Consider the following 461,373-nt stretch of genomic DNA (forward strand, 5'->3'; position numbering starts at 1 on the left):
TGTGTCTCGTTTTGGTGATGATAAGCAGTACAGGGTCGAATCGGCCAAGATGCTGGCTACATTCCTGCATATGCAGCAAGGAACCCCGTACGTTTACCAAGGCGAGGAAATTGGCATGACCAATGTCGCATTCCCGAGTCTGAGTGACTACCGTGATGTGGAGATTCACAACGCCTGGCGCGACAGGGTGGAGAACGGCGACACGCATCCTGACGTTTTAATGCAGGCCATACATGTTAAAGGCCGTGACAATGCCCGCACACCCATGCACTGGGACGACAGTGAAAATGCGGGATTTACCAAGGGTCAACCTTGGATAAAAATGAATCCCAACTACACATCCATTAATGTTGTTAAAGACCAGCAGGACGAGAATTCGATTCTAAACTACTACAAGCGTCTGATTCGCCTGCGTAAAGATAATCCAATCATGGTGTATGGTAAATACGACTTAATTTTGGCGGACCACAAAGAAATCTACGCGTACACGCGTACATTGGGCAGTAAAATCTGGGTAGTTGTGTGCAATTTTTACGGAAATCGACCAGTTTTTACTTTACCGAAGCAACTAGAAGTAAGTGGACGAAGTCTAATCATATCGAATTATGATGCAGATACTTCAGCGTCCGTACAGCAATTCACGTTACGTCCTTACGAATGCAGGGTGTATCAGATTTCCGAATAACAATCAGCGGATTATCGTCCGTACCGTTGCAGAGACTGCTGTTTGCAGCATAATGGCTGGAACGAAACCATCGAAGAGCGGGTCCCTTGTGATGCAATGCTGCCGGGATCAGCTCTTCTTTTTTTTTCGTGTCCAGCGTTCGACTGCATTCGGCATGGCCACTTTGGCATACTTTCTTGTGAACAGAATATACGCAAGGAGTTGTCAATTATGACCGTCAATTCACTATTTCATGTCCTATGGCCCTATCTCATGATGGCGGCGTTTGTCGCGGCAGGAATCTATACCTTCTTTCGGCAAGTTGACGACTGGGAATAAGCTTCCACAATCTATTGCCCTTTCGCTACACTGGCACTTCTCGTGGGGTATACTGTAATTATACGGGGAGCATGATTTTGCGCCGGTGGAGATGCGGGAGGGACTTACTTGAAGCTTGTACGCGTTATCTTGAGGTACTTGGAAATGCCTTTGAAAGAACCGTTTCATACGTCATATGGGACTGAGTATAACAAGGATGTCATTATCATTGAGGCTGTATCGGACGGGGGAAGTCGTGGTTTCGCGGAATGTGTCGCTGGAACCGCACCCCTGTACACGGCTGAAACATACATGACGGCTTGGTCGATGTTGGAAAACTTCTTTATTCCCGCCCTCCTGCAGCAACACTTCAATCTTCGCTCTGACCTCATGAACATTAGGAATACCCTGAAGCCCTTTCGTGGTCATAACATGGCCAAAGCCGCGATTGAAATGGCTATTTGGGATTTGTTTGCAGCGGAAACACACACTTCGCTGAGTGAACTGTTAGGAGGACAGCGAAGGGAGATTCCCGCAGGCATCAGCATCGGTATTCAGCCGGACATACCAACTTTACTGGACAAAGTTCGCGGTTATGTTGCTGAAGGGTTTCAGCGTGTAAAACTGAAGGTGAAGCCAGGGTGGGACATTATTCCTGTTGCTGCAATCCGCGAGTCCTTTCCCGACTTGCCTCTGATGGTGGACGCCAACAGCGCCTATACCCTAGGCGATGCTCGTCACTTAAGTGAATTGGACGAATACCATCTCATGATGATAGAGCAACCGCTGGCATATGATGATATTATCCATCACGCTCACCTTCAAAAACTGATTTCAACTCCTGTCTGTTTGGATGAGAGTATTCAATCTCTCGAAGATGTCCGCAAAGCAGCCAGTATCGGCGCTTGTGGTGTGGTAAATCTAAAACCAGGCCGAGTCGGTGGATTTGCTGAATCGCTGGATATTCATGAGTTTTGCCTTGCAAATAAAATGGATCTGTGGTGTGGAGGCATGTTGGAGACTGGTATTGGCAGGCTCCACAACGTTGCTTTGACTTCACTGTCTGGTTTCACGCTTCCTGGTGACACGGCGCCAAGTTCCCGTTATTTTGAGAGAGACATCATTAATCCGCCGGTATCCTTTTCGACTCCGGGTACACTGCCTGTTCCTGAACTTTTCGGAACAGCAAACCGCCTGGACATGCGCTATATTGAGCAATTGTGTAAGTCTACAAAGGAATTTCCACTGGCGAATATTTGAAAAGTGTGAGAGATTTGTAATGTAAACGCAGCTTGTGAATGGGGGAATGCCAATGCCTTGGTGGGTGTGGCTGATTGTAGCAGTTGTTATTGGCATCATTGAAGTTTCTACTTTTACATTTGTATTACTGTGGATTGCAGTAGCTGCATTTATTACTACGTTGCTAACAGGCGTTATAACAAACATTTGGGGTCAGCTGCTTTTGTTTGCCATCTTTAGCGTGGTGCTGTACGTTGTGACTCGCCCGATCGCACGACGAATGAAATCACAGAAACTTTATAAAAATCCGGTTGAAGAAATGGCAAATCAGACTGGTGTGGTCGTTACCGGAGCAAAGGTCGGGGACTTGGCAACGGTCAAGGTGAACGGTGAAGTCTGGAGCGCACATTGTGACACAGATTTGGAAACCGGGCAAAGAATTCAAGTTGTGAGAGCGACATCAACGGTGTTGCAGGTTAGAGTCATGGAGAGGAAGATGAACTGATGATTGGTACAATTGTAGTTATTGTTCTGATTGTTTTGGTGATTCTGGTCATTTTACGAGGTGTTAGAATTATCCCTCAGCAGCGGGTGGCAATTGTTGAGCGCCTTGGTAAGTACCATGCCACATTAAATCCCGGCGTAAACATCATTATTCCGTTCGTCGATAGAATTGTCCGAGTGGTCGACTTGCGCACGCAGCAGGTTGTTGTGCCGCCGCAGATGGTCATTACCAAAGACAACGTGCAGATCCAAATCGACACGGTCTTTTTCTACACAATTGTCGATGCGAAGACGTCTACCTATAACATTGCAGATGTAGTGCAAGCAATTCAAAACATCACTTCCGCCAACATTCGTCAGGTCAGTGGTCATATGGAGTTGGATGAGACTCTGGCTGGACGAGACAAAATCAGCATGGCCTTGCGTACTTCACTGGACGAGGTCACTGAGAACTGGGGCGTGAGGATTGACCGAGTTGAGGTTGTCGACATCAAGCCGCCAACGGACGTCCAAAATGCCATGGAACGGCAGATGAAGGCCGAACGCGACAAGCGCGCGAGCATTCTGCAGGCAGAAGGACTGCGTCAATCAGCGATTCTGGAAGCCGAAGGTCAAAAGCAGAGCGCTATCTTGAAGGCAGAGGGTCAAAAGGAAGCACGCATTCGTGAAGCAGAAGGATTGCAGGAGGCGCAAAAACTGGAGGCTCAAGGGCGCGCTCAGGCGATTCGCTCCATCGCGGAGGCCGAACAGAATCGGATTGAAATGCTGAGAGCAGGAAAGCTTGATGCGCAAGTCCTAACGTATCAATCCTTTGAGGCATTGCAGGAAATTGCCAAAGGAGAGGCGACAACTTTGTTTGTGCCGACTGAAGCAGTTGGTGTTTTGGGGGCGCTCGGCGCACTGAAGACTGGACTGCAGGCAGGAGGGACAGGTCAGGGTGTGTCAGGGCCGAGAACAGAGAACATTGATATCGAGTTTGAGAACAAATCGCAAAACAAATCGCAAGACGATTCAAAACGAGGGTCTGATAAGTAATGACAGACCGGTTTAAATAATGGCATTTAAAAGCAACGTGTCGGTTGTTGTAGCTGATAGTGCAGGCAGGGTCTTGCTTGACAGTGTGCAGGTCGCGAATTCGCATTGGTTAAAATTTCGCGGGCTAATGTTGAAGTCTGAACTTGGTGCGGGCGAGGGAATGCTCTTCCCGGGGACCAATGCGATTCACTGCTTTTTTATGAGAATCCCCATCGATTTGGTGTTCATGGATAGCGAAGGCGTCGTGGTAAGAGTGATTGAATCTATCAAACCATGGCGGATCGCTCCCATAGTCAAAAATGCCGTGCAGGTTTTAGAATGTAAAAGCGGCACTGTGCGTTCTTTCAATATTAAGAAAGGAAACCAGTTAGTTGTTTCAACTGCTGACCAGCCTTTTTAACGAACCGCTTGAACGAACCGCTTTAATGAACCTTTCCTTGCAAACCGAAGTCTGTTTTGGAAAGGATGCTCGAATACAGACGGCAGGCCATGTTGCAATGACTCCAATTGTCACTGCAACATGGCCTCTTATCGTGAAGGACAGGCACAAATTTTGTCTTATCTCTATAGGGATACGACTATACGAACTGTCACGAACGGCAACGTCACAAACTTAATGGGAATCAAGGACTTGAATATAAGGCTAAATCTTAGGGGTCTGTTCCTGGTTCCGGGATAGTAGACGACACAGAGGTAATTGCGGTCGAACTGGCGTGTGTATAACTAGAGAAGTGAGATGCCATCGAGGCACCAGCGGCAAACACAAACGCGGCAAGAAAGCCTATCAACAAAATACGTTTCATCAGTTATCACCTCAGTGTGAAATAAGATATTGCAGTCTGTTTCCGCAAACAGCAAACACATTGATTTCAACAAAATTCTGATAACTGGCAACCTGGCAGTCCTGACCGACAAGCGGCTTTAGACCCATGGTTTTGCGCCCTCCGATTTCCCGAAGTTTGCCCGTCACGACGTTTTTGCAATTCTATTATGTGGTGCTGTTTCTATTATATACATGACCGGAAATAGATGTCAAATAGAGTTGGTATTGCAGGGATCATGCCGTAGTTTGTTGAATTTTGTTGCGAAGACGTTCAGGAGATGTCGAAAAAGGCATTGTAAAGTCAGAGGCAGAAACAAGAATCTATTCTAGAGATAGAAACAGGAATCTATGTGGAATATTATTGACCGGTGAGTTGTAAACAACATAGATAGACCATTGCGCTTGAGAGTTGAGGGAGATTAAGGGATGCACCAAAAACCAGACACAGCACGAATTGTTGATTTATTGGAAGAGGAACGAAAGCGCCTCGCAAGGGATATTCATGATGGACCGGCCCAAAGTCTGACAAATGTCACAATGAGGCTCAAGGTTGTGAAGCGCCTGCTTGAGAGTGAGCGACAGACCGATGCAAAAGCAGAGCTTGACAGGTTGCAGAGCTTTCTGAGGGCGGCTATTAATGACGTTCGGCGTTTGATATTTGACCTGCGGCCGACGTTCTTGGAGAACGGCATTACAGAGGCGGTGCAGCGATATTCTCAGCGTTTTTCGCAAAGTACTGGACTAAAAATCGACGTTGCTGTGGCCTGGGAATCCCCTCAGTTGGCACATTCGACTGAAGTTGCTCTGTTCCGCGTGTGTCAGGAAGCGTTAAACAACACATTCAAGCATGCTGAAGCCAGCAGCGTGACGATTGTGCTGGATACTTCTGATGAGGGTTACCTCATGAGTATACGAGACGACGGCAAGGGCTTTCAGCAGACGAGCAATTCCTTAATCTCATTTGGGTTGCAAGGTATGGAGGAACGTATGGCTCTTGTCGGAGGGATTGTAAGGGTTCATTCTACAGTGGGGCATGGGACAACTGTTGTTTGTGAGGTTCCGAGATACAATGACTGATTTGTTGAAAATGGGTTTAGAACACTACTATGGCCAAAATTACTATGCTGCTCGCGACGTGTGGGAGCGAGGATTGCAGCAGATTCAGGACAGCAGTGAAGAGGCAGCCTATAGGAATGCTCTAGGGGCCGTGTATGATGTGATACGAGGAGAAGACGTCTCGCGGGAGTACTTTGAACGCGCGGTCCAACTGGAAAGTGACGTTCCGCTCTCTTCTCTTGCAATGAAGGCACGTACAAATTTGCTTTATGTCCTTATTCGCTCGGGACATGTGGATACTGCATTAAGCATGGCGCGCGATACGGAGAAACTCCCATATGAGGGAGAGCCTTTGCGTCAAGCCACCTTTCACGTGGCTCTGCTCCACGTTCTGTCCCATGCCGAGCTGTACGATGAAATTTTGGGGCGAATAGACACATCTGCTCAACTCTTCAGTGCAGTTGATTCCATCGATGACTATCATCGCCATTTTGCAATGATGTATCACTATGCTGGGTACGCCGCACAAATGCTCGGTCGACATGCGCAAGCGATTGACTATTACAACTTGGCTCTGGAAATACGCCCGAGTCCAGAAACGTGGCGGGACTTGGCCAAGATATACCTGTTGCAAGACAGAATTGAAGATGCTCTGGCCTGTATAGATGAACTCTACCCGGTCATTTGGCACCTGACAGCCGTCACTCAAAAGGTAGAGTTGGCTCATACGTTGGAACTGTTGGCCATGTTCGCTTGGGTCTCAGGTGCCACCACGCTGTACCGTAAGTGTACGGAACGAGCAGAACTGTATTTTGGCCAAGAGTCACGTTGGGTTGAATGGCTTCAAGTGCAGGATTTAGGCAGCCGCTTGAATAATATGAATGTACGGATAAATGCTGATAGGGTTGATTTGAATCAATGGAAGGGCTTTTTGGATGAACTGAACTTGCTGGACGGGTTTAATGCTGTGTTTCCTGGCTTATGGAGACCCCTTCAACAGGCGGCATCTCTCAGTACCAGGATATACAGCCGGTGCAGAGGTGTTGGGGAAGCAGTTGAACTGCGTCTGCTGGAAGGAGCGGCACGCTTAAGCTATTTGGGCCTGACGGCATTGACTGCCGTAGAATCTGAAGCGGTGCAAATTCTAGTCGATTCGAGCAGACATAAAGAACTGGCAACGCTGACATTGCGCTCACTGGAGACCTATCCAGAGATGAGCCGATACATAGAGGTTATCAAAGGCTGCAGGACGATGAATATCAGATTGGACAGTAAAGAGGCGTACATGGCTGCGTCACTAAACATATCGCTGCAATATGTAGAATCTGTTGAGTTCCGAAAAATGACTCATGAACAAGCACGTAATGACATCCTAGACAAGTACAAACGCAATGTACCGAGTGATATCATAAGGGTCTTTACCAATCTTTTCAGTGCGTAGGCTGCGTCGAATCCAGTGCATGTCACAAATGTCGTTTGGGACGCGGTAAAGGGAAGAGAGTCCAGGAGAGATGTATTGTGCAACCTGTCAATGTCTATACGTACATATCGCGGGAGTTAATCAGTATTGCTATAGAAGCAGTGTTTTCGTCGCAAAAAGGATATGAGTTTGCGGGGGTCTATGAAGGCCGCAGCAAGCGTCTTGGAAATATCAATAATGTAGTGGACCATGTGGTGACGGATATTGTGGTCACAGACATCGGTTTGGAAGAAAGTAACGTTGAATCCCCTTTGCTCGTGATGAAAAGGCAGTGGTTGGGGCTGCGGTGTCTCTATCTGTTGCCTTCACAGTCAGATGATTCTCTCATTTTGCGCGCATTGCGTTCGGGTGCGGACGGGTTTATTTACGAATCGGCCAGTAAAAGTGTCTTGCTGCAGGCGATGAAGACGATAGCCAGCGGACACTCATTTTTACAGCCTGACATTACACCCATTGTTCTGACGGAACTCAGAAAATCTCGCTATCCTATTCAAGAGTCCGATGTCAGTGTAGACCTGACCGAGAGAGAGCGGATGCTCTTGCAACTGTCAGCCGACGGCCTAAGCAATCAACAAATAAGTGACGTGCTTCACGTACACGAAAAGACAGTGAGAAATATGTGGTCTATGTTGTTCCAGAAATTGGGTGTTGGTGACAGGACTCAAGCAGTACTCTGGGCGATTCGCACTGGAAATGCTGAGTTGCGGTGAACCATGGGCCTTGCAACGGGAAACAGTTCTCCAGAAGTCTTTGTCCATTCTGCGAAATCTGACGTAAATTCGCGGATTCGGGACAAAAGTCTGATATGTACGATGACAAAATGCCGTAGAATCTATCAATTTTCTTGACGTATTATAGGCTTAGGCCAAAAGACAACAAGATCAATAAAGGCAAACTTCAAGAAATTGGAGGGCGCAAAGCCATGGGTCTACGGTCGTCTGATGTGACGACTACGATTGCCAGGTTGCTGATCTGGGTGGTAAAACGCACTCGGTTCTGCGACCCGGTGGAGAAGTCATCCACGGGGAGGTGTGAGCGATGCGGTTTATTCGGAATCTTTCAAATCGTTTTCGCGGAAAAGAAGAAGGACAGAGTTTAGTAGAGTACGGCTTGATTATTGCACTGATTGCATTAGTAGTTATTGTTGCGTTGACGGCTATCGGAGGGAACATCGGCAATCTTTTCAATAATATTTCTAACCATCTTTAATGTTTACCGTCCGTTGCAGCAGAGGTTTCTGTTGCAATGGACGGTTTTTATTCTGCTCAGGAGGGTTCCGGCATGAGGCGATACTCCCGCGAAGAAGGTCAATCTCTGATTGAGTTTGCCCTGGTGCTGCCGGTTCTCTTGCTGCTGTTAATGGGAATTGTTGATTTCGGACGAGTGCTGTCGGCCTATTTGGTCGTGTCTCAGACAGCGCGGGATGCAGTTCGGTACGCCAGTATCGGCGGTTCGAATGCTGCGGTCGGACAGGCCGTGCAAAGAGATGCCGGTATGCTGGGTGCCGTCTCCTGGACGATGGACCCGACTGCGCCGACGTCCGGACAGCCGGTTTCCGTTACCGTTTCACATACGGTCAATATCTTCGATCCGATTATGAGTATGGTTCTGGGCAGTCACTACGCGGTCACGGCAACCGCGACAATGCGAGATGAGTGATTGGTGGTGAACTGATGAAACGCAGCCAAATGCATCACAGTTGTGGCTGGCTGTCAGCTCTCTTCAAACGGCTGGTGCTGTGTGCGCTGTATCGCTGGCATCGTGAAGAGAGCGGGAATGTACTGGTTCTGACCGCCTTATCCTTTGTTGCACTATGCGGCTTCGGCGCGCTCGTGGTCGATGCCGGCATGTTAGATGTGCAGTACCGGAAAGCCCAGTCCGGAGCGGATGCAGCAGCTCTGGCAGGTGCGCAGCAGCTGTTGCAAGGGGCTAAGACTGCTGCTCAAACGGCCGTTCACTACGGGCTTCTCAATGACCAGAAGGTTACGTATCAGGCTACAGCTGATATCCAGACAAATACGGTCTCTGTAGCAGGCAAGGCAACGAGTCCCCTGTGGTTCGCGCGGGTTCTGGGAAAGAACACTGCCAGTTATCAGGTGAACTCGAAGGCGGCGGTTGGAACGCTGGTATCTGGTGTTGGCATGGTGCCGATTGCTGTGACGAAGCAAACACTCGTCTATGGACAAACCGTCATTCTGACATCCGGTGCCGGCGGCGGGTCGGCAGGGAACTATGGTTTTCTCGATTTCTCGGGAAATGGTGCGAAAGGTGTCGAGTGCGACTTGGAACACGGATACGACTTTCCTATGCATGTGGGTGAAACTGTGTCGACCGAGACGGGTGTGATGAAGGGTCCTGTTGAACAAGCAATTGAGTACAGGCTGCATGAATCCTGTGATGACAGTGCCTGCAACTCTTTTGCGACGGCAACGTCAGATTGCTCGCGTGTAATGTACCTTCCTGTCATCAATGCGCTGCCGCAGAACGGGAAAAAACAGGTGACTATTCTGGGATTTGCCGCCTTCTTCCTGGAGGGACTGCAGGGTAAAGGCGGACACCAGGAGATCGTAGGGCGATTTATTCAAATGGTCCGTCCCGGTACCTTGGGGCAGGGAACAAACTACGGCACCTATGCGGTGAAGTTAGAGCCGTCAGCCGGATAACGCAGTGAATGGCTTATCAAGTGTAAAAAGCAAAGCGGACTGAGGACTTTCCGTTGGATTGAAAGCATGTGCGTGGATTGAAAGCATGTGCGTGGATTGAAAGCATGTGCGTGGATTGAGAGCATTCGCGTGGATTGAGAGCATTTGTGTGGATTGAGAGCATTTGTGTGGATTGAGAGCATTTGTGTGGATTGAGAGCATGTGCATGGATTGAAAGCATGTGCGTGGATTGAGAGCATTTGCTTGGATTTAGGGCTTTCGGTGTGGAGGTGACAGGGTGGCTCGACGGTCTTATCTTTTTTTGTTTCTGATTTCGCTGGTGCTGGCCATCCTCACAGCTCTGGTGATTGCTAAGGAAATGAAGGCATGGAAGCATGCCAATACAGGAGAAAAACAGATACAAGTGGTAACAGTGGTTCAAACAGTACCTGCACATCAGGTGATAAACGCAAATGACGTGACGCTCAAGGGTGTCGCAGCATCGGCAGTCGGTCCCGGTGCGTTGCGGCAATTGTCGAACGTTGTGGGGATGTATGCGGCAACAACGTGGGTACCGGGTCAGCAGGTCCTGGCGGGAATGGTGACATCCAAAACCAGCAGCCAGTCTTTTCCGCTGCAAATTCCCCAGGGTAAGCGGGCCTTCACGGTACCAGATACAGCGGTAGTTGGCGTAGACCATTTGGTCTCCCCCGGCGATCACGTTGATGTGCTGGTCAGCTATAAAAACAAGACCGGGCAGTCGCAGGTGAAAACTCTGCTGCAGGACATCGTTGTGCTGTACGCGGATACAGGTCCAGTCACGGGCGGGAGTGTGGCGACGGCGTCATCGGGATCGGCCAAAAAAGCAGGGCAAAATGCGAGTCAATCGCAAGCAAATCAAGTGGACACCTTGACACTGGCTGTTACACCCCAGCAGGCAAACGAACTGGACTATGCCATTGCCAATGGACAGATTCACTTAAGTCTGCGAAATCCAAAGGATACCGGCAAAAGTGCGGTTACAGCGGTAAACCCTTCGAATTTTCATTAGAGACACAGGCAATTGAACGGTGAGGGACACAGAGGGTCGCCAGCACATGTGGACCCTGTGAAACAACCTGCTTGGGGAAAGGGGCGTTAATCATGGGAAAACCCATTCAGGTCATGATTGTGGATGAAGAGTCGTCGCGCCAGTCTTTGGGACTATTGCTGCAGCGTGCCTCAGACATATCGGTGATTGCAGAGGCAAACGACGCAAACGAAGCGGTTCAGAGGCTGGCTGTGATGACACCAGATATTATTTTGATGGATGCGACGCTTCCTGTTATGGACGGGTTGGAATCTATAGAAAAAATAGGAAGAGAATGCCCTGGGTGTTCTGTGATTGTGGTGTCTGTTCAGGATGATGTGGAATATGTGCGCCGCTGTATGCGTGCAGGCGCTAAAGATTACTTGTTCAAACCGGTGGATGTTGATGTGTTGCTGTCTTCCATTCGCGACGTGTACGACCAGAACGCTGCGCGCAAGACAAGGGACACTGTTGCCACCTTGAGTGAACAGACGACAGGACAATCTCGAATTCTGGCCTTTATGAGCGCAAAAGGCGGCGTGGGGAAAACAACGCTGGCGGTCAACACTGCGGTAGCTTTTGCTGAACAGGGAAGAAATGTGGCTTTGGTCGACCTTAACCTTCAGTTTGGTGACTGCAGTTTATGCTTAAATGCAAAACCGGCAAGAACCATTGCTGACCTGGCAAGAGAAACCGGTGACATCGACATGCATGTGCTGGACAGGTATCTGTCTCTGTGTAGTCCCAACCTGTATTTGCTGGCCGCTCCGAAAAGACCGGAAGAGGCTGAGTATGTGCAGGTCCAGGACATCCGGGTGATTCTGCAGGCGCTGCGTAAAAGATTTGACTATGTCATTGTCGACACCGCGCCTGTTGCGGACGAACTGTTTTTTGCCAGTCTTGAGACAGCCGACGAATGCTTCATGGTCAGCACATTGAACCTGGCTGTTTTGAAAAACAATCGGGTTCTCTTGGACTTGTTGTCTGAACTCGGCTATGACTTGCAGAGTGTCCGGCATGTGTTAAACAGATCGAATGCGAAAAACGGGCTGAAAGTGAAGGACGTCAGCAAGGTGCTTCAGGGTTCGTTGTACTGGGAACTGGACAATGATTTTCACTTTGTCGAAACAGCCATGAACGAGGGGAAAGCCTTCGTCGACAAGGACAAGCATCATCGTCTGTCCAGGCAAATTTATGCATTGACGGCAAAGGTTGACGAAGACCGTGGTGTTCGGATGTCACGACGCAATCCGCTCAAGCGACTGTTGGGACGTTAAGTTGCGGCTGACGCTCGTTGCACTTTGAGGTCGATTTCGGAAGGAGGCTGGCACTGTGTCTTTGTTAAGGCGACTGGAGCAAAGAAAATCGGCTGCAGAGGAGAATCCGGAGGCTCAGAAGCGAACCATCGCAGTTTTCACGCCGTCGGATAAGAAGAACGCAGATGAGAAGTACACAGCCCGTGACAGCGAAGACATTTTCACCAGGTGGAAAATTCTGCTTCATCAGAAACTGGTTCAGGAACTGTTCGATGAGGAAGCCGACGATGAGTTGGAAACGGTCATTCAGCGTCTCATTGAGACAGAAGACCCGCCTTTGCCTAAACACGAACGTGACAGAATGATACGGGAACTGGCGGCGGAAGCAAACGGGTACGGTCCGATTGATGCTTTACTCAAGGACGAATCTGTGTCTGAGGTGATGGTGAACGGACCGAAGCAAGTGTATGTGGAGCGCCACGGTAAGTTGGTGCATACGCCTGTCACATTTTTGAACGACGATCACGTCATGCGCGTGATTGAACGGATTGTGTCCCCCCTCGGTCGCAGAATTGACGAGTCTTCACCCATGGTAGACGCGAGACTTCCGGACGGTTCCCGCGTCAATGCCATCATTCCTCCGCTGGCGGTCAGCGGACCGACTGTCACGATTCGTAAGTTTGCAAAGGACCCCTACCAGGTGGCGGACTTAATCGGATTCGATACACTCACTGACCAGATGGCCGAGTTTCTTGAAGCTTGCGTATCTGCACGCCTCAACATTGTGGTTTCGGGCGGCACTGGCAGCGGAAAATCGACGACTTTGAACGTTGTTTCCTCCTTCATACCGAGTACAGAACGGGTTGTCACCATCGAGGATGCTGCTGAGTTGCAATTGCATCAGAGTCATGTTGTTACACTGGAAACTCGTCCACCCAATGTAGAGGGCAAGGGTGCAATTTTGATTCGCGATCTCGTTAAAAACAGTCTGCGCATGCGCCCTGACCGGATTGTTGTTGGAGAGGTTCGCGGGGGCGAGGCATTGGACATGCTGCAAGCCATGAATACTGGGCACGACGGTTCTTTGACGACCGTGCACGCCAATTCGCCCCGAGACTGTCTGCGCCGGTTGGAGGTCATGGTCTTGATGGCGGGGATGGACCTGCCTCTGCGAGCTATTCGCGAGCAGGTTGCGTCGGCAGTAGATGTAGTTGTGCAGCAGGCCCGGCTTCGCGACGGGTCACGCAAAATTGTTCAGATTTCAGAAGTCATGGGAATGGAAGGCGACAACATTGTCTTGCAGGATTTGTTCACGTTTAAGGAGCACGGCAAAATGGAAGACGGAAGAGTTCAAGGAAAACACATTCCCACCGGGGTTGTTCCCAGCTTTCTCGAGCGGCTCCAGGACCAGGGGTTTGCAGTAAACTACAGTTGGTTTCAACCGGGTGAAGCAGGGTGGTAACCATAGTCGTCCTGGGAGCCGCAAGCGTCTTTCTGTTTGTCTGGTCGCTCTTGAGACTGGCAGTTGAGACCAGACTAAATGTCGGTGTGCGGGTTGTTGAAGTTCAGTTGGCGACGGAGGCCAAGGACCCGAAAAAGTCGAACAGATTGAGACCCCGGCGCATGTTTCGGCAGTGGCAGGTCCTGAGTCACCTTGAAAAATTATTGGACAGCGCCGAAATTGAATTGTCTGTGGCAGAGTTTGCACTGCGTTTCAGTGTTATCACCGCAGTCATCAGCCTGCTCGTCACGCTGCTTGTGAACATCGTTCCCGGAATTCTCGTTTGGCCGGCTGGTTTTCTTACAGTTGCGTTCTATCTCCGTACGCGCAGGCAACGTCGGGTCAATCGCTTTAACGACGGCTTGGGCGACTTGCTGACGATTGTTGCGAACGCACTGCGAGCGGGTCATTCCTTTGCACAATCCATTCATATGGTGACACAGGATATGAAGGGGCCGGTGCAGGAAGAGTTTGTTCGCGTCGAGGGTGAGGTGCAGATTGGGATTGGCCTTGAAGAAGCGCTTCATCGTGCTGCCACGAGAGTGGACAGCGAGGATTTCAATTTGATTGTCACAGCCATTCAAATCCAACGTCAGGTTGGCGGAAATCTGGCCGAGGTACTGGACAAAATCGCTGATACGATTCGAGACAGAGTAAAACTTCAACGAGAAGTAAAGGCACTGACGTCACAAGGTCGACTCTCGGCATCTATTTTCATGGTGCTGCCGGCGGGGGTGGGAGCAATACTGTTCGCGGTGAACCCAAGTTATATGAAAAGTATGTTTCACTCGCCCGTAGGCGTGGCCCTTTTGATTTTGGCTGCGCTTGGTCAAGTGGTAGGCTTGCTTATTATCAGAAAAATCGTACGGGTTGAATTATAATGAATTTAATGACAACAGTTTTACTCACAGCTACCGTCACTGTTTGGGTTTACCTGCTGCTTCTGCGCCTAACAGGTCGCCATCGCAAAATGAATCAACGCATTCGTTATGTCACCGAGTTGCCCAAAGCAGAATCGAGTAAAAAGAAAAGTAGTGAAGCCGAAGACAAAAAGACTAGAGTCATGGCTGTTTCAACACGGCTTTCTGCTGTTCTCTTGAAGGGAAGGTCCCAAGAAAAGCTGTCCGGCGTGCAGACCAAACTGACCCAAGCCGGAAATCCATTTGATATGACCGTTGCGGAATGGATTGGAATCAGGGCGCTCATTGCATTGGCAGGGTTCGGAACAGGTATTCTTGTGATTTCGTTTATGCACCACCGGATGATGAGCTTGTTACTGCTAATTGCATTGCCCCTTCTCTGCTGGCTTGTCCCCGACTTGTGGCTGTCACGCAAGGTGGATACCAGAAAGCGCGAGATTTTACGTCTGTTTCCAAGCAGTCTTGATTTGTTGACAGTCAGTGTGGAGGCAGGTCTTGGGTTTGACCAGGCAATCGGCAGAGTCGCCGCCAAGACGTCTGGTCCTTTGGCACTGGAACTGGACAGGGTTATTCGTGAAATGCAGCTTGGCAGCCAGCGTTCGGCAGCACTGCAGCGTCTGGCGGAAAGAACAGGGGTGGATGCAGTCGGGTCATTCGTGTCTGCAGTCATTCAAGCAGAGCGTCTGGGAATCGGCATTGCACAGGTCCTGCGCGTGCAATCCGCTGAAGTTCGAAGAAAACGCAAACTGGATGCAGAGGAACGTGCAATGAAGGCCCCAATTAAAATGCTGTTCCCCTTGGTTCTGTTCGTATTTCCCGCATTGTTTATCGTGATTTTGGGTCCAGCATTTCTCAATATCCTCACTTTTTTCACACACGGCTAAAACTTGGCTCTAAAACAGCCCTCCAAGGCCCGTTTTTTCCTTTCCTTTCACTCCAATACAACATTTTTCAACAGGAGTTTAGCCCCCTTATGTCGAATGTGAGGGGGCGAACGAAACTTTGGGCAAAACAAGCCGACTTCACAAGAGGAGCGAAATCATGATAGAGATGCAGGACGTATGGAAGGACTACCCAAATGGCACAACCGCCATAAAGGGAATATCCATCCAAATTGGAAAAGGCGAGTTTGTCTACGTTGTAGGTCCGAGTGGTGCGGGAAAATCTACTTTTATTAAACTCATGTATCGTGAAGAGCGGCCCACGAAGGGACACATCTTTGTCAATGGCTTTAACATTGAGCGCTTGCCCAACCGTAAAGTTCCCTATTTGCGTCGCAATATAGGTGTCGTGTTTCAAGACTTTAAACTGCTGCCGAAGCTCACGGTGTATGAGAATGTCGCCTTTGCCCTTGAGGTCATTGGAAGCACGGGAAAGGCAGTTCGCAGAAAAGTACACGAGGCCCTTGAGTGGGTTGGATTAGGCGATAAAACAGATAAACTTCCTAGTCAATTGTCCGGGGGCGAGCAGCAGCGAGTAGCTGTGGCTCGTGCACTGGTGAATATGCCGCAAGTGATTATTGCTGACGAACCCACAGGAAATCTCGACCCAGACACGTCCTGGGGAATTATGAAACTACTCCAGCGCATCAACGATAGAGGGACGACCATTGTCATGGCGACTCATAACAAAGACATCGTGAACACAATGCGCAAGCGTGTCATTGCGATTGAATCAGGAACCGTTGCCAGAGATGAAGAAAAAGGGTTGTATGTGTATGAAGATTAGTATCTTGGGTCGACACGTCAAAGAAGGATTAAAAGGCCTGCTTCGCAACGGTTGGATGTCATTTTCATCCATCAGTGCAGTCGGGATTACGTTACTTATCCTCGGGGCGGCCTTGGTCATGAGTTTTAACGCGCAGCAAATGTCTAACTACGTTACGAACCAGGTAGAAGTTGCCGTTTTTTTGAAAACCAATGTGACAGATAAACAGGGTCAGGACGTTGCCAAACAGGTCCAGCAATTGCCTGGAGTGAAGTCGGTACAGTACATCAGCAAAGAGGAAGGCCTCAAATCTCTTTCAACCCGCATGGGGCAGTACAAAGACATTTTGAATGGCTTGAAGTCCAATCCGCTGCCAGTCCAATTAGTGGTAAAAGCGGCAAATCCCAAGGAAACTGCCGGGGTCGCCAATGAGATATCAAGTCTTCCCAATGTTGATAAGGTTCGAGATGCAAAAGGCATTTTAGGAAGGATGTTTCGCTTCCTCGATACCGTTCGGAATATTGGACTGGTGTTTGTCGCAGCCCTGGTCGTGACAGCCATGTTTCTCATTTCCAACACAATTAAGATTACAATTATGAACCGGCGCAGAGAAATCGAGATTATGAAATTAGTCGGTGCGACCAACTGGTTTGTGAGATGGCCGTTTGTGGTGGAAGCGCTCTTCATTGGTGCAATCGGGAGTGCGATTCCATATGCTGTCATCGTGTACGCCTACCACAGTATGTTCATCCGAAGCGGCGGCACCTTTATTGGGCTCGGCTTTTCACTGTTGCCTGTATCACTGGTGGCGGGGCGCTTGGCCTGGATCATGTTTGGATTGGGCATTGTGATTGGACTCTACGGAGGCATTATGTCAATTCGGAAATTCCTGAAAGTCTAGTCAAGTCAGCATGTTTTGTCGAAACCAGCAGGAACTGCTCGAGAGATCTTATGACTCCAACCAGGCAGGTTGTCCAAGCAACAGCAGGTTGTAAGAGTAGTAGATAGAGAAGGGATGAGATGCTATGGCTGCAGGCTACCACTGGTGGCAATTGGGACAGGCCGTGTGGGATGCGGCGCGTTTGTTTTTACTCAACCCGCTTCTGTATCTTGCAACCTTGCTGCTGATTTGGGATTCCTATAAACGCGGCCGGGACCAGCGAAAGTTTTTCGGGTTTCGTGTCACAGACTTTTGGCGGCCGCTTCTAAGTATGGCGCTGCAGGCGATTGTCCTTGGTATCGTTGTCGGGGTTGTAAATGTGCTCGTGGGCATTACACTGCACCCCGATGAACTGTGGCTTGTGACGGCCATTGTTATTATTCTCGGAGGAATCAGACTGCGGTATGCTTCAGCCCTGTATGCGATTTCTGTGTTTGTACTGTTGGCCTTGCTAGCCAGAATTGGCTCAGGAGTGACAGGTATACAGGCATTTAATTGGGTGCTAAGTACACTGCGCGGTGCCTCAATTGTCAGTTACATCGCGTTGGCTGCCGTTTTGGCATTTGCCGAATGGGCGTTTATGTGGTTGCGCCGCAACGCCCAGGGTGCACCGGCTTTGCGCAGCAGCAGACGCGGCCGTGTGATTGGAGCAGTGATTGTGCAGAATTCGGCGATTCTCCCTGTCTTTGCCTTTCAACCGGGAGTTGTTCCTGTTCCAGCACACGCTCCGTTTCTGTGGCCGCTGGCTGCCGCTCAATCGGGTCTGTCACTGGTGGCCCTGCCAATGCTGTTTGGTTTCAATGGTTTGTTTTCCGGAGTTCACCCAAAGCATGTGAATCGACTGTCTCAGCGCTATTTTCTGTTAATGGCTGTCCTCTTGAGTGCTGATGCCTATTTGGTCTACCGCTTTGCATCACTGTTCGCAGTGATTGGTATTTTCATCATATTGGTTCTGAAAGAAATCACATGGTGGCATTTAAATCAGATAGAGAATGAATCAGATGCGCTTTATCCTTTGAGTTCTGAAGGGGTGCGCGTCATGGGTGCTGCCCGCGGTTCTGTCGCAGATGCGATGGGGTTGCGTCGGGGTGAAGTGATTCAGAAGGTCAATCAGGTGCCAGTCCATTCTGTTTACGATTTTCACTTTGCACTCGATCAAAATCCTGCCTACGCCAAATTGGACGTGTTAGACGTCCAGGGTGAACCGCGAATTGTGGGAAAACCGGTCTTTTCGGGGGAAAGGAACAAACTGGGACTCGTTCTGCTTCCGGATCAACCAGGTGGTACGGCATATGAGCCGCTTCGGACAGGTTGGCTTCACACTCTGTACTTGACGCGGACGCATCTGCCAAACCACTCAGCCGATCGGTTTACCGAACTCGATTCGGTTTCTCTCACCGACTGAGACTGAACTCTGGTGGAAGCAAGGGCAGGTTTGCTGGGAGGGTGTATTTGTGGATATTGCAACGATAGGCGGAATTCTGCTGGCCTTGGTCAGCTTAATTGTGGCTTTTTCAGGTGAAGGCGGGGCTTTAGGGTCGCTCGTGCAACCAACAGCGGCTCTCATTGTCTTTGGCGGAACCATTGGCGCCACTGTTGCGTCTGCGACGATGCGACAGATTTTGAATGTCGGAAAGTATTTGAAAGTAGCCTTTTTTTATAAAACAGAAGACCCTTTGACAATCATCGAAGGGCTCGTCTCCTTGGCAACAACGGCTCGAAGAGAAGGGATACTCGCGCTGGAAGAACAGATTGAGTCGTTTGACGACGAGTTTCTCCAGAAAGGAATTCAGTCGATTGTTGACGGCGTTGACCCAGAACTTGTAAAGACGATGATGACGACCGAGTTGGATTACATAGAAGAGCGGCACAAGGCGGGTGCGAAAGTCTTTGAACTGGCCGGCGGGTACGCACCGACGCTGGGTATTATCGGTACGGTAATGGGATTGGTCCACGTACTGGGGAACCTCAAGAATGTGTCTGCATTAGGACCGCAGATTGCTACGGCCTTTACGGCCACACTGTACGGTGTGTCCAGTGCGAACATCATCTGGCTGCCCATAGCTTATAAGTTGAAGCGGCGCAATGCGGAAGAGGTGCTGACGAGGGAAATTATGATTGAAGGCGTGCTGTCGATTCAGGCTGGGGAAAATCCGCAAATTCTGCGGCAAAAGCTTGTCGCATTCCTGCCTCCGAAAGCACGCATTGCCAAAGCGAAAGCCTCAGATACGGAAGCGGGTGAGGTCGATGCCGAGACAATCTAGGCGCAAGCACGAAGACGAGGATGAGAGCCAGGACCGCTGGTTGATTACTTACTCCGATTTAATTACGCTCTTAATGATCTTTTTTGTCATTATGTATGCCATGTCCAATGTGAATGTGCAGAAAATGACGCTTTTGGCCGAATCACTCTCGAACGCTTTGCATCATAAGAGCGACAAAGTGGAGAAAAATGTCGGACCGGCTCTTCTTTCGAGTGCATCGCAAACTAACAAAGGCCATAAACTCACTCCCGGAGCCGCCAATGTTACATCCAAGCAGGACCAGACTTTCAGCAAACTGGCCAAGGAAATTCAACAGTACATTAACAAGCATCATCTGCAAGCGAATGTACAACTGCAAAACCAGGCCCGCGGCATTCAAATCACATTCAAGGATGTGGTTCTGTTTGCTACCGGTAAGGCCGTGGTAAAACCTCGTGCGAAGACCATTTTGAAAGGCTTGGAACCGTTTCTGCAAAAGGTACAGAACCCCATCGTTGTAGAAGGCTATACAGACAACCGCCCGATTGACACAGCTAAGTACCCGTCCAACTGGGAATTGTCGTCAGCACGCGCTATAAACGTAGTTCGTTTTTTCGCCGGTCAAGGCATAAATCCAACTCGCTTGTCCGGTGATGCGTATGGACAGTACCATCCGCTTGTTCCCAACACAAGTAACGCAAATCGGCAGAAAAACCGCCGCATCAACATTGTCATTCTTCGCAAATCTACAACTTCAAGTACAGCGCCGGCAGTCCAGGGAGGCAGCAGCAACTCCGTGTCTTAAACAGCCTTCTCTTCTGCAATTCAGACCCCGAAGCAATCTGTCGTCACAAATTCAGCAAACAACTAGGGAACGTTTGTTCCCTTTTTTGTATTTTGTGTTACTATAGGTGTTGACTGCGACTTACATGACCATCTGGACCTCTTTAAAACACCTCCTTGCAATGTGTTAGTTTTGGTCTTACATTAAAAACCCTTGCCGGAGGTCTGTCACAGAGGCCCATTCGTGATTTCATAGAACTTGATACGACGAATCAAACTTGAAAAGCAGTAAAGGAGCGATTGGTTTGAGCAACGACTCTCCTTTTCAGCTCGTGTCCAGCTACAGTGCAATGGGTGACCAGCCGCAGGCTATTGACAAACTGGTCCATGGGCTTCGTCAAAACCTTCGCCATCAGACATTGCTCGGCGTTACGGGTTCCGGTAAGACCTTCAGCATGGCGAACATCATTGCCCGCTACGGCCGACCGACTTTGGTGATTGCCCACAACAAAACACTGGCTGCACAGCTTACAGCTGAATTCAAAGAGTTTTTTCCTCACAATGCTGTTGAATACTTTGTCAGCTACTATGACTACTATCAGCCGGAAGCGTACATCCCGTCTACAGACACGTATATCGAAAAAGATGCAAAAATCAATGACGAAATCGACAAACTGCGCCACTCGGCGACGGCTTCACTGTTGGAGCGAGACGACGTCATTGTTGTCGCCAGCGTTTCCGCCATCTACGGTTTGGGGAATCCTGAAGAATACAGGAATCACGTCTTGTCCTTGCGCAGAGGCATGGAACGAAGTCGTGAATCGATTTTGCGGCGGCTCGTGGATATGCAGTATGAGCGCAATGACATCAACTTTACCCGGGGCACCTTTCGCGTACGAGGCGACACAGTAGAAATCTTTCCGGCATCCCGGGGTGAGCAGGCGCTGCGTGTAGAGCTGTTTGGGGATGAAATCGACCGGATTACCGAGATCGACGTCTTGACAGGAGAGGTCCTGGGCACCCGTGAACACGCAGGCATCTACCCAGCATCTCACTTTGTCACTTCACAACCTCGGCTGGAAAAGGCCGTGGAGCGAATCAAAGTGGAGTTAGCCGAGCGCCTCAAAGAACTCCACAGTCAAAACAAACTGTTGGAGGCGCAACGACTCGAGCAACGCACAAACTACGACCTTGAGATGATGATGGAAATCGGGTTCTGCTCAGGCATTGAGAACTATTCCAGACACTTGGAAGGCAGGTCCGCCGGTGAACCTCCGCATACACTTATGGACTACTTTCCCGATGGATTTCTGACCTTGGTGGATGAGTCTCATGTCACACTGCCTCAAATCAGGGGAATGTACGGCGGGGATAGAACCCGCAAGTTGACCCTGGTCGATCACGGTTTCCGGCTCCCTTCGGCAGCCGACAACAGGCCCTTGACTTTCGCTGAGTTTGCCGAGCGGGTGGGGCAGACGGTCTATGTTTCGGCAACGCCCGGTCCATATGAGATGGAACATGAGCAGCAACGGGTGGAACAGATTATTCGGCCCACAGGCCTCCTAGACCCGGAAATCGAAGTGCGGCCCATCAAAGGACAGATCGATGACCTTGTTGGCGAGATAAATCAACGCATTCATCGTGATGAACGCGTGCTTGTCACCACGCTGACCAAGAAGATGGCAGAGGACCTTACAGATTATCTGAAAGAACTGGGTATTAAGGTTCGCTATCTCCATTCAGACGTGAAAACTATTGAAAGAATGGTCATTCTCCGGGACCTGAGGCTCGGCGCCTTTGACGTGCTGATTGGGATTAATCTGCTGAGAGAGGGACTGGACTTGCCTGAAGTCTCTCTTGTAGCCATTCTGGACGCAGATAAGGAGGGTTTCCTGCGCGCAGAGCGGTCGCTCATTCAGACGATTGGCCGCGCGGCCAGAAACGCACGCGGGAAGGTCGTCATGTACGGTGACAAGATTACGGATTCAATGCGGGTTGCTCTCGACGAAACCAACAGGCGACGCGAAATTCAGCAACAATATAATGAAAAACACAACATCACGCCCCAGACCATCATCAAAGCGGTGCGCGACGTGATTGAAGCGACGAAAGCAGCGGAAGAGAAATCGGACTACGTGACTGCCGCAAAGAAGGCAGAGAAGATGTCGGCCAAGGAGCGGCGCGAGCTGATTGCCAAACTTCAGGGAGAAATGAAGCAAGCGGCCAAAGACTTGCAGTTCGAGCGTGCAGCCGAACTGCGGGATATGATTGTGGAACTATCAGAGCGCGGTGCATAGACGGCACAAATGAACCTTCACAGGTTCCATATACATGCGTTCTGGAAAAAGGAGTGGAACTGAAGTTGGCACATGACAAAATTGCAATTAAAGGCGCGCGGGCTCACAACCTGAAAAGCGTCGATGTAGATATTCCCAGAGACAAGTTTGTGGTTCTGACGGGTTTGAGCGGTTCAGGTAAATCGTCTCTGGCATTCGATACGATTTATGCGGAAGGACAAAGACGCTATGTGGAGTCTTTGTCCGCTTACGCGAGACAGTTCTTGGGACAAATGGACAAGCCGGACGTAGACTCTATTGACGGACTGTCGCCTGCGATTTCTATCGATCAAAAAACCACCAGTCGCAACCCCAGGTCCACGGTTGGAACTGTGACTGAAATCTATGATTACTTGCGTCTGCTCTATGCCCGTGCCGGCAGGCCCTTTTGTCCAAACTGTCATATCCCTATTACTTCGCAGACGGTGCAGCAAATGGTAGACCGATTGCTGCAGTTTCCCGAAGGCACTCGGATGCAAGTCATGGCACCCCTTGTCCGAGGCAGAAAAGGGGAACACCAAAAGGTTTTTGAGGACATGAAGAAATCTGGCTTTATCCGTCTCCGGGTTGATGGAGAAATGGTCGAAGTGACGGATGACATTAAGTTGGAGAAGAACAAAAAGCACACCATTGAAGTGGTAGTCGACCGTCTGGTTGTGAGGGACGGCGTTGCCAGCCGCATGGCGGACTCAATGGAGACAGCACTGAATCTGACCGGAGGCATTGTCTTGGCAGATGTCATGGAGCATGAGGAAATTCTGTTCAGCCAGAACTACGCCTGTCCCCAATGCGGCTTCAGCGTTGGAGAATTGGCGCCGCGGATGTTTTCCTTCAACAGTCCCTTTGGTGCCTGTGAGAAGTGTGCGGGTCTGGGTGTGGATATGAAAGTGGACGAAGACTTAATTATTCCCGACAGGACGAAATCTATTGCTGACGGTGCCATTGTTCCCTGGGCAGGCTCCACATCGAACTACTACCCGAAGCTGCTGGAAGCTGCGTGCACCTCCATGAGCGTTGACATTAATGTGCCCGTTTCGGACATTCCAGCAGACAAACTGCAGAGGTTGCTGCGGGGAACCAAAGAGAAAATTCGCTTCGCATACGAGAATGACTTCGGGCAGAAAAAGACGGCGGAGATCCCCTATGAGGGTGTGATTCCGAATCTGGAGCGGCGGTACAGGGACACATCTTCAGATTACATTCGCGAGTTTATTGAAGACTATATGAGTGCCAGTCCCTGTCCTGCCTGCAAGGGCAAGCGGCTGCGTCCGGAGAGCCTGGCCGTACTGGTAGGCGGCAAGGACGTGTCAGATTTGACGCGCTTGTCAGTCCATGATGCCGTTTCATTCTTTGATACGCTCGAGTTGACCGAGAAAGAATACAGCATTGCTCGGTTGATCCTTCGCGAGATTGCATCGAGGCTCAGCTTCCTGCGCGATGTGGGCCTGGACTACCTGACATTGGCGCGTTCTGCAGGGACACTTTCCGGCGGAGAGGCACAGCGCATTCGTCTTGCTACCCAACTGGGGTCCAGTCTGATGGGTGTGCTGTACATCCTCGATGAGCCAAGCATCGGACTGCACCAGCGAGACAACGCTCGACTCATCCGTACGCTTGAGAACATGCGGAATTTGGGCAACACCCTGATTGTTGTGGAACATGACGAAGACACAATGCTTGCGGCCGATCACATTATTGACATGGGACCCGGTGCAGGGGTCCACGGCGGAAACGTCGTCAGTGCCGGTTCACCGGAGGACATCATGTCCGACAGTGCCTCACTGACAGGTCAGTATCTGTCCGGTCGAAAGCTGATTCCCGTACCAGAAAAGCGTCGTAAGCCCGACGGTCGGATGCTGACAGTAAAAAAAGCCAGGGAAAACAACCTGAAAAAGATTAACGTGAAGGTGCCCATCGGTGTCTTCACCTGTGTCACTGGTGTGTCTGGCTCCGGGAAGTCAACTCTTGTGAACGAGATTATCTACAAGACCCTGGCCCGAGACCTAAACCGGGCTCGTGTACGCCCTGGCAGTTGTCAGGGACTAGAGGGTCTCGACCATTTGGATAAGGTGATTGATATTGACCAGTCCCCAATTGGCAGAACACCGAGATCGAACCCTGCAACATATACCGGTGTCTTTGATGACATTCGCGATTTGTTCGCGAACACCAATGAAGCGAAAATGCGGGGCTATAAGAAGGGACGCTTCAGCTTCAATGTCCGGGGAGGACGCTGCGAAGCCTGTAAAGGGGACGGGATTTTAAAAATTGAAATGCATTTCTTGCCGGATGTCTACGTGCCTTGCGAGGTGTGTAAAGGCAAACGCTACAACCGCGAGACACTAGAGGTTCACTACAAGGGAAAAAACATTGCCGACGTGTTGGACATGACAGTCGAGGATGCGGCTCACTTTTTTGAGAACATACCGCGAATTTCAAGGAAGATGCAGACCCTTGTGGATGTGGGTTTGGGATATATCCATCTGGGTCAGCCGGCAACGACGGTGTCCGGTGGTGAAGCACAACGGATTAAGCTGGCGTCCGAACTCCACCGGAGGAGCAATGGTCGGACGCTGTACATTCTTGACGAGCCAACTACTGGTCTCCACGTGGCGGATATTGAGCGCTTGTTGACGGTTCTTCACAGACTGGTGGACAACGGTGAGACGGTATTGGTCATCGAGCACAACCTCGATGTCATTAAAACGGCAGATTACCTGATTGACCTAGGGCCTGAAGGCGGAGACAAAGGCGGACAGGTTGTGGCGTCGGGTACGCCAGAGCAAATCTGCAAAGTGGAAAAGTCGTATACGGGCAGGTACTTGGGCCCGGTGATGGAGCGAGACAGACAGCGGATGCAGGGACATCTGGAGGAATCGAGACAAGAGGCGAGTTCATGAAGTCAGACGGATGGTGGCGTCACCCCCTGCTGGAATGGGCCGAAACGACTGGAATTGACATGACGATTGAAAGGTACACAATGCCCGAGGTAAAGCGGCATTTCGGAGAATGGTGGCTGGATGCCGGACGCTGGTCTTTACATCTTGATGCGGCCACATTTGCGCGGTTCCAACCGAATCCGGATGTTACAATCAGGCGAACCATAACCTGGCTGCTTTCGACACTGGGACGGACAGAAGAGCCGAGCCGGCAGGCACTCCTTATCAGTTGGTTCGAGAAACTCCTGGAGCAAACGCACAGTGAGCCGGCTCAGTTGGTTTTGACCAGCCCAGCGTTTGACCTTCCCGACCGCAATTGGGCTGACCATTATGCATCGGGTCGGTTTGTGCTCATCACCCCACAGTACCCAAAAACGGTTTCGTTGGCTGAACGGCAAGAACTGCGGCAAAATATTGTCGCCGTTGTAGAGAGTTATGTTGAGAATGGCATTGTCGGTTGGCTGAACACATATGTGTCCGGTGAACACCTGCTGTTCTATGTGGCAGAAAATGCGCTGCAAAATCATGTAGACTGGTTGGAACCTGTGGAAGGAAGTCCTTCAGAGTCCCTTAGACCCATTCACATATTCGCGGAAGAAGTGCTGGATGCAGTGACACAGGATGTCCTTCTCTCCTGTGACCTGCTGGTGGGCAAGTATTTTTCAGGCATACAGGACATGGGAGAATCTCTCTTGTCTTTGGCATTACTCCGGGCCACAGACACCGAGGTGCGGACGACGAAACTGACCATCTGGGAAGAGAGGCCGCTGGAGATTCTGTTGCACACAGTACCAAAACGGGCACTTGTTTGGTTTCTTGATGCAGTCCAGTCCCGCGTGGGCCAACCCGCACCAGTGGCTGGGTCGGCGCCTTACCTAGGTGTTCACCAATTGCCCGAAGAGCTTCTTGTTTCGCTGCGAGGGATTGTAGAAGCGAACCTTAACGTCAGTGAGGCAGCCAGGGATTTATTTATTCACCGCAACACATTGATTCATCGCCTGGACAAACTGAAAGAACTCACGGGATATGATGCACGCGTCTTTCAAGACGCACAAATTCTGTGGTTGGCATATTTGTCGATTCAATCAGGGGAAACTACAACGGATTAGGCGAACTGCCTATGGACTCTCAAAATTCGTATGCACTCTGCACCTGAAGCAAATCCTGCAGGGTCTGTATACTGAGTAATAGAGAACGGACACGCTTGAATCGAATCACGCATTCCTAAAATACCTGGAGCGCTGTCCGTGAAACGAGAATAGGAGGCAGTTACATTGGCGCACGTTGTTTTGAAAGACATTATGAAGAAGTATTCCGGCGATGTACTTGCAGTTCAAAACTTTAATCTGGATATTCAGGACAAGGAGTTCGTCGTTTTTGTTGGTCCATCTGGATGTGGTAAAACAACAACCCTGCGTATGGTAGCGGGCTTGGAAGATATCACTTCGGGGGACCTTTACATTGGGGAACGCCGGGTTAATGACGTGGCACCCAAAGACCGTGACATTGCAATGGTGTTCCAGAACTACGCTTTGTATCCACACATGAGCGTGTATCAAAACATGGCGTTTGGTCTAAAACTGCGCAAGTTTCCAAAAGCAGATATTGACGAGCGTGTCCGCTCAGCCGCTAAAATTCTGGACATCGAGCACTTGTTGGACAGGAAGCCGAAGGCGCTTTCGGGTGGTCAACGGCAGCGTGTTGCGCTGGGTCGTGCCATTGTTCGCGAGCCTCAGGTGTTCCTCATGGACGAACCTCTGTCGAACCTTGACGCAAAGCTGAGAGTTCAGATGCGCGCTGAGATTGTTAAGCTCCATCAGCGGATTCAGACCACTGTTATCTACGTCACGCACGACCAGACGGAAGCTATGACCATGGGCGATCGCATTGTTGTTATGAAGGACGGCGTCATCCAACAGGTCGACACCCCCCAGCGTGTGTACAGTCAGCCAAACAACATCTTTGTTGCTGGCTTTATCGGTTCACCAGCGATGAACTTCTTTAACGGTGAATTGGTTGAGGAAGGCGGAAAAGTCTACTTCCGTGCACCGGAAGTATCGATTTTGCTGCCTGAGGGTCGTTATCAATCCCTCAAGAGTGCAGGAGTCATGAACAAGAAAGTGGTTCTCGGCGTGCGCCCGGAGGACATGCACGACGACGAAACAACCCGGGATGCATACCCTGAGGCAACGATGGATGTGAAAATTGATGTTGTTGAGCATATGGGTTCTGAAGTGTATTTGCACATCAACCAAGGTGGACAGTCTGCAATAGCCCGTGTCAGCTCACGTTTTGATTTCACACCAGGGAGCTCATTGAATTTGGCGCTGGATGTCAATAAGGTCCATATCTTTGATGCAGAAACGGAAGAGGCAGTTCCCTTCGGCCAGTAAAGCGAAATTTAAGGCAAGACTTCGCTTCAGTCCCCCTTATTATTTGCAGGGGTATGCAGTAGAATGGATGTATCCAGGGAGCGGCGGGTGAATTTCGCCGCTCTCCTAGGTGTCTACGGGACAGCACGCGCCCGATTGAAAAGGATGGGATGTATGAGTAAGGACCAGGTCATTACAGTCCAGGATTTAGTTGACGGGTTAAATCTCACCGTTTTCACAGAACACGCGGACTTCACCCGTGCGGTCTCCACTATTGACATTAACCGCCCTGGTCTGGCCTTGGCTGGGTACCTGAAATACCACCCTGCTGAACGAATTCAGTTGATGGGTCGGACAGAACTGTCTTTTCTTCATGGCATGGACGAGCGAGAACAGGCTGTAAGGGTGTTTGCTTTTTGCTCCTACGACCAAACTCCCTGTGTCGTTGTAACTCGAGGAGAGACGCCCCCTGAAGCGTTTTTACGAGAGGCAGAAGCCCGCGGTTTGCCTGTACTCGGTATCGATCTTGTGACGACACGTGCCATGAATACAATCTCGAGTTGGCTTGAAGAGCGTTTAGCTCCAGAAACCCTAATCCACGGGGTGCTTGTAGATGTATACGGAATTGGCATCCTTATTACCGGTTCCAGCGGTATAGGTAAGAGTGAAACCGGGCTTGAATTAATTAAGCGAGGGCACCGTCTTATCGCAGACGACGCCGTGGTCATCCGTCAAGTTTCGGACAACAACCTAGTGGGCAGTCCGCCGCCTCTGTTGCGACACCTGCTGGAAATTCGCGGATTGGGCGTTTTGAATGCGATGACCCTGTTTGGAGCAGGTTCCGTACGTACGCATAAAAAGCTGGCACTTGTCATCCATTTAGAAGCGTGGAGAGACGATGTTGCCTACGATCGACTTGGTCTCGACGAACAGCGTGTTCAAATTTTGGATACCGAAGTTCCAGCCGTAACAGTGCCAGTCCGTCCTGGACGCAATTTGGCTGTAATTATTGAAGTCGCAGCAATGAATCATCGGTTAAAAGCATTCGGTTATAACGCGGCACTGGAATTCTCAGAGCAGTTAAACCGCACCGTCAGTTCGGAAGATGAGGACTTCGACTGATTTGAAAACCGGCCTCTCTCCCAAAGATGTCAGTTTCTTTGTGATACCGCTCCTCTCACTCCTCTCATTGACTTCAAGAACATTACAAATACTCCGGATGCAACCTGCGTTCCTTAACTATGGATAGTAACTTAATCAAAATAACCTGTTGAGATAGCAGGAATTTGGCCCCTTTTTGTCGAAAAGTGTCCTGGTATGTCTACGGGAAGGGGCTGCAGTATGCGTTGGTTTAGGCGCGGGAATCGCCAGTGGCAAGGAGCACTCGGTGATCCTTCACTTCATCAGAAATTACTTCGCTTGATAAACAAGATAAACTGGCAGTCAATGAAAAAGTCAGTTCAGGAAATAGATTGGACTCCTTATAAGCAACCGAGGTTTATTGTGGCAGGATCGACAGCGGCAACGTTTCTCGTATTGTCTGGAGGTTTTGTCAGCTCCCATATCAATCACACAAAGGCATGGAATGAAGTGTTTACGAACGGAACTTACGTCGGACTTGTTCCAAGCAATAATGCAACGATATCAGGGATGAAACGGACAGCAGCGGGTTACAACATTAACCTGCAATTTGTCCCGGTACACAAGCAGGTTGCGGGGTCATACGACTGGCAGCGTGTAACCACACTGCCTGAAAAAGCATATGCCGTAGCATTAAACGGGTCGCCGCTGGTGTATACCAATAGTCCGTCAGCTGCACAGAAGGTAATTCGTCAGGTTAAGCAGGCTCTCGTACCGAAGCATCTCAGTGCAACGGCACAGGTCCAGTTTAGCGGGGCAGTTTCGGTACAACAGTCGATTGTCGGCGTTGCGCAGATTCTGTCAACCCAGGCAGCCGCACTGTATCTGTTGAATCCTGGGCAGAACTTCTCTACCTCTTCTCGCTCCGTCAATATCCTTTCTGCCGCAAGGGCTCATGGAGGCCCAAACATCCAGGTCTCGAATTTCTCCCCGTCCGCATCCGTACATGAGTTCCCTGCTTCCGCGAAAGTGTCAGTAACAACGGACACTTTTGCCCAGTCTCGTTCAAAGGCTGCAAAGCAGTCGACAAGCCAACCATTGTTAACGGTCGACGCCAGTGAAGTCGTCCAAAAACAGGTCAATGTCAAATATCCTGTGAAACGCATTAAAGATGCTCGTGCGGCAGCGGGAACGGTAAAAGTGGTAGCGAAAGGCCAGTCAGGCGTTGTGTCTGAGAAGGTCCGTCAGGTGTACAAAAACGGGAAACTGGTGTCCAGCAAGGTACTTTCCAAAGACGTCCTTAAGAAACCAGTCACACAGGTTGAGGACGTAGGTACAAATCGCGGTATTGCCGCGGGTAACTGGATTTGGCCCGTACCGTCCTCGCACATCATCACATCTGGATATGGACCCCGCTATTTATTTGGACGCTGGGGCTTCCATCCCGGCATTGATATTGGTTGCCCAGTTGGAACACCTATTGTTGCAACCAACGACGGTGTTGTGGAGGACGCAGGATGGAACAGCGGAGGCTATGGCATCTGGATCAAGCTGAACAATGGCCATGGCATTGAGACAGTCTACGGACACTTGTCGAAAGTGAAGGTTCATCCCGGAGAAACAGTGGCAAAGGGACAAGTGATTGGCTATTCAGGTGCTACCGGCTTTGTAACTGGGCCGCATCTGCACTACGAAATTCGCAAAAATGGACAGCACATTAATCCCCAGCCATACATGTAAGACCTGCTTTTAGAGATTCTTTTGAAGTAGGGAACTTACAGTAGAAATTGACCATACACATCTCAAGAATCGCCGCCCACAGCCGTGGGCGGCGATTCTTATTGGCATCATTCAGCGACCCGCTGTTACATTTGTCTTGGTGACTTCAGCCCCAGTAAGTAGAGCGCGTATTCAATGACTCGCTGAGAAGTTTCAGTGAGAGCTATACGTACCGCACGAATCTCCGGTTGTGCTGTAAGAATCGGTGCATCGTGGTAGAAACGGTTAAAGCGATGACATAAATCCAGGACAAACCTTGCCATGATAGATGGATCCATCCCATCTACCGCCCGTTCAAAAAACTCGTTAGCTTGGCTCAAGTGGTGGACCAATGCCCATTCGCTGTCTATGAGGGGGGCAGCGCCTTCCGCGGCCGCAGCCGTTGCACTTGTGTAACCAGCGGCTTCCGCCTTCCGCAGAACACTACACGCGCGCGCGTGCGTGTACTGTACATAAGGACCTGTTTCACCATCAAAATTCAGCACGTCCTCATAGCGGAAATCCGCATCGTGAATCCTATAGGTCTTTAAGTCGTTAAAAATGACTGCACCTACACCAACGTCTTCAGCCACCTGCTCCTTGTTTTCCAAGGAAGGATTCTTTTCTTCAATGATCTTCAGGGCTTCTGAAATTGAACGCTGCAGCACGTCTTCGAGATAAATGATTTTTCCTCGGCGTGTCGACATCTTTTCACCGTTATACTTCATCATTCCAAAGGACACATGTTGCGAGTTCGAAGCCCATTCCCGTCCCATTAATTCCAAGACCTTAAAAATCTGCGCAAAGTGAAGCTTTTGCTCGGAGCCCACAACATAGATGAGGTGGTCGGCGCCAAGGACATCGTGACGGTAAAGGGCTGCAGCCAAGTCTCGAGTTGCATAGATTGTTGCACCGTCAGACTTGCGGATAATGCAAGGGGGCATATTGTACTGAGACAGGTCAACCACCTCTGCACCGTCACTCTCAACCAACAAATGTTGTTCCCGAAGCTCTTCTACAACTGCATCCATTTTGTCATTGTAAAAGCTCTCGCCGAGGAAGTGGTCGAAGTCAACGCCCAAGAGGCGGTATGTTTGCCGAAAAGATTTGAGGCTTTCCTCAATAAACCAGTTCCACAACCCGGTTGCCTCTTCGTCGCCTTCCTCCAGTTTCTTGAACCAGAGACGGGCTTCTTCATCCAGTTCCGGATGTTGCTTCGCCTCTTCATGGAAACGTACATACAGCTGATACAGTTCCTTGACCGGAGTCTTTCGGACTGCGTTTTCGTCACCCCAGCGACGAAATGCGACGATATTCTTCCCGAACTGAGTACCCCAGTCACCCAAGTGGTTAATGCCTTCTACCGTAAACCCATCCGCCCGGAGCATGCGTACAATAGCCTGTCCAATCATAGTTGACCGGAGGTGCCCGACTCCAAAAGGTTTGGCGATGTTAGGAGAAGAATAATCAACTGCTGCCGTATGGCCAGAGTGCCTCTGCTTGGAAAACAGATGTTCGGGCACGGCTGCGTCCGACAGCAGGCTGCTTGTTACCTTATTTCTCCTTACGTGTACATTGACAAAACCTCCAGCCACTTCGACAGCTTCGAATTGGCCCGACTGTTGCAATCTATCGGCTGCCTCTGCAGCAATACTCTGCGGAGATGTTCTCAGCGTTTTTGCAAACCGAAAGCATGGCAACGCCAAATCGCCCAACTCAGGTTGCGGCGGATACTCTAAGGTTGCTGTCACTTCGTCCTGACTGACACCGAGATATTCATAAAGGGCGTCAGCAATGATTTCCTTTTGTGATTTCATATTCGTTCTCTCCTTGACCAAAATCTTCAAAAGGCTGTCCGGGGTTGGTTGTCCGGCACCTTGCGAAGGTTCTTTTCTGCAGACATGCGAAATCCTTATGTATGGCACAAAAGGATACCCATAATCCACATATTATAGCACTGGTCCAAACGGCTCGCGACACCATCCGTTCTAGAGTGTTTTTCGTGAATGTGTTTGAGATTATGCTCATTCTATTGTGCCAGGGTAATCTGTGCCTTTTAAGGTTTTTCCAGAGTGTGTTATACTGCACCTAACCGAAGTAGTTCACATAATAACGGGTGCCACCGAGTGACACTCTCCGCTATACAGTGTAGTCCGAACAGTGGAGTTTAAGCTGTCTTATATCATACTCAACTTTGGGGGAGGTTCCCTTTGGCCACCGACAAGTCAGAGAACTATACACTAAACTATAAAATGCTGAGGACGGGTAACAACGTCATCGACATGCGCTTGGATGCAGCCTATTTTTTTGAAAGAGGCGTTCACTTCCTAGAACGAAATCATCTTTCCAAGGCCTTGCGGGCCTTTCAGAGGACAATCGAGTACGAGCCGGAGAATCCGGTCAACCACTTTAATCTCGCCGGTGTGCTGTCAGAAATGGGCGACTTTGAGGCATCGAACAAAGTCCTCCTGCACGTTTTAAACGACTTGGACCCAACTATGGCAGAATGCCAATTTTACTTGGCGAACAACTATGCCAACATGGGGGAATACGAGGCTGCAGAGGAGCATGTGCTGCGCTATCTGGATTCCGATCCAGACGGTGAATACGCTCCAGACGCTGAGGAAATGCTGGCTCTGCTGGTAGATGAGTTCGGCGGCGGCAGGGCATATGAACGCTGGCGGGAATCCCAGGCTGAGAAGGAAAGAAGTGCTGCTCATCGAGATGGACGTCACCTCTTGGAAGCAGGTCACTTTGAAGCAGCGGTAGAATATCTGGAAGACATTATTCAAGACCAACCGGACAATCTGGCTGCGATGAATAACCTTTCCCTAGCTTATTACTATACTGCGATGCACGACGAAGCCATTGCAACCACCGAACGGGTTCTGGAGATACAGCCTGACAATATTCACGCACTTTGTAATCTGACCGTATACAGTATTCATCAAGGGCCGAAGGCACGGCTGTATGAGTGTGTAGATAAGCTTCGCAGGGTATTCCCGCTGCACTACGACCAGGCCATGAAAGTCGGAACAACACTGGGTCTGGTTGGTGACCACGAAACCGCTCTTCAAATGTTCACTGTCCTGGCCAAATTGGTTGAGATTCCTGATGCGGCACTGATGCATTCCATTGCTGCAGCGGCAGCCAATACAGGTCGTTTTGCAACCGCTCGCAAATGGTGGAAGCAGTTGCGGCAGTTGCCTGACTTGGAGGCGGTGGCAGATTACCATCTGGACCGTCTGGACACCGCAGTCAACACAAACGCGCACAGTCTGCGAGTGAGTTACCAGTATGACTTGCCCATAGAAAATCAGTTTGCCGAGATGAAGCGCAGGCTGAACAGCGCGCAGCCTTCGGAATGGCAGGACGATCCGGTCCTTCGCGCTTCGATGTACTGGGGGCTGCGCCATGGCAACGGCGAGACAAGAAGGGCGGTTATCCGCACTTTAGCCATTATTGGCGACGAAGATGCACAGAAAGCCTTACGACTGTTTGTACGTCGTACTGATGTCTCACAATCAATTCGCCAGGTGGCATTGTCTGCTCTAAAAATCTGTGATCCCAACGGGATGGTTGAATACTACGACGGAACGCAAATAGTCAAGCAGCCCTTGGACAACTTGCCGTGGGAGATGCTGCTTCAGGTTGATTCACAGTGGAGTGCCATTTGGCAGCAAACACAGGCAATGTTGCACAAGAAAAACTGTACGGATTGCCATTTGCCGGCCAAGACGGCTTGGCTCGGCTTTTTGAAACGTCTGTTTATCCGCAATGACGTACGCGTTATCAAGCCTGAGGTTTGGGTTGCGGGGCTTGTCTACCTTGCCATCAAGGGAGCCGGCCAAAAAACGTCTCAAAAGGAAGTTGCAGAGTCGCTGGGTGTATCCGTTTCATCGCTGCGAAAGGCCAGCAGACGGCTGCAGACTTACTTTCCTTTGAACAAGTGAGGGCATGCGGGTGACAGAACGACACGTTGTAATTGGGACAGCTGGGCATATCGATCACGGTAAAACGATGCTTGTTCAGGCATTGACGGGGAAAAACACTGACAGGCTGCAGGAAGAACAGAACCGCGGTATTTCTATAGATATTGATTTTGCACCATTGCGGTTCTCTGATGCAACGGTAGCCGGGATTGTTGATGTACCGGGGCATGAGCGTTTTGTCAGAAACATGGTTGCGGGAGCCGCCGGCATTGACGGTGCCCTTGTGGTTGTGGACGTAAACGAGGGACTGATGCCGCAGACTTATGAACACTTGGCAATTTTGCAGTTGCTTGGTGTGACACAGGGTGTAGTAGCCTTGACTAAAGTAGACTTGGCAGATTCAGATTTGACTCAAATTGCAGTCGATGTCATTCAGGAAAGCCTCGCCGATACCCCTTTTTTTGAGTCTCCAATTGTCCCTGTCAGTGCAAAGACCGGCCAGGGTTTGGAAGCGTTGAAAGAAGCCCTGTATCAACTCGTACAGAGCTGTGAGACACGAGATGCTTCAGGTGCCTTTCGTCTTCCCATTGACAAAGTCTTTTCTGTTCCGGGATTCGGAACGGTCGTCAGCGGGACAATTTGGCGCGGTCAAATTAATACAGGTGATTCAGTGGAACTGTTGCCAGGGGGAAAAGAAGCCAGGGTGCGGGGGATTCAGGTTCATGGTGAGAAGGTACAGGCGGCCAAAGCCGGACAGCGGGCCGCATTGAACCTGACGGGTGTCGACAAACATGAATTGCGCCGAGGTTTCACAGCATCAGCTTTTGGAACGCTGCACGAGACGCAGCTTATAGATGCAAAAGTTCACGTTTTGGACGGACGAGAGAAAGCCGTCGAGCACCGTGAAAGAGTCCATTTTCACCTGGGGACAAGTGAAGCCATTGGGACATTGCTCCTGCTCGAAGACGACGTACTCACTGCAGGTTCGGAAGCCTATGTCCAAATACAACTGGACAGGCCAGTTGTATGTGACACATTGGACTTTTTTGTCTTGCGCAGCTACTCACCCGTCACGACAATAGGCGGCGGTCGAGTCATCGATGTGGCTCCGACGCGTTTGCACCGGCGAAAACGATCAAATGTATTGGAAATGCTGTCTGAGAGAGACAGTGATAGTCCACAGCAGCGACTGTTGGCCATACTCGGGCGCAAGGCGTGCATACCGGTAGCTGAAATTGCGGCCGCGCTGAGCCTAACCGTTGCTGAGGCTGCGGACTTGCTGCAAAGGGCACAAGCTGAACAGACGGTGGTCGAACTCCCTAGCGGCTGGATGAAGACGGCGCATGTGGAGGAAACACTGAGGGACATGGAACAGGCTCTGTGGGAATTGCACCAGAAGCAACGTTTTTTGAACTGGGTGCAGCGGACGCGATTGCTTGCTGCTGCGGGCAACGGATTGCCACGGGGGAACCGGACCAGCGCTCACAGCGGTGCTGAAAGCGAGTTTTCACAGCGCGACTTACTGTGGTTACTGCAAGAAGGCAGCCGTGAGCAGCGCTGGATTGTAAAGGAAACACGGGTGAAGGCAACAGACTGGAAGGTGACTCTTGGTGATGAGGAGTCGTTCATTCTTTCCAAGCTCCAGCATATGTTAAGCAGTGCCGGACTACAGCCGGTTTCGGTCGCGGAACTGAAGGCGGTAGTCCCGAAGCGCGACAGAATTGCAGAGGCGCTGCTGCGGCATCTAGAAGAAGCAGGGACAGCTCTCGAGTTAACCGAGGGGCTGTGGCTTCACAAGGCTGCGCTGGACGCTGCAGTCGACAGCTTACGTGAGTTGTACGCGGCACAGGGACCGTTTACGGTCGCCATGGCCAGGGACGCATTAGCGTCAAATCGAAAGATTACAGTCATGTTGCTGGAGTACTTGGATGAGCGGAAGGTGACTCATCGAAAAGAAGATGTGCGAACCATTACACTCTGAGTTAAAAACGGGGCTTGACCGACTCAATTTGAAACTTTTTTTCTTGTGTAACAAATTCTTAAAGCCAATGTAATATGAATGCAACATGGGCACTGTACTATAAGGGTGCATCACATTTGACCCCCTTATTGAATATATTTACGTTGCAGTTGGCGCCCCGGTATGGCGCCTTTTTTTTATTTCGTGTAGGATCATAAAAGTGGTACCCAATGAGCGAGTCTGATGTGAAAACGGAAAGACCGCGAGCTCGACATCGTGGAGTGATGAACTTATGCAAATCATCGTGAATACCTGTTTGCGTTTTAACGAGGGTATTGTGATGATTCAAAAGCCTCGCCGAGGCTGGTGGTATCTCCCAGGCGGAAAAGTAGATGCGGGCGAGACGTGGCTCGAAGCCGCGGTTCGCGAAGTTAGGGAAGAAACAGGACTGATTGTCGGAAATGTGACTTTGGCCGGTATTTATTTGGTCCGTACGCAAACGTCGCCCGGTGTGTTTGAAGACGTTCGAACAATTGTACAATTCGCAACTGAAGACATCTCTGGGGAAATGAACGTGCATTCGCGTGAAGGCAAGCTTGAAGTAGTGTCGTTGCAACAACTAGAAAAGCTGCCGATGAATGAAGGTGACAGGTGGATGGTGAAAAATACACTTGCAACCGGTTTTGAATCACAGGTAGTTCATTTCGGCAAGTTTTCGTACACAGCTGCAGAGGAACTTCTTGACTGGGCAATCCACCCAGGCATTTAGGAAGCATGAGTTTGGATATTTTATGTGAAGGGCTTCTTATCCATACAACAGGTCAATACAACAGGTTTTATGCCACATCGTGCTGGTGCGATGTAAATACTGCGTGTAATTGCGTGAAGGGGTACAAGTGGAGTGAGATATTTTTTTGGAGTGGACATAGGCGGAACCTCGGTCAAAACTGCTTTAGTGACCGACACGGGAGAAATCAAGTACAAGCAAAAGGTTGACACGCATGCCAATAGGGGCTTCGAGGATATGGCAGCTCGACTGTACGACACGTTATTACACTCCTGTTCCCAGGTCAGTATTGATGTAAGTCAGGTGGAGGGCGTAGGTGTTGGTGTTCCGGCGTTCTTGGATGATAATCAGTCGGTGATTATAGAAGCAGTCAATCTCGGGTGGACAAATGTTCCTTTAAAACAGCACTTCAGTTCTGTGTTCGGACTTCCTGTGGTTGTTGAAAATGATGCGAACGTGGCATCGCTGGGAGAAAGTTGGTTGGGAGCAGGCCGGGATTCTGCAAACGTATTGTGTGCAACCATTGGCACCGGAGTAGGCGGCGGCGTTGTCATTAACGGCAAATTGATTCGCGGTGTCACAGGGATGGCGGGTGAAGTTGGTCACTTGGTTGTGAAAAGAGATGGACCGCTGTGCAATTGTGGGAATAGAGGCTGTCTCGAAACCCTCGCTTCTGCCACTGCAATTGTTCGTCGCGCGAAGGAATTTCGCGAGTTAGGGCGAATTCCACAGGAGACAGAGTTGGCAGGTGCTGAATCCGTATTTCGACTTGCTTCTGATGGAAATGCTGCGGCACAGGAAGTAGTGGATGAAGCCGCTGATTGGTTGGGATATGGCTTGGCATTGGCTGCGACTGTCACCAATCCAGGCAAAATCGTTGTTGGCGGCGGTGTCTCATATGCCGGTAATGTATTGCTCAATCCTGTTCGAAAGGCATTTGCACAGTTCAGTTTGTCGCGCGTAAACGAAGGCACAGACATTGTTTTGGCAGAATTGGGAAATGATGCAGGTGTAATCGGAGCTGCACGTCTTGCGATTCAGTCACGACAGTAAGAAGGAGTCGTAAACATGTCAAAATTGGTCGAAATCCTAATTATTACTGGACTTTCTGGGGCGGGAAAAACAGCCGCGATGCAGTCTTTGGAGGATATTGGCTATTTTTGCGTGGATAACTTGCCGCCTGCTTTGATTCCCAAATTTGTTGAAATGGCAAAACAGTCAACCGATTCATTGAGAAAGGTGGCACTGGCCTGTGACTTGCGCGGGGGCTCATTATTTCAGCCTCTGGTCAATACAGTACGTGAACTTCGAAAGGACTCCGGTGTCACGACAACAGTCATTTATCTGGAGGCCAGCGATGAAACGCTGGTCCGTCGTTTCAAGGAGACGAGAAGGCGACATCCGTTCCTTGAAAGCCAAGGTCTGTTGGAGGCCATTACAGAAGAGCGCCGGGCCCTGGAGCAAGTACGCGATGAGGCTGACATCCTTCTCGATACAACGTCGTGGAAGCAGACTCGGTTGAAACGGGAACTGGTCCACCGATTTACTTCCAGTGCTGATGCTTTGCCGATTCATGTTATTTCCTTCGGATTTAAGTACGGGGTTCCAATTGATGCAGACATGATTTTCGATGTCAGATTCTTGCCAAATCCTCATTACGTTGCTGAATTACAGCCTTATACTGGGGAAGATGAGCCTGTTTACAAATACGTAATGGAGTGCGAGGCAACCCAAGTGTTCTTGAAGCACTTGGAGGACATGGTTGATTTTCTTATCCCTGAATTTACGAAAGAAGGAAAGAGTCATTTGGTTGTCGGCGTTGGCTGTACAGGAGGAAAGCACCGCTCTGTGGCGATTGCCAAGCATTTGAAGGAGCATATTGATTCTGAAGCGGATGTATATTTGACACATCGTGACTATAAGCGGGAGGGCTAGATATGCGCAGGTGGTGGCTGCTAGCCTGGACAATCGGAATCTTTGGCTGCGGCATACTGGCCGGGGCTTTGAACATTACTCGATTGCGAAGCAATACCTTTGCCTTGGGTTCTGCGGTCCTGATTGTTGCCATGGTAATGTTGGCCGGTGGATGGTGGAAGACGCTCCGCCAGACGAGAAAAAAGATGAAACAAATCGAGCGCCGGCAGCGCATTGTTACGATTGGCGGCGGCACTGGATTGTCAGTGCTTCTCAGAGGGTTAAAGGAGTATGACGTCGACTTAACAGCAGTAGTGACTGTTGCTGACGATGGAGGCAGTTCAGGACGTTTGCGCTCTGATTTTGCCATGCCGCCGCCGGGAGATATAAGAAACTGTTTGGTAGCCCTGGCGGATACAGAACCATTGCTCGAGCGGCTTCTGCAATACCGGTTTGCATCCGGCAGCGGATTGCGCGGGCATAGCTTTGGGAACTTATTTCTGGCAGCAATGACACATATTCTGGGAGATTTTGAAACGGCCATACGGGAAACAAGCCGGGTTCTTGCGGTTCACGGGCGTGTGCTTCCTGCTGCACGAGAAGATGTAAAGCTGCGGGCTGTCCTCCGGGACGGATCCATTGTCGAAGGTGAATCTAATATCCCCGAAGCGGGACAAAGCATTGAGCGCATTGAGTTGGTGCCGGCAGACGTCATGCCGTTGCCTGAAGCTGTAGAAGCGATTGAAAACGCCGATGCGATTGTCATTGGTCCCGGCAGCTTATATACGAGTATTCTTCCCAATCTGCTTATACCAGGGATTACGGAGGCAATCATGAAGAGCCGGGCTAAGAAAATCTTTGTCTGCAACGTCATGACACAGCCAGGCGAAACAGACGCATTTTCGGCGTCCAGGCATGTAGAAGAGATATATCGGCATGTGCAGCATCGATTGTTTGATTATATCCTTGTGAATGGAGCGTCGTTGCCGACAGAGGCACTGGAAAAGTACCAAGCTCAAAACTCCTACCCTGTTCTTGTCGACATGGAGCAGTTGCATAACCTGGGACTTAAAGTTATTGCCAGAGATTTCGTGCACTACGCCACGTATGCTCGTCACGACAGTCGTTTGATTGCAGATCAAATCGTAAACCTCATCGGTTACGACAGGCGCTCAGCAACTTCATACGGTAAGTAAAGTGATGCCTGGAAAGAGGATGTGGTGGTTGTGTCATTTGCATCTCGAACAAAAAAAGAGTTGACTCTCATTGAAGAGTCTGACTGCTGTCAACGGACAGAACTGGAAGCGTTGATAACGGCAAACGGCAGATTGAAAACCATTGGGGGCCGCCCTGTCCTGGACATTGAGACAGAGAATGTTGCTATTGCACGTCGCATCTATACCCTCATAAAAGCAGCCCTTACGGTTCATCCTGAAGTCGTTGTACGAAAAAAGATGCGTCTGAAAAAGAACAATGTATACGCAATCCGTCTTTCTACCCACCCGTTGGAATTGCTGCAACAACTCGGGTGGAACCGTCTTCCAAGTCCAGGCGCGGTAGAGCAATCGGTTCCAGTTCTCGACAAACGCCGCAAGCGTTGCTGTCAAAGGGCGTACCTGCGCGGTGTGTTCTTGGCCGGCGGCTCGGTAAACGACCCGGGGAGTAATTCCTATCACTTGGAAATCAGCGCATCCACGAAGGCGTTGGGTGAGATACTTATAAAGATGACAGATGCCTACGAACTGCATGCGAAACTAATTCAGCGTAAACGCGGATACGTCCTTTATCTGAAGGAGGGCGAGAAGATTGTTGACTTTATGAGCATTATTGGTGCTCATCAGGCATTGCTGAAGTTTGAAGATGTTCGTATTCTTAAAGGAATGCGCAACCAAGTCAACAGACTTGTGAATTGTGAGACAGCAAATCTCAACAAGACCATTGGCGCTGCAGTTCGCCAATTAGAAGTAATTCGATTTATAGATGAACACATGGGGATCCAAAATCTGCCGAATCACTTGCGAGAAGTGGCTGAACTCAGACAAAAGTATCCGGAGGTCAACCTCCAGGAATTGACCGCAAGATTGGGAAACAAGGTCAGTAAGTCAGGATTAAACCACAGGTTTAGGAAATTAGAGCAGATTGCTGAACAACTCGGCAAATAAAAAGCAGTAATCCTGTGCGAAATGCACATTGGTATAATGTCATACTTTTGCTATACTTTGCGCAATAGAATATGGAAGGAGATTGTTTATGGTCGAACAAACTATAACAGTTCGCTTACGTTCAGGTCTGCTGGCGCGTCCCGCTGCACTATTTGTTCAGGAGGCGAACAAATTTTCCAGTGATACCTTTGTTGAGAAAGACGGAAAATCTGTGAACGCTAAGAGCATCATGGGAATTATGTCATTAGCGATTGCAAACGGACAGCAGATTACGGTGAAAGCAGATGGCTCTGATGCCAAGGACGCTGTCAATCGACTTGTAGAGATGGTCAGTAACGAGGAGTAATTCTGATTTAAATGCATAAGGACATCTCTTAGGGTCGTATACTGGATTAACGTCAAAGACGGTAAGACCCTTAGGGCATCACAATTCTCTAGATGTTCCGCAGTTCTGTCCTAATGGACAGATTCATAAGTTCTAGTAAGAAGGTTCGAATGAAGACGTCGGGCGTTTTCTCTAGGACAGACTGTGGGACAGGGGGAACACCGTGATGAATAGGTTCCGCAAGGGTACAGGGGCCAAGTTACCTCGCTTTGCCCTCGTCTTTGCATTATTGGCCATGATAATCACTGCCTATGAATTGTATGGAATGATAGTCCCGTTCAAATCTCAGAATCCACTCTGGACACAAGTAACCATAGGCCAGCCCATCATCGATAATTGGAGCTATCAAGGCCAGGATGAAGAGGGTTATCTTAAGTTCTACAATCAGAGTCAATCCATTGTTCTTCCGCCAACGGCGAAAATCTTTAGTGCAGATGGTCGTTTTGTCGTTATTGAGGGATTCTCGCCAAACTCTTTTACCTATGCCTTACCCTTCGAGGCGATTCCAATGAGTTGGTTGCTTGCAGGTACAGTCGTAATTACTGGAGGCGGGTGGCTGCTTTTACGCCGCAGTCGCCGCAGAACTGCTCTTAGTCACAGCAAAATGAACTTTAATTCGAAAATGAGGTTTCGTGGGAAAAATCGCACTCCTCACATGGATAATTCTATGATGTCCAAAATTAATCTGCCAAAGCGCAATGCTCGGTTTAGACCGCGTCCAAGCCGATCGGGCAGATTTAAGCGCTGACTGAGCGTCGAATTCTCTCGATTTTGCAACCATCAGTGAGGTGCGTCCGCTTAAATCCAGCCGCTTTCCTCTGCTTTGCGGACAGCCTCCTGCCTGTTTTGAACTTCAAGCTTCGCAATGATTTCAGACACATAGTTGCGGACCGTACCTTCTGACAAATGGAGCTTGCCCGCTAATTCACGCGTTGTGCCGCCTGCTCTAGCCGCAGCCAGCAACTCAGTCTCCCGCGAGGTGAGAGGGTTTTCTGCAGAGAACGCGGTCATTAACAATTCGTTGTCTACCACTGTTCCGCCGTTGGCGACGGTTCGAATTGCACTTACAAGCTCTTCTACATCTTTTTCCTTCAAGAGGTATCCTTTCGCTCCTGCTTTCATGGCTTTCTGCAGATATCCAGGCCTCGCAAATGTAGTTACCATCAATACGGCACAGGACGGCAGCTTCTCACGGAGTCTCTCAGCAACCTCGAGTCCGCTCTTTCCGGGCATTTCAATGTCCAGCACCGCCACGTCAGGCCGTACTTGTAAGCATAGCTCCAACGCCTCCAACCCGTTTGCAGCCTCTCCCTTGATTTCGATATCCTCTTCCATTCCAAGAAGTGCTGACAGTGCAGTGCGAATCATGGACTGGTCGTCAGCAATCACGACGTTTATCATATTCCAACCTCCATTTTCGAACGCGCGGCTTTGGGCACGCGGACGACAAACACGGTAGTAAAGGGTGAAAACGCTGCAAGTTGAGTCGTTTCTTCAGGGTGCCAAAACGTGATCCACTGACCTCTCGACCAAATACCCAGTTCTCCGTTGACAGCGTTTAACCTGGCCATGATTCCAGAGAGTCCATGGCCTCCGTGCTGTGTGTCTGACTGTGAAAGTCCTTGTCCGTTGTCTGCTATCCATAGCCACAGACTGTGTTCAGTCTCCTCACTGTACAGCTTCGCACGGGAAGCAGAGCTGTGTCTAACAAGGTTCGTCGTCAATTCTCTCAGCGACATCGCGAGAGCCTGCGCACAAGCGGACGCAAGCTCAACAGAGGCTATTTCGCCCCCAGTCTCGCAACTGATGTCAGCGGCTCGCAACAGGTGCTTAGCGGCAATCCACTCTTCGTCGAGCACTGGTGTCCTTGCAGTGGCAATATAGTCGCGCACTTTTGTCAGCGTACGTTTGGCTGAGTCTCTTATTTCTCTTAGTTCTCGTTGAGCTCGACTGGCGTCGCGATAAACCAGCCGTTCTGCCAACTGGCTTTTTAGTGTAATCAGTGCTAATTCGTGACCCAGCACATCGTGCAAATCTTGGGAGATTCGATCTCGTTCTGCTAATTTCGTCAACCGTTCAATTTCTGTATTGGCAACCTCAAGCTCATGTCTGGAACGCGTAATTTGCGCCTGCCACCGGACCGCATAGACTGTTAGAACGGCAGCAGCGACACCGGCGAAAATCATCGGCCACCAGGGTTCAAGACTGGCGTGACGGACGTGAGCTAATACGAAGACTTCTGTCAGCCCGGAAGCAATCAGCACAACTAAGGCCCACATTCTATGCCGTGCACTGTGCAACTGGCCAATGGCTGCGGCCGGCCAAAAGACAACACTGAGAAAACCGGGATTGAGCACTGCACCCATGATGAGCATCAGCAGTATTTCTCCAATTACAATCAGAGTGTACCGCCGTCCGGTCGTCCACCATGTAAGAATATAGGACAGTGCCAGCAACCCCAGCAGCACGATGCCAAGGACGACTTGTTCCCAGGACTTCATGAAATACAGGTAAAAGGCCGGGATGAGTAATTGCAGCAAATACATGTAGCCGACTTTCTTATATTGATTTGGAAAAAGAAGCATTGTGGGGGGCTCCTCGCTGTTTGGTTCTGGCAGCATGTGATGAATTACAACAACAGTGTTATAGCTTGATTTATAATTTACGCGGACAGGCTCAGATTCCTTCTTGCCATCCACACTATGAGCAAAAGGAGCACAAGAAAAGACAAAGTCAGCACAGAGATGTCATGAAGGCCTATAGATTTTCCCGCAACAATTTTCCAAGCGCCGTCTCCCAAACTGAATGTTGGCGTCCACTTTGCCAGAGCCTGAATCCAAGCCGGCATCATTTTTAGCGGCCACCACAGCCCGCCAAGAATGGAGAGGATGAAATACACACCGTTACCAATCATGGCTGAGCCTTCTACACCCCCGACCAATCCAATTAGAATGCCGAGCGCCATGAAGGGAAACGAACCAATCGCGATCCACAGGATTGACTCTACCCATTGCAGCACAGGCAACTGAACACCCTCCCCAACAGCAGCGGCAATAAAAATGACGAGGATGGATAGAATTCCTATAACGGTTTGCCCTAGGATTTTGCTGCCTGCGTAACTGGAGGGAGGCAGCGGCGTAGTGCGCATTAACTTCATCCAGCCCTATGTTCGTTCGAAGGCCAGGCGTGCTGCCAGATTGTTAAGAGCCGATCCGATTACGCTAAACGCAGCCATGGACATCATGAAGTACTTACTCCACTGTGTTCCTCCAATTTTCATGGATGCTCCGTTAAGGTGAACAAACAAAAAGTAATAAAACAGAGGAATGAAAAGTGTGAAGACAATGAACCGCTTGTTGCGGAACTGTCGTTTAATTTCCCATAAGGACTGTGCGGTCAATGCTGTCATCGGATGTCTGCCTCCTGTGCTTGCTGTGTCTGTTGTGCTTGCTGATTTTGCATCGTCAGTGCTACGAAAGCATCTTCCAGACCGCCGCCGCGTACTTCGATATCCCGTACACTAAAGTCTCCTTGAATCAATGACCGCAGTGTTTCATCTGAGTTCGTACTCCTCATTGTAAATCTGTCCCCCTGCCATTCGAGACTTGCGAGATGAGGTAAGGCAAGCAGGTCGGTTCGGTTTGTTTTCGGGTCTAGAGAGCCAGTAATCAACCGGAGCCCGGTGGCTGTCTTCAACTCCGCGGGACTTCCATCTGCAATCAAGCGCCCGTTTTGGAGCAATAGAACCCGGTCTGCGGCAGCATCTGCTTCATCAAGATGATGGGTTGAAAAAACAATTGTTTTTCCTTCGGTCTCGGAAAACCGACGCAGTGTTTTCCAGAACCCTTGCCGAGAAGTAATGTCCATTCCTGCAGTAGGCTCATCGAGAAACAAGATGCGAGGGTCTCCTGCCATGGCCAGTGCAAACTGCAGTCTTCGTTGCTGACCTCCGCTCAATTTGCGAACAGGCCGGCCTTCCAAATTCGTCAGTTGAGCCAGCTCCAGCAGGGTATTTGTATTGACGCTGTGCTCATAATAAGATCGAAACAGGTTGACAAGCTCTGTAACGCTCGTTTTGTCAGGCATCGTTACTTCTTGAAGCATCGCCCCGATACGCTGCCTGGTTCGCGGCTGGTTCGGGTTTTGACCGAGCAACGTTACAGTTCCCGAAGTAGGTTGTGTTAACCCCAGCGTCATGGAAAGAGCAGTGGTCTTTCCGGCACCGTTTGGTCCAAGTAATGCGACTACAGTTTCTTGCTTGATGTTCAGAGACAGATTGGCAACAGCTGTAGTAGTTCGATAAGATTTTGATACGTGTTGAAAGGTGACTGCATCCATGTTTTCTCCTCCAATCGCACGATTTTGCAATACAGGTCTTTACGAACAGACGTCTTTATCCGCACGGTTCTGTACAAGCGTAAATCGGCGCAAATGCGGTTCTTCGCGGTGTGGCAAATATTGACGACTTTTAATAAGCTAAGCATATAGAAAGGTGTACGGCTGTGTTACTGAGTGTGGTCAGCTATCGGAGATGACATTTGTCATGAGTTCCGGATGCAGATGCGGGTATAACTTAGGGTTACAGTTTGTTGTTTGGCTGGCTGCTTAGTGGTACGCTTAATGGAAAATCCTAAAGGGGGGTGGTGCGGAGGATGACGTTGAGACCAGGGCGTGTAACGCGAATACATAAACATGACGGAACGGGAATCGACCGCAGTGATAACCCGTTTCCAGTATATAAATTCTGGCGAAAGCCAGGGCTGATAGTGGCCCACAGGCCAGCACTTGAAAGCGGCTATACATATCAAATTCGTGAAATATATCCACAATGGGGCATTGGAGTGAGTACCTGCGTAAAAGACGATAAACCAATAAAGCATCCGCGTCTTAAATTTGATTATTATGTAGACCTGGTTAAGGTGTGGGAAGACCAGGAATATATTTATATAGAGGACATGTATGTCGATGTTTTGATTTACGAAAGGAACTATTACCATGTGATTGACCTGGAGGAATTCGGCGAAGCCGTATATCAGCACAACATTAGCTTAGCCGAAGCAACAAGGGTTATGGACAATACCCAGAAATTCGTGGATGCCATTAAACGCAGTAAGTTATCATACCAGTTTTGGAAACAAAAATACGGCAGAAACTACCGTCACAACAGAAACTAAAGCGCATACTCCCGATCCATTTGAATTTGCCAGCATCTTGTACAGTGCTGCAATCTAAGTGTACGTGAAAGACAGAGCCGGTTGTTGTGCCGACTCTGCCTTGCTGACTCAAATGACGGAATTTTTTGTTATTCTTCGTCATCCAACTGGTTCATGACTTTCTCAGCGATTTGTTCGGCATTGTCCTGTGCCATACTTTGCGCACGGTTATTAATCCGAGACGTCACATTTCCGCGCCGCATGGCTTCCCAAGCAGCAATACCCACACTGGCGCCTACCAACATGGCTGTCATTGTCCCCATGTTGTTACGCCTTCTGGGCATAAACCGATTTCGTACGCCGTTGGTCATTCCATTCATCATTTCCCACATGGCCAGCACCTCCCGTGCTGTATTGTATCCATTGTGGACGGATGTACGCACAGCAAAGGCTGGTAATAAATATCTCAGACGGAGGTCGGGGACAAAGATGGATTTACAGCACATTACAGACACCGTGTTTGTCGTTGCGGGTCCCGTCAATCTGGGCCTTGTAAAGACACCCGGGGGACTCGTTGCCATCGACTCTGGATTAGACAAGCAGTCTGCCAAAAATCTGCTAAAAGCAGCCAATGAACTTCAGGACAACCTGATTGCGGTCATTAATACTCACGCTCACGCCGATCACTTTGGCGGCAACGAAACCCTGCAAAAACGCGCTGACCCGCGCTTTTATGCACCTGTGGGTGAAGCAGACGTCATTCGCCGCCCTGCATGGGAGCCTCAGTATCTCTGGCAAGGCGCCGCACCGCTTCCAGATATGAGAGGAAAGTTTTTACTGGCCGCCCCCAGCCGGGTAGACGAAGTGTTCGAGAGCGGCGCATCGTTCACAATTGCAGAGCGTACATTTCAGTCGGTTGCCTTGTCTGGGCATTCCCATTACCAGTCCGGAATCCTTGTGGACGGGGTGCTCTTCTGTGCTGATGCTTATTTGGATGAAAATATCACAGACAAACACGGCCTTCCGTTTTTCGTGAATTACCTTGAGACGCTGCAGAGCGCAAAGCAAACAAAGACTGTGAATGCGCAGTGGTGGGTGCCTGCCCACGGTATTGTGACGGACAAACCTGGCCGAGCAGTGGATTACTATATTCATCGGTTGCAGCGGGTTTTTGACTTGATTACAACTTACATTGCCGCAGAGAGGCGGACACTGGAACAGGTTGTGAGCCTGGTATGTCAGGAATTGAATTTGACTCCGCGGGGCGCAGGACCGTATGCTCTAGTTCGCACGCCTGTTTCCGCATGTATCACTGCAGCGGTAGAACAAGGTCTCGTGAAACCGGTTGTTGAAGACGGATACCTATGGTTTGAAAGAGGGAATTAAGTACATGTGCGAAACGCAGGACACTGTTACAACGCATGTTAAAACGCAGAACGCTGTCGCGGAATCGGCACGTCAGCTTGTGGACTGGTACCTTCAGAACCAGAGAAAGCTGCCCTGGAGAGAAACAAGCAATCCTTATCAGGTTTGGATTAGCGAAACGATGTTGCAACAAACTCGGGTTGAAACGGTTATCCCTTATTACTATGCCTTTCTCGAACGCTTTCCGACAATTCTCGATTTGGCAGCTGCACAAGAGTCAGAAGTAGTGAAGATGTGGCAAGGTCTGGGTTATTATTCACGTGCAAGGAACTTACATAGGGCAGCCATCCAGGTGGCTGAGAACTACGACGGCCTGATTCCCGAGGACGCACAAAAGTTTCGAGGTCTGTCCGGAGTCGGCCCATATACCGCCGGCGCGGTGATGAGTATTGCTTTTAATCAGCCTGTTCCGGCTGTGGACGGGAATGTGCTTCGTGTCATGGCACGGTTTTTGGGGGTTCGTGAAGAAGTACGAAGCCGTCAGGCGGTCACCGTTATTACCAGTACGGTAGAGCAGTGGCTGCAGCAGGAACCCCCGAGATTGATGACGCAGGGTCTAATGGAGCTAGGTGCACTTGTCTGCACACCGCGTAATCCGGACTGCGGCAAATGCCCGATTCAAACCCGTTGCACCGCGCGTGAACTGGGTTTGACCCAGGATATTCCAGTCAGGAAAAAGAAGCCCGATAGAAAAGTGGTTCAGGTTATCGCGCTCTGGTGCCAGCAAGACGAGAAGGTTCTTTTGCAACAACGGCCGGCAACGGGTCTGCTTGCAGGCATGTGGCAATTACCGGCCAAGGAACTGCCGGCGTCAGCCCCGCTGGGTGCAGGAGCGGCACATCGGGAAGCGAAAATACTGCTCGAAGGCATGCTGGACACCAGTTTGTATGACGATAATAAGGTTGCTGGGGATAAGGTTGATACGAATAAGGTTGATACGAATACAGTGCGTGCCGAAAATTATGTAGGGTCGCAGCACAAAAGCATCGGAAAAGTGGCAGAGGGTCCTGTCCGCGACTTTCATGAAATTGCACAGGTCAAGCATATATTTACTCATATCGAATGGCATGTACAGGTTCTGCAGCCCGTAGGCTGGCCGCTGCACAGGATTGCGGAGGGGAGAGGCCTTGTTTTCGCAGGTGAAGACAAACTCTCCGAGCTTGCGGTGCCCCGGGTTTATGACAAGTTGCTGACGTCATTTTTCGGTTAAATCTGTATGGGGGTGAGGTGAAGAGGTGGAAACGTACTCCGTATCGAGACAGGCTGTTTTACCCAAAGTGTTCTCAGGCTTGTTTCTCAGCCTGCTGACAGCGTTTGTCGGTCTGGTATTAGGGCAGTTTGTTCCGACCCCGCTGCTTTTGGTCCTGATGATTGTAGAAGTTGTCATGATTATCGCGGCAATGCTAATGCAGGGGCGAAGACAAATTGGTATGGGGTTTGTCCTGACATTCACTTTTATTTCTGGCATGACACTGTATTTGGTGGTTTCGCAGTATATCAGTCAGTTGGGCAGCTTTATTGTGCTAGAAGCAGTCGGTGTAAGTGCAGGTGCTTTCTTGATTGCTGCTATTGTTGCTGCTCAGACGTCCTTGGATTTTTCCTTTCTCGGAGGTTTTCTGTTTATCGGTCTAATGGCTGTTTTACTGATGGGATTGGTGACACTGTTTATCCCATTTTCGAACCTTGCCAATTTGATTTATGCTCTGCTTGGCATTGCCGTGTTCATCGGGTATGTGCTGTTTGACGTCAATCGGATTGCCAGGCAAGGTCTGACAGAAGCCATGGTTCCTTGGGTCGTGTTGTCCTTGTACTTGGACTTTGTCAACCTGTTTCTGTTTGTGCTCCGGCTCATGGGTATCTTGCAATCCTCCAGAAGATAACAGTATAATAATCCGCAACAATGTGATGACGACGAACGGACAATACGCCTAAGAGGTCGCCGGAGACGGTGTGCTGGTCCCGAACAGATTGTCACTGATTTTGCGGGAATTAAAACCTCTCGTCTTAGCAGGCGTGAGGTTTTGTTTTTCTGTGCTGCGGCAAGGAGGATAACAGATGGAATATCGACCACAGGAAATCGAAAAATACTGGAAAGAGAAGTGGGGACAGCAGGGGTTGGCCCGTTTGTCAGAAGGTACGGACAAGCCCAAGTACTACTGCCTTGACATGTTTCCTTATCCGTCTGGCAGCGGGTTGCACGTGGGACATTGGCGGGGGTATACGATTTCTGACGTCTGGGGGCGCTACAAGGCCTTGCAGGGCTATCAGGTTCTGCACCCAATGGGATGGGACGCATTTGGGTTGCCTGCAGAGAACTATGCCATCGCAAACGGTGTGCACCCGGCAGAATCCACTGCAGCGAACGTCCGCAACTTCAAGCGGCAGCTTGAGGATATCGGGGCAATGTACGACTGGGATCGCGAAATTAACACAAGCGACCCGAATTACTATAAATGGACGCAATACTTTTTTACAAAGATGTTTGAACGCGGCCTGGCTTATCGCAAAAAAATGCCGATTAATTGGTGTCCAAGCTGTAAGACAGGTTTGGCAAACGAAGAAGTGGTCGACGGCAAGTGTGAGCGCTGCGGCACAGAAGTGACAAAGCGGGACATGAGCCAGTGGATGCTCAAAATTACTGCGTATGCCGACAGGCTTCTGGATGACCTGGAGACACTGGACTGGCCGGACAAAGTAAAAAGGATGCAGTCTGCCTGGATTGGACGCAGTGAAGGGGCCCACATTTACTTTTCGGTGGACGGACATCCGGAACACCGCATTGAAGTCTTCTCCACACGCCCTGACACGCTCTATGGAGCGACGTATATGGTCTTGGCTCCAGAACATCCGCTGGTGGAGAAAATCACAAGTGACGGCCAACGGGAGGCTGTTCAAAACTACGTTCAGGAAGCCTTGAAGAAATCCAATGTGGACAGGCAGATTGTGGACAAGACGAAGACTGGGGTGGCGACCGGGGCTAACGTGATCCACCCGTTGACAGGTGAGAAACTGCCAATTTGGATTGCGGATTACGTGTTGATGGACTATGGCACAGGTGCCATCATGGCGGTTCCCGCTCACGACGAACGAGACTTTGACTTTGCCAAGGCATTTCAACTTCCCATCCGCCAAGTCGTCTCTGAGACTGGTGTACCTGAAGCAGAAACGAAACTCTACACGGGCGACGGCACGCTGGTCAATTCAGGTGAGTTGGACGGTTTGTCCGTAGAGGCAGGCAAGAAAGCTGTTGTCAAGCGTCTGGAGGAACTGAATGCAGGTGAGTTCACTGTAAACTACCGGATGCGTGACTGGGTCTTCGCAAGGCAGCGCTACTGGGGCGAGCCCATTCCCATTGTCTACTGTGACAAATGCGGAACGCTGCCTGTACCAGAAGACCAACTGCCAGTCATGCTGCCGGAGGTGGCCAGGTACGAACCAACGGGTACAGGTGAATCGCCGCTGGCGGCCATCGAATCCTTTGTTCACACCACTTGTCCCAACTGCGGGGGACCTGCCAGGCGGGAGACAGATACGATGCCGCAGTGGGCGGGATCAAGCTGGTACTTCCTGCGCTATCCTGATGCACACAACAACAAGCAGCCGTTCAGCAAGAACGCTGCGAATAAGTGGCTGCCCGTAGACATGTATATCGGCGGCGTTGAGCATGCAGTCCTGCACCTGCTGTATGCGCGCTTTTTCACAAAGGTCATCTACGATCTCGGCCTGATTGACTTCGAAGAACCGTTCCAGCACCTGTTCAACCAGGGCATGATTACGCTGAACGGCGCCAAAATGAGTAAATCCAAGGGCAATATGGTAACACCTGACGAAATTATCAAGGATTACGGCGTCGACGCCCTGCGTGTATATGAACTGTTTGTCGGACCGCCCGAAGATGAGGCGGAATGGAACACCAACGGACTGGAAGGTGTGTCACGCTTCCTGCAGCGGTACTATCGCCTGTTTACCGGCAGCGTAGCGTCTCCTGCAAAAACCCGTGATTCACTGACCAAACTGCGGCATCGGTTTATGGCAAACTTGCAGGAGAGAATGGACAGCTTCCGCTTGAATACCGCTGTCAGTGCGTTTATGGAGTATGCGAATGCACTGCAACAAGAGGCGGACAAAGGCCTGGATAAAGACACACTTACCACCATGGCTGTGGCCATTGCTCCTTTTGCACCCCATTTAGGTGAACAACTGTGGCAGGAAATGGGACACGAATCATCTGTCTTTCAAGCAGAATGGCCCACTTACGAGGAGTTGTGGCTGAAGGACGACGAAGTCGAGATTGCCATTCAAGTCAACGGCAGACTGCGGGCCCGCGCCACAGTCGAGGCCGACGGTGACCAAAGTGCAGTTCTCCAGCAGGTTAAGAAGCTGCCCGACGTTGCCGAGTGGATTGAAGGCAAAGAAATTAAAAAGGAAATTTACGTGCCCAATCGCCTGGTGAACTTTGTTGTGAAGGGCTGAGGAATTGTGAACCGGCTGAGGGTTTGCAGGGGGCCTCAATCTGCTGAGGGCGAAGGACTATGGGCTGGTCTGCGGAAATGGATTTAGAGGTTTTAGCCTCTGCTTGTCGAACACTAGTCTGTGTCGAATGCTAAGTATGCAGACTGTGATGTCGAATTGCGCTGTCGATTTTGAGGTCGACTGTGAGGACCATTGTCATGAAACCACGAGGTGGTGTCGATGCGGACCCAAGCCTATAATGCACGAAAGTTATATATTCGCATTGCAGATCAGATCCGCGCTGCAATCGAGCGAGGCGATCTCCGTCCAGGCGATCGCCTTCCGCCGTTGGCACAAATTGCTTCTGAATTTGGTTGCAGCCGTGCCACCGTGAGAGAAGCATTGAGTACACTAAGAGGGCAGGGCCTGGTTGAGTTTCAACATGGAAATGGAACTTATGTGCGGACAGCGTCGCTCGATACGTGGATGGAGCCGTTGGAGGCTGCCATGCTGCTTGGGCACAGCGATGTGCTTCACCTAGTCGAAACTCAATCCGCCATTTTGGCTGGAATTGTAACTGCTGCCGCATATAGAGCGAGCGACACGGATTTTGGCAAACTGCGTCAGGCACTGTTTCAACTGGAATGCGCAGTACCGCAAGGAGAAGAAGCAATTTCGACTGAACTGGGATTTTATCTCGAATTGGGAGCCTGCTGCGGCAATTCTATCTTGGAGAACGCCCTTCGCGTGTTACTCGAGGCGATGCGCAGCAGTTTGCGATTGTTAACACCGGTATTGGGACCAAGTAAAGAGCTGTGCCGACAGGTGTTTGATTGTGTTGTCAACGGGCAAGTGGAAGCATCCAGAGACTTGTTGTTAAGCCACGGAGACAAGCTCCGGGAAACAGTACTGTCTCTGTATGAGCAGGGGTTGACTTAATTGAATTTGGGCTCGGGAAAATTAACAATTTAACTTTCACTTTTCTGTGCGTTTGTGTATAATAGAAATGTAAGCGCTGTCATGAATCAATGCGCAAGGGGAGAGGCAGCCATGCAAAACACACTGATTGCTTCATTTGGAAAAGAAGGCATTTCACTGTACCAGCATTTGACCGATCTCGGACACCGGGTGCAAGTCCTCGATTGCTTTGATGACTATCATAGAAGGCTGACGCGTTGGTACAAGAAGGACACATTATTGCCGATTGAAGGACACCGTACCAATGTGACTCAAGAAGTCTCCAAACACCACTATGATCTGGCCATTGTTATAGCCATGCAGGATTTTGTGCGGACCGCTTTAATTACTCAGTCACTGCGTGAGGCTGGGGTTAGCAACGTTGTTGTTGTGACAAAAGACAGTACAAATCGTTCTGTATTTCGCCGTTTAGGTGCACATAAGGTTGTTGTTGCCGAGGATGAGGAACAGCTGTGGATCCAGCTGGATCGGGCCTTGGTCGAATACATGCCAGCTTAAGACACTCAGTTCTAAGGCGCACGTAGCAAAACTTTTCCTGCACAGCGCCGCTCGTCATAGCATGACAAATGTAAAGATAGGGCAGTCCCGCCGTTCATTGCTCGTTGTGAGCGGCTGGGCTGCCTTTCATTTTCTCTTGTAATCCGGCACGCTGGCGGGACTGGACTGGCTGGACTGGACTGGACTGGCTGGACTGGACTGGCTGGACTGGACTGGCTGAGTGCGGTGAGCTGGCTGCCAGGGAGCTTAGTGTCTGAAAAGATCCCTATCTGTGGATGGGCCATGCCATAGGGATCGCAAAGATCCCTAATGCCTGTGGCCCGGGAGATTAGTGTCATGAAGGATCCTTAATGCGGGGAGAGGCAGGGTGGTGCGTGGGTGATAGGGATCAACGGGATCGCTATTGTAAAAGGCCTCTTGGCAATAGGGATCGAATCGATCACTATCATCGGAGGAGCATCGTAATAGGGATCAATGGGATCCCTAAGGAATGCGGCAACCGAACATATGCGACGAGAGCGAGAGCTCGCATGAGTGTCTTTGACGCAACAAGCACCATATTTAGCCGTTGAAGGAGGTAAGTGTATAAAGAGCACTTTACCGCCGGTATTTTTCTTCGATCCCGTTCGTTCATCCGGCACCGTGGCCGGACTGGGCTGGGTGCCCGGGAGCTTAGTGTCTGAAAAGATCCCTATCTGCGGATGGGCCATGCCATAGGGATCGCAAAGGTCCCTAATGCCTGTGGCCCGGGAGATTAGTGTCATGAAGGATCCCTAATGCGGGAGAGGCAGGGTGGTGCGTGGGTGATAGGGATCAACGGGATCGCTATTGTAGAGGGCCTGTTGGCAATAGGGATCGAATCGATCACTATCATCGGAGAAGCATCGTAATAGGGATCAATGGGATCCCTAAGGAATGCGGCACCCCGAACATATGCGACGAGAGCGAGACGCGAGACGCCATCCCCCACTGTGAACGTGAGGAATGCAACTCTTCCGCTTATCTTCGTCTAATCTTCTTCCGCCATCCCCCTGACGCGGCTGACCTGCAGATTAAATATACGGAAAATTCAAACCTAGAACATCTGTTCGTATTATGGCATACTGAAGCTTAAGTAATTGGAGGTCGTATGCCGTGGGAATTCGTCTAAAACAGATTGCTGCGCAGTATCATCCTGTTGTGTGGTGGATAGTAGGGGCTACAGCTGTTACAAGGATTACTCAGTTCATGGTGATGCCGTTCCTCGCTTTGTATATGGCGGTTCATACACATGCGGGAACGGCAACCATTGGTCTTGCAATTGGCATGGCGGCTCTGACTTCCACGGTGTTTGGATTTATCGGAGGACCGTTTGCGGATAAGTATGGGCGGAAAGGAATCATGGTTTTGGCTATGATTATCAGCGCTGTGGCTCTGGCTGGTTTCGCAAACGCACGCGTGACGTGGGTTTTCTTCGTACTTAGCGCATTAAACGGACTAACGCGGACTTTGTTTGGCCCGGCATCCCAGGCTATGCTGACGGATGTAACCAGTCCGGAACTGCGGTCGAATGTATTTGCCATGCGCTATTGGGCCATAAATGTAGGTGCATCTATGGGCCCTGTTGTGGGGGGCTATCTAGGTACTGTAGCGACTGGCTGGACCTTTTATTTGGCCGCTGCGGTTAGCGGGCTCTATGGAATCGTTATCCTTCTAATATTTCCGGAGTCCTCAAAGCTTGGTGCGGAGCGCGCTGAACGACCGGTCCTTATGAAAACCATGCAAACTATGAAAACCATCCTAGGAAAGTATTTCCATCCGGTACAATCTGGAAAAGCAAGAAGAGCCGAATTCAAGAACAGAACTGCCAAAAAGGGTGCAAACCTACCTGAGATCACCTTTCGCAAGGCACTTCAGACGGTTTTTGCTGACAAGGCACTGCTTTTGTTTGTCCTTGCCACCATTTTCAGCAACATTGGCTATTCTCAGGTCGAAAGCACGCTGCCTCAGTTTATGGGGCAAATGTTTACGTCCCATTTGGCGGCACGGACCTATGCCTGGGTACTGACGTCAAACGCTGTTGAAGTGGTGATTCTGCAGCTGCCGTTGACGAAAATCACGAATAAGTTCGGCTTGATACCGTCCATGGTGCTTGGACAAGTATTGTTTGGAATCGGCTATGTCGGACTCGGCTTCAGTACAGGTCTATGGTCATTTGTAGCTTCTATGCTGGTGGTCACAATGGGAGAAATTATTGTGTTCCCGCGAAACAGTGAATATCTGTCGGTGTTGGCGCCGGACAACCTAAGAGCAACCTATTTTGGCGCAAGCACACTGCGCAGTATTGGTTTCTTTCTGGGCCCGTGGATTGGGGGATGGATGCTTGGAAAGGCAGGAGGACCGGCGGTGTTCACTGTCATAGCAGGAGTGGCAGCAGTGGCGGCTCCGTTTTATGTGTGGTCAAATCATGTTCGCCATCATGTTGAGAAGTCTACTGAAAGCATGGTCCTGTAGGTATGGTCCTGTAGGTATGGTGTTGCAGGTATGGTGTTGCAAGTGTGATGTTGCAAGTGTGATGTTGCAGGTATGGTCCTGTATGTATGGTCCTCTAGATACGATGTTGCAGGTATGATTTTAAGGGTTTTGTGATATTATCGTACTAGACATCAAACAAGCACGGGATGAGGTGAATTCAAGATGTCTGGTTCAGTCAAATTCGGTTTCTTCGTACTTGCTTTGGTGAGCATGACCGGTCTTGCGATAGCAAGTGTCTTTATGGCACAGAACCGGTTTTATATATCGACGGTTATCTTTGTTATCTCGTTTCTGCTGATTGGGTATGGATTTCGGTTGCGAAGACGGCTTATGAAACAAATAGACCAAGAAGCAAACTAAGATTCGGGATGACTTTGCACCCTGCTTCGTACTACAGCAGACTGGTTGATGCCCGTTACTGCTGAGCCTGGAGATTGGAGGGAAGGGCGTGGCCAATCCGCAACAACAGTTTTTGCTTCGACGGTACATGTGGCGTGCTGTAGAGGTTGCCAGCCTGCTGTTGCTTGTAACCCTCGTTTGTATCGGTTTCGCATTGTTTCTCCCGTATATTCTTCCGTTTGTCTTTGGAGGTTTTCTTGCTATTTTGCTGTTGCCGTTGGTCCGTATTCTGGAACGCATGGGAACGAGCCGGATCACAGCTGTACTGATAATTATGATTGGCGTGGGCGTGATTGTTGCTCTGGCTTCGACGTACATTATTATTGCACTGACGCGGGAGGCAACGACACTCAGCACGACACTCCCCAGTTACATTAACAGCATTCAAACTTGGCTGACGGTGCAGTTGCAGGCGGGACGAACCTTTTATGGGCATTTGCCGCCGCAGGTAGCCAACGGGATCCAAAACGCGGCGGGACAACTTCTAACTGCTACGGAATCACTGTCTAAGCAGTTCTTCAATTTCTTGTTTAATTCCGTTACGAGGCTTCCTGAATGGACGTTCATTATTGTTATTTCGGTGATTGCCACCTTTTTTATGATGGTAAATAGAGAGCGCATGTATCACTCCTTTTTGCGCGCGCTGCCCCCTGGTTGGTCCGAAAAAGTAGATGTTGCAATGGGTGACATGATGCGGGCTTTTGCCGGAAGCATTCGCGTACAGGTTCTTCTCATGATAATGTCTGCGGTTCTCGGGATATTTGGGCTGTGGATTTTAAATGTGAATTACGCGGTTCTGTTCGGGTTATTGTTTGGTGTCACCGGCATGATCCCGATTGTAGGCTCAGCCATTGTCTCCATCCCATGGGCAGCGGGAGCGTTGGCAGTGGGGAGTGTTGGGGTTGCTTTAAAAGTGCTGTTGGTCCAAGTGGCCATCTCGCTAATTCGGCACATGGTGGAACCAAAAATTCTTGCTGACAGCGTAGGTTTGGATACACTTTCCACGCTCTTCGCACTTTACGTTGGGATGAAACTCATTGGTGTTCTGGGTCTGTTTTTGGGGCCAATCGTACTTATTGGTGTGAAGTCACTGCTGAGAATGAGGCTGTTTGTGGATATTTTCCCAAGCTATGATCACGTTGCAGTGCAAACCAACCTTGCCGAGAAAAAGGCGGCGGCACCTGCGGACAAAGACGAAAAGTGAAACTGCTGAGCAGCCACGGTGACGGAAGTGCCCACCGCAGGTGGGAGTCTGTGTATCCAACGGACAGCCCTTGGGCCTTTTGGATTCCCGCTTTTTCACCGGTTGTTGAAGCCGCCGGCGAGACATGGAGCAGTTCGTATCCGGTGATGGCTCTATTTTGGCCGCAAAGGTACTACCAGGTTTTTTTGTTGTTAAAGGAGGAGGGGACAGAGTATTACTGTAATGTAATTACACCTCCCGTGTACAATGCGAGGACGAGAACAGTTGAGTTCAGAGACCTGGATTTGGACGTAGTGATGATGGGTGGAAAACTATGGGTAGCGGACGAAGATGAATTTTACAGTCGCAGTCCAAGCTACCCGCGAACGTGGATTAAAGCTGCGGAAGACGCAAAACAGCAGCTACTACAGGGAGCAGCGGGGAGACAAGGACCTTTCTCCGTGCAGACAGCACAAAGATGGCGCACATGGATAGGAGCCCGCAACTCCCGCATCTGGTAGAAATCAGCCAATCCAGAAGGGGCTGATTTATGTTTCTCCTGTTTTCTTATGTCACTTACTTATGTCTGGGTTCAAGCAGTTTCCGCGCCCGTTCCATAATTGCGAACAACGCTTGGGAGTCTTGCTCCAACTGCTCCGGTGTCATAGGTGCAGGAGAACCATCACCGTGTGCAACCGATTGATGTTCCGTTTGCCGCAGTTTGGACTTGAGTTCGTTGCGCTCTCGTTCCAATTCCTGCACTTGCTGGCGCAGTTTTTGGTACTGTGCGTCATAGGTCTGCAAAAACTTGACTACGGCACTCATGGAATCTGAAGATGTCATTGTTGTGGGCGTCTGTGGATCCATTTGTTGGTCCGACGGCTTTTCTACTGCCTGTGTGCGTTGAGCAGATTTTCGAGACAGCTTTGCTCCTTCGATGTCTTCTCTTCGTTCTTTGCGCAGTACGCCGTTCCAGCGATAGCCGCATGCGGCTGCTGTTCGACCCAACTCGGTTGCAGCTTCTTCGAAAGCTTTTAGCTGGGTGCTTCCAGTCCGAATGTGTTTCAGGACAATGGAAGCTAGTTTCTCGTCATCTTGCCGGGTCCATGCGTCAGATCGGCTGGACCAACGTTCATCGACACTCTGCATGCAGGATTCCTCCTTCTAGTCTGTACTATCTTTTATTTCCATGGTGTACGAGATTCATACAATCCCGACAAATTCACTCTTTAACATGCTATGTTAGAAGACTAAAATCGTGACCTCTTAAACAGAATTTTTTCATAGATAAGTTGATTTTTTTATCCTTTCGTACTCTTTTGGTGCTTTTCTGGGTTTCTTTGGCACTCTTTTGTTACCCTTTCCGTACTCTTTTCGTATTCTTTTCGTACTGTCGAGTCATTTCGAACCAAGGATGTGAGTTCAGTGAATTTGTCTTTGCTGCTAGATGAATGGCGAAGGGATAGACAGTTCTACAACAATGTTGCCCACTGGGAGGTGGAGCCTGCGAAGCTGCCCCAGTACAGGTCGATTCCACCCTGGCTGCATGAAGAATTGACGGCTGCACTGCGCAACCGAGGCATTTCGCAACTCTATTCACATCAAGAGGAATCTGTGCAGAGGGTGAGAAACGGATCGCATGTTATTGTGACTACGCCAACAGCAAGCGGAAAGACGCTGTGCTATAACCTTCCAGTGTTGAACTCGGTGCTCCAGGATAGTTCCAGCCGCGCATTATACCTGTTTCCAACCAAGGCACTGTCGCAAGATCAGGTGAGTGAACTTCATGAATTGGTTCAGCACTTGGAGACCCAAGTGCAGTCATTTACTTATGATGGTGACACGCCTGTGCATGCGCGGCAGAAGATCCGAGAAGCGGGTCACATCGTTGTGACCAATCCAGACATGCTGCACTCGGCTATTCTGCCGCATCATACGAAATGGTTGAGGCTGTTTGAGAACCTGCGCTACGTAGTGATTGACGAAGCCCATATGTACCGCGGCGTTTTTGGCAGTCACGTAGCCAATGTAATAAGGCGGTTGCGTCGCATCTGTTCGTTTTACGGAAGCAGCCCACAGTTTATTCTCAGCTCTGCCACAGTGGCAAATCCCAGCGAACTTGCCAGAGAACTGATTGGTGAGGAGGCTGAACTTGTCGATAGGAGCGGGGCCCCGTCCGGGGAAAAGAACATCATACTGTACAACCCTCCAATTGTTCAGCCGCAATTGGGACTGCGCCGCGGCGCTTTACGTGAGGCCAGAATGCTCGGCACGAGACTGCTTCAGGAAGGCATCTCCACCATCGGCTTCGTGCGTACCAGAACACAGGTTGAAGTGCTGTCATCCTACTGGAAAAGAGATGTTTCACAGCGCATACGTCATCAAGTCATGGGCTACCGCGGCGGCTACCTTCCAAATGAGCGTAGGGCCATTGAGAAGGGCCTTCGAAACGGGGAAATAAAAGGGGTTGTGAGCACGAATGCCTTGGAACTCGGTGTCGATATCGGCAGTCTGGAGGCTTCTATCTCAGTGGGCTATCCGGGCAGTGTAGCGTCCATTCGCCAGCAGAGCGGCAGAGCGGGAAGGCGGAGCGGGCTGTCGGTAGCTATTTTTATTGCCAATGCTTCAGCACTCGATCAGTACATTATTCAACATCCAGAAGCCCTGCTCCACGCGTCTCCGGAGGCGGCGAGACTGTATCCGGATAATCTGTTGATTTTGTCCGATCACGTTAAATGCGCCGCCTACGAACTCCCCTTCTCCCGAGATGAGGAGTTTGGCGTAGAAACAACCACCGAACTCCTGGAGTACCTTGCGGAAAACCGCGTCCTGCACTTGAGCCGGGACGGTCGATACCACTGGATGTCCGATGCATTGCCGAGTCACGGCGTCTCTCTGCGCAGCGCTGCCCAGGACAATGTTGTTGTCATCGACACCAGCGGCGGCAGACCCACAGCAATTGGCGAAACAGACAGGTTTAGTGCTTTGACAATGCTGCATGAGGAAGCAATCTATTTGCATCAGTCAAAGTCCTACCAGGTGGAAAAGCTGGACTTGGAAAACGGAAAGGCCTTTGTTCGACCAGTAGATTCGGACTACTATACTGATGCAGAACTAGCTATCAAACTGAACATACTGGATGTTCTGGAACAGAATCAGACTGACAATCACATTTCGCACCACTATGGTGAAGTGATGGTAAACGCCATGCCCACACTCTTTAAGAAAATCAAGTTTGACACACATGAGAATTTAGGTTGGGGAAAGATTCATTTGCCTGAAGCAGAGCTTCATACATCCGGCTACTGGTGCAGCTTTCAAGAAAACTCTATCGCCGCCTCCAGGGACGAATGGGAGACAGCTTTGGTGGGCGCCGCATATGTGCTCCGCCAGGCAGGCGCACTCTTATGCATGTGTTCTGTCTCCGACTTACACTCCACCATCGAGGTTCGCCAGCCGCACACCGGTCTTCCCACCATCTTTATTTATGACAGCTATCCCGGCGGGATTGGGTTGGCGCAAAGGCTTTATCAGCATCGTCAGGAATGGACTGAAACGGCTCTTCGAATGGTTGCCGGTTGCGGTTGCCAGAGCGGTTGCCCTTCGTGCATTGGCCCCCACGCACAAGATGACAATGCCAAAGGGCTGACCTTGCAACTGCTCCAAGCAGCCAGTCAAACGAGTGACTGGTCTGTCGAGCAGAAGGAGCAGAAGGAGCAGAAGGAGCAGGGGACACCATGAGCCGATCCTTGAAGTCCCGGCTGGGGGCTCTGGAGCAGTCGACGGGCAGGCGTGATGTTCAACCATCGGCGCATGAGGAGAGCGTTCAGCGACACACCCTTCAATCCCTCGGTTTTACTTATGAAGATATGGGAGAGGGCAGCTTCTGGCACCGCATGCTGTCCTATGATGTGCTTAGCCTGTACGGACAGGTTCGTTTCCAAGACATACAGACTACAGACCTGTCACTGCTGGCCAAAGCCTGTAAACTGCCTGCAGCGGATGTAGAGGCCAACCTCCGCTTTTATGACACCGAGACAACAGGTCTTGGGACCGGCGCTGGGACTTTTCCTTTTTTGCACGCTGTTGGACAGATTGAAGACGACGAGTGGGTGATTCACCAGTACTTCGTGGATGATTTTGCAGAGGAACCAGCTTTGTTGTCAGCAATTGTACGACGTCATTTTCGCGACGGCGGTGTCTGTATTACCTTCAACGGCAAGTCGTTTGACTGGCCTCTGTTTCTAAACAGGCTGGTCATGTATCGAATTGAACGGCCGGAACAAGTAAGGCAAATGGACCTGCTGCATCCTAGTCGACGTCTGTGGCGCCGTAAACTCCAACGTGTCAGCCTTGGACATGTGGAAGAAGGAATCATGGGTGTAAGACGAACTGATGACTTGCCTGGCCGAGAAGCACCTGCCCGCTATTTTTCCTACCTTCAAGACCAAGATGTAGAAAAAATCCGGCCTGTACTTGACCACAATGCAGCAGATGTCTCTGCTCTTCTCGGACTTTCAGTGGTATTGGCGGACGTGCTTGGAGGACATCGCGATGTAGCGACTGCCGGTGAATACGCCGCTCTTGGGAAGTGGCGGGACGAGTGGGAAGATTACGATTTGGCGGACAAGTGCTGGCGGTCTGCGACACAGTGTCCGGATGCCACGTGGCGTGAGTTTTGGTTGTCCAGTTTGCGCTATAAACGGTTGCGGGAGTGGGACAAGGCGTGCGCAGTGTGGGAACATATGGCTGCCGAGTTTACTTGGAGCACCAATCCCCTCATTGAACTGGCAAAGTATTACGAGCACAGGGCAAAAGACTTCTCAAAAGCCTTGGCATATGCACAGGTTGCTTTACAAAGAGCGCGGTCACACTCCACGATGTCGACGGACCAAGCGGTTGTTGCGGCCGTAGAGCACAGGATTCATCGAATCCAAAGGAGGCTCGACCAGTCCTCTGCCAACGAAGCCCAATAGCATGAGCGTGTCTTATTGAAGTGGAGCGAGTGAGTCTTGTTGAGGTGGAGTGAGTGCGTTTCATGGACGTGGCCGGGGCCGGGGGGGAGGGGGCTTTCATAAGGATCCCAATGATCACTATCGGCTCGAAGCCGCAAAGGATAGTGATCCTTCGGATCACTACAAATGTACATCACAGAGCTTAATGTCGCAAAAGATCCCTATTCGCAGCCTGCCCACACCCAGTTCATCACAATAGTGAGCAATGGGATCCTTAAGTTGGCGCGCCTGCCGAAATAGTGAGCAATGGGATCCCTATGTCGGCCCGGTTGTTGCAATAGTGAGCAATGGGATCCTTAAGTTGGCGCGCCTGCCGAAATAGTGAGCAATGGATCCCTATGTCGGCCCGGCTGCTGCCATAGTGAGCAATGGGAGACCGTCGATTAATCGCTTGGGCCTGCCCAAGAGTGCTGCTTATACCAGATTTTAATGGGGATTTTAGGGGCTTTGATATCCATGTCCTGGTAGTCCACTATGTTTCACCCTTTCTAGGCATCTGAGGGCATCATACCTCCCGCCTTTTCGTTCCTTTTAGCTCATTGATGTAGCCGTTTGGGCACACTTAAGCCTTTGTGTGAGTGATTTCACCATGACTTTGAGGTTCACCACCATGGTCGTCAATTTCGCATCAATTCGTAGCGCATCGCGGCCGTGGGTTCGGGGACGGCCCAAACCATGATGATTCTTCATTTCCTTGTTCGTCGTTCGATTTCGCGTCGCTCTCGGAGTGCTGCTTGTCTATCTTCCGTTTGATTGTATTGTCTCCCCTCCTGAATGAGTTCCCAGTGGTCTACGAAAAAGAATGGTGCGACCCGATTTCGCCGTGGTACATTCGGCCCGCAACGGACACGACCTACAGTCTTCTCTACAAAAATAGAATTGTCGCCCTTTGAATTCTTTAAGGTAAGTGCTGCGGTACGTGGTTTTAGCACCTGGACAAACAACCTGTTGTTGGTCGCTATTGTAGTGGAACTGTTCGTTCGTGAACAAATTATCACGCTGCGGCTGTACCTTCACAGGAGATCGCCACCTCGGCCAATAGTGATGTTTCCGCGCACTATCCGCCTCATAGACCGCTCCTAGAGCACTCCGTTCACAAATCCGCCACAAATGGGTACCTAACACAGTTGAGATGTGACGAAACTGTGACGGCGATGGTCCTGTGACGCTGGTCAACACAAATAGCGATCTCTGGGACGCTTATGTGGGCTGGAGGCGATATGCCCATACAAATAAGCTCCTGGAAAGTGCTTAAGCATCCCAGGAGCCATCGAATCCGGCGGCAGAGTTGGAAATAGGCTCGTCTCAGGGCTCTATTTGGATGGTGGGACACTGGTTTTAAACGATAAGCTCATCTCGGATACTAGCGTTGCATTAACTTCAGTCGAAAATGTCAAGTGTTACGCGAGCACCGTTTCTCAGATAGGGTCAGAATATTTCGTGAATGAGCATTGAGGTGAATGAGCTAAAATGTCAAAGGGGATATAGACAGGTAGTCCGTTCCACATTTTACCTTATGAAGATGGGGTCGTACTCGCTGGTTTCTAAGTGCCCGACGTCTCCATTTACATATTGTTGTAAAGTTTGAGTAAAAGTCTGCTCATGGTTCATCCTCCTACGCCCACATGAACGCCGTGTCGGTGGTCGAGTCACGTAAAAGACGAATGTGTCAAATTTCTCGGCCCAATGACGTTGCAGGGATTTATAGACGGCGATCAGACGCCCGCTGTGTTTCACCCGTGCTTGCAGGAGTACAAGTAAGCAGAAGGTGATGAGCGCAATACGCAACTGGTTATAGACAGCATTCTCACTCTTGCCATAAAGCTGCTTCACTGTGAGATGTTGCTTAATCCACTTGAAGAACAGTTCAATCTGCCAGCGATTGCGGTACAGGTCACAAATCTCCTCAGCCGGTAAAGTCAGGTCATTGGTTAAGAAGATAACACGTTGCCCCTCTTTGTCTAAGGCCTCGATCCGACGGGTCGGATGCGCCATGCTCCGGAATTCGGAACCAAGCCGGATGACCGCATCACGTAACACAGGTGAATTCTCTGCAACGGGTCTTTCTTCTAACACTGCCATGGTGCCGGCATTGTGTCGGAGTCGTGTGACGAATTTGGTCCCACTTTGGCAATAGACGTCAAACTTTCGATAGTCGACGTAGCCACGGTCAAAGACAAACAGGGCATTTTCATCACAGGAAATGAGCTCATCCATTTGTGTTGTGTCTGCCGGCCTGGCTGGTGTAAGCGTTGCTTTATCCGGGTATACTCGTTCATTCATAAAGACGAGACGAAGGTGTAATTTGACGCCGGCTTTGTCTCGCTGGAAACTCGCCCATGGATACTGAGACAGGCACATAGTAATCGTGGAGGAGTCTACGAGATTCATTCGTCCTAACCGGTTTGTAGCCTTCTTCCATCCCAGAGCCTGAATGTTTTGGTCAACACACCGCCGAAAGACAGACTCAAGAAATCTCGTCTCCATCCGTAACTTGCGCGACAGTTGTGAGGTGCTGATGGATGCGAGACCAAGTTGCGCCTGCAGCTTTGGATCCTCATTTAAAAGGCCGCTGAGATTGGTCAATGATGTAACTTGTTGAATTTGTCCAAATACAAGCAGTTGAGTAAACGTGATAGCATCTAGCTTCTTCGTGTACTTGTCCAAACCCAAAGTTCGAATTTCGTCCAACATTTTCTCCGTATCCAAGGGAGAAAGGTATTTCATAAATGTGGATTTTGTAGTATCCTTGTCCATACTCTTTGGTTTCCTTAGTTTAGATTTGGACAGGACTACCTGTACTTTCTATTCTAAGGAAACTTTTATATTTCAGGGGTTACAGTTTCGTGAAGATTCCAATGATTGAAACAATGAAACTTGTCAACAGTACCCGTTGACAAGTCACAAAAAATTTAATGCAATGCTAGTACATCTCGGATCTCTATTTTCCGCGACTCTGACGGTGTGACCTCCAAGTCCCCGCCCCACTCTGGCGTTAGACCCCGAAGTCGTCGCCACCTACGGTCTTAGTCCTCCGCGATCGCGTCGGTTAGTGATCCTTTTGCGCCCTATCGCCCACGCCCCTCCGTGACTCCAGCGATATTAGTGTCGATTCATGACACTAATATCCCGGCCGGGTGGCATTAGTGATCCGTAAGATCACTAATGCATCGCCACCTCGGCCAATAGTGATGTTTCCGCGCACTATCCGCCTCATAGACCGCTCCTAGAGCACTCCGTTCACAAATCCGCCACAAATGGGTACCTAACACAGTTGAGATGTGACGAAACTGTGACGGCGATGGTCCTGTGACGCTGGTCAACACAAATAGCGATCTCTGGGACGCTTATATGGGATGGAGGCGATATGCTCATACAAATAAGCTCCTGGAAAGTGCTTAAGCATCCCAGGAGCCATCGAATCCGGCGGCAGAGTTGGAAATAGGCTCGTCTCAGGGCTCTATTTGGATGGTGGGACACTGGTTTTAAACGATAAGCTCATCTCGGATCTCTATTTTCCGCGACTCTGACGGTGTGACCTCCAAGTCCCCGCCCCACTCTGGCGTTAGACCCCGAAGTCGTCGCCACCCACGGTCTTGGTCCTCCACGATCCCGTCGGTACCTCATGCTCAGCTCAGCCAGCCCAAGGCAAGCCTCTCTGAGCGGACCTGGCAACAAATCGACGGTCTCAATGGCATCTCTATGGGAGCCAGGGCTTACCGCAGTGGCACCAGACGCAATCACGATGCAATCCCGATGCAATCCCTATGTGATCCCTATGTGATCCCGTTGACAGCCAAGCGGGCTTGCCACCTTCCCGCGTCGGCGCCTCTGGGTTGCGAAATGGAAATGGGGTTGCCTTCAACAGTCTACAACGCTGTCGGGGCAACCCCGCATACCTTCCTTACCAACTTTGCTGCTGACATGGGCCACTGTGATTCGAACTTTGCTGCTGACATGGGCTGCTCTGATCCCAGCTTTCGCGCTCGTTCCTGCATCCTTCGCGCCGTTGCAGGGCCCCGCGCTCGTGGCCCTTGCGCTCCGCGTTACTTCTCGCGCACTGCGTTCACAATGGTTACAGCGCTTCTGCCTCGGCTTGAAGTGCTCTTTCCCTGCGATGAAGCCTGAAGTGGAGCAATTCATACATGAGCGGGACAATGACCAGAGTTAAGACGGTGGATGTTATCAGACCGCCAATGACCACTACGGCCAACCCCTGTGAAATCAGCGCACCTTCTGAAAAGCCTGCAGCCAAAGGCGTCAGAGCGCAGATGGTGGCAATGGCGGTCATCACAATGGGCCGCAGCCTTGTCGTTCCGGCTTCAAGGAGTGCTCCGCGAACAGTCAACCCCTTATGCCGTTGCTGCTCCACTCTGTCCACAAGAACAATGGCGTTGGTAACAACAATCCCCATCAGCATCAAGATACCGATGAGTGACGATACACTGACGGGTTGATGTCCAATCACAGTGCCAAAGAAAGCGCCAATGAGGGCAACCGGCATGGAGAACAGAATTGCAAACGGTGCGGACCACTCTCCAAACGTAATGAGCATCACGATGTAGACGAGGCCGACAGCGACTAAAATTGCGTCAATCAGTTCGCTGAAGCTCTGGTTCTGCTGCTGGCTGGAACCCGACAACTGTGTATGAACTCCTGTTGGCAAACTAAGCTTAGAAATCTTGGCCAAGGCGAGTTTGGTTGTATTGCCTGTATTTTGTGTCGTGAACGACCCTTGGATCTGGGCGTAGGCCTGACTGTTTCGATGCAGAACAGAAACAGGCGCATTGGTGATTTTTACTGTTGCCACGTCGGAGAGTTTGATTGTTGTTCCGATGGACGTTTGCAGCGGCAAGTCTTTCAGTCGCTGCAGCTTTGTCAGGGGCTGATTGGGCTTCATTATGGCCGTAACATCGTAGGACGTGCCGTTCAGAGTCACTGTACCAATTTGGCTGTGTGATACATAGTTTTTCACGGCTGTCCCAATTTGGTAAGCTGTGAGCCCGTATTCTCCTGCTTTCTTAAAGTCTGGTACAACGCTGACTTCCGGCCGTGTCTGCGCAAGGTTGTTCTCAACATTGGCGAGACCGTTCATACCTTTCAGACTGTTGGTGATTTGTACAGCGGCCTTTTTGATGGACGCATCGTTCGGGCCGGTCACAATCAGGCCAAAGGACCCGCTGGAGCCGCCCATTGTGGTTTCCTGCACTTTGACTACCGCCGGAGAAGCAATTGGTTTGATGTTTGTTCGGAGCTTACTGACGAACTGACTGATGTCTGTGTTGGACTTAAGACTTAGGAACATGCTGGCCTGATTCGATCCTGACACGCCTCCTCCGGCACTCACCTGGCCAGGGTCGCTCCCGATTTGCGTGTTCAGTTCCTTAATACTGCTTTTTTGCTCAAGCACAATGCGCTCCACTTGTTTAGCTTTGGACGCAGTGGCAAATCGCGGTGTTCCTATGGGCATTTTCACGGATATTGTCGCAAACTTTTCCTTCGAAGATGGAATAAAGGTGCTTCCGGCCAGCGGCAGGACTGCGATTGACGCAACAAACGCGACAATCGTAATCAGCAGCACCCACACCTTATGGTTGAGGACCCAGTTGAGCGCGCCTTGGTAGCGAATCTGCCAAGGACGGAAATTCGCGTTCAGGTCTGCAATGGCAGAGGACTTTGTACTGTGTTGTGCAATCGCGTCCTGGTGCAGCGAAGGGTGTAAATCCTGGACCTCGTCACCTGTTTGTTCCGTGATCCAACTGTAATCGGCCCCTTTAGCCTGCTTTCTGGTCAGGAACATCCACGCCAGCATGGGAACAACTGTGAGCGCAATCAAAAGTGAAGACAACAGTGCTACAACCACTGTGATTGCAAAGGGGAAAAAGATTTTTCCGATGACGCCGCTGACCAGGCCCAATGGCAGGAAGACTGCGACTGTAGTGATAGTCGAAGAAGTAATGGCTGACGACACTTCACCCGTGGCGTAGCGAACAATGCCCTTGCCGTAGCCAAGCCCCCTGCGCCAGGCTCGATAGATGTTTTCTATGACGACAATACTGTCGTCCACGACTCGCCCGGTGGCTACTGCCATACCGCCAAGCGTCATAATGTTCATGCTGACGTTAAAGTGGTTCAGAACAATGATGGCTGTCAGGAGAGACAGCGGTATGGACACGACGGCAATCAGTGTTGTCAGCCAGTTGCGCAAGAACAACAAAATCACCAGAACTGCAAAGATGGCACCCAGTATAGCCTCTCGCATCATGCCGTTGATGGACGCGGTAATCATCTTTGAAGAATCGTACAAGGGTACAATGTGGACGCCTGAGGGAAGCTGAGATTTCAGTGTCGACAATTCCTTGTTGACAGCAGTTGCCATCTGAACTGTGTTCGCATCCTCCGTTTTGACAACGCCAATAAATACGCTTGGTTTTCCGTTTGTACGATTAATCGATCCCGTTTTCGGCTGCTGCAAAGACACCGTTGCAACATCCTTCAGCGGAATTGTGTCAAGTTTTTTGGACGAACTGGTAGAGGAAGTTTTTACGCTTCCAGAAACCTTCGGTGCAGAGGCAGAGCTGCTGGCTCCGGACAGGGAAGACTGCAGGGACTTCAGCTTTGCGTCGAGACTTGACTGAGATTTTTGCAACGCTTGAATCTGCCCTTGGAGTTGTGCAATCTTTTGTGGACTGCGCTGCGCCGCAGGCTTCGCCATTTCTTGATTCAGGGATAACTCGGCGCCGAACAGTTGGCCTTGAATCTTTTGCAATGCGCTCAAGATTTGATTTTCAGCCTGCACAGCCCCAAGCCCCTGCCCCAGTTTGCTCACGCCTTTACCGAGTCCGGAGACTGCGTTTCCGAGCTGTTGCATCCCCGTTCCAATCTGTTTGATGCCAGCGTTGGGATTGGCAGGAACAGCAATCTGAAGGTTCTTGATGTCGTTAAGACTTGTGAAATGAGTGTTCAGTTGAACTGGATCGTTCTTTCCTCCTACGGTACTGCTCCCAAGCGGCATGGTTGTGTTATCCGACTTCAGGTCTTGCAGTACTTGTTGCATTGTTAGGTTGTGGTCTGACAGTTTCTTCTTATTGAACTGGATGACCACATTATCCGGTTGGGCTCCGCCGGTTTGGAGGGATGCCACACCTTCCACACCTTTCAGTGCCGGTGCCACAAGGTTGTTTGCAACATTTCGCATTTGCTTTGTGTTTCCATTGCTCGTCGTGACAGTGAAATACACCACAGGTTGCGAATTGAAGGAGAACTTCTGCAGTTTTGGTGTTTGCGCACCGCTAGGCAGCTTGACCTGGTTTACCTCGTTTTGCGCTTTTTGCATAGCAGTGTTCAGGTTTGCACTCATGTTCATTTGAAGTTCAATTTCCGAGACGTTTTCAATAGAAGTGGATGTGACGGTATTGACACCGCTGACACCTCGTAACGCTTTTTCCAACGGTTCCGTGACGTTTTTTGCGACTTCCTGAGGAGATGCGCCTGGATAAGGAGTGACCACCGCAACCACAGGGAACGCGATGTTTGGCATAAGTTCTTCTTTTAGATTGGTAGCGGAAAAAATACCGCCGATTGCGATAATCAGCGTCAAAATCACGACTGCTACAGGATTGCGTAGTGAGAAGCGAGTTAAAAACCGCAAAATGTCCACTCCTTATGTCTGTCTGATACTTTGGCACGCAGGTGTGCTTTGGAACCCGGTTGGGAAACATGCTATCCTAAGGTTATACCTGCAAGTTAAATCTATCCTCAATCAGTTTAGTGACTAAATCAACAGCGGTCAATCGGCTTTTACGATTTTTCCAGATGAACGTGGACAAGTTCTCCAATAGAGATGTCTTTGAACCCTGTCACGGAGTCTGATCTTCGAAGCCTGGCCCTCAATTCAGCGTACGACAATTGCGCTTTGTAAAGGAGTCGTGAGAACGTGAACTTCACAGGATTTGAAGAAAAAGATTTCGAAGTATTTGAAATTCCAGGCCTCGACAACCGTATGGATGCTTTAAAACAGCAGGTGCGGCCGAAATTCCAAGAAATAGGTCCCGTTATGGCCGAGTACTTAGAACAGCTTTTGAATCAGCCAATGTATCCCCATGTAGCTCGCCACGCTCGCAGAACCGTCAATCCACCTAATGACAGTTGGGTCGCGTTTTGTCATGACAAGCGCGGGTACAAGAAACATCCTCACTTTCAAATAGGACTGTGGCAGACACATGTTTTTATGAACTTCGGTTTGATCTACGAATCACCGCAGCGGCAGCATTATGCCAAGCAATTGCGCGATCACGCTGAAGAGGTCCTGGAGAGAATTCCGCAAAACTACGTTTGGATTCCCAATCATATGGATCCCAATGCTGTACCTGCCTCAGAGGTCGATGCGGGTAAGCTGGATGAATTAGCGACTCGGTTGGCAACGGTGAAACAAGGGGAACTCCTGGTGGGTCGTAACATTCCCAAGGCTGAAGCCGCAGCAATGTCTGGCGAAGAGCTGTTAAACGAGGCCAAGGCGTGTTTCAAAACGCTGCAACCTTTGTATAAGCTGGCTGCGGGGGAGGTTGTGTTTGTATGAAAACGAGACCGGAAGCGTTAGCCCTATTGCATGAGTACACGAAATCGGAGTCGTTGCGCAAGCACGCCTACGCGGTTGAAGCTGCAGTTCGCGCCTATGCCCGTAAATTTGGCGAGGATGAGGAAAAATGGGCAGTTACCGGCTTGCTTCACGACTTTGACTACGAGCAGTATCCCACTCCTCAAGAACACACAGTCGTTGGTGCCAGGATTTTAGCAGAGCAGGGTTACCCGGAAGACGTGATTTACGCCATCAGGGCCCATGCTGACTACAACGGCTTGGACCGGACAAGCATGCTGGCTAAGGCTTTGTACGCTTGCGATGAATTGTCCGGATTTGTCATGGCGGTGGCTATGGTACGACCAAGCAAAAATGTAGCGGATGTGAAAGTAAAGAGCGTCAAGAAGAAACTCAAGGACAAGGCGTTCGCCAAAGGCGTGAATCGGGACGATGTCTACCGTGGAGCGGAAGAGTTGGGTGTAGACCTGGATGAGCACATAGCCTTTGTCGTTGATGCACTCACAGAGGTTGCGACGGAACTTGATTTGGCCGGGGCAAGCGCGTGATGATTCTTGCATAGACTGAGTCAGCGGAAGCGGCAGTTCGATTTTGCCGAGGGGCAAACAACGACAGCGTATCAGCGGCAGGATGACGGCAGGAAATGAAGGCGTTTCCGCGAATCCATTAAGCAGGAAAGAATCCTCTTGCTGGAGGTGCAGAAATGAGGTTTCGGGGAGAGTCCATTGAAATTCCTTGCGCCAACTTGCTGGAAATGCTGGAAGCTACAGTCGAACGCTATCCGACACACACCGCCGCGTATTTTATGGGGAACGAAATGAGCTATCGCGAGTTGTACACTGCAGTTGCACAAGTGATGTCGGAATTGAGTGCACTCGGTGTAAAGCATGGCCAGAGAATTGCTTTAATGATGCCAAACTGCCCGGAATACGTGATTGCGTATTATGCGATAACGGGGCTCGGTTCAGTTGTGGTCCAGATAAGTCCCATGAGTACCCCAACCGAGTTAAAGTACGTGCTTGGTGATTCTGGTGCACCCATCGTGATCGCCTACGAGCCGTTGTTGCGCACGGTCTTTGAAGTGCGAGCGGAAATCCCCATGCAGACGGTTATCGGAGTTCGCTTTTCAGCCAGTGGTGAACGCAATCGTCAAACGTCCCCGCAGACGTCATCTGGCACGGATTCTCCAGATATCTGGCTGGACGAGTGGACGGAAGCCCAAATGGGTGAGTCTGCGGACCAATCCATGGGTGTTCGGCAGACGAGGACGGGCTCGAATGATGCCCAGCCTGCCGCCAGACCCCTGTTACCGGACAGACACGCCATTCACCTTGATGACGTAGCTGTACTGCAATACACAGGAGGAACGACAGGAAAGCCAAAGGGGGCCATGTTGACCCATCGCAACCTTGTGGCAAATGCCGTTCAGTCAAGTCGGATGATTCCGGGCGGTATCACGGTTCAGGATAAAATGGTTTGTGCGCTTCCGTTTTTTCATGTCTATGCAATGACGGTGTGTATGAACCTTTCTGTTTTCACGGGCATGACCATGTTGATTGTTCCCAGATTTGACGCCAAAGAGGTCATGAGCCTGTTTGAGCAACACCACCCGACCCTGTTTCCGGGTGTCCCCACAATGTACGTGGCGCTGTCCCAGGCAGCAAAGGGACATTCGGACGCTTTAGCTTCTTTGCGCGCATGTAACAGCGGCGGAGCTCCGCTGCCGGAACAGGTGATGGTGCACTTTGAAAACTTGACAGGCGCCGTCGTTTTGGAAGGCTACGGACTCAGTGAGGCTTCGCCTGTGACCCATACCAATCCAGGTGCTGACCGCCGTCGCCCGGGAAGCATCGGGCTGCCCGTTGCAAACACCGAAGCCAGGATAGTGGATGCAGTGGATGGGGAGACAGAACTCGGTCCCAATGAAGAAGGCGAACTTCTCATAAAGGGTCCGCAAGTGATGAAAGGCTACTGGCAGAGACCCCGCGAAACAGAACAAACCCTTGTTGACGGGTGGTTACACACGGGAGATATCGCTAAAATAGATGAAGACGGCTATGCGTATATTGTAGATCGAAAGAAAGACTTGATTATTGCCAGCGGATATAATGTATACCCGCGGGAAGTTGAAGAAGTTTTATATAAACACCCGGCCGTAGTGGAAGCGGCTGTGGTTGGCGCAGATGACCATTATCGGGGCGAAACGGTCAAAGCGTTTGTTGTCGTACAGAAGACTCATCAGGTAACCGAAGAGGAAATTATGAACTGGTGCCGCAAGCACTTGTCTGCATACAAAGTACCAAAGCAAATTGAGTTTCGCGAAGACCTCCCGAAATCTGCAGTGGGCAAGGTGTTGCGGCGAGATTTACGTACTCACAAATGATACTGGGGTGAAGCTGTGAGAATTCACCTGTTCCAAACGAACGATGTTCACAGTCAACTAGAGAACTACATGCGTTTGGCTGCGAAGTTGCGGGCCCGGCGCGAACAGGCTCGCCGGGACGGGGATATCGTTCTGACCTTTGATATTGGCGACGTGTTGGACAGAGTCCGCCCTGAGACCGAGGTTACCTTGGGTAGAGTCAACGCTGCCATGATGGCGGAGTTAGGGTATGACGCTTGGGTGTTTGGCAACAATGAGGGCCTGACCGTGCCTGTCGAGAAATGGGACGAACTGCGTCGGCTGAGTCAGACAACAATTATGGGCAGTAATATGAGAACAGTCCATGGTACAGAGTTCCCCGGCTTCAGAGACTTTCAGGTGTTTCTGGCTGAGGGAATTAAAATCGGTATCTTTGGCATTACGCCTAAATATGACAAACCGTATGAACTGCTGAATGTAGACATCAGTCATCCATTTGAGGCGGCCAGAACGCAAGTGAAACAACTGCAGAAACTGGGCTGTGACATCATTATTGCGCTATCGCACCTCGGTTTGTGGGATGACAGAAAACTGGCTCAGCAGATTGAGGGCATAGATGTCATACTTGGCGGGCACTCCCATCAATTTATGAAGGAAGCCGAATGGGTTAATGGGACGGCCGTGTTTCAGCCCGGAAAACATGCGTTGACGTATGGACATACGGTCGTAGACTACGACCTCACTGCGAAGCATATAATTGAAGTCGTTTCGGCACCTGTGGAGGTAGACTTGCATGGGCCGATGGACGACAAGATGCTGTCTGTCTACCGCAGCTACCTTCCGGAGATTGAACACGGACTGGCGGAACCCATTGTCACCTTGCCACACAGACTGCCGGTACAGTTCAATTCGGAGTCGACTCTTGCCAATGTGTTGGTTGAGGGACTGTTCGCCCGCTACTCCTGTGACATCGGACTGATGATGGCTGGAGCCTTAAATGCCAGCCTTCGGGCCGGGTCTGTTCGCAGGGGACATGTTCACGGTGCTTGTGCAACACCGACAAGGCCTGTCCTTATGACTTTGTCAGGTGCGCATCTGCGGGCTATCATTGAGAAGGCTTTGCGTCCTGAGTATTTCAACAAACGCGGCTTTGGTTTCGGGTTTCGCGGCGGGGTTGTGGGTTTTATGGCACTGAGCAACGCCGAAGTAGAGTTCTCGGTCATCCATCATGAACCGTGTATTGATGCATTTCGCATTGGCGGTTTTCCCGTGCATCCAGACAAGCTTTACCGCGTTGTGACTTGCGAATACTTGTGGCTCTCTCCCGTGTTTGAGGAGTTTCACCAAGGTCAGGATGTCCATGTTCAGGTGCCGCTGGTGCGTGAGATTTTGCTGGAGGCGTTGGGCAATCAAAAGGTCCTGGACCGAGCGAAGACACGACACTATCACTTGCGAAAGCCGTGACGGAAACGACTGCCGTGAAAACAGCATAGACTATAAAAGGAAGTAGCTTATGAAACCTATATCTCTTGCTAAAACCAGAAAAGTTCTGGACATACTTGCACAAACGTACCCAGATGCCAAGTGTGCGCTAAACTTCCGCACACCTTTTGAGTTGCTGATTGCAACCATGTTGTCCGCGCAGTGTACGGATGCGCGTGTCAATATGGTGACTGAGCGCCTTTTTCAAAAATATCACGGACCGGAGGACTACGCCTCTATTACACCGGATATACTAGAAGTAGATATCAAAGAGTTGGGGTTGTTTCGTTCAAAAGCCGAGCACATCGTAGCTATGAGCCGAATCTTGCTAGAGGAGCACAGCGGAGAAGTTCCACGGACTCGCGAGGAACTCGTGAAACTTCCCGGAGTCGGAAAGAAAACAGCCAATGTCGTTCTGTCCAATGCCTTTGGTGTTCCGGCCATTGCTGTCGATACGCATGTCTTGCGCGTTTCCAACCGCATTGGACTGGCAGACAGCAGTACGCCGGACGGCACAGAACAAATGCTGTGCAAGCGGGTGCCAAAGTATTTGTGGTCGTCGGCACATCATTGGTTGATTCATCACGGACGCAACATTTGTACAGCGCGAAAACCAAAGTGCGAAGTGTGCCCAGTCCAGGAATACTGTCGGTATTATGCAGCCAGCCTGTCGTCGGATAAGAAGCCAAAAGCAAAGGCACAGTCTAAGCCTGCAACAAAGGCTAACTGAGATGCAACGGCCAAACGCTTAGTGAGACGCACCGCACAAGGGCTTAGTGAGACGCAACGTACGGTTCGTAGTCTCCGTTTTCAGTTCTGCGAAGAGGCTGCTGACAGTGCGCACAGGCGTCATACTGTCCTGTCGGTCGCGTCATCTCGCCGCAACGGGGGCACTCAATGGTCGCAATACTTTGATTGACTGGTCCGAAGCGGAAGTACAAAAGGATGCCCGCTGCGACTCCGATTCCTCCGATAATCATCAGATAAGGCAATAGGCTGCGGCTGTAGACTCCAAAGTACATGACAAAGAAACCGCCAAAGATAAACATCAGCGCTCGGTTCCGCCAACGGTTAATATTCAAATCTATCACACCTATGGGCTGTCCCGGAATTTAGGGTATACGGTTTGGGTAACACAGGCAGTGACTCTACGCTGTTTAGAGTGCAAGACTGTACTTGACAAACACATGTTATACCCGTTTTTGATGTTATCCCATCGGTCAGCTTCTGTCTAGATTAAGGGAGTGCGCGTATGTGGAAAAAGGCGTTCATTTTACTATTGGCCATTAATTTGTTGATTGTTGTCGGCATCACCTCGTGGTGGGCGACGCTTCCGTCTCCACAGTCAAAAAAAGGACAAACTCCGCCAACGCCAGTGACGAAAACCGCGAACGTTCAAATTAGTGTTGGCCAGGACGCCATTAACAGCTATCTTGAGTACGCTTTGTCAAACCAGAAAGATGTCAAGAATGTTTTGGCGTATGCCCGTGTGAACTTCAACCAGAATTGGGATGTACAACTCGGTGCAAAATTGGCAAACAAGGTTATACCATTGAATGTAGTGTTCATTCCTACAGTGCTGAATGGCAATCTGCAACTACATATGAAAAGTGCTGATCTAGGGCAAGTTCCCGTACCGACTGCCTATTTGTTTCTTGTCTTGAGACACCTTCCGTGGCCGAACTGGATTACGGTGGACGCACTTCACTCCACCCTCAATCTGAATTTTACGAAGCGACCACAAAAGCCTTATGGCGTTCGTATTTTAAAGTATGACCAGAAGACTAAAATGCTGACGCTGCAGGTGTCGATTGTACCAAAGTCCCTTCTTAGCAAGAATTTTGGAACGTCGGGCGGGAGTTCATCCGGTTCCGCTGCCAAAGGACCGTCTAAATCCGCGGGCAGCTCTGCAAATTCCGCTGGCGCACCTGGGTCATCTGGGTCATCCAACTCGACACCAGCCTCATCCTCCGCAGCAAATTCAATTGGCAGTCAGGGCAACTCCACGCCCGCCAATTCACCGTTTACAAACTCTCTGCTGGGCTGAGTGTGCAACTCACTGAGTTCGTCGGAATCCACATAGTCTGTCTGGACAAGTGCACAATATACAAAACCACAGTCTACGAGCTGAACTCCGATGCAAAGTCGGAAGTCGTGGTTGCGGAGGGATATTGTGCACGCAAAACAATGGCTTCAATCACTGCTTACAGTTGACGACACCATCATGGATGAAGATTTTGCCCTGATAGGCTCAGACTCATCTCAGTCAGGGTCTCAGTCAGGGTCTCAGTCAGGGTCTCAGTCAGGGTCTCAGTCAGGGTCTCAGTCAGGGTCTCAGTCAGGGTCTCAGTCATCCAGTTTTGGTATGCCTGACAAGAACGAGCAGCAAACAAATACTGACTCGACTTCGGCACCGTCTCAGGACAACGGACAAGGACAGCAGAAGCAGGACAATGATACCAACAAAGCGTCAACAACCGAGGCCGGAGCGCAGGCTCGGCAGAGCAGGCAGGGGCCGACCGCAAAGTCAAACGGACCTCAGAGTATCCGACCAAAGACATTGTCCCAATACATTCAAGATACAGAGAAGAGTAAGGATGCACCTGTATCTGATACGGCTCTTGAGAACAAAGACACGTTAGACGGCGACATGGATCGAACTAAGGCCATCCTAAAGGCCGTATTCCATATACCTCCTAATGCTGATTATGTGATTCGTGAGTTTACGGTTGGCACAGAGCGGCCATGGCGCGCACTGGCTATTTTCATTGACGGCATGTCTGACAAGACAACGATTAACGAACACATTCTTGAACCTCTGATGATGATCTCGCAAATGCTTGATGAGCATCCGGACAAGCGGATGGACAGCATTGTTAAGAAGCTTTTGCCGGGCAATCAAATTGAAATCAAATCAAAATGGATGGAAATCATCAATGGTATCATCACCGGATCGACCGCTGTATTTGTGGAAGGGTGCAGGGATGCCGCTATTGTCGAGACTAAGTCCTGGGAACACAGGTCCGTCACGCAGCCTGCCACAGAGCAAGTAGTACGCGGCGCTCACGATGCCTTTACCGAGAGTTTTCGTGCCAATACAGCCCTCGTCCGATCCCGTTTACGCAGCGAAAACCTCATCACGGAAATGGAGTCCATAGGAAGCGTTGCGAAGACGGATGTGGCCATTATGTACATTGCAGGTCTGACCAACTCGGCCTTGGTCAAAGAGGTCAAGCGGCGCCTGGATGCCGTCGATATCGACTTTTTGGAAGACAGCGGTATGCTTGAACAGTTTCTGGAAGACAGACCCAAATCCATGATTCCGCAAATGATGTCCACGGAACGTCCGGACAGAGTCGCACAAATGCTGATGGAAGGGCATGTAGCTTTGTTTGTCGGCCAAAATCCGTACGTTATTGTTGCACCGACAACACTATGGGCCTTGATTCACAGCGGGGAAGACTCGTACTTAAAGTTTCCTTTAGGTAACTTCGTTCGTTTCATTCGCTGGATTGCTGTGATATGTGCCATTTTGCTCCCGTCTGTCTATGTGGCCGTAACCAATTACCATGCTGAGATGTTGCCCACGGACTTGATGCTGGCCATTGCAGCCAGTCGTGAACAAGTTCCATTTCCTGTGATACTGGAAGTGCTGCTGATGGAGTTCTCACTCGAACTGATTCGTGAAGCAGGCATCCGAATTCCTTCTGTCATCGGCCCCACAATTGGAATGGTGGATACAAGGATTAATCGTAATTAGCCCGTGATGTTGAAGTAACGGTGCAAGCCACCGCGGGAGTCTGAGACTGTGCGGAGGTATAGACTCTCAGAACTCCCCGGCACGTGAGCGTGGGATTCCAAAGTTCACACCCGCCTTGGGTTTCTCTGACGCTCACTTTGAGGTTTATAAATAGCTTACTTACGTAAGAGTTCTCCAAAAACAGCATGAATTTTATTTTCTGAGAATGGCCAAAGCCATCTTTGAAATACAATTGAATGTTGCTTATGGTAGTCAAGCCATTCCAAGATTGTCTCTGCATCATCAAAGATAGCGATTTCCATTGCTGATTTAATCATGTCTCTCATCCAATAAGGGTTTGAAGTACTTTGAGTTGAAAACGTGCCTTTCCATGGGTCCTCAGAAAAATCAAGAACATCAGTTGTTATTACAAAGGTGCCACTTGGTCGAACGCGTTCCCAGCAATAATCCAGTACCTGTCTAGAAAGAGTTGTAGAATAATTATAAATTTCTGGGTAGAAATCATCATGCATTTTGGCACGATCATCTCTCCAAACCACCTCGGAACATGCTCTATACATTGGGCCAATTAGCTGCGTTAAAACAGGTAGAATTATAACGACATCATAGTGCTTGTTTCCAACAAACCGTTCGCTGCCATTAGATACACAGAAACGACTCATCGCATCTGTGAATTCGTTCACACTTCGCGACGCAAGCAGTTTGCAAAAAATCTCAGGAGTAAAGCCATTATTCGAAAGAGGAGTTATATCGGTAGAAATTACCTCCACTTTGTCTCGAAGATGGTATGGTACTCTCCTGTTTATTGCCTGTTCGATAGCATGACCGTCGATATCTACTAAATCCACTTTCGCTGAAGTGGAGATCAATTCAACCAAGTCAATATCATTGCAATTTCCCGCCCCCACAATGAGCACCTCTGGCGAGCTTGTTCCATATTGAATTGCTTGATTCACTAAGCTCATAGTTCCAGCTCGATGTAATTCCCAATTTTTATAATAGTAGGTATCACTTGTGTGTGCATTTACACGACTCATCCACTCACGCATAGTTGCCTCATTGGGTATCAACAAATCTTTCTCCTCCATATCAAGGTCGAAGGCCATGCCTTCCCGGTCTTTTATCGTACACATCCATTAAGCCCTAGTGTTGGAATATATCTTGTTATGGTTCGCTGTATGCCGACGCTATACCTTGTTTTGCTGGTTCTCAATTTCAAGCGAAAAGAATTTGCTGTTCTGGTTCTGTAAATACGTCGGACTTGACCGGTCGAGTAAACTCCAATCGATACAAATCCAATCGACGTTTTGCAAAGTCATAAGGGATGTCAAATGATTGAGCAACTGAAAGGAGTGGATGAATATGTTGACTGGCCATGGCATTTAGGCTGTCTGTGAGCATATGAGTTGGACTTAACAAATACATAGTCATGCGTCTTGTTTGAGATTCTTGATAGCTTCGAAAGAGAGGAGACATAAAAAGTTGGTCTCCGGAATGTGCAACAAAGTGGCAGAGTTCATGAGCCAATTGGACTCTTTGCTCTGCAGTTGTCAAACGATTATCAAGGACAATTACCGGATGGTTTGCGGTTCCTGACAAAGTGCTTAGGCAAGGTTTGCTTAACACAAGGACCTGCAAACGATAAGCAATCTCGAATAAGTCAATTTCGTCTGGATAGTGAACTTCAATAGCTGACAACAATTGATTTTGTACTAACATTTCTAGTCGTGACATTACCTCACCCCACGGAAATAATCCCAGATCCCCTTGAATATGAATTTCTGTCTTGTTCTGTTTTAATTTGTCGATATCTGTCGATATGTTACTACAGAAAAACACAAAAAAGGAGACGCTTGTAGGTGGGAGCGTCCCCTATTTTAATTAGTTCAATTAATTGTCATGGCTATGTTTAATGCTTTTCCGAATGCTTGCCCAAATATCTAACATCATTCGTTTTTCCTCGTCCGTTGCATTAGCAAAGTCATAGAACATACCCAGCCATTCAGGATCATCACGAATTTCCCTGAGCAATGTAACTTGTTTATCAGTCAGTTGGATACCCATCGGATTGTTCTCGGGCTCCGGGCCAATGTTATGGTTCGTACGATTCAATAAGTAATCTGTTGATACGTTGAATAATTCAGCCAATTTCCGAACTGATTCAGTGTCAGGATCTCTACGTCCAGCCTCATACTGAGAATATGCAGGACGAGTAATTCCCAGATGTCTCGCGGCATCAGCCTGGGTTTTTCTCGCTCGCTCTCTGGCGGAACGAAGCCTCTCACCAAGCAAGATCTTCACCTCAATAAACGTTATGAATAGTACCTCTATTGTAACGTAACATCATGTTACCCACACATAATGTATCGAAAAGAAACATTGTTGTTGACATGTATCGAAATGTTACGTTATTCTTGATGTAACAATTCGATACCTTGAGGGGTGGAATTATGAAACGAGATTGGTTAGCCAGCATCAGAACGTCCAAAGAAAAGACTCATGAAGATGTTGCAATTCAGGTGGAAATAAGCCGTGAGTATTACACTATGATTGAGAACGGCGTCAGAAATCCGAGCGTTACTATAGCAAAAAGAATTGCACAAGCTCTGGAATTTGATTGGACTCTTTTTTTTGAGCTTAAAGGTAACATTACGACACAGTCAGGCTGTTTAGCATAACCAACAGAAGGACATCGTAACAATTGTTATTCGTTGAGATGGTAATGAAATCCTGCGAAATGGAGACAATTTGAAGGTGTGACGTAGATGGTCGTGGGAAATGGGAAGAAGTAATGACTTGGATCGCTTTGGACTTAGGTGGCTGACTTCCGCGCGATAAAGTTGTCGAGTATATGGCAGACCATGCTGATTGTAAGGCAGGTGAACAAATTGTCAAAAACTGTAGAACGAAAGGTGAATGTGACGGTGACATATGTCGGAGATGTCTGCGGAAGAGATCCGATTTTTGGTGTTTACGAATATCTCATAGCTCAGAAGCAGAAGGATCTTACTCAAAATGTCAATGCGGGAACAGATAGAAGTTGGACTGAAGTCGCTACTGAAACCTTTGAGGAAGGCATTGCGAATGGTGAAGCAATGTGAATGAAGGGAAATCAGGAATCCGGTTGCCGTAGGCGGCACCCTGAAATCACGAGCGCTAGTTCGCAGAAACCTCGCCGTCGGGGGTCGTAGCTCGAGTTACTGGAGTACTGGCGACTGTGTCAACAATTTAATGGAGAGTGACTGGTATGAGTGATTCGTCAAAGGGCTTCCTGCTTGGAGATTTGCAAGAGGGCCAAGCGCGCTTGCAGATGCTTTTGGATGAGCAACCCAAGGACGCTGACATACTACAGCAGATGTTCATGGATAATCTCTGGGCTCAGCGCGTGGTGAGGGGAGTACAAACAGCGTCCAGCAGTCGGAATCCGTAAATGCTAGGAAGTCAGGAGTCACTTTGAATTCGGCATGCGTGAATACTTAAAGTTCCCGTTTCGGTGGGAAATCATTACGTGGTTGTCATCGTAGTAGATGCGGTCACCACACTATCAAAATGGTGCATGAGATTTTCGTGGGCATGTAACTGCAATTGTACTGGGCAGCCAATGAAGCGATTGAAGTCATGAGACATTTGGTCTCCTCTAATCGAACATTGGTCTGTATGTTGAAACTCACTATTCCTTTGTAATTCTACAACAGTAAACCAGGTAGACAGTGAATGCGGGGCAAGCAGGTCTGAAATCAATGCCGTTTTGAGAGCTTTGAAGAAAAGTGTAAGTCACTTAGAAAGGGGGCGTCATAAAGATGTCCATAAAATGCAAAAGGCCAACCAGCGGCGAACTGGTCAGCCAACATCAAAAAGCATCCGTACCTATAGTATATCGCGGAGTCACTCTGCGAATCAAGCATCGCTTCTTTTCAGGTACATATCAGCAGAGGTATCACTGCGGGTCGGACCCTCCGTTTGGAGACGGTCCTATTTTTGATGCGTTCGTTTTAACCAGTGTTCTTGTGGAGGTGATGGAATGAGTGAGGGACTTTGGGCGATTCAGAGGATACAGGAGTATCAGCAGTCTATGGAGCAAGTTCGAGAACAGCGAAAGGATCACGAAAGACGGGTGAAACGGGCCGAGGAGCAAAGAGATTTTGAGACCCTGATGGCCGAAGAGGAACACGTGAAGTACTGCAAATGGATGGAGGCCAACTGCCGCTATGCAATACGGCAGTTGGCCAAGTATGCCACTGCCTACGAGGTTGACCGTACGATTCAGAAGGAATCGGCGAAATGGGTGTATACGGTGACTCGATTTGACCCTGTGATTTTGGACAACATCGGTGGAACTTTTGATGACTATGATTTTTTGAGAGATGAAGTGCAGGCGGAAAGCACGGAGTACCACTTGGACCTCAGGGTATTATCTTACCGCGAAAGGGAGGCTCTCCTCTTATACGTGCTAGACGGGTGCACGTGGAGTGAAATCGCTCAGCAGTTGGATGTGACGCGAAGTAGTGTGCAAACGTACATCCGGCGTGCGAGGCAGAAACTTCAGCGTTTGAGAGTGGAGGGGGTACAGCTTACGCTTATCAATTCTCCAGCCTCTCCAGAGTCCGAGACCACATATGTTCACGGGTTGACTCGGGACAAGCCGCCACGGTTGGTTGCGACACCTTAGCAAAAATGAGGAATCCACTATATTCGCTGGAACGGAGGATTGTGATGACGAACAACCAAGCGGAAGCTTACGCAAAACTGGCGATGGAAGCGGAAGGCTTAGGCAGAAAGCAAGTGGAGCAAATTTTACAGAACATGCGGATCCTCTTTGATACGTATACGGAACCGGAAATCTGTCGTAAAGCATTTGGGGTCGACTGTTAGAGAACAGGTGAACGAGGTAGCAATACGCTGATGTGGGTAACAGTAAACATAGATAGGTAATGCAGGAGATGGGAATTGCAGGCGGAAGGTGAGTAATCGTGGGGAAGCTTTCAGAGATCAACAAGCAGTACCAGGAAATTGTGGCATTGAACCAGTCCGAAGAGGAGCGGGATGAAGCGCTGGCAGAGCTCATGAAGGAAATGGAGCGACAGTATCAGATTCCGGTCATCCTGAATCCTGACTGGGAGTGGCGAAATAAAGCGGTGAGTGTGATGTATCATGTCATTTCCCAAAGCAGAACTGTGTTGTGAATTTGAAAGGTGGACATGAGCATGGGAGATAAATTGAAAGCTGGAGACCTCGTGGTAATGGAAGATTGCTGCGAGGTTCCCCGGTATAAGAATCGCGTATGGCGAGTTGCGTCTGACTCGTTTGATGTAGGCGGTCCGGGTGTAGGAGCAGAGGTCGTTATTCTGGATGGGTTCAGAGGGGGGGTTGCAACCCAGGGTCTCTGCAAAGTGAGCAGAGACCAGGTTGAGGAGCGTGGAATGTTCTTTTGTTCTAACTGCGGGCATACGCCGTTGGTTCACGTTCCTAATACGGACAGGCCTCATGAAGGCTGTGCCACCTGCGGATTCAATGAATGGATTTTTGAACCGACAGAAACTGTGTTGGCAGCGAAAAACAATACTTGAGAAAAGAGAAGCCTGATTAATCTCGGTATCAATCTAAACGGTAAGGATGGAGTGAGAAGGTATGGAGACTATGCCAAATGTGCAAGAACTCATGAACAATGCGGTGTTGGCACTGAACGAGAACGGCATTTTGCATCAAATCGTGCAGAAGCAGATTGAAAAGACACTAGAGCATATCATCAATGATGTTTTCGGTAGCTTTAGTGAATTTTCCAAGACCGTTGAAAAAGCTGTCCAGTCTGCCCTGAAGATAAACATAGACAGTCTTGACCTGCCTGGATACAACACATTGGTGATTGAAACTGTTCGGGAAAAAGTAGACCAGTTAATTCATGTGCAGGGGATCGAGCGGTTGCAGCAACAATTGGACGAGGTTCTAAACGGTGCAAAGAAAGAGTACTCACTGCAAGAAATTGTCGATGCAATCAAGGGGGATGCAACGGATTATTCGGATGCGCCTGGAGAGCACATGTCGCTATATATCGAATATAGACCAAGGACCTTAACCTTCATCTACATGGACAGTGAACCAGATGTACAAAAATATCGCTGCAATTATGGCCTGGTCGTCAATCAAGATGGAACGGTTCACTCTGTGAAAATCGACGGAACTGAACTCAACAAAAATCAAATCATGAATGGTTTTCATGGTTCCGAGAAACTGCTCTTTCAAGCATATGCAACGAAAGCAACTCTCGTTGGTTATCAAGACGAGGACGAGATCGATACAAGTTATGACAATGAAGAGGATTGAAATTTGCTGATGGAAACTTCGGACCTAATTCGAAAGCGTGAGGTGATAAAAGATGACGACAAAGATTGAATGGACGGAGGAAACCTGGAATCCGGTAACGGGCTGCAGTAAGGTGAGTGCCGGTTGTACGCACTGCTACGCGGAGACATTGGATCGTAGATTTGCGAAGAAGGATGGACATCCATTCAGACCCTGGAACTCTGCAAATATGGCACACAATGTGAGACTGCATCCAGAACGTATCGACGCACCCTTGCACTGGCGAAAGCCACGGAGGGTGTTCGTCAATAGCATGAGTGATTTGTTTCATGAGAAAGTGCCATTCGAGTTTTTGGATGAAGTATTCGCTGTGATGCTGGCGTGTGCGGTACTAGAGAGTCGAACTCACACATTTCAAGTCTTGACCAAACGTCCAGCACGCATGATGGAATACCTGACGCATCGAAGCCCCAGCGAAATGATCAAGGCGTGGGCCTATGCAGGTGATGGATTGATTCATCTGACGGACGGTGATGTGCTGTTCTCGGATGCGGTCTACACCGAAACAGTTCACGATTGGGATGCGTTTGGACACAACTCCAACAACAGCCCAGCGAAGTCGTTCGGCTATACCAAGAAACTGTGGCCGTTGCCTAACGTTTGGCTTGGTGTATCCGTCGAGAATCAGCAGGCCGCAGATGAGCGGATTCCGATGTTGCTTCAGACACCAGCTGCAGTCAGATTCCTCTCATGTGAGCCACTGTTGGGTCCTATAGACCTAAACTGCATCACTCTTGGGGGGGAAATCACGGGTAATGGAAAGAGAAAAATAGTATGGGATGCGCTTAACGGGTGGGAGCACCAATTCTCCACCGAAAGAACGAGTGAGATTCCGAATCTATCTTCTTCAAAGTCACATCCTGACGTGGATTGGGTTATCGCCGGTGGTGAGTCTGGTCCCGGTGCACGACTGATGCATCCTGAATGGGTGCGGAGCCTGCGGGACCAATGTATGCAGGCTGATGTTCCATTCTTTTTCAAGCAATGGGGTGAATGGGCGCCGTTCCTGGCGTTAGATAAGCATCCTGGCCAGAACAAGAAAGGCGTTATATTGGGAAAAGAAACAGTATGGCGCGTTGGCAAAAGGAAAGCAGGCCGAATGCTAGACGGGTGCACATGGGATGAGTTTCCGAAAGCTGGGGGGAAATAAGCATGGACGACAAGTTGAAAGTCATCAACAGCTTGGAAGTGGTCGACTTATCAACGAGCGCTGGGGAATGCGAATACGTGCTGGTTGAAGACAATGAGCAGAATCGGAGGGCACTTCTGGAGTGCGGATTCTCCAAAGAGCAGCTGCTTGAGAGCAAGATGGATGAGGTGCTGGATGTAGCGTATTTGGCCTTTTCGTACGGCGGATCTGATTGGTTCACACCAACAAACGGGTTTGTTGTGGACGGCAAATCTGCATAAGCAACACGGCCGTATGGCGGGCTCAGCAGTACAGCCTATGCGGCCTATCAATCATTATAGAGGGATGGGGTGTTTGGATGGACTACGAAAAGAACATCAGAGAATGGTTCAAGAACCATCAAGCTCATCTTACGAGCTACAGTGACCGCTTGGCGATTTTGGATTGGTCACAACCAGGGACAAATACTTACCGCTGTCGGTATGTATTTGACGGCAACATGATGTACATCTCGGGGGATATTGGAACGGCAGTGTTTTGGTTGACGTGGAAGGGTAACGTTCATTCCTTTGATGATATAGACATTGGATATTTTCATGAAAAGATGGACGCTTTTTCGAATGATAGATGGTCATTTAACGAACGTTCTGTTGTCTCCAGTTTGCGCAACTGGTTAAAGGACATGAAGGAGGACGGGACGGAATATGACCACGGAGAAATGAGGAAGCTGTTTCAAGAAGCAAGGTTGTGTTCACAACAGTGGGAATGGCGAGAAGTGATACAGTCTCACCAAGAATTCATCAGTGAGTTGAATCCAGATTACTGGGAGTGGATGTACGACTGCGGGAACGATTACCCAATGCGCGTAAGGGGCTACCTCATTGGCCTCCAAATGGCAAGCGAACAGATCCGCAAGCAAACGGACAGAGAACGACGACAGCCTGGGGCGTAGGTTCGAAGTGTGGAGCCCCGTGTAGAAGGTGATCACATGCGTTACACCTATGTCTGGGTACGGGACTATGTCCGGTTTCAACAGATTGTACAAGCCTTGAGAGACCACGGGTATATCCTTCGTACGGGCACAACGAGTGACGGAACTTATGCTGTAGAACTGCTGGGGCAACGTGGGCCAGAACAGCTGAGTTTAGGGATATAAGGGGGGGATTGAAGTGTCACAGGAACGTGAATTGTACTTGTACGAATGTAGTCAGTGTGAAATTACTTTCGGTGTGGAGACAAGTTTTGAGGATCATGCTTTCATCGTCTTTCCTGTTTGCAAGGAAGCGAGTCATATCCATGATGCTGGATGTTACACGGCAACTATGAACCGGCCTCCTGACACGGAAGCAGAACAGCCGGAACCCGCTTGCAGAGTCTGTGGTTGTACAGAGTCCAACGCGTGCCCAGGCGGTTGTTGGTGGGTGGAACCTGATTTGTGTAGCAGCTGTGTTGGAACGTCGTGACTTGTGGGCATCGCAGAAACTGTACTCAGAAACCAGGACTGAATTGAGGTGCATTTCGTGAATTACATCGAAGAGGTAAACGCATTTTATAACCGGTTGGAGGTGACTCCATTGTCCTCATCCGCCATTGCATTATGGTTTGCTCTGCTACACATATGCAACAAAACCGGATGGACGAAGGAGTTCTCCGCAGCGGTTGGAATGCTATCTCTCAAGAGTGGATTGGGTGCAAGAACAATCGTTAACGCACGGAATGAGCTCAAGACGAAAGGGTACATAGATTGGAAATCGAGAGGTGGAAGGAAGGCAGCTGTCTATCATGTCGAATTGTTGTGCGCAAATACTGCGCACAATGCTTCCGACAACACTTCCGACAATGTTTCCTACAATCCTTCGCACAACGTTTCCGACAACAGCTCGAAGGACGATTTGTACGCAAATATTGCGCACAACGTTTCCGGAAATGCTTCCACATTAAAAGATCTTAAAGATCTTTCTTCTTCTTCTGATTCTTCTACTACTCCTACTTCTACTACTGCGCACGAACCAATAGTCGAAATATGGAAAATATACGAAGAGGAAGACTTTGGGAAGTTGACACCCATGATCCGTGATAAATTGCAAAGCCTTGTGGAGGAGTATTCTGTCGAATGGGTGCGAGAAGCGCTTGTCGAGGCGGTGATGTACAATGCGCGTTCCTTCGTCTACGTGGATTCCATGTTGAAAAGTTGGCTCAAGGAAGGCGGACCAGAAGCCGCCAGAGCAAAGCGGGAGGCAGCGGCTGCGGCTCCTCAGAAGCCTGCTGCTGTTGTGCAGGGGCAACGACGTTCACGTCAGAGCGATACGAAGGCTCCGGAACCGGACGGACGCTACAGCAATTTTTATAAACTCTTTCCGGATTCGTAGGTGGTTATGGAACGGGTGAGCCAGTGCCGAACAACTCAGGCACAAGGGGAGGATTTTGGTGAGTCAAATCGACGTGGTCAACAGTTTGGAGTTCTGTCTTTGGCTTCAAACACGCCCTGAAGGAGTATCTGCAACGCAATGGAATTTAGCGAAAGCGACTGGATCAGCAACTGATGTTGAATCTATGAATGGAGGAGAGGACGGTAAGCGGGATGAAAAATACACTTGGTGATTTAAATAATCATTTGTTTGCGCAGCTTGAAAGGCTGTCGGATGAAGAATTAACTGGCGAGGAACTCACCGAGGAAATCAACAGAGCGAAGTCTGTGACGAGCGTTGCAGCGCAAATTATTGCAAACGGGTCACTCGTTCTTGAAGCCAAGAAACTTGTTGATGACAGAATGGATGCAAATACAGTCGTTCCGAAAATGTTGGAGGGATGATGGGTGGCCCGATACACGCAGGAGCAAATAGATTTCATTCGTGAGGTCGCTCAAGGAAGGTACAACACGGAAATTGCGGCTCTATTCAATGCAAGGTTCGGTACGAACGTGACGGAGGGCCAAATGAAAAGCTTTAAGGCGAACCATCAAATAAAAAGCAACGTGCCCAAAAGGCGCAGAACGGAGTCTGTCGGACTTTTCACAAACGAGCAAAAGACTTTCATTAAGGATAATGTGAAAGGACTGTCTAATCAAAAACTGGCCGACCTCGTCAACAAGAGATTTGGTGTATCCATCACCGCGAGGCAGATGAATACATGGAAAAAGAATCATGGACTGAGCAGTGGATTAAAAGGATCAGAGGGGATGTCACCACCCAACAAGGGAACCAGAGGTATATATAACGTTGGTGGGAATAAGACGTCATTCAAGAGGGGGGCAAGGTCTCATAACTACATGCCTGTTGGGTCTGAAAGAGTCAATGCAGATGACTATGTGGATATCAAGATTGCAGACCCGAATCGTTGGCGAGGAAAGCATTTGATTGTGTGGGAGGAGCACCATGGACAGCGGGTTCCAAAGGGATATGTCGTGATTTTTGGAGACCGTAACCGTCGTAACTTCGCTCCAGACAACTTGATATTGGTTTCACGAGCGCAACTCGCAGTCATGAACAAGCATGGTCTCATTCAAGACAACGCGGAACTCACTCGGTTGGGCATGATTGTGGCTGACCTCTATCAGAAAATCAGCCAGAGGAAGAGAGGCTGACATGAGAGATGATTCACACTGGAATGAGACTCGTTTATCTACGATACCATCAGTGCGACGTCGCATTTGGCGTGGATAGATTTCAGTCGGTCGTGAAGTGTCCTGGGGACGTTGCCGGCGTTGTCGAGGAGGTTGGGGCGGAATACGAGCGTTGATACAGGAGAGTTTTGCAGAAAAATTGCGCGTGAACTGCGGAATCAAGTGGCACACGCCGTCGGCTGGTTACTTCGGACTTGTGTCGTAACAAAGTTGCAGATCAAGCTCTTATGTATTGACTTGTACGATTCACAATTAAGCATTTCTCTTAAGCAGAGTGACAATTACGCAGCTATCAAACTGACATGAAGACTCATTCTAATGATATCATCCAGGTGAGAATTGTAAAAACTGAATGAGATAAGCTGTATATGTTTGAATGGTGTAAAATCTAATTTTACATAAACCTAGAGGAATGATAGAGTGGAGGTAGGGAGGTCGGACAAGCCATGCAACAACGAACACCATTCGCAGCCGAACCAAAGATTCGAGAAGCCCGTGTGAAAGTAGGTATGACGCAGGAGGAACTTGCGAAACAACTTGGAGTTTCACGACAGACAGTTTCCAATCTTGAGCACGGCCGAACGCTCCCGAACCTAGCGATTCTCTTTTTGATTGCTGGGATTCTTGGTGTCGCATGGTACACACTTTATTCGGAAGGAGGGAAAAATGATGGATAGCAGTCTACAAACCATTGATTGGTCCAACTGTTGTGACCTTAACGACAGCCAGCAGACAATTGATTGGGCAGGTGTTCTTCATACGGTCAGTGCAGCGACGTGGTTCTTATCTCTGGAAAAAGCAGTAACAAAAGGCGGATCAGCATGGTTTCCAGTGATTCTCGGTGGACTTGGACATCTTGCGGCTTACGAAATTAAAAAGAACCAGAACGTACAAGGCACTGCCATGCCTCAGTCCTGATTCTGTACAAAAAAACTTGACGCTCTTATAATACCAGAGATTTCAGATCGTTTGGATCGGAAATCTCTGGTATCACTCGTATATACCGCAAGAGAGAAGGAGCCCTTTATATGCCAACACTCAATTTCAAAGGGAAGACTTTTGTTCAGAATCACCATTTGACTGTTCCATACCATGAACTAATTCCACAACCAGACAAAAGTGTATCAGATGAGGTTCGACTGGATGACAACCTGATTATTCATGGAGACAATCTAGTGGCATTGAAGGCACTACTTCCGGTGTATGCGGAAAAGATAAAATGTATCTACATTGATCCACCCTATAACACAGGAACTGAACACTGGGTGTATAACGACAATGTAAACTCTCCGATGATGCAAGAATGGTTGGGTGGCATTGTAGATCGAGATGATCTCACTCGTCATGACAAATGGCTATGTATGATGATGCCACGACTCCAAATCTTGAGGGAACTACTTCGAGAGGATGGCGCAATCTTTATTTCGATTGATGACAATGAAGTGCATCATCTGCGCGTTATCATGGATGATATTTTCGGAGAAAAAAACTTTGTCGCCAATATCATTTGGGAGAAGAAGTTCTCTCCGCAAAACGATGAGAAATACTTGACTTCGACACATGACCACATTCTCTTGTACGCAAAAGACAAGGAACAGTGGAGTCCGAACTTGTTACAGAGAACGGATGAGGCAAATGAACGATTCAAAAATCCTGACAATGACCCTCGCGGTCCTTGGTCCAGTGGGGACATGACTTCCAAAACAAAAGCAAAGGGGCATTCTTATCCGATTACATCACCGAGCGGAAAAGTCTTTATCCCTCCCACAGGACGCCAGTGGGCACCCTCGAAAGAGACGTTTGACCAACTTGAGGCCGAGGGGCGGATTTGGTATGGAGAAAAAGGAGAGAACGTCCCTCGTATCAAACAGTTTCTTTCCGAAGTTCAGCAAGGAATTGTACCTATGACAATCTGGAAACATGCGGAAGTTGGGCATAACCAAGAAGCCAAGCAAGAACTCAACGCAATTTTTAAGGATAATCCGATTGACTTTGATACTCCTAAACCTCGACGCCTTCTGAAACGTATTCTTCAAATTGCTACAGGACCTAACGATCTGATTTTGGATTCATTTGCGGGAACGGGCACAACGGCTCAAGCCGTTCTCGAAATTAATGAAGAGGATCAGGGTCATAGGAAGTTCATCCTCGTTGAGATGGAAGAGTATGCAAATGACATCACTGCTGAAAGGATTCGGCGGGTGATTCGAGGAATTCCGTCTTCGCGCGATGATGGCTTGAAAAATGGGCTTAACGGATCATTTTCCTTTTTTGAGTTAGGAGAAGCAATTGACGTCAACAGTCTCATATCAGGTGAGAAACTACCACCATACATGGAACTGGCTCGATACGTCTTCTATACGGCTACTGGAGAAGCGTTTGATTCGATTGAAGTGGACGAATCGCGGTATTACATCGGGAGCAGCGCACACTACGAAGTGTATCTGCTATACCAACCGAACCTTTCATTCCTAAAATCGACGGCGCTGAATCTTGAATTCGCAGAGTCCATGGGCCCTTACGGGAACAGGAAACGCCTTGTCTTCGCACCGATGAAGTATCTGGATGAACACTACCTGGAGAAGTATTACATAGAATTCGCGCAACTACCGTACGAAATCTATCGGTTCAAGGGGTGATCTCATGGAACTCAAATCCTATCAACAGCAAGCACTTACGACCATCGAGACGTACCTGCGAGAACTGAAAAAATGGCATGAAACCTACACGACTCTACCCGAGGTCGCTAGGACAGCTTTCGACTATTCCAAAGAGGCTTGGAAAAGGGTCTCTAATGAAACATATCATCCTAAAGAAACGGGGACAGGTCATTCTCTACCGAATTTTTGTATCAAAGTTCCCACTGGAGGTGGTAAGACTTATTTAGCAGTGCAGTCTATTGACAGAATTCAGGGATTGCTGCACGAAAGAAAGAATGGACTGGTTTTATGGATTGTTCCAACTAATCAGATCTATCGCCAAACCTTATTTTATCTTCGGGACAGGACACATCCATATCGTCAGTTTCTTGATGTAACAACAGGCGGCCGAGTAATGGTCATTGAAAAAGGTGATCGATTTCAACCAAGAGATGTTCAGGAAAGATTGGTCATTTTGCTCTTGATGTTGCCTTCGGCCAACCGGAAGAACAAAGAAACACTAAAAGTTTTTCAGGATGCAGATGGTTTTGAGGCGTTTTTCCCGCCGGAAGGTCGTCCTGATGAACATAAAGAGATCCTCAATAAATTCCAAAACTTGGACTGTTTCGGCTCTGAAGAGGACTTCTACGGATGGCAGGTTAAATCGAGCCTTGGTAATGTGCTTCGTATCCTCTCGCCTGTAATTATTGTCGATGAGGGGCAGAAAACATACAGCAAGGGGGCTCAAGCCACCATTCGTGGCTTCAATCCTAGCATCCTCGTAGAACTTTCGGCCACTCCACCACAGGAATCCAATGTTCTTGTAAACATTAAGGGACGCGAACTTGACCAGGAAGAAATGATCAAACTTGACCTTCATATAACAAATAAGGGAAGCGCAACCTGGCATGGGATCCTAAAAGAGAGCGTTGAATGGCGATACGAATTGGAGAAAGAAGCGTTAGAGTTTGAAGCAAAAAACGGACGGTACATTCGCCCCATCAGTCTCATTCAAGTTGAACGTACAGGTAAAGAGCAAATCAAGTCTGGATATATTCACGCTGAACATGTGGTCGAGGAATTGGTAAAGGTTCATCATATTCCAAGGGATCAAATCGCCGTGAAATCCAGTGAAAAGGATGACATAGAAGGAATAGATCTTCTCTCAGCGGATTGTCCTATCCGATATATCGTAACAAAACAAGCTTTACAAGAAGGCTGGGATTGCTCCTTTGCATATGTTCTGACTGTATTGACTAATCCTTCATCGCTCACGGGCATGACTCAATTGGTCGGGCGTATTCTTCGACAGCCACATGCGAAAAAGACAGGATATAAACGACTCGATGAAAGTTATGTGTTTTGCTTTCAAAAACAAGCTGGGAAACTCCTGTCGTACATTCGAGGTGGCCTTCAGGGTGAAGGTCTTGGTGATCTAGCACATGGAATCACGGTGAGTGAGGATGATCCAGGTACGAAGGAACGTCGCTTGGTCGGAATACGGGAGAGGTTCAAACAGTTTGAGGGCAAAGTGTACTTACCTCAGTTCATCATCCAAGAAGACGATCGTGTTGAAAAAATTCGTTACGAGATGGATTTGGTGCAACGAATTCAGTGGGATAGGGTCTCTTTTAGGGCCATAGAAGAGTTATCCTTAAAAGAAAAGAAGATGTCTGACTTAGAAAGCGGTCTTGGATATGACGATGGAGAAGCTGAAGTTCTTATCGAAACTATGTCTGAGTGGCACTATGTCTCTGCACATTTGGATGCAATGATGATTACACGCCGATTGGTATCAGTTGTCCCAAATGCTTGGGTCGCAAACGAAATGACACAGAAAGCACTGAGCATCTTGCGAAAACAATACTCTGAAGAAATGTTGGCAGCCAACCAAGTTTTTATAATGGAAGAACTTTTGAAAATGCTAGAATCTGAGCGTGATCGGTTGTGCCATGACATCTTCATTCAACTGGTGGAACAAGGGAAACTTCGGTTTGTCTTGATGGAGGGACAAGCCTATCAGGTTCCGAAGCACATAGAGATACCTAATCGTAATCTAAAGCCTTTGACAGATGACGATACAGGTAAGTCGGTGCAGTTAAGCTTGTTTGACGATCCAGTACCTGAAGAAGACTTCAATGACTTAGAACGGTCGGTTGCACTCTATTTGGAAAAACAAGAGAAACTCCTTTGGTGGTACAGAAACCTAGTTAGCAAGGACTACTACGCCATTCAAGGGTGGCAAAAGCACAAAATCTACGCCGACTTCCTAGCTACAAAGAAGAGCGAAGCCAACCAGGAAGACTACGATGCTATTTACGTCTTGGAGACGAAAGGAAACCATCTTGATAATCCGGATACGGGGTATAAAAAAGATGTGTTTGCGCTCTGCAATAAACTCTCATGGAATCAGTTGAAGATGGAATTCCCGGACAAAAAAGTACATTTCCAGGTCATCTTTGAGAATGAATGGGAGCGGGCCATCAATGAGTTGTTTGTTTGACAGCGTAATGTAGTGAAAACTCGTCCTTCTTGGATGGTATTCTTGTTTCCTGCTTTAAGTCACAAGTCCACCGTTCACCCTCACATGAAATAATTAGGTTCCTTATTATAACGAAAACGTTATAATACGAGGTCAGCATCAAAACTAGACACAAAAGGAGCATACATATGTTCGAAATCGCCAGTGGGTTCTCTTCATCTCTTAATCCAAATGTGTCCACCATCAGTTGTATGGTATAAGACCCTCGTGTTCATCAATGCCCAACCATTTGTAGATGAAGTGAACTCTAACTCGGAGATGTTTCGTAACGAGACGTTGGGAGTTAATGATGACCACGTTTGACCGCCGTCGGTCGTCTTAAAAAACTTCTCTCCGTCGGTCGCAAACCCGTCATTAAAAGTTGGAAAACTCGGTGCCGTAATCTCTTGATTTGCAACGCTACTCTGCACTACTTTGCCCGGGGCCCATGTTCTCCCACCGTCTGTTGTGCGGTATGCAGTCAGCGTTGAACCGTCGCTCACAGGGAGGATACCTTCTTGTTGGTTGTAGAACATAGGTGGATAGGACGTGATTTCGGTATTTTTTAATTGTGATGGAACCGTTACCTGCTGTAGCGTCCACGTCTTGCCACCATCAGTTGTCTGGTACAGATAAATGTGTCCATTTGCAGATGTAAAACCCGTTGCCCAGCCATGGTCCTTATTGATGAAACTGGCTCCCGTCTTATCTCCATAAAAAGGGAGGGGACCTCCATGAAGATTCACAAAGCCAACCTTGCTCCAGGTGGTTCCCCCGTTATTTGTGTCATATATCGTCTCGCTTTCACTACCAGCGGCTGCTCCCTGCATCAAGGCGATCCAACCCTCTCTCGAATTGCGAAAGTGAAGCGTTATTGGATCACCGACGTCAGAAAACTGCTGCTTACTCCATGACTTTCCTCCACTTGACGTATGGAAAATGGCTACAGGGTTGTCGACACTACTGTCATTCGTCACAGCCACCCATGCATGCTTGGCGTCTAACCCGAACACTCGAACCACAGTACTCGACGAAGCGGAAAAGCCCTTCGGGGTAACATTTCCCCACTTCTTACCGCCGTCCGCCGTAACCCACACTCTGCGCTTTGGACCTGTTGCCCAGCCCATATTCGAGTCAATCATCTGAAGGGAAGCAAGAGGAGGGACCGTCGAGTTCTGGTCTGAAGTCGTGCTGTTGCTACCAGGTGTCTGCGATATCTTGGTCATGTTGCTCTTTACGCCGTTTGTGGTGTTTTCGTTCGTCGACATCCCTGTGTTTTCTATTGCTCCGCTACATCCAGTTAAAGAGATCATCATAGCTAAAGTCATACTTGCCGTAAGAAGCAGTTTATGTGTTTTCAATTTCAGATTAACCTCCTCGTGTTACACAAATTTGACGAAACAGCACCGCACATCGTTTCATCCAATTGCTTTCAATTTTGTGTAAACGAACACGAATCCTTGCTGCGCCAAGCTGCCCGTTGACCAACCGCATTGCTGTTTTATGGAACAAGAAAATAAATATCCATGCTATTTCTGGAAGGGACTGTCGGATATTCAGGTGCCTTGTAGAAAGGAACCCCAGGGGCACAGGACTGTACTATGGAGTCAAACTGTTACCAACTCTATTGTCCAGTTATCATCCTTTTTGTTCGTGATTCCTTTGATGAAATCCAGTATCTGAAATAGAAAGCTAAGGAAGTAAGGAGCCGCGCTGTTCAATCAGTGGTATCAGTTGTTGAATCAAGAGATGGGAGCAATTTTGTCATGCACCCCTTCCAAGATGGAGGAGGTGTATTTTATTTTGCTTGAAAAGTTGTTGATCTCGACAATTTAGGGGAATGAAATGGGCGAGTCAATACATGTTCTGAAAGGAGAGCAGTGGATGAAATCCATCAGCAAGGGCGCTATCGCTGCACTCAGTGCAGTTGGAATGCTTGCACTCAGTATTGTGCCAGCGTTCGCATCTACGACGGGGACGACTGTGACACTGAACCCGGGTTCGTTAACCGTATCGTCACCCTCTGTCGTGACGGCATTTCCGGCTGTCACTCTAAATGGGCAGCCACAACAGGTGACCGCCACTTTAGGGGCGTGGACAGTCGTTGACGCCACCGGATCCGGGAATGGATGGAAAGTGGACCTGACCGCAAGTCAACTGACAGAAGTCCAGCCCAGCTCCGGTTGGGCCAGTGGGACCAGTGCCAAAAAACTTCCGCTCGGTAGCCTCAGTTTATCGGGTCAACGGTCTATTGTTGCCGGTACCGGTTCTACACCTGTAAGTCCGACCAACGGACCGGTGCTGCAAAACCAGAGTGCTGCGATAGATACGGGGACGCCCGTTACCCTCATTGATACGCAGCCAAATTACGGAATGGGGATGTATACCATTCAGGAACCGAAGGCTGGACTGACGTTATCTCTGAGTCCAAAGACAGCCTATACCGATCCAAAGAACTATCCCAGTTCTCCCACTGTGTATGCAACGAATCTTCAGTACACGGTGAGCTCTGGTCCGTAATGGAATAGGCAGGTTCTTCTATATCATTTCTGGTGCCCTCTACGAGGTTGTAGGGGGCAAACCGGAAAGGAGAGAATGAAGCAATGACAGTTGGGAAGGTCGGGAAGTGGGTTTCACTCGTTGCTTCCGGTGTCACGACGGTTGTGTTTGCTAGTGCAACGGCCTTGGCAGCCAGTAGTACGACACTTACGACGGGATCGTCCATGAACTTTACAGCGAATCCCACGAATCATAGTCAAGTAGACCCTACCATCAGCACGTATTTTTTAGACAAGGGTTCACAAGGGAAGGTCCTTCACGAATCTCTCCAGTTGGCCAGTCACTCGAGTCAGACCATTCAAGTCCATTTGTTCGCCACCACAGCCTCCAACGGATTAAACGGGAACATCGTCTATGGATTATCTCCAAAACATACATGGATAAAGAAGTTGCCAGGCGTCGTTACGCTGCGTGCTCACCAGACCAAACAGATTCCATTTGAGGTCGTAGTTCCGCAAGACACAACGTCAGGTGATCATTTATTCGCCATATCCTGTAGCGACGGCCAGCATCAGCAGCACATTCGGAATACAGGTAAGTCTGGGATTGAACTCGGTATCAATGAATCTGTACGGCGTGTTGTGGCGGTGGAGGTTGAAGTTCCTGGCGTTCAGAAAGTTGCCTTTGACCTAAACCACGTGAAAGTGGGGACGTACCCTTCTGGTCAGTACTATGAAGTCAGTGGTGCTGATCAAAGCAATGTGATTTTAAAAAACATCAGTGGGTCCATGACGTTATACAAAGGAACGCGGCAGGTCCTGACTCGAACGTTGACCGGTCTTAGTTTTGCCCCAAATGAGCCGATCACGTTTGAGGACCGATGGGTGAAAGGTGCGGCCCCCATCGGAACCTACCATGTGCAGATTGTGCTGCGTGGCAAGGGGCTGGGGAAGTATACGAAAAAGCTCTCTTTCAAAATCACACCTCCAGCCATTCGTCACTACGACCAACTGACAGGCCATAAAGGCGTGCAGCTGGTTGTTGCGGATTGGACGTGGTGGGTCATGGGAGGACTAGGGCTATTGACCATGGGGATGGTGGGATATGTAGTTGTGCTGAGGCGACGACGGTGGAAAGGGGAATCGTCATGAAGATGAAAAGTAGGAGACGCATCGTGAAAGGAGTCGCTCTGTCGAGCCTTCTTAGCGGGGCGTTATCCACACAGATTGCGTACGCGGGGAGTCTCAGTGTGTCCGCTCCGAACAGTATCACGTTTCCTGCCACGACGCTGACCGGTGCACCCCAGACCCTCACGACGAATGTCCCTGGTCTCCAGGTTGGTGACACAACCGGGACTGGGCAGGGCTATCACCTGACAGTCCAGGCATCCCCATTTACATCAACGAACGGAAAACATACATTGCCAGCAGGCAGCCTTACGCTCCAAGCCCCCAATGCCATCACCGAGAAGGCACAAGTTGGACCGAATTTAGTGGCCAATCCTGGCTTTGAAGACCCTTATGCGGATTGGCAGCTCTATGCGTCTTCTAGCACAACAACCGTTCAGAACTCGTACTCTACGACGACAGTGCACTCAGGCAAGTATGCTTATCAATTGAGTGCGTCGAAGATGCCAAGCGGCTCCTATGTCCATTTGCATCAGTGGATAGGTGGCATTCATCCTGGAACTCATGTGCTGTCCAGTCTCTTTGTCGACGTCACCCAACTCAGCAACAGTAAGATTCTCTATGAAGCAGACTTCTATGACGCCAGTGGCAAGTTCCAGGGAGCCCTCACGTCGGATACCGTCACGTCTACGACCAGCGGATGGACACAGCTTTCATTGCAGGGCACAGTTCCAGCCCATGCTGTATCTGTTGCTATCTATCCGAAGATTACGGCGACGGCTACAAATGGACAGGCAACCGTGTATCTGGACGATGCGAATTTTCAGGAAAGCGGCTCCGGCGTTCCGGCTGGAACAACGAATCTGGTCACCAATCCTGGATTTGAGACGATATCCGGAGTCGGAAACCTTTTCGTCAACAACTGTGCGAGTGGCGAGGCATGGAAGAACACGACGGGATCCGTTTCTTTCGGTTCAAATGGCGTGACCCTGACACAGAATAACTCGACCCTCGTCACGCGGGACCAATGGCTCCCCTATCGTAATGAACCGCTGACGATACAGACCACCTTTGTGACACCAGCCAACACGCCGGTATCGGCGGGGCTCCAATTATGGCAGAAGGCCAGCAACAACTATCAGATTGTCTGGCAAGGCGATGAGAACTTTGTCCTGTACAAGGTAGTGAACGGAACGGGTACGCCCATTGCTGCAACAGGACTCAACGGTGCTCAAGTCAATCAGAGCGCAAATACGACGTACACCCTGACGTTGACCCTTTCCTCGTCAGGAGCGCTGACGGGAACGCTCTATTCGGGAGCCGGATCGTCGGGAACGAAACTGATCACATTGACAGCCAATGACACCCATCTTCACGGGCCTTTTTCCGCATCGGTGTTTGGAGATACAGGACCTCGATTCAATCAGATGATTGTGAAAGGCGGTTTGCCGCAGAGCTGGGGAAACTATACACAAGGCACCGTAGGTTCCTCCACCATTGTGCCGACCACCGTGTCTCCTTTTAACGGATCGCATGCCTTACAATTCTCAGCTTACAATGTGGGCGCAAACGCAGCTCAATTCTGGATGGAGGGTATCAGCGTAAAGCCAAACATGCCCTTTACCGCAACAGGAGAGGTCTGGATCAAGACCTTGAGGGGAGTGCATTTGACGTATCAAATAGACTGGTTTAATTCATCCGGAAACTATATCACTACGACCGGCGCCAATTATTCCAGCACAACGAACGGATACATGCCAATTCGGTTGGTTGGGACCACACCTGCGAACGCAGCCAGTGGTCACTTGGCTTTGGTACTTGGAGATAACAAGGTCGGGGGATACGGAACCGTGGAAGCGGATGACATGTCCTTTCAATACGGCACCACTACGCCGCCGGTCGCTGCAACTGGAGCCCCATGGGCCATTGATACCAAGACTCCAGTCACCCTTCTTTCGGCACCGGTCTGGACCGGGATGAGTCAATACACTGTTCATTGGCCAGCTGATGCGTTGAAACTGACACTGGAGCCAAAGAGTACCTATACCAATCCTTCATCCAGTTCCACCACTTATCAATCACAGCTCACCTACAGCATCGTCTCAGGTCCGTAGTCGCCATCGAATCCTCCTCATGGTTTCATGCACCTGCCACATCTCTGATTTCGTTCGGGTCTCCTAGACTGTAATACTCATAAAACATACGTGGTTTTGTCATGCTGCCCTCTTTATACAGGAGGGATTAACGTATGCCAGTAACTTGTATTGTTTGTAACCGGCCACTTCGGGCACCGAGAAGTGTCATGCAACAAGTGGGACCCGTTTGTGCCAAGCGTGTACGCGAATTAGGTGCACAAATTCAGACCCAGATGCGAAATGAAGGGACGTGGACAGATTCTGCAGCGGCTAGTTTTCGACCTGGGCAAGACGGATGGCTGGCTTTGGCGCAGCAAGCGCATGAAGGATATGTCCATACACGTGCCGCGAGAAGAGCAGCAAGAATCCGAGCCAGGCAACAGGCGCAGGTAACTCCGCAGCCCGAGCCAAGGACAGAAATCGTCCCTCATGTTTGGTCTGCGACACAACAGGACTACGGAGACCTGGAATATGTGTATCTCAGTGCTGATCAGGCTGAATGTCATTCTAGTTCCGGAAATACCTACTTTGTGACGGAAAACTCCTGTACGTGTCCTCATCATGACCACCGGGGTGCAGTCTGTCGCCATATTCAAGGGTTCCGTCAGTTGCAAGGGATTCCTGCAGAACCTGAGACGGTCTCTGATCCCGTTCCTCGTTCTATGGTTCAGGCTGAACCCGACCTATCTGCTTTCGATTCACCAGAAGAGGCGTACCGTGAACAACAACTGAATGTCTGGCGCAGCTATTCAGGACAACCGACCCTGTGGATGTCTCGGGATGACCAGGCTTGGGAAGCGCTTCGTGACGAGGCTAGTGGAGACTTGTCGTACGTCTACGAGGGGGTTTTGGGTGGTACGGATAACACCTTTGGCTTGGAGATCGAGTTTGAAGATGGCGATACGTATTCTATCGGCAGAGAGCTATACGGGGACGGTTTGTTGCTCTCCCCTCAACGCAGTGGGTACCATGGCCGGACTGCGGAAGGAAAGTGGAAATTTGAATATGACGCGTCTGTCTCCAGGGGAGAGCGTGGGGGAGAACTCGTCTCTCCCGTATTTGTTGACTCCAGAGAGAGTTGGGCACAAATCCAGCGCGTGGCCGAAGTGGTCCATCGACATGGGGGCCGGGTGACCGTCAGTACGGGCGGGCATGTACATATCGGCATGGATCCGTTAGATGAGCGAGCGTACCGCTGGCAGCGTCTTGCTCGTATCGGACTGGGCTACGAGAAGGCACTGTATCGGATGGGGGCAGCGGATGATGCCGCTTTTCAACGCGGGGACGCGGGGCGTCATAGAGGTGCTCATTATGCCAACCCGATTCCCGACTCGGCCCGAAGAATGTACGGGACCTCTCTAACTGCAGACCAGGCGAGACGGTTGCTCGTCAACCATTCTGGGAGAGGGCATGGGGCGCGATACACGGCGTTCAATACCATGGGCTATATTGAACGGGGCATCCCGACCGTCGAGTTTCGCTATCCCAATAGTTCACTAGACCCTCGTTCCCTGCAAGCGCAGGTTTGTGTGACCAACGCATTGGTTCATCAGTCTGCCATCCTGAGACAGGCTACAGACCAGGGGCAGCTGCTGCCAGGACTGTCTCAAACCCGTGAGCAATGTCGTGTCAGTCAGCGTGTTTCGGAAGAACAAGAAACACAGAACTTCCGCAAGTTCCTGGACGTGCTTGGGAATCGGGAAGTTCAATTGGCCGCAACATGGCTGTGGTTACGAGGACGAGCATGATGGACTCATTGACACAATCTGACACGTAATGTATCATATACGAAACATATATGAGACCGGAGGAGTTAATGTGAAACACATTGATGAGAACAGTGAGCTGACGGCAGCCTTCGTCGTGAGCTATGAAGGCAGGATGTTTGAGGCGGACACCCCGAGCCAAATCCTGACGGAGATAACCGGGGTCTTCTTCCCGGATGAAGAGCCGATTACAAGATGGCTGGTGCGTGGGAAGTATGCGAGACAATGGCTCAACACCTTTGCAGCAGAGTCCAGAAAAGCTGAAATTGTAAGTGGTGACCGGAAGGTGGAAGCCAACTTTATCAATCGGTACAGCAAGGATGAATCTGAGAATGAGGAATTCAGTTCTATGGAGTGGAGCGACGAGCCGGTAGCAGTGATCAATATTCTAACGGATCGGACGCTGTTTCAATCGTTGTTGGAACTAGAGCTCCTGTCACTGATGGAAAGAGAGGACGTATTCTACTTCCGGAACGGGGGTCCCTGGGCAGCATCCTACGAGGCGGGGCAAACCTCCTGTCAGTTGTGCCGGTATTTTCGGTCATTTCCGGATGGCAGCACACGATGTGTGGACCAAGCGGTGGATTTACAACATGGCGTGCGGGTGAATCCAGAGGCGCCTGTGGGGTGGTTCTGCCAAGCCTTTGCGCCCTTACATGACGATGACGGAATGGATGAACGTGTTGGGGGGAAGTACGTCCCGATATCTCCAGATATGGTTCATCTCCCAGAATGGCAGGTCAACTATGTCAGCGAAGAATAGAGTTGGAGGGAGAATCCAAGCTCTTCGAAAGGCCCAGATGATGTCCTTACGTCGTCTGGGTGAGCTTTCAGGTGTGAGTGCATCCCAACTGTCAAAGATTGAGGCGGGTACACATGATACGACGGTGGGAACCCTGGAGAACATTGCACAGGCATTAGGATGTACAGCGGCTGCCCTTCTCAGTGACGACATGGATGCTGTCATGGACTTGGAGATGCTCTGTTTCACTTCTGCGGGATGGCGTACGACAGCAGGAGTCCTGTATCCGACTGACGAGGAGAGAAAGCTGATGGCGCAACAGATTGGAATGGTTCAAACGTATTTGTCACATGGGGGAGGCGACAAGTGATGTGGGTGTTTGTATATGGCACACTGCGCTCCGGTGAATCCAATCACCACGTCATTCAAGAAGACATTGTCGAGTTAGAGCCGGGAAAGGTGGCAGGCGTGTTGCACGACGCCGGTCACTTTCCTTACTTGGTGACCAGTGATTCGGGTTGTGGATATGTCACGGGGGACTGGGTTCGAATTGAAAATGATACGGCGCTCGTGAAACTGGACAGTCTGGAAGGATTCAAGGAAGCTGGCTATGAGTTCAACCATTATGATCGTGTGGTATTGAAGGATGTCGAGTCAGGCCGAACTGGGTGGGGGTATATAGCGGGGCCAAGGATTCGAACTGCGATCTATCCAGCCATCAGTTCGGGAGACTGGAAGTTGCTCGCCAGAAAGTTTGAAAATATGAATCAAATCTGCTGGCGTTAGCGTCCGCTGATAGCGAGCCATAAGTTCGTAATATGGTATTAAATTGAAGTGTGTGTTGGGCCCTGAGCCCCCTGGATTTCCGCCATTGGATAAATCAAACCCGTTCACCAGCAAAATAAGACATACTAACAATGAAGACAATACAAAGTGCATGGAGTATTTACTCAGCTTATAGACCTTGTTCCATTTGTTTTCTCTCTTTTCTCTCATTAACTCACCCAAAGCGGCTCACTTTGGTAGCGGCGAGACCATAGCGCTATTGGAAAACAATACATATTTTGATAGGACAGCATTTCAAGAATTTTGCAAACGATACAGGGCTCAAGACCCAACGATTTGGCAACCGGATAACAAGGTGCTAACAGCGGGTGCGGCACCACAGCAATTGCACATGACGGCAAAGAAGCACGCCGTATTGGTTCCTGAAACAATGTTAGATGTGGAATGGGCACATGTTATTGCTCCAAAGGCGCGGTTGGTTATTGTGGGAACTTACGGACTATCTAAATCTAGGTTGAACAAAATCTTGACTACATATCATGTATCCGTAGTGTCTGACTCTCACACCGGAATTTACCTTGGTACCCGTAGTCTTGGTAATCCCAAGCCATTGCAATATGTTTCATGGGCTGCCAAGCACCATGCAGTGTTCACAGCATCTGGTGATGGTGGATCCCTGCTTGAGAAAGAGGCCAATATTCCGCAGGTGGTATTTGTGGGAGGGACACAACTCAATCCATTTGATAAGACGTTTAACATGAGAAGTTTTCCAACTTGGCCGGCGGAAGGATATGGACATGCCGTATTTCAAATTCCAGCACTTCCTTATCAGCGTTCCATTGCAGGATACTGGCGGCGGACTCCAGACGTCGTGTGGCAGGCTGGATATCCAGGCGTTGTACTTGAAGTACAAAACGGCAAGTGGATACATGCAGAAGGTACAAGCTTGTCAACTCCTCTATGGGCTGCGATGTGGGCACTGGGAGATAAGGTTCATGAGATGAAAACGGGAGAGGCCCTGTCGCCTAATGCGAATGAAGTACTATATAGACTCCACACCCAAAACCCATCGGCGTTTTTAAAAATGTCTGGCCAGCGTCACCAAGGATTGGGTATGCCTTCTCCATCTTTTGTAAAAGACATTGGTTCCTTCAAAAATAACGTCATAAAATCGTACTCAGACGGATACCCGACATGGCTCTTAGATACTCTTCGAGGAATCCTTCTGGCCCTGTTATGCACAAGTGGCGCTCTGTTCTGGAGAGCAATAAAACACAAAAGGTATAAGGGGCTCTCATGGGTTTTAGCATATTTGACGGTAGCCCTTGTGATAGGACTATACGACGCTAGCTTCGATCCTGAATGGTTTTATGTTCCTATAAAGGCAGGTAATCTTCCCCTTCGCTTGCTTAGTCTGTTTGAACTGTTATTCGCTGCTTTTGGTTTTCTCTTACTTATGCGTACATATATGATTCGTACAAGTCATCAGTTGACGCGAAAGTTGCGGAAACGAGTTCGAAATAGACGTTCCCAAAAGGAGCGTCATACACCAATCAATAAATCAGGAAGTAGTTGAGGTAAAAGGCCCTTTTACAATTGAGAAACACTGTTTGAAATCAAGCGAGCAGCTTTATTTGTCACACCGACAAACTTATCTTTCTCACGGTGTCCTGATGAATTACACTCTATCGCGACGTCGGTGGAGATAGTGATTCACGTCAAGATAGGGTTGTTTTCTTTATTCATAAACAGCGTCGTACATAAGCCTTAGACTTATTTTTGACACATGACCACTAGCATGAATTTCTTATGTTTTGTCATACACCTCTCCATTTATACGGGAGAGGTTTTTTGATTGGGTCAGAAAGCAGGTAGAAATCTCGGTGATCGGATGTGTCAATAGCAACTCAACCATTATTCAAGGAGGCACGACGGGTGAAGGGGCAGAGAATTGGATATGTACGTGTAAGCACGGTGGAACAGCATCCAGACCGACAACTGGACGGTGTATCCCTGGACCGGGTCTTTACGGATAAAGTGTCCGGTAAGACCACTCATAGACCCCAACTCCAGGCATTGTTGGAGTTCGTGCGAGAAGGGGATCTTGTCGTCGTTCATAGCATGGACCGCTTGGCCCGAAACTTGGATGACTTGCGCAGTATTGTACGCCGTCTAACGGAACGCGGCATACAGGTGGAGTTTATCAAGGAGAATCTCACTTTTTCCGGCAAGGATTCTCCCATGGCCACTTTGTTGCTGTCAGTTATGGGAGCCTTTGCCGAATTTGAACGTGCCCTGATTCGAGAACGTCAACGTGAAGGGATTGAACTCGCGAAACAACGCGGCGTATACCATGGTCGCAAGAAGTCGCTAACTGATGATCAAGTCATAGAATTGCGCAGACGAGCGCGGTCAGGAGAGAGAAAATCTGAACTGGCTCGTGCGTTTGGGGTCAGCCGGGGAACGGTTTATGAATACTTGAAGGAGCAACCTGTCGATAGCACATAATAACCGAACCCCAGATTCCTCTGTGCTATTGGTCTACCCCAGCAATCTTGTCATGCACCCCCTTATCCATTGAGGGGGTGCTTTTCATGTGGACATTACAAGTCGTTGGCAGTGTTGTTGTCTTGGGAGCTGTCACCCGGTATGTGATTGGACGGCCCTGGACGAAGGGAGGGCAGCGTCATGAAGCTACGTAAAGTCGTGCGCGTCATGATGTTTATACTTGTTATTCTAGGGGCCATCGGGGGTGTAGGAACGCTCATTCCCCATCATACAGCGGCTGTAAAGAAAGTGTCGAAGTCTGTCCATTACGCCGGAGAGCGGGCGTTTGCAGCAGCCTTTGCGAAAGCGTACCTGACGTTTCAGCCTTCGGATTCATCGAGTACAAGGGAACAGGAAATGTCCTCCTTTGCCGGAAATACCAGCTGGTTAGGGACGGATCCGGCTGTGAGCTCTCCAGGGAAGAAAGCGCAAACGGTGGGTCAGGTGCTGGCGGGCCGGGTTTCAAAACTGGATACGTCCCATGTCACGGTGAATGTGCTGGTGTATCTGCGGACGCCAAAGGCGCGCTGGGTGAAGTTGGTGGTCCCAGTTGGCATCTCTGGCTCACACTATGACGTCTATGCGCCGCCTACACTCACAAACGCCTTTACAGGGGTCGCCAGTGTGCAGGACAAAACTTGGTCGGGAAATGCGGCACCGGCAGCAGTGGTCACGAAAGTGCAAAACGTGCTCCAAGGTTTTCTTCCTCTGTACTTTCAATCCAGGGGGGTTACACCGCTGCAGCCGTATTTAAACTCGGCTGCCCATGTGCAACCGGGAGATGGACTAGTGAAGTTTGTGAAGATCGATACCCTGAACGTCTATGGTGCGAAGACCGGGCCTTGGATTGCCGTGACAGACGTCCAGGTCAGCGATCCGGTGACAAAGATGCACTATGAAGAAGAGTTCGCTATTGGGCTGGAAAGCCAGGCCGGGCACGATGTCATTACGGGGATTGTCGTGAATTGAATCATCAAACCACAGATTTGTCATGCAACTCCTCTTCTGCAGAGGGGTTCTTTGGAGGTGAGGGTGCTGAATTTCAAGACCCATGAAATGGTGGGCGCTTTGTCTATGGAGATGGTCCTGGTAGAGACCCACGCCGGATTGCATTGGTGGACCCCCGTCCTGGTGGTGGCAGCGGGCCTTGCGGCTCCGGTACCGGACATTGACCAGCCAGAGAGCTGGATTGCCCACAAGATTCCCCTTGGCCAGGTTGTCGGTCGGTTTGTTAGGCACAGAACGGTCACCCACAGTTTGTTATTCCTGGCACTCTTGTGGGTGGTTTTGCTGAGAGTAGTGCAGATTCCGTTGCCACTGGGGCTTTCCTGGAGAAGTGTGGCCTTTGCCTTGTGGATTGGGTATGCTTCTCATCCCCTGGCAGATTTATTGAATCCACAGGGCGTGCAGCTGCTTTGGCCGCTTCCATGGTGGGTGAAGGTGTTACCAGAGCCCATTGCCATTCCTGTGGAGTCCGGACGAGAGTCACTCTTGCACGCCATCTTGACGTTGCTGGTAGTCCTCATCGCCGCTGCCTTTGCGGTTGCCCACTTACCTGGCCACGTCCCCTTTGTCACGTCGTTCTCGCATCACATTCTCAGCATCATCACTTTCTAGGTCTATGTACAGGGAGAGAGGAGAAATGAAACATGTTCCAATTTGGAAGAAAACTCAGAAAAGGATTCATCGGTCTCATGGCAGGGCTTATATCGAGCGTGGCCAGTGTGGTGACGGCTTTGGCCAATTCAAACCCCCTCAGTGGCATTTCCAAGCCTTCCGTCTCCAGTTCCAGCGGTCCGGGTGCAGGCATGTATCAATACCTGATGCCGCAGATTGTGCCTATTTTTTTACTGGCACTGGGGGCGATGGCGGTTTGGTACTTCGTCCGTCACCAACATACCAAGCTGGTGACCTTGGTGATTACCGCGACCATCGTGCTGGTAATTCTCACAGAACCCACGGCTCTCGGAACGTTTGTGTCCTGGGTAGGCGGTCTATTCAAGCAACTGTAAGGAGAGGGCAAACGGCATGAACAGAACCTATCGGAAGTTGTTTCATCAACGCCCGACCTTGACCAGCCTGGGGGACTTCAAGTTCCCCGCAGGCATCAGTGTCCCCTTGGATGGGCTGTTGGCGTTTGTCATTTGCCTCTTGCCTGCTGCGATTGTAGCACCGGTTTTGCACTGGACGCTGGGGATCAACCGTCTCATCGCCACCCCCATGCTGGCGTTTGCCGGAGCGTGGCTGGCAACACGGATGGACATGCAGGGGAAACCCTTTCCGGTGTGGTTGATGAATCTTGCTGCCTATTTCTTTCGTGCCCATCACAGCAACGGCTGGGACCCCATCAAGGCAGCAGGGCGCATTCCTGGGAGCCTCCAAGTCGATGTGGGCTGGTTGTTGTCCAAGGGCAACCAGGTACAGTCTGGTGCGCTGCCGGTAGAAGTGCGTTCCATTCAAGGCGATCCCGTTGAGCTCCAGACCCACGTGCCGGTGGATGTGAGAAGGCTGGAGAGACGCAGATATATCATCCAGCGTGCTGTTTCTTCTGCCACACCCCGTCATACCAAGAAAGCGACCACAGGGTTGCAGCCTGGGCAGTTGTCCTTGACGGGCACGGAGGTCAAGTGGCAGACGCTCACATCGGTACCCACATTCCAACCCGGGCAGAAGGCGTCGAAGGACGTACGGGATCATCAAATTCGGTTTTAGGGGGGATGAAGGTGGCGCACAAACTGTTTCCTGCAATGTATTGGGAAGACAATCGCATTTTTGATGTGGAGGGACAAGCCTGGGGGGTATACAAGTTGCCCCAGTTCCCCTATGAGTTTCGGGCAGAAACGGAACGGTTGGCCGTGTCCGACCGCTTTGAACGGTTTTTGCACAACTACACGGGGAAGGGCATGCTGCTCAGCTTGAGCAAGCAGTTGTCTCGACAGCAATTGGAGCAGCAGATGCGGGCGAGATCGTCGCATAAGTATTGGCAGGAGCATGTAGATGCGGCGATGACAGAGTTGAAGTATCGCCTGGCCTATGAGCGCAGAGTCTACTTGATTCTGCCACTGCGAACGTCTACCGCTAATCTGCGGCTGGACCAATTGTTGACCGACAGCAACGCGTGGAAAGAGACGCTGAAAAAAGCGGGACGGCAGGTTATGAATGGCATCATGGACATCGGCCAAAGTGCGCTGGACGCTTTCTTGCGGCAAGGGACGCAAAAGGAACTGTCGGATGACTTGCTGCAGTCTGCGTACAGTGTGGACCGTCAATTGATGGCCAAACTGAACGGGGCCATGAACGGCAAGGTGGAGCGGGCCACACCGGCAGAGCTGGAGTGGTTACATCGCAAACCGTACTTTCGAGGAATTGAGGAGCCGCAAAGTGTTCTCCCGGAACAGCTGCCCGTCTTGTTGTCTACGAAGCAGAACACAACGGTGATTCGACCGTTGCGCACTTCCATGCTGCAAATTGCCGAAGCAGATGTGGTAGAGGACCTGTTTCGGGTTCGGGTCCAACACCCGAATCAACAGACCAGCTACCAGTCTGTCATGGCCCTGTCCAACTTCGCGGAGGGCATCGAGGACCTGGGGAACGAATGGTTGTATGAACCGCTGGAGGAACTGGATTTTCCGGTAGATGCGTGTATCCATTTTGAAGTGATTCCAGGACACGTTGCCAGAGCCAAGGTTCATCGCAAGAAAGGGGCTGCGGAAGACCAGTGGGACGAGCTGGCCAAAGATGGAGACGTGGAATTGGACGTGGAGGATGGATTGGCCGATGCACCCATATTGGCAGCCAAGCTGAAGGAAGGGATGCCCCTGGTCGAATTTCAGTCTTTCATGGCCATTGGGGCAGACGATGAACAGAAGCTCCTGGAACGGGAGGAGAAACTCATTAACCAGATGGATGGGTATGCCCGCCTGGTCCATCCACCAGGAGATGCGAGAGCGTTGTGGCAGGCATTCTTTCCATGCTTCACGGGAGGGGTTCATTCGACCTGGAAGGTGCCCGCTGAACCTCGGGTGGTGGCATGTGGAGCCCCGCTTGGGACCAGTACCCTGGGAGACCCTTCTGGATTTCTCTTTGGTCACCTGATTCGTAGCGGGAAACCTGTGTTTATGGATCCGGAACGACCCATGCGCGTGCTGAATCACTCCGGTTCCATGGCCTTGATTGGGGTGACCGGATCCGGGAAGTCCATGACCATGAAGAATATTACGGATAAGCTGCTGGCATTAGGCGGCATGGGATATGCGCTTGATCCCAAGAAAGATGAGTACTTTAGTCTCTATCAGAGATGGGCCTCTGATGCCTACTGGTTGCGCTATGGCCGGGAGGCAGGGGCCGCGTTTACGCCCTTTCACCTGGCCGCTGACGCTGGAGATGCAAGGGCCATTGCCCAAGGCTGGTTGGGCATTTTACTCAATATCTCCGGATCCCGAGAGGACCGGTACGCGGCTATTGTCGTCAACGCTGCGCTGAATAAGTTGTATCAGATGGAGTCTTGGGATATGGAATTTTTTCTGGCTTGTGTCGCACAAGTTGGGGCAGAAGGGGAAAACGAGGAAGAGCGGCAGACGGCCGCCTTGATTCGTCGCACGCTGGACCAATTTCGTCATGACCCGGTAGCGCAGTGTGTCTTTGGCCAGGATGAGGCGAATCAGACGCTGGCGGATGCCAAACTGGTGGTGCAAAGTTTGCGGAATCTGGAGTTTCCGGACCGGAGCATGCCGGATCCAGACAAGTGGCGGGAGCCGCAGCGTTTCGCTGTTTCGATGTTGTATCTGTCGACACAGATTGGCCTGCGCAAACTCATGGAAGCGGACCCTGCGATCCCAAAGTTCTTCCTCATCGACGAGGCGTGGATTTTGCGGTCCATCCCCGAAGGTCGGGAACTCATCAATCGCATTCTGTTGCTGGGGCGGGCCTTGAACCTGATTCTCGTTCTGGGCATTCAGAACCCGGATGTGCTGCTGCCAAAGGATGAAAACGACGACTTGACCGCCAATCTCGGCTGGCTCATGTTTTTTACGCTGGAATCCAATGTCCAGGTCCGTCACGCAGTCCAGATTTTGAATCTCCCGGATGATGAGGATTGGCAAAAAGTATTTTCCGAGTTTGGGAACGGGCATGGATTGGTGAGGGACCCTGAAGGGCACGTCGGGGAGCTGCAAGTGGATTTACTTCCAGAAACCCTGAAAGAGGCGTTTTCTACCACGCCAGGTGGTACAGAGACAGAGGGCAAGAAGAGACAACGAAAGGTGCGTCTACAACGAGCATGAGGAGGGGATGGGAGATGCACAAGCGTGGGCGATTCCTCCTCTCCGGCATCCTGACGTCAGTCCTCACCTGGGTTGTTGTCGGGCCTCCTGTCTTTGCTGCCACAGCCGGGATGGCGAGTCCTGTCGGGTGGAAAAAGTACCCCTTTGGCAACTACGTCTGGGACTATTTCATCAAGAGCGGGATTCACTTTAATCCGCTCCATGGTACGGTTCCTACAACAATGAATCAGATTGCCAATCTGTTGGAACAAATGAAGGTCCACATCATGTACCTGATGCTGGCGTTTCTGGATTTTGCGATTCACCCGAAACAGATTACAGGGCCGATTGTGCAGGAACTGTCGCATGTGTTGGCCGCTGGATATACAGCCTTTTATACGCGATTGTTGCCAGGGGCGTTTGCCATTATGGCGATCTTCTTGTTGTATCGGTTCGCGCGCAGTCACCATGCTTCGATTTTGCAGATTCTCCTGATGTTTGTCCTCGTTTCCGGGTTCGCCGTGGCGTTCTATACCCATTTCAGCGGCCTCATTGATGGCGTGACGAACTTCGATGATGCAGCGTCCTCGTATTTTCTGAACGTAGCCTCTGAACTGGGACAAAAGGCACAAGGCAGTCCGCATGTCACACCGAATGTGGATCCGGCGCTCTCAGTGGTCTGGGACGATTATGTACTGCTGCCTTGGGAAGCAGGGGAGTTTGGGACGTCTTCTTTGAATTTGAACCAGTTCCAGGTGAGCCAGCAAGAAGTGGGGCAAACCTATCAAGGGAATGGTGGGAAGACAAAGCACATCCAGCCCGGCCAAAACTGGGTCTCGCTAATGCTCTCGACAAACGGTGGGGGACAGGGGAGAACCGAACTCGCCAAAGTGTTGTACAGTTCTAATATTCCAAGAGGTCACTTCTATCAATATGCCTCAGAGGACAGTCCCCAGAGCAGTCCCATGACACGTTTGCAAATGGCCGCGTTCAATTTGGCGTTTCCTTTAGTCAGTCTGGTACCTGCCGTATTCTTCGCATGGATGGGCGCGTTGTTGTTTGCCCTTACGTTCGGGTTCTTACTGACCGTGGTGGAGTGTGCCGTGATCTTGCCTTTGACCGTCATCCCGGATTACGGATGGAACAAGCTGCTGCAGCTGCTAAAACGCGCCGCCGGACAACTCATCATGAAGACCCTCAATGCGTTGTATCTGGGCCTCAGTCTCTTTGTCATGAACCTCATCTCCAATGGCTTGTCCGGTTCAACGGTAGGACAGGAACTGAGCCTCATCATCATTAGTGTGGTGCTCTTGATACTCTTGTTTTTCCGAGGGCGTTTTCTGCGAGAGCTGACAACCAAATTACCGGATGACTATCGCTGGACGTGGCGGGACCGGGCTCGGGATGTGCGGCAGGAGGCACGGCAGAAAACAACCCTGCTGAGAAGCAGGCTGCAGCGGGCACAAGGAAGCAGACGGAATCGAAGCACAGACAGTGATGCCTCCGCTTCAGGAGGGGCAAGCAGAAGTGGTGGGCGGAGTGCCAGACGTTCCACTGGGTTCAACAAAGGTGCAGGGGGCGGAACCCGTTCCAGTACAAGTTCGAGTGGAACTAACAAAGAGGGTAATACTCATAGAGCCGATACAAACACAAGCAGCAGGTCCCCAAAACGCCGTATCTCTGTGCAACCGCATGGAGCAAAGGAAAAGTTCATAGAAGCTTCTGTCGGGAAATGGACGAACGGATTGCCAAGCTCACTCAAAGCCAAAAGGGTGTATCAAGGAACAGGGAGGAAATATCTCCTGTCGCAAGCGAAGCGTTCAGAGACACCCCGTGTTGATGGAACATCCAGCTGGACAACGCCTCTGACATTCGATGGGGGGCACGTTCCCACAGCACAATCTGTGAATGTATCTTCCAAGACGTCAAAGGATAGACGCAGTTCAAGTGTGAAGGATCGTGCTACACATGCCGCACATCGTGTATCGCAGAGGAACCCCACGAAAGTTCGGAGATTTCGCAGAAATGTTAATGGGATAGGAAACAGGACACGTCCTCTGACACCTTCTGAGCGGCGGGTTCCAACACTGCAATCTGTGAATGCATCTCCCAAGGCGTCAATGGATGGACGTGTATCAAAGACGGAAGCTCGCACAGCACCCGTGGCACAGCGTGTGTCGCAGCCGAAGTCCGCGCAAGTTTGGACGTTTCGGAAGATCATCCGTGGAGAGGGCAGACAACGGGTTACACTTCCCTCCCGAACAGTGCGTGACGCCAGCGTTCAACAACGGAGGTCGAAAGGTGCGAAACCTCCTGTGTTCGGGCGGACACGGTAGTAGGTCATGGGTCAGGGAAGGGTGGAATCTAAAGAGGTGTTAGTCCATGAATGTTACCAACGCAGGAGCGAAAGTCAGCCAACTTCAAAGCGAAGGCTCCACTCAGAAAGATAGTGCGGAACACTAAGGATATGCGGGAGTGTCCAATCCTGTAAGGATAACTGAAAACAACAACACCAACGTAAGAGAGTCGGAACAAAGATTGCTTGAGAAGATTGTAAGTAGAGATAACTTGAACCAAGTGTTCAAGAAGGTCAAAGCAAATAAAGGAGCTCACGGCACTGATGGGATGAAAGTAGACGAACTCTTACAATATCTCAAAGAGCACGGCGAGACGCTTATACAATCCATTCAGGACGGCAAATATCGCCCAAGCCCAGTTCGAAAGGTAGAAATGCCCAAAGAAAAGTGGGCGAGCGGTTTATGCGAGGGAACGGCATCGGTTTCAAACCGCTAAGGTTTGCATCCTCGAGTGGGATTCCGCAGGCAAAGATTGATGGAGAAACGGATATTCCCGTCGCCTTCACTAGGGCGAATGTCATAAACTTACTTCGAGTACGCCGTAGCGAGAGCCTCTGCCAAGGCTTCAATTGCCTGACGAGTGTGACGATGTAGCGTTGTCCGACTCATGTTGAACATTCCGGCTAGCGCTGCCTTAGTAACCTGCTTGCGTCCATAGCTTTCCCGAAGGATGTCTTGATGGAGCTTCGTCAACGGCATTGTTGGAGGCGACGATTGCAACAGGGATTGCAAGTGCTGTTGCAACTCAGTTCCGGTGAGTTGGAGCCGTTGTGCCAAATTGGTATTTCCAAGTGCATTCGGCCGATATAAGTCCTTCAGCATTTGCCCAACCTCTTCGCGCGAAACAGCAAGCTTCGTCGGCTGTGCAAACAAAATATTCGGTGTCTGCGTGTTATCCAGTTGCAATGCCATAGTATTCGCCCAACGGAGGAAATTTTCGTTTCGAAAATCCAACTCGAAGACACTGATGCCATCAGAAGCCCTCTCCTCTGGAAGGGTCAGCTTCTCTCTGTACCCAAACTGCCGCATCAGCTGATTTACAATTTCATCACCACTAGCTACGATCAACCGGGCTCCCGCTCCTACCAGCGTGTACCAGTCCATAAAACTCAAAACGCCTAGCTTCTCCGGTAAATGATGACGATTTGTCACATCTACAATGGAAATAAGTAGGCAAAGTGAATCCATAAATTCTTCGGGCCGTGTCTGCAGGTCTGGCAATTCCTGCGCAAGCGCATCTTGAAGGTAGCGGGGCGCGTAGCGTTCAAGTAGAGGCAACGTGCCTTCGTGCAGCCATACACTGATACCCAGAGTCAACGGTACTCCTGATTCGGACCGCACAATACGAATTCCTTGCGGATAATTGAATGCCATAAAATCAAGCAGTTCATGGTACGAATCTGGTTCAACAAATTCACACAGCCATGTGCCAAGCTCAATAGCACTGTCCAACATTCGGTGCAAATGAGGTAAATCAGCCAATTCAAAGGACTTTTGTGGGCCCGGCCTTGCGGAAGAAGGAAAATTGGCATAGTCACTGTGTACAGGTATGAACTCCAGATATAGTTCGAGCACATGCACTGCTATTTGCATCTGCTTTAGTTTGGTTGCGCTGGGGTATTGCTCCGCAAGGAGCATGATTGCATTTTTACAATACCTGCGGAATGCCGCTGCATTGCGTTGGTAAAACGTACGGCGAAGCACCTGTGTGACGATATCATGCTGTAACGACAACCCTTGCCCATCGTATCCTACAAAGGACAGTTCCTGTAATTGCTGGTACGACTGGATACTCATCGATTTTCCTGTCAGGGCTTCAATGTGCATGAGTTGAGCTCCGGGGAGGACTGAGAGCACCTGCAATGCATCGTAGAGGTCCGAGGTAGTGACCTCCTTCAGAATGTCAGCGCTGATGATTCCATCAATGCTTTGGACTGCTTGGACTGCCCCCTGTGAGCTTCGCTGCAGGGCATCAACAGCAAGAACGAGTGACAAAGGATGCCCTTGTGTTTTCTGAGCAACTGTGTCCACGACCTCATCAGGAAGTTGATGCTGATGCAGGTATGCCGCGATTTCCTGGGGTGTAAAGACATCTAGGATGAACTGCTCGATCCGAATATTAAAATTCGGCTGCGAGCGCCACTTTATCGGCAGTTCGGTACGGCTTCCCAAGACGAGCAGAACATCCTTAGGAGGTAATTGGAATAAGAAACTGGACAGAAACCAGCTTTCGATGACGTCGATATGTTCACAGTTGTCAAGAAAGATGGCAGTGCGATGCGCAGAGAGCGCCTGCCGAATGTGCTCTAGCAATGGGACTTCCGTGTCATGAGCGAGGCCGTATTCATACTGAAGAGTCATGTCGATGCTCAGAAGAAAATCGGAAGGCATGCGCAGACATGTTCGTCCGTCGAGCCATAGTGTTCGTACAGACGCCTGCCTGCACAAGTTGCGCATTTCCATCATCAGAGTGGTCTTTCCAATTCCTCCGATACCTGAAATCCATGCGAGGTATGTGCTCGGTTTGTCAGTATTCAACCAAGACTCGATGTTGCGTAGCTCCGGGTCCCTTGCGGTAAAGGCATGGGACTTATAGAGTTGTATTGGATATACATTGGAAAGCCTAGAGTGCTGTCCTGAGTTCTTGTCGCTCATGATAAACCCCTATCAGAGTGCCAAGGCAATCATATTATGTTACACTGGCTGATTTCGCACGAGACATCTGAACATTATTGCAATTTTTAGTTCTCCTTATTATAGCATGCTTACTTTGAGAAATCGTTGAATTTTACAACAAATTCCTCCTGATTGAATCTGCCATGGCGATCCTCCTACTGAATGAATCAGTTAATGAATCAGTTCGCCGTTATTCCTTGTTTCGGCGTCAAGAGAAAAAGTCGAAACAAATGTGAAACAAATGTGAAACATCCTTCACTTCAAGTCACTTTATACTTGAAAATGTCTGAATTAGGAGAGACATGTCCCTGTTTTCACAGATTTTTCGTAGGGACGTGTTTCAAGATGCAAAGACTCAGGGGGAATGTTACCTTATGTTGTCCAATTCCAAAACAGCGTTGCGCATTACAGCAGGTGGTCTCACATCGGTACTACTGTCGACGGGCGGCATTGCTCTCGTTTCCATCAATCCAGTGTGGGCCAGCACACTCGTGACGGCAACTGCAACATTTCAACCAACCGGCAATGAACAGACATATACCGTCCCTAGTGGCGTCCGACTTATCCATGTTACGGCAACTGGTGGAGAAGGAGCGGGCGGAAAGGGCGGATCGACGGGAGGTAAAGGCGCAGAGGTAAGCACCTACCTGCCCGTCACACCAGGAGAAGTCTTATATGTGGAAGTGGCTGGAAATGCAAGAGGGACCCAAGGCGGATTCAACGGCGGGGGATCGGATAAAGGCGCATCTTCCTACCCAGGCGGGGGCGGGGGCGGCGCTTCGGACATCCGCACCGATCCTGCGACTACTCCGAACAGTGCCGGTTCGCGGCTTTTAGTGGCTGGCGGCGGTGGCGGTGGGGGTGCTCAGGGACAGAGTCCGTCAACTAGTGCAGGAAATGGCGGTAACGCTGGAAGCAGTACACAAAATGGCAGCAACAGCAAAGCCTTTAGCAACAGCGGCTTAGTCTGGCTGACAGGATCCGACGGCGGACAAAGCGGGATGAATACTGTCGGAGGTAACGGTGGTCAAGCAGGCAGTTTCCTGACGTATCAAGCGTCCACCGGTGGAGGTCCCCCTGTCCCATATCACGATTCAGGTGTCAACGGTCCAGCTGGTTTGACTGGAACGAGCACAACTGGCGGCAGTGGCGGAAGCAGCGTCACTGTCAACGCACCCGTCGGTGACGGCGGCGCGGGTGGCGGCGGTTATTATGGCGGTGGCGGCGGAGCTGCAGGGGGAATAGATTACAGTCAAATCACTCCCTCGACCACAGGCGGCGGAGGAGGTGGCGCAGGAGCCAGCTACGTCGAAGCCAGCGCTATGGATACCAGTATCACAACAGATACTACCGGTAAGCCTTCCATCGCGATCACACCTGCACTGGACGTGACACCAACTACCCTGCAGAGCGCGTCTGTAGATGAAAGCTACACGGCGACACTGCAGGCGACGGACGGCACGGCTCCGTACAACTGGACGATAGTCAAAGGGTCATTACCGCAAGGCCTTAAACTTGACAGTCAAAGCGGGGCTGTAAGCGGAACACCCACGCGTACAGGAACCAGCCAGTTCACGGTTCAAGTCACAGATAGCGGCAAGCCAGCCCTGAAAGTGGACATTCCCTATACCTTGGCAGTCACCGCGCCAACCGTGATCCAACCCACGGGATTGAAGCACACCAACGTGACCACCACAGGCTGGGCGGAGTCTTGGAGCGGCGTGTCTGGAGCCACCTCCTACAACGTCTATTTAAATGGCAAACTCGTGAAAAATGTACACGGGACCTCCTACATGTTTCAAAACGAAAACCCTGGACAGTCCTACAATGTTACCATCAGCGCACTCGTTGGTACCTACGAGGGATCACAATCCGCCAAGGATGTGGTCGCCACTGGCCTTGCAGCACCACAGAGTCTGACGCACCAACAAGTGGGTACAAGCGGTTGGACAGAGACGTGGAACCAAGTGCCAGGAGCACACGGTTATGACGTTTATCTTAATGGAACGAAAGTGGCCAGCGCTAGTGGCACTACATATACATTCACAGGCCTGAAAGCCGCCACGTCCTACCAGGTGTCCGTTATTGCAACTGCTGCATCGGGTGTTCATAGCGCTGCTTCGTCAACAGATACAGTTCTCACAGACAAACCTATGGTGACACCACCTACGGGCTCAGGAAGCTCAGGAAGCTCAGGAAGCTCAGGAAGCTCAGGAAGCTCAGGAAGCTCAGGAAGCTCAGGAAGCTCAGGAAGCTCAGGAAGCTCAGGAAGCTCAGGAAGCTCAGGAAGCTCAGGAAGCTCAGGAAGCTCAGGAAGCTCAGGAAGCTCAGGAAGCTCAGGAAGCTCGAATTCCAGTCCTGGACAGACCGTCCTCGCCACACACACATTTGGCCCATCTGGCGGCACGCTGTCAAGCGGTTCTCAGAGCATCCATATCACGCTGAACGTACCACAGGGTGCTTTTTCTCAATGGGAACAATTGTCCTTGGCGACGACCAACACTTCTGCGCTCTCTCCCTCCGTGTCGTTTCCCAGCGGAAGTAAGCCGATTGTCGTGTTTAGCGTTGAATTCTCCGGGGCAGCGCCCCAGAAGCCGCTGACCTTGACCATCGAAAATCAAAATATTCGTGAGGGGGAAAAGGTGTACAAGTTGCAAAACGGAAAACTGATTGCCGTTTCCGCAACCGTCTCCTCGGGTAAAGCAGTTATTCAATTCAGTTCAGACCCGCAGTTCGTGGTTGTGCAAACCTCAACTAGTACGAAGGCGTCCACAACAGGACAACAAGGAACATCGCCGGTGCAGGCGGGCTCAACTACTGTAACTGGGGCAACGACTCCTGTAACGGGGATAGATGCCATTCCATGGACCGTCGGGGGCACATCCCTTACTACGTTGGGAGGCTGGGTGCTGTGGCGCGGACGACGCAAAAAGAAGCCGTAAGTATCGTTATATATAAATCGAAATGTAACTATCTGAAATTTGAAAGGGGAAATGAGGACGTGGGCAAACGGGTGATCCATGCGAAAACGATAAAGGAAGTTACGGGGCTTGAGCGCAAGCGTCTTGATTTCCAATAACAAGTAGAATGGAGAGTGAAGGTGGGAAAAATACAAGCGACACTGCGGTTCGCCGCCGCGCTCATGGTAGCCAGCGGTATGGTTGCCTTCTTACCGAGTACTACCGTATTGGCAACTACAAGTAATGCACCGCCTGTGGCAAATATAAATGGAACCAATTGGGTTCAATTATCCACGGCAGCACAGCTTGAGTACATCGATAACCATCAAACGAGCGACATTCAGACAGGATCAAGTACGACGTACCCGGAGGCCCACATTGAATTGATGAATACAATTGTTCTACCGAATGGGTATTCGTGGACTCCATTGGGAACTTCATCTAGTAATCCATTTGACGGCGTGTTTAACGGCAACGGATATGAAGTGAAGAATGTGTCCGTGACTGGACCGATTCCGGACGCTGGATTCTTTGGTGTTTCCAACGGAGTTGTGAAAAAGGTCGGCGTGGAGGGCACCTTTTCGACAAACGATGCAACTTCCAATGTCGGGGGACTCATGGGATTCCAGAATAGCGGTACCATCAGCGACAGCTATGCAACTGGGTCCGTGAGCGGAGGAGCCAATAATGGGGGTCTGGTGGGGTATCAGAATAGCGGTACCGTCAGCGACAGCTATGCAACCGGCTCCGTGAGCGGCGCAGCCAATAATGGGGGTCTGGTGGGGCACCAGGCAGGCGGTAGCATCAGCGACAGTCATGCGACTGGGTCTGTAAGTGGTAGTGGTAGTGACAATGGTGGTCTGGTGGGGATGGCAGATGGTACCATCAGCGACAGCTATGCAGCAGGGTTCGTGAGTGGTAGTGGTAGTGACAATGGTGGTCTGGTGGGGATGGCAGATGGTACCATCAGCGACAGCTATGCAGCAGGGTTCGTGAGTGGTGGTACTTACAATGGCGGTCTGGTGGGGCAACTGGCTGGTGGGGCAACTGCCACAATCAGCGACAGCTATGCAACCGGGTCCGTCGCGACCGGTGGCTCTACTAGCCTGAATGGCGGCCTGGTGGGGTATAAGTATAGCGGTACCATCAGTGAAAGCTACTTTGATAAAGATACGACAGGCATGTCGACTGGAGTGGGTGGGGCTAGTTCTTCGTCCGGTGTCCATGCTGAATCTACGACGAATATGCAAACACCCAGCACTTTTAGTAGCTGGAACACGTCTGACTGGGCGTTGCTCAATGGATACTACCCGTTGCTGAAGTGGCAGATAGGCACTACCATGTCGGTCACGCCGACGGTTGTAGGTGCTGGCGGAAAAGTCACCGTGACGGGATCAGTGTATTCGAACGCTGGTACGCCGTTATCCGGGATAAACGTCAACCTCACAGGAAACAGCAGCGGAACTTGGGCACTATCCCCCGTAAAAACAGGCGCAAACGGAGACTATACCGGAACTTGGACTGCGCCTAAGACAACGCAAAACGTGATAGTCACGGCAACTGTGCATGGGACAACTGTGCAGCAACACAACACGGTTCAGGTTCAGGCCTACACTGTTACCTATAATGGGAATGGTGCGACTGGAACTGTCCCAATGGACGGCAACACCTATAAGAGCGGTGATTCCGTCACGGTGGCGGGCGTGGGCAATATTATAAATACTGGAAACACATTTGCAGGATGGAACACGAAGGCCAATGGAAGCGGCACGAGTTATGCGGCGGGAAGCACGATGACAATAGGAAGCAGTAACGTGACCCTGTATGCCCAGTGGACGGCCAACACGCACTCCCTCAGTTACAATGGCAACGGCAATACGGGCGGCAGTGTGCCGAGCGGTTCCGATCTAGCCTATAACACGACTGTGACTATACCTAACAACACGGGTAACTTGGTGAGGACTGGCTACACGTTTGTAGGATGGAACACGAAGGCCAACGGAAGCGGTACAAGTTATGCGGCGGGAAGTACGTTAACGATAGGTACATCCAACATCACCTTGTATGCCAAGTGGACAGCAAATAAGTACACCGTGACATTCAACAGCAACGGTGGCAGTTCAATTAACTCAGAAGCTGTGGCGTACAACGGCATGGCAACGAAGCCGACAGATCCGACGAAGACAGGCTACACGTTTGCAGGTTGGTACAGCAATAGTAGATTAACTACACCGTCTACCTTCTCTACACCGGTGACAGGAAACGAAACCCTGTATGCCAAGTGGACGGCAAATAAGTACACCGTGACATATAAAGGTAACAGCAGCACAGGCGGCACAATGCCGACAGACAGCAACACCTATACGATTGGCATGAATGCTACAGTGCTTGGCGATGGAACTCTAGCCAAGACAGGCTACACCTTCTCAGGTTGGAACACGAAGGCAGATGGCACTGGGACAAGGTATGCATCAGGTAGTACGCTAGCTATGAATGCATCCAATGTAACGCTGTATGCTCAGTGGAGGGTTGCCCCGTCCATATCAATGTCCTCTACACTTCCAAATGTGCTTCAGGGGACACCATACGATCAGGAACTCCAAGGTACGGGGGGGCTGTCGCCATACACCTTTACCATAGCCAGTGGTTCTTTGCCAAACGGGTTGACACTGCAGTCAGATGGAAGTCTGGTTGGGACGCCACAACAGAGTGGAACCTTTCACTTCACCGTTCAAATCAAGGATCACGCAGGCACCACAACCACCAAGTCTGTGAGCCTGTATGTGATTCCGACGGCACCCAGAGGCTACCTGAAGACGGTAGATACAAAACAGGTGGTTGGAGGAAGTGGCGGGACCCTGATCACAAAAAGTGGGGATACCAGGGCGACGCTGATTGTAACCTCTGGGACCTTTGCAAACCCGCTACAAATGGACATTACCAGTGGTACAGTACCCGGCAACCTGATTCCAAAGGACTGGAACTTGGTAGAAGCATATGGGGTGAACTTTGATGGACAGTATACCCCGTCAAAACCGATGTCCTTTGCATTGCTGAATCAAGCTATCACGCCGCAGTCTAAGGTCTACAAGATAGTGAACGGGAAACTGATTCCGGTTACAGCCACAGTGACAAAGGGGAAAGCTGCTATTCCCTTTATAACAGATCCGGACTTCGTGGTGCTGCAGCCAAAGCCGGTACCACACGCTACAAAGCCTGTGACAGGGTTTCCTGCATTCTCGTGGGCTGCGGGAGGATTATTCAGTATCCTGACAGGTGGATTGGCACTGTGGTGGCAGAGGCGTAGAAAGAACCTGGAATAGAACTCGTTGCAAAGATATAGACATACAAAACATGAGATGAGGGCTCCTCTATATAGGGGACCCCCTCTATACTCGACGAGAATGGATGGGAACCAATCCTTCGCACCATCTGTCACGACCTTTGTCTACTCCGTCCCGAATCTAGACGCCAAGTGAATCGACATTGCCCTCTCCTCTGGCACTAGAAAGGCATATGGTGTCGAAACTTGTCTATATTCCTTCCCATCAAAAAACAGACTGCCAGGCAGCCTGTAGGGTACTCTTTATCTTTTCGTTCACTTTGCAACGGTTCCTTTAAACCATTGGACCGCCTGAGAACGCTTCCTTGCAGCAGCACCGTATTTCTGTTTAACAGAGTAACCTCTGTCAATTAATTCTCGAAACAATGTTTTCCGGGCTTCTAGGGGAAGTTCGTTGAGTTCAGCCATCGTTCCCGCCTCGACCAGAAACTTTACAACATCCTCAACTTCACTTGAGTCTGCCATCCATTCCTGAGTTTCATGCTCAAAGTGGTCAAAATATCTCCCTGCAATACTGGGTACTTCTTCTGAAGTTGGAAGGATAACAGAATCTCGAGCAGCTAGTCCCATGTTAAAAACCGGTTCAAACCATTCAGTAAAAAAGTCTTCTTCATTGGAAAAATTCAGAACATAGACCGTAGTAAATGTTCCTCCGGGTTTCAACACCCGATGAATTTCCTGGAGAGTTTTTCTTATATCGGTGAAATGTAAAAATAGCATCCCCACCACAGCATCAAAACTATTATCATGAAATGGTATGCTTTCTGCAGGGGCCTGCCGAAACTGTACATTCTTAGCACCAAAGCTAGAGAGCTTCACTTTCGCTCTTTCCAGCATGCCAACAGAGGGATCCGTAGCAATTACATTTCCATTATTCCCAACAACCTCATAGAGCCCGTCCTCCAATGTTAGGGAGCCAGTTCCGCACCCTAACTCAAGAACTTTTATTCCTGGTTTGATATCGCTCCACTCTATAAGCAATTTTCTTCTCTCATGAATGTTTGACACTATCCGCTCCAAAATTTTTTCGTAATCGTCCATATTTGTAAAGTTTGCAGCTCTAGTCAGTTGCTCACGCTGCATTATGTATCCGCATTTCTCTAAATCGTTCCGGCATTCTCTATAAAGCTCCTCGCCGACTGCGGTCAAACGGATGAGTCGCTGTCCATTTCTCACTATCTGCTCCATAAAACCATATTCAATAGCCGAGTTTAGCTCATGCCCCAAGGAGTAATCAATCCAGGGCCGATGCCATTTACCAGAAACAAATGTCTCTTCCGTAACTTCGCCATAGTACAACAAAAGCTGATTGTTTAAGTATGTTATGACTCTGGCATAAACGGATAATAAAGCAGTGCTTCCGCTATTCCCCAAATGGTCCCGTAACAATGAATTAGACACCGAAACCATTTCTTCAGTAATGATTAGCGTGCCAAGTCTCAGATAACTAAGATTAGCAGCGGTCGATAGTAATACTTCATAAAAGGCACGTTCACGAAACTCGGGCGTCAAATGTACATCTGTCCAAAAAACCTCTGAGTCCCTGCAACTAGCTGCTAAGTCTCTCGCATGCTGCTTCAATTGAAGCTTCAGTGTCTTACTCAAGCGTTCCTGTCCATCGTCTGTAGCTAACCAAGGAGCGATAACAATATCCTGTTTAGACATTTTCTGAAATCCATCGAAAATTCGATTGTATACATCTTGCTTAGTGCTATTTGACATAAAAGTCCCCCCACCCTAGTTTACAACTCGCAACCTTCAGAAAACTACATATGCAACATACAGTCTCTACAAACTCCTAAGCGCATGTCCTGTCCATTTGTCCGTTTGAATCCCGTTGTAAAAATTCGATACATGTCTTGTTGAGGCTGCTCTTGTTGACACCAAATACAGCAACACTTGGTCGTCATTTCTATCGCCTCTTATCAATGTACTTAAGGACCCCGCATTCCTATTACACCACACTTTCGTACAAACGTTAACTGTGGCTATGTATACCCGCTAACAGATGGCTCGTCTGGCATAGCCTATTTGTCATCGTCTGAATGAATCAAGCTCTACTTAGGAGACTTTGATTTTTCAGGGGACTTGCAATGGCGGAGGATTCTGGGTGGCTATGCTTTATGTCAACTACGGATGCCCATCAATGATATGCATGACACACACGTTTTCGCCAAAGGTTATCGAACTCCGTTCACTACCTTTTTCCGTCTGCCATTCGCTCTTGAAACACATGCAGCAGAGAACATTATCCATGTATAAGCCGCCGTGAAAAATTACTGAAAAATGTATTTATATAGTTACTGTTATTTAATTTGGGTAGATATATACAGGACTAAAGACCGATGTGTTTATGTCTATTCTATGACAATATTCAATGTATGATTCTAGGTATGAAGGGAGAAAATAACGATGGCCAGCATTACTCAAAAGCAACTTGACGACTTCAAGAATCTATTTCCTGATAATCCTCATATTCAGGCCCTAACCCTCGACGAAGTTCTCCGTAACACCAAGGGAAAGACTGTTGACTGGAATACGATCCAGTTCAATCAGCCAACTGCACAGCCTCTTGTAGCTCCCGCAGAGATATCACTCAGTGCCTGTGAGAAGCAGATTGGGTACGTAATTTTTGACATCGTTTGTTTGGGTGTAGGTGCAGTCGGCTTACGATCTGGGGTAAATGGTGGAACAGTTGAAGCTGTTGCCGGTGCTGCTGCTCCGGTCTTAAACAAAATTGAAGTCATCATTGCAAGAATGGGTGCTCCAGGTGCATCTACCACAGATCTAGCAAAGGGTGTTTTTGACATACTGTCGACCATTTGGACTGGTGGGTGCTTGGGAGCCGTATTTTCGGCATTCATGCAAAGTCTAACTTGGTGGGACATGGTCCTTTACGGTATAACAGGCACTGCGACGATCATTGCTGCTTGTGCGACAGATGGTGCGGCATTTGTTGCTGAGGTTGTAATTCTTCTAGCTACATTCGGCTGGCTTGTAACAGACTCGGTAAGAGCCTATCAAGTTTGCGGTATGTCACCTGAACCTGGAACAATGCCGGGACCAGATCCTCGCCCTGGTACTGACCCGTATCCCTTTGAGCCAGTAATAGCCATCCAAACGTATACCGGAAACTATTTAACGGTCGTCAATAATGGGGGACTTGGTAGAGGTGTTAGTGCCGCTATTGAAACGAACCGCCGGGAAATTGGAGCTTGGGAAAAGTTCACGCTTGAACCTCTTAATAACCAAGAAAGAACTTTTGCTATAAGAACTTCTAATGGCCACTATGTCACAGCAGTCAATGGCGGAGGGATGGGAGGCCCCAACGATGATAATTTTCCCATCCATACAGACGCCACCTCAATCGGTCCATGGGAAAAATTTCAAATTGTTCAAGAACCCGATGGAACATATACGTTCTGTACTTTCACCGGCTTCTACCTGACCGCAGTAAATGGGGGCGGTATGCAACAGAACGACAAGCCGATAAGCACCGATCGCACTGAGGTTAGGGAATGGGAGACTTTTACCATCGTAGACATCCCTCGCTAGGCAAGACACAGTAAACTGATCGAAACATACCGTATGTCAACAACCAGTATGCCTAAAGGCGTTTCACAAAGAGTTTACGCTATTTACCTTATTTCAGAATAGTATGCTGCCCAAAGGTCACTGAACTCTGTTCAGCGCCTTTGGGTTATCCTTCTGTACCGCCGGAAATTGTACGCACTTCTATATCTGCCCTTCGCCTGTGATTTGTACCAGAATACACCTGCTTGTGCTACAGACTTCAGAGGGTATACATGTGGAACCTTAAAAGCACCTGCCAAAATCAGGGGAATATGATCGATAGAAATCCGCCATTCTATGAAAATAGCCCAGGTGGCCGACAATGATCGGAATACATGGCCGATATTTACTGGAATGACTGGCCGAATGCACCTTGTTTATGGTGGGATTTTGACGGCAATAAGGGCTCTAGTCTAACAAGAGAACAGACAGGGAACTGTCAAAATACACATCAAATAGTATGTTTATAAGCGGGATTTTTAACATCGAAATATGCTGAGAATGATTGAAGAACATCAGTATCAATTTTGCTGTTCGCGGTCAATAGCCTATCAAACAACAGGGTCCAGGGTTTCCTGGGCCCATTTTGTCATGCAGCTACACATTAGTAGGAGGTGGTTGTGGTGTGGATGCAACTGGGGGCGTCCTGGGCTGTTCTACTGGTAGTTTTAACTGCGGCTAGTTGGGTAGATATTCGTACACAAAGGATTCCCAATCTCCTGCTGGTTGCAGGGGTTGTCGCGGGCCTTGTGCTGCGTGTTGGATTTGGGGGAGCACATGGGTTTCTTGAAGCACTATTAGGCTTTGGAATAGGGCTATTGGCCGGGTTACTCGGAGAACGGCTGCCTATTGGAATGGGGCGTTGGGGGATGGGAGACGCCAAGACACTGGCTGTGATGGGGGTTTGTTTGGGATGGTTTGGCGTCGTGATCACGGCCTTTGGCGCTGGCATCCTGTTAGCCGTCATCCGCCTGACGTCCCTGACCTTGCATAAGCCCATGCGAACATTGGCATTTGTGCCCGTGTTGGCGGTCTCTGCCTGCATCACCATGGGCGTGGAATTCGGGGTGTTTCAATGGCTGCGGATGTAGTCGTGTGGGGCATCTTCGCCTTCCTGGTGGGTGTGGCAATCCATGAGAGTGGCCATGCAGTGGCCCGAAGTTGGTTGGGCCTGCGTTTTTGTATCGAGCTGGGGCGGGGACCCTGTCTGCTGAAGTCCAAGTATCTCGTTTTGCGGTTACTCCCTGTGGGCGCACGAACAAGGGGAGAGAAACCTACTTCGGTGGCAGTCCCTCTTGCAGGCCCAGTCTTTCAACTGGCGTTCGCGCTGTACCTGCTGCTATGGAGTCCGTGGATAGCCCTCCTTGGTGGCTTGGGTGCACTGACGATATTGCCCTATCGCGTTCATGGACAAGCGTCAGACGGGTTACTGGCGTTACAGATTGTTTTGAAAGGAGCATAAAGCATGGTGAATTTGGAACGGAAGACCCCCATTCTGGCACTGGCCGTAGAGAATCCACCGGCAGAAGAATGGCTGCGTGGGGAGTTGGGCCAGTTCATGGAGGTGGCGCCCGAGGGAATACAGTCACCCGACGACATTCTTGGGGTCGACGTAGACCTGGTTCTGGTGGCCAGGCGGGCAACTGGTTCGGATGTAGGGATTGAAGCGTTTGGAGAGACGCTTGAGGCAGCAACAGCCGGTGGGACAGATGTGATTGCGATTGTTGGCAACCTGGATGAAGCAGGGCATGAGGCGGTGGAGGTGGCAAGAACGCATCACGCCTGGGCTGTGTTAACCAGTGATGGAGAGGGTGTTGGCGGAGAAGAAGTCTTGGAAAAGGTCGTGGCGTATTTCGATGACTGGGTGAACCGAAAGGCCAAATTACAACAGTCGAAAGTCAGGCTCCCGATGAAGGACACCCAGGGGAAACGCCGCAGTCCTTTGTTCGGCGGGAAACCCGCCATTCCGGACAATCACCTGATTGGGGTGACTTCGTCCGGGGCAGCCGGGGGCAGTTATTTTGCTTGGAACTTTGCCACGGCGTTGGCGCAGCAGGGAAATCCAGAAGTTCTGTTGATCAACGCAGAGGATACCACACTGGCCGCGTGGACCCATCTGAAGGAGACCCGCAGGACGGTGCTCAAAGGACAGGGAGAAGAAGCGAGGCACTTTGGTGTCAAAGTGGGGATTGCCACAGCCCCCATGTCAGAGGAGGAGTGGGTCCTGGCGGCCCGGATGAGTTTGTCGCAAACGGTCATTGTGGACCTGACGAAGATGTCCGAGCCGCCATTGGAACGGGTCGAAACCTGGATTGATGTGCGGGACTGTGACCCGGCGCACAATCAGCGCCTGGCTGTAGATGCCACGCCGCATTTCGTCGTCATGAACCGAGTGCCCGACGGATTGCCGATTCAGGCCGAAGATGTCCTGATGGCCCCGCCCAACCTGACGTTGGCCGACGCGCCAACGCAACAAGTGCTGTCGATCTGGACAGGGCGGCCTATGGTCGTAGACGAGGCCGACTTGGCCCAGCAGATGATGCATCTATACAGTGAACTATCCAAACAGCGGGAGGGACAACTGTGGAAAGACCAACGTTCATCGTAATTGACCCGAATTTGGAACGGGCGAGGGCCACGTGCGAGCTGCTGAGCCCCAAAGGAGACGCGTTCCCTACAGTTGAATTGAAAGGCGTCCTACGTATCCAGAAACAACAGGGGCATGTGGACGCTATTCTCCTGGATGTGGATGCCACGGAGGACTTGTCTGGGACTGTGGAACGGCTTCACCGGGTCTATCCTACGGCACTGCTGTACGTGACGGGGGAACGGATCCCGGTGAGTTTATGGGGGCCGCTCGTCGAGCTGGGTGTACGGGATTTGGTGTCCCATCCCTTGACGGCACGTAGAATCGCACAACTGGTGGGCTTTGACTTTGAATCGATAAAGCAGGAGGTTGCGCCGCATCCACAAGGGATCCCGGATACAGCCATGTCTGCCGTTGCTGCACGAAGACAATTGGATCACAAACCCACGTATTCCCGTGTTATCTGCGTGACCAGTCCGAAGGGCGGCGAGGGACGAACCACCCTCGTGACGCATTTAGCCAATCATTATGCGAAGCATGGCCCAGTGGTCATTATTGATGCGGATGCGCAGGGGGATATCGCCAATGCATTCCGATTGGATGTCTCCCATACCATCGTTGAAATGGACAATGTGAAATCTGAGAAAGCCTATCTGGATACGCTTCTGGCGATGGACAAAGAAACCGGCATTCGAATCCTTCCGAGCCCCGTAGGGGAACGGATGAATCATATCTCCCGCAAGCAGCTGGAGCGGGCCATCCTAGAGTACCGTCGTTTCTACCCGGTCATCCTGATTGATTTACCGCAAGGCTTCTTGCCCCTGCATCGGACAGCACTGGACTTTGCCACACAGTACATTTGTGTGGTGACCCCGGATACAAAACGCTATCAGCGTGTTGAGGAGTATGTCCGGAAGTTGCGAACAGAAGGGGGAGAGCCTGGTGTGTCCCCTGTGGAATTTGTGCTGAACTATAACAAACCCTATAGCAAGATAGAGGACCGGCCTGTACGTGCCTTGTTACAAGGGTATAAGGTAACCGGTTTGCCCTACGACAGAAGCCTCATGCAACGGATTGTCGGCAAAAAACTGTTTAAGGCCTGCAAGGTCCTGGAGGATGAGCAGGTCGATGTCGTCTCTCACGTCGTGCAACAAAGGAAGAAGTGGAGGGGGAAACGTGCATAAGACAACAGGTGTTTTCATCGGGATCATCGGTGTGGTGGGTCTTGGCACCGGCATCTTGGCGCAGAGAGAGGTCTTCAATGCAAAGCATCTTACACCCGTGGTCGTGGCAGTTCGAAATGTATCTCCGTATCAAAAAATCACCCGTGCAGATGTACGGATAGAGAATCGTGCCCTCGTGAACTTGAACACGCATCCAGAGACCAAGACAACAAGCGTGATCGGGCAGTACACCCGTACGGGGCTGGTTGCAGGAGAGATGGTCTTTCCAGGGACGGTATCGCACAAGTCAGTCTTTATGAGTCTATCTGCCAATGAACGAGCTGTCGCCATTGCGCTCAATAATTCTGGATTTAGCATCCAAGACCTTCGACCAGGCATGCATGTAGACCTGGTAGGTGCGACGCAAGGGGCTCACAGTGGTACAAGTGGCGGCATCATTGCTTCTGACGTCCGGATTCTGCAAGTGGTCACAGCGAATTCTACCGCGCCGAACAAGATTATCGTCGCTGTGCCAGTAAGTGATGCGACGGCTGCCTCACAGGCCGCCATAGATGGAAATGTACGTGTGGATGTCGTACCGAAAGGGTAGGGGAGAGGTGGCATCTATCATAATTATCTAAAAATAAGAATATGTGGTATTCTAAGTGTGAGAAATAGTAAATTTCAATAGGGGGCATATTGTCATGAGGCGTTGGAATGGGGTAGCGGTGGTATTGGGGATTGTAGGTCTGATATCCGGGTGTGGCACGCACGTAGCATCCAGCCAGGCAAAAAATAATGTGGCGTCACATACGCCTGTCCGTGCCGTGACAAACACTGCTGGTATGCTGAAGACTGCAGACCAGTATCTGCACGGTACGATGTATTCCACACTCAACAATGCCACATCTCCATCTCATACAAAGGGATCGACGACGAAGTCTACACCGAGCAAATCACCAAACAGGCCGTCCTCTTCGAAATCTACTGGTAAGCATACGTCAAAGACAATCACAACTGGGTCAACACAAGCGAAAACGAGCAGCTCGTCCAGTTCGAGTCATTATAGCAGCGGCACAAGTACTGCAACGACCAAATCGACGTCACCGTCTTCAAGCGGGTCCAAGACAGCTACGTCGACACAGAGTACCAGTTCGAGTGCGTCCAATCATACAACATCATCGTCGGGAACGAAGACCACGACGAAGAGTACCAGTGGGGGAAGTACGTCAAAGACCAGTTCAACGCCAACGAACACGAAGCCCAAGACTTCCGGTGAAGATGTGTGGGCTACGAATTATCTTAACAAGATGTACCAATACGATACGTATAACAGTGGCCCGAATGTCTCCTACATGAACTCTCTGACAGCAGAGTTGGCGAAAGGACAAGTTTCTGCCTCGACAGTGAAAAAGGACTTGGACGGACTCAAACCATGGAAAGCTACTATTGAAGGTATTAATCAAATGTGGCAGGTAAGTTACGTCCAGACCTGGACTAAGAATTTTTCAACTATGCCCTCTTCAACAATACCTATGAATAATTTGATTTCAACGACTATCCCTGGACAGTCAAACCAGGCAGATTATTTTCGCCTTTACGTCTGGTACAACGCAGACACGAAACTTTACACCATGGATATGCTTCAGGTCGGATTCGAACCCCCAAAAGTAAACATCGGCACTTCCAACTAAAGAAGGTGAGTAACTTGAAGTGGTCTCGGGTTATGCTCAGCATATTGAGCCTACCTATATCGGTCGTGGTTTTGAGTACAATGCATCCGACTATCGCACGAGCAGCCACTCAGACGGTCAAAGTGGATGTTGGGACACTTTACAAGAGCATGACTTATAAGAGTTCTACCACCGATACGTACTCAGGTAGTCAATGGGGGCAATATTCGTCTACTTACAGCTACGACAAAACCGGCTATCAAGGGACACTCCATGCCACAACCGTAACGCTGGTTCCGAAAAACAAGATTACCAATCGCAGTACAACACTCGCGCACACCATAGAAAAGGGACCATATTACTCAGGCACGGATGCGAATTTCCCTAACTCGTATTCCGAAACGTACACTGACTCCGCTTCAGGTGTAACTAAGACGTATAGCTTGCAACGATCCGGTTCTCCTTACAAAGTCGCGGGTTCACAAAGTGAACAAACCTCTAAGTCATGGGGCGCAACGGGTAAAATCGGGAGCATTGTTATGGGGAGCAATGGATATCCGGTGGAACTGAGCAAGTTCGGCTACCCAATTATCGGCTGGATGTCGAATAGTTACTATGATTATCCTGGTGACGGTGGTGGACCTTACTATTTTCGCAGTAATCCGCAGTGGGTACATGATTACTATGGACCCAACGGCTCACCCAACTACTATGGTAAGTGGCCTGACAGTACACAAGGTTGGACTGCTATAAGTGAGACGTGGGCAGATTTCTTTCCCCAAAGCGCCAATAACTGGCCGAATGTAACCACATATGTCTATCACGATGGTCATTGGCGTCGTTGGTGGGTTTCTGACACAGGTATTTATAACGCGTACCGCAAAGGACTCAACATCGTGTACGAGCGGCCCAACTGGACTTGGGGTCAGAAATACTCGAGTACAGTATCCTTACCAAACATTTCGACGCAGTGGGAAGTCTATGTGACGTATTCTGGAACAGTGAATCCGATTACGCATGTGAGTGCTTCGCCACCTGTTGTCTACACGAACCAAACGTCGAAGGTCACCGGGACTGTGCCCGGTCCGATTGGTTCCAATCAGCGGCTCTTGATTTACGATCTTTCTTCAAGGCAAAACGTAGCGTATGGAGGCTGGGGCAGCGGCAAGGTGACAGCCAACGTTCGTTATGAAAGTGGACAATCTCACCAGTACGAGGTTTACGTGACCAACAGCGCCGGTCACTGGATAAGTGGCGGGAACAGGATTTGGGTGACGTGGATATGGCCTAAAATCACAGTAACAGCTTCACCGACCAGTTTGCTCACCAATCAATCTACGACGCTTACCGCTTCGGTTCCATCTGGAACGCTCCCGCCTACGGACAAGCTTACGATCTGGGATACGACAAGCGGCGGTAACGTGATTGGATGGAGTCAAGAAGGTGTGAGCAGCTTTTCGGGTCAAGTTACACAGACTACGCCAACTAGACAAACGTACGAGGCATTTATCACCAATAGGCATGGAAATTGGCTCTCTGGTGGGACCACATGGAATGGCGGCGGCACCGAGGCTACGGTCTCCTGGCAGTGGCCGTCCGAATCCATCAGCGCCTATCCGAAAACATTGACGGTAGACCATCATGCAACCCTGACCGCGAGTGTCCAGAGTGGGACACTCAGTTCCGGAGAACGACTGGAGATAGTGGACAAAACGACCGGTGGCCACGTGGCTTATGGTGGCTGGGACGTCACGACGATGACAGCCAGTGTCGCGGAATCGAGACCGACGACACAAGTGTATGAAGTGTTTATCGACGGCAGTCAGGGGCATCTTGCAGGTGGCCATGCTACCGCAGCTGTCACCTGGAACTGGCCGAGTCCAACGGTGCAGCTGAGTGCCTCTCCAACGTCACTACCGGTCGGGGCGAAAACGAGATTAGAGGCGGTTGGCGTGAATATTCCAACACAAGCTAAGCTCATCATCAGGAATGTTTCATCCAACAAAACCCTGGGCACCTATACCGCGCAGGACTTCACGTGGTCAAAGGTGCTGCCCGAGTCGGATAGCAAAAGAACGCCGCAGACTGATAGGTATATCGCGCAGGTGGTATCCTCCAGCGGCAAAGTTCTCACGCAAAGTAGCACGGTCACCGTGACCTGGACAAAGGACACAGGTGCGGCCACTGCGCCATTGAACCTCGTGCTACATGCAACGGGTATTCCACAATATATAGATCAGGGAAAGAGTTATGTTCAAAAGTTTGATGTGTCCAATGATGGGGCTGTACCGGTAGATACCGTACTTCGATTCCAGTATCAAGGCATGAAGTCCAAACAGGTACAAGACGGAGACATGAAGATTTGGAAAAACACACCTGTGACTGCGACACATGACTATCCGGTTGTCCTTGGCGCACATGATGCGACACAGTTGACAGTGACTGTACCAGCCGGTACAGATTACATCTCTACGAGTTTGAACGCAGCTGGGTTGCCGAAGTGGGAACCGGACCCGAACTATAAGATATTCTGGACGGCCTATGTGAACCCGGCACACAATCCGGTAGAAACGACATATGCGGATAACGTGGTGCAAATATCGGTGCCTACCAATCCGGCAGAACGAAATGCACCGGAACCCGTTCCCTATGTCATTTCCAATCCGCCTGGAGAAACCATGTTTGGGGAAAAGCACTTCTATAATCCGAACTGGGTCTACAAAGGTGGACAGTGGCACTACATTGGTCCTGGTCCGGCCAAATGGGTGACGGGAAAAGCAAAGTTTAATCCGGGCAATCCGTAAGAGTCGTGAGGGAGCCATGCTATAGTTCTGAACGAATTACCTTAGAGAGATGTAAACATAAACCCTTGGCTCCTTCATGGAGTAGCGTGTATACCTAGTTTCTAATTTGAGTGTCGAGATAGTTCAGTCATGGATAAACATAAACATTGATGAATTCTACAAAATGGACGCGCAACGATTCCGTGTCACGTGCTGTCAAATGGAAATGTGGGACTGGAAACCCTAGTGCCGTGTTCTCTTACAGTTCAAATTGCCGAATATAAGACAATCGATAGCGTCCAAAAATGGTGAAAATCATGTCTCACAGTTTAGTCACACATTATTTTTTCAGGATGAAGATTTAGTGAGAATTATCAAAGAACTGGAGTTTTTAACTTCAACATTTGATTCTCCGAATTTTTTAAGAATATACTTCTTTTGACTTGGCGTTAATTTTGCTACATTAATTTCGTCCTTCCCAGTTGTAACATCTGGGCCATGACTAACTAAGTGAATGCCTCTTGAAGATAATATTTTTGCGCTTTGTGAAACCGTATGGTCAATTGTTAGAAGCTGTTTCTTGTTATGGGGCGTCTTTCTAAAAGTGAATAGTTTAGAATTAGCCCCATGTCTTATGACTTTTTCAGCTTTTTTGCTTAGTTTTGTCAAATAAACGTTAATATGTTTTCCGTTATTCGTTAAGACCACACCGCCATAAAGATTAGGAAATTGAGTCTTTCCTATGTCAGCAGATTTATGCACGGTTACATCAAGATCATAATGCCTTTCTTTTGAAGAGGGTATTGCAATTGAATTAGCATTTGAATAGAACTTCGGGTTTGTTCCCTTAGAAGAGCTTTTTGTCATGTTATTTGTTGATTCATGTACCGAATTCGCCCTGTTTTGATTAAAATGTGTAATTGCAAGATATCCGCTACCCGCTATAAACAAGAAGGATATACCAGTGAGAATACCAGTATATACAAATCCAAATTGATTAAATTTAAACATATGTGAAGTCTCCTTAAAGTTACGATAATGCTTTTTTCCAAACAGAAAAAGTATGTTCTCCCACGAGTTTAACTCGACGACTATGCATTGTAAAAACAAGAGTTGGAAAACCAGTTATCAATTTCTTGTTCTCTTTCAAGGCATAGTAAACCTTAAATCCGGTTATCCCCAGCATCTTGAATTCTTTTTTAGAAGTGGCTACAGCCTCCTTTAAGGATGTATTTTTGGGGAAGCCTGTACTCACAATAACAGGAGGATTCTTTAGTTTGCTCTGTCCAGATGACAGTAGAAGTAAAGTCCTTTGACAATGTGGACACCAGTATGCTTCAAATAAAATTGGTTGGGTTTTATTGAATGTTATAGGATTTCCGTTTTTATTTACGATAGTCATACTATGTAATTCTGTTGGAGTTATTGACTTGACGTCAAAACTGGAATCAGGTGTCGTTTTTTCCTTGTTTAATAAATTTTGTACTTTTAACGCAGGCTGTTGAGATGAACACCCTGTAAGTAACAAACTTCCCAAGACAACCATTAGTAATATTCTTCTCATTTTACACCATCTCTTAGACATTTATTGTGTTCTACACAGGGAGAGGTGTACCTCTTCCCTGTGTAGAATCACTATACTCAGGTATTAATTGAAACTCCAAAATAGTTGAGAATGTTATTTATATTTTCATAATACAAATTGGTATAACATTGCCTGTTATTTGGATAGTTAGTACATGTGGTAGATCCGGATCCCGCAGAAACTGTTCCCACCGCATAAAGATAGGACCCTATCCATCGAAATACGGGACCACCACTATCCCCTGCCCCGTTTGCTATACCACCACTTGTATTGCTTGCTTCGACTTCATGCGTAAAAGTATATTTCCCGTTGTCGGGGTAAATTGTCATGTCTGCATTTTGGACCACTAACCCACATAGCTCTCCATCGAACGCCCCACTTTGGCAAACTTGATCTCCTACTACAACCGAACTCGTACCACTGACAGCATCTCTAACAGGATTAGAAGAGCTTCCTGACCAAATAAGCTTACTACTTCCCCCAGATGCAGAAATCAAGGCAGAATCAATCTCATTGGAGGTACCGTTTCCACTGACTGATCCCATATAACTAAACGATCCAAGACCTAATGTCATTGCACCATTATATACACTTGTTCCAGTGGAGTAACAGTGTCCAGCTGTCAGTAAAAATGCTTGAGTTGTTGTATGAACACCGAATCCATCCGTACAATCTCCGGTACTATCATCGGTTATAAAATCCCCCCCATTCCAAGGTGCAGAATCACTTGAGCGACTTGCAGTCAAGTGTGGAATAGAGGATGTACCAACACTGTTGACTTCAACATTTGATTTCCCGAATTTCTTAAGAATATACTTCTTTTGACTTGGGGTTAAATTTGCTACGTTAATTTCTTCCTTCCCAGTCTTGATATCTGGTCCATTACTGACTAAATGAATGCCTTTCGAAAATAACGTCTTTGCATTTTGTGAAACCGTATGGTGAATTTGTAGAAGTTGTTTTTTACTGTGAGGCGTCTTTATAAAGGTGAAGAGCTTAGACTTGGCCCCATGTCGTATAGCTTTTTCAGCATTTTTACTCAATTTTGTTAAATAAACGTTAATGTGTTTTCCATTATTCGTTAAGACCACACCGCCATAAAGATTAGGGAATTGAGTCTTTCCTATATCACCAGATTTATAAACACTTACATCAAGAGCATCATGTCCTCCTTTCGGAATATTCGAAGCTTGACGACTACTCGCCATTACAGGACTAGAAGCAAATAAAATCCCTCCTAGAAGTCCCACACTGCCGACTAAGGTAAAAAGTAATCTACGCATTAATGGTTACCTCCCTATTTAAAATACACTCATAAGTAGTATTCTTTGTAAATGTTCTATATCCTTCAAATTTTTACTTAATTATTCAATGTTAATGATCTCGGGAATTGAGATGCAGGGGAGTAAATCCATATCTAGAAGCTAATTGAGAGAACAGGTGTAGCGCTATATAAGTTACGGACGTAAACGTGATCTGCTCAGATATAGATTACTTATAAAAGAATATAATTCTATGAAAGTTAAGGTACTAATGAACATGAAAGATATGGCACACCAAAAGCACACGGCATGAATTATAAGTAACTCCGTTAATGTTAAATAAGTCGAAAAAGAGAAAGCTATGAAAATAAGAAGCGTATATGTTAAATTCAAGAATCTATTTTTTGAAGAAAGCTGAGTCAAGAATAATACAATATACCCAATTATTCCTATAAACGCAACGGGAATACCGAAAAAATCAGAATAGTGGCTCATATTCACTGTATCGCAACCATGTGTTGGACAAAAACTCATTCTTTCAAGATGATACTTGTAAAGCAGAAGATAACAAGAGTCAATGAACCCGGAAATCAACAAGGTGTTCTTAAGCACTCGCATCATTTGGTATTTCACACCTTAAAAAAGACATACGTAGCATAAATGTAATCTTCTACCTTGTTAGAGGGTACTATATATATTTAAATTACGCAAAAATCCAAATCTATTCAAATAAATAAACCTATATAATATCTGGAAATTGTGATGATGGGCGCAATAAGACGTGCCTACGAGGATTCGGAAGATCGGGACTAAGGAAATATTCTTGATGTTAATTTCGACCAGTAATGCAAAATGGATATCTCCTGAAATGATCAAGGCAATTTGCCTTCCATGTAATCCACGTGATGAAAAGTGTTTATTAGCCATGATCTTCGTTAGCATATAACTTTGTGAAAGTGTCGGTGTATGCCAAGAGAGACTTTCCACATCTGCGAACAGATTACCTGAGCCCTTAGCGAGGCGCCATAGGCTGTGAGCATCTTGATGTCGTGACTCAGGTTATCAGGGGACAGGATTGTATAGAGGTAAGACACTGAATGAGTGGTCGCCTAGGTAGTGGGACAGTACATGGTGAACACATGAGCGGTCCTGTTGGCTCGGAAGTGCGTCTGGGCCTTTTTGTCATGCGCTGCGCCATAGATGGGAGGAGGGTTGTCATGAAGAGATATCTCCAGCGCATTTGGCAGGAGGAGGCAGGCAACAGCCTTGTTGGGGACATGGCCTTTGCCCCCTATGCCGTCTCTATTTTTCTCATGGCTGTGTTTGTCACCGTGATCATCTGTTACGTCGTCTGGGCCAACTTTGTATTCGCGGTCGCTGTGTGGGACGGGGCACAGGCAGAATCACGGAGTCCTGGAATCGGTTCAACCATTGTCATGCAAACGGTGAAAGATGCAGGAATCAGCACTGCACCCAGTGTCAGCGTGAATGATCACGATGGGGACCAGGTGGATGTGTCCGCAACACTACAATTGCCCATTCCGGACTTAGGTGTGTTTTCACAGTATGGATTCCACCCGTCCTTGACACTCACCAAAGCATATCTTGCGCCGAGGTGGTGGACATGAAGTTTGGGCTCCTCGCGATGTTGTACAGCCTGTTGATGGCGGTCGTTATGTCCCTTGTTTTCCTGACCCTGGGGCAGTTGTACATCATCCGTCAAGATGCATCTGCTGCGACGACCGATGCGGCGCTTACTGCGGCTGCAGCCATCCTGCAAAGTGGCGGCACGTATGTCCTTGACCCTACACCGGCCGTGAATGCGGGTAAGACTGCCTATGCGAGGGTCTGGCAGATGCAGCATCTGCACGGGCTTACCACAGTAGGTCCAGTCAAGATGACAGTGGACGCGGACCATGTGAGCGCCACGGGTGCCGTGACATTTACGCCTCTTCCATTGTGGCCGCTGAAAAAACTATTCCCACAGGTGAATTTTGACACCGTCACACTGACCCGTACAGGAACGGCCAACATCCATCAACCCGCATAAAGGAGGGTGTCCAGTGAGTCAACCAAGTTGGGATACATTGGAGGCTTTACAGTTTCAGGAGTATGAGGAATCTCAAAAGGAACTGGCCGTTGAAGAGGTCTCCCAGGCAGAGGGAGGAACCGATCTGGGTCAACTGGCAACGTATCAGCAAGAACTGATTGACCGGCTCCTGCAGGAGCCGCCAAGTGAACGAACGCGGATTGAACAGCAGACCTTGCTCCATCAGGTGATTTCCGAAACATCCATACCGGGGCCTGTACACTTTGACGTCATTGAATCGGTCCTGGACGATATGTACGGATACGGCCCGGTTCAGGAACTGTACGACCGGCTGTCTGTCACGGACATTCAGATTTTCGTCCCTTTAGCAGATACGGAGGCACATCGGATTCAGTACGTGGAGAATGGGGTACGAAAGGCATTCTCGGGCCGGTTTCGAGACAAAACCCACGCCATTAACTGGCTCAACAACAAGTTAGCACGCATCGGACAGCGATTTGACCCGGCCTCCATGACGGTGGACGGGGCCATGCCGGACGGCTCTCGCATCCATGCGGTCTACGGACCTTCCGGGTACTCTACCTGGGATTCTGAGGCGGGGTTCCGACTGGTCCGGTGTCTCGTTATCTCCATTCGCCGATTCGGTAAACTGTTCACCCCAACGGACCTGACCAATTCTGGAGACGTGACAGCCCGGCCCACACTCTACAGCGCGACAGAATACGGGTTCCAGATGCCGGAGAAATGGTTCGTGCACCAGGACGCCTCGGTAGATATCGCCACCATGGAGTACTTTCGCATCATCATGGAGATGGGCATCAACTTTCTCATTGCTGGCGGGACGGGCGCAGGAAAAACCACCTTTGGGAATGCGCTCACCACCTATCTGCCAGCGCACGTAGTGACGCTCATTATCGAGGAATCGCCGGAATTGCAGGCCATGGTGCCACACGCCATTCGGCTCTATGAAGACCGCCCCAATTACGTGGGCAGCAGAGTTGGATTCAGTCTCCAGGATGCCCTCAAGGCAGCGCTGCGCATGTTTCCAGACCGGATTTTTATTGCGGAGCTGCGAGATCAACTGGCCTATTTGTATTTGCGCGCTATCCAGAGTGGGCACGACGGCTCCTTTACCACCATCCATGCTTCCAATTGTGCCGCTGCACTCCGGCAGCTCATGACCTATGCCAAGTCCCATCCAGACAAGCCTACGGAGGAATACCTGACCACCGTCATGAGGGAGCGTCTCGGCATGGTGTTTCACCTCAGTTTGGATAAGAAAGCGAAGGCACAAGGGCTTGCTACGGCCCAGTACGTGGATGAAGTGGTGGAAATTCTGCCGGGCAATCAAGGCGTGGAGACCCATACGGTGATGCGGTATGAACGCGGGATCGATGAGGCGGGGCAGCCCCGTGGGTATTTCCACTGGATGGGGCCGAGTTCCCACTTTCTATTACAGATGACGGAACTCGGATTTGAGATTCCCGCATCATGGAGGTGACGTTGTGACGTTTCTTGGTATTGTTCTCATCACCTTTCTGTTGGGGATGACCCTTTGGGTCAGGTCCAGACATCGGCTTCATCAACAAAGTATGATGCTGCCCGGTTACCGGCGTACGTTTCGGCAAAAGCAGTCTCTGACGGTGAAATGGGGACGTGGAGTCCGGAACTGGTTGAAACATCTGGGCGGGACCTCCTGGATGTTGACGGGACTCGGTACAGTGTTGGGCGCCGCACTGGGATATATGGGGTTTCAGTCCTTTACAGTGGGCGCACTCGTTGGATTGTGCACCCCGCTGTTCGTGACCTTGTGGCTGAAGAAATACCTGGAGAAAGAGTATCTCCAGCAGGTGAAAGATACCTTGAGATTTCTCGAATCCTCTTTTTCTAGTGGCGGGCAAATGGAGGATGCACTCCCGGAGATGCTCAATCGGTCGCAAGGTCGCATGCGACGTGAAGTGGAAGTGGCGGTGGCCCTTCAGCGAAATGGGACACCGATGAGAGACATCCTCATCCATTGGAACGAGATGACACTGGAACCGCATCTGGCGTTTGCGCTCCGGTCCATTGCAGATGTTCTGAAAGACGCAGGAGATCTCGTCACGGTGGTGTCTGAATCCATCACAGAGATGCAACGGGATGAGCAGTTTCGGGAAGCCCTGCAGGTGGTAACCCGTAATTCGTGGGTGAATCTTAGCCTGGTTCTGAGTTTCCCTGTCATCTCCTTCTTGCTGTTTCACCATGTCGTCCTCACAGAACTCCAAGAGATGCCGTGGCTGACGGCAGTCCTTGGCGCTGGCGTACTTGGGTTTGGGTCCATTTTCACCTGGTTCATCTATGTTTCCAGGGTATAGAAAAGAGCAGCGGTACGATGTCAAGGCCCTAAGGTGACATAATATTTGTCGAATTGCTACTACGTTGGACGTGGTGCCAAAATTAGCAATACTCAACTAAGCCCACCCTACCTAGATTTTTAAAATATGGTGAAAAACCTAGGAACTGGTGGATAGAGGTCGATCGCGGTAAGTTTATGCGCGTTGTCGGACCCCTCCTTCCGGAGTGTAAAGTCGGTTGGTCTTTAGCAGATAGAAGACCACTCGCATCAGTTTCCGGGCTGTAAGCGCAAGGGTACGTCCCTCGGCAAATTCCTTTGGCTCCGCTCTCTTCTTGGCATAGTACTCGGCGAAAACAGGGTCGTGCACCCGGACACTGTTTGCCGCTTCAACCATGTAGTACTTGAGGTAGCGGTTGCCAGAATGAATCAGTCGAGTTCGGTTGGCTGTGAATTTCCCGGACTGGTGAACGGTCCAAGCGAGCCCGGCGTGTTTAGCGGCTTCCGCGTGGCTCTTAAACTGGCTTACATCCAGCTCAGCTACAATGCCGGAAGCAAGAATGGGACCGATACCGGGAATGGAATCAAGGGTTTGCGGGATCGTCGCCAAGTGGTCCTCAATTCCTTTGCGTAGTGCCTTCAGTTGCTCTTGTACCGTTCGAATCACGCGAATACTAGAAGCCATTGCGAGATTGACCGAGTCCGACATCGACTGGGGTAGCCGGTACGAGGAGCGAGCAGCCTTCTGTAGCACTTTAGCAACGACCTCAGGATTTTCGAATCGGTTCTTGCCATGTGCCACAAGGAATTCAATGAGACGCTCAAGGGGCATCTCACAGAGTTCCTCAACGGATTCGAATTCCTCCATGACAGCAATGGAAGTTGCCGAGAGCTTGTTTCTCTTAAAGGGACCTGTGCTGCTGTAGTCACTGAACTTGAGATACAAGTTCGTCATGAGGAAGTTGCTCTCTCTAGACAGATCCTGCATCAGGTGGTAGCGGGCTCGCGTCAAGCGCTGCAACGCCATGAGCGGCTCGCTCCAGGTAAAGGGATGCGGGAGAAGGCCTGTCCGAAGCTTAGCTGCGATAAACCAGGCATCTACTCTATCGTTCTTGGGGGCACTCAGGTAATGGGATTTCTTAAACTCCCTGATAAGACTGGGGTTAAAGACGTAGACCCTACGCTGAACACCAAAGTCCAAATGACGTTGCAGATACATGGCGGCATGGGTTGAGTAGCATCCAGTATGTTCGAGACCAAAGAGAATCTCTTCAGCCTGTTTCTGTTTTGCCAGCTTGGAGATACGATCCTGAAACTCTAAAATCCCAGGACGATTGTTGGTAACGGTGAATCGACTCACAGGTCGTTTCTCATCGTCCTGTGTTAAGCAGCAAACCACGTTCTCTTGGCTGCCTACATCAATTCCGACAAACAAGGAGGAAGTCAATATAATCACCTCCTTCAGGTTGGGATGCAGATGCCTGCGACCTCGGGATGACCCTGGGAAACCCATGAACGACAGCCTTGCGAGCTATTGGAATACACCAGACGTCATCGGTGCACGAGCCTCCTTCTGCTGGCAGGAGGGATGACGGACCGGGAAACAGTCAGCGTGTAGGTCTATTCCATGGGGCCAGGGGAACAATCTTTCCTCGGAAGACACCCTCAGATGAGGGGCAACGGGAGGGATAGGAACATTCCCTTGGTAGACACCTACGGCTATTTTCCCAAGATCAGCCCGAGGTCGTAAACACTCACTTTGTCACAGAAAGGTCTATCAACATTTGATTAGGTTTTCAAGGAACAGAAATTTAATAGAGCAACTACATTATGGTTTTACGTAAACCAATTCAGCAGCTGTTCTTAATATACAAGGAGGGGTACAACATGATTGGACTGGGTGTGAGTATCGTCGTGATGTGCTTTGGCTTGGGGGTGCTGTATTATGCCTTCCCGGATGTGGGGGTTGCCTGGTACAAGCTTCAAGGAGGACGCAGCAAGGCAGCGCAACAAAACAGAAAGCGCGTGTACAAGGGGCTGGTTCGCATGATGGAGGCCGGGATCCCCTATCCCCTGTTGCACCGATTGAACCATATGGTCCGGATGGCAGGGAGGCCCTATGGGTTGGAGGCCCCCGACTGGGTGCTGGTGGAACTGGGGGTCATCCTGGTGACCTGGCCGCCCCTGATGCTTCGCGGGAGTCGCTTCAGTGGACTGTTGCTCTCCATCGCCTTCATGGCATTGCCTTGGTTGCTGCTGCGTTCCAAGGCGAAGCAGCGGCGGCTGGATGCACAGACGCAAATTCGGGCCATGAAGCGCATGTTTCGGATGAAGTTACTCGATGGCGCACACATTCCCGACGCCCTGCAATCGGTAGGCGATGCAGCCATTGGCGAATTTGGGGACACATTTCGCAAACATCTGACTCGGTTGGACCAAAGCATGAAAATTGCCATGCAGGGACTGAGAGATGAATACGGCATTCCGGAATTGGATGTGTTTGCCCTGGCGTTGGAACTGGGAGAAGAGAAGACGTCTCAAGAACTGTTGAAGGAGTTGAACCGACAGATTGACGACGAGTACAAACACATCCAAAACTACCTGGAAGCCAGAATGAGTCGCCTGAAGATGGCGCAAGGGGGGGCCATCTTTCTCTTGGTCCTTGTCGTGGTCGGCGTTATGATGACCTTTGCCGTCGCTGGGACACTGCACATGATTGGAAAGGGAGGATTACTCGGATGAGAAACAGGATTCGCAAGTGGGTGCTGAAATCTGTCAATGACGAAGTGTATTCGGGGGAGGCTGTCGACACGGTGTGGTTTATCGTGGGCGGCATTCTGGTGGTGGCCCTGGCCTACGTGGTATGGCCCATCATTCAGAACTATGCATCCCAGTTTTTGACGCTGCTGTGGACAAAAATAACAGGGTTACTTTCATAGGGGGGCGTGAACATGGCCGTACTGGGTATTGATTTGGGATATGGGTTTACCAAAGGGGTCGTCACAGGTTCAGAGGAGAAATTTCTCTGTCAATCCCTGATTGGATCGAGTTTGGAGCGCGTGCTCTCTGGCGGTCTGTTTGGTACGAATCATCCAGATGACATCCAGGTGGATATTGAACGCGGCGGCACATCCGACTCTTACTTCATCGGAGAGCTGGCTAGAAGAGAATCGACGGATGTCACCTATACCATGGATGAAAACAAAATTGACCATCCTCTGACACAGGTATTGCTGTGCGCAGCCAGCGCGGTGCTGTGGCCAGGAAAGGACGCAGGGCCGGTGCATCTGGTCACGGGTCTGCCCATGAGTCATTACAAGACACAAAAGGCGAAGCTGGAGGAGAACCTGAGAAAGTTGGATGCCAAGGTGCGGATTCCGGGCAAAAATACGGGCTGGGTCCCTGTGAAGTTTGACCGAGTCACCGTCTTCATGCAGGGGTATGGGGCCGCGTACGCAGCAGTGCTGGATGAGAACGGGAAGCCGAGAGATAAGGAGGTCCTGCAAAGTGGTGGACTGGTGGTCGTGATTGAGTCTGGCCACAAGACCACAGATGTCGTGACCTTTGAAACGAAGCCAAAGTTTCGCCCAGTCGATCACCTGTCCTTCAGCCTGAACCTGGGCGGGGACAACTTGGCCCAGACCATGCTGCGTGTGTTTCAGGAGAAAGCCGGTGCCCAGTGTCCTGCGTCGGTGCAGGACCAATGGACGTATGAGGGGCAGCTTTGGTACGACGGGAAAGAAGTGAATGCCAAACGGGAATTGGACCAGGCGCGGGAACGGCTGGGGCAAACCATCATGGACCGGATTCGTGCCCGGTTTGGGGACAACGCAGGTCGGGTCAGTACCGTGTTCCTGGCAGGGCGCAACGCGCCTTTGGTCGAGCAGCCCTGCAAAAGTACGTGGAACAATGTGAGGGTGGTCGACAACCCCCAATTCGCCAACGCAGAAGGGTATCGGATTGTGGGAGAAATGCTGGAACGAAAAGCAACTGCCAGGTCTCAGGACAAAATTCGGATAGCGTGAGAAAGGAGAGACTGATGGAACTCATTCCAGTATTTCAAGGCATTGTGGAAGTCACTTCGGCTCAGGTCATCGGGTATGAAGCGATGATACGGGGACGGATAGGCCGCACGCGGGTGGGTCCTGGAGACCTCTTTGCAGAGGCTCGAAGAACAGACAGCGTGGTGCAATTGGACAACCAGGCTCGTGCCGCCAGTCTGGGTTCGTATGTTCACAGGGAGTTACTCTTTCTTAACGTAGAAGTGCCGACCCTGGACATGAAAGCATTGACCTTCCCACCGCATGTGGATTTGTCCCGTGTGGTACTGGAGGTGACTGAAGCCGTCCAGTTTCAGCATCCCATCGAAGAGGTGGCCACGTATCTGGAACCGTTTCGCCGGGAGGGGATGCAGGTCGCCATTGATGACTATGGTCGTGCCTGGTCCAACCTGCCCCGGATTGAGGTGCTCCACCCCGAGTACCTGAAGCTCGACCGGAGGATTTGTGCCAATGTGGCGGAGAGGCCCAGCGTGGTCGCCGGGATGGTGAGTTTTTGTGAACGTGCGGGGATACACCTCATTGCGGAAGGCATCGAGACTGCAAAACAAGCACAGGTCATCTCAGATTTGGGTGTACGGCTTGCACAAGGCTATTACTACGATGTGCCTCATGCATTGCAAAGGGCTGCGGTGACATGAACCTGCATCTGAATTTGAATCTGTCCAGCCTTCGAGCTGCGGTACATCAAGTGAAAAACGCTCCAGCTGTCAGGAGGGCAGTGAAGCAGTATCCGCTTGGTCGGGTACTGCTTTTTGCAGTGGAGCACCCGCAAATCGCGATCGCGTTGGGGGTCGCTGCGCTCTACATATCCATGATGCTGCCAGCCACCATTTTTCTTGTGACGATGAGTCTGGAAGGCGTAAATGTGCAGCAGACCGTCAGTGCCACGGGGCTGCCCACATCCGTCAAACCGGGGGTCATCCCCACCCACGTCTTGCCTGCTCTGGAGCATGCAGCACAGAAGTACCGTGTGCCCTTACCGTTCCTAGCTGCCGAAGCCAAGGTGGAGTCCCGGTTCAATCCCAAAGCGGTGAATCACGGTTCCGGCACCCACGCCAGCGGCATGATGCAATTTGAACCGGGTACCTGGAACGGGTTTGGCGATCCCCTCACGGCATTGGACGAGTTTGATACAAATCCGGCACGCATTGCTCATTACGGGGGCTATGGGGTGGATGCGGACGGGAACGGCACAGCCAGTGTCTATGACCCTGCCGATGCTGCCATGGCAGCCGCGCACTATTTGCGTCATCTCTATCAAGGGTATGGCCACAACTGGAAACTGGCCAGCTACTGGTATGGCGCGGAGACACAGGCGTATGTGCGTGCTGTGATGCGGGATATGGCCGGGTTTGTACCGCCTGCTGAGAAAACGGGACCTGCGGCAGATTGGTTTATTGGTGGCAAAAAAGGTACTGCTGTTGTAGACCAGCAACCTACGCGTCTGACGCTGTCGACCCAAGCCTGGGCACCCATTTATGCGCCTACCGCGGGTACGCTCACCGTGACGTACAAGCCTTCCGGAGATACCCTCCAGTGGCAAAACGGGGTTGGGCTGATTTCCCTGACCTTTTCCGGGGGCCTTGTGGCCTGGGCCACGACGGGGACAGTGAGCGCTGGCCAGTTGATTGGATTTACGACCACGAAGAAGCTCGTCATCACCGGCAATGTGGACCCGCTGTCTGTCGTGGGCGGGAGCTTGCCTACATGGATAAGGATTTCATGACAGAGTGCGTATCCAGATAAGAGCAGCGGTACGATGTCAAGGCCCTAAGGTGACATAATATTTGTCGAATTGCTACTACGTTGGACGTGGTGCCAAAATTAGCAATACTCAACTAAGCCCACCCTACCTAGATTTTTAAAATATGGTGAAAAACCTAGGAACTGGTGGATAGAGGTCGATCGCGGTAAGTTTATGCGCGTTGTCGGACCCCTCCTTCCGGAGTGTAAAGTCGGTTGGTCTTTAGCAGATAGAAGACCACTCGCATCAGTTTCCGGGCTGTAAGCGCAAGGGTACGTCCCTCGGCAAATTCCTTTGGCTCCGCTCTCTTCTTGGCATAGTACTCGGCGAAAACAGGGTCGTGCACCCGGACACTGTTTGCCGCTTCAACCATGTAGTACTTGAGGTAGCGGTTGCCAGAATGAATCAGTCGAGTTCGGTTGGCTGTGAATTTCCCGGACTGGTGAACGGTCCAAGCGAGCCCGGCGTGTTTAGCGGCTTCCGCGTGGCTCTTAAACTGGCTTACATCCAGCTCAGCTACAATGCCGGAAGCAAGAATGGGACCGATACCGGGAATGGAATCAAGGGTTTGCGGGATCGTCGCCAAGTGGTCCTCAATTCCTTTGCGTAGTGCCTTCAGTTGCTCTTGTACCGTTCGAATCACGCGAATACTAGAAGCCATTGCGAGATTGACCGAGTCCGACATCGACTGGGGTAGCCGGTACGAGGAGCGAGCAGCCTTCTGTAGCACTTTAGCAACGACCTCAGGATTTTCGAATCGGTTCTTGCCATGTGCCACAAGGAATTCAATGAGACGCTCAAGGGGCATCTCACAGAGTTCCTCAACGGATTCGAATTCCTCCATGACAGCAATGGAAGTTGCCGAGAGCTTGTTTCTCTTAAAGGGACCTGTGCTGCTGTAGTCACTGAACTTGAGATACAAGTTCGTCATGAGGAAGTTGCTCTCTCTAGACAGATCCTGCATCAGGTGGTAGCGGGCTCGCGTCAAGCGCTGCAACGCCATGAGCGGCTCGCTCCAGGTAAAGGGATGCGGGAGAAGGCCTGTCCGAAGCTTAGCTGCGATAAACCAGGCATCTACTCTATCGTTCTTGGGGGCACTCAGGTAATGGGATTTCTTAAACTCCCTGATAAGACTGGGGTTAAAGACGTAGACCCTACGCTGAACACCAAAGTCCAAATGACGTTGCAGATACATGGCGGCATGGGTTGAGTAGCATCCAGTATGTTCGAGACCAAAGAGAATCTCTTCAGCCTGTTTCTGTTTTGCCAGCTTGGAGATACGATCCTGAAACTCTAAAATCCCAGGACGATTGTTGGTAACGGTGAATCGACTCACAGGTCGTTTCTCATCGTCCTGTGTTAAGCAGCAAACCACGTTCTCTTGGCTGCCTACATCAATTCCGACAAACAAGGAGGAAGTCAATATAATCACCTCCTTCAGGTTGGGATGCAGATGCCTGCGACCTCGGGATGACCCTGGGAAACCCATGAACGACAGCCTTGCGAGCTATTGGAATACACCAGACGTCATCGGTGCACGAGCCTCCTTCTGCTGGCAGGAGGGATGACGGACCGGGAAACAGTCAGCGTGTAGGTCTATTCCATGGGGCCAGGGGAACAATCTTTCCTCGGAAGACACCCTCAGATGAGGGGCAACGGGAGGGATAGGAACATTCCCTTGGTAGACACCTACGGCTATTTTCCCAAGATCAGCCCGAGGTCGTAAACACTCACTTTGTCACAGAAAGGTCTATCAACATTTGATTAGGTTTTCAAGGAACAGAAATTTAATAGAGCAACTACATTATGGTTTTACGTAAACCAATTCAGCAGCTGTTCTTAATATACAAGGGAGGGACAACGATGACTTGGTTCTGGATGTTATTGATTCCGGCTTTCGCAGCGGTGGTTTCTATAGAACGGTGGTATACACGAAAGATTCATACTGCCATCAGTGAGAGCTGGCAGTACTTTCGAGTGTTGCCGAAGGCAGACCATCAGCTAAAGGTAGCAGAGACCGTGCAATTTTTACATCAACTGTGGCAGTTTCGCCGCCCGGATGTGGTGGCTTTGCGCAAGGGACAAAGTATGTTCAGAAGCGTCTTTCATAAGACTTCAACGGGAGACGTTGCATGGTATCTTGCGGTGCCAACCGACCGGGTGCAGGGATTCAATGCGGCCTTTCATGCTGCCTTTCCCAGCCTGGAGGCGTTGGAAGTGAATCCGGAAGCGTTGGATTTCTTACAGCGGGTGCATACGGGCAGCCTGTTACAACTGGCGAAACGCGGGGAAGCTGCAGGCTTGCCCCTGTCCACGCTGAGAAGCGGGGACCCGCTGCCCGCGATCCTCTATGGGATGGGGGCCGGTCAAGAGCAGGCTACAGAGGAAACCGTCCTAGACATTGTGATGTCACCCGCCTCGGACCGGGCGTTGAGAGGAGCCGTTCGAAAAGCGGAGCAGGCCTTGAATCCTCGTTTGTCGAGGACGGAGGCATCTTCAGCTGCGGGTCTGATGGATGCGGGAATGAAGTTCGGCCAGGAGGTGTTGAATGAACTTTCTGACGGGAAGCTTCGTCAGCGAGGGCTTCTTCAACAAAACAAAGCAGCACAGGGGCCAAAATGGAATGAACTCGAAGCGTCGGTGCAGAATCAGGTGCAGTCGGTCCACAAGCGATACACGGGAACGGAACATGCCTTTCATACGTGGATCCGTCTTGGCGTATGTGCGGACCCGGACGACGGGAGGGAGCAGCACTTGAAATCTATCGGCAAGGCACGCATTCAGGCCATGCTCGGTGGCTTTGTTGGCTGGAGTGGCCATCAGTCTGTCATAGAGAACTGGCGATTTCGCGGCAAGCGGGCAGTGGAAAGCATCCGGCAGGGGCCTCCACCGAGAGGTCAGGAGATGTTGGTGACGACGGAAGAAGCCGCGTGCTTATGGCATCTGCCGGATTCTAAATCTAGCGTGTTTCAGTTCATTCCAGCCGTTCGGCAGCATGCCAAGACGCTCAAAGAGGGTGAACTCACCGAAGGAGTAACATTGGGCGTCTTGCGGCATCCAACTCAAAGTGGACGGCAGGTGGCGTTGCCACTGAAACAGTTTACGGAACAATACATTTTGAGTGGGAAAACCGGGAGCGGAAAATCCTCCGTATTGACAGAAATGTGTGATTCACTCATACAAGAGCGTCTAAAGAATCCCAACGCACCTGGATTCAGCCTTATTGACCCTGCGAGAGAAACCATCGTGATTCTCATGAGTCGGCTATTAAACTACAACTTGACTCCAGAACAATGGTCTAAAATTCATTATTTCAGTTTGTCCTCAACGGACTATCCAATCGGGCTGAATCTATTGCACAGGCGTCCGAATGAGGATCCGGATGACCTAGCCGACGAGGCTATGAGCCTCATGAAGTTTGCCTATGGCGGAAACACGCCACAGCTGGACCGAATCCTACGAAACGGGTTGAGGACACTGTTGGAGGATGAAAGTCGAAGTCACAGTGTAGCCGGACTGACCCCCCTGTTTCAGGACGAACGGTGGCGAACACGGGTGCTTCGTCATGTCAAAGACCCGGTGGTCCGCATGTTTTGGGAGAATGAATTTGAGGCAGCGAAATCTTCCATTGGCCCTCTCATGAATCGGCTGAGTCCTTTCATTTCGAACAAGACCATGCGCCGGATGTTTGGACAGCAGGACTTTACGCCGGATATCCGTAGATACATGGAGGAGGGACACATCATTTTTTGGGATGTGTTGGGGGTTAGTGAGGAGCGCATGCGGCTGGGGGTGGGGTTATTAATCAACCAGTACTACAAAGTGGCAAAGACTCGCGAATTTCACCCCAAGACTCATCTTCTGAAAATTGACGAAGCTCATCTGGTGCAAATTCCACGCCTCGGCAAAATCATTGCGGAATGCAGAAAATTTGGTCTGAGCTTGGGTCTGAGTACACAGTACGTAGATCAGTTGATTGACGAAGTGCGCCAATCTATAACAGAGATTGGAGGCAACGTGTTTTCTTGCTCTCAGGGGGCCACAGGAGCGGGTGTTGTGAGCGGGCTCACCAACCGACACTTTGATGCAGCATATCTGCAAGGACTACCTAAGAGGACGGTGGCTGTGTATACGCAGATTAATGACGATCCGAGAAGCTTTGAAGTACAAGCGCCGCCTCCGGTAAAGTACATGCCTGATGGTCGCCCCGCTCGTTTTGGAGATACCTACGAGGCGGAGCAAGACGAACGAGAAGTGTTGGCATGGACTATGCAAAAAGCGGAAGAACTTCAAAAGCGGGATACGAAGGCTGCTCCAGATGTGGATAAAGAACTGGATGAGTATTTGACCGAAGGGACAGCACTGCAAACAGTACAAGAACATGATGATGGTGAGACCTCTGAGGATGTGTGTAGAAGCTAGGTGTTTTGACCGGCTATTATGTCATGCAAGGGCTCATGGATGAAAGAGTTTCATCTTGTACGAGGGGGATAGTAATGATATTAGAATGGTCATCGACTTTGGCAACGCAATTTAAGCCGGAAGAACAACTTCTTGGCATACTTTTTGATGGCGGTATTATGACACGAGAACAGATTATGGTGGTTAGTAAATTTTCATTAAGAAAAATTCGACGATGTCGTGAAAGAGCTCATCGCTTGACGTCAGATGTGCCGATTCAAAAAATTGTCTTGGTAGGTGGTAAACAAGGCGTAGCATACGCCTTGAGTATGGTCGGAGTGCGATACGTGTATGAAATGCTCGGTTATGAGAATCATCGTGTCCAGACAGCGCCTGAAGGCCAGTTAAGCCACTACATCGGAACTAATAATGTGCTTGTTCGTGCTGTAGAAGCGTTTGGTAGAGAAAACATTGAATGGCTTTCTACGAGAGAATTAGCTGAAGATATAGAGTTGCAACGACGGTTGGGAAATCGCAGCAGTATCTATCGAGGACGACCTATTCGTCCAGATGCTTCTATTCGTATCCGCAAAAGTGACCCTGTTTGGATTGAATATGACAATAACACAGAATCTCCGGCGAAATTGGAACAAAAATTCTTAGCCTATTGGCAATTATCCCAGGAACGAGGGAAGAAGATGCGCACAGTGCTATGGGTCACCGGCTCTGAGCGAAGGAAAGACTATCTGGAGCGTGTGTTTAAAGCGATGACCAGGGTTCATGGATGGGGCGATGGAATGCAGCACTTGTTTTTTGTAGAAGGACAAGATACCAAGTGGTTGGAATCCAGTCACTAACTATCTGTAAACAGGGACATTTCCTGTATTCACGCGGGCTTAGAGACTTGTTTATATGCTTTTGTAAACAAAATTCTATCATCCTATACCCTCTTGTTTACAAACGTTCGAAAAACCCCGATAATCCTTTCCGTATCGCGGCTTTTTACTGTTTACAAGTTTTGTTTACAAAACGCTTTGACAATGGGCTGATTTTGCCTTGCTATCAACCTTTCGGGCTGTAAACACACCTTGTTTACACATAACTGTTTTTGATTCAATTTCACCTTATACATCAAGGCATTTTCGTGTTTACAAAATACCACGGAGGGGTATTCATGGACATTCCAGAGGAGAAAGTATATTCAGTGCGATTAAAAAGGAGCCTGCACCAAACCATCATGGAACGCCTTGAGAGCGGAGTTTCACAACGCGTTATCACCGCAGCTCTCATTCACTATTTCGCATCTCAGGAGTCCCAGAGTTCTGCACAGCTTGACCAGGTCATGACACGTCTGGACGAAATACGAGCTCTCATTAAGACTGGGTTGGCCGATAACAAGCCTGAGTTGCCCCATGAGACCCAGTTGGCATCTCCTGCCCCTGTTGAAACAGACCCTTTGGCCGACGACGTTGCTGCGTCTGTTTATGATTTGCTGAACGTCTAGCTATATCTTACTGCACTCCTTCATTGTCAAACAATACGTGGGTTTTAGCATAGGACAATACATGGGGTATCACATAGGTCATTGCACGGGCAACGATACTCCTCCACATCCCGCGCCCCGCTTGCGATCTCTCAATAGACTTGGTAGCTTCCGCTACCCTATTTTTCGTCACTCGCCATTGCTGCTTCGTCTGCCTCCACTGTCGCTCTGGTTCACAGCCCACCTGTCATCGCCTCAGCCTATTTGGATCGTTCCTCAAAACGCGGGACGCCTGCGGCGCTTGCTACAGCTATGCATCCTGTTCGTCGTGCTACCAGGATAGAAGGTGTCAGAGGTGCGACGTATCTGATGGCGAGGGAATGAAGTATTTTGATCTCGGGTTAAGGACTCTAGGGTCCCAAATCACAGGCAAGTGCTGTCACTATTGCCCACAAGTCAACTGGGGTGGATCTGCAAATTTGGTGAAAATAACTAGATGAAGTAGAATAATGAAGGAAATACACCTGTGCATTCCAGCCGTTCTTTTTCACGGGTGTGTGTAGGCCATGGTAAACACGTAGAAGGTGCAGGTTTGGACAGCTGCGAATATAGTGGATAATGGGCTTCGGAGGGATAGGGGTGACGTACAATGGGTTTCGCGAATTCTTTAGCAGGTTGACTGAAGGGCCTCAAGTTTCCAGCGAGTTAGATTTTCTTAGGGAAGTGGGGGGGAAGTTGCGACGTTACACTGAGATTGACTCGGGATTCTTCGTCTACTGCTTTTCTCAGAACCAAGAGCGGTCAGTGAAGGACAGGCACGTTTGTGTGCCTTGGGGAATGTTCCAAGAGACGTATGTACCTGAAGAATTGATGTCGCTTGCTTGCAGTGAAATTGGAACTTCGTTCCCAACGACGAGAAGGTGGGTACCTTTGTCTAGTATGCCACGAGCCTGGAGAGCTATAGAGCGACGTGACCCCGTTCATCGAATTGGAATTTGGCCGCTCATGATTGAAAAACGCCGCTCCGGCATGATTGTGGCGGCAACGGGCAAGTCGCTCAAATCTCTACCAGAGCAAGCCGCGATGCTGTTCATGGATGCTGTGGCCGCATATATTTCATCGGGAATCGAATCTATCGGACGTCTCCAGCAGGCGGAGGAGGTAGGTCGACGAGATGCATTGACAGGCTTATATAATCGTCGTGGCTTTGAGGAAAAGTTTCTCCAGATTCAGGACGAGGCTGACAAACTCGGCTGTCACGTTCTATTCGCCTTAATTGATTTAGACGACTTTAAACAGATCAATGACACACAAGGTCACCCCGCAGGCGATATGGCCCTGAAACGGGTTGGGCGCATCCTTCACGACGCGGTAGCTGAAAAGGGCATTGCAGCACGTTATGGCGGGGATGAGTTTGCTGTAGTATTGCTGATTGATGAGCGAGACTTGGAGGGAGAACTTAAGCGCCTTCAAGAAGGCATCGTGGAAAAGACAGAAGGGCTATCGGTGAGTGTTGGCGGTGCAATAAATGAGACAAAGGATGACTTGGCGACTTGTTATGAAGCGGCGGATGAGCGATTGTATGTGGCGAAGCGTTCATCACAGGTATCCGAAACGGATAGGCAACCGTTTTTTATAACTCCCGAGGAGAGGAGGATCGAATTAAGAAATGTCGAAAAAAGAGGAATGATGGAGAAAATGCAACGTTTGGAAGACGGAGGGATAAGGAGAGAGAGCGGAATGGAGAAGAAAGTGAACGGAAGTAAAAATACATATAAATCTATAAATGTAAATAACCCCCTACGGGGGGGGGGGGGGGGGGGGGTATAACCTCCCTAAAAACCCATTAAATACCTATAAAGTTAAAAAACGGGATGTTGTACAAAGCCTCCGACATGATTGTGTCGTTTCCCGGTATCAGCCTATCGTGGATCATTTGAGCGAGAAGGTGATAGGATATGAGGCGCTGTCGCGTCCGTGGTGGCGCAAAGATTTGAATCCGGAAGGTTTTTTTCGCAGAGCGGCAGAAAGTGGAATGTCATATGCAGCGGATAATGTAGCTCTACCGACGTGCTGTCGAGATGTTCTGGTATCAGGGTTCAGTAAGAAGAGCCTCGAATTATGGGTAAATGTACTGCCATCAACGTTGTTGACCCTTGCTTTGTTGGAGACTTACGAAGTTTGCTTCGAGATACCGGCCTTCCTGAGGAACAACTAACTCTGGAGATTACAGAAATTGTACCCTATGATTCTGAAGAGTTGGTGGACAAGATTCAGATATTGCGGGAGTTGGGTGTGAAAATTGCATTGGATGATGTCGGAACGGCAGTTCATCACTCATAGCAATAGCAATTTGAATCCGGATTTTATCAAAGTAGATCAGCAGTTGATTCACGTGTGGCAACGTCAACCCGAAGCAAAGAGTACTTTCTGCATTAGTGGACTATATGGGTGATGGTGGACGAGTGATTGCGGAGGGGGTGGAGTGTAAGGAGGATTTAATTGCGGTGAGTAGAGCGGGTATTTCGATGAGTCAAGGATTTTTTTGGAGTAAACCCAAGAATGTGAATGAGCTGGATGAACTTGAAATCTCACTGGAAGCAAAGAGGTTCTCTATGTATCGGTTGAACCTCATTGAAAATAGACCGATTCAGAGCGAGATGTTCATTGAGAAGAGCCGGGAGGTGGATCATCTGATATCTCTGATCATGCGTCGAGAGGACATGAAGCTGTCTCACTGGGTGAGACCGTAGTTCAAGCGGAGGTCAGTGGGTTGATGTTTGCCATGTTCCAATTGTCTGGAGTAATACACATCGTCCAGTTAGCGCTGTTATCGGAGTTCATCCTCCTCAATTACTTTATTTGACGCCACTGCGGCCTTGGTTCACAGTCACCTGTCATCGTCTCAGCCTATTCGGCTCGTTCCTCAAAACAGGCAACGCCTTTGGCATAGGCTACCGTATGTATATTCTGTTCGTTATGCTACTAGGATGAAAGGCTCAACAGATAAGCCCATTTTTCGCTGGATTCGTCATGGTGGGCTGCACTTACAATCCATGATAGGGGGATTCACACTACATGATTACCAACACCCTAAAGTCGCACTTCATCAGAGGTTTACAGCCTAACTGCTGTACCGTATTCCCCCATCAGCCATGGCTAAGTTGTGCCGAACTCCTCACAACACCGTTACACCGCATGTCAGGGGTAGGTTTGCGGTCTAAGTTCAGGCGGGATGAGTGTGTGCCACATGATGGTCGAGAATTTTCATGTCACAACCCAAGTGCTTAAGCAAGATATCAAGCTAACCATGACGCAACGATGTAAGGCTCACTAATCGAATGTATCCAATGACAATCAGCATTGCCAGCATATAAGAAACAAACGTCCACCCCAGATTCCACCCATGTTCATAATGAACGTACTGCAGTACTACGCCGACGGCTTCAGCCAATGTTAACAACAGAGAACTTACCAATACAACAATCCCGCTTCTAACGTGCTGGCGTAATGCAAACGTAGAAAAGCTTGCAACTACTGGATATAAGCCAATATTTACAGGTAATGCAAATAAAGTTTCAGGGTTGACCGCTAGTGTGGTCGACCAGAAGTCTAGTGCAAATCCAAGTTCATTAATCACACAAGCTACAGCAATTGCAACTGGAGTCGTTAGCCAGATTGCGTCTTTATCCCATTTCCACAGACAGATGCCTGCAATCCATGGGATAAGAAAACCTCCGATCCATAAGAAGAACATTATAATACCTCTTACATTTGTTTTTTGTATTTATTCCCTTGTGCATTAGTGGTTTATTCAATTTATAGTTTATTAAATACGCCCATTAACACGCTTTAACTACATAAAAAGGGAGTTGTAGGTCGTTCCGTAAGAGTTATTTGGTTTTACAAATTGACCCCAAGGCACAGGTTAGGTATGTACCATGAGATAAAGCGGCTACCAAAGTCAGTCTTTGTGATTAATACTGCGAGGGTCTCCTAGATGGACTTTCCCCTCAAGGCTGAAGCCAAGTAGTCGATATCTTTGCACTCCCGTAAGTTCTGACCCTGGTATGCGCTGTCGTTTTAATATCGAGAGCTTCATTCAAATGTCTTCTAGCACAGTCATACTGTCATGAAGAGCCAAAATATTCGTGAGGGAATGCATTGTTCAGAATTGGTTATCTTGTTAAAAATAAGGGCAGCCCATCAAAGGGACTGCCCTTCCAAAGTTGCAGAGATTTCATCGGAGGGCGTAGACATAGGTCGTTCAGGTTCCGTGACACCTAGGCGTTCTTTAATAGCATATTGAAGCAGTTGTGAGAAGTTCAATTTTTGGTTCTCTGCAGCATCGTTTAGCCATTTTGGAATGGTAAGCGTCTTCTTAATGGATTTATTCGCCATTTCATCACGAACCAAATCCATCCACGCAGTGACTAACAGGGGTACCGCCGACATTTTAACGAAAATATACGCTAAGACATTTATTGGAACGTGAATGCAAGCTTTTCCTACTCTAAGAGTTCCCTGAAACATGAAGAAACACGGTATATATACACCGCGTTCCGCATATTCATTCGTATTTGTGTGACGGCCGATCTTGCGCTAACGCCCCCTTATGCGCAATAAATTTTCTAATGAATTTTAAGCTAACAACAGTAGGGTGCTGAACTGGCGTCTCGGTATCATGCTAATTTCTGCACCCAGTTCCGAGTTCTGCGATACCACAAGAACAATCCTGCACGGAGTGCATTGTCGCATGCGATGCTTACCCACACAGCGGGTAAGCCAAATCCTAAACGCCAGGCGAAAACGTAAACCCGAGTGTTCGAATCACCCAAATACCTATCATTGTGGTTATCATCGGGAACCTACTGTTTCCGCCAGCTTGAATTGCAGAAGTGTCGACCAAAACAGCAGCCAGGAATGGCTGGGAGAAGATATCGATTGCCAGGATGATAAACAACAGATGAATGACGTGTTGATTATGAGTAAACAGCAGTCCAATCCACGGGCTGAATAGACATAACAAGATCGCCACTGCCGTCATGGAAACTGCTGATTCGATATAGCTCCAACGGCGATATATCCTGACATCCGATTCATTGCCGCCTCCGATCGCTTGCCCAATCGTAGCGGTTGCCGCTACCGCGAATCCATTTCCGATAGTGAAACCAAATGTGGTGAGCGTGCCAGCGATGTTATGTGTTGCATAGACGTCAACACCCATGCGCACGATGAGACCGAAATAAACAACTTGACCAAGACGCATGGATAGACGTTCTAATGCGGCGGGCACGGCGAACTTGATCATGCTCCAACTCAATGATCCCGAGAGCGTCAAGTCGGACCCATGCAATGTGAGTGCTTCCACGCGCCGCGACTTAACCCATAGGCGAATCAGTGCATACAAGCGAGCAATCACCATCGCGATGGCTGCTCCCTCAAGTCCCAAACCATGGAAGGACCCAACTCCGAAAATCAACACGTAATCGAGGATGACGTGCAAGACGTTCATCTCCAGTCCCACACGAAGTGGAACTTTCGTTAGACCAAGAGCCCGAAACGCAGCAGATTGAGCAGTAAAAAATGCAATTAAGGGTGAGATCCCGAGAACAATCATGAAATATGGTAGCGCCGTCGCTTGCAACGTCCCTCGCGTACCCATGATATGTAAGAGTGGTATCGCGAACAAAAACGAAATCACGGATACAATGAGTCCGATGATTAACGCGATAACAAATCCGTGCCATATCACTGAACGACCACGTTCAAGATTCTTCGCACCAACGGCGCGCGATAGGTACACGGAAAGTGCTGCCGAGACGGCCGTAAATACTCCGATGTACTTGGCACTGTAGACGTTGGTCACGCCAACGGCGTCAATGGAAATTAGTCCTAATTTGGCAATGAAGAACGTATCGACTACCCCTAGTAAATTCTGCAGATACGATTCACAAATAGCAGGCAGTGCGATTTGGAACACCCGCTGGGCTTGTCGCGGAATTGTCGTGACAACACTCAATTCCATCTTCCTTTCCATGTATCAACACAGTCATCTCTTGACGAGCATAACCAATACACCTGCCAAGCACACTACAGCACCAATCCATTCAGTGATCAGGCGTGCGTTTGTCAACAAACCATCCCCAAAACACAGCCATTGCTATAAATATCCCGCCATAAGCGGCGTACGTCTTTCCAAATGAAAATTCTTGGCGAGTAGCATACCATACAAAATCATGGCAAGAGCGCCAATGGGGATAAGGAGAGAGAGCGGAATGGAGAAGAAAGTGAACGGAAGTAAAAATACATATAAATCTATAAATGTAAATAACCCCCTACGGGGGGGGGGGGGGGGGGGGGTATAACCTCCCTAAAAACCCATTAAATACCTATAAAGTTAAAAAACGGATGTTGTACAAAGCCTCCGACATGATTGTGTCGTTTCCCGGTATCAGCCTATCGTGGATCATTTGAGCGAGAAGGTGATAGGATATGAGCGCTGTCGCGTCCGTGGTGGCGCAAAGATTTGAATCCGGAAGGTTTTTTTCGCAGAGCGGCAGAAAGTGGAATGTCATATGCAGCGGATAATGTAGCTCTACCGACGTGCTGTCGAGATGTTCTGGTATCAGGTTCAGTAAGAAGAGCCTCGAATTATGGGTAAATGTACTGCCATCAACGTTGTTGACCCTTGCTTTGTTGGAGACTTACGAAGTTTGCTTCGAGATACCGGCCTTCCTGAGGAACAACTAACTCTGGAGATTACAGAAATTGTACCCTATGATTCTGAAGAGTTGGTGGACAAGATTCAGATATTGCGGGAGTTGGGTGTGAAAATTGCATTGGATGATGTCGGAACGGCAGTTCATCACTCATAGCAATAGCAATTTGAATCCGGATTTTATCAAAGTAGATCAGCAGTTGATTCACGTGTGGCAACGTCAACCCGAAGCAAAGAGTACTTTCTGCATTAGTGGACTATATGGGTGATGGTGGACGAGTGATTGCGGAGGGGGTGGAGTGTAAGGAGGATTTAATTGCGGTGAGTAGAGCGGGTATTTCGATGAGTCAAGGATTTTTTTGGAGTAAACCCAAGAATGTGAATGAGCTGGATGAACTTGAAATCTCACTGGAAGCAAAGAGGTTCTCTATGTATCGGTTGAACCTCATTGAAAATAGACCGATTCAGAGCGAGATGTTCATTGAGAAGAGCCGGGAGGTGGATCATCTGATATCTCTGATCATGCGTCGAGAGGACATGAAGCTGTCTCACTGGGTGAGACCGTAGTTCCAAGCGGAGGTCAGTGGGTGATGTTTGCCATGTTCCAATTGTCTGGAGTAATACACATCGTCCAGTTAGCGCTGTTATCGGAGTTCATCCTCCTCAATTACTTTATTTGACGCCACTGCGGCCTTGGTTCACAGTCACCTGTCATCGTCTCAGCCTATTCGGCTCGTTCCTCAAAACAGGCAACGCCTTTGGCATAGGCTACCGTATGTATATTCTGTTCGTTATGCTACTAGGATGAAAGGCTCAACAGATAAGCCCATTTTTCGCTGGATTCGTCATGGTGGGCTGCACTTACAATCCATGATAGGGGGATTCACACTACATGATTACCAACACCCTAAAGTCGCACTTCATCAGAGGTTTACAGCCTAACTGCTGTACCGTATTCCCCCATCAGCCATGGCTAAGTTGTGCCGAACTCCTCACAACACCGTTACACCGCATGTCAGGGGTAGGTTTGCGGTCTAAGTTCAGGCGGGATGAGTGTGTGCCACATGATGGTCGAGAATTTTCATGTCACAACCCAAGTGCTTAAGCAAGATATCAAGCTAACCATGACGCAACGATGTAAGGCTCACTAATCGAATGTATCCAATGACAATCAGCATTGCCAGCATATAAGAAACAAACGTCCACCCCAGATTCCACCCATGTTCATAATGAACGTACTGCAGTACTACGCCGACGGCTTCAGCCAATGTTAACAACAGAGAACTTACCAATACAACAATCCCGCTTCTAACGTGCTGGCGTAATGCAAACGTAGAAAAGCTTGCAACTACTGGATATAAGCCAATATTTTTGCACGATAAGTATGTCGGTACGGTGTATACAAAATGGAAATGTTCCGCATGGGAGTAGAGATTCTGGGGTGACGAAAATGAGAATAATACGGATAGTAATGGAGACCATGATGATTCACAATGAGAGGCGTCATTATGAGTTCGTCAGACAAGTGGGTGTTCATGGATGACTCGGACACAACGCTTGATTTTTCTTGGTGTACATTTCGGATGGATAACCTTTGGATAACTGCGATTGACCTTAGGGGAAAAATCTCAGAACGTACTTTTGACATCCTGCTTGGCGCTTCCGCTGGGGTCGCTGTTTTATCCACCATTTTTATGCTGGTAGTGATGTTCGGAAACCGAAAAAGGTAAGTTGACGATACGCAAACCCTTGCGCCTCATAACATTACAAACGGGCTCACACCCAGCAAGGACCAGGTGTGAGCCCACATCGTATATTGCATTCGGTTGTGCCGCTCACGCACTGGTTAACCTCCAATGGATAGTTGAACAATCTTTACGACAAGCATAATGACTGCTATCACCAGATAACCACGAAGGGTCGCCATGGCGAGCTTTTGTGTCGGAGACCATATTACCTTCGGCAGTTTGCCAAGCGGAGGCATTCGCCAAGTGTGCCGGTCTTCTTCTCCGTACATCGGTTTGACTGGTGAACGCCTCCGATACCATACTAGGCCAGCTGCCACAAGCCCAACGAATAGTACGCCAGCTGAAACAAGGCTTAATACCTGGACGTTGACACTCGGAAAGAACGTTGCAATGGCTAAAATCAACGAAAGTACAACCAACACACCGACAATTACACTACCGATGATATTCAACCACGGACGATTAACCCAAGGTCCTAAAACAGCTTTGTCATTGCACAGAAGTAACAAAAACACGGTCGCGCTTGGGAGCAGAATGCCTGCCAAAGCTTGTACTCCAGTTGTGATAAGCCCAAGCGGAGCATGTGGGATGACGACGATGCCAGCGGAAACCAAAATGATGATGCCGTACACCACGTAAAAGCTCCAGCCTTCCTTGATGTTCCGGTGCAATGAATGTTTTGTACCAAACACATCACCAAACGCATACGAAGTCGATAGGGTAACTGCCGCAGCGCCAATCAAGGATGCATTCAGCAAATGATTGCAAACAAATCACCGGCCACCACTCCAACATGCAGCGACAATCCAGCAATCACAGTGCCGGCATTCACAAATTGTCCAGCCAGGTGGTTCCCTGGAATGCAAATGCAGTCGTTACGATGAGTGCAGTTGCTGCAACCACCACAACAACAGAACCAATTACTGTATCGAACCGCTCATAAGACAACCACCGGGTGTCAGCCTCTTGTCGATCACGTTTGATTGCTGAAAAAACAACTGCCACGGTGCCACTGTCGTCCCCACCATACCAATGATGAGAAGCAGTGCGTCCGAGGTGAACCCACCATGCACTCCCGGTTGCAAAAAACCTGTAACTACTGGGCGAGCAGTTGGATGGGTCATGAGTACAAGAGGTATGACCAGAAAATTGGCGATAACCATCACATACATAAATCGCTCCCAGCGGCGAAAACTACCGGTAGCCGTCATGCCAATGAGGGGTCTGTGTAGCAATGGAACAGAAAACCGGAATAAGCGATCCAGTTTATGTATGTTTGCTAATGGGTTGTTCTTCCGTAACATCTCGGTCTTACCGTAAATTTCATCAACAGAACATTAAATAGTCGCAATCCTCCGTTTTCCAGGAGTAACTAAGGTGTCATGTACTCCTGAAGCAAGTTTGCAATTGACACCGAAATCCCCAACTCTGGATACCTGCACAAATCGCATCTACTTCTTGTGCTTTCTATGCCTTTCGTTTTACCTCAAAGAAAATGTGTATTTATTCCTTCATTGGATAATAATAATCACACAATAAGGTCATCCGCATGGGACGGCGAGAAAAATGTTGGCATGGCTTCTGTTTTCTGCGAGTGCCATGAGCAGCTTGGTATTTGCTCATATTTCCAAGCGTATGCAAGAGGCCGTTCGAACGGACCCGCATTATTCATGGTTGATTTTGATTGTTTTGTTTGCAGGACTTATAGACATTTATATCACCTTGGCCGCAGTTAAGGCCCTTGTTGACCACCTATACATGGTTAAACAGAGCATTCACTAAGAATTTTCACACATGAAAGCCGGGAGTTGCCGACTTGACGAAGCGAATCATCCTCTAATCTTACTGTTGAATCCGACGAGGGTTGCCATGAGAAGAAAAACCACTTGGTTACAGTTTCGTAGTAAATCCAAAAGACGATCGTTGAGAAAGCAGCTACAGGACATCTCGTTTTGGAATGTATCTGATGATCCGGCAGAGATTCCTTCTGAGTTGCAAGAGTCCTTGGCATTGATTCAAGACGAATGGGCAAAGTGTGCAGATGTGCAGTATCAGCACTTGCATGTTCAGGGAGTACCTGTGTGTCTGGTGTTTATCAGCAACTTAATCGATCAGGAGACTGCTCAGCGCACTCTGATGGAACCCTTAACACGATATGAACAAGGCAAAGTTACCTACCTGCATTGAAGGACACCTTGAACGCCCTGATGACGGAAGAGACCTCTCAAATCTCTGCGATTCATCAGGCCATTGCCCAGGGAAAGTCGTGGCTTTGGTGGATGGGCAATCGGGAGCCTTGCTGGTGGATGTCAACAAATTCCCCGCACGTGCAATTGAGACTTCTCAAAACGAACCCACCATCCAGGACCCCAGGAGGCATTTATTGAAAGCTTGCAAACGAACTTGGCGCTCGTTCGCAAACGTCTGCGGACTTCGAAACTCAAAATTGAAACCCTGCCGGTGGGGACAAAAACCAATGTACAGTTGGCGTTGCTGTACGTGGAGGGCATTGTCAAACCCGGCCTCGTTGAGGAAGCCCATCAGCGTCTACACGGATTCAAATCGATGGTATCATCTCCGCCAATGAAATTCGGGAAATGATTGGTGATGCACCGTTTTCACCCTTTCGATTGACGGAGGTTACAGAACGGCCGGACCGTACGGTAGCGGGGTTGTTACAGGGGAGAATTTGTTTTTTGATCGATGGAACGCCCACGGCTATCTCGGTACCCGTGGTTTTTGTAGGTGGGTTGATTTCTGCAGAAGACTATTACGGACACTTCATGACGGCCCTGCCTCTACGGATTCTTCGTCATGCCATGTACTGGTCATCTTTGTTGCTTCCGTCACTCTATATAGCATTACTTTCGTATAATCAAGACCTCGTTCCAACTCCGTTGCTCATTAGTTTGGAGGCCCAGCACGAAGGAATTCCTTTCCCGACCATCGTCGAGGCGATAGGCATGCAAACTACCTTTGAGGCTCTCCGGGAAGCGGGTCTACGTCTGCCGCGAGCGGTCGGACAATCTGTGAGTATCGTTGGCACGCTCATTATCGGGGATGCGGCAGTCAATGCGAGTATTGTTTCTCCTGGCATGGTGATTGTTGTGGCAGCTGCGGGCGTGGCATCTTATACGACTCCATCGCAGGATTTGGTCAATACAAACCGCATTCTTCAATATCCGTTTATGATCGTGGCGTCGCTGTTGGGTTTATACGGCATCGTCGCATTAGGATTAGTCCTCGTCATCCACATGGTTTCCTTACGGTCATTTGGTGTTCCGTACATGGCACCACTTGCCCCATTTTCATGGCCAGAGATGCGTGACACCTTCATCCGAGCGCCCTGGTGGGCCATGAACCAGCGTCCACAGTTTTACGAATCCGTCAATTCGACACGAAACCGAGCTCCTAAACCATCCCCTCCTTCCAGGGATTCGACATGACGATGGGACAACACACTCGGTGGATCGTTTCGGCTTTGTTGATGGGGATATTGCTCGGAGTACCTGGATGTAAAGACCTGCGAGAAGTCGATGATCTCAATATCGTGTTAGCCGTCGGTATCGACGAAACACAGGATCAACGGATTCGAGTCACCACAGAAATCGTGGATCCAGCGAATAGTCGTGGACCAAGCTCAGGTGCGGGTACGGGCAAGCGAGATGAAGCTACAATTACACGCCAACAAACCGGAAGTACCATCGAAGAGGCGGTCGGGCTATTGGATGAAGAAGTCCCAAGAAAGTTGTTTTTGGCCCATAATTCCGTGATTATATTCGGACATAACTATGCCACACACGGGATCGATCGCGCTCTGGATTATTTAGAGCGGAATCGGAGTTATCGGCGCAATCAATTGTTTGTGGTCACCGATGGTACCGCATCCGATTTGATGACGTCTTCGGTCACACCAGAGTTCTATCATGCAACGGCTATGCGTTCCCTAGTCGAACAAGGAATGCACAAATCCACTGCGGTGAACAGTACACAATTAAGTTTCATGAAACAATACCTGCGTCCTTCACACACTCCAGCGATGGCTCGTCTGGAGACGGCCAAAAACGGCATTGTTCCGGAAGGCATTGGGCTCTTTGATGGAGGTCAGTATAAAGATTATTTGACATCTGCAGAAGTTCCGGCATTGTTGCGGTTTATGCAGGACACTCAGCAAACTGAAATCACAATCCCTTGCACAAATAAAGAGACGCCACAAGGAGATATGAGTCAGACCTATCGCATCCTACACACTCATACGAACGTGACCCCGCAAGTTCACGGCAATGAGATCAGGTTTTTCGTGAATGTTCGTGGACAAGCAGAAATTTCACGGTTATGTCCTGGGAGTAAACCGACGCCTCAAACCTATTCAAAATGGGAGATCCAACTTGATCACACGCTTCAGGAACAGATGCAGCGCGTATTCACGCGGCTCCAGAAAGACGATGTGGACTCTGTCCACTTCTCCGATGTCCTCTATAAGAGAAATCCGATCCTCTGGCAACAAATGGCTCACCAGTGGAAGGAACTTTTTCCGCATATTCAAGTGACCTATGACGTTCAGGTCCAGCTGTTACGTCACGGTCTGGCTTCCAAATCTCCGGATGTGGAGTACTCTCCAGAAGGACTCCCTCCTCATGCTGGACGGGAAGGGGTTGCTCCTTGATTTGGGTTGCACTGTTTTTTTCAAGCATCCTGGTGGTCCATGGGTTTCGTCAGAAGGTGACATGGAGAGAATGGATTGTGAACGTACCGGCATTCATATTTGCTCTGCTCGGTTCGGGCATCGTGAGTTTCAATATTTGGCCGAAGATCAACCTTCTTTGGGGGATACAATGGCTTTTTGAACCCATCACGAAGTGGCTGTACTCGATTTTGTAATATGGTGGTGCTTGATGGAGACACAAATATCACGACTGCAATTGATGTATTTAATGATATGGGTCATATTGGGGACTGGAATTGTCCTTTTACCCCTTGCCATCGCTCAATTTACCATTCAGGACGGCTGGATGGTTCCTCTTTTCTTTTTGGCGGCACGATAGTCGCCGCGATCGTATGCGTCGTGTTTATCCGGACGTTTCCCAATCAATCACTTGCTAATGGGCTCGAAACCGCCTTTGGCCCTTGGCTTGGTCGGTTAATAGGGGTTTGGATGATAATTTTCTTTTTCGTTTTCTCGGCCATGTTGCTTCGGGAACTTACGGTATTTGTGGAAGTCACGAGTCTTCCCAAAACTCCGGCGTACCTGATTTCTGCGACTATCCTGGTTCCAATTGCGTACGGGGTTTTTCAAGGTGTTGAGGTAGTGGGACGATTGGCAGAATTTCTCACACCAGTAGCCTTAATGATTGGCGTGATTTTGGTTGTATTGTCCTTCCAAAATGCAGACTTTTCCCAAATCCAACCTGTGTTGGCCCATGGCTGGACCCCAGTACTTCGAGCATCTGTGTTGCCCGCCACATCGTTCGCGTTTGAATTGATTGGCGTTTTACAATTTGTGAAATCGATCAAAGGTGGAAAAACACTTGGGCGGGACCTGTTGTACGTGGGGGCATCTTTGACCGTATTTGGAGTATTGGTTGAGATGTTGATAATTTCAGTGCTGGGTCCATCGATAACCTATTTGTCCTTACCTGTGGCCGAGGTCATTCGGGGAATCCGTATCGGCGAATTCATACAAAGGTTCGACACCATTTACGTAATGGGCGTAATCGCTACGATGGTCTTAAAAATTTCCGTGTTTCTATATGCCATGTCTTCAGCCATGCAGGATACCTTTCGACTTTCCACCTTCAGAAATGTAGTTTGGCCGAATGGAATCGCCATCTGGACAGCCAGCATTTTATTCTTTCACAATTCGCCCGACCTGCATGAGTTTATGGTCTATGTGACACCGGCATATTTTAGTTTCACTTTGGTCCTCATGCCAATATTCGCCGTTCTGACATTTCGGTTGAAAAAAGTATTCGGTTCCCAATGACCGAGTTCATGGATTCACACATACACGCTAAGCTTATTCTAATAATACTATTTATTCGAATTAAAAGACCTGATATACTTCTAATAATGCGGCGAAATTGCTGGGGTAAGGCGTTGAATCCACTTCCAATAATAAGAACCGTCTGGAGACCTGATTAGATGGCACATATAAACTCGGTACTTGAGGGTTATCTTCCTTGGTTGAATCGGCAACCTTTTTCACCAAATACTCGAATTGCGTACCGTCGATGGGTTGAACAATTTGTACGTTACTTGAATGCATATCCGGCTGTATACGGAGATCCGCTTGGTGAATCATCCGCTCGTGACTACGCGGTGCGGGATTTTAAGTCTCATCTGAAGACGATACACCATGCCAAGCCAGCTTCCGTGAATCTTGCTCTCGCTGCTCTTGACCACTTCTATGCTCGATATCTTCAGATGGGGAGTCCCCAGGTAGAGCGAGAGGAACTGCCGAATCAAGCACCACGGGCGCTTTCTCCCGAAGAACAAAGACGCTTCTTACGAGCGGTTGAACGTCAACCGAATACTCGAGACCAAGCAATCGGGACGCTTCTCTTTTATACCGCCCTACGTATCAGTGAGTGCGTACAACTCAATGTAGATGACGTTATGATCTCGGAACGTAAAGGGCAAGTAACGGTTCGAATGGGAAAAGGAAATCGATATCGGGAAGTTCCTCTGAACGCTTCGGTTCGATCATCCTTGCAGGCGTGGCTAGATGATCGCCACATTCAGTTTCCGGGTACAGCAGAGTCGGCTTTGTTCCTCACTCGACGTGGGAACCGCTGCTCGATTCGCTCTGTCGATTTAGTAATTCGAAAAATCGCACAAGACGCTGGACTCACATTGTCTGCTCACACGCTTCGGCATACTTGCCTGACCAATTTGGTACGTAATGGTCACGACCTTGTGATGGTGGCTGAACTTGCAGGCCACAAGCGACTGGATACAACGCGGCGATATAGCCTACCGAGTGACGAGGACCGCGCAATGGCAATGGAAGGCCTCAAAATGGAGGTGTAACTCCTGACTCCAGGGAGGAAAACGTGCCTGTAGATTTCCTTACTCCAGAACAAGAGCGCCGATACGGTCGAATGATTGAAGAGCCAACACCGGAACAACTGGCTCGTTACTTTTGGCTAGATGACCGCGATCACCATCTTGTCACACAACATCGAGGTTCCCATAATCAACTGGGGTTTGCTATCCAACTCGGTACCGTCAGATTTTTAGGGACCTTTTTAACCGATCCCACGGATGTCCCAATATCCGTTGTAAGGTATGTCGCAAGTCAACTGCAAATGGCCAATACTCGTGTTTTCGAGCGTTATCGTGGTTCGGAGAGTCGGTGGGATCACACAGCGGAAATTCGAAAGGCATATGGATATCGCGATTTCCCAGACCAGCCGCATCACTTCGAATTCGTGAGATGGTTGTACCACCACGCTTGGTTGACTGCAGAACGGCCCAGCGTGTTATTTGATTTAGCCACGGCCAGGTGTGTAGAAAAGAAAGTTTTATTGCCTGGTGTAACGATACTTGCACGGCTGATTGCCCAGATCCGTGACCGCGTGGCCACCCGGCTCTGGCGCCTCTTGGCCCAGGTTCCAAACTACTCTGAGCGTAATCGACTAGAGCAGTTGTTGACTGCGAAAGTTTCCTCTCGACAAACCGAATTAGACCATCTTCGCCGTCCACCAACAAACCTTACGGCGAAAGGGATGTTGGAAGGGTTAGAACGCTTGGCAGTCGTCCGTTCTTACGGAGGTACGACTTGGGATTTGTCGCACATTCCTGTAGGACGACTGCACACCCTCGCCCGTTTTGCGGCTGCAGCCAGGGCACAGGCGATATCCCGGATGTCTTTGGAACGACAACTGGCCACTTTAGTCGCGTTTGCCAACGTTTTTGCGATTACGGCTCAGGACGATTTGCTGGAGTTGTTTGATCGACTTATGACTGAACTTTTAGCCAAGACCCAGCAAGAGGGGAAGCGGGCCCGGCTCCGAACGATCCGCGATCTGGATGCGGCCGCACGTCAGTTACGGGAAGCCTGTGTAATCCTCCTAAACGATCAGACACCGGATGCCAAGCTTCGGGCAACGATTTTTGCTCGGGTATCTGCTGAGGTACTGACAGACTCCATTCAAACCATCGATGCCCTAACGCGCCGGCCAGAGGAAAATGTGTACTTTACGCAGTTGTTTAGCCATTACAACGGGATTCGTCGGTTTTTACCCCAGATGTTTCGGATGATTCATTTCGAGGCGAATTCATCTGCAAAGCCAGTTTTAGACGCCTGGCGATTCTTACGTGACTATGAGGGGGCGAAGAAGATCCCTTGGACACAGGCACCCGTCACCGGAATGACAACTTCTTGGCAGCAGGTAGTCTATGACGAGAATGATCAGATTCAGCAACGGGCCTATACGTTCTGGGTACTCATTCGCATCCATGAAGCTCTGCGCCACCACGACATCTTCGTTACTCCGAGTGAGCGATACAATGACCCAAGGGCACAACTTCTCCAGGGACAGGCTTGGGAAGCAGTGCGTCCACAAGTTTTACGCACGTTGGATCGAACTATAGATGCTGAGCAGGAAGTCCGAGAACTCGGGGAGAAGTTGAACACCGCGTATCAACAAACCGCCGAACGTTGGCCTGAGAATACAGATGTCCGTATGGAGAACATTCAGGGAAGAGCCGGGTTGTTTTGACCGCTTTGGACAAATTGGAGGAACCTCCTTCTCTGCAAACACTTCGGTCACAAATTCAATCCCTACTACCCCGGATTGACTTGCCGGAATTGTTGCTTGAAGTCAATACCTGGACCGGATTTGCAGATGCTTTTACCCACTTTAGTGAAGGTGGGTCGAGGGTACAGGACCTGACGACTAGCGTTTGTGCGGTGCTGATTGCCGAGGCATGTAACATCGGACTGGAACCGGTCGTCCAATTGGGTGTCCCCGCTTTGACTCGGGATCGATTGACTTGGGTTGAGCAAAACTATTTTCGAGCTGAAACGCTCACACAAGCGAACAATAAACTCGTGGAATATCAAAGCGGCCTGCAGTTGGCGACGACATGGGGTACCGGCGAAGTTGCATCTGCCGATGGGCTTCGATTTGTAACACCGGTTCGGACGATTCACGCGGGTCCCAATCCCAAATACTTTGGTGCCGGGCGTGGCGTGACATATTACAACTTCGCTAGCGACCAGTTTACAGGGTTGAATGGCATCGTCATTCCTGGAACAATTCGGGATTCGCTGTATCTGCTAGATCTATTATTAGGACAACAAACGGTCCTACAGCCCCAAGAAATCATGACGGATACCGCTGGGTACAGTGACATTATCTTTGGACTGTTTGGCCTTTTGGGGTATCAATTTAGTCCGCGCTTAGCTGACATTGGAGAATCAAGATTTTGGCGGCTTGATCCCGCTGCCAACTATGGGCCACTCAATGATTTGGCTCGCCACCGTTTACACCCGGAGCGCATTGTTCAGAACTGGAACGATATGCTACGTGTCGCCGGTTCCTTGAAACTTGGAACTGTCACCGCCTCTCGATTGATTCGAACTCTTCAACGTGACGGCCGACCGACAACTTTAGGGAAAGCGATTGGGGAATACGGGCGGATTTACAAGACAATTTACCTGCTCAATTACTTGAATGATCCCGGATATCGGCGACGGATATTGACGCAGCTCAATCGCGGAGAAAGTCGTCACAGCCTAGCTCGGGCTGTTTGCTATGGCAAGCGTGGAGAGCTTCATCAGCGATACAAGGAAGGCCAGGAGGATCAACTCGGCGCACTCGGATTCGTCGTGAATGCGATTGTTCTTTGGAATACCCGGTATATGAGTGCGGCCTTGCAAAATTTGCGAGTACAAGGTCAAATGATGGACCTTACTGATATAAAACGGCTTTCTCCCGTGGGACACGACCACATTAACATGGTGGGCCGATACTCGTTTACCTTACCAGAAGAAATTGCACATGGTGATTTACGACCGTTAAATCGAGGGAGTGCAGATTCTTTCTGATGGCGTTACATAAACTGGATCGCTTATTCCGGTTTTCTGTTCCATTGCTACACAGACCCCTGGTTTGCACGATAAGTATGTCGGTACGGTGTATACAAAATGGAAATGTTCCGCATGGGAGTAGAGATTCTGGGGTGACGAAAATGAGAATAATACGGATAGTAATGGAGACCATGATGATTCACAATGAGAGGCGTCATTATGAGTTCGTCAGACAAGTGGGTGTTCATGGATGACTCGGACACAACGCTTGATTTTTCTTGGTGTACATTTCGGATGGATAACCCTTTGGATAACTGCGATTGACCTTAGGGGAAAAATCTCAGAACGTACTTTTGACATCCTGCTTGGCGCTTCCGCTGGGGTCGCTGTTTTATCCACCATTTTTATGCTGGTAGTGATGTTCGGAAACCGAAAAAGGTAAGTTGACGATACGCAAACCCTTGCGCCTCATAACATTACAAACGGGCTCACACCCAGCAAGGACCAGGTGTGAGCCCACATCGTATATTGCATTCGGTTGTGCCGCTCACGCACTGGTTAACCTCCAATGGATAGTTGAACAATCTTTACGACAAGCATAATGACTGCTATCACCAGATAACCACGAAGGGTCGCCATGGCGAGCTTTTGTGTCGGAGACCATATTACCTTCGGCAGTTTGCCAAGCGGAGGCATTCGCCAAGTGTGCCGGTCTTCTTCTCCGTACATCGGTTTGACTGGTGAACGCCTCCGATACCATACTAGGCCAGCTGCCACAAGCCCAACGAATAGTACGCCAGCTGAAACAAGGCTTAATACCTGGACGTTGACACTCGGAAAGAACGTTGCAATGGCTAAAATCAACGAAAGTACAACCAACACACCGACAATTACACTACCGATGATATTCAACCACGGACGATTAACCCAAGGTCCTAAAACAGCTTTGTCATTGCACAGAAGTAACAAAAACACGGTCGCGCTTGGGAGCAGAATGCCTGCCAAAGCTTGTACTCCAGTTGTGATAAGCCCAAGCGGAGCATGTGGGATGACGACGATGCCAGCGGAAACCAAAATGATGATGCCGTACACCACGTAAAAGCTCCAGCCTTCCTTGATGTTCCGGTGCAATGAATGTTTTGTACCAAACACATCACCAAACGCATACGAAGTCGATAGGGTAACTGCCGCAGCGCCAATCAAGGATGCATTCAGCAAAATGATTGCAAACAAATCACCGGCCACCACTCCAACATGCAGCGACAATCCAGCAATCACAGTGCCGGCATTCACAAATTGTCCAGCCAGGGTGGTTCCCTGGAATGCAAATGCAGTCGTTACGATGAGTGCAGTTGCTGCAACCACCACAACAACAGAACCAATTACTGTATCGAACCGCTCATAAGACAACCACCGGGGTGTCAGCCTCTTGTCGATCACGTTTGATTGCTGAAAAAACAACTGCCACGGTGCCACTGTCGTCCCCACCATACCAATGATGAGAAGCAGTGCGTCCGAGGTGAACCCACCATGCACTCCCGGTTGCAAAAAACCTGTAACTACTGGGCGAGCAGTTGGATGGGTCATGAGTACAAGAGGTATGACCAGAAAATTGGCGATAACCATCACATACATAAATCGCTCCCAGCGGCGAAAACTACCGGTAGCCGTCATGCCAATGAGTAAAATGGATGCAAGTGCAACTGAAACCCAAGGCTTAACGCCGAAATGGGACATCGCCATTCGGATACCGATAAATTCTGTAACAATGGTGAGGACGTTCAGGATGAACAAGTCACCAACTGAGAAGGCTCCCCAGAACTTCCCGAACCGCTCAAAAATCAACCTGGCATGGCCAACTCCAGTTACTAGACCAAGACGAACCACCATTTCTTGATTCACAATCAGCACCGGTACCAGAAGCAGTAACACCCAGAGAAGGCTTGTGCCAAAGTTTTGCCCTGCTTGAGCGTAGGTCGCCACGCCGCCTGCGTCATTGTCACCAACCATCACGATGAGTCCAGGACCCATGATGGCGAGCAGGGTCAGTATACGGGACCGCCAGCTCTTACGAGTTACATTATCGTCAACACGCACTGTACCAAGTGCGCCTTTGATGTCACCAATATGCTGGCTGTCCAGTATAGCCGTGTCTTGAATTGCCAAATTTGTGCGCATTGTTTTTAACCTCCTTGAGGGTGTGGTAGGAGGGACAGAAGCCCCTATAATTGATGACCAAAGCAAACACATTGAATTGTCGCTGATGACTAGGACCTGAATCTACACCTACCACCTCCTTCAAAGAGCAAATGTAAAATCCCCTGGCAATTGCTCAGGGGATTGGATCTGCACATGCAAAATAAGCAGATGCTCTACATCCCCTAGTTGAGCTTTAGCACTATGCAACGTAGAGTTTTCACTCAGCCACATTAGGTAAAGCCTTAATCCGGCAGTACCTGGTGACCCATTGGCGTCTTTCGACGTTTCCGGGCAGCGGCTTATGTTCACATAGACGCCTCGCCTAACGAGGACCGGTTGTATTCAGTTCATGGTATGTACTTTGGCATACCCTTGTTCTCGGCAAACGCCTGAATGTCCTTGACGTACCGTCGATGATTTTACTGGCACATTGTACCTCATGTACAGTCGAGATATCAACATAAAAATGCTATTTTGGCGGTTCAATATGGACTTCTAAACGGAACCCTTATTGGTCTGCTCGAGAGCAACAACCGATGAAATTCAGCGCCTGTATGTGTATGCATAACTTGCATCGAGGGGTCGTCTGACTTACGCCCGCGTAATCCGAATCAGAATTCGGACCGATTTCCTTCGCTGCGCATAGTATGACAGTGCTGAAATGTAAGGGAATCATTGTGGTCGTGCGTCCATTATGCAAGGAGGCAATTTAATGTTAATGCTTCTTTTGTCAGCATTATTGTTCAGTATATCCTCCAATCTTGACAATGTAGTTGTCGGTACTGCTTATGGAATAAAGAAAATCAGGATAGGAATCATTGCAAACTTTATCATTGCGGTTGTAACAACAACCGGGACCTTTTTATCGATGTCAGCCGGTTCGTATATTGCAAAATTCATGCCACAATCAGTATCAAATGTTTTAGGTGCTGCAATTATTGTGGTTGTGGGTATTTATTTTGTCATACAAAGCCTTATAAAACTAATACATAACACCAATGCAAGAGAACTAGCATTAAAAGATCTTTCTCATATGGTTGAGTACGCAGAACGCTCAGATGTCGATAAATCGGGTCATATTGATGCGAAAGAAGCGTTTATGTTGGCGTTAGGATTAACATTTAACAATTTAGGGACTGGAATCGCTGCAAGTATCACAGGAGTCAATATTTTTCTCACCGTAATCTCAACATTTCTCATAAGTATATTGACAATTATCCTCGGATACTCCATTGGTAAAAATGTGTTAGGAAGGTTCTTCGGTAAATATGCCCCATTAATTGCAGGTGTTTTGTTAATTGTACTTGGCTTTATCGAAATGTTTAATTGATCAGATATCCCGCCCATTCGCAAAAAAGGCTGCCATTCCTGCAGGCTTTCGTTGTGTCATCTCCTGATTTCAAACTATGCTGTTGCGGTTAACCATTGTGATGCTAATTAGACGCAGTCCTTGCGGCGCTAACCAGTTCTGCAACAGTCCCTTTGCTTCGAACGGCGTATAACCATACAGTAGCACGTCTCTCTTCGAGATGCGCCCCCTCAAGAAGGGAGCATGCCTCATTTTTGAATCCTTCCGCAACCGTCGGCATTGGCGAATAACCTCAACATTGTCGTCGGTAATCTTATGCTGCAAATGGGCACATTCCTTAATGATCTGACTGATGCGTTTCTGTGTTTCTATGGTCGCACGCACATAATGCGGTGCCAGTGCTGCCACTACAGCTGTATATGTACCACCATTCTCAATAAAATCAGCATCTGCTATGCCACCCAATCCGAATCGACCGTACCAACCGAGTGCCCGCCTGACTTGGAGCTCCAATTCCACACAAGCATTATGATCTTTCACACATATCACCTCACGATGACATCTTATGGAACGGTGACCTAATGCATCAACAGTGGACTACATTGAACTCATGTGAACAAACAGTGATTGTTGACGATTTACATTAAACAAGGGGATTTAAAGAGATTCCGCAAGGGATTTATTGAATAGTTTTTAAAAACCTTAGAAAACCATGCATGAAAGCGGATTTACCAACGCGTGTAGTCATTGATGTTTTGTCTAGCGAGATTTAAATTGTGTCCATGACATGTTATATACACGCCTAATCCTGTGTGGAGCGGAGGAACCATTTTATCGGGGTGAATCCAATTTGGACGGGTGATGATTCTTGCCACCCGAACCCGTCAGCTAACTTCGTCGGCGTTGCAGGAGCGGTTTTTTGACCCCTCTGGGGTCGTTTTGTGTTTTTAGTTTAAAATGCATCCACAGACCAATAATACCCAAGAAGGAAATGGAGGGAGACATTTTCATCATGTACAAGCAAGCTCTCTGGATTCATCCAGTTGTCATCTCAATTGCAACTATTGCGCTGGCATTTGCCTTATTCAATTTTGGAAACGTAAAGCGCATACTCGTCGGTCGTCCGATGAGGACACGGGAACTGTATCAATCCCATACCAAGCTGAACTGGCTCATTGCACTCCCAATTCTCGCTGCCGATTTATACTCATCTGTGGCGTATGGACCCGAGGCCGGCATCACCGAATTGGAGCCATTGGGCCCAAATGTAAAGTGGATGATTATCCCGATCACAGCATCAACCGTGATCCTGCTCGCAATTCTAATTACATCGTACATAATGGGTGTCATTGCCTATCCAAATGGTGGTGGTGCCTATGCCATAGGCAAGGACAATTTTAAGAAACCTTTGATATCCCTGATTGCGGCAAGTGCATTGCTTGTTGACTATGTACTGACCGTCGCCGTTTCGGTGTCATCCGGCATCCAGACGATGGCTTCTTCGTATCCAATCCTATCTGGGCACGAAACTCTGTTGTCGGTGGTTTGTGTGTTCATCATCTTGTTGGTCAACTTACGTGGGGTCTCGGAGTCCTCAAAGGTTTTTGCTTACCCGACGATGATCTTCGCAGGATGTATGCTCTTCCTAATTGGGGCTGGATTTGTAGATGAAACTCATCATGGATTTGTCCAACCTGTTACACCACCCTTCGGGACGATTCCGCTCGGACTTAGCCTGATGCTTTTGCTTCGAGCATTTAGTTCTGCGTGTTCGGCACTGACTGGTATTGAGACAATATCGAACGGAGTTCCGGTTTTCAGGGAGGGCAAAACGGGAGCAATTAAAGCTTATGTGGTTCTCGGATTGGTTACAGCATTCACGTTACTTGGATTTGCCTATCAATTGTACGTAAAAGGAATTTCAGTCAACCCCAACAATACAATGCTCTCTCAGTTAGCTGGGTTGTACTTCGGGCATGGATTGATTTATCAAATCATCATTGTCTTTACTTTTGTGGTTCTTATTTTGGCCGCCAATTCGACATTTACAGGATTTCCACAGCTTGCAGCTCTAGTAGCGATGGACCGATTTTTGCCACGATCACTCACCATCCGCGGCGATAAATTGGGATACTCAAACGGTATGGTTGTCCTGGCAGCACTAGCAGCCTTATTGATCGAGCTGTTTCATGCGCAGACGAATGCTCTGATCCCGCTTTATGCAATCGGTGTATTTGTCGCGTTTACAGTCGCTCAGTCTGGCTTGACCATCAGATGGCTTCGTGTGAAAGGGAATTTATGGTACATCAAAGCAACCATTAACGCCTTTGGCGCCGCGGTTACAACTGTGGTCGCCATTATTTTTGCCGTAACCAAGTTCACGACTGGGGCTTGGATTGTGCTGGTTGTACTACCGGTCTTGATATTTTTGGCGTCCAAGATTCGACGGCATTACGACGAAGTTGCAAATGAACTTCGAATCGATCTTAATCAGGTTCATCCTCAAAAACATCATGTTCTGTCAGTTGTTCTTGTTTCAGGAGTCCATCGTGTGGTCGTTGATACCATTTCGTTTGCTCAAAGTACAACTCAAGACGTTATTGCGCTATACATTGGGTTTGATGATGAATCCATTGAAAAGATGGAGAAGAAATGGAAGGAATGGGGAGAACCCTGCAGACTTGTCACTGTCAAAAGTGAATACCGCTCTCTGCTCTATCCTTTGTCAAAGTTTATTCGGCGGTTGGAAAATTATGAGGGAGGGAAACCCGACCATGTACAGTTGCTCATCGGTCAGTTTGTCCCCAAAAGATGGTGGCATTATGCATTACATTCGCAGACTTCGCTTCTTCTCCGTGCCTGGATGTTGCGTCACAAGGAGGTTGTTGTTACGACTTTACCGTATCATTTACACCGCTAGTTTCATTTGTGGCGAACACACTGGCTTCTTGACCATAGCTGCCCGTTTGTCCCAGAAGGAAAGCGGCGGGCAAGCCGCATAAATATACGGCTAAAGATTCAGATTCAGGTACACGTCATCCAGTTCATCCTGGGTGATGCCGATGTATGACAGGGTGACACTTGGAGCGGAATGATTGAATAGCTTCTGAAGCACAGCTAAGCTGACGCCTGTTTGATACGCATGGTACCCAAAAGTCTTCCGAAGCGTATGTGTGCCAATGTTTTCTTTAATGCCTACTGCTCTGGCTGCATCGTTAATGATCTTGTAGGCTTGCTGCCTCTTTAGAGCTTGGCCGCCTTTCCTGGACAAAAACAGGGGATCATCTAAAGTATAAGCCCGAGTACCCAAATATTCGACGATGGCTTTACGTGCTGTATCTCCAACCGGAAAGTCTTTGGTTTTACCTGTTTTAGTTTCCCGAATAGAAATTCGGTCTCTTACTCGACCTCGCTCGTCCATCACGTCACGAATGTTCAGTTTAAGTAAGTCGCTAATTCGAAGACCAGAGTTAATCCCTAATATGAACAAGCAATAATCCCTCAAGTTTGTAGCCTTGAGAATTTTCTTTATAGAATCGATTTGTTTTTTCTCGCGAATCGGTTGAACAAATTCCAAAAGTGGCCCTCCATCGAAAAGTACTTACTGTATACTATTATATGATAAGTTTGATTGGTGTAGATGGTACAGAAATTGAGACATCAAAAATCGGTTATAAACCCAGTCGTAGCAAGGGATTTCACGACTTCTTCGAATCATACAAAACTACGTTGTGTATGATTCACTAGGTATTACTTTTACCAATTTTCATAGGGGCGTTCCAGATGTATACCCGTGTCAGAGAGCTGCTAACCCCAGAAGAACGATTGAAATACATGGAGATTCCGAACGACATTGATGAATGGACGTTAGGGACACGCTTCACATTTACGTCGCATGATATCGAAGTGATTCAACGTCACCGCAGAGACTACAACCGTCTCGGGTTTGCCGTACAGTTGTGTGTACTGCGGTATCTGGGTTGGACACTTTCCGATGTGCGGAACATACCTGAACGAGCCCTCAGCTATGTCGCCAAGCAGATTCGCGTAAATGCGTCCGAATTCCAAACTTACTTTCAAAGAGAGGCAACGAGATATGAACATTTAGAAGAAATTCGTCGGGAGTATGGATTCTCCACCTTCACACCCAGCGAATATCGTTGGCTCTCGAAACTGTTGACGGAACATGCGATGGTCAACGGCAGCCCGTTGCATCTCATTCAAATTGGTTTAGATGAGCTGCGTAAGCGCAAAGTGATCTTGCCTGCGATGGCAACCATCGAAAGGGCCGTATGGGAAGCACGGAAACGAACAGAGGATAGGATTTTCAAGGTACTCAGCGCTTCATTGACAGACAGTCAAATGCTTAGTTTGGATGGCTTACTATCCCTGGTGCCTGGTACCAATAAAACGTATTTGGCTTGGTTACAGGAGGTCCCTGGCCAGTCCTCTCCGGATACGTTTCTAAAGGTTGTCGACAAACTTGAGTATGTCCGAGCACTGAAGCTCCAAGTAGATACCCAGGGGATCCATCCAAACCGGCTACGACAATTATCTAAAATTGGCTCGCGGTACGAGCCGCGATCATTCCGTCGATTCAATGACCCCAAGAAATACGCTATACTCGCGGCTTACCTACTTGATTTGATTCAAGACCTGACCGATCAAGCATTTGAAATACACGACAGGCAGATTATGTCTCTGTTATCAAAGGGAAGAAAGGCACAGGAGGAAGTTCAGAAACATAACGGAAAGTCCATCAACGAAAAGGTCGTTCATTTTGCCAGTTTAGGGGATGCACTGATAAAGGCTCGTAACGAAGGAGTCGACCCGTTTGTCGCGCTAGAAGCCGTTATGCCGTGGGACAAGCTGGTTGCTTCCGTGGAGGAGGCAAAAAGCCTTGCACGACCGGTTGATTACGATTACTTAGACTTGCTGGAGAAGAAGTTCTACTCACTTCGGAAGTACACACCAACGTTGCTGAAGTCCCTAGAATTCCGCTCAACCAGGTCTGCGGAATCCCTGATGAGAGCGGTTGACATCATCCGCGACATGAACGAATCCGGAAAACGCAAAGTACCGGAAGACGCACCCCTTGAATTTGTGTCGAATCGCTGGCAAAAGCATGTCTATGACGATGATGGAACCATTAACCGTCATTATTATGAGATGGCGGTTCTTACCGAACTGCGAAACTATGTCCGTTCCGGGGATGTATCCATTGTTGGGAGCCGACAACACAAGGACTTCGATGAGTATCTGGTCTCTACGGAAGATTGGGCAAGGCTTGAGCCAACTCAGGCTCGGTTTGCGGTGAGTATATCCGCCAATGAGTATCTGGAAGAGCGTATGGAATCATTGTCAAAACGCTTAGAATGGGTATCGTCTAACATCGAGGGGCTGGAAGGTGTAGACCTGGAGCACGGAACACTGCACATAGATCGGTTGGAAAAGGACGTACCTGATGAAGCAAGAGAGTTTAGCTTATCACTCTACGAATTGCTACCTCGCGTCAAACTAACGGATTTACTGATTGAAGTAGCTCAATGGACCGGATTTCACGAACAGTTTGTTCATGCTTCCACCAACCGTATGCCGAACGAAGAGGAAACCACTGTAGTGATGGCCACCCTTATGGCGATGGGAACAAACGTAGGCCTTACAAAGATGGCTGAATCTACACCAGGTATTTCGTATCGGCAGATGGCAAATGTAGCACAATGGCGGCTCTACGAGGATGCGATGAATAAAGCTCAAGCTGTACTGGTGAATTTTCATCACCGCTTAGCCCTACCGTCCTATTGGGGCGATGGAACCACGTCGTCATCAGATGGCATGCGCGTACCGATAGGAGTATCTGCACTACACGCAGATGCCAACCCTCATTACGGCCATGGTAAGGGAGCGACCATTTACCGCTTTGTCAGCGACCAGTTTTCAAGTTTTTACACCAAGGTGATTAACACAAACGCAAGGGACGCGGTGCATGTCATTGATGGGCTGTTACACCATGAAACGGATTTGGCTATTGAAGAACACTACACGGATACAGCCGGTTACACGGACCAGGTTTTTGGTTTGACGCACCTGCTTGGATTTCATTTTGCACCTCGCTTACGTGATTTATCGGATTCCAAGCTCTTCTCCTTTGGTAAAGCAGCTGATTTCCCCAAACTTGAGAAGCTGCTGCGTGGTCAAATCAATACAAAAGTCATTCGGGAGAATTACGACGATGTATTGAGATTAGCGTATTCGATTCGGGAGGGCACCGTCTCTGCTTCGCTCATCATGGGGAAGCTCGGATCCTACGCACGGCAGAATCGCTTGGCCACGGCGCTTCGGGAAATGGGTCGGATAGAAAAGACGATCTTCATTTTGGACTACATTTCGAGCGAAGCCCTACGAAGGAAAATCAATCGTGGATTGAATAAAGGCGAGGCGATGAACGCTATAGCCAGAGCGATATTCTTTGGCAAGCGTGGAGAACTGCGCGAACGTGCACTCCAAGACCAACTCCAACGGGCTAGTGCGCTCAATATTCTAATCAATGCGATCAGCGTGTGGAATACGGTTTACTTGACCAAAGCAATGGAATTCAAAAAGGCACAAGGTGGTCTCCGGGAGGAACTATTGCATCATATTTCCCCACTAGGCTGGGAACACATTAATTTCTTAGGCGAATACACATTCAACGTAAGTCAACCAAGAGATCTGGACTCACTGCGTCCGCTTCGTGTTCAAGCAGCAGCACCTTAGAGTAAAGAAAAGCGATATTTTTGTTCCAATAAATGTCTTAGCGTATATTTTCGTTAAAATGTCGGCGGTACCCCTAACATGACAAATTCGCCTTTTTCTAGTTCTATACTTTGAGGTTCGGAGGGAACTGGCATATCTTCCCTATGCTGCTCTGCGTCCCATAACCACAGTTCCATAGCCTCACGCGCATTTGCAAGTGCTGCATCGGTTGTATCACCTTCAGTGATACAACCCGGCAGGTCAGGGAAGGTCACGGTGTACCCAACCTCGTCACCCTCTGCTGGGTCAAATACGGAAGGGAATATATATTTTTCCATATTTTAAATCCTCCTTTGGGCCTCATTTGAGATTTTAGGATTGAATTGGTTGTCTTAGGTTTCAGAGTTACATTTCCGTAGTCTGGAACCTGTATCTTTCCACTCTTCTTGGGATGTCGGAATTGTTTGTGGCTATCCTTCTGAGCTACTAAGTACCATCCGTCCTTTTCAAGTAGCTTGACCATCTCCTTAGCAGTGTAGTTCTTGGCTGTCATGCCATCCCCTCCCGACAACAATATTATAACACGTGTCTTTGACACGTGTAGATGAAAAGCTGAAGAGTTACGTGTTTTGTTATTCGCTATGGTAATTCCAGACCATGATCAATTAGATGGTTCTTCTAAGAAGGTAATATGACTTCTTAGAGAGAACCCCGGTCCTTGCTCTATGTATGGGCTGCCTCGGTTCGACGATAAAATACAGTCGTAGTGGATATGTGTAAATGGGTTTGGGAATAGATGCTATTGTAGGTCCTCTAACAACATTGTACTCTGTATGTAAAAGGAAACTGGAGGTACTGATGAGGAAGGCCGTTATCTATACAAGAGTATCAACAGACGAACAAACAAGAGGATTCAGTTTGGAGTCTCAACGAGAACGAGGTATAAACAAGGCAGATGAATTAGGTGTCACAGATACTATAGTGTTTGAAGAAGCCGGCGTCTCTGGTGAAGTGATAAACCGACCTGCACTTATGGATGCTATAGCAGCGTCTCAGCGTGATGAGAGCGTGAAATATTTCATCTGCAGCGATCCAGACCGACTTTCTCGTGATTTGACATACCTCCTTTTGTTCACAGAGCAAATCGAAAAAGGTAAACGAGTCGAATTAGTCTTTACGGATTTCAATCGTGAAGATACGGCAGAAGGCAAGTTGTTTTATTCCATTCGTGGTGCTATAGCGGAGTTTGAAAAGGCAATGATTCGTCGACGTACCATTGGTGGTAAAATCAAGAAGGCCCAACAACATAAATGGACCCATTGGCCAGATATCTATGGCTACAATTACAACGAGGGCGTTGTCACGGAGAATGAGGAAGAAGCCCGCACGGTTCGCATGATTTATGAATGGGGTTCAAACATGGGCACTGCCTCTATTTGTGGCCGGCTTCATGCTCTGGGAATATCTTCTCCAAGGGGGTCCAGAACGTGGTCACGTACGACAGTAAAGAGAATCTTAGAGAATAAATCATATCACACGGGAAAGACGTTCATCCGTAAGTATGACACCGGTGGAACTCATCTAAACAAGTATAGGGCGGATGAAGACAAGTTGGAAAGGAAACTTCGGCCAAGAGATGAGTGGGTGGAAATGGAGATCCCGCCATTGGTCACTGAGGAAGCTTTTCAGGCAGTACAACGCCGGTCATTAGTCGCTCGCAGACGTGCAACTAGCAACATAAATGGACGTTTCTTGCTCAGTGGACTTTTGAGGTGTGGACATTGTGGGAAGACTTGGCACGGTCACTCTGGGTGGAATCATAATAAGACTAAGAGACGTATCTATTATGTCTGCACATACAAATCACCAGGGCCGCCCAAAGGACAGGGATTAGAAAGATGCCCTACATCTTTCGAGCCTGCGCCGTTGATTGAAGAAGCCGTCTGGAATACGGTGAAGGGATGGATTCTGGACGATGAACAGATATCTGCTTTTCACAACGCACAACTGACGCGACATAAGCCGAGTAGCCATAGTGCTGAACGCGAAAAGCTTGTTGAGCGGTTCAACCAGATAAATCGAGAAGAAGATGCGTTAATCGAACGCTTAGCCAGAGAGTCCAATCCCCGAGTGCGCGGTAAGTTGAATGAACGTCTTGATAAAATTTCGGCAGAATTAGATCAGATTCAGACATTGCTTGATGAGTTAGACTCTGCTGAATCAGAGACAGCAGCAAGCGAAATAGATTCCGAAGCAATAAGTTGGATTCGTGAAAACCTTCCGGATCCTGAACAAATGTCCTTTGAGCAAAAGTACGAGGTAATTCACCGCTTGATTACGGAGATCGTCATTCAGCAACAAGGTGACGAGTTACAGTTAGACATTAGAACTCTCAGACCAATGCCTCCCAAGGGTTGACACGTATAATCATACGTATTACAATGGTGTTAGGAGGCGATGGGAACGATGAAAAGCTATTCGTCCAGAGAAATCATACAAATCATCACAGCGGACGGATGGTATTTTGTCCGAGCCATCGGCGACCATCATCAGTACAAACACCCAACAAAATTAGGTAGGGTGACAGTGACGCACCCTGTCAAAGATATCCCAGTTGGTACGGCTCGAAGCATATTCCAGCAGGCAGGTCTTCCAATACCTCGATGATACGATAATCGCTGGCCCAGCGGTAAGGGCATGGGAGTGATCGCACATGGCAAAAGATAGGTATGTATATCCGGCAATCTTCGATTATGCCGACGACGGTATCTCCATAGAATTTCCGGATCTACCTGGATGTCTACCATGCGCAGAGACCACGGAAGAGGGAGTAAAAAACGCTCGTGAGGCCATGGCCCTTCACTTGTATGGCATGGAACAAGACCGAGACTTTATTCCGAATCCAACAGACATTACGGAATTACGGGTTGGACAAAATCAAGCCATCGTTTTGGTAGAGGTCTGGATGCCTCCGTTTAGGGATGAAATGGAACTTCGAGCAGTGAAGAAGACACTTAGTATCCCTAAATGGCTCGACGACTTGGCGCAAGACCAGCATGTAAATTTCTCGCATCTTTTGCAAGATGCGCTGAAGCAGCACTTAGGTGTAAAGGATAGAGTATGACATAGAAAACTCGCTGCTCGCCAGCGAGTTTTATTTTAGAGTTCATGCGCTTCTTTCCTAGCGATACACGGAAGCATTCTCCCTTCTCAGTATACCTACCTGTGCTGAAAACCGCTCATATTTCCCCCGCTGATTGTTAATGCTTGTATCGACAATTGGCATTGTGGGGGCGTTGATTATTGGGCAATCTGCGGTACAGGCCGGCATTGTCAGTCCCTTGCTTGTGATTATTGTCGCCGTAACGGCCCTGGCGTCCTTCACTATACCCAACTACAACTTGACGCTGGCTGTACGCGTGCTGCGCTTTGTTTTCATGTTCAGTGCAGCATTTTTCGGGTTTTACGGTATTGCACTTCTGTGGACGTTTATGACAGTGAAACTGGCGACACAAAAGTCGTTTGGCGTTCCTTTCCTTTCCCCAGTTGCGCCCGCTTCAGATGCATCAATGGATGTGTTTCTGCGGGGACCGGCCTACGCTATGAACCAGCGGCCTAAGTTCCTGTTTACACAAAAACGCGATCGTCAGCAGCCCGTAACCAGGCCGTGGAGTCCGCAGACCAGTCAAACGGCACGACAGAAATCAAAGAAGGGAAAGGGGAAACAGTAATGTCACAGAGAGAAAAGACGACTTTAGTGCCGCCAAGTGAACTGGGTGCATTGCAGATAGCGTTTGTCGGAACCGAAGCATTTCTGACTTATCCCCGGTATACGGCACAGTTGGCGCTAGAGGCTTCATGGATGATACCGCTTATTTCCGGCATGATTGCGCTACTGGTGTTTTTGTTTATCAACCGGCTGATAGAATCCAACTTTCCGGGTATGGACATCGTTGATATTACCGAAACCACGATGGGGTCTTTTGTTGCCAGTGTTGTATCCATCGTACTGTCCCTGTATTTCTTGTTTTCCACTGCTGCAGTCATGCGGTTGTTTATGGAGCACGTTGTAGCCACGGTGTTGCCGGACACACCACTGCTCGTCGTTGGCCTCTTGTTTAGCGTCGTTGTTGCCTACATCGCTTACCTTGGTATTGAGGCTATCTGCAGAACGGCATACCTGCTTTTGCCTGTCCTCTTTATTGGCATCGTCGTCTTGTGTTTGCTTACCTTGAACTGGTGGCATCCCCCGTTTTTGCTACCCTTATGGGGGAGGGGGATTCCATCTATTATCCGCAGTTCGTTCTTGTATAGTTCCATTTATATCAATGTCTTGCTGTTGTTAATCATATATCCCCATGCGACCGATGAATCCAAACTCGGTAGAATCGGCGTAGTCAGTATTGTATCTGCTGACCTGTTGCTCACAGGTTTCCTGCTTGCCTACAATATGGTCTTTCCAGCCTTTGAAGGGCAGTCCATATCGTTTCCTCTGTATCAGATGGCCCGTGTTATCTACATCGGACGCTTTTTTCAACGGATGGAGAGCCTGTTCATTTTCCTGTGGGTGATGATCGCGGTTGTCCGCATGTCCCTGACACTGTGGGCGTTTGTCCACTTAATGGCAAGAGGTCTCAGATGGCCCACCTATAAACCTGGAATTGCTGCAGGTGCGCTGCTTGCGTTTATGTTGAGTTTAGTTCCCACGAGTGCACTCCAGGCAGTCACTATCGCCAAGACGTATTTGTTGGAATGGGGAGATGTCATTGTTTTTGGGATCCCAATCACAGTTACAGTGTTGGCGTCATTGCTGAAAACCAAATCGAAAAGGGGAGTGCAAGGTGTCTAGTACAATTGTCACCATGATTGGGTTAATGATTATCCCTGCAGGTATCTTTATCTACACCATCAATGCAGCCAGGTGGATGCAAAAGAAGAAAAACATGACTGCCGCCGTCTCAGCGTACATGCTGGCAGTTATTTCCCTTGCCGCCAGCGGGGTAGTCCTCTACCGCTTAATTGCTGCCTAGTTGGCTGATGAGTGGCATGGAGCGTGAGGGAAACTGGTGAACGGCAGGGAGCCTGGGGAAGAGCCTGAGAGAAGGTCAGAGAGAAGGTCAGAGAGAGCGGCGACGTTGAAGGAAGAGGCCGGAAAGGGCCTTTTTTACGTTGTGTTTCTTTTGTTTTCGAAAGTGAACGCACGCATCCGGTCGTCCTTGTATAATAGACGCAAGGTGATTGGCTGAAGGTGGCGGAGTTGAGGAAACTGCAAGTTGTGTTAATGATAGACCACGCGTGCATTGCACTAAGTAGAGTGCCCCGTAACACCAGTGCGCAACACAGGGTACAGAAAGGACGGGATAGTTTGGCGAAAGAAAAGTCCCCGATGAAACAAATTGAAATTTGGACAGACGGAGCTTGTTCGGGGAATCCAGGACCCGGAGGCTGGGCTGCGGTCCTCACATATGAAGGACATACAAAAGAAATCTCAGGCGGAGAAGAAAACACCACGAATCAGCGCATGGAAATTGCAGCGGTGATGAACGCCCTTGAATCGCTCAAGGAACCCTGTGATGTGACCATATACAGTGACTCGGCCTATGTTATCAACTGCTTCAAACAAAAGTGGTACGTATCGTGGCAGAAGAATGGATGGAAGAACAGCAAAGGACAGCCGGTTCAAAATCGCGATTTGTGGGAACGTCTCCTAGATGCGCGGAATTCACACCATATTCAATTTGAAAAGGTGAAAGGACATGCTGGAGTAGACCTTAATGAACGCTGCGATGAACTGGCCCGTGAGGCAATCCCGAGATGACATTTGCTGTGTCCCTCGAGGATTTGAAGCAACTGGGCCGGAAGGCAGGGTTTGATGATATTGGGGCCACGAGTGCGGATGACTTCCCTGAACTCATTCCCCGACTTCAGGCTTATGAAAACCGGGGGAGAACGGGCTTTGAAACAGGAGACATTGCTTTGCGAAGTTCCCCGCGACAGTGGATGCCTGAAGCCAAGTCCTTGATTGCTGTCAGTATGGCCTATTTGACAGAAGCGGGCAAGAACCACGCTCGGAGACATCCTGTGGACTCACTGAGGGGCCGTGTCACAGTCTATTCTTATGGACAAGACTATCATCAGGTAATGAAAGAGCGCATGGCTGATCTGCACGAGCTGCTAAGCAATCACGTTGGGCACACCATTACCGCGAATTACGCAATTGACACTTCTCCACTAGTCGACAGACGCATTGCGGAGCGCGCTGGTATTGGTTGGATGGGAAAGAACGCGCTGTTGTACAGTTCTCAATATGGTTCGTACGTTTTTCTTGGTGCTCTCCTTGTAGACATTGAGGTGGAACTTTCTCAGAACGAAATGCCATCTCGCTGTGGCAGTTGCACTCGCTGTATGATTGCATGTCCAACCAATGCCATTGTTGGGCCGGGTGTCATTGACGCAAAGCGTTGTCTGTCCTTTGTCACACAAATGAAAGGTATCATTCCCAGGGAATTTCGAAAGCCAATGGGCAAGCGGATATGGGGGTGCGATACTTGCCAAACGGTGTGTCCGGAGAATGAAGGTATAGAATCCGCACCGCACGAAGAGTATCTGCCCCAAGGAGAGCTGGAATACCCGCAGTTGCTTGAGGTTCTGACTTGGAGCAACCGTGAATTTGCTTGGCGGTACGGCCGCACAGCTGCGGCTTGGCGGGGGGTTCGGACATGGCAGAGAAACGCACTCATTGCTTTGGGCAATTGTAAGAACCGTGATGCAGTCTCGCATATTGTGCCGTTTCTTTCTCATAGCCGGGCAGAACTAAGGGCCAGTGCTGCATGGGCTTTGCAGCAATTAGAAACAAAAGCAGGGCAAGAAGCTGTTGCACAGGCGTACTTTAAAGAGGATGAAGATGTGGTCCGGGAGGAAATGAAATGGGCTGTTGACGCAACTTCCTAGTCCCGTTGGCATAAGAGGGACAACAGGTGCGACAGAGACAACCCAAACAACCCAGACAGCACCGAGAACCGGGAGAACCGGGACGACAGATTGAGACAAATTGCTCTGTGATTAGCCTCTGCACACAACCTGTAAGCATCCAGTTTGAGCCGTCAATTCTGCAGACTAAGTGCCAGCTTGGCTTTCTACTATCTGATTGGAGATGAAAAACATGCTGCAGTTCAGAACGAGTGCTGAGAGTAATCAGAGGTACTGTGAGTTTTGGCAAAGTCCGCTTGGCTTAATTCTGGTTTGTGCCAGCGAAGTCGGGGTGACCAATTTGAATTGGTACGATTTATCTGAGGAGTCCGACGAGGAATCTGTAAATCCTGCTTATGACAATCGGGATTCTTTGCTGCAGAACTTGCAGTTGGACGGAAGTTCGAGTTCTGATTTGGGAGAGAGTACTGCAGTGGAAGCAAAGCAGTGGACGGAAGCAGCAATTCAGCAACTGCGAGAATACTTTGGACGACAACGTACTGAATTTGAATTGACCATTCATGTCCACGGGACTGCATTTCAAGAGGCGGTCTGGGAGGCGTTGGCAAAGATTCCGTATGGTGAGACGCGATCGTATAAGCAGATTGCGCAATCCATTGGAAAAGCTGCTGCTGTACGAGCTATTGGCCAAGCAAACCGCAGCAATCCGGTTGCTGTGATTGTTCCCTGTCACCGCGTGATTGGTGCCAATGGAAAACTAGTTGGCTACGCAGGCTCCCATACGGAGTTAAAGGCGGATTTGCTCGATATAGAACGCGCGAGTTTGTTGCACGCGGATGACTGCCAAACGACAACCATGTCCTAAGAGCCGTCGCGAAGACAGGCTCTGGGGAGACTGGTTCGGCAACGGGAGCATGTAATCATGGCATTCCAGGGAACAGTACACACGAAGGTTTGATTTGGTCAGTGCTGTGGAGTTTATAGATTATCACTTTGAGATCTGGCTGCTAAGCGCCTCAAGAAATTGATGTCTCTTCTCTTCCTGACGAATATATCTCTTTAATTCATCAACTTGAGCAGCTTCTGGAAATATGCGAAAACGCGTATGAGCAAGCCTCCAGACCTTGTATGGAAACGTTAGCAGTGCTTGGATCAGCAGATACTCTTCATGGGTGATGGCTGCAACCTTGTCGAAGTTGAGAAAACTCACGTAGGCGACTTCGTTATCCCATTCCTGCATCTGTAAAGACCTCCGCAGCAGGTGAGCGATATCGAGTACGCGAGGGGCGAATGTGCACAAGTCTAAATCAAGTAAGCGGACTGCGTCAGCTTTATCGTAGATGAAGTTACCTGGTATCACATCCAAGTGACAGAGCCCGGCCCGGTATTCATCGTGCAGCAAAAAATCTTGGACATCAGAGTCATTTAGCAATTCAAGACTTTCTTCTGCGTCCTTTCGCAGTTGGTTTTCAATGCTCAACAAAAGCTTGTCAAAGGTTCCTTGATTCGTTTTCCCGTCCGCTTCCGCGAGCATCATTTTCAGGTCTTCATAACGCCTCTTTGTCATTTGCTTCAAATCAAACTCCATGGGCGGATTGTAACTTGCGGCTTCAAATCCCCTGGTAGCCTCGTGAAACTCAGCTAAAGCTGCAGCCACTTTGCCCACGTCCGTGTTGCTTGTAAAACGCACAGTCCGGCCGTCAATCCATCTGGTGGCATAATAGGTTTGGTCGTCTTGAATCACATAAGGGCGCTTTTGTTTTGATAGAGCAAACCGTGGACCTCGAATAAATCCCTGTTGTCTGGCATAGCGAATGGCGGAATGAAGAAACTGGATGCGCCTCCCATCGATTGACGATTCCTTCAGTGCATAGTTGTTACTGCTCGTTTGCACTCGGACTGCTGTACCAGAGTATTTTGCTTGTGTAACCTTCCAGCCATATTGCTTCACCACAGTTAGCGGAATACCAGCGTTTTGGAGGATTTGTCTCCAGGGAGTTGTGCCAGGGTTTTTTACCGATGATTGCTGGTGTGCCAAGGAAGCTTGAATGACATCTCGCTCATTCCTGTTCCGCGGCTGTTTGTCAGCTTTACTGTTTTTCGACGAAGTTGCAGATGACCCTTTGCCAACCGCACTTCTTCTTGCGTGATAGGCCTGTTCAGGAGAAGGCTGGTCGTTGTATTTAGCTTCTGTCACAGACTCGTCGCTGAGATACGGGCCATAGTCTTGTGGTCGACTGTATGGGGAAGAAGCCTGCGACCAAGTTGTCTGTGAATCCGGCCACTGGTTGTTTTGTGGCTGTCGCTGTCCTGAGTCGCCGCTGCTCTCGCGAAATGTCTCTGAGTGATGATATGAATGCTGTCGTTGCGAAGTCTGTTCTTCGGCTGTTGTTTGGCTGTGTGAGTGGTTCTGCGATTTGTTCTTCTGGTCTTCTATAATCCCTGCGAGAAATTGCGGAGGTTTTGTGAGTTCCTGAAGCAGTATTTTTGCCCATTCGGGCGTGTTGGATCTCTTCATCATGTCGGCATCCCTCCAGACAGATCGACAGTCTGTGGGATCAGCCTATGTCTCTGGTGAACGAAGCGGATGGGCCCGTGCCCATCCGCTGAGAATATTTTAGTACGATTTGTGCTTTAGGATTGTACCTTTCTTAATTACATAGCTGGCTGTAATGTTTTTTCAAATTCTTCGAGTCTTAGTGTCCAAGGGTACTTTGAATTTCCATTTTGTTCTTAACGCGTTGAATGACATCGTCCGTAAACTCAGTCGTATTACTTCCACCGCCCAAATCAGTGGTACGAACACCGTAGACAACCGCTTCTAACGTGGCCTCATAAATAATACGAGAGGCTCTTTGGGCTTGTTCGTCGTTATGGTGTGCCAGAAGAGATGCACCAGCTAGAATCATGGCCATTGGATTGGCAAGATTTTTACCAAAGAGACTTGGTGCTGTACCGTGAGGTGCTTCTGCCATAACCACTTTTGGCATCCAGTCTTCGTCCAGTGAGAGGAGAATGGACTCGGAGCCTGCGATGGAGCCAAACATTTGAAGAACGAGATCGGATAGGCAATCTCCATCTCTGTTCAAAGCAGGAATGACCAGAGGTTCCCCGGCTTTGACAAGCAACAGGGCATATGTGGCATCTATAAGTTGGGGCTCGTAGGCGACGTCGGTATGGCGTTTGGATGCAGCATCGAGTTCTTCTTTGAACATTCCTTCGTAAACGGGGCTCACAGTAAATTTAGGGCCTCCAAAGACTTTTGCACTCAACCGCTTTGCATGTTGGAAGGCGTATTCGGCAACTCCGTGGCAGACCGTCCGCGAAATTCTTTCCGTACGATACGCTACTTCATCACTACTGCCGCGTTCAGAGGTCTCACGCCACTCTTCTGCACCGTAGGCACCGTCAACAGCCATGCGCACAACAGAAATCGGGGAGAAGACACCTACCGGCGGCGCAATGCCAGGAATGCGCCGACCTGTTCTCACGATGACAGTTCCGTTGATTTCCTTACGCAAAATGGCGTTTGGACTGCCTACATCTCCCGACTGTTCCGGGGTGATGGTTGCAGCTTTTAGTCCGTAGCGGTGATCCCGCATTGCCGCAGCAGCATCATATACAACCTGGTTTTCAGTCTTACGTCGATTGTCCAGACTCAAATCAAACCGTTTAAATTCGATTGGAAGTCCCAGGGCGTCTGACGAAAGTACTCGCAGCGACTCTTCCAATAGTTCTTGACCTGTTTGGTCACCTTCCATAACAACAATGGTCATTTTCTCCATGGTTTCACCTCTTCATCTGTCTCTGGCGAAGATCTCCACTCGTTCGTTGGGGATTATGTTGCCCGTGTTTCTTAACAGATATCATTTTATAAATATCATTTTGCTACAACGGTAAAGTGTATCACAGTTAGCAGGACATGACGATATATTGTTAAACTGTCTGATTTCTTTCGCTTGAAAATGGAAACCATCAACCGCGTTACGAGTGAAGCAGAAGCAGCGGAGTACCATTTGAGTCATTTGTTACATACGTTGTAGCAAAGCCCGGTACAGATGTCACGATCGTTGTGCTTTTCATAGCAAATACCTGAGCAGTTGTGAGCAGATACACCCGCTTTTATTGCAGCGAATTGAGGAGGGAAAAGATTGGCCAAGGTAGTGGATGCTATTCGTAAGTACTTTGATGAGCGTAATCGCGCCTGGGTGACAGGAAGTTGTAATGAACTGAGAGACAAATCTCGCACAAGCGTGTCCACAGCATGGCTGAGGGATTTGCAGCACCGAATTCGACGCAAGCAGCAGGAAATGAGGTACAGGAAAAGTCAACTCCTAAGGGCTCATTCTAAGGTTGGTGTGAAAAGTCTGCAACAGGATGGAGACCTAACAACAGCAGAAATTATTGAAATCATTAATTGGATTTACAGGGACGGCCTAAAATACTCAGCAGAATCCAGAATCGTAGCACACGTGCAGAAATGGAAATTGCACAACGGGGAATGGTTGTTGGCAGAGGCTGTGGAATCCAGTGAACTGAAGCAGCGTAGCAAGGAACTTCCCATCCAGAAGAGTGAGACAGGCAGAGGCGATGCACCTCTATATCCATATCCGAGATACTTGCAGTGTCAAACCTACGACAGAGTTCGGGCTCAACGCTACGCAGACCTGTGGTGGAATTCTTATAATCCGGCATATGTGAAGTTTCTTGAAGATGATTGCACCAACTTTATTTCTCAATGTCTTTACGCCGCAGGAATGCCAATGCACAAGGAAGGTAATAACAGAGCCAAAGGATGGTGGTACTATCCCGGCAGTGGTCAAAAAGGTGTAAACTGGAGTTACAGTTGGTCTACGTCAAACGCTCTGCATCAATATCTGGTACATGTTGTGGGAGCAACCATGATTGAAGACCCGAATAAGTTGAATGTTGGCGATCTGGTGTTTTACGATTGGAACGGACAGGGGACGTTCCATCATACGACCATTGTTACAGACTTCGACAGCAATGGAGATCCACTGGTGAATGCCCACACAGAGCCAAGTTACCATCGCCACTACAGGTATTTGGACAGTCCTGCATGGACACCGCAAACACGTTACTCTTATGTACATTTACCTTCAGATATCTGTTAGTCATTTGTTAGTCAAACAAGACTGTTCTACTTGAAAGGAGGCACATGAGTGCACATCGTTTTAGTTGAACCAGAAATTCCAGCAAACACGGGGAACATTGCCAGAACCTGCTCGGTTACAGGAAGTGTGCTTCATTTAGTCCGCCCTCTTGGATTTTCAACGGATGACAGGCAGTTGAAGAGGGCGGGATTGGACTATTGGCACCAGCTCGACATCCGCTACCACGATTCCCTTCAAGAAGTTTGGGACAAGCACCCCGACGGGCGCTTTTTCTATGCGTCCACAAAAGGTGGGAACTGGTATTCCGAAATGACGTACACGGCAGATGATTTTCTCGTATTTGGAAAGGAGACAAAGGGGCTGCCGGCAGATGTTCTTGAGGCCCATCGTGATCGGGCGATTCGGATTCCTCAGGTGCCTGAAGCCAGGTCTTTAAATCTCTCAAATGCTGTCGCAATTGTTGCCTTTGAGGTACTTCGGCAGGTCGGATTTCCAGGGATGGTCTAACGCCGACTAGGGGAACGGGCTGAATGAGCTGAATGAGCGGATGAGCTGAATGAGCTGAATGAGCTGATGGGTGTCTCGAAGAAGGATCGCGCAGGTATTACATATATAACTGAATGGGAAAGGAAAGTGGAACCGGATGTTGCGAACCCTTTTATTTGACTTGGATGGAACCTTGCTCCCATTAGATTTGGACGTGTTTATGAAGGCTTACTTTGGCAAACTGGTTCATCATGTTCACGGTGTGATAGATGAGCAACAGATTGTCTCAGAAGTGTGGAAAGCGACCAAGGCGATGATCTCCAGTGAAGATGCAAGTCGCTCCAACGAACAGGTCTTCAAGGACGTATTTTTTGATTCAACAGGCTTCAAGGAAGAGGAATTCTGGCCCCTCTTTGATTCGTTTTACAGGGACAGGTTTGCAGAGTTGAAGGAGTACACGGAGCCGAGTCCGATTGCTCGAAAAATCTGCGACACCGCGGTTGGAAAGGGTTATGAGTTGGTAGTTGCCACCAATCCCTTGTTTCCGAGATTGGCTATTGATCACAGAATGGAGTGGGCCGGTATTGGAGACGTCCCCTTTCGACTCGTGACGAGCATGGAGAACATGCATCACTGTAAACCGAATCCGAAGTACTATATGGAGATTTTGGACATATTGGGTCGGGAACCGCAAGAAGCCATGATGTTTGGAAATGATGTGAAGGAAGACGGTGCTGCGAGCAGGACCGGCATGGAGACTTACTTGGTAACGGATTACTTGGTCCGGCACGAACAAGAACACTTCAACTTCACCCACGAAGGCTCGTTAGCAGACGTCTTAAAGTTCGTTCAAGAACTTCCCAGTGTCAATGCTGCAGTACGAGACTAGTCATAGAATCGGAGTGTAATGACCAGAGTAGGTGCTGGCGGACTGGCGGACTGGCGGACTGTGTAGAGGAACAGAGGAACAGAGGAATAGAGGAATAGAGGAATAGAGGAATAGAGGAATAGAGGAATAGAGGAATAGAGGAATAGAGGAATAGAGGCCCCGGCGGCAATAAGCACTTGCCAAGTGCTTATTGCTCCGAAGCGGCGGGCCAGTACCGTTTTAAGCTCCTGCGGAGTGCTTATTTGTCCATATTGATACCCGGCAGGGGTATGTATGCGGAACTTAAGCACTTGCCAAGGCCTTATTTTTAAATCATCCGTAATTCTCTCATCATTAAGCTCTTCTGGAATGCTTATTTTTTGGAGATCATACCCCTAATGGGTATAAATTGATGGTTTATATACCCCTGAAGGGTATATAAACTCCACGTATGAACCTAAATTATACCCCTGATGGGTATATTAGCGTGGGTACTTGGGGTATATGCAGTGGAGACACGGCGGGCAGAGGTGAATGCAACTGAGATATGAGCGAGAGAAGAAGGAAAGCGCCGGGTTTCCCCGGCGCTTCCATTTAGAATTCAAATTTGAAGGCTTGCAAATCCAACTGCGGTGTGCGGGAATCCAGCCAGCCGCCAGCCAGCCGCAGCCAGCACCTGCGGTGCCTTCCTTGCCTCCTGCCGCTGCATGCCACAGCCGCGGGCGGAACCGCGACTGGGCAAGCAAGACGCACACCGCGGCAGCACCGCCCAACACCTTCCAAGCACAATCAAGTCACTCACCCTACTACCTTACTTGCTACTTGCCGACAATGTGGATGGGGGAGCCCAGTCCGACCTCGGCGGCTTCCATGACCATCTCGCCCAAGGTTGGGTGAGCGTGGATGGTGAGTGCGACATCTTCGAGAGTGGAGCTCATCTCAATGGCCAGCCCGAGTTCGGCAATCAAGTTGGAGGCTTCGTGGCCGACCACTTGTGCGCCCACCAAAAGGCCGCTTTGCTTATCTGCAATCAGCTTGACGTAGCCTGAGTCTGCACCTAAGGCTACGGCACGGCCGTTGGCTGCGTAGGGGAAGCGTCCGACGCTGATTTCCTGGTACTGGTCTTTGGCTTCCTGTTCGGTTAGGCCGACGGTGGCGATTTCGGGATCGGAGAAGACCACAGCCGGGATACACCGATAGTCCACTGCGCTGGCTTTGCCTGCAATGGCTTCTGCAGCGACTTTACCTTCGTAGGAGGCTTTGTGGGCTAAGGCGGGTCCGGCAACGATATCGCCGATTGCATAGACGTGACTCAAGTTGGTTCTGCCCTGCGCATCTACTTCAATCAGACCCTTGTCTGTCATCTTAATGCCCACATCTTCCAGACCCATTTCATCCGTGTTGGGTCTGCGTCCGACAGTGACCAGGACGTAGTCTGCTGTGACAGACTTTTCTTCGTCCTTCTGTTTGAACGTCAATGTCACGCTGTCTTCCTTCTCCTCGACAGACTGTGCGAAGGCATTGGTGTACACATCGACGCCGCTCTTTTTGAGGCTCTGTGACACCAGACGAACAGGCTGTTTGTCGAAGGTGGGCAGAATGGAGTCCGTTCCCTCGATAATTGTGACCTTTGTGCCAAACTTGGCGTAAGCTTGACTCAATTCGATGCCGATGTAGCCGCCGCCGACGACCGCGATGCTTTTCGGCAGTTTGTCCAGGGCCAAGGCCCCAGTGGAGGAGATGACCCGCTTGCCGTAGGGCAGGGATTTTAGTTCTATGGGACGCGATCCCGTCGCAATAATGCACTCATTAAACTTCACACGCTCAGATTCATGCTCCATCATGACCCGGACTTCATCCTCTTTGGAGAAGTAGGCCTCACCTTGCATGACCCGAATTTTGTTTCCCTTCAGGAGTGTCTTGACACCGCCCGTCATCTTGTCGACAACAGACTGTTTCCATTCCTGAACCTTGGCGAAGTCCACCTTGGCGGTCGTTTCAATGCCAGGGAAGGGGGAGTTTGCCGAATTTTCGTAGTGGTGCGCTGCACTGATTAAAGCTTTGGAGGGAATACAGCCGACGTTGAGACACACGCCGCCGACCGCTCCCTTGTCTACAACCACTACGTCTTTCCCCAGTTGTGCTGCCCGAATGGCGGCCACATAGCCGCCGGGACCTGCTCCAATGACAAGTACGTCTACTTCTTCTGTAAATTCACCGACTACCACAACTTACACCTCCATCATGAGCAAACGCGGATTCTCGAGCATGCGTTTGATGTCGTTGATAAACCGTTGTGCCAATGCGCCGTCGACAATGCGGTGATCGAAGCTGAGAGACAGTGCCATCATTTGTCCAGGCACAATTTCTCCGTCTTTCATAATTGGCTTTTCAGTGATTCGGCCTACACCAAGGATAGCTACCTCAGGGTAGTTGATGATGGGCGTGAAGAACATACCGCCAACCGATCCGATATTCGTGATTGAGATGGTACTTCCCTTCATTTCGGCAGGGCCAAGTTTGTTGTCCCTGGCTCGCGTACTCAAATCGTTGATCTCGGAGGCGATGGTAAACATGCTCTTTTGGTCCGCATGTTTGACGACAGGCACTAACAAACCTCTGTCTGTATCTGTCGCAATACCAATGTTGTAGTAGTGTTTTACTACTAATTCCTGAGTCTGTTCATCGTAGGACGAGTTGAGCGTCGGATGCTGACGGACAGCACCAATCAGGGCTTTTACGATAAACGGTAAGTAGGTGACTTTAATGTTTCGTTCTGCGGCAAGCGGTTTGATTTCCTTGCGGAATTTCACCAACTCCGTTACGTCCACTTCATCCATCACGGCAACATGAGGGGCCGTGTGTTTAGACTGGACCATCGCATCTGCAATAATTTTGCGGATGGATGTAAACGGGATACGCTCTTCTGGTTCTGCACCTGTTGCGGCAGCCTGTGACGGCTTCCCTGCACCTTGTGCGTCTGCGGTTTGACCCCCTGCAACGGGGACACCTGTACCTTGCGCGGCCGTTTGTGACTGATCCTGACCTTGTGCAGGAGCAGCCTGTGCACCGCTTTTGAAGCTGTCCACGTCTTCACGGGTCACTTTGCCGTTATTGCCGCTGCCCGTTACTTGAGTAATATCTACGCCTTGCTCTCTTGCATACTTTCTCACACCAGGCGTGGCCAAGACCTCTTTCGCTGCACTCTGCACAGATGTGCTTTGGGTGCTGTTCTCTTGGCCGCCGGCTGCGGTTGCAGCAGGTTGCTGGTTTTTCACATTGTCCGTCACATTTTCAACACCGGATTGTTCGACGGCAGCATCCTTAACGTCTGTAGCAGGCGCGTCTGACATGTTGCCTTCGCCCTCGACCTCAAAGATGATAATGACGTCTCCGACGACGGCTGTACTGCCGGCTTCCAACTTGATGTCCTTGACTTTGCCGTCAACAGGACTTGTGAGTTCCACCATTGCTTTATCGTTTTCCACTTCAGCGAGAACGTCGTCTTCTTTTACGTCATCCCCGGGATTTACGACCCATTTTTCAATCTTCCCTTCGTGCAGACCTTCACCTAACTCAGGGAATTTAAATTCGTACAAACCCACTTCGTTCACCTCCAATGATTACGACGCATTACAAGCTCATAACTTTCTCTAATCCAGAGACAACCTGTTTCGGGCTCGGCAGCCACTCATCTTCAATTTGTCCAAACGGATAGACGGTATCCGGCGGTGTTACGCGAAGCACAGGACCTTCCAGATGGAAAATGGCATTTTCGTTGATTTGCGCAACAATTTCTGCCGCTGCACCTGCTGACCGCTGTGCTTCCTGAACGACCACAGCACGGTGTGTTTTCTTCACAGATTGCACGATTGTCTCGATATCAAGCGGGCTCAATGTTCTTAAGTCAATGACTTCTGCATTGAGACCTTTTTCCTTCTGCCATTGTTCTGCCGCTTTGAGTGCCGTTTGCACCATGTAGCCGTACGCAATGACGGTTACGTCAGTACCTTCGCGAACCACATTGGCTTTTCCGATGGGCACCGTGTACGAGCCCTCAGGTACCTCCTGTTTAATGGAGCGGTAGAGGCGCATGTGTTCCAGGTAGACGACGGGGTCGTTGTCAGCGATTGCGGATAAAAGCAGTCCTTTTGCATCGTACGGGTTGGACGGAATGACAACTTTCAGGCCGGGACTCTGGACAAACAGCCCCTCCAGACTGTCAGAGTGAAGTTCCGGCGTTTTGACGCCGCCGCCGAAGGGAGAGCGAATAACTAAAGGCGCGGTGATCCGACCGTTCGTTCGATAGCGCACGCGTGCAGCTTGGCCCACGATTTGATCCATGGCTTCGAAGACAAAACCAAAGAACTGAATTTCGGGAACAGGCCTGAAACCCTGAAATGCCAAGCCGTTAGCCAGACCGATAATGCCTGATTCAGCCAAAGGGGTATCAAAGACACGGTTTTCACCGTGTTTATCCTGTAAACCTTGAGTAGCCCGGAAGACACCGCCGTTTTTTCCTACGTCTTCACCGAACACGAGGACTTTGTCGTCAGCGCCCAGGGCTACGTCCAAGGCGTCAGTAATCGCAGCAATCATTGTCATTTGTGCCATGCTTATTTCTCCTCTCCTGACACATATTCGTTCTTCTGGCGCATCAGCATATCAGGCAGTGTCTCAAACATGCTGTCGACCAGACCCGGAATCGTCATCTTTGGATACTCATCAGCTTTCTTCAGAGCATCGCTGATGGTTTGTTTTGCTTCCTCAATGGTGTCTTCTTCGTCCTTTTCAGTCCAAAGGTTCTTCGCCTGAAGGTAGTTGCGGAACCGAATCAGCGGGTCTCTGCGTTCCCACTCTTCCTCTAAATCTTTCGTACGGTATCGGGTTGGGTCATCGCCGCTCATGGTGTGTGGACCATAACGGAAGGTTACACTCTCAATCACTGTCGGGCCCGCACCGCTGCGTGCTCTGTCCACCGCCTGTTTTGTAGCTGCGTACATGGCGAGGATATCCATACCATCGACCTGCACACCGGGGACGCCGGCTGCAACAGCTTTTTGTGCCAGCGTTTCTGCAGCTGTTTGTTGTCTGACAGGGACAGAAATGGCAAACTGGTTGTTTTGCACAATAAATACAGCAGGTGCCTGGTACGCTCCGGCAAAGTTGATGCCCTCGTAAAAGTCACCCTGTGAAGTTCCGCCGTCACCGGTGTAGGTAAAGGCAATTTTGTCTTCCCCTTTTAACTTGAACCCTAGTGCCGCGCCGGCTGTTTGGACGATTTGCGCGCCAATAATAATTTGCGGAGGCAGAACGTTGATTCCCTCCGGTATTTCACCGCCGTGTTGATGACCGCGAGAGAACAGAACCCACTGGTACAAGGGCCAGCCGTGGTATACAGTCTGCGGTACATCTCTGTATGCAGGCAGCAAAAAGTCTTCCTTTGTTGTCGCAGCTTCACTGCCAATCATGCTGGCTTCTTGACCAGCCATCGGTGCATAAAAGCCAAGGCGTCCTTGTCTGGCCAATTTTACGGCTCTTTGGTCCCAGACTCGCGTAAACACCATTCTGTGCATAAATTCTCGAAGTTCTTCGTCACTCAGGTTTGGCATTAGGTCGGAATTTACGACCTTTCCTGTTTCGTCGAGCACGCGAAGGAACGGTACACGTTCAACATCTTTCTCAACCACACTCATGGTTTCACCCCGTTTTAGGAAAATTAAAGTTTAAGTTGTACAACAAATTGCGTCTCGCTCGGCTAAAAACAAACTGGACTGCACCGCGATGGATGATGCAGTAAATCAACATTTGCTGTCATCGAAGCGGTCACAGGGGACAGTTCCAATACCTGCCGTTTGCAATCCCCCAAAATCTGTCGTACGCTCAATCCGAATGGACTTCCTCAGTAGTCCAAAACGTATAGTACAGATTTACTATCTAGTATAATACACATTGCGATTTTGTGCGAACTTCTTTTAAACTGTTAGGTTTATCTGTTATATAATAAATTGATTTGCGTTATATAACAGGCTTAGGCGGGAGGAGATATCTATGAGCAATCCCAACACACAGCGCGTCATAAAGGGTCACGAACTGTTCAGCAATTACCTCGACGAGGAGAGAACGATTAAAGTTCTGCTGCCGCCGGGCTATGCATCTGACACAAATCATTCACGCCGATATCCCGTTTTGTATTGCCACGATGGCAATGAATTCTTTACCCATGGACGGATTGCAACCTTGGCCACCCAACTGATGGAGACAGGTGAATTGTCACCTCTTTTCATTGTTGCCCTCGCCGTAAATATGAAGCAACGGACCGCGGATTATGCAACCTTCGGCGAAAGACACCAGAAGTATGTTCAATTTGTCATGCAAGAAGCAGTGCCGTTCATTGAATCCACCTACCGCATCGCCCCTGAGCCGGAACACCAATTCATGGCCGGCATTTCGCTCGGCGCCATGACGACGCTGTCCCTGCACTTGCAGTATCCAGAAAAGTTTAAAAGGCTGCTGTTATTCTCGGGTGCCTACTATGAAGAGCAGCAGAACCATGTGCAGCAGATCCAACGACTGAATGATTTAAAGACATACATGGTCGTGGGACGTCAGGAGACTGCTGTGGATACTCACAATGGGAAGTCCGACTTTTATGACTTGAACCTGAAGATGAGAGACTTGCTTCGTTTGCGCGGGGCAGAAGTGGATTATCATGAGGCCGATGGAACACACATTTGGGGATTTTGGCAGTCACTGATTCCGTCTTCACTGCGCTGGCTGGAAGGGCATTTGTCACAATAAGCCCCATTTAGCCGGACATTTACGGGTGCATTGCATATCATAAAAGTACACCCGTGCAACTTGGGCTGCCAATGCAGGTTCTGAATATTTCGATATGGAGAGCCGGAACGGCATTGGGCCAAGTTCCACGGGAATAGGATGGATTAATAAAGCCGTGTTGTGCGCTGCAGAACTAATCTGTTGAGGGAGAACAGAATTTGGTCGTGAGACGCAATCGCCTGAATCATACTGCAAGCCTTTGCCGTGTGCAAAACAGGGTCAAAGGCCCGAAATGAAAAGGGGGACTTGACATGAGCTTTTTGGATCGTCTCAACGCTTATCGGGCCGAACAGGACGGACTACGGTGGAACGGGACGTTTTCAGAGTATCTGGACATTGTGCATCAATATCCAGCGGTGGCAAAAACGGCCCACAATCGAATTTACGATATGATTGAACATGCAGGTGTTCAGACGGATGACGAGGGGAATCGCCACTATCATTTTTTTGATAAAGAGCTTTACGGGTTGGAATCAACACTGGAGAGGCTGGTTGAAGAGTACTTCCATGCGGCGGCTCGACGTTTGGATGTCCGCAAGCGGATTCTGTTGTTAATGGGTCCGGTCAGCGGGGGTAAATCTACAATTGTGACACTCTTGAAACAAGGTTTAGAACGATATACAAGAACAGACGAAGGCGCACTTTATGGAATTCAGGGGTGTCCGATGCACGAGGAACCCTTGCATCTCATACCCAAAGAGCTGCGCGAAGACTTTGAACAGGAATCGGGCGTTCATATTGAGGGCAATTTGTGCCCGGTCTGCAGGCATAAGCTTGACAATGAACTGAACGGAGACATCAGTCAGATGCCTGTTGAACGGATTGTGTTTTCAGAAGCCAACCGTGTGGGCATCGGTACATTCAGTCCTTCTGATCCCAAGTCGCAGGATATTGCAGACTTGACAGGGAGTATTGACTTCTCAACCATTACCGAGTACGGTTCAGAATCGGATCCGCGGGCATACCGGTTTGACGGAGAGTTAAACAAAGCCAACCGCGGGCTCATGGAATTTCAGGAAATGCTGAAATCCGACGAAAAGTTTTTGTGGCATCTCCTCAGTTTAACCCAGGAAGGGAACTTCAAGGCAGGCCGTTTTGCACTTATCTCTGCGGATGAAACGGTTGTGACACGTGAATACCAATCCCCGAGTTATGGCACCACGAGAATCACTTGATGTCTTCTTGTGTGCACATGAAGTCCGGTTTGACACGAACGTATAGGTTGAAAGACCCCGGGTGGTTCCGTCCGCGGCCGCGTTCCACTCGCTCCAGGTCAATGGTTCTAAATACGAGACGAAGAAGGCGGTTTTTGAACTCCGTTTCCGACAGTCTGTTGTAAATTTGCGCCAGGCTATGCACCTTCCCAGGAAACTGCTGCAGTTGTTGACTCGTTGCATTCAATCCGTCCTTGGAGGGCATGTCGGCATGCTTGACGTGTTTTAAAAACCCGTCGTCACGAGGCGCCATCGCGCTGAGTTGCGCATCAAGTTGATTTACCTCTGCGTCTATTTGCTTTTTCACCTGCTGGAAGTCTTGTTTTGAAAACGTTCCGTCCAGTACCAGTTCCCGCGCCCGAACCAATCGTCGCTCAAGAGCTTGCCGCCGCTCTGTCAGTTCTCGCCGAAGACTGTGATACGGCCCCTCAGTTTCATCTTGCCTATCTGCTTTGCCTTGCCTGTGTACACTTTTTTGCTCATCGATACTGTCCGAGGCTGTCGGTTCAGCAGTATCCTCCGTCAGTATCTGATGAATCGTCTTCGTCCAGAGGCTGTGATGAAAGGGGAGTTTATCAAGAACTTCAAGAAGCTGCGCTTCACAACTGCGGTATTTTACAGCGTAACTGCACCGGTTACAGTAGAGAAACTCCTTTTCATAGTGTGAGAGTGTGCCAGTTTTCTGCTTGTACTGCTGAACGCCATGCTGTCGTACCAACGCATGGTGGCAGCGACGGCATCTAATCAGGCCTGACAATTCGGATATTCTCACACCTTGTACCTTGTCTTGACTGCTGTACCAGTTCCGTTTCGCAGCCTCTGTCCCTGCAGTCTGTGTTCCTGCAGTCTGTGTCTTTGTTTTCTCCTGCACCGAGTCCCACACTGCTTTGGACACTAAGCCGGAAAACGCACCCGCCACGACAATGTGTTCTGACTTGGGCCGGGCTGTTACACGTCCGTCCAGCTTATTGCGCTTGGTTTTCCTGAACACAAGCGTTCCACTATACGCAGGGTTTCTAAGGAGTCGACGAATCACCTCCGGCTGCCACGTTTGTCTTCCTCGGGGACTTCTGATGCCGAGGGTCGACAGTTGTTTTGAGACAGCCCGGTAGCCGTACCCTTGAAGGTACAGGTTAAAAATGAGCCGTACTACCGGAGCCTCCGTGTCATTGGGTTCGAGATTCTGTGTTTGCGAATTGTAACGAAATCCATAGGGGACACTTCCAGCAACCCATTTGCCTTTTGCGGCGCCGTCGTATTTGCCCTCTGTTAAGCGCCAAAGTGTCATTTCGTATTCTTCGCGGTTAAAAAACAAGGAGAAGCGAATCATGCGCAGGTCGCTGAAGTTACCAGGATTGTAGACGGCATCTTTGGTGATGACAAAGATGTGTCTGTCGCGGATAATGTCGTACACGATGCCCATATCTGCGTAGCTTCCGCGCCCAAGTCTGGACAGGTCCTTACAGGCAATGGCCTGATACTTTGTTCCCAAATCCGGCAACAGGGACTGAAAGACAGGACGGGCGCGGATGCTGTCGCCGGAAGCAACTTCTTCCGCGAGATCGTAGGGAAGGCTGTAGCGGCGCAAAACATCCTGCTCCATCAGTACCCGCTGTTTCGCCAACGTGTCTTCACCCCGGCGTTCAGCTTCTTCGTCTTCTCGAGATTTTCGCAGATAGCAGATGACGTGCTGCACAGAGGGAGGCAGTTGGCTCATCGCGTGCTCTCATCCCCTTTTACAGGTCTTGCACAGATTGTATGAGTCCTGGCTGTGCCGTTATGTCATAAGCACGTCTGTCCACACTTTAATGCAGGTGAGCAGTATCAGTACCGCCAGAATCACGCGCAGCACCTTGGTGTCGACTTTTTTGCTGAAACGCGCCCCCAGCGGGGCTCCGAGTACGCTGGCCCAAATCATGACCAAGGCAGGACCAAGCAGAACATCACCGGAGAGCACTTTTCCGGTGGTAGATCCAATAGAGGACAGGACAGTGATGGCAAGGGAAGAGGCAATCGTGACACGGGTTGGCACCTTTAGGACTAGAAGCAGGACAGGGACCAGAATAAAGGCACCTGCAGCTCCTACAATGCCGGAAAAGAGTCCCGTTAACATTGCCGCGGTGACAGCGACAAACCGGTTGAACTCACCGTCATAACGAGTGATGTCAGCCAGTTCTTTGGGGGTGACAAACATCATGATGGTGGCAATGGTGGCAAGCAGTGCATAGACCATGTTAATGGATGAGGAGGGAAGGAACTGCGCACCGTATGCTCCAATGAAGCTGCCAATGAGAATAGAGACGCCCATGTACAGGATTAGTCGATAGTTTAGGAGTCTGTCTTTGCGGTAGACCCAGACACCTGACAGGCTTGCAAAGAGCACCTGAACGGCGCTGATACCGGACACTTCATGAGCCGTAAATGTGGCCAGTCCGAAGACGGCGGGTACATACAGCAGTAAAGGGTACTTGACAATGGAGCCGCCAATGCCGAGCATGCCGGAGATAAATGATCCCGTAAAACCAATGGACAACAGCACAACAAACATCGCCATAGTCACTTTGCAAGCAGCTCCTTTTCGCAGAATTCGGACCTGGACGGGCACTTGAGAAGATGGACACGCTTCACTATATGAGGCCTGTACGCCGCATATACGGGCGGAGGTATATTAGGCGGGACAAACTGGTGTGAAATGGACACATCCTGACCTTGACACAGCAGTCTCCACCATGACCTGTATCGAGTCGGTGAATAGGCTGCCAGTCAGAAGCAAAAGCTGGATTTATGTCACAGTTCACATGAGTTTGCAATGAATGATTTGTGCGTGGTATGGAGCTGTCATGGAGGAGGAGAAGGTTGTGTCGCTGGGCTTATTGGGGACGCTGGTCGCCATTGGCATGATTGGAGCACTGTTGTCTGGAATGCTGGGTATTGGCGGTGCCATCGTGAACTACCCCATGCTGCTGTACGTTCCTGCATTGTTTGGGGTTGCTCATTTTTCGCCTCATCAGGTTGCAGGCATTGTTGCGTTTCAAGTACTGTTTGCCACCCTGTCCGGGGTCATAGCCCTTCGGAAAAACAAGGTGATCCACCCAAAACTTGTTTTATATATGGGCGTCAGTATACTGCTTGGGAGTTTCGTTGGGGGATATGGGGCTCGCTTTGTTTCGGGTGGAATTATCAATATAGTATACGGCGTACTGGCTATTATCGCCGCTGTCATGATGTTCATTCCAAACCGCGGTGTCGAAGCGAAACCGCTTGAACAAATTGAGTTTCAAAAAGCTGTCGCCGTCATTTCGGCTCTCGTGGTCGGCATCGCTGCCGGGGTAGTTGGAGCCGGAGGAGCCTTTATTCTCGTACCTATTATGCTTCAGCTATTAAAGATTCCGACCCGGGTTACCATCGCTTCGTCTCTTGCTATTACCTTCATCTCTTCGATTGGCGCTAGTGCCGGTAAAGTCCTGGCCGGGAATGTCCCATTCTTGGCCGCGGCTGTGGTTGTGATTGCCAGTGTAGCATTCGCACCCGTCGGGGTAAGACTCGGAGCACGCATTCACGCAAAAGTGCTGCGCATTGTGCTGGCTTTGCTGATCGTTGCAACAACCGTGAAAATTTGGACGGATATTCTGCTTTAAGAGCCTTATTTTTGAAGTCGGTAGCAGTCTGTCCACGCTCAAATCGATAGTTCGGCATTTGCTAGAGTATCACCAGCAGAAGGAGTGAGTTGACACTATGGCAAATCTCGACCGAACACGGGATAGAGCAAGGGACAGAGCTTTGGACCTGGCTTCGCGCATTTTGCTTCGTACGGCGCAGCGTCTGCGGGATTTGGAGCATGTTACAGATAGAACACCGGACAGGACCCGAGACAGAATTTACGATCGTACCAGTGCTACACCTGCAGCACCTGCAGCAGCGAAGACCAAAACATATGACCGTACCAGGCTTCGTATTCACAGGTAACGGGGAGTCAAGAAACGAAACGGGATCTCGAGAGATGAAGCGCACTCAAGCAACGCACAGGGTAGGAAAGGAACTAGGTATAACCATGAGAGGGGCAGAAGGCTGGCTAGTCATCTGCCTCCTGTCTATTTGTGTTGAAGTCTTTCAAAAGCAGTTCTGCTAGTTTGCGGTAGGCCGTGCCAACGGCAGACTCTCTCTGGGCAGTCTGGGTTCCCTCCGACATGTTCCCGCGGCCCTCTCCGCATCCTTCCATTGTTTCTTCCATTGCGTCTTCCATTGTGTCTTCCAGGAACACTTTTCCTGTCTTGGTTTGAACTATCTCTTTGCACAAACCGATTCACTCCCGCCTGTGATGAGAGGTTTACAGGACTTCCCTGCAGCGCGTGAAATGAGAAGAGCAGCGTGCTGTCAGTCAATCTCTTCGTCGTTCTGTTATCTATGGTTGTCATCTATGCTTGATATCCATGGTTGCTATCCATCTTTGATATCCATGCTATTCCTGAACAGCTTGTCCTAATGTCAGTTGCTTCGTGTCCATTGGTCTAACAGGTTCACCAGCGTTGAAATGGTTGTGGCTCATACCAATGAGGCGGAGTATAAGTCATTTATCAGCAACCGAAAAAATGAGGCATTACAGTCGAGAATTATTGTCATGCCTGTGCCGTACAACTTGCGTGTCGACCAAGAAATCAAGATTTACAACAAACTCGTGAAACAGAGTGATTTGAAAGACGTACACATCGCACCTCATGCACTTCGCACAGCCGCCATTTTTTCTGTCCTGACAAGGCTGCGCGAGTCGAAGAAGCAGGGTGTGGATTTGCTCAAAAAACTGTACGTGTACAACGGTCAATCTGTGGAAGGACTGAAAGACAGTGACATCAAGGAACTGCAGCAGGAGTTTCCGGACGAAGGGATGTTTGGGCTTGACCCGCGCTACGTCATTAACAGAATTTCTACCGCTTTGATTCGCCGCGATACCACATGTATTAACGCACTGGATGTTTTGCGGGCACTCAAGGACGGTCTCAGTCAACATGCGTCTATCACCAAAGAAGAAAAAGAGGTTTTGCTTAACTACATTTCCGCGGCACGCAGGGAGTACGACGAAATGGCCAAGACAGAAGTCCAAAAAGCCTTCGTTTACTCATTTGAAGAATCAGCCAAAACCTTGCTGGATAACTATCTGGATAATGTGGAGGCGTACTGCAATTGGCAAAAAATCAAGGACCCGTTGACGGGCGAGGAAATGGATCCCGATGAGAAGCTCATGCGGTCCATCGAGGAGCAAATTGGCATCTCGGAGAACGCCAAGCGGACCTTCCGTGAAGAAATTCTGATTCGAATCTCTACTTACGCCAGACGCGACAAGAAATTTGATTACCATTCCCACGAGCGTCTGCGCGAAGCTATCGAGAAGAAGCTGTTTGCAGACCTGAAAGATGTAGTGAAGATAACCACCTCCTCCAAGACACCGGATGAATCACAGTTGAAGAAGATTAACGATGTCACCGCAAGACTCATGGATGAGCACGGCTACTGCGCTGTCTGTGCCAATGAACTGCTTCGCTACACAGGCAGCTTGTTGAATCGGTAACAGGCCCAGACTTGGACACCAGGAGGGGTGCACCATGGCAGGAGTACAGTTTACGCTGGATAAACAGGACTGGTCCCTGCATCGTAAAGGGCACCAGGACCAGGAACGGCATAAGGAAAAAGTCAAAGAAGCCATTAAGGAAAACCTGCCGGACCTCATCAGCGACGAAGGCATTATTATGAGTGACGGCAGGAAAGTCGTTAAAATCCCTATTCGCTCCTTGGAAGAATACAGGTTTCGCTACAACTTCAATAAAAGCAAACAGTCGGGTGCAGGCAATGGAAAGTCGAAAGTTGGAGATGTGGTGGCCAAGGACCCGTCAGGCAAGCCAGCGCCGGGGAAGGGTCAGGGGGCAGGGGATCAACCGGGATCGGACTACGTGGAAACAGATGTTGCCTTGGAGCAAATTGAGCAGGCCCTCTTCGAAAACTTGGAGCTGCCGGATTTAGTGCCGAAATCTGACGACAATCTCGTCACACACGATGTCGATTTCCGCGATGTCCGCAAAAAAGGTTTAATGGGCAACGTGGACAAAAAGAAGACGCTGCTCGAGTCCATTCTACGCAGTCAGCGACAGAACAAAGAGCACAGAATTCTGCCGGACGATTTGCGGTTCAAGACCTGGGAAGATGTTGAAGAACCGGACACCAACGCGGTTGTCATCGCGATGATGGATACGTCCGGAAGTATGGATGTATCGTCATTGAGAAAGGACAAGCTGTCACACTCGCCGAACGATATCGAGGGCAGCTTGTGTTCGGTGGAATTTTCAACACTAGTCCGGATGAACGATACCGGGATGGTTCACACGGAGATAAAATAAGAGATAAAGGGAAAATATGCAACAGTTCCTATGATGCATGAGAGGTGCTGTCAACAATGCCAGAATACGTGATTCAAATCGATTTTACTGACCGAAAAGGCTTGGGTTACGAGATTTTTCAAGCATTTGAGGACCACGGCTGTGACAAGGTGTTTATGGAAGTGGCGCCAGGGCAGGGCATGTTGATTAAGGCACGCAGCACTTCTGCGGAAACAGTAGAAACCCTTATGCACGATATTCGCCGGCTTGAAGGCGTAAACTCAGTTGGCATACGCAGTCAAATGGCCTACGAAGACCGCGAAAATGAACTGCGAACCATTCTCAATTCCGTGAATGAAGGCATTATCGCCATAGACCAAAATGGGATCGTCACACACTTGAATGAGAGTGCGTGCCTTATCTTGGATTACGAACCGTCGGACATTGTTGGCAGACGGGCAGCGGAAATCCTGGGTGCTGACACACCTCTATCTAAAGTGTTCATCACAGGCCAAACCTTTCCTTTTCACGAGGGTCTGATTCACCGCAACCATCGAGCAATTCGATTTCTGGCCAGCTACGTGCCTATCATCAATGACTCCAATAAGGTTATCGGTGTTGTTGTAACGGTCAAGGCTGAAAGCCAGATTAAAGAAATGATTTCTAAGTTCGATTCTTCTCAGCACATGATTTCCTTTACTGATATCGTCTATCGCAGTGAAAAAATGAAACGGCTTGTCGATACCGCAAAAGTGGTTGCACGAGGCAACGCTACGGTACTGTTACGAGGAGAAAGCGGAACGGGAAAGGAGTTACTGGCCAAATCCGTACACAACGAGAGTGCTCGAAAAAGCGGCCCCTTTGTCGCCGTTAACTGCTCATCACTGCCTGCCTCTTTGCTTGAAAGTGAACTGTTTGGGTATGATGCAGGTGCCTTCACGGGTGCGTTGAAGACTGGCAAGACAGGGTTGTTTGAACAGGCGCACAAAGGCACTTTGTTTTTGGATGAAGTCGGAGAACTGTCTCTGCCAATGCAGGCCCAGTTGCTTCGTGTACTGCAGGAGGGAACCATCAGGCGGGTCGGAGGAACACGGGAAATTGCAGTCGATGTCCGCATTGTTGCCGCTACGCATCGAAACCTTGAGTCTATGATTGCGAAGGGAATGTTTCGTGAAGACCTCTATTATCGATTGAACGTTATTCCTCTGCGCATTCCGCCGCTGCGTGAGCGACCTGAAGATATTTCCGTCATCGTTGAGTTTCTGCTGAGTAAGATTTCCCGCAAGATGCGTCGAAATCGGTGCCATATTACAAGAGAGAGCATGAGTGTGCTGGAACTGCAAGAATGGCCAGGCAACGTCAGGCAACTGGAAAACCTGCTCGAACGGATTCTGAACGTATTACCAGATAATCAGGAGATAACCCCGGAACACTTATATGAGTGGACTGACGTGGTCGCAGTGTCTCCCGAGCTGAACGGGACAGACAACAAGATTGAAGTCGCGTATTCGGTAGATGAGGGATGGCCTGCGCTGCGTGATATTGTTGCAACCGTGGAAAAACAAATTCTTACTCGAGTCCTCCGTGAATATCCGTCCTCAAGAAAAGCTGGTACAGTTCTTGGCGTCTCAAATACCACAATTCTCAACAAAATCAAAGCTTACAACATTCCCGTTCCCCATGCCTCTGATAAGTAGGGTTCTCACTGCCCATTTTACTTGGCAACTTTTCTTATCACCCCTCTCGTGCCAGCGCATGTAATCCCCTGATTTGTTTACCCAATCTCATTCTGATTGAATTGTCCTTATTCTTAGAAAAGTAGAACACTATGGCACGTTCCTTGCTTTTAGAGTGGTGTGCGCAAAACATTTGAAGGAGGCTCAAGTTTATGCGTAATGACAGCACAGGTGAAGTACATGTAAAACAACTTCGAAGAGACCTCAAAAACCGGCATATTCAGCTCATTGCCCTTGGCGGTGCCATCGGAACCGGACTGTTTTACGGCTCCGCAACCACCATTAAAATGGTTGGGCCAGGTATTACCGTCTCCTATCTGCTTGGCGGCCTCATCATCTTTTTCATCATGCGGGCATTAGGTGAGATGTCCGTAGACGAACCTGTCTCAGGGTCTTTTAGTCATTATGCTTATCGCCATTGGGGTGGGTTTCCCGGATTTCTCGCAGGTTGGAACTATTGGTTGAATTACATCATTGTTGCCATGGCTGAGTTAACTGCAGTCGGCGCGTACGTGCAGTTTTGGTGGCATTCCGCCCCTGCATGGCTGTCAGCTCTTATCTTTTGGGTCTTCATTACCCTTGTCAATTTGGCCAACGTGAAGGCGTATGGTGAATTTGAGTTCTGGTTTGCTCTAATTAAGGTCGTGGCAATCATTGCGATGATTCTGCTGGGGCTCGTCCTTGTGTTTATGAGAACGTCTCACGGCGGAACGGTTGCGGGAGTGAACAACTTATGGATACACGGCGGCTTTTTCCCTCATGGTAGCAAAGGTTTTTTGCAGTCTCTGGTTGTCGTGATGTTTTCATTTGGCGGAATTGAGTTGATTGGTATTACAGCGGGTGAGGCTCATCAGCCGGAAAAGTCCATCCCGCGGGCTATTAATCAAGTCATCTGGCGAATCCTGATTTTCTATGTAGGTGCCCTGGCTGTCATTCTCATGATATACCCATGGAATGCCGTTGGCTCAAGCGGGAGTCCGTTTGTGGAGATTTTCAAAAATATTGGCATACCTGCTGCTGCATTTATCCTCAATATTGTCGTCTTGACAGCAGCGCTGTCTACATTTAACAGTGGACTATACAGTAACGGCCGGATGCTGCACGGTCTTGCAGTTCAAGGAAATGCACCAAAAACCTTTCTGCGTTTATGTCCAAACGGATCGCCTGTGACAGGAATCCTAGTTTCCGCAGGTTGCATTGCGCTGACAGTACTTTTGAATTATCTCTTTCCAGGCAAGGCATTCATGTATTTGATTTCAGCTGCTACCATTGCCGCCATCATCAACTGGACAATGATTTTGTTGACTCAACTGTTTTTCCGCAAGGGCAAAGGAGAAGCAACTCGTGATTTATTGTTCAAAATGCCTTTCTACCCGGCGTCCTCGTACGTCAGTTTGGCATTCCTCGCCCTCGTAGTGGTGGTCATGGCCTTCATGTCAGATATGCGAATGGCCCTTTACATTGCTCCCATCTGGATTGTATTCCTTTTTATCGCTTACAGAATTAAGACCAGCGTAAACACGAACAAGCAGTCCACAATGTGAAATGAGTGTATATGACGGTTCTGGCATCACAGCTTTGGCATGAAGATTGCTTGTATAAGAGCAGAACGTATCTTTTTGCAACTGGGTAAAGGAGGACTTCATGTGCAATCGAATTCGAATCAACTCCAAGCTGACAATGGCAGGCAGGCAGAACCCTACAAAATAAAAATGGTGGAGCCTATCCGTCTCATTTCCAGAGCTGAACGAGAACGAGCTCTTACCGAAGCTGGATACAATCCGTTTTCATTAAAATCAGAGGATGTTTACATTGACTTGCTCACAGACAGCGGTACCGGTGCAATGAGTGACAAGCAATGGGCAGCCCTTATGATGGGTGATGAGGCGTACGCTGGCAGTAGGTCATTCTATAAGGTCAAAAGCGCAGTTCAGGACATTTTTGGATATGAATATGCGATTCCCACCCACCAAGGGCGGGGGGCGGAACAGGTTCTGTTCCCTCATCTCATTAAGTACAAAGGTCAATATGTCCTCGGTAACATGCACTTTGATACCACTATGGCCCACATTGAATTGAACGGCGGGGTACCGCTGAACTTCGTGGTGGAAGAGGCTTTCGATACAAACCTGGATGTTCCTTTTAAAGGGAATTTTGATTTGGAAAAGATGGACGCGTTCATCGAAACGCACGGCCGCGAATCCATCGCTTTCATTCTTGTGACCATCACCTGTAACTCAGCCGGGGGTCAGCCGGTGTCGATGGCAAACATGAGAGGCGCGAAGGAAATCGCCGACAAGTACGGTATTCCGCTCTTGTTTGATGCAGCCCGTTATGCGGAGAACGCCTATTTCATTCAGCAACGTGAGCCCGGATATGCGGACAAATCAATTCCTGAGATTGTGCGTGAGACCTTCAATCTTGGTGCAGCCTTCACCATGAGCGCCAAGAAGGATGCCATCGTGAATATGGGCGGTTTGATTGGCATTAAGCATGATATCGAACTCTACCAGGCTGCGAGCGCAACCTGTGTGCCGCAGGAGGGGTATGTTACCTACGGCGGTCTGTCCGGTCGTGACATGGAGGCGTTGGCAGCGGGTCTTTATGAAGGTCTGGATGCGGATTATCTGGCTAGCCGTATTGGACAAGTGGAATACCTTGGAAATCAGTTGCGTGAATGGGGGATCCCGATACAGTGGCCCGTCGGCGGTCATGCCGTGTTTGTGGATGCCAAGAAGTTTCTTCCCCACATTCCGGCAGAACAGTTCCCCGCGCAAGCTCTGTGCAACGAGTTGTATCTGGAGGCAGGAGTCAGAGCGGTTGAGGTAGGATCCTTGTTGCTCGGACGCGATCCTGAAACGGGGCAACAACGGGCTGCAGGCGCTGAGTTTACACGCCTGACAATTCCGCGGCGCGTCTATACGAACCGCCATATGGACGTAGTCGTTCAGGCTTTGGTACGAATTTGGGAGCGTCGGGACACCGTTCGCGGCCTTGAGTTTACCTATGAACCTGAAGTGTTGCGCCACTTTCTGTGCCGAATGCAACCTGTTGAATGAGGAACGGAACAGGTTCGCAGGACCGGAATTGAAAACTGGTTGAAAATAGTAGGCTTTGCTGTATAGAAGACCGGGACGAACTGATGTCAAATGTTCGTCCCGTTTTTTTATTCTGCTTTGTGCCTAACGATTTGTACTTCTAAATTTGCACTTCTAGATTTGTATTTCTAGAAATCGGACAATCTCCTTCGTGCATATGCCTCTACGAGGGGGCGATGCTGTTGAATCGCGACGTCGATTTTACCCAAGTGCACGTTCATTCCCAGGTAGACGCTCCGCCATTTACTCAGTGGTTTGCGCAAGAAATTGAGCATTGGATTCGACAAACAGAGAAGCTGGAAACAGACGTCAGGATTGGGTCTGAAGGGCTCGCAACGAAAAATGAGGGATGAAATGAAAGGAGGAACCATGATGTCATGAGAAGATGCGCCGTCTACGCTCGTGTTAGCACCGATATGCAGGGGGAAAGCCTGGATAACCAAGTTGACTATGCACGCGAATACATTCGACGGCTTGGCGCTGACTATCATCTTGAAGAGGATTGCGTTTATTCAGACTCTGACCAAAGCGGGTACTATACTCGGTTCTTACAACGCCCCGCAATTCAACGAGCCATGCAGGAAGCCAAGGCACAACGCTTCGATGTCATCGTTTTTAAAGAAATTAGTCGCATTAGTCGCGATCAGGCAGAGCATGTTGAAATTGTCAGTCGGTTCACACAGTACGGGATTCGGGTCATTGCCATTAATGATAATCTGGATAGTAATCGTCCGGAAACACTTGATTTGTTGGGAATTCACTCTGTTATGTCAGAGATGGAAAGCAAACGTATTTCGTCACGCGTATCATCTGGGAAGAAATCACTGGCCAGGCGTGGATTCTGGACCGGCGAAGCTCCCATAGGCTATGCGGTCAATCCTGAAACCAAGCGTCTTATCATTGATGATTCATTCGCAAGCATTCCAAAACTCATTTTTCAACTCTTTACGAAAGAGCGATACGGTACATTCCGAATCGCCGAGTACCTTAATGACAGAGGTCTCCTAACAAAAAATGGCCGGTTTTGGTCTCGTGTTACAGTCAATCGTGTTCTCAAAAATCCAGCATATAGAGGGGACATGGTGTACGGTCGCACCAGGAATACGCTGAAACGTGTGTTTGACGATAACGGTTATACGAAGATTCAGAGTCGGCAACAGTTGCCGGAAGAAGACTGGGTGGTCATTCAGGATGCTCATCCAGCGATTGTCGACGTTGAGACTTTTTCCTTAGCACAAAGCATCATGGCAGGCCGATCACGTCAAAATCCCCGACGGGCAAAACACCCCCTGACTGGCATTCTCAAATGCGGCAAATGTGGCGCTGGAATGGTATGTCAGGTTCAGCGAAACAAGGGAGCCACCTACCGGTACTACTCTTGTTCACGTGCGTTCCGCTTTGGTCGAAGTTCTTGCAGTCAACCAAACGTGAATGCCGACAAACTGGAGGAAGGACTGCGGACACACCTGATTGAAGAGCTTCGTTGCTATGCACAGACACAGGTCTTTGTTACACCCAAAAAGTACGAATCGGACACGCAAAACCGAATGAGGCAACTGAATCGCCATCTTGCTAAGACACTACTCGGACTTGAACGGCTCTTGGCAGACCCGGAGATTCCGACACACACTATGAATCGAGTAAAGAGAAGCTACATTGACGCAATACAGAAATTTGAATTGGAACAGCAAGAATTGCGGAGACAGTTCAGTACACACGAAGAGCACAGAGCACGGACAATGAAAATCCAGGACTACCTGGAATACCTCATGCATCTGGATTGGACGGATTTAACCGTATCAAGACGATTCTTCCACACATTAATCCAGGAAATTGTCATCAATGACCTCACTGTCACAGACATAGAACTAAAATACAGTTCGCATAAAATCCAGCTTCTTTCCCAATAACGTAACACCCAGAAGTATGGGGCTGTTCGAGAAATACTGCGCCAGGACTTTCTTTTTCTGGACTACCCGCTTCTTGCGCACCAAGTATGACAATGTTCAGATTCGCTATATCGCACATCATACCCAGGCCAGAGAAGTCAGCGAAGACTACTTTTTCAATCGTGGAGAGAGCGGGGGAACCATTTGCTCTTCCGCCTATGAACTGGCACTCAACATCATTGAAAAGGAGTATTCGCCGCAGCGCTACAACCTGTATCCCATTCACTTTTCAGACGGTGACAATCTCACGTCGGATAATGAAAAGTCCGTGAAGCTGGTGCAGCAGTTGTGCGACGTATCACAAATGTTTGGATATGCGGAAGTCAATCAGTAGACCTCTATATGACGTACACATTAGGTGCGCAGAAATAGTTCAAGTTCAAACTGGTCTGACTTCTTCCATTCTGGCTTTCTTCGATAGGTCATCTTACTCAGGATGGAACGCAACATAGCATTCTTCTTCTCAATATCTGCGCTCTCGTATCCTTCCAACACTTCTCCGATTCTGGGCATTAGCTCTTGGACTTTATGTTGTTCGTGCAACATACCTTCAATTTTCTCTTCTATGGTGGTCAGTTCATTCTTAGATGTCGAAATTCGCTCTCCAAGTGCTCTATTTCGCGCGATGTATGTTGCGTCGTCATAGACTCCGCGTTCGAGTAAATCATGAAGCCGATTGAGTTGAGTATCTAACTCCGCCAACTCGGATTCAACAGCCTTCTTCTTGTTTTCAAGCACAGCTACCCTTGAGTATTCTCCGCGGCTTGACTTATGCTTCATTCGTTCGTCAATCGTCATCCCGTCGAAAGTTTCCCGGAGCGCAGCCAGCATTCGATTGTGCACATCTTCCCATGCCGCACTCTTGGTATGACAGCCCACAGTTGTGCAAAGGAGTCTATTCTTGCGCCCTCCGTATGCCGGTCTGAAACGCATGGCGTGATTGCATTCGGCACAATAGAGGAGTGCAGCCATGGGGTTTGCCAATTCAGTTTTGACAGGGATTCTCGGTTTTGATTGTACTGAATCTAAATATTTTTGATAGGTCTCATCTGACACAAGGGCCTCATGCGCATTTTCGTGCACAACCCAGTTCGACTCCGGTTGCTTGACTTTCGTACGGCCGCTCGGGTTTTTGGTTGTCTTGTAATTTTTGTACATGCCCCACACTATATGACCGCGATAGACGGGATTTGTGAGCATGCTATAAAGAGTGGATTCTTCCCAATAGGGTAATCGTCCTGTTGGTGTAGGGACGCCGTCCTCGGTCAATCGACGACATATAGATGTCATGCCCATACCTTGCGCAGCCAGTTCAAAAATCAGCTGAACAACCGGTGCTTTATCTGGGTCTGGATAGAGCTTCAAATTTTCATCGCGCAGATATCCATAAGGTGGATTGCGACCTACGTGCTTTCCTTCTGCTGAGCTGTCGCGTCGCCCGCGCTGCATACGTCTGGTGATGATTTTTAGTTCGCGTCGAGCCATAAATGCCTCAAACTCGGACCATTCTTCATCCATTTCATCGAGCAGATTGTAGACCTTACGTGGTGTGATAATGAGTGTCTCCGTCTGCTTGAATGTTTCCTGTATGACGCCTTGGTCAATCATGTTACCACGACCTAGCCGGTCTATGTCCATGCAGAGAACCGCATCCGTCTCTCCATCTTCAAGGTCCTGCAGTAGGCGCTGCATTTGTGGGCGATCCAGTATTCGCTCTCCGCTTACTACTTCTTCATAGATGTCGAGAACAGTCCATCGATGCTGACGTACGAGTGCCATGAGTGCTCTCTTATGCTTGGAGAGCGTGTCACCTTCACCACGTGCTTCGGCCTCGAGGTCTGCACGAGATTTTCGTAAATATGGACGTACACGAATATCTGTTGGGAACCGGGAGGACATGTCGTTCACCTCAAATAATCTCACTTTTAAGACATCTAGATTGGTGCTGTATTGATTTTACTAAAAACATATGAAAAAGGACTACAGCACAATACATTTGCTGACAAAGCACCTGACGGCAGTCTCCTTTCATGCAAATTAGTACATTTTCCAATCAGCATACTATAGTTCCCAGTCCAATATCGGCTCAGGATAGGATAGTTGTGCGAACTCGGCTTTGATGACACCGTCCAGCACACCTAGAATGATGAAATCATTTCTGTGGTGACGTTCCTCAGGAATTCGCTCACCAGAGACGCGCAATATCGGTTCTGTTTCATTGGTTCCTTCGAAGAGGCGCAGTGTTCCTTCCTCCCCAAAGGCAACCAACACAATCTGACACTCCATGTTTGGCCACCGTTGTTCACGAAAGATTGCCCAGTCTCCTGGGAACAATCCAAACGTGTCAAGTCCCATATCGTCCACCTGGACGCCGAAGCGTTTGTATGGTGCGTAGTCCCTCACTACCAAATCAGGAGCATTCTCCGGTGTGTCCAGGACTGCTGCAGACAGTGAAGGAATAGAGCCAAAGGTTGGAATGTGAAATGTGTCTGACATGAATCTCCCTCCTTAATAGCTGGCGCGACGTCGGCGTCCGACAATGGCGCCGTCACGGACCAGGTATTCAATTTTGTCATTGAGCGGATGACGATAGGTGTAGTCGGAGGAGGCGGTCTGTTCCTTGACGGCTTCTTCCATCTGACGTTGCATCGCAATGTCTCGCAGTCTCTGTTCCAACAAATCAATACGTGCATCCATAAATGTTTCAGGTACGTCAAATGAGTATGCGAGCTGTGAGACCAATTGCTGTCGATTGAATGCTTGGGTGATGCTGTTTGCCAGCAAGAAAGTAGGGGCGAGAGCGAACATGGCGAATCGATCAGCCTGGAACTCTTGGAAGGCTCGGAAGTCCATGGTCATGATGTCCTGGCGCCCGGCGTGCATCAGTACGTGCCCCAACTCATGCGCCAATTCGACTCTCTGGTGTCCTAAGGGAATCCGGGAGTCTAATACAATAAAATATTTGTTTTTGAGTGAAAATGAAGTAGAGTCTCTAGGCAGTTCACGGACAATGATTCCCGCTTCGTCAGTAATCCAGTCCAAATCAATGTCTTGAGAGGTCATGATGCCATGTTTTCGGTAAAAATCGACAACAGAGGATTCGAGCGGTGTTGGAATGTAATGCTCGAGGATGTCTAACATAGAAACCTCCTGTAGAAAAATAGTTCAAAAAGGGAACGTGTGTTCGTATATAGGGGTGATTATATACCGTGATCGAGTAAATTGGAAGACAAATCTAATTGTGGTGCTAGTCGAAAGGATGAGTGGAATGTGTAATGAATGAGAAGGGCATCAAATTACCCCGTCAAGTTGTTCTAGGGAATAGAATGTCACATCCCCGAAAGCATCGTACAATTTTCGTTCATGCAACGAAATGGTATCCTCAGCATTCTTTCTAAGAGCTTTACGAACACGTCGCTGCATATCATAGATTGCATAAAGGTCTATATCGTCACTGATGGTGGCGACAACGTCATCGCTTATTGTTCGTATGTATTCTATACGACCATCGAGAACCGTATAGTCACGAAAGTCAGCAGAATTGACTTCAAGTTCAATATCGCACTGACATTCAATATCAAACAAAACAGACTTAATCGCGATGTCATTACCCTGAAGTTTACCATCGACTAAGACACTTATGACAAATCTTCCAGAAACCTCAACCTTATTTGCATCGATTGAAAAATGGATGCTGTCCTCATCGAAGGCAATATTTTCAAATTCCACAGAGTAGTCTGCTGCGCGATGTTCAAAGAAAGTATCCAAGTCGCGAACTATGTAATTGAGATCAATTTCGTCCGAATACCGGAGTTCGTCCATGACATAGTGATCCAAGACATTCGTCTTATTTAACTGGAAGTGAAGTTTCATGTCATCCATGAAACCGTGAAGTTTCGAGAGATTCTCAATGAATTCATTAAGTGTTAACATATAGAACCCTGTACGACTGTATTCATGAAATTCCTTAACTAGTTCATCATGAGGTCCAACGAGTTTCTTATGTTCGCGTTTCGTCTTATCATGTGTAACAGTCTCATGTGTCCACCAATCAGACTTGACGTCATCGATAATCAACAGAATGTCTTGCTCTGTTTCGCATGCAAGTTTAATAATCTCTTTCCATATTATTAGATCGCCAAATGCTTTTCTCTTTTCTGCATAGTCATCAGTCTTGACTTCAGTCATTTTGTGAGCATCTCGAAAACCTGGGGGAATTCCAAGCCGATAGCGAGTGTCGCCTTCAACATATATTTTAATTAATTCACTATGTCCGAAGGGAGTCCCAAACTGTCCGTTAGTTCTCAACTTCTCTACAAAATCAGAGACTGTGTCGTCTTTTACGTATTGCTTGTTTTGTTGTTTTTCATGAGCGATTTCCTCATTAGCGCCCCCTAAATCAGTTCTTGCTTCCTGAAGACTGCCAATAACATTGTCTAATAAGTCCTCAAACGTTGGATATTGGAATCTATCGCATTTTCCTAAGATAGCGTAGAGCTTTACAATTGTGTCGTCCAAAACGCTATCAACATCTTGTTGTATTTGTTCATATTTCTTGAAAGATTTTCTGATTACTCTGCCCTTGTTGTTTTGAAACTCCGTATACACCTGATATGGTAACCAGACCCTATCCCTAATTGAACTGAATTTCTCGAGGATTTCCTGTGTTGTATCGTGAGGGAAGTTATACAGGTTCAAATAAGCACTGCTATCAAAGATCACAGTTCCCTTATTGGTCCAGAACACCCTGAAATCCTCAAACTCCATTGTGAGAATCATTCCCTATCTTGTGATTATTCTACCGTCATCGGATTATTTTACTACAAAATTCGGTAGGCTGGGAATTCACATACTGACGTTTTTTCTACGATACGCTCTCTATTAAGTTTGCAGTCACACGATGAATCGAGCTGGTTAGGACTGTCTAAGTAACCAAGATTGACAATGACATGGCTAAGGGAACCGAAAGAAAAACGAGAGGTTACAGATGAAGCGGACTCAATGAACCAGAGGAGAATGATAGCGAAAAATGATCGAGTCACGCTACTCACTGCGCTTTTGGTTACGCTTTTGTTCCCGCTGCCATAGAAGACGTAGGGTTTCCATCATGTACTCCTTTTGTTCGTCAGAAGAGCGCTTGAAGTCATAAAAGAATGCTTCTTCGAGGTTCTCTTCGACCCAGCGAAGAAACTCGGCTTGTTCTGGATCGATTTCAGCGGGATCCAAAGTTTTTCCTGTCACGAGGTAGTCAATAGAAACGTCGTAGTGATTCGCCAGCTTTGCCAGAACATCAGTGTCGGGTTTCCTATAATCCCGTTCATATCCGGACAATGTACCAATGGAAATACCAAGGGCTTTGCAAACCTCGTTCTGAGTGTGTTTACTGCGTTCTCTGGCGCGTTTCAATCTATCGCCCAAAGTCTCCATTTTGTCCAATCACCTCACATCAACTATAACGAGAATAAGCGTTTTGCGAAATAAACATAGGCGAAACGCTTATTTATTTGTTTACATACGCGAAATGCGTATTTATACTAGGGCTGAAAATAAGCGTTTCACGTATAAAGGAGGAAGCTACATGACACCCGTCTACATCAAGGTCGAAAAAGTGAGACAAAAGAAGAGTGTAACGAAAGCTCATATTGCTCGATATTGTAGTAAGAGTGCAGCCTGGTATCAGGATATTTCTAATGGTCGACGAACTCTCAAGGTTGAAGCATTGCAGAAAATCGCTGAGGCATTGGACGTTCCAGTGGGCCTTTTTTTGAAGATGAAGTAAGCGTTTCGCGTAACAACAGTTCGGCTTAGGCGGTGGCAAATGTGGCTGAGCAACGTGTACGACATCAGATTGTAATGGAAGAACTGGCGAAGGCCCGAGAAGCGAGAGAGCACCTTCACCGAGGCCCTCCTAGAGTGGTAGAAATTAGGGCCACGTCGTTCGATGTCTAGTCATCGTTGGATGATGGACCGTGTGTCGTTTCAATGCCACCTTCCGTTGTTTGATGTGTAGCATCAAATAACTTCTGCGGAAGAAGAAGGAATCCTGCGGCAGTGGAAAGCAGACAAGCGGTGAGTTCATAGATTAAACGGGGAGGGGATCTATTTGGAAACTGTGGTCAAGAAAATCGGAAACACAAAGATCACTGTGCATTCCCCGTCTGGCATTATCAGCAAGTCTCCAGTGCAACGCCAAAAGTGGTTCCGCGAGGAATGGGCAGCGGGGAATCCAGTGGTACGAAGCATAGTTGATGCGGCATTCAAGCTTCAAGTGTCGGAGGCAGCAAGGAATGAAGCACAAGGCTAGCGCGAAGGCGCTGGCTGCGGACAAGCCTATTCGGGAAGTTGGAAAAACACGCAGGCAGCCTGAGTGGTCAGAGGGCATTAAGTAGAGGCAGTTCTGGACTCAATAACTGATGAAAGGAAGATAAACAGGGTTCAGTACTCAGAATTTACAAAGGGTATGAAATCAGGCGTCACGATGACTTCGGCTTGCATGATCGTCAATTTCCATTTTGATGTGAAATCAATACCGCTTTGAGCGGTTTGAAAGAGAAGCGCAATTTAGCGAATGAGGAAGTGCTACGAGAATGTCCATAAAATGCAAAAGGCCAACCAGCGGCGAACTGGTCAGCCAACATCAAAAAGTATCCGTACCTATAGTATATCGCGGCGTCACTGTGCGAATCAAGCATCGCTTGTTGCCGGGTATATATCAGCCGAGGTACTACAGCGGTTCGGACCCTCCGTTTGGAGATGGTCCTATTTTTGATGCATTCGTTGTGACGAGTGTTTTTGTGGAGGTGATGGGATGAATGAGGAACTTTGGGCGATTCGGAGGATACAGGAGTATCAGCAGTCTATGGAGCAGGTTCGAGAACAGAGAAAGGATCACGAAAGACGGGTGAAACGGGCCGAGGAGCAACGAGATTTTGAGACGCTGATGGCCGAAGAGGAACACGTGAAGTACTGCAAATGGATGGAGGACAACTGCCGCTATGCAATGCAGCAACTAGCCAAGTATGCCACTGCCTACGAGGTTGACCGTACGAAACAGAAGGAATCCACGAAATGGGTTTATACGGTGACTCGATTTGACCCTGTGATTTTGGACAACATCGGTGGAACTTTTGATGACTATGATTTTTTGAGAGATGAAGTGCAGGCGAAAAGCACGGAGTACCACTTGGACCTTAGGGTGTTATCTTACCGCGAAAGGGAGGCTCTCCTCTTATACGTGCTAGACGGATGCACGTGGAGTGAAATCGCTCAGCAGTTGGATGTGACGCGAAGTAGTGTGCAAACGTACATCCGGCGTGCAAGGCAGAAACTTCAGCGTTTGAGAGCGGAGGGGGTACAGCTTACGCTTATCAATTCCCCGACCTGTACTGAGTCCGAGACCACATATGTTCACGGGTTGACTCGTGACAAGCCGTTACCGTTGGTTGCGGCACCATAGAAGAAATTAGGAACCCACTATATTCTCTGGAACGGAGGATTGTGATGACGAACAACCAAGCGGAAGCTTATGCCAAGCTGGCGATGGAAGCGGAAGGCTTAAGCAGAAAGCAAGTGGAGCAAATTTTACAGAACATGCGGATCCTCTTTGATACGTACTCGGAGCCAGAAATCTGTCGTAAAGCATTTGAGGTCAACTGTTAGAGAGCAGGTGAACGAGGTAGCAATACGTTGATGCGGGTAACAGTAAACATAGATAGGTAACACAGAAGATGGGAATTGCAGGCGGAAGGTGAGTAATCGTGGGGAAGCTTTCAGAGATCAACAAGCAGTACCAGAAAATTGTGGCATTGAACCAGTCCGAAGAGGAGCGGGATGAAGCGCTGGCAGGGCTCATGAAGGAGATGGAGCGACAGTATCATATTCCCGTCATCTTGAATCCCGACTGGGAGTGGCGAAATAAAGCGGTGAGTGTGATGTACCGTGTCATTTCCCAAAGCAGAACTGTTTTGTGAATTTGAAAGGCGGGCATGTGTGTGGCAGATAAATTGAAAGCTGGAGACCTTGTGGTGATGGAAGATTGCTGCGAGGCTCCCCGGTATAAGAATCGCGTATGGCGAGTTGCGTCTGACGCTTTTGATGTAGGCGGTCCGAGCGTAGGAGCAGAGGTCGTTATTCTGGATGGCAGGGTCTCTGCAAAGTGAGCAGAGACCAGGTTGAGGAACGTGGAATGTTCTTTTGTTCTAACTGCGGACATACGCCGTTGGTTCACGTTCCTGATACGGACAGACCTCATGAAGGCTGTGCCACCTGCGGCTTCAATGAATGGATTTTTGAACCGCCAGAAACTGTGTTGGCAGCGAAAAACAAGGCTTGAGAAAAGAGAAGCCTGATCAATCTAGGTATCAATCTAAACGGTAAGGATGGAGTGTGAAGGTATGGAGACTATGCCAAATGTGCAAGAACTCATGAACGATGCGGTGTTGGCACTGAACGAGAACGGCATTTTGCCTCAAATTGTGCAGAAGCAGATTGAAAAGACACTACAGCACATCATCAATGATGTTTTCGGCAGCTTTAGTGAATTTTCCAAGACCGTTGAAAAAGCTGTCCATTCTGCCCTGGAGATAAATATAGACAGTCTTGACCTGCCTGGATACAACACTTGGTGATTGAAACTGTTCGGGAAAAAGTAGACTAGTTAATCCATGTGCAGGGGATCGAGCGGTTGCAGCAACAATTGGACGAGGTTCTAAACGGTGCAAAGAAAGAGTACTCACTGCAAGAAATTGTCGATGCAATCAAGGGGGATGCAACGGATTATTCGGATACGCCTGGAGAGCACATGTCGCTACATATCGAATATAGACCAAGGACCTTGACCTTCATCTACATGGACAGTGAACCGGATGTAGAAAAGTATCGCTGCAATTATGGACTGGTCATCAATCAAGATGGAACGGTTCACTCCGTGAAAATCGACGGAACCGAACTCAATAAAAATCAAATTATGAATGGTTTTCATGGATCCGAGAAACTGCTCTTTCAAGCATATGCCACGAAAGCAACTCTCGTTGGTTATCAAGACGAGGACGAGATCGATACAAGTTATGACAATGAAGAGGATTAAGTTGGCCTGACGGGAACTTCGGGTGCAATTTTCGTACGGCGGATCCGATTGGTTCACACCAACAAAAGGGTTTGTTGTGGACGGCAAATCTGCATAAACAACACGGCCGTATGGAGGGGTCAGCAGTACAGCCTATGCGGCCTATCAATCATCATAGAGAGATGGGGTGTTTGGATGGACTACGAAAAGAACATCAAAGAATGGTTCAAGAACCATCAAGCTCATCTTACGAGCTACAGTGACCGCCTGGCAATTTTGGATTGGTCACAACCAGGGACAAATACCTATCGCTGTCGGTATGTATTTGACGGCAACATGATGTACATCTCGGGGGATATTGGAACGGCGGTGTTTTGGTTGACGTGGAAGGGTAACGTTCATTCCTTTGATGATATAAACATTGGATATTTTCATGAAAAGATGGACGCTTTTTCGAATGATAGATGGTCATTTAACGAGCGTTCTGTTGTCTCCAGTTTGCGCAACTGGTTAAAGGATATGAAGGAGGACGGGACGGAATATGACCATGAAGAAATGAGGGCGCTGTTTCAAGAAGCAAGGTCGTGTTCACAACAGTGGGAATGGCGAGAAGTGATACAGTCTCCCCAAGCATTCATCAGTGAGTTGAATCCGGATTACTGGGAGTGGATGTACGACTGCGGGAACGATTACCCACTGCGCGTAAGGGGCTACCTCATTGGCCTCCAAATGGCAAGCGAACAGATCCGTGAGCAGACGGACAGAGAACGACGACAGCCTGGGGCGTAGGTTCGAAGTGTGGAGCCCCGTGTAGAAGGTGATCACATGCGTTACACCTATGTCTGGGTACGGGACTATGTCCGGTTTCAACAGATTGTACAAGCATTGAGAGACCACGGGTATATCCTTCGTACGGGTACAACGAGTAACGGAACTTATGCTGTCGAACTGCTGGGGCAACGTGGGCCAGAACAGCTGAGTTTAGGGATATAAGGGAGGGGATTGAAGTGGCACAGGAACGTGAATTGTACCTGTACGAATGTAGTCAGTGTGAAATTACTTTCGGTGTGGAGACAAGTTTCGAGGACCAGGCTTTCATCGTCTGTCCTGTTTGCAAGGGAGTAAGTCATATCCATGATGCCGGATGCTACACGGCGACTATGAACCGGCCTCCTGACGCGGAAGTAGAACAGTCGGAACCCGCTTGCAGAGTCTGTGGTTGTACAGAGTCCAACGCGTGCCCAGGCGGTTGTTGTTGGGTGGAACCTGATTTGTGTAGCAGCTGTGTTGGAACGTCGTGACTTGTGGGCATCGCAGGAACTATACTCAGAAACCAGGACTGAATTGAGGTGCATTTCGTGAATTACATCGAAGAGGTAAACGCATTTTATAACCGGTTGGAGGTGACTCCATTGTCCTCATCCGCCATTGCATTATGGTTTGCGCTGCTACACATATGCAACAAAACCGGATGGACGAAGGAGTTCTCCGCAGCGGTTGGAATGCTATCTCTCAAGAGTGGATTGGGTGCAAGAACAATCGTTAACGCACGGAATGAGCTCAAGACGAAAGGGTACATAGATTGGAAATCGAGAGGTGGAAGGAAGGCAGCTGTCTATCACCTCGAATTGTTGTGCGCAAATATTGCGCACAATGTTTCCGGCAACAGTTCCGACAATGTTTCCTACAATCCTTCGCACAATGTTTCCGACAACAGCTCGAAGGACAATTTGTACGCAAATATTGCGCACAACGTTTCCGGAAATGCTTCCACATTAAAAGATCTTAAAGATCTTTCTTCTTCTTCTGATTCTTCTACTACTCCTACTTCTACTGCTGCGTACGAACCAATAGTCGAAATATGGAAAATATACGAAGAGGAAGACTTTGGGAAGCTGACACCGCTGATCCGTGATAAATTGCACTGCCTTGTGGAGGAATATTCTGTCGAATGGGTGCGAGAAGCGCTAGTCGAGGCGGTGATGTACAATGCGCGTTCCTTCGTCTACGTGGATTCCATGTTGAAAAGTTGGCTCAAGGAAGGCGGACCGGAAGCCGCCAGAGCAAAGCGGGAGGCAGCGGCTGCGGCTCCTCAGAAGCCTGCTGCTGTTGTTGTGCAGGGTCAGCGACGTCCACGTCCGAGCGATACGAAGGCTCCAGAACCGGACGGGCGCTACAGCAATTTTTATAAACTCTTTCCGGATTCGTAGGTGGTTATGGAACGGGTGAGCCAGTGCCGAACAACTCAGGCACAAGGGGAAGAGTTTGGTGAGTCAAATCGACGTGGTCAACAGCTTGAAGTTTTGCCTTTGGCTTCAAACAAGCCCTGAAGGAGTATCTGCAACGCGATGGAATTTAGCGAAAGCGACTGGATCAGCAACTGATGTTGAATCTATGAATGGACGAGAGGACGGTAAGAGGGATGAAAAATACACTTGGTGATTTAAATAATCATTTGTTTGCGCAGCTTGAAAGGCTGTCGGATGAAGAATTAACCGGCGAGAGACTCACCGAGGAAATCAACAGGGCGAAGTCTGTGACGAGTGTTGCAGCGCAAATTATTGCAAACGGGTCACTCGTCCTTGAAGCCAAGAAACTTGTTGATGACAGAATGGATGCAAATACAGTTGTTCCCAAAATGTTGGAGGGATGACCTATGTCCCGATACACGCAGGAGCAAACAGAGTTTATTCGTGAGGTCGCTCAGGGAAGGTACAACACGGAAATTGCGGCTCTATTCAATGCAAGGTTCGGTACGAATGTGACGGATGGCCAAATGAAAAGCTTTAAGGCGAACCACCAAATAAAAAGCAACGTGCTCAAAAGGCGCAGAACGGAGCCTGCCGGACTTTTCACAAACGAGCAAAAGGCTTTCATAAAGGACAATGTGAAAGGACTGTCTAATCAAAAACTGGCAGACCTCGTCAACAAGAGATTTGGTTTATCAATCACCGCGAGGCAGATGAATACATGGAAGAAGAATCATGGACTGACCAGTGGATTAAAAGGCTCAGAGGGGATGGCACACCAAACAAGGGGACCAGAGGTGTATATAACGTTGGTGGGAATAAGACGTCATTCAAGAGGGGGGCAAGGTCTCATAATTACATGCCTGTAGGCTCTGAAAGAGTCAATGCAGATGACTATGTGGATATCAAGATTGCAGACCCGAATCGTTGGCGAGGAAAGCATTTGATTGTGTGGGAGGAGTACCATGGGCGGCATGTTCCAAAGGGACATGTCGTGATTTTTGGAGACCGTAACCGTCGTAATTTCGACCCAGACAACTTGATATTGGTTTCACGAGCCCAACTCGCAGTCATGAACAAGCAAGGTCTAATTCAAGACCACGCAGAACTCACTCGGTCGGGCGTGATTGTGGCTGACCTCTATCAGAAAATCAGCCAGAGGAAGAGAGGCTGACATGAAAGATGATTCGCATTGGGATGAGACCCGCTTATCTACGCATACCATCAATGCGACGTCGGATTTAGCGTGGATGAAGGTTTCGGAGCACAGTCGGTCGTGAAGTGTCCCGGGGGACGTTGGCCGGTGTGGTCGAGGACGTTGAGGCGGAATACGAGCGTTGATGCAGGAAAGCTTTTGAGAGGCGATTGTGCGTCAAATGGGGAACTAGGTGCGCATGTTGGTGACGGGATCGTGGAAAGTTGGAATATTGTATATATACATGAAATTAAATATTTATCTGCTTTTCGATGTGCCTCTTACTGCGCTAACGCCCCCTTCGTATTATGAGGTCAACCAGTTATTTCTGGTTGACCTCATAGTGCTTTGTGAGGTTTGCTACACGGGTAGCCGGGTCGGACGTACGCCCCCGTGGGTCTGCGAACCCGTGCGCTAAACTGTCTGCCCCCTACTTGTGGAAGCATGTTTGAGGCTGGTTGAGACATCGATCTCGTATCACAAGCGAAGCTATGGTACTGCAAGAAGGATAGGGGTTACCTCCACGTGGTCAACTTTTATATTAGCGAACACAATGCCCTTACTGAGCAAATCGAAGACTGCAAAATTGTCCAATCTATCCCTGGTATCGGAAAGAAAATCGCGGCAACGATTGTATCCGAAATTGGTGAGATAGAGCGGTTTAACCATGCAAAGAAGCTCGTGGCGTTTGCTGGAGTAGACCCGAGTGTCAACTCTTCTGGAACGTTTACAGCCTCGATAAACCGCATAACCAAGCGTGGTTCAAGTAGACTGAGGCATGCCTTGTATCTTGCTGTGATCGGCAGCCTGAGAAAGTCCGGCAGTAAAAAGCTTCAAGCATTTTACTGGCTTAAGCGGCAACAGGGAAAGGCTCACAAGGTAGCACTTATTGCCTGTGTGAACAAAATTCTTCATTGGATATACGTAGTGCTTAAGCGCCAAGAAGCGTTCGTAGACATGGTCTGATACCCATGATTATGTCTACCAAGAAAAACCTTCCATGTTCTCATGGACGGTTCTTTGAGCTGTCTCTTTTAAGGCTAACACAATATTCCAACATTTTCACTGGCAATCTTGACAAACTATTAGCTGGTTTAGTTCAAATGCCCTTCTTATTACATCATGATGCTTACCGGCTGTGAAAATGGAGCGGCGACCATGTGGTCGCCACTATACAAGAGCCGTGTTTCGTCTGCGACGAGATGACCCTGGTCTTAATCTTTCGGAATAGTCCATCCACTTAAAATTTGCATGATATCATTCTTCGCTTGACTAGGATTTCCGCTCACCAACGCATTAAGCACATAAGCGTACTGCTTCCTAAAAAAGATGACATCGTATTCGTCTCGCACAGTATTGGACTGTGCCTCCGCTGGTGGGGTTCGCTGAAAATGGACAAGGGTCGCTTGCCCAGCAGGTGTTGACACAGACTCGTGGCTAATAATATTAGCATGGTTACCAATGACGGCAGCATAGGATTTTGTACCAGCGTTAGCAGATGGATATCCCGTGACAAGAAGGCTTAGTGTTAAGCCCTTCCAACGTGTGGAGTGACTATTCGGTTTCACAACTTGCCCAGTTTGCAACGTCAATGTTGTGTTAAACAACGGGTTCAATTGTTGCGTTGTTTGTGTCGTTCTATTCTCTCGTGATGACGTTTTAAAGTGACTGATAACCCATGGTACCTTACTTTGTAACTGTTTATATTGTGCGTAGTGCTTGCTCTTAGGGTATGGGTATCGATTATCTATATAAAACGCAAACGAATACCTGTCGTTGCTAAAAGCTTTCACTACTTTAGGGTCTTGTTCTAAGTGCCCCAAATAGCTCTTTGGATAAACAACAAGCTCCACTATAAAGGGCTGTGGGGATTTCTCCGCGATATAATTAAAATAGAACATCTGTAAAGCCTGCACGCCTGGTAGAGTCCGTGATTTTAAGGTATACAATTTATTCCATGATGTTGGAATAGAGACTGTGAAACCAAACTTTGTATTCCTATATTGGTTATTATTCACCGTGATCCGACTGACGTTGGGTGTAGTTGAATTCATTGAGGTCATTGAATTGTTGTCAGTCTCAGCAGTTGTTGACTTCAATACTCCCTGATGGTGAACTCCATAGGTGATTCCGCTTGCAACAACGATAAGTGCTACAATCACTGCCCCGAGTTGTCCCAAGTTGAACCCATTTCGTTTCTTTGTAACGATAGCTCTCGGAGCGTCACTTTGTTGAGTGTCCACATCCATTCGCTGCTCAATGGCATTCCACAATTCATGTCGCTTACCTAGCTCTAGCGCAATCTTGGACAATGTCCTTGACGCATCCTCAGTTTTGCGTGTCGAACTCATTGTAATCTTGTACCCCCTTTCCCTCAGACAACCTCTCTCTCAGTTTGGTAAGTGCCCGCATATCGGTAATTCGAACTCTTCCTTCTGTCCATCCGAGAGTTTCTGCGGTCTGTGCGACTGTCAATTCCTCCACGTGCCGTAAGATAAAAACCTGACGGTAAGATTCTTTAAGATGTGTAACTGCATCTTCAACGATTAGCACCTCAGTGATGTTTGTTTGTTCATCGGACAGATAAGGCGGCATATAAGTGGACAAAAACTGTTTTGTTTTTTTCTTTTTCTTAAGCAGATCAAACATATAATTGCGAGCAATACTGGCTAACCAAGTCTTCTCTGAAGACTCCTTCCGAAAATTATGCCACGCCTTGAAGGCTCGAAAAAACACTTCCTGAACCACATCATTCGCCTCATTGTCATCGTTCAACGTCAGCCTTGCGTAGCGGTAAATGTCATCCGCATACAACTCAGATAGTCGGTGAATCTGCTCTTTCAACTCTGAATCCACGAACCCCAACTCCCCCCTTTCCAAAAAACTAAAAACGTATGATTGGCAATCGCTCACCAAGATATTTTGTTTAAATAACCAATTCTCTTCTAGCAATTCTAACGGCAATTCACATTAATGGACTCTCGAATGGATACTCCTGTTACATTTATTTCTGAAACTTTAAGTGTGCTACCAACAAGAAGAAGAGATACTCAGAGAAGCTTAGGATAAGTTCCTAAGCCTTTGCCTGCATTCTCAATTCACGAAAGACATTTCTAATCCGACAATCCAAATTTAAGGATATTACCGTGTTATACTCCTTTTCCATTAACGACAGGGCGTTATGTCACTCTTGCCCCCCGTTACTTGAAGAACGAATCTATGATGATTGATGAACACGGAGTATCAGGTCATCTGCGACTCTGCAGAGCTTACGTATTGAAGATGAATCCAAGCTCACGAAGCCAGCTCTCTCTAAATCTATTGCCAACGGCTTCGGCAGTTTCTCGATATATTCGTCAAGTGGCAAGCCGTTAGCAGTCTCAAGATAAAGCCAGAATGCCTCTCCTGAAAACTGCCACGCTAAACTTGCTAATTGCCCCGTTTTTACCAAGCGTTGAGCCTTCTTTGCATTCAAAGCATCTTGAATCGGTGAAAGGACAAAATCATGTGCCCTATCTGGATACTGCTTCCGTAAAAACTCTCTAAACCGTTCTATAGCTCGTACAATCCGTCTTACGTCTGCTTCGGATACGTTGAGCCATTTGCATAGATCCTCAATGATTTGGAAATCAAAATTGGTCTTCATCCAAGGAATTAGCATGCCTGTGGAACAAGAACCAGTATCAAAGAACATCGCCATGAAGGCAGCATCCGTCCAAGCGGCTTCACCAGCGACGGTAGCCGAATACAGGGTATTCTGCTCCATACTGTTTACCGCCCAATGCTTTCTTTGCTCAACAACATTAGTCCATTTAGCGAACGTCTGGGTCTGTCCAATAGTCGAAGCAAAGTATTGGCGTGCTTCGCCTTGAACGGCTTCGAAATTGCCAAGAGGATCGTACAATGCCTTAGATTCAAGCAGATGTCTGTAGTCCAATGGGTTCTCCATAATCGCATCCAGAGTGATGGGAGAAATGAAGTCCACCTGGACGAATTCGCCTTCATAAATGAGGTTTTGCGTTTCGAACGATGCCGACTCTTCTACACAAATTGTGATGTCAACATCACTGAATTCGTCAGCATCCCCACGTCCCACTGAACCGCCTAAAAAGGCGTACTTCATGTTGGGCAGGTTTAATTCCTTGAGGCACCTTCGTCCCAAGTCCATGAGAACATCATTACGTGTCATGACATCACTCCTTTGTCGAATTTCTTGTGGGGCTAAACTGCCCGCTAATTCAGCAAATGTAGTGTAGACAACAGTGTATATTCATTCAATTCTTTAGAACTTAAAAGTATTGTACGGGTCTACTATGCACAACAGTCTCACTGTATTTCCCGCCAGTAACCTCGTGGATAACTTTGCGCCAGAATACTTGAGAAGGAAGGTTTTCGGGAAGTTCGGAGACCTCCCAGCCTCCTGAGAAGGTCTTGAATATCTTTTGCGCTGCCTGGTTCCCAACGCCTAACTTCCGATACTTCTTCATCACAAAGAACTCAGAAATTACGTTGCGGTTTTCTTCAAGTAAATCATATTTATGGACAAGAACGAATCCAGCGGTACTTTTGTTCACTACGATGAAAAACGGATGGCAAGAGTCGTCATACCAATACTGGTCCAGCCTCCGATATTCAAAGAACCCATGTGCATTCACGTCAGTACCCTTAAATTCGCTCAAATCATATAGATAAAGATTCAAGAGATTCCTTAGAACTAGCTTGTCGTTCTCCGATACCGGCGACACATCAACATCTAAATCCACAAGTCATCCTCCAGACGCTACCCATAGCGTAACCACGCTCACCTGGTTTGGCTTTCGTTCCATCATCCATTATTGAAAATATGTCCGTTCTGACGAAGAGGGAAAGAAAATCTCCTCTGGGTACGGAATAGCCAAGGGTGGCATAGAAGACACAGGGAAATACTTCAATTCAGCCGATTCTCCGTCCACAGCTTCTAATTCTCCACCTTCCACAATGCACTCAAAGACGAATATCAAATACTCAACTTGATTGCCGTCGGGATACGTGAATCTGAAATCCTCACCGCCAAAGACCCCGACCAACTTGTTAGGAGTTACGTATAATCCTGTTTCTTCATAGACTTCCCGTTTGATCGCATCTGCTGGCGTTTCACCAAGCTCAATCGCCCCTGCAGGCAAACTCCATATGTCACTATCAAGAGAGGGGTGTTGAAAAAGTATCTCGCCGTTTTCATTTCGGATAATAGCAGCAGCACTCGGATTAAAGATAAGTTGAGTACCAATCTTCTGTCGAAGTTGTTTGTAGTAATCTGACATCGCCAGCACAATCACCTCTATCGATAAATTTGGTGGCATCGCTATGTCACACTCCTGCCCGGGAGTTGAGTAAGCATCACAGTGCCTCGATGAATCTTTATACAGTCCTCATGAATCGCTGCATACTGCATCCACTAACTTGAAACATGCGCATTAAACCAGACATCTAAGTCAGGCAACCCAATTCCTGCTAAATGGCATTGCCGAAGGAGGTGCATTCTAGACAAAAAAGCGAACAATATAGTGACTGACAAATATCGAAAGATAAATGAGAGAAATCCACGGCTGATAGTCTACGTAGAATTCTTTCAAGGTAAAACGAAACGGATGAGGGATCACGATCCAACTGATAAAATCGATTATCATAGACACACCTGTCCAAGTGATGGCGATATGCAACAGCGCATGGGTAGTGTTTGTCGTACCGAACCCCTTCAAACAAATCCAGATGAACAGCGGAAACAAGATGATATTGTATATGGGTTGATAAGGCTTGGTTTTTGCGTAAGCAGGCGCCTTCATAAATGGTACGCCAGCTTCTCTAGTCCCGGGGACGTCAAAGACTTTGTTCAAGACCATGACATGAATAAGCCCCACGAGCGTGACAACGGAATAGGCAACAATCAACCAGAGCAATTCCCAACCAAAATGTTCGAACATTATATCCCCCCACTAAAGCCCCTGTGACCGAAAATGGGTTCTAGTCTGAATCGCCCCTTCACTCACGTCGCTTACCGTTATTACACATTTATTTGCGTGTATCGCTATTCAGCATAACTGCCCGTTAACTACATTTCCATTTTATAGAATAGAAGAATAAATATCCATAGATAACTCAAGGTCTGCGCTAGTCTAGAAAGGAATGTCGGATATTCAGGTGTCTTAAAAAGAGGGCCGGGGGCACAGCCTTGTACCATGGAGTCAAACTGTTACCAACTTCGTTGTCTAGTTATCATCCTTATTGTTCGTGATTCCTTGATAAAGTCTAGATGAGGTTGAAATGTTTCAAGTTTCTTCCTGAACAGTTCAGCGCCTGTCTGTCGAGGAGCTGGCGTCGGGTGTATTCGTTAAATAGTGGTTGAGACGTAAGGACTGCCTGGCACTATTCCTGTGTCGAGGTGAATCTGAAATCATCATGTTGACGCCAAGAATAGTGAAGAGAGTGCGGTGTCACTCTATTCAATAGACCATAATCAGTTGTTGAATCAAGAGATGGGACCATTTTGTCATGCACCCCTTCATAAATGGAGGAGGTGTATTTTATTTTACTTGAAAAGTTGTTGACCTTGACGACTTTAGGGGAATGAAATGGAAAGGAGAGCAGTGGATGAAATCCATCAGCAAGGGCACTATTGCGGCACTGAGTGCAGCTGGAATGCTTGCACTTAGTATTGTTCCAGCGTTCGCATCTACGACGGGTACAACAGTGACACTGAACCCAGGTTCGTTAACTGTATCGTCACCCTCTTTCGTGACGGAGTTTCCGGCTGTCACCCTAAACGGGCAACCGCAACAGGTGACCGCCACTTTAGGGGCGTGGACAGTTGTTGACGCCACCGGATCCGGGAATGGATGGAAAGTGGACCTGACCGCGAGCCAGCTGACAGAAGTCCAGCCCAGCTCCGGCTGGGCCAGTGGGACCAGTGCTAAGAAACTTCCGCTCGGTAGCCTCAGTCTATCGGGTCAACGGTCTATTGTTACTGGTACTGGGTCTACACCTGTGAGTTCGACCAACGGACCGGTGCTGCAAAACCAGAGTGCCGCGATAGACACGGGAACGCCTGTTACCCTCATTGATACGCAGCCAAACTACGGAATGGGTACGTATACCATTCAGGAACCGAAGGCTGGACTAACGTTATCTCTGAGTCCAAAGACAGCCTACACCGATCCAAAGAACTATCCGAGTTCCCCCACTGTGTATGCAACGAATCTTCAGTACACGGTGAGTTCTGGTCCGTAATGGAATAGGCAGGTTCTTCTATATCGTTTCTGGTGCCCTCTACGAGGTTGTAGGGGGCAAACCGGAAAGGAGGGAATGAAGCAATGACAGTTGGGAAGGTCGGGAAGTGGGTTTCACTCGTTGCTTCTGGTGTCACGACGGTTGTATTTGCTGGTGCAACGGCCTTGGCATCCAGTAGTACAACACTTAGGACGGGATCGTCCATGAACTTTACAGCGAATCCCACGAATCATAGTCAAGTAGATCCTACCATCAGCACGTATTTCTTAGACAAGGGTTCACAGGGGAAAGTTCTTCACGAATCTCTCCAGTTGGCCAGTCACTCGAGTAAGACCATTCAAGTCCATTTGTTCGCCACCACGGCATCCAACGGATTAAACGGGAACATCGTCTATGGATTATCTCCTAAACATACATGGATAAAGAAGTTGCCAGGCGTCGTTACGCTGCGTGCTGACCAAACCAAACAGATTTCGTTTGAGGTCGCAGTTCCGCAAGGCACAACGTCAGGTGATCATTTATTCTCTATATCCTGCAGCGACGGCCAGCATCAGCAGCGCATTCGGAATACAGGTAAGTCTGGGATTGAACTCGGTATCAATGAATCTGTACGGCGTGTTGTGGCAGTTGAGGTTGAAGTTCCCGGCGTTCAGAAAGTTGCATTGGACCTGAAACATGTCAAAGTAGGGACCTACCCGTCTGGTCAGTACTATGAAGTCAGTGGTGCTGATCAAAGCAATATCATTTTGAAAAACATCAGTGGGTCCATGACCTTATACAAAGGGACGCGGCAGGTCCTGACTCGAACCTTGACCGGCCTTAGTTTTGCGCCGAACGAGCCGATCACGTTTGAGGACCGATGGGTGAAAGGTGCGGCCCCCATCGGAACCTACCATGTGCAGATTGTGCTGCGTGGCAAGGGGCTGGGGAAGTATACGAAAAACCTCACTTTCAAAATCACCCCTCCAGCCATTCGTCACTATGACCAACTGACAGGCCATAAAGGCGTGCAGTTTGTTGTTGCGGATTGGGCGTGGTGGGTCCTGGGAGGACTAGGGCTGTTGACCATGGGGATGGTGGGATATGTAGTTGTGCTGAGGCGACGACGGTGGAAAGGGGAATCGTCATGAAGATGAGACGACGAGTAATGAAGGTGATCGGTCTGTCGACCCTTATTAGCGGGGCGTTATCCACACAGATTGCGTACGCGGGAACGCTAAGTGTACAAGGTGCATCGACGGTTACTTTTCCCCCAACGACTTTGAAGGGAATACCGCAATCAGTGACAGCAAACATGCCACCTTTGACGGTTGGAGATACCAGGGGGAGCGGAAATGGCTATCACATCACGGTGCAAGGTAGCCAATTGAAAGAGGTTGGCGGAAGAGGGCACACCTTACCGGCGGGTAGTTTACAATTGGCTGCTCCGAGCAAAGTAGTGGAATCTGCACAAGATGGAGTCAATTTGATTCCCAATGCTGGCTTTGAGTCCTATAGTAGCGGACCAACTGCAAATGGCTGGGCTATTTATGGCTCAGGAGGGTCATCTTCGGCGCAGGTCGTTACTTCACCGGTTCATTCAGGGAATCATGCTCAGAAGTTTGTTGGGTCTGGAATCCCTCAATCCACTGGACAACAGTTATATCACGATATCCCGAGTGTCACACCAGGAGCTTCCTTTCAAGCCGGAATCTATCTGGATATTACCGCTATATCTGGCGCGACAGTAAACGTAGGAATAAACTGGTTTTCTAGTTCTGGGGCATATTTGTCCACGTCCAGCGCCACAAAGAAGTTTACTGCGTCTAACAATACGTATGAATTGACGTCTCTTACAGGTACGGTGCCACAGAACGCCACTTCGGCCCGGATGAACATTACCATTGGTAGTATCTCCTCAAGCGGGTCTGCAACGCTATTCGCCGATGATGCTTACTACCAATCGAACCATGTCACAGTACCACAGGGCAGCAGCAATATTGTTCTTAATAGTGGATTCGAACAGAAAGCGAGCGGAACGTCCACGCTTTTTAGCACGAATTTAACAAGCGGGCAGCCGTGGAATGTTACCACCGGTGCGGAATCGTTTGCTTCAAACGGTGCTACCAATACTGGAAGTGGAAATACCTTGGTACAGACTAAGACAGGGGGATGGACGCCAAGTAGCACACCAGCGGGCACTAGCTTACCATTAACGGAGCAGGTTACTTTTACTACCCCATCCACCGTACCAGCGTCCGTTGGAGTCGATTTCCTGCAGGGAAATGGGTATTACTACCGAGCCGTATGGCAAGGGGGAGACAACAACTTCGTTATTTATAAGGAAGCTCCTCCAGGTCGCCATGAGCCACCCAGTTACATTCCACTTGCATCAACAGGGACGGGATCTAATATTGTTAGGCAAGTTGCGAATACTCAGTACACCATGACTTTTTCCATCGATAGCTCCGGGAAACTTGTCGCATCCATCTACGGTGGCCGTGGCACAGGGGGATATAAGCTAACAACCATCAGTGCCTCCGACACTTCACTATCGGGGCCGTTTCAAATGGAGTTATACTCTGGTCCAGGTATGCGCTACACAAGTGCCCAACTAACGGGTCTGTGGCCCAACGGATGGAGTGTATATACAGGAGGAACAGTCGGGACATATGCTACTTCGTGGATTGCTGCACCGGTGTTTGCTGGGCAACGAGCGTTGAAAGTCTCTGCTTATAACGAACAACCCGGGGGTGCTCAATTCTGGCTTCACAACATTACTGTAACGGGGGGAAGACCGTTTACGGCCACTGTGATGGTGAACCCTCAAGTGTTGAGTGGAGTAGCAGCAGTATTTCAAATTGATTGGTTTAATTCTAATGGATCATCTATTGGAGGAACCGGTTCAATTCTAAATAAGGTGACAGAGGGATATGTACCGATGCAGATAACTGGTACCGTACCTAGTAGTGCTACGAGCGCTCATATTGATGTCATATTGAGAGACACAACAAGTGGTGGATATGGAACCATGCTGGCTGATGATGTTAGATTTCAATATGGGCAAACTGGAGTACCTTTAATTCCAAAGGGACCTTGGACGGGAGATAATAATACTGCTTCAACAGTTCTTTCGTCTCAAACGTGGGACGGGATGGGCAGGTATATTGTAGAATGGCCATCTCAATCATTTACTTTGAAACTAGAGCCAAAGAGTACCTATACCGATCCTTCCTCCAGTTCCATCACTTATCAATCACAGCTCACCTACAGCATCGTCTCAGGTCCGTAGTCGCCATCGAATCCTCTTCATTGTTTCATGCACCTGCCACAGACTTGATTTCGTCCGGGTCTCCTAGACTGTAATGCTCATAAAACATACGGGGTTTTGTCATGCTGCCCTCCTTATACAGGAGGGATAACGTATGCCAGTAACTTGTATTGTTTGTAACAGACCACTTCGGGCACCGAGAAGTGTCATGCAGCAAGTGGGACCCGTTTGCGCAAAGCGTGTGCGCGAATTGGGTGCACAAATTCAGGCGCAAATGCGAAATGAAGGGACGTGGACAGATTCTGCAGCGTCTAGCTTTCGACCGGGGCAAGACGGATGGCTTGCTTTGGCGCAGCAAGCGCATGAAGGATATGTCCACACACGCGCCGCGAGAAGAGCAGCAAGAATCCGAGCCAGGCAACAGGCGCAGGGAACTCCGCAGCCCGAGCCAAGGACAGAAATCGTCCCTCATGTTTGGTCTGCGACACAACAGGACTACGGAGACCTGGAGTATGTATATCTCAGTGCTGACCAGGCTGAATGTCATTCCAGTTCCGGAAATACCTACTTTGTGACAGAAAACTCCTGTACGTGTCCGCATCATGACCATAGGGGTGCAGTCTGTCGCCATATTCAAGGGTTCCGCCAGTTACAAGGGATTCCTGCAGAACCTGAGACGGTCTCTGATCCCGTTCCTCGTTCCATGGTTCAGTCTGAACCCGACTTGTCTGCCTTCGATTCACCAGAAGAGGCGTACCGTGAACAACAACTGAATGTCTGGCGCAGCTATTCAGGACAACCGACCCTGTGGATGTCTCAGGATGACCAGGCTTGGGAAGCCCTTCGTGACGAGGCTAGGGGAGACTTATCTTATGCTTACGAGGGGGTTTTGGGAGGTACGGACAACACCTTTGGCTTGGAGATCGAGTTTGAAGATGGCGATACGGATTCTATCGGCAGAGAACTGTACGGGGACGGTTTGTTGCTCTCCCCTCAACGCAGCGGATACCATGGCCGGACTGCGGAAGGAAAGTGGAAATTTGAATATGACGCGTCTGTCTCCAGGGGAGAGCGTGGGGGAGAACTCGTCTCTCCGGTATTTGTTGACTCCCGAGAGAGTTGGGCACAAATCCAACGCGTGGCCGAAGTGGTCCATCGACATGGGGGCCGGGTGACCGTCAGTACGGGTGGGCATGTACATATCGGCATGGATCCGTTAGATGACCGAGCGTACCGTTGGCAGCGTCTTGCTCGTATCGGATTGGGCTACGAGAAGGCACTGTATCGGATGGGGGCAGCGGATGACGCCGCTTTTCAACGCGGGGACGCTGGGCGTCATAGAGGCGCTCATTATGCCAACCCGATCCCCGATTCGGCCCGAAGAATGTACGGGACCTCTTTAACAGCCGACCAGGCGAGACGGTTGCTTGTCAACCACTCTGGGAGAGGGCATGGTGCGCGATACACGGCGTTCAATACCATGGGCTATATTGAACGGGGCATCCCAACCGTCGAGTTTCGCTATCCCAATAGTTCACTGGATCCCCGCTCCCTGCAAGCGCAGGTTCGTGTGACCAACGCATTGGTCCATCAGTCTGCCATCCTGAGACAGGCTACAGACCAGGGGCAGCTGCTGCCAGGACTGTCTCAAACCCGTGAGCAATGTCGTGTCAGTCAGCGTGTTTCGGAAGAACAAGAAACACAGAACTTCCGCAAGTTCCTGGACGTGCTTGGGAATCGGGAGGTTCAATTGGCCGCAACATGGCTGTGGTTGCGAGGACGAGCATGATGGACTCATTGACACAGTCTGACACGTAATGTATCATATACGAAACAAAGATGAGACCGGAGGAGTTTATATGAAACGTATTGATGAGAACAGCGAACTGACCGCAGCCTTCGTCGTGAGCTATGAAGGCAGGATGTTTGAGGCGGACACCCCGAGCCAAATCCTGACGGAGATAACCGGGGTCTTTTTCCCGGATGAAGAGCCGATTACAAGATGGCTGGTGCGTGGGAAGTATGCAAGACAATGGCTCAACACCTTTGCAGCAGAGTCCAGAAAAGCTGAAATCGTGAGTGGTGACCGGAAGGTGGAAGCCAACTTTATCAATCGGTACAGCAAGGATGAATCTGAGAATGAGGAATTCAGTTCTATGGAGTGGAGTGACGAGCCGGTAGCAGTGATCAATATTCTAACGGATCGGACGCTGTTTCAATCGTTGTTGGAACTAGACCTCCTATCGGTGATGGAAAGAGAGGACGTATTCTACTTCCGGAACGGGGGTCCCTGGGCCGCATCGTACGAGGCCGGGCAAACCTCCTGTCAGTTGTGCCGGTATTTTCGTTCATTTCCGGATGGCAGCACACGATGTGTGGATCAAGCGGTGGATCTACAACATGGTGAGCGGGTCAGTCCAGATGCGCCTGTGGGGTGGTTCTGCCAAGCCTTTGCGCCCTTACATGACAATGACGGGCTGGATGAACGGGTTGGGGGAAAGTATGTCCCGATATCTCCAGACATGGTGCATCTCCCCGAATGGCAGGTCAACTATGTCAGCGAAGAATAGAGTTGGAGGGAGAATCCAAGCTCTTCGAAAGGCCCAGACGATGTCTTTACGTCGTCTGGGTGAGCTTTCAGGTGTAAGTGCATCCCAGCTGTCCAAGATTGAGGCAGGTACACATGATACGACGGTGGGTACCCTGGAGAACATTGCACAGGCATTAGGATGTACAGCGGCTGAACTTCTCAGTGACAGCATGGATGGTGTCATGGATTTGGAGATGCTCTGTTACACGTCTGCGGCGTGGCGTACGACAGCAGGAGTCCTGTATCCGACCGACGAGGAGAGAAAGCTGATGGCGCAACAGATTCGGATGGTTCAAACGTATTTGTCATCTGGAGGAGGCGAAAAGTGATGTGGGTGTTCGTATATGGCACGCTGCGTTCCGGTGAATCCAATCACCACGTCATTCAAGAAGACATTGTCGAGTTAGAGCCAGGAAAAGTGGCAGGCGTGCTGCACGACGCCGGTCACTTTCCTTATCTGGTTACCGGTGATTCGGGTTGTGGATATGTCACAGGGGACTGGCTACGAATTGAAAATGATACGGCGCTCGTGAAACTGGACAGTCTGGAAGGATTCAAGGAAGCTGGCTATGAGTTCAACCATTATGATCGTGTGGTATTGAAGGATGTCAATTCGGGCCGAACTGGGTGGGTGTACATAGCGGGGCCAAGGATTCGAACTGAGATCTATTCAGTCATCAGTTCGGGAGACTGGAAAGTAAGATAGAAGGTATGGTTAAGGATGAAAATTCTCACTCTTTTCGACCGGCAAACTTATGCGTCTTTAATGTGTCCTGATGAACTATACTCTAAATTAACATCAAGGTTGTTAGTATTTCACGTCAAAATAGGGTGTTCTTTTGTGTTTATCAACAGTGTCGTGTATGAGCCATAGGGTTGTTTTGACGTTCACTATAAATTGAACGAACTATCCGGTGCGCATCTAAGCTCGCCGTTGTGAATTACCGCCGCTCATAGTCCTAGTCTCTTGCTCACGAATGTAACCTTCCACTTTAATTTAGCTATTCTCATTATCATAGGTTTTTGATGGTTGTGATGCACCTCGGAGCCCCGATTAAGTGCTCTCTTGGCACGACTTCAAGAGCGTTAATAATACGGGGAATCACTTGAGCATGATTCTGCAGACTGCGTTGACATTTAGGGGCTCACATCTTCGCAACTAGACTGTAAACCGGAAAACATGATTTTCCGAACCCGTCACTCAGTTTGAATACGTTTCCTCAGCATGGCGATTAACAATCCCAACACTGGAAGTCCAATATTTAGTACAGGCAAAACAAATGGTTCAACAATTTGGGTAGGGTAATGTTTGGTACTAACCACAATAGAAGACGGTAACAAGGATATTACGAAGGCACAGATGGAGATGAACACCGTAGTCAAACGAACATTTACACCAATAAGATCTGTGGTGACTTGAGACGCAACCCAAGCATACACTGCGATGCGAATGAATGCACTGAAAAACCAAATCACTACAATAATCGAATCTACGTTCTGAATAAAGTTGGCAATGGAAATGAAGCGCATCAACATGAAGAATGGATTCCACATTCTTGAGGGGAGCGTGGGGCCAAAAATAGACGTGGTCTCTATTGTAGCAAGCATTAGAATGACTCCGGCAATCCCCGTTCCCCATACGCCGGCTAGACGTGATTTCTGGTCTGAAAGATAGGGATACATGACCATGACCACGGTGCCTTGGGTAAGAAACGAAGCAGCAGGTATAGCCCCAGATATCAATGACTGTGCCAGGTGGGGCCGTAGGATTGGCAGCAGATTGTCTAGCGGCTGAACACGGAAGGATATTACCAACGCCAGAGTGAGCGTACCTAGTACCAGAGGGGTGATGATTTCACTGCTTCGTCCTAATGATTCGATGCCGCCTGCTAGGATCGCATATGCGGATAGTGCAAGGATACAGAGGATTACGAATTGAAATGGAGTGTTGTAAAGTTGCAATGTAGGCATAGCGAAATCAACGATTTGGCGTACTGCCATTCCGGTTACCACGGTCCACTGTATGGCATAAATGGCGACGATAGGTATACCAAGGATGGGACCAAACACGCCCTTGAAGCAGCCGGCGAAAGATCTTTCTGGATATAGGCTACTAAGCTGTACTGCGAGATAGGTAAATAGCATGCTGGCAACAGTCGCTATGATTATCGAAATCCACGCATCCTGGTGCACTTTCTGTACAGTGGGCGTAATCATAGCCATTAAGGACATGCCGACGTCAAACGTGGTCATCAAGAAAAGCGTTTGAATACCAGATATTTTCTGCACTGTAAGACCTCACATCTGAACATGTTGGTGAAGTGCTGTACCCATTTCACCAATTGTTTTGATTGGGATATGCGCGTACACGTGAACGGTGGCATGACTGAAAATTTCGGGCCATTGATCTGTGACTTTACTCCATTCGAGTGGATAGTTCTTTTGGCATGTGCGATCGAAACGAAAAATATCTGTGTGATAGTCCTGCTGTACTCTCTGGATTAGTTGTAGCAGGCCGCTCTGGATTTGCTGTTCTAAAGCTGTTTGGACTTTATCAATATTGGATTGTTTTTGTAAACTAAGGCTTGTGTTGTTTTCAGTAATACGCCCATCCCCGTAAAGAAACACCGCTACGTCAAGGTGGCGTTTTTTCAGCCTTACCTTCAGTTTCGACTTTAAATGATTCGTGTAAACGCTCATTGATTGGCCCGTGTTTGGGATCTTCACGGCAAAGGTCTGATGTGTCAGGTGGCCGACCTCCCAAAATCGATAGACTGTTTCCGTATAGTCAATTTGCCCTACCATGCGCAGCTTCTTGTCGAACACGGCTCGGCCAGCGAATCGAAGTTGATGACTACCAGCGTCAGCCATATAGTCACTCGGGTGGCTTTCGATCTTCACAAGCGGCAACGTAGGACAAGTGGTTTTGCTTGCTGCAGCTCTCAAGAACTCGACATATGTTGTACCTGGCGGGCCCCCTCCGACCACAGATCTTGACTTTAAGGCTGCAATGCTTGGCAACTTCTCTACTACTGAAGGAATCTTGAGTACATTACCTGCGTTGGCACCTTGAACAATGGACATATCTGTACGAATCCTCGAATCTGGAGACCGAGTAAACTCGTCAATAATCTCATTGAGACCATTTTTAGCGGTCTGTTGACCAATAAAGATGTTTCTTCGATGACCAACAAAGATGTTTCTGGATAAGCGTAGTTGTAGTAGTTGAGCCGCTTGAAGAACCGTATCCCCCTTGGAGCTCATGGAATAGAAGCGCTCGTTAGGACTCTCGACATTGTGTCCCAGAGCACTTGGATTCGCAAACTGATCGGTAAGTAGAATGTGCCCGTCGTCGGTTGTATCAATGGCTGAACTAATGACAATGGCACGATCGTTTAATTCCTTCATGTCCCAACATCCTGTGGTAAGAAAGACACATGCTAGTCCGGAAATGAGTGTGATCCACACCTTATTCACTTTGAATCACGATTAGGACCTGGTTTCTGACCAGATGGAATCCTCTTCTTGTTTGACCCGGTGACAAGTACTGGACGCTCGCGTAACATCCATCTTGGAAGTCGCAACAACGCGTCTTGAATAGACGGCCGAACAATCGGGGCAACCGGAGTCATGTAAGGAACCCCAAAGGATCGTAAATTCACCTGATGGATTAATAGGGTAAGTACTGCAAAAGCGATGCCCAACAGTCCCAACATACCTGCCATGAGCAACACTACAAATCGCAGTAGTCGAAATGAAAATCCAAAATTGTAACGCGGGGTTGCAAAGGATGCAATGCCACCAGTGGCTACCATAATCACGACTGGTGCATCCACAAGACCTGCTTCAACTGCGGTCTGACCCAAAACCAGAGCACCAACAATACTGATTGCTGAACCTACGGACTTGGGCAAACGTATACCGGCTTCCCGTAACGCTTCAAAGACAATTTCCATTAAAAATGCCTCAATGACAGTTGGAAATGGGCTCGGTTCCCTTGCAGCGGCAAAACTGAGTATCAGATTTGTCGGTAGCATTTGAGGTTCGTAGGTGGACAACGCGACATAAGTCGGAGTTAGAAAAATAGAAAGATTCAGCAATCCGAATCTCAGCCAACGAACGACAGTCGTATAGATAAATCGCTCATAGTAATCCTCAGCAGCTTGAAAACCACTCCAAAATGTCATGGGAACAATTAGGACGAAGGGGTCTCCATCAATTAGGATGGCACACTTCCCTTCGATGAGGCAGGAGACAACGACATCTGGTCTTTCTGTATTTTGAACCTGCGGATAAGGCGAAAAAGGACTGTCTTCAATAAATTCCTCAATGTAATGGGAAGAGATTATCGCATCGATGTCAATGTCTGAAATACGGGAGCGTACTTCCCGTAACACGTCAGGGTTGACAATACCATCTATGTAACCGAGAACAACGTCGGTCTGTGACAATTGCCCAATGACGAAAGGTTCAAGCTTAAAGTCTTTGGACTTGATTTTTCGACGTAAGATGGCCGTGTTTGTTTGTAGTGTTTCAACGAAGCCCTCTCTTGGGCCACGAATGACTGACTCAGACATTGGTTCTTCGACAGCCCGTGATTCCCGATTTGTGATATCTACGACGAAGGCTTTAGAGCAACCATCGGCAAACAGTACAAGCTTCGCTGTCAACACTGCTTCTTGCACTACAGACCATTTTTCGGTGATGAATGTCCTGCCGCCGGCAGCACATATTCTGAACAACGTCTTCTCCAAGTCTCTGTTGTTTTTAAGGTTCGGTTGCAGTAGAGATTTCAAAATCACTTCGTCCAAGAGTTGACGATCAGTCAAGCCATTGATGTAAACTAACAAGCACTCCACGTCAGAACCGGCATAGACCCTCCGTATGTTGATGTCGGATGACTGTTGAAAAAAGGTTTGAATAGCTTGTTCATTGGTCGCGACGCGACTACTTACCCTTCGGTTCTCATGAGTCTTACGATGCGGTTCATCTGATTTCCGAAACAACATTGAATTATGCTCCATCCTTTCAAGTGGTAGACCCTTACATAATGCCGGATGTGTAACGTTTAACATGCCCAAAAATTCTTGCTAAAATGCGAAGAATTGTGAGACGACATTCGTATTTTCCTGCGTATGTGTCGTGCAATATGTAGCCGCGTCGCATGTCCCTGATTTGGCATATTCATAAATAAACAGACAGAGGGGGAGAACAATGTGGCAAGAAAAGGACTTCACCATCGTACGCAGACAAGGAATGGATTAGTGGCATTGCAATATTCCATTGATTTTTTCATTGCCATATTGCTATTAACAGGGGCCATATCCACCTCCGGAATCTTTGTTGTACCTGAAGGGTTTTTTCTAGCTGCTACAGGTCCAGTATTTGGAAGCGATTTATTTGAAGGAAAGTCCGCTGAAACATCGATTGGGTTGAGAGCCGTGAACGTGATTGTTGCAATCTTGTTGATTTTGAATGTAATACGAGTGACGGGCCCATATATTACAAGTCAGCGTGCCATAATTGTGTTTAGTGGCGAGATATTTGGTATTAACGAGATTGCGGAAGTGGTAGGGCTAGATGAGATGGACAGAGATGTTGCATTTGAACTACGTCAATATGTTCGGTCTCAATTACTGCACGAACATTGACTTAGGACAAGACAATGTAAGGGTGGTCTTTGCTCAAGGACAACAATAGACTTCTGGTTCGTTGGTGTTCGGTTTTACTTGGGTGACGCTCGGCACTTGATTCAGTCTGTAAATCCGATTGAGGTCGGTCAGGTTTGTCGACTGCAGTAGTGCAGGCAACAATTAATCAGTCGTGCGTGATCCTATCACTGAACAATTTCCCATACGATTGTCACTGTCGCGTGATTGGCACAAGGTGAATATGGCTGGCATCCAATGACCAGATATCTGCCTCTTGACGACATTTTATAAAATGTGATTCCATGATACATTCTTGAGTGGGTTAAATATGTAAGATTACAATGAATAAAAGGTGTGAGTTGTGGAACGGAAAGAATATTGAATATTCAGTTTATAAATCTAAGGATAACCTCTCCCTAAGGTTATCAAAAAAGCTGCGCCAAGTTTTGGGTGCGTACCTCAAAAAGCGAGAACACTGGTTTCAAAACGAGAGCGCAAAATGTGTTCAGTAGTAATACAGTCGCCGTGGCCTTGTGCAAAATTCCCAGATGGTTTAGTTATGACTTTGGCCCAAATGTAATTGATGCTTTTATTCTAATGCATTATTTAGTAAAGGTAGTGGTGTTTAGGGAAAAGCAACCTCATTGGTAGCGCTGCGTATTCTTTGTTGCCATAGGTCCCAAATCCACTAGGTAACAATTTGGTCTATCTCCACATCGTCATGTCACACTATCTCTTCTCTCTACTCTTCTTTGTCATACACCTCTCCATCTTATAGGGGAGGTTCTTTATTTGCTCAGAAAGCAGGTGGAAATCTCGGTGACCAAGCATGTCATCGGTAAATCAACCGTCATGCAAGGAGGCGCGCTTCATGAAGGGGCAGAGAATCGGATATGTACGTGTAAGTACAGTGGAGCAACATCCAGAGCGACAACTGGACGCGATACACCTGGATCGGGTGTTTACGGATAAAGTGTCCGGTAAGACCGTTCATCGACCCCAACTTCAGGCATTGTTGGAGTTCGTGAGAGAAGGGGATATTGTCGTCGTTGACAGTATGGATCGCTTGGCTCGGAACTTGGATGACCTGCGCAGCATTGTACGTCGTCTAACAGAACGCGGCATACAGGTGGGGTTTATCAAGGAACAGCTCACGTTCTCGGGTGAAGATTCTCCCATGGCAACGTTGCTGCTTTCGGTGATGGGAGCTTTCGCAGAGTTTGAACGTGCCTTAATTCGAGAACGTCAGCGGGAAGGGATTGAACTGGCGAAACAACATGGCGCATACCGTGGCCGCAAGAAGTCGCTAACCGATAAACAGGTTATAGAATTGCGCACAGGAGCGCGTTTAGGAGAGAGAAAATCTGAACTGGCTCGTGTGTTTGGGGTCAGCCGGGGAACGGTGAATGAATACTTGAAGGAGTAACCTCAGTATGCAAGAAGAACGAAGTATAGATTCCTCTGTGGGTACTACTGGGGTAGAGCTGACATTTAAGCAGAAATATACGGCAAGACAGATTATGAAAGGCCAAACGGTGGTCTTCATGATCTTGATCACGTTGAAGTCTAAGGTCTGAGAGGATATGTTGAGCTTTCTCTCAGGCAATTCATATTTTGCATTTTCGTTCTAAACTCCAGGGTGTTTTCTTGAATCCCGATCCCTTTGTTCGTCTAACTAGCAACATTTTATGAGTTTTTCATTTATAACAGAGGAAACCAAGGTCAAAGGCACAGAATGAGCACCTAGTCATAAGTGTAAATGCCTTGACTAGGTGCTCACGATTTATGCCTTACTTTCTTTGGAATTGGACGCAAGGTTGTCGCGGGATAGGTTACATCATATGGTGATGGTTGAGATACCTGATTATGCACTCATGATATTACGTGTTCCAATAGTGGCTTGTATTTTCTTCCTCAATTCATCTTTGTCAAGCAAATTTCTGTAATTTTGTATTGCTTGATAAAATTGAAAATCATTTAATCTGCCTCGTGCATGAAGTCCTGCTAAATATGAATATCCGATAGCAGATGTGTCGACGTACATAATTACCGAGGCATTACCGCTCCGTTTAATTGTCGCAGTATTGCTGGGCTTCAACGCAGTTCACCTCCCACTATAAATTAATGTTTTCTCCTATTTACTCTCTTATTCTCACGATTACGCACCTTGACTATTTGAGAGAGATTACCAGAATGCTAGATGAGCGAATTTTCAAACGGGTACTCCGTAGCAGGAACAGAGATTGGTGCTGTTTTACCAATACATGGAACATAAATCTGTTCGCACATTTGGATGTCCACACGTTCCCTTGCGGTTTACCCTCCCATGTCACACTGGGTCTATGCCCTCACATTCCTTCGTACTACCTCTCAAGGGGTGGATGCCGTTTCTTGCTCCTTTACTGGGTCGTTGCCCTTATGGTGTGGATACTACGGCTTATCCGTGCTTCTGTTTGTCTTGGCGATTCATCGTGTACAAGCGAGTAAATCGAACTGACGAGTTTGATTCAAATCGGTTAAGCTGCCACCTGTAGTTGGGACCTCCGAAGTGGCCCCAGTAAATCCTCAGCGTTGTACTGAACTTGCTTTGTCCCCAATGTGTGTAGAACACGAATGAGTTTTCCACATAGTGCAATGAGCGACTGTTTCTTCTTCAAGGGATTATGTGCCCGTGTCGTGTAATACTCGTGCAGTGCCTTGAATTCAGCGTTCTTAGCTACCATCGGTAATATTGCCCGAAATAGTAATGCCCTCAGCCGAGAACGACCTCGTTTGGTAATGCCTGTTTTTCCTTTTCTTACCCCAGAACTGTTCTCTTTGAGATTCAGTCCAGCAAGCCGAATGATCTGTTGTCCATGCTCATATCCCTGTAGCTCACCGACTTCAGCCAAGAATCCAGCAAGTGTCGTAAAACCCATTCCTGGCACACTGAGCATTTCTTCTGTGCCTGGAATTTGGTTCAGTAGTTGCTCTACCTGAGCCATGATTTCATCACGCTGCCGTGTGAACATGTCGTACTGTTCCAGCAAAGCTTTCATCTCTATCCTGGCAGCTGTGAGCCCCTCTTTCAGACCAATGGACCTTTCAGCGGTACTGACAAGCCGTATGGCTCGCTTCATACCGACAGCCCGCTTCACACCATCCTTTTTCCACTGCCTCACAACCTCACTGGCGCCTAGCGAGAGTATGTCCTGCGGAAACGGAGACGTACGCAGTGTAATGAGTGACGCCTTGCCTTCCCAGTCCTTAAACACCTGGGTGTATTCCGGAAAGAAGCGATCAAGCCAGTTCTGAATCCGCATTTGCACTTGCCCCAAATTCACCATGACCTTCTCTCTGAGGTTCATGAGGATTCTTAAATCCGCATAAACACCAGTCGGGAGTTTGGGCTCGGTGTACTTGCCGTCTTTCACGAGATTGGCAATGACCTTAGCATCCTTGTAGTCGTTTTTCGTCGGTGAGTTATCCTCTAAATCTTTGCTCTTGTTGACGTGATGTGGGTTCACAAGCACGAATCGAACATTCAAGTCTTGTATGAAGGCACCTAACGGGAACCAGTAGTGTCCGGTCGGCTCGACGCCAAACACAACATCGGTTTTGCTGTGCAGTTGTTGCAACTCCTTCATCCACGTTACAAGTTTCGTTAGGCCCTCATCATCGTTACTGAACACACATTCTTTACCAAGCTCAATTCCACGAAAGTCAATGGCTCTTGCAACATGGGTGTGCTTTGCAATATCAGCACCCACAATGATGGTACAATCGGTAATTTGTTGAATTCGTTGATTTTGTTTCTGCTGCATCTTATACTTCATGTTGAGCGTCCTCCTCAATTAGGGAATGAATGTCCTGCATTCGGAACCCAGCATACAGGAGGCGCTCTTTTTTGTTCAAACCCGAAATTAATTCATTACAGGAATAGCTCCTTTTAAATCAAAGGGGGAAATCCCCCCCTTGTGATTTAAAAGCGAATATTACGAGATTGTACCGCATTCAGAAGGGCCTGAAGCTGGGCCTGAAGCTGAGCTTGATTTTGAGAATCAGTAGTTGTAACCGTTGAATTTCCACTGTTGTAAACAAATGCGACATTTTGACCACGACGATGACGAAAATGTTTAGTTTGCATTTTTTTACCTCCTCGCTGTGGCTGGTTTCCGATTTCCTCGATACTTTTGTACCACAAACAAAAGCTAATAAATATTATGTTTAACTGTAATAAAGTGATAGGGCTAGTATATAGAGATTTACTGGTCAGACCCCTAATTTACAATTACAAAAAGAGAGCTACGCCTTGTTTTCACTTACGTAGTAACATTCCATGACACTTACACTAGCAATTTAGTCTACCCCTTTTTTCAAAGAACGAATAATATATCTCATGGCAGCAAAGTTCCATGTTTTTCTCACTCCCTGTTTAAAGCATGTATAGCTGCCTGAGAAAGCGGGGTATTATGCCTCGCTCTCTTTTTTTGTTAACAATACGATTGCGTACTCACAAAAGGTCTAGTGTAAACTGAGAAGCTCCTTACCGTCTCATAATCATAAGAACATTTATGTAGTTTTTCATTTGTAACAGAGGAAACCAAGGTCAAAGGCACAGAATGAGCACCTAGTCAAGGGTAAGTGTTCTGACTAGATGCTCACGATTTATGCCTTACTTTCGTTGGAATTGGATGCGAGGTTGTCGCGGGATACATTACATTATATGGTGATGGTTGAGATACCTGATTATGCACTCATGATATTACGTGTCCCAATAGTGGCTTGTATTTTCTTCCTCAATTCATCTTTGTCAAGCAAATTTCTGTAATTTTGTATTGCTTGATAAAATTGAAAATCATTTAATATGCCTCGTGCATGAAGTCCTGCTAAATATGAATATCCGATAGCAGATGTGTCGACGTACATAATTACCGAGGCATTACCGCTCCGTTTAATTGTCGCAGTATTGCTGGGCTTCAACGCAGTTCACCTCCTTTTAAATCAAAGGGGGAAATCCCCCCCTTGTGATTTAAAAGCGAATATTACGAGATTGTACCGCATTCAGAAGGGCCTGAAGCTGGGCCTGAAGCTGAGCTTGATTTTGAGAATCAGTAGTTGTAACCGTTGAATTTCCACTGTTGTAAACAAATGCGACATTTTGACCACGACGATGACGAAAATGTTTAGTTTGCATTTTTTTACCTCCTCGCTGTGGCTGGTTTCCGATTTCCTCGATACTTTTGTGCCACAAACAAAAGCTAATAGATATTATGTTTAACTGTAATAAAGTGATAGGGCTAGTATATAGAGATTTACTGGTCAGACCCCTAATTTACAATTACAAAAAGAGAGCTACGCCTTGTTTTCACTTACGTAGTAACATTCCATGATACTTACACTAGCAATTTAGTCTACCCCTTTTTTCAAAGAACGAATAATATATCTCATGGCAGCAAAGTTCCATGTTTTTCTCACTCCCTGTTTAAAGCATGTATAGCTGCCTAAGAAAGCGGGGCATTATGCCTCGCTCTCTTTTTTTGTTAACATAACAACCGCGTATTGCGAAGAACATATTAATAAGTAGGCCTATATAAAACATCTAAGAAATTAATGCTTTTATCAGATTGGTATTCCATTACAAAGAACTATTCTTTGAATATCTTAAGAGCAGAAATTGAAACTGCATCATCTCCTTAGGCCCGACGACTGCTGGCGCCGTGTCAAAATATGAGAGGTATGTAATTACACGCCTCTCATATTTTGTCCCTTCTCGCTCGTTTGAGTGGGGTATCGCCCACCTTTTTAGGAGACTATACGCTGACCTTTTATTTGATTTGAAAGTTGCATGAGGCACAGCAAGAGATAGGGCTTTAAACAAGCCCTATCAGTGTTGCTAAAGCAGCACGTCGTGTTTAAGGTTTTGTGGCTGATAGGAACTCTTATATAGTGTCTGCTCGCAGCGTAGTAGGACACATTTGCGTTTACTTTCGACTGTGTCTTCTTTTGCTATATGGGGAAATATTCTTGTGAGGAAGTCTAATCAAGACGGAGATACATTTTCGAAATGGAAGTTCATACTGAATATCAACGTCAAACGCAAATAAAATGATTGGACCAGGTTTCTCTGCACGTACTGCTCTATCCCAGCAATCTTGTCATGCACTCCCTTATCCATAGAGGGGGTGCTTTTTTGTGTGGATATTACAAGTCGTTGGCAGTGTTGTTGTCCTAGGCGCTGTTACCCGGTATGTGATTGGACGACCTTGGACGAAGGGAGGGCAGAGCCATGAAGTTACGTAAAACCGTGCGCGTCCTTATGTTCATACTTGTCAGTCTGGGGGCCATCGGGGGTGTAGGAACGCTCATTCCCCATCATACGGCAGCTGTAAAGAAAGCGCCGAAGTCTATCCAATACGCCGGAGAGCGGGCGTTTGCCGCAGCCTTTGCGAAAGCGTACCTGACGTTTCAACCTTCAGATTCATCGAGTACAAGGGAACAGGAAATGGCCTCCTTCGCCGGAAATGCCAGTTGGTTAGGCTCAGATCCGGCTGTGACCTCTCCAGGGAAGAAACCGCAAACGGTGGGTCAAGTGCTGGCAGGCCGGGTTGCAAAACTGGATGCGTCCCATGTCACGGTGAATGTGCTGGTGTATCTGAGTACACCAAAGGCGCGTTGGGTGAAGTTGGTGGTCCCGGTTGGCCTCTCTGGAGCACACTATGACGTCTATGCGCCGCCTACAATCACAAGCGCCTTTACAGGGGTCGCCAATGTAAAGGACAAAACCTGGTCGGGGAACGCGGCACCGGTAGCAGTCGTCACGAAAGTGCAAAATGTGCTCCAAGGGTTTCTCCCCCTGTACTTTCAATCCAGCGGGGTTACACCGCTGCAGCCGTATTTAAACTCGGCTGCCCATGTGCAACCGGGGGATGGGCTGGTGAAGTTTGTGAAGATCGATACGCTAAATGTCTACGGTGCGAAGAAGGGGCCATGGATTGCCGTGGCAGACGTCCAGGTCAGCGATCCGGTGACAAAGATTCACTATGAAGAAGAGTTCGCCATTGGGCTGGAAAGTCAGGCCGGGCATGATATCATCACGGGGATCGTCGTGAATTGAATCATCAAACCACAGATTTGTCATGCAACCCCTCTTCGGTAGAGGGGTTCTTTGGAGGTGAGGGTGCTGAATTTCAAGACCCATGAAATGGTGGGGGCTTTGTCGATGGAGATGGTCCTGGTAGAGACTCACGCTGGGTTGCATTGGTGGACCCCCGTCCTGGTGGTGGCAGCGGGCCTTGCGGCTCCGGTACCAGATATTGACCAGCCAGAGAGCTGGATTGCCCACAAGATTCCCCTGGGGCAGGTTGTCGGTCGGTTTGTTCGGCACAGAACCGTCACCCACAGTTTGTTATTCCTGGCACTCTTGTGGGTGGTTCTGCTGAGAGTGGTGCAGATTCCGCTGCCACTGGGGCTTTCCTGGCACAGTGTCGCCTGGGCTTTGTGGATTGGGTATGCTTCTCATCCCCTGGCAGATTTATTGAACCCACAGGGCGTGCAGCTGCTTTGGCCGTTGCCATGGTGGGTGAAGGTGCTACCAGAGCCCATTGCCATCCCTGTGGAGTCCGGACGAGAGGCACTCTTGCACGCCATCTTGACGTTGCTGGTAGTCCTCATCGCTGCTGCCTTTGCAGTTGCCCACTTACCGGGCCACGTCCCGTTTGTTACGTCGCTCTCGCATCACATTCTCAGCATCATCACGTTTTAGATTCCTGTACAGGGAGAGAGGAGAAATGAAACATGTTCCAGTTTGGAAGGAAACTCAAAAAAGGATTCATCGGTCTCATGGCAGGGCTTATATCGAGCGTGGCCAGTGTGGTGACGGTATTGGCCAATTCAAATCCTCTCAGTGGTATTTCCAGGCCTTCCGTCTCCAGTTCCAGCGGTCCGGGTGCAGGCATGTATCAATACCTCATGCCGCAAATTGTACCCATCTTTTTATTAGCACTGGGGGCGATGGCGGTTTGGTACTTTGTCCGTCACCAGCATACGAAACTTGTGACCTTGGTAATGACAGCGACCATCGTGTTGGTCATTCTCACAGAACCCACGGCGCTGGGAACGTTTGTGTCTTGGGTAGGCGGTTTATTCAAGCAACTGTAAGGAGAGGGCAGGCATGAACAGAACCTATCGGAAGTTGTTTCACCAACGCCCGACCCTGACGAGCCTGGGGGACTTCAAGTTCCCTGCGGGCATCAGTGTGCCCTTGGATGGGCTGTTGGCGTTTGTCATTTGCCTCTTGCCCGCCATGGCTGTGGCACCTGTGTTGCACTGGACGCTGGGGATCAGTCGTCTCATCGCAACGCCCATCCTGGCGTTTGCCGGAGCGTGGCTGGCGACACGGATGGATATGCAGGGGAAACCCTTTCCGGTGTGGGTGATGAATCTAGCTGCCTATTTCTTTCGTGCCCATCACAGCAACGGCTGGGACCCCGTCAAGGCAGCGGGGTGCATTCCTGGGGGACTGCAGGTCGATGTGGGCTGGTTGTCTTCCAAGGGTAACCAGGTGCAGTCTGGTGCGCTGCCGGTCGAAGTGAGATCCATTCAAGGCGATCCCGTTGAGCTCCAGACCCACGTGCCCGTGGATGTGAGAAAGCTGGAAAGACGCAAATACATCATCCATCGTGCTGTTTCTTCTGCCACACCCCGTCATACCAAGAAAGCCACTACCGGGTTGCAGCCGGGGCAGTTGTCCTTGACGGGCACGGAGGTGAAGTGGCGGGCACTCACATCGGTACCGACATTCCAAGCAGGGCAGAAGGCGTCGAAGGCCGTACGGGATCATCAAATTCGGTTTTAGGGGGATGAAGGTGGCGCACAAACTGTTTCCTGCAATGTATTGGGAAGACAATCGCATTTTTGATGTGGAGGGACAAGCCTGGGGGGTGTACAAGTTGCCCCAGTTCCCCTATGAGTTTCGGGCAGAAACGGAGCGCTTGGCCGTGTCCGACCGCTTTGAACGGTTTCTGCACAACTACACGGGGAAGGGCATGCTGCTCAGCTTGAGCAAGCAGTTGTCTCGGCAGCAATTGGAGCAGCAAATGCGGGCGAGATCGTCGCATCCGGTTTGGCAGGAACATGTCGATGCGGCGATGACAGAGCTAAAGTATCGCTTGGCCTATGAGCGCAGAGTCTATTTGATTCTACCTCTGCGTACATCCACCGCCAATCTGCGGTTGGACCAATTGTTGACCGACAGCAACGCGTGGAAAGAGACCTTAAAAAAAGCGGGACGGCAGGTCATGAACGGCATTATGGACGTCGGTCAAAGTGCGCTGGACGCGTTCTTGCGACAAGGGACACAAAAGGAACTGTCGGAGGAGTTGCTGCAGGCTGCGTACAGTGTGGACCGTCAATTGATGGCCAAGCTGAACGGGGCCATGAGCGGCAAGGTGGAGCGGGCCACGCCGGCAGAGCTGGAGTGGTTACATCGCAAACCGTACTTTCGAGGGATTGAAGAGCCGCAAAGCGTCCTCCCGGAACAGCTCCCCGTCTTGGTGTCCACGAAGCAGAACACAACGGTGATTCGTCCGCTTCGTACTTCCATGCTGCAAATTGCCGAAGCCGATGTGGTGGAGGACCTGTTTCGGATCCGGGTCCAGCACCCCAACCAACAGACCAGCTACCAGTCTGTCATGGCCCTGTCCAACTTTGCGGAGGGCATCGAGGACCTAGGGAACGAATGGCTGTACGAACCGCTGGAGAAACTGGACTTTCCGGTGGATGCGTGTATCCATTTTGAAGTGATTCCAGGACATGTTGCCAGAGCGAAGGTCCACCGCAAGAAAGGAGCTGCGGAAGACCAGTGGGACGAGCTGGCCAAAGACGGAGACGTGGAACTGGACGTGGAGGATGGATTGGCTGATGCCCCCATATCCGCCAAGCTGAAGGAAGGGATGCCCCTGGTGGAATTTCAGTCTTTTATGGCCATTGGGGCAGACAATGAACACAAGCTCCTGGAACGGGAGGAACAACTCATCAACCAGATGGATGGGTATGCCCGTCTGGTCCATCCACAAGGAGATGCGAGAGCGTTGTTGCAGGCCTTCTTTCCATGTTTCACGGGAGGGGTTCATTCGACCTGGAAGGTACCCGCTGAACCTCGGGTGGTGGCCTGTGCCGCTCCGCTTGGAACCAGTACCTTGGGTGACCCCTCCGGATTTCTCTTTGGTCACCTGATTCACAGCGGGAAGCCTGTGTTTATGGATCCGGAACGACCCATGAGGGTGCTGAATCACTCCGGTTCCATGGCCTTGATTGGAGTGACCGGCTCCGGGAAGTCCATGACCATGAAGAATATTACGGATAAGCTGCTGGCCTTGAGCGGGATTGGGTATGTGCTTGACCCCAAGAAAGACGAGTACTTTAGTCTCTACCAGAGATGGGAGAAAGACGCTTATTGGTTGCGCTACGGCCGGGAGGCAGAGGCCGCGTTTACGCCCTTTCACCTAGCGACAGACGCTCGAGATGCCAGGGCCATTGCCCAGGGCTGGTTGGGGATTTTACTCAATATCTCCGGGTCCCGAGAGGATCGGTACGCGGCTATTGTCGTCAACGCTGCGCTGAATAAGTTGTACCAGACGCAGTCTTGGGATATGGAATCTTTTCTGGCCTGTGTGGCACGAGTGGGTGAAGAAGGGGAGAACGAGAAAGAGCGGCAGACCGCTGCCTTGATTCGTCGAATCTTGGACCAGTTCCGTCATGATCCGGTAGCGCAGTGTGTCTTTGGTCAGGACGAGGCGAATCACACGTTGGCGGAGGCCAAACTGGTGGTGCAAAGTTTGCGGAATCTGGAGTTTCCGGACCGGAGCATGCCGGATCCAGACAAGTGGCGGGAGCCGCAGCGTTTCGCTGTTTCGATGTTGTATCTGTCGACACAGATTGGCCTGCGCAAACTCATGGAAGCTGACTCTGTGATCCCAAAGTTCTTCCTCATCGACGAGGCATGGATTTTGCGGTCCATCCCCGAAGGTCGGGAACTCATCAACCGTATTCTGTTGCTGGGGCGGGCCTTGAACCTGATTCTCGTTCTGGGCATTCAGAACCCGGATGTGCTGCTGCCAAAGCATGAAAACGACGACTTGACCGCCAATCTCGGCTGGCTCATGTTTTTTACGCTGGAATCCAATGTCCAGGTCCGGCACGCAGTCCAGATTTTACATCTCCCGGATGATGAGGATTGGCAAAAAGTATTTTCCGAGTTTGGGAACGGGCATGGATTGGTGAGGAACCCGGAAGGGCACGTCGGGGAGCTGCAAGTGGATTTACTTCCGGAAACCCTGAAAGAGGCGTTTTCCACCACGCCAGGTGGTACAGAGACAGAGGGAAAGACGAGACAACGAAAGGTGCGTCTACAACGAGCATGAGGAGAGGATGGGAGATGCACAAGCGTGGGCGATTCCTTCTCTCTGGCATCCTGACGTCGGTCCTCACCTGGGTCGTTGCCGGGCCTTCTGTCTTTGCTGCGACAGCCGGGATGGCGAGTCCTGTCGGGTGGAAAAAGTACCCCTTTGGCAACTACGTCTGGGACTATTTCATCAAGAGCGGAATTCACTTTAATCCGCTCCATGGTACGGTTCCTACAACGATGAACCAAATTGCTAATTTGTTGGAACCAAATGAAGGTCCACATCATGTACCTGATGCTGGCGTTTCTGGATTTTGCGATTCACCCGAAACAGATTACAGGACCGATTGTGCATGAATTGTCGCATGTGTTGGCCGCTGGATATACGACCTTTTATACGCGATTGTTGCCAGGGGCTTTTGCCATTATGGCGCTGTTCTTGTTGTATCGGTTCGCGCGCAGTCACCATGCTTCGATTTTGCAGATTCTCCTAATGTTTGTGCTCGTTTCCGGGTTCGCCGTGGCGTTCTATACCCATTTCAGCGGCCTCATTGATGGCGTGACGAATTTCGATGATGCAGCGTCCTCGTATTTTCTGAACGTCGCCTCTGAACTGGGACAAACCTATCAAGGGAATGACGGGAAGACAAAGCACATCCAGCCCGGCCAAAATTGGGTCTCGTTGATGCTCTCGACGAACGGTGGAGGACAGGGGAGAACCGAACTCGCCAAAGTGTTGTACAGTGCCCACATTCCAAGAGGTCATTTTTATCAATATGCCTCAGAGGACAGTCCCCAGAGCAGCCCCATGACACGGTTGCAAATGGCCGCTTTCAATTTGGCGTTTCCTTTAGTCAGTCTGGTACCCGCCGTGTTTTTCGCATGGATGGGCGCGTTGTTGTTTGCCCTGACGTTCGGGTTCTTACTGACCGTCGTGGAGTGTGCCGTGCTCCTGCCTTTGACCGTCATCCCGGATTACGGATGGAACAAGCTGCTGCAACTGCTAAAGCGCGCTGCCGGACAGCTCATCATGAAGACGCTTAATGCGTTGTATCTGGGCCTCAGTCTCTTTGTCATGAACCTCATCTCCAATGGATTGTCCGGCTCAACGGTAGGACAGGAACTGAGCCTCATCATTATTAGTGTGGTGCTCTTGATCCTCTTGTTTTTCCGGGGGCGTTTTCTGCGAGAATTGACGACTAAATTACCCGATGACTATCGCTGGACATGGCGGGACCGGGCTCGGGATGTGCGGCAGGAGGCGCGGCAGAAAACAACCCTGTTGAGAAGCAGATTACAGCGGACACCAGGAAGCAGACGGGATCGCAGCACAGACAGTGATAACTCCGCTTCAGGAGGGGCAGGCGGAAGTAGCGGGCGGAGTCCCAGACGTTCCACTGGGTTCAACAACGGTGCAGGGGGTGGAACCCGTTCCAGTACAGGTTGGAGTGGAACTAACAAAGTGAGTAGCAGTCATAGAGCCGATACAAACACAAGCAGCAGGTCCCCAAAACGCCGTATCTCTGCGCAACTGCGAGGGGCAAAGGAAACGTTCATGGAAGCTTCTGTAGGGAAATGGACGAAAGGATTGCCAAGCTCCCTCAAAGCCAAGCGCGCGTATCAAGGAACAGGGAGGAAATATCGCCTGTCGCAAGGGAAGCGTTCAGAGACACCTCGTGTTGATGGAACATCCAGCCGGACAACGCCTCTGACATCGACTGAAGGGCACGTTCCCACAGCACAATCTGTGAATGAATCTGCCAAGGTGTCAAGGGATGGACGCAGTTCAACGGTGAAGGACCGGTCTCCACATGCCGCACATCGTGTATCACAGAAGAGACCCACGAAAGTCCGGAGGTTTCGCAGAAATGTTAATGGGATACAAAACAGGACACGTCCTCTGACACCTTCTGAGCGGCGCGTTCCACCAGCGCAATTCGTGAATGCATCTCCCAAGGCGTCAACGGATGGATTTATTCGCATGTTCTATAAAATGGAAATGTAGCTAAACCAGCTAATAGTTTGTCAAGATTTCCAAGCAATAAGTTAGAATAAATATGTTACAGTTTAGAGGGCATCACAAATAACCTTCCGATTCATCATGGAGGGTATTTCCTGTCGGGCGTGGATTTGATGGTTAAGCCATGTCTAAGAAAAGTTCTTTGTTCGTCAGTAACGCGTAAATCCAGTGAATCAACTTGTTTACGCATGCGACGACAATGACCTTATATGGCTTCCCTTTGTCTTTTTTCTTGTCGTAATAAGCCTTGAGCTTGTTGCAACCTGTTTTTCGCAATCCACATGAAACGCCTTCGTATAGCGCATGTCTCAGCCTACTTGAACCGCGCTTGCTAATGCGGTTAGAGGTTGCCGAATGGACACTTGGGTCAACACCAGCGAAAGCCACAAGTTTTCTAGGATGATTCAACTGGTCTATTTCCCCGATTTCAGAGATAATCGTTGCAGCGATCTTCTGTCCAATACCGGGTATAGACTGGATAATCTGATACTCTTCAATATCTTGAGCAAGGGCATCTATCTGTCTTTTGAGTTGGGATAGGTGCCCTTTGTATTGAAGGATGATCTTGATATACATCTCAAGACTGAACAAGTGACTTTGGACCAGTGCGCTACGGAACGGGTTGCGAGAGGCTGCCATCGTGAGTTGCTCAGCCCTTTCCCGCGCCCAGCGCTTGGACGGACTTGGACAACGTGTCGCAATCTGGTCGGCTAGGTCCGTCTTGGACGTAGCTGACACGGATTCAGCCGTTGGGAAGTCAAGCAAGGTTTGCATCGAAACGAAAGAATACAGTTCTCCAAAGACCCCGACATACTCCGGGAATATCTGATCCAACAACGCCTGGAACTGCAATTTTGTTTGTACCAACAACTTTGTGATGGCATCGTGTTGTCTGCTCACGTTTCGCAAGTTTAGAAGCTTCTCACCTCGTTTCTTAAGTGGTTCAAGTTCTTCCTTGTAGTAGAGTTCACACAATCGATATGCATCCAACGCATCGGTTTTGACTTTGCGCAGACTCGATGTCTTCGCCTGGTGGGCAATCAATGGATTGACCGAGATATACAAGAAGTTTTGGTCATCTAGAAACTGACACTTTTTGCCGCATTAGGTTAAAAGAACTTCAACCATAGCACTTGATACGCACCTAATGGTATCTCCATTGTTTCATCATGATTTTCATGTACATTTTGCGTAATTAGGTCAACGGCACTGGTCATTTGTGCAAGACCAATATGTTCCAAGTCAAGGACTGCATTTCTAGACTGAGACGTTATGTTCGTGATGCATAAGACATTGTCTCGTAAAACAGTGAACAATGAGTCGTTCAATTCAACAATACGTTGTGATGAATTAGGATGGAATGCCCGCTCCTGTCGGCGTACATTAAGCATCGATACGTATTGCGTGAATATTTGAGATTCAGTTGAGGAACTGTCTTCAAGTAACGCTTCCAAATCGCCAAGTTGGAATTTTTTCCGATTAATACTTCGGAGATGATTGGAATTGCTGAGTGAGCTCGTATCATTTGCAGAACCAAACAAGCTATGAATATAAATTCCTGGCACCCCTTGTAAGCACAAAAGAATTGCCTGAGAGGCTATAAATCGTTTAACACTTAATTTTTGATTTTCTTGCGGGATGCTCAGAGCGCTGTACCAAGTAATATTCAGTTCATATGGACTTTTTGTTCGGTCTCCGTTATCCCTGTATGATATTTCTCCGCCCCGTCGCATACATTCATTTACAATATGTTGAATTTCACTTTCCGGCAGGAGTTCTTTCGCTGGCATCAATCCTATGCCATCATGAGAAGCCATGAAGTTAAAAAATGTTGTATTCGGCGATGGAGTTTCTAAGCTCTTTGCCCACTGTGACAGATAATGACTTGAGCCTCGATAAAACGCATGGAGTGTAAGCGGAGGCAGCGCAAACTGGTAAATCAATTGTGCCTCATTGTACCCGTCTCCAAAATAAGTAATGTTATCTCTATGAGGAACATTTGATTCTGTAATCAGAATCGTCCCAGGTGCAACGCTATCGACGATACTCCGGAAAATTTGAACAACCGCATGTGTTTTTCTTAGATTTACGCAACTAGTCCCCGGTTTTTTCCATATATAAGGAACTGCATCCATTCTAATAATTTGTGCGCCCCTTGAAATATAAAACAGTAACACATCGACTATTTCTAGGAACACTTTGCTGCTCTTGTAGTTCAAATCGATTTGGTCGGAACTAAAAGTGGTCCACAGATGCTTCGTACCCAGGTGTGTTTCATATTGAGAAAACAAGGAGGAACTGCGCGGACGCGCTACGTTTGAATAGTTTTTCTGAAAATCCCTTTCAATAAAGAAATCGCTGTATTGAGGGTCCCCTGCGAGATATTTCTTAAACCAATTGCTTTGCGACGAAACATGGTTAACCACCGCATCGAACATCAACCGATAATCTTGAGATAACGCTTCAATATCGCTCCAATCCCCCAGTGAGGGATCTACCCTTCTATAATCAATCACCGAAAAACCATCATCCGATGAATATGGATAGAACGGCAAGATATGAACGGATGAAAAACTATCTTTTAGATGTCTGTTTAAGAACTTGCGAAGCGTATGGAGGGGAGCTTCATTGTCTTCCTTGAACTGATCGCCATATGTGATTAAAACTGCATCTTTTTCGCTCAACCACTTACTTTTTCGAACAGAATGAGTGGTCTTATAAGTGGATATACGCGCATTTATCTTTTCCCGTAAGAGTTCACCCATTTTTGAACCATATACCATGTGTAATTGCTCCAGCATTGTTCATACCTCCTGAAAATTGCCATAATCTACGGATGCAGTCCAGAACATTCGTTCACTCCCAAGTTTGCATGGGCAACTCTGGGGCAGAATGACCCAGTTTCACCACCCAGCAAAAAATCACGACTCACCTAGGAATGGATACCGTGACGGAGTTCTGAATATTAAACGACGTTCAGTTGACAGATACAAATGGTATTATATAATATGAATTAAATTTCAGAAAGTATTTTCAAAAATAAATTCATTTGGGGGTGTATGAATGAAAATTACGATTGAGACAGTGGCACAAGCCGCTGGGGTCTCTGTGTCGACGGTCTCACGTGTCTTAAACTCTCCAGAACTTGTTACGGAGAAGACACGAAATAAAGTCCTAAAAGTTCTACAAGATATGGATTTTCAACCGAATCAAAACGGACGGGTGATTGGCACACAACGTTCCAAAACCATTGGGATTGTTGTCCCCGGAATTGAAAAGCAATTCTTTACTGAGTTACAACGAGGCATTCATAAGGCAGCTTTTTCGAATGACGTGAACATTTTGCTTTATGACGCAGGCGACGGCAATTTTGAAGAGTCTATGAAAGGGGTTTCTTTTTTAAAGAGTCGGCAATGCGATGCGATTTTATATTGCAGCCTCCCTGTCCATCAGGAAGATGTAGAAGTACTAGAGAGACTTGACATACCTGTGGCATTCGCACTCACGGGGTCGTCAGCACACATTCCTGCTTTCAAAGTGGATGACGTTGCAGCAGCTTATGATGCTACAGCTCATTTAGCGACAAGAGGGCATCAGCACATCGCCATGATTTCAGGCGGTTTAACGAATGAAGTTGCGGGTCAGACCCGCTATGATGGCTATCGATTGGCAATCAAAGAGTATAATTTACCTTTTTCAGATGAATATGTCGCATATGGTGACTTTCGGTTTGACGGCGGATATGAAGCAATGGGTCGCATATTAGAGAATAGAATTGAGATCCCAATTACAGCTGTGTTCGCTGCGAGTGATGAGATGGCACTGGGAGCCATGAGAAGAATACATGAGGCGGGCCTTCGAGTACCTGACGATATTTCCGTCATGGGCTTTGATAACCTTTCAATATCAACCATGGTTACCCCTCAACTAACAACAGTGGCACAACCCTTTTCAGACATAGGAGAATCTAGTATCGCATTTTTAGCGCGGCAAATTAAAGATGGCCGCAGTCATACCGATAAGGGAATCTATTATTTTTCTCATCGGATTGTAAGTCGGGAATCTGTGAAAATTCACGGTAGATAATTGGATGAAAGAATAGGAAGGTAGTGTTCGGATGACAAATAAAAAGCGGAATATGTTCGTCGGAATGTCCGTTTTATCGTTAGTGGGATTATTAGCTGGCTGCGGGACAACAGGTGGGAACAAGACGAATTCTTCAGCGAGCGCAAATAGTACTACCAGTGGGAGTAAGACTCCTGACTATGCCAAGGCAACGGGCACCATTGTATGGGCGGCTCCGCCTATTACTCATACTGGCGTTCGCAAGACTCTCATCAAAAAATTCGAAGCCAAGTACCCTAATATTAAAATCACGTTGCAAAACCAGAGTTTCAATACAGACACGGACAAGGCGAGTTTAACGACACAGATTGAGGGTGGGTCTTCTAGCCCTGATGTTTATATGGGTGACGTGGTTTGGCCGGCCCAAATGGCAAAGAACAACATGGCCGTAGCGTTAGACACAAAGCTGCCCAAATCCTTTTGGACACGTTTTGCTTCTGGATTAGTGAAAGGTGCCACATACAAGGGACACGTCTATGCAGCGCCCTTTTATGTCGACTCAGGATTTCTCTACTATCGTAAGGACTTGCTCAAAAAAGCTGGAATCTCCTCCCCACCGTCAACATGGTCACAGTTAAAGAAAGACTCTGAAATTCTACAGAAGAAAGGACTCGTAAAATACGGATTTGTCTGGCAGGGAGCCTCTTATGAGGGACTGACATGTGATTTTATGGAGTATTTATCAGATGCCGGCGGAAAAGTTTTGACCAACGGGAAACCATCCGTTAACTCTCCACAGGCCCAAAAGGCCTTGACGTTCATGAAAAGTTTAATTACCAGCGGTGTATCCCCGAAGCCGACAGATACCTTCAAAGAGAGTCAGTCGATGAACGTCTTTAACCAAGGAAATGCAGCTTTTCTGCGAAATTGGACCTATGCTTGGTCTAACTCTCAAACGTCAAAGAACTCCAAAGTCGTCGGAAAAGTAGGCGTCACCGTGCTGCCAACGTTTAAGGGGGCCAGTAAGCATTACAGCACCATTGGCGGGTGGAATTTGTACGTTAATCCGCACAGCAAGAACATGTTGGCAGACTTGGCGTTTATCAACTGGATGACAGGTACACAAGCACAGACTATCCTAGCCACAAAGTTCTCTGAATTACCTACAAATGCCACAGTTGAAAATAACCCTGCTGTAAAGAAAGTCAGCCCCGTATTCAACATTGTAAGTAAAACTACATTTGTTTCGAGGCCCAGTCAAAACCCGAGTTATGCTGCCATTTCGCAGGCCATTTACCAAAATGTGAACAGTGCATTGTCAGGCGGAACGACTGTTAAGGCTGCCCTCAAAAAGGTACAGAGCCAGATTAAGAACACTCTCGGCGGCGGTCTATAAGCGAACAACGGAAGCAGAATTGAGGGGCGTCGTTCGCGCGCCCCGCTTCCCTTTCTGGAGGTGAAAGCATGAGTCAAGCAGTCGCCGCCCCAAGCGACTTGAAATATACGGATCGCCGGTCAGGATACCTGATGTTCCTGCCAGCCGGTTTGATTATAGCCGGTATCACCATCTTTCCAATACTTTATTCTGCCTATATGAGCCTGAATCACATCCAGTTAACACAAGAGGGATTGAAGGCGCATCCGGCAGGGCTGTCCAATTACAGCCTATTGGTTCACAGCGGTGTATTCTGGCACAGTGTGTGGTTCACTACGTACTACGCGATGGTAACCGTCGTGGTGGAGCTCCTGCTCGGAATGTTGATTGCTTTGGCTATCAACGGGGTTCAGCGCTTGAAGGACGTCTCCCTTGTTGTGATGCTCATCCCGTGGGCTCTTATCACTGTTATCTCGGCGCAACTGTGGTCCTATATTTACAATGGTGTGTACGGGGTCCTAAATTATATCCTGCAATCCTTGCACCTAATTGGCGCGCCCGTTACATGGTTGGGCACGTCGACAAGCGCAATTATTGCGATGATGATTGCGGATATCTGGAAGACAACGCCTTTCGTGGTCATAATCTTGCTGGGCGGACTGCAGATGATCCCGGTAGAATTCTTCGAAGCAGCCCATATCGACGGTGCGAATCGTTGGCAGATTTTCTGGTCCATAACGTTTCCGGCTTTACGCGGCAGCATCGCCCTTGCTGGACTGTTCCGTATCTTGCAGGCCTTTGGAGTCTTCGACCTTCCCTTTGTCTTGACTGGAGGCGGCCCCGGTACAGCGACTCAATCATTGGCGATTCTTGGTGAACAGGAACTGTTCAGTCATTTTCGCTTTGGCGTCGGATCGGCCATAGCTGTCAGCACTGTTATCCTTGTCTTGCTCTTGTCCCTAATCTTCCTGTCAGCGTTTCGTTCGCTCGTAGAGGAGGATGCCGTATAATACAGAGCAAAACTCAACGCGTAGTCGGTTATGCCGTTTTAATTTTCTTTTTGATAATCATTTTGTCGCCGTTTTACTGGATGATCATCACTTCGTTTAAGCCAATCAATAGTATCAGTGCTTATCCGCCGACTCTGTTTCCCCAGCACTGGACCTTTAGCCATTACACTCAAGCTTTCGGGGAATTTCACTTTACGCACTACATCGTTAACAGTGTCGTTGTGGCAGTAGCCACAACCTTTCTGGTATTGATGTTCGCGAGTATGGGCGGATTTGCAATCGCTCGCCTTCCTGTTCGGGGGAAGACACCGGCTTTAATCACACTTCTCGTGATTTCTATGTTTCCCCCGATTGCTATCGTTACGCCGCTTTATGCGATGATGCGAGGGCTGAACTGGCTCAACTCTTATCAGGCCTTGATTATTCCCTATACGGCATTTAATCTGCCCTTTGCTATTTGGATTCTGCGCAATTACTTTCTTCAAGTACCTGGTGCATTGTACGAAGCTGCGAAGATGGACGGAGCCAATGCATTTCAAACCTACTACCGCATTTTCCTGCCGGTGACGACACCGGGGATGTTCACGGCAGCCGTGTTCACCTTTGTAGCCGCCTGGACAGAGTTCTTCATGGCGCTCGTCTTCAATCCTTCGGATTCTATGCGTACAATTCCGGTAGGAATCGCACTGTTCAGCGGCCAGTACAATGTGCCTTACGGAACGATCTTCGCAGGCTCGGTAGTGTCTGTCATCCCTATCATTATATTGGTTATTATATTTAGAAAATGGATTGTTTCAGGCTTGATGGCCGGATCTGTAAAGGGATAATGCGAATGACAAATTACGTTTTTCAAATTGGGACAGCAGTTTGTGAGCAGTTATGGACTGAATCGGTACCCTCTCTTCACGAATACTGAAGAGAGGGTACGAGATTATTTTTCACCTCGACAGATGAGATTCTAAACCGTACCGAAAAACTGTATGAAGAAGGGGAATCTATGAAAGTTGTTGTTGCTTTGGATTCATACAAGGGAAGTTTGACCGCTGTGGAAACCTGTAATATCGTTGCCCAGGCTGTTTCGGAAGCGATACCGGAAGTTGAAGTCATCAAAGTTCCAATGGCTGATGGAGGTGAAGGGACACTAAGCGCACTGGTTCAAGCTTCAGATGGTTTCAAAGTTCCTTTGAAAATCCTTGGACCTCTCCTGCAGCCAGTAGACACATATTACGGTGTTCTAGGTGATAACAAGACAGTTGTCATTGAGGCAGCAAGTATTGTTGGGTTGACGATGATTGAAGAAAGTCAACGTGATGTGATGAGAGCATCCACCTACGGTATGGGGCAGACCCTGAAATCTGCCTTGGATGACGGGTATCAAAAGTTTATATTTGCGCTTGGTGGAAGCGTGACCAACGACGGCGGGTTTGGATTTCTACAAGCACTTGGGGCGAAATTTCATAATGCCTCCGGTAGAGAACTAGAACCCATTGGAGCGTCTTTACCCGAAATCTCCAGCATCGATTTGATTGAATTAGACAAACGTCTCTCTGATTGTGAAATTCATGTTGCGAGTGATGTGGATAATCCTCTGTGCGGAAAACACGGAGCTTCTGCGGTCTTCGGTACTCAAAAAGGCGCCACAAAAGAAATGATAACATTCTTAGACAACGGGCTGGCCAACTATGCATCATTATTAGAAACCGCTTTGGATAAAACCCTTCAAAACAACCCTGGTGCAGGTGCCGCCGGTGGTTTAGGTTTTGCCCTCATGGCAGTAGGCGGCAGGGTCCAATCCGGTGCTAGGTTAGTCGCTAACGCTACGTCTTTAGGAGACCAACTAGAGGGTGCGGATTACGTTATCACTGGTGAAGGTCGTACTGATGAACAAACACAGTTTGGTAAAGTTCCAGTTGTAGTCGCTCAGATGGCTCATGAACATGGCGTAAAACCAATCTTACTTTCAGGGAGCTTGGATGGACACTTGGAAAGTTTGCAGTCTCATTTTGTAGGTCTTTATTCTATTATTTCTAGACCTATGACGACCTTTGAAGCGATGTCCAATGCAAGTTCACTCCTTCACTTTGCAGCACGAAATCTCGCTACGCTATTGCGTTGACAATACCCATGACAGACATCCTCGTAAGGATAGAGCTATGCATTTATTTCAAAATGGTCTATCCATCTTGCTTTGTTAAGGAAACCGTGAGAGGGAAAGGTCGTGCTTTTTAGGAATCGAGATCATTATGAGCGTACAGATTAAAGGGAATGGATGGGTTAACTGTTCATCTATTATCTACATTGTGATTACAAACGTGGTATACTAACAGCGATGGCGACAGTCATTGTATACATCGACTAGACTATAAGCTTGAAGTGAAAAGATTCAAAAGGTTCTCATCAGATGGATGAGAGTAAAGAGGGAAACCGGTGCAAATCCGGTGCGGTCCCGCCACTGTAAAGGGAAGTCCTGATAAAAAGCCACTGAGCGCAAGCTTGGGAAGGAAACCAGGATGATGAACCTGAGCCAGGAGACCTGCCTTTTGAAAAACACCATGTACCTACGGTCGATAGGGGGGTGTTGGGCGAGCCTTTGTATTAGGCATCATTGCAAGACGCACAACTCCTCATTTGAGGAGTTTTTATTTTTATATGGCTTCGTATAACTCATAACTCGCGAAATTGAAAGTTTACGGTGGAGAGGAGAATACCATTGAACCGAACGGACAGGCGACCGCGAATTGTTATAGCGGGCAGTCATAGCGGGACAGGAAAGACCACTCTGTCCATTGGCCTGATGGCCGCTTTTTATCTGCGCGGATTTGTTGTGCAAGGCTACAAAGTTGGGCCGGATTTTATAGACCCGAGCTATCACACAGGAGTAACGGGCCGTCCATCCAGAAACTTGGATGCGTACATGTGTGCTCGTACTGTGGTTGAGGAAATTTTTTATCGAGGCAGCAACGATGCAGACATCTCTGTTATCGAAGGTGTGATGGGGCTCTATGATGGGAAAAGCTCTATGACGGAGACAGGGAGTACGGCGGAGTTAAGTAAATGGATTGATGCCCCCGTCGTTCTATGTATCGATGTTTCGGGCATGGCCCGTAGTGCTGCGGCCACCGTATTGGGATATCAAAAGTTTGATTCCGCCGTCAATATCGTGGGAGTGATTGCGAATTATGTCGGGAGTGCAGAACACTTCGGGCTAGTTCAAGAGGCAATTGAAGAGAGCTGTGATGTACCAGTGTTAGGTTATCTTCCGAAAGTAGCGGAAATCGAGTTACCCGAACGACACTTGGGATTAATTCCGGCTGTTGAACGAGGTGAACTTGATTCATTGTTTGACCGGTTGGCAAGTCAGATAGAAAAGACCGTCGATTTAGATGCAGTTCTTACAATCGCTGGAGCAGCCTCTCCAATGTCTCAGCCTACGAGCTCTATTTTTAACGAATCCGTCCAATCACGCTCTTCAATAAGTAGTGAGACCAGCGTCGGTAAAGAAACTTTAGGCAAGGTAGTCATTGCTGTAGCCAAAGATGCAGCTTTTAATTTCTACTATCCGGAAAATGTTGAATTACTGGAATCCCATGGGGCGGGCATTGTGTACTTTAGCCCATTGAATGGAGAACCAATTCCAGACGAGGCGAGGGGTCTATATGTTGGCGGAGGATTCCCAGAAGAGTTCGCACAAGAACTTGCTCATCAGACTTCGGTATTCGAGAATTTCAGAGACCAAATTCTGGAACACGAGCTTCCTACTTTTGCAGAATGTGGTGGATATATGTTTTTGTGCAACACTGTCACGACGCACGACGGAAGGACTTATCCGATGGTTGGCATTATTCCGGCAGATATCTCGATGGAAGGGAAGTTGGTAGGGTTTGGTTACAGAGAGGTAACGGCGATTCAAGACACCGTCTTGCTGCGAAAAAATGAAACCGCACGAGGTCATGAGTTTCATTATTCCTCCATCCGTTTTCGTGACGAAGTTCATGCTGAAATACACGTCGCATATAAGACTCTCGGATTCCGTGCTTCTACCTATGAAGGGTATGCTAATGGCAATTTGACAGCTGGCTATACCCATCTACACTTTGCCTCCAATCCACACATAGCAAAGAGATTTGTAATGACTTGCCGCAAATTTAAAAAATCTCCTCGGTTCAGTTAGAGGTCGGAGGGTTAAGTCCGCACACAGTGGCATTTTAGTCAAAGATGGAGAGGAAGATAAGGATTGCGGAGCTTGATGATTGTCGGCACAGCGTCGAATGTAGGGAAAAGTATTATCTGTACGGCCCTGTGTCGGATTTTCACACAGGATGGACTTCAAACAGCTCCGTTTAAAGCACAGAATATGTCGCTCAATTCCGCAGTAACACCTTCCGGGCGTGAGATCGGCAGAGCACAGGCTGTACAGGCGGAGGCTGCTGGGATTTTACCGAATGAGCATATGAACCCGGTCTTGTTAAAGCCAACAGGACATAGGACTCAGGTTGTTGTTCAAGGGCAAGTCTATGACACCGTTTCTGCGCAGCGATATTTCAGTAGTAACAAGGCCCGCCTGTGGGATGCTGTCGTAGAGTCATATCACTTTCTTTCTAAGCGCTATGATCTCATTATTATGGAGGGTGCCGGAAGTCCAGTTGAAATGAATTTAAAAGAGCGGGATATTGCCAATCTCAAAGCAGCAGAACTGGCAGACGCCTGTGTAGTGTTAGTTGCAGATATTGATAGAGGAGGTGTGTTTGCATCGGTCGTTGGGACGCTCCAGCTCATGACTGAAGAGGAACGACAGCGCGTAAAGGGAGTAATTATCAACCGATTTCGAGGAGATCCCGAACTTTTTGATGATGGGGTTAGACTGCTGGAAAGTTATACAGGGATTCCTGTTATCGGCGTCATTCCGTACGTTGCCAACATTGGTATTGAAGAAGAGGACTCGATGGGGTTGGAAAGGTTCCGTGAGTCAACAGAGCGGCAGACAAATGACCACAGGTTGCGAATTGGAATTATAAAACTTCCTCATATCTCAAATTTTACGGATTTCGATCCATTGTTCCTAGAGCCTGATGTGGATGCATCTTTTGTCACTTCGCCCCACCAACTCAGTGATGTTGATGTCGTTGTCTTGCCCGGAACAAAGAACACAATGTCGGATTTGTTGTGGCTTTGGGAATCCGGATTAGCGGAATTTCTTCAAGGGATGGATGAGAGTAAACAATTTCTCTTAGGAATCTGCGGCGGCTATCAGATGATGGGAGAACGAATTCGTGATCCCTATCATCAAGAAGAGGAGGATATCGATGAAGCTGTTGCACTAGGTCTGTTTCCGTTTGAAACAGTGCTTACAAAGGAAAAGCAAACCGTGCTCGTTGAAGGTGATCTGTCGAAAATCTATGCCGGAATCAAAGTCACGGGTTATGAACTGCACATGGGGAGGACAACTCATCTCCAGTCTTTAAGGCCGTTTGCCCGTATCAGACCGGCTCAGCACTCGGACAATGGACAGGTAGAAATTACACAGGGGGACACACTGCAGACGCGTCAGGGTGGTGCTGTAGATGGGGTAGTATCTGAGAATGGAAAGACAATAGGGACGTACCTCCATGGAATTTTACATAACGACGAATTTCGAATGAGCTGGCTAAACCGGGTCCGAGCGAGCAGAGGACTCCCACCCAGGTCACAATCAATTTTGGTTTCGCAGTCAAGGGAAGCTGCCTATAACAGTCTGGCGAATACAGTTCGCCAACACCTGAACTTCTCTTTGTTGTATGAGTTTCTCCGGTAGTTTAATAGAAAAATAATTGAGATAAGGTGGTGTATTGTTGCCAAATTGGAGTGAATTCTATCAACAGCTACAACAGCGTCAGAGTGTCAGCACCTATTTGATACGTTACCGTGATTTAACGTGTCTTCGGGTAGATGAGGGATACTTCCTCGTCATTGCCAATGATTCGTTGGGGGGCATTGGCGCTAAGCCGCTTGATTCTGTTCAAGCTTCCCCTGAGATAGTTGGATACTTTGCGCTTCGGGTCCCGCTCATCGAACTTCTGGCTGTAGGCGCATTGCCCTTTCTCATCATTGACAATTTAAGTGTAGAGGCAAACCCGTATGGGGCGGCTATTCTTACAGAGATTCGCCGCGTCGCAGCAACCTTGGGACTGGAGGATGCAGTCCACTTTAATGGCAGTACTGAGGAGAATGTAGTCGTAGCGCAGACGGGTGTCGGTATCACGGTGATGGGGATTGTGGAAGCCTTACAGTTAAAGGAACGAGCGTCCAGAGCCGGGGATCTCCTTGTCATTGCCGGACTTCCTAAAAGCGCCCCGCACCATGATGTGAATCCAAGAGACCGTGAAATTCTTTCGTTTCAGGATCTCGAAACACTTCGAGCAGAACCAAAAGTTATCGACATCGTTCCTGTGGGATCAAAAGGTATTTCGCATGAAGTTGGGGAGTTGGCTCGTTCAGCAAAATTGCGAGCACAACTAGACATTGATGTGGGTATTTCGCTTCACGCCTCAGGCGGTCCAAGTACTTGTGTCGTGTTTTCTTGGCGTGGCCTTGATGTTGAGGAGTTGGTTTCGAAAATTGGAGCTCCATTAACGGTGATTGGACGGTTAATAGACTGATGAGATTTTCGATTGTAAATACTGCAGTCAACTGTAAAGACTCGTATAAAGAAGGGAGTTGAGGACCAGACGTGAAGCAAAATCAGCTTTGGAAATCAGAATTGAACGGTGTGAATGTGATTCAAGACGACGAAAAGACGGCTACGCCACGCGATTTATTTTGGATCTGGTTCGGTGCCAATATTGGGATTTTAGGTATTTTATACGGTGGGATAATCGTTGGATTTAAGCTGAGTTTTTTGCAATCGATTCTGGCTGCGGCCATGGGAGCCTTGTCTTTCGCCCTCGTAGGACTCTTAAGTCTCTCTGGAAGAGATGAGAGCGTCCCAATGTTTGTATTGTCCAGAAGGGTCTTTGGACATCGCGGGAATTGGGGACCTGGTGTGGTGAACTGGATCAATCTGCTTGGCTGGGAGTCTGTGACGGTGGTTACAGGTACTCTGACACTCCAGGCGTTGATTTCTGATGTCTTTCGCGTGCCTACTACTTTGTTCACCGGAATCGTCAGCTTGGTGGTATTTATCGGCTTAGTGATCTCATTTAGTTTGTTTGGGTATATGACATTACTTTTCATCCAAAAAGTCGCCTCATGGGGATTTGGTACATTAACTTTGTTTGTTATTTTTCTTCTTTTGCGCCATGCAACTTGGACGGGTGCGGTCTTTACGTCTTCTGGACAGTGGGTCACAGGATTTCTTCCTGCAGTTTCGATTATCGTTGCAGGGACAGGAATTAGCTGGGCTCCTGCAGCTGCGGATTATAGTCGCTATGTTTCGCGGAGTGCAAAATCGGGACGTTTAGGATGGGCTGTCACCTTAGGCGGCGCAATACCTCTGTTCGTTTTGATGTTGACGGGCATTTTAATTGCACATCACGTTCTCAATTTGGTCTCATCACCCAACCCAATCCTGACAATTGGCAGTGCCTTACCGGGATGGATGAGCCCTGTGTATCTTGTTACGGTCATTGGTGGTCTGCTCGCAGAGGCGGATTTGAGCTTATATTCCTCTGGCCTCAATTTAATGGGAATTGGGATTCAACTGCCGCGTAAGAAGACGATTTGGATTGATGCTGTGATTACCATCGTCGTTACAGTCTTCGTGATTTTTATCCGTAAGAATTTCTTTTCTCCGTTTGAAGCGTTTCTGACATTGATGGGTGTCAGTCTGGCCGCGTGGTCCGGTGTATTTCTGGGCCGGTGGATGAACAGGCACAGATTTAACCGGGACTTCTTCCAGCATCATGAAACTGGACAACCAACGAACTGGTATGCTCTCGGAAGCTGGGGCATTAGCGTTGTTGTTGGGCTACTTTTCACAACTACGTCAATTTATACCGGTCCACTGGCGAAAGGTGTCTTTTCGGTGAGTAATCTAGGTATTGTCCTCGCTTTCCTTGTAGGTATATTTCTGCAGAGTGTTAGGGAGCGATTGTTCGGCGGACCTTCTGAATACACTTCTTTCAGTGAACCAAGAGATGAGAAATCAGGATGAACATTCATATACTGCGCCACGGTGAAACAAATTGGAACGTCGAAGGTCGGATTCAAGGACAGCAGAATATTGGCCTCAACAATACGGGAAGACGGCAAATAGAGGCATTTTGTCACTACGTTATTGCCAAAAAAGTTGACGATAGACACGGGAATAGGTCATCTTTTCGCTACACTATCGTACTCACAAGTTCTCTGCGGCGAGCCTATGAATCCGCAGAAATTTGTTCACAGAGGCTAGAACTCCCGATGAAGATTATCCCAGAGTTTGCCGAACGATGTTTTGGACCCTTAGAGGGGATGAAGAAAGAAACACTCGTAAAGGAGTTTGGAATTGAGGATGTAGAAGCAATTGAAGATAGGTTTCATATTGAATCTCAGCAGAGATTTCTAAATCGACTGAACGGAGGTTTACGGAGAATCAAAGTGGCTTATGGGAAAGATCACGTCTTGCTCGTAAGTCACGGCAGTGTGATTCGCACCCTTGGGCTTCACAATCTGATGGATAACATGGAAAATCTCACAATTCAGCAACCAGTGAACCAAGAAATCATTCCAAATGGGCATGTTGTTCAACTTGAAAACTTTTAATGGGAGTTTTGTAGAATGTCGTATCCCGAACGAATTGTCTGCTTGGCAGCTGAAGTACCCGAGATTTTCTTTCAACTCGGTGCGCTTGACAAAGTCGTTGGTATTTCAGCCTATACGACACGGCCGGCCGAGGCCATGCAGATTCCAAAAGTCAGTGGATTTAAGTTTGGAAATATGAAGCGAGTTTTGTCTTTCAAGCCGGACGTCGTGATTTTGACTTCGGATGTTCAAAAAGACTTGGCAGCTGAACTTGTGTCAACTGGGGTTACGATTGTTCATTTTAATCCCCATCGACTTGATGAGTTGTTCAAGAATATCACCCTTCTCGGCAATCTTGTGAATGAATCTGAGAAAGCTGAGCAATTAAATGTGCGACTGCATAAGGAGCTAAATGACATTCAAACGATCGTTCAAGACAATCCCAATTCGCCACGGGTATATTTTGAAGAATGGATGGACCCTCTTATCTGTGGCACGGGGTGGGTAAGTGACTTGATTACAGCAGCCGGAGGACAGGATATTTTCCGTGAGAAATCCATAGAGGGTAGAAAAGCTGCCGAGCGCGTTGTGACAAATGATGAAGTACTGCAGGCGGACCCCGATATCATTTTTGCTTCGTGGTGCGGAAAGCCTTTCGATAGGTCAGAATTTGAGTCAAGGCCTGGATATAAAACTTTACCTGCTGTACAAAATGGACGTGTGTATGAGTTGAACAGTGAAATTCTCCAGTTCGGTCCGATGCTTTTTGACAGGTTGCATGAGCTCTCAAAAATCATTCAAACGGTTGCCGGATCTGATGTGAATTGGGGTTGAAAGTGTGAAATATAACTCTATTACTGTGAATGGAGGTATGGACGAATGAAAATTTATACTCGAGGCGGCGACAAGGGCAAGACGATGTTAATTGGGAGAGAACGCAGGTGGAAACATGACCTGCGAATAGAGTCTTACGGAACAGTGGATGAGGCGGGAGCTTTTATTGGGTTGGCGATGAGTGAATTGGATATCGAACGCGATCGCGATATCCTTGACGTACTCTCTGATGTGCAGCAGACTTTATGGGATGTGGGGGCAGATTTGGCTGCGTCGCCGCAGGCTGGAGATTATGCATTTCGGACTTCAGATATGGCCGCAGCAACACTAGAACCGCACATCGATCGGTTTAAAGAGGAAGCAGATGCAGTTACCAAGTTCATTGTGCGGGGTGGGGTACGAGCTTCAGCCGCACTTCATGTGGCCTGTACCGTTGTCCGTAGAGCCGAGAGACGAGTGGTGGATTTGATGCAGGTAGAGTCGATTCACGAACCAACGCTACAGTACCTGAACCGTTTGTCTGATTTGTTATTTGTCCTGGCACGTACGGCAAATGCCAGGGTTCATCAGTCCGACGTGCCTTATGAGAATAGCACAGACGTGTTTCGTGGTTGAGGAATGAAAACTCCAGTATTGGACGTCGATACACAAGGGTCATTGCTTTCTCCAACTTCCTATTGGGAGGCAGGAGAAGTTATTATTCGTTCTCTGCCTCGTGCAATTTCTATGCAAGGAGACCGTGGTTTTCGTAGTATCAGTTCATGTATCTATGGTGGGGGTCTACAAACGACGCAATACATTGGGAACTTTCAAGTTGAAAGATCTTATCGTTCTATGGAGCCAGAAAAGGATTTGCAAGACCGATTCAAAGAAGTGGGCGTACCTGAAGAGAAAATGCCCCTTGCAGCCGGGTTTCTTACTGCCGCATCTGTTCTCGATGCTGGCTGGGAAGTAAGAACAGGAGAACAGTGGGAGCTGCTTACCTGTGTATCTGTCGGTACGGCCAATAGTGTCAGAATACCGATGGCGGCAAGTGACGACCTGAACCGGTCTTACAGTCCTGGGACTATCAATATAATTACACTGATTGCAGGGGTCGTACGACCTGAGGCTTTGGTGGGAGGCGTTATCACAGCCACTGAAGCAAAGACCGCAGCACTCTATGATTTGAATATCCGAGTATCTGATGGAAGACACGCGACGGGGACATCTACAGATGCAATTCTCTTAGGAAGTACACAGCGGGCACTAGTTCGTCATCGTTCTCTAGATGATGAGAAGCCGATGAATGAAATTCAGTATGCAGGACTGGCAACAACGTTTGGGCAAGCCTTAGGAAGTGCAGTATACAATGCGGTTCTGCATGCTGGTACTCGTTACTTACGGCGGTGAGAGACCAAGGTTCATTGAGCAAACTGTAAATTGACAACTACTATTGATTGCAATAGGATAAAAATAACTTGATAACATACTTTTCAGGTGCTCCAATGAAGTGGAGATAATAGGGAAACCGGTGAGAATCCGGTACGGTCCCGCCACTGTAATCAGCACGAAAGCAGCTCGATAACACTGTCCTTTGAGGATGGGAAGGTATCGATATTGTCTGCGCTGAGAGTCAGGAAACCTGCCTGGGAAGTCAACCAAGACCCTTCGCGGAGAGGCGTCGGTTGTGTACGAGGCAGCGTCCCAATCACCTCTATACTGCTGCTTTAGTAGAACATAACCAACGGATGCTCTGTCGGCAGACAGAGCATTTTCTTCGCAGGGAAATTGGCATCACATTTCTCTGGGAGGAAGGAACATGAACGAAATTCGCAAGTGGACAGTAGGCTCAATCGTAGTTTTTGGAACAACAGCTTTAGTAGTAGGTTGCGGCACGCCCCCCAAACGCTCGGCAAATGCAACTGCCAATACCACCGGTCAATCCACGCCATCAGCCAACGTAAAGAACACCACTTATCCCCTCACCATCAAGGACGAGGCAGGGCACACGAGGACAATCCCGAAACAGCCTCACCACATTGCCTCAACAACAGAGGGAACGGATGAGATTCTATCGGCACTGGTTCCCAAAAAAGATGTCGCGATGGTTACAACTTATGCAACAAATCCGGCATATTCCAATGTCATCCATTGGGCCAAAGGAATCACGGCCATTCAAAAAGCAAACGCCAGCCAAATTCTAGCCGTTCATCCCGATCTCGTTTTGGCAGCTTCGTATACGAAGGCGGGTGTGGTGAGCCAGCTGACACAGGCTGGTGTTCCCGTCTTTGAATTTACGCAGTTTCATTCCATATCCGGTATTGAAAAAAATATCAAACTGACCGGCAAGCTTGTAGGGGCACAGCCGAGGGCTCAGAGACTTGTGGCGAAAATGAATACGGATTTGGCGAAGATTCAAACAGCAGTAAAAAGGAAAGAGAAGCCAACAGTTTTAGACTATAGTTCGTATGGCTTCGCTGCCGGAAAAGGGACGACCGTGAACAGTATCATTGTGGATGCGGGCGGTGTGAACGCTGCAGCAAAGGTCAAAGGATGGAATAAAATCACGGATGAAGAGATTATCAAGATGAATCCGCAAGTGATTATTACGGCTAACAGTGACAAGAGATTTGCGAACAAACTTCTTCACGATTCAAAGCTTCAGACAGTGCGTGCTGTGAAAAATCATCGCGTGTATGCGGTGAGTGGTGCCAGTCTTTCGTCGGTGTCTCAATATATTATCAAGGGAGTAAAGGATGTCGCTCATGTTCTTCATCCATCAGTTTCGTTGCCTACAATTACATTTACGAAAAATGAGTAAGGAAAGAATCACCTGTTCAATGCAATTGGAAAAGGAGGTATACTGTGCCAGTCACGCTTATCATCGGGGGCGCACGCAGTGGGAAAAGTTCTTTTGCAGAGCGCTATGTTCAGAGATTATCCACCACGGAGAATCGTTCCGTTACGTACATTGCAACAGCGCAGGCGCTGGACGACGAAATGGCAGCACGGATTGCACAACATCAGTCACGGCGCCCTTCACACTGGATGACCATTGAAGAACCGCTGAACGTACCACCTGTACTGGGTGAGCGACAAAGTTCGATTATTCTCATAGATTGCCTGTCATTGTTGCTTAATAACTGGATGTTTCTTGGCTCGCAGAGCAGAGATGAAGGGGATTTCTGTTTGGATGGTACCTCTCGTCCGGGATTGGTCAAGGCGTCTTACGGTGATGGGGATGCAGGGGTAGCATCCTTCAAACAGCGAACTGAGGACCTTGTTCATGCGCTACAAGAACATCCACGTCAGGTCGTGGTGGTCAGCAATGAGGTTGGCGAGGGAATTGTTCCAGTGGATGCGATGACCCGTCTTTACCGTGATAGGCTGGGGGTGCTCAATCAATCTGTTGCTGCCGTTGCGGATGTTGTCTATCTGATGGTAGCGGGTATTGCGGTAGACGTTCGGAAGTTGGGAACCCCGTGGTAAATCATTTTATGGTAGTCTTGATAGCAATGTTTGTGGACAAGGTAGTAGGTGACCCTCAGGGGTTGCCTCACCCTGTTATTTTCATTGGGCGCTGGATTTCATACTGGGAACGAAAGTGGAACCTCGCTCCCTACAGTAGTCATCCACGCACCCGGCTAGCATTAGGTGCATGTCTAACTTTTTTGACGGTTGGATTATCATGGTTCATTCCTTTTCTGGTATTACATTGGATTTATCATATCCAACGAATCGTATGGATGATACTGAATATTTGGCTCATTTCAACAACCATTGCGTGGAAAGGGCTCGCGGATGCAGGGAAGTCTGTTTATCACGCCTTGACACAACAGGGACTAGAAGCTGCTCGTATAGAAGTTGCAATGATTGTTGGACGAGATACTGAGCACCTTTCCGAGAGTGAAGTAATTCGTGCCACAGTCGAAACTGTGGCAGAAAACATTGTTGATGCGATTGTATCTCCTGTGTTTTTTGGTGTACTTGGAGGTGCACCTTTGGCTCTGGCTTTCAGAGCCGCGAATACCCTGGATTCTATGGTTGGATATCGAAATGAACGCTATTTCTACTTTGGACGCGCGTCTGCCAGACTAGATGATGTGCTGAACTACCTACCGGCGCGTTTGACCATCATTCTCTTATCTGCCGCCGTCTACGTTTCTCGTCTTTCCTTAAAGGGGGCTTGGAACATGCTCCGCAGAGATTCGCCTCATCACCCAAGTCCGAACGCAGGCATACCCGAGAGCATGGTAGCCGGTGCTTTATCTGTCCGACTGGGCGGCACGAATTTCTACCAGGGCGTTGTAAGTGAACGTGCAACAATGGGAGATAGCGTCCGTCCTTTGTCCTCGATGGATATCCTCACTACGATGACACTGATGCACCGCGTGTCCTGGTATATCGTCATTCTGATAGGACTTATGATTGGGGGTGGGCTGTTGTGTCAAAATGGATGTCATTTTTGATAACGCTTCCTTTGCAAACCGGGAAAAGAATCCTGCTCGCAGTCCAATTCCTAACGATTATCCCAGTTCCTCATTTCAGAAACGTGTCCGAAAAAGATATACGTGAGACAGCACCTTTCTTTCCTTTGGTAGGAGCATTGTTAGGCTTAATATTGTGGGGAATACAGGACACCCTTCGCCTTAGTTTTCCAAATATCATCAGCACGACTTTGTCTTTGATGGTGTATACGTTTCTCACGGGAGCTCTTCATCTGGATGGTCTCATGGATACCTTCGATGCGCTAGGTAGTCGTAAGTCGACGGATAAGGCACTGGAAATCATGAAGGACAGCCGTGTAGGAGCCATGGGCGCAATCAGTGCCATTGTTGTCTATCTAGGAAAGGCAGCAGTACTCTATTCGCTTCCGGGCAATGCTTGGGGTGTTGTTATCGTCGTGCCAGTGTTATCCCGGTTCGGCATGGTAGTCGCGATGGCAATCGCTCCATCTGCACGCGGGAAAGATGGACTAGCTGGAATGTTTGCACAAAAAATTTCCTATCAGTCCCTCGCGTATTCAATCGCGATTACTGGCTTGCTCTCAATTGGACTGAATTCAGTCTTCTTAGGTCTTGGGTTAATGCTTGGACTGATTGTGCTGTCAATCCTCATTACGGTCTACTTAAGCCATCGATTTGGCGGAATGACCGGAGACACTTATGGTGCGTTAAATGAAATTTTAGAATGGTTGGGCTGGGTTTGGGGTTTCTACATATTTTTTCATGGCTGAGGAGAGCAAGTTTATGACTGAAGAATCGTTCAATCACGGTGGAATGATTTATCATCAAGCAAAGCAAATGGGGGTTCATCCCACCAACGTCTTGGACTTTAGTGCGAATATTAACCCTCTCGGACCACCAGTTTCCGTTACAACTGCGATCCAACGTGCGCTTCCAATGATAGTTCACTATCCGGATTCAACCCAAAGTGAAGTAAAGAATACTTTAGCAGATTACTTTGGTCTCAGGAGTTCACATTTCTTAATAGGCAACGGCGCGAGTGAGATCATTGATTTGTTGTTCAAAGCGTTGAATCCAAAACGTATTGTTGTTTTTGAACCGGCTTTCTCGGAATATAAAAGAGCAGCAAAAAGGCATGGGATTCCTGTGTTGCAAGTTCCTTTATGGAAGACCCAAGACAACCTCTGGCGAGTACAGGGCAAATCCGCACCAAATCCTACTGAACTTTATAATTACGAAATGCTGAAACAATCACTTAGACGCTACACGTTGGTTTTGCGTACAGGGGATGTAGTGGTGTTGAATATACCCCATAATCCAACGGGTCTTTGCTTTCACTTAGATAGTTGGTACCTGTTGGCTCAAGAATGGATGCAACAGGGGGTTCGTGTCATTGTAGATGAGTCTTTTCTCGATTTTCTATCCGATGAAACAAGGTATACAGCTATACCGAAAGCGACTGATTCTGAATCGCTATTTGTTGTTCGTTCTGCAACAAAATTCTACGCTATACCAGGACTTCGTTTTGGTTTTGCTATTGGCTCATCGACGTTGTTTCAGAAAATAGAACGGTATCGTGACGGGTGGAGTGTAAACCAGTTGGCCCAGGTTGCTGCTTCTGCTGCATATAAAGATAGAGAATTTCAAAGACAAACACATCAATGGCTTGAGACAGAACGGGCACATGTTGTACGACTATGGGAAGCCCATCCGAAACTGACCTTATATATGGGTAAAGTCAACTTCTTCTTACTCCACTTCAAGAATACTGAACTGGGAAGTCAAGTAGAAGAGTTTCTGAGAACCAGAAACATTATGATCCGAAATTGTAGGAATTTCGAAGGACTCGGTGCCAGTTTCTATCGGGTTGCAATTCGAACTCATAATGAGAATGAAATATTATACAAAGCGATTACTGACTATTTGGACGGCTGCAAGTGACTGGTATCGTCAAATATCTCAATGGTGACATGGACAGATTGACCTTTACCATGGACTTCCTGTTTCCTCTCGTCGTTCTGATTTTGGAGAATAGATTGTAACGATACTTGAACTTTGCTAATGGAAGCGTGACTGGGTTGGTATTGGCGAAAAGCTCCCAACGGTTTACCGTAAACGGATGCTAGCCAACTTCCAATTACAGCGCCATGGCTGACGATGCATATCTCATCATGAGGATGTGAAGATGCAACAGACAAGATGACGTTTTGAAAACGTACCGCTGCCGTAGAGCGGAGTTCTCCTCCTGGAAAAGAAAAATCATCGAGCGAAGGGGCAAGTGCTTTATCCATGAGTTCGCGGTGTTGTTCGTAAGCTGCAAATGAAGAAACATCCTCAAATTCACCTAGGTGAATTTCCTGTAGGTCTTCATGAAATATGACTGTCGGGTGATACATATTTTCCTCTGATACAGCTTCAGCAGTTTCCTTGGCTCTCGATAGCGGACTCGAATAGATTACTTTAAAAGGAGTCTCTCTTAACCGAACAGCAACTGCCGTAGCCTGGCTGCGTCCGATGTTTCCCAGAGAACTGTCTGTTTGACCAATCATGTAGTAATCTAAATTTTTGTCCGTTGTTCCGTGGCGAACTATCCAAATTGACGTCATATTGCTCGTCCTTTACCTACTGTTGCATTGAGGTTCATCCTTATATCAGTATATATTGTTCGAGAGAGTGAAACCATATTAGGTACAGGATGGGGAGGCCACTTACTTAGTCTACCGATAATTGATATCGTCAGTAAACGCAAGTATTACGAACTCGGATTTGTGGAATAATCTGGGGATATGCATTTCCATTATGTATACATTTTTATCTTCAAATTGCAATTATTTCAAGAAGAATTATTTTTATCAGCATGCCCTAACTAAATTATTCATAAAGCATACTCTTTTAGTACAATGTAATAAAGTTCATGCCAATAAGGTTGGTGTTTTGGCTGTAAAGAGAATGTTCAAATTGACTACTCTTTGTATATTAACAGTATACTGGGAGGCTTTTAAACGAATTTGGACAAGGTCTATCAAGATATTGAAGATCTCCGTGCACAGTTGCTCGACTTATTGGCAAAATTGGTAGCTTTTCAAACAGAAAGTCCTCCAGCAAGAAATTCGATGGCTGCTCAGCAGTTTATTCAGTTATATCTTGAGAATCTCGGCTTTGAGACCGATCTGTGGGACGTCTATCCAAATGACCCCAACCTGGTTGGAACATTGTCTGGTATTGACAGCGATAGACATCAAGGTTTGACGCTCGTTTAGGTGAAGGGCAGTACATTAACCCCTTTAAGGGGGAAATCGGTGGTAGAAACGTAGGAACTCACATTCCATTGGGGTGATTTAGTGGATACAAAGCAAGAATTGATAAGGCGTCTTCTCGACAAAACAGCTAACGACTCGGATCGTGACGATGCTGCTATTGATCTCGCGGCATATGACGATGTCATAAGCGTTGGTTTCTGTTGCGGAAGATCCGAATACTGACGAAATGATTTGTTCTACGTGTGGGGAGTCACTAGGTACCATCTGGTTGAGAAAAGGCTCTGTAGACGAAGATTTATTAGACAAAATCCGACCGGAGGCACAGAGAGAAGTCATGGGTTTGATTGAACCGACCTCAAGGGACGCTGGTAGGTAACCGAATTTCAAGTGCTGTAACCGAAGGGAGTCGACCTCGTTAATTCGGGGTCTGGCTTCCTTCTCTTTCTTCACTTGGTCATTCGGTCTTAGTATGGTCACGAGGTGAATCAGCAATGACCAAAGCAGTCGGATACATACGGGCACAAGGTGGTGCGTGAAGGGTCTAGCCTTGCGTACCAGCGTGATGAAATCATGCGTTGTTGCGCCGACAACGACATCGAACCTTATGTACATGCGACGAAGACAAAGGAATTAGTGATTCCAAGGTAGATGAAGAGAAAGTGACTGTCGAACGCGAAGGCTTGCAGTCAATGCTTACCGACCTTTCATCTGATGCTCTTGACTGGCGTTGTCATCCTGACCACGTATATATCCTGAAACTCAGGATACAGTCGTATGTTGGAGACGAGTACCTTACGTGAATTCTGTCCATGGTCGTTGGTGCTTTTAATCCTGGAGCATAAGACACAGCAACGAGTGGTTGGGGCAGCAACGTAGACGCATCGTGTCTCAATCGAGCGCTTCGCGCAAATTTTAGGACATCTGCAACTCCTCCCTATTTGTTCTCAAAGGTACGTGAGTGGTTGACAGGTTTAGTGAAGGAAAAATAGAAAATAACAAGAAATGCGACCGCATTGAATCGAAATCCATACTCCAGCAATGTCTTTAATACCAATGATCTCACCGCTGAACCCAATGATTTGACGACCGCTCGAGACGTACGTACCTGTGACTCTGATGACATTCAGAATCAGTAAGATGGCCGTAATGACATTGACTACCCGCATCCTCAGTTGCATTTCTTCTGATTTCCCCTCGAACAAGTCGCCGCCATAAATGGGAACAGTTGCACCTAGAAAGAAACCCTCAGGTACAACGAAAATTCCAGAAGTCGTTATTCGTCCGATCAACAGTAGAATAGCCATGACAAAGTCAATGGAATATTGCAGTGCGACAAGTCCATTCCGGGAAGAGTGCGTTCGCTGCTCCTTGTTTGCCACAACTTTCCCTCCCAGCCAGGCCGTTTCTTTATCCTTATTTCGAAATGAATGTTCAAGGGTGATGGAAATACCACGATGTGGGTATAGTATATACATCTCAGGAATCTGTGGACCGCAAACCATTCCTGACAAGTCCCTAGGTTGTCATATAGGAGATGCTTATGAGTTACGGAAGCTTTTTCAATTTTTTCAGCCATCAAAAGCATCGACATCGCAGATTGGAGCCGCAACGCGAAGACCTATCCGCTGTACTGGACAAGAATATCGATTTGACTGAAAAAAAAGTGCGAAACACGTTAGGAGATTCCGCCGATCTCGTCTTTCGAAAAGTGAATTTACCCAAAAATCAGCAGCTTCTCATTATCTATGTGATTGGACTTGTGGACACAAAGACATTGAATGAAACCCTGTTGAAGGCTCTAGTGATTGATGCCCCATCAGAGGCACGCGGTAGATGGCTGCCTCATGGTGTTTTGGAGTTCGTCTCCAAACAACTCATTCCAGTTGCCAACGTAAAAAATGTTCGTACACTTGGAGAAGTGATTGACGGACTATTAGCAGGGAATGTTGCAGTAATTGGAACTGGAACTCGCTTCGCATTGCTGGCTGAAATGGCTGGCTGGCCAGTCCGACAGATTGAGGAATCGCAGTCCGAGCCCTCGGTGCAAGGACCTCATGAAGCCTTTAACGAAGTGTTGAGAGATACGACGGCATTGATTCGAAGGCGATTGCGCGACACTCGACTTAGAACCGAAGCTATGATTATCGGGGAGAGCTCCAAGACGGATGTTGCCATCATGTATTTGAGCGGTGTTGTGAATGTGTCAGTACTTGAAGAAGTACATCGGCGGTTGCAGAACATCCACCTTTCTTCTGTCTTGGATGCCCATTACATTGAAGAGTTCCTTGAGGACTCTCCGTTGTCTCCCTACCCTCAAGTTCAGAATACAGAACGTCCTGATGTGGTGGCTGCCGCACTGCTTGAAGGAAAGATTGCCATCGTGGTTGACGGAACTCCAACCGTACTGCTTGTGCCCATGACCTTTTGGAACGGATTTCAGGCGCCTGACGACTATTATCAACGTTCAGTCTACGTAACGCTGGTTCGATGGATTCGTTTTATGATGCTGAATCTTTCAATTTTTCTTACACCCGTTTATGTAGCTCTGACCAGTTTCCATCCACAAATGCTGCCGACCAATTTACTCATTACTTTTGCAGCATCTCACAATGGCAGTCCCTTTCCCGTCGTCCTGGAAGCCTTCATGATGGAGATTATCTTTGAAGGCCTGCGTGAAGCTGGTGTTCGTCTTCCAAAAGCTGTGGGTTCTGCCGTGAGTATCGTCGGCGGTTTAGTTGTTGGACAAGCCGCCGTAGAGGCAGGCATTGTTTCGGCGCCAACCGTTATTGTCGTAGCGATGTCTGGCATTGCGTCCTTTACAATTCCTAGATACAATTTTGGATTTTCATACAGAATTCTTCGGTTTTTTGTATTGCTCTTAGCTGGAACGGTCGGGTTGTACGGAATTACGCTCAGTTTTATTGTCATTCTCACGCATCAATTGAACCTGCGTTCATTCGGTGTTCCATACATGTCTCCACTATCTCCGCGAAATCCCAGGCAGTTACTCGATGTCTTGGTACGAGCACCGCGCAGGTACTTGCCGCAGAGAAGCCGCCCTCATCAGGATAATCCGCGTGCCAAAGGCCATCCTGAAAAATCGGGAGCGAACTCAACATGAAGATGCTGCACTTCGGAAACATCATTGTTCTCATTGCAATGAGTTTTCTCACTAGTGGCTGCTGGGATCGGATTGAACTGAACAATAGAGCGCTGGTGATGGCGTCCGGTATTGATTTGAAGGACGATGGTAGCCTATTGTTAACCGACCAGGTCATTCTCCCCATTAACTTGTCCAAGGGACTTGGGACACTGCGCCAGCAATTTATTACTGTCTCGGCTACAGGACGTAACATCCTTGATGCAGGACAAAACATGCAAGCAAAACTGTCGAGAAAATATTTCCTCGGTCACCGCAGAATCATCTTCATTGGTGAAAAACTGGCCAAACACGGACTCAGCGGCATCATGGATGAATTCACGAGAAATCCAGATGTCAGGCTGCGCAGTGATGTTTTTGTTGTCGAAAATGGCACTGCGGAACATGCACTTCACATCCGGTCTCCACTAGAGCAGTACCCTTCGTTGGCCATTATGAAGAGTCGGAAATTTGTCGGCGGGGATATCGGAACCACACTGCTCCCGTTTTTGATGGCTTCCGTACATCCTACAAGCAGTCCAACCTTTCCGGTGATGAAAATCGTACCCGAGTCTCCGCACTCGAACAAAACAACATTCCAGTTCATGGGTAGAGCTGTTTTTAACAAGCAATTGAAGCTAATCGGTTACTTGAATTACTCAGAGGCAGCCTATCGCCTTTGGGTACTCAATACACTAAGTACATACCAGGCGACGTTTAAGTTGAATACAGATAAAGATAGTGCAAAGGGCAAAGGATATGCCACCATTGACTTTTCTAAGTTCCACAGTCGCATTAATCCAGTATTTCAGAACGGACGTTTGCATTACGTTGTCAATCTCACCGGAAAAGGAATACTGCGTGAATCTGAAAACAACATCAAGTTCAAGTCCCCTGAAGACATAAATCTGGTTGAGAAGAAGGCAGAAAAGGAAGTCAAATGGCGCGTAAATGACCTTATCGCGAAGGTACAGCATCAATATCATACCGATATTTTTGGATTCGATCTTGCCTTGGCAAGAAAGTATCCTCGTCAGTGGAAAACAGCAAAGCGACACTGGACAGAGATCTTTTCCGATGTTCCAGTTCAGGTAAACACCCGAATAAAGATACAGGCTGTCGGACAAACATCCGAAAGCATTGTATCACCGAAAGAAGCAGAAAGGGGCCAGTGGTAACCGTGAAATCACGAATGCCAATTACGGGCGGTCAATTGTTCTGGATTACCTGCATGTTTGACTTAGGTATGGCGGCTTTTGTCATGATTTCTCCAACGATTCAACGTGTCCAAAATGACGCATGGATCTCACTGGCCATCAGCGGCCTTTTAAGCATGACCGCTGCTTGGATTGAAATTCGTTTGAGTCTGTACTATCCCGACAAGACATTTGTTGAGTACGTGAACGACATTGTGGGCAGCTGGATAGGCAAGGCTCTATTGGCATCTTGTATGTCGTAAACTGGATTGTTGTAACCGGATTTGTCCTTCGTCAGATTACGGACATTTTAATTACCTCTCAATTCCACAAAACGCCTACATACCTTTTCATCATTTCCATGTCGTTGACTGCGGTTTACATGCTGTACAAGAATGGCATTCAATCCATTGGCCGCACGACAGAAGTCATAGGCCTTCTTGTGGTCTCCATCGTAATTTTCACTTTTGCCTTTGTGCCGTTCCATAGACCGACAAGAACAAAAACAACGCTAATCGAATGAACGCGGTCAGAAACCATATTAGGGAGGGTTACAGCGGCCTGCATTCTGATTGCTATGAGCCCTCGGAGCATGATTGACTCAAGCATTGTCTATCCAAAATCTGTTGTTCAACCCTTTGTCTTTCCCATTTTGTTGTTTGCCATTCCTGCGCTGTTGTGGCTCATTGCATTTTTTCGAAGAATGATTTGAAACCGATTTGATATGTTTCGTCAAAGTTGAAGAACAGGTGTTTTATTAATTCGTAAAGTGATCACATTCCTTCACACACTGGATTTCTTTCTGGAAGTGTATTCTTCTCGTCACAGTCTAAGACTCTCTCAATCTGGGTTGTGTTGAGTCTAAATCGAATAGCTTTCACTCGTTCTACTGCAATCTCATCAAACATTCTGTACCCGTTTTCTAAGCGCTGAGGGGTTATCAAATTCTCTTGTTCGTAGTAACGCAAAGAGCTCACGCTAACTCCAGTTCTTCGTGACAGTTCAGAGATCTGCACAGTTGGTCGCCTTCCTTCAGATGCTCACATGGTAAACCACCACATCGGTGTCATAGTCAAACTCTAGGAACTAACTGGGTCAACGAAAAAGACCAGGATAGGTGATAAGAAACTCTCCTTACAGCCTGTTGCACTCTGACATAGAACATCAGTTACCAATTTCATTGTTCATGCCCTTTTGTCATGCAGCGAGACATCGGTAGGAGGTGGTATTGGTGTGGATGCAACTGGGGGCGTCCTGGGCAGTTCTACTGGTGGTTTTAACTGCGGCCAGCTGGGCAGACATCCGTACACAAAGGATTCCCAATCTGCTGTTTGCTACAGGGGCCGTCGTGGGCTTTGTACTGCGTGTTGGATTTGGGGGAGCACATGGGTTTCTTGAAGCATTATTGGGTTTTGGCGTAGGGATGTTGGTCGGGTTACTCGGAGAACGGTTGCCTATCGGAATGAGTCGCTGGGGGATGGGAGATGCCAAGACCCTGGCTGTGATGGGGGTCTGTTTGGGGTGGTTTGGCGTCGTGATCACGGTCTTTGGCGCTGGCATCCTGTTAGCCGTCATTCGTCTGACGTCCCTGACCTTGCATAAGCCGATGCGGACATTGGCATTTGTACCTGTGTTGGCGGTCTCTGCCTCCATCACCATGGGCGTGGAATTCGGGGTGTTTCAATGGCTGCGAATGTAGCGATGTGGGGCATCTTCGCCTTCCTGGTGGGTGTGGCCGTTCATGAGAGTGGCCATGCAGTGGCACGAAGTTGGTTGGGACTGCGTTTTTGTATTGCGCTGGGACGGGGACCCTGTCTGCTGAAGTCCAAGTATTTTGTTTTGCGGTTACTCCCTGTGAGCGCACGAACAAAGGGAGACAAACCTATTTCAGTGGTAGTCCCCCTTGCAGGCCCGGTCTTTCAATTGGCGTTCGCGCTGTGCCTGCTGCCATGGAGTCCGTGGATAGCCCTTCTTGGTGGCTTGGGTGCACTGACGATATTGCCCTATCGCGTTTATGGACAAGCGTCAGACGGGTTACTGGCGTTACAGATTGTTTTGAAAGGAGCATAAAGCATGGTGAATTTGGAACGGAAGACCCCCATTCTGGCACTGGCCGTAGAGAATCCGCCGGCAGAAGAATGGCTGCGCGGGGAGTTGGGCCAGTTCATGGAGGTGGCGTCGGAGGGGATACGGTCACCTGACGACGTTCTTGGGGTCGACGTAGACCTGGTTCTGGTGGCCAGACGGGCAGCTGGCTCGGATGTAGGGATTGAAGCATTTGGAGAGACGCTTGAGGCAGCAGCAGCTGGTGGGACAGATGTGATTGCGATTGTTGGCAACCTGGATGAAGAAGGGCATGAGGCGGTGGAGGTGGCAAGAACGCATCACGCCTGGGCTGTGTTAACCAGTGATGGAGAGGGTGTTGGCGGAGAAGAAGTCTTGGAAAAGGTCGTGGCGTATTTCGATGACTGGGTGAACCGAAAGGCCAAATTACAGCAGTCGAAAGTCAAGCTGCCGATGAAGGACACTCAGGGGAAACGCCGCAGTCCTTTGTTCGGCGGAAAACCCGCCATTCCGGACAATCATCTGATTGGTGTGACTTCGTCCGGGGCAGCAGGGGGCAGCTATTTCGCCTGGAACTTTGCCACCGCATTAGCGAAGCAGGGGAATCCAGAGGTGGTGTTGATAAATGCAGAGGATACCACACTGGCCGCGTGGACCCATCTGAAGGAGACCCGCAGGATGGTGCTCAAAGGACAGGGAGAAGAAGCGAGGCACTTTGGTGTCAAAGTGGGGATTGCCACAACGCCCATGTCAGAGGAGGAGTGGGTCCTGGCGGCCCGGATGAGTTTGTCGCAAACGGTCATTGTGGACCTGACGAAGATGTCCGAGCCGCCATTGGAACGGGTCGAAACATGGATTGATGTACGGGACTGTGACCCAGCGCACAATCAGCGCCTGGATGTAGATGCCACGCCGCATTTCGTCGTCATGAACCGAGTGCCAGACGGATTGCCGATTCAGGCCGAAGATGTCCTGATGGCCCCGCCTAACTTGACATTGGCCGACGCGCCCACGCAACAAGTGCTGTCGATCTGGACAGGGCGACCTATGGTCGTGGATCAGGAGGACTTGGCCCAGGAGATGATGCATTTATACAGTGAACTATCCAAACAGCGGGAGGGACAACTGTGGAAAGACCAACGTTCATCGTAATTGACCCGAATTTGGAACTGGCGAGGGCCACGTGCGAGCTGCTGAGCCCCAAAGGAGACGCGTTCCCTACAGTTGAATTGAAAGGTGTCCTACGTATCCAGAAACAACAGGGGCATGTGGACGCTATTCTCCTGGATGTGGATGCCACGGAGGACCTGTCTGGGACTGTGGAACGGCTTCACCGGGTCTATCCTACGGCACTGCTGTACGTAACAGGGGAACGGATCCCGGTGAGTTTATGGGGCCCGCTCGTCGAGCTGGGTGTACGGGATTTGGTGTCCCATCCCTTGACGGCACGCAGAATCGCACAACTGGTGGGCTTTGACTTTGAATCGATAAAGCAAGAGGTTACACCGCAAACACAAGGGCCCCCGGACACAGCCATGTCTGCCGTTGCTGCACGACGACAATTGGATCACAAACCCACGTATTCCCGTGTCATCTGCGTGACCAGTCCGAAAGGCGGCGAGGGGCGAACGACCCTCGTCACGCATTTGGCCAGTCACTATGCGAAGCATGGCCCTGTGGTCATTATTGATGCGGATGCGCAGGGGGACATCGCCAATGCGTTCCGGTTGGATGTATCTCATACCATCGCTGAAATTGATAGCGTGAAATCTGAGAAAGCGTATCTGGATACGCTCCTGGCGATGGACAAAGAAACTGGCATTCGAATCCTCCCGAGCCCCGTAGGGGAAAGGATGAATCATATCTCCCGCAAGCAGCTGGAGCGGGCGATCATCGAATACCGTCGTTTCTATCCGGTCATCCTGATTGATTTGCCGCAAGGGTTCTTGCCCCTGCATCGGACAGCACTGGACTTTGCCACACAGTACATTTGTGTGGTGACCCCGGATACAAAACGCTATCAGCGCGTTGAAGAATATGTTCGGAAGTTGAGAACAGAAGGGGGAGAGCCAGGTGTGTCTGCTGTGGAATTTGTGCTGAACTATAACAAACCCTATAGCAAAATAGAGGACCGGCCTGTACGTGCCTTGTTACAAGGGTATAAGGTGACCGGGTTGCCATACGACAGAAGCCTCATGCAACGGATTGTTGGCAAGAAGCTGTTCAAGGCGTGCAAGGTCCTGGAGGATGAGCAGGTCGATGTTGTCTCTCAAGTCGTGCAACCGAAGAAGAAGTGGAGGGGGAAACGTGCATAAGACAACAGGTGTTCTCGTCGGGATCATTGGTGTGGTGGGCCTTGGAACGGGTATCTTGGGCAGAGACAGGTTTTCAATGCAAAGCATCTCACGCCCGTGGTCGTGGCGGTTCGAAATGTATCGCCGTATCAAAAAATCACCCATGCAGATGTACGGATAGAGAATCGTGCCCTCGTGAACTTGAACACGCGTCCAGAGACCAAGACAACGAACGTGATTGGACAGTACACCCGTACGGGGTTGGTTGCAGGAGAGATGGTCTTTCCAGGGACGGTATCTCACAAGTCTGTATTTATGCGTTTATCTACCAATGAACGAGCTGTTGCCATTGCACTCAATAATTCGGGATTTAGCATCCAAGACCTTCGACCGGGCATGCATGTAGACCTGGTAGGTGCAACGCAAGGGGCTCATAGTGGCACAAGTGGCGGTATCATTGCCTCTGACGTACGGATCCTGCAAGTGATCACAGCGAATTCTACCGCGCCAAACAAGATTATCGTCGCTGTGCCAGTAAGTGATGCGACGGCTGCCTCACAGGCTGCCATAGATGGAAATGTACGTGTGGATGTCGTACCGAAAGGGTAGGTGAGAGGTGACATCTATCATAATTATCTAAAAATAAGAATATGCGGCATTTTAAGTGTGAGAAATTGTAAATTTCGGTAGGGGGCATATTGTCATGAAGCGTTGGAATGGTGTAGCGGTGGTATTGGGGATTGTGGGTCTGATATCCGGGTGTGGCACGCAGGCAGCATCCAGCCAGGCGAAAAACAATGTGACATCACGTGCTGCTATCAGTGCTGTGACAAACACTGCTGGTATGCAGAAGACTGAAGACCAGTACTTGCACGGCATGATGTATGCCACGCTCAACAAGGCCACATCTCAATCTCAGACAAAGGGCTCGACGAAGTCTACACCCAGCAAATCACCAGCCAAGCCGTCCTCTTCGAAATCTACTGACATGCATACGTCAAGGACAACCACGACTGCGCCAGCACAAACGAAAACCAGCAGCTCGTCAAGTTCGGGTCATCATAGCAGTGGTACAAGCACTGCAACGACCAAACCGACGTCACCGTCTTCAAGCGGGTCCAAGACAGCTACGTCGACACAGAGTACCTCTTCGAGTCCGTCCAATCATACAACATCATCGTCGGGAACGAAGACTACGACGAAGAGTACCAGTGGGGGAAGTACGTCAAAGACCAGTTCAATGCCGACGAACACGAAGCCCAAGACTTCCGGTGAAGATGTGTGGGCTACGAATTATCTTAATAGCGATCCCATGCCTTATTCGGGAAAGAAAATATCTTATTTTGACAATTTAACGTCCGATATGGCTAAAGGTACGAAGTCACAATCAGCAGTGAAAACAGCACTGAATAGCCTAACTCCTTGGGAAGATACTCTTAGCGGTACAACCCAAAAATGGGCTGTAAGTGAAGAGCGAACATGGGTTAAGAATTTCTCTAGCATACCGAACACTCAAGTTGGTATAAACAATTGGTTTTCCAACAGAACACTTCCTGTAGCCACTAATCCAGAATCTTGCTATTGGCATTACTATGTCTGGTATAACGCAACCACTAAAAAATATACTCTTGCTTTCTTAGAGATTGGATTAGAAGCACCGAAGGTCTCAACGGGTGCCTAATTCACTCCAGAGTCTCTGCGTAAGGGGCGATAAACGTGAAATGGTCTCGCATTCTACTGGGAGTATTAAGTTTACCTCTGTCTGTCGTGGCTTTTAGTACACTTCATCCGAATGTGGCACGTGCAGCGAACACGCGCTCAATTAAGGTTGATGAAGGTAGTATTTCAAGAAGTATGACTTACCAAAGCTCTATCACAGATTCCTACTCCACTGCGAGTTGGGGGGAATATTCATCGACATACAACTACAATCAGGGTGGCTATCAAGGTACTCTACATGCTACATCTGTAACTCTGAAACCAAGGAATGACATCACTAATCGTAGCACTACGCTGAGACACACTATTCAGAAAGGACCATATTACTCAGGTACAGATGCTAACTTCCCTGATACTTACGAAATGTCTTATACAGATTCTGCGAGTGGAATGCATGGCACCTATAGTCTTGGTAAATCTGGTTCTCCGTACAAGGTATCTGGATCTCAATCCGAACAGAAATCTTATTCCTACGGTGCGACGAAGTATGTTGGTAGTATTGTAAAAGGTAGTAATGGGTATCCGGTAGAGTTGAGCATTTGGGGTTATCCTATCATCGGATGGCTAGCGAACAGTGCTACGTTGTATCGAGGTGACGGTAGGGGTCCATTTAGGTACAGTAACAGTCCTCAGTGGGTACATGACTACTACGGCCCTAACGGGTCGCCTAATTACTATGGTCAATGGCCTGACAGTACGCAAGGCTGGACTGCCATAAGTGAAACTTGGGCAGACTCTTCGCCACAGAATGCCAACAACTGGCCGAGCGTAACAACTTATGTTTATCATGATGGCGTACATCGTCGCTGGTGGGTGTCCGACACGGGATATTACAACGAGTATCGAAGAGGTCTCAACATCACCTATGAGCGGCCCAATTGGACGTGGGGGCAGAAATACTCGAGTACAGTGTCTTTACCGAACATTGCCACGCAGTGGGAAGTCTATGTGACGTATTCTGGAACAGTGAATCCGATTACGCAGGTGAGTGCGTCGCCACCTGTTGTCTACACGAACCAAACGTCGAAGGTCACCGGGACTGTGCCCGGTCCAATTGTTTCCAATCAGCGGCTCTTGATTTACGATCTTTCTGCAAGGCAAAACGTAGCGTATGGAGGCTGGGGCAGCGGGAAGGTGACGGCTAACGTTCGTTATGAAAGTGGACAATCTCACCAGTACGAGGTTTACGTGACCAACAGCGCCGGTCACTGGATAAGTGGCGGGAACAGGATTTGGGTGACGTGGATATGGCCCAAAATCACAGTAACAGCGTCACCGACCAGTTTGCTCACCAATCAATCTACGACGGTTACCGCTTCGGTTCCATCTGGAACACTCCCGCCTACGGACAAGCTTACGATCTGGGATACGACAAGCGGTGGTAACGTGATTGGATGGAGTCAAGAAGGTGTGAGCAGCTTTTCGGGTCAAGTTACACAGTCTGCGCCAACGAGACAGACGTGTGAGGCATTTATCACCAATAGGAATGGAAATTGGCTCTCTGGTGGGACCACATGGAACGGCGGCGGCACCGAGGCTACGGTCTCCTGGCAGTGGCCGTCCGAATCCATCAGCGCCTATCCGAAAACATTGACGGTAGACCATCATTCAACCCTGACCGCGAGTGTCCAGAGTGGGACACTCAGTTCCGGAGAACGACTGGAGATAGTGGACAAAACGACCGGTGGCCACGTGGCTTATGGTGGCTGGGGTGTCACGACGATGACAGCCAGTGTCGCGGAATCGAGACCGACGACACAAGTGTATGAAGTGTTTATCGACGGCAGTCAGGGGCATCTTGCAGGTGGCCATGCTACCGCATCTGTCACCTGGAACTGGCCGAGTCCAACGGTGCAGCTGAGTGCCTCTCCAACGTCACTACCGGTCGGGGCGAAAACGAGATTAGAGGCGGTTGGTGTGAATATTCCACCACAAGCCAAGCTCATCATCAGGAATGTTTCATCCAACAAAATCCTGGGCACCTATACTGCGCAGGACTTCACGTGGTCAAAAGTGTTGCCCGAGTCGGATAGCAAAAAGACGCCGCAGACTGATAAGTATATCACGCAGGTGGTATCTTCTAACGGCAAAGTTCTCACACAAAGTAGCACGGTCACCGTGACCTGGACGAAGGACACAGGTACAGCTACTTCGCCACTGAACCTGGTGTTACATGCAACGGGTATTCCCCAATATATAGACCAGGGAAAGAGTTATGTTCAAAAGTTCGATGTGTCCAATGATGGTTCTGTACCTGTAGATACCGTACTTCAATTCCAGTACCAAGGGATGAAGTCCAAACAGGTACAAGACGGAGACATGAAGATTTGGCAAGACACACCTGTGAAGGCGACACATGACTATCCGATTGTCCTCGGTGCACATGATTCGACACCGTTGACGGTGACTGTGCCAGCCGGTACAGATTACATCTCTACGGGCTTGAACGCAGCTGGGTTGCCGAAGTGGGAACAGGACCCGAACTATAAGATATTTTGGACGGCCTATGTGAACCCGGCACACAATCCGGTAGAAACGACATATGCGGATAACGTGGTGCAGATATCGGTTCCCACCAATCCGGCAAAAGGAAATGCACCTGAGCCCGTTCCCTATGTCATTTCCAATCCGCCTGGAGAAACCATGTTTGGAGAAAAACCCTTTTATAATCCGAACTGGGTGTATAAAGACGGGCGGTGGCACTACATTGGTCCTGGTCCGGCGAAATGGGTGACGGGAAAAGCAAAGTTCAATCCGGGCAATCCGTAAAAGGCGTTAAGACAAATCTCCAGTTGATACGAATGACCGTAAAGAGTAAACACACAAAACAAAACGATTTTGATAACCGTTTGACCGATGGTGTAGGCCGTACACCATCGGTCTCCTCTTACTTATCGGGATAGGCTCTCAAGAAAAATGCATAGATTTTGTCTTCAATTATGGATGAATATTCGCAGGTTCTATAAAATGGAAGTATAATTAACGGAGTCAATAGCGAATCTATAATCAAGTTGGGTATAATAGGTATTGATTTCACTGCAACAAACTCATTCTGTAAACTTCTTACTTTTGCAAGGAGTAAATCATGAGTTATGCAGTTGCTCTCAATAACTGGGTATTAGAAGGTTCAAACCACCTCAATTCCAGTTTTGGTGGCCAAAACTTTCGGATGAGTCTTGCAAAACGTTTTGCTGTTGTGTCAAGATCAAGCGTAATCGAGTCTTGCTCGTTTCGTCGAGCGGCTTGACGGGTACGACAGCGGATGCAGAGTAGATTGCGGATCACTTGGCCGTGGGTGCAATCTTCTTCGCCCGCTGTTTTTTGTTCCCAGGCTATGTACCGGACAAGCGTTTCAGCTGTCAACAGCAAAGTTAGGTGAGCGTGAATGTGGTTTTCGTTGGGTGAGTGGCAATTGAGCATTCCCAATTCTTGCTTTGCAGTGCGAAATAGAACTTCTATTCGCCAGCGTTTTAACCATGCTCCCATCACTTCCGAGGGGGCATCGTAGCGGTTGCTGATCAGAAGGTACTCTCCTTTGTACTCTACCGCTATGTCGTTCGTTTCTACTGGGGCGTTCGGGTTTTTCAGTTCGGTTGGTTTGGTGGTGGTCTCGTTCTCCTCTGTTTTCATACGTTTGCCAACAACTATGGCAACCTGTTCATATTTCATTTTCGTACAAGGCTCACCCCGTCGATTCACTGAAGCCACAGGCATCTTGATAAAGATGTTTTCACAGGCGACGGAGGCGACATCCATATGTGTCTGTGCCATAAGTAGCGGGTAGACTTCTTGAATAAGCGCCTTTGGACGGATGGGAACAAAGCGTTCACGTCCAGTCCCCGGTTCAACCATCCGGCGAAACAATTGTGTATTCCGCTTGGCTTTTGTCACCCAGTCCAGGTTCACTGACTCGCACTGCACAAGGAATGGTTTGCTAAAATACCAGCGGTCCATGACCACCCATAGGCGACACGTGACCTGTTTGCGGACAGCTTGCAGCATTTTCCATGCTAAATCTAGTTTCGATTGCTTCTTGTCTCCATCGTTTTCGGGCCTCTTCCAGATAGCATAAGACTAGGGATACTCAACTCCGTTACTACGAACGGCATGCAGTGCCACGATATTCATTGCCCAGGTGTAGAGTTTTGCTGAACTATCGTAGAGCCAGTAGACAAAAGGGATTCCCTTGGCGTACGGGTGTGGAGCGTGCGTGTCGTCCAGTGCCAGGACATCACCGTCAGAAAGGGCGGTGTCTGAGTCTTCCTCAAGACGGGCTGTGCGTCTTTGGTTGAACTTATCCCACCCCGCAAATCCCGTCAGAAATCGACTTAGAGCTGACTAGGTAACATTCTGGATGTCGGTTATGCGCTTGAGCAATCCATCTTTGCTGAAGAATGAGGTGAGCGCATTCACAGATTGGCAGCGGTTGATGAGTCCAACGACATAGATAAAGGCGAGAACCCACGTGGCCACGCCACGCACTTTAAAAATAGCTGACTGAGACAAGAGTAGAGAAAAGTCGAAGCGGTCCCAAAGTGTACGGAGAACCGGGACACCACCGACATTACTGAAAGACGAGAGGTCTTTAAACTGTGGTTCACATAAAGGAGCCATATTTCACACCCACATCACTGAGAGATAGGCAGTTAGTAGCCTCCTCGGCGATTATTGGGGTGTTTCAGAAAAGTCAAGTCCATTTCACTGTTTTCGCAAAATTTTCATTGCTTTCAAAAACTAAATTCATACAGCAACTGCATAACTCATGGAGTAAATTTTGGCCTGTACTAATTTTGTACAGGGCATCTGCACGTTACTCAGGCTTCGAATATGCTATAATATGGTAACCAGACTAATGGACAGATAATCATAAATAAAATAATAAATAAATTATAATTATACATTAATAGTATATTTATCTTGTTTGCTTGGATTGTTAAGCGAAAAAGCTGTTTATTTTAGGATAATAAGAGAGGCAGGTGTTTGGATTTTGCCAAAATACCGTTTCAAGTTCTTTCACGGAGCCAAGTTCATAGTTGTTACTTCAATTGTGCTCGCAGTCGTAGTCTTCTCAGTTCTGGCGCATAACATTAAAAAGACAGCTTCTGCCTCCCTGTATTCTGAAGGTAATGTATCTTCTAGTGAATCAGCGACTTCAAACAAACCGGCGAATGAAGACGCAGTGAAAGCGTATTATATCAAAACCCTGGGGTTTCAACCCATGTTACCAAGTTACCTTCCCGGTGGACTTAAAATCTTGCATTCAACAGTGGCGATTAGCGATGATACTACCGACGGACACTACGTTGATTTCACGGTTGATTTGTATAATCCAAGTTTTTCTGTGCATAAGGGATCTGAGGCTTTCAACCAAGTTGCATCGTCTGAACCAAACACGACTGCAAAAATGCCAGCTGAAATCACCATCGGAGAAATGCCAGAAGCACTATACAATAAACTTCAAGCCCGATCGCCTCATGCAATTGTTAAGAATTTACCTCCACACGTACATGTTCAAAAAACACCTCCTAGTTCAAGTTTTCAAATGCAGAAGAGAAACGTCACCAAAGATGGGCTGAAGATAACTATCCTTCACATGCCATCAGTAGGCGACGGCAGCGAAACAGCTGTCGGATTTTCCAAGAGCGGGGTCCGTTACTCTGTTAGTGCAATGAAGAATACTGCCACCGCGGGTTACAGTACCGATAAGTTGATTAAGATTCTGGTGAGTCTCAGCGTGCCGGAGAAGGATAAACCAACAGAAATCAGTACAAATGGATATGGCACACTGACAGATGCCGAGAAAGCACTTACTTTCAAGCCCACTGTACCAACTTTCATTCCTGAAGGATTTAGGGTAGTGGCGAATCGTAGTGATGCACCCATGGGAGCAAGTGATAAGAGAACCGGAGTTCCTGGATTTCTGCCGAGTGAACCATCTTCTGGGCAAACTGAAACAGGAATCAAATCCCAAGGATCTGTTGAAAGTCATTTTAGTATTTCATTTAGCAAGGGACAGGCAACTATTGATATTCATGAAGACTACACGATGCCAGATCAGGGTGGAATCATTCCGCCGAATGCTATATCGAACGCTAAATCAGAAGTGATAAATGGACATAAAGTGTATTTCGGCGAAGAGAACCTGCCGAATGGCACTGGAACAAACGTCAGCTTGACATATTCTTGGAAAGACCCCGCGACCGAGGTTGTATACAAAGTTAACGGATTCAATCCAATCAATCGAGTTGTTGTTGATAAGGCAACGCTGAAAAAGGTTGTTGCGTCGATGTTAAAGTAATTCCCGAGTTCATGCTCTTCTAAAACAGATTTTAACAAATTTTTTCGCAAATTCATACTCTCAAGATAGATAGATAGTTAGTCTATGTTCTGATATGGTAAACGCTGGATTGTTTTACTGTGATAGATACTACATATATAAATAGACAGTTTGTTGGGGGTGAAAAATTACTCTGCGGTAACAGCATCATGGCTATGTTGTATTTTGCCGTGTTACGCTCCTGAGTCTAGAATCGCAGCCATATCTCTCGGCGGGGTAGGTGAGTTACGCGGTTCAAGAGAAGTAAATGTGAGTCTTGAGTGTCATTGAGTTGTTTCGCAAAATTGAATAAAATGGGGAGGGCTTGTAAATGGCCTATAGTAGTAAGAAAATTCGAATAACAGTATTGTTTTCTCTTCTCACTATGAGTACTCTTCTAGTGGTTCCTACAACGACATATGCAGATACACAGACCTCAACGACTTCATCGTCCTCATCAACACCGCTAGCAATGAATATCTACGCTTCCTCGATTAATCTGGCGAATTATAAGACATACGAAGTTATAGGTTCCGGGACTTCTGGTGATACCATCAACGTGACTATAAGTGATAATCATGGGAATCGAGTCAGGCGGACCACTGAAGTCGGGAGTCATGGTGTTTGGATTATTAGAAATCTAGATGTAAGCCAGCTAAGTGATGGTAAGATCCAGATTGCCGCTACACAGATTTCTACACAAATGACAGTGACAAACAAGACTTTCTCCACAACCAAGAATACGACAGTCCCAGTTGCTCCAACAGTGTCAAAAAAGCAAGAAACAATCAAAAAGTCCAATAGTACAGAATACACAGTATCTGGCACAGGCACCCCCGGTTGTTTAGTACACATTACATTGACTGATTCTAACGGACACACTGTTAAAGGAGAAACGGCAGTAACTTCTAACGGAACATGGACTGACCCTGGTATAGATGCTGACCCTCTAAGTAGAGGGCATGTTTATATAGACGCTTTTCAAACAAATAAATATAAAAATTCTGGCCCGAAAAGTGCGGCTGTTAAGACAACCAAAGCCATCGAAGCAAAAAAGGGACTGGCTAATCTTCCGCTCCATTTTATGAGCAACGGCAAGACATCAACCAATCATACAAGCGGTAAAGCAGGATCGAGCACTATTACGCCTGATGGTAGTGAATACTTACCTTCTTCGTATACTGGAATATTCATTTTGAATAACCGTAATGCTGTTTTCAGTATCGACGGGTATGGAATCGTCGGGCATGTCGGTGCAGGGATTCTTCTGTCAGATGGTGGTGTATGGTATGAATCTTTCGACACTACTCAAGATAGCTGGCGTGATGTATGGGGAGGTGCACCAGGCAAGTGGGATCTCGCCTCCTCCTATACAGAATATGGTGGCGGCATCTACTTTTCTTCCGTTTATAAGTTCCGGAAATGGCTTGAAACCGGGACTACTGGATACGATTTGAATAATATTGTGTTTATTAAAAGGAGTTCGAGTGAAAGTAGTGCAATGAGTTCTCAATTTCTCAGTTGGTGGAATAATACTCCACAGTACTGTCTTCCTTTCTTCTGGCCATATAAATGGGACTGTGAAACAATGACAAATAACATCGTTTCAAAAGGGAACATAAACCCTTGGTATTTCAAGAATGTTAACCCAAATTGGGAGCAAGACAACCTCGTCGATATTGCGTTGTATGGATATGATTGGCAATATGACGCCTGGCGTGAGGACCCAAGTAGATATTCTTTTACGATGTGGAACCCTGCTAACAACGATTTATGGTGGTAAGTTGATAGATTTCGTAAGACAATTTCGGTAATACGATGTAGATTGAACTGGTTGGCGGATGCTGACCTATTACAGGAGGCACCTGCCAACCAGATTACGTGTCATATCCTGTATGATTCCTTGCCTTATCCTCAAGACTTCATCAATATAGCATTGTGTGACTTGAATACAGCTAGATTCCAACAGAGCCATGAATGAGAACGTACATACGACATTGGCGACGATGACGTCATAAGGGTGCCTAAGCCTAACTAAGGTACATATGAGGTGGTATGTTGGTGAAACGTCTATTTGAATTGCTGGCTATAATCTTGCTAACGTTGTTGGTATTCGACATTGTGGCAGGATGGCTCTGGTACATCATTGGTTACGATAGGCATGTGGCGGTCGCTTTGAGCTTGCCGGAATTTGTTATCAGAAATATCACTTTTCCGATTTTGTTTACCGTCATAGCAGTGCGTCTTAAACCACTCAAATCAGAAAAATACTGGTATTTTTGGGCGTTTCTGATTTGTTTGATACCATTACTGATTAGTACGTCTGTTGGAGGTTTCCTAAAGTTTGTCGCTTCTTCAATGACCCCCGAGAAGTGGATAGGCGTAGGCATAGAGGTGATGTTGAGTTATCTAGTCACTATTGGTATGCTCTTCTTTGCTTTTAAGTGGAAGAGACTATTGCCTAAGGGTTTTTGGTATGGAGTTACCGGATTTCTGTTGGGAAATGTCCTTGTAGGGAATTTGATCGGGTTGATGATGGCTTTGGGAATGAAGAGTCTGTGGCTTGATTTCCTTGCTATTGAACTTGTTGTTGGATTAATCATTTACTTAGTCCGCAAACGCAACACAAACTTAGTGAATTTTCTGACATTGTTTGCAACGGGTCCACTTCTATTTATGTTCGGCTACAGTTTGTGGTTGCTTGAAAATGCCATATATCATCATATCTAAGCTTTAAAGACTTCATAGGTATTTAATGATGTGTTCTTGGTACGTAAGGGTGAGTGTCTAAGCCTGTTGTAGGCAATTTCCGCATGAATATTCATCGGCAATGTCCTGCTTTGTGGGATTATCGGGAATCCAAACTATAATTTTCAAGTTGAATGTGGAGAATCTACAAAACTTCTGGTTGGGGTCGCAGAGTTTCATCTTATGACGATGACGTGACGAACCGTCATGACGTCTATATAAGGACGCAAGCTTTCTCGTATTTCTCTACTCTCAGACGAACATCTTCCATGAAACCGATAGCCAAATCACAGAAACTTTTCTTGAAATCCCGTGTCAAGCGCGACTAGGATTAAGGTATGAAAGAGCAATCATACCGAGATAAGGAAGGTGATTTCATGAAGGAGAAAACACGGAAAGATGCGGATGTCGGGACCAGAAGTTGGGCGAGATAATTCAGGCTTCGCAAATTCCGTCCGATGTTTTGCAGGACGAATTGTGGGACTTCGAAGCGGTGATGCGGTCCTACGACCAGTCATCACGGTATCGGACTCATATCGCGCAGACATTTCTACGTCTTTCACGTACGAGTAATACGATTTACATTTTTCACCAACAGGTGCTCTCGTGTGTGCCTATTTTGTGCGCGATGCGGGCGAGTGACGTTCCTGCGTAATCGTGCCAAAGTCCACGTCTTTTCTTGGATATTTCCACACATTGGGAATTTCGTGTTCCCGTTATAGTATGCCCTCGTATCATGCCTTCATGAGTGTCGTTCCTTTTTCCGTGTCTTGTATCCAACACGTGCTGAAGGTTCCATTTTATGTGATAGAGCAAGATTTTATGGTGGTGTATCTAGTTTCATAGGAGTCATAAATATGGCAGAAGAACTTGTTACTTGCGAGCAGTGCGGAAAAGAGAAGCCACGCTCACAGTTTCGTAAAGTTACTCAACCTCAGATGTATAAAACATGTATTGTAGAACGCAAAGAAAGGCGCAAATTGATTCAGAGGGTGGAGAAGACGAGCACGATCGCTGATGGGGGTGACGCATCCAGCCACGCACTGCATTACGTCTCGATAGCCTTCATCGTGAGATGCTCGATGCTTTGACGAAACGGTTGAAGTGTAATCAATCAATTACAATTGAAAAGGCTTTAGATTTGCTGTTTGCTGATCTATTCACCGTACAGGAACAGGCGTTAATTGCAGGATATACCGGGGTGTTTGAGCGTCCCTCTCTCACCGACGAAGAGGATTTAACATCATAACCGGTCTACTTGGCCGGCTTTATACCCTCTTTCACTTAAAGTGTAGAGCACTCTTAATCCGAGTCAAAAATGTCTCTTGATTTACAATCGTCGAAAAGACTTGAATGTACGAGTGCAGAAATGCATGGTGATCCATGGATCGTCCGTGTCATTTGTACCATACTCCCCATATGTCTCGGTTTTGCTGGCAGAGTGATAGGTTGATGACGATGTGATGAAGGACGAACGATGGAAACACACTCTTCTTGTGATTACCCATTCTACCTCGCTGCGGGCTATAGCGTCCTTCAATCGTTAGGGAAATTATGGAAGGTAAAGGGCGGGCGGCTCTTACGTTGACCGCGAAACGACAGGGATTTATCCATGCCGTTTGTCGTGATGAAAGATAGAGGCACTTAGACCTCGATTTTTCAGCCAGTTTTATGTATTCAAGGTTGGAAGATCAAAAGGGGAAAATCAGACCGAAATACGTGGGATTTCTTCATAACGAGCGATTATCTGCCAACTCCTCATGTATACTCTATTGTGCTGGAATATCCGAAGATTATCTCGGCTTACTCACAGAAGAAACATACGAAGTCAGAAACGTAGGTTGGTGATGAAATCCATTTTCGTTAATGTTCCTCGTGTCCTCGGTTAAAGCATTGGTCTTTAATCCGTAATACTGGGTATTTTACTTTCATAAAGGCGCTTGTCGGCGCATCGAAAACAGGAATCCCAATCACGCCCGTCTATTCCTAACTTTGCGCATCCAACGCTGACGGTGTACGCTTTGTCCTTAAACCACTCAATAACTTTATTGGTCACTTCTCTAGTGTCTAAAGGCTCCGTTTCCAAGGCGAAGACAAATTCATCTCCTCCGAATCGAGCACAGATACCTTGGCTGCCAACGGATGTTTTCAGTAATTGCGCCACATCTTGTAGCACGGAGTCCCCAGCAATATGCCCGTGAGTATCATTGATCTTCTTGAAATAATCTACGTCGAGGACTCCAACGACAAGATTAGCAACATTTCTATTCACCAACTGTTTGAATTTTTCAGTAAAACCTCTACGATTGAGAATCTCAGTCAGACTGTCGTGACGACTGGCGTGCTCAGCGATTCGTCTTAGGGTCAACATCTCAAGAACAAGAGATACATATGTAGAACAAGCAGATACAAGGTCAGTTTCTTCAGAACTGGGCATTCTGCACATTCCAAGAACGATGGCTCCTACCGGTTCCTCTTTTACAGTTAGTGGCCACGCGCTAACATATTCAACGCCAGCCTCTTCCCATACCTTTCTCCAGACGGGAGGACCTTCTGACACGTGGAACCACCTTTGAGAAATGTTATAGGAACTCCCTGAAAACCATTTGCCGTTGGATATGAATTGTGTCAATTCCTCTGCAGTGTAATCTATTCCCCAGGGAGAATAAACTTTGACATGAGGGTCCTCTTCCTCGGGAATGAATTTCTTGCGATAGATCATCATTCCCGCATCCAGCCCAAAGTCGTCGTGTAGAAGCAGTGCGACCTGTGAAAAGAGGATTGTACCACGCTCCACTGAGGCCCAGTGCCGTGATTGTTCAATTAAATCTTTGAGTTGTTGCACCCTTATGTCCCCCTATCAAAAAACACATCCGTCATCATCCGGATGTGCCACTATATCTTCTGTATCTCTATAACGGCAATCCGGCCAGCATGGCTAAATAGCGGTAGCCCCGTGATTTTGTGTCCCAACCTTTCGGCTGGTTTACCTTTTCTTTTTGATCTTTATTCAATCTACCACAATTTTCAAATACACTCAATCAGTTATAGATGCAATGTCAATGGAGTCCAAGTGACAAAACCGGCAGTCCTGTGTAGCGAATCTGATTATTGGGATTTTCTTAATATGACATTGAAAGTTCAATATAATCCGGTGTGGCTACTTGATCCTAATTACTACATTGAGGAAGCTTTGATTGAAGTCCGCTGATATTCTGTTACAATTATCGTCAAATTGTAACAAGTTGCGCCAAATTGATAAACGGCAAAAGTATCGGAAGGTACTGACGCAAAACTATAGGGACTAACTCAGGTAATGTCGTACCTGATATGTCAGCCAGTTGCTCATTTTCAAACTCTGACTCAGTCCGAGAATGGGGAAAAATATCGTTGGATGACAGAGAATATGTCAGACTTGTTCGCTATCGTTGACAAGAACGGCCTTGTGTTGTACGCTTCTCCGTCTCATAAACGTTTATTAGGCATTGATCCCAAGAAGTACATTGGACACTCGTTATGGACTCAAATTCATCCTTGGGATCAGGATAGAGTGCAAAGCCAGTTCGTGGAGATGATTGAACATAAGCAGTCCACCAAAGTAGAGTGTCAATATCTTCGTGCAAGCGGTACCCCGTTATCGGTTGAGGTGATTTGGATTCCCCTAGTCGATGTGAATGAACAGGTGTCTCAAATTGTCGCCATGGCGAGAGATGTTACAAGGAGAACGGAAGCCGAAAAAGAGTTGTCGGTGACTGAGAGATGGCATCGTGCTCTCTTTGATAATCATCCGGATGCTGTAGTATCCGTGGCTCCTGACAGTCGACTTTTGTCATGTAATGTGGCCTGTGAAGTTCTCATAGGGCAGACATATTACGAGATCACGGGTCAATCATTCTACCGCTTTGTAGTTCCGGAATATCACTCTGATATGGATATTCATTTTTCGCGCGTGATGAAGGGTGACACAGTTGACACCGAAATAGAGGTCCTCCATAAAGATGGACATCACATTCCAGTGAGTTTAATTGGTTTGCCGGTCATTGAGGACGGAACGGTTGTAGGAGCATACGGCATTGTAAAAGATATTTCCGAGCGAAAGCAAGGTTTGACACAGATACGCGGGCAATCTCGAATTTCCGAAATGATTGCACTCCAGAAACCCCTAACCCATATCCTTGAAGAAATCACAGCAGTAGTAGAGAATATACTCCCAGGGAAACTCTGTTCTATTTCACTGGTGGACAAGGAACAGCAAACTTTGCAGTGCTGGGCTGGTTCACGTTTGCCCAAGGAATTCGTTAATAATCTGAACGGTATCGAGTTAGGGTCTTGGTGTAATCCAATGACGGCTGCCGCCTATAACAATGAAACGGTCATTGTTGCAGATGTCTTGACCGACAGTAGGTGGGTAGAGTTTCAGGAGAGTGCCCGTGCTTCGAATATTCGAATGTGCTGGTGCAAGCCGATTGTTGACCAAAATGAAACCGTCATCGGAACGATAGACATTTACTCTCGCTCTCCTGAACCCCCAAGTCAGCATGATCTACGTATAATGGGGACGTTTGCTTATCTAGCCAACGTAGCAATCGTAAAGGAAAACGACCGGCGAGAAATCACTCGCTTTCTGTATCACGATCCCTTAACAGGGGTCGCTAATCGAATGCTCTTTGCAAAAACTTTCAATACCGTTTGGGACAGTGCACAGAAGAACGGGAGTGAAATTGGACTCATTGTCCTGGATATGGATGATTTTCAGAAAGTAAATCGACAATTGGGTCATACCTATGCGGATGAATATCTTAAAATTGCTCTTGAACGGGTGGAAGAAACATTGAAGGGGCTTGGCATGATTGCTCGAATCGGTGGCGACGCTTTTGCGGTACTTGTGCCCACGATACAGGGAACGGGAGAACTAAAGATCGTCAGTAAGAAACTCCAAGACACCTTTTCTCGTCCTATTTCTATTGATGGTCGGGAAACGAAAACGACTATCAGTATGGGAGCAGTGATCTATCCTACGCACGGTAGCACGTTAGTTGAGTTGTTAAGAAATGCAGAGACCGCGATGCTTGTGGCAAAAGGAAAAGGGAAGCGGCAATGTACAGTCTTTGATACTTCTATGGACACTGCAATTGAGACACGATCGGCGACTGTAAAAGGCTTGAATAACGCCCTTCAAAATGACGGTTTGCTCTTGCATTATCAGCCCCGCATCAATCTAAGAACAAATAAAGTGACAGGTGTCGAAGCCCTGGTGAGATGGAATCATCCGGACCGTGGGGTACTGTATCCGGCTGAGTTTATTACTATAGCGGAAGAGACAGGACTTATTGTGGAGATTGGACGGTGGGTTCGGCGGGAAGTCTGCCGGCAAATCTCTTCGTGGATGGAAAATGGCCATCAAATTCGCGTCGCCCTGAACATATCTCCGCGTGAACTAGATGAACAGGACTTTACTGAAGACTTTCTACGTGTTGTACGGGAGTATGGAATACCGTCAAGGCTGCTGGAGATCGAAATTACGGAAAGCATACTTTTGAGCAATGAAACTGACGTGCGAGAAAAATTGCATAGGTTACAAGAAGCAGGCTTCTCGGTGAGTCTTGATGACTTTGGGACGGGGTATTCTGCGCTAAGTGTTTTGAAACGCTTTCCATTTGACCATGTGAAGATAGATAAATCGATTATCCACGATGATAAGGAAAATGAGCATCAAAATCGCGGCATTGTAAAGATGATATTACAGTTGCTATCGGAACTCGGTATCAATGCCATTGCTGAAGGCGTCGAGACCATGGACGAGGCAGAAGTTCTAATGAAAAATGGTTGTACTGAAATCCAAGGGTACTTGTACGGAAAACCGGAGCCCGCTAGTGAAAAGACTCATTTGTTTGATAGAAGATTTGTAGATTAGGCGTTGGTGCAAATCCAATAATGTACGACGGGCTCTTTGCAAATGTGTGTTGAAACGTAACAATTGAATCATTTGTACTCTTGGCGTCCAGAATCAAGCGAGGAAACTCACTTCTGAGAAAGCACCTGTATCTCGCAGTTACTCAGATGCTGTCGTACCATTCTGTGTTTCAGCAGTTGCACGTCGAAAACGTGAGTGTAAGACGAATGACCAAAATGCAATCTATCATGAAGCTGATTGGAAAGTTGGCGCGAATGATTGTCGCGATGGCGAGAGACAGGCAGCCGTTTATAGAGGAGAGGGTACAGTTGAAAGCTGCATAAACTCTGAGAAGTTAAGTATACGTAGATTGGTTCATTCGCAGGATTTCACAAAGAAAGCACGGAGTACCGAGACTCTTGTACTGAAGGGCGCTGACCCGTTGCGTTAACGTGAATCGGACTTCACACCTTGGTTAGATGGGACGAAGGAATGTAAGGGTACCGACCCGTTGAGATGTGGGAGTGTAGATTCCAAGGAACATGTGGAGAGAAGCGTGCAGTATAAGAATTGTTTTGGAAGATGCTGTAGGTTCAAGAGCGCCTTCTGCTTCCGCATGCGCTTCAATCGGATCGGAATCGGCAGTATAATCCTTCAGTGACTCCTGGTCCATACACAAGGTGATGAAATCTTGCAAATGAGCGAGTATTCGTTAGAAAATACCTAATGAGTGAGGGAGTTTAAGAAGAACACGTACGGAATCCGGATCAACACATATATACTAGACATATTCATGCATGAATTCTTCTGCTTTCTACTCCAATCAAAACTCGCAACAAAAACTTGACTTCTACAAATGGGTAAATGTCTTAGTGTCTTTTTTATACTGCTACAAGCGTTAAGCCGCTGACCTGTACCGGACTCATAATCCGAGACTAAACACGTGTATCATCGTACAATTATGTTAAAAAAATCTAATAAAAATATTAATTACCCAAATATAATCTATATAACTATATTAGTTAAAATATGTTATACTAGAAATTAATATGGTATATGGAGCCATTCCTGTAATGAATTAATTTCGGGTTTGTAACAAAAAGAGCGCCTCCTGTATGCTGGGTTCCGAATGCAGACACATTCATTCCCTAATTGAGGAGGACGCTCAACGTGAAGTATAAGATCCAACAGAAGCAAAATCAACGAATTCAACAAATTACCGACACTACCATCATTGTGGGAGCCGACATTGCGAAGCAAACCCATGTGGCGAGAGCCATTGACTTCCGTGGAATTGAGCTCGGTAAAGAGTGTGTTTTTAACAATGACGATGAGGGCCTGACGAAACTCGTAACGTGGATGAAGGAGTTGCAACGGCTGCACGGCAAGACGGATGTCGTCTTTGGTGTTGAGCCGACCGGACACTACTGGTTTCCGTTAGGTGCCTTCATGCAAGACTTGAGTGTTCGATTCGTGCTAGTGAATCCGCACCACGTCAACAAGAGCAAAGAGTTGGAAGATAACTCGCCAACGAAGAACGACTACAAGGATGCCAAGGTTATTGCGAATCTCGTCAAGGACGGCAAGTACACCGAGCCTAAACTCCCAACAGGTATCTATGCGGATTTACGAATCCTCATGAACCTGAGAGAGAAGGTCGTGGTGAATCTGGGGCAAGTGCAAATGCGGATTCAGAACTGGCTCGACCGGTTCTTTCCGGAATACACCCAGGTGTTTAAGGACTGGGAAGGTAAGACGTCACTCATCACACTGCGTAAGTCTCCGTTTCCACAGGACCTCGTCTCACTCGGCGCCAGCGAGATTGTGGGTCAGTGGAAAAGGGGCGGTGTGAAGCGGGCTGTCGGTATGAAGCGAGCAACACGGCTTGTGAGTACCGCTAAAAAGTCTATTGGTCTGAAAGAGGGGCTTACGGCAGCTCGGTTGGAACTAATGGCTTTGCTAGAACAGTATGAGATGTTCACTCGGCAGCGTGATGAAATCATGGCTCAGGTAGAGCAACTACTGAACCAAATTCCAGGCACAGAAGAAATGCTCAGTGTGCCAGGAATGGGTTTTACGACACTTGCCGGATTCCTGGCTGAAGTGGGCGACCTACGGGGATACGACCATGGACAGCAGATTATCCGGCTCGCTGGACTGAATCTGAAAGAGAACAGTTCTGGCAAGAGGAAAGGGAAAACAGGAATCTCGAAGCGGGGTCGCTCCCGGCTCAGGGCACTACTCTTTCGAGCCATATTGCCGATGGTTGCCAAGAACGCCGAGTTCAAGGCGTTGCACGATTATTACACGACCCGAACGTGCAATCCCTTGAAGAAGAAACAGTCACTGATTGCGCTGTGTGGAAAACTCATTCGTGTTCTACACACATTGGGGACAAAGCAAGTTCAGTACAACGCTGAGGATTTACTGGGGCCACTTCGGAGGTCCCAACTACAGGTGGCAGCTTAACCGATTTGATTCAAACTCGTCAGTTCGATTTACTCGCTTGTACACGATGAATCGCCAAGACAAACAGAAGCACGGATAAGCCGTAGTATCTACACCATAAGGGCAACGACCCAGTAAAGGAGCAAGAAACGGCATCCACCCCTTGAGAGGTAGTACGAAGGAATGTGAGGGCATAGACCCAGTGTGACATGGGAGGGTAAACCGCAAGGGAACGTGTGGACATCCAAATGTGCGAACATAATTATGTTCCATGTATTGGTAAAATAGCACCAATCTCTGTTCCTGCTACGGACTACCCGTTTGAAAATTGGCACATCTAGCATTCTGGTAATCTCTCTCAAATTGTCAAGGTGCGTAATCGTGAGAATAAGAGAGTAAATAGGAGAAAACATTAATTTATAGTGGGAGGTTTGCATTTATGAAAAAAGTTGTTTTAGGACTAAGCTCATTGGCTACTCTTTCTTTAGGAGCATTGGCCTTCCCATCTCACCCAACACTTGCTGCTTCAACGAATTCGAATCCAAGTACGGTCTTGGTCAAGAATAATTCGGATAATTCAGGCAAATTTAAGAATCAAGTTGACAGAGTCTATTCTCCAAAAACAAAGAGTTCGAATTTCAACTTAAATGCTAACATAATTGTTGTGCACAGAAACTTGATCCCAGGACAATCAACGGCGACTTTACCAGGAAAATATAAAAAAGGGAAACCTGACATAAAGGCATTTAATAGTATTTACAATTCCCCATACATGCAAAAACTCCGAAATGCATATAATAATGGTTCCTTGATTGTACTAGCAGGTAATAATGATGGTAAATTAACCGATTCTTTGATATATAAGCTCTTTAATACTTCTGGCGCTGAAGAAATTCATTCCAGTGATTTTCAAGCTCTAGGACTGTATAAATCCCCCAAGACTAACCGTGCACGAATTGTGGCGTTTAATTTCAATAAGAAGAATGTGGGCATAAAATATATATTAAAGAGCGCCAAAATATTCTATGAGAACAATATTGCTGGAAAAACGACTTCTTCATCGATTCAGCCCATGAGTGCGAGCACTTCACAAACAGGAGGCATATTACACAAATATAATTCTAATTATTATGGATATACAAACTCCTATAACCTATATGAATCAGGTTGGGGTTTGATTGGTCAGATCGAGTTTGACACTAGACTTCAAAGAACTGACTATCAAAGTGGCTATAGTGAATGGGAAGTTAAATTAAACATGAATACCTATCCCCAGAACAGTTCCTGGCAAAATGCAGCAACTTGGCAGGGAATAAACAATACAGAGTACTACCCAGTTCAGAAAATACTACAAGCCAAACCAGGAACGCAAAATAGTTCTTACAACCAGAGTGTAAGTGCAAATGTTAACTTGAGCCCGATGGAGGGAGGAACCGGTTCGATAAGTTTTGGTACACAATGGAATTACACTATCAGTTCACGGTATGTGCAATTAATGGGGACAGCTTATAAGACCGATGGATGGAACACGTCTTATAAAGGATGGTCTGGACCCGCAGAATATGGAGACTATGAAGAACCTGGTTTTACGATATCAAATACAGCCGGGGACCTTGTATTGCCTTTGGATCATGTTCTAAGCATGCGACATTGGATGGGGAAATATTGGTATAATGCTACAACAGGAGATCAATATGACACAATCATTCCTCCCGCGCAATAAAGAGCACTCAGTGATAACTACAATTTAGTGTGATGCATTTACTTTGAGGTCAACCATCTTTAATGGTCGACCTCATTTGATTTTTAAATTTCCGTCCACAAATCTGCGTCAAGTATATCAACACAAACAGTAGGCTTTTTGTCGTATTTAATTACTTTTCCTAAGTTTCTTGTCCAGATACTGCAACAATGCGGGATTAAGTGATATAAACTCACTACCAGCGTAGCTACCATGTTGTGTATCTATTTGAATCACGCGGTCATTTGGATAGAGGGTTGCATTTTCAAGAACGGTACCATTGCTAGTACGAATCATGATACCGTAAGAAAGCCCAGTTGGGTTTAACATTTGGTTAATATGAAATTTCCCCGTAATACCCTTCTCTAATTTTGTAAAAACATATCTAATCTGAGACGGATTTTTTACCATGACACTCCTGTACGGTCGCGTCAAAGTATAGATTTGCATATTTAAGGGTTTCGTGTACGATTTCCAAGATAGATGTAATACATCGTTTTGTGAAAAAGAAATTGGATTAAAGAAATAGTTCTTTTGAATGACCTCTGTCGCAGCAACAATTGCAAAGAGGCATAGAGTTCCAAGTAAAACGGTCCACTTCATAACACTAAGTCGATTTATCAAGACGAACATCCTTTACTGGAGTTTACATTGATGTATATATACATACTCACATATATTAACAAGTGTAAGGGGTCGCGTCACGAAACGGAACAAATCGTACGTTAAGCCTCTGTCCTGTCAGATTGAAGTCATAGACGTCATCCATATCATGACGTCAGAAAAATCTCCAACTAACCCTATTCTGACGCTGTTATACTGGGTTTCCTTACGTAAGATTGAGGTATAGTTAATTTAGACAGTATTGCTGTTAAGTTAGACGTGCGAAGGCGTTTCACAATATACAAGACGCTTAGCGTGCAGAAATATCCGTTTCGTGACGTGCCCCCTTGTAGGCCGTGCTCACGTTTGCCATCCTCTCCGGCAACATATCCTGCATCACTGTTTAATTGACGAAATTCTTCTTCAGTCAATGGCTCGTCGTCTGGTTTCTGCATGTCAATTTCTTTCCAAATCTCAGGTTTCTTTCCCGAACGCTCTACCTGATACTGAAGGAAGTCAAAGGCTGTTTTTTGTTCTGGTTCTGGAAGGCGTTCAATAAGATCATGCAAATCCTTTTTACTAATGGCCATAATGGACTGTCTGCTCCCTTTCTATGGTGGTCATGCAGCAAATCCTGATCCTACATAAAAACCGCATGCGATTTGCAGTCGCATACGGGAAAACTACCGCAATGTTGTTTCTGCCACTATTATATTCGCCGTTTTGAATCCATGTCAAACGAGGTCCAAGCGTGTGCCTGGACCTTTTTTGTCGTGCACTCTGTCATAGATGGGAGGAGGGTTGTCATGAAGAGGTATCTCCAGCGCATCTGGCAGGAGGAGGCGGGCAACAGCCTTGTTGGGGACATGGCCTTTGCCCCCTATGCGGTCTCTATTTTTCTCATGGCTGTGTTTGTCACCGTGATCATCTGTTACGTCGTCTGGGCCAACTTTGTGTTCGCGGTCGCTGTGTGGGACGGTGCGCAGGCAGAATCACGGAGTCCTGGAATCGGTTCAACCATTGTCATGCAAACGGTGAAAGATGCAGGAATCAGCACTGTACCCAGTGTCAGCGTGAATGATCACGATGGGGACCAGGTGGATGTGTCCGCAACACTACAATTGCCCATTCCGGACCTAGGTGTGTTTTCACAGTATGAATTCCACCCGTCCTTGACACTCACCAAAGTATATCTTGCGCCGAGGTGGTGGACATGAAGTTCGGGCTCCTCGCGATGTTGTACAGCCTGTTAATAGCGGTCGTCATGTCCCTTGTTTTTCTGACCCTAGGGCAGTTGTACATCATCCGTCAAGATGCGTCTGCTGCGACGACCGACGCGGCGCTTACTGCGGCTGCAGCCATCCTGCAAAGTGGCGGCACGTATGTCCTTGACCCTACAGCGGCCTTGAACGCGGGTAAGACTGCCTATGCACAAACTTGGCAGATGCAGCATCTGCGCGGGCTTACCACAGTAGGTTCAGTCAGGATGACAGTGGACGCGGACCATGTGACCGCCACGGGTGCCGTGACCTTTACACCTCTTCCATTGTGGCCGCTGAAGAAACTATTCCCACAGGTTCATTTTGGCACCGTCACCATCACCCGTACAGGAACGGCCAACATCCATCAACCCACATAAAGGAGGGAGTCCAGTGAGTCAACCAAGTTGGGATACATTGGAGGCTTTGCGGCTTCAGGAGTATGAGGAATCTCAAAAGGAATTGGCCGTTGAAGAAGTCTCATCGGCAGAGGGCAGGACCGATCTGGGTCAACTGGCCACGTATCAGCAAGAACTGATTGACCGGCTGCTGCAGGAGCCGCCAAGTGAACGAACGCGGATAGAACAGCACACCTTGCTCCATCAGGTGATTTCCGAAACATCCGTACCCGGTCCAGTACACTTTGACGTCATTGAATCGGTCCTGGACGATATGTACGGGTACGGCCCGGTCCAGGAACTGTACGACCGGCCGTCTGTCACGGACATTCAGATTTTCGTTCCCTTAGCAGATACGGAGACACATCAGATTCAGTACGTGGAGAACGGGGTACGAAAGGCATTCTCAGGCCGGTTTCGAGACAAGACCCACGCCATCAACTGGCTCAACAACAAGTTAGCACGTATCGGACAGAGATTTGACCCGGCCTCCATGACGGTGGACGGGGCCATGCCGGATGGCTCTCGCATCCATGCGGTCTACGGACCTTCCGGGTACTCCACTTGGGATTCTGAGGCGGGGTTCCGGCTTGTCCGGAGTCTCATTATTTCCATTCGCCGATTCGGCAAACTGTTCACCCCAACGGACTTGACCAATTCTGGAGACATGACAGCGCGGCCCAAACTCTATAGCGCGGCAGAACACCGGTTGCAGATACCGGAGAAATGGTTCGTGCACCAGGACGCTTCAGTAGATAGAGCCACCATGGATTATTTTCGCGTCATCATGGAGATGGGCATCAACTTTCTCATTGCTGGCGGGACGGGCGCAGGGAAAACCACCTTCGGGAATGCGCTCACCACTTATCTGCCAGCGCACGTGGTGACGCTTATTATCGAGGAATCGCCGGAACTGCAGGCCATGGTGCCACATGCCATTCGGCTCTATGAAGACAGGCCCAATTACGTGGGCAGCAGGGTCGGATTCAGTCTTCAGGATGCCCTCAAGGCAGCGCTTCGCATGTTCCCAGACCGGATCTTTATTGCGGAGCTGCGAGATCAACTGGCCTATTTGTATCTGCGCGCTATCCAGAGTGGGCACGACGGCTCCTTTACCACCATCCATGCTTCCAATTGTGCCGCTGCACTCCGGCAGCTCATGACCTATGCCAAGTCCCATCCAGACAAGCCTACGGAGGAATACCTGACCACCGTCATAAGGGAGCGCCTCGGCATGGTGTTTCACCTCAGTCTGGATAAGAAAGCGAAAGCCCAAGGGCTTGCTACGGCCCAGTACGTGGATGAAGTGGTGGAAATTCTGCCGGGCAATCAAGGCGTGGAGACCCATACGGTGATGCGGTATGAACGCGGGGTCGACGAGGCGGGGCAGCCCCGTGGGTACTTCCATTGGATAGGGCCGAGTGCCCACTTTCTATTACAGATGACGGAACTTGGATTCGAGATTCCCGAATCATGGAGGTGAGGTTGTGACGTTTCTTGGTATTGTTCTCATCACCCTTTTGTTGGGGATGACCCTTTGGTTCAGATCCCGACATCGGCTTCATCAACAAAGTATGATGCTGCCAGGTTACCGGCGTACGTTTCGGCAAAAGCAGTCTTTGACGGCGAAATGGGGACGTGGGGTCCGGAACTGGTTGAAACATCTGGGCGGGACCTCCTGGATGTTGACGGGACTCGGTACCGTGTTGGGCGCAGCACTGGGATATATGGGGTTTCAGTCCTTTACAGTGGGGGCACTCGTTGGACTCTGTACCCCGCTGTTCGTGACCTTGTGGCTGAAGAAATACCTGGAGAAGGAGTATCTTCAGCAGGTGAAAGACACCTTGAGATTTCTCGAATCCTCCTTCTCCAGTGGCGGGCAAATGGAGGATGCACTGCCAGAGCTCCTCAATCGGTCGCAAGGTCGCATGCGCCGGGAAGTGGAAGTGGCGGTGGCATTGCAGCGAAATGGGACACCGATGAGAGACATCCTCATCCATTGGAACGAGACGACACTGGAACCGCATCTGGCGTTTGCACTCCGGTCCATTGCAGATGTTCTGAAAGACGCAGGAGATCTCGTCACGGTGGTGTCTGAATCCATCACAGAGATGCAACGGGATGAGCAGTTTCGGGAAGCCCTGCAGGTGGTAACCCGTAATTCGTGGGTGAATCTTAGCCTGGTTCTGAGTTTCCCTGTCATCTCTTTTTTGTTGTTTCACCACGTCGTCCTCACAGAACTTCATGAGATGCCGTGGCTGACGGCAGTCCTCGGCGCTGGCGTCCTTGGTTTTGGATCCATTTTCACCTGGTTCATCTATGTTTCCAGGGTATAGGAAAGAGCAGCGGTACGATGTCAAGGCCCTAAGGTGACATAATATTTGTCGAATTGCTACTACGTTGGACGTGGTGCCAAAATTAGCAATACTCAACTAAGCCCACCCTACCTAGATTTTTAAAATATGGTGAAAAACCTAGGAACTGGTGGATAGAGGTCGATCGCGGTAAGTTTATGCGCGTTGTCGGACCCCTCCTTCCGGAGTGTAAAGTCGGTTGGTCTTTAGCAGATAGAAGACCACTCGCATCAGTTTCCGGGCTGTAAGCGCAAGGGTACGTCCCTCGGCAAATTCCTTTGGCTCCGCTCTCTTCTTGGCATAGTACTCGGCGAAAACAGGGTCGTGCACCCGGACACTGTTTGCCGCTTCAACCATGTAGTACTTGAGGTAGCGGTTGCCAGAATGAATCAGTCGAGTTCGGTTGGCTGTGAATTTCCCGGACTGGTGAACGGTCCAAGCGAGCCCGGCGTGTTTAGCGGCTTCCGCGTGGCTCTTAAACTGGCTTACATCCAGCTCAGCTACAATGCCGGAAGCAAGAATGGGACCGATACCGGGAATGGAATCAAGGGTTTGCGGGATCGTCGCCAAGTGGTCCTCAATTCCTTTGCGTAGTGCCTTCAGTTGCTCTTGTACCGTTCGAATCACGCGAATACTAGAAGCCATTGCGAGATTGACCGAGTCCGACATCGACTGGGGTAGCCGGTACGAGGAGCGAGCAGCCTTCTGTAGCACTTTAGCAACGACCTCAGGATTTTCGAATCGGTTCTTGCCATGTGCCACAAGGAATTCAATGAGACGCTCAAGGGGCATCTCACAGAGTTCCTCAACGGATTCGAATTCCTCCATGACAGCAATGGAAGTTGCCGAGAGCTTGTTTCTCTTAAAGGGACCTGTGCTGCTGTAGTCACTGAACTTGAGATACAAGTTCGTCATGAGGAAGTTGCTCTCTCTAGACAGATCCTGCATCAGGTGGTAGCGGGCTCGCGTCAAGCGCTGCAACGCCATGAGCGGCTCGCTCCAGGTAAAGGGATGCGGGAGAAGGCCTGTCCGAAGCTTAGCTGCGATAAACCAGGCATCTACTCTATCGTTCTTGGGGGCACTCAGGTAATGGGATTTCTTAAACTCCCTGATAAGACTGGGGTTAAAGACGTAGACCCTACGCTGAACACCAAAGTCCAAATGACGTTGCAGATACATGGCGGCATGGGTTGAGTAGCATCCAGTATGTTCGAGACCAAAGAGAATCTCTTCAGCCTGTTTCTGTTTTGCCAGCTTGGAGATACGATCCTGAAACTCTAAAATCCCAGGACGATTGTTGGTAACGGTGAATCGACTCACAGGTCGTTTCTCATCGTCCTGTGTTAAGCAGCAAACCACGTTCTCTTGGCTGCCTACATCAATTCCGACAAACAAGGAGGAAGTCAATATAATCACCTCCTTCAGGTTGGGATGCAGATGCCTGCGACCTCGGGATGACCCTGGGAAACCCATGAACGACAGCCTTGCGAGCTATTGGAATACACCAGACGTCATCGGTGCACGAGCCTCCTTCTGCTGGCAGGAGGGATGACGGACCGGGAAACAGTCAGCGTGTAGGTCTATTCCATGGGGCCAGGGGAACAATCTTTCCTCGGAAGACACCCTCAGATGAGGGGCAACGGGAGGGATAGGAACATTCCCTTGGTAGACACCTACGGCTATTTTCCCAAGATCAGCCCGAGGTCGTAAACACTCACTTTGTCACAGAAAGGTCTATCAACATTTGATTAGGTTTTCAAGGAACAGAAATTTAATAGAGCAACTACATTATGGTTTTACGTAAACCAATTCAGCAGCTGTTCTTAATATACAAGGAGGGATACAACATGATTGGACTGGGTGTGAGTATCGTTGTGATGTGCTTTGGGTTGGGGGTGCTGTATTACACTTTCCCGGATGTGGGCATTGCCTGGTACAAGCTTCAAGGAGGACGCAGCAAGGCAGCGCAACAAAACAGAAAGCGCGTCTACAAGGGGTTGGTTCGCATGATAGAGGCCGGGATCCCTCATCCCCTGTTGCATCGGTTGAATCATATGGTTCGGATGGCCGGGAGGCCCTATGGGTTGGAGGCCCCCGACTGGGTGCTGGTGGAGCTGGGGGTCATCCTGGTGACCTGGCCGCCCCTGATGTTGCGCGGGAGTCGCTTCAGTGGACTGTTGCTCTCCATCGCCTTCATGGCATTGCCCTGGTTGCTGCTGCGTTCTAAAGCGAAGCAACGGAGGCTGGATGCACAGACGCAAATTCGGGCTATGAAGCGCATGTTTCGAATGAAGTTGCTCGATGGCGCCCACATTCCCGACGCCCTGCAATCCGTGGGCGATGCAGCCATTGGCGAATTTGGGGACACGTTTCGCAAACATCTGACCCGGTTGGACCAGAGCATGAAAATTGCCATGCAGGGACTGAGAGATGAATACGGCATTCCGGAATTGGATGTGTTTGCCCTGGCGTTGGAGTTGGGAGAAGAGAAAACGTCTCAAGAACTGTTGAAAGAGTTGAACCGACAGATTGACGACGAGTACAAACACATCCAAAACTACCTGGAGGCCAGAATGAGTCGCCTGAAGATGGCGCAAGGGGGGGCCATCTTTCTCTTGGTCCTTGTCGTAGTCGGCGTCATGATGACCTTTGCCGTCGCTGGCACACTGCACATGATTGGAAAGGGAGGATTACTCGGATGAGAAACAGGATTCGTAAGTGGGTGCTGAAATCTGTCAATGACGAAGTGTATTCGGGGGAAGCTGTCGACACGGTGTGGTTTATCGTCGGCGGCATTCTGGTGGTGGCCCTGGCCTATGTGGTGTGGCCTATCATTCAGAACTATGCATCCCAGTTTTTGACGCTGCTGTGGACGAAAATTACAGGATTACTTTCATAAGGGGGCGTGAACATGGCCGTACTGGGTATTGATTTGGGATACGGGTTTACCAAAGGGGTCGTCACAGGTTCACAGGAACAGTTTCTCTGTCAATCCCTGATTGGATCGAGTCTGGATCGCGTGCTCTCTGGCGGTCTGTTTGGTATTAATCATCCAGATGACATCCAGGTGGATATTGAGCGTGGCGGTACATCCGATTCTTACTTCATCGGAGAGTTGGCTAGAAGAGAATCGACGGATGTCACCTATACCATGGACGAAAACAAAATTGACCATCCTCTGACACAGGTATTGCTGTGCGCAGCCAGTGCCGTGCTCTGGCCAGGAAAGGACGCAGGGCCAGTGCATCTGGTCACGGGCCTGCCCATGAGTCATTACAAGACACAAAAGGCGAAGCTGGAGGAGAACCTGAGGAAGTTGGATGCCAAGGTGCGGATTCCGGGCAAAAATACGGGCTGGGTCCCGGTGAAGTTCGACCGAGTCACCGTCTTCATGCAGGGGTATGGGGCCGCGTACGCAGCAGTCCTGGATGAGAACGGGAAGCCGAGAGATAAAGAGGTCCTGCAAAGTGGCGGACTGGTGGTCGTGATTGAGTCTGGCCACAAGACCACAGATGTCGTGACCTTTGAAACCAAGCCAAAGTTTCGCCCGGTCGATCACTTGTCCTTCAGCCTGAACCTCGGCGGGGACAACTTGGCCCAGACCATGCTGCGTGTGTTTCAGGAGAAAGCCGGTGCCCAGTGCCCAGCGTCGGTGCAGGACCAATGGACGTATGAGGGGCAGCTTTGGTACGACGGGACAGAAGTGAATGCCACACGGGAATTGGACCAGGCGCGGGAACGGCTGGGGCAAACCATCATGGACCGGATTCGTGCCCGGTTTGGGGACAACGCAGGTCGGGTCAGTACCGTGTTCCTGGCAGGGCGCAACGCGCCTTTGGTCGAGCAGCCCTGCAAAAGTACGTGGAACAATGTGAGGGTGGTCAACAATCCCCAATTCGCCAATGCAGAAGGGTATCGGATTGTGGGAGAAATGCTGGAACGAAAAGCAGCTGCCAGGTCTCAGGACAAAATTCGGATGGCATGAGAAAGGAGAGACCGATGGAACTCATTCCAGTATTTCAAGGTATTGTGGAAGTCGCCTCGGCCCAGGTCATCGGGTATGAAGCGATGATACGGGGACGGATAGGCCGCACGCGGATTGGTCCTGGAGACTTGTTTGCAGAGGCTCGAAGAACAGACAGCGTGGTGCAATTGGACAACCAGGCGCGTGCAGCCAGTCTGGGTTCATATGTTCACAGGGAGTTACTCTTTCTCAACGTAGAAGTGCCGACCCTGGATGCGAAAGCATTGACCTTCCCACCGGGTGTGGATTTATCCCGTGTGGTACTGGAGGTGACAGAAGCCGTTCAGTTTCAGCATCCCATCGAAGAGGTGGCCACGTATTTGGAACCGTTTCGCAGGGAAGGAATGCAGGTCGCCATTGATGACTATGGTCGCGCTTGGTCCAACCTGCCCCGGATTGAGGCACTGCACCCGGAGTACCTGAAGCTCGACCGGCGTAATTGTGCTAATGTGGTGCACAATTCCAGCGTGGTGGCGGGGATGGTGAGCTTTTGTGAGCGTGCGGGCATACATCTCATTGCAGAAGGCATCGAGACTGCGGAACAGGCACAGGTTATCTCAGATTTGGGGGTACGGCTGGCACAAGGGTATTACTACGATGTGCCTCATGCATTGCGAAAGGCTGCGGTGACATGAACCTGCGCCTGAATCTATCCAGCCTTCGAGACGCGTTGCATCAAGTGAAAAACTCTCCAGCTGTCAGGATGGCGGTGAAGCAGTACCCGCTGGGTCGGGTACTGCTTTTTGCAGTGGAGCACCCGCAAATCACGATCGCACTGGTAGTCGTCGCGCTCTACGTCACCATAGTGGTGCCAGCGACAATATTTCTCGTGACGCTGAGTCTCGAAGACGTGAATGTGCAGCAGACCGTCAGTGCGACGGGGCTGCCCACGTCCGTCAAACCGGGGGTCATCCCCACCCACGTCTTACCTGCTCTGGAGCATGCGGCAGAAAAGTACCGTGTGCCCTTGCAGTTCCTGGCTGCCGAAGCAAAGGTGGAGTCCGGGTTCAATCCCAAAGCGGTGAATCACGGTTCCGGCACCCACGCCAGCGGCATGATGCAATTTGAACCGGGTACCTGGAACGGGTTTGGCGATCCCCTCACGGCATTGGATGAGTTTGATACGAATCCGGCACGCATTGCTCACTACGGGGGTTACGGGGTGGATGCGGACGGGAACGGGACAGCCAGTGTCTATGCCCCTGCCGATGCAGCCATGGCGGCAGCGCACTATTTGCGCCATCTCTACCAAGGGTACGGCCACAACTGGAAACTGGCCAGCTACTGGTATGGAGCAGAGACACAGGCGTATGTGCGTGCCGTGATGCGAGATATGGCCGGGTTTGTACCGCCTGCTGAGAAAATGGGACCTACGGCGGATTGGTTTATTGGCGGCAAAAAAGGCACTTCTGTTGTCAGCCAGCAACCTACGCGCCTGACGCTCTCTACCACGGCCTGGGCACCCATTTATGCGCCTACCGCTGGCACGCTCACCGTTACGTACAAGCCTTCCGGAGATACCGTCCAGTGGCAAAACGGGGTTGGGCTCGTTTCCTTGACTTTTTCCGGTGGCCTTGTGGCCTGGGCCACGACGGGGACAGTGAGCGCTGGACAGTTGATTGGATTTACGACCACGAAGCATCTCATCATCACCGGCAATGTGAATCCGCTATCTGTCGTGGGCGGGAGCTTGCCTACATGGGTGAGGATTTCATGACAGAGGGTTTATTCCTACCAGGGAGGGAAAACGATGAATTGGTTGTGGATGTTATTGATTCCGGCTTTCGCAGCGGTGGTTTATATAGAACGGCGGTATACACGAAAGATTCATACTGCCATTAGTGAGAGCTGGCAGTACCTTCGAGTGTTGCCGAAGGCAGACCATCAGCTGAAGGTAGCAGAGACCGTGCAATTTTTGCATCAATTGTGGCAGTTTCGCCGCCCGGATGTGGTCGCTTTGCGCAAGGGACAGAGTATGTTCCGAAGCCTCTTTCACAAGACTTCAACGGGAGAGGTCGCGTGGTATCTAGCGGTGCCAACCGACCGGGTGCAGGGGTTCTACGCGGCTTTTCATGCTGCCTTTCCTAGCCTGGAGGCGTTGGAAGTGAATCCGGAAGAGTTGGAATTCTTACAGCGGGTGCATACGGGCAGCATGTTACAACTGGCGAAACGCGGGGAAACTGCAGGCTTGCCCCTCTCCACGCTGAGAAGCGGGGACCCGCTGCCAGCAATCCTTTATGGGATGGGGGCCGGTCAAGAGCAGGCCACAGAGGAAACCGTCCTAGATATTGTGCTATCACCCGCCTCGGACCGGGCGTTGAGAGGCGCCGTTCGAAAAGCGGAGCAGGCATTGAATCCACGTTTGTCGAGGACGGAGGCACCTTCAGCTGCGGGTCTGGTGGATGCAGGAATGAAGTTCGGTCAGGAGGTGTTGAATGAACTTTCTGACGGGAAGCTTCGTCAACGAGGGCTTCTCCAACAAAACAGAGGAGCACAGGGGCCCAAATGGAATGAGTTAGAGGCATCGGTACAGAATCAGGTGCAGTCGGTTCACAAGCGGTACACGGGGACGGAACATGCCTTTCATACATGGATCCGTCTTGGCGTATGTGCGGACCCGGACGACGGGAGGGACCAGCACTTGAAATCTATCGGCAAGGCACGCATTCAGGCTATGCTCGGTGGCTTTGTTGGCTGGAGCGGCCATCAGTCTGTCATAGAGAACTGGAGATTTCGCGGTAAGCGGGCCGTGGAAAGCATCCGGCAAGGTCCTCCTCCGAGAGGTCAGGAGATGTTGGTGACGACGGAAGAAGCCGCGTGTTTATGGCATTTGCCAGATTCTAAATCTAGCGTGTTTCAGTTCATTCCAGCCGTTCGGCAGCATGCCAAGACGCTCAAAGAGGGTGAACTCACGGAAGGCGTCAGCTTGGGGGCGCTGCGTCATCCCACACAAAGTGGCCGTCCTGTGAAACTCCCCTTTGAACAACTGACAAAGCACTTTGTCCTCAGTGGACAAACAGGGAGTGGAAAGTCTTCGGAACTGGTGGAGATTCTGGATTCCCAGATCCAACAGTGGCTCCAACAACCGACCTTCCCTGGATTCAGCTTCATTGACCCGCACCAGGAAACCATTATCATCCTGATGACCAGGCTCTTAAACTATGGCTTGACGGAAGAACAGTGGTCCAAGGTGCATTACATCAGTCTGGCATCGCCAGCCTACCCCATTGGGCTGAATTTGTTGGCGCGACGTCCAGGAGAGGATCCAGATGACGTGGCGGACGACGCCATGGCGCTCATTAAGTACGCTTATGGTGGAAACACACCCCAGTTGGACCGGATTCTGCGAAACGGGTTGAGAACCTTACTGGAGGATGACAGTAAGGCGCATAGTGTTGCCGGGCTAACGCCCCTGTTTCAGGACGAGAGGTGGCGGTCTCGGGTGCTTCGTCATGTCAAAGACCCGGTAGTCCGCATGTTCTGGAAGAATGAGTTTGAGGGGGCTACCTCCTCCATTGGTCCGTTGATGAATCGACTGAGTCCATTCATTTCGAACAAGACCATGCGCCGAATGTTTGGACAACCATCGTTTATGCCGGAGATACGAAAGTATATGGATGAGGGACACATTTTCTTCTGGGACGTCCTCGGTGTGAATCCGGAACGCATGCGCCTTGGAGTAGGGTTGCTCATCAATCAATACTATAAGGTGGGAAAAAGCAGACCCCTACATTCTATGCCCCATTTGCTTGTGGCAGATGAAGCCCACCTGGTGCAGGTGCCGGTGCTGGAGAAGATTCAAGCTGAAACCAGAAAATATGGATTAAGTTTAGGGCTGAGTACGCAATTCATTGAGCAGTTCGAGGACTGGCTGCAGAAATCCATTATGGACATCGTCGGGAACATCTTCTCCTGCAGTCTTGGGACCAATGCGGCGTCTGTGGTCAGTAGTATGACCAACGGTCACTTTGACAAGTCGTATCTGCAGAATCTGCCGGAACGCACTGTGGGGGTCTACACGAAGGTGGACCGAAAGGTGAGAAGCCTGGAAGTGGAAGCGGCTCCGCCCTACATGTATTTGTCCAATTGGCAGCAGGTGGACTTCAGGGACAAAGATCAGGTTCAGGAGGCAACCACCTGGGCTTTAGACAAGGCGCGTGAGTTGCAGAAACGGGACGCGCAATCTGCGGAAGAGGTGGATAAGGAGCTGGACTCCTATCTATCTACGGAGACTGCCTTGAGACTGTCAGAAGAGATACCTGATGATGTCTTTCATGTGTAAACGTCATGCAGGAACGAATAGGTAGGGGCAGTTCACATCTGCTCCTATTTGCGATATCGGGAGGGGATTGAAATGATATTGCATTGGCCCTCCACTCATTTTAAGCCGGAGGAACAATTGCTGGGGATACTCTTCGACGGGGGAATTATGACTCGGGAGCAAATCGCAGGGGTAAGTGATTTTTCCTTGCGAAAGGTTAGGTATTGTCGTGATAGAGCCAGAAGATTGTCAGGAGAAAGACCAACTCAGAGGTTTATTGTGGCGGGTGGAAGAAAAAACGGGGTCGCTTATGCATTGACGCGATCTGGCATGCGTTACGTTTATGAGATGTTAGGATACGAAAACCAACGTATTCAAGTTGTTCCAGAAGGGCAAGTTGTTCACTACTTAGGGATTAACAACATTCTTTTGAGAGCGGTAGAGGTTTTTGGTAGGGAAGATATTGAGTGGCTTTCTACGCGAGAATTAGCCGAGGAACTAGAGTTACGGAGACGGTTACAAGGTAAAAAAGACATTTACCGAGGTCGCGCTATTCGTCCAGATGCATCTATACGAATTGGAACCCAAGATCCTGTTTGGGTGGAATACGATAATAACACGGAGTCCACCGCAAAACTAGAGAGAAAGTTCACGGCCTATTGGCACTTAAGACAGGAACTAGGTACGAACATGCGCACCGTTTTATGGGTAACGGCTACAGAACGCCGTAGGAACTACCTAGAACGTGTGTACCAAGCCATAGCGAAAATTCATGGCTGGGACAACAGCATGCAGCATCAATTTTTCATAGAGGGTGATGATACACAGTGGCTGAAAACAATTCAATCGGAGTTTGTAAACAAGAAAAATCAGCGTGGCAACAATTAGTTGAGCCTGTTATCAGGGGTTTTGTAAACAACTGTGTTTAGGAATTATACCCCTTGTTTACACAGTGATAAGAAAATACCTAAAATAGTCCGCTGTGATAAGGCTTTCGTCTGTTTACAAAGATTGTTTACATTAGAAGTGATTTCACCCTGATTTTTCAAAGGCAGACACGCGTATTCGCCTGTAGACAACGTTCGTTTACAAATACACTCTTAACCGTCCAGTCATGGGCTCCACGCAAGGAATTTTTCTGTCTACAAATTACCCAGGAGGGGTTTCAAATGGAGATTCCAGAAGAAAAAGTCTACTCAGTGCGTTTGAAGAAGAATGTTCATCGGGCGATTATGGAACACCTCGAAAATGGGATTCCTCAACACATTCTTGTGGAAGCACTGGTCCGCTACTTCAATGATGTCGAGTCGCAGCATTCAGCAACACTCAGCCAAGTTTTAGCCAAACTGGACGTTCTGCACTCAATGCTAGAATCTCGTTTATCCAACCCAGACGTATCTCGATCCGAAATTCAGGATGAATTCACCCCTGTCCGTTCAGACGTCGATCCTTTGACCGAAGACGTGACTGACTCCGTTATGAATCTGTTAGGTCTTTGACGGAGATTGCTTTCTATCTATATGCGTTATTAAGTGCCTTATTGTGTGCGTTATTATGTGCCTTATGAGTGCTCTGCCTCCCTAGGAAATCCCGCGCTCCGCTTAGGATTACGTAACAGACTTGATAGCTTCCGCTACCCTATTTTTCGGCACTCGCTCCGCTGCTTCCTCGTCTGTCTCCACTGCCGCTCTGGTTCACAGACCGCCTGTCATCTCCTCAGCCTATTTGTCTCGTTCCTCAAAACGGGGACGCCTGTGGCGTCCGCTACAGCTATGCATCCAATTTGCTGCGCTACCACACCAGGGTACAACCTGTTAGAGGTGCGTCACGTCGAATTCATGGCACCGTGAGCAATCTCCCCCTCACGCTAAAGGTTTCGAGAGTGGGTACCTCCTATTGCTGTCAATTAACTGCTTGATTCGATCGGCTAAGTCTGTTTCTGCTGTCGCGAGTACTGAGTCAGGAGTAGGGAAAGCCGACAGCGTACGTAATGAGACCTTTGAAAATAAATCACCGAAGACGCCTCTGTACTCCGGAAACACCTGGTCCAGCACTGCATGAAACTGTAACTTCGTTTGGATATACAGGTGTGTGACAGAGTTTCGTTGCCTGGTGAGAGTCCGCAGGTTTAGAAGTTGTAAGCCCCGCTTTCTGACAGGCTCGAAATCTTCCTTGTAAAAGAGCTCACAGAGTCTATAGGCGTCCATGGCATCCGTCTTTACTTTACGCAGACTCGATTTCTTGGCTTGGTGAGAGATAAGCGGATTGACCACGATATAGACATACTGTGCTTCGTCTAGAAACCTCACGATTGGAACATGATAGTGTCCAGTTGACTCTAAAATGACTGTTGGTGCGAGACCTGCAACGGATTCAATATCTCTTAGTAGTTCATGAAATCGTGCGAGACCATCGGTCGTATGGAGTACGTTAAAGTGTTTTCCATGGGGGATTCCTTTGTCCAGAAAGACCTGCCCTTTGGTTTCTCCCTTAGCAACATCAAGACCGATGACAGGATTCACGTAGACTACCACCTTTCTTGTATTGAAATAAGTGTCGCCGGTAACCCCTATCCTTCTTGCAGTACCATAGCTTCGCTTGTGATACGAGATCGATGTCTCAACCAGCCTCAAACATGCTTCCACAAGTAGGGGGCAGACAGTTTAGCGCACGGGTTCGCAGACCCACGGGGGCGTACGTCCGACCCGGCTACCCGTGTAGCAAACCTCACAAAGCACTATGAGGTCAACCAGAAATAACTGGTTGACCTCATAATACAAACGGGGGCTTTAGCGACAGAAGAACATGCGTCAACTTTCGGATAAATAACCACATATATGTATATTAATGCTGAAAATTCTCCTCGTATTTCTTTTCCAACAAATTGCTTAGAGTAAAGAAAATCGGTTTTAGCGATCCAATAAATGTCTTAGCGTGGGTTTTACGTCATTTTGTTGGCGGTACCCCGTACTGGGTACGGGTGGCTGGTGGTGGAGCATCCTTTCTCGGCCTACCGCGACTCGTGCGTTTCTCCTGCACCGCTTCGGATTTTACATCCACACGAAAGCTATGCAACATTTGCTTGTGTTTGCTCTTGTGTGCACTTAGGAATGACACAATTTACACTGGGGAATCCTTCACCAAAGACACACTAAATCCCTTCAAAAATCAAAGGAACATCCCCATACGGGCGCGGAAGATGAGTAATAAATGTATTAATGTGGGTTTTACGTCATTTAGTTGATGATACTCCAAGATTTTTTAAAATCTATTGACAGAAAAAAGAATTAGGAACATTATATGATATATGAGTATATATAATTCATTTCAGTGTTAATTAAGTACAAATTAATAAAGTATAGAAAATCAGGAGGATAGGTGAAATTGAATCCCTTTGACGAATCGTTTGAATTATTAACACTGTGGGATAATCTTGTGGATTCTCCCGAAATAGAGATGTATAGGAAACTAAGGCGCCGAATTGGTGGTGTGGCCACTGAACTTGGAATAGGGTCTGGGCGTGTCGCCATGTGTGTGGAACCCGACAACGGTGTTGATTCGTCTCCAGTAATGCTTCAACACTGTAGAGAGTTGATGGGGGATAAGACACCACTGTTAATTAATTACGACTTCAAGGACTATCGCCTAGATACTAAATCGACATTTACGTACTGCCCACTTAATTCGGTTAATCATTTGTCTCCAGACCACTTTGTTTCGGCAATGAAAAATGTATTTGAAAACACGGAACCAGATGGGTACTTCGTATTTGACTCTATTGTCCCGGATTTAGCGAAAATAAAGTCGCGGAATAATCTCACTTTGTTTCGTGGTAAAACCGATGAATACGCCATTTACGAGGTTGCTTCTGTGGACAGTTATGAGGAACAGAAGACTCTTGTTCATGGGGTGGTGGAATTCTTAAGTCCTCAAGGTGAAGTCCGGTCAAAAAAACATTACCCGCCTATAGCTTGGTACTATTTGTTTCCGTCACAGATACTAGACCTTATCAAAGAGACTCATTGGAGTATCGAAAATCTGTGGGGTACTTTCGATGGGGAACCATTGACAGAGGCAAGCAAGAGGCAGGTCTGGATTCTACGAAAATCTTGATTTGATATATTACCTTTCGATGGGCTCGGCGCTGTCTGAGGATACAACGTCACCTATCATGTGCAGGATGGTGAGTTAAATGTCAATACTGATCCTGAATAGTGCGTCACGGGATAGATGTCCCTATGATGAATGGCTACAGCATTTAAATGAGGATTTAATTTTACTTACGACGAGAAAGCATTATGGGGAATTTGTGGGAGGTTCATATAAAAGGGTAATTGGTTTTGACAACTATAGAGACAATTGGTGCGTTGAGCTAACTGCTATGGAACTGGCAGAGACTAACGATGTCAGGGCAATTATTGCTAGTGGCGAGTTTGATCTTTTGCGGGCTGCAAAATTACGAGACATGTTAAACATTAGCGGTCAGAATTGGGAAAGTGCATTAGCCTTTAGAGATAAGACGGTAATGAAACACTTGACAATGAAAGCAGGGATTAAGGTACCACAGTTCGAGCGGATAAATGATGCCTTTGATATCAGCAGTTTTATTAGTGAAAATGGATATCCAGTTGTAATAAAACCGATCTCAGGGGCTGGGTCTTTAGATACTAAGATTATTAACAACAGGATAGATTTGGAAAATATGTTATCAAGTGCAATAAAAACACCTATGGAAATCGAAGAATTCATTGAAGGAGATATGTATCACGTTGACGGCATTGTAATGGATGGAAGAGTGACGTTTGCTTATCCTTCTAAATACATCAATGGTTGTTTGGCACACCAAAAAAATCTCTATCTTGGCAGCTATATGCTCGATGCTACAAATCCGCTCTTTGAAAGCCTCTTAGGGTTTGTGGAGCAAGTGGTATTCGCATTACCAACTCCGCAATACACCATTTTCCATGCTGAAGTATTCCATACCCCGAACAATGAATTTGTCTTATGTGAGATAGCCAGTCGAGTCGGGGGAGGGCTGATAGAAGAATCATTCTTGCACGCATTTGGCATAAATCTACAAAAGACTATGGCAGAATTTCAATGCGGAATTTATGATGTTTTGGCAACTTCATCGAATAAATCGCCGAAATTTTTTACGGGTTTTATTCTAATCCCTCCTCATCCATTGGTTTTGTCTAAACTTGCCAATGACGATCCACCGGACTATGTCTTGGAGAAACACATAAGTGGTGAAATTGGTCGTGCGTATCGCGCCGTCGACAGCGTAACGAACTCAATTGCGTCCATATTGGTTCGAGGTGATTCTGAAAACCAGGTTCTACGTAGAATAGAAAAAGTTAATGACTGGTTTCAGAAATGTGTTCAATGGGATGAAAGCGTTGATGAGTGATCTTCGTTAGTCCGTTGACGGAGCAGACTCGGAGAGAAACGTACATTTGTCTGGGAGGTGTAAATATGGAAAAAGCGGTTGAACTCGTTATAGCTGAATCACTCGGACTACCTCTTGACCTAATTCATGATGATCTCAAGTATCAGGATATTCGTGCCTGGGATTCACTGGCACATGTCTCTTTAATATTACGTCTCGAGGACGAGTACAATGTTGTCGTATCTGATGATGATATGGAACATTTAAGCTCTGTGAGGGAGATAAAGACATTTATTAGCGAGAGGCTTAACCGAGAATCTGACGGAGTAGAGTCCAAGACTTCAACAAAGCATCTGGAGATCAAAAGGGGTCTAACTGGCGTTGCGTTTGATAGAACTGAAATCACACATATTGACGGAAAAAATGGTGTTCTCCTGTATCGTGGGTATTCGGTCAATGAACTCGTGAGAAACAGTAAATTTGAAGAAACGGCATATTTACTCATATACGGGAAACTGCCTGATGAAGCTGAGCGTCTTGCTTTTGACCAGAAACTTCGTGACTATAGGACTCTTTCACAACATGAAATTGACTTCATTTATTCCTTGAGACGTTTACCGCCTCTCGTCGTCCTTCGAACAGTAATCTCAGCTAATTATAAACCTGAATATTTAAGTAAATCCGAAACGATAAATGTTTACAGAGAGATTGGCATTAAGCTGATATCACAAATTCCTACAATAATTGCTACCCATCATGCATTCGTGTTAGGTAGAGACTTAATGAATCCTTGTTCCAATTTGTCTCATGTAGACAACTTCCTCTACATGTTGAGTGGCAAAATACCAACTGAACTTGTGTCGCAGATATTTGAAAAAGATTTAATTATCCATATGGATCATAGTTCAAATGCCTCTACTTTTGGAGCCCGAATAGCCATAGGGGCACAAAGCGACATCTATTCAGCAGTCACGGCTGCCATTTCTATTTTCTTTGGAAAGGTTCATGGGGGAGCAATTGAAGAAGTTCTCAAGATGATTGATGAAATTGGAACTCCGGATAACGTAGAACATTATGTAAAACAGAGACTTCAAGACAACTTGCCGATAATGGGGTTTGGGCATCGAGTATATAAGGTTAAAGATCCCCGAGCTGCCTTGCTGAGAGATTTCGCCACAGAATTATGTTTGGGATCTTCAAAGGGCCAGCAGTTGTTGCAAATAGTAAAAAACATAGAAGTAGCTATGCAGAGATATTCGCAGCATGGGGTTCATCCTAATGTCGATTTATATTCTGGCATTATTTACGACGGTATAGGATTCTCGCGCGACTTATCTATTCCTATATTTGTATCTGGTAGAATCGTGGGCTGGGTGGCACAGGTATTGGAGCAACTCAACAACAATATTCTGATACGGCCGCTGTTACACTATGTTGGTCCAGCAAAATTACACTATCCGATCCCAGTAATTAATGCTACGGAAAAAGAGTTGAAGGAGGATAAAAGTGAATTTCAATCCAATCTATTCTGAATTGGGCGTTCGTACAATAATTCATGCAGGCGGTACCAAAACGACACACGGCGGTTCAAGAGTACATCCAAGTGTATTTGATGCCATGAAAATCGCTTCAGAGTCATTTGTCGATATAGTAGAATTAAACCGCAAAATTGGGGAATACATAGCTGAGATCACAGGCGCCGAAGCCGGGATGATTACGAGTGGCGCAGCCAGTGGTGTCGTACTCTCTATCGCTGCCTGCATGACCGGAACCGATATTTCTAAAATTCGCCAATTACCTAAGTCGGATGGAATGAAGAATGAAGTCGTGATCCAGAGAATTCATCGAGGTGGCTATAGCCATATGTACACCTTCACAGGCGCAACGATAGTGGATGTGGGGGACGTAAATGACTGTTTACCAGAAGAGTTAGCTCATGCAATAACTAGTCAGACCGCTGCCATTGCTTACCTCATAGGCCCCAGGGTCTCACGCACTGGCCTGACATTGCCGGAGGTGGTTGCAATTGCTCATGACCGCGGCGTTCCTGTAATAGTAGATGCCGCAGCAATGTTGCCTCCTAAAAGCAATCTTCAGAGATATGTGGAAGAGGGCGCAGACCTCATAGTCTTCAGTGGTGGAAAGTTAATAGGTGGACCACAGAACACTGGGATAATGTTTGGACGTCGGGATCTCATTGAAGCTGCATTGGCTAATACGAGTCCCAATCATGCAATTGGCCGTCCACATAAGGTGTCCAAAGAGGATATGGTTGGTCTATATGCAGCATTGCAAATCTATATAAATTCAGATGAATCTGAACGAATTGAACACTATAAAAGCCTTCTTGAGCCGATTTACAAATCATTGAAAGATATTGACAAGATTAATGTGACTATTCAACATGACGACCATAATCATCACGTTCCAACTTTAGTTATTGAATTCTCCACAACTTGGAATGGTAGGTCGCCATATCAAATTAAAGAAGGGCTGTTATCGGGGGACCCAGGTATATTTGTTCAATATTTCAAAGACATTGGTCACTTGGTTGTAAATCCCATAAATGTTCAGGATGATGAACAATACATTATAGCCGATAAATTAAGAGAACAACTGCTGCATTAGGAGGTAATGTTATTGCAGATACAGATTCAAGCCCAGACTCTACAGGAGATGTTTCTAAACACAGTCGACCTCGCTCTAGATAAGCCTGCCTTGTATGTTGATCTGCGGCACTATACATATGGGGAGTTATTGTACCTGGCAAAAGTATGGGGTGGGTGTGTTATCAATGCATTACCGAATGAGCCAAATAGGGTAGGGATTCTAGCGTCGAGAAACATTACGTCTTACGCAGCCGTTGTTGCAACTCTGCTAATGGGTGCTTCTTTTGTTCCCCTTAGCGTTAAACAAGGGACTGACAGGGTTGCCACTATAGTTCATGAAGCAGAGTTAGATGTGATTTTTGTTGACAGGAGCTCGTTGCCCTTCTTAAAAACTGTGTGCCAAAAACTTAAGAATTCACCTCTTATTGTCTGCCCAGATATAGATAGGAATGAGTTGAGCAGCCACATCAATGCTACATTTCTTTCCAGAGAGGATATGCTTAGTAGGCATCAACTTGAGCAACCAATCAAACTTAGCCCAGATGATGTTGCTTACATTCTCTTTACCTCCGGAAGTACAGGCAAACCTAAAGGGGTGCCCATTTTGCATCGTAATGTTCTATATTTTCTCTCCCTAAATCAACAAAGATATCAATTGACCCCTGATGATCGGTTGTCTCAGACATTTGACCTTACGTTTGATCTAGCGATGTTTGACCTGTTCATGGCGTGGGGTGCAGGTGCATGTGTATGTTCATTCCAACCCATTCAATTGTTATCTCCGTTTAAAATCATACGTGAACAACACGTAACCGTGTGGTTTTCAGTTCCTTCGGTAGCACACCTTTTACAACGGAAAGGGCTATTACGTCCATCTAGCCTAGCAAGTCTAAAATGGAGCTTATTTTGCGGTGAGCCATTGACCTTCAAAACCGCCGAGGCCTGGAAATTGGCGGCTCCTAATTCTATAGTTGAAAACCTTTATGGTCCGACTGAATTGACTCTGGCCTGCAGTGTTTATCGACTGAGAGATAGGGACAACTACTCGTATGACCAGGACATACTACCAATCGGACAAATCTACAGCGGGCTTAAGGCTCTAATTGTGGATGCAGAGCTGAATCCGGTGAAACCTGAAGAGCCAGGAGAACTCTGTGTTTCCGGACCACAGACATTTCCGGGCTACTTAAAAGACGAAGCATCGACAAAGAAGAACTTCTTTGAGACAGCAGACAAGACCAAATACTTTCGTACAGGTGATCTCGTCAGAAGTATAGAGGGGAACATTTCTTTTTTGGGTAGAATCGATCATCAAATTAAGGTGATGGGGTATCGAATTGAGCCCCAAGAGATTGAATTTCATATCCGACAGTTTCCAGGGGTGCATGAAGCGATCGTAGTCCCATATCCCCCTGAAGCTAGAATGGCTGAGTCGCTTACAGCCTTTATTGTTGGAAACAACATAAATGTTGCTGAAATGACGAGAATGCTCAGCATACAACTTCCATCCTACATGGTTCCCAAAAACATAAACTTAGTGGATGAAATGCCGCTTAATAATAACGGAAAAATCGATAGGGTGAAACTCAAAAATAGGATGTAGTATAGGAGGATGTTTCATGAGCAAACAGGGACTGAAAAACCTAGATTCACTGTTAACGCAATGGACACTAGAAACGGGTAATGTCTATATTATCGATTTGAACAAAGTTGCTAATGTACTAAAAATTGACCTCCATTCTATCCCATATTCCTCCAGGATTCTTATCGAATCTCTTTTACGTAATATTTACTTAAAAAAATACGATGATTCTTATGCTCCATTTGTTACCAAATTGGCTACAAATGAATTGACTGATGTTCCGTTTACTCCCTCGCGAATTATTATGCAGGATTTTACTGGGGTCCCTGCACTCGTGGATCTTACAGCTATGAGGGACGAAATCCTAGAAAGAGGGGGAGATCCGACCAAGGTCAATCCGATGTTAAGAACGGATGTTGTTATTGATCACTCAATTCAGGTTGATTCATTTGGACACAAAGATTCTATCCTCTTTAATGAAAGGATGGAATTTAAGCGGAATTACGAAAGGTATCAATTCTTGAAATGGGCAGAATCAACGTTTCAAAATGTGAAGATTTGGCCTCCTGGTTCTGGGATAATTCATCAATTAAACCTTGAACATTTGTCAACTGTTATTCAAGTTGATGATACTTCTAGGGGGGCTTTCTTGTATCCAGAGACAGTTCTGGGTACAGATAGCCATACAACGATGATTAACGCTCTTGGAGTGTTGGGATGGGGAGTGGGGGGGATTGAAGCTGAGGCAACGATGTTGGGACTTCCAGCGAATGTAAGAGTTGCTGATGTCGTTGGCGTGTATCTGGATGGACTCCTTCCCGAGCAATGCACCTCGACGGATTTAGTTCTGTATTGTACTCAAGTGTTACGAAATGAAGATCTAACTGGATGCTTATTAGAATTCATTGGTCCTGGTACAAGAGAGTTAGATGTAACAGATCGTGCGACAATTTCTAACATGGCTCCGGAATATGGTGCCACGGTAGCGTATTTTCCTGTGGACGACTTTACCATACGATATATGTGTGACACGAACCGCTCCTCATTGGCCAGTCTGACTAAACGTTACTTTACGTATCAAGGACTATTTAGGAGACCTGATAGTCCACTTCCTAATTACTCGAAGATTATTACGATCGACATGTCAAGAGTAACGCTCAGTGTCTCTGGTCCATATAGGCCGGAGGACCGCTTTCCCATTTCGAAACTGGGGCAATCGTTTAGGCAATCTGTCAGAACGCAAAAAAGTAAGGAAGCATTAATACCAAAACAAACAAATTCGAAGAATTTACAAGACGGGGCAGTTGTGATTGCAGCAATTAGTTCCTGTACCAACACGTCTAATCCATATTCGATGATCGCTGCGGGGTTACTCGCCAAAAACGCAGTTCAACACGGCCTTGAGGTTCCGTCTTACGTAAAAACTAGTATGGCACCAGGCTCAAGAGTAGTTACAGCATATTTAGAAAATGGGGGGCTATTAGGATATTTAGAAAAACTCGGATTTTACATAGTTGGATATGGTTGCACCACATGTTCAGGAAGCAGTGGTCCACTTGATCGAGATTTGGAAAAATTGATCAAAGAAGAAGGTATCTACACGGCTGCGGTTCTAAGTGGGAATCGTAATTTTCCAGCACGGATACATCCTACTGTTCAGGCAAATTACCTTGCATCCCCGCCTAGTGTTGTCGCACTCGCCATTGCTGGTACTGTGAACATTGACATCTTAAAAGATCCTCTGGGGTTCAACCCGGACAATTATCCGGTGTATTTGGAAGATATTTGGCCCAAACGTAGTGAGATAACAAATATCATTCAACACCATATTTCATCGCAACTATTTGAAACGACTTATAAGTCGCTTGAAACAAAACAAGATAGGTGGAATAGTATTTTCTCTACAAAGACAATGCTGTACGAATGGGACTCTAACTCTACCTATGTGCAGAGACCTAGGCTATTTACGGGGTCATCTGTTGCTCAAACAACAGTGCAACGAGCACGAATTCTTGCAATTCTTGGTGATGATATTACTACTGACCACATTTCTCCTGCGGGAGCTATTCTTCCATCGAGTTCGGCCGGGGAGTATCTACACTCTATGGGGATTTCAAGAAATGAATATAGTACGTTTGGTTCTCGGCGTGGCGCGCACGAAGTAATGATCCGCGGTGTTTTCTCTAATAGTCGTTTGTTGAATAGGACAGCGAGAGGAAGGGAAGGCGGATTCACGACGCATTTTCCGTCTGGGGATCTCTTACCAATATACGATGCGGCTATGCGTTACAAAGAGGAAGGTGTCCCATTGGTTGTTATTGCAGGTAAACGTTATGGTAGTGGTTCATCGAGGGATTGGGCTGCAAAGGGACCGGCACTCTTAGGCGTTAAGGCAATTATCGCAGAAAGTTTTGAAAGAATTCATCGTTCCAACTTAGTGCGCATGGGAATTCTGCCACTGGAAGTTATAAGAGATGATACATGGGATTATACAGATTTTCGTGGAACGGAATTGATATCATTTCCTACTATAGAGGGTATAGTATCGGACTCATTAATCCCAATTATTGCAGAAAAAAGTGATGGTCGAATTGTCAAATTGTCCGCACGAGTGCGTGTGGAATCTTCTGACGAATACACGTATTACATGAATGGAGGGATATTGCCTCACTGTTTAAACGTTCTTACAGAAACCTAATCATCTGACCGCTAGGCTTAGTGCAAGAAAATGATTAGTATTCCATTCGCATGCCTAGTACCAACACCCCGAGATCTCCAGAGAAAGAAGGCGTGAACAATAATGTCAGTGATAAACGAGCAGAAGAAATCACTTAAGTTACTTGAGTCAATTGGGCTTTTCAGCGGAGAATTTGGTTTGCCAAAGTTGAACACTGAAAGAATAGAGGAATTTGCGACTAGAGTAAGAAGTTTTGATTGGGTGCACATGGGCAAGTCGAGTTTAAACACGGGAGCACTTATTTCGGTGCTTGAATCAGATTCTGACCTGCTACCACCTCGATCTGGCCACATTGGTAATTGGAGTGATATAGCGCATGGTCGTGCAGGAATGATCGATTACAACAAGGCCATCTGTGCTGAGAAAAATCTGGGATATGCCTTAATATACTCATTTAACCAAACGGAAACAGACGATGTTGTTAATGGGGATTGGATTTATCTCCCAGGATCAATTGTCGAAGGAAGCAACCGCCAGAAATTACCGCTCTACACGTGGAATGGAAGTGAATTTACTGAACGTGATCGTAACCGCTCATATTTTACTCCATTCGTATTCACCGAGTCAAATAATAGTCTTGAATCTCTTGTTACTCTTCACTGGAAAAGAATGAGTAATCTAAAGCAATTCAATTTCAAATTGGAAGCATCTGTTGTGTGGGAAAATAGGGAGATATTTCAGGAAATGATCAAACGACTCATAATAGAAGCCCAGAGCGCTAGCAACAAAGAACGTGCCCTCAGTGATATCATCTCCCACGTCGCCTGTCTTGATGGACAGGTTAGCCGATGTAACATTATCAGTGACGGTACTTCTTATAAAATTGGAGGTACTTATTTCAAAGATATTAATGAAGTTGTTAATGCCATGCTGATCCCGTTCCTTGCCACAGTAGAACCCTTGGAGTTTGCGGACCGGATTCCATATCTCCCGGATGAAGTACCTGTTATGTCGAATAACGTTGTTAGCATTATCTCCGCCATCTTCAATACTCATTATCCAAGTGGGAATGTCATCCGTGCTACTATGACACAACCATGTAATCCCCATTTTCACTGGGGAGCATTGGGTATGGCTGGGTATCCTCCGCTAAAAACGGGATATTTTTCCGAGAAATCATCTATAAAAAGTACCAAGAAAATTTGTAACACCCTTGTTAATTCATTTATGTCTGTAGATCCGATTTACTTTGTACTAATGCCAGCGTCTATATTCACAATTTGTCCCACTACAGAACACAAGCACGATGTGGACTTAGTTGAAGACATGTTGAAAACTGTATTAACTAAAACCGATTGTCATGCTGAAACCGATATCTTAATGAATCAGATCTCTTCAATAGTTTCTACTTGGATTGAGACAAATCAGAAATATCTCTCGGAATACTACATGAACCGTTTTTCTGCGAGACGCAGTGTATTGAACAAAGTTACACTTCCTACTTTTAGTGAAACTGTTGAACCTCCGTCGTTTAGAAGGCTCTCTCTAAGGCAGAACTCAATGGTCGTGGGTGCACTTATTGAGAGTTTAAACGAAAGAGGGTGATATACGTTTGGCTGGGAGAGGAGACCATATCTTAAGCGGATGGAGTAACTTTTGGGTTATTTGGAGCGGGCAGTTTGTTTCTATGTTTGGCTCGGGACTGACAACATTTTCGCTAGCCTTTTGGGCGTTTCATGAAACGGACAGGGCATCCTATATTGCTCTTATAACATTTTCTAAGTTTGCTACGACGGCGATCGCAAGCCCATTTGCTGGGATTCTAGCAGATCGTTTCGACAGGAAAATTCTCATACTGTTAGGCAATTTGGGATTGATGCTTTTATCGGCGATTATGTGCGCCCTAAGTATTGTAAACCACTTATCTTACGAAGTGGTCATTGGTATATTAGCGCTGTCAGGACTCTGTGATGCTGTCCAACTGATTTCATTTGATTCCATAGTTTCGCTTATCGCCCCTAGTCGAAAGCATTTTTCGAAAGTGAATGCCATGATTTCACTTGCTAATAAGGCACCGCAGGTTGTAGCCCCTCTTGTGGCTTCTCTACTGCTTGGTTCTGTTGGGTTATCGCTAATCTTAATGGTGGATTCGGGAACTTTTCTGTTTTGCATAATCACATTATTACTCGCTTCGGTTCCGCAGAAACTAGAATCGCGACACAAGCTGCAATTACTAAACGAGCTAAAATTTCCTTTAAATTACATTTATAGTAATGCGGGTTTGAGAAGGATTCAAATTATAAGTATATCCATTAATTTCCTTGTTGGATTTGCGGGTTCCGGAAGTATACTACCTGCGCTCGTCCTTGTCTATACGCACAATAATGCTGGAATTCTTGCGAGAGTTGTATCGATTGGAGGTTGTGGTGCGATCATTGGAGGAATAGTCATAGGAGCATGGGGAGGACCAAGAAAGAAGGTTCATGGTATCCTGATCGGCGTCCTAGTAAGTAGTTTGTGTGGCCGATTCCTAGTTGGAGTAGGACACACGCAATTCACATGGATACTCGGTGTTTTTGTAATCCAAATGATGATTCCGCTCATTAATAGTTCAGATCAGGCTATATGGCAAGCAAAGGTGCCACAAGAAATTCAAGGAAAGGTGTTTTCCGCAAGGATCATTGCGGGGGACATTTCCTATCCGCTAGGTATTTTAGTCTCGGGTTTTCTTGCTGATCACTTTTTCACGCCGTCTATGGCACAACAAGGGACTTATCTTGTAAGTATATTCGGTTGGATTGTTGGGCATGGCCCAGGTGCTGGGTTATCATTAATGTATGTTATTTCAGCCATCCTAGGGGGTGGGGTAGCAATTTGGGGGTATCTTTCGGGTGCAGTTCGAGGGATTGAGCAGAGTGAGCCAACTGTTTCTCGCGGAGTCCAAGCATTGAAATAATATTGTAGCATTCAAACAGAAGCACCTTAAGGAGGTAATTTCTGTGAGTGTTTTAATCCTTAATAGATTGCCTCATGAAGAAGCGCCTTATGAGGAATGGCTAAGGGCCAGTAACGAAGACCTGATATTGCTGACTTCATTTGAGACTGAGAGTCAATATGATACTACTCGTTATGCTTATATGGAAGGATTTACAGACTATTATTCTAACGAGGACGTCGAAATTAGAGCAAGAGAACTATTTGAACAGTTTAGGTATCACACCGTCATTGCACTTTCCGAGTTGGATTTACTTCGTGCAGCGAAATTACGAAGTATGTTGGGTATCATTGGGCAACAGTATGAGAGTGCCCTTGCTTTTCGGAATAAGATCGTAATGAAAAATCTCGCCAGCAAAGCAGGGGTAGCAGTTCCGCCATTTACTGCGTTAGAGGGTCAAATGGATTTGTTGGAGTTCAGATCGAAGTATGGATTACCATTAGTTGTTAAGCCTATATGTGGGAGCGCGTCTGAGGAGGTGCGGGTTCTAGAGAATGAAGAACAATTGGATTCATTTTATCGGCGTGACTTGCCACAAGGCATGGAGGTCGAAACATTTATCAGTGGCGATATGTATCATGTAGACGGATTGGTCTTAAACAATGATTTAAAGTTCATTTGGCCATCAAAGTACTTAAACGGGTGTCTTGCATTTAAAAATCAGGCCTATAGTGGTAGTTACAACCTTTCGAAAGATCATATTCTTTTCAGACGTCTAGTTAATTTCACTAACCACCTTCTAAATGCACTCCCTCGACCAGAGACATTTGCGTTTCATGCTGAGATCTTTCATACGCCTACAGATGATTTAGTTTTATGTGAAATTGCGTCGAGAGCTGGAGGTGCCCGTCTTCGTGAAATATTCAAACAAAATTTCAACGTAGATTTAAACATGTATACGGTATTGGGACAATGCAAAATAGATAGAACTTTAGAGATCACTCACGGAACTCTTGGTGGCTTAGTTTTGATCCATCCGAGAAGAGGAAGGGTTCGAGGAATCCCTTTAGCTCCTAGGTACTCCTGGATCACCGAGTACAAGGTATATGTGGATGAAGGGGAAATTGTTTCACCAGCAAAACTTAGTATAGATAGAATTGCATCTCTGGTTGTACAGGGTAACAATGAATCAATGGTAAGAGATCGGTTGGAGAGAAGTGCTACGTGGTTTATGGACTCGTTGGTGTGGGAAGCCGAAATTAAGGAGAAGGATTCTATACGCTAGATCCATAGTATGTAAACCCATTAGATGATGGGCCGATTTCCAAACGAAGTCGATTTTTCAACTGCTTCAGAGCACTGGGTGAGCAGCAATCCGGTATCAATTTTGGCGAACCTTGCACCAAATGTTTCCACTCGTTACCTCTTTTATGTAGGCGCTCTCACGAGGGTTGAGTGGTAAAGTGATCTCGGTCATAAATCTATTAAATTTTTACGTAGATGGTGCAGGTACTGCATCTTAGGGATTCAATTACTCTCGGCCCGTGAATAAGGAAACGGCAGCGTGCACCAATTCACGAAAAGTATCGGAAAGACGATCTGATTTAGGGGCGTGCCGCTCTTCAGTAAGCGTCAAATCAACCGCACCTCGTCGACTAGATTGTGAGGAGAGATAATAGCCTCAGACCAATTCGAGGGGTGTTTTTTATGTCCAGAGAAGAAGTGCGAAATCATTGGAGAAGTCTTGTTAAGGAGTTTCGAGACAGTGGTGAGACTGCTGCGGCCTGGTGTAGGGAGCGCAACCTCGACGTGAAACAGTTCCGTCGTTGGACTCGTAAGTTCGACAAGGAAACGTTCACGAATGCTACAGCACCTGGAGTAAAGCTGGTGTCCGTTCAGGCTGAGAACTCGGTTGAGGAGACGGAACCAGCACTTGTTGTTCACGTAGGAGCAGCGTCTGTCGAAGTACATAACGGGTTCAATCCATTGTTACTCAAACAGGTTGTTCAGGCGTTGGCAGAATAATGTTTGGGGCGTTTGACCTGGAGCAACGTGTATATCTAGCACCAGGACCTACGGACCTGAGGAGATCGATTGATGGACTTTCTGTCCTGGTAAAAGAAGTGCTGGAGCTCGACCCGTTCTCGCCGTGCCTCTTTGTCTTTTGTAACAGAAATCGGGATAAGTTAAAGGTCTTGCACTGGAGCCACAATGGGTTCTGGCTCCACTACCGCAGGCTGGAGAAGGGACGGTTTCAGTGGCCGGATGCCTCTCACACGGGACCCATTGTCATGGGTCAGCGAGAGCTTCGATGGTTGCTGGACGGACTGTCGTTACAGCAGAAAAAGGCACATCCAAAAGTCACTGCAAGGACCATCATTTAGCCAGAGAAAAAGCATGAAAACCCCTGTCACAACAAGGGTTTCCGGAGTTTTTGTCGAATATATATACCATGAACAAATCACCAGATTTGACCGCAGAAGAGACTGCTGCACTGCAGCAAGAGAATACAACACTGAAGTACAAAAACGACGAATTGCAGTCCAAGGTGGAGTGGCTGGAAGAGAAACTTCGTTTGGCTCAACATAAGCGTTTTGGCGCCTCCAGCGAACGCACCGACCTGGATTCCTTGCAGACTCGGCTATTCAACGAAGCGGAAGCACAGGCAGACCTTGAAGCCGAGCCTGCCGTCGAAGAATCCGAGGAAACCGTTACTTACCAACGAAAAAAGAAACAACCCCGCCAGTGGGACGAACTTCTAAAGGACTTTCCGGTAGAACGGATTGAATACCGTCTGCCTGAGGCAGAACAGGTCTGCTCCTGCTGTGGCGGTCCCATGCATGAAATGAGTGAAGACACCCGACGGGAAGTAAAGATCATTCCTGCTCAGGTGAAAGTGGTAGAGCATGTACAATACATCTATGGTTGCCGCCACTGTGAACATAACGAAATTCATACACCCATCGTGAAAGCACCGATGCCAAAACTGGCGATTGCGAAAAGTTGGGCGTCTCCATCGGCACTGGCCTACATCCTGGATAAGAAATACGTACAGGGCATGCCATTGTATCGCCTGGAGCAACAGTTCGAGCGTCAGAAAATCCCACTATCCCGGCAGACGATGGCCAACTGGGTTCTGTATGGAGCGAATCAATGGTTGACCAAAATCTACGAGCACATGCATGAAGAGTTACTGAGCAGAAAGTACCTTCACGCAGATGAGAGCACGATTCAAGTGTTACATGAAGCTGGGAGAGCTGCAGAGAGTAAGTCCTACATGTGGCTATACCGCAGTGGACGGGACGGACCACCTATTGTTCTCTACGAGTACCAGGAAACACGTAGCCGAGAACATCCAAAGAGCTTCCTAGCAGGGTTTCATGGATACCTTCATGTGGATGGGTATGCGGGATACAACGATATTCCCGATGTGAAACTGTCGGGTTGCCTGAGTCATGCACGGCGCAAATTTGACGAGGCATTAAAAGCCTTGCCTACAGCCAAACGCAAAGGTCCAACAGCTGCCAAAGAGGGATTGGACTTCTGCAATAAACTGTTCAAGATCAAACGGGGATTGAAGGATGCTAGCGTAGACAAACGGTACGAGGAGCGGCAGAAACAAAGTCGCCCTGTCCTCGACGCTTTTTCGGTATGGCTTCATACCCAGAAAGACAATGTACTCCCCAAGAGTGCCTTGGGCGAGGCGGTAAACTATTGCCTGAACCAATGGGAGAAGCTCGTAAGATTCTTGGAAGATGGGAATCTGGAGATAGATAACAACCGTGCGTTATCCACAGGAATATAAAATCCTCAGGACCTATTGAGACTCCCGATCGTTAGTGGGATTGCTGTTTAAATCCTGAGGATTATGTTTTTACCTAAGACCGTTCAACTTGGCCATTTCCTCTTCAGATCCGGTCCATAGTGGCCTTTCATCTTCCGGCTGAGCTACTCGAAATGAGTTCATTGCTTCTCGCATCATAGCCATAGAAGGCTTGGCATAGACTCGGGTGGTATCAAGATAGGCATGGCCAAGGATTCTGGACACCAGTGCAAGTTCCACTCCATTCTGGTACAGGTTTGTAGCCCTTGTTCGTCGTAGCATATGGGGATGAACCCGTAGCGGTATTTCGGGACACAGTGTTCTAGCCTGGTCTGCGTACTGCTGTAAAAACCTTTCCACGTTGCCCTCAGACATCTTCCCAGCCCTGCCTCTAATAATGGTATAGAATAACAAATCGGTCTCTGGATTGTCCCGCGAGCGATACACCTGAAGATATTCCCGGATATGTTTGGCTGTTTTTACATGGATAGCAACAACGCGTTCCTTGCTACCTTTGCCCATTACACGGATATACGGATTTTTTTTGTCCAGGCAGATATCATTTACCTCAAGGTTTAGCATCTCTGCTAGCCGAACTGCACTATCGTATAGCAAGATCATCATTGTCCGGTTCCGTAATCCCATGCGGTTACCAGCTGGTTGGATGAAAATGGTGTTCAGGGCATCCTCGGAAAGAATGAATTTCTCAGTCGTAGGGTTTTTGAGTTGAGGAACGCGACTCACCTCAAGGGCGATGGACTGTAGGGTGACATCTTTGTCTGCTGCAAACCACAGATAGTGTAGCGGCCGGAGTAAAATTGACCCAGTAGGGGCGGCATGAAAATGACCCACTCTTGTCGAATCCCTTCTCGAATAACGACCAAGCTGTTCGAGGAGGAGAACGAATGTTAAAGGGTGAATCTATATTGAATCTACTAGAAAGCAGTATATGAAGGGTAGAAAGCCTATCCATCGGAAGGAAAGGACGGTCAACTCTGATTTGGATGTTATCGCCCAATATCAGTCCGAATTCCGCGGATTCGCTCAATACTATTTACTTGCTTATAATGCTCATCAGCTACACAGTCTCAAGAGAACCATGGAATTGTCTTTAGCACGTACCCTCGCGAATAAATATAAAACGACGGTGAACAAAATTTTCAAAAAGTATCGAACTACTCGTGAAACGGATGGACAAAGCTACAAGGTGTTCCAAACAGAAGTGGAGCGAGAGGGTAAAAAGCCGTTGGTCGCGTACTTCGGAGGGTTTAAGCTTGGATTCAAGAAAGCCACCGTCATTGAAGACACATTGCTGACAGGAAACGTATACAGCATCAAGAGTCAACTCATTGACCGTCTGCTTAAGGATACGTGTGAACTGTGTGAATCCAGAGGGAACATTGAAATGCATCACGTTAAGAAGCTAAAAGACCTCAAAAATAACGGTAGAAAAGAAAAACCCGAATGGATGAAGCGGATGATAACGATGAGGAGAAAAACACTCGCCGTATGTCATGAATGTCATACAAGCATCCACTCAGGTACATATAACGGTAAGAGACTAGCAACCACTAATGTTGATTGACAGTTAATCACTGGCGAGCGGAGTGCATAGGAAACTTGCATGCTCCGTTCTGTGAGGGGCGATTGGAACAGTACGTCTTCGGATTGCAACTCGCCGGTCGCCTACTCTACCGCACGTTGGGTTTGGGGAAAGGCTCGGGCGCCAAACTGCCCCCTTTGTCGGGGGTAAGTCGGCCCGGGCCTATTCTAAAGAAGAACACGCGTATAAGTGTGTATGAATACACACTGAAATGTATATACATAAATTGCGCTGTCGCTCCTATGATTGTGCTATCACGAGCCTCGCGAAAAAGTCATGGGTCCAGCATCCAAACAATAGCAGGAGTATCGGTGATAACAAGGTTTGACAATGCGCACAAGGCGGCTGGTCGGTCTTCTTCTGGAAACCCCCCTACGTCTGATTCTGATTTAACAAGTAGGGGTTGAAGGATGGGAAAACAAACTTCCCCTCTGTGTATATCTCATATTGAAGTCAATCAGTACGGTCGATCGTCTACACTGCTGAATGCATTTAAAAATATTGAAGAACCACAGTTTCTTAGCACAGTCATTCGGACACGCAGCGATATCTACAATGCACTCACTGCCTTCTTTCACAAGCGGGATAAGGAGGCGACGACAGCATGAACCAAGCAGAGATGCAGGACTTACAAGACGGAATCGAACGGATTATGGAAATCGCAAACGAGTTTGGCCTGAAGTACTTCCCAATGCGGTTTGAAGTCTGCCCGGCAGATATTATTTATACTTTTGGCGCCTACGGGATGCCCACCCGCTACAACCATTGGAGCTTCGGAAAGTCCTTTCATAGAATGAAGATGGACTACGATTTTGGGCTCAGCCGTATTTACGAACTAGTGGTCAACTCAGATCCCTGTTATGCATTTTTGTTGGACACTAACTCCGTCCTTGAAAACAAAACAGTGGCCGCACACGTTCTCGGCCACTCAGACTTCTTCCGCAACAATGCTGCCTTCGCAATGACTTCGCGGGACATGGTCGATAGAATGGCCTCCAATGCCCAGCGTATCCACAGCTATGAACTGGAATATGGGCGCGACAGGGTAGAGAAACTGCTAGATGCCGGCATGGCGTTGCAACAGCATGTGGATGCATCGAGGACCGGAAAACAGTGGCGGACGAGAGCAGAACATGATGGGAAAGCGGCCTTATCTGGTGGTCCTGAAGCCACGCCGTCGCGCCGCCAAACCCCATATGACGATTTGTGGAACCTGGATGGTGGGGGGGACGGGAATGGCGGAACGGGTGCAGGGTCGGCCAGTTCGGCGGACAAGGGGAAGGCGGATACGAAATCTTCGCGGCGGAAAATCCCGCCTTTCCCGGAACGGGATGTGATGTGGTTTCTGATTCACCACAGCCCCATTTTGGAAGAGTGGGAGCGGGATGTTTTGTCTCTGCTGCGGGAGGAGATGCTGTATTTTTGGCCGCAGTTGGAGACAAAGATCATGAACGAAGGTTGGGCTTCGTTATGGCACCTGCGCATCATGCGGGAGCTGGATCTGCCTGAGACAGATGCCGTAGACTTTGCCAAAATGCACTCAGGGGTCGTGATGCCGTCGCGGACTTCCATCAACCCGTACCATATTGGTCTGGCTATCTGGCAGGACATCGAGAAGCGGTGGGATAAACCTTCGAAAGAAGAGCGAGAACGGTTTGGGCGAGAACCTGGGCAGGGTAGAAATAAGATATTTGAGGTAAGGGAAATGGAGAACGACGTGTCATTTCTGCGCAACTACCTGACGAAGGAATTGGTGGAGGAGCTGGACCTCTACCTGTACGAAAAGGTCGGGAATGAGTGGCGTATCGTGGAGAAGGATTGGGAAAAAATTCGCGATCAAATTTGTGCATCACGCACTAACGGCGGCATCCCGTTGGTTGCCGTGAATGACGGCGACTACAACCAGAACGGCGAGCTCTACTTGAAGCATGCTTATGAAGGTGTGGAGCTAGATATCAAATATATGGAGCACACGATGCCATATTTGCACCAGTTGTGGGGCCGCAACTGTCACTTGCAGTCGGTTGTGGAGAACCGCGATGTCGTGTTTACGTATGATGGGAAGAAAATGATGCGGAAATTTATGTGAATCTGAGGGCGGACAACAGTTGGTAACCAGACAAGAAAGTTGGTAACCGCTTGATCCCAAGGTGCAATTCTGTGCCCTGGGGTTCTTTTGTATAAGACAACTTAATGTCATACAGTATCTCCCAAAAAAAGATCGGAGGTTCCGTATGGCTATGGATATTTATTCATTTATACCATAAAATAGTAACATCCTTAACGGGTAGGGTAATTCGACAAGTCGTTCATCTTTCCCGTATGCAGTGTGTAATGTGGTGAATGAGGAGGGATTTTATTGAAACGACCAATCGGTGTAGTAATCATCAGCCTCTTTTATATCTTTGGAGCCGTCGTACTAATCTACACGTCCATTTTATAATCCCAACGCAGACCAGTTTGGGATAGCGGCGAGATTTGGGGTCCCAACTTTACCTGAACAACCAGTGAGGCTTATCGTAGCGGGGATCGCCCTTGTACTCGCTGCTGGATACTTTTCTCTGAAGAAGTGGGGCTTTTGGTCGATGGTTGGTTACTCAATTGTTTTTGGGATGATAAGTCTTCATTTAGCCTCAGTGCATCATCAACAGCCTTTTATCGGAAATGCAATCTGGTCGGCAATGGTACTCATCTACACGCTCATCAAGAGACGGTCGTTTCAAATTGGCAACACTGTATAGTTTAAATCAGCCTCGCCTTATGGCTCTTCGTTCTGTCGCTATGGGGGGTCTGATCCAGAGTAAGCCTCTCCCTGGTGCTTGAATAAACATTCATCGGTTAATTGCAGTGGGCTATTCACACCGCATGCATATACAGCGTAGATTGGTTCGTACTTATGGAGCACAGGGGCACGAAACTGCCGTAATATGCGGAGGGATAATTGATTTTGAAACCAAGATATTTTGTCTTGTCTATTTTTTGACTGCTATCTCTGATTGCTAACGCTATTTTCATCCCAAAATATCTTACTCTTCACAGAGCGTCCTATAACAGGCGATGGTACTACTGCTCAATTTGCAAAGTTGCTTAGTAGTCTTGGTAAAGACATCGTACTGAAGAAGAACATTCAGAGGGACACTCAAATCGTCAGCCGTATTGCCCACTTCAACTAATCAAGCAGAGTTTGATAAAGGAGTTGAGTCTATTTTGAAGGAGTATCCCCCTGTAAAATACGGTATGTATTGACGTTTCGTTGTATCGCATAGCGGAGAATGTATGGGGAGGATACTGTGTCGTCAAAGTCATTCAGTGTTAGGGTTATGGATATTGCGTTATGGAGTAGAAGAGCTGAGTGAATCGGGGAAGGCGGTTGTGGGCATGTCCATAGAGGTTATAGGGTCGTTTGTCACGGGTCTATCTTGATCTTCTTGGCATTTGTGGCGATTGCTTTGACTACCGAATGGATGTTTCATTGAGCCTTAAATAGGACGGATTTGCTGCTGTTCCATGAGTAAATATTCCACAAGTAGTTTTTTTTAGGATTCTGTAAGTGATGGGCAACAAAATCCAATAAAGCTTCTATTATTTAATATGCTCATAGAAAGAGAGTTTCCCCAAACATCTCCGTGAATTCAACTTTGAACCTTCTCATCATTTCACAAGAACTAAGACGAAAACTGAGGAATTCTGATTAAGTTGTAACAAAACCAAGGAAGTTTTCGACTAACAGGTTAAAGAGGGTCGGTGGTGATTGAAGAGCATGACGCACGAAGAACAGAAGAGAATGCTTCATGAACTATATGAGCGACATTATCGTGACGTTTATCGTTACGCACGATATTTATTAGGAAGTCACGAAGAGGCTCTCGACGCCGTTCAAGAAACGTTTCTGCGTGCGTTTCGTGGAATTCATAGTTTCAAGCAAAAATCCACCATCAAAACATGGCTGTTATCCATTACACGTCATTACGCAATCGATTACCTCCGAAAACATGGTGTTAGCTCTAACAAACACTCCAGCTTGAGTGACCATTTTGTGATGGCAGACCCTACTCGATCATCGGATATGAAGATGGAAATCGAAAATGCACTCAAATGCCTCAAGCATGATTATCGTCAGGTCTTTATCCTTCGTAATGTAATGGATTTATCGGTACGAGATACCGCAGCTATCTTGAGGTGGTCTGAGAGCAAAGTAAGGACTACTCTGCATCGATCCAATATGCAAATGAGAGAGTTTCTTGGAGTCGATATGAAAGGTGGTGCGTCACATCGTGTCTGAAGATAAATTTCCAGTGAATTTGGATACTCTAACAGATGACATAAGCACCGCGGAAAAAGAAAAGATTTGGTCAGAACTAGAGAAACAAATCGATGAAACTCCCTCAACTAAAGGTATGTTGAGAAGTAAAATCAATCCTTCCCGAAGATATAAAACCTATGTAGGTCCATTGGGAGCGGGTCTAGTTGCTGCTGTACTCGTTGCGGTCGCAATCCCTGTTCTTCTGCGTCAAGCTGGTCATGTACAAACTAAAACCGTTACAGCTTCCAATCGACCTCCATCAGTCGGTGTCAGGCAAGTTGCAACGGAAGCTGTCGTATTTGACCAAGTGTCTTCGTTTCCTTGGAGAATAAAGGCGATTCATGGGGCTGAAGAGTTAACCACACAAGCAGTGCCCAGGTCATCCAAATCTTTGACTTCCAATTCTAATACATCGAGTCGCGCCAACCTGAATACTAAGGTTCAGTACAATGCCGCAGCAAAGAAACAGTGGCTGAATAATGGACAAAATTTGATCAACGACTTATTTATCAAAGGAACTCCAGCGTACAATCATGAAATGAAGACTCTTACCAGAGCTGTCCAAAACGCAAATGGCAGCAATCCCAGTATTGACGGAGGCGTGGCTTCCTTACATTGGTCATCGGTCAGCAAAAATATATTTAATGGAGTTGTCACTCTAAAGGGAGCCGGTGAGGATTGGGCAGTTTATGCACAATGGCAACAGAATAAAGATAAGTACGTCCCCGCTGGTCGTCCGACTAACAAGGTAAACTATACTGTTAAACTAAAAAATATTAACGGGAAATGGATGGTTCAAAGTTTAGGTTGGAAGTTTGCCAAGGGCAGTGGACCCTAAAAAATTTGATCCACAAGGTTCCGCCGGATAAGAAGTTTCAGTCTTACACTCTCAATCAAACATGAGGGAGGCAATAGGAGCGCGACCTACTTAAAAAGGGAATGGGGAGGTCTTTCCCCACTCCCTTGAGGCTGTGACGTTGGTAAGTATTAGTATCCGCCACCACCAGCGCAGGACGTAGTGCCACCCCAATAAGGAACAAGCAGTATGAACAACACGAAGATAATTAGAAACACAACAGCCCACTGGGTGTACCCGCCGAAGGCTCCGCCGTACATTCACATCCCTCCTCGTAAATCTGACTTGCTTTAACTTATGTAGTGGATAAAGGACAGGGTCGGGCGAATAGACATTACAGTAGCATATTTGAACGATATACCTGAGCCTTTCACAGCTAATGTAGACAAACATAAAGTGGCTGACTTAACGGGGGGATACAATGAACATTGTTATGCTCCATGATAGCTCGATATTGGGTAAACACATTTTTACTACATGGTTGCAAAAATACAGTCAAAGTATTGGAGCCCGTCTGGTGGACAACTGTTCACTTGACGAGCTAGAGAACTTCCACCCTGTACTTGTCATTTTAGTATCTGATGGGCCTTCTGAATTCGAGCAATTGGCATTGGAAACATGCAGGGATTTCAAATTTAATATCCTTACTGTGTTGGGGAGAGGAACGACGGTCCTAGTTGGTCCACTGGAACTTATAGATGTATATGGATGCTCGACCTGCTTGCAATTGCGGTGGGAAAATACTTTCGATCGTAGTCTTCTCAACTTGTTTCAGCAAGTCGGGGCTATCGTGGAACCCATGTCTCTGGAGATGTCTCCATCGGCTCTTCTAACCTTGGCAGACATCGTAACCTATGAGATACAGTTACTTATCTTGGAATCCTCGAACTCTGTAAAGGCCAAGACGAAGGGAAAAGTTGGTGTGTACGAAAACACGGAAGACATCGAGTGGGTGCCAGTCGTGCCAAGTCACGATTGCCCTCGATGCCGCTGTATTGCAAGAGACGATCCCGCTCTTGCCCGCATACAATTCGAATCTCACCGCATCAAAGACCTTGAAACGCTCCGAGTTGAAATTTTGGATTTCAAGCGTTTGGAAGATTTGTTCGTGCATAGAAAGGTCGGTTATATTTCAGCCGTCAATGCGTCTTGGTCTGGAGAGCGCTATGTCCAGGCCGATGCTCATATCTATACGCCTGCTGGGGATGAATTGACTGGGTATGGATTGGGTCTATCCATGACAGACGCGAAGCAATCTGCAGTACTTGAAGTGTTGGAGCGTAGCTGCGGGTTTCAGGCTGTAAGTCGACGTCCCGTCGTTTTCGGCAAGCAGTCGGAATTGGGCGACGTAGCAGTAAAGCCATCGCGGTTCGGATTGCACAGTCATGAGTTATTCCAGTCGCCTCACCATACACTTGAACCCTTTGATGAAGAACGGGAGTATTCATGGGTTTGGGCACATTCTACAAGATATAATCAGTCTATTCTCATACCGGAGCAGATTGCCTATTATGGACCAACTGCTGACGAGAAGCGGTTTATTGCGGAATCCTCTAATGGGTGCGCAATTGGAGGGACTGTGGAAGAAGCTGTCCTGCATGGCGTTTTCGAAGTTCTCGAGCGGGATGGATTTTTGAATATGTGGTACGGTAAGATACCTGTGCCTGAGCTCAGACTGGGTAATCATTGTCCTACTAAAACGTATGAAGCATTTCATTACTTAGTAGAGAATGGATTCGAAGTGCGACTGTTTAACATATCTCATGATCTTAACATTCCCGCAATTTGTGCTGTGGCGATCAACAGAGAGAACGACTATCCGAAAGTGGTTAGCGGATCGGCCTGTCATTTGAATCCCTATCAAGCTGTCTATGCGTCACTTCGCGAATTAACTGTCCAAGTGCTTAACCTTCAACACATGCCGGAAGAAAGACGTAGACAGGCAATTGCCATGTTCTTGGATCCGACAAAAATCAAGCATATTCCCGATCACGTTGCAGTAGCTGGTTTGCCCGAGGCTTACCCAAGCTGGGAATTTCTATTGGGGACGGAAAATCACAGTGAGTGTCTGTCAATTGAAGAGTCGTATACTGATGTAGCTCGACGATATCAGGTCGATTCATCAGACATTCGATTGGTCTTAGGTTCAGTACTTGACGATTTACATGGACGCGGATTTGATGTTATTGTAATGAATCAAACCAGTGTGGAATTATCCTACGGCGGACTATACGCCGTGAAAGCGTTAATACCTGGAATGACTCCTATCACATTTGGCTATGGTTTTCAAAGAGTTCAAGGGCTTTCCAGACTGTTCGAATTGCCTCATCGAATGGGATATTCCCCACGGGTGCTGAAAGAAAAAGACCTAAATCAGGATTGCCATCCGTTCTCTTGACACACCGCCATTGTTTGCAATTTCCTCGGAACCATTGTTCGATTTATTGTATCGGTCTAATAAAATCAAGCGAATGTCCCGAACGCCGGTGCCTTGGTGTTCGGGACATTCTGTGTTTTGTAGCGAAGTCAATGTGCCGTGGAATCAAAGTTCCAAGACTTTGTTTGATGTTAATAAACAGGGGTTGTGGTACAACTTGTAGTTGTCGTGTAGCCTGGTACAAGTAAGAAGAACAGTACAAAGATGATGAGAAATACAACTGCCCAACGTGTATAACCGCCAAATGTACCGTACATGTGTGTCTCCTCCTTGTATATTAAGAACAGCTGCTGAATTGGTTTACGTAAAACCATAATGTAGTTGCTCTATTAAATTTCTGTTCCTTGAAAACCTAATCAAATGTTGATAGACCTTTCTGTGACAAAGTGAGTGTTTACGACCTCGGGCTGATCTTGGGAAAATAGCCGTAGGTGTCTACCAAGGGAATGTTCCTATCCCTCCCGTTGCCCCTCATCTGAGGGTGTCTTCCGAGGAAAGATTGTTCCCCTGGCCCCATGGAATAGACCTACACGCTGACTGTTTCCCGGTCCGTCATCCCTCCTGCCAGCAGAAGGAGGCTCGTGCACCGATGACGTCTGGTGTATTCCAATAGCTCGCAAGGCTGTCGTTCATGGGTTTCCCAGGGTCATCCCGAGGTCGCAGGCATCTGCATCCCAACCTGAAGGAGGTGATTATATTGACTTCCTCCTTGTTTGTCGGAATTGATGTAGGCAGCCAAGAGAACGTGGTTTGCTGCTTAACACAGGACGATGAGAAACGACCTGTGAGTCGATTCACCGTTACCAACAATCGTCCTGGGATTTTAGAGTTTCAGGATCGTATCTCCAAGCTGGCAAAACAGAAACAGGCTGAAGAGATTCTCTTTGGTCTCGAACATACTGGATGCTACTCAACCCATGCCGCCATGTATCTGCAACGTCATTTGGACTTTGGTGTTCAGCGTAGGGTCTACGTCTTTAACCCCAGTCTTATCAGGGAGTTTAAGAAATCCCATTACCTGAGTGCCCCCAAGAACGATAGAGTAGATGCCTGGTTTATCGCAGCTAAGCTTCGGACAGGCCTTCTCCCGCATCCCTTTACCTGGAGCGAGCCGCTCATGGCGTTGCAGCGCTTGACGCGAGCCCGCTACCACCTGATGCAGGATCTGTCTAGAGAGAGCAACTTCCTCATGACGAACTTGTATCTCAAGTTCAGTGACTACAGCAGCACAGGTCCCTTTAAGAGAAACAAGCTCTCGGCAACTTCCATTGCTGTCATGGAGGAATTCGAATCCGTTGAGGAACTCTGTGAGATGCCCCTTGAGCGTCTCATTGAATTCCTTGTGGCACATGGCAAGAACCGATTCGAAAATCCTGAGGTCGTTGCTAAAGTGCTACAGAAGGCTGCTCGCTCCTCGTACCGGCTACCCCAGTCGATGTCGGACTCGGTCAATCTCGCAATGGCTTCTAGTATTCGCGTGATTCGAACGGTACAAGAGCAACTGAAGGCACTACGCAAAGGAATTGAGGACCACTTGGCGACGATCCCGCAAACCCTTGATTCCATTCCCGGTATCGGTCCCATTCTTGCTTCCGGCATTGTAGCTGAGCTGGATGTAAGCCAGTTTAAGAGCCACGCGGAAGCCGCTAAACACGCCGGGCTCGCTTGGACCGTTCACCAGTCCGGGAAATTCACAGCCAACCGAACTCGACTGATTCATTCTGGCAACCGCTACCTCAAGTACTACATGGTTGAAGCGGCAAACAGTGTCCGGGTGCACGACCCTGTTTTCGCCGAGTACTATGCCAAGAAGAGAGCGGAGCCAAAGGAATTTGCCGAGGGACGTACCCTTGCGCTTACAGCCCGGAAACTGATGCGAGTGGTCTTCTATCTGCTAAAGACCAACCGACTTTACACTCCGGAAGGAGGGGTCCGACAACGCGCATAAACTTACCGCGATCGACCTCTATCCACCAGTTCCTAGGTTTTTCACCATATTTTAAAAATCTAGGTAGGGTGGGCTTAGTTGAGTATTGCTAATTTTGGCACCACGTCCAACGTAGTAGCAATTCGACAAATATTATGTCACCTTAGGGCCTTGACATCGTACCGCTGCTCTTTCCTATACGGCATCGTACGTAATTGCTGCTGGACTTGTATCGGCATTTGTCCGTCAAACAAGTAGGGTTATTGCCCATGCTGGGGTATACAACGTGAAGTACGGTGGGATGAGTAAGTACGAAGAGTTCCTTTGGCGAGACGGTGAACTATTGCCTGAACCAATGGGAGAAGCTCGTAACATTCTTGAAAGATGGGAATCTGGAAGTCGAGAATAATCGTAGCGAGCGGTCTATGGAACCTTTCGTTTTTGGGAAGAAAGTCTTGGTTGTGTGATCAAAAAGGATTTCAGACGTCTAATTAACATACGAACAACAGAGAAGTTGAAGCACAGTGGCCTGGAATGACTTCCAACCGCTGTTAGCGGGTGCAATGGTGACTGGTGAGACGGATCTCACCTTTAAAAATGGACTAAAAAGTGTTAAACCATTAAAGATAACGTGGAAAGAGCACGGTGTTGTTCACCACGAAACCCCAGGCTTTCAAAAGTGGAATAGCGATGTAGTTGTTACCAAGAAGCAGGGGGTAACGCAGAGCGTTATGTTTACTTTAAAGTATAATCTAGGAAAATACATGTGGGGATATCAGACGACTCCGGGGAAAAAATCCTTTGAAATGGGGTTGCCGAACGAAGGAATGACGCATATCACCCAACCGATTGCAAAGATGACCCTTTTTGTTGGAGGGCAATCAGATACTGTCACTTGAAGCGTCAGAATTCGCCATCAACTTGACACGTAACGAGAAGGAGACCTGCATAGGTCTCCTTCTTTGGATAAAAAGTGTTGGAGGGGAAAGTGGCAGAGAACAGTTGTTTATTTTGTACAACTATTCAGTTGGGCACCCAGTCTTCTACTCTACTCACAGGTTCAATGAGACCATGATAGACTTGATAGGGTAAGGATGGTAAATGATGTCCGATTATGATTACTGAAAGGAGCAGTCATATGAATTTTAGTATGAAAGAGGCTATTGAGGTTCTTGAACGTACCCCAAAAACACTAGAATATTTTCTATCTGGTTTATCGGATGGATGGCTGCAATGCAATGAAGGGGAAGGGACGTGGAATGTTTCTCAAGTAATTGGGCACCTCATTGAGGCAGAGAAAAACAACTGGATTCCAAGATTAGAATTTATTCTTCAAGAAGGTGAAAATAAACCGTTTCCCCCATTTGATCGTTATTCTCACTTAAATGAAGGCTCTGACAGACCGATTGAACAAAAGTTTCTTGAATTTGAGACAATAAGAACACTAAACATAAGCAAACTTAAAGTTCTTATCGAACCTGAATTGCATCTTGAATTGACGGGCTATCACCCTGCATTCGGCATCGTGAAGTTAAGAGAATTACTTTCTACCTGGGTCGTACATGATTTAACGCATCTTGCACAAATCGTGCGGGTTATGGCAGAGAGATATAGATCCGACGTAGGATCGTGGAAAGAATATTTAAGTATATTGAAACGTAACGAGTGAATGACCAAGCACAAGAGGTGTCTCAAATGCCATACCGAGTTAGTATTCAAATGATCTAATGACGGGTTTTCTTGGAGAACCGCGATATCGTGTTTACGCACGATGGGAAGTTTTTATGAGTGACGATCAAGGAAATTGAAGGAGGTTTGTAACCACTCGGCCCGATTGGTAAAATCACGCGCCATGGGGTCTTTTGTTGAATCCAACTAGGTTAATGTGTGCCCCCAGAAGAGGAGGAGATTCGTGTATAGTTGCGGACCTCGTTGAGTTATTTTCGGAGACTAAAAGGTTGGGTACTTATCCGGGGAGGCCCTCGCTAAGAAAGGCTACTTGTAGAGGCTGGAACTTCACGAAATTTGCTAGCCTGCATTTTACATTTATAGAAGACGAACCAAAGTTACATTATCTGCAATTGATAAATCTTTTGTTCCAATGTATCTGCTTTATTACGGCAGATTAAGATATCAGGACGCTGGCAGACCAATGTTCGGATTTAGATAATCATATTTATTTAGCCTCCCTCAGTGTCACGACTGACTAAGGGAGCATTGTTTTTTAGGAATAAGCTTCCCATCACAACAATTGCGGCAACTAAAGCCCCATTAGAAACCCAGAGACGACGATAATTTGGTTTTTAATTTCTGAATGTTTTGTTCATTTCTGGACTACGTTGTGTTTAATGTCGCTCTTGTCCTGATGTGATTGCTTATCGGCCGACAGTTCGACTAGCAGTTTGGTGATTATGTTTTAAAGGGTATTTTTGTATAGGTCTGAAGTTATTTGAAGATGCATACAAATGTTTTCAGCCGTCACAAATAACAGGCGGTTGAATCTTCAGGCAGGCGAATTATTGTGAGCTAATGCAACGAGCCTGAACTCATGAAAAGGAGAAGTGAGAATTGGCCCAAATCAGAGAGTTGTTAGACCAGTCCCAAGAGCAACAAACACGTGAGCAATTAGACTTCCTGTTGACCGCGGCTAAGGCAAAGCTTGATACCTTCGTTACTGAAATCAATGACATCTATCGATTTCCAGAGAAGCAGGAAGGCATTCAGGTTGTAGGTAATCGCGCAGTTGCTTCGTACAAAGAGTACAGAGCAGACGTGAGCCAAGGTGTCGATAGTCAGATTTCAGAGCTAATCGACAAATTCTTTAGTGGTACTGAAGAAGGTATTAAAAATGGATTTGTCGATATCATCAAAGTGGGACTCCAAACTATTTTGGGGAATGAATCGGCTGGCGAGCAAGAACAGCATTTCTTCTGTATTGTACCCAATGGTCTTGTCATCACACGTATGGATGTGAAATGCTGGAGATACAACTATTCCAGCACGGGGATTATTGGAAAGGTGAAGAACGCTTTCTGCTTCTACACGTCGCTGGCCACGGTCAACCTCAAGTCTTTAACCCCAGAAGAAATCGTGTTTTTCTACCAACAACTCATTGGGCCGGATATTGACAAAATTAAAGAGTTTATTGAAAAACTCAAGGAGCTCTATGGCTTCTTAAAGGACAAATCGCCTGAGGAAGTTCACGCAATGCACTTGAAGCAGGTCCGGGGGCTAGGTCGTCTCAACTCTGATGAATAATAACAGAAATCATTACGTGAAATAGGGGTTTCAAGGCATGAAGGTGTGCGAGGTCGACTCGCTTTATAACTTTGCACCCGTAGAGATTCAGTGTGACGCGGACATACGAAAGGAGTTCCTGGATGTTAATCGTAATTACAAGAGACGAAGATGTTATGGAGTGGGCCTCTTCTCCTGAATCAGGTGCAGACGCTTGGGGCAGCATACGGCAATTGTCGGCTGGCACCCAGAGTGACGCGAATCGAGAGATGAGGCTTTTGCTATCTCAGGTCCAATCTGGAGAGCCACTGTGCATCACGGGCCATGGCAACGACACGGAAGTGGGTGACGAAGGCAGTCATCCTGCGGATTGGACGTGGACACATTCCCAATTGGCAGCCCTTCTTGCGGAATTAGGCGAGGATTATATAGCTCCCATCCTCATGGAGGTTTGCGCCGAGACAGTGACGGACTTTGCTGCCCATCTCGTCTTGTCACTTGAAAAGAGAAATGCTCTCGCCGGGGTCTGGGTATACGGCTACAATAAGAGTATTAGTATACGACATCCCTTCCCAAAACCCGTCTCACTCGACAAGAACCTTGAGCTCTATGCCAAACAAGTCCAATAGTTGAGAACGTCCAGAGTTCTAGCATAGAGGTCAGAGAGAATACGCTGTCGTGACGGAAACTTGCGATGCATATACAAGGTTTTGCGAACCCGCTACGGCGGGTTCTTTTAATTGGAGTCTAATTTGAAGTGACGGCTTTGGTTCGCTGGAGAGAGATTTATGGACATTCGATATCAAATAAGACTGACGTCTGTGCATTAATTTTGTTGACTTATTGCAACCCTATTGGGATGCAGTAGCAGTACCACAGAATTGACATCTATTTACCCTAACGATTCTGATTTAAATACTGCTATCAATTTGCCAAGTTAATACTAAAGGAAATTGTGAGGTTTCCCCGCACCATAATTGAAGGGAATTTATTTGTAAGAAAACTTTACCCGTACAGTCGATGTTGAATTCCCATATCCGTAAGTAATTTTATACCAACTACTAGAGTGAACTCTAAACTGGTAATAGGGATATATACTATTTGTATTCACCGATACATGCTGATTTGACGCCCCCACAACTCTGACTTCCATGAAATTCGCAGGAACTTGTATTCCAACATTTATCAGATCACTTGAGTGACTACTTTTCGTAGCCCAAGTTGTGAAATGAATGATAAGACTATTATTATTACCAAGTAATAGCCAGTATTGCTTAGGATTCTCCTTAGATAAAGTTTTTATAAAACCAAATTTGGTAACGTCATTGCTGTTTTTCCCCTCTTTAAACCGGCCATCATTAGATGACAGATCTACATCACTGAGGCGTTGTTTGCTAATTTTAAATGGGTAATTGCCTCCATGAAGTGATTTCGTAGAGACGCAAATTGAATAGCTATTGGTCGGTATATCGATTAAAGAGGACAACTTGGGAAGCTTCCCTGATTTTTGAGAACTATCCTGTGTTACAGAATTGGAGTATCTGGAATAGAGAGTGCCTTTGCGGTGTATTTGTGTTGTATTCCCGCATCCAACTAATACTGAGCAAATGGTTATCGCGGTACTGCTTAATAATAAAGTACGTTTTGTATGCAATTAAATCTCCCCTTGGTACGTACTTTTTACATGACGAAATATAAGGACTTGGTGTTACATGCAGAGGATAAATAAACCTTCTTATCGTTCATAGAAAGGTGGATGTCGGGAGAAACCGAAGGTCTGGATGTGGAATCGAACGATATGAGTTGGACGCTGTGTTTACGCGTGTAATTAGATGGAGATTCATTCGTCTAGACCATTGAGGTGAAATGATGGACGTAGATGAAATCGAAGAGTGGTTTCGGTGTTATGCCGATGACGTAAAGACGTTTCTCGTTTATTACCTTCGGCGGACGGATGTTGATGACTTGGTACAGGAAACATTTATTCGAGCTATGGGAGGACAAGTACAATTTCGGCGGCAAGCTAATCCAAAGACATGGTTACTTGCCATTGCTCGAAATCTTGCTGTGGATTTTGTTCGTACCCAGCAGTTCTCCCGTTACATCCGATATTCAGCAGGTAGATCTGATGTCTACGCAGCCATTGCCAGAGGATATTGCTTTGCTTCACGACCAAGTATCGGAGGTCATGCAGGCACTGATGGAAATCCCTAAGCAAAAACGAGAGATTATCCTCTTGCGAACGCTGATGGGGTTATCTGTTTCAGAGACAGCCTATCTTCTCGGCTGGACAAGAAACACATGCTGTTGAATTTGGCACAGACGTTCGATAAACAATTTTTAAAGGCAATTGGCAAATGAAAGTGGAGAAACACTACGATACGTAGTCAGGGGCGTTAAAATGAAATGAATCTCTATAATTGTCGGTTTTGTAGTTATAGCGATTGTACTTGTTTTCGGGATCTCGTCGTATTACATCAGTTGGGGACCCAATGCGGTTAGTCTCGTATCAACTTCTGTTCTAAAAGTCGAAGCTAAACAACACTCTAAGAATGTTACGCAGCAGTGGATTGTCGCCAGTGTTCAAGAGAGTCTGCATCCGTACTTAAAAATCTTTGTAAAAGACCCCAAAGTGTGGAACTTGATTCAGGTAGGAAGGAAGTATTATGCCAGTTTCGACAAACACAGAGACGGTAGATGGACTTTGGGTCAGATATCTAGGCTAGGAGATTCAAATTTTATAAGGTGACTCGGGCAGCAATTGAGATTCTATTGCGCACATAGGTACGTCTGTCTGAGATGGGATTTACCAGGCTACTAAGTACATAATTATGCAGAGCGCTGATACGGGGTTTCCGGTACTCTCGGGCTTATGCAATAGCCTCTCTTTCGAGAATTCAAGTAGAAAGAGGATAGCTTTGAAAGACAATAAGACGTATGAAGTGGTTTGAGACATTCGATTGGCGCTAATAAATACGCCCCGATATCTACTGCAACAATCGAGAAACGACGTACATCCCTTCAGAGTTCTCACTACAAATATGTTGAAAAATTCCTAAAAGCGGAATATCTTTGGATTCCGACTGCATATGTTTGGAATTGTTTCACAAATCATTCACTTTGGAGGGGAATTAATGATTCGAAAGACACTTGTTCAGGCTGCGATGACGACTGCTGTAGCTGGGGCCCTATGTATTCCTGTCACCACGTTTGCGGCAACAGAGGGAACCCATTACACTCATCCGGGCGTCGTCATTAAAAACACACCAATGAGGCGTGTACCCACCAACATTCGAACCCCAAACCTCGCAAGAAGGGTCCATAATCTTGGTTGGGCAGCATCCAACTGGTCAGGCTACGCAATTTCCGGGAGCACCTACAATGACATCACCGGTAATTGGACGGTTCCTACAGTCAAGAGATCCAGCGGTAACACGTACTCGTCATCCTGGATTGGCATCGATGGTTTCAACAACAGCAACTTGATACAAACAGGGACTGAACAGGATTATGTCAATGGTCATGCTCAATACGACGCATGGTGGGAGATTTTGCCGGCGGCGGAGACGGTTATTCCAACAATGGCTGTCAGCCCTGGCGACCACATGAGTGCGCATATTCACAATAACGGGAATGGGACTTGGACCATAACCCTAAAAGACTTGACCCAAGGTGAATCGTTTAGCACAACACAATCGTATTCAGGACCTGGTTCCTCCGCAGAATGGATTCAGGAGGCACCACAAATCAATGGCTCCATCGCGACCTTGGCCAACTACGGTGCCACAACATTCGATCCTGGCACGGTGAACGGTGGAAACCCCAGGCTCACTTCCTCCGATGGAGGCTATATGATTCAAAACGGTTCAGTGGTGTCGGATCCGTCTAACCCGGATTCCGACACGGATGGATTTAATGTCATCTTTGGATCAACGCAGCCAAGTGCTCCCCTATCTTAATTTGTATCAAGGTTCTATTTGAGACAGTAAAACTCCCCTGCGCAATACCGCGCAGGGGAGAATGGTAAGAGCTACAGCATGTGTCACTCTTGTGACTTTTATCGCAGATAAATCTTCTATTGTAAAAACCAAACAAATCTGTTTTGACAATCTGTAGTATTGCTTTCAGTATGTCAATGAAATTATTAAATATGTAAAGGGCATACCAACGGAAACGTTGGGGCGCAAAGCTGAGGGTCTACGGAATGGAAACCAATGGGAAACCCATTCTATGACAGTCTGGCCGCGATTGTAATGGGAGCGCCCTGCCTGGGGGTGCTTTTTTATTGCCGCTGTGTCGAGAATGGCGGGGAAAAAACTCCAGATGGAAACGACGTTTAAATAGAGATGAGGAGAAGGTTTATGACACTGACGCTTCGCAAAAAAATCATTGGCAGCTTCTTAATCGTAGCTATATTAAGTGGAATCATAGGCGTTATCTCTGTTTACTACAACCACAAGTTAGATGGATCATACTCAAACATTACAAATCGCGCTTCTGTCATATTGAACAATGCTACCAGAATGGAATACCTGTCTGAGCATGAAGTCAGTTTACTTAGAGAACACTTTGCAACGAATGCCCCCGATGATCAAAAGGGGATTCATAGCACCGCGCAACAATTAAGCCAGTTAGTAAAGAAAACGTTGCTCCTGAATCCAACGAAAACGAGTGTCACAAAACTAAATAAACTGGCAACAATGAACCAGAAATTTGTTGCTGAGTCGGACAACGTCTTTCAAATGTCCAACTCAAAATCTGCATTACAATATACGATAAAAAACAACCTATTCGAATACGGTGTAAACATGCGAAATGTTGCAGCCAGTGTAGCAAAAACCACTCAAGCGAACTTGAGCCATGCCAAATTGGTAAACCATCAGATATCCCGGAAAACGAATATTGTCGTTATATCTCTTACTATAGTTTTGTTTCTGATAGCTATTGCAGCCGGTGTGATTACGTCCACATTAATTACAACGCCGTTGCTCGCATTAATGAGAGAAACTGAAATAATGGCTGCAGGCGATTTGACACGTGATGATGTGATGATTAAGTCCAAGGATGAAGTGGGCTCTTTAGCACAAGCATTTAATAGAATGAAAAACAATTTAAGATCCATCATACAGAGCGTAAGTGAGTCCTCACAGCAGGTAGCTGCATCCGCGGAAGAACTTTCGGCAAGCTCTGATGAAACCAGTAAAGCAACAGAGCAGATCGCCGCTACCATCCAACAAGCTGCCGACGGTACTCAAAAACAGTCGCTGAACCTTGAAGAGGGAAAGCAATCTATTCTAGAAATGACGAACGGGATTCAGCACATTGCTGAAAACACGAACAATGTAGCCATATCAGCCGAGGATGCGAACCGCAAGTCTGTGACCGGAAATGAAGCCATTCAAACCGCTGTACAACAAATGAGCTCGATTCAAAATACCGTAACAGATTTGTCCAGCGTGGTGCAGCAGTTAGGTTCGAAATCTCAGGTAATTGGTGAAATAACTGATGCCATTACCAGTATTGCCAGTCAAACTAATTTATTAGCGTTAAATGCTGCTATTGAAGCTGCTAGAGCAGGAGAAAGCGGTCGAGGATTTGCCGTAGTAGCAGATGAAGTAAGAAAATTAGCTGAAGAATCATCTAAATCTGCAGAACAAATTGCGGCATTGATTAGGCAAATCCAAGATGGAACGAGTCAAGCGGTGTCCGTCACCGCAGCAACAGCTAGCCAGGTATCCCATGGTCTTAAGGCTGTCAATCAAGCAGGAGTATCATTCGAGGATATTGGATTCGCAGTGAGCTCAGTGAGTGAGCAAATTCAGAATGTATCGGCCGCAACCCAACAACTTTCCGCTGGGGCCGTTCAACTCAATGATGCTGTTTCGGAGATTGCTCAAATATCCGAGGTAACTGCTTCCGGTATGCAGACAGCGTCTGCGTCTACTGAAGAACAACTCGCCGCTGCTGAAGAGATTGGTGCTTCCGCATCTTCGCTTAGAGATATGGCAGAGCAGCTACAAGAATTGATTGGGCAATTTCGTATTTGAGAACGTATTAGAGAACGTATTAGAGAACGTATTAGAGAACGTATTAGAGAACTATCCACTCAGAATTAGTGGGTTAACTTTAGATATGAGGTCCGAAGCCATGCCAAACGGACACATCCTCCGGTCAAAATGAAAACCGGCTGCCTTGCGTTACAGCCGGTTGATTCTGGTTTGTTGCGGCATTGTTGTTACTTGGCTCCTTAGCGTTTGCCGACCTTTAGGTCTCATTGGGCTACAACCGGGATCCACATTTCACCAACGACAAGGTCATCCTGTCGTCCCGTCACAACGATTGTGTTTGGGCCACCCACATAGGCGTAGTTTTTGATTTCTGCCAAGGCTTGACCAAAGGCAATACCGGAAAGCGTATTATTTAATTCAGCAGCTGTCTCTGATTCTCCTTTAACAACTAGGTATTGCCCTTGTGGAAATTGAATAATTCTTGCGCCTTCTGGTGCAGATGACGTTGTCATGACACCAGCGTAATGCATCATCTTGCCATTCACCGCTTCATTGACAGCAAAAATGTAATCATTTGAGGCAATGGCTCTTAAACTCTCCAGTGTGCCATCTTGATCTGCGGCCTGCCAAAAATCCGCTTTTTCCTTGTTTAAACCAGCAAAGTCTGTGTAGTGACTCTTTAGCTCAGTTCCCAGTCCTACAACGGTGAAGCTGTCTTTTTCCTCTAAGGCATAATTGGCCATCGTTACAATCGTCCTTTCCGTTTGTATATCAAATGTCTTGTCTTCTTCATTTGATGGGTATAGGATAACCTTAAATTATGTCAGAAAACGATACTGTTTAGGAGTTCTGATGAAAAAAGTCGAACGTATCAATACCATCATGCGGTACATCAATAACCGGGCCCGCTTTACAATTTCTGAAATCATGCGGGAGTTTGACATCTCTCGCTCGACAGCCATACGAGATATCAAAGAGATTGAGGCCATGGGAATGCCGCTTATCGCCGAAGTTGGGAGGGATGGGGGTTATCTTGTCATGTGCAATTCCGTCCTCCCAGATGTTCGCTTTACCAACGATGAGATGAAAGCTCTTTTTATTGCGTTCATGGCTACAAGAAATCAACAACTTCCTTATCTGAAGAGTCGACAGTCTTTAGCCGAAAAGCTGCTCGGCCTAATTTCAGAAAACCAGCAGGATGAGCTTGTTTTGTTAAATGAGATCTTGGTCTTTGAAGGGACCAACCCGCATGACCCGGATTTGCTTGAACTCTCAGACCTTCCCCATCCCATACTAGAGAAGTTAATCCAAGCCCTGCTTTGGGACCGGCGCTTACTGATTAGCATCCAAGAAGGGAAGCTGACAAAATCCTATTCAATTTATGTATTGCATCTTTTTCGTGAAAAGAGTCTGTGGCTGATTGAAGGTTTCGATATAGCGGCTGCAAAAAAGGAACTTTTTTACGTCGATCACCTCACAAGTGTCGAACCCTATCCGACGAAGAGGCCGTTGAGCAAGAAAGAGATTTTAGAAGAACTCAGTCGCCAAAAAGATGTCATTAACCTCGTTATTGACCTTGGTCCAAAGGCCATTGCTCAGTTCAAAAAATACCATCCGTTAACTGCGTCTCTCTCCTACACGAATCCTTATCAAACAACGGCGGTTCTAAAGACTTTCGTGAATGTTCAGAATCCCGAAGAATTAGAAGAAATAATAAGTTGGTTACTCTTTTTAGGTCAGGATGTCAAGGTCAGAACGATACCTGAAGAGGTCATTCAAGGACTGGAAGAGAGAGTGTATTTATGACTAGGTTGCAGTGCTCTGGAAGCGGCACGCGTGCTAGTAATACAAGTGTGTAAAGACACCAATCGACTTTAAGTCTTTTGGGATTAAGTTATGAATTGAGCTATATACGATATCTACCTTGTCATGAGGTATAGCACCATCGACAGTGTTTTTTGATAGGACTGTATATATTTCTTGAACAAGTTTCTTTGCTTGGTTTGGCGTAATAGTTACAACTGTTTTATCATTGGTTCCTACTAGAAACTTCATATTATTTCCAACTAGAGCCATAGCTACATATGAGACAAAAGAAGCGTCTTGCTGAATGAGTTGGGCATTTTTCTGGTTATGAGCCGCGGCCTGTAGATAAAGGTTTTCTAACCCGTTAGCTGCATAGCTCATATTCACAGAAGCACGTTGATAACCAGGAAAACGGAACCCGCCTCCATCTGCAAGATATACATGAGATATGAGATGATTATATAGACTATGCGTGTACTGATGTTGTCGATTGATTCTCTTTAGAAAAACAGTGTTTAGAATGAGAGAAGTGACGAATCCAATAGATAGAATTAGGAAAACAGTATTAGCTAAGCGTTTGCGAAGGATGGGCCATCTTCCTCTCTAAAAGGTTAGCTCTACTCTATTCATATTGCGATAAGGGCTGCAATTGCAAACGGGATCGATCGTGTTAGCAGGGAGGCTAACACAGGTCTCGCTTTTCTTCAAACGTAACACTACCTGTCAAGAGTACGCTCAAAATTCTCGTCTCTGGCCGTCACCTGACTTACATACATCATTCGATGATGGTCGAGTGCTCCGTCAATTAGAATGGATGTGGGACAGGAGAAAGGATTTGGAGGCGATTAAACAAAATGACACGTGGTATCGATGAACTCACGGAAACTCGGATTATCTCTCCGAAAATACTGTACTTTGGAACACCGGTAGTGCTGCTAACAACGCTGAATGAGGACGGTTCAAGCAACATTACACCTATGTCGTCAGCATGGGCCTTGGGCAACTCTATTGTTCTTGGACTTGGTGCAGGCGGACATGGCTTTGCAAATTTGCGCAGGCATGGGGAATGTGTTGTTAATGTCCCCAGCCCAGAATCATGGAAGAAAGTAGAATCGCTCGCGCCGTTGACCGGTGCCAATCCGGTTCCTGAACACAAGCGAAAGGTATTCCGATACGAGAAAAACAAATTTAGCGTGTCTGGTCTTACAGTAGTTCAATCTCACCGAGTGCTACCTAGTCGGATTGATGAATGTCCGTTGCAAATTGAGGCAAAGGTTAGAGATATTCGTCTGACAGGAGAAGCTGCACGCTTTGGTATTATTGAAGTGGAAGCGCTGACTGTGCACGCACACGAAGACATTGTACTGGACGACTCTCACATCAATACCGCAGCTTGGAGCCCGCTCATTTATAACTTTCGCCATTATTTTGGGCTTGGCGAAGAACTTGGAAAAACGTTCCGAGCAGAAGCATAGGTCGTTGTTTGAATACGAGGAGGAAAGTAATGAAAGAGATTGCACATACGCCAAAACCACCGTATTTTGCCGTAATCTTTACATCGAAACGAACAGATTTTGAGGATGAATACGCCGATGTGGCGGAGGAGATGTTTCGGCTGGCTTCCATTCAACCAGGATTCCTAGGTGTGGAGAGCGCTGACGACGGGTTAGGAATAACGGTATCGTATTGGGCGTCTCTTGAGGCAATTCAAGCGTGGAAACGAAATGAGCGACACATGATGGCCCAAGATAGAGGAAGGGCTGATTGGTATCGCGAATACAAAACAAGGGTGTGCAAAGTCGAAAGAGACTATGAGTATGAGGCTGATTGAATGCTTACATTGAGATGACTGTGTGAGTTTGGGTAAGTAACGTGCCAAATTTAGGCTGGGTCTTGGTTCAAGGAGAGATGTAGATGGTTCCTAAATTGTATGCGGCTTGGCTTACAGTCATTTCTAGTTCCGTGCTCAGCGGTTGCTCGATGATATCAAACCATCAGCCGCGACAGAGCAACTATGCAGTATCGTTTTCAATCGACAATACCGCGCCGTTCCTTCGTGGAGTGAAGGGGGAATATCAGACTCAGTTCGACGTGAATGTATCCAATTGGAGTCAAAATTATGATAAGAAGAGTTGTGAGGTATTCCTCATTGTAACAGACAAAAATCATGTTCCAGTTACTGATTTGGAAACGAATAGCCCTAATCAGTTCTCATACGGTGGCTGGTTCAATCGCAATGCGGAAAATCCTGTTTTGGAATCTTTGGGACTACAGCCATTTCCGACTCATGCAACCGTAAACAACTGGTTCAACGTGGGAAACACCTCGCAAGCTGCCTCAAAATTCATCGCACGCACGAATCAACCAGTCCCGCGTAAGGATTGGCGGTTCGTTATCATGGGATTACGCGGCAATCGCCGTGGAGGAAAAGTTTTGTGGACGAAAGTTGTGCCACCTTCCAACGTGGCTATTCCAAGATAGCTGGTATCAGCAGGTTGAGTGGCCCGATTAGCCTGCTGTCATTGGTTAAGTCGAGGTGGAGCATAATAATACAAATGTTTTCTTTATTAATCAGCTACCGTTATAGTTAAAAAAGACCGACTAGTCGGTTTTGATTGTGCCATAGAGACTTTCGCCGTAATGGACATCGCAGCGGGTCGATGGAGCAATTCAGTGGACTTGTGCCCAAAGTTGTGAGTGGCGGAAGCTTAACGAGAGGAGAGGGACACGTGCAGATTACGAGAATGAGTGAGTGTTCGTTGAACACTGCACTGGAAGTATGGAACATGGGGTTCAAGGGGTACTTTGTGAATGTGACCATGACGCTTACTCAGTTCGTTAAAAGGGTAGCAAATGATGGATTATCTCCTGAACATTCGCTGATTGCATGGGTCGATGGAAAACCCATAGGATGCATCTTCACCGGAGTTCGAGACATTTCTGGTAAACGAATTGCCTGGAACGGAGGAACAGCTGTCGTTCCTGAGCATCGAGGACAGGGTGTTGGACAGCGTATGATGCAAGCGTGTCTGGACGTATATCGTGAACTTGACGTTGACGTTGCCTATTTGGAAGCGCTCGTTCAAAATGCCCCAGCAATCAGGTTATATCAGCAGTCTGGATATAAGATTGTCAATACCGTAGCTCTTCTAGTTCGCAATGGGCCATTATCCGCTCGGGCTTTTGAAGGTGAAACTGGGTCGTGGAGAACGGTGAAATCCGGATTACCGCATGAAGTCATGTCATTACCTTTTTATCAACCATTTAGTACTTGGCAGACGCAGTGGCAAAGTCTAGCTGGGGGTGAGTCTTTAATCCTTTATGACAATGAGGCGACGCCCATAGCTTATGCCTTATACAAACGTACACCAGACGAAAGCGGCATAACGAAGTCAATTGTCTTATACCAATGTGAAACAATTCCTAGCTTGCAAAACAAAACAAGTGCTCTTAGGCGGTTGTTGCACGATGTGTATGTCCAGCACGAATTAGACTGCATGCGAATGGCAGTAAACATTCCAGTCTCGAACCGCGAAGTCATTGGGATACTCGAGGGAGAAGGATTTACGATATCAGAGCAGCAGGTAAGTATGATGCGTCAGATGAAGAGGTGATGGAACTTGGCACCAAAGGTCACAAAAGAGTACCGTGATGAGCGAAGGTCGGAACTGCTTAAAAGTGCACTGCAATGTTTCTCGGACAATAGTTATGCGAACACTACTATAGATGACATTGTTCGCTTGACAGGCGTATCGAAAGGTATGTTTTACACGTATTTTTCAAGCAAAGAGGAAGTATTTCTTGCTCTCGTTATGGAGCGAACTGAACGTTTTCTCGAGCAAATTGAATCAGTATTTTCTGCAATGCCCAATGCTTGGGATAGACTTCGATATTTATTGGAAGTGTATCGTGAACCGTTGCGTTATGACCAACGTCAATGGATCTCTGTCTTTCTTGAGTTCTTTTTGTCCACTTCCCGTAATGAATCTAGAATGGATTTTATGCAACGAAGATACAATCGGTTGATCAAGCTTTTAGAAAACACAGTAAATGAAGGGAAGGCTACTGGGGAATTCCGTCACGATGTCGATTCAACAGCAGTTTCTACATTGTACTGGGCCTTATGTGACGGGCTGCACTTGCACCGTTCGCAACTGACGCAATTGGAGGACAATGATGAAGTCTACCGTACAGCCATTGACATGATGCATAGGTTTGTAACAAACGCCCCAATGAGTTGAAATACTTATTCTCTGTGTTTAGAGGGCCATTAAGTGGGGGATATGACCACAGTCAATTTTTCGTTGACTGTGGTCATTTTTATTCATTAGGGCGGCTGAATAAGTCAAGCAGCGGACCTATCCTAAGATGAGTTTGATTCCTGAGGACATATATCAGAGAAGACAAAGTACAATTTATGCGGAAAGTCACACGAATGACGAAATTGTGGTTCGTAACTGTGATTCAGATCACAGTCACACATACGCTAGAGGCGCAAAATATGTAAAATCCAGTAGAATTCTTTGGGGCGTTTGGCCAACTGGATGCAGGTATCTTTGCAGTGAGTTGAAAATCCTATGTGGATTATTCTTTCTCGTAAAGGGGAGTTACAAATGACTCAAGAAAAATTGTCAGACTTAATTAGTCCTGAAGCTGTGATTAATTTTGAAACTGGTGCGATAAAAGCCAGCACTTTGGATTCCATTATCAAACTTCTGCCATTTGAAATGGGCTTTTGCGATGCTAACGATATTTTTCGCTGGTATTCCGACAATCCCAACCGTGTCCATAGTCGCCGAAAAGAAGCGATTGGCCGGCCCGTGCTTGAGCTTCATCCAAGAGTGGCCAATTACGTTGAAAAATTGTTAAATGATTTTCGCTCAGGAAAACGCGATGAATGGGAATTTTGGTTCCCAAAACGTTCTGGAGAATCTGGTCAAATCTATCAAAAGTTCATGGCTGTTCGCGATGAAAACGGGAAATACCTTGGTTGTATGGATGTGACCGTCAATATCAATCTCTTTCAAGGAAAAGACGGAAAACACACTCCTGAGACGATTGAGGAATTTAAAGCTGTTGAAATGGAATGGTAAACAATCCGGATTAACCTATAAACGACTTCTTCGACTGATATCATCTGACTAAGTAAAACTTGACCCCTGACTCCATCGTGTGGGTGATGATACGCGCTTGTACCCGTTGGCACTTGCGGCCAACGGGTGTTCTGCGTTTGAATATCAATTCATATGGGTCATCGGAAAGCTCCGGCGTTATCCTTCACCCACTGGGAATACGTACGTGCTGGCTTGCCGGTGATTCTTTCGACTGTGTCTAACACAGGTTGAGGCTTAATTCTAGTTCCTTGCATCAGCTTAAAGAGAGCATCCACAATTTCTTCAGGAGCGTGTTGTGTCATATACTGTCTGGCAACTTCCTCAGGAATACTTTGGAAAGCGACTTTTTTACCAAGGACATCCCCGATGATATGAGCCTGGTCCTCCGGATTGAGTGCTTCCGGCCCTGTTAACGTATAGATTTCATTGTCATGCCCTGCAGAGGAAAGAGCCTTGACGGCAACAGAAGCAATATCCTTTGGATCGATGGGAACTGACAATACATCGCCAAATGGGGCCCGAACCATGCCCTCCGTACGAACAGATTCTGCCCACTGCAGCGAATTCGACATGAACGCATCGGGTCTTAGGAACGTCCAAGTAACTCCAGACTGCCTAATCAATTCTTCGACTTCTGCATGCATCCGCCCAATACCGTTCTCAATTGCAGACTCGATGGCACCGGAAGAAAGGAATACAATATGTTCTACTCCTAGTTCTTTCGCAAGTTTCGGAACCTCTTCGCCGCCTGAAATGTATATCAAGAATACTTTATTGACCCCAGTTAACGCTGGTTTCACCGTCTCCATATCTGCGAGGTCTCCGGTCACAACTTCCACACTGTCGGGAAATTGAACCTTTTCTGGATTGCGGCTCAACACTCGAACCCGTTGCCCCATACTATGCAATTGCTCAACGACCTCACGACCCACGTTACCTGTAGCTCCAGTGACTAGAATCATTTTCACAACCTCCGTCCACGGATTTGAATGTAAGTGATTGCTTGCATACTATAAGTTAGTGGTTTAGTATTGAGATGTCAATATGTTCTTGCCTTGTGGAGACAGCTCTCCGGCAGGGAACTGAAGAAGCGATTGCTATCGCTTATTGAGCGTACTGATAACCGGTAAAACATGTTTGAGGTGAAGACAAATGGCAGTTAAATCAAACACTAGAGAGCGCATTATTCAGGCGGCTTTAGCCGCTTTCTCCCAAAATGGATATGAAGGGAGTTCGACGCGAGAGATTGCGAAGAGGGCTGATGTAAACGAAATCACCCTGTTCCGCCATTTTCAAAACAAAGAAAACTTGTTTCGTGAAGTACTGCATTTTCATGCTCCAACCTCACTACTGACCGATGAACTGGATGAGAAATTGACAGACAATCTGTCTGACAGCTTGACCTACCTGGCACAAATTTATTTGGAACATGAGTATAAAAATCTTGATTACATCAGAATCGGAATCATGGAAGTCCCTCGGAATCCAACCTACGCAAACATTGTACGCATGATTCCAATGCGTTTGGAGGAACACCTGAAAAAGTATCTAACGGATTTGTCAGAGCGGGGCTTGATACGGTCTGCTAATTATAAGTTGTTGGCTAGAATGTTCTATGCTCAATTATTCCAACACGTGTCCATGATTTGTAGCTTTGGAGACGATGACAGCTCACTGAAGCAGGAATCAGATGAATTGGTTGAAACAATTGTGTTCATGTTTACGAGCATTCTGAGCGATTCAGAAAGCAAATAAAACGTGTATAAAAAGTTAGGAGATTAGAATGGTGAATAGTCATCAAAAGGAATCAAATTCCCACAAGTGGTGGGCTTTAGTCGCAATTTGTTTTGGTTTATTTATGGCGCTCATTGATGTCACCGTCGTCAATGTGGCTCTGCCGACGATTGCGAAGGATTTGAACGCTGCTTTAGGCAGTTTGCAGTGGGTCATCAGTGCTTATGCCATTGCTCTTGCCGTATTTATTATTACGTCCTCAAGATTGGGTGACATATTTGGCAGAAAGCGATTTTTTATCATTGGTATGTCGGTGTTTACAATAGGTTCTCTCTTATGCGCTTTGTCCGGGGATTTCACCATTGGGAGCTTAAGCCACGTTGACATACTTAACATTTCCCGTGTCATACAAGGGTTGGGCAGTTCAGCGATGATGCCCCTTTCGCTCGCTCTTATTTCCTCCACCTTTGAAGCCAAAGAACGGGGTATGGCATTCGGAATTTGGGGCGGGGTCAGCGGGCTGGCCACAGCCATTGGGCCTGTTCTTGGCGGAATATTGGTCACCAAAGTCAATTGGCAGTCAATTTTTCTTATCAATATTCCGATTGGCATCATCGGTATTCTCATGGCCATGTGGGCGCTGAAGGAAGCGCGCGATAATCATGCACCGCGATCAATCGATGTATTTGGGCTGGTCACCGTCACGGCCTTTATGTTCTGTTTGGTTTTGGCTCTCATTCAAGGGAATGACAAAGGCTGGACCTCGACTTATATTATCACCTTGTTTGTTATTGCCGCGGTCAGTCTGATTGTTTTCATTATTGGTGAACTTCGCATGAAATTTCCAATGGTGGACCCGCGGATTTTTAAGAACGCCAGCTACACGGGTTCTGCCATCAGTGCGTTTACGTTAAGTGCCGGACTCTACTCCCTATTGTTTTATCTCGCACTGTATTTACAAAATTTTCTCGGTTTCAATGCGTTGCAAGCGGGACTTCGCTTTCTCCCTTTAAGTGCCCTCGTTCTGTTAACCGCTCCGCTAGCGGGGCGCATGACCGACCGTGTTGGGGCAAAGCCGATTTTGTTTGTAGGTCTCGGCTTGATTACGGTGGGAGTGGCGTTTATGACCCGCATCTCACCCCAAGACCAAGCTGCTGACTGGGTCGTGCTGCTTCCTGCCTTAATTCTCGCCGGTCTCGGAAACGGACTTGTCAATCCCCCTATATCCAGTGTTGCTTTGGGTACTATTGACCCGAGACGATCCGGTATGGCCTCAGGGGTTAACAATGTGAGCCGCCAAATTGGGATATCGTTTGGCATCGCTTTTCTTGGGGCCATGTTGACGGACCGATATAACATCTATATTAAGAATCAAATTTCGGCGCTGAATATCCCCCACTTGACCGCGGCCGTAAAGACGCAAATCATCACTGGCCTCCAAAAAGCAGGGACGATTGCGGCGAGCACAGGATTGAGGACAAATCCCAACCACCCAAACCCATATTCCAATTCACCGTTCTTTCCAGATGTACAGAAAGCTGTGCGAGTCGCATTTATCCACGGCATGACGGACATTTTACTGTGGGCGACAGGATTTCTCGCGGTTGGAGCAGTGTCCGCGTTATTCTTGATTAAAAGAGCGGATATGTATCATCATAGGAACGAACACAATAGGAACGAACACGAATCCACGGAAAACTGATTTGCATAGTACGAGAAGACCTCAGGATATTTTTCTTTATCATTGTGCCTTAGCGAAATAGGGGGCTAAGCTGACGCTTCTGGGAATCTATGGGTGAATGTTGACGACTGGCGAAAGGGTTAGTCGCTCATCCCGATTCAATTGTCCCCGACTTAATTTGGACTTCGTGAGATAATCGATAAGCGATGAGTGCGATTTGGAACTCAAATCGGTCACGCGGTTGATGTAAACTTCGGTTTGTTAAGCCCTCAATTTTTTCTATTCGGTAATTTAGTGTGTGTCTATGAATAAAGAGTTCCTGAGACGTAAGCTTTCGGCTCATATTGTTACGAAGTAGTGTCTCAAGCGTATCAAGCAGGTAAGGAGCGGTAAGGAGCGGGTAAAGAAGCTTATGATAACATTTAGAAAGCGATAGTCCTTGTTCTAGCATATTGATGAAAGGAAGATAGGGCTCCAGTGAAGTAATATCAGAGACAAGTGAATCAGGATTTAAAACAGGCGCGTATTTTCTTATCAGTTCTGCATCCGTTGCGCTTTCCCGTAGTGTAACTAATTCAGCACAAGATGCTCCTATAGCAGCACTTATCTTAGGATTTTTCCACTCAGTGAGTCTTTTCTCCAGTTGTCTCGTGATTGACAGGAGTTCATCAGATCTACAAAGCACAATAAATCCGTTTATGGTTTCCTTGGACAAGTACCATAAGGACAGTGAATCGAAGAATTTCTCCACTGTTCTCGTCATGGTTGCATCCCATGAGCAATTTTGAGCGTAGAACTGCACAACGGTATGGCGTTGCTGCAGATCCATTCCTAAATCCATTAGCCGATTCTGTACCTCCCTAGACTCACTATGTTCGAGCCGAAATACTTCTGTTAAAAGGTCTGCTTTAAATCTTCGTTGCGATTCTTTAATTTGTTTCTTGGCCAGAAACTCCAGGGCACAAATCGTTGATGCATGCTCCATAGCTAATAGGTCTAAGTCAGAGAAGTCGTCTTCTTTTAGTACTATTACATAACCCAGCAAACTATTTGCAGCAATAATAGGAGAGGTTCTTACATTGAAACATACTTCAGAGTAAGTCATTTTGAACGAACTTACACTGTGTTTTTCGTTCGAGGTTGGGTTACGAATCGAGATTGAACCCGAGTCTGAGTAATCCAGGACTACATGCAAAAGTTTCTCCAGTGAGTAAAGAGTAGATCTCCCCGCTAAGAGAACGAACTCGTCATCACATATAATAATATGCCCATTTATCCACTGCTCCAACGAATCAGCTATTGACTGTAAATTCTGTTTAGTAATTAGTAGGTTTGTCAATTTGTGATAGATAGACTCTGAAAATTCAGCGATGTGTAGTCTGTTATTCACTACCTGCTGGAGCAGTTCGCGGGTTATCATGGAAAAATTGAGTTCGCTAGGAAGTTCTATTAATGGCAGTTGATATCTATTGGCTGCTTCGATGAACTCCTGCGGAATAGATTGTAGGTAAAATCCAGTTTGGATTGCGACGGCAGATAATTGTCGTGAAGACAGTTTCTCGATGAACTCCCTTTTAGCTGAGGTACTATTCTGCAGTCCGTATGCCGTGGTGATGAGGAATTCGTTTTGCTGAAGCCGCGTTTCGTCCTCAATCACTTCAACAATGGTCACCCAGTGAATTGGATTGCTAAGTCCTGCCTGTCCAGCCACGAGTTTTGTCCGTTCCATTACCGGTAATTTCATTGCATCAAACACAGTTACTGCCATTTATAATCATCCTTAAGTTTTAAGTAATGTAAAAAATCAGAATATATTGTACGCGGTGTCGAAAAATTAAGAGACAACGTAGTCCACCATGACGAATGAAAAGATATACTACTTTAATATATCATCTAATCTAATAATTCTGAATTGTAAATTCTGAAATTGAAGTAGGATTCGGGAGGCACCTATTGTGAGTGAACAAACTTATCTTATAAAGCCTAATCTCAATCAAACATATCCAGTTGTCTCTCATGGTAAAGGAATCTATCTGTTTGATACATCCGGGAAAAAGTATCTCGATGGATCGTCTGGGGCCATAACAAGTGCTATTGGACACGGCGTAGAACAAGTTCTGAATGACATGATGGTACAGGGCAACAAGGTTTGCTTTGTGCATAGGGGACATTTTACGAACCAACCAGCTGAGGAATTGGCTGAAGCACTCGCTAAACTCGCCCCGGGGCACTTAAATCAAACCTTTTTTGTAAATAGTGGTTCAGAAGCGACAGAGACTGCAATGAAGCTGGCCGTTCAGTACTGGCAGGAACGGGGCTGCGGAAGTAAAAATCGGATTATATCAAGGTGGATTAGCTATCATGGCATAACCAACGGAGCGTTATCAATGTCCGGCCATGTTATTAGAAGAAAGCGCTTTGCATCCCTCTTACAAGACCTTCCGGTTATCTCTCCTCCGTATTTGTATAGAAGCCTTTACCAAGGTGACAGTTCGGAGGTGGCCGAAAGGTACGCAAAGGAATTAGAGACAGCCATTGAAAGAGCGGGTTCGGAAAATGTTGCCGCATTCATTGCCGAGCCGGTCATTGGTGCTGCCGGAGGAGTAATTATTCCCCCTGACGGTTATTTCCAACGCATACGTGAAATTTGTGATAGATACGACATTCTCCTAATCGCTGATGAAGTTATGACTGGACTGGGTAGAACCGGAAAAATGTTTGCGATGGAGCACTGGGGAGTGGTAGCAGACATCATGACATTGGGAAAAGGAATGAGTGCCGGTTACAGTCCGATTGCTGCCGCCGTTGTGAGTGACAGTATTGTCGATACCATTCGCAGCAATTCCGGTTCCATTATGGGTGGACATACATACAGTGCCAACCCGTTATCCTGCGCTGCTGCACTCTCCGTAGTGCGTTATGTTGAAGAAAACGACTTGGTCTCAAACGCAAATGAGCAAGGCGAGTATCTTCTTCAGGGATTAAACGAAATTAAAGTACAGTCAAAATGGGTTGGCGACGTAAGAGGCATTGGTTTGATGTGTGGCATCGAATTCGTACGAGATAAGAAGACAAAAGAGCCATTCACATTAGACAGTCACTTGACAGACAAAATGCTCCAAGCGTGCTTCAACAATGGACTTATAGCGTATCCGGCAACTGGAGCAATTAACGGCAGCGCCGGTGACGCAATGATGATTGCGCCACCTCTAACGATCTCACGTAGTGAAGTTGACGAACTCGTAGATATACTGCAAAAATCCATTGCTGAAGTTGAACAACATTTGTGAAGAGCCAATTCTACCATGGTGTTCTGACTTTAGGTGATAAAAAGTGATGTTTGTCGAAAGAGTGAGGCTATGAGAACCGGAAATAACACGTATGGAAAAATCATGTCATTAAACAGCGCTCTAACGCTGATTCGTGACGGCATCAGGCTGATGTACGGTGGTTTTGGAGGAATTGGCAGCCCTCCGTCGTTAATCGATGCAATTTACGAGGCTGGTGTAAAAGACCTGATTCTTATTGGTAACGATTCTGGGTTTCCTGATATTGGAATAGGGAAACTAGTGACTGCCAGGCGTGCTTCGAAACTCATTACCTCCCATATTGGCTCCAATCCTAATGCGGGTGACTTAATGAATCTCGGTGAACTTGAGGTTGAGTTCTCATCCCAAGGCACTCTTGCAGAGAGAATTCGTGCCGGTGGCGTGGGATTAGGTGGGATCCTAACAGATATCGGGCTAGGAACACAAGTTGAGGAAAATAAGCAAGTCGTTATGGTAGACGGTGAGAAATTCCTGTTAGAGACACCTCTCACTGCAGACGTTGCCATCGTATATGCTGCGAAGGCAGATCCCTTCGGTAACCTAGTGTACAACAAAACGGCTCGAAATTTTAACCCACTGGTAGCCATGGCGGGTTCAACTACTATTGCCGAGGTTGATGAAATTGTGCCGTTAGGAGATTTAGATCCCGAGGAAATTGTGACACCCGGTGTGTTTGTGGACGTAATAGTTCGTAGTAAAGGGGTGAACTGGAAGTGGGTTTGGGAACAAAGGAAAGACAAATGATTGCGAGGAGAGCAGCACAAGAGATAAAACCAGGTATGATAGTGAATCTGGGTATCGGAATTCCTACAATGGTGTCAAATTTCGTATCTCCAGATCTTAACGTTGTGTTTCATGGAGAGAACGGAGTTCTCGGATACGGCGGCACACCGGAGACTGGGGCGGAAGATGAGAATATGTGCAATGCTGGTGGACTGCCAGTGAACGTTAGTCAGGGTGCTTCCTTCTTCGATAGTACTGTTGCCTTTGGAATCATACGGAGTTCGCGTTTAGACATTACTGTTTTAGGAGCATTACAGGTTAGCGTTAGAGGTGACATTGCCAGTTGGGTAGTGCCCGGACGACGTGTACCAGGCATGGGCGGGGCAATGGAACTTACCCAGAAGACAAGAAGAGTCATTATTGTAATGGAACACTTAGATAAAGCTGGTAATTCAAAAATTATGACAGAATGTACCTTTCCATTAACTGCACGAAGGTGTGTGGACCTCATCATCACTGACAAGGCAGTCATTGAGGTTACAGGCGGGAAATTGCTGCTAAGGGAGGTCGCTTGCGGTACAACGATTGAGGAGGTGCTAAGGTTGACTGATGCGCCGCTGGAGTTACATGACGCAATAGATTATTTCAGCTAGACAGTAGTCTTTCCAATGAATGCAGAAAGGAGATGGTAAGTATGGGGGAACCTATGCAGGATATTAAGGGACAAATCAAGCTGTGGATTGAAAGTCACTATGCCGACAACACGCGATTGCTACAGCAGATGGTCCGCATTCCTAGTTTAGAAGGTAATGAGAAAAAGATTCAGCACTTTATTGCAAAGACGCTCGAGGATATGAAACTTAAAGTGGATGTCTGGGAACCTGACAGTGCTGATATGCATGCAAATCCACATTTTTGTGGTTCGCGGACCCAGTTTCATAACAGTCCAAATGTGGTAGGTGTTCTGCAAGGTGCAAATCCAGAGCAAGACGGCGCACGCTCAATCATCTTGAATGGTCACGTAGACGTTGTGCCAATTGGAGACGTTTCTCAGTGGGAAACGGATCCATGGTCTGGAAAGATCTTAGAAAATCGCTTGTACGGTCGAGGAAGCACTGATATGAAGGGAGGACTAGCGGCGTCTATCATTGCACTGCAATGCCTAGTGGATCTTAATGTACAGCTCATGGGCGATGTGATTCTTGAAAGTGTAATTGATGAAGAGAGTGGCGGAGCAGGTACATTAGCGACTCTTATGCGAGGTTATACAGCCGACGCTGCCATCATCCCGGAACCAACTAATCTTCATATATTCGCCAAACAACAAGGTTCCATGTGGTTTCGAATTAAAATTAAAGGTCGTTCAGCCCATGGCGGTACTCGCTATGAAGGGATTAGTGCCATTGAGAAAGCTATGTATATTTTGAGCACAGTACAATCCTTGGAGAATGTTAGAAACGCAAGAATTACAGACCCGTTTTACAAAGATGCTCCGATTCCCATTCCAATTAATGTTGGGGTGATAAAAGGAGGAGATTGGCCCTCAAGTGTTCCGGATAACGTAGAACTGGAAGGACGCATGGGCATAGCTCCTGATGAAACCCTGGAACAGGCTAAAAGAGAATTGGAAGACTCGGTATTGCAGGCGGCACAACAAGACTCTTGGTTAAAGGACAATACTCCCGTGATTGAATGGTTTGGTGCTCGGTGGTTACCTGGGCAAGTTGGGGAAGACCACCCGATTGTACGTACTATTGTTCAAGGTTATCGAGATGTAATACAAGAAGAACCAACTTTAAAGGCTTCGCCATGGGGTACAGATGGTGGTCTTATGCAAACCATGAGGGACATTCCTTTTGTGATATTTGGGCCGGGTGTAACTGAAATAGCCCATTTTCCCAATGAATATGTGGAAATTGATAAGGTGATGAAATGCTCCGAGATTTTAGCTGTGAGTCTTATCGAGTGGTGCGGCACAAGCAGTTAGTCTGATAAGTAGGTGATTTGTAGTGGAAGCCGTGATTGTATCGGCAGTACGTACAGCAATAGGAAAATCTGGAGGCTCTCTTGCCAGTATACCTGCTTACAAGTTAGCTGCTTCCGTAATCAGGGAGGCAATTGCTAGGGTTAAGTTGGATGTCAACCAGATTGACGACCTTATCTTCGGGAACTGTTTCTCAGCAGATGCGAATCTCTCCAGATTGTCTGGTCTTGAGGCCGGACTACCAGTCACTGTGCCTGGGGTGACCATAGACAGGCAATGTGCATCAGGTCTCAATTCCATTAGTCTGGCTGCATCTTTAATTCGGGCCGGAGAAGGCGACGTGTATGTTGTCGGAGGTGCGGAAAACCTGTCGCAACGCCCTTATGTGCAATTGCCGTCCGGGAGGGCATACGACCGGCGCCCCCCTCAGTATTACGCGCCAAAGCTGTCTCCAGAATTTCTGGGAAATCCGCCTATGGGTGTCACTGCAGAGAATCTAGCACGTATGTACCGCATTTCGAGAGAAGAACAAGACAATTACGCATTGAAGAGTCAGGAAAGAATGCTTGAGGCGATTAAAGCGCATCGTTTCGAAGAACAAATAGTCGGAATTGAAGTACCTAAAATCAAGGGAGAATCACAGTGGTTTGATAGAGACGAGCACCCTAGAAGTACTTCAATTCAGGAACTTTCAACCCTTAAACCAGCGTTTGAATCTAACGGGACCGTTACCGCAGGTAACAGCTCTGGTATCAATGATGGTGCAGCTGCAATCGTCTTGATGTCAAAAAAGAAGGCTGATGATTTGGGATTAAAGGTGCTTGCTACAGTGGGCACTACAGTCGTTACCGGAGTAGATCCCAACTTGATGGGAATTGGCCCCGTTTCGGCGATTCGGAAACTATTAGACAAATCAGGCAAGCGAATGCGTGAAATAGAGTTAATCGAATTGAATGAAGCATTTGCGGCTCAGGTTTTAGCGTGTGGAAAAGAATTGGAATTAGACTGGGATCGCGTCAACGTCAACGGTGGTGCCATCTCCCACGGGCATCCTATAGGTGCAACAGGGGCAATTTTAGCTACAAAACTGGTTTATGAAATGGAAAGGGTTAACTTGAAGACTGGACTTGTGTCGATGTGTATAGGTGGTGGTCAGGGGATAGCGACACTGTTTGAAAGGTACTAAAGGTAATTATTTATGCTGAAAGGCGCTCGGACTCGCCCATTAGAGAATAAAGCTGTTCAAGCAATTGAATCTCCAACTTTTGAATCTGAATACTCAAACAAATGAACGGGGCTGAAGCTTAGGATGACACATATGGCAGATTTCAATACTGTAAAGGGGTGGACTGGCATTGATACATTTCTTTCATGACTTTATACAATCGTTTCCGTTATTTGTTAACGGGGCACGTATTACCATTGAGGTTACAGCTTTGTCGCTGCTGCTTGCTATGATTATCGGCTCGGTGTTTGCTCTGTTTGCTCTCTCGCGTTTTAAAGTGCTGATTTGGCTAAATGTATTGTATGTGTGGTTAATTCGTGGGACTCCATTAATTCTACAAATTGTGTTTCTATACTATGCTATGGACCAGTCATTTCACATTAACTTGAATGCTTTTACGGCGGGTGCATTTGCCTTGGCTTTCCACAACGGTGCATATCTGTCAGAGATTTTGCGCGGGTCAGTTCAATCCATAGACAAAGGTCAGCATGAAGCAGCTAGTGCCATTGGTATGAATAAATACATGGCAATGCGAAGGATCATTGCTCCCCAAGCTATCAAAAACGCTATTCCACCTACCATAAACCAATTCATTATAGGACTGAAAGACTCTGCCTTGGTCGCTTACATTGGCGTGTCGGAACTCTATAACGTAGCACTCGGCGAGTACTCTCGTACTTATGCACCGACAGAATGGTTTCTCATAGCAGGGATCTATTATTTAATCTTGACCCTCTTGTTTACTCTTCTTGGAAAGTGGGCTGAGAGACGGCTCGATGTCACAAGGAAAACGACAACGTCATTTCACATTGTATCTGAGGAGGGTGTGGCGTAATGATTTCCGTTCGCAATTTGCATAAGCGTTTTGATTCCGTACAAGTTCTCAGAGGAATTGACCTTGATGTAGCTCAACGAGAAGTCGTTGTGGTTCTGGGAGCAAGCGGCTCTGGTAAGAGCACCATGCTTCGCTGCATGAACGGCCTTGAGACGATAGACGAAGGGACCATTAGTATTGCAGGTCACGAACTTCATTCCGATACCCGAAAAATCAACATGGCTCGCCGAGACATAGGTATGGTGTTTCAACATTTCAACTTATTTCCTCATCGTACAGTCATTCAAAACGTCTGTGAGGGACCAATTTACGTTAAAGGGGTAAAGAAGAGCCAAGCTCGAGAAGAAGGCCTTGAACTCTTAAACAGCGTCGGCTTGTCCGATAAGGCTCATGTATATCCTCATTCTCTCTCAGGCGGTCAAAAGCAACGCGTAGCTATTGCGCGGGCTTTGGCTATGAAACCTAAAGTGATGCTGTTTGACGAACCTACATCAGCGTTAGATCCAGAGCTGGTTGGAGAGGTGCTGAGTGTATTGAAACGATTAGCGAAAGACGGAATGACGATGGTAGTCGTTACACACGAGATTGGATTTGCCAGAGAAGTTGCCGATCACGTTGTTTTTATGGCACAGGGACGAATTCTTGAAGAGGGAACACCGCAGGAGGTACTAGAGCAGGCGCAAAGTAAAGAGGCAAGTCAATTCTTTAGTAAGGTTTTGCACTAAAACTTGGCGGGATACAGATTAATTAAAACAGCTTTTACCGCTTCTGCGGATTAGCATAAAGATGACACAGGGGGAGTTTACTTATGAAGAAGTATATCGTTACTAGTATGGTAAGTTTGGCATTAGTCTTGACGGCAGCCGGCTGCGGAACAAATGGAGGCAATAGCACATCTGGGAGTGGAGCACAAAAGACATTCACGTTTGGGATGAGTGGTAAGTACCCGCCATTTAACTACAAAGACAAAAACGGAAAACTGACTGGATTTGATGTTGCAATTGGAGATGCAATTGCTAAGCAGATGGGAATGAAACCCAAGCCCGTCACTAATCCATGGGCAACTATCATAGGCGGCCTGAAGGCCAAAAAGTATGATGCCATAGTGGGTAGTATGACCATTACGAAAGCGAGAGAGAAAGAAGTGAGTTTCTCCAAGCCCTATTACGTCAGTGGAACCCAAATCTTCGTAAAAGCAGGAAACAACAGTGTAACCAGTCTGCAGGGTTTAAAGAATAAACGTATAGGGGTGGACACTGGCAGTACTTTTGCGAAAATCGCGAAAACCGTCACAACCCAGGCGAAGGTCCATGGTTATAGTAGTGATGTTTATGCTCTAAAGGACTTGGCTGCTGGCCGCTTAGATGGAGTTATTACTGACCAATTGGTGGGCCAATATGCTATCAAACACTCACACATCAAAGTTCAGCCGGCTGGAAAGCCTTTGAACTTGGCTTATGCGGGGATTGCAGTCCGAAAGAGTGATACCTCCTTATTGACGAAGATTAACAAAGCACTCAAAGCGATTGAGAAAAATGGTACTTACGCTAAAATTTCAAAACAGTACTTTGGCGTGAACCTGTTAAATGACCCTGCTTTTACTAAGAAAAGCTAACTGATAAGGTTAAATCTGTAGCTGATTAAAGTAAGTAGTTAGAATCATCATAAAATTCAATCCGGTCAGGGTGAAGGTTCTCTACACGGCGTACGTTCATGGCATTGAACTTTGGAGGAGGGACTTAAATGAAAGCTAAAGTTTTTCAGCAAAACTCTATTCAACTGAACACGTCGATTCCGGGACCGAAGGCCGCCGCAATGTTGGAGGAGAGAAAGAAACATGTGCCGCGCGGTGTATCCAACACCGTTCCGACATTTGCCGAAACAGCCGAAGGAGCACTTGTTACTGATGTGGATGGAAACACGTTCATCGATTTTGCCGGAGCCATCGGCACTTTGAATGTGGGTCACCGTCCCCAGGCATTGGTGGATGCGTTAAAGCAGCAACTCGATAAATACCTCCATACAGGATTCAATGTCATGATGTACGAGCCGTACATCCAGCTTGCAGAGAAGCTGAATCAATTGACACCGGGAGACCACGCAAAGAAGACGTTGTTTTTAAACAGTGGTGCAGAAGCGGTGGAAAACGCGGTCAAAATTGCACGGAAGTATACAGGCAGAAAAGCCATTATCTCCTTTGAACGGGGATTTCACGGCAGAACCCTGCTCACCATGTCCCTGACCAGCAAAGTGAAACCCTACAAATACCAGTTTGGTCCCTTTGCACCGGAAACCTACAAGATGCGTTATCCCTACTACTACCGGGCGCCATTTGGTGTCACGCCCAAGCAAGTGGATGAGCAAGTTTTGGCCCAGTTTGAGGAGTTCTTCCTCTCCGAAGTGGCCCCTGAAGATGTAGCTGCAGTCATCCTGGAACCCGTGCAGGGTGAGGGCGGATTTGTGGTCCCGTCCAAGGCCTTCGTCCAAGGTGTGAAGAGGATTTGCGAGAAATACGACATCCTGCTGATTGCAGACGAGATTCAGACCGGATTCGGCCGAACGGGAAAGCTGTTTGCTATGGAACACTTTGATGTGATTCCCGATCTCGTTACTCTATCCAAATCGATTGCCGCCGGCCTGCCCCTGAGTGCTGTCACGGGCCGTGCAGACATCATGGATGCATCGAGTCCTGGTGAAATTGGCGGGACCTACGGCGGCAGCCCGCTGGGTTGTGTTGCAGCCCTTGAAGTGATTAAGATGATGGAAGAGGATCATCTGCCGGACAGAGCGGCAGTGATTGGCGAAAAGATTAGGGCACGCTTTGAAAAGCTGAAAAGCCGGTATGCTTTTATCGGTGACGTTCGCGGCTTAGGTGCTATGTGCGCATTGGAAATCGTCAAAGACCCCGAAACCAAAGAACCCGACAAGGCACTGACAAGTCGCATTATTCAGGCGTGTTATCAGAACGGCGTGATGGTGCTCAGTGCAGGTTTGTACAGCAACGTCATACGGACCCTCAGCCCGCTGGTCATCACAGACGAGCAGTTGGAAGAAGGACTGGACGCCATGGAACAAGCGTTCGCCGAGGTTGCAGGGAGTTAGGGATGTAGGAACGAGGGATCATCAAGTGGTAACGAAAGGGGCGGTGCAGGGTGAAAAAGCAACTGTTTATCAACGGTGAATGGGTCGAGGCCAGCAAGTACGTGGAACTGAAGTCACCTTATGACGGGTCCGTCATTGCAGAGATTCCCGAGGCTGTGCCGGAGGAAGTGGACCAGGCCATTGCTGCAGCTGATGCAGCACGGCAAGTCATGGCGAAAATGCCTGCTCATCAGCGGGCCAGCATTCTGGAGAAACTGGTTCATCTATTTGAAACCCGGGCAGATGAGGCAGCGGAGATTATCGCGACGGAAGCTGCTAAACCATTGAAAACCGCCAAGGGTGAAGTTGCCCGGACCATTCAGACCTATAAATTTGCAGCCGAAGAAGCGAAGCGTATCCACGGTGAGACGGTGCCTTTGGACGCAGCACCCGGCGGGGAAGGCCGCATGGGTTTCACAGTCCGTGAACCGTTGGGTGTCGTGGGGGCTATTACGCCCTTCAACTTCCCCATGAACCTAGTGGCTCATAAGGTTGGACCTGCCATTGCAACCGGGAACACCATTGTCCTGAAACCGGCCAACCAAACACCGCTGTCCGCATTTTTTCTGGCAGAACTTCTGGAAGAGGCCGGGTTGCCGAAAGGCGCACTGAATGTGGTGACAGGCAGAGGTTCTGTCGTCGGGGAGCAGATTGTGAAGGACAGTCGTGTCAGTATGATTACCTTCACAGGCAGCCCCGGTGTGGGCATCGGGATCCGCAACAAGGCTGGGTTGAAGCGTGTGACCTTGGAGCTTGGATCCAATTCGGCACTGATTGTGGATAACCATATTGACGTGGACAAAATCATCAATCGGTGTGTGACAGGCGCATTCTCATTCCAGGGCCAGGTGTGTATTTCGCTGCAGCGCATTTATGTGCACGAAGGTGTGTTTGATACTTTTGTGGAGCGGTTCAAGGAGGAGACGGCGAAACTGCAAGTGGGCAATCCCCTTGACCCTGGCACAGACGTTTCGGCCATGATTACCCGGGCCGATGTAGACCGGGCCATGGATTGGATTCGGGAAGCCCACGAAGGCGGAGCTGAAGTTGCCGCAGGGGGTGTAGGTGAGGACGGCATCTTGTATCCGACAGTCCTTCTTCACTCCGAGAACACCATGAAAGTGTGTTGTAACGAAGTGTTCGCACCGATTGTTTCGATTAACAAAGTGGCCTCTATCCAGGAAGCCATCGACAAGGTGAACGATTCCCGGTACGGGCTGCAGGCAGGTATTTATACCGACAATGTTCACACAGCATTCGACGCAGCGGAGCAACTGCATGTAGGAGGCGTGATGGTGAACGACATCCCGACATTTCGCGTGGACAACATGCCATACGGTGGAGTCAAGGAAAGCGGAACAGGCCGTGAAGGTGTGAAGTACGCTGTGGAAGAGATGACAGAACTGAAACTGGTCGTGTTTAACCGGAACTAGTTTGCAGGGCTGGAGTCTAAGGGAGTAAAGCAAAGTCGAGAGTTCTCATCATTGACGGGATGATTTGTGAACTCTCAATAGAAATGAGGAGAGCAAATGACGACAAGCAGCTTTCTGTTTGGTGAAATGACATGGCCGGAAATAAAGCAAGTCATAAAGGAAGACAGGGTGGCCGTGGTTCCAGTGGCCATGATTGAAGAGCATGGATATCATCTTCCTGTAAACACTGATCTTGTCTTGGCAGATGAAATTGCACGCAGAGCGGGAGAAAAGTCTCCAGGGGAAATAGTAGTGGTTCCTCCCATCATTCATGGGTATGCCCCTCATCAGATGGATTTTCCAGGCGTGATATCCATTACAGCAGAAACCTTTATTCGGTATGTTGTTGACGTGTGCAATAGCTTGGCCCACCAGGGTTTCAAAAGAATACTGCTCTTTAACGGGCACGGTAGTAACGTCTCGCTGTTGCAAGTAGCTGCGAGACAGACAATCCTAGCTTATCCAGATGTCATGTGTGCTGCTATCTCTCATTGGGACCTGAAGCCTGTTGTCGAAGTGGCCAACAAAAACAGGCGTTCCGAAAATCCGGGTGGTATCAATCATGCGGGCGAACTTGAGACTGCTATGTATCTCGCTATTAGGGACGATTTAGTTAAGATGGATCTGGCTAGACGGGATTTGGACAAGTACGAACAAGAAAAATACTTTTGGTTAGATCTCGTTGGAAGTGGTGATGGAAAACCGGTGGTAATGATGCCGTACTGGAGTTCCATTTCCGAAACAGGAGTGCTCGGGGACCCAACATGTGCTACCAAAGCGTTTGGTGAGATGCTGATGAATGCTGCCGTAGATGGATTAGTCGAATTCGTATCGATTTATAAGACGAGGAGCTACAACTCGCGAGTGAATCATCTCGAATAGGATGCCAAATATCAGTCCGTCCCCGTACAGGGGACGGCGAATTGTGTTCAATACGGAGACGAACTGGAACTCTACTATCAACTAAAACCAAGGGCTTACATGATGAAGAGACAAGATGCTCTGGCGACGGTCAGTGATTGGATGTAGACGGTCAGTGATTTGATGTAATTGAAAACTTCTCTTCCGACAGCAGGTGTTGGGGCCGTCTTCCGATGGAACTACGATTGAAGGTTCGAATTAAGGCATCCCTGTTCAAATAATTGTCCAGCGATGCCAAAATCATTCCCTCATCCAGTGCTAAATAAGAATGCGTTACAGTCGATGTATGAACATTGACAGAATCGTAAAATCCGTATTTGCCAAGCATATGATAGTTTGTCTTCAACTTATAAATATTTCTCAAAGCCTGCCTAGGCGCAAACTGAAGGGCAAGGAAGCTGGCATAAGGAGTAATGGTACCGTTTTCCTGGTAGGGAGGGTTTGCGCTCCCTAACTGTGGGATTCCAAACACGCCGTACCCGTCGTTTGGCAGAGCGGCTGGAGAAATCCCCCAGACGGGATAGTTCTTCGACTGAGCGTATTTGATTTGAAGTTGTACCATCCTCTTATCATTTAGACCAAGTGCCCGCGGCGCGAGCCCTTTTTCATTTAAGAACAGAGTTGGCATTAAAGACTCAAACATGCTGCCTCCCCAACTTGGGACATACTTAATTCCGTCCCAACTATAATGTCCTTCGAATACCTTAACACCATCGTAAGTGGCGTAGTATCCAACGGGTGTCTGCTGTTGCCAGGTCCATGATTTTGGAAGTGTCCGATACACCCCGAACCAGAGTTTACTGGGAAGGTTCCGTTTACCAATGGCGATGTAATCTGCAATCCTGGTTTCCGTATTGATGTTGCCGAAGGTATATCCCGTGGGCCCCTGACCAACCGTGTACCCGCCGTAGAGTTGGTTGAGTGATGTATCATAGAGCAAGGAAAAGTTCATTTGTTTTAGCATTCTTGTGAGCGGACGTTTAAATTGAGGAAAGGTTTTACTGTCGATGATTAATCCAGTATCCAGCCAAGCGACGTCTACAGTTGAGACAAACTTTTGACTCGGCTTACCGTTTGTTGTGCTGTACCAATCGTAAAAGAATCCCTTGTATTTTTGTAATGATTGTAGTTCCGAAAGAACTTTCGCAAGTCGTCTCGCAGCTTCTCTTTCATGAATGATGCCCAGGTTTTTGGCTGCTGCAATACTTACAAGGTACATCCCTATGTTGGTATCGTTCGTAGAGGTAGACAATTTTTGCCCAGTTGAAGTGATATCAATCCTGTCTGCGGGAAGCCCAGTAGGTGTCTGTGTAGCGCTTACATAGAAGTTCCATGTAGACTTGGCGACGTTATAGAGATTCAAGTTACGGTAAGAATCATGAGGGTTGCGAATGGCAGCCGCATCAACAACGTGGGGGGTGCCTGTTAAAGATAGCATTGAACCGACAAAGAGTGCTGCAAAAGCAGATTTCTTGCTCAACAATGTTTTCAACCGTATGGTCTTCTTCGAATGAATGGTATTCCTCAAACGCATATAGAGTCCTCCTTCGTATATTCTTTAAGGGTCCTGCCAAGGCCTCCTTTCCAGCCATAGGACAATCACTGATACAGAAATACGCGTTAAGTGAGCAAGGACAAGAATAGAAACGTTTCGATTTTTGGTCGACGGCATCATTAAATCCAGTGGCAGCAACTATTTCCTTTGGAACGACCTTGAATTTGCTACTTGAAACTAAAATAGTCTCCATTCTAAAGCTTTGTCAAGACTTATTTTACGTAATATACAGAAAATAATAAGAATTTCCTACGGTTTCAATTGACTGAAAGACTCTTGACAGCGCTTTCCTATCCCCTTATACTGAGTTCCATAAAACAAGCGAAACGTTTCGATGGAATTGTTTCAATATTACAAACTAGCAGTTTTGCGTATAGAAATTACAGTTGTTGTGATAGAGGATGGGGTACGGTGGCAACCATTAAAGATGTTGCAAAAAAGGCAAAAGTAGCGGTTTCGACGGCATCTTTGGCGTTACATCACGATAAGCGGGTCAAAGAAGAGACACGTCAACGCGTACTCGAGGCTGCTCAGGAGTTGCAGTATCGTCCGAACGGTATTGCGCGGGATTTAAAAACAAGAAAGACGGAAACGATTTGTGTCCTGCTTCATGACTTGGGCGGTCCGTTCTACTCCGAACTGCTTCAGGGTGTACAGGATGTCGCTGCCGAAAACGGATACAACACAATTGCAAGCGGATCTACGGGCGGCAAGCACGGAGCCGGAGCCAGGCTTTTGCTGGAACGGCGTGTTGACGGTGTTATCGTTCTTGCACAAGATGTAGACGATGAAATGATTTTGAGGGCTGCAGGTAATGACCTTCCAGTTGTGGTGTTGGACCGTGAATTGATTTCAAAAAACATCTTTACTGTTCGTGTAGATAATGTGCACGGAGGTTATGAAGCAACCAAACATCTACTTGACGAAGGGTATAGGAGAATTGCTTTTGTCAGTGGGCCTGCGGATTCTCTGGACTCCGATGAAAGATATGAAGGCTACTTAAAGGCGATGGGAGAGTACGCAGTCGACGAGTCGAAACGCATCACGTATAACGGACGATTTACGGAAGAAGGAGGGTACTCAGTGGGGCGTGTGATTGCTACCAACCGTCAACTGCCTGAAGCGGTTTTTGCAGCTAACGATGAGATGGCAGTTGGATTACTGAAAGCGTTTCAAGATAAGGGGATTGCTGTTCCGGAGGACGTTGCTGTTGTCGGTTTTGACAACATCAGAATTTCGGAGTACGTCCGTCCTGCATTGTCAACGATAAAGCAGCCAATGTATGAAATGGGTGCAGTATCTGCCCAACTTCTATTTCAGGCCATGAACAATTCTCTAGAATTAGAGCCTGTGCTGTTGCGGACTGAGCTGGTAGTTCGTCAGTCTTCTCGAAAGGGGGGGCGACAGTAATGAGATGGTCTCTGGCGCACTCCCGTTGAGGTTAGCCGTGCCGGCACGAGTGTGATTCTGATATTCAAGTGTGGAGATTGAGGGCGTTAGCGCAGAAAATTAGTATTCAAAATATTTGGGACAATGGGGGTTTAGCCTTGAAATCTAAGACGATTAAAGTCAGCGGTGTACTACTGTCGACGGGTTTATCAGTTGTGCTGCTTGCCGGGTGCAGCACTGGGGCATCGGCCAATAGCACAGCATCCAATAGCACCGGCTCTAATTCAAACGGCAGCAGCGGGAGCTCAAAACTTGTTATCGGAGTGGATAATGGTTCTCCTACTTTTACTGATAATTTTAATCCACTGGCTCCCAGTAAGCGCCAAGGTACCAGTTACATCTATGAACCACTGTTTTATATTAGTAGTCTCAGCGGAAAAGTTACACCGTGGTTGGCGACGAGTTATACCTGGAAAAGCAACAAACAACTCGTTATGAAAATCCGTCAGGGAGTGAAATGGAATGACGGTAAGCCTTTCACAGCGAAAGATGTTGCCTTCACTTTTAATTACATGAAACAGCACCCAGCCTTGGACTGGCAAGGGCTATGGAAGAAGCTAAGCAGTGTGACGGCTAACGGCAGTCAAGTGGTGTTCAAATTAAAGAAACCGGACGGACAGATATTTGACCAGCTTGCGAGTACTATCATCATTCCTCAGCATATCTGGGCATCAGTCCAAAATCCCGCAAAACGTGTAGTCAAGCATCCGGTCGCAACGGGTCCATATATGGTTTCCAAGTTTACACCTTATCAATATACGTTAAAGAAGAATCCAAGCTATTGGCAAGCAAACAAGGTACAGGTTAAGACGCTGGAGTTTCCGGTTCTCGGCAGTTCCCAGACGGCATCACTGAAGCTGTCATCAGGCAAATGGGACTGGGGCACTGTTTTTATGCCCAATGTAAAGAAAACTTTCGTAAATCGGGATCCAAAGTTCAACCATTATTGGTTCCCTTCAGGCGGTGTTATTTCCCTGTCTCTGAATCTAACAAAAAAACCGTTTGACAATCTGGCATTCAGGAAGGCCATTGCATACGCAATCAACCGCAAGAAGATTGCGTCTCAGGCTGAAGATGGTTATGTAAAGACGGCAAATCAAACTGGTTTGTTACCGGGCCAAAAGAAATGGCTCGACAGTTCGTTACCGAACAACGCTTCTTATACCTATAATTTGCAAAAAGCGAAAACTATGCTCTCAAATGCGGGATACAAGGAAAATTCGAAAGGTCAGTTGTTGAACAAGTCCGGTCAACCAATATCATTTAAGATTGAAGTTCCAAACGGCTGGTCGGATTGGATTGAAACAGCTCAAATTATTAGAAGTGATTTAAAGAAGGTTGGCATCACAGTCCAAGTGTCTACACCACAGTATGGTGCCTATAATTCCAGTATGAGCACAGGACAATACGACGGTGCTCTGGTGGGAATTGGAGGAGGATCCAATCCGTTTAACATGTACAATCAGTTGCTTAGCAGCAAGTTCTATAAACCCCCAGGAAAAACAGCCAGTGCTAATACCGAGCGGTTCAAGAGTCAAGCAGCCAATCAGATTTTGAACAAATGGCTGGTTTCTATTAAACCGCAAACAGACATGAAATACGCACACCAGATGGAAAGTGTCATGTACAACCAACTTCCCGTTATCACACTGTTCTACGGTGCTACGTGGAGTGAGTACAGTACGAAAAACTTCATTAACTGGCCCAGTGCTAAAAATCCCTATGCCAGTCCAGCTCCTTACGGTCAATCGCCCCTCATGATTTTAACGCACTTAAAACCAAGAGCTTAATCCAGATAAGTGTGCTTACCTGGTAGAACTCATCTGCCAGGTAAGCCGTCAGCAGAGTAGGGGGATTGATATGCGCTATTTCTTGCGAAAGATTGGATTTCTCGTATTAACTACGTGGATAGCACTTTCTCTGAACTTTATCCTGCCTCGTTTAATGCCTGGTAATCCCGCTCAAGCGATGTTAGCAAAATATGCGCAACAGGGGACTTTGACGCCCACACAAGAGCATGCTATGGAACTTATGCTGGGGTTACCTACCGGTTCCGTATGGAACCAATATGTTCAGTATTTGGGCGACATTCTTCATGGGAACTTTGGCATCTCTTATTCGTTTTACCCCGAAAAAGTTCTCACAGTCATTATGCAGGCACTACCTTGGACACTTACTCTGGTTGGGCTCGTTACAATCATTCAATTCGTTTTTGGAACCCTTCTCGGGATTTATGTTGCATGGCATCGGGGGAAGAAGTTTGATTCTATAGCAACGGTTCTGTTTTCGTTCACTTCTGCCATCCCTTATTTTTGGATAGCTCTAGCGTTTATCTATTTTTTCGGTTTTGTGGTGCATTGGTTTCCAATTTCAGGTGGATACAACGGTGCTTTTTCACCTTCATTTAATGGGTCGTTTATTGGAAGTGCTGTCTATCACAGCATCCTCCCTGCTTTTACGATTTTTATTACTGGTATTGGCGGTTCGTTGCTTGGAATGCGCAACAACATGATTAACACGCTCGGTGAAGATTACATCCTGCTTGGAAGAGCCAAGGGCCTGCCAAGTTTCGTGATTGCAACAGGGTATGCCGCTAGAAATGCATTACTGCCAATTGTAACGAATTTCGCGATGTCGCTTGGCGGAATTGTGGGTGGGTCACTGCTGATGGAGGTAGCGTTTGCGTATCCAGGTATGGGGTATTTAATGGACACGGCTGTGACAAATCAGGACTATCCGTTGCTACAGGCATTGTTTTTGTTCATTACAATCAGTGTGTTAATCGCGAACTTTATTGCAGACCTGGCGTATGGGTTTCTCGATCCTCGTGTTCGAAGGGGGCTTGCCCGATGACGGCGCTTGAGCTAGGCAGAGATAAGAAGCCGGCGACTGATACGGACAAACAGCAAAAACAACCCGGTTTCATTCGGTTGTTATGGGCGAATCGGAAGGCCCGTATCGGAATGGCTCTCTTGGCTGTATTTATTCTCATGGCTGTATTTGGACCTTTGGTAGCACCCTATTCAATTCACGATACCAACTTTCCTGTCTCGCAAAATCCAAGTGCTGCACACTGGTTGGGGACGACTCAGCGAGGACAAGATGTCTTTACCCAACTGCTATACGGCTCTCGGGTTTCAATGTTTGTCGGATTCGTCGCGGGGTTAATCACGATTATGATTGCGATTCTGGTGGGCTTTTTTGCAGCTTACTACCGTGGCATCACAGATGACGTGTTGTCCCTTGTTATCAACGTAGTGCTGGTGCTTCCGGGACTGCCCCTAATGATTTTAATTGCGACATACATTCCTACTCATGGAATTTGGGAAATCATCGGTGTCATGTCCATTACTGGATGGGCATTTGGGGGAAGGTCCTTTCGGGCTCAAATCATGACAGTGGTGCAGCAGGACTATGTCATAGCGGCAAGATTTGCAGGGGAACGGGCTCCTCGCATCATCTTTCACGAAGTCTTGCCAAACATGTTTTCCTATGTCATTGCTCACTTCTTTGGAGCAGTGATTGGGTCTGTGCTCGGGGAAGCGGGTCTGGAGTTTCTTGGTCTCGGCAATCCCAGTATTACCAGTTGGGGGACCATGATTTATTGGGCTCAAAATGCGGATGCAATGCTAACCGGTCAGTGGGGGTGGATTCTCGCACCTGGGCTCTGTATTGCCTTAGTTGCTACGTCTCTGACGCTGATAAACTTTGGAATAGATGCCGTGGCAAATCCACGCCTCCAAGAGGAGTAGTGAACACATGATTGAAGTTGAAAACTTGTCAGTCACCTACAAGTCAAAGCATCGCGTACCTGTAACGGCTGTACGCAATGTCTCCTTTACGATTCACGACAATGAGTTTGTCGGACTCGTCGGTGAATCCGGATGTGGGAAGTCAACCCTTGGTTATGCGATGGCCAATCTCCTAGACGACGTACATCACGATATTAAGGGGCGAGTATTGCTCGACGGTACTGATTTACTATCGTTGCCTGAGAAAAAAATGAGGCTGCTGCGCTGGGCTAAAATTGCCGTCGTACTCCAAGGCGGAATGAATGCATTCAACCCTGTTATTAAATTAAAGCATCAATTTATGGACGGCATGAAGGCGCACACCAAGATGACGAAAGCAGAGATGGGTCATCGAATCACATCTCTACTCGAACTGGTCAAGCTTGAACCAGAAGTCGCTGACATGTACCCCCATGAACTGTCAGGGGGGATGAAGCAGCGTGCAGCAATTGCGTTAGCACTGAGTCTGAATCCGGAAGTCATTATTATGGATGAGCCTACAACTGCTTTGGATGTGGTCGTTCAACACTCTATTGTCAACACCTTAACGAGTTTACAGCGGCAACTCAAGTTCTCCGTACTGTTTATCACCCATGACTTGGGAGTGGTTTTGGAAGCTGCAAATAAAATCATGGTCATGTACGCCGGACAAACAGTTGAACACAATTCTGCTGAAGAGATTCTTAAACACCCCAGACACCCTTACACTGAGGCACTGATGGGCTGTTATGTGGACCCTCAGTCGGATAACATACAACTCTCAGGAATTCCTGGTGCGCCGCCTGATTTGTCCTTGGCCTTGTCGGGTTGTCCTTTTGCCCCGCGTTGTACAAAGGTTTTTGACACCTGTTTAACCGTCACGCCGCCGAACACAGAAACCACAGAGGGGTCTGTATTATGCCACTTATACAGTAAGGAGGGAGTGCCTCAGTCATGAGAAAAATCGTGTCAGAAGCTAAAGGCAGTGAACACCTCCCTCTGATGTCCTTTGAAAATGTGTCAAAAGTGTTCAGTCGGCGTCGAGGCAAACAAACTGTCGCAGTAAATGAGGCCTCATTTGAACTTCATGCGGGCAGCATTACCGCGTTGGTTGGAGAAAGCGGCAGTGGAAAATCAACCATTGGGAAACTGGTAACAGGCGTAGAAAAGCCGAGTGCTGGCTCTATTGTGTTTGAGAATACTCAGGTCCACACGCTAAAGTCCAGAAATTTGAGGTCGTATTGGCGGCACGTTCAAATGATTTTTCAAGACCCATTTGCCTCTTTAAATCCGCATAGTACAGTGCTCTACACCATCATGCGCCCCCTTGTTAATCATCGGGGTCTCACTGAAAAACAAGCAAGACAACGAGCTTTGGAAATTATGAACCTGGTTCGTTTGGTGCCAACCAATCAATTCGCAGAGAAGCGGCCTCATCAACTTTCAGGGGGCCAAAGGCAACGATTGGTGATTGCGCGTGCCATTGCAGTTGAACCAGAACTCGTAGTCGCTGATGAGCCCGTCTCCATGCTGGATGTTTCGATTCGTTCCGACATTTTGTACTTAATTGATGATTTGCGTAAGCGTACCGGTATGTCTGTACTGTACATTACCCACGATTTGCTGAGCGCCCGTGTGCTGGCAGATGAAGTTCTTGTTCTGTACAAAGGTCATATTGTTGAGCGGGGATCTGCTGATGCTGTGATTCGAAACCCGCGTCATCCATACACCCGCCTGCTGTTGGAGGCCATCCCTAACCCATGGCGGCATCGCCATGAGGATGGAACTGACACCAATGAGCACAGCAATGACGCAGCCAACGAACACAGCAATGACGCAACCAACGAACAGAGCAGAAGCGGCGCAAAAATGAAGGGGTCAAAAGCGGACCGGATATCGGAGCATGTATCTGATGTCGCTGCATGTCCGTTTCATCAACGATGTGAACTGGCCACGGACAAGTGTCGAACGGAAAAACCGGGTCTGTCCGGGGATAGCAACCATCAATCTGCATGCTTCTATATGTGATTCGCCTGATTCGAATATCTGTATGATTTTCAAACTATCAGTGACATGGGGGACCTACTATTGATTCAACTAGAGAACCATCATTTTCGTATTAACGGACAGAAGACGTTTTTATATGGAGCCGAGTTTCACTATTTCCGAGCCAATCCCGAGGTTTGGCAGGAGCGACTCAATCAAATCAAAGAGGCTGGATTTAACCTTGTCAGTACTTATGTGCCGTGGCTTTGGCACGAGTTTGAAGAGAATCATTTCGACTTTACCGGACGTACCCATAAACGCAGAAATCTTGAAAAGTTTTTATCCCTCTGCAACGAGTTGGGGCTGTACTGCATTGTCAGACCAGGTCCCTATGTCATGTCTGAACTGAAACATGAAGGCATCCCTTCGTGGCTGCTTCATCATTATCCTGAAACATTGGCGCTCGATAAGAGCGGGAATCCTCATCCTACGAGGGTCGTGTCGTACCTTCACCCCATCTTTCTCCGCTTGGCGCAGCGCTGGTATGAGCGTGTTTGCCATGTGATACGACCCTATCTTATTACCAACGAAGGTTCAGTTATTATGTTTCAACTGGATAATGAAATTGGCATGCTACACTGGGTGACGAATACACCGGATTACAGCCGAGTCAGTGTGGACGGCTTTTCTGCATATCTACAGGACAGATACCACAACATCGTTGAAGCAAACACCGTTTTTTCAACAACGGCAGCAAGTTTTACAGAACTCACGCATCAACTGGTTTACGATGGCACAAGCCCTTTGCAAACGCACTGGGTTTGGGGAGAGTATCGCAGGCATTTCGCGGTTCGCTATGTGGAGAGGTTAAAAGAAGCCGCTGTAAACGCCGGAATTGATGTCCCGTTTATCGTAAATGTCCACGGATTTAAGGATTTCTCCATTTACAGCCGTGGAACGGACTATCCAATTGGCTTGTCACAACTGCGAGACGTGTCCGACCTTGATGATGTTGTCATCGCAGGTGACTTTTATCCTGGAAAAATTAGCTACGATAATTTCCACGATCTCGTTATCAGCTCGGTATTAACAGAATCCATTTCGCGACCGGAGCAACCGCTGTTTTCCGCGGAGTTTCAATCTGGGCGCTTGGCTGATAGACCCAGAGTGCAGCCACAGGATTTGGAGCTCATCACTCGTATATGCGTATCCCAAGGCATGAATGCTTTGAACTACTATATGTTCGCCGGAGGAGACAACCCCGAGGGTATTGGTATTTTTGGCAGGCGTCACGAATGGCAAGCTCCCATTGCTTCGAATGGTCAACTGGGACCGTCCTATCATCGCGCCAAATACCTTGGGGAAGTATTCAATACCTTTAAAAGTGAGCTTGCCTCAGCGAATAAATTAGTTGACCTTGCTATTGGGTTTTATAGTCCCTACTACATGACCGAAACTACTGACCGCGACATTGAGGATGTCAGGGAAGTGATTCAGACCATTGAAGCAGAGCGAGAACAATTCCATTTTGACGGCGTGTGGAGACTTTTATCCGCAACAAGCACTTCGTATAACGCGGTTGAGATTCAGAAGAGTTCGGTAACACCGAAACTCTACCCCATCCTCTGGGTCGCATCCACTCGATACATGGATAGACGGACACAGATGAAGTTAGTGGATTATGTGAAACAGGGTGGACAATTAATTGTGGGGCCAGAAGTTCCGCACTTGGACTTAGCAAGCAAACCTTGCTCCATTTTAGTTGATGCTATTGGAGCACAGGTGATTGGAAAACACTTTGCAGAGACTGTGACGGCTTTCGGCGTCGAGGACGTGTTTTGTCCGTACTATAGTGCCTATGACATTCCGCCGGATGCAGAAGCATGCATTGTAGGACATGAAAATGAGGGCGAGAAGTCACGAGTAGCAGGGTTTATTCGCGGCATCGGGAGGGGACGTGTGATGGTTGTGGGCGCCGCTTTTACGCATCAGTACAACTATTACACGGAAGTCATAACCAAACTGCGCGAGAGATTTGGAATTGAACGAGCAGTCCATACTGAAAACCCCAACCTATTCGTCACTGAGCGTCGGGGAGCGGACGGAACCTTTGTATCGCTTATCAATGCAGATGATCTCAATCATTCCACTGTGATTTACCGCAATGGCAAACAAGCTTTTTCCGGAGCGCAGATCCATGTGTGTGGGAGAAGCGGCAAATTGCTGCCTGTTGATATCCCGTTGGCATCACAACTTGTCCTCGAGTACTCGACTTTGGAGGTTGTCGAGATGAAACGTTCAAGGAGGGAGGTATCTATCACGCTGCACATACCGGCAAATGAATCGGGACAGTTATGTCTGAACAGAGCAACAAATCAGTGGAAATGTATCGACTCAGAAACTACGTTAAGGTCTAATTTGACGGATAAAAACCGAGATTTACACGACATCGAGGGACAACGGACAGCCAGGCGATTAAGAATCGTCTATGCTTTGGAACCTGTTTACAACGCGTAGGATGTACAACGCGTGAGGAGAAGCCTAGGCGGTGACATCGGGATTGTATCTCGGGTCACCGCCTTTTTGTTGTTCATGTTGTTTTAAATAAATGGGCGTCAACCAGTTAAGGCACAGAGGCAGAGAAGAGTTTTCGCTGTTGTGCTTTAACACATACAAGCGTTTAAACTTTAAATCACATTCTTGTGAATTTTTGTTCAATTATATAGTTTACATATAAGGGGTGCCTACTTTTCGAAAGGAGGAATCAAGAGTGGACAACATTAAGCCGAGAGAGCAAATAGAGAAAATTGAAGCTTATTCACCTGGAACTCCCGTTGAGGAAGTCCAGAGACAGCTCGGATTAACCAAAGTTGTGAAACTGGCATCAAACGAGAATCCTTTCGGTTATTCACCATTGGCCGAACAAGCCATGATTGAAGAAGTACAAAAAATCAATATGTACCCAGAGGTAGCGCTGCCGCTGTTGGCCGGAAGCCTGGCAGAGAAACTGGGCGTTTCGCGGGAACAACTCTTCTTTGGAAACGGATCGGACGAAATCATCCGACTTTTAACAACAACCTATATCAACCAGAGCGACGAAGCCGTTATGGCGGATGTCACATTTCCTCGATACTACACTGACGTGCTGATAGGAGGAGGCACGCCGATAACAGTGCCGCTGGTTGAAGGTGTGCATGACTTGGAGGGCATGCTTGCGGCTGTACGTGCAAAAACGAAAATGGTATTTGTATGTAATCCCAATAATCCGACCGGAACAGTGGTTGGGAAGGAGCAACTGCTGCATTTTATCGAACGGATTCCTTCCCATGTGCTCATTGTCATTGATGAGGCCTACTACGAGTACGTCCATTCAACTGACTATCTGGAGACGGTTCCGCTTCTCGATAAGTATCCCAATTTGATTGTGCTGAGAACATTTTCAAAGATTTACGGACTGGCCGGATTGAGAGTTGGCTACGGTCTGATGAATCCAGAACTCGTTCAAAACCTCATGAGGGTCAAAGAGCCGTTTAATGTCAATAGAATGGCGCAAAGAGCGGCACTTGCATCTCTAAATGACGACAAATTTGTAGCGATGACAAGGGAAAGAAACGAGCAAGGGAAGCGCATCTACGAAAGAACATTTTCGGAACTAGGTCTGCCTTATTTCTCCTCCCAGGCTAACTTTGTGATGGTCGATGTAAAGCGGCCTGCAAAAATAGTTTACATGGACTTATTAAAACGCGGTGTGATTGTTAGGCCGGTAGGTTATCCCACCACGATTCGCGTCACGATTGGTAATGAAGAAGAGGTCGAGACGTTTGTACAAGCTTTAAAAATGTTGTAAGAGGTGACAGCAATGAAACCAGGCTTGGAACTAGGCAACACGGCTGCCATAACAGCAAAAGTTACGCCGGATATGTATGCGCAGTTTGAGGGGCAAATTGTCCATCGGGCCTATTCCACGGTTTCGATGGTTTACCACATGGAATGGGCAGCAAGACAGATTATACTGCCCTATCTGGAAGCAGACGAAGAGGGGATTGGCGGAGGCGTCACTGCCAAGCATGTGTCGCCCACTGCGGGCGGTGACACCATTACTGCGACAGCCACGGTGACAGGACTGAAGGGCCGTGCTGTCATTACAGCAGTGGAAGTGCATAACGGCAAGCAGTTGGTGGGAACAGGTGAAGTGACACAGTACGTTCTGCCCAGAAGTGAGATTGAAAAGAAACTAGCATCGGAGCAAGCAAAATGAGCGAAAAGACTACAAGAGACGGGGAGTGACACTATGGAAGACCAATTTCCAATCAGAGAGATTTTACATGGTGACGGAAAATTGGTGGATTCGGCTTACGAGTCAAAGATTACAGAAAAACTGGCGAAGTCGCTTTTCTATAAGATGCTGAGAGCACGAATGCTCGATCAAAAGTGTTTTAACCTGCAGCGTCAAGGCAGGATTGGCACGTATGTCCAATATGAAGGTCAGGAAGCTTCACAAATTGGCAGTTCGGCAGCGCTGGAAGAGGGGGATTGGCTCTTTCCGACTTATCGCGATCACGGAGCCATGCTCACATTTGGCTATCCCATGCAGACGTTGCTGTTACTTTGGAAGGGACGTTTCGCTGGGAACGTTGCACCGCAAGGAAAAAACATTGTACCTCCTTCCATCCCCATTGCATCGCAGTTGCCGCAAGCCGCAGGAGCTGCCATTGCGGAACGGAAAAAGGGAACAGACCGGGTCTCCATCGTGTATTTCGGAGACGGAGCGACATCTGAAGGGGATTTTCATGAAGGTATCAATTTTGCAAGCGTTTTCAATGCTCCTACGATATTTTTCAATCAAAACAATGGGTTTGCCATCAGTGTTCCAATTGCCAAACAAATGAAGTCAAAGACAATAGCGCAAAAGTCACAGGCTTATGATATTGAAGGTGTGCGCATTGACGGGAATGATGTATTCGCGGTTTATTTCACCACCCTTGACGCGATTAAAAAAGCCCGAAGAGGAGACGGTCCAACGTTAATTGAGTCTGTGACCTGGCGTTACAATGCCCATACCACAACAGATGACGCTTCCAGATATCGCAATCAAGAAGAAAGCAAAAAGCGCCGGGAAACAACGGATCCGCTGTTGAGAGTGGAACGTTTCATGAAGGCCAAGGGCTGGATTGACGATAACTGGATTGAACAACAAAGACAAGGCATTACTACAGAAATTAATGACGCAATCGAGGCAGCTGAAAACTATCCCCAAGCTGGGGTTGATGAATTGTTTGATTACGTTTTCGAAAAGCCCACATGGAATCTGGAAGAACAAAAAAGAGCCTATCTGGATATGAAAGCGGGTGTTCAATAATGGCAATTTCTGCACGCGTTGAAACGAGACAGATGACCCTTGTTCAAGCCGTCACAGATGCGCTTCGAACCATGTTGCGTGAGCGAGACGACGTCTTGTTGCTTGGAGAGGACATCGGCAAAAACGGTGGTGTTTTTCGAGCCACAGACGGCTTGATGGACGAGTTTGGAGAAGAGCGGGTGATGGACACCCCCCTTGCTGAATCAGGTATTATCGGCTCTGCCATTGGCATGGCCATCAACGGATTCCGCCCGGTGGCTGAAATCCAGTTTCTTGGCTTCATTTACCCAGGGCTCAATCAGATTATGACGCATGCGACCAGAATGCGATCGCGATCGCTTGGGCGTTACAGTGTGCCCATGGTGATCCGTGCTCCGTATGGCGGGGGAGTGCGGGCGCCGGAAATTCACTCTGACAGCATGGAAGCACTGTTCACACATATGCCGGGGATTAAAGTAGTGGTGCCTTCCACTCCCTATGATGCCAAAGGACTGTTAATTTCTGCTATAGAAGACCCTGACCCCGTACTGTTTCTTGAACCATTAAGGAGTTACAGAGCCGGCAGAGGCGACGTGCCGGAAGGGAAATACTCCATTGAATTAGGTCAGGCTGCCACTTTGAAAGAGGGAAATGACGTCTCCATATTTGCATGGGGCGCTATGATTCCCAAAGCTCTAAAAGCTGCTGAGAAAATAGAACAGGAGCAAGGTATTACGTGTGACGTCATTGATTTACGCACGCTCTACCCGTTGGATAAGGACGCAATTTCTGCGTCGGTGCAGAAAACAGGACGTGCAGTCATTGTCCACGAAGCTCAATCCACAGGCGGTGTCAGCGGGGATATTATGTCTGTCATTAACGATACGTCGTTTTTGTACTTGCGGTCCCCAATTGAAAGAGTCACAGGCTATGATATGCCTGTCCCAATGTTTTCCCTTGAAGACGAATACCTGCCGAACGAAGACAGGATACGGCATGCTATTAAGAAGTCCGTCAACTTTTAGTGCACGGGAGGGGCAACCATGACTGAAGTGAAGCTAAACGATATCGGTGAAGGAATGACAGAAGCCGAAATCATGCAGATCCTCGTTGAACCTGGAGCATCGGTTTCTGTTGATGAACCGCTTGTCGAAATACAGACGGATAAATTGACTGCAGAACTCCCTTCCCCCGTAGCCGGCGTTGTCGAGAAGATTCATGCAAAGGTCGGAGATATTGTTCAGGTTGGGAATGCAGTCGTTACAGTCTCCGCGGCTGGGGAAACCATATCCGAAGAGCACAAGACAGCGCAACCGTCAGAAGGCAACAGTATGGGGTCTCGCACAAACGAGAGTGCTGAAAGCGGCGTAAACGATGAATTGATGCCGTTCAATTCAAAAACGGGACATGTCCTGGCAGTACCGCACACGCGCAAGATAGCCCGTGACCTTGGAGTGGATATTGAACACATTCAAGGAACTGGACCTTCGGGTCGTGTAACGGAAGAGGACGTTTATGCGTTTTCTGCCCACCCAAAGTCAGGCGTGGATAACAAAACCTATGAATCGGTTCGAAGTGAAGCGGGTTCAGCCGAGCCTGGTTTAGCCGAATCTGGTCTGTCTCAAGCGAGTCAACCGGAATCTGGTGCTCTGGCGAGCAGTGTGCGCGGCATCGCAAGTGCATCACCTGCAGTCCGCAAGTTGGCCAGGGAATACGGCGTAGACTTGGCGGATATTAGGGGCAGCGACGGCTTGGGACGAATCCGCGCGGAGGACATAACTGCACACCAAGCAGGGCCGGCTGTGACACAAAGCATCGTGCAAACAATATCTGCCGAGGTCAAGTCCCAGGAAGCCAAGTCTTCCGACGCAAGAGAAATTCCATTTCGCGGACGCAGACGAGCCATTGCAAAAAAGATGTCGCAATCCATGTTCACGATTCCCCACGTTACGCACTTCGACGAGGTCGACGTCACGGATATTTTTGCGGTTAAAGAGTCATTGAAAAAGGTCGATCCAGAAAAGAATGTATCGGTTGCGGCGTTCTATATCAAAGCGTTGCAATTTGCTTTGCAAGAAGTACCGATTTTCAATGCCAAGCTTGATGAAGAAAATGAAGTCATTCGGCTGGAGCAAGAATACAACATCGGGATAGCGGCCGACACAGAGGATGGGCTGATAGTGCCTGTCATTAAGAATGTGGAGAAGTTGTCCGTATTTCAAATTCATACACAGATGAAGCAACTCATCAAAAAAGCAAAAGAAAATCGGTTGACGGCTGCAGATATTTCCGACGGTACATTTACGGTATCCAATGTCGGTCCGATGGGAAGTACCGGTGCGACACCGATTATTAACTACCCTGAGTGTGCTTTGATGGCTTTTCATAAGACAAAAAAGACGCCGGTGGTCAGAGACAACGACGAGATTGTCATCCGCCAGGTGATGAACATTTCCATGACGTTTGACCACAGAGTCGCCGACGGTGCAAAGGCTGTACAGTTCACGAATCATTTCATCAAGTATATTGAAAACCCCAACCTGCTACTTGTGGACTTGGGCTAATGCCTCTCAGCCGAGCAGCTTGTTTACAGTTCCTTGGTTCACCCTGTATTGAGATGAAGTGATGCGGGGTGAACTGAGTCGATTGCTATGCAGCATACGCGAGCAGGTTTGAGTAAGAGGCATTCTCTGACGTACTTAGGACCGAAACCGTTGATGAATGTTGTTCTTTTTGTATGTCGGATGTGAAAACTCGTATAGTTCCAGTGAGACTGCAAGGTACCTTGTGTCAAAGAGATTGGCCGTATGTGAAGTAATCACATCAAACAGTGCTTGGCAAATCGTATCCAGGGATTCCTTATCTCGTCCGCCGCCTAATTTTAGTGTGGCATGGATAAAAGCGTCGTCTTCTTTTCCGTCTGCAATTTCATAATCGTGAAGCTGAATCGCTCGCGAGCGGATGCCTCCTGTGGGCAATATAGGGTTGTATGAAATTAAGACCTCGTTTATTTTCTTTAACAGGCTTTTTATTTGAAGCGCGTCGGAGAGATTGTCTGTGTATTCAACGATGACGTGGGGCATGGTGTTTCCTCCCTCGAATCAGAATGATTTAAGACTTTTGTTAATCCTTGTGCCTGTGCGTGTGAGGTTCGAAGCTGCTGTAACCAGTTGACCTATGGAGCAGGCATAAGCCGCCCTATAGTGTTGTGGAGTTTTCCGATGCCTTCAATTTCTGTCACAACCTCATCGCCTTCATGTATGTTCACTGCACCTTTAGGGGTTCCGGTCAGAATGATATCTCCAGGGCTCAGGGTCATGAAGCTGCTCAAGTATTCGATGAGGAAGGGAACACTGAAAATCATGTCTTTAGTTGTTCCTTCCTGGGTAACCTCACCATTGACATAAGTCCGCAACTGGAGGTTCATGGGGTCTTCGATGTCCGGTGCATCTACAATCCACGGTCCAATGGGCGTACAGGCGTCACGGTTTTTGACCCGCAGATTTGGACGATAGTAGTTTTCGAGATAGTCTCTGATGGCGTAATCATTGGCCACGGTGTATCCAGATATGTATTCATAGGCGTGTTGCTGTTTGACATGCTTCGCCTCTCTCCCGATAACAGCTACCAGTTCGCATTCATAATGCATATTCGCTGCGTCTGCGGGACGAGGTGTGATGCCTCTGTGGCCAACAAAAGTGTTTGGCCCTTTTAGAAAGACCAGGGGTTCTGTGGGGGCTTTAAACTCCAGTTCAGAAGCGTGATCGGCGTAGTTTAAACCCAGTGCAAATGAGGTCTTTGGGTCCAGAGGAGGCAGCCACGTTACCTCATGTTCGTTCACAAACGTTCCGTCGGGAAGTTGTATGCCCTCTGCAGTATTAATCACTGACCGTATTTGTCCTTGATATCCGATGCGCCCTCGTTTCACTGTGCTCCCTCCAGTACTTGCTTGTGTTCTGGCTGAACTTTGTTTTGAAGCCATCCGATGCCTTCGATTTCGATTCGCACTTCGTCGTTTGCGGATACAAGAGGAGCCTGCTCCGGAGTGCCGACTAAAAGCGTATCACCGCGATAGAGAGTCATAAACTCAGTTACGTCAGCCAAAAGCCGTGCAATGGATCGGACTAGATTTCGGGTATTGTTGGCCTGCCTTAAAGTTCTGTTTACAAATACGCGAATATCGAGGTTATCCGGGTTCGGGATGTCGTTCTGTGAAACAATCCAAGGGCCAATGGGACAAAAACCGTCGCGGCTTCTATGCTTAACGCCAGGACGGAAGACACTGTCGTACGGAACACTGATATCGTTGGCAATGGTATATCCGGCAATGTAAGCAAAGGCTTCTTCCTTTTTCACGCGAGTTGCGGTTTCGCCGATGACAATCCCTAGAGCAGCCCCTACCTGAATTTTGTCCACAGCTTGTGGAAGAGGGACAGGTATATTGGTTGCAATAAGCGTATTTTGCGGCTTGATATACAGAATGGGGGCTTGCGGCGGCTGGTTGTAGGGGGGCTTGGTGAAAACCTCTCCGAACGCTTCTAGTTCTCCCTTGTAGTTAAGCAGTGTGCCGTAGACGGTTCCAGTTGCAGGAATGTCAAAGCCTCCATTGGGCAGTGAGACAGTGCCGCTGTCTGCCGTAATCGTCCGATTTGATAAATCCACATTTCCTTCGAGGAATTTCTGTTCGCCTAACGGTTTGTACCTTATACGTGCCATTTGACAGCACTCCTCAGCATAGGTATCTGACATCTCGATGCGAATATATTATATAGAATATCATATATGATGTGTGGATGTTTGTGAAGGAGTAGGCCTTATGAGCCTGTTCTCCGGCCGCATGAGGCCGTACGAGGTCGCAGTGTGGCAATGCAGTTCGGGTCGTTGTGTTTTGATGTAGAATTATATAGGATAATTGATATGGAAAATCAGACGCAAACCCAAAACAAGCAAGAGCAAGCATACGACATCATTAAGTCTCGTATTATGAGCGGCGAATATGGGGCGGGGTTCCGCCTTGTAATTGATAGGTTGGCCAAAGAATTTGGATTTAGCGCAATTCCCGTTCGGGAAGCTGTGCGTCGTTTAGAGGCAGAAAATCTGGTGGAATATGAGAAGTTTAGCGGAGTTCGCGTGACACGCATTGATGAGGGTGTGTATATCGAGACTTTGTCTGTTCTTGCTGTGCTTGAAGGTTATGCGACACGGCTGGCCAGCAGAAAACTGAAGCAAACGGACCTGGATGAATTGAAAGATATTAACCGTCAGATGAAAGCGGCGCGTGAACAATTTGATTTGAGCAACTATAGTTCCTTAAATAAGCAATTCCACTTTAACATCGCGCAGGCAGCAGAACACAAGTTTCTTCTTCATCAGATGGCAACTCTGCAGGACAGAATCGATGCCATCCGCTCCAGTGTGTTTATGCTCATACCGCATCGAACTACAGATTCGATTGATGAGCACAGCCGGTTGATTACCATGATGGAAAATCAGGCTTCGGAAGAAGAGATTGAGTTGTTTGCCCGCCAACATAAGATGGCAACCCTTGATGCCTTTAAACGCTGGAGTGCAACGCGTTAAATACCCTAAAGAATTAAGGCCCCCATTTTTCGGGATATGTTTTGGGCTGTAGCCAACACCGCTTGCTTGGCCATTTGCAGATTTTCTCCTTGTAGATAGACAGACGGCCCGTCGATGCCCACGGCTGCAACGAATTCATTGCGGCTGTTAAATACGGGACTGGCAATTCCGGTGACGCCAAGAATGGCTTCATCTGTTTCTACGTATACCTGCTCTTCGTGAATCCTTTTTAGTCGGTGCTTTACTGTCCGGATATCTGTAACGGTGTTGGGTGTAAACTGAGGAATCGGTTCAGACAAGAGAGTATTCAATGTTTCTGTCTCCATATGAGCCATAATCACATAACCAAACGCCCCAAACACAGGCGGCCGACGCGGTCCCTGGAATGACGCCACTTTTAACCCTTCCGGTGTCTCTTTGCGGTAAATGTAGACCATTGCATCGTGTTCCAGTACGGCCATGATAACGCTGTGGCCTGTCTGAATATAAAGGTCGTTGAGCCAATCTACCGCTTCTTGACGTAAGTCCAAGGTTGACGTGACCAAATCCCCATAACCGAGAAACTTAAAACCCAACTGATATGTATTGGTTTCCTTGTCAAAACGCACGAGCCCCCGGCGTTCCAGTGTATATAGGATGCGGTATACAGTGGCCTTTGCAATAGAAGTGTTCTTGCTTATTTCATTAATTGTTTGCTGCGGGTTCTGGTATGTGAAGCTCTCCAATACGTCCACAGCCCTGTCTATTGCTCGAATCGATTGCATTTGAATTTCCCGCATATCTAGACTCCTTATCGCATTCTGGACATGCCTGTTCTCAGCCCGTTGGATGATTCTGGTTGTGTTGATTGTAGATTCACTCTATGAATTCGTCAACTTGAACCATGAATCGATGGAAACAGTATGCGAAGGACAATTATCTGAATATACGCTGTTGACAATATAATTAAATAAATATTAAACTGACGTCATAAAATGAATTAAACAACTCACTCTGTGAGTCGAATCTGGTTTGACAGACACGACTTAAAACAGATTGACCCGCTCTCACTAGCTGCGAATTAACTTGCAGACCTTTCTATTAGCGATATCGAAATTCAAAGGAGGGGAAAGATGACTACTGTACTGGATACAAAGACGTTTCGTCAGGCAATGGGGATGTTTGCCACAGGGGTTACGGTGATGGCAACAGAAGCGGATGGAGAACTGCACGCCATGACTGCAAACGCTTTCTCGTCGTTGTCACTGGATCCGCCACTTATCTTAATCTGTCTCAAGCGCGGTGCAAAAATGGAGCATCTGATTAATCAAGGCAGCTATTTCTCAGTCAGTTTTCTGTCAGAGCAGCAGGAACTGCTGTCTACCTATTTTGCGGGCGGCAGCAAGGACGGTACGGTTCCGGATTTTCAGTTTCAACCGTGGTCGAATACTGTGCGCTTGCAAGGGAGTATCTGTTCTGTGGCCTGTCAGGTCCATGAAATTGTTGAAGGCGGCGATCACGTTGTGGTCTTTGGCCGAGTCATGGACATCGACATGGATTCACAAGGGACTCCGCTGCTGTTCTACAAAGGGAAGTATCAAACCTTAGCGCGGGCTGAACAAGTTTAGCTGTTTTTTTATTCCTAAAATCATATATGATTAGATATGTGATAAGGTATAGCGGATTCTGGGTTGTTCATTGCAAATAAGCGTATGGAGGTTGAAACGTGGGAACAGAACTGAGGTATGAAGTAAAACCAGTACAGCACTATATCGACGGAGAATTTTGTGACAGCATCTCGGGAAAAACCTTCAAAACGGTGAATCCAACGACAAACGAAGTGATTACAACAGCGGCTGAAGGCTTCAGTGAAGATATCGATAAGGCTGTGCGAGCGGCAAACAGAGCGTTTCGTGAAGGTCCTTGGGCAGAAATGAAGACAAAAGACCGAGCGGAATTAATGAGAACGATTGCTGCAGGAATTGAGAGCAACAGTGAAGAGTTGTCCTATTTGGAAACCTTGGATACGGGACTCCCAATTTCTCAGACCAAAGGTCAAGCAGCCAGAGCGGCGGCAAATTTTCGCTTCTTTGCGGAAATGATTAGCCGCATGACAGGTGAGTCCTTTCCCGTAGATGATACTTTCCTCAACTACACAACGATGAAGCCTGTAGGAGTTGCCGGGCTGATTACACCCTGGAATACGCCACTGATGTTGGCTTCCTGGAAGATTGCTCCATGCTTGGCCACTGGCAACACTGCTGTTCTGAAGCCTGCAGAATGGTCGCCTCTGACGGCCGCAAAACTTGCCAGTATCCTTGACGCCGCGGGGGTTCCTAAAGGCGTGTTCAATGTTGTTCAAGGTTACGGAGAAACTGCGGGAGCGGCATTAGTAGCCCATGAAGATGTCAAGCTGATTTCGTTTACCGGAGAGACGACCACAGGAAAGGAGATTATGCGAAACGGCGCTGACACACTGAAGCGCTTCTCCATGGAACTTGGCGGCAAGTCACCTGTTGTCGTATTCGCGGATGCTGACTTGGACAGAGCGGTGGACGCTGTCGTATTCGGTATCTATTCGCTGAATGGTGAACGCTGTACAGCGGGATCGCGGTTACTTGTGGAACGCTCCATCAAAGATGAATTTGAGCGCCGGTTACAGGAGCGCGTGGAAAAAATCAAAATCGGCGATCCCTTTCATCCCGACACAGAGGTGGGTGCACTCATCCATAAGGATCACTACGACCGAGTCACAAACTACATCCAAATTGGACAAAAAGAAGGAGCCCGGGTGTTGGCGGGCGGCAGCAGGCCAAGGGACATGAGTCAAGGGAACTTCCTGTCACCGACCTTGTTTGTGGACGTGACAAACGATATGCGGATTGCACAGGAGGAAATCTTTGGACCGGTGCTCGTCTCCATTCCATTCGATTCCGAGGAAGAAGCCGTCAAACTGGCCAACGATGTAAACTACGGCCTTGCGTCCTATGTTTGGACAACCGATTTAACACGTGCTCATCGGGTGTCTCAGCAGATTGAAGCCGGGATGGTATGGATCAATTCACAGAATGTCAGAGACCTGCGAACACCGTTCGGAGGAGCGAAGATGAGCGGAATTGGACGTGAAGGCGGGCACTACAGCTTCGAATTCTATACAGAACAGAAAACAATCCATTTAGCGATGGGAGAACACCACATTCCGCAATTCGGAAAGTAAAAGGCCTGACAGAAAGAACTTGCCATAAAGACTTGCCATAAGGAACCGTGCTAGAAAGACCCCTGTCAAAAGAAAAAGGAGGAGTTTCGATTGGGTATTCGAACCGGTGCTGACTACATGAAGAGACTGGACGAGACAAAACTTGATGTATGGATTGACGGAAAGAAAGTAGAGGGTCCCATTTCTGAACACCCGGCGTTTAAAAATGTGATTCAGAGCATGGCTGGATTGTATGATTTGCAGAATGACCCAGACTATCAGGACGAAATGACGTATGTAGAGAACGGAGTTCGGTACGGCGCATCGTTTCTTGTCCCAAAAACCACAGAAGACTTGGTGAAAAGACGCAAGATGATGAAGCGGTGGGCCGATTATGCCGGGGGCATGATGGGGAGATCGCCGGATTATCTGAACAGTGCCCTGATGGCGATGAGTCAGGCCGGAGGATACTTTGAGCAAAATGACCCTCGCTTTGGAGAAAATATTCAGGCTTATTATGAATACATGCGCGAGAATGACTTGAGCATGACGCACACGCTCATTAATCCGCAAGTCAATCGGGGCGTGAGCAACAGCCAACAAAAAGACCCGTACGTGGCTGCACACGTAGTGGAGAAAAACGAGCAAGGGGTCGTTATTCGGGGCGCCAGGCTGTTGGCCACACAAGGACCGATTACCGATGAAATCATGGTGTTTCCCTCTACCCTTTTGAAAGGCACAGAAGAGGACAATCCCTATTCTTTTGCTTTTGCCATTCCCAATTCAACCCCTGGTCTTCGTTATATCTGCAGAGAAACCTTTGACTACGGAAAATCCCATTACGACCATCCGCTGGCCTCACGGTTTGAGGAAATGGATGCCATCGTCATCTTCGACGATGTGCTGGTTCCATGGAATCGCGTGTTTCTGCTTGAAGACGCCAAACTGTGCAACGGCCTGCATATGACGACTGGGGCCACGGCGCAGATGACCTATCAAGTATTGCAGAAAAACATTGCGAAAGCCGAGTTTGTCTTAGGTATTACTGAGAGTATTGTAGACGCCATCGGGATTGGCCAATTCCAGCACGTCCAGGAAAAAGTCTCGGAAATCATTTTAGCTGCCGAGACAATGAAAGCGTTTGTAAGAGCGTCTGAAGCCGATGCCGAACCCAATCAATGGGGTGTGATGACTCCGGCGTGGGCACCTCTGAATGCAGCAAGAAACATTTTCCCCAAAACCTATCCGCGCTTGGTCGAAATTATCCAACTGCTTGGTGCAAGCGGACTGATGGCCATTCCGGGTGAGAACGATTTGAACAGTCCTATTCAACCCGACATTGAAAAGTACCTGGTTGCCCGCAATGCGCCGGCAGAAGCGAGATTGAAGCTGTTCAGGCTGGCTTGGGACGCATCGCTCAGTGCATTCGGATCGCGGCAAGTGCTCTACGAACGCTATTTCTTCGGCGACCCAATCCGCATGGCCAGCGCTTATTACAACTCCTACGACAAATCAGAAGCTGTGAACCGTGTGCAGGAATTTTTGAATCGGCCGGAACAGTCAACCGCAAAGGAACTGCTTTCTAAATAGGGGGGACAAAAATGGGATACGAAGCGTTCAACATTATACGTGCGGCCCATGCTGAACTGCTGGTACGGGACTTGGAGAAATCACGTTATTTCTACGTAGATATCCTAGGTTTTCTGGTAACTGAGGAAACATCCAAACAACTGTATTTGCGAGGTGTGGAAGAACGGGTTCACCACAGTCTGGTGTTGACGCAGGCAGACGAACCCAGCGTAGGGCACCTGAGTTTTCGGGTTGAAAGCAATCGGGACGTGGAGAATCTCTATCAATTCTATCAAGAAGCAGGCTGTCAGCCGAGAATGCGTGAAGCCGGAGAGGAAATCGGCCAGGGGAGTGCAGTGATTGTACAAGATCCTTTTGGATTTCCTGTGGAATTCTTTGCCGATATGGAGATTGAGGCACCATTTCACCAAATGTACCACTTGCACCGGGGTGCACAAGTGCGGAGAATGGACCACTTTAATGTCTTTAATCCGGACTTTGATAAGGCCTGCGATTTTTGGATGAACCAACTCGGATTTCGCTTGTCAGAGTATGTTGAAACGGATGAAGAACCGCGGAAAAAGACAGCGGTCTGGACACATCGCAAGCCCAATGTGCACGATTTGGCAATGATGCGGGGGGATGGTCCCCGCGTGCATCATATCGGTTTTTGGATGGAGGACATGAACAGTATCATTCGGGCCTGCGACATTCTCGGCGGCGCAGAGTTGCATGAGCACATCGAACGGGGCCCAGGGCGCCACGGCATTTCCAATGCGTTCTTTCTGTATTTACGCGATCCCGATGGTCACAGAATCGAACTCTATACAAGCGACTATCTGACTTCCGATCCCGATTTGCCGCCAATCCGCTGGAGCGCAAACGATCCCAGGCGGCAAACACTGTGGGGGCATAAAACACCTGAAAGCTGGTGGAAAGAGGCCTCTGCGGTGGCAGATTTGAGCTCTGGCGGTACAATTCCCGTTGTTTCGGGAGATGCGGTGGCTGGTTCAGAGAAGTTTATTCGCTAACAAGAAATGCGACAGAGAATATGATGCGATTTTCGGGGGATTAGAGACCAGAAATCACAATTTAGGAGGCACAACATGGATAAGTTTCGCGGTTCAATTGTCCCATTGGTGACACCCTTTCAGGAAAATGGCGAGATTGACGAGGCAGCCTATAAAGACTTGATTGAGTGGCAAATTGAAAGTGGCAGCCATGGGATTTCCTGCTGCGGCACCACAGGCGAACCCAGTTCTCTCAGCTTTGATGAACGCAAATACATGCTCGAACTGACAGTGAGTCAAGTAGGTGGCAGGGTGCCGACTGTGCTGGGGACTGGAAGTACAAACCACGATGAGACCATGGCATTGACGAAGCATGCGGAGAAAGTCGGTGTGGACGCAGCGCTGGTTATTGTTCCGTATTACAACAAGCCGTCTCAAGAGGGACTGTACCAGCATTTTCGGGAAGTAGCCGATTCAGTAGAGATTCCTGTTATTATCTACAACATTCCAGGCAGAACAGGCGTAAATATGGAGCCCTCTACAATGGCTCGACTGCGCAAATCCTGTTCCAATATTATTGGTGTAAAGGAATCCAACAAGAACTTCGAACAAGTCAGTAAGGTGCTGCATGAGTGCGGCAGAGATTTTAACGTATACAGCGGCATTGAACTTCTCTGCTATCCGATGCTTGCGCTTGGCGGCGCCGGGCATGTCAGTGCGACTGCCAATCTCCTGCCACGAGAAGTTGCGGACATCTATAACTTTGTAGAGCAGGGAAAGTGGAAGGAAGCCATCGACCTTCATTATTATTTGCTGGAGCTGAACGAAGCGCTATTCTGGGAAACGAATCCAGGACCGCTGAAAGCTTCGATGGGGATGACTGGGAAGATTAAACCGGTGATTCGGAGCCCCTTAGCCCTTCCTTCTGAAGACATGCAGGGCAAATTGCGTGACGTTCTGACGAAGTATCAACTTGTTTGAGCTTTGTTTGCGATTTTGAGTATGATTCGAGTGCGATTTGTGTGAAATGGAGATTAGACAGTCTGACGTGCAGGCGTAATTTGCCAAGACCTGTGCAGAACGCAGTTTACAATCGGGGCTTTTGAGGGTGTCCATTCCGGACACCAAGCCCTGATTGGCTGATACCTCAATATAAAAAATCTGAATATTGACTTTTATATAAAATCATATACGATTTTATATAAATTAAAAGGGTGTAAGCAGCCTAAAACGGAGTACATTCTAAGCAAGGGGAGGTAAAATTGTGGCAGAGAAGTTGCAGGGCGATTCACAGACTCCATCTGGCATCTTAGCAAGGCTGGACCGACTGTCCGTATGGAGTCTTCCATGGTTGTTTGTCGGAATCATAGGTGTCGGATTTCTTTTTACGTTCTTTGACATCTTTGACATTAACGTATCTTTTATTCAAACGTGTACTTCCATAGTGCCTGGATGTAAGCCGGAAAATGCAAATAACTATCTCGGTATGCCGGTGGTCATGAACTTGGTGGGATACGTGCTGGGAACCTTGATTTTGAGTCCGCTGTCAGACCGAATTGGTCGCAGGCATATGTTGTTGATTACTCTGCTCGTTACTGGGTTGGGCTCACTTGTAACAGGCTTTGTCAGTTCATACGGTTGGTTTGTCTTTGCAAGGTTTGTGACAGGCCTCGGTATTGGTGCCGATCTCGCTATTGTCAACACGTACATTAATGAAGTTGCACCCAGAGAGCACAGGGCTCGCTATACCTCTCTCATTTTTGTCATGTCGGCTCTCGGCGCCCTGGCGGGGATTTGGCTGGGATTGCTTTTGACAACACCAAAGACGCCGTTTCCAATGGGCCTCCCATTCGCATTGGCTTCGGTCCACTTCGCCAATGGTTGGAGAATCATGTACTACATTGGCGGTGCCTTGGCATTGGTTGGGTTACTGATGCGCGCGCAGTTGCCGGAGTCACCGCGGTGGCTCATTTCGCGCAATCGTCTTGCTGATGCACATCGAGTCGTATCAGACATGGAAGCGATTGCATCGAGACACGGAGAACTGCCGCCAGTTACTCATGGAAGAGCCGAAGCGGAAGCAGAGACTACCATGCCATACGCTGAGATTTTCAAAAACAAAGTCTATGTAAAAAGAACCGTTATGCTGGTGCTTATGTGGCTGTTCAGTTATATCACCGTGTACTCGTTTGCGTCAGGTTTCACGACTATCTTGTCTTCGCTGAAGTATGCCCCGCCTGAAGCGGGCCTCATTGCAGCTGTTGGTACCATTGGATTCGTACTGTGTGCTTTGGCGGCTACTGTTTTTGGTGAGAAACTGGAACGAAAGACTTGGTTACCCATTTCCGCTGTCCTCACGATTATCGGTACTTTAATTGTTGCATTGGCTAAGACGGACCTATCCGTTGCGATGGTTGGTGCGGTTGTCATCTTCTTCGGATTCAACTTATGGGTCCCTATTGCCTACACTTGGTCTACAGAGCATTATCCAACGCGAGCAAGGAGCACGGGTTTTGCATTGGCGGACGGTCTCGGTCATGTTGGCGGAGGCATTGGTGTACTCGTGATTGCCCCGCTCATCCCAGCCTTGGGCGTTATGTCAGCCTTTTTATTAATCGATGCATTTCTCGTAATCGGAGCGATGATTGCCATGTTCGGTCTAAGAACAAAGGGCAAGAAACTGGAGGAACTTTCCCCCTGATTGCAAGTTTCTCGACCTCATGGCGCAATCCTGCGGCATGGGGTCTTTTTGGCCTTATCAATATAACGGCGATTTAGTAATTGGTTCGGTTCCTGCAATATCATTCCAATTCATGAAGTATGCAATAATGGTATGAAACGTGTGTTCGCTAAAAGGAGGTCAGTTCAATGTGGCGTCTGCAAGTATGGGAAGGGAAGCACAACGTCGAAGGCTTTTTGCTCGACAGCGAGGAAGAAGTGCAAGCCAAGAAGGAAGAGATGAAGAGCAAATATCCAGGACCTGTGTATTCAATCAAGATTGAAGAGTTACGTCGTCCTAATAAAAAAGCAACCAAAATCAAACGAGTTGTTGACGCGATTTTCGATGCCTTGTCTTAGGTTCTCAAGTTAGGTTGTTCTACTGTACTGATTGCATATTGTCGGAAGTCGGAAGGTTTTTGACCGGTTTCTCTATGGAAAACAGTAGAGAAATGGGATGCAGTGCGAAAACCCACCGCCAAGGCAATGTCTGTTATTGAACGTTTGGGTTCTGTCCGCAGTGCTTCCTTTGCTGTTTCAATCCGCTTGCGGAGCAGGTAATCCGCTGGTGTGATTCCCGTTGAACGTCGGAACACACGGTGCAGATGGTATGGACTGATGGCCAACTCAGCCGCCACCACCTCCAATGTCAGCCGTTCCTCCAAGCGACGAGTGATGACGGTCTTGGTCGCTTCAACCAGTGCTGCGTCTGGATTCAGGTAATGCTCATCAGGTTTGCATCGTTTACAGGGCCGGAACCCATCGTCCAGTGCTGCGCCAACCGTTGAGAAAAGGGAGACATTCTCTGGTATGGGTGCACGAGACCGGCACGATGGGCGACAAAAAATACGGGTTGTCTTTACACCGTAAAAAAACTCTCCGTCGAATGCTGCATCACAGTTGATAATGGCCTCCCACTGCGCCTGGTTCATGCCTTCGCACCTCCTATTGCTACTATACCCGGGAAGTCCTGAAAAAGTAATAGCTTGGAATATGACAGCAAGATAAGGAAAGCCTGCAAACCGGAAGACGAGCCGGCGAATCAAGCTACTCGTGCTTATGCAGGAAAGCCTCCACTGTGGAGAAGTATTCTTCCGGCTCCTCGTCAATTGCAGAGTGTGAACTGTGACGATATACATGAAACTCGGAACCATTGACGAGGCTGTGATAATACTCTGTTGAGGAGGGTGACGCTTCATCGTAAAAACCGCAGGTGAACAAAGACGGTACCGTAATCTCATGCAGCCTTTTCGTCTGGTCATAGTCGCGCAGGATTCCGGTCGCATGGAACTCCGAAGGTCCCCACATGTAGTTGTACACAGCTTCGCCAAATGCTGCTTTGCGGCGCGCTTTTTCATCTTCAGAACGTTCAATTCGGCAGACGTGCTTCCGCATGTAGACTTTTTCCGCATTACGGTACGCTTCAGAGTCCGTGGTTCCGTTTGCTTCACATTCACTCAAAACCGTCTGTACATCTTCCGGCAGTTCTTTTCGATACCGATTCGCGTCTTCGATCCAACGGTGAACACTGAGACAAGGACTAGAGAAGATTGCGCTGATAACACCTTCCGGTTTCGTCAGAAGGTAGTCCGCAAGCAGTGTTGTTCCCCATGAGTGGCCCAGAATGTGGACTTTCTTAAGTCCTAATGAAAGCCGCAAGGCAGCTAGTTCACGAACGAACCTGTCGATGGTCCAAAGCGACCTATCATCAGGACGATCTGAGTTTCCACATCCCAATTGGTCATACATAATTACAGGGTGTTTAGATGCGAGAGCCTCTGCAAGTGGTTCCATACCTAGATGCGAACTACCTGGTCCCCCATGGAGGGTAATGAGTGGAATCCCATCGCTGTTTTCTCCAACCATCTGGTACCAGATGCGGCCGCCTTCTACATTGACAAATCCTTCGCTGCTCAAGCTATCACCCCTGTCCATTTTGTTTCCAGTTTAGCACTAATTTATCGGCACGTTGAGTGTATCCTATCGCAGTCATTGTGCGCGTTGTCAATTGTTTGACCACGACAGGATGTTGGATGTTGCATTCACTATAGTAAGTTGCATTCACTATAGTAAGGTGATAATAATTCGACTACTGTCGAAGTGTTCCTGTAGTACACTGAACTTAACGAACAACGCAGCATCAACTTGTTCAACTCGACCTTAACAAGAGGTGATTTACCTTGAAAGCAAGCCCAAACATTGTCGCAGTGGCTTCTTTGATTGGGGATCCTTCACGTGCCGCGATGCTGATGAATCTGCTTGGCGGCAAAGCCCTGCCGGCCAGCGAACTAGCTCGAGCCGCCAGAATCAAGCCGCAAACAGCCAGTTCCCACTTGTCCAAGTTGGTCAACGGCGGGCTTCTGGTGCAAGAATCCTATGGCCGCCATCGTTACTACCGGTTGGCGAATGCCGAAGCAGCCGAAGCCTTGGAGACGCTAAATGCCATTGCTCCTGAAAAGCCGATTCAATCGCTGCGAGAGTCGTATGAGGCGAAGGCACTTCACTTTGCTAGAACGTGCTACGATCACGTTGCTGGTGAACTGGGAGTAGCCTTAACGGACAAGATGCTGGAGCTGGGACTGGTGGTTGAGGTTGGAAAAGATTTTCAAGTAACGGCACGGGGGGCAGATAGGATTGAGGCCTTTGGTATCGACTTGAAGGAAGTGAAGAAGACACGCAGGCATTTCGCTCGCCGGTGTCTGGACTGGAGTGAGCGTCGGCACCACATGGCTGGAGCTTTGGGTGCCGCGATTGCGAATCGAATGTTTGAGCTGGGGTGGATCGCTCGAGTTCCCGCCGGGCGAGCCCTCCGAGTGACCGATGAAGGGTATGCGGGCTTGGAATCGGAGTTGGAAATTCACTTAACGCAGAAGCGGTCAAACGGTTAGTTTGGGGTGTGAAGGCTGACTGAGTGACGTCTCCAATGTGTGTGTGACGTTTATCCCAATTAGTCTTTGTATCGTTCAAGCCAAAGCAGCTTTGCATTCAGTGTGGTGTGGTCTTCGTCAAATTGAGGTCCTCCCGGTATCGAACCAACAGTGTTTTGCATTAGCTGATAGCTTGTCTTGAACGGCGCAGCTACTGAACTGCCAGACTTCCAAAAATAGTGGAACTTTAGTTGGCTCAACTGTGACTTATTCAAGCCTGAATCGTAGCCAACATAGAGTCCAGGCGTAAAGCCGCCTGCAGACACTGCGTCGTACCAGTGATTGCAGAAGTTGACGATACTGTTGACTGGTACCGAAGCAGCCACACCTTCCAAATCAAGCCAGATTGTAACCCGCTTAGGGAATCCGATGTTTTTGACGTGTTTTACGGCATTTCTCCCCAATTTTGTCCCTAATGCGCCCGTAGGATGAAACTGCCCTGTAGACGACGAAGCCAGTGCATGTTGTACAGGCATCAGAGCAAGTCCAGCTTTTAGTATCCTGGCCGCTTCGTCATGAGTAAGGTCGCCTCTTTTTTCAACAGATTGCCAAGACACATAGCGCAAACAGAACTTGTAACCGTGAGCGAGCATATAGTGAATGTCAGGCGCCGTCAACGGGGCATCGGCGTCAAGTCCAGCTTCACTGGCTTGCGCTGATGCAATCAGTCCCGCTAAGGGTTGATGAGATGTTCCACATCCAACAACCAGACTCGTTGTAACAGCCGTAAAAGCCACTAAAGGTAATGTTCTTTTCATTGCACACCTCCAGATAACCTCTTATTCATACAGACGATGAAGCTAAAGATATCTTTCACTTCGTGACACAATAAGAGTCCGCCCCATTCTTATGCAGGAGCGGACTCTTTCCTTAGTCATTGAGGTGCCTGTATGTGTTCGTCTCAGAAGACTGAAACTAAATCGCAGCGACGAATCAATGTCGTTGAACTGCTAGAAACTACGCAGAGAAGTGCTAGATTTTTAAGACACCGCCGGTATTAGCGGATGTAACCAACTTGGCGTACCTTGCCAAGTATCCTGATTGCACCTTTTGTTCAGGTTGGACCCAGGCTGCACGCCGCTGGTGGAGTTCGTCGTTGGAAAGGTCTACGTTAATCCGCCGGTTTGGAAGGTCGATAATAATCTTATCTCCATTGTTCAATAATGCGATGGGGCCGCCTTCCCCAGCTTCAGGTGAAATGTGGCCTACAGCAATGCCTCTGGTGGCGCCGGAAAAACGACCGTCTGTGATGAGCGCCACCTTTGTTCCCAGGCCGCGGCCCACGATTGACGAAGTGGGCGCAAGCATCTCTGGCATTCCAGGACCGCCTTTCGGCCCCTCGTACCGGATGACCACTACATGGCCTTCTCGTACCTCACCACTGTCGATGCCCTGCTGTGCGGCATCTTGTGATTCGTAGATAATGGCTTCTCCTTCAAACCGTGTGATAGAAGGGTCGACACCGCCAACTTTAATGACCCCGCCATCTGGAGCAAGATTGCCGTAGAGAATTGATAATCCGCCAACAGGACTGTACGGACTCGTTCGCCTTCGAATGACTTCGGCGTTGGTAATTTCAGCATCCTGCACATTTTGGCCAATGGTTTTACCTGTAATCGTAATTCGATTTGGGTGAATTGCACCCTCAACTTCTACAAGTTCTCTGATGATGGCGCTAATACCGCCGGATTCGTGAACGTCGTGCATGGAGTAGTCAGAGGCAGGACTGATTTTTGCTAAGTAAGGCACTCTTTCGGCAATTTCATTGATACGAGTTAAATCGTAATCAATCCCCGCTTCATGGGCAATTGCAAGCAAATGCAACACCGTATTTGTTGAACCGCCCATTGCCATATCCAGTGCAAACGCGTCATCAATGGCTTCCTGGGTTATGATGTCTCGGGGGCGAATATCCTTGTCAACCAAGTTCATCAGATGGCGGGCCGCATCATAGATGAGGTTTTCCCGCTCCTTGGAGGTCGCTACAATGGTACCGTTGCCGGGTACTGTAATACCTAGCATTTCCATAATGGTATTCATTGAATTTGCCGTGAACATGCCGGAGCAAGAGCCGCATGTCGGACAAGCCTGTTCTTCTAGCTCTTTCAGTTTGTCAGCCGTGATTTGTCCTGAATTATAGCCGCCCACACCTTCGAATACGGATACTAATGACAAGTTTTGACCTGAGCTGGACTTGCCTGCCTCCATGGGCCCGCCAGAGACGAAGACGGCAGGAACATTGGTGCGTGCAGCCGCCATGAGCATACCTGGTGTAATTTTGTCGCAATTAGGCATGAAAAAGACACCGTCAAACCAATGAGCGTTAATCATCGTCTCCGCAGAATCTGCTATTAACTCGCGACTTGGTAAAGAGTAGCGCATTCCAATGTGCCCCATAGCGATTCCGTCATCTACACCAATCGTGTTGAACTCAAACGGAATACCGCCAGCTTCAATGATAGCCTGCTTAACTATTTTACCCATTTCCTGAAGATGAACGTGGCCAGGAATGATGTCGACGTAAGAGTTGCAGATGCCAATGAAAGGCTTCGTTAAATCCATTGGTTTCACTTTGCCCGTAGCATATAAGAGACTTCGGTGTGGAGCTCTGTCGGCTCCCTTCTTGATGTTGTCACTTCTCATTGCTTTCACTTGCAGCACCACCCATATTTCGAGTTAGGATTTGACCATTCTGCAGAACAACCTTTTACAAAGAGAAGACATCTTACCGAGTTTTGGCAAGAGCTTAAAGGCGAAAATTTTAGATTCACCATGGTTTAGATTCTGCTGGAAATTCCTTTTACTTTATCACAGCATAGTGTTAATGGGAAGAATAATATCGGATAATTTGCTATTTTCATTGAAATCAGTCGTCTGGTGGTTGAAGTGATGTGGGTCGTTCTACGGCGCTAAAATTCCGCAGCGATTTGGGTGATTGAAAGTCGTGCGGCAAGGAGTATCAGTAACTTGATTCTGGCTTTTTGTGCATTCAAATCAGGGCATAGAATCACGCCAAGATTCCGAAGTTGCCGACCTCCTCCTTCGTATCCATAAACATCCTGTACGTATCCGTTGAAACAACGGGACACCATCACGACAGGGACATTCTTCTCAATTAAGGTGCGTACGACAGGGACGATAGTCGGGGGAACGTTTCCGGCACCAAATGCTTCCAGTACGACGCCGTCAATCGGACTGTCCAAAAGATATTGGAGCCATTTTGGGTTCATGCCCGTTACTGCCTTTACTACTGGGACTTCAGGATGTCCACTGCTCTCAAGCAGTTTGCCGTCTAAAGAATAGGTGTTGCCGCGGTTGGGGGGTTGATGGAAGGATACTTCCTTTTTGCTGATAAATCCGATTGGCCCGTAAGCCGGAGACTGAAATGTGGCTACATTACTTGTGTGGGTTTTTGTGACGTCTCTTGCAGTGTGGATCTCGTCATTGAAAACGACCATTGAACCTCTTCCCCGGGAAAAAGGATGAGCAGCAACTCGGACGGCCTGAATCAGGTTGACAGGGCCGTCTGCACCGAGTTCGTTGCTCGAACGCATCGCTCCAGTAAACACCACCGGTTTGTCGCTAGGTACGGTCAAGTTCAGATAAAATGCCGTTTCTTCAATCGTATCTGTCCCATGCGTGACTACGACGCCTGAGACCTCATGCCTGCTCAATTCACGATGGACCGCAGCGGATAATTCATGCATCATATTCGGAGTCATATGCGGGCTTGGCACATTGAACAAGTCTATCATTTCATATTGAGTGAAGCGTTGCAGCATAGGACCAACTGAATGCAGCGGTTGAACACTTCCTGTTCGAACAGAGTCTGTTGTTTCATCCAATTCCATGGCAATTGTTCCACCGGTGTTAATGATTACAACTTTCTCCTCAGTCACCACTGTCAGTCCTCCGTATGTCTGCTTGATGTCATATACGCAGCTACACTTCAATTGCACACCTTCAAGTCTAAATATAGCGTAAACTTTTGACTCCTGTCATTAGAGTTGGAAAGATTCTTTTGCTGCTACGAGTACATACAGGAATTCTTCCGGGAACAGGCGTTTTGTAATTCCAAAACCGGCTTTCTGCAGGGCTTCTTCCATATTGGATGAAGAAACCCGTACTTCAAGCGGAGGCCCCATCGGACTCTCCTTGGGTTCCCAATCCAGGCAGAGAAGTTTTCCGCCGTCTTTTAAGACGCGTCGTATCTCTTGAAGGCCGTCAGAAATGGGATTGACCGAGTGAAGGACCAGGGAAGCAATGATGAGGTCTGCCGTATCATCTTCGAGCGGAATATTCTCGATTGCGCCCGTCATCGGAACAACGTTGCTTACGTTTTGCGTCTGTACATTCTCTTTGAGAGCTTCCAGCATTTTCGGCTCAACATCCACAGCGTACACTGTTTCACGGGTTAGCTTTGCCGCTGGAATCGAAAAGTAACCTGTTCCGGCGCCTAAGTCGACAATGACATCCTGCTTGGTTACGGGGAGAGCGGAGAGCAGAGGCTCTGCCGGCATCATCTTGCGTCGTTCTGGGGAATCTAAGACATGCATCTTTTCTGGCGGGAACCGATGTGTACCTCGAGACATAAGAATCCTCCTCATCGCTGGAAAGTAATCCGACTTCCATTTATGGGACATCTGTTTGATTGTAAAAGGGGGTCAGCGGCAAGTTTCTTACATACGAGTTGTATATCCTTACGATTTAATAGTATCGAATTAATGGTGTCTTTGAAACTAGGGAAGAGGGTGTGTTGATGACGGAGAAGGCCGTGGCAGCCATTAAGGGAGCAGTAATGACAGCTTTGCGCCTTCAGACTGAGGTATTCGCCTGTTCAGAATTGTTTTGCAGATTTCTCTGTTTTGCTTGAGTTGCGTCTAGTGCGGTTGTTTGGTTCCACAATAAGGACAAAACTCCCACTCATCTTGAATCGAATGATGGCAGTTCGTACACGTCGTTGAACCGTGATTGAGGAGTCGGTAACAGACGATAAATAATCCTGCCAGGACAGCGAACAGAATGAAGAGAACGAAAACTCCCCACAGTCTCAAAGTCCACATCATGCCGCCCATGGACATCATAGCGCTTCCAGGCCCCATCATTCCCATCATCGATCTCGAATGCAGCCCCAAACCAGCAGCAAGTAGCAGCAACAGACCTGAGATGACTAGCAGTCCTGCAATTGTCCATGTACTTCTCTTCATATCATCACCCCCCGAACCGGTTTGCTTCGCTGGTATGTATCAAGCCTTAATCGCAGGAATTCGCACCCTGATGCTCGTGCCGTGGTTGAGGCTGCTTTGTGCATGAACCGAACCGCCGTGAAGTTCGGCAATTTGTTTGACAATGGCGAGGCCAAGGCCTGTGCCGCCGGAATTTCGCGATCGCGATTTGTCCACACGGTACAACCTGTCGAAAATGTGTGGTAAATCCTCCTCGGGGATTCCAGGGCCATTGTCAGACACTTGAATCTCCAGGATGCCGCCTTCTTCTACAGCTGTGACTCGTACCAGACCATCAGCGGGGGCGTAGCGTACAGCGTTGTCTACCAAATTGAACACGACCTGTTCCAGCCGAAGCGCATCAACACGGAGTCTGTGTGTTACATCGATATCAATCGCAAGACGGGCATTTTTGGTAGCGGCAAAGGGGCGCAGATGTTCAACCACCTTTCGCACAACCCTTTTGACATCAGTAGACTCCAATTCTATCTGCAAAGAGCCTTCTTGGGCTCGTGCCAAATCGAATAAATTGGTAATTAGTCTTTCGATTCGGCCAGATTCTTCATAAATAATCTCCAAATAATTGTCCTTGTCTTGTTCAGATTGAGCTAGTCCTTCTTTCAAAACCTCTGAGTAACCGTGAATGTAACTTAAAGGTGTTCGCAATTCGTGGGAAATATCAGCTAAGAACTGATTGCGTGACGTATTCAGAAACTCAAGGTTTTGGGCCAGACCGTTAATGGATTGACCCAGTCGTGCAATCTCATCTTCTCCGCTAACCGCCACCTTTGTGTTATAGGTCCCGCTAATCATGCTTTGTGTTACTGCAGCCATGCGGACCAACGGCCGCGTCAATTGATTGGACAAAATCATTGCCAGACCGGCGGCCAGTAATACCGCTCCAAATCCAGCGAGAACAAACAGCCATTGCGCAATGTTTGTTAAGGCAGTCAAAGATTCACCAGATGTTCCTTTGAGAGCGCTGTGAAAGAGCGCATTGTGAAATAACTGAGTCAGCGCAATATATAAGATGGCAAGTACAAATAGAACAAGTGCAGTAATCGTTAGCGTCATCTTTGCAACAATGCTGCGTCGAATCACTCTACCACCTCGAATTTATAGCCAATGCCCCACACAGTCCGAATTGGGTCTTGGTCTGCAATTCCGGCTTCACGGAGTTTCTCGCGAATGTTCTTGACGTGACTGTCTACCGTCCTGGTTCCGCCGTAATAGTCGGACCCCCAAACCCGGTTTAACAGGTCTTCGCGTTGAAATGAACGCCCCTGGTTCTGAGCGAGCAGCAACAGAAGGTCGTATTCCTTAGGGGTTAATGACAGTGGTTTTCCACGGACATAGACATTGCGTCCTGTAACGTCAATTTGCAGAGCTATGCTCTTTAATTCAATTGTGTCCGGGGACAACTGGGTTCTTCGAAGCAAAGCCTGAACACGGGCCGTCAGCTCCCGGCCGTCGAACGGTTTAGTCAGGTAGTCGTCGGCCCCCATTGACAGGCCGGCTACCTTATCTTCAACAGCAGTTCGAGCGGTGAGCATTAATACAGGCACTGCGGGAAACCGTGACTGAATTTCGGCGCAAGTCTCCCAGCCGTCCATCCCTGGCATCATCAAGTCTAAGACCACTAAGTGCACGTGCCGGTGTTGCATCTGCAGCAAAGCAGTTTCCCCATCTTCGGCCTCTATTGTTTCATATCCTGCATTCTGTAAGTAGATTTGAATTAATCTGCGCATATGAGACTCGTCGTCCACGACCAGTATTACTTTGCTCAACGAGTTGTACCTCCCAGCCAGTTTCGATACGAGTATCTTACATCTGAAATGTGTAGAGAGTATGTAGAACCTGGTCTCATTCTTCACATTTTCTATACGGTTCTTACATACTTCCATGACACTTCCTGGATACACTGCAATTACGAAAGGAGATGAGTCGTATGGGATATGGAATGATGGGAGGATTTGGCGGCGGACTTGGCGGGGGTGTTGGGTGGATTGGCTGGATCTTTCAGATTGTGATTCTTGTCGCCGTCATTTATCTTGTGATTTATGCCGTCAGGTCGTTTTCGGGGAACACGAAACACCGAAGCAGTTCTTCTGATGAGGCCCAAGAGATTCTTGCGCAGAGATTTGCAAGAGGAGACATCTCTGCCGAAGACTACAAGTCGATGAAAGACCAGCTTAAGAACTGAAGTGATATACTCGGTGTTATTGATAGAGGGATCCGTGAGACGACCCGTCGTCGTTTAGACTGGTCGTCTTTGGATTGAGGACAGTTCATTTAGGAATCAATGTCAAAATGGAGTACACTACTCAATGGACATCAGCTAGTTTGACGTGTTTAAAGGAGCCGTTGTTATGCAGGTGTACGAGGAAGCAAGCAGCTTTATCAAGCCGTGCTACAGAGAACTTGGAAAGAGTACTGAGGAAACGAACCAAAGACTGGCGGCAATTCGTGACAGCGTGGCAGAAACCGGCACTTATGAGCTTACATACGAAGAACTGGAACACGGGGCGCGCATGGCATGGAGACATAGTAATCGCTGTATTGGCCGACTATTTTGGAACTCACTACAGGTTTTTGATGCGAGACGCCAAGAAACCCTTGAGGATATAGTAACGGCTCTTTACAGTCATATTGAATTTGCTACGAATGCGGGAAGGATACGTCCCACCATCACTGTGCTTAGTCCCAAGGCACGGATTTGGAATCACCAACTCGTTCGCTACGCAGGGTACGAGACAGAAAGCGGCATCATTGGCGATCCCCTTTCAGTTATCTTTACGCGAGTGTGTGAAGGTTTGGGATGGCAGGGTAAACATACGCCGTTTGATGTGCTGCCACTGGTGATTCAGATGAGCGGTGAAGAACCGGTATGGGTTCCCATTCCCGACAATTTGGTGCTGCAAGTTGAAATTCGGCACTCCGAGTTCCCGAGGTTTGAAGAGTTGGCCCTACAGTGGTATGCCGTTCCCATCATTTCCGACATGGCATTAGAGATTGGGGGGATTCGCTATCCAGCGGCACCGTTCAATGGTTGGTATATGGAGACAGAAATTGGTGCTCGCAACTTCGCAGATGTAAATCGTTACAATATGTTGCCGAAAGTCGCCTCAGCAATGGGGATCGACACCAAATCCGACGCATCCCTATGGAGGGACAAAGCGCTCATCGAGTTGAACGTTGCGGTTTTACAGTCCTTTAAACGGCACGGTGTAACCATCGTTGACCATCATACTGCAGCTAAGCAGTTCGAACGCTTTGAGCAGATGGAAACGGATGCAGGACGTGAACTGACAGGCGACTGGACATGGCTGATTCCACCGGTTTCTCCAGCGACCACACATGTTTTTCATCGTCAGTACAACGATACAGTTCTAAAACCAAACTACTTTCGACAAAACCGCCCTTTCTGAAATTATTGCGGAAAGGTGAGTTGAACGAATTTGACCGACTGCAGACCTACATCAACATATCTGAAAATAGCGAAGAATTACAGCAGGGTTTATAGTAACATTAACTATGTAAAAGTGAGTGTCCGTAGTCGCGACTGAGTTCTACTCAACGAAGTTTCCGGGTTTCGTATGGAGGAGAGGAGGAATAAATCTGTGGAAAAGTTCAACATGGAACAGTTTGGTGAGGCACGATGGACACACAAGACGACCTGGATGTTCGTCTCGTTTGTTCTAGGCCTGGCACTTGAGTCGTACGTTTTTTCACTGAGTTCCATTGCTATCTACTGGGTACCGATGCCGAAGTCCTTAGGTGAGCTGCTGTTGGCGTGGGCTCCAATATGGCTCATTATTGGTATCATGTTTGCCGGTCCGTTCGCGGATAGGTATGGTCGGAAAGTGACTTTGTATACGACGATGGTTTTGTACGCTGTTGGCGGTATTGTTCTGTTCTTTAGCTTCAACTATATTGTAATCCTTATTTCTCTCGCCTTGATGTTGATGGCTGGAGGCGGAGAAATGAACTCCATTATGGTTGCAAGCCATGAGCTAATGCCGAGGAAGCACCGCGGTAAGGCTACGATGATGATTATTAACGGCATCAACTTCGGCGGAATGGTGTTAGCGATTCTGGCATTGACCACTGCAGCGCTGAGCAATAAGGCGGTGATGGACACTCAACGCAACGTGGTGGCGATTGCAGTCCTGCTTGTGGTCGCAATTCTGTTTGCTACTCGCGTGAGCATGCCGGAGTCATTCCTGTGGCTGCAGAAAAAAGGACGCCATCAAGACCTGGAACGGGTTGTGACATCGTACTTCGGTTCGGATGTGGTGACCTCTGCTGTCATAAAGGAAGTTGAGGAATCGTCCAAGCCGGTTGTGCCGACGGGACCCAAACCGAGCTTAGGCTATACTGTCTTTACTATGGTAGTCATGGTCATTGTAGCAGCGGCGAATACCATTGGTTTTGGGCTCATGGCATACGCGTTGGCGTACGCATTCTTTCCCCACATGCAACCCGTCATTTTGGCGGTCTTTGAAGGAGCGGGCTTTGTTATCGGATTCCTTGGCCTCATTGCGGACAAAGTCTCACGAAAGAAGTTCCTGTTCTGGAGTTTTGCCGGAACGTTCGTTATGACGGCGGTAGTGGGCCTGACGACAAAAGAATGGCAACACGACATGACGCTGTTTTGGATTTTGTTAATTGTTCTTGCCGGGGTCAACTCACTCTGCTACATGACCGAGGACACGGTGAAAGCGGAAGTCTGGCCAACTGTTCATCGGGGCAGTTTGACGGCGTTGGCTCGTTTTATTTCCATCGGTCTTTATATTCCAACTATCTATATCACCGCAAATCTATCGACTTCACACTACATCTTGTTCAACGCAGGCGTATGGCTGGTCGGAACCCTAGCATCTGCCGCATGGCTCATATGGGGTCGTGAAACAGGACGCGGTCTTAGTATTCAAAAGGCATCTGGAGAAGCCTGACTCTCTTTTGAACCATCTGGGCCCTGGGTACAGTACTGTGCCCAGGGCCTTTTGGGTCTAAATGTTCGCCTTAAATCATTTCACGGACCTATTTGTCTGGTTTGTTTTGACATGCTTTTGAAATCTTGCTCTCAAAATTTACTAGACTACGTAGACTTTCACTTGGAGAGACCTGCTTAAAGGTGATGTGGAATGAAATTGAAAAAAGCTCACTCAAGCCGACATTCAAAAAGAGTCCTTATTCTGCAAGTCGTTACGTACATAGGTCTTGGTCTTGTGGTATTACGAATGCAGGTGTTGCAAAACTGGTTTGGTCCAAGTCTGCTGGCACAAGCCAAACAAACTCAGCAAGTCACGAAAACTGTCCTTGCACCCAGAGGGAAAATTCTTGACGCAGAGGGTCAGCCATTAGCTTATGACGTACCTTCATTTATGATGGATATTAAAGTCAAGGGATTTAAGAATCGTCAGAAGCTAGCGTCCATGTTAAGCAAAGCCTTGGGAATTCCCGTGAGTAAAATTCTTGGTTTTGTTAGCACCAAAAAATACACGTGGGTTCAATGGCCGAACTCAATTAGTGAATTGCAAAAGCAAAATGTAGTCACTGGATTGCAAAAGCTTCGAACGGACGCACTCAATGCTGCGAAAGCAGCAGGGAAACAGGTTTCTGCAGTGCCGTACTTTACCCAATTTGCAACATTTACGCCCACGGAGAAACGAATTTACCCGTTTAACACGTTTGCCGCAAACACGGTTGGCTATGTGGATCGAAACGGGACGGGGCAGACTGGGCTTGAGCAGGAGTTTAATCGTACACTGTCAGGAAAGAACGGGCAAATTGAGTATACGCGAGATGGTGACGGTTTCCCGATTAGCTCTACGCTTAAGGTGGTCAAATCTGCACAGCCAGGCATGGACATTAAGACAACGTTGAATGCAACGATTCAGGCATACGTGCAACAGGCGATAAAAAAACTGGTGAATAAATACCACCCGAATCACGCTGCAATCATTGTTGAAAACCCGAAAACCGGGGCTATTTTAGGAATGGCAAGCAGACCGACATTCAATCCGAATCAGTATTGGAAGGGCAGTTCTGAGGCACTGTCTACCAATTGGGCTGTGAACAGCGTGTTTGAACCGGGATCGACATTTAAACCGATTGTCTTGGCCGCAGCCCTTGCAACCAAGTCAGTGAACCTAGCTCAGACTTACATGTCGGGGCACATCACGGTTCAAGGCCACCGGATATACGACTGGAACCGCGTTGGCTGGGGCAAGCTCACGTTTCGAGGTGCGATGGAGAAATCCAGCAATGTGGGCTTTGCAACCATTGCTTTGCGGTTAGGCTGGCAGCATCTTATGCACTATCTGAAGGCATTCGGGTACTTGAACAGAACGGGTATCAAACTACCCGGAGAAGCTACTTCTATTATGTTTAGTCCGCAAAATCGCGGCAAACTTGAATTAGCCACTGCAGGTTTTGGCCAAGGTATAGCTGTAACACCGCTGCAGCAAATTGCTGGTATTGGTGCTTTGGCAAACGGCGGCAAATTGATGAAACCGTACATTGTGAAACAAATTGTGAATCCGAGCACAGGGAAAGCGATGAAAACGTTCCATCCGACGGTTGTAAATCCACAGGTTGTGCCCACGTCAATAGCTAACACGGTCAGTAAAGTCATGACACAAGACGTCAATGCAAAACAGGGCATCGATCAAATTGCAGCCATCAAGGGCTACGACGTGGCAGGGAAAAGTGGTACTGCACAGATTGTAAATCCGAAAACGGGTAAGTACTATGCCAACAAATATGCCGTTTCCTTTGTTGGATACGCACCAGGTTGGGATCCGACAGTCGAGGTATACGTTACTGTATACGGCGGGCACACGAAGCCTGGAAAGGATTGGGGGAGTACGGTGTCTGGTCCTGCGGCAAGAGAAATTCTGAAAGAGTCTATGCAGTACTATCATATTGCTCCACGGCTGGCCAATGGGACCTCCGCTTCGGGTTTAAACTCAAATGCACTGCCCCCAGTTAGTGCAACGACTCACTACATCAAGACGCCTAAACTGGCAGGTGCGTCACTGACATCTGCAGTAAATACGCTGAACCAAGATGGCTTTCATGTGCAAGTAGGCGGGACAGGCAATGTTGTAAAACGGCAATGGCCACAGCCTGGTGTGTCTGTATCTAAAGGGACCAATGTCTACTTATATGCTCCAGGCTCCAAACCTGCCAGCACGGTTACAATGCCGAATCTGCAGGGAATGCCCCTCAGGGAGGCAGGCAATATTCTAGCTGTACTAGGATTGCAATTTTCTGCAAACGGTGTCGGATATGTCTCTTCACAGTCCGTCCCTGCAGGAACCACAGTCAAGCGGGGCCACCGCATAACAGTCAACTTTACATCAGGGTAAACCGTTCTTTTCGCGTAACTAACGCTAGTGTTAGACATTATCAACACTAGGCAAATCAGCCTAAACCAAAGGACGCCGCAAAATGCGGCGTCCTTTGGTGCATCTATAACAATCTCAACGTCTCGTTTGAGTGGAGTACAGTGAAAGCAATGGTCAGGCACTGCGCGGCAATGGTGATGTCCAACGGTTAATGGTGAAATCCATTGTCTTTCTTCGAACCATGCGGTATAGCTCCGTCCAGTGAATCCAGGTACTCTACCGCTTGTTTCAGATTCATGAGAAACAGGTGGGCAAGGTCCATGGAGAGCCCGTTGCGAACTACTACGCGCATAATGGTGGTGTCTTCCATACCCTCTGGCATCGGATAGGCGGGAACTTGCCATCCGTACATGCGTAACTGTCGAGACAGGTCGTAAAGGTTCCAGTTCCCTGTATAGTTGTCCTTTAGCCGCCACGCGAATACGGGGATATCTGAGCCGTCAGTGACCAGGTGGAAAGGTTCCATTTTGCGGATTTCCCCGCTTAGAAAATGGGCTACGGATTGACAGGTTTTTTGTACTTCATAGTAGCCTTCTCTGCCCAACCGCAGGAAATTGTAGTACTGCAAAAGTACTTGTGCGCCGGGACGAGAGAAGTTCAGTGCAAAGGTTGGCATGTTTCCGCCGAGATAGGATACACGGAAAATCAAGTCCTCCGGCAAGTCTTCAGCTTCTCGCCAAATCACCCAGCCTAGACCAGGGTAGACCAGGCCGTATTTATGTCCTGAGACATTGATGGATTTCACCCTGGGAATTTGAAAGTCCCACACTAAATCCGGTTGTAGAAAGGGGGCAATGAAACCACCGGAAGCAGCGTCAACGTGGATGGGGATGTTGAGGCCTGTCCTTTCTTCCAAATCGTCCAGTGCTTTTGCAATTTCAAGCACAGGTTCATACAGGCCGGTGTAGGTAACACCCAAAATCGGTACCACAGCAATCGTATTTTCATCAACGGCGTTCAGAACACCTTCGGCATCCAGATAGGGGTGTTCCTCTGTTACATTGACATACCTTGGTTCAACGTCCCAATAGTTCGCGAACTTCTCCCAAACCACTTGGACTGCAGAGCTAAATACAATATTAGGCTGCCCTGTCGATTTGCCTTGTTCCTTGCGTGTGTTCTGCCAACGCCGTTTGAGCGCCAGTCCTGCCAACATACAGGCTTCTGACGATCCCGTTGTCGACACACCCAGCGTCTTTTGCGGTTCCGGGGAATGCCACAGGTCGGCGAGAATTCGAACACATCGTTCTTCGATAGCGGCTGTTTGTGGATACTCGTCTTTGTCAATCATGTTCTTATCAAAGGATTCGGTGTACAGACGGTTTGCGGCCGGTTCCATCCAGGTGCTTACGAATGTGGCTAGATTAAGTCGGGCATTTCCGTCCAAAGCGATTTCATCGTGAATGATTTGATACGCAGTTTCGGGTAGCATGCCTTCGTCGCGCATGTGAAACCTCGGGATTGCTTCTTTGCTCTCCTGAGCAAACATCGGGTTTACGGACAAGTCATGGGGCAAGGCTCGTTGGGAATGCTTCGAGTGCCACGTCGGCATGATAAATCCCTTCTCTCATTATTTTTCTCAGAATTCGGAGGACTTGCCTGTCCGTATTATAACAGAATAGACGGAGAGAATTGGAAAAAACCACATCTTAGTATACATATTTATACTTATTATATATTTTATTCTAAACAATATAGAAATTCGAATACACTTATCGGATATTGAGATATATGATGTCCGAGTGTGGGACCGGTCGCTACAATCGACATTGTTGGGAGGAATTCAAAATGTCATTTCAATTTACCGGTATCCATCATGTTCAACTTGCAGCACCCGAAGGCTGTGAAAACACAGCCCGGCAATTTTTTGGAGAGCTGTTAGGGTGGAGTGAAGTTCCCAAACCAAAGAACTTGCAAAAGCGAGGCGGTGTTTGGTTTCAGTGTGGCGCTCAGCAGGTTCATATTGGTGTTCAACAGGACTTTATTCCTGCCAAAAAAGCGCATCCTGCATTCCTCGTCGAGGACCTGGATGCACTCTGCAGACATTTGGACCAGAAGAATGTTTTCATCATTAATGACGAACCGCTCCCGGGAGCAAAGAGGTTCTATCTGAAAGACCCGTTTGGGAATCGGCTAGAGTTTCTAGAATGGGAATAACACCAAGTACGCTGAAGTTTCGCTTTCTCCACAAGCGAAACTTCAGCCCTATGTGGCAGAAACAAATTCCTTTTTTGGCGGCACGGCGACTGGAACAACCGACGGCAATCAGGCTGCTGCTTCTTCGACCAAGACACAACAGAATGCAGCGAAATCTTCAGCCCTGAATCCGGCTGCTGTGAAAGTGAATAAGGATATTGCAGTTCACACCTACGGCAGCACAGCGGCTGCTGCTAAGGCCATCGCGAATATTGAACAAGGGATTGGTTTGGTTGGGCCAAATGCTCATACTTATAGCCTTGGGAACAGCATTCGGGCTAAATGGGCAGGAGCAATGGGGGTACAAAAGTATCAGTGGCAAGAAGGAAGATGGACTATCATTACCAGTTTCTTAAGCACTGACGTGAATGCTAAAAAAACTGCAGAGCAGATGGTGTCATACTTGCATACGCATTCACTCCCTGTACCCAAAGGAACAGGGACAGTTGTGTTGTCAGAGTCCTCAAATTCCCCTAAATTGCATACTGTCATCGCGTGGCAGGTTGGGAAAAAGGTCTATAGAATCAGCAAAAATGAAGGTCCTATCAGCGTGTTGAGAATCGCTGTGAATGCACATTGAACATGGCTCAATGTCTTACCTGGAAGTCTGCCTGACCAGTAGCACCAGGTAATGTTCACAGAAATAACACGAAATCTTGCACGGACTGTCAAGAAGTCTGTGTTTCATACCTTATTTCTGTGCACTCCAATTGCTACAATTCAATAGTATCTAGAAATAGTCCAAACTAACTAGTGTGTCTCATGAAGGCAGACTATTGACTTTGACTTTAGAGTCGGGCCTGGATCTGAATTTGGATTGTGGTGATTCGTGAGGAAGTCAGCGCTGCAGGATATAACAAGTACGTACCTGCATCCAGTGTGCTTCTGCGAAAGGGGTGCGCTTCACCAGTGATTTCGAGAAGGATGATACAAACATTCGTTGGTTTGTTTTGGCTGTTCAACATTCCGTTCTTAGGAGCAGGAACCTCCTTCGTACACGTATCTTCGGGAATAGTAGAGACGATGATTGGTTTAGCGCTAATTTTTAACTTCAAACCGAAATGGACTCTGTTACTTTCGACGTGCTGGAGTTTGCTTTTGTGGTTACTTCTACTTCAGAAAGGAACTGGGCAGATACTGTCTGGGCAAGTACTGCCGTTGTACGGACAGGCCGGGACGGCACTGCTCTTCTGCATCATCAGTGTAGCAATCTGGCCGGCAAAAAAAGGAGGCCCATCCATTTGGAATGAACGAGGAGTGCGTCTGGCGCAAATCTCACTGGGCGTGCTGTTTGCTGCAGGATTTGTTTTGCACTTTCAGGTGACCTACCTAATGCAGCAGGGACTCTCTCAGTTTTCTCGGATTCCTTGGCTGCAGTGGTTCGCTTCCTATCAAGGAAGCGGGTTATCTATGATTTTTGCGGTAAGTGAGATGACGATTGCAGTGATGTTTATTGGCGGCTTTTCACTGCGGTGGGCGCTGTGGGTTTCTGTGGTTCTTGATGGAGTATTTTGGATTGCTCAGTTGTATGGAGAAATTGTCGATCCCCTCGCTGTGAGCACAACCTCTGGTCTTCTGTTATTGGCAGTGCTGGTTAGTGCCGGACCGAAACAGTGGGGACGTCACAACATCAGCGCAAATACTGGTCGCCCGGTCTTGCGCTGATTCAGGATTTAGGACTCGATGGCCATATGCGCCATTTTTAAAACACTTTCAAATGACTCTGCTCCTGCAATGAAGCGAGCAGGGTGGCAAAAAATTGCATCACTTACGCCAATAACTTGATTGAGTTCGTCTTCAGGAAGTCCGGCCCAGGCTTCAGGAAGGTCCTTTCGGCTAGCAAAAGTACCTTTATTTCTTCGGACCGTTTGTAGACGATATCCACGGTGTGTGTCAGGATAAACTACAAACAACACTTCGTTTTTTTTATCTATCTCCAATAGGGTGTCGAGCCAATGACCGCCTCTTTCAAGTATCAACAGTTTTGAATTCTGTCTCGAGTCAAATGCAGAGATGACGTATTGCCGGGCACGAACTCTGTCAAACTGTCTCTGCAATGATTTGAGAAATACCGTGCGAGCGAAGCTGCTTGCTTGCAGGAAAGCATGGTCCTCGTCATCGCTTGCATCCCATCCAGGATTGAACCAATGAACGACGTCGGCCAAGTTTGGAATTGGGAAGGACGTCTCCAGTGTGATGCCGTTGTCAACTGCGTCCAATCCGGCAATGAAGGACTCATCTACATTTAGATGTATTTTTTCAACTTCAAGAGCAGATAAGTCGGGTGCCGTTTGTGCAATCAGGTCTTTTCCAAATTGCCGCCAAATTAAACCTGCTGCGGCGAACGGGATCCCTGATGTGCGAAATTCTTTGTCTTTGGTATGGTGGTCAAACTGTCCGCCTCCTACGTCGAAAACGATGTCGAGTTTTAAGAGTGTATCCTTATCCCTCGATCTCGTTAGTTCTGCATCCTTGAAGAGTTCGGACAGAATGACATATGCAAGAACGTCGTCAGCATGAAAGGTACCATTGTGAGTTCCAAGTTTCATTGAGAGTAAGCTCCTCAAGTCACGTGACATATAGACTGCGTTCCATTATAGCAAAGATGTGTGACACTGAGGGTCTGGGGCACGGCATATTGCGTGCGTCCGGACAAGCGACTGTCTCTCTAAAATGGGCTATTTTGTAACGGTACCTTTAAACAACTGCACCTTATGCACATGCTTCATAGCATCTGCACCATACTTTGCCTTAATTTTATAGCCACGTTCAATTAACTCCTCAAACAGTTCATTTCTCGCTGCCCACGGCAGCCCGTTTAAATCAGCCATTGCGCCGGCTTGCACGTTGAACTTCACCACGTCTTCTATTTGACTGAAATCAAAAAGCCATTCCTGCGTCTCGCAGTCATAGGTTGAGAAATACTCCCCGGCAATACTCGGAAGCAAGTTTTCATCCGGTAAATTGACTGAACTCTCCGCTGTCAATCCTTTAGTAGAGAGCGGCTCAAACCACTCCTTCAGAAATTCCTCCTGATGAGAATAGCCTAAGCCCACGAGGGTTGTAAACGTACCATTAGGTCTTAGAACGCGGGTAATTTCTTTCAGTGCCTGAGGAACATTTGTGAACTGTAAAAAGAACATCCCAATTACTGCATCGAATGTACTTCCGGAGAATGGAATTTTTTCTGCTGCTGCTTGTTGAAACTGAACATTTTCAGCCCCATAAGAAGACTGTCTGTTCCTTGCTCGCTCCAACATACCAGGTGCCGGGTCTGTTGCGATAAGCTGACCGTTTGTTCCGACGGTTTGAAACAAGCCACCCTTAAATGTCAGTGCTCCCGCTCCACAGCCCAATTCTAGAACCTTCATAGAGGGCTTTATATCACTGCTTTGTACGAGGGTGTTTCGATGGATTTGAATATCAGCCATGGCACGTTCCATCATTTGTTCATAGTCATCCATGCTGGTGAAGTTAGCAATTCGCATAAGTTGCTCACTTTGTTGTATATACCCGCATTTCTGTAAATCGTCCCGGCAGGCCTGGTAGAGTTCTTCTCCCTGATTCGTTAACTCGATGTAAGTCTGTCCATCGCTTTGTACTCGTTGTACAAGTTCATACTGAAGCGCTGTTTCCAGTTCGCTGTCAATGGGGTGGTCAATCCAAGGCCGGTGCCATTGGCCGGAGATGAAAATGTCCTCTTGAAGACGACCGTAATAGCGTAGCACTTGGGCGTTTAAATACGTCATGACACGCCCGTAAACAGAAGTTAGGGCGGAGCCTCCGTTTTCATGGAGGTATTGTCTCAGTAAAGAGTTTGACACCGATATCATTTCATCTGTAACCACTAGCGTACCAAGACGCATGTAACTGAGATAGGCTGCAGTCGAAAGCAGTGTTTCGTAATAAGCGCGTTCACGAGTCACAGGATTTAGGGGTCGTGAATCGAGCCACAGGACTTTCACTTCCTCATCCGACAGTGACAATTCCTGAGCAAATTGGCGCAACCGTCTTTTCTGATTGTCACTGATGCGCTTTTCGCCGTGACTAACCGCCAGCCATGGAGCAATGACAACTTGTTGTTCTATCATTTTCTCAAAACCACTTTGAACGACAGACACGGCATCCTCTTGAATTCTGGAAATCATACTATTCCCTCCCACACAAAACACACCGGGTTACCTCGTTGTTGTCCTAAGAATTCAAATTATACACCTAAAAACTTGAAGATTGCGCGGAGATGAGCAGTGCAATTCCTTTGTCATGGCGTCCTTGTTACAGTTTCTGCTTGTCCCGCAGGCTTTGCTTGCCTCATTCTCTGTTACCTCATGTGGGTCAGCAGCGTCTAAATGTACTGGGCCTAGAACTACTTCAGGTTTTCAGAATTCAGCTTATCTACGAACTCTTGCAGCCACTGGTAATAGTCTTTTGCATGAAGTGCCTTATTGAGGTATCGGTTTGCATCTTGACGAAGGTGTTCCTCAAGATCTCGTTTATCACTGATTTCTCTTAGCCTTGGCAGAACTTCCTCTAAAGTGTCCGTAACAACACTGATTTCCCGTTCAAGCTTTGAAGTCAAGAAATTCTTAAAGGAAGAAAGAAAATCCGGGTCAGCTCGAAACAGTTCCTTTCGTCCTTCCTTATAGTCAAGCTTGTATATCATTCTGGCATTTACCAATGAACGGACAGCATAGCTCATATTGCTCTTGCTCATGCCCATAACGACTTTCATTTCTTCGAGTGTCATGGGCTTGTCCTCAAAGAACATATAAGAGTATAACTCGCTTGCAGAATGAGTCAGATTGTACCAGTCCATAATGCTTGCGATTGCATTTTCTAACTTTTTACGAAGTCTGCTTATGTCTTCGTTAGACGCGGTCGTCACGTGCTCATCCTCCCCTAGATAAAACCTTGCAAGCGTCAGTTAATAAAGAGCATCAAAGGAAAATTCAATTTAAATTGGATACTTATCACGAAAGACATTAACTCATAGTAAATTAGTTGCTTGCATAAGTTTCGCCACAAAACGACAAAACCCTTCAACAATCAGTGTGTTAGCAGCCTGCACTCGGGTATCTGCTGTATTTTACACAACTTTAATGTTTGCTTTACACTCCTTTAACGCTTTATCCATAAACCATTAACACTATGAACGTACAATCCAAATTGAACAAACGAGAGGTTATACAGCATGAGAGAGAAGGAAGTTTCATTGAAGTGGGCACTACTTTTTCTGGCAGTTGTATTGGAGGTCATTGGAACTACATCTATGAAATTATCAAATGGATTCTCTCGTTTGCTTCCGTCGCTCTATATGTTCGGGTTCTATGCCGCTAGTCTTGTCGTCCTGAATATGGCAATGAAACGTCTTCCTATTGGGATTGCCTATGCTGTCTGGTCTGCTCTCGGTACCATTTTAATTTCATCCATTGGCGCTCTGTATTTCAAGGAGTCCATTACACCACTGCAAATAGTCTTTCTCAGTCTCATTGTTGTCGGTGTTGCAGGCCTGCATTTTAGCAGTCCAGGTTCCTCGCTCTAACAGGAGGGCCAAGAAGTTTAAAAGTCAGTTTCTTTGTGGTAGTTAGGCGAATGGTGTAGACAAGACAACTTTGATGGGAGGTAGGGGGGTGCTTCCAACGAACGATGCACTCGGTTCAATAACGGACAATGACGCCGTTACTGTAAAAACCAGCCAAAGACGGCTTCTGCGGAAAAGCAGTTCGCTCTATCGATTTACACACTGGGCTTTTTTAGGGCCGGCTATGTTCTTTATCACTGTATTTATCTTTGTTCCCGCGATTTATGTCATATACTTGAGCCTTTTGCACTGGAACTTGTTGAGTTCTCATCCGAAATTCGTCGGATTGGCTAACTACAAGTACCTGTTTCACGACAGTGATTTTCGAACGGCTTTAAGCAACTCTGGCATCGTGAGCGCATCAATGGTGCTCATCGCATTGCCGCTGGGCCTAGGACTGGCCATGCTGGCAGATTTAGGTTTGCGGGGCACAAAATTATATCGGACTATTCTCTTTGGTCCATATGTTATCCCACTGGTTGCGTCAGGACTGATTTGGTCCCTTCTCTTTAATGGAAGACATGGACTTGTGGACCAAGTATTGAGCATTTTCGGGATTCAGGGACCAAATTGGCTTGGATCGCAGCCCTACGCTTTGATTGCTGTTATCGTCGTTACAATTTGGCAGTTTACGGGCTACTACATGTTGATTTTCCTTGGCGGACTTCAAGGCGTGCCTGTTGGTTTAAAGGAGGCAGCAAAAGTTGACGGGGCAGGAGGATGGCGTGTCTTTACGTCCGTGACTTTGCCTTCATTGTCGCCGAGCATCTTCTTTGCGGTTGTTGTGTGCATTATTCAGTCGTTGCAGACCTTCGATCAAGTTTATATCATGACGAACGGCGGTCCCGACGGCTCGACAACGACACTTGTGTACTACATTTTCCGGCAGGGATTCGGGATGTACAACATAGGTCCTGCTACAGCCGCATCCGTAATTCTTCTCGTCATACTGGCGGTATTAACGTTTATTCAGCTCCGCGTCAGTCAGAGATGGGTGGTGGAAGCATGACAACTGTGACGCCTTTTAAAAAGTTTTTCGGACATGCTGTGTTAATCGTAGCAAGTCTTCTGGTACTGCTTCCCGTCTATTGGATGGCGGTGAGTGCTGTTGAACCCAATGCGGATATTTTGTCGAGCACGATTCATTGGATTCCAACGCATTTCCAGCCGGGGAATTTTAGTAAAGCGCTTCATGCGCAGCCCTTCGGCCGGTTCTTTCTAAACAGCTTTGTGATGAGTACGATGATTGTTGTTCTGCAGGTCATTACTTCCAGCCTGGCTGCCTATGCGCTGGTATTTATACCGATGAAGCGCAAACGGAGTTGGTTCTTCTCCATTCTTTTGGCCATGATGGTACCCATGCAGGCAACTTTCATACCCGTTTATCTCATCTTGAGCAGCGTGCATCTCATTAACACGTATTTGGGTCTCGTGTTGCCGTTTGCCGGCAGTGCATTTGGCATCTTTCTTCTCCGTCAGGGCTTTGTCTCTATTCCAAAAGACCTAGTCCATGCAGCCAGAATTGACGGTGCATCGGAATGGAAAATCCTTCGTTCCATTGTTCTGCCAAATGCCAAACCAATGATTCTCACATTGATACTGTTGAACTTTGTGTTCCATTATAATGACCTCTTTTGGCCGCTGATTTCCACCAGCACGACAAACATGCGAGTCGTACCCGTTGCTCTGTCCTATTTCTTAAGTCAGGAAGCCGGGCAAACACTCCAGTGGAATCTGTTGATGGCTGCAGACCTTGTCACCATTATTCCTGTACTTGCGTTGTTCCTTGCAGGTCAGCGTTACATGATAAAGGGCATCATGGGCAGTGCAATTAAGGGTTAATTCGGTTGGACAAACCGAGTTCGTGTACGACTTCAGAGGCAACACGCAATTGTTCATCTATAAATGGTTGCAAACCACATCGCGCAAAGCGCAAGGAGGAAAAGAACTTGAAAAGAAGTTACCTAAAGATTGGTACAGTTGCATTGGCGACTGTTGGTGCTTTGGCCGCTGCAGGTTGCGGGACAGCTTCCGGAGGGAACAACTCGACTACCGGCAACACATCCAGTGCCGGCGGTTCATCTGGTAAGGTTGTTAACATTACTTTCTGGTACGGTATTGGCAACAAGCTTAGTGATGATGTTCAAAAAATGGTAAAACAGTTTAATGCAGCGCATCCTGATATCCATGTTACAGCCACATACCAGGGAAGCTATTCAGGCGGCGGCCCGGAGCAACAGAAACTGCTGGCGGCTTTAGCCTCTGGCAATCCGCCAGACCTTGCACAGATTGAAGTTAACTCAATGGGTGTTTTTGCGAACTCGGGCAAACTGATGGACCTAACCAGCTTTATGAACCAAAGCTCCGTCGATAAGCCGAGCAACTTCCTGAATGGGATGTTGGTGAGCACAAAATGGGACGGAAAGTACTATGGAGTCCCGTTAAACCGCAGTGTGCCAGTACTCTTCTACAACGAAACCATGTTTAAAAAGGCTGGAATCACAAACCCGCCGAAAACATGGAACGACGTAATTACCGATGCGAAGAAACTCACCAAGGGGTCGGGGAGCTCTAAAGTCTACGGCTATGGACCATTGGTAGACTGGTGGCCTTGGGAATCTATGGTATGGTCATCTGGCAGCAAGATTCTGTCCAGTGACGGGAAAACAGCAGCGTTCAACACGCCGGAACTCAATCATATTCTTAGCATGCAACAGTCTCTTGTGAAGAGTAAAGATGCCCTTGTTGAGACTGGCCCTCATTACTGGGACCTGATGACCCAGGACTTCATTAAAGGGAAAATCGCAATGGACATTGACTCCATTGGAGATGCTGCACAAGTGAAACAAGGCGTCGGTTCAAAGTTCAAATGGGGAACAGCGTACTTGCCTAGCGACAAAACGTTGAACGTTCCGCCCGGAGGCGGAGACATGGCTGTGATGAAGGGGATTTCGTCAGCTCATGCCAAAGCCGCAGAAAAGTTCATTGAGTGGTGGACTTCGCCAAAACAGACCTTGGAATGGTCCAAAATGACGGGATACCTTCCGGTACAAAAGGCTGCGGTGCAGAAGGCTTCTTATCAAACCTATCTGAAAAACAATCCTCAGTTCAAAACGGCCATCGAGGAACTGAAATACCAGAAGGCTGCGCCCGCTTCATCTCATCTGCTGGCCGTCCTTAAGTATGCGCAACAATCGCTGCAGGGCATATTCGATGAAGGCAAGCCAGTGCAATCAGAAATGAAGAAAGCAGCTGACCAAGCCAACAGTGTTCTCGGAGGCTGATTTAGTTAGCAGAATTCACTAATTGAAAAGGATTGACCATTAGAATCGGGGGAGTTCCCCCGATTCTTAATGATCAGTCCTTTTGTGGAATTGACGGAGAATTCAGATGGACTAGTCCTAAATCATCTCTTCAGATTTTTTCGTTGAGTGTATGGTTAAGACAAGCGTCGTCACCCCTGCTTGCGACGGATTCTGGAGCAGTTTTGAGAGCGGTTGAGGGAGGGATAGTGGTGGAGCAAATATCGCGAGAAAAGTATACCCAGCTTGAGTTAAGTCCTGATGACACCATCTGCTGTACTGACCCTGAACACTTTTCTTTTCAGTCGACTGAGGAACTCCCCGGCATACAAGACAGTATTATTGGTCAGCCCCGTGCTGTCCGGGCGTTGGATTTTGGACTAAGCATACGTGCACCCGGATACAATTTATTTGTTTCTGGTCCTGTAGGGACAGGCAAGACTACCTATACGATGCAAGTACTGCAGAAAAGTGCATGCACGGACCCGGCTCCTGACGATTGGTGCTATGTTTTTAACTTCTTATCTCAAGATGAGCCTCTCGCGCTCAGGTTACCGGCAGGCGACGGTATACGGTTTCGAACCGCAATGACCACCTTAACTTCGGAAGTAGAGCAGTCTCTGATGAGGCAGTTCGACAGTGAAGAGTACGCACAGGAAAGCGCACAACAGCTTAAGTCGTTTAACGATCGGGCTGAAAAATTATGGACCGCATTGCAAGTGGAAGCGCAACAATACGGCATGGTGCTGCAGCGCACTTCCACTGGTTTTGTTACCTTACCGTTGGACAGTGAAGGGAAACCCATTTCCAGTGAGAGACTTGCTGCTATGGATGCAGATTACAGGGCAGAGGTTCGAACCCGGAGAAAACCCCTTGAGGACATGTTTGATGAAACACAACGGCAAATCAAAGGTTTGCAAAAGGAAGCGCGCGTTGCGCAGCAGGCTTTGGATGAAAGAACAGCTGCCTATGCCATTGAACATCTCTTCGATGAACTTCGCAAGAATTTCCCGACTGATAAGGTAAACCAGTATCTAACACTGTTGGAGCGCGATATTGTCGAGAACCATTCTTATTTTCATTCTAATTTAGATGCCGAACAATCTATTCATTTATCTCCTGGACCCAACCAGGACTTAAAGCACCGATATCAAGTCAATGTGCTGGTAAGTCATGAGAAGCACAGCGGCGTACCAGTTGTGTTGGAAAGTAACCCTACCTACTTCAACTTGTTTGGAAAAATAGAGTACAGAGGGAATCAGCACGGGCTTACCTCCGACTACACTTTGATAAAACCTGGCTCTCTGCATAAAGCGAACGGTGGATATCTGGTTCTACAGGCGCAGGATTTGCTGAGTCATCCTTTTTCCTTTGCAGGCCTGAAACGATCTTTGATGAGAAACGAAATTCGAATTGACAATCCTGCCGAGGAGACACTTTGGATGTCACAGTCCGGATTACGTCCTGAACCTGTTCCTCTGAACGTCAAAGTCATACTACTGGGAACGCCTGAGATGTATCATCTTCTGCATACCCGAGACGACGCGTTCCACAAACTCTTTAAGGTGAAGGTAGAATTTGACTCCCAAATGGAGAGGACACCTGAGAGTATATTAATGTACGCTAACTTTGTCGCTACCTACGCCCGCAGTAATCGACTCTTACCCTTCTCGGCTGAGGCGGTAGCGAAAATTGTTGACTTTAGTTCACGACAAGCGGGAAATCAACATAAGTTGTCAACCCGATTTAATCCTGTCATAGAAGTACTCACGGAGGCTAACTATCACGCTGTAGAGGCGCAGAAACAAATAGTAGGGGCCAGTCATATTGAAACTGCTATTTCGGAAAAAAGAAAGAGGTCAGATCTGATTCGAGAAAAAGTATTGGAGTTGTTGTTGAACGGCACTATTAAAGTGGCCACATCAGGAGAAAGGGTTGGACAGATTAATGGACTGGCTATTCTCGACGCTGGTGACTTCTTGTTTGGACAGCCCCATCGAATCACGGCCCGCACGTCAATTGGTAAGCGTGGAGTAGTGAATGTAGAGCGGGAAACGGCCATGAGCGGGCACATTCACGATAAGGGTTTGCTTATCTTAAGCGGGTATCTATCCGGAGAATTTGCCCAGGAGTATCCCCTGTCCATATCGGCGACACTTGTCTTTGAACAGACATATTCCATGATTGACGGAGACAGCGCGTCTAGCACCGAACTCTATGCACTGTTGTCCTCATTAGCCAATGTGCCGATTAATCAAGGGATTGCTGTTACCGGGTCCGTGGACCAATTCGGGGACATTCAGCCCATTGGGGGGGTGAACGATAAGATTGAGGGATTCTTTTACGTTTGCGAGGCACAAGGATTGACTGGCAATCAAGGTGTGATGATACCCCAACAAAACGTAGCAAACTTGTTTCTCTCTCCTGAAGTGGCTGCTGCGCTTCGAAACGGCTCCTTTCATATTTGGCCTGTGAAAAACGTGAGAGAAGGCATCGAACTCCTGACAGGATATACTGCCGGTACGTCACCCTGCCCTGAAAGCACGATTTTTGGAGCCATTCAAAAGAAATTGACAGAATATGCGAAAAGCTACAAGGAATGAGTGCGGGAATATGGACAATCTACTATTGTTTGCGCATATACAAAAAGTATCTTAAAGAAGCCGATGTGATACTTTAATATCGCGTCGGCTTCTTTTAGGTTATACTATGATTTATAGATGATACGAAAAATTGGAAAAGGCAAACCAATTAGAAATGTTGGGGCGCAAAGCCAAAGTCTAAGGATCCGCCTTGGTCTATGACTGCTTGGTTGCCGATTTGAATAAATTGCTTTATTAAATCGACGGCGCAACCGACTGCACCGTCCATTTGCATTTTGTTAGGACTTTTTTTCAGATGAAGGGTATAAGGGTGAAGCGGATGAGAGAAGGCAGCGAGCACCGTGAGGCAAGACTATACCAGTCTGAAGACTGGTATCGGAACTTGGTGGAACTTTCTCCCCAGGCCATTGTTGTACATGTTAATGGAGAGATTATCTATGCGAATCCCGCTGCCGTAACACTGCTGGGTGTACCTGAAGCTCGTGATTTGCTGGGATACTCTATTTTCGATCTCGTTGATCCAAACGAACGGGAGCAACTGATTTACCGATCGGATCATGCCATGGCGAAAGAAGGAAATACAATTGAGTTGATGGAACACGTCATTTCCTTTCAAGGCCGCATTTTGACGGTTGAGGGAATGGGTGTGGGTATCCGGTATGACGGACATCCGGCTGTACAGCTCTTTATTCGAGATATTACGGAAAGGAAAAGGGCAGAACAAGCCACTCGATATGCGGAAGACTTGCTGAGAGGTCAAAATGCAGTTCTCAACCTGATTGCTCAGGGTACTGAAGTGAGAGAAACGTTGACTGAGATTGTTTCCCAGATTGAATCAAAAAGCCCGCACCGCCGATGCAGAATTTTTGTGGAATCGGGGAATCATCACTTTTACGTTGGATCGCGCAATCGTATAAACAATAATTTGTGGTCCAAAAGTCTCCTTTCCTCTTCCGGCGCAACCATAGGCAACATTGATATTCACAATGTTTTTGCCAGTCCACCAACGCAAACTGAAATTGACCTCTACGACACGTACAGTCAATTGGCTGAACTTGCAATACGGCAGTGGTTGGCAGCGGAAGAAATTAGCCGATTGGCTTACCGTGATCCCCTTACAAATCTCCCAAACCGTCGCGTAGTTGAAGACACCTTTACGAGCCTCGTGTCGTCAACTCCTGACAAACTGTGTGCCGTGATGATGCTCGATATTGATCGTTTTAAATGGATTAACGATACGTTTGGTCATGACGTAGGCGACCAAATCATTAAAGTGATTGCGAATCGCCTGATAGAGTGTGTAGGAGCGGACGACGTGGTGAGTCGGACAGGAGGAGACGAGTTTACTATTGTGGTGTGCGACGACTGCAGCAGAGAAGAACTGTGGCTACTCGGTGAAGAAATTCTTCAGTCTGTGCAAGAAACTGTCGCCGTGGGAGAGCACGAGTTCAGCCTTACCATTAGCGTTGGCATCGCTTTGTATCCGAAACATGGACTGACTCTTAAAGACCTTTTAAAGAATGCGGATTCAGCGATGTATGATGCGAAAGCAAAGGGTCGTAACGCCATCAGCATTTATGCATTGAGAATGAATGACAAGTTTGAAGACCGGCTGATACTCGAACATGACATTCGACACGCTTTTGAGCACGAGGAGTTTGTGATTGAATATCAACCCAAAGTCGACCTTGGCAGCTACCGAATTACAGGGGCAGAAGCACTCTTGCGCTGGTTTCATCCAACTCGAGGGATGGTTTCGCCAGACGATTTCGTAAAGGTTGCCGAAGATATGGGGCTCATTGATGTTATTGGTCAATGGGTTCTGGAAACGGTGCTAAAACAGTTGCAAGATTGGGACATTCAAGGTGCCAGGGATGTTCCCATTGCGGTAAATGTCTCGGCTCATCAGTTTGTACAGCCTGCTTTCGCAGACTTTGTCGGAGAAGCACTCCAACGATATAGGGTCCAACCGCAGTTGCTGGAGTTAGAGATAACAGAGACGGCGTTTATGACGAATATCGAAGTTGCTGCCAAAAACATTCGGTATTTGGCGCGAATGGGAGTGAAAATCATATTCGACGATTTTGGAACTGGATACTCATCGCTTTCACTGTTGAACAGCTTTGAAATCGACAGTCTTAAAATTGACCGTTCATTTGTTGAAGGATTGTCATGGCGTGACGCAACATGCGAAAGTATTTTGATTTCAATCATTTCTTTAGGACAAAGTCTGGGGATGAATCTCATTGCAGAAGGCGTTGAAGATGAGGAACAATTACGTTTTCTTAAGGAGCGGGACTGCAATGAAGCGCAAGGTTATTTGTTCAGCAAATCCCTGTCAGCTTCCGCACTGGAGCGGTTACTCACTGACAACGAGCCGTTGAGAATAGACGTGTAACTGACAATCAGGAAAACGAGCGAAAGGAGGAGACAAGGGTGATATTTGTGGACAATCAAGGTGTGACGGATCCAACAATCAACTTGGCCATGGAAGAGTATATTGTCTCCGGTATGAATGATGATGAAACTTATCTTCTCTTTTATATTAACAAACCCTGTATTATCATCGGAAAAAACCAAAATACGTTTGAGGAGATTAATCCGGTGTATGTACGGGAATGGGAACTGCCTGTTGTTCGACGTCTCTCCGGAGGAGGAGCAGTTTACCATGATTTTGGGAATCTTAACTTTAGTTTTATTACCAATCGGGAGGTTGACAGTTTCAGGAACTTCCGCCGTTTTACAGAACCTGTGACCAGTGCGCTGCGCGAATTGGGCGTGGATGCAAAGATGACGGGCAGAAATGATATTGAAGTAGACGGAAAGAAAATTTCGGGCAACGCCCAATTTACAGCAAACGACCGCATGTTCAATCACGGCACCTTGATGTTCGACGTTGACTTGGAAGCCGTTACTGCGGCACTGAACGTTCAGGCGGACAAAATTGAATCCAAAGGCATAAAGTCTGTTCGGGGACGGGTGGCCAACATCAGGGAGTATCTACAAACGGATATGACGATTGAGGATTTCCGCCAGAAATTGCTGCACACGATATTCTCTGCTGAAACTGTTCCCACTTATGAGTTTACAGAGTCAGACTGGCGTCAAATTCACCTCATCGCCGAACACAGGTACCGGGACTGGGACTGGAATTACGGCAGGTCTCCGGAGTTTAATGTGCGGCGGTCAAAGCGGTTCCCCATTGGCAAGATTGATATTCGTTTGGACGTAAAGAACGGGTGGGTTGAACAGTGCAAGCTTTATGGAGATTTCTTTGGAACAGGTGATATGAAAAACATTGAAGACAGACTTGTGAAATGCAGATACAACTATGCTGACATACGAAAAGCGGTTGAGGACGTTGATTTCTCGTACTACTTTGGCGACATTAGTCTTGATGAGTTTTTGAGTCTGTTCTAGAGGATGACAGTGCAATCTCCGATATGACAGAACAAGTGTAAGCTTCAAATTAGACAATGCTTCTGATATTCTACAGGTGACCATTTGGTCAGAAGAACACCTGCAGTTTTTTTGAGTGCCGTCTCATCGAGGAGTCAGAGCTATGGAACCGATTCAAAAAGAGAGAAAGATTTACCGATATAAAAATGGCCATGTTGACGAGATGACCGACTTGGTTGTATCTGAATATCCGCTGACCATTAAAGTGAATGGGGAAGAATTCTCAACTATTGTGAGTACACCGGAGTATTTGGAAGACCTAACGCTTGGCTTTTTGGCTTCCGAAGGAGTCATTCAATCCCCTGATGAGGTCAAGAGTCTGACAATCTCACGGACTCAAGGTGTCGCTCATGTCGAAGTCCAGAATCTGCAGCGTTTCCGGCAGTTGTTTCGGGCTAAGCGAGTTGTGACCTCTTGTTGCGGTATGTCGAGGCAAGGTTTCGTGTTTGTCAACGACGAGTTGACTGCAAAGAAGATGGAGGGCGTTCATGTCCGTGTGACCTTTGACGAATGCTTCCACTTGATAGATGAACTTCAGCAACAGTCGGATTTGTTTCAATCTACTGGGGGCGTTCACAACGCTTCGTTATGTACGACAGATGGGACAGTTTTGTCGAGACGGGACATCGGGCGACACAATGCACTGGACAAAATTTACGGGTATTGTCTGCGTGAGAAGATTGACTTACAGGACAAAATTGTCGTTTTCAGCGGCAGGATTTCATCAGAAATTTTAATGAAGGTTGCCAAAATAGGCTGTGAGATTGTTTTGTCAAAATCCGCCCCAACAGACCTGGCACTGACCGCTGCAGAAGAATTGGGGATTACCACTATCGGCTTTATCAGAGGTGAATCCTTAAATGTCTATACCAGGCCAGACCGGGTTGTGAATCTCGATTGAAGCACAGATAAGCCATGGACCAACTCTGTCCATGGCTTAATCGGCGCAGTGCGGGATTCCACTGAAGGTTGTGAATGTGATTCTGTGCAATGGTGGAGTCTGCTTCTCCATCCTGAGTAAAAGCTTACAGAGTTGCTGCAGGACTCGTTTATGCTTCTTGGTCACTTTCATAGGCTGTGATGATTTCAGTGGGTGTAGACGTATCGTGTTGTCGTGCAATTCTCATAGCTCGGACCATCACATCCATGTCCTGCTGAAGCTGTGCATACTGCGTCTCAAGTCTGGACTTTTGCTGTATCAGTTGTCGAATCTGGTTGTCCTTCTCATCCAAATCGCGCAGTAATTCATCCCGTGCCTCTCTCAACACATCCAGTTCGCCTTCGTCGAGTACCTCAATACTCTGGAGATACTGAATCAGTTCCTTCTTGGTGATTTTCGGGCGTCCGTTTGCCGTGTCTCGGGGGCTGGGGTTCGCAACTTTCACAGCCTCATTACGGACCGCTTCCGTATGCACCGCATCAGAATAAGCTTCTGCATCCTCTGTCGGAGTTGGTGGTTGTACCGCCGGATTAGCCGAGGCTTCATCGGCCTCTGTGTCTGCGGGCTTGTCTGTGCTTCGGTTCTTGAGCAGGGGTTCAAGTACTGTCTTCCAGCGCGATCGCGTGACTGAAACGGTCTTTGACAGCCACTGCATACCGCTGCTTGAGATGCTCTGTCCTCCGTGCGCTCTCGTGTCCTCTGACAGGTCTGTGACTTCTCTTAAGTCTTCCAAGCTTAGCTTGTAGGTATGGAGAAACTCGAATAAATCCAGAAGACAAGTCTCGTGAAACGGGCCTTCAAGATTCAGGTCTGCACATTCCTCGCACACTACGTCTCGCATACGGTCAAGAAAATCTTCCGTAAACGCAAGTCGCTTACTGAGAACATAGACTATGTCGCCGTTTGACTCTCTAAACGCAGACAGGGTACCCTTTTCAACCAGTCGGTCGACAGCAAGTTCTGTGGCCACAGGGTGCATGAACCGGTCGCCGGTAGAGGTTGTGGTTAACTGTTCAATGGTTGCTGCAGATGTTCGAATCGTTCGTAAGTTTTCTTCCATTTTTTTGAGTATGATTTGTTCGGCTTCCTCTTCACTGTCAGGCCATGCTTCAATGACGTATGCAGAAGCATTGCCTCGATTTTGCACTTCGTCTCTGGCCTCCGAAGCCGTAACCTCTGTTTGAGTCGTAAATTTATAGAGTAATATGTCGTATCGTTCCGCCAGTTCAATTGCCTCGTAGCCCTTCAGGGTTCTCACTTAATTCACCTCTTTTAATTTATGCAACACTTTGACAGGAGATAAGGCAACTATGTATGAGTAGTCAAATATGCAGAGGATTTAGTCCGTGCACGTACACATTTGTACGTTGCGAGCAACAGCAGTCAGAACGATTCCCTATATAATTCGAAGGTTTGACGCTGGTTGCGGGGGCCGATGGCATTTAGTTGACTATCTCTTAGCAATTTTAATCTACATCCAGGCGGTTTCGGCTAATCCAAACTTACCACTTTGCAATTCTATTCTCCTTTGATTATTATATCAAAGCCAATACTCACTTTTTTATAGTGGTGTGTGGTGCACTTCATCCATAATTCAAATGATTACTGCAAGGGGGCGTCGTAAAATGAGTGTGTCAACGAGTGTACCTGTGAGAGAGCGAACCTTATCTGGCGGTATGATTTTGATTCTGGCGATTGCATGCGGGATGACTGTTGCGAATTTGTATTACAATCAACCCCTTTTGGCTGATATTGCGCGTTCGTTTCACTCAACTCCGCAAAGAGTTGGAATTGTGTCCATGTCGACTCAAATTGGGTATGCCATTGGAATGCTGGTGTTTGTTCCGCTTGCAGATATTCGGGAACGTCGAAGGCTTATATCTACTCTCCTGATTGCAGTAGCCATTCTTCTCATCGGGGTAGCAAATGCACAGACTGTTCTTTGGCTGGACATTGCCAGTTTCGCTGTGGGTTTTACTACTGTAGTCCCGCAAGTCATTATTCCTATGGTAGCTCACCTTGCCAATCCTGGTCAAAGAGGCAAGATTATAGGCACTGTGATGAGCGGGTTGCTAATAGGGATTCTATTGGCTAGAACAGTGGCTGGTTATATTGGGTCTTTGGTAGGCTGGCGCGGTATGTACTGGATTGCGGCAGTCATGATGTTGGTGCTTTTTGTTGTTCTGCGTTTTTGTCTTCCAAAAGATGTTCCCTCATCGAAACTCAGGTATGTTCAACTCATTAAGTCTATTGGAGTGCTAATCGTCGGACAACGAACGCTGCGGGAAGCCTCCTTCATTGGGGCTATGTTTTTTGGTGCTTTCAGTGTCTTTTGGACAACTCTTGCCTTTCTTCTTGAAGAGGCACCATTTCATTACGGTAGTCAGATTGCCGGCCTGTTTGGATTAGTGGGCGTTGTCGGCGCAATGGTCGCTCCCATCGCCGGAAGGCTTGCCGATAAGTTGCCTGCAAAGTGGATTGTTGGACTTGCAGGCAGCATAACCCTTGTTGCCTTTGTCTGCTTTGGCTTTCTGGGGCACACACTGTGGGGTCTGATACTTGGTGTGATTCTATTGGACATGGGTGTGCAGGGTGCGCAAATCTTAAACCAAACCAGGATTTACAGTTTGATTCCGGAAGCGAGAAGCAGGCTCAATACAGTCTACATGGTTTCTGCCTTTGTTGGCGGTGCCATCGGCTCATCCTTGGGCAGCACGGCATGGGCCCTTTGGGGATGGAGCGGCGTTTCTATTGCCGGTGGAAGTATGGTTGCGGCCGGAGGCATTGTGTGGGGGTTGCACAGAGCGCGTGACCAGAGCATGTGAGGGGCAGAACCGATGCGTCCCAAGTGTGTGTAGTGAGCGGTCGCACGTCACAATGGTCATTGCGCCATACTTTCAATTTCATTAAAATAGAAGAGTGGGAACATGCGTTCGAATTCCATTTGAACCGGAACTCGAGTTTAAGACTAAAGTAGAAACTATGGTAGGAGTCGTTGACGTGGCAGTGAAGAAGTATTTGCAGCCGTTTTTGAAGTGGGCTGGCGGCAAGAGACAGTTACTCAGTGACATTCGAGAACAGGCACCGAAAGACTATCACACATATTTTGAGCCGTTTGTGGGCGGAGGCGCTGTACTGTTCGACCTTCATCCCGCGCAGGCAGTCATCAACGATGTCAACGAAGAACTCGTCAATGCTTATACCGTCATACGAGACGATGTTGAAAGTCTGCTGGAAGACCTGGCGAAGCATGAAAACAACAAGGCGTATTTTTATGCTCTGCGGGAGTTGGACAGAAAATCTGACTATACCAGACTGTCCGCTGTAGAGCGAGCGTCACGGCTTATTTATTTAAATAAAACTTGTTACAACGGTCTGTTCCGGGTGAATAGTCAAGGACAGTTCAACGTTCCTTTCGGGGATTACAAGAAGCCGAATATTAAGAATGAGAAAACCCTTCTGGCCGTTCATGAATACCTTTTATCGAGCAACGTATCTGTCATGAATACCGATTTCGCGGATGCCGTAAAGGATGCGGTGGCGGGTGATTTTGTCTACTTCGATCCCCCCTACGATCCCGTTTCTGACACATCCTCATTTACCGGCTACAGCTTGGGCGGCTTTGGTAAAATGGAACAGATTCGCCTCAAAGAAACGGTCGATGAGTTGTCGCGGCGGGGCTGCAAAGTCATGTTAAGCAACTCGGCAACCCAGTTTATTAAAGACTTGTATAAGGATTATAGACAGGTGTTTGTTGACGCCAAACGGGCCATTAATTCCAATGCTGCAAAGCGGGGAAAAATAGATGAGATACTGGTGATGAATTATGGGCCGCAATGATGATGCGTGGGCCGTGCTGTTCGAACGACACAAAATTCTTCATGAAGTGGAACACAACGGTTTCTTTGAGATTTCCGCCAACGAGATTCGAACGGTGCGAGAGCCGCGTCTGATGGCAAAGTTTGATCATCACTCCAATTTGCCGGAGGTGTTTAGAAGAAATCACCTTTCCATCCTGCCAATTTCTCGCAACAGGTACATCATTGGAACCTTTAACGCATACCAGACGGTCAAATATGACACGAAACGGTCTCCGGTCCCCGTTTCCTTTCCCAGTGGTATTACAACGATTGAGCCTGCGAACCTGTATTCAGAAAGTGCGGCACTCCACTGCGCTTATGTCACAGGAATGATTGACAGACTGGTAGCAGAGAAGTCACTTCCTACTGTATCTGGACGAATGTCTTCAGACAGCTTTGCTTTTTCCATCGAGACAAAAGATGGGAATAGACACGGCATTTCTGTATCGAACTCTCAGGTTGAAGTGGACGCGGGCTACGAAACAGAAAACTACATGCTGCTGATTGAAGCAAAAAAGGAAAGCACGAGAGATTTTTTGATTCGACAGCTTTATTATCCCTACCGCTTGTGGAGCGCTAAGACGCATAAGGAAGTCAAGCCGGTGTTTTTTACCCACTCCAATGATGTTTTCAGTTTTTTTGTCTACGAGTTTACAGATTCTCTAAACTACAATTCTCTCCAATTGCTCACAGAACAACACTACATTGTTGAACATGAGGACATCTCCTTAGCAGACATTCACAATCTCATCAGTAAGCATTCTGTTATCCCCGAACCGGCCTTACCCTTCCCTCAGGCCGACAGTTTCACTCGCGTCGTTGACCTAATGAACCTCTTGTTTGAGCAAGACCTCAGTAAAGAGCAGATTACATCCAACTACAACTTTGACAGCCGACAGACGAATTATTATACAAGTGCAGGCATGTATCTAGGGTTCATTGAGCGCCTTAGAAATGATCAGGGTGAAGTAGCGTTTACACTAACTGAGCAGGGTGTCCGGGTTATGCGGTTACCGTACAAGGAGAAGTATCTTGCCCTTACCAGTACTATTCTGTCTCATCAGGTTTTCCGACGTATATTTCAGGAGACGGTTCAAATGGGACATCTGCCCGAGAGGCATCGAATCGTAGAAATAATGCGTCTGTGTAATTTGTACCGTGTTGGTCAGGAAAGCACCTATTTCCGCAGGGCACAAACCATCGAAAAGTGGATTGAATGGATTTTTCGACTGCCCATTTTATAATCGTCAAAACGACATGCAAAACCCCCGTCTAGGACGAGGGAATGCATGTAAACAGATATACTCGCTATTGCCTAGGGAGACCACTTACAGTTAGCTCCTTGACCCTCTGAGTAGCCAAAGGGCTAACGCCTTGCTACGTTTTAAACATACACCTGTTTTTAAAATCTGCCATGACCCTATGGGGCTATCTCTGTGAATCGTGTCGGATTAAAATAACAGTGCCACCCGAGACGGGTGAATCTAGGGAGAACGCAGCTCCTAAGTCATGTGCTCTTTGTGCCATAATCTCCAAACCGAAGTGTCTGGTTTCAGTTTTAGGATTGCCAATTCCAATTCCATCGTCCTCAATCAAGAAAGTCCAGTCGCCTGGAGCATCAGGAGTACTCTGCAACGCTACTTTAATGTGAGATGCATTGGCGTGTTTGACAACATTCGTAATGGCTTCCTGGAGTATGCTAAATAGTTGCACTTGGCTCGATTCACTCAGTCCGGGGAGAGTCTCCGGTGCGTCCAGTTCCCATTCTACAGAGGTATTGGTGAGGCGCTTATCAAGATAGGACCGAAATCGGTCGTATACTGATGCCGTTCCGACTGGATCGTTTTTTAAATTGAAAATAGATTGTCGCACATTATTGTCAATGTCTCGTAACGACAAGATGACTTCATCCAGACTGTCTTTGAGTTCTGCATCACCATAGTGTTCAGCTCGTTCTTTCGCAGCGCTCAAATGGACTCCTGAGTAAAACAGGGATTGAGCAATTTCATCGTGCAGTACAGATGCAAGCCGTTTTCTTTCTTCTGCGATAGCTTGCACGCGCTGTTGTTCATGGACCTCCCGTTCCGCTTGATGCAATCTCTGAATGATTGACTTGGAAATTGCCGCAATGACGATAGCGTCAATCAGGGCGGTAATCCAATTGCCCAGTTCCATAGGCAATATGTTTTCGAGAATCGTATGACGAATGGTTTCAAATGTGCCAATGATAAAAGCAGGCACTATAAAGAGCAGCCACCTGGTTCGCCCAAGAGTCATCGTCCTTCTCCTCTCACTCGTACCACTTATGTATTTTCTGTGAACTACTTCAGGTATATACTAAAAGTAAGAATGGTTGAGTTCTACAACATTATACCAAGAGAAACGACGCCAACATTCAGATTAAGACGTATGCGTATGTGCATTTTGTTATAGTTTTGAATTTATATCAGTGCACACCAATCCAGTACCATCGAGGTTCATCAGGGAGGCCAGACAATGAAGAAAAATGTGTGGAGTAATTCGTGGTTAATTCCCATCGCAGTCCTGGTTGTCGGAATTACTGCTTTATCCATAGCGAAGGCAAAAATGCAACCGGTTGCGAGACGAAGTCCCAGTCTTTCGCCCCCTTCACAAGCTGCAGGCGCTGCCAACAGTACAAAAGCGTCAGGCAACGCGAACGCAAACTCGAGCAAAAACGTGTTGACCACGGGTGATACGATGCACAATCGCCCTGCTCCGAATTTTACCCTCACCGATCAGTTTGGGAAAAAGATTTCATTGAAAGAATTCCGTGGGAAGACAGTTGTCCTGGCATTTGTGGACAGTACATGTACTACTATTTGTCCACTTACGACTCAGGACATGCTGGAAGCCAAGCAACTTCTTGGACCAACGGCGGCAAAACATGTGCAGTTGCTTGGAATCAACGCAAACCCTCAGGACACATCTGTCGCAGACGTAAAGAAATACTCTGTCGAGCACAGCATGGTAAATGACTGGCATTTTCTCACTGCACCAAAGAAACAGTTGGAAAAAGTGTGGAAGGACTATTATGTGTATTCAGGAGTCGTGAACGGAAAGATTGACCATACGCCAGCGCTCTACATTATTGGGCCGAAGGGGAACGAGAAGCTTTTGTACTTGACACCGAGTCAGTATTCTTCAATCAATGCAGAGTCGCATATTATTGCAAAGGATATTGCCAAATACCTTCCGCAGTCTGTGAAGAAACCCAATATCACACAGGTGAAATATCAGACACCAAATGAGGGTCCGAAGCAGAAGGTTACGCTGCCGGCCATGACGCCAACGGGACTGTCAAAAACGGTTGTTTTAAGCCCGAAAAAGCCGCATTTGGTGGTGTTCTTCGCATCGTTTGTACCGAACATTAAAGA

The 461,373-nt window shown here is 48.0% G+C and carries 422 protein-coding genes, 10 pseudogenes and 10 riboswitches (2 of these 442 cut by a window edge); of the genes and pseudogenes, 328 read left to right on the forward strand and 104 right to left on the reverse strand.

What is annotated here, in order from left to right; genetic code table 11:
• The 5 genes from GI364_RS02725 to GI364_RS02745 form a co-directional block, all read left to right on the forward strand.
• A protein-coding gene (locus tag GI364_RS02725) for a glycoside hydrolase family 13 protein (protein ID WP_198852194.1) crosses the window boundary here: on the forward strand, nucleotides 1-685 show its 3' end. 1,058 nt of this gene lie to the left of the window's left edge; 685 of the gene's 1,743 nt are visible here — the last part of the coding sequence; its start codon lies beyond the left edge, outside the window; its stop codon occupies nucleotides 683-685.
• Nucleotides 686-1,111: 426 nt separating this feature from the next.
• Nucleotides 1,112-2,242, forward strand: coding sequence for an o-succinylbenzoate synthase (gene menC, locus GI364_RS02730; protein ID WP_198852195.1), 1,131 nt, complete (start codon nucleotides 1,112-1,114; stop codon nucleotides 2,240-2,242).
• A gap of 52 nt (nucleotides 2,243-2,294) precedes the next feature.
• Nucleotides 2,295-2,726, forward strand: coding sequence for an NfeD family protein (locus GI364_RS02735; RefSeq protein ID WP_198852196.1), 432 nt, complete (start codon nucleotides 2,295-2,297; stop codon nucleotides 2,724-2,726).
• Nucleotides 2,726-3,760 carry an SPFH domain-containing protein gene (locus GI364_RS02740; RefSeq protein WP_198852197.1) on the forward strand — a complete coding sequence of 345 codons (1,035 nt, stop codon included), beginning with the start codon at nucleotides 2,726-2,728 and terminating at the stop codon, nucleotides 3,758-3,760. Before GI364_RS02735 ends, GI364_RS02740 begins: the two co-directional genes overlap by 1 nt.
• A 73-nt stretch (nucleotides 3,761-3,833) precedes the next feature.
• Nucleotides 3,834-4,160, forward strand: coding sequence for a DUF192 domain-containing protein (locus tag GI364_RS02745; RefSeq protein WP_198852198.1), 327 nt, complete (start codon nucleotides 3,834-3,836; stop codon nucleotides 4,158-4,160).
• Between the two features lie 250 nt (nucleotides 4,161-4,410).
• Here GI364_RS02745 and GI364_RS02750 read toward each other — a convergent pair whose 3' ends face one another.
• Nucleotides 4,411-4,563, reverse strand: a complete 153-nt coding sequence (locus GI364_RS02750) for a hypothetical protein (protein WP_198852199.1) — start codon at nucleotides 4,561-4,563, stop codon at nucleotides 4,411-4,413.
• A gap of 83 nt (nucleotides 4,564-4,646) precedes the next feature.
• Nucleotides 4,647-4,734: riboswitch (cyclic di-GMP riboswitch) on the reverse strand.
• A gap of 275 nt (nucleotides 4,735-5,009) precedes the next feature.
• Here GI364_RS02750 and GI364_RS02755 point away from each other — a divergent pair.
• From GI364_RS02755 to GI364_RS02860, 22 genes are all read left to right on the forward strand, one after another.
• Nucleotides 5,010-5,660, forward strand: coding sequence for a sensor histidine kinase (locus GI364_RS02755; RefSeq protein ID WP_198852200.1), 651 nt, complete (start codon nucleotides 5,010-5,012; stop codon nucleotides 5,658-5,660).
• Nucleotides 5,653-7,080, forward strand: coding sequence for a hypothetical protein (locus tag GI364_RS02760; protein WP_198852201.1), 1,428 nt, complete (start codon nucleotides 5,653-5,655; stop codon nucleotides 7,078-7,080). Before GI364_RS02755 ends, GI364_RS02760 begins: the two co-directional genes overlap by 8 nt.
• Nucleotides 7,081-7,157: 77 nt before the next feature.
• Nucleotides 7,158-7,829 (forward strand): LuxR C-terminal-related transcriptional regulator, encoded by a 672-nt coding sequence (locus GI364_RS02765; RefSeq protein WP_198852202.1) that lies wholly within the window; start codon nucleotides 7,158-7,160, stop codon nucleotides 7,827-7,829.
• A 169-nt stretch (nucleotides 7,830-7,998) separates the two neighbouring features.
• Nucleotides 7,999-8,091: riboswitch (cyclic di-GMP riboswitch) on the forward strand.
• 66 nt (nucleotides 8,092-8,157) lie between these two features.
• Nucleotides 8,158-8,328, forward strand: coding sequence for a Flp family type IVb pilin (locus GI364_RS02770; RefSeq protein ID WP_198852203.1), 171 nt, complete (start codon nucleotides 8,158-8,160; stop codon nucleotides 8,326-8,328).
• 72 nt (nucleotides 8,329-8,400) lie between these two features.
• Complete coding sequence (locus GI364_RS02775) at nucleotides 8,401-8,778, forward strand: TadE/TadG family type IV pilus assembly protein (RefSeq protein WP_198852204.1); 378 nt, start codon at nucleotides 8,401-8,403, stop codon at nucleotides 8,776-8,778.
• Between the two features lie 14 nt (nucleotides 8,779-8,792).
• Nucleotides 8,793-9,782 carry a pilus assembly protein TadG-related protein gene (locus tag GI364_RS02780; RefSeq protein ID WP_198852205.1) on the forward strand — a complete coding sequence of 330 codons (990 nt, stop codon included), beginning with the start codon at nucleotides 8,793-8,795 and terminating at the stop codon, nucleotides 9,780-9,782.
• A 277-nt stretch (nucleotides 9,783-10,059) separates the two neighbouring features.
• Complete coding sequence (gene cpaB, locus GI364_RS02785; protein WP_198852206.1) at nucleotides 10,060-10,812, forward strand: Flp pilus assembly protein CpaB; 753 nt, start codon at nucleotides 10,060-10,062, stop codon at nucleotides 10,810-10,812.
• Between the two features lie 92 nt (nucleotides 10,813-10,904).
• Nucleotides 10,905-12,107, forward strand: a complete 1,203-nt coding sequence (locus tag GI364_RS02790; protein ID WP_198852207.1) for a CpaE/TadZ family protein — start codon at nucleotides 10,905-10,907, stop codon at nucleotides 12,105-12,107.
• A gap of 55 nt (nucleotides 12,108-12,162) precedes the next feature.
• On the forward strand, nucleotides 12,163-13,548 hold the full coding sequence (locus GI364_RS02795; RefSeq protein WP_198852208.1) for a TadA family conjugal transfer-associated ATPase: 1,386 nt from the start codon (nucleotides 12,163-12,165) through the stop codon (nucleotides 13,546-13,548).
• On the forward strand, nucleotides 13,542-14,468 hold the full coding sequence (locus GI364_RS02800) for a type II secretion system F family protein (RefSeq protein ID WP_198852209.1): 927 nt from the start codon (nucleotides 13,542-13,544) through the stop codon (nucleotides 14,466-14,468). Before GI364_RS02795 ends, GI364_RS02800 begins: the two co-directional genes overlap by 7 nt.
• The gene (locus tag GI364_RS02805) at nucleotides 14,468-15,391 is read left to right on the forward strand and encodes a type II secretion system F family protein (protein ID WP_198852210.1); all 924 of its coding nucleotides are present in this window, start codon (nucleotides 14,468-14,470) and stop codon (nucleotides 15,389-15,391) included. The genes GI364_RS02800 and GI364_RS02805 overlap by 1 nt, the downstream gene beginning before the upstream one ends.
• Nucleotides 15,392-15,548: 157 nt before the next feature.
• The gene (gene ftsE, locus GI364_RS02810; RefSeq protein WP_198852211.1) at nucleotides 15,549-16,235 is read left to right on the forward strand and encodes a cell division ATP-binding protein FtsE; all 687 of its coding nucleotides are present in this window, start codon (nucleotides 15,549-15,551) and stop codon (nucleotides 16,233-16,235) included.
• On the forward strand, nucleotides 16,225-17,115 hold the full coding sequence (ftsX, locus tag GI364_RS02815; RefSeq protein ID WP_233095985.1) for a permease-like cell division protein FtsX: 891 nt from the start codon (nucleotides 16,225-16,227) through the stop codon (nucleotides 17,113-17,115). Before ftsE ends, ftsX begins: the two co-directional genes overlap by 11 nt.
• A 124-nt stretch (nucleotides 17,116-17,239) precedes the next feature.
• Complete coding sequence (locus GI364_RS02820; RefSeq protein ID WP_198852212.1) at nucleotides 17,240-18,559, forward strand: PDZ domain-containing protein; 1,320 nt, start codon at nucleotides 17,240-17,242, stop codon at nucleotides 18,557-18,559.
• Between the two features lie 49 nt (nucleotides 18,560-18,608).
• Nucleotides 18,609-19,418, forward strand: coding sequence for a flagellar motor protein (locus GI364_RS02825; protein WP_198852213.1), 810 nt, complete (start codon nucleotides 18,609-18,611; stop codon nucleotides 19,416-19,418).
• Entirely contained in the window at nucleotides 19,402-20,202 is an 801-nt protein-coding gene (locus tag GI364_RS02830) for a flagellar motor protein MotB (RefSeq protein ID WP_198852214.1), read from the forward strand. The genes GI364_RS02825 and GI364_RS02830 overlap by 17 nt, the downstream gene beginning before the upstream one ends.
• 283 nt (nucleotides 20,203-20,485) lie before the next feature.
• The gene (gene uvrB, locus GI364_RS02835) at nucleotides 20,486-22,477 is read left to right on the forward strand and encodes an excinuclease ABC subunit UvrB (protein WP_255524557.1); all 1,992 of its coding nucleotides are present in this window, start codon (nucleotides 20,486-20,488) and stop codon (nucleotides 22,475-22,477) included.
• 65 nt (nucleotides 22,478-22,542) lie between these two features.
• The gene (gene uvrA, locus GI364_RS02840) at nucleotides 22,543-25,416 is read left to right on the forward strand and encodes an excinuclease ABC subunit UvrA (RefSeq protein WP_198852215.1); all 2,874 of its coding nucleotides are present in this window, start codon (nucleotides 22,543-22,545) and stop codon (nucleotides 25,414-25,416) included.
• A complete protein-coding gene (locus tag GI364_RS24810) occupies nucleotides 25,413-26,564 on the forward strand; it encodes a PucR family transcriptional regulator (protein WP_233095986.1) in 1,152 nt (383 codons plus the stop codon). The genes uvrA and GI364_RS24810 overlap by 4 nt, the downstream gene beginning before the upstream one ends.
• 165 nt (nucleotides 26,565-26,729) lie before the next feature.
• On the forward strand, nucleotides 26,730-27,848 hold the full coding sequence (locus GI364_RS02850) for an ABC transporter ATP-binding protein (RefSeq protein WP_198852216.1): 1,119 nt from the start codon (nucleotides 26,730-26,732) through the stop codon (nucleotides 27,846-27,848).
• Between the two features lie 153 nt (nucleotides 27,849-28,001).
• A complete protein-coding gene (hprK, locus tag GI364_RS02855) occupies nucleotides 28,002-28,949 on the forward strand; it encodes an HPr(Ser) kinase/phosphatase (RefSeq protein WP_198852217.1) in 948 nt (315 codons plus the stop codon).
• A gap of 219 nt (nucleotides 28,950-29,168) precedes the next feature.
• Nucleotides 29,169-30,647, forward strand: a complete 1,479-nt coding sequence (locus GI364_RS02860) for a M23 family metallopeptidase (RefSeq protein WP_198852218.1) — start codon at nucleotides 29,169-29,171, stop codon at nucleotides 30,645-30,647.
• Between the two features lie 125 nt (nucleotides 30,648-30,772).
• Here GI364_RS02860 and argS read toward each other — a convergent pair whose 3' ends face one another.
• Nucleotides 30,773-32,482: an arginine--tRNA ligase gene (gene argS / locus GI364_RS02865; protein WP_198852219.1), complete on the reverse strand. Its 1,710-nt coding sequence runs from the start codon at nucleotides 32,480-32,482 to the stop codon at nucleotides 30,773-30,775.
• 393 nt (nucleotides 32,483-32,875) lie between these two features.
• On the opposite strand from argS, the gene GI364_RS02870 reads away from it, so the two are divergent.
• The 9 genes from GI364_RS02870 (at nucleotide 32,876) to GI364_RS02910 (ending at nucleotide 42,553) form a co-directional block, all read left to right on the forward strand.
• Nucleotides 32,876-34,618: a tetratricopeptide repeat protein gene (locus tag GI364_RS02870; protein ID WP_233095987.1), complete on the forward strand. Its 1,743-nt coding sequence runs from the start codon at nucleotides 32,876-32,878 to the stop codon at nucleotides 34,616-34,618.
• Between the two features lie 10 nt (nucleotides 34,619-34,628).
• Nucleotides 34,629-36,578, forward strand: coding sequence for a selenocysteine-specific translation elongation factor (gene selB, locus GI364_RS02875; protein WP_198852220.1), 1,950 nt, complete (start codon nucleotides 34,629-34,631; stop codon nucleotides 36,576-36,578).
• A gap of 271 nt (nucleotides 36,579-36,849) precedes the next feature.
• Nucleotides 36,850-37,326: an NUDIX domain-containing protein gene (locus GI364_RS02880; RefSeq protein WP_198852221.1), complete on the forward strand. Its 477-nt coding sequence runs from the start codon at nucleotides 36,850-36,852 to the stop codon at nucleotides 37,324-37,326.
• Nucleotides 37,327-37,458: 132 nt separating this feature from the next.
• Entirely contained in the window at nucleotides 37,459-38,397 is a 939-nt protein-coding gene (locus tag GI364_RS02885) for an ROK family protein (RefSeq protein WP_198852222.1), read from the forward strand.
• A 15-nt stretch (nucleotides 38,398-38,412) separates the two neighbouring features.
• The gene (gene rapZ / locus GI364_RS02890) at nucleotides 38,413-39,279 is read left to right on the forward strand and encodes an RNase adapter RapZ (protein ID WP_198852223.1); all 867 of its coding nucleotides are present in this window, start codon (nucleotides 38,413-38,415) and stop codon (nucleotides 39,277-39,279) included.
• Nucleotides 39,280-39,281: 2 nt separating this feature from the next.
• Complete coding sequence (gene yvcK / locus GI364_RS02895; RefSeq protein WP_304503171.1) at nucleotides 39,282-40,454, forward strand: gluconeogenesis factor YvcK family protein; 1,173 nt, start codon at nucleotides 39,282-39,284, stop codon at nucleotides 40,452-40,454.
• 30 nt (nucleotides 40,455-40,484) lie between these two features.
• The gene (whiA, locus tag GI364_RS02900) at nucleotides 40,485-41,420 is read left to right on the forward strand and encodes a DNA-binding protein WhiA (RefSeq protein WP_198852224.1); all 936 of its coding nucleotides are present in this window, start codon (nucleotides 40,485-40,487) and stop codon (nucleotides 41,418-41,420) included.
• 88 nt (nucleotides 41,421-41,508) lie between these two features.
• Nucleotides 41,509-41,766, forward strand: coding sequence for an HPr family phosphocarrier protein (locus tag GI364_RS02905; protein ID WP_198852225.1), 258 nt, complete (start codon nucleotides 41,509-41,511; stop codon nucleotides 41,764-41,766).
• A 205-nt stretch (nucleotides 41,767-41,971) separates the two neighbouring features.
• The gene (locus tag GI364_RS02910) at nucleotides 41,972-42,553 is read left to right on the forward strand and encodes a hypothetical protein (RefSeq protein ID WP_233095988.1); all 582 of its coding nucleotides are present in this window, start codon (nucleotides 41,972-41,974) and stop codon (nucleotides 42,551-42,553) included.
• Nucleotides 42,554-42,603: 50 nt separating this feature from the next.
• Here the strand turns inward: GI364_RS02910 and GI364_RS02915 are convergent, their stop codons facing one another.
• The 5 genes from GI364_RS02915 to GI364_RS02935 form a co-directional block, all read right to left on the reverse strand.
• Nucleotides 42,604-43,206: a response regulator transcription factor gene (locus GI364_RS02915; RefSeq protein WP_198852227.1), complete on the reverse strand. Its 603-nt coding sequence runs from the start codon at nucleotides 43,204-43,206 to the stop codon at nucleotides 42,604-42,606.
• Nucleotides 43,203-44,390 carry a sensor histidine kinase gene (locus GI364_RS02920; RefSeq protein ID WP_198852228.1) on the reverse strand — a complete coding sequence of 396 codons (1,188 nt, stop codon included), beginning with the start codon at nucleotides 44,388-44,390 and terminating at the stop codon, nucleotides 43,203-43,205. Before GI364_RS02920 ends, GI364_RS02915 begins: the two co-directional genes overlap by 4 nt.
• Nucleotides 44,391-44,467: 77 nt before the next feature.
• Nucleotides 44,468-44,953: an ABC transporter permease gene (locus tag GI364_RS02925; RefSeq protein WP_198852229.1), complete on the reverse strand. Its 486-nt coding sequence runs from the start codon at nucleotides 44,951-44,953 to the stop codon at nucleotides 44,468-44,470.
• A 15-nt stretch (nucleotides 44,954-44,968) separates the two neighbouring features.
• Nucleotides 44,969-45,214: a hypothetical protein gene (locus tag GI364_RS02930; protein WP_198852230.1), complete on the reverse strand. Its 246-nt coding sequence runs from the start codon at nucleotides 45,212-45,214 to the stop codon at nucleotides 44,969-44,971.
• Entirely contained in the window at nucleotides 45,211-46,143 is a 933-nt protein-coding gene (locus tag GI364_RS02935) for an ABC transporter ATP-binding protein (protein WP_198852231.1), read from the reverse strand. The genes GI364_RS02930 and GI364_RS02935 overlap by 4 nt, the downstream gene beginning before the upstream one ends.
• A gap of 314 nt (nucleotides 46,144-46,457) precedes the next feature.
• Between GI364_RS02935 and GI364_RS02940 the strand changes: the two genes are divergently transcribed.
• The gene (locus tag GI364_RS02940; RefSeq protein ID WP_198852232.1) at nucleotides 46,458-46,979 is read left to right on the forward strand and encodes a ribonuclease FAU-1 family protein; all 522 of its coding nucleotides are present in this window, start codon (nucleotides 46,458-46,460) and stop codon (nucleotides 46,977-46,979) included.
• A gap of 128 nt (nucleotides 46,980-47,107) precedes the next feature.
• Here the strand turns inward: GI364_RS02940 and GI364_RS02945 are convergent, their stop codons facing one another.
• Nucleotides 47,108-47,350 carry a hypothetical protein gene (locus tag GI364_RS02945; RefSeq protein ID WP_198852233.1) on the reverse strand — a complete coding sequence of 81 codons (243 nt, stop codon included), beginning with the start codon at nucleotides 47,348-47,350 and terminating at the stop codon, nucleotides 47,108-47,110.
• A gap of 97 nt (nucleotides 47,351-47,447) precedes the next feature.
• Between GI364_RS02945 and GI364_RS02950 the strand changes: the two genes are divergently transcribed.
• From GI364_RS02950 to GI364_RS02995, 10 genes are all read left to right on the forward strand, one after another.
• Nucleotides 47,448-48,344 (forward strand): MBL fold metallo-hydrolase, encoded by an 897-nt coding sequence (locus tag GI364_RS02950; RefSeq protein WP_198852234.1) that lies wholly within the window; start codon nucleotides 47,448-47,450, stop codon nucleotides 48,342-48,344.
• 4 nt (nucleotides 48,345-48,348) lie between these two features.
• On the forward strand, nucleotides 48,349-49,593 hold the full coding sequence (gene mutY / locus GI364_RS02955; protein ID WP_198852235.1) for an A/G-specific adenine glycosylase: 1,245 nt from the start codon (nucleotides 48,349-48,351) through the stop codon (nucleotides 49,591-49,593).
• 25 nt (nucleotides 49,594-49,618) lie between these two features.
• Nucleotides 49,619-50,263 carry a Bax inhibitor-1/YccA family protein gene (locus GI364_RS02960; RefSeq protein ID WP_198852236.1) on the forward strand — a complete coding sequence of 215 codons (645 nt, stop codon included), beginning with the start codon at nucleotides 49,619-49,621 and terminating at the stop codon, nucleotides 50,261-50,263.
• Between the two features lie 175 nt (nucleotides 50,264-50,438).
• On the forward strand, nucleotides 50,439-52,856 hold the full coding sequence (gene leuS / locus GI364_RS02965) for a leucine--tRNA ligase (RefSeq protein ID WP_198852237.1): 2,418 nt from the start codon (nucleotides 50,439-50,441) through the stop codon (nucleotides 52,854-52,856).
• Between the two features lie 219 nt (nucleotides 52,857-53,075).
• A complete protein-coding gene (locus GI364_RS02970; protein WP_233095989.1) occupies nucleotides 53,076-53,774 on the forward strand; it encodes a FadR/GntR family transcriptional regulator in 699 nt (232 codons plus the stop codon).
• Nucleotides 53,775-53,885: 111 nt separating this feature from the next.
• Nucleotides 53,886-54,311, forward strand: a complete 426-nt coding sequence (locus GI364_RS02975) for an NAD-binding protein (RefSeq protein ID WP_198852238.1) — start codon at nucleotides 53,886-53,888, stop codon at nucleotides 54,309-54,311.
• A 1,134-nt stretch (nucleotides 54,312-55,445) separates the two neighbouring features.
• Nucleotides 55,446-56,804, forward strand: a complete 1,359-nt coding sequence (locus tag GI364_RS02980; protein WP_198852239.1) for an MDR family MFS transporter — start codon at nucleotides 55,446-55,448, stop codon at nucleotides 56,802-56,804.
• A gap of 183 nt (nucleotides 56,805-56,987) precedes the next feature.
• Nucleotides 56,988-57,185 (forward strand): hypothetical protein, encoded by a 198-nt coding sequence (locus GI364_RS02985; protein ID WP_198852240.1) that lies wholly within the window; start codon nucleotides 56,988-56,990, stop codon nucleotides 57,183-57,185.
• A gap of 88 nt (nucleotides 57,186-57,273) precedes the next feature.
• A complete protein-coding gene (gene ytvI, locus GI364_RS02990; protein WP_233095990.1) occupies nucleotides 57,274-58,428 on the forward strand; it encodes a sporulation integral membrane protein YtvI in 1,155 nt (384 codons plus the stop codon).
• 50 nt (nucleotides 58,429-58,478) lie between these two features.
• Entirely contained in the window at nucleotides 58,479-58,928 is a 450-nt protein-coding gene (locus GI364_RS02995) for a DUF402 domain-containing protein (RefSeq protein ID WP_198852241.1), read from the forward strand.
• Between the two features lie 55 nt (nucleotides 58,929-58,983).
• On the opposite strand, the gene GI364_RS03000 is transcribed toward GI364_RS02995, so the two are convergent.
• The gene (locus GI364_RS03000; protein WP_198852242.1) at nucleotides 58,984-59,556 is read right to left on the reverse strand and encodes an RsfA family transcriptional regulator; all 573 of its coding nucleotides are present in this window, start codon (nucleotides 59,554-59,556) and stop codon (nucleotides 58,984-58,986) included.
• Nucleotides 59,557-59,832: 276 nt separating this feature from the next.
• On the opposite strand from GI364_RS03000, the gene GI364_RS03005 reads away from it, so the two are divergent.
• Both GI364_RS03005 and GI364_RS03010 read left to right on the forward strand, forming a co-directional pair.
• A complete protein-coding gene (locus tag GI364_RS03005; protein WP_198852243.1) occupies nucleotides 59,833-62,148 on the forward strand; it encodes a DEAD/DEAH box helicase in 2,316 nt (771 codons plus the stop codon).
• Nucleotides 62,145-63,383 carry a ribonuclease H-like domain-containing protein gene (locus tag GI364_RS03010; protein ID WP_198852244.1) on the forward strand — a complete coding sequence of 413 codons (1,239 nt, stop codon included), beginning with the start codon at nucleotides 62,145-62,147 and terminating at the stop codon, nucleotides 63,381-63,383. The genes GI364_RS03005 and GI364_RS03010 overlap by 4 nt, the downstream gene beginning before the upstream one ends.
• A 777-nt stretch (nucleotides 63,384-64,160) precedes the next feature.
• Here the strand turns inward: GI364_RS03010 and GI364_RS25290 are convergent.
• The 3 genes from GI364_RS25290 to GI364_RS03025 form a co-directional block, all read right to left on the reverse strand.
• Nucleotides 64,161-64,601, reverse strand: a complete 441-nt coding sequence (locus GI364_RS25290) for a transposase (RefSeq protein WP_370541830.1) — start codon at nucleotides 64,599-64,601, stop codon at nucleotides 64,161-64,163.
• 330 nt (nucleotides 64,602-64,931) lie between these two features.
• Entirely contained in the window at nucleotides 64,932-66,179 is a 1,248-nt protein-coding gene (locus GI364_RS03020) for an IS4 family transposase (RefSeq protein WP_198852246.1), read from the reverse strand.
• A 1,318-nt stretch (nucleotides 66,180-67,497) separates the two neighbouring features.
• Nucleotides 67,498-71,073: an efflux RND transporter permease subunit gene (locus tag GI364_RS03025; RefSeq protein ID WP_198852247.1), complete on the reverse strand. Its 3,576-nt coding sequence runs from the start codon at nucleotides 71,071-71,073 to the stop codon at nucleotides 67,498-67,500.
• 285 nt (nucleotides 71,074-71,358) lie between these two features.
• Between GI364_RS03025 and GI364_RS03030 the strand changes: the two genes are divergently transcribed.
• The 5 genes from GI364_RS03030 (at nucleotide 71,359) to nth (ending at nucleotide 76,592) form a co-directional block, all read left to right on the forward strand.
• A complete protein-coding gene (locus tag GI364_RS03030; RefSeq protein ID WP_198852248.1) occupies nucleotides 71,359-72,000 on the forward strand; it encodes a YktB family protein in 642 nt (213 codons plus the stop codon).
• Nucleotides 71,997-72,566, forward strand: coding sequence for an HDIG domain-containing metalloprotein (locus tag GI364_RS03035; RefSeq protein WP_198852249.1), 570 nt, complete (start codon nucleotides 71,997-71,999; stop codon nucleotides 72,564-72,566). The genes GI364_RS03030 and GI364_RS03035 overlap by 4 nt, the downstream gene beginning before the upstream one ends.
• A 155-nt stretch (nucleotides 72,567-72,721) precedes the next feature.
• The gene (locus GI364_RS03040) at nucleotides 72,722-74,401 is read left to right on the forward strand and encodes a long-chain-fatty-acid--CoA ligase (protein ID WP_233095991.1); all 1,680 of its coding nucleotides are present in this window, start codon (nucleotides 72,722-72,724) and stop codon (nucleotides 74,399-74,401) included.
• A gap of 15 nt (nucleotides 74,402-74,416) precedes the next feature.
• The gene (locus tag GI364_RS03045) at nucleotides 74,417-75,844 is read left to right on the forward strand and encodes a bifunctional metallophosphatase/5'-nucleotidase (protein WP_198852250.1); all 1,428 of its coding nucleotides are present in this window, start codon (nucleotides 74,417-74,419) and stop codon (nucleotides 75,842-75,844) included.
• A gap of 49 nt (nucleotides 75,845-75,893) precedes the next feature.
• The gene (gene nth / locus GI364_RS03050) at nucleotides 75,894-76,592 is read left to right on the forward strand and encodes an endonuclease III (protein WP_198852251.1); all 699 of its coding nucleotides are present in this window, start codon (nucleotides 75,894-75,896) and stop codon (nucleotides 76,590-76,592) included.
• Between the two features lie 43 nt (nucleotides 76,593-76,635).
• On the opposite strand, the gene GI364_RS03055 is transcribed toward nth, so the two are convergent.
• Nucleotides 76,636-76,944, reverse strand: coding sequence for a DUF2614 family zinc ribbon-containing protein (locus GI364_RS03055; RefSeq protein ID WP_198852252.1), 309 nt, complete (start codon nucleotides 76,942-76,944; stop codon nucleotides 76,636-76,638).
• 170 nt (nucleotides 76,945-77,114) lie between these two features.
• Between GI364_RS03055 and GI364_RS03060 the strand changes: the two genes are divergently transcribed.
• Together GI364_RS03060 and GI364_RS03065 are read left to right on the forward strand one after the other, a co-directional pair.
• Nucleotides 77,115-77,909, forward strand: a complete 795-nt coding sequence (locus GI364_RS03060) for a DUF2140 family protein (protein ID WP_198852253.1) — start codon at nucleotides 77,115-77,117, stop codon at nucleotides 77,907-77,909.
• 126 nt (nucleotides 77,910-78,035) lie between these two features.
• On the forward strand, nucleotides 78,036-79,622 hold the full coding sequence (locus tag GI364_RS03065; RefSeq protein WP_233095992.1) for a spore germination protein: 1,587 nt from the start codon (nucleotides 78,036-78,038) through the stop codon (nucleotides 79,620-79,622).
• A gap of 155 nt (nucleotides 79,623-79,777) precedes the next feature.
• Here GI364_RS03065 and GI364_RS03070 read toward each other — a convergent pair whose 3' ends face one another.
• From GI364_RS03070 to GI364_RS03080, 3 genes are all read right to left on the reverse strand, one after another.
• Complete coding sequence (locus tag GI364_RS03070) at nucleotides 79,778-80,695, reverse strand: hypothetical protein (RefSeq protein WP_198852254.1); 918 nt, start codon at nucleotides 80,693-80,695, stop codon at nucleotides 79,778-79,780.
• Between the two features lie 142 nt (nucleotides 80,696-80,837).
• Nucleotides 80,838-81,356 carry an ImmA/IrrE family metallo-endopeptidase gene (locus GI364_RS03075; RefSeq protein WP_198852255.1) on the reverse strand — a complete coding sequence of 173 codons (519 nt, stop codon included), beginning with the start codon at nucleotides 81,354-81,356 and terminating at the stop codon, nucleotides 80,838-80,840.
• Between the two features lie 156 nt (nucleotides 81,357-81,512).
• On the reverse strand, nucleotides 81,513-81,914 hold the full coding sequence (locus tag GI364_RS03080) for a helix-turn-helix domain-containing protein (RefSeq protein ID WP_198852256.1): 402 nt from the start codon (nucleotides 81,912-81,914) through the stop codon (nucleotides 81,513-81,515).
• 158 nt (nucleotides 81,915-82,072) lie between these two features.
• Here GI364_RS03080 and GI364_RS03085 point away from each other — a divergent pair, with 158 nt between their 5' ends.
• The 21 genes from GI364_RS03085 (at nucleotide 82,073) to GI364_RS03185 (ending at nucleotide 95,875) form a co-directional block, all read left to right on the forward strand.
• Nucleotides 82,073-82,300, forward strand: coding sequence for a helix-turn-helix transcriptional regulator (locus GI364_RS03085; protein ID WP_198852257.1), 228 nt, complete (start codon nucleotides 82,073-82,075; stop codon nucleotides 82,298-82,300).
• Nucleotides 82,301-82,510: 210 nt separating this feature from the next.
• A complete protein-coding gene (locus GI364_RS03090) occupies nucleotides 82,511-82,723 on the forward strand; it encodes a hypothetical protein (protein ID WP_198852258.1) in 213 nt (70 codons plus the stop codon).
• 146 nt (nucleotides 82,724-82,869) lie between these two features.
• Complete coding sequence (locus tag GI364_RS03095; RefSeq protein WP_198852259.1) at nucleotides 82,870-83,052, forward strand: hypothetical protein; 183 nt, start codon at nucleotides 82,870-82,872, stop codon at nucleotides 83,050-83,052.
• Between the two features lie 370 nt (nucleotides 83,053-83,422).
• On the forward strand, nucleotides 83,423-83,647 hold the full coding sequence (locus GI364_RS03100; protein ID WP_198852260.1) for a hypothetical protein: 225 nt from the start codon (nucleotides 83,423-83,425) through the stop codon (nucleotides 83,645-83,647).
• Complete coding sequence (locus GI364_RS03105; RefSeq protein ID WP_198852261.1) at nucleotides 83,644-84,291, forward strand: sigma factor-like helix-turn-helix DNA-binding protein; 648 nt, start codon at nucleotides 83,644-83,646, stop codon at nucleotides 84,289-84,291. Before GI364_RS03100 ends, GI364_RS03105 begins: the two co-directional genes overlap by 4 nt.
• Before the next feature lie 44 nt (nucleotides 84,292-84,335).
• The gene (locus GI364_RS03110; RefSeq protein ID WP_198852262.1) at nucleotides 84,336-84,494 is read left to right on the forward strand and encodes a hypothetical protein; all 159 of its coding nucleotides are present in this window, start codon (nucleotides 84,336-84,338) and stop codon (nucleotides 84,492-84,494) included.
• A 98-nt stretch (nucleotides 84,495-84,592) separates the two neighbouring features.
• The gene (locus GI364_RS03115) at nucleotides 84,593-84,805 is read left to right on the forward strand and encodes a hypothetical protein (RefSeq protein WP_198852263.1); all 213 of its coding nucleotides are present in this window, start codon (nucleotides 84,593-84,595) and stop codon (nucleotides 84,803-84,805) included.
• A 21-nt stretch (nucleotides 84,806-84,826) separates the two neighbouring features.
• Nucleotides 84,827-85,189, forward strand: a complete 363-nt coding sequence (locus tag GI364_RS03120; protein ID WP_198852264.1) for a hypothetical protein — start codon at nucleotides 84,827-84,829, stop codon at nucleotides 85,187-85,189.
• Between the two features lie 61 nt (nucleotides 85,190-85,250).
• A complete protein-coding gene (locus tag GI364_RS03125) occupies nucleotides 85,251-85,943 on the forward strand; it encodes a hypothetical protein (RefSeq protein ID WP_198852265.1) in 693 nt (230 codons plus the stop codon).
• 52 nt (nucleotides 85,944-85,995) lie between these two features.
• Entirely contained in the window at nucleotides 85,996-87,132 is a 1,137-nt protein-coding gene (locus GI364_RS03130; RefSeq protein ID WP_198852266.1) for a DUF5131 family protein, read from the forward strand.
• Between the two features lie 2 nt (nucleotides 87,133-87,134).
• The gene (locus GI364_RS03135; protein WP_198852267.1) at nucleotides 87,135-87,392 is read left to right on the forward strand and encodes a hypothetical protein; all 258 of its coding nucleotides are present in this window, start codon (nucleotides 87,135-87,137) and stop codon (nucleotides 87,390-87,392) included.
• A gap of 77 nt (nucleotides 87,393-87,469) precedes the next feature.
• Entirely contained in the window at nucleotides 87,470-88,063 is a 594-nt protein-coding gene (locus tag GI364_RS03140) for a hypothetical protein (protein ID WP_198852268.1), read from the forward strand.
• 36 nt (nucleotides 88,064-88,099) lie between these two features.
• On the forward strand, nucleotides 88,100-88,267 hold the full coding sequence (locus GI364_RS03145; RefSeq protein ID WP_198852269.1) for a hypothetical protein: 168 nt from the start codon (nucleotides 88,100-88,102) through the stop codon (nucleotides 88,265-88,267).
• A 364-nt stretch (nucleotides 88,268-88,631) separates the two neighbouring features.
• Entirely contained in the window at nucleotides 88,632-89,480 is an 849-nt protein-coding gene (locus GI364_RS03150) for a DnaD domain protein (RefSeq protein WP_198852270.1), read from the forward strand.
• Nucleotides 89,481-89,538: 58 nt separating this feature from the next.
• Entirely contained in the window at nucleotides 89,539-89,712 is a 174-nt protein-coding gene (locus GI364_RS03155) for a hypothetical protein (RefSeq protein WP_198852271.1), read from the forward strand.
• Nucleotides 89,693-89,923, forward strand: coding sequence for a hypothetical protein (locus tag GI364_RS03160; protein WP_198852272.1), 231 nt, complete (start codon nucleotides 89,693-89,695; stop codon nucleotides 89,921-89,923). Before GI364_RS03155 ends, GI364_RS03160 begins: the two co-directional genes overlap by 20 nt.
• 3 nt (nucleotides 89,924-89,926) lie before the next feature.
• Nucleotides 89,927-90,694 (forward strand): HNH endonuclease signature motif containing protein, encoded by a 768-nt coding sequence (locus GI364_RS03165; RefSeq protein ID WP_233095993.1) that lies wholly within the window; start codon nucleotides 89,927-89,929, stop codon nucleotides 90,692-90,694.
• A 485-nt stretch (nucleotides 90,695-91,179) separates the two neighbouring features.
• Nucleotides 91,180-91,410 carry a helix-turn-helix transcriptional regulator gene (locus GI364_RS03170; protein ID WP_198852273.1) on the forward strand — a complete coding sequence of 77 codons (231 nt, stop codon included), beginning with the start codon at nucleotides 91,180-91,182 and terminating at the stop codon, nucleotides 91,408-91,410.
• Nucleotides 91,400-91,651 carry a hypothetical protein gene (locus GI364_RS03175; RefSeq protein ID WP_198852274.1) on the forward strand — a complete coding sequence of 84 codons (252 nt, stop codon included), beginning with the start codon at nucleotides 91,400-91,402 and terminating at the stop codon, nucleotides 91,649-91,651. The genes GI364_RS03170 and GI364_RS03175 overlap by 11 nt, the downstream gene beginning before the upstream one ends.
• Nucleotides 91,652-91,761: 110 nt before the next feature.
• Complete coding sequence (locus GI364_RS03180; protein ID WP_198852275.1) at nucleotides 91,762-93,372, forward strand: site-specific DNA-methyltransferase; 1,611 nt, start codon at nucleotides 91,762-91,764, stop codon at nucleotides 93,370-93,372.
• A gap of 4 nt (nucleotides 93,373-93,376) precedes the next feature.
• A complete protein-coding gene (locus tag GI364_RS03185) occupies nucleotides 93,377-95,875 on the forward strand; it encodes a DEAD/DEAH box helicase (RefSeq protein WP_198852276.1) in 2,499 nt (832 codons plus the stop codon).
• A 194-nt stretch (nucleotides 95,876-96,069) separates the two neighbouring features.
• On the opposite strand, the gene GI364_RS03190 is transcribed toward GI364_RS03185, so the two are convergent.
• The gene (locus tag GI364_RS03190) at nucleotides 96,070-97,254 is read right to left on the reverse strand and encodes a WD40/YVTN/BNR-like repeat-containing protein (protein WP_198852277.1); all 1,185 of its coding nucleotides are present in this window, start codon (nucleotides 97,252-97,254) and stop codon (nucleotides 96,070-96,072) included.
• Between the two features lie 523 nt (nucleotides 97,255-97,777).
• On the opposite strand from GI364_RS03190, the gene GI364_RS03195 reads away from it, so the two are divergent.
• From GI364_RS03195 to GI364_RS03270, 16 genes are all read left to right on the forward strand, one after another.
• Nucleotides 97,778-98,413, forward strand: coding sequence for a hypothetical protein (locus GI364_RS03195; protein ID WP_198852278.1), 636 nt, complete (start codon nucleotides 97,778-97,780; stop codon nucleotides 98,411-98,413).
• 83 nt (nucleotides 98,414-98,496) lie between these two features.
• Nucleotides 98,497-99,543 (forward strand): WxL protein peptidoglycan domain-containing protein, encoded by a 1,047-nt coding sequence (locus GI364_RS03200; RefSeq protein WP_198852279.1) that lies wholly within the window; start codon nucleotides 98,497-98,499, stop codon nucleotides 99,541-99,543.
• Entirely contained in the window at nucleotides 99,540-101,633 is a 2,094-nt protein-coding gene (locus tag GI364_RS03205; protein ID WP_198852280.1) for a WxL domain-containing protein, read from the forward strand. Before GI364_RS03200 ends, GI364_RS03205 begins: the two co-directional genes overlap by 4 nt.
• 134 nt (nucleotides 101,634-101,767) lie before the next feature.
• Nucleotides 101,768-103,402, forward strand: a complete 1,635-nt coding sequence (locus GI364_RS03210; RefSeq protein WP_198852281.1) for an amidoligase family protein — start codon at nucleotides 101,768-101,770, stop codon at nucleotides 103,400-103,402.
• Nucleotides 103,403-103,472: 70 nt separating this feature from the next.
• Nucleotides 103,473-104,183 carry a hypothetical protein gene (locus GI364_RS03215; protein ID WP_198852282.1) on the forward strand — a complete coding sequence of 237 codons (711 nt, stop codon included), beginning with the start codon at nucleotides 103,473-103,475 and terminating at the stop codon, nucleotides 104,181-104,183.
• On the forward strand, nucleotides 104,167-104,532 hold the full coding sequence (locus tag GI364_RS03220; protein WP_198852283.1) for a helix-turn-helix domain-containing protein: 366 nt from the start codon (nucleotides 104,167-104,169) through the stop codon (nucleotides 104,530-104,532). The genes GI364_RS03215 and GI364_RS03220 overlap by 17 nt, the downstream gene beginning before the upstream one ends.
• Nucleotides 104,532-104,948, forward strand: coding sequence for a gamma-glutamylcyclotransferase family protein (locus tag GI364_RS03225; protein WP_233095994.1), 417 nt, complete (start codon nucleotides 104,532-104,534; stop codon nucleotides 104,946-104,948). Before GI364_RS03220 ends, GI364_RS03225 begins: the two co-directional genes overlap by 1 nt.
• Nucleotides 104,949-105,207: 259 nt before the next feature.
• Entirely contained in the window at nucleotides 105,208-106,524 is a 1,317-nt protein-coding gene (locus tag GI364_RS03230) for a S8/S53 family peptidase (protein WP_198852285.1), read from the forward strand.
• A 359-nt stretch (nucleotides 106,525-106,883) separates the two neighbouring features.
• Nucleotides 106,884-107,456, forward strand: coding sequence for a recombinase family protein (locus GI364_RS03235; protein WP_198852286.1), 573 nt, complete (start codon nucleotides 106,884-106,886; stop codon nucleotides 107,454-107,456).
• Nucleotides 107,457-107,636: 180 nt separating this feature from the next.
• Nucleotides 107,637-108,464, forward strand: coding sequence for a conjugal transfer protein (locus tag GI364_RS03240; protein WP_198852287.1), 828 nt, complete (start codon nucleotides 107,637-107,639; stop codon nucleotides 108,462-108,464).
• Between the two features lie 63 nt (nucleotides 108,465-108,527).
• Nucleotides 108,528-109,112 carry a metal-dependent hydrolase gene (locus GI364_RS03245; RefSeq protein WP_198852288.1) on the forward strand — a complete coding sequence of 195 codons (585 nt, stop codon included), beginning with the start codon at nucleotides 108,528-108,530 and terminating at the stop codon, nucleotides 109,110-109,112.
• Nucleotides 109,113-109,144: 32 nt separating this feature from the next.
• Entirely contained in the window at nucleotides 109,145-109,507 is a 363-nt protein-coding gene (locus GI364_RS03250) for a hypothetical protein (RefSeq protein WP_198852289.1), read from the forward strand.
• 16 nt (nucleotides 109,508-109,523) lie between these two features.
• The gene (locus GI364_RS03255) at nucleotides 109,524-110,207 is read left to right on the forward strand and encodes a TcpE family conjugal transfer membrane protein (RefSeq protein ID WP_198852290.1); all 684 of its coding nucleotides are present in this window, start codon (nucleotides 109,524-109,526) and stop codon (nucleotides 110,205-110,207) included.
• Between the two features lie 11 nt (nucleotides 110,208-110,218).
• The gene (locus GI364_RS03260; protein WP_198852291.1) at nucleotides 110,219-112,777 is read left to right on the forward strand and encodes an ATP-binding protein; all 2,559 of its coding nucleotides are present in this window, start codon (nucleotides 110,219-110,221) and stop codon (nucleotides 112,775-112,777) included.
• Between the two features lie 14 nt (nucleotides 112,778-112,791).
• Complete coding sequence (locus tag GI364_RS03265; protein WP_198852292.1) at nucleotides 112,792-115,092, forward strand: hypothetical protein; 2,301 nt, start codon at nucleotides 112,792-112,794, stop codon at nucleotides 115,090-115,092.
• A gap of 139 nt (nucleotides 115,093-115,231) precedes the next feature.
• Nucleotides 115,232-115,549, forward strand: coding sequence for a reverse transcriptase family protein (locus tag GI364_RS03270; protein WP_198852293.1), 318 nt, complete (start codon nucleotides 115,232-115,234; stop codon nucleotides 115,547-115,549).
• 89 nt (nucleotides 115,550-115,638) lie between these two features.
• Here GI364_RS03270 and GI364_RS03275 read toward each other — a convergent pair whose 3' ends face one another.
• A complete protein-coding gene (locus GI364_RS03275; protein ID WP_198852294.1) occupies nucleotides 115,639-117,768 on the reverse strand; it encodes a helix-turn-helix transcriptional regulator in 2,130 nt (709 codons plus the stop codon).
• 395 nt (nucleotides 117,769-118,163) lie between these two features.
• Between GI364_RS03275 and GI364_RS03280 the strand changes: the two genes are divergently transcribed.
• Entirely contained in the window at nucleotides 118,164-120,731 is a 2,568-nt protein-coding gene (locus tag GI364_RS03280; protein ID WP_198852295.1) for an Ig domain-containing protein, read from the forward strand.
• 158 nt (nucleotides 120,732-120,889) lie between these two features.
• Nucleotides 120,890-124,072, forward strand: coding sequence for an InlB B-repeat-containing protein (locus tag GI364_RS03285; RefSeq protein WP_198852296.1), 3,183 nt, complete (start codon nucleotides 120,890-120,892; stop codon nucleotides 124,070-124,072).
• A 275-nt stretch (nucleotides 124,073-124,347) separates the two neighbouring features.
• Here the strand turns inward: GI364_RS03285 and GI364_RS03290 are convergent, their stop codons facing one another.
• Nucleotides 124,348-125,814 carry a class I SAM-dependent methyltransferase gene (locus GI364_RS03290; RefSeq protein ID WP_198852297.1) on the reverse strand — a complete coding sequence of 489 codons (1,467 nt, stop codon included), beginning with the start codon at nucleotides 125,812-125,814 and terminating at the stop codon, nucleotides 124,348-124,350.
• Nucleotides 125,815-126,504: 690 nt separating this feature from the next.
• Between GI364_RS03290 and GI364_RS03295 the strand changes: the two genes are divergently transcribed.
• The 8 genes from GI364_RS03295 (at nucleotide 126,505) to GI364_RS03330 (ending at nucleotide 135,892) form a co-directional block, all read left to right on the forward strand.
• Nucleotides 126,505-127,647, forward strand: coding sequence for a fascin domain-containing protein (locus GI364_RS03295; RefSeq protein WP_198852298.1), 1,143 nt, complete (start codon nucleotides 126,505-126,507; stop codon nucleotides 127,645-127,647).
• 647 nt (nucleotides 127,648-128,294) lie between these two features.
• Nucleotides 128,295-128,756 carry a prepilin peptidase gene (locus GI364_RS03300; RefSeq protein WP_233096135.1) on the forward strand — a complete coding sequence of 154 codons (462 nt, stop codon included), beginning with the start codon at nucleotides 128,295-128,297 and terminating at the stop codon, nucleotides 128,754-128,756.
• Nucleotides 128,741-129,127: a zinc metalloprotease gene (locus tag GI364_RS03305; protein WP_198852300.1), complete on the forward strand. Its 387-nt coding sequence runs from the start codon at nucleotides 128,741-128,743 to the stop codon at nucleotides 129,125-129,127. The genes GI364_RS03300 and GI364_RS03305 overlap by 16 nt, the downstream gene beginning before the upstream one ends.
• A 3-nt stretch (nucleotides 129,128-129,130) precedes the next feature.
• A complete protein-coding gene (locus GI364_RS03310; RefSeq protein ID WP_198852301.1) occupies nucleotides 129,131-130,273 on the forward strand; it encodes a hypothetical protein in 1,143 nt (380 codons plus the stop codon).
• Nucleotides 130,249-131,436: a CpaE/TadZ family protein gene (locus GI364_RS03315; protein ID WP_198852302.1), complete on the forward strand. Its 1,188-nt coding sequence runs from the start codon at nucleotides 130,249-130,251 to the stop codon at nucleotides 131,434-131,436. The genes GI364_RS03310 and GI364_RS03315 overlap by 25 nt, the downstream gene beginning before the upstream one ends.
• Entirely contained in the window at nucleotides 131,429-132,025 is a 597-nt protein-coding gene (locus GI364_RS03320) for an SAF domain-containing protein (RefSeq protein ID WP_198852303.1), read from the forward strand. Before GI364_RS03315 ends, GI364_RS03320 begins: the two co-directional genes overlap by 8 nt.
• Before the next feature lie 94 nt (nucleotides 132,026-132,119).
• Nucleotides 132,120-133,109 (forward strand): hypothetical protein, encoded by a 990-nt coding sequence (locus GI364_RS03325; protein ID WP_198852304.1) that lies wholly within the window; start codon nucleotides 132,120-132,122, stop codon nucleotides 133,107-133,109.
• Nucleotides 133,110-133,123: 14 nt separating this feature from the next.
• Entirely contained in the window at nucleotides 133,124-135,892 is a 2,769-nt protein-coding gene (locus tag GI364_RS03330; RefSeq protein WP_198852305.1) for a hypothetical protein, read from the forward strand.
• Between the two features lie 327 nt (nucleotides 135,893-136,219).
• Here the strand turns inward: GI364_RS03330 and GI364_RS03335 are convergent, their stop codons facing one another.
• From GI364_RS03335 to GI364_RS25295, 4 genes are all read right to left on the reverse strand, one after another.
• The gene (locus tag GI364_RS03335; protein ID WP_198852306.1) at nucleotides 136,220-136,882 is read right to left on the reverse strand and encodes a hypothetical protein; all 663 of its coding nucleotides are present in this window, start codon (nucleotides 136,880-136,882) and stop codon (nucleotides 136,220-136,222) included.
• Nucleotides 136,883-136,901: 19 nt separating this feature from the next.
• Nucleotides 136,902-137,435 (reverse strand): hypothetical protein, encoded by a 534-nt coding sequence (locus GI364_RS03340; protein WP_198852307.1) that lies wholly within the window; start codon nucleotides 137,433-137,435, stop codon nucleotides 136,902-136,904.
• A gap of 77 nt (nucleotides 137,436-137,512) precedes the next feature.
• Nucleotides 137,513-138,739, reverse strand: coding sequence for a S1 family peptidase (locus GI364_RS03345; protein WP_198852308.1), 1,227 nt, complete (start codon nucleotides 138,737-138,739; stop codon nucleotides 137,513-137,515).
• Nucleotides 138,740-138,913: 174 nt separating this feature from the next.
• Nucleotides 138,914-139,339 (reverse strand): vitamin K epoxide reductase family protein, encoded by a 426-nt coding sequence (locus tag GI364_RS25295; protein WP_198852309.1) that lies wholly within the window; start codon nucleotides 139,337-139,339, stop codon nucleotides 138,914-138,916.
• 596 nt (nucleotides 139,340-139,935) lie between these two features.
• On the opposite strand from GI364_RS25295, the gene GI364_RS03355 reads away from it, so the two are divergent.
• Genes GI364_RS03355 through GI364_RS03370 form a run of 4 tightly spaced genes read left to right on the forward strand, consistent with a single transcriptional unit; the run spans nucleotide 139,936 to nucleotide 143,122 of the window.
• Nucleotides 139,936-140,346, forward strand: a complete 411-nt coding sequence (locus GI364_RS03355) for a hypothetical protein (protein WP_198852310.1) — start codon at nucleotides 139,936-139,938, stop codon at nucleotides 140,344-140,346.
• A complete protein-coding gene (locus tag GI364_RS03360; RefSeq protein ID WP_198852311.1) occupies nucleotides 140,343-140,768 on the forward strand; it encodes a hypothetical protein in 426 nt (141 codons plus the stop codon). Before GI364_RS03355 ends, GI364_RS03360 begins: the two co-directional genes overlap by 4 nt.
• Before the next feature lie 13 nt (nucleotides 140,769-140,781).
• Entirely contained in the window at nucleotides 140,782-142,269 is a 1,488-nt protein-coding gene (locus GI364_RS03365) for an ATPase, T2SS/T4P/T4SS family (RefSeq protein WP_198852312.1), read from the forward strand.
• Between the two features lie 4 nt (nucleotides 142,270-142,273).
• The gene (locus tag GI364_RS03370) at nucleotides 142,274-143,122 is read left to right on the forward strand and encodes a type II secretion system F family protein (protein WP_198852313.1); all 849 of its coding nucleotides are present in this window, start codon (nucleotides 142,274-142,276) and stop codon (nucleotides 143,120-143,122) included.
• 174 nt (nucleotides 143,123-143,296) lie between these two features.
• Here the strand turns inward: GI364_RS03370 and GI364_RS03375 are convergent, their stop codons facing one another.
• Nucleotides 143,297-144,547 carry an IS110 family RNA-guided transposase gene (locus GI364_RS03375; RefSeq protein WP_198849677.1) on the reverse strand — a complete coding sequence of 417 codons (1,251 nt, stop codon included), beginning with the start codon at nucleotides 144,545-144,547 and terminating at the stop codon, nucleotides 143,297-143,299.
• A gap of 440 nt (nucleotides 144,548-144,987) precedes the next feature.
• Here GI364_RS03375 and GI364_RS03380 point away from each other — a divergent pair, with 440 nt between their 5' ends.
• The 5 genes from GI364_RS03380 to GI364_RS03400 are packed head-to-tail and all read left to right on the forward strand — an operon-like array spanning nucleotide 144,988 to nucleotide 148,887.
• Nucleotides 144,988-145,842 carry a type II secretion system F family protein gene (locus GI364_RS03380; RefSeq protein WP_198852314.1) on the forward strand — a complete coding sequence of 285 codons (855 nt, stop codon included), beginning with the start codon at nucleotides 144,988-144,990 and terminating at the stop codon, nucleotides 145,840-145,842.
• Nucleotides 145,839-146,039, forward strand: coding sequence for a hypothetical protein (locus GI364_RS03385; RefSeq protein WP_198852315.1), 201 nt, complete (start codon nucleotides 145,839-145,841; stop codon nucleotides 146,037-146,039). The genes GI364_RS03380 and GI364_RS03385 overlap by 4 nt, the downstream gene beginning before the upstream one ends.
• Nucleotides 146,040-146,051: 12 nt before the next feature.
• Nucleotides 146,052-147,125 (forward strand): ParM/StbA family protein, encoded by a 1,074-nt coding sequence (locus tag GI364_RS03390; RefSeq protein WP_198852316.1) that lies wholly within the window; start codon nucleotides 146,052-146,054, stop codon nucleotides 147,123-147,125.
• A 14-nt stretch (nucleotides 147,126-147,139) separates the two neighbouring features.
• A complete protein-coding gene (locus tag GI364_RS03395) occupies nucleotides 147,140-147,799 on the forward strand; it encodes an EAL domain-containing protein (RefSeq protein ID WP_198852317.1) in 660 nt (219 codons plus the stop codon).
• Complete coding sequence (locus GI364_RS03400) at nucleotides 147,796-148,887, forward strand: lytic transglycosylase domain-containing protein (protein ID WP_198852318.1); 1,092 nt, start codon at nucleotides 147,796-147,798, stop codon at nucleotides 148,885-148,887. Before GI364_RS03395 ends, GI364_RS03400 begins: the two co-directional genes overlap by 4 nt.
• A 190-nt stretch (nucleotides 148,888-149,077) precedes the next feature.
• Here GI364_RS03400 and GI364_RS03405 read toward each other — a convergent pair whose 3' ends face one another.
• Nucleotides 149,078-150,328, reverse strand: coding sequence for an IS110 family RNA-guided transposase (locus GI364_RS03405; RefSeq protein ID WP_198849677.1), 1,251 nt, complete (start codon nucleotides 150,326-150,328; stop codon nucleotides 149,078-149,080).
• A 440-nt stretch (nucleotides 150,329-150,768) separates the two neighbouring features.
• On the opposite strand from GI364_RS03405, the gene GI364_RS03410 reads away from it, so the two are divergent.
• The 6 genes and pseudogenes from GI364_RS03410 to GI364_RS03440 all read left to right on the forward strand — a co-directional run bounded on the left by GI364_RS03410 (nucleotide 150,769) and on the right by GI364_RS03440 (nucleotide 157,542).
• Entirely contained in the window at nucleotides 150,769-153,327 is a 2,559-nt protein-coding gene (locus tag GI364_RS03410; protein ID WP_198852319.1) for a type IV secretory system conjugative DNA transfer family protein, read from the forward strand.
• A 74-nt stretch (nucleotides 153,328-153,401) separates the two neighbouring features.
• A complete protein-coding gene (locus GI364_RS03415) occupies nucleotides 153,402-154,163 on the forward strand; it encodes a replication-relaxation family protein (RefSeq protein WP_198852320.1) in 762 nt (253 codons plus the stop codon).
• A 317-nt stretch (nucleotides 154,164-154,480) separates the two neighbouring features.
• Nucleotides 154,481-154,810 carry a hypothetical protein gene (locus tag GI364_RS03420; RefSeq protein ID WP_198852321.1) on the forward strand — a complete coding sequence of 110 codons (330 nt, stop codon included), beginning with the start codon at nucleotides 154,481-154,483 and terminating at the stop codon, nucleotides 154,808-154,810.
• A 618-nt stretch (nucleotides 154,811-155,428) separates the two neighbouring features.
• Complete coding sequence (locus GI364_RS03425) at nucleotides 155,429-156,619, forward strand: GGDEF domain-containing protein (protein ID WP_198852322.1); 1,191 nt, start codon at nucleotides 155,429-155,431, stop codon at nucleotides 156,617-156,619.
• A 97-nt stretch (nucleotides 156,620-156,716) separates the two neighbouring features.
• Nucleotides 156,717-157,132: pseudogene (locus GI364_RS25300) on the forward strand (EAL domain-containing protein).
• A gap of 164 nt (nucleotides 157,133-157,296) precedes the next feature.
• Nucleotides 157,297-157,542: a hypothetical protein gene (locus tag GI364_RS03440; RefSeq protein WP_198852324.1), complete on the forward strand. Its 246-nt coding sequence runs from the start codon at nucleotides 157,297-157,299 to the stop codon at nucleotides 157,540-157,542.
• 551 nt (nucleotides 157,543-158,093) lie between these two features.
• On the opposite strand, the gene GI364_RS03445 is transcribed toward GI364_RS03440, so the two are convergent.
• From GI364_RS03445 to GI364_RS25305, 4 genes and pseudogenes are all read right to left on the reverse strand, one after another.
• Nucleotides 158,094-158,546, reverse strand: coding sequence for a hypothetical protein (locus tag GI364_RS03445; protein WP_198852325.1), 453 nt, complete (start codon nucleotides 158,544-158,546; stop codon nucleotides 158,094-158,096).
• A 449-nt stretch (nucleotides 158,547-158,995) separates the two neighbouring features.
• Complete coding sequence (locus GI364_RS03450; RefSeq protein ID WP_198852326.1) at nucleotides 158,996-159,322, reverse strand: hypothetical protein; 327 nt, start codon at nucleotides 159,320-159,322, stop codon at nucleotides 158,996-158,998.
• A gap of 259 nt (nucleotides 159,323-159,581) precedes the next feature.
• Complete coding sequence (locus GI364_RS03455; protein ID WP_198852327.1) at nucleotides 159,582-160,811, reverse strand: MATE family efflux transporter; 1,230 nt, start codon at nucleotides 160,809-160,811, stop codon at nucleotides 159,582-159,584.
• A 30-nt stretch (nucleotides 160,812-160,841) separates the two neighbouring features.
• Nucleotides 160,842-161,010 (reverse strand): annotated as a pseudogene (locus GI364_RS25305) (hypothetical protein); the annotation flags it as partial.
• Between the two features lie 435 nt (nucleotides 161,011-161,445).
• Here GI364_RS25305 and GI364_RS03465 point away from each other — a divergent pair.
• A complete protein-coding gene (locus GI364_RS03465; protein ID WP_198852323.1) occupies nucleotides 161,446-161,667 on the forward strand; it encodes an EAL domain-containing protein in 222 nt (73 codons plus the stop codon).
• A 164-nt stretch (nucleotides 161,668-161,831) separates the two neighbouring features.
• Complete coding sequence (locus GI364_RS03470; protein WP_198852324.1) at nucleotides 161,832-162,077, forward strand: hypothetical protein; 246 nt, start codon at nucleotides 161,832-161,834, stop codon at nucleotides 162,075-162,077.
• A gap of 551 nt (nucleotides 162,078-162,628) precedes the next feature.
• On the opposite strand, the gene GI364_RS03475 is transcribed toward GI364_RS03470, so the two are convergent.
• Complete coding sequence (locus GI364_RS03475) at nucleotides 162,629-162,802, reverse strand: hypothetical protein (RefSeq protein WP_198852328.1); 174 nt, start codon at nucleotides 162,800-162,802, stop codon at nucleotides 162,629-162,631.
• 216 nt (nucleotides 162,803-163,018) lie between these two features.
• Between GI364_RS03475 and GI364_RS03480 the strand changes: the two genes are divergently transcribed.
• Nucleotides 163,019-163,240 carry a hypothetical protein gene (locus tag GI364_RS03480; protein ID WP_198852329.1) on the forward strand — a complete coding sequence of 74 codons (222 nt, stop codon included), beginning with the start codon at nucleotides 163,019-163,021 and terminating at the stop codon, nucleotides 163,238-163,240.
• A gap of 116 nt (nucleotides 163,241-163,356) precedes the next feature.
• On the opposite strand, the gene GI364_RS03485 is transcribed toward GI364_RS03480, so the two are convergent.
• The 3 genes from GI364_RS03485 to GI364_RS25310 form a co-directional block, all read right to left on the reverse strand.
• Nucleotides 163,357-164,016: a divalent metal cation transporter gene (locus GI364_RS03485; protein ID WP_198852330.1), complete on the reverse strand. Its 660-nt coding sequence runs from the start codon at nucleotides 164,014-164,016 to the stop codon at nucleotides 163,357-163,359.
• A 70-nt stretch (nucleotides 164,017-164,086) separates the two neighbouring features.
• A complete protein-coding gene (locus tag GI364_RS03490) occupies nucleotides 164,087-164,263 on the reverse strand; it encodes a hypothetical protein (RefSeq protein ID WP_198854204.1) in 177 nt (58 codons plus the stop codon).
• A complete protein-coding gene (locus GI364_RS25310) occupies nucleotides 164,179-164,562 on the reverse strand; it encodes a divalent metal cation transporter (protein ID WP_370541831.1) in 384 nt (127 codons plus the stop codon). Before GI364_RS25310 ends, GI364_RS03490 begins: the two co-directional genes overlap by 85 nt.
• Before the next feature lie 262 nt (nucleotides 164,563-164,824).
• Between GI364_RS25310 and GI364_RS03500 the strand changes: the two genes are divergently transcribed.
• The 10 genes and pseudogenes from GI364_RS03500 (at nucleotide 164,825) to GI364_RS03550 (ending at nucleotide 173,736) form a co-directional block, all read left to right on the forward strand.
• Nucleotides 164,825-165,040 (forward strand): hypothetical protein, encoded by a 216-nt coding sequence (locus GI364_RS03500; protein WP_198851253.1) that lies wholly within the window; start codon nucleotides 164,825-164,827, stop codon nucleotides 165,038-165,040.
• Nucleotides 165,041-165,127: 87 nt separating this feature from the next.
• Nucleotides 165,128-165,445: a hypothetical protein gene (locus tag GI364_RS03505; protein WP_198852332.1), complete on the forward strand. Its 318-nt coding sequence runs from the start codon at nucleotides 165,128-165,130 to the stop codon at nucleotides 165,443-165,445.
• Nucleotides 165,446-165,661: 216 nt separating this feature from the next.
• A pseudogene (locus tag GI364_RS03515) lies at nucleotides 165,662-166,704 on the forward strand (spore germination protein).
• Entirely contained in the window at nucleotides 166,701-167,924 is a 1,224-nt protein-coding gene (locus tag GI364_RS03520; protein ID WP_198851251.1) for a Ger(x)C family spore germination protein, read from the forward strand. The pseudogene GI364_RS03515 and the gene GI364_RS03520 overlap by 4 nt, the downstream one beginning before the upstream one ends.
• Entirely contained in the window at nucleotides 167,921-168,139 is a 219-nt protein-coding gene (locus GI364_RS03525) for a hypothetical protein (RefSeq protein WP_198851250.1), read from the forward strand. Before GI364_RS03520 ends, GI364_RS03525 begins: the two co-directional genes overlap by 4 nt.
• 14 nt (nucleotides 168,140-168,153) lie before the next feature.
• Nucleotides 168,154-168,303, forward strand: coding sequence for a hypothetical protein (locus GI364_RS03530; RefSeq protein WP_198852334.1), 150 nt, complete (start codon nucleotides 168,154-168,156; stop codon nucleotides 168,301-168,303).
• Nucleotides 168,304-168,323: 20 nt separating this feature from the next.
• Nucleotides 168,324-169,241 carry a GerAB/ArcD/ProY family transporter gene (locus tag GI364_RS03535; protein WP_198852335.1) on the forward strand — a complete coding sequence of 306 codons (918 nt, stop codon included), beginning with the start codon at nucleotides 168,324-168,326 and terminating at the stop codon, nucleotides 169,239-169,241.
• 158 nt (nucleotides 169,242-169,399) lie between these two features.
• Nucleotides 169,400-170,287, forward strand: a complete 888-nt coding sequence (locus GI364_RS03540; RefSeq protein WP_198851248.1) for a tyrosine-type recombinase/integrase — start codon at nucleotides 169,400-169,402, stop codon at nucleotides 170,285-170,287.
• 23 nt (nucleotides 170,288-170,310) lie between these two features.
• Nucleotides 170,311-173,312 (forward strand): annotated as a pseudogene (locus GI364_RS03545) (Tn3 family transposase).
• A 232-nt stretch (nucleotides 173,313-173,544) separates the two neighbouring features.
• Nucleotides 173,545-173,736 (forward strand): hypothetical protein, encoded by a 192-nt coding sequence (locus tag GI364_RS03550; RefSeq protein ID WP_198852336.1) that lies wholly within the window; start codon nucleotides 173,545-173,547, stop codon nucleotides 173,734-173,736.
• 116 nt (nucleotides 173,737-173,852) lie between these two features.
• Here the strand turns inward: GI364_RS03550 and GI364_RS03555 are convergent, their stop codons facing one another.
• A complete protein-coding gene (locus GI364_RS03555) occupies nucleotides 173,853-175,472 on the reverse strand; it encodes an NRAMP family divalent metal transporter (protein WP_198852337.1) in 1,620 nt (539 codons plus the stop codon).
• Between the two features lie 194 nt (nucleotides 175,473-175,666).
• Nucleotides 175,667-175,830, reverse strand: a riboswitch (M-box (ykoK) riboswitch).
• A gap of 375 nt (nucleotides 175,831-176,205) precedes the next feature.
• On the opposite strand from GI364_RS03555, the gene ytaF reads away from it, so the two are divergent.
• Nucleotides 176,206-176,823, forward strand: coding sequence for a sporulation membrane protein YtaF (gene ytaF, locus GI364_RS03560; RefSeq protein ID WP_198852338.1), 618 nt, complete (start codon nucleotides 176,206-176,208; stop codon nucleotides 176,821-176,823).
• Between the two features lie 69 nt (nucleotides 176,824-176,892).
• On the opposite strand, the gene GI364_RS03565 is transcribed toward ytaF, so the two are convergent.
• Complete coding sequence (locus tag GI364_RS03565) at nucleotides 176,893-177,342, reverse strand: hypothetical protein (protein ID WP_198852339.1); 450 nt, start codon at nucleotides 177,340-177,342, stop codon at nucleotides 176,893-176,895.
• Between the two features lie 249 nt (nucleotides 177,343-177,591).
• A riboswitch (cyclic di-AMP (ydaO/yuaA leader) is annotated at nucleotides 177,592-177,721 on the forward strand.
• Between the two features lie 93 nt (nucleotides 177,722-177,814).
• On the opposite strand from GI364_RS03565, the gene GI364_RS03570 reads away from it, so the two are divergent.
• Nucleotides 177,815-179,722, forward strand: a complete 1,908-nt coding sequence (locus GI364_RS03570; RefSeq protein ID WP_198852340.1) for an APC family permease — start codon at nucleotides 177,815-177,817, stop codon at nucleotides 179,720-179,722.
• A 90-nt stretch (nucleotides 179,723-179,812) separates the two neighbouring features.
• On the opposite strand, the gene GI364_RS03575 is transcribed toward GI364_RS03570, so the two are convergent.
• Nucleotides 179,813-180,379, reverse strand: a complete 567-nt coding sequence (locus GI364_RS03575) for a site-specific integrase (RefSeq protein WP_198852341.1) — start codon at nucleotides 180,377-180,379, stop codon at nucleotides 179,813-179,815.
• A gap of 206 nt (nucleotides 180,380-180,585) precedes the next feature.
• Between GI364_RS03575 and GI364_RS03580 the strand changes: the two genes are divergently transcribed.
• Nucleotides 180,586-183,558, forward strand: coding sequence for a Tn3 family transposase (locus GI364_RS03580; RefSeq protein WP_198852342.1), 2,973 nt, complete (start codon nucleotides 180,586-180,588; stop codon nucleotides 183,556-183,558).
• Between the two features lie 53 nt (nucleotides 183,559-183,611).
• Here GI364_RS03580 and GI364_RS03585 read toward each other — a convergent pair whose 3' ends face one another.
• Together GI364_RS03585 and GI364_RS03590 are read right to left on the reverse strand one after the other, a co-directional pair.
• A complete protein-coding gene (locus tag GI364_RS03585) occupies nucleotides 183,612-183,875 on the reverse strand; it encodes a type II toxin-antitoxin system HicB family antitoxin (RefSeq protein WP_198852343.1) in 264 nt (87 codons plus the stop codon).
• The gene (locus GI364_RS03590; protein WP_198852344.1) at nucleotides 183,809-184,090 is read right to left on the reverse strand and encodes a type II toxin-antitoxin system HicA family toxin; all 282 of its coding nucleotides are present in this window, start codon (nucleotides 184,088-184,090) and stop codon (nucleotides 183,809-183,811) included. The genes GI364_RS03585 and GI364_RS03590 overlap by 67 nt, the downstream gene beginning before the upstream one ends.
• Before the next feature lie 305 nt (nucleotides 184,091-184,395).
• On the opposite strand from GI364_RS03590, the gene GI364_RS03595 reads away from it, so the two are divergent.
• The 9 genes from GI364_RS03595 to GI364_RS03635 all read left to right on the forward strand — a co-directional run bounded on the left by GI364_RS03595 (nucleotide 184,396) and on the right by GI364_RS03635 (nucleotide 191,332).
• Complete coding sequence (locus GI364_RS03595; RefSeq protein WP_198852345.1) at nucleotides 184,396-185,955, forward strand: recombinase family protein; 1,560 nt, start codon at nucleotides 184,396-184,398, stop codon at nucleotides 185,953-185,955.
• A gap of 48 nt (nucleotides 185,956-186,003) precedes the next feature.
• The gene (locus tag GI364_RS03600; RefSeq protein WP_198852346.1) at nucleotides 186,004-186,204 is read left to right on the forward strand and encodes a type II toxin-antitoxin system HicA family toxin; all 201 of its coding nucleotides are present in this window, start codon (nucleotides 186,004-186,006) and stop codon (nucleotides 186,202-186,204) included.
• A gap of 46 nt (nucleotides 186,205-186,250) precedes the next feature.
• Entirely contained in the window at nucleotides 186,251-186,661 is a 411-nt protein-coding gene (locus GI364_RS03605; protein WP_198852347.1) for a type II toxin-antitoxin system HicB family antitoxin, read from the forward strand.
• Between the two features lie 139 nt (nucleotides 186,662-186,800).
• Complete coding sequence (locus GI364_RS03610) at nucleotides 186,801-187,268, forward strand: spore germination protein (RefSeq protein WP_198852348.1); 468 nt, start codon at nucleotides 186,801-186,803, stop codon at nucleotides 187,266-187,268.
• Nucleotides 187,268-188,386 (forward strand): GerAB/ArcD/ProY family transporter, encoded by a 1,119-nt coding sequence (locus GI364_RS03615; protein ID WP_198852349.1) that lies wholly within the window; start codon nucleotides 187,268-187,270, stop codon nucleotides 188,384-188,386. Before GI364_RS03610 ends, GI364_RS03615 begins: the two co-directional genes overlap by 1 nt.
• On the forward strand, nucleotides 188,379-188,567 hold the full coding sequence (locus GI364_RS03620) for a hypothetical protein (protein WP_198854205.1): 189 nt from the start codon (nucleotides 188,379-188,381) through the stop codon (nucleotides 188,565-188,567). Before GI364_RS03615 ends, GI364_RS03620 begins: the two co-directional genes overlap by 8 nt.
• Before the next feature lie 356 nt (nucleotides 188,568-188,923).
• Nucleotides 188,924-189,355 (forward strand): ribonuclease HI, encoded by a 432-nt coding sequence (gene rnhA / locus GI364_RS03625; protein WP_198853835.1) that lies wholly within the window; start codon nucleotides 188,924-188,926, stop codon nucleotides 189,353-189,355.
• Nucleotides 189,352-190,488 carry a tRNA epoxyqueuosine(34) reductase QueG gene (gene queG / locus GI364_RS03630; protein WP_198852350.1) on the forward strand — a complete coding sequence of 379 codons (1,137 nt, stop codon included), beginning with the start codon at nucleotides 189,352-189,354 and terminating at the stop codon, nucleotides 190,486-190,488. The genes rnhA and queG overlap by 4 nt, the downstream gene beginning before the upstream one ends.
• 211 nt (nucleotides 190,489-190,699) lie before the next feature.
• On the forward strand, nucleotides 190,700-191,332 hold the full coding sequence (locus GI364_RS03635) for a methylated-DNA--[protein]-cysteine S-methyltransferase (protein WP_233095995.1): 633 nt from the start codon (nucleotides 190,700-190,702) through the stop codon (nucleotides 191,330-191,332).
• Nucleotides 191,333-191,455: 123 nt separating this feature from the next.
• Here GI364_RS03635 and GI364_RS03640 read toward each other — a convergent pair whose 3' ends face one another.
• Together GI364_RS03640 and GI364_RS03645 are read right to left on the reverse strand one after the other, a co-directional pair.
• Nucleotides 191,456-192,988 carry a CotS family spore coat protein gene (locus GI364_RS03640; RefSeq protein WP_198852352.1) on the reverse strand — a complete coding sequence of 511 codons (1,533 nt, stop codon included), beginning with the start codon at nucleotides 192,986-192,988 and terminating at the stop codon, nucleotides 191,456-191,458.
• A gap of 175 nt (nucleotides 192,989-193,163) precedes the next feature.
• The gene (locus tag GI364_RS03645; RefSeq protein WP_198852353.1) at nucleotides 193,164-194,252 is read right to left on the reverse strand and encodes an isocitrate/isopropylmalate family dehydrogenase; all 1,089 of its coding nucleotides are present in this window, start codon (nucleotides 194,250-194,252) and stop codon (nucleotides 193,164-193,166) included.
• Between the two features lie 366 nt (nucleotides 194,253-194,618).
• On the opposite strand from GI364_RS03645, the gene GI364_RS03650 reads away from it, so the two are divergent.
• From GI364_RS03650 to GI364_RS03660, 3 genes are all read left to right on the forward strand, one after another.
• A complete protein-coding gene (locus GI364_RS03650) occupies nucleotides 194,619-195,602 on the forward strand; it encodes an amidase domain-containing protein (RefSeq protein ID WP_198852354.1) in 984 nt (327 codons plus the stop codon).
• A gap of 48 nt (nucleotides 195,603-195,650) precedes the next feature.
• The gene (gene trmL, locus GI364_RS03655) at nucleotides 195,651-196,109 is read left to right on the forward strand and encodes a tRNA (uridine(34)/cytosine(34)/5-carboxymethylaminomethyluridine(34)-2'-O)-methyltransferase TrmL (protein WP_198852355.1); all 459 of its coding nucleotides are present in this window, start codon (nucleotides 195,651-195,653) and stop codon (nucleotides 196,107-196,109) included.
• A 136-nt stretch (nucleotides 196,110-196,245) separates the two neighbouring features.
• The gene (locus GI364_RS03660) at nucleotides 196,246-196,977 is read left to right on the forward strand and encodes an HAD family hydrolase (protein ID WP_198852356.1); all 732 of its coding nucleotides are present in this window, start codon (nucleotides 196,246-196,248) and stop codon (nucleotides 196,975-196,977) included.
• A gap of 580 nt (nucleotides 196,978-197,557) precedes the next feature.
• On the opposite strand, the gene GI364_RS03665 is transcribed toward GI364_RS03660, so the two are convergent.
• From GI364_RS03665 to pdhA (GI364_RS03685), 5 genes are read right to left on the reverse strand one after another with little or no spacing between them, the layout of a single operon-like run.
• A complete protein-coding gene (locus GI364_RS03665) occupies nucleotides 197,558-197,758 on the reverse strand; it encodes a hypothetical protein (protein WP_198852357.1) in 201 nt (66 codons plus the stop codon).
• 16 nt (nucleotides 197,759-197,774) lie between these two features.
• A complete protein-coding gene (gene lpdA, locus GI364_RS03670; protein ID WP_198852358.1) occupies nucleotides 197,775-199,184 on the reverse strand; it encodes a dihydrolipoyl dehydrogenase in 1,410 nt (469 codons plus the stop codon).
• 3 nt (nucleotides 199,185-199,187) lie between these two features.
• Nucleotides 199,188-200,561, reverse strand: a complete 1,374-nt coding sequence (locus GI364_RS03675; RefSeq protein WP_198852359.1) for a dihydrolipoamide acetyltransferase family protein — start codon at nucleotides 200,559-200,561, stop codon at nucleotides 199,188-199,190.
• Between the two features lie 28 nt (nucleotides 200,562-200,589).
• Nucleotides 200,590-201,570: an alpha-ketoacid dehydrogenase subunit beta gene (locus tag GI364_RS03680; RefSeq protein ID WP_198852360.1), complete on the reverse strand. Its 981-nt coding sequence runs from the start codon at nucleotides 201,568-201,570 to the stop codon at nucleotides 200,590-200,592.
• Between the two features lie 2 nt (nucleotides 201,571-201,572).
• On the reverse strand, nucleotides 201,573-202,652 hold the full coding sequence (gene pdhA / locus GI364_RS03685; protein WP_198852361.1) for a pyruvate dehydrogenase (acetyl-transferring) E1 component subunit alpha: 1,080 nt from the start codon (nucleotides 202,650-202,652) through the stop codon (nucleotides 201,573-201,575).
• Between the two features lie 355 nt (nucleotides 202,653-203,007).
• Between pdhA (GI364_RS03685) and GI364_RS03690 the strand changes: the two genes are divergently transcribed.
• Together GI364_RS03690 and GI364_RS03695 are read left to right on the forward strand one after the other, a co-directional pair.
• Nucleotides 203,008-203,757 carry an alpha/beta hydrolase gene (locus GI364_RS03690; RefSeq protein WP_198852362.1) on the forward strand — a complete coding sequence of 250 codons (750 nt, stop codon included), beginning with the start codon at nucleotides 203,008-203,010 and terminating at the stop codon, nucleotides 203,755-203,757.
• A 290-nt stretch (nucleotides 203,758-204,047) separates the two neighbouring features.
• A pseudogene (locus tag GI364_RS03695) lies at nucleotides 204,048-204,941 on the forward strand (protein prkA); the annotation flags it as partial.
• A gap of 22 nt (nucleotides 204,942-204,963) precedes the next feature.
• Here the strand turns inward: GI364_RS03695 and GI364_RS03700 are convergent.
• Both GI364_RS03700 and GI364_RS03705 read right to left on the reverse strand, forming a co-directional pair.
• Nucleotides 204,964-206,727, reverse strand: coding sequence for a recombinase family protein (locus GI364_RS03700; RefSeq protein ID WP_198852364.1), 1,764 nt, complete (start codon nucleotides 206,725-206,727; stop codon nucleotides 204,964-204,966).
• 60 nt (nucleotides 206,728-206,787) lie between these two features.
• Entirely contained in the window at nucleotides 206,788-207,564 is a 777-nt protein-coding gene (locus tag GI364_RS03705; protein WP_198853836.1) for a sulfite exporter TauE/SafE family protein, read from the reverse strand.
• Between the two features lie 286 nt (nucleotides 207,565-207,850).
• Here GI364_RS03705 and GI364_RS03710 point away from each other — a divergent pair, with 286 nt between their 5' ends.
• Both GI364_RS03710 and GI364_RS03715 read left to right on the forward strand, forming a co-directional pair.
• Nucleotides 207,851-208,648 carry a sulfite exporter TauE/SafE family protein gene (locus tag GI364_RS03710; protein WP_198853837.1) on the forward strand — a complete coding sequence of 266 codons (798 nt, stop codon included), beginning with the start codon at nucleotides 207,851-207,853 and terminating at the stop codon, nucleotides 208,646-208,648.
• 97 nt (nucleotides 208,649-208,745) lie between these two features.
• Nucleotides 208,746-208,976 (forward strand): hypothetical protein, encoded by a 231-nt coding sequence (locus GI364_RS03715; RefSeq protein WP_198852365.1) that lies wholly within the window; start codon nucleotides 208,746-208,748, stop codon nucleotides 208,974-208,976.
• A 106-nt stretch (nucleotides 208,977-209,082) separates the two neighbouring features.
• Here GI364_RS03715 and GI364_RS03720 read toward each other — a convergent pair whose 3' ends face one another.
• Nucleotides 209,083-209,307: a hypothetical protein gene (locus GI364_RS03720; RefSeq protein WP_198852366.1), complete on the reverse strand. Its 225-nt coding sequence runs from the start codon at nucleotides 209,305-209,307 to the stop codon at nucleotides 209,083-209,085.
• A gap of 231 nt (nucleotides 209,308-209,538) precedes the next feature.
• On the opposite strand from GI364_RS03720, the pseudogene GI364_RS03725 reads away from it, so the two are divergent.
• The 8 genes and pseudogenes from GI364_RS03725 to GI364_RS03760 form a co-directional block, all read left to right on the forward strand.
• Nucleotides 209,539-210,573 (forward strand): annotated as a pseudogene (locus tag GI364_RS03725) (protein prkA); the annotation flags it as partial.
• Between the two features lie 34 nt (nucleotides 210,574-210,607).
• On the forward strand, nucleotides 210,608-211,396 hold the full coding sequence (locus GI364_RS03730; protein ID WP_198852367.1) for a DUF444 family protein: 789 nt from the start codon (nucleotides 210,608-210,610) through the stop codon (nucleotides 211,394-211,396).
• A gap of 56 nt (nucleotides 211,397-211,452) precedes the next feature.
• Nucleotides 211,453-213,072, forward strand: coding sequence for a sigma 54-interacting transcriptional regulator (locus GI364_RS03735; protein WP_198852368.1), 1,620 nt, complete (start codon nucleotides 211,453-211,455; stop codon nucleotides 213,070-213,072).
• 191 nt (nucleotides 213,073-213,263) lie between these two features.
• Nucleotides 213,264-214,655: an amino acid permease gene (locus GI364_RS03740; protein ID WP_198852369.1), complete on the forward strand. Its 1,392-nt coding sequence runs from the start codon at nucleotides 213,264-213,266 to the stop codon at nucleotides 214,653-214,655.
• A gap of 102 nt (nucleotides 214,656-214,757) precedes the next feature.
• Nucleotides 214,758-216,170 carry a tryptophanase gene (locus tag GI364_RS03745; protein ID WP_233095996.1) on the forward strand — a complete coding sequence of 471 codons (1,413 nt, stop codon included), beginning with the start codon at nucleotides 214,758-214,760 and terminating at the stop codon, nucleotides 216,168-216,170.
• A 221-nt stretch (nucleotides 216,171-216,391) separates the two neighbouring features.
• Nucleotides 216,392-216,562 (forward strand): hypothetical protein, encoded by a 171-nt coding sequence (locus GI364_RS03750; protein ID WP_198852371.1) that lies wholly within the window; start codon nucleotides 216,392-216,394, stop codon nucleotides 216,560-216,562.
• A gap of 24 nt (nucleotides 216,563-216,586) precedes the next feature.
• Complete coding sequence (locus GI364_RS03755; protein ID WP_198852372.1) at nucleotides 216,587-218,119, forward strand: recombinase family protein; 1,533 nt, start codon at nucleotides 216,587-216,589, stop codon at nucleotides 218,117-218,119.
• 4 nt (nucleotides 218,120-218,123) lie between these two features.
• Nucleotides 218,124-218,489 (forward strand): annotated as a pseudogene (locus GI364_RS03760) (DUF444 family protein); the annotation flags it as partial.
• A 23-nt stretch (nucleotides 218,490-218,512) separates the two neighbouring features.
• On the opposite strand, the gene GI364_RS03765 reads toward GI364_RS03760, so the two are convergent.
• The 5 genes from GI364_RS03765 to GI364_RS03785 all read right to left on the reverse strand — a co-directional run bounded on the left by GI364_RS03765 (nucleotide 218,513) and on the right by GI364_RS03785 (nucleotide 223,585).
• A complete protein-coding gene (locus tag GI364_RS03765; protein WP_198852373.1) occupies nucleotides 218,513-220,057 on the reverse strand; it encodes a recombinase family protein in 1,545 nt (514 codons plus the stop codon).
• A gap of 162 nt (nucleotides 220,058-220,219) precedes the next feature.
• The gene (locus GI364_RS03770) at nucleotides 220,220-220,654 is read right to left on the reverse strand and encodes a hypothetical protein (protein WP_198852374.1); all 435 of its coding nucleotides are present in this window, start codon (nucleotides 220,652-220,654) and stop codon (nucleotides 220,220-220,222) included.
• A gap of 12 nt (nucleotides 220,655-220,666) precedes the next feature.
• Nucleotides 220,667-221,299: an ImmA/IrrE family metallo-endopeptidase gene (locus tag GI364_RS03775; RefSeq protein WP_198852375.1), complete on the reverse strand. Its 633-nt coding sequence runs from the start codon at nucleotides 221,297-221,299 to the stop codon at nucleotides 220,667-220,669.
• 150 nt (nucleotides 221,300-221,449) lie between these two features.
• Nucleotides 221,450-222,904 carry a PIN-like domain-containing protein gene (locus tag GI364_RS03780; protein WP_198852376.1) on the reverse strand — a complete coding sequence of 485 codons (1,455 nt, stop codon included), beginning with the start codon at nucleotides 222,902-222,904 and terminating at the stop codon, nucleotides 221,450-221,452.
• 297 nt (nucleotides 222,905-223,201) lie between these two features.
• The gene (locus GI364_RS03785; protein ID WP_198852377.1) at nucleotides 223,202-223,585 is read right to left on the reverse strand and encodes a helix-turn-helix domain-containing protein; all 384 of its coding nucleotides are present in this window, start codon (nucleotides 223,583-223,585) and stop codon (nucleotides 223,202-223,204) included.
• A gap of 151 nt (nucleotides 223,586-223,736) precedes the next feature.
• Between GI364_RS03785 and GI364_RS03790 the strand changes: the two genes are divergently transcribed.
• The 17 genes and pseudogenes from GI364_RS03790 to GI364_RS03870 all read left to right on the forward strand — a co-directional run.
• Entirely contained in the window at nucleotides 223,737-223,937 is a 201-nt protein-coding gene (locus GI364_RS03790; RefSeq protein ID WP_198852378.1) for a helix-turn-helix domain-containing protein, read from the forward strand.
• A gap of 324 nt (nucleotides 223,938-224,261) precedes the next feature.
• Nucleotides 224,262-224,462 (forward strand): hypothetical protein, encoded by a 201-nt coding sequence (locus GI364_RS03795; protein WP_198852379.1) that lies wholly within the window; start codon nucleotides 224,262-224,264, stop codon nucleotides 224,460-224,462.
• Between the two features lie 283 nt (nucleotides 224,463-224,745).
• Nucleotides 224,746-224,970: a hypothetical protein gene (locus GI364_RS03800; protein WP_198852380.1), complete on the forward strand. Its 225-nt coding sequence runs from the start codon at nucleotides 224,746-224,748 to the stop codon at nucleotides 224,968-224,970.
• Nucleotides 224,967-225,614, forward strand: a complete 648-nt coding sequence (locus GI364_RS03805; protein WP_198852381.1) for a sigma factor-like helix-turn-helix DNA-binding protein — start codon at nucleotides 224,967-224,969, stop codon at nucleotides 225,612-225,614. Before GI364_RS03800 ends, GI364_RS03805 begins: the two co-directional genes overlap by 4 nt.
• Nucleotides 225,615-225,658: 44 nt before the next feature.
• Nucleotides 225,659-225,817 (forward strand): hypothetical protein, encoded by a 159-nt coding sequence (locus GI364_RS03810; protein WP_198852382.1) that lies wholly within the window; start codon nucleotides 225,659-225,661, stop codon nucleotides 225,815-225,817.
• Between the two features lie 98 nt (nucleotides 225,818-225,915).
• Nucleotides 225,916-226,128: a hypothetical protein gene (locus GI364_RS03815; protein ID WP_198852383.1), complete on the forward strand. Its 213-nt coding sequence runs from the start codon at nucleotides 225,916-225,918 to the stop codon at nucleotides 226,126-226,128.
• A 21-nt stretch (nucleotides 226,129-226,149) separates the two neighbouring features.
• The gene (locus tag GI364_RS03820; protein WP_198852384.1) at nucleotides 226,150-226,317 is read left to right on the forward strand and encodes a hypothetical protein; all 168 of its coding nucleotides are present in this window, start codon (nucleotides 226,150-226,152) and stop codon (nucleotides 226,315-226,317) included.
• Nucleotides 226,314-226,490 (forward strand): hypothetical protein, encoded by a 177-nt coding sequence (locus tag GI364_RS03825; protein WP_198852385.1) that lies wholly within the window; start codon nucleotides 226,314-226,316, stop codon nucleotides 226,488-226,490. Before GI364_RS03820 ends, GI364_RS03825 begins: the two co-directional genes overlap by 4 nt.
• A gap of 61 nt (nucleotides 226,491-226,551) precedes the next feature.
• The gene (locus GI364_RS03830) at nucleotides 226,552-226,785 is read left to right on the forward strand and encodes a hypothetical protein (RefSeq protein ID WP_198852386.1); all 234 of its coding nucleotides are present in this window, start codon (nucleotides 226,552-226,554) and stop codon (nucleotides 226,783-226,785) included.
• 56 nt (nucleotides 226,786-226,841) lie between these two features.
• Complete coding sequence (locus GI364_RS03835; RefSeq protein WP_198852387.1) at nucleotides 226,842-227,243, forward strand: hypothetical protein; 402 nt, start codon at nucleotides 226,842-226,844, stop codon at nucleotides 227,241-227,243.
• Nucleotides 227,244-227,417: 174 nt separating this feature from the next.
• Nucleotides 227,418-228,011: a hypothetical protein gene (locus GI364_RS03840; RefSeq protein ID WP_198852388.1), complete on the forward strand. Its 594-nt coding sequence runs from the start codon at nucleotides 227,418-227,420 to the stop codon at nucleotides 228,009-228,011.
• A gap of 36 nt (nucleotides 228,012-228,047) precedes the next feature.
• Nucleotides 228,048-228,215: a hypothetical protein gene (locus GI364_RS03845; RefSeq protein ID WP_198852389.1), complete on the forward strand. Its 168-nt coding sequence runs from the start codon at nucleotides 228,048-228,050 to the stop codon at nucleotides 228,213-228,215.
• A gap of 365 nt (nucleotides 228,216-228,580) precedes the next feature.
• Entirely contained in the window at nucleotides 228,581-229,432 is an 852-nt protein-coding gene (locus tag GI364_RS03850; RefSeq protein WP_198852390.1) for a DnaD domain protein, read from the forward strand.
• A 212-nt stretch (nucleotides 229,433-229,644) separates the two neighbouring features.
• The gene (locus GI364_RS03860; protein WP_198852392.1) at nucleotides 229,645-229,875 is read left to right on the forward strand and encodes a hypothetical protein; all 231 of its coding nucleotides are present in this window, start codon (nucleotides 229,645-229,647) and stop codon (nucleotides 229,873-229,875) included.
• 3 nt (nucleotides 229,876-229,878) lie between these two features.
• Complete coding sequence (locus GI364_RS24815; RefSeq protein ID WP_233095997.1) at nucleotides 229,879-230,340, forward strand: hypothetical protein; 462 nt, start codon at nucleotides 229,879-229,881, stop codon at nucleotides 230,338-230,340.
• A complete protein-coding gene (locus GI364_RS24820) occupies nucleotides 230,331-230,645 on the forward strand; it encodes an HNH endonuclease signature motif containing protein (protein WP_233095998.1) in 315 nt (104 codons plus the stop codon). Before GI364_RS24815 ends, GI364_RS24820 begins: the two co-directional genes overlap by 10 nt.
• Before the next feature lie 564 nt (nucleotides 230,646-231,209).
• A pseudogene (locus tag GI364_RS03870) lies at nucleotides 231,210-231,632 on the forward strand (transposase); the annotation flags it as partial.
• 248 nt (nucleotides 231,633-231,880) lie between these two features.
• Here the strand turns inward: GI364_RS03870 and GI364_RS03875 are convergent.
• The 6 genes from GI364_RS03875 to GI364_RS03900 form a co-directional block, all read right to left on the reverse strand.
• Complete coding sequence (locus tag GI364_RS03875) at nucleotides 231,881-233,017, reverse strand: hypothetical protein (RefSeq protein WP_198852393.1); 1,137 nt, start codon at nucleotides 233,015-233,017, stop codon at nucleotides 231,881-231,883.
• Complete coding sequence (locus tag GI364_RS03880) at nucleotides 232,995-233,522, reverse strand: RNA polymerase sigma factor (RefSeq protein ID WP_198852394.1); 528 nt, start codon at nucleotides 233,520-233,522, stop codon at nucleotides 232,995-232,997. Before GI364_RS03880 ends, GI364_RS03875 begins: the two co-directional genes overlap by 23 nt.
• Nucleotides 233,523-233,883: 361 nt before the next feature.
• Nucleotides 233,884-234,855, reverse strand: coding sequence for a nucleotidyltransferase domain-containing protein (locus tag GI364_RS03885; RefSeq protein ID WP_198852395.1), 972 nt, complete (start codon nucleotides 234,853-234,855; stop codon nucleotides 233,884-233,886).
• Between the two features lie 100 nt (nucleotides 234,856-234,955).
• Entirely contained in the window at nucleotides 234,956-235,429 is a 474-nt protein-coding gene (locus GI364_RS03890) for a GNAT family N-acetyltransferase (RefSeq protein WP_198852396.1), read from the reverse strand.
• A 69-nt stretch (nucleotides 235,430-235,498) separates the two neighbouring features.
• Nucleotides 235,499-235,972 carry an NUDIX domain-containing protein gene (locus GI364_RS03895; RefSeq protein ID WP_198853838.1) on the reverse strand — a complete coding sequence of 158 codons (474 nt, stop codon included), beginning with the start codon at nucleotides 235,970-235,972 and terminating at the stop codon, nucleotides 235,499-235,501.
• A gap of 213 nt (nucleotides 235,973-236,185) precedes the next feature.
• Nucleotides 236,186-236,626, reverse strand: coding sequence for a hypothetical protein (locus GI364_RS03900; protein WP_198852397.1), 441 nt, complete (start codon nucleotides 236,624-236,626; stop codon nucleotides 236,186-236,188).
• 667 nt (nucleotides 236,627-237,293) lie between these two features.
• On the opposite strand from GI364_RS03900, the gene GI364_RS03905 reads away from it, so the two are divergent.
• The 7 genes from GI364_RS03905 to GI364_RS03935 all read left to right on the forward strand — a co-directional run bounded on the left by GI364_RS03905 (nucleotide 237,294) and on the right by GI364_RS03935 (nucleotide 244,475).
• Nucleotides 237,294-237,929: a hypothetical protein gene (locus GI364_RS03905; protein ID WP_198852398.1), complete on the forward strand. Its 636-nt coding sequence runs from the start codon at nucleotides 237,294-237,296 to the stop codon at nucleotides 237,927-237,929.
• 83 nt (nucleotides 237,930-238,012) lie between these two features.
• Complete coding sequence (locus GI364_RS03910; protein ID WP_198852399.1) at nucleotides 238,013-239,059, forward strand: WxL protein peptidoglycan domain-containing protein; 1,047 nt, start codon at nucleotides 238,013-238,015, stop codon at nucleotides 239,057-239,059.
• Entirely contained in the window at nucleotides 239,056-241,200 is a 2,145-nt protein-coding gene (locus GI364_RS03915; protein ID WP_198852400.1) for a hypothetical protein, read from the forward strand. Before GI364_RS03910 ends, GI364_RS03915 begins: the two co-directional genes overlap by 4 nt.
• A gap of 133 nt (nucleotides 241,201-241,333) precedes the next feature.
• The gene (locus tag GI364_RS03920) at nucleotides 241,334-242,968 is read left to right on the forward strand and encodes an amidoligase family protein (RefSeq protein ID WP_198852401.1); all 1,635 of its coding nucleotides are present in this window, start codon (nucleotides 241,334-241,336) and stop codon (nucleotides 242,966-242,968) included.
• 70 nt (nucleotides 242,969-243,038) lie between these two features.
• A complete protein-coding gene (locus GI364_RS03925) occupies nucleotides 243,039-243,749 on the forward strand; it encodes a hypothetical protein (protein ID WP_198852402.1) in 711 nt (236 codons plus the stop codon).
• Nucleotides 243,733-244,098: a helix-turn-helix domain-containing protein gene (locus GI364_RS03930; RefSeq protein ID WP_198852403.1), complete on the forward strand. Its 366-nt coding sequence runs from the start codon at nucleotides 243,733-243,735 to the stop codon at nucleotides 244,096-244,098. Before GI364_RS03925 ends, GI364_RS03930 begins: the two co-directional genes overlap by 17 nt.
• Nucleotides 244,098-244,475 carry a gamma-glutamylcyclotransferase family protein gene (locus GI364_RS03935; RefSeq protein WP_233095999.1) on the forward strand — a complete coding sequence of 126 codons (378 nt, stop codon included), beginning with the start codon at nucleotides 244,098-244,100 and terminating at the stop codon, nucleotides 244,473-244,475. The genes GI364_RS03930 and GI364_RS03935 overlap by 1 nt, the downstream gene beginning before the upstream one ends.
• 491 nt (nucleotides 244,476-244,966) lie before the next feature.
• On the opposite strand, the gene GI364_RS03940 is transcribed toward GI364_RS03935, so the two are convergent.
• Genes GI364_RS03940 through GI364_RS03950 form a run of 3 tightly spaced genes read right to left on the reverse strand, consistent with a single transcriptional unit; the run spans nucleotide 244,967 to nucleotide 248,778 of the window.
• Nucleotides 244,967-246,058 carry a GerAB/ArcD/ProY family transporter gene (locus GI364_RS03940; protein WP_198852405.1) on the reverse strand — a complete coding sequence of 364 codons (1,092 nt, stop codon included), beginning with the start codon at nucleotides 246,056-246,058 and terminating at the stop codon, nucleotides 244,967-244,969.
• Nucleotides 246,059-246,067: 9 nt separating this feature from the next.
• Complete coding sequence (locus tag GI364_RS03945) at nucleotides 246,068-247,246, reverse strand: Ger(x)C family spore germination protein (RefSeq protein WP_198852406.1); 1,179 nt, start codon at nucleotides 247,244-247,246, stop codon at nucleotides 246,068-246,070.
• Nucleotides 247,243-248,778, reverse strand: a complete 1,536-nt coding sequence (locus tag GI364_RS03950) for a spore germination protein (protein WP_198852407.1) — start codon at nucleotides 248,776-248,778, stop codon at nucleotides 247,243-247,245. Before GI364_RS03950 ends, GI364_RS03945 begins: the two co-directional genes overlap by 4 nt.
• Before the next feature lie 207 nt (nucleotides 248,779-248,985).
• Between GI364_RS03950 and GI364_RS03955 the strand changes: the two genes are divergently transcribed.
• Together GI364_RS03955 and GI364_RS03960 are read left to right on the forward strand one after the other, a co-directional pair.
• Entirely contained in the window at nucleotides 248,986-249,420 is a 435-nt protein-coding gene (locus GI364_RS03955; RefSeq protein ID WP_198852408.1) for a hypothetical protein, read from the forward strand.
• 871 nt (nucleotides 249,421-250,291) lie between these two features.
• Nucleotides 250,292-250,846, forward strand: coding sequence for a recombinase family protein (locus tag GI364_RS03960; RefSeq protein ID WP_198852409.1), 555 nt, complete (start codon nucleotides 250,292-250,294; stop codon nucleotides 250,844-250,846).
• 1,090 nt (nucleotides 250,847-251,936) lie between these two features.
• On the opposite strand, the gene GI364_RS03965 is transcribed toward GI364_RS03960, so the two are convergent.
• The 4 genes from GI364_RS03965 to GI364_RS03980 form a co-directional block, all read right to left on the reverse strand.
• Nucleotides 251,937-253,223 carry an IS110 family RNA-guided transposase gene (locus GI364_RS03965; protein ID WP_198853839.1) on the reverse strand — a complete coding sequence of 429 codons (1,287 nt, stop codon included), beginning with the start codon at nucleotides 253,221-253,223 and terminating at the stop codon, nucleotides 251,937-251,939.
• A gap of 158 nt (nucleotides 253,224-253,381) precedes the next feature.
• Nucleotides 253,382-253,546 (reverse strand): spore coat protein, encoded by a 165-nt coding sequence (locus GI364_RS03970; RefSeq protein WP_198852410.1) that lies wholly within the window; start codon nucleotides 253,544-253,546, stop codon nucleotides 253,382-253,384.
• 602 nt (nucleotides 253,547-254,148) lie between these two features.
• Nucleotides 254,149-254,382, reverse strand: coding sequence for a hypothetical protein (locus tag GI364_RS03975; RefSeq protein ID WP_198852411.1), 234 nt, complete (start codon nucleotides 254,380-254,382; stop codon nucleotides 254,149-254,151).
• Nucleotides 254,383-254,431: 49 nt separating this feature from the next.
• Nucleotides 254,432-254,596, reverse strand: coding sequence for a spore coat protein (locus GI364_RS03980; protein ID WP_198852410.1), 165 nt, complete (start codon nucleotides 254,594-254,596; stop codon nucleotides 254,432-254,434).
• 1,092 nt (nucleotides 254,597-255,688) lie between these two features.
• Between GI364_RS03980 and GI364_RS03985 the strand changes: the two genes are divergently transcribed.
• The 7 genes from GI364_RS03985 to GI364_RS04015 all read left to right on the forward strand — a co-directional run bounded on the left by GI364_RS03985 (nucleotide 255,689) and on the right by GI364_RS04015 (nucleotide 262,808).
• The gene (locus tag GI364_RS03985; protein WP_198852412.1) at nucleotides 255,689-256,516 is read left to right on the forward strand and encodes a conjugal transfer protein; all 828 of its coding nucleotides are present in this window, start codon (nucleotides 255,689-255,691) and stop codon (nucleotides 256,514-256,516) included.
• A gap of 63 nt (nucleotides 256,517-256,579) precedes the next feature.
• Nucleotides 256,580-257,164, forward strand: coding sequence for a metal-dependent hydrolase (locus GI364_RS03990; RefSeq protein WP_198852413.1), 585 nt, complete (start codon nucleotides 256,580-256,582; stop codon nucleotides 257,162-257,164).
• A 32-nt stretch (nucleotides 257,165-257,196) separates the two neighbouring features.
• The gene (locus tag GI364_RS03995; RefSeq protein ID WP_198852414.1) at nucleotides 257,197-257,559 is read left to right on the forward strand and encodes a hypothetical protein; all 363 of its coding nucleotides are present in this window, start codon (nucleotides 257,197-257,199) and stop codon (nucleotides 257,557-257,559) included.
• A gap of 13 nt (nucleotides 257,560-257,572) precedes the next feature.
• Nucleotides 257,573-258,256 (forward strand): TcpE family conjugal transfer membrane protein, encoded by a 684-nt coding sequence (locus tag GI364_RS04000; protein WP_198852415.1) that lies wholly within the window; start codon nucleotides 257,573-257,575, stop codon nucleotides 258,254-258,256.
• Between the two features lie 10 nt (nucleotides 258,257-258,266).
• Nucleotides 258,267-260,822, forward strand: coding sequence for an ATP-binding protein (locus GI364_RS04005; RefSeq protein WP_198852416.1), 2,556 nt, complete (start codon nucleotides 258,267-258,269; stop codon nucleotides 260,820-260,822).
• Nucleotides 260,823-260,836: 14 nt separating this feature from the next.
• Nucleotides 260,837-261,160 carry a hypothetical protein gene (locus GI364_RS04010; RefSeq protein ID WP_198852417.1) on the forward strand — a complete coding sequence of 108 codons (324 nt, stop codon included), beginning with the start codon at nucleotides 260,837-260,839 and terminating at the stop codon, nucleotides 261,158-261,160.
• Nucleotides 261,090-262,808 carry a hypothetical protein gene (locus GI364_RS04015; protein ID WP_198852418.1) on the forward strand — a complete coding sequence of 573 codons (1,719 nt, stop codon included), beginning with the start codon at nucleotides 261,090-261,092 and terminating at the stop codon, nucleotides 262,806-262,808. Before GI364_RS04010 ends, GI364_RS04015 begins: the two co-directional genes overlap by 71 nt.
• 132 nt (nucleotides 262,809-262,940) lie before the next feature.
• Here the strand turns inward: GI364_RS04015 and GI364_RS04020 are convergent.
• Nucleotides 262,941-263,912, reverse strand: a pseudogene (locus tag GI364_RS04020) (IS110 family transposase); the annotation flags it as partial.
• Between the two features lie 20 nt (nucleotides 263,913-263,932).
• Nucleotides 263,933-265,624 (reverse strand): sugar phosphorylase, encoded by a 1,692-nt coding sequence (locus GI364_RS04025; protein WP_198852420.1) that lies wholly within the window; start codon nucleotides 265,622-265,624, stop codon nucleotides 263,933-263,935.
• A gap of 262 nt (nucleotides 265,625-265,886) precedes the next feature.
• Between GI364_RS04025 and GI364_RS04030 the strand changes: the two genes are divergently transcribed.
• From GI364_RS04030 to cobD, 18 genes are all read left to right on the forward strand, one after another.
• Nucleotides 265,887-266,909 (forward strand): LacI family DNA-binding transcriptional regulator, encoded by a 1,023-nt coding sequence (locus GI364_RS04030; protein ID WP_198852421.1) that lies wholly within the window; start codon nucleotides 265,887-265,889, stop codon nucleotides 266,907-266,909.
• A 31-nt stretch (nucleotides 266,910-266,940) separates the two neighbouring features.
• On the forward strand, nucleotides 266,941-268,284 hold the full coding sequence (locus GI364_RS04035; protein ID WP_198852422.1) for an ABC transporter substrate-binding protein: 1,344 nt from the start codon (nucleotides 266,941-266,943) through the stop codon (nucleotides 268,282-268,284).
• Nucleotides 268,285-268,352: 68 nt separating this feature from the next.
• Nucleotides 268,353-269,273 (forward strand): carbohydrate ABC transporter permease, encoded by a 921-nt coding sequence (locus GI364_RS04040; protein ID WP_198852423.1) that lies wholly within the window; start codon nucleotides 268,353-268,355, stop codon nucleotides 269,271-269,273.
• Nucleotides 269,274-269,335: 62 nt separating this feature from the next.
• Nucleotides 269,336-270,100, forward strand: a complete 765-nt coding sequence (locus tag GI364_RS04045) for a carbohydrate ABC transporter permease (protein WP_233096001.1) — start codon at nucleotides 269,336-269,338, stop codon at nucleotides 270,098-270,100.
• A gap of 170 nt (nucleotides 270,101-270,270) precedes the next feature.
• On the forward strand, nucleotides 270,271-271,389 hold the full coding sequence (locus GI364_RS04050) for a glycerate kinase (RefSeq protein WP_198852424.1): 1,119 nt from the start codon (nucleotides 270,271-270,273) through the stop codon (nucleotides 271,387-271,389).
• 255 nt (nucleotides 271,390-271,644) lie between these two features.
• Nucleotides 271,645-271,829: riboswitch (cobalamin riboswitch) on the forward strand.
• 154 nt (nucleotides 271,830-271,983) lie between these two features.
• A complete protein-coding gene (locus GI364_RS04055; RefSeq protein WP_233096002.1) occupies nucleotides 271,984-273,444 on the forward strand; it encodes a cobyrinic acid a,c-diamide synthase CobB in 1,461 nt (486 codons plus the stop codon).
• 63 nt (nucleotides 273,445-273,507) lie between these two features.
• Entirely contained in the window at nucleotides 273,508-275,064 is a 1,557-nt protein-coding gene (locus tag GI364_RS04060; protein ID WP_233096003.1) for a cobyric acid synthase, read from the forward strand.
• A gap of 37 nt (nucleotides 275,065-275,101) precedes the next feature.
• On the forward strand, nucleotides 275,102-275,908 hold the full coding sequence (locus tag GI364_RS04065; RefSeq protein WP_198852425.1) for a hypothetical protein: 807 nt from the start codon (nucleotides 275,102-275,104) through the stop codon (nucleotides 275,906-275,908).
• Between the two features lie 71 nt (nucleotides 275,909-275,979).
• The gene (locus GI364_RS04070) at nucleotides 275,980-277,401 is read left to right on the forward strand and encodes a purine-cytosine permease family protein (RefSeq protein ID WP_198852426.1); all 1,422 of its coding nucleotides are present in this window, start codon (nucleotides 275,980-275,982) and stop codon (nucleotides 277,399-277,401) included.
• The gene (locus GI364_RS04075; RefSeq protein ID WP_198852427.1) at nucleotides 277,398-277,991 is read left to right on the forward strand and encodes a histidine phosphatase family protein; all 594 of its coding nucleotides are present in this window, start codon (nucleotides 277,398-277,400) and stop codon (nucleotides 277,989-277,991) included. The genes GI364_RS04070 and GI364_RS04075 overlap by 4 nt, the downstream gene beginning before the upstream one ends.
• Nucleotides 277,992-278,006: 15 nt before the next feature.
• Nucleotides 278,007-278,804, forward strand: coding sequence for a cobalamin-binding protein (locus GI364_RS04080; protein WP_198852428.1), 798 nt, complete (start codon nucleotides 278,007-278,009; stop codon nucleotides 278,802-278,804).
• A 45-nt stretch (nucleotides 278,805-278,849) separates the two neighbouring features.
• Nucleotides 278,850-279,419 (forward strand): cob(I)yrinic acid a,c-diamide adenosyltransferase, encoded by a 570-nt coding sequence (locus tag GI364_RS04085; protein WP_198852429.1) that lies wholly within the window; start codon nucleotides 278,850-278,852, stop codon nucleotides 279,417-279,419.
• A 3-nt stretch (nucleotides 279,420-279,422) separates the two neighbouring features.
• Nucleotides 279,423-280,196 carry an adenosylcobinamide amidohydrolase gene (locus GI364_RS04090; RefSeq protein ID WP_198852430.1) on the forward strand — a complete coding sequence of 258 codons (774 nt, stop codon included), beginning with the start codon at nucleotides 279,423-279,425 and terminating at the stop codon, nucleotides 280,194-280,196.
• A gap of 68 nt (nucleotides 280,197-280,264) precedes the next feature.
• A riboswitch (cobalamin riboswitch) is annotated at nucleotides 280,265-280,451 on the forward strand.
• Nucleotides 280,452-280,605: 154 nt separating this feature from the next.
• Nucleotides 280,606-281,607 (forward strand): ABC transporter substrate-binding protein, encoded by a 1,002-nt coding sequence (locus tag GI364_RS04095; RefSeq protein ID WP_198852431.1) that lies wholly within the window; start codon nucleotides 280,606-280,608, stop codon nucleotides 281,605-281,607.
• Between the two features lie 44 nt (nucleotides 281,608-281,651).
• Nucleotides 281,652-282,275 carry a bifunctional adenosylcobinamide kinase/adenosylcobinamide-phosphate guanylyltransferase gene (cobU, locus tag GI364_RS04100; RefSeq protein ID WP_198852432.1) on the forward strand — a complete coding sequence of 208 codons (624 nt, stop codon included), beginning with the start codon at nucleotides 281,652-281,654 and terminating at the stop codon, nucleotides 282,273-282,275.
• Between the two features lie 8 nt (nucleotides 282,276-282,283).
• Nucleotides 282,284-283,255, forward strand: a complete 972-nt coding sequence (gene cbiB / locus GI364_RS04105) for an adenosylcobinamide-phosphate synthase CbiB (RefSeq protein WP_198853843.1) — start codon at nucleotides 282,284-282,286, stop codon at nucleotides 283,253-283,255.
• Nucleotides 283,231-284,022 carry an adenosylcobinamide-GDP ribazoletransferase gene (gene cobS / locus GI364_RS04110; RefSeq protein ID WP_198852433.1) on the forward strand — a complete coding sequence of 264 codons (792 nt, stop codon included), beginning with the start codon at nucleotides 283,231-283,233 and terminating at the stop codon, nucleotides 284,020-284,022. The genes cbiB and cobS overlap by 25 nt, the downstream gene beginning before the upstream one ends.
• A gap of 13 nt (nucleotides 284,023-284,035) precedes the next feature.
• The gene (gene cobD / locus GI364_RS04115; RefSeq protein WP_198852434.1) at nucleotides 284,036-285,193 is read left to right on the forward strand and encodes a threonine-phosphate decarboxylase CobD; all 1,158 of its coding nucleotides are present in this window, start codon (nucleotides 284,036-284,038) and stop codon (nucleotides 285,191-285,193) included.
• Here the strand turns inward: cobD and GI364_RS04120 are convergent.
• Nucleotides 285,172-285,858, reverse strand: a complete 687-nt coding sequence (locus tag GI364_RS04120; protein WP_198852435.1) for a histidine phosphatase family protein — start codon at nucleotides 285,856-285,858, stop codon at nucleotides 285,172-285,174. The two genes, cobD and GI364_RS04120, sit on opposite strands and share 22 nt — an antisense overlap.
• Before the next feature lie 402 nt (nucleotides 285,859-286,260).
• Here GI364_RS04120 and GI364_RS04125 point away from each other — a divergent pair, with 402 nt between their 5' ends.
• The gene (locus GI364_RS04125; RefSeq protein ID WP_198852436.1) at nucleotides 286,261-286,512 is read left to right on the forward strand and encodes a hypothetical protein; all 252 of its coding nucleotides are present in this window, start codon (nucleotides 286,261-286,263) and stop codon (nucleotides 286,510-286,512) included.
• Between the two features lie 971 nt (nucleotides 286,513-287,483).
• On the opposite strand, the gene GI364_RS04130 is transcribed toward GI364_RS04125, so the two are convergent.
• Nucleotides 287,484-287,891 (reverse strand): hypothetical protein, encoded by a 408-nt coding sequence (locus GI364_RS04130; RefSeq protein ID WP_198852437.1) that lies wholly within the window; start codon nucleotides 287,889-287,891, stop codon nucleotides 287,484-287,486.
• A 161-nt stretch (nucleotides 287,892-288,052) separates the two neighbouring features.
• On the opposite strand from GI364_RS04130, the gene GI364_RS04135 reads away from it, so the two are divergent.
• Genes GI364_RS04135 through GI364_RS25315 form a run of 4 tightly spaced genes read left to right on the forward strand, consistent with a single transcriptional unit; the run spans nucleotide 288,053 to nucleotide 291,370 of the window.
• Nucleotides 288,053-289,633 carry a spore germination protein gene (locus tag GI364_RS04135; protein ID WP_198852438.1) on the forward strand — a complete coding sequence of 527 codons (1,581 nt, stop codon included), beginning with the start codon at nucleotides 288,053-288,055 and terminating at the stop codon, nucleotides 289,631-289,633.
• Nucleotides 289,630-290,829: a Ger(x)C family spore germination protein gene (locus GI364_RS04140; RefSeq protein ID WP_198852439.1), complete on the forward strand. Its 1,200-nt coding sequence runs from the start codon at nucleotides 289,630-289,632 to the stop codon at nucleotides 290,827-290,829. The genes GI364_RS04135 and GI364_RS04140 overlap by 4 nt, the downstream gene beginning before the upstream one ends.
• Before the next feature lie 2 nt (nucleotides 290,830-290,831).
• Nucleotides 290,832-291,110 carry a GerAB/ArcD/ProY family transporter gene (locus GI364_RS04145; RefSeq protein ID WP_198852440.1) on the forward strand — a complete coding sequence of 93 codons (279 nt, stop codon included), beginning with the start codon at nucleotides 290,832-290,834 and terminating at the stop codon, nucleotides 291,108-291,110.
• A complete protein-coding gene (locus GI364_RS25315; protein WP_198852441.1) occupies nucleotides 291,098-291,370 on the forward strand; it encodes a GerAB/ArcD/ProY family transporter in 273 nt (90 codons plus the stop codon). The genes GI364_RS04145 and GI364_RS25315 overlap by 13 nt, the downstream gene beginning before the upstream one ends.
• 250 nt (nucleotides 291,371-291,620) lie before the next feature.
• Here the strand turns inward: GI364_RS25315 and GI364_RS04155 are convergent, their stop codons facing one another.
• Nucleotides 291,621-291,863, reverse strand: coding sequence for a MerR family DNA-binding transcriptional regulator (locus tag GI364_RS04155; RefSeq protein ID WP_198852442.1), 243 nt, complete (start codon nucleotides 291,861-291,863; stop codon nucleotides 291,621-291,623).
• 221 nt (nucleotides 291,864-292,084) lie between these two features.
• On the opposite strand from GI364_RS04155, the gene GI364_RS04160 reads away from it, so the two are divergent.
• The 8 genes from GI364_RS04160 (at nucleotide 292,085) to GI364_RS04195 (ending at nucleotide 299,693) form a co-directional block, all read left to right on the forward strand.
• Complete coding sequence (locus GI364_RS04160) at nucleotides 292,085-292,546, forward strand: prepilin peptidase (RefSeq protein ID WP_233096140.1); 462 nt, start codon at nucleotides 292,085-292,087, stop codon at nucleotides 292,544-292,546.
• The gene (locus GI364_RS04165; protein ID WP_198852444.1) at nucleotides 292,531-292,917 is read left to right on the forward strand and encodes a hypothetical protein; all 387 of its coding nucleotides are present in this window, start codon (nucleotides 292,531-292,533) and stop codon (nucleotides 292,915-292,917) included. Before GI364_RS04160 ends, GI364_RS04165 begins: the two co-directional genes overlap by 16 nt.
• Before the next feature lie 3 nt (nucleotides 292,918-292,920).
• Complete coding sequence (locus GI364_RS04170; RefSeq protein WP_198852445.1) at nucleotides 292,921-294,063, forward strand: hypothetical protein; 1,143 nt, start codon at nucleotides 292,921-292,923, stop codon at nucleotides 294,061-294,063.
• Entirely contained in the window at nucleotides 294,039-295,226 is a 1,188-nt protein-coding gene (locus GI364_RS04175) for a CpaE/TadZ family protein (RefSeq protein WP_198852446.1), read from the forward strand. Before GI364_RS04170 ends, GI364_RS04175 begins: the two co-directional genes overlap by 25 nt.
• Nucleotides 295,219-295,386: a hypothetical protein gene (locus GI364_RS04180; protein WP_198852447.1), complete on the forward strand. Its 168-nt coding sequence runs from the start codon at nucleotides 295,219-295,221 to the stop codon at nucleotides 295,384-295,386. Before GI364_RS04175 ends, GI364_RS04180 begins: the two co-directional genes overlap by 8 nt.
• Nucleotides 295,329-295,814, forward strand: coding sequence for a CpaB family protein (locus tag GI364_RS04185; protein ID WP_198852448.1), 486 nt, complete (start codon nucleotides 295,329-295,331; stop codon nucleotides 295,812-295,814). Before GI364_RS04180 ends, GI364_RS04185 begins: the two co-directional genes overlap by 58 nt.
• Before the next feature lie 94 nt (nucleotides 295,815-295,908).
• Nucleotides 295,909-296,886 (forward strand): hypothetical protein, encoded by a 978-nt coding sequence (locus GI364_RS04190; protein ID WP_198852449.1) that lies wholly within the window; start codon nucleotides 295,909-295,911, stop codon nucleotides 296,884-296,886.
• A gap of 35 nt (nucleotides 296,887-296,921) precedes the next feature.
• Nucleotides 296,922-299,693: a hypothetical protein gene (locus GI364_RS04195; RefSeq protein WP_198852450.1), complete on the forward strand. Its 2,772-nt coding sequence runs from the start codon at nucleotides 296,922-296,924 to the stop codon at nucleotides 299,691-299,693.
• Nucleotides 299,694-300,014: 321 nt separating this feature from the next.
• Here the strand turns inward: GI364_RS04195 and GI364_RS04200 are convergent, their stop codons facing one another.
• Nucleotides 300,015-300,989 carry a transposase gene (locus GI364_RS04200; protein ID WP_255524676.1) on the reverse strand — a complete coding sequence of 325 codons (975 nt, stop codon included), beginning with the start codon at nucleotides 300,987-300,989 and terminating at the stop codon, nucleotides 300,015-300,017.
• An 865-nt stretch (nucleotides 300,990-301,854) separates the two neighbouring features.
• Here GI364_RS04200 and GI364_RS04205 point away from each other — a divergent pair.
• The 3 genes from GI364_RS04205 to GI364_RS04215 all read left to right on the forward strand — a co-directional run bounded on the left by GI364_RS04205 (nucleotide 301,855) and on the right by GI364_RS04215 (nucleotide 305,970).
• Nucleotides 301,855-303,222, forward strand: coding sequence for a hypothetical protein (locus tag GI364_RS04205; protein WP_233096005.1), 1,368 nt, complete (start codon nucleotides 301,855-301,857; stop codon nucleotides 303,220-303,222).
• Between the two features lie 349 nt (nucleotides 303,223-303,571).
• Nucleotides 303,572-305,023: a hypothetical protein gene (locus GI364_RS04210; protein WP_198852453.1), complete on the forward strand. Its 1,452-nt coding sequence runs from the start codon at nucleotides 303,572-303,574 to the stop codon at nucleotides 305,021-305,023.
• Between the two features lie 278 nt (nucleotides 305,024-305,301).
• Nucleotides 305,302-305,970, forward strand: coding sequence for a hypothetical protein (locus tag GI364_RS04215; RefSeq protein WP_198852454.1), 669 nt, complete (start codon nucleotides 305,302-305,304; stop codon nucleotides 305,968-305,970).
• Between the two features lie 1,918 nt (nucleotides 305,971-307,888).
• Here the strand turns inward: GI364_RS04215 and GI364_RS04220 are convergent.
• Nucleotides 307,889-308,833 (reverse strand): GGDEF domain-containing protein, encoded by a 945-nt coding sequence (locus GI364_RS04220; protein WP_198852455.1) that lies wholly within the window; start codon nucleotides 308,831-308,833, stop codon nucleotides 307,889-307,891.
• Between the two features lie 71 nt (nucleotides 308,834-308,904).
• A riboswitch (cyclic di-GMP riboswitch) is annotated at nucleotides 308,905-308,989 on the reverse strand.
• A 253-nt stretch (nucleotides 308,990-309,242) separates the two neighbouring features.
• Nucleotides 309,243-309,337: riboswitch (cyclic di-GMP riboswitch) on the forward strand.
• Here GI364_RS04220 and GI364_RS04225 point away from each other — a divergent pair.
• The 3 genes from GI364_RS04225 to GI364_RS04235 all read left to right on the forward strand — a co-directional run bounded on the left by GI364_RS04225 (nucleotide 309,305) and on the right by GI364_RS04235 (nucleotide 316,052).
• Nucleotides 309,305-311,902: a bifunctional diguanylate cyclase/phosphodiesterase gene (locus tag GI364_RS04225; protein WP_255524575.1), complete on the forward strand. Its 2,598-nt coding sequence runs from the start codon at nucleotides 309,305-309,307 to the stop codon at nucleotides 311,900-311,902. Its footprint overlaps the riboswitch before it by 33 nt.
• A gap of 1,161 nt (nucleotides 311,903-313,063) precedes the next feature.
• A complete protein-coding gene (locus GI364_RS04230; protein ID WP_198853844.1) occupies nucleotides 313,064-314,350 on the forward strand; it encodes an IS110 family RNA-guided transposase in 1,287 nt (428 codons plus the stop codon).
• Between the two features lie 418 nt (nucleotides 314,351-314,768).
• A complete protein-coding gene (locus GI364_RS04235) occupies nucleotides 314,769-316,052 on the forward strand; it encodes a hypothetical protein (RefSeq protein ID WP_198852457.1) in 1,284 nt (427 codons plus the stop codon).
• Nucleotides 316,053-316,199: 147 nt separating this feature from the next.
• On the opposite strand, the gene GI364_RS24825 is transcribed toward GI364_RS04235, so the two are convergent.
• Nucleotides 316,200-316,481, reverse strand: a complete 282-nt coding sequence (locus tag GI364_RS24825; RefSeq protein ID WP_233096006.1) for a hypothetical protein — start codon at nucleotides 316,479-316,481, stop codon at nucleotides 316,200-316,202.
• A 389-nt stretch (nucleotides 316,482-316,870) separates the two neighbouring features.
• Nucleotides 316,871-317,263 carry a hypothetical protein gene (locus GI364_RS24830; RefSeq protein ID WP_233096007.1) on the reverse strand — a complete coding sequence of 131 codons (393 nt, stop codon included), beginning with the start codon at nucleotides 317,261-317,263 and terminating at the stop codon, nucleotides 316,871-316,873.
• A gap of 216 nt (nucleotides 317,264-317,479) precedes the next feature.
• On the opposite strand from GI364_RS24830, the gene GI364_RS04250 reads away from it, so the two are divergent.
• From GI364_RS04250 to GI364_RS04265, 4 genes are read left to right on the forward strand one after another with little or no spacing between them, the layout of a single operon-like run.
• Entirely contained in the window at nucleotides 317,480-317,890 is a 411-nt protein-coding gene (locus GI364_RS04250; RefSeq protein WP_198852459.1) for a hypothetical protein, read from the forward strand.
• Nucleotides 317,887-318,312, forward strand: coding sequence for a hypothetical protein (locus GI364_RS04255; protein WP_198852460.1), 426 nt, complete (start codon nucleotides 317,887-317,889; stop codon nucleotides 318,310-318,312). Before GI364_RS04250 ends, GI364_RS04255 begins: the two co-directional genes overlap by 4 nt.
• 13 nt (nucleotides 318,313-318,325) lie before the next feature.
• The gene (locus GI364_RS04260) at nucleotides 318,326-319,813 is read left to right on the forward strand and encodes an ATPase, T2SS/T4P/T4SS family (RefSeq protein ID WP_198852461.1); all 1,488 of its coding nucleotides are present in this window, start codon (nucleotides 318,326-318,328) and stop codon (nucleotides 319,811-319,813) included.
• A 4-nt stretch (nucleotides 319,814-319,817) separates the two neighbouring features.
• Nucleotides 319,818-320,666 (forward strand): type II secretion system F family protein, encoded by an 849-nt coding sequence (locus tag GI364_RS04265; RefSeq protein WP_198852462.1) that lies wholly within the window; start codon nucleotides 319,818-319,820, stop codon nucleotides 320,664-320,666.
• Between the two features lie 174 nt (nucleotides 320,667-320,840).
• Here the strand turns inward: GI364_RS04265 and GI364_RS04270 are convergent, their stop codons facing one another.
• Nucleotides 320,841-322,091 (reverse strand): IS110 family RNA-guided transposase, encoded by a 1,251-nt coding sequence (locus GI364_RS04270; protein ID WP_198849677.1) that lies wholly within the window; start codon nucleotides 322,089-322,091, stop codon nucleotides 320,841-320,843.
• A 440-nt stretch (nucleotides 322,092-322,531) separates the two neighbouring features.
• Here GI364_RS04270 and GI364_RS04275 point away from each other — a divergent pair, with 440 nt between their 5' ends.
• The 8 genes from GI364_RS04275 to GI364_RS04310 all read left to right on the forward strand — a co-directional run bounded on the left by GI364_RS04275 (nucleotide 322,532) and on the right by GI364_RS04310 (nucleotide 330,468).
• Nucleotides 322,532-323,386: a type II secretion system F family protein gene (locus GI364_RS04275; RefSeq protein ID WP_198852463.1), complete on the forward strand. Its 855-nt coding sequence runs from the start codon at nucleotides 322,532-322,534 to the stop codon at nucleotides 323,384-323,386.
• A complete protein-coding gene (locus tag GI364_RS04280) occupies nucleotides 323,383-323,583 on the forward strand; it encodes a hypothetical protein (protein WP_198852315.1) in 201 nt (66 codons plus the stop codon). The genes GI364_RS04275 and GI364_RS04280 overlap by 4 nt, the downstream gene beginning before the upstream one ends.
• 12 nt (nucleotides 323,584-323,595) lie before the next feature.
• A complete protein-coding gene (locus tag GI364_RS04285) occupies nucleotides 323,596-324,669 on the forward strand; it encodes a ParM/StbA family protein (RefSeq protein ID WP_198852464.1) in 1,074 nt (357 codons plus the stop codon).
• A 14-nt stretch (nucleotides 324,670-324,683) separates the two neighbouring features.
• The gene (locus GI364_RS04290; RefSeq protein WP_198852465.1) at nucleotides 324,684-325,343 is read left to right on the forward strand and encodes an EAL domain-containing protein; all 660 of its coding nucleotides are present in this window, start codon (nucleotides 324,684-324,686) and stop codon (nucleotides 325,341-325,343) included.
• Nucleotides 325,340-326,425: a transglycosylase SLT domain-containing protein gene (locus tag GI364_RS04295; protein WP_198852466.1), complete on the forward strand. Its 1,086-nt coding sequence runs from the start codon at nucleotides 325,340-325,342 to the stop codon at nucleotides 326,423-326,425. Before GI364_RS04290 ends, GI364_RS04295 begins: the two co-directional genes overlap by 4 nt.
• 33 nt (nucleotides 326,426-326,458) lie before the next feature.
• Nucleotides 326,459-328,990 carry an ATP-binding protein gene (locus GI364_RS04300; RefSeq protein ID WP_198852467.1) on the forward strand — a complete coding sequence of 844 codons (2,532 nt, stop codon included), beginning with the start codon at nucleotides 326,459-326,461 and terminating at the stop codon, nucleotides 328,988-328,990.
• A gap of 72 nt (nucleotides 328,991-329,062) precedes the next feature.
• The gene (locus GI364_RS04305; RefSeq protein WP_198852468.1) at nucleotides 329,063-329,857 is read left to right on the forward strand and encodes a replication-relaxation family protein; all 795 of its coding nucleotides are present in this window, start codon (nucleotides 329,063-329,065) and stop codon (nucleotides 329,855-329,857) included.
• Between the two features lie 281 nt (nucleotides 329,858-330,138).
• Nucleotides 330,139-330,468 (forward strand): hypothetical protein, encoded by a 330-nt coding sequence (locus tag GI364_RS04310; RefSeq protein WP_198852469.1) that lies wholly within the window; start codon nucleotides 330,139-330,141, stop codon nucleotides 330,466-330,468.
• A 363-nt stretch (nucleotides 330,469-330,831) separates the two neighbouring features.
• On the opposite strand, the gene GI364_RS04315 is transcribed toward GI364_RS04310, so the two are convergent.
• Nucleotides 330,832-331,491, reverse strand: coding sequence for an IS110 family transposase (locus tag GI364_RS04315; RefSeq protein WP_198852470.1), 660 nt, complete (start codon nucleotides 331,489-331,491; stop codon nucleotides 330,832-330,834).
• A gap of 862 nt (nucleotides 331,492-332,353) precedes the next feature.
• On the opposite strand from GI364_RS04315, the gene GI364_RS04320 reads away from it, so the two are divergent.
• The 12 genes and pseudogenes from GI364_RS04320 to GI364_RS04375 all read left to right on the forward strand — a co-directional run.
• On the forward strand, nucleotides 332,354-333,082 hold the full coding sequence (locus GI364_RS04320; protein ID WP_198852471.1) for a class I SAM-dependent methyltransferase: 729 nt from the start codon (nucleotides 332,354-332,356) through the stop codon (nucleotides 333,080-333,082).
• 79 nt (nucleotides 333,083-333,161) lie between these two features.
• Nucleotides 333,162-334,379 carry an ATP-grasp domain-containing protein gene (locus tag GI364_RS04325; RefSeq protein WP_198852472.1) on the forward strand — a complete coding sequence of 406 codons (1,218 nt, stop codon included), beginning with the start codon at nucleotides 333,162-333,164 and terminating at the stop codon, nucleotides 334,377-334,379.
• Nucleotides 334,380-334,444: 65 nt separating this feature from the next.
• Entirely contained in the window at nucleotides 334,445-335,890 is a 1,446-nt protein-coding gene (locus tag GI364_RS04330; protein WP_198852473.1) for a citrate/2-methylcitrate synthase, read from the forward strand.
• Complete coding sequence (locus tag GI364_RS04335) at nucleotides 335,865-336,986, forward strand: aminotransferase class V-fold PLP-dependent enzyme (RefSeq protein WP_198852474.1); 1,122 nt, start codon at nucleotides 335,865-335,867, stop codon at nucleotides 336,984-336,986. The genes GI364_RS04330 and GI364_RS04335 overlap by 26 nt, the downstream gene beginning before the upstream one ends.
• Nucleotides 336,987-336,998: 12 nt before the next feature.
• Complete coding sequence (locus GI364_RS04340) at nucleotides 336,999-338,570, forward strand: amino acid adenylation domain-containing protein (RefSeq protein ID WP_198852475.1); 1,572 nt, start codon at nucleotides 336,999-337,001, stop codon at nucleotides 338,568-338,570.
• Nucleotides 338,571-338,586: 16 nt separating this feature from the next.
• Complete coding sequence (acnA, locus tag GI364_RS04345; protein WP_198852476.1) at nucleotides 338,587-341,247, forward strand: aconitate hydratase AcnA; 2,661 nt, start codon at nucleotides 338,587-338,589, stop codon at nucleotides 341,245-341,247.
• Between the two features lie 102 nt (nucleotides 341,248-341,349).
• Nucleotides 341,350-342,831, forward strand: a complete 1,482-nt coding sequence (locus GI364_RS04350) for a DUF6025 family protein (RefSeq protein ID WP_198852477.1) — start codon at nucleotides 341,350-341,352, stop codon at nucleotides 342,829-342,831.
• A gap of 7 nt (nucleotides 342,832-342,838) precedes the next feature.
• Nucleotides 342,839-344,182 (forward strand): MFS transporter, encoded by a 1,344-nt coding sequence (locus tag GI364_RS04355; protein ID WP_198852478.1) that lies wholly within the window; start codon nucleotides 342,839-342,841, stop codon nucleotides 344,180-344,182.
• A 43-nt stretch (nucleotides 344,183-344,225) separates the two neighbouring features.
• Nucleotides 344,226-345,446, forward strand: a complete 1,221-nt coding sequence (locus GI364_RS04360; RefSeq protein ID WP_198852479.1) for a hypothetical protein — start codon at nucleotides 344,226-344,228, stop codon at nucleotides 345,444-345,446.
• Between the two features lie 422 nt (nucleotides 345,447-345,868).
• A complete protein-coding gene (locus GI364_RS04365) occupies nucleotides 345,869-346,186 on the forward strand; it encodes an IS66 family insertion sequence element accessory protein TnpA (protein WP_198852480.1) in 318 nt (105 codons plus the stop codon).
• The gene (gene tnpB / locus GI364_RS04370; RefSeq protein ID WP_198852481.1) at nucleotides 346,186-346,545 is read left to right on the forward strand and encodes an IS66 family insertion sequence element accessory protein TnpB; all 360 of its coding nucleotides are present in this window, start codon (nucleotides 346,186-346,188) and stop codon (nucleotides 346,543-346,545) included. Before GI364_RS04365 ends, tnpB begins: the two co-directional genes overlap by 1 nt.
• A gap of 149 nt (nucleotides 346,546-346,694) precedes the next feature.
• Nucleotides 346,695-347,948 (forward strand): annotated as a pseudogene (locus GI364_RS04375) (IS66 family transposase); the annotation flags it as partial.
• A gap of 87 nt (nucleotides 347,949-348,035) precedes the next feature.
• Here the strand turns inward: GI364_RS04375 and GI364_RS04380 are convergent.
• Nucleotides 348,036-348,836: a tyrosine-type recombinase/integrase gene (locus GI364_RS04380; RefSeq protein ID WP_198852483.1), complete on the reverse strand. Its 801-nt coding sequence runs from the start codon at nucleotides 348,834-348,836 to the stop codon at nucleotides 348,036-348,038.
• Nucleotides 348,837-348,933: 97 nt separating this feature from the next.
• Between GI364_RS04380 and GI364_RS04385 the strand changes: the two genes are divergently transcribed.
• The 5 genes from GI364_RS04385 to GI364_RS04405 all read left to right on the forward strand — a co-directional run bounded on the left by GI364_RS04385 (nucleotide 348,934) and on the right by GI364_RS04405 (nucleotide 354,728).
• Nucleotides 348,934-349,569 (forward strand): HNH endonuclease, encoded by a 636-nt coding sequence (locus tag GI364_RS04385; RefSeq protein WP_198852484.1) that lies wholly within the window; start codon nucleotides 348,934-348,936, stop codon nucleotides 349,567-349,569.
• A 428-nt stretch (nucleotides 349,570-349,997) separates the two neighbouring features.
• Nucleotides 349,998-350,195 carry a hypothetical protein gene (locus GI364_RS04390; protein ID WP_198852485.1) on the forward strand — a complete coding sequence of 66 codons (198 nt, stop codon included), beginning with the start codon at nucleotides 349,998-350,000 and terminating at the stop codon, nucleotides 350,193-350,195.
• Nucleotides 350,192-351,676: a SpoVR family protein gene (locus GI364_RS04395; protein WP_198852486.1), complete on the forward strand. Its 1,485-nt coding sequence runs from the start codon at nucleotides 350,192-350,194 to the stop codon at nucleotides 351,674-351,676. Before GI364_RS04390 ends, GI364_RS04395 begins: the two co-directional genes overlap by 4 nt.
• Nucleotides 351,677-353,347: 1,671 nt before the next feature.
• On the forward strand, nucleotides 353,348-353,869 hold the full coding sequence (locus GI364_RS04400; protein ID WP_198852487.1) for an RNA polymerase sigma factor: 522 nt from the start codon (nucleotides 353,348-353,350) through the stop codon (nucleotides 353,867-353,869).
• Nucleotides 353,862-354,728 (forward strand): hypothetical protein, encoded by an 867-nt coding sequence (locus tag GI364_RS04405; RefSeq protein WP_198852488.1) that lies wholly within the window; start codon nucleotides 353,862-353,864, stop codon nucleotides 354,726-354,728. Before GI364_RS04400 ends, GI364_RS04405 begins: the two co-directional genes overlap by 8 nt.
• 149 nt (nucleotides 354,729-354,877) lie before the next feature.
• Here GI364_RS04405 and GI364_RS25070 read toward each other — a convergent pair whose 3' ends face one another.
• Nucleotides 354,878-355,006 (reverse strand): hypothetical protein, encoded by a 129-nt coding sequence (locus GI364_RS25070; RefSeq protein ID WP_255524585.1) that lies wholly within the window; start codon nucleotides 355,004-355,006, stop codon nucleotides 354,878-354,880.
• A gap of 161 nt (nucleotides 355,007-355,167) precedes the next feature.
• On the opposite strand from GI364_RS25070, the gene GI364_RS04410 reads away from it, so the two are divergent.
• The gene (locus GI364_RS04410) at nucleotides 355,168-357,144 is read left to right on the forward strand and encodes a TOMM precursor leader peptide-binding protein (RefSeq protein WP_198852489.1); all 1,977 of its coding nucleotides are present in this window, start codon (nucleotides 355,168-355,170) and stop codon (nucleotides 357,142-357,144) included.
• A gap of 170 nt (nucleotides 357,145-357,314) precedes the next feature.
• Here GI364_RS04410 and GI364_RS25075 read toward each other — a convergent pair whose 3' ends face one another.
• The gene (locus GI364_RS25075; RefSeq protein ID WP_255524586.1) at nucleotides 357,315-357,440 is read right to left on the reverse strand and encodes a hypothetical protein; all 126 of its coding nucleotides are present in this window, start codon (nucleotides 357,438-357,440) and stop codon (nucleotides 357,315-357,317) included.
• A gap of 431 nt (nucleotides 357,441-357,871) precedes the next feature.
• Between GI364_RS25075 and GI364_RS04415 the strand changes: the two genes are divergently transcribed.
• The 10 genes from GI364_RS04415 to GI364_RS04460 all read left to right on the forward strand — a co-directional run bounded on the left by GI364_RS04415 (nucleotide 357,872) and on the right by GI364_RS04460 (nucleotide 368,394).
• Entirely contained in the window at nucleotides 357,872-359,131 is a 1,260-nt protein-coding gene (locus tag GI364_RS04415) for an IS110 family RNA-guided transposase (protein WP_233096141.1), read from the forward strand.
• 314 nt (nucleotides 359,132-359,445) lie between these two features.
• Nucleotides 359,446-359,577: an IS66 family transposase gene (locus GI364_RS04420; RefSeq protein WP_198852490.1), complete on the forward strand. Its 132-nt coding sequence runs from the start codon at nucleotides 359,446-359,448 to the stop codon at nucleotides 359,575-359,577.
• A 57-nt stretch (nucleotides 359,578-359,634) separates the two neighbouring features.
• Nucleotides 359,635-360,009, forward strand: coding sequence for a hypothetical protein (locus GI364_RS04425; protein WP_198852491.1), 375 nt, complete (start codon nucleotides 359,635-359,637; stop codon nucleotides 360,007-360,009).
• 239 nt (nucleotides 360,010-360,248) lie between these two features.
• Nucleotides 360,249-360,779 (forward strand): DinB family protein, encoded by a 531-nt coding sequence (locus GI364_RS04430; protein WP_198852492.1) that lies wholly within the window; start codon nucleotides 360,249-360,251, stop codon nucleotides 360,777-360,779.
• Between the two features lie 899 nt (nucleotides 360,780-361,678).
• Entirely contained in the window at nucleotides 361,679-362,368 is a 690-nt protein-coding gene (locus GI364_RS04435) for a hypothetical protein (protein WP_198852493.1), read from the forward strand.
• Between the two features lie 122 nt (nucleotides 362,369-362,490).
• A complete protein-coding gene (locus GI364_RS04440; protein ID WP_198852494.1) occupies nucleotides 362,491-362,976 on the forward strand; it encodes a hypothetical protein in 486 nt (161 codons plus the stop codon).
• A 1,237-nt stretch (nucleotides 362,977-364,213) separates the two neighbouring features.
• A complete protein-coding gene (locus GI364_RS04445) occupies nucleotides 364,214-364,561 on the forward strand; it encodes an RNA polymerase sigma factor (protein ID WP_198852495.1) in 348 nt (115 codons plus the stop codon).
• The gene (locus GI364_RS25320; RefSeq protein ID WP_198852496.1) at nucleotides 364,548-364,658 is read left to right on the forward strand and encodes a sigma factor-like helix-turn-helix DNA-binding protein; all 111 of its coding nucleotides are present in this window, start codon (nucleotides 364,548-364,550) and stop codon (nucleotides 364,656-364,658) included. Before GI364_RS04445 ends, GI364_RS25320 begins: the two co-directional genes overlap by 14 nt.
• 958 nt (nucleotides 364,659-365,616) lie before the next feature.
• Nucleotides 365,617-366,306: a G1 family glutamic endopeptidase gene (locus GI364_RS04455; protein ID WP_233096142.1), complete on the forward strand. Its 690-nt coding sequence runs from the start codon at nucleotides 365,617-365,619 to the stop codon at nucleotides 366,304-366,306.
• A 189-nt stretch (nucleotides 366,307-366,495) separates the two neighbouring features.
• A riboswitch (cyclic di-GMP riboswitch) is annotated at nucleotides 366,496-366,597 on the forward strand.
• Between the two features lie 111 nt (nucleotides 366,598-366,708).
• Nucleotides 366,709-368,394: a methyl-accepting chemotaxis protein gene (locus GI364_RS04460; RefSeq protein ID WP_198852497.1), complete on the forward strand. Its 1,686-nt coding sequence runs from the start codon at nucleotides 366,709-366,711 to the stop codon at nucleotides 368,392-368,394.
• Nucleotides 368,395-368,618: 224 nt separating this feature from the next.
• On the opposite strand, the gene GI364_RS04465 is transcribed toward GI364_RS04460, so the two are convergent.
• Nucleotides 368,619-369,098, reverse strand: a complete 480-nt coding sequence (locus GI364_RS04465) for a GyrI-like domain-containing protein (protein WP_198852498.1) — start codon at nucleotides 369,096-369,098, stop codon at nucleotides 368,619-368,621.
• A 109-nt stretch (nucleotides 369,099-369,207) separates the two neighbouring features.
• Here GI364_RS04465 and GI364_RS04470 point away from each other — a divergent pair, with 109 nt between their 5' ends.
• On the forward strand, nucleotides 369,208-370,161 hold the full coding sequence (locus tag GI364_RS04470) for a helix-turn-helix transcriptional regulator (protein WP_198852499.1): 954 nt from the start codon (nucleotides 369,208-369,210) through the stop codon (nucleotides 370,159-370,161).
• Between the two features lie 33 nt (nucleotides 370,162-370,194).
• On the opposite strand, the gene GI364_RS04475 is transcribed toward GI364_RS04470, so the two are convergent.
• On the reverse strand, nucleotides 370,195-370,542 hold the full coding sequence (locus GI364_RS04475) for a hypothetical protein (protein WP_198852500.1): 348 nt from the start codon (nucleotides 370,540-370,542) through the stop codon (nucleotides 370,195-370,197).
• A 473-nt stretch (nucleotides 370,543-371,015) separates the two neighbouring features.
• Here GI364_RS04475 and GI364_RS04480 point away from each other — a divergent pair, with 473 nt between their 5' ends.
• The 6 genes from GI364_RS04480 to GI364_RS04505 all read left to right on the forward strand — a co-directional run bounded on the left by GI364_RS04480 (nucleotide 371,016) and on the right by GI364_RS04505 (nucleotide 375,254).
• Nucleotides 371,016-371,636, forward strand: a complete 621-nt coding sequence (locus GI364_RS04480) for a flavin reductase family protein (protein ID WP_198852501.1) — start codon at nucleotides 371,016-371,018, stop codon at nucleotides 371,634-371,636.
• A gap of 29 nt (nucleotides 371,637-371,665) precedes the next feature.
• Nucleotides 371,666-371,992 carry an antibiotic biosynthesis monooxygenase family protein gene (locus GI364_RS04485; RefSeq protein WP_198852502.1) on the forward strand — a complete coding sequence of 109 codons (327 nt, stop codon included), beginning with the start codon at nucleotides 371,666-371,668 and terminating at the stop codon, nucleotides 371,990-371,992.
• 83 nt (nucleotides 371,993-372,075) lie between these two features.
• On the forward strand, nucleotides 372,076-372,642 hold the full coding sequence (locus tag GI364_RS04490) for a hypothetical protein (protein WP_198852503.1): 567 nt from the start codon (nucleotides 372,076-372,078) through the stop codon (nucleotides 372,640-372,642).
• Between the two features lie 248 nt (nucleotides 372,643-372,890).
• Nucleotides 372,891-373,775 (forward strand): GNAT family N-acetyltransferase, encoded by an 885-nt coding sequence (locus GI364_RS04495; RefSeq protein ID WP_198852504.1) that lies wholly within the window; start codon nucleotides 372,891-372,893, stop codon nucleotides 373,773-373,775.
• A 6-nt stretch (nucleotides 373,776-373,781) separates the two neighbouring features.
• Nucleotides 373,782-374,402, forward strand: coding sequence for a TetR/AcrR family transcriptional regulator (locus tag GI364_RS04500; RefSeq protein ID WP_198852505.1), 621 nt, complete (start codon nucleotides 373,782-373,784; stop codon nucleotides 374,400-374,402).
• 372 nt (nucleotides 374,403-374,774) lie between these two features.
• Nucleotides 374,775-375,254 carry a PAS domain-containing protein gene (locus tag GI364_RS04505; RefSeq protein ID WP_198852506.1) on the forward strand — a complete coding sequence of 160 codons (480 nt, stop codon included), beginning with the start codon at nucleotides 374,775-374,777 and terminating at the stop codon, nucleotides 375,252-375,254.
• Nucleotides 375,255-375,412: 158 nt separating this feature from the next.
• On the opposite strand, the gene GI364_RS04510 is transcribed toward GI364_RS04505, so the two are convergent.
• Nucleotides 375,413-376,237: an SDR family oxidoreductase gene (locus GI364_RS04510; protein ID WP_198852507.1), complete on the reverse strand. Its 825-nt coding sequence runs from the start codon at nucleotides 376,235-376,237 to the stop codon at nucleotides 375,413-375,415.
• Between the two features lie 190 nt (nucleotides 376,238-376,427).
• Between GI364_RS04510 and GI364_RS04515 the strand changes: the two genes are divergently transcribed.
• On the forward strand, nucleotides 376,428-377,030 hold the full coding sequence (locus tag GI364_RS04515; RefSeq protein ID WP_198852508.1) for a TetR/AcrR family transcriptional regulator: 603 nt from the start codon (nucleotides 376,428-376,430) through the stop codon (nucleotides 377,028-377,030).
• A 28-nt stretch (nucleotides 377,031-377,058) separates the two neighbouring features.
• On the forward strand, nucleotides 377,059-378,711 hold the full coding sequence (locus GI364_RS04520; protein WP_198852509.1) for an MFS transporter: 1,653 nt from the start codon (nucleotides 377,059-377,061) through the stop codon (nucleotides 378,709-378,711).
• 127 nt (nucleotides 378,712-378,838) lie between these two features.
• Here GI364_RS04520 and GI364_RS04525 read toward each other — a convergent pair whose 3' ends face one another.
• The gene (locus GI364_RS04525) at nucleotides 378,839-380,458 is read right to left on the reverse strand and encodes a PucR family transcriptional regulator (RefSeq protein WP_198852510.1); all 1,620 of its coding nucleotides are present in this window, start codon (nucleotides 380,456-380,458) and stop codon (nucleotides 378,839-378,841) included.
• Nucleotides 380,459-380,645: 187 nt separating this feature from the next.
• On the opposite strand from GI364_RS04525, the gene GI364_RS04530 reads away from it, so the two are divergent.
• From GI364_RS04530 to GI364_RS04580, 11 genes are all read left to right on the forward strand, one after another.
• Nucleotides 380,646-381,980: an aspartate aminotransferase family protein gene (locus GI364_RS04530; protein WP_198852511.1), complete on the forward strand. Its 1,335-nt coding sequence runs from the start codon at nucleotides 380,646-380,648 to the stop codon at nucleotides 381,978-381,980.
• Between the two features lie 69 nt (nucleotides 381,981-382,049).
• A complete protein-coding gene (locus tag GI364_RS04535) occupies nucleotides 382,050-382,763 on the forward strand; it encodes a CoA transferase subunit A (RefSeq protein ID WP_198852512.1) in 714 nt (237 codons plus the stop codon).
• Nucleotides 382,733-383,395: a 3-oxoacid CoA-transferase subunit B gene (locus tag GI364_RS04540; RefSeq protein ID WP_198852513.1), complete on the forward strand. Its 663-nt coding sequence runs from the start codon at nucleotides 382,733-382,735 to the stop codon at nucleotides 383,393-383,395. The genes GI364_RS04535 and GI364_RS04540 overlap by 31 nt, the downstream gene beginning before the upstream one ends.
• 41 nt (nucleotides 383,396-383,436) lie before the next feature.
• Nucleotides 383,437-384,729, forward strand: a complete 1,293-nt coding sequence (locus tag GI364_RS04545) for a peptidase (protein WP_233096008.1) — start codon at nucleotides 383,437-383,439, stop codon at nucleotides 384,727-384,729.
• Between the two features lie 22 nt (nucleotides 384,730-384,751).
• Complete coding sequence (locus GI364_RS04550; protein ID WP_198852514.1) at nucleotides 384,752-385,912, forward strand: thiolase family protein; 1,161 nt, start codon at nucleotides 384,752-384,754, stop codon at nucleotides 385,910-385,912.
• A gap of 169 nt (nucleotides 385,913-386,081) precedes the next feature.
• A complete protein-coding gene (locus tag GI364_RS04555) occupies nucleotides 386,082-386,786 on the forward strand; it encodes an amino acid ABC transporter permease (protein ID WP_198852515.1) in 705 nt (234 codons plus the stop codon).
• Entirely contained in the window at nucleotides 386,786-387,511 is a 726-nt protein-coding gene (locus GI364_RS04560) for an amino acid ABC transporter ATP-binding protein (protein WP_198852516.1), read from the forward strand. Before GI364_RS04555 ends, GI364_RS04560 begins: the two co-directional genes overlap by 1 nt.
• 83 nt (nucleotides 387,512-387,594) lie before the next feature.
• A complete protein-coding gene (locus GI364_RS04565; protein WP_198852517.1) occupies nucleotides 387,595-388,401 on the forward strand; it encodes a transporter substrate-binding domain-containing protein in 807 nt (268 codons plus the stop codon).
• Nucleotides 388,402-388,529: 128 nt separating this feature from the next.
• Nucleotides 388,530-389,888, forward strand: a complete 1,359-nt coding sequence (gene gabT / locus GI364_RS04570) for a 4-aminobutyrate--2-oxoglutarate transaminase (RefSeq protein ID WP_198852518.1) — start codon at nucleotides 388,530-388,532, stop codon at nucleotides 389,886-389,888.
• A 50-nt stretch (nucleotides 389,889-389,938) separates the two neighbouring features.
• Entirely contained in the window at nucleotides 389,939-391,360 is a 1,422-nt protein-coding gene (locus tag GI364_RS04575; protein ID WP_198852519.1) for an aldehyde dehydrogenase family protein, read from the forward strand.
• Between the two features lie 96 nt (nucleotides 391,361-391,456).
• Nucleotides 391,457-392,281, forward strand: coding sequence for a creatininase family protein (locus tag GI364_RS04580; RefSeq protein ID WP_198852520.1), 825 nt, complete (start codon nucleotides 391,457-391,459; stop codon nucleotides 392,279-392,281).
• 151 nt (nucleotides 392,282-392,432) lie between these two features.
• On the opposite strand, the gene GI364_RS04585 is transcribed toward GI364_RS04580, so the two are convergent.
• The gene (locus GI364_RS04585; RefSeq protein WP_198852521.1) at nucleotides 392,433-393,854 is read right to left on the reverse strand and encodes a glucoamylase family protein; all 1,422 of its coding nucleotides are present in this window, start codon (nucleotides 393,852-393,854) and stop codon (nucleotides 392,433-392,435) included.
• 432 nt (nucleotides 393,855-394,286) lie between these two features.
• Here GI364_RS04585 and GI364_RS04590 point away from each other — a divergent pair, with 432 nt between their 5' ends.
• The 12 genes from GI364_RS04590 (at nucleotide 394,287) to GI364_RS04645 (ending at nucleotide 408,982) form a co-directional block, all read left to right on the forward strand.
• A complete protein-coding gene (locus tag GI364_RS04590; protein ID WP_198852522.1) occupies nucleotides 394,287-395,285 on the forward strand; it encodes a LacI family DNA-binding transcriptional regulator in 999 nt (332 codons plus the stop codon).
• Nucleotides 395,286-395,422: 137 nt separating this feature from the next.
• Nucleotides 395,423-397,114, forward strand: a complete 1,692-nt coding sequence (locus GI364_RS04595) for an ABC transporter substrate-binding protein (protein ID WP_198852523.1) — start codon at nucleotides 395,423-395,425, stop codon at nucleotides 397,112-397,114.
• A gap of 70 nt (nucleotides 397,115-397,184) precedes the next feature.
• On the forward strand, nucleotides 397,185-398,177 hold the full coding sequence (locus GI364_RS04600; RefSeq protein ID WP_198852524.1) for an ABC transporter permease: 993 nt from the start codon (nucleotides 397,185-397,187) through the stop codon (nucleotides 398,175-398,177).
• Nucleotides 398,174-399,076 (forward strand): ABC transporter permease, encoded by a 903-nt coding sequence (locus tag GI364_RS04605; protein ID WP_198852525.1) that lies wholly within the window; start codon nucleotides 398,174-398,176, stop codon nucleotides 399,074-399,076. Before GI364_RS04600 ends, GI364_RS04605 begins: the two co-directional genes overlap by 4 nt.
• 7 nt (nucleotides 399,077-399,083) lie before the next feature.
• Nucleotides 399,084-400,052, forward strand: coding sequence for an ABC transporter ATP-binding protein (locus GI364_RS04610; protein ID WP_198852526.1), 969 nt, complete (start codon nucleotides 399,084-399,086; stop codon nucleotides 400,050-400,052).
• Nucleotides 400,049-401,122 carry an ABC transporter ATP-binding protein gene (locus GI364_RS04615; protein WP_198852527.1) on the forward strand — a complete coding sequence of 358 codons (1,074 nt, stop codon included), beginning with the start codon at nucleotides 400,049-400,051 and terminating at the stop codon, nucleotides 401,120-401,122. Before GI364_RS04610 ends, GI364_RS04615 begins: the two co-directional genes overlap by 4 nt.
• Before the next feature lie 60 nt (nucleotides 401,123-401,182).
• Complete coding sequence (locus GI364_RS04620) at nucleotides 401,183-403,597, forward strand: beta-galactosidase (protein WP_198852528.1); 2,415 nt, start codon at nucleotides 401,183-401,185, stop codon at nucleotides 403,595-403,597.
• Between the two features lie 253 nt (nucleotides 403,598-403,850).
• Nucleotides 403,851-404,927: a histidinol-phosphate transaminase gene (hisC, locus tag GI364_RS04625; RefSeq protein ID WP_233096009.1), complete on the forward strand. Its 1,077-nt coding sequence runs from the start codon at nucleotides 403,851-403,853 to the stop codon at nucleotides 404,925-404,927.
• A 12-nt stretch (nucleotides 404,928-404,939) separates the two neighbouring features.
• Nucleotides 404,940-405,338: a thioesterase family protein gene (locus tag GI364_RS04630; protein WP_198852529.1), complete on the forward strand. Its 399-nt coding sequence runs from the start codon at nucleotides 404,940-404,942 to the stop codon at nucleotides 405,336-405,338.
• Between the two features lie 33 nt (nucleotides 405,339-405,371).
• Nucleotides 405,372-406,439, forward strand: a complete 1,068-nt coding sequence (pdhA, locus tag GI364_RS04635) for a pyruvate dehydrogenase (acetyl-transferring) E1 component subunit alpha (RefSeq protein ID WP_198852530.1) — start codon at nucleotides 405,372-405,374, stop codon at nucleotides 406,437-406,439.
• The gene (locus GI364_RS04640) at nucleotides 406,439-407,443 is read left to right on the forward strand and encodes an alpha-ketoacid dehydrogenase subunit beta (RefSeq protein ID WP_198852531.1); all 1,005 of its coding nucleotides are present in this window, start codon (nucleotides 406,439-406,441) and stop codon (nucleotides 407,441-407,443) included. Before pdhA (GI364_RS04635) ends, GI364_RS04640 begins: the two co-directional genes overlap by 1 nt.
• Before the next feature lie 18 nt (nucleotides 407,444-407,461).
• Nucleotides 407,462-408,982: a dihydrolipoamide acetyltransferase family protein gene (locus GI364_RS04645; RefSeq protein WP_198852532.1), complete on the forward strand. Its 1,521-nt coding sequence runs from the start codon at nucleotides 407,462-407,464 to the stop codon at nucleotides 408,980-408,982.
• A 135-nt stretch (nucleotides 408,983-409,117) separates the two neighbouring features.
• On the opposite strand, the gene GI364_RS04650 is transcribed toward GI364_RS04645, so the two are convergent.
• From GI364_RS04650 to GI364_RS04660, 3 genes are all read right to left on the reverse strand, one after another.
• Nucleotides 409,118-409,501 (reverse strand): 5-carboxymethyl-2-hydroxymuconate Delta-isomerase, encoded by a 384-nt coding sequence (locus tag GI364_RS04650; RefSeq protein WP_198852533.1) that lies wholly within the window; start codon nucleotides 409,499-409,501, stop codon nucleotides 409,118-409,120.
• Between the two features lie 92 nt (nucleotides 409,502-409,593).
• The gene (locus GI364_RS04655; protein WP_233096010.1) at nucleotides 409,594-410,346 is read right to left on the reverse strand and encodes a fumarylacetoacetate hydrolase family protein; all 753 of its coding nucleotides are present in this window, start codon (nucleotides 410,344-410,346) and stop codon (nucleotides 409,594-409,596) included.
• Nucleotides 410,343-411,134, reverse strand: a complete 792-nt coding sequence (locus GI364_RS04660; RefSeq protein WP_198852535.1) for a fumarylacetoacetate hydrolase family protein — start codon at nucleotides 411,132-411,134, stop codon at nucleotides 410,343-410,345. The genes GI364_RS04655 and GI364_RS04660 overlap by 4 nt, the downstream gene beginning before the upstream one ends.
• Before the next feature lie 201 nt (nucleotides 411,135-411,335).
• Here GI364_RS04660 and GI364_RS04665 point away from each other — a divergent pair, with 201 nt between their 5' ends.
• Nucleotides 411,336-411,998 (forward strand): GntR family transcriptional regulator, encoded by a 663-nt coding sequence (locus GI364_RS04665; RefSeq protein WP_198852536.1) that lies wholly within the window; start codon nucleotides 411,336-411,338, stop codon nucleotides 411,996-411,998.
• A gap of 5 nt (nucleotides 411,999-412,003) precedes the next feature.
• Here GI364_RS04665 and GI364_RS04670 read toward each other — a convergent pair whose 3' ends face one another.
• On the reverse strand, nucleotides 412,004-412,777 hold the full coding sequence (locus GI364_RS04670) for an IclR family transcriptional regulator (protein ID WP_198852537.1): 774 nt from the start codon (nucleotides 412,775-412,777) through the stop codon (nucleotides 412,004-412,006).
• Between the two features lie 333 nt (nucleotides 412,778-413,110).
• Between GI364_RS04670 and GI364_RS04675 the strand changes: the two genes are divergently transcribed.
• The 7 genes from GI364_RS04675 (at nucleotide 413,111) to GI364_RS04710 (ending at nucleotide 420,830) form a co-directional block, all read left to right on the forward strand.
• Nucleotides 413,111-413,605 (forward strand): flavin reductase family protein, encoded by a 495-nt coding sequence (locus GI364_RS04675; protein ID WP_198852538.1) that lies wholly within the window; start codon nucleotides 413,111-413,113, stop codon nucleotides 413,603-413,605.
• 98 nt (nucleotides 413,606-413,703) lie between these two features.
• Nucleotides 413,704-415,194 (forward strand): 5-carboxymethyl-2-hydroxymuconate semialdehyde dehydrogenase, encoded by a 1,491-nt coding sequence (hpaE, locus tag GI364_RS04680; RefSeq protein WP_233096011.1) that lies wholly within the window; start codon nucleotides 413,704-413,706, stop codon nucleotides 415,192-415,194.
• Nucleotides 415,195-415,284: 90 nt separating this feature from the next.
• Nucleotides 415,285-416,763, forward strand: a complete 1,479-nt coding sequence (hpaB, locus tag GI364_RS04685; protein ID WP_198852539.1) for a 4-hydroxyphenylacetate 3-monooxygenase, oxygenase component — start codon at nucleotides 415,285-415,287, stop codon at nucleotides 416,761-416,763.
• 11 nt (nucleotides 416,764-416,774) lie between these two features.
• Entirely contained in the window at nucleotides 416,775-417,773 is a 999-nt protein-coding gene (gene hpaD, locus GI364_RS04690; RefSeq protein ID WP_198852540.1) for a 3,4-dihydroxyphenylacetate 2,3-dioxygenase, read from the forward strand.
• A gap of 75 nt (nucleotides 417,774-417,848) precedes the next feature.
• Nucleotides 417,849-418,733, forward strand: a complete 885-nt coding sequence (gene hpaI, locus GI364_RS04695; RefSeq protein ID WP_198852541.1) for a 2,4-dihydroxyhept-2-ene-1,7-dioic acid aldolase — start codon at nucleotides 417,849-417,851, stop codon at nucleotides 418,731-418,733.
• Nucleotides 418,734-419,016: 283 nt separating this feature from the next.
• Entirely contained in the window at nucleotides 419,017-420,453 is a 1,437-nt protein-coding gene (locus GI364_RS04705) for an MFS transporter (RefSeq protein ID WP_233096012.1), read from the forward strand.
• A 167-nt stretch (nucleotides 420,454-420,620) separates the two neighbouring features.
• The gene (locus GI364_RS04710; RefSeq protein ID WP_198852542.1) at nucleotides 420,621-420,830 is read left to right on the forward strand and encodes a hypothetical protein; all 210 of its coding nucleotides are present in this window, start codon (nucleotides 420,621-420,623) and stop codon (nucleotides 420,828-420,830) included.
• Here GI364_RS04710 and GI364_RS04715 read toward each other — a convergent pair.
• Both GI364_RS04715 and GI364_RS04720 read right to left on the reverse strand, forming a co-directional pair.
• On the reverse strand, nucleotides 420,827-421,402 hold the full coding sequence (locus GI364_RS04715; protein WP_198852543.1) for a bifunctional transcriptional activator/DNA repair enzyme AdaA: 576 nt from the start codon (nucleotides 421,400-421,402) through the stop codon (nucleotides 420,827-420,829). The genes GI364_RS04710 and GI364_RS04715 overlap by 4 nt on opposite strands.
• A gap of 115 nt (nucleotides 421,403-421,517) precedes the next feature.
• Nucleotides 421,518-422,387, reverse strand: coding sequence for a proline iminopeptidase-family hydrolase (locus GI364_RS04720; protein WP_233096013.1), 870 nt, complete (start codon nucleotides 422,385-422,387; stop codon nucleotides 421,518-421,520).
• Nucleotides 422,388-422,650: 263 nt separating this feature from the next.
• Between GI364_RS04720 and GI364_RS04725 the strand changes: the two genes are divergently transcribed.
• Nucleotides 422,651-423,358: an ArsR/SmtB family transcription factor gene (locus tag GI364_RS04725; protein WP_198852545.1), complete on the forward strand. Its 708-nt coding sequence runs from the start codon at nucleotides 422,651-422,653 to the stop codon at nucleotides 423,356-423,358.
• Nucleotides 423,359-423,417: 59 nt separating this feature from the next.
• Here GI364_RS04725 and GI364_RS04730 read toward each other — a convergent pair whose 3' ends face one another.
• From GI364_RS04730 to GI364_RS04760, 7 genes are all read right to left on the reverse strand, one after another.
• On the reverse strand, nucleotides 423,418-424,155 hold the full coding sequence (locus tag GI364_RS04730) for a glycoside hydrolase domain-containing protein (protein WP_198852546.1): 738 nt from the start codon (nucleotides 424,153-424,155) through the stop codon (nucleotides 423,418-423,420).
• A 214-nt stretch (nucleotides 424,156-424,369) separates the two neighbouring features.
• Nucleotides 424,370-426,040 (reverse strand): dihydroxy-acid dehydratase, encoded by a 1,671-nt coding sequence (gene ilvD, locus GI364_RS04735; RefSeq protein WP_198853851.1) that lies wholly within the window; start codon nucleotides 426,038-426,040, stop codon nucleotides 424,370-424,372.
• Nucleotides 426,041-426,306: 266 nt separating this feature from the next.
• A complete protein-coding gene (locus GI364_RS04740) occupies nucleotides 426,307-427,299 on the reverse strand; it encodes an asparaginase (RefSeq protein WP_255524591.1) in 993 nt (330 codons plus the stop codon).
• A 99-nt stretch (nucleotides 427,300-427,398) separates the two neighbouring features.
• On the reverse strand, nucleotides 427,399-427,989 hold the full coding sequence (locus GI364_RS04745) for a class I SAM-dependent methyltransferase (RefSeq protein ID WP_198852547.1): 591 nt from the start codon (nucleotides 427,987-427,989) through the stop codon (nucleotides 427,399-427,401).
• Nucleotides 427,990-428,277: 288 nt separating this feature from the next.
• Nucleotides 428,278-428,604, reverse strand: coding sequence for a zinc ribbon domain-containing protein (locus GI364_RS04750; RefSeq protein WP_198852548.1), 327 nt, complete (start codon nucleotides 428,602-428,604; stop codon nucleotides 428,278-428,280).
• A gap of 39 nt (nucleotides 428,605-428,643) precedes the next feature.
• On the reverse strand, nucleotides 428,644-429,723 hold the full coding sequence (locus GI364_RS04755) for a sensor histidine kinase (protein ID WP_198852549.1): 1,080 nt from the start codon (nucleotides 429,721-429,723) through the stop codon (nucleotides 428,644-428,646).
• Nucleotides 429,720-430,409, reverse strand: coding sequence for a response regulator transcription factor (locus tag GI364_RS04760; protein WP_233096014.1), 690 nt, complete (start codon nucleotides 430,407-430,409; stop codon nucleotides 429,720-429,722). The genes GI364_RS04755 and GI364_RS04760 overlap by 4 nt, the downstream gene beginning before the upstream one ends.
• A 161-nt stretch (nucleotides 430,410-430,570) precedes the next feature.
• Between GI364_RS04760 and GI364_RS04765 the strand changes: the two genes are divergently transcribed.
• The 4 genes from GI364_RS04765 (at nucleotide 430,571) to GI364_RS04780 (ending at nucleotide 435,998) form a co-directional block, all read left to right on the forward strand.
• Complete coding sequence (locus GI364_RS04765; protein ID WP_198852551.1) at nucleotides 430,571-430,825, forward strand: SHOCT domain-containing protein; 255 nt, start codon at nucleotides 430,571-430,573, stop codon at nucleotides 430,823-430,825.
• A gap of 166 nt (nucleotides 430,826-430,991) precedes the next feature.
• Nucleotides 430,992-432,050, forward strand: a complete 1,059-nt coding sequence (locus GI364_RS04770; protein WP_198852552.1) for a nitric oxide synthase oxygenase — start codon at nucleotides 430,992-430,994, stop codon at nucleotides 432,048-432,050.
• 192 nt (nucleotides 432,051-432,242) lie between these two features.
• Nucleotides 432,243-433,577, forward strand: a complete 1,335-nt coding sequence (locus GI364_RS04775; protein WP_198852553.1) for an MFS transporter — start codon at nucleotides 432,243-432,245, stop codon at nucleotides 433,575-433,577.
• 192 nt (nucleotides 433,578-433,769) lie between these two features.
• Entirely contained in the window at nucleotides 433,770-435,998 is a 2,229-nt protein-coding gene (locus GI364_RS04780; RefSeq protein WP_198852554.1) for a peptidoglycan D,D-transpeptidase FtsI family protein, read from the forward strand.
• Nucleotides 435,999-436,185: 187 nt separating this feature from the next.
• On the opposite strand, the gene GI364_RS04785 is transcribed toward GI364_RS04780, so the two are convergent.
• Nucleotides 436,186-437,589, reverse strand: a complete 1,404-nt coding sequence (locus GI364_RS04785) for a glutamate decarboxylase (RefSeq protein ID WP_198852555.1) — start codon at nucleotides 437,587-437,589, stop codon at nucleotides 436,186-436,188.
• 236 nt (nucleotides 437,590-437,825) lie between these two features.
• Between GI364_RS04785 and GI364_RS04790 the strand changes: the two genes are divergently transcribed.
• The 3 genes from GI364_RS04790 to GI364_RS04800 all read left to right on the forward strand — a co-directional run bounded on the left by GI364_RS04790 (nucleotide 437,826) and on the right by GI364_RS04800 (nucleotide 439,898).
• Nucleotides 437,826-438,194, forward strand: a complete 369-nt coding sequence (locus tag GI364_RS04790) for a VOC family protein (protein ID WP_198852556.1) — start codon at nucleotides 437,826-437,828, stop codon at nucleotides 438,192-438,194.
• Between the two features lie 52 nt (nucleotides 438,195-438,246).
• Nucleotides 438,247-438,813, forward strand: a complete 567-nt coding sequence (locus GI364_RS04795; RefSeq protein ID WP_198852557.1) for a hypothetical protein — start codon at nucleotides 438,247-438,249, stop codon at nucleotides 438,811-438,813.
• Between the two features lie 329 nt (nucleotides 438,814-439,142).
• Complete coding sequence (locus GI364_RS04800; protein ID WP_198852558.1) at nucleotides 439,143-439,898, forward strand: hypothetical protein; 756 nt, start codon at nucleotides 439,143-439,145, stop codon at nucleotides 439,896-439,898.
• A gap of 8 nt (nucleotides 439,899-439,906) precedes the next feature.
• On the opposite strand, the gene GI364_RS04805 is transcribed toward GI364_RS04800, so the two are convergent.
• The 3 genes from GI364_RS04805 to GI364_RS04815 all read right to left on the reverse strand — a co-directional run bounded on the left by GI364_RS04805 (nucleotide 439,907) and on the right by GI364_RS04815 (nucleotide 443,118).
• A complete protein-coding gene (locus tag GI364_RS04805) occupies nucleotides 439,907-440,782 on the reverse strand; it encodes an MYG1 family protein (RefSeq protein WP_198852559.1) in 876 nt (291 codons plus the stop codon).
• A gap of 129 nt (nucleotides 440,783-440,911) precedes the next feature.
• The gene (locus GI364_RS04810) at nucleotides 440,912-442,381 is read right to left on the reverse strand and encodes a class I SAM-dependent methyltransferase (RefSeq protein WP_198852560.1); all 1,470 of its coding nucleotides are present in this window, start codon (nucleotides 442,379-442,381) and stop codon (nucleotides 440,912-440,914) included.
• A gap of 218 nt (nucleotides 442,382-442,599) precedes the next feature.
• Nucleotides 442,600-443,118 carry a GbsR/MarR family transcriptional regulator gene (locus GI364_RS04815; RefSeq protein ID WP_198852561.1) on the reverse strand — a complete coding sequence of 173 codons (519 nt, stop codon included), beginning with the start codon at nucleotides 443,116-443,118 and terminating at the stop codon, nucleotides 442,600-442,602.
• A gap of 306 nt (nucleotides 443,119-443,424) precedes the next feature.
• Between GI364_RS04815 and GI364_RS04820 the strand changes: the two genes are divergently transcribed.
• The 8 genes from GI364_RS04820 to fdhD all read left to right on the forward strand — a co-directional run bounded on the left by GI364_RS04820 (nucleotide 443,425) and on the right by fdhD (nucleotide 454,079).
• Nucleotides 443,425-443,775, forward strand: coding sequence for a DMT family transporter (locus GI364_RS04820; RefSeq protein ID WP_198852562.1), 351 nt, complete (start codon nucleotides 443,425-443,427; stop codon nucleotides 443,773-443,775).
• Nucleotides 443,776-443,863: 88 nt separating this feature from the next.
• A complete protein-coding gene (locus GI364_RS04825; RefSeq protein WP_233096015.1) occupies nucleotides 443,864-444,823 on the forward strand; it encodes a carbohydrate ABC transporter permease in 960 nt (319 codons plus the stop codon).
• Complete coding sequence (locus GI364_RS04830; protein ID WP_198852564.1) at nucleotides 444,820-445,656, forward strand: carbohydrate ABC transporter permease; 837 nt, start codon at nucleotides 444,820-444,822, stop codon at nucleotides 445,654-445,656. The genes GI364_RS04825 and GI364_RS04830 overlap by 4 nt, the downstream gene beginning before the upstream one ends.
• Before the next feature lie 107 nt (nucleotides 445,657-445,763).
• Nucleotides 445,764-447,098: an ABC transporter substrate-binding protein gene (locus GI364_RS04835; RefSeq protein ID WP_198852565.1), complete on the forward strand. Its 1,335-nt coding sequence runs from the start codon at nucleotides 445,764-445,766 to the stop codon at nucleotides 447,096-447,098.
• Nucleotides 447,099-447,328: 230 nt separating this feature from the next.
• Nucleotides 447,329-449,719, forward strand: coding sequence for a Lon protease family protein (locus GI364_RS04840; protein WP_198852566.1), 2,391 nt, complete (start codon nucleotides 447,329-447,331; stop codon nucleotides 449,717-449,719).
• 128 nt (nucleotides 449,720-449,847) lie between these two features.
• Nucleotides 449,848-449,936: riboswitch (cyclic di-GMP riboswitch) on the forward strand.
• Between the two features lie 102 nt (nucleotides 449,937-450,038).
• On the forward strand, nucleotides 450,039-452,117 hold the full coding sequence (locus tag GI364_RS04845; protein WP_233096143.1) for a putative bifunctional diguanylate cyclase/phosphodiesterase: 2,079 nt from the start codon (nucleotides 450,039-450,041) through the stop codon (nucleotides 452,115-452,117).
• A 38-nt stretch (nucleotides 452,118-452,155) separates the two neighbouring features.
• The gene (locus tag GI364_RS04850; protein WP_198852568.1) at nucleotides 452,156-453,139 is read left to right on the forward strand and encodes a lipoate--protein ligase; all 984 of its coding nucleotides are present in this window, start codon (nucleotides 452,156-452,158) and stop codon (nucleotides 453,137-453,139) included.
• 142 nt (nucleotides 453,140-453,281) lie between these two features.
• Nucleotides 453,282-454,079, forward strand: coding sequence for a formate dehydrogenase accessory sulfurtransferase FdhD (fdhD, locus tag GI364_RS04855; protein WP_198852569.1), 798 nt, complete (start codon nucleotides 453,282-453,284; stop codon nucleotides 454,077-454,079).
• Nucleotides 454,080-454,227: 148 nt separating this feature from the next.
• On the opposite strand, the gene GI364_RS04860 is transcribed toward fdhD, so the two are convergent.
• On the reverse strand, nucleotides 454,228-455,376 hold the full coding sequence (locus tag GI364_RS04860) for a hypothetical protein (RefSeq protein WP_198852570.1): 1,149 nt from the start codon (nucleotides 455,374-455,376) through the stop codon (nucleotides 454,228-454,230).
• Nucleotides 455,377-455,743: 367 nt separating this feature from the next.
• On the opposite strand from GI364_RS04860, the gene GI364_RS04865 reads away from it, so the two are divergent.
• The 3 genes from GI364_RS04865 (at nucleotide 455,744) to GI364_RS04875 (ending at nucleotide 459,222) form a co-directional block, all read left to right on the forward strand.
• Nucleotides 455,744-456,943 (forward strand): MFS transporter, encoded by a 1,200-nt coding sequence (locus GI364_RS04865; protein ID WP_198852571.1) that lies wholly within the window; start codon nucleotides 455,744-455,746, stop codon nucleotides 456,941-456,943.
• A gap of 175 nt (nucleotides 456,944-457,118) precedes the next feature.
• Nucleotides 457,119-457,958, forward strand: a complete 840-nt coding sequence (locus tag GI364_RS04870; RefSeq protein WP_233096016.1) for a DNA adenine methylase — start codon at nucleotides 457,119-457,121, stop codon at nucleotides 457,956-457,958.
• Nucleotides 457,945-459,222: a type II restriction enzyme gene (locus GI364_RS04875; protein ID WP_198852572.1), complete on the forward strand. Its 1,278-nt coding sequence runs from the start codon at nucleotides 457,945-457,947 to the stop codon at nucleotides 459,220-459,222. The genes GI364_RS04870 and GI364_RS04875 overlap by 14 nt, the downstream gene beginning before the upstream one ends.
• A 184-nt stretch (nucleotides 459,223-459,406) precedes the next feature.
• Here the strand turns inward: GI364_RS04875 and GI364_RS04880 are convergent, their stop codons facing one another.
• The gene (locus tag GI364_RS04880; protein WP_198852573.1) at nucleotides 459,407-460,255 is read right to left on the reverse strand and encodes a sensor histidine kinase; all 849 of its coding nucleotides are present in this window, start codon (nucleotides 460,253-460,255) and stop codon (nucleotides 459,407-459,409) included.
• A 219-nt stretch (nucleotides 460,256-460,474) separates the two neighbouring features.
• Between GI364_RS04880 and GI364_RS04885 the strand changes: the two genes are divergently transcribed.
• On the forward strand, nucleotides 460,475-461,373 hold the 5' portion of the coding sequence (locus GI364_RS04885; protein WP_198852574.1) for an SCO family protein. The gene runs 304 nt beyond the window's last position; the window shows 899 of its 1,203 coding nt (coding positions 1-899); it begins with the start codon at nucleotides 460,475-460,477; the stop codon falls past the right edge of the window.

Source organism: Alicyclobacillus sp. SO9 (assembly GCF_016406125.1).
Classification (GTDB): Bacteria; Bacillota; Bacilli; order Alicyclobacillales; family Alicyclobacillaceae; genus SO9.

Bases quoted from the DNA above. Each gene is read 5' to 3' on its own strand.
- argS (WP_198852219.1), bottom strand. From the start codon at position 32,482: ATGAAATCACAAAAGGAAATCATTGCTGACGCCCTTTATGAATATCTC.
- GI364_RS03930 (WP_198852403.1), top strand. From the start codon at position 243,733: ATGTCAGCGAAGAATAGAGTTGGAGGGAGAATCCAAGCTCTTCGAAAG.
- GI364_RS04365 (WP_198852480.1), top strand. From the start codon at position 345,869: ATGTCCAGAGAAGAAGTGCGAAATCATTGGAGAAGTCTTGTTAAGGAG.
- GI364_RS04810 (WP_198852560.1), bottom strand. From the start codon at position 442,381: ATGATTTCCAGAATTCAAGAGGATGCCGTGTCTGTCGTTCAAAGTGGT.
- ftsE (WP_198852211.1), top strand. From the start codon at position 15,549: ATGATAGAGATGCAGGACGTATGGAAGGACTACCCAAATGGCACAACC.
- GI364_RS03840 (WP_198852388.1), top strand. From the start codon at position 227,418: ATGGACTACGAAAAGAACATCAAAGAATGGTTCAAGAACCATCAAGCT.
- GI364_RS03635 (WP_233095995.1), top strand. From the start codon at position 190,700: ATGCTGCAGTTCAGAACGAGTGCTGAGAGTAATCAGAGGTACTGTGAG.
- tnpB (WP_198852481.1), top strand. From the start codon at position 346,186: ATGTTTGGGGCGTTTGACCTGGAGCAACGTGTATATCTAGCACCAGGA.
- GI364_RS03450 (WP_198852326.1), bottom strand. From the start codon at position 159,322: ATGTTTCAGGGAACTCTTAGAGTAGGAAAAGCTTGCATTCACGTTCCA.
- GI364_RS03395 (WP_198852317.1), top strand. From the start codon at position 147,140: ATGGAACTCATTCCAGTATTTCAAGGCATTGTGGAAGTCACTTCGGCT.
- GI364_RS04275 (WP_198852463.1), top strand. From the start codon at position 322,532: ATGATTGGACTGGGTGTGAGTATCGTTGTGATGTGCTTTGGGTTGGGG.
- GI364_RS04170 (WP_198852445.1), top strand. From the start codon at position 292,921: ATGGTGAATTTGGAACGGAAGACCCCCATTCTGGCACTGGCCGTAGAG.
- GI364_RS04325 (WP_198852472.1), top strand. From the start codon at position 333,162: ATGTCAATACTGATCCTGAATAGTGCGTCACGGGATAGATGTCCCTAT.
- GI364_RS03465 (WP_198852323.1), top strand. From the start codon at position 161,446: ATGGGTAAATGTACTGCCATCAACGTTGTTGACCCTTGCTTTGTTGGA.
- GI364_RS24830 (WP_233096007.1), bottom strand. From the start codon at position 317,263: ATGGCCATTAGTAAAAAGGATTTGCATGATCTTATTGAACGCCTTCCA.
- nth (WP_198852251.1), top strand. From the start codon at position 75,894: ATGAAACCTATATCTCTTGCTAAAACCAGAAAAGTTCTGGACATACTT.
- GI364_RS04075 (WP_198852427.1), top strand. From the start codon at position 277,398: ATGAACATTCATATACTGCGCCACGGTGAAACAAATTGGAACGTCGAA.
- GI364_RS03145 (WP_198852269.1), top strand. From the start codon at position 88,100: ATGCGTTACACCTATGTCTGGGTACGGGACTATGTCCGGTTTCAACAG.
- GI364_RS03400 (WP_198852318.1), top strand. From the start codon at position 147,796: ATGAACCTGCATCTGAATTTGAATCTGTCCAGCCTTCGAGCTGCGGTA.
- GI364_RS04330 (WP_198852473.1), top strand. From the start codon at position 334,445: ATGGAAAAAGCGGTTGAACTCGTTATAGCTGAATCACTCGGACTACCT.
- GI364_RS04830 (WP_198852564.1), top strand. From the start codon at position 444,820: ATGACAACTGTGACGCCTTTTAAAAAGTTTTTCGGACATGCTGTGTTA.
- GI364_RS02830 (WP_198852214.1), top strand. From the start codon at position 19,402: ATGCCGAGACAATCTAGGCGCAAGCACGAAGACGAGGATGAGAGCCAG.
- GI364_RS03790 (WP_198852378.1), top strand. From the start codon at position 223,737: ATGACACCCGTCTACATCAAGGTCGAAAAAGTGAGACAAAAGAAGAGT.
- GI364_RS03585 (WP_198852343.1), bottom strand. From the start codon at position 183,875: ATGGAAAAATATATATTCCCTTCCGTATTTGACCCAGCAGAGGGTGAC.
- ilvD (WP_198853851.1), bottom strand. From the start codon at position 426,040: ATGAGAAGTGACAACATCAAGAAGGGAGCCGACAGAGCTCCACACCGA.
- GI364_RS03500 (WP_198851253.1), top strand. From the start codon at position 164,825: ATGTTGGCATGGCTTCTGTTTTCTGCGAGTGCCATGAGCAGCTTGGTA.
- GI364_RS03730 (WP_198852367.1), top strand. From the start codon at position 210,608: ATGGCAGGAGTACAGTTTACGCTGGATAAACAGGACTGGTCCCTGCAT.
- GI364_RS03105 (WP_198852261.1), top strand. From the start codon at position 83,644: ATGAGTGAGGGACTTTGGGCGATTCAGAGGATACAGGAGTATCAGCAG.
- cbiB (WP_198853843.1), top strand. From the start codon at position 282,284: ATGGTAGTCTTGATAGCAATGTTTGTGGACAAGGTAGTAGGTGACCCT.
- GI364_RS04085 (WP_198852429.1), top strand. From the start codon at position 278,850: ATGAAAATTTATACTCGAGGCGGCGACAAGGGCAAGACGATGTTAATT.
- GI364_RS03660 (WP_198852356.1), top strand. From the start codon at position 196,246: ATGTTGCGAACCCTTTTATTTGACTTGGATGGAACCTTGCTCCCATTA.
- rnhA (WP_198853835.1), top strand. From the start codon at position 188,924: ATGAAACAAATTGAAATTTGGACAGACGGAGCTTGTTCGGGGAATCCA.
- GI364_RS25320 (WP_198852496.1), top strand. From the start codon at position 364,548: ATGGAAATCCCTAAGCAAAAACGAGAGATTATCCTCTTGCGAACGCTG.
- GI364_RS03225 (WP_233095994.1), top strand. From the start codon at position 104,532: ATGTGGGTGTTTGTATATGGCACACTGCGCTCCGGTGAATCCAATCAC.
- GI364_RS03060 (WP_198852253.1), top strand. From the start codon at position 77,115: ATGTGGAAAAAGGCGTTCATTTTACTATTGGCCATTAATTTGTTGATT.
- GI364_RS03800 (WP_198852380.1), top strand. From the start codon at position 224,746: ATGTCCATAAAATGCAAAAGGCCAACCAGCGGCGAACTGGTCAGCCAA.
- GI364_RS03390 (WP_198852316.1), top strand. From the start codon at position 146,052: ATGGCCGTACTGGGTATTGATTTGGGATATGGGTTTACCAAAGGGGTC.
- GI364_RS03085 (WP_198852257.1), top strand. From the start codon at position 82,073: ATGAAACGAGATTGGTTAGCCAGCATCAGAACGTCCAAAGAAAAGACT.
- GI364_RS04710 (WP_198852542.1), top strand. From the start codon at position 420,621: ATGTGGCGTCTGCAAGTATGGGAAGGGAAGCACAACGTCGAAGGCTTT.
- GI364_RS04715 (WP_198852543.1), bottom strand. From the start codon at position 421,402: ATGAACCAGGCGCAGTGGGAGGCCATTATCAACTGTGATGCAGCATTC.
- GI364_RS03755 (WP_198852372.1), top strand. From the start codon at position 216,587: ATGAGAAGATGCGCCGTCTACGCTCGTGTTAGCACCGATATGCAGGGG.
- GI364_RS04430 (WP_198852492.1), top strand. From the start codon at position 360,249: ATGAATTTTAGTATGAAAGAGGCTATTGAGGTTCTTGAACGTACCCCA.
- GI364_RS03595 (WP_198852345.1), top strand. From the start codon at position 184,396: ATGAGGAAGGCCGTTATCTATACAAGAGTATCAACAGACGAACAAACA.
- GI364_RS03600 (WP_198852346.1), top strand. From the start codon at position 186,004: ATGAAAAGCTATTCGTCCAGAGAAATCATACAAATCATCACAGCGGAC.
- GI364_RS04395 (WP_198852486.1), top strand. From the start codon at position 350,192: ATGAACCAAGCAGAGATGCAGGACTTACAAGACGGAATCGAACGGATT.
- hpaD (WP_198852540.1), top strand. From the start codon at position 416,775: ATGGGATACGAAGCGTTCAACATTATACGTGCGGCCCATGCTGAACTG.
- GI364_RS03900 (WP_198852397.1), bottom strand. From the start codon at position 236,626: ATGTTCGAACATTTTGGTTGGGAATTGCTCTGGTTGATTGTTGCCTAT.
- GI364_RS25295 (WP_198852309.1), bottom strand. From the start codon at position 139,339: ATGATGCGAGTGCTTAAGAACACCTTGTTGATTTCCGGGTTCATTGAC.
- GI364_RS03830 (WP_198852386.1), top strand. From the start codon at position 226,552: ATGGAGACTATGCCAAATGTGCAAGAACTCATGAACGATGCGGTGTTG.
- GI364_RS02920 (WP_198852228.1), bottom strand. From the start codon at position 44,390: ATGCTTCTTTTTCCAAATCAATATAAGAAAGTCGGCTACATGTATTTG.
- GI364_RS02945 (WP_198852233.1), bottom strand. From the start codon at position 47,350: ATGTGGGAAATGATGAATGGAATGACCAACGGCGTACGAAATCGGTTT.
- GI364_RS02880 (WP_198852221.1), top strand. From the start codon at position 36,850: ATGCAAATCATCGTGAATACCTGTTTGCGTTTTAACGAGGGTATTGTG.
- GI364_RS04475 (WP_198852500.1), bottom strand. From the start codon at position 370,542: ATGAGCTATGCAGCTAACGGGTTAGAAAACCTTTATCTACAGGCCGCG.
- GI364_RS04535 (WP_198852512.1), top strand. From the start codon at position 382,050: ATGAGAACCGGAAATAACACGTATGGAAAAATCATGTCATTAAACAGC.
- GI364_RS02780 (WP_198852205.1), top strand. From the start codon at position 8,793: ATGAAACGCAGCCAAATGCATCACAGTTGTGGCTGGCTGTCAGCTCTC.
- GI364_RS02790 (WP_198852207.1), top strand. From the start codon at position 10,905: ATGGGAAAACCCATTCAGGTCATGATTGTGGATGAAGAGTCGTCGCGC.
- GI364_RS04770 (WP_198852552.1), top strand. From the start codon at position 430,992: ATGCAGGTGTACGAGGAAGCAAGCAGCTTTATCAAGCCGTGCTACAGA.
- yvcK (WP_304503171.1), top strand. From the start codon at position 39,282: ATGCGCAGGTGGTGGCTGCTAGCCTGGACAATCGGAATCTTTGGCTGC.
- GI364_RS03995 (WP_198852414.1), top strand. From the start codon at position 257,197: ATGTTCCAGTTTGGAAGGAAACTCAAAAAAGGATTCATCGGTCTCATG.
- GI364_RS04120 (WP_198852435.1), bottom strand. From the start codon at position 285,858: ATGACGTCAATTTGGATAGTTCGCCACGGAACAACGGACAAAAATTTA.
- GI364_RS03075 (WP_198852255.1), bottom strand. From the start codon at position 81,356: ATGTCACGACTAGAAATGTTAGTACAAAATCAATTGTTGTCAGCTATT.
- GI364_RS04490 (WP_198852503.1), top strand. From the start codon at position 372,076: ATGGTTCCTAAATTGTATGCGGCTTGGCTTACAGTCATTTCTAGTTCC.
- GI364_RS04465 (WP_198852498.1), bottom strand. From the start codon at position 369,098: ATGGCCAATTATGCCTTAGAGGAAAAAGACAGCTTCACCGTTGTAGGA.
- GI364_RS03550 (WP_198852336.1), top strand. From the start codon at position 173,545: ATGACTCGGACACAACGCTTGATTTTTCTTGGTGTACATTTCGGATGG.
- GI364_RS04745 (WP_198852547.1), bottom strand. From the start codon at position 427,989: ATGTCTCGAGGTACACATCGGTTCCCGCCAGAAAAGATGCATGTCTTA.
- GI364_RS03295 (WP_198852298.1), top strand. From the start codon at position 126,505: ATGGCCAGCATTACTCAAAAGCAACTTGACGACTTCAAGAATCTATTT.
- GI364_RS03775 (WP_198852375.1), bottom strand. From the start codon at position 221,299: ATGTTAGACATCCTCGAGCATTACATTCCAACACCGCTCGAATCCTCT.
- GI364_RS03020 (WP_198852246.1), bottom strand. From the start codon at position 66,179: ATGGACAAGGATACTACAAAATCCACATTTATGAAATACCTTTCTCCC.
- GI364_RS02915 (WP_198852227.1), bottom strand. From the start codon at position 43,206: ATGATAAACGTCGTGATTGCTGACGACCAGTCCATGATTCGCACTGCA.
- GI364_RS03610 (WP_198852348.1), top strand. From the start codon at position 186,801: ATGCTTGTATCGACAATTGGCATTGTGGGGGCGTTGATTATTGGGCAA.
- GI364_RS02775 (WP_198852204.1), top strand. From the start codon at position 8,401: ATGAGGCGATACTCCCGCGAAGAAGGTCAATCTCTGATTGAGTTTGCC.
- GI364_RS04805 (WP_198852559.1), bottom strand. From the start codon at position 440,782: ATGAAACTTGGAACTCACAATGGTACCTTTCATGCTGACGACGTTCTT.
- GI364_RS03130 (WP_198852266.1), top strand. From the start codon at position 85,996: ATGACGACAAAGATTGAATGGACGGAGGAAACCTGGAATCCGGTAACG.
- GI364_RS03040 (WP_233095991.1), top strand. From the start codon at position 72,722: ATGAGGTTTCGGGGAGAGTCCATTGAAATTCCTTGCGCCAACTTGCTG.
- GI364_RS03640 (WP_198852352.1), bottom strand. From the start codon at position 192,988: ATGATGAAGAGATCCAACACGCCCGAATGGGCAAAAATACTGCTTCAG.
- GI364_RS04050 (WP_198852424.1), top strand. From the start codon at position 270,271: ATGAAAGTTGTTGTTGCTTTGGATTCATACAAGGGAAGTTTGACCGCT.
- GI364_RS04560 (WP_198852516.1), top strand. From the start codon at position 386,786: ATGATTTCCGTTCGCAATTTGCATAAGCGTTTTGATTCCGTACAAGTT.
- GI364_RS04440 (WP_198852494.1), top strand. From the start codon at position 362,491: ATGTTAATCGTAATTACAAGAGACGAAGATGTTATGGAGTGGGCCTCT.
- GI364_RS04225 (WP_255524575.1), top strand. From the start codon at position 309,305: ATGTCGTACCTGATATGTCAGCCAGTTGCTCATTTTCAAACTCTGACT.
- GI364_RS04000 (WP_198852415.1), top strand. From the start codon at position 257,573: ATGAACAGAACCTATCGGAAGTTGTTTCACCAACGCCCGACCCTGACG.
- GI364_RS02950 (WP_198852234.1), top strand. From the start codon at position 47,448: ATGGATTTACAGCACATTACAGACACCGTGTTTGTCGTTGCGGGTCCC.
- GI364_RS03480 (WP_198852329.1), top strand. From the start codon at position 163,019: ATGAGTTCGTCAGACAAGTGGGTGTTCATGGATGACTCGGACACAACG.
- GI364_RS04015 (WP_198852418.1), top strand. From the start codon at position 261,090: ATGTACCTGATGCTGGCGTTTCTGGATTTTGCGATTCACCCGAAACAG.
- GI364_RS04730 (WP_198852546.1), bottom strand. From the start codon at position 424,155: ATGAAAAGAACATTACCTTTAGTGGCTTTTACGGCTGTTACAACGAGT.
- GI364_RS03205 (WP_198852280.1), top strand. From the start codon at position 99,540: ATGAAGATGAAAAGTAGGAGACGCATCGTGAAAGGAGTCGCTCTGTCG.
- GI364_RS03875 (WP_198852393.1), bottom strand. From the start codon at position 233,017: ATGAGTTCGACACGCAAAACTGAGGATGCGTCAAGGACATTGTCCAAG.
- GI364_RS03700 (WP_198852364.1), bottom strand. From the start codon at position 206,727: ATGAGCCAACTGCCTCCCTCTGTGCAGCACGTCATCTGCTATCTGCGA.
- GI364_RS04250 (WP_198852459.1), top strand. From the start codon at position 317,480: ATGAAGAGGTATCTCCAGCGCATCTGGCAGGAGGAGGCGGGCAACAGC.
- GI364_RS04030 (WP_198852421.1), top strand. From the start codon at position 265,887: ATGAAAATTACGATTGAGACAGTGGCACAAGCCGCTGGGGTCTCTGTG.
- GI364_RS03590 (WP_198852344.1), bottom strand. From the start codon at position 184,090: ATGACAGCCAAGAACTACACTGCTAAGGAGATGGTCAAGCTACTTGAA.
- GI364_RS03520 (WP_198851251.1), top strand. From the start codon at position 166,701: ATGACGATGGGACAACACACTCGGTGGATCGTTTCGGCTTTGTTGATG.
- GI364_RS02750 (WP_198852199.1), bottom strand. From the start codon at position 4,563: ATGAAACGTATTTTGTTGATAGGCTTTCTTGCCGCGTTTGTGTTTGCC.
- GI364_RS04515 (WP_198852508.1), top strand. From the start codon at position 376,428: ATGGCAGTTAAATCAAACACTAGAGAGCGCATTATTCAGGCGGCTTTA.
- hprK (WP_198852217.1), top strand. From the start codon at position 28,002: ATGAGTAAGGACCAGGTCATTACAGTCCAGGATTTAGTTGACGGGTTA.
- GI364_RS03420 (WP_198852321.1), top strand. From the start codon at position 154,481: ATGGACATTCCAGAGGAGAAAGTATATTCAGTGCGATTAAAAAGGAGC.
- GI364_RS02820 (WP_198852212.1), top strand. From the start codon at position 17,240: ATGGCTGCAGGCTACCACTGGTGGCAATTGGGACAGGCCGTGTGGGAT.
- GI364_RS04565 (WP_198852517.1), top strand. From the start codon at position 387,595: ATGAAGAAGTATATCGTTACTAGTATGGTAAGTTTGGCATTAGTCTTG.
- GI364_RS03605 (WP_198852347.1), top strand. From the start codon at position 186,251: ATGGCAAAAGATAGGTATGTATATCCGGCAATCTTCGATTATGCCGAC.
- GI364_RS03310 (WP_198852301.1), top strand. From the start codon at position 129,131: ATGGTGAATTTGGAACGGAAGACCCCCATTCTGGCACTGGCCGTAGAG.
- GI364_RS04525 (WP_198852510.1), bottom strand. From the start codon at position 380,458: ATGGCAGTAACTGTGTTTGATGCAATGAAATTACCGGTAATGGAACGG.
- GI364_RS02910 (WP_233095988.1), top strand. From the start codon at position 41,972: ATGAATAGGTTCCGCAAGGGTACAGGGGCCAAGTTACCTCGCTTTGCC.
- GI364_RS03345 (WP_198852308.1), bottom strand. From the start codon at position 138,739: ATGCGTAGATTACTTTTTACCTTAGTCGGCAGTGTGGGACTTCTAGGA.
- GI364_RS04025 (WP_198852420.1), bottom strand. From the start codon at position 265,624: ATGCTGGAGCAATTACACATGGTATATGGTTCAAAAATGGGTGAACTC.
- GI364_RS04650 (WP_198852533.1), bottom strand. From the start codon at position 409,501: ATGCCCCACGTCATCGTTGAATACACAGACAATCTCTCCGACGCGCTT.
- GI364_RS03570 (WP_198852340.1), top strand. From the start codon at position 177,815: ATGTACAAGCAAGCTCTCTGGATTCATCCAGTTGTCATCTCAATTGCA.
- GI364_RS04585 (WP_198852521.1), bottom strand. From the start codon at position 393,854: ATGCGTTTGAGGAATACCATTCATTCGAAGAAGACCATACGGTTGAAA.
- GI364_RS03290 (WP_198852297.1), bottom strand. From the start codon at position 125,814: ATGTCAAATAGCACTAAGCAAGATGTATACAATCGAATTTTCGATGGA.
- GI364_RS03710 (WP_198853837.1), top strand. From the start codon at position 207,851: ATGGAGGAGGAGAAGGTTGTGTCGCTGGGCTTATTGGGGACGCTGGTC.
- GI364_RS04485 (WP_198852502.1), top strand. From the start codon at position 371,666: ATGAAAGAGATTGCACATACGCCAAAACCACCGTATTTTGCCGTAATC.
- GI364_RS03810 (WP_198852382.1), top strand. From the start codon at position 225,659: ATGACGAACAACCAAGCGGAAGCTTATGCCAAGCTGGCGATGGAAGCG.
- GI364_RS03160 (WP_198852272.1), top strand. From the start codon at position 89,693: ATGAAAAATACACTTGGTGATTTAAATAATCATTTGTTTGCGCAGCTT.
- GI364_RS04400 (WP_198852487.1), top strand. From the start codon at position 353,348: ATGACGCACGAAGAACAGAAGAGAATGCTTCATGAACTATATGAGCGA.
- GI364_RS02985 (WP_198852240.1), top strand. From the start codon at position 56,988: ATGTCTGGTTCAGTCAAATTCGGTTTCTTCGTACTTGCTTTGGTGAGC.
- GI364_RS03125 (WP_198852265.1), top strand. From the start codon at position 85,251: ATGGAGACTATGCCAAATGTGCAAGAACTCATGAACAATGCGGTGTTG.
- GI364_RS24820 (WP_233095998.1), top strand. From the start codon at position 230,331: ATGCCTGTAGGCTCTGAAAGAGTCAATGCAGATGACTATGTGGATATC.
- GI364_RS03530 (WP_198852334.1), top strand. From the start codon at position 168,154: ATGGAGACACAAATATCACGACTGCAATTGATGTATTTAATGATATGG.
- GI364_RS03170 (WP_198852273.1), top strand. From the start codon at position 91,180: ATGCAACAACGAACACCATTCGCAGCCGAACCAAAGATTCGAGAAGCC.
- GI364_RS02740 (WP_198852197.1), top strand. From the start codon at position 2,726: ATGATTGGTACAATTGTAGTTATTGTTCTGATTGTTTTGGTGATTCTG.
- pdhA (WP_198852530.1), top strand. From the start codon at position 405,372: ATGGAAGACCAATTTCCAATCAGAGAGATTTTACATGGTGACGGAAAA.
- GI364_RS03645 (WP_198852353.1), bottom strand. From the start codon at position 194,252: ATGGAGAAAATGACCATTGTTGTTATGGAAGGTGACCAAACAGGTCAA.
- GI364_RS02975 (WP_198852238.1), top strand. From the start codon at position 53,886: ATGCAAAACACACTGATTGCTTCATTTGGAAAAGAAGGCATTTCACTG.
- GI364_RS04875 (WP_198852572.1), top strand. From the start codon at position 457,945: ATGGGCCGCAATGATGATGCGTGGGCCGTGCTGTTCGAACGACACAAA.
- GI364_RS04765 (WP_198852551.1), top strand. From the start codon at position 430,571: ATGGGATATGGAATGATGGGAGGATTTGGCGGCGGACTTGGCGGGGGT.
- GI364_RS04820 (WP_198852562.1), top strand. From the start codon at position 443,425: ATGAGAGAGAAGGAAGTTTCATTGAAGTGGGCACTACTTTTTCTGGCA.
- GI364_RS03355 (WP_198852310.1), top strand. From the start codon at position 139,936: ATGAAGAGATATCTCCAGCGCATTTGGCAGGAGGAGGCAGGCAACAGC.
- GI364_RS03100 (WP_198852260.1), top strand. From the start codon at position 83,423: ATGTCCATAAAATGCAAAAGGCCAACCAGCGGCGAACTGGTCAGCCAA.
- GI364_RS03715 (WP_198852365.1), top strand. From the start codon at position 208,746: ATGGCAAATCTCGACCGAACACGGGATAGAGCAAGGGACAGAGCTTTG.
- GI364_RS04165 (WP_198852444.1), top strand. From the start codon at position 292,531: ATGGCTGCGAATGTAGCGATGTGGGGCATCTTCGCCTTCCTGGTGGGT.
- GI364_RS04675 (WP_198852538.1), top strand. From the start codon at position 413,111: ATGACTACTGTACTGGATACAAAGACGTTTCGTCAGGCAATGGGGATG.
- acnA (WP_198852476.1), top strand. From the start codon at position 338,587: ATGAGCAAACAGGGACTGAAAAACCTAGATTCACTGTTAACGCAATGG.
- GI364_RS03805 (WP_198852381.1), top strand. From the start codon at position 224,967: ATGAATGAGGAACTTTGGGCGATTCGGAGGATACAGGAGTATCAGCAG.
- GI364_RS03740 (WP_198852369.1), top strand. From the start codon at position 213,264: ATGCGTAATGACAGCACAGGTGAAGTACATGTAAAACAACTTCGAAGA.
- GI364_RS04455 (WP_233096142.1), top strand. From the start codon at position 365,617: ATGAGGCGTGTACCCACCAACATTCGAACCCCAAACCTCGCAAGAAGG.
- GI364_RS03240 (WP_198852287.1), top strand. From the start codon at position 107,637: ATGAAGCTACGTAAAGTCGTGCGCGTCATGATGTTTATACTTGTTATT.
- GI364_RS02805 (WP_198852210.1), top strand. From the start codon at position 14,468: ATGAATTTAATGACAACAGTTTTACTCACAGCTACCGTCACTGTTTGG.
- GI364_RS03280 (WP_198852295.1), top strand. From the start codon at position 118,164: ATGTTGTCCAATTCCAAAACAGCGTTGCGCATTACAGCAGGTGGTCTC.
- GI364_RS25310 (WP_370541831.1), bottom strand. From the start codon at position 164,562: ATGTTACGGAAGAACAACCCATTAGCAAACATACATAAACTGGATCGC.
- GI364_RS03950 (WP_198852407.1), bottom strand. From the start codon at position 248,778: ATGTTGTTTCGGAAATCAGATGAACCGCATCGTAAGACTCATGAGAAC.
- GI364_RS03555 (WP_198852337.1), bottom strand. From the start codon at position 175,472: ATGCGCACAAATTTGGCAATTCAAGACACGGCTATACTGGACAGCCAG.
- GI364_RS03120 (WP_198852264.1), top strand. From the start codon at position 84,827: ATGGGAGATAAATTGAAAGCTGGAGACCTCGTGGTAATGGAAGATTGC.
- GI364_RS03770 (WP_198852374.1), bottom strand. From the start codon at position 220,654: ATGTCAGACACATTTCACATTCCAACCTTTGGCTCTATTCCTTCACTG.
- GI364_RS03110 (WP_198852262.1), top strand. From the start codon at position 84,336: ATGACGAACAACCAAGCGGAAGCTTACGCAAAACTGGCGATGGAAGCG.
- GI364_RS03580 (WP_198852342.1), top strand. From the start codon at position 180,586: ATGTATACCCGTGTCAGAGAGCTGCTAACCCCAGAAGAACGATTGAAA.
- GI364_RS03920 (WP_198852401.1), top strand. From the start codon at position 241,334: ATGCCAGTAACTTGTATTGTTTGTAACAGACCACTTCGGGCACCGAGA.
- GI364_RS24815 (WP_233095997.1), top strand. From the start codon at position 229,879: ATGTCCCGATACACGCAGGAGCAAACAGAGTTTATTCGTGAGGTCGCT.
- GI364_RS04505 (WP_198852506.1), top strand. From the start codon at position 374,775: ATGACTCAAGAAAAATTGTCAGACTTAATTAGTCCTGAAGCTGTGATT.
- GI364_RS02770 (WP_198852203.1), top strand. From the start codon at position 8,158: ATGCGGTTTATTCGGAATCTTTCAAATCGTTTTCGCGGAAAAGAAGAA.
- GI364_RS03335 (WP_198852306.1), bottom strand. From the start codon at position 136,882: ATGTTTAAATTTAATCAATTTGGATTTGTATATACTGGTATTCTCACT.
- GI364_RS03445 (WP_198852325.1), bottom strand. From the start codon at position 158,546: ATGTTCTTCTTATGGATCGGAGGTTTTCTTATCCCATGGATTGCAGGC.
- GI364_RS03140 (WP_198852268.1), top strand. From the start codon at position 87,470: ATGGACTACGAAAAGAACATCAGAGAATGGTTCAAGAACCATCAAGCT.
- GI364_RS03615 (WP_198852349.1), top strand. From the start codon at position 187,268: ATGTCACAGAGAGAAAAGACGACTTTAGTGCCGCCAAGTGAACTGGGT.
- GI364_RS04080 (WP_198852428.1), top strand. From the start codon at position 278,007: ATGTCGTATCCCGAACGAATTGTCTGCTTGGCAGCTGAAGTACCCGAG.
- GI364_RS04090 (WP_198852430.1), top strand. From the start codon at position 279,423: ATGAAAACTCCAGTATTGGACGTCGATACACAAGGGTCATTGCTTTCT.
- GI364_RS03220 (WP_198852283.1), top strand. From the start codon at position 104,167: ATGTCAGCGAAGAATAGAGTTGGAGGGAGAATCCAAGCTCTTCGAAAG.
- GI364_RS03035 (WP_198852249.1), top strand. From the start codon at position 71,997: ATGAAAACGAGACCGGAAGCGTTAGCCCTATTGCATGAGTACACGAAA.
- GI364_RS04520 (WP_198852509.1), top strand. From the start codon at position 377,059: ATGGTGAATAGTCATCAAAAGGAATCAAATTCCCACAAGTGGTGGGCT.
- GI364_RS03970 (WP_198852410.1), bottom strand. From the start codon at position 253,546: ATGCAAACTAAACATTTTCGTCATCGTCGTGGTCAAAATGTCGCATTT.
- GI364_RS04410 (WP_198852489.1), top strand. From the start codon at position 355,168: ATGAACATTGTTATGCTCCATGATAGCTCGATATTGGGTAAACACATT.
- GI364_RS04135 (WP_198852438.1), top strand. From the start codon at position 288,053: ATGAGTTACGGAAGCTTTTTCAATTTTTTCAGCCATCAAAAGCATCGA.
- GI364_RS02930 (WP_198852230.1), bottom strand. From the start codon at position 45,214: ATGACAGCATTGACCGCACAGTCCTTATGGGAAATTAAACGACAGTTC.
- GI364_RS24810 (WP_233095986.1), top strand. From the start codon at position 25,413: ATGAAGTCAGACGGATGGTGGCGTCACCCCCTGCTGGAATGGGCCGAA.
- GI364_RS03765 (WP_198852373.1), bottom strand. From the start codon at position 220,057: ATGTCCTCCCGGTTCCCAACAGATATTCGTGTACGTCCATATTTACGA.
- ytaF (WP_198852338.1), top strand. From the start codon at position 176,206: ATGTTAATGCTTCTTTTGTCAGCATTATTGTTCAGTATATCCTCCAAT.
- GI364_RS03200 (WP_198852279.1), top strand. From the start codon at position 98,497: ATGACAGTTGGGAAGGTCGGGAAGTGGGTTTCACTCGTTGCTTCCGGT.
- GI364_RS03265 (WP_198852292.1), top strand. From the start codon at position 112,792: ATGCACAAGCGTGGGCGATTCCTCCTCTCCGGCATCCTGACGTCAGTC.
- GI364_RS04300 (WP_198852467.1), top strand. From the start codon at position 326,459: ATGAATTGGTTGTGGATGTTATTGATTCCGGCTTTCGCAGCGGTGGTT.
- GI364_RS04390 (WP_198852485.1), top strand. From the start codon at position 349,998: ATGGGAAAACAAACTTCCCCTCTGTGTATATCTCATATTGAAGTCAAT.
- GI364_RS03705 (WP_198853836.1), bottom strand. From the start codon at position 207,564: ATGGCGATGTTTGTTGTGCTGTTGTCCATTGGTTTTACGGGATCATTT.
- mutY (WP_198852235.1), top strand. From the start codon at position 48,349: ATGTGCGAAACGCAGGACACTGTTACAACGCATGTTAAAACGCAGAAC.
- GI364_RS02940 (WP_198852232.1), top strand. From the start codon at position 46,458: ATGACGTTGAGACCAGGGCGTGTAACGCGAATACATAAACATGACGGA.
- GI364_RS03905 (WP_198852398.1), top strand. From the start codon at position 237,294: ATGAAATCCATCAGCAAGGGCACTATTGCGGCACTGAGTGCAGCTGGA.
- GI364_RS04445 (WP_198852495.1), top strand. From the start codon at position 364,214: ATGATGGACGTAGATGAAATCGAAGAGTGGTTTCGGTGTTATGCCGAT.
- GI364_RS04785 (WP_198852555.1), bottom strand. From the start codon at position 437,589: ATGCCGACGTGGCACTCGAAGCATTCCCAACGAGCCTTGCCCCATGAC.
- GI364_RS04845 (WP_233096143.1), top strand. From the start codon at position 450,039: ATGAGAGAAGGCAGCGAGCACCGTGAGGCAAGACTATACCAGTCTGAA.
- gabT (WP_198852518.1), top strand. From the start codon at position 388,530: ATGAAAGCTAAAGTTTTTCAGCAAAACTCTATTCAACTGAACACGTCG.
- GI364_RS02860 (WP_198852218.1), top strand. From the start codon at position 29,169: ATGCGTTGGTTTAGGCGCGGGAATCGCCAGTGGCAAGGAGCACTCGGT.
- GI364_RS03410 (WP_198852319.1), top strand. From the start codon at position 150,769: ATGACTTGGTTCTGGATGTTATTGATTCCGGCTTTCGCAGCGGTGGTT.
- GI364_RS03300 (WP_233096135.1), top strand. From the start codon at position 128,295: ATGCAACTGGGGGCGTCCTGGGCTGTTCTACTGGTAGTTTTAACTGCG.
- pdhA (WP_198852361.1), bottom strand. From the start codon at position 202,652: ATGAGTGTGGTTGAGAAAGATGTTGAACGTGTACCGTTCCTTCGCGTG.
- GI364_RS03185 (WP_198852276.1), top strand. From the start codon at position 93,377: ATGGAACTCAAATCCTATCAACAGCAAGCACTTACGACCATCGAGACG.
- GI364_RS04545 (WP_233096008.1), top strand. From the start codon at position 383,437: ATGGGGGAACCTATGCAGGATATTAAGGGACAAATCAAGCTGTGGATT.
- GI364_RS24825 (WP_233096006.1), bottom strand. From the start codon at position 316,481: ATGGTAAAAAATCCGTCTCAGATTAGATATGTTTTTACAAAATTAGAG.
- GI364_RS03980 (WP_198852410.1), bottom strand. From the start codon at position 254,596: ATGCAAACTAAACATTTTCGTCATCGTCGTGGTCAAAATGTCGCATTT.
- GI364_RS04640 (WP_198852531.1), top strand. From the start codon at position 406,439: ATGGCAATTTCTGCACGCGTTGAAACGAGACAGATGACCCTTGTTCAA.
- GI364_RS04880 (WP_198852573.1), bottom strand. From the start codon at position 460,255: ATGACTCTTGGGCGAACCAGGTGGCTGCTCTTTATAGTGCCTGCTTTT.
- GI364_RS04865 (WP_198852571.1), top strand. From the start codon at position 455,744: ATGAGTGTGTCAACGAGTGTACCTGTGAGAGAGCGAACCTTATCTGGC.
- GI364_RS04780 (WP_198852554.1), top strand. From the start codon at position 433,770: ATGAAATTGAAAAAAGCTCACTCAAGCCGACATTCAAAAAGAGTCCTT.
- GI364_RS03210 (WP_198852281.1), top strand. From the start codon at position 101,768: ATGCCAGTAACTTGTATTGTTTGTAACCGGCCACTTCGGGCACCGAGA.
- GI364_RS03925 (WP_198852402.1), top strand. From the start codon at position 243,039: ATGAAACGTATTGATGAGAACAGCGAACTGACCGCAGCCTTCGTCGTG.
- GI364_RS03360 (WP_198852311.1), top strand. From the start codon at position 140,343: ATGAAGTTTGGGCTCCTCGCGATGTTGTACAGCCTGTTGATGGCGGTC.
- GI364_RS03325 (WP_198852304.1), top strand. From the start codon at position 132,120: ATGAGGCGTTGGAATGGGGTAGCGGTGGTATTGGGGATTGTAGGTCTG.
- GI364_RS03340 (WP_198852307.1), bottom strand. From the start codon at position 137,435: ATGAGAAGAATATTACTAATGGTTGTCTTGGGAAGTTTGTTACTTACA.
- GI364_RS04310 (WP_198852469.1), top strand. From the start codon at position 330,139: ATGGAGATTCCAGAAGAAAAAGTCTACTCAGTGCGTTTGAAGAAGAAT.
- GI364_RS03000 (WP_198852242.1), bottom strand. From the start codon at position 59,556: ATGCAGAGTGTCGATGAACGTTGGTCCAGCCGATCTGACGCATGGACC.
- GI364_RS03135 (WP_198852267.1), top strand. From the start codon at position 87,135: ATGGACGACAAGTTGAAAGTCATCAACAGCTTGGAAGTGGTCGACTTA.
- GI364_RS04285 (WP_198852464.1), top strand. From the start codon at position 323,596: ATGGCCGTACTGGGTATTGATTTGGGATACGGGTTTACCAAAGGGGTC.
- GI364_RS04385 (WP_198852484.1), top strand. From the start codon at position 348,934: ATGAAGGGTAGAAAGCCTATCCATCGGAAGGAAAGGACGGTCAACTCT.
- GI364_RS03095 (WP_198852259.1), top strand. From the start codon at position 82,870: ATGAGTGATTCGTCAAAGGGCTTCCTGCTTGGAGATTTGCAAGAGGGC.
- GI364_RS03505 (WP_198852332.1), top strand. From the start codon at position 165,128: ATGAGAAGAAAAACCACTTGGTTACAGTTTCGTAGTAAATCCAAAAGA.
- GI364_RS04190 (WP_198852449.1), top strand. From the start codon at position 295,909: ATGAAGCGTTGGAATGGTGTAGCGGTGGTATTGGGGATTGTGGGTCTG.
- GI364_RS02970 (WP_233095989.1), top strand. From the start codon at position 53,076: ATGCGGACCCAAGCCTATAATGCACGAAAGTTATATATTCGCATTGCA.
- GI364_RS04470 (WP_198852499.1), top strand. From the start codon at position 369,208: ATGAAAAAAGTCGAACGTATCAATACCATCATGCGGTACATCAATAAC.
- GI364_RS03680 (WP_198852360.1), bottom strand. From the start codon at position 201,570: ATGGCACAAATGACAATGATTGCTGCGATTACTGACGCCTTGGACGTA.
- GI364_RS03540 (WP_198851248.1), top strand. From the start codon at position 169,400: ATGGCACATATAAACTCGGTACTTGAGGGTTATCTTCCTTGGTTGAAT.
- GI364_RS04615 (WP_198852527.1), top strand. From the start codon at position 400,049: ATGAGAAAAATCGTGTCAGAAGCTAAAGGCAGTGAACACCTCCCTCTG.
- GI364_RS03885 (WP_198852395.1), bottom strand. From the start codon at position 234,855: ATGACACGTAATGATGTTCTCATGGACTTGGGACGAAGGTGCCTCAAG.
- GI364_RS03415 (WP_198852320.1), top strand. From the start codon at position 153,402: ATGATATTAGAATGGTCATCGACTTTGGCAACGCAATTTAAGCCGGAA.
- GI364_RS25075 (WP_255524586.1), bottom strand. From the start codon at position 357,440: ATGTACGGTACATTTGGCGGTTATACACGTTGGGCAGTTGTATTTCTC.
- GI364_RS04580 (WP_198852520.1), top strand. From the start codon at position 391,457: ATGACGACAAGCAGCTTTCTGTTTGGTGAAATGACATGGCCGGAAATA.
- GI364_RS03180 (WP_198852275.1), top strand. From the start codon at position 91,762: ATGCCAACACTCAATTTCAAAGGGAAGACTTTTGTTCAGAATCACCAT.
- GI364_RS03985 (WP_198852412.1), top strand. From the start codon at position 255,689: ATGAAGTTACGTAAAACCGTGCGCGTCCTTATGTTCATACTTGTCAGT.
- GI364_RS04630 (WP_198852529.1), top strand. From the start codon at position 404,940: ATGAAACCAGGCTTGGAACTAGGCAACACGGCTGCCATAACAGCAAAA.
- GI364_RS04095 (WP_198852431.1), top strand. From the start codon at position 280,606: ATGAACGAAATTCGCAAGTGGACAGTAGGCTCAATCGTAGTTTTTGGA.
- queG (WP_198852350.1), top strand. From the start codon at position 189,352: ATGACATTTGCTGTGTCCCTCGAGGATTTGAAGCAACTGGGCCGGAAG.
- GI364_RS03735 (WP_198852368.1), top strand. From the start codon at position 211,453: ATGCCAGAATACGTGATTCAAATCGATTTTACTGACCGAAAAGGCTTG.
- GI364_RS02760 (WP_198852201.1), top strand. From the start codon at position 5,653: ATGACTGATTTGTTGAAAATGGGTTTAGAACACTACTATGGCCAAAAT.
- ftsX (WP_233095985.1), top strand. From the start codon at position 16,225: ATGAAGATTAGTATCTTGGGTCGACACGTCAAAGAAGGATTAAAAGGC.
- GI364_RS04295 (WP_198852466.1), top strand. From the start codon at position 325,340: ATGAACCTGCGCCTGAATCTATCCAGCCTTCGAGACGCGTTGCATCAA.
- GI364_RS04290 (WP_198852465.1), top strand. From the start codon at position 324,684: ATGGAACTCATTCCAGTATTTCAAGGTATTGTGGAAGTCGCCTCGGCC.
- GI364_RS03255 (WP_198852290.1), top strand. From the start codon at position 109,524: ATGAACAGAACCTATCGGAAGTTGTTTCATCAACGCCCGACCTTGACC.
- GI364_RS03845 (WP_198852389.1), top strand. From the start codon at position 228,048: ATGCGTTACACCTATGTCTGGGTACGGGACTATGTCCGGTTTCAACAG.
- GI364_RS03690 (WP_198852362.1), top strand. From the start codon at position 203,008: ATGAGCAATCCCAACACACAGCGCGTCATAAAGGGTCACGAACTGTTC.
- GI364_RS03250 (WP_198852289.1), top strand. From the start codon at position 109,145: ATGTTCCAATTTGGAAGAAAACTCAGAAAAGGATTCATCGGTCTCATG.
- GI364_RS04160 (WP_233096140.1), top strand. From the start codon at position 292,085: ATGCAACTGGGGGCGTCCTGGGCAGTTCTACTGGTGGTTTTAACTGCG.
- leuS (WP_198852237.1), top strand. From the start codon at position 50,439: ATGGAATATCGACCACAGGAAATCGAAAAATACTGGAAAGAGAAGTGG.
- GI364_RS04210 (WP_198852453.1), top strand. From the start codon at position 303,572: ATGGCCTATAGTAGTAAGAAAATTCGAATAACAGTATTGTTTTCTCTT.
- GI364_RS03915 (WP_198852400.1), top strand. From the start codon at position 239,056: ATGAAGATGAGACGACGAGTAATGAAGGTGATCGGTCTGTCGACCCTT.
- GI364_RS04305 (WP_198852468.1), top strand. From the start codon at position 329,063: ATGATATTGCATTGGCCCTCCACTCATTTTAAGCCGGAGGAACAATTG.
- GI364_RS04280 (WP_198852315.1), top strand. From the start codon at position 323,383: ATGAGAAACAGGATTCGTAAGTGGGTGCTGAAATCTGTCAATGACGAA.
- GI364_RS03305 (WP_198852300.1), top strand. From the start codon at position 128,741: ATGGCTGCGGATGTAGTCGTGTGGGGCATCTTCGCCTTCCTGGTGGGT.
- GI364_RS04750 (WP_198852548.1), bottom strand. From the start codon at position 428,604: ATGAAGAGAAGTACATGGACAATTGCAGGACTGCTAGTCATCTCAGGT.
- cobD (WP_198852434.1), top strand. From the start codon at position 284,036: ATGACTGAAGAATCGTTCAATCACGGTGGAATGATTTATCATCAAGCA.
- GI364_RS04510 (WP_198852507.1), bottom strand. From the start codon at position 376,237: ATGATTCTAGTCACTGGAGCTACAGGTAACGTGGGTCGTGAGGTCGTT.
- GI364_RS04600 (WP_198852524.1), top strand. From the start codon at position 397,185: ATGCGCTATTTCTTGCGAAAGATTGGATTTCTCGTATTAACTACGTGG.
- GI364_RS03785 (WP_198852377.1), bottom strand. From the start codon at position 223,585: ATGGAGACTTTGGGCGATAGATTGAAACGCGCCAGAGAACGCAGTAAA.
- GI364_RS03380 (WP_198852314.1), top strand. From the start codon at position 144,988: ATGATTGGACTGGGTGTGAGTATCGTCGTGATGTGCTTTGGCTTGGGG.
- GI364_RS02925 (WP_198852229.1), bottom strand. From the start codon at position 44,953: ATGCGCACTACGCCGCTGCCTCCCTCCAGTTACGCAGGCAGCAAAATC.
- GI364_RS04670 (WP_198852537.1), bottom strand. From the start codon at position 412,777: ATGCGGGAAATTCAAATGCAATCGATTCGAGCAATAGACAGGGCTGTG.
- GI364_RS04010 (WP_198852417.1), top strand. From the start codon at position 260,837: ATGCACAAGCGTGGGCGATTCCTTCTCTCTGGCATCCTGACGTCGGTC.
- rapZ (WP_198852223.1), top strand. From the start codon at position 38,413: ATGTCAAAATTGGTCGAAATCCTAATTATTACTGGACTTTCTGGGGCG.
- GI364_RS04040 (WP_198852423.1), top strand. From the start codon at position 268,353: ATGAGTCAAGCAGTCGCCGCCCCAAGCGACTTGAAATATACGGATCGC.
- hpaI (WP_198852541.1), top strand. From the start codon at position 417,849: ATGGATAAGTTTCGCGGTTCAATTGTCCCATTGGTGACACCCTTTCAG.
- GI364_RS02735 (WP_198852196.1), top strand. From the start codon at position 2,295: ATGCCTTGGTGGGTGTGGCTGATTGTAGCAGTTGTTATTGGCATCATT.
- GI364_RS04460 (WP_198852497.1), top strand. From the start codon at position 366,709: ATGACACTGACGCTTCGCAAAAAAATCATTGGCAGCTTCTTAATCGTA.
- GI364_RS04790 (WP_198852556.1), top strand. From the start codon at position 437,826: ATGTCATTTCAATTTACCGGTATCCATCATGTTCAACTTGCAGCACCC.
- GI364_RS04665 (WP_198852536.1), top strand. From the start codon at position 411,336: ATGGAAAATCAGACGCAAACCCAAAACAAGCAAGAGCAAGCATACGAC.
- GI364_RS25070 (WP_255524585.1), bottom strand. From the start codon at position 355,006: ATGTACGGCGGAGCCTTCGGCGGGTACACCCAGTGGGCTGTTGTGTTT.
- GI364_RS04235 (WP_198852457.1), top strand. From the start codon at position 314,769: ATGAAAAAAGTTGTTTTAGGACTAAGCTCATTGGCTACTCTTTCTTTA.
- GI364_RS04035 (WP_198852422.1), top strand. From the start codon at position 266,941: ATGACAAATAAAAAGCGGAATATGTTCGTCGGAATGTCCGTTTTATCG.
- GI364_RS03965 (WP_198853839.1), bottom strand. From the start codon at position 253,223: ATGCAGCAGAAACAAAATCAACGAATTCAACAAATTACCGATTGTACC.
- GI364_RS04645 (WP_198852532.1), top strand. From the start codon at position 407,462: ATGACTGAAGTGAAGCTAAACGATATCGGTGAAGGAATGACAGAAGCC.
- GI364_RS03275 (WP_198852294.1), bottom strand. From the start codon at position 117,768: ATGAGCGACAAGAACTCAGGACAGCACTCTAGGCTTTCCAATGTATAT.
- GI364_RS02905 (WP_198852225.1), top strand. From the start codon at position 41,509: ATGGTCGAACAAACTATAACAGTTCGCTTACGTTCAGGTCTGCTGGCG.
- GI364_RS04350 (WP_198852477.1), top strand. From the start codon at position 341,350: ATGTCAGTGATAAACGAGCAGAAGAAATCACTTAAGTTACTTGAGTCA.
- GI364_RS03175 (WP_198852274.1), top strand. From the start codon at position 91,400: ATGATGGATAGCAGTCTACAAACCATTGATTGGTCCAACTGTTGTGAC.
- GI364_RS04255 (WP_198852460.1), top strand. From the start codon at position 317,887: ATGAAGTTCGGGCTCCTCGCGATGTTGTACAGCCTGTTAATAGCGGTC.
- GI364_RS03935 (WP_233095999.1), top strand. From the start codon at position 244,098: ATGTGGGTGTTCGTATATGGCACGCTGCGTTCCGGTGAATCCAATCAC.
- GI364_RS03195 (WP_198852278.1), top strand. From the start codon at position 97,778: ATGAAATCCATCAGCAAGGGCGCTATCGCTGCACTCAGTGCAGTTGGA.
- GI364_RS02935 (WP_198852231.1), bottom strand. From the start codon at position 46,143: ATGGATGCAGTCACCTTTCAACACGTATCAAAATCTTATCGAACTACT.
- GI364_RS03860 (WP_198852392.1), top strand. From the start codon at position 229,645: ATGAAAAATACACTTGGTGATTTAAATAATCATTTGTTTGCGCAGCTT.
- GI364_RS04610 (WP_198852526.1), top strand. From the start codon at position 399,084: ATGATTGAAGTTGAAAACTTGTCAGTCACCTACAAGTCAAAGCATCGC.
- GI364_RS03910 (WP_198852399.1), top strand. From the start codon at position 238,013: ATGACAGTTGGGAAGGTCGGGAAGTGGGTTTCACTCGTTGCTTCTGGT.
- GI364_RS03385 (WP_198852315.1), top strand. From the start codon at position 145,839: ATGAGAAACAGGATTCGCAAGTGGGTGCTGAAATCTGTCAATGACGAA.
- GI364_RS04660 (WP_198852535.1), bottom strand. From the start codon at position 411,134: ATGGCACGTATAAGGTACAAACCGTTAGGCGAACAGAAATTCCTCGAA.
- fdhD (WP_198852569.1), top strand. From the start codon at position 453,282: ATGGAACCGATTCAAAAAGAGAGAAAGATTTACCGATATAAAAATGGC.
- GI364_RS04480 (WP_198852501.1), top strand. From the start codon at position 371,016: ATGACACGTGGTATCGATGAACTCACGGAAACTCGGATTATCTCTCCG.
- GI364_RS04140 (WP_198852439.1), top strand. From the start codon at position 289,630: ATGAAGATGCTGCACTTCGGAAACATCATTGTTCTCATTGCAATGAGT.
- GI364_RS02755 (WP_198852200.1), top strand. From the start codon at position 5,010: ATGCACCAAAAACCAGACACAGCACGAATTGTTGATTTATTGGAAGAG.
- GI364_RS04605 (WP_198852525.1), top strand. From the start codon at position 398,174: ATGACGGCGCTTGAGCTAGGCAGAGATAAGAAGCCGGCGACTGATACG.
- GI364_RS03010 (WP_198852244.1), top strand. From the start codon at position 62,145: ATGAGCCGATCCTTGAAGTCCCGGCTGGGGGCTCTGGAGCAGTCGACG.
- GI364_RS03960 (WP_198852409.1), top strand. From the start codon at position 250,292: ATGAAGGGGCAGAGAATCGGATATGTACGTGTAAGTACAGTGGAGCAA.